General features: G+C 71.1%; 296 protein-coding genes, 1 tRNA gene, 1 rRNA gene, 1 pseudogene and 1 riboswitch (1 of these 300 cut by a window edge). Of the genes and pseudogenes, 121 read left to right on the top strand and 178 right to left on the bottom strand.

All coding sequences use genetic code 11. From position 1 onward, the window contains the following. Together ACIOGX_RS10835 and ACIOGX_RS10830 are read right to left on the bottom strand one after the other, a co-directional pair. Positions 1–92 (bottom strand): 16S ribosomal RNA (locus ACIOGX_RS10835); the annotation flags it as partial. 518 nt (positions 93–610) lie between these two features. After that, on the bottom strand, positions 611–1,252 hold the full coding sequence (locus tag ACIOGX_RS10830; protein WP_356517375.1) for a DNA-3-methyladenine glycosylase: 642 nt from the start codon (positions 1,250–1,252) through the stop codon (positions 611–613). 74 nt (positions 1,253–1,326) lie between these two features. On the opposite strand from ACIOGX_RS10830, the gene ACIOGX_RS10825 reads away from it, so the two are divergent. The 3 genes from ACIOGX_RS10825 (at position 1,327) to ACIOGX_RS10815 (ending at position 3,393) form a co-directional block, all read left to right on the top strand. Next, positions 1,327–2,109 carry a sporulation protein gene (locus ACIOGX_RS10825; RefSeq protein ID WP_356517373.1) on the top strand — a complete coding sequence of 261 codons (783 nt, stop codon included), beginning with the start codon at positions 1,327–1,329 and terminating at the stop codon, positions 2,107–2,109. 79 nt (positions 2,110–2,188) lie between these two features. Then, on the top strand, positions 2,189–2,728 hold the full coding sequence (locus ACIOGX_RS10820) for a YbhB/YbcL family Raf kinase inhibitor-like protein (protein ID WP_129769721.1): 540 nt from the start codon (positions 2,189–2,191) through the stop codon (positions 2,726–2,728). Between the two features lie 152 nt (positions 2,729–2,880). Then, a complete protein-coding gene (locus ACIOGX_RS10815) occupies positions 2,881–3,393 on the top strand; it encodes an HNH endonuclease (protein WP_129769720.1) in 513 nt (170 codons plus the stop codon). Between the two features lie 96 nt (positions 3,394–3,489). Here ACIOGX_RS10815 and ACIOGX_RS10810 read toward each other — a convergent pair whose 3' ends face one another. From ACIOGX_RS10810 to ACIOGX_RS10795, 4 genes are all read right to left on the bottom strand, one after another. Next, positions 3,490–4,266: a sulfite exporter TauE/SafE family protein gene (locus ACIOGX_RS10810; protein ID WP_356517370.1), complete on the bottom strand. Its 777-nt coding sequence runs from the start codon at positions 4,264–4,266 to the stop codon at positions 3,490–3,492. Between the two features lie 62 nt (positions 4,267–4,328). Next, positions 4,329–5,258, bottom strand: coding sequence for an SPFH domain-containing protein (locus ACIOGX_RS10805; protein ID WP_129769718.1), 930 nt, complete (start codon positions 5,256–5,258; stop codon positions 4,329–4,331). Positions 5,259–5,348: 90 nt separating this feature from the next. Continuing rightward, positions 5,349–5,777, bottom strand: a complete 429-nt coding sequence (locus ACIOGX_RS10800; RefSeq protein WP_129769717.1) for an NfeD family protein — start codon at positions 5,775–5,777, stop codon at positions 5,349–5,351. 79 nt (positions 5,778–5,856) lie between these two features. Further along, positions 5,857–6,648, bottom strand: coding sequence for an ABC transporter ATP-binding protein (locus ACIOGX_RS10795; RefSeq protein ID WP_356517369.1), 792 nt, complete (start codon positions 6,646–6,648; stop codon positions 5,857–5,859). A 126-nt stretch (positions 6,649–6,774) separates the two neighbouring features. Between ACIOGX_RS10795 and ACIOGX_RS10790 the strand changes: the two genes are divergently transcribed. Further along, positions 6,775–7,572, top strand: a complete 798-nt coding sequence (locus ACIOGX_RS10790) for a hypothetical protein (protein ID WP_356517367.1) — start codon at positions 6,775–6,777, stop codon at positions 7,570–7,572. Positions 7,573–7,699: 127 nt separating this feature from the next. Here ACIOGX_RS10790 and ACIOGX_RS10785 read toward each other — a convergent pair whose 3' ends face one another. The 3 genes from ACIOGX_RS10785 to ACIOGX_RS10775 form a co-directional block, all read right to left on the bottom strand. Then, positions 7,700–7,948, bottom strand: a complete 249-nt coding sequence (locus tag ACIOGX_RS10785; protein WP_129769714.1) for a chaplin — start codon at positions 7,946–7,948, stop codon at positions 7,700–7,702. A 165-nt stretch (positions 7,949–8,113) separates the two neighbouring features. Beyond that, positions 8,114–8,743 carry a response regulator transcription factor gene (locus ACIOGX_RS10780; RefSeq protein ID WP_356517390.1) on the bottom strand — a complete coding sequence of 210 codons (630 nt, stop codon included), beginning with the start codon at positions 8,741–8,743 and terminating at the stop codon, positions 8,114–8,116. A gap of 61 nt (positions 8,744–8,804) precedes the next feature. Continuing rightward, entirely contained in the window at positions 8,805–9,950 is a 1,146-nt protein-coding gene (locus ACIOGX_RS10775) for a GAF domain-containing sensor histidine kinase (RefSeq protein WP_356517365.1), read from the bottom strand. Between the two features lie 208 nt (positions 9,951–10,158). Between ACIOGX_RS10775 and ACIOGX_RS10770 the strand changes: the two genes are divergently transcribed. The 3 genes from ACIOGX_RS10770 to ACIOGX_RS10760 all read left to right on the top strand — a co-directional run bounded on the left by ACIOGX_RS10770 (position 10,159) and on the right by ACIOGX_RS10760 (position 12,965). Then, positions 10,159–10,854 carry an SDR family oxidoreductase gene (locus ACIOGX_RS10770; protein WP_356517363.1) on the top strand — a complete coding sequence of 232 codons (696 nt, stop codon included), beginning with the start codon at positions 10,159–10,161 and terminating at the stop codon, positions 10,852–10,854. Next, entirely contained in the window at positions 10,851–11,969 is a 1,119-nt protein-coding gene (locus tag ACIOGX_RS10765; protein WP_401911961.1) for an S-adenosylmethionine:tRNA ribosyltransferase-isomerase, read from the top strand. The genes ACIOGX_RS10770 and ACIOGX_RS10765 overlap by 4 nt, the downstream gene beginning before the upstream one ends. Before the next feature lie 273 nt (positions 11,970–12,242). Next, the gene (locus tag ACIOGX_RS10760; RefSeq protein ID WP_129769710.1) at positions 12,243–12,965 is read left to right on the top strand and encodes a transglycosylase SLT domain-containing protein; all 723 of its coding nucleotides are present in this window, start codon (positions 12,243–12,245) and stop codon (positions 12,963–12,965) included. Between the two features lie 144 nt (positions 12,966–13,109). Here ACIOGX_RS10760 and ACIOGX_RS10755 read toward each other — a convergent pair whose 3' ends face one another. Further along, entirely contained in the window at positions 13,110–15,704 is a 2,595-nt protein-coding gene (locus ACIOGX_RS10755; protein ID WP_401763515.1) for an FHA domain-containing protein, read from the bottom strand. 463 nt (positions 15,705–16,167) lie between these two features. Here ACIOGX_RS10755 and serB point away from each other — a divergent pair, with 463 nt between their 5' ends. Continuing rightward, complete coding sequence (gene serB / locus ACIOGX_RS10750) at positions 16,168–17,388, top strand: phosphoserine phosphatase SerB (RefSeq protein WP_401911958.1); 1,221 nt, start codon at positions 16,168–16,170, stop codon at positions 17,386–17,388. A gap of 170 nt (positions 17,389–17,558) precedes the next feature. Here the strand turns inward: serB and ACIOGX_RS10745 are convergent, their stop codons facing one another. From ACIOGX_RS10745 to ACIOGX_RS10730, 4 genes are all read right to left on the bottom strand, one after another. After that, positions 17,559–18,077, bottom strand: coding sequence for a histidine phosphatase family protein (locus tag ACIOGX_RS10745; protein ID WP_356517355.1), 519 nt, complete (start codon positions 18,075–18,077; stop codon positions 17,559–17,561). A gap of 91 nt (positions 18,078–18,168) precedes the next feature. Next, the gene (locus tag ACIOGX_RS10740) at positions 18,169–18,378 is read right to left on the bottom strand and encodes a hypothetical protein (protein ID WP_356517353.1); all 210 of its coding nucleotides are present in this window, start codon (positions 18,376–18,378) and stop codon (positions 18,169–18,171) included. A gap of 197 nt (positions 18,379–18,575) precedes the next feature. Continuing rightward, positions 18,576–18,692 (bottom strand): SGM_5486 family transporter-associated protein, encoded by a 117-nt coding sequence (locus ACIOGX_RS10735; RefSeq protein ID WP_129769705.1) that lies wholly within the window; start codon positions 18,690–18,692, stop codon positions 18,576–18,578. Between the two features lie 4 nt (positions 18,693–18,696). Continuing rightward, complete coding sequence (locus tag ACIOGX_RS10730) at positions 18,697–20,094, bottom strand: CynX/NimT family MFS transporter (protein WP_401911954.1); 1,398 nt, start codon at positions 20,092–20,094, stop codon at positions 18,697–18,699. Between the two features lie 52 nt (positions 20,095–20,146). Here ACIOGX_RS10730 and ACIOGX_RS10725 point away from each other — a divergent pair, with 52 nt between their 5' ends. After that, positions 20,147–20,821 (top strand): FadR/GntR family transcriptional regulator, encoded by a 675-nt coding sequence (locus ACIOGX_RS10725; protein ID WP_401911951.1) that lies wholly within the window; start codon positions 20,147–20,149, stop codon positions 20,819–20,821. Positions 20,822–20,915: 94 nt separating this feature from the next. Here ACIOGX_RS10725 and ACIOGX_RS10720 read toward each other — a convergent pair whose 3' ends face one another. From ACIOGX_RS10720 to fabG, 3 genes are all read right to left on the bottom strand, one after another. Continuing rightward, positions 20,916–21,293: a hypothetical protein gene (locus ACIOGX_RS10720; RefSeq protein ID WP_401763504.1), complete on the bottom strand. Its 378-nt coding sequence runs from the start codon at positions 21,291–21,293 to the stop codon at positions 20,916–20,918. Between the two features lie 188 nt (positions 21,294–21,481). Further along, complete coding sequence (fabI, locus tag ACIOGX_RS10715; protein WP_356517345.1) at positions 21,482–22,255, bottom strand: enoyl-ACP reductase FabI; 774 nt, start codon at positions 22,253–22,255, stop codon at positions 21,482–21,484. Between the two features lie 4 nt (positions 22,256–22,259). Next, a complete protein-coding gene (gene fabG / locus ACIOGX_RS10710; protein WP_356517343.1) occupies positions 22,260–22,979 on the bottom strand; it encodes a 3-oxoacyl-[acyl-carrier-protein] reductase in 720 nt (239 codons plus the stop codon). A 194-nt stretch (positions 22,980–23,173) separates the two neighbouring features. Here fabG and ACIOGX_RS10705 point away from each other — a divergent pair, with 194 nt between their 5' ends. The 3 genes from ACIOGX_RS10705 (at position 23,174) to tyrS (ending at position 27,503) form a co-directional block, all read left to right on the top strand. Next, positions 23,174–24,697: a TldD/PmbA family protein gene (locus ACIOGX_RS10705; protein ID WP_356517341.1), complete on the top strand. Its 1,524-nt coding sequence runs from the start codon at positions 23,174–23,176 to the stop codon at positions 24,695–24,697. 82 nt (positions 24,698–24,779) lie between these two features. Beyond that, positions 24,780–26,177 carry a TldD/PmbA family protein gene (locus ACIOGX_RS10700; RefSeq protein ID WP_356517339.1) on the top strand — a complete coding sequence of 466 codons (1,398 nt, stop codon included), beginning with the start codon at positions 24,780–24,782 and terminating at the stop codon, positions 26,175–26,177. A gap of 57 nt (positions 26,178–26,234) precedes the next feature. Further along, entirely contained in the window at positions 26,235–27,503 is a 1,269-nt protein-coding gene (gene tyrS / locus ACIOGX_RS10695; protein WP_356517337.1) for a tyrosine--tRNA ligase, read from the top strand. Between the two features lie 240 nt (positions 27,504–27,743). Here tyrS and ACIOGX_RS10690 read toward each other — a convergent pair whose 3' ends face one another. Continuing rightward, positions 27,744–28,031, bottom strand: coding sequence for a GlsB/YeaQ/YmgE family stress response membrane protein (locus ACIOGX_RS10690; protein ID WP_383972281.1), 288 nt, complete (start codon positions 28,029–28,031; stop codon positions 27,744–27,746). A 226-nt stretch (positions 28,032–28,257) separates the two neighbouring features. On the opposite strand from ACIOGX_RS10690, the gene ACIOGX_RS10685 reads away from it, so the two are divergent. Together ACIOGX_RS10685 and ACIOGX_RS10680 are read left to right on the top strand one after the other, a co-directional pair. Beyond that, a complete protein-coding gene (locus tag ACIOGX_RS10685; protein WP_383972371.1) occupies positions 28,258–28,620 on the top strand; it encodes a DUF3099 domain-containing protein in 363 nt (120 codons plus the stop codon). Between the two features lie 309 nt (positions 28,621–28,929). Further along, positions 28,930–29,136, top strand: a complete 207-nt coding sequence (locus tag ACIOGX_RS10680; RefSeq protein WP_051746168.1) for a hypothetical protein — start codon at positions 28,930–28,932, stop codon at positions 29,134–29,136. On the opposite strand, the gene moaA is transcribed toward ACIOGX_RS10680, so the two are convergent. The 3 genes from moaA to ACIOGX_RS10665 form a co-directional block, all read right to left on the bottom strand. Next, entirely contained in the window at positions 29,119–30,111 is a 993-nt protein-coding gene (moaA, locus tag ACIOGX_RS10675) for a GTP 3',8-cyclase MoaA (protein ID WP_401911945.1), read from the bottom strand. The two genes, ACIOGX_RS10680 and moaA, sit on opposite strands and share 18 nt — an antisense overlap. Before the next feature lie 192 nt (positions 30,112–30,303). Next, positions 30,304–31,956, bottom strand: a complete 1,653-nt coding sequence (locus ACIOGX_RS10670; RefSeq protein WP_401911942.1) for a cation acetate symporter — start codon at positions 31,954–31,956, stop codon at positions 30,304–30,306. Continuing rightward, positions 31,953–32,348, bottom strand: a complete 396-nt coding sequence (locus ACIOGX_RS10665; RefSeq protein ID WP_356517331.1) for a DUF485 domain-containing protein — start codon at positions 32,346–32,348, stop codon at positions 31,953–31,955. Before ACIOGX_RS10665 ends, ACIOGX_RS10670 begins: the two co-directional genes overlap by 4 nt. Positions 32,349–32,612: 264 nt before the next feature. Between ACIOGX_RS10665 and ACIOGX_RS10660 the strand changes: the two genes are divergently transcribed. The 5 genes from ACIOGX_RS10660 (at position 32,613) to ACIOGX_RS10640 (ending at position 39,096) form a co-directional block, all read left to right on the top strand. Next, a complete protein-coding gene (locus ACIOGX_RS10660; protein ID WP_401911940.1) occupies positions 32,613–34,163 on the top strand; it encodes a S8 family peptidase in 1,551 nt (516 codons plus the stop codon). A 397-nt stretch (positions 34,164–34,560) separates the two neighbouring features. After that, a complete protein-coding gene (locus ACIOGX_RS10655) occupies positions 34,561–35,637 on the top strand; it encodes a DEDDh family exonuclease (RefSeq protein ID WP_401763487.1) in 1,077 nt (358 codons plus the stop codon). A gap of 68 nt (positions 35,638–35,705) precedes the next feature. After that, positions 35,706–36,509 carry an SURF1 family protein gene (locus tag ACIOGX_RS10650; RefSeq protein ID WP_356517325.1) on the top strand — a complete coding sequence of 268 codons (804 nt, stop codon included), beginning with the start codon at positions 35,706–35,708 and terminating at the stop codon, positions 36,507–36,509. A gap of 42 nt (positions 36,510–36,551) precedes the next feature. Then, complete coding sequence (locus ACIOGX_RS10645) at positions 36,552–38,336, top strand: glycoside hydrolase family 15 protein (protein ID WP_401911936.1); 1,785 nt, start codon at positions 36,552–36,554, stop codon at positions 38,334–38,336. A 4-nt stretch (positions 38,337–38,340) separates the two neighbouring features. Next, complete coding sequence (locus tag ACIOGX_RS10640; RefSeq protein ID WP_356517321.1) at positions 38,341–39,096, top strand: SDR family oxidoreductase; 756 nt, start codon at positions 38,341–38,343, stop codon at positions 39,094–39,096. Between the two features lie 73 nt (positions 39,097–39,169). Here ACIOGX_RS10640 and amaP read toward each other — a convergent pair whose 3' ends face one another. The 5 genes from amaP to ACIOGX_RS10615 all read right to left on the bottom strand — a co-directional run bounded on the left by amaP (position 39,170) and on the right by ACIOGX_RS10615 (position 41,504). Beyond that, on the bottom strand, positions 39,170–39,748 hold the full coding sequence (gene amaP / locus ACIOGX_RS10635; RefSeq protein ID WP_356517384.1) for an alkaline shock response membrane anchor protein AmaP: 579 nt from the start codon (positions 39,746–39,748) through the stop codon (positions 39,170–39,172). A 10-nt stretch (positions 39,749–39,758) separates the two neighbouring features. Then, positions 39,759–40,409: a DUF6286 domain-containing protein gene (locus ACIOGX_RS10630; protein WP_401911934.1), complete on the bottom strand. Its 651-nt coding sequence runs from the start codon at positions 40,407–40,409 to the stop codon at positions 39,759–39,761. Then, positions 40,406–40,762: a hypothetical protein gene (locus ACIOGX_RS10625; RefSeq protein ID WP_356517317.1), complete on the bottom strand. Its 357-nt coding sequence runs from the start codon at positions 40,760–40,762 to the stop codon at positions 40,406–40,408. Before ACIOGX_RS10625 ends, ACIOGX_RS10630 begins: the two co-directional genes overlap by 4 nt. Continuing rightward, positions 40,759–40,950 (bottom strand): hypothetical protein, encoded by a 192-nt coding sequence (locus tag ACIOGX_RS10620; RefSeq protein ID WP_030353762.1) that lies wholly within the window; start codon positions 40,948–40,950, stop codon positions 40,759–40,761. The genes ACIOGX_RS10625 and ACIOGX_RS10620 overlap by 4 nt, the downstream gene beginning before the upstream one ends. A gap of 62 nt (positions 40,951–41,012) precedes the next feature. After that, entirely contained in the window at positions 41,013–41,504 is a 492-nt protein-coding gene (locus ACIOGX_RS10615) for an Asp23/Gls24 family envelope stress response protein (RefSeq protein WP_356517315.1), read from the bottom strand. A gap of 94 nt (positions 41,505–41,598) precedes the next feature. Here ACIOGX_RS10615 and ACIOGX_RS10610 point away from each other — a divergent pair, with 94 nt between their 5' ends. Continuing rightward, the gene (locus tag ACIOGX_RS10610; RefSeq protein WP_401911931.1) at positions 41,599–42,351 is read left to right on the top strand and encodes a hypothetical protein; all 753 of its coding nucleotides are present in this window, start codon (positions 41,599–41,601) and stop codon (positions 42,349–42,351) included. A 131-nt stretch (positions 42,352–42,482) separates the two neighbouring features. On the opposite strand, the gene ACIOGX_RS10605 is transcribed toward ACIOGX_RS10610, so the two are convergent. From ACIOGX_RS10605 to ACIOGX_RS10590, 4 genes are all read right to left on the bottom strand, one after another. Next, complete coding sequence (locus ACIOGX_RS10605) at positions 42,483–43,274, bottom strand: enoyl-CoA hydratase/isomerase family protein (RefSeq protein ID WP_401911929.1); 792 nt, start codon at positions 43,272–43,274, stop codon at positions 42,483–42,485. 127 nt (positions 43,275–43,401) lie between these two features. Further along, positions 43,402–43,623, bottom strand: a complete 222-nt coding sequence (locus ACIOGX_RS10600) for a helix-turn-helix domain-containing protein (RefSeq protein WP_030753304.1) — start codon at positions 43,621–43,623, stop codon at positions 43,402–43,404. A gap of 365 nt (positions 43,624–43,988) precedes the next feature. Next, positions 43,989–45,587 carry an ABC-F family ATP-binding cassette domain-containing protein gene (locus ACIOGX_RS10595; protein ID WP_129769682.1) on the bottom strand — a complete coding sequence of 533 codons (1,599 nt, stop codon included), beginning with the start codon at positions 45,585–45,587 and terminating at the stop codon, positions 43,989–43,991. Positions 45,588–45,685: 98 nt separating this feature from the next. After that, complete coding sequence (locus ACIOGX_RS10590; protein ID WP_401911926.1) at positions 45,686–46,711, bottom strand: hypothetical protein; 1,026 nt, start codon at positions 46,709–46,711, stop codon at positions 45,686–45,688. A gap of 234 nt (positions 46,712–46,945) precedes the next feature. On the opposite strand from ACIOGX_RS10590, the gene ACIOGX_RS10585 reads away from it, so the two are divergent. Continuing rightward, positions 46,946–47,356 (top strand): VOC family protein, encoded by a 411-nt coding sequence (locus ACIOGX_RS10585; RefSeq protein ID WP_401911923.1) that lies wholly within the window; start codon positions 46,946–46,948, stop codon positions 47,354–47,356. Positions 47,357–47,510: 154 nt separating this feature from the next. Here the strand turns inward: ACIOGX_RS10585 and ACIOGX_RS10580 are convergent, their stop codons facing one another. From ACIOGX_RS10580 to ACIOGX_RS10570, 3 genes are all read right to left on the bottom strand, one after another. Next, a complete protein-coding gene (locus ACIOGX_RS10580) occupies positions 47,511–48,908 on the bottom strand; it encodes a hypothetical protein (protein WP_384774457.1) in 1,398 nt (465 codons plus the stop codon). A 347-nt stretch (positions 48,909–49,255) separates the two neighbouring features. Continuing rightward, entirely contained in the window at positions 49,256–50,383 is a 1,128-nt protein-coding gene (locus tag ACIOGX_RS10575) for an alpha/beta hydrolase (RefSeq protein ID WP_401911920.1), read from the bottom strand. A 93-nt stretch (positions 50,384–50,476) separates the two neighbouring features. After that, on the bottom strand, positions 50,477–51,139 hold the full coding sequence (locus tag ACIOGX_RS10570; protein ID WP_356517300.1) for a class II aldolase/adducin family protein: 663 nt from the start codon (positions 51,137–51,139) through the stop codon (positions 50,477–50,479). Positions 51,140–51,315: 176 nt separating this feature from the next. On the opposite strand from ACIOGX_RS10570, the gene ACIOGX_RS10565 reads away from it, so the two are divergent. The 7 genes from ACIOGX_RS10565 (at position 51,316) to ACIOGX_RS10535 (ending at position 60,050) form a co-directional block, all read left to right on the top strand. Further along, entirely contained in the window at positions 51,316–52,599 is a 1,284-nt protein-coding gene (locus tag ACIOGX_RS10565; protein ID WP_356517298.1) for an inorganic phosphate transporter, read from the top strand. Positions 52,600–52,613: 14 nt separating this feature from the next. Next, positions 52,614–52,841: a hypothetical protein gene (locus tag ACIOGX_RS10560; protein ID WP_356517296.1), complete on the top strand. Its 228-nt coding sequence runs from the start codon at positions 52,614–52,616 to the stop codon at positions 52,839–52,841. 256 nt (positions 52,842–53,097) lie between these two features. After that, positions 53,098–53,241: riboswitch (cobalamin riboswitch) on the top strand. A gap of 32 nt (positions 53,242–53,273) precedes the next feature. Beyond that, the gene (locus tag ACIOGX_RS10555) at positions 53,274–54,302 is read left to right on the top strand and encodes a cobalamin biosynthesis protein (protein ID WP_401911916.1); all 1,029 of its coding nucleotides are present in this window, start codon (positions 53,274–53,276) and stop codon (positions 54,300–54,302) included. Beyond that, entirely contained in the window at positions 54,299–55,876 is a 1,578-nt protein-coding gene (locus ACIOGX_RS10550) for a cobyric acid synthase (RefSeq protein ID WP_401911913.1), read from the top strand. Before ACIOGX_RS10555 ends, ACIOGX_RS10550 begins: the two co-directional genes overlap by 4 nt. 28 nt (positions 55,877–55,904) lie before the next feature. Beyond that, positions 55,905–58,028, top strand: a complete 2,124-nt coding sequence (locus tag ACIOGX_RS10545) for a putative cobaltochelatase (RefSeq protein WP_401911910.1) — start codon at positions 55,905–55,907, stop codon at positions 58,026–58,028. Next, a complete protein-coding gene (gene cobO, locus ACIOGX_RS10540) occupies positions 58,028–58,627 on the top strand; it encodes a cob(I)yrinic acid a,c-diamide adenosyltransferase (protein ID WP_356517288.1) in 600 nt (199 codons plus the stop codon). Before ACIOGX_RS10545 ends, cobO begins: the two co-directional genes overlap by 1 nt. A gap of 7 nt (positions 58,628–58,634) precedes the next feature. After that, a complete protein-coding gene (locus ACIOGX_RS10535; RefSeq protein WP_401911907.1) occupies positions 58,635–60,050 on the top strand; it encodes a cobyrinate a,c-diamide synthase in 1,416 nt (471 codons plus the stop codon). 77 nt (positions 60,051–60,127) lie between these two features. Here the strand turns inward: ACIOGX_RS10535 and ACIOGX_RS10530 are convergent, their stop codons facing one another. Continuing rightward, positions 60,128–60,874 (bottom strand): ZIP family metal transporter, encoded by a 747-nt coding sequence (locus tag ACIOGX_RS10530; protein WP_356517284.1) that lies wholly within the window; start codon positions 60,872–60,874, stop codon positions 60,128–60,130. A 129-nt stretch (positions 60,875–61,003) separates the two neighbouring features. Here ACIOGX_RS10530 and ACIOGX_RS10525 point away from each other — a divergent pair, with 129 nt between their 5' ends. The 3 genes from ACIOGX_RS10525 to ACIOGX_RS10515 all read left to right on the top strand — a co-directional run bounded on the left by ACIOGX_RS10525 (position 61,004) and on the right by ACIOGX_RS10515 (position 63,843). Then, the gene (locus ACIOGX_RS10525) at positions 61,004–61,405 is read left to right on the top strand and encodes a cobalamin biosynthesis protein (protein WP_401911904.1); all 402 of its coding nucleotides are present in this window, start codon (positions 61,004–61,006) and stop codon (positions 61,403–61,405) included. Between the two features lie 342 nt (positions 61,406–61,747). Then, positions 61,748–62,815, top strand: coding sequence for an Rv2231c family pyridoxal phosphate-dependent protein CobC (gene cobC / locus ACIOGX_RS10520; RefSeq protein ID WP_384774477.1), 1,068 nt, complete (start codon positions 61,748–61,750; stop codon positions 62,813–62,815). 290 nt (positions 62,816–63,105) lie between these two features. Next, positions 63,106–63,843 (top strand): dienelactone hydrolase family protein, encoded by a 738-nt coding sequence (locus ACIOGX_RS10515; protein ID WP_356517280.1) that lies wholly within the window; start codon positions 63,106–63,108, stop codon positions 63,841–63,843. A gap of 573 nt (positions 63,844–64,416) precedes the next feature. Here the strand turns inward: ACIOGX_RS10515 and ACIOGX_RS10510 are convergent. Together ACIOGX_RS10510 and ACIOGX_RS10505 are read right to left on the bottom strand one after the other, a co-directional pair. Beyond that, on the bottom strand, positions 64,417–65,346 hold the full coding sequence (locus ACIOGX_RS10510; RefSeq protein ID WP_356517272.1) for an SCO1860 family LAETG-anchored protein: 930 nt from the start codon (positions 65,344–65,346) through the stop codon (positions 64,417–64,419). Between the two features lie 354 nt (positions 65,347–65,700). Next, the gene (locus ACIOGX_RS10505; protein WP_356517270.1) at positions 65,701–66,792 is read right to left on the bottom strand and encodes an amidohydrolase family protein; all 1,092 of its coding nucleotides are present in this window, start codon (positions 66,790–66,792) and stop codon (positions 65,701–65,703) included. A gap of 226 nt (positions 66,793–67,018) precedes the next feature. On the opposite strand from ACIOGX_RS10505, the gene ACIOGX_RS10500 reads away from it, so the two are divergent. The 5 genes from ACIOGX_RS10500 (at position 67,019) to thpD (ending at position 72,103) form a co-directional block, all read left to right on the top strand. Continuing rightward, positions 67,019–68,134, top strand: a complete 1,116-nt coding sequence (locus ACIOGX_RS10500; protein WP_383972358.1) for a pyridoxal-phosphate-dependent aminotransferase family protein — start codon at positions 67,019–67,021, stop codon at positions 68,132–68,134. A 479-nt stretch (positions 68,135–68,613) separates the two neighbouring features. After that, positions 68,614–69,153 (top strand): diaminobutyrate acetyltransferase, encoded by a 540-nt coding sequence (ectA, locus tag ACIOGX_RS10495; RefSeq protein WP_356517266.1) that lies wholly within the window; start codon positions 68,614–68,616, stop codon positions 69,151–69,153. A 239-nt stretch (positions 69,154–69,392) separates the two neighbouring features. After that, positions 69,393–70,661, top strand: a complete 1,269-nt coding sequence (gene ectB, locus ACIOGX_RS10490) for a diaminobutyrate--2-oxoglutarate transaminase (protein WP_129769663.1) — start codon at positions 69,393–69,395, stop codon at positions 70,659–70,661. 144 nt (positions 70,662–70,805) lie between these two features. Further along, positions 70,806–71,204: an ectoine synthase gene (locus ACIOGX_RS10485; RefSeq protein WP_129769662.1), complete on the top strand. Its 399-nt coding sequence runs from the start codon at positions 70,806–70,808 to the stop codon at positions 71,202–71,204. Between the two features lie 2 nt (positions 71,205–71,206). Then, a complete protein-coding gene (gene thpD / locus ACIOGX_RS10480) occupies positions 71,207–72,103 on the top strand; it encodes an ectoine hydroxylase (RefSeq protein ID WP_356517264.1) in 897 nt (298 codons plus the stop codon). A gap of 315 nt (positions 72,104–72,418) precedes the next feature. Here thpD and ACIOGX_RS10475 read toward each other — a convergent pair whose 3' ends face one another. Further along, on the bottom strand, positions 72,419–73,483 hold the full coding sequence (locus ACIOGX_RS10475; RefSeq protein WP_384766050.1) for an alkene reductase: 1,065 nt from the start codon (positions 73,481–73,483) through the stop codon (positions 72,419–72,421). A 163-nt stretch (positions 73,484–73,646) separates the two neighbouring features. On the opposite strand from ACIOGX_RS10475, the gene ACIOGX_RS10470 reads away from it, so the two are divergent. Continuing rightward, positions 73,647–74,201 (top strand): MarR family winged helix-turn-helix transcriptional regulator, encoded by a 555-nt coding sequence (locus ACIOGX_RS10470; RefSeq protein WP_356517260.1) that lies wholly within the window; start codon positions 73,647–73,649, stop codon positions 74,199–74,201. On the opposite strand, the gene ACIOGX_RS10465 is transcribed toward ACIOGX_RS10470, so the two are convergent. Then, the gene (locus tag ACIOGX_RS10465) at positions 74,154–75,545 is read right to left on the bottom strand and encodes a PLP-dependent aminotransferase family protein (protein WP_401911898.1); all 1,392 of its coding nucleotides are present in this window, start codon (positions 75,543–75,545) and stop codon (positions 74,154–74,156) included. The genes ACIOGX_RS10470 and ACIOGX_RS10465 overlap by 48 nt on opposite strands. A 209-nt stretch (positions 75,546–75,754) precedes the next feature. Here ACIOGX_RS10465 and ACIOGX_RS10460 point away from each other — a divergent pair, with 209 nt between their 5' ends. From ACIOGX_RS10460 to ACIOGX_RS10440, 5 genes are read left to right on the top strand one after another with little or no spacing between them, the layout of a single operon-like run. Continuing rightward, complete coding sequence (locus tag ACIOGX_RS10460) at positions 75,755–76,825, top strand: hypothetical protein (protein ID WP_401911895.1); 1,071 nt, start codon at positions 75,755–75,757, stop codon at positions 76,823–76,825. A gap of 23 nt (positions 76,826–76,848) precedes the next feature. Continuing rightward, positions 76,849–77,655: a deaminated glutathione amidase gene (locus ACIOGX_RS10455; protein ID WP_401911893.1), complete on the top strand. Its 807-nt coding sequence runs from the start codon at positions 76,849–76,851 to the stop codon at positions 77,653–77,655. Continuing rightward, complete coding sequence (locus tag ACIOGX_RS10450) at positions 77,655–78,677, top strand: ABC transporter substrate-binding protein (protein ID WP_401911890.1); 1,023 nt, start codon at positions 77,655–77,657, stop codon at positions 78,675–78,677. The genes ACIOGX_RS10455 and ACIOGX_RS10450 overlap by 1 nt, the downstream gene beginning before the upstream one ends. 25 nt (positions 78,678–78,702) lie before the next feature. Then, complete coding sequence (locus ACIOGX_RS10445; RefSeq protein WP_356517251.1) at positions 78,703–79,722, top strand: amino acid ABC transporter permease; 1,020 nt, start codon at positions 78,703–78,705, stop codon at positions 79,720–79,722. Then, the gene (locus tag ACIOGX_RS10440) at positions 79,719–80,552 is read left to right on the top strand and encodes an amino acid ABC transporter ATP-binding protein (protein WP_356517249.1); all 834 of its coding nucleotides are present in this window, start codon (positions 79,719–79,721) and stop codon (positions 80,550–80,552) included. The genes ACIOGX_RS10445 and ACIOGX_RS10440 overlap by 4 nt, the downstream gene beginning before the upstream one ends. 30 nt (positions 80,553–80,582) lie before the next feature. Here ACIOGX_RS10440 and ACIOGX_RS10435 read toward each other — a convergent pair whose 3' ends face one another. The 9 genes from ACIOGX_RS10435 to ACIOGX_RS10395 all read right to left on the bottom strand — a co-directional run bounded on the left by ACIOGX_RS10435 (position 80,583) and on the right by ACIOGX_RS10395 (position 89,380). Next, entirely contained in the window at positions 80,583–81,632 is a 1,050-nt protein-coding gene (locus tag ACIOGX_RS10435) for an aminotransferase class V-fold PLP-dependent enzyme (protein WP_401911887.1), read from the bottom strand. Positions 81,633–81,701: 69 nt separating this feature from the next. Continuing rightward, complete coding sequence (locus ACIOGX_RS10430) at positions 81,702–82,439, bottom strand: DsbA family oxidoreductase (RefSeq protein WP_356517245.1); 738 nt, start codon at positions 82,437–82,439, stop codon at positions 81,702–81,704. Between the two features lie 117 nt (positions 82,440–82,556). Further along, on the bottom strand, positions 82,557–82,793 hold the full coding sequence (locus tag ACIOGX_RS10425; protein ID WP_356517243.1) for a hypothetical protein: 237 nt from the start codon (positions 82,791–82,793) through the stop codon (positions 82,557–82,559). Between the two features lie 184 nt (positions 82,794–82,977). Beyond that, a complete protein-coding gene (locus ACIOGX_RS10420; RefSeq protein ID WP_401763427.1) occupies positions 82,978–83,328 on the bottom strand; it encodes a hypothetical protein in 351 nt (116 codons plus the stop codon). A gap of 242 nt (positions 83,329–83,570) precedes the next feature. After that, positions 83,571–84,884: a cytochrome P450 gene (locus ACIOGX_RS10415; protein WP_401911882.1), complete on the bottom strand. Its 1,314-nt coding sequence runs from the start codon at positions 84,882–84,884 to the stop codon at positions 83,571–83,573. A 76-nt stretch (positions 84,885–84,960) separates the two neighbouring features. After that, positions 84,961–86,238 (bottom strand): SDR family oxidoreductase, encoded by a 1,278-nt coding sequence (locus ACIOGX_RS10410; RefSeq protein ID WP_401911880.1) that lies wholly within the window; start codon positions 86,236–86,238, stop codon positions 84,961–84,963. Positions 86,239–86,405: 167 nt separating this feature from the next. Beyond that, positions 86,406–86,948 (bottom strand): GNAT family N-acetyltransferase, encoded by a 543-nt coding sequence (locus ACIOGX_RS10405; RefSeq protein ID WP_401911877.1) that lies wholly within the window; start codon positions 86,946–86,948, stop codon positions 86,406–86,408. Between the two features lie 221 nt (positions 86,949–87,169). Continuing rightward, the gene (locus tag ACIOGX_RS10400; protein ID WP_383971159.1) at positions 87,170–87,787 is read right to left on the bottom strand and encodes a DUF1349 domain-containing protein; all 618 of its coding nucleotides are present in this window, start codon (positions 87,785–87,787) and stop codon (positions 87,170–87,172) included. A gap of 60 nt (positions 87,788–87,847) precedes the next feature. Then, the gene (locus ACIOGX_RS10395) at positions 87,848–89,380 is read right to left on the bottom strand and encodes an aldehyde dehydrogenase (NADP(+)) (RefSeq protein WP_356517233.1); all 1,533 of its coding nucleotides are present in this window, start codon (positions 89,378–89,380) and stop codon (positions 87,848–87,850) included. A 225-nt stretch (positions 89,381–89,605) separates the two neighbouring features. Here ACIOGX_RS10395 and ACIOGX_RS10390 point away from each other — a divergent pair, with 225 nt between their 5' ends. Together ACIOGX_RS10390 and ACIOGX_RS10385 are read left to right on the top strand one after the other, a co-directional pair. Next, positions 89,606–90,376 (top strand): IclR family transcriptional regulator, encoded by a 771-nt coding sequence (locus ACIOGX_RS10390; protein ID WP_356517231.1) that lies wholly within the window; start codon positions 89,606–89,608, stop codon positions 90,374–90,376. A 135-nt stretch (positions 90,377–90,511) separates the two neighbouring features. Beyond that, positions 90,512–91,960, top strand: coding sequence for a penicillin-binding transpeptidase domain-containing protein (locus ACIOGX_RS10385; protein ID WP_401911873.1), 1,449 nt, complete (start codon positions 90,512–90,514; stop codon positions 91,958–91,960). A gap of 155 nt (positions 91,961–92,115) precedes the next feature. Here ACIOGX_RS10385 and ACIOGX_RS10380 read toward each other — a convergent pair whose 3' ends face one another. Together ACIOGX_RS10380 and ACIOGX_RS10375 are read right to left on the bottom strand one after the other, a co-directional pair. Further along, positions 92,116–93,756 (bottom strand): amidase, encoded by a 1,641-nt coding sequence (locus ACIOGX_RS10380; protein WP_401911870.1) that lies wholly within the window; start codon positions 93,754–93,756, stop codon positions 92,116–92,118. Then, a complete protein-coding gene (locus ACIOGX_RS10375; RefSeq protein ID WP_401911868.1) occupies positions 93,753–94,055 on the bottom strand; it encodes a hypothetical protein in 303 nt (100 codons plus the stop codon). The genes ACIOGX_RS10380 and ACIOGX_RS10375 overlap by 4 nt, the downstream gene beginning before the upstream one ends. Positions 94,056–94,366: 311 nt before the next feature. On the opposite strand from ACIOGX_RS10375, the gene ACIOGX_RS10370 reads away from it, so the two are divergent. Then, positions 94,367–95,611: an MFS transporter gene (locus ACIOGX_RS10370; RefSeq protein WP_401911866.1), complete on the top strand. Its 1,245-nt coding sequence runs from the start codon at positions 94,367–94,369 to the stop codon at positions 95,609–95,611. On the opposite strand, the gene ACIOGX_RS10365 is transcribed toward ACIOGX_RS10370, so the two are convergent. Both ACIOGX_RS10365 and ACIOGX_RS10360 read right to left on the bottom strand, forming a co-directional pair. Beyond that, positions 95,594–96,772, bottom strand: coding sequence for a hypothetical protein (locus tag ACIOGX_RS10365; protein ID WP_401911863.1), 1,179 nt, complete (start codon positions 96,770–96,772; stop codon positions 95,594–95,596). The two genes, ACIOGX_RS10370 and ACIOGX_RS10365, sit on opposite strands and share 18 nt — an antisense overlap. Further along, positions 96,769–97,812 carry a 5-dehydro-4-deoxyglucarate dehydratase gene (locus ACIOGX_RS10360; protein ID WP_401911860.1) on the bottom strand — a complete coding sequence of 348 codons (1,044 nt, stop codon included), beginning with the start codon at positions 97,810–97,812 and terminating at the stop codon, positions 96,769–96,771. The genes ACIOGX_RS10365 and ACIOGX_RS10360 overlap by 4 nt, the downstream gene beginning before the upstream one ends. A 267-nt stretch (positions 97,813–98,079) precedes the next feature. On the opposite strand from ACIOGX_RS10360, the gene ACIOGX_RS10355 reads away from it, so the two are divergent. After that, positions 98,080–98,889, top strand: coding sequence for an NAD(P)-dependent oxidoreductase (locus ACIOGX_RS10355; RefSeq protein ID WP_356517218.1), 810 nt, complete (start codon positions 98,080–98,082; stop codon positions 98,887–98,889). A gap of 91 nt (positions 98,890–98,980) precedes the next feature. Continuing rightward, positions 98,981–100,189 carry a TerD family protein gene (locus tag ACIOGX_RS10350; protein WP_401912069.1) on the top strand — a complete coding sequence of 403 codons (1,209 nt, stop codon included), beginning with the start codon at positions 98,981–98,983 and terminating at the stop codon, positions 100,187–100,189. A gap of 117 nt (positions 100,190–100,306) precedes the next feature. Here ACIOGX_RS10350 and ACIOGX_RS10345 read toward each other — a convergent pair whose 3' ends face one another. Both ACIOGX_RS10345 and ACIOGX_RS10340 read right to left on the bottom strand, forming a co-directional pair. Further along, positions 100,307–100,534, bottom strand: coding sequence for a hypothetical protein (locus ACIOGX_RS10345; RefSeq protein WP_129769642.1), 228 nt, complete (start codon positions 100,532–100,534; stop codon positions 100,307–100,309). An 84-nt stretch (positions 100,535–100,618) separates the two neighbouring features. Then, the gene (locus ACIOGX_RS10340; protein WP_384766321.1) at positions 100,619–102,037 is read right to left on the bottom strand and encodes an alkaline phosphatase PhoX; all 1,419 of its coding nucleotides are present in this window, start codon (positions 102,035–102,037) and stop codon (positions 100,619–100,621) included. Positions 102,038–102,144: 107 nt separating this feature from the next. Between ACIOGX_RS10340 and ACIOGX_RS10335 the strand changes: the two genes are divergently transcribed. Further along, entirely contained in the window at positions 102,145–102,909 is a 765-nt protein-coding gene (locus tag ACIOGX_RS10335) for an SDR family oxidoreductase (RefSeq protein ID WP_356517213.1), read from the top strand. Between the two features lie 871 nt (positions 102,910–103,780). Here the strand turns inward: ACIOGX_RS10335 and ACIOGX_RS10330 are convergent. Then, positions 103,781–105,259: a hypothetical protein gene (locus ACIOGX_RS10330; RefSeq protein ID WP_383971135.1), complete on the bottom strand. Its 1,479-nt coding sequence runs from the start codon at positions 105,257–105,259 to the stop codon at positions 103,781–103,783. Positions 105,260–105,443: 184 nt separating this feature from the next. On the opposite strand from ACIOGX_RS10330, the gene ACIOGX_RS10325 reads away from it, so the two are divergent. After that, positions 105,444–107,282, top strand: a complete 1,839-nt coding sequence (locus ACIOGX_RS10325) for an endonuclease/exonuclease/phosphatase family protein (RefSeq protein ID WP_401911854.1) — start codon at positions 105,444–105,446, stop codon at positions 107,280–107,282. A 93-nt stretch (positions 107,283–107,375) separates the two neighbouring features. Here the strand turns inward: ACIOGX_RS10325 and ACIOGX_RS10320 are convergent, their stop codons facing one another. The 3 genes from ACIOGX_RS10320 to ACIOGX_RS10310 form a co-directional block, all read right to left on the bottom strand. Then, positions 107,376–108,080, bottom strand: a complete 705-nt coding sequence (locus ACIOGX_RS10320; RefSeq protein WP_401763383.1) for an antibiotic biosynthesis monooxygenase — start codon at positions 108,078–108,080, stop codon at positions 107,376–107,378. A gap of 102 nt (positions 108,081–108,182) precedes the next feature. After that, the gene (locus ACIOGX_RS10315) at positions 108,183–108,809 is read right to left on the bottom strand and encodes an SMI1/KNR4 family protein (RefSeq protein ID WP_356517205.1); all 627 of its coding nucleotides are present in this window, start codon (positions 108,807–108,809) and stop codon (positions 108,183–108,185) included. Between the two features lie 272 nt (positions 108,810–109,081). Continuing rightward, positions 109,082–109,675, bottom strand: a complete 594-nt coding sequence (locus ACIOGX_RS10310) for a DUF4232 domain-containing protein (RefSeq protein WP_401911850.1) — start codon at positions 109,673–109,675, stop codon at positions 109,082–109,084. Between the two features lie 167 nt (positions 109,676–109,842). On the opposite strand from ACIOGX_RS10310, the gene dapA reads away from it, so the two are divergent. Beyond that, the gene (gene dapA, locus ACIOGX_RS10305; protein ID WP_401911848.1) at positions 109,843–110,757 is read left to right on the top strand and encodes a 4-hydroxy-tetrahydrodipicolinate synthase; all 915 of its coding nucleotides are present in this window, start codon (positions 109,843–109,845) and stop codon (positions 110,755–110,757) included. A gap of 50 nt (positions 110,758–110,807) precedes the next feature. Here dapA and dapD read toward each other — a convergent pair whose 3' ends face one another. The 3 genes from dapD to ACIOGX_RS10290 form a co-directional block, all read right to left on the bottom strand. Then, the gene (dapD, locus tag ACIOGX_RS10300) at positions 110,808–111,806 is read right to left on the bottom strand and encodes a 2,3,4,5-tetrahydropyridine-2,6-dicarboxylate N-succinyltransferase (RefSeq protein ID WP_401911845.1); all 999 of its coding nucleotides are present in this window, start codon (positions 111,804–111,806) and stop codon (positions 110,808–110,810) included. 170 nt (positions 111,807–111,976) lie between these two features. Beyond that, a complete protein-coding gene (locus ACIOGX_RS10295; protein WP_356517197.1) occupies positions 111,977–112,522 on the bottom strand; it encodes a TetR family transcriptional regulator in 546 nt (181 codons plus the stop codon). Further along, positions 112,522–112,842 carry a multidrug efflux SMR transporter gene (locus ACIOGX_RS10290; RefSeq protein WP_129769633.1) on the bottom strand — a complete coding sequence of 107 codons (321 nt, stop codon included), beginning with the start codon at positions 112,840–112,842 and terminating at the stop codon, positions 112,522–112,524. Before ACIOGX_RS10290 ends, ACIOGX_RS10295 begins: the two co-directional genes overlap by 1 nt. A 78-nt stretch (positions 112,843–112,920) precedes the next feature. Here ACIOGX_RS10290 and ACIOGX_RS10285 point away from each other — a divergent pair, with 78 nt between their 5' ends. Beyond that, complete coding sequence (locus tag ACIOGX_RS10285; protein ID WP_401911841.1) at positions 112,921–114,147, top strand: hypothetical protein; 1,227 nt, start codon at positions 112,921–112,923, stop codon at positions 114,145–114,147. Between the two features lie 74 nt (positions 114,148–114,221). Here the strand turns inward: ACIOGX_RS10285 and ACIOGX_RS10280 are convergent, their stop codons facing one another. From ACIOGX_RS10280 to ACIOGX_RS10245, 8 genes are all read right to left on the bottom strand, one after another. Then, the gene (locus tag ACIOGX_RS10280) at positions 114,222–114,560 is read right to left on the bottom strand and encodes a metal-sulfur cluster assembly factor (RefSeq protein WP_129769630.1); all 339 of its coding nucleotides are present in this window, start codon (positions 114,558–114,560) and stop codon (positions 114,222–114,224) included. Then, complete coding sequence (sufU, locus tag ACIOGX_RS10275) at positions 114,557–115,021, bottom strand: Fe-S cluster assembly sulfur transfer protein SufU (RefSeq protein ID WP_356517193.1); 465 nt, start codon at positions 115,019–115,021, stop codon at positions 114,557–114,559. Before sufU ends, ACIOGX_RS10280 begins: the two co-directional genes overlap by 4 nt. A gap of 25 nt (positions 115,022–115,046) precedes the next feature. Beyond that, complete coding sequence (locus tag ACIOGX_RS10270) at positions 115,047–116,321, bottom strand: cysteine desulfurase (RefSeq protein ID WP_356517192.1); 1,275 nt, start codon at positions 116,319–116,321, stop codon at positions 115,047–115,049. Beyond that, a complete protein-coding gene (gene sufC, locus ACIOGX_RS10265) occupies positions 116,318–117,109 on the bottom strand; it encodes a Fe-S cluster assembly ATPase SufC (RefSeq protein ID WP_356517190.1) in 792 nt (263 codons plus the stop codon). Before sufC ends, ACIOGX_RS10270 begins: the two co-directional genes overlap by 4 nt. 7 nt (positions 117,110–117,116) lie before the next feature. Next, entirely contained in the window at positions 117,117–117,434 is a 318-nt protein-coding gene (locus tag ACIOGX_RS10260; RefSeq protein WP_129769626.1) for a bifunctional 3-phenylpropionate/cinnamic acid dioxygenase ferredoxin subunit, read from the bottom strand. Then, positions 117,434–118,615 (bottom strand): Fe-S cluster assembly protein SufD, encoded by a 1,182-nt coding sequence (gene sufD / locus ACIOGX_RS10255; protein WP_356517188.1) that lies wholly within the window; start codon positions 118,613–118,615, stop codon positions 117,434–117,436. The genes ACIOGX_RS10260 and sufD overlap by 1 nt, the downstream gene beginning before the upstream one ends. Positions 118,616–118,692: 77 nt before the next feature. Then, a complete protein-coding gene (sufB, locus tag ACIOGX_RS10250) occupies positions 118,693–120,114 on the bottom strand; it encodes a Fe-S cluster assembly protein SufB (protein WP_356517186.1) in 1,422 nt (473 codons plus the stop codon). After that, on the bottom strand, positions 120,111–120,854 hold the full coding sequence (locus tag ACIOGX_RS10245) for a helix-turn-helix transcriptional regulator (protein WP_401763363.1): 744 nt from the start codon (positions 120,852–120,854) through the stop codon (positions 120,111–120,113). Before ACIOGX_RS10245 ends, sufB begins: the two co-directional genes overlap by 4 nt. A gap of 231 nt (positions 120,855–121,085) precedes the next feature. On the opposite strand from ACIOGX_RS10245, the gene ACIOGX_RS10240 reads away from it, so the two are divergent. The 3 genes from ACIOGX_RS10240 to ACIOGX_RS10230 all read left to right on the top strand — a co-directional run bounded on the left by ACIOGX_RS10240 (position 121,086) and on the right by ACIOGX_RS10230 (position 123,962). Next, complete coding sequence (locus ACIOGX_RS10240; RefSeq protein ID WP_401911834.1) at positions 121,086–122,069, top strand: ABC transporter ATP-binding protein; 984 nt, start codon at positions 121,086–121,088, stop codon at positions 122,067–122,069. 122 nt (positions 122,070–122,191) lie between these two features. Then, positions 122,192–122,914, top strand: a complete 723-nt coding sequence (locus tag ACIOGX_RS10235) for an ABC transporter permease (RefSeq protein WP_401912066.1) — start codon at positions 122,192–122,194, stop codon at positions 122,912–122,914. A gap of 79 nt (positions 122,915–122,993) precedes the next feature. Beyond that, on the top strand, positions 122,994–123,962 hold the full coding sequence (locus ACIOGX_RS10230; protein ID WP_356517180.1) for a COX15/CtaA family protein: 969 nt from the start codon (positions 122,994–122,996) through the stop codon (positions 123,960–123,962). Between the two features lie 139 nt (positions 123,963–124,101). Here the strand turns inward: ACIOGX_RS10230 and ACIOGX_RS10225 are convergent, their stop codons facing one another. The 3 genes from ACIOGX_RS10225 to ACIOGX_RS10215 all read right to left on the bottom strand — a co-directional run bounded on the left by ACIOGX_RS10225 (position 124,102) and on the right by ACIOGX_RS10215 (position 126,795). Beyond that, complete coding sequence (locus ACIOGX_RS10225) at positions 124,102–125,220, bottom strand: amidohydrolase (protein ID WP_356517178.1); 1,119 nt, start codon at positions 125,218–125,220, stop codon at positions 124,102–124,104. A gap of 143 nt (positions 125,221–125,363) precedes the next feature. Beyond that, positions 125,364–125,738, bottom strand: coding sequence for a hypothetical protein (locus ACIOGX_RS10220; protein ID WP_401911831.1), 375 nt, complete (start codon positions 125,736–125,738; stop codon positions 125,364–125,366). A 109-nt stretch (positions 125,739–125,847) separates the two neighbouring features. After that, the gene (locus tag ACIOGX_RS10215) at positions 125,848–126,795 is read right to left on the bottom strand and encodes a heme o synthase (RefSeq protein WP_356517174.1); all 948 of its coding nucleotides are present in this window, start codon (positions 126,793–126,795) and stop codon (positions 125,848–125,850) included. Positions 126,796–127,121: 326 nt separating this feature from the next. Between ACIOGX_RS10215 and tkt the strand changes: the two genes are divergently transcribed. The 5 genes from tkt to pgl are packed head-to-tail and all read left to right on the top strand — an operon-like array spanning position 127,122 to position 133,719. Beyond that, positions 127,122–129,197, top strand: coding sequence for a transketolase (gene tkt, locus ACIOGX_RS10210; protein WP_356517172.1), 2,076 nt, complete (start codon positions 127,122–127,124; stop codon positions 129,195–129,197). Between the two features lie 35 nt (positions 129,198–129,232). Next, positions 129,233–130,351, top strand: coding sequence for a transaldolase (tal, locus tag ACIOGX_RS10205; protein ID WP_356517170.1), 1,119 nt, complete (start codon positions 129,233–129,235; stop codon positions 130,349–130,351). Between the two features lie 4 nt (positions 130,352–130,355). Continuing rightward, the gene (zwf, locus tag ACIOGX_RS10200; RefSeq protein WP_356517168.1) at positions 130,356–131,888 is read left to right on the top strand and encodes a glucose-6-phosphate dehydrogenase; all 1,533 of its coding nucleotides are present in this window, start codon (positions 130,356–130,358) and stop codon (positions 131,886–131,888) included. After that, complete coding sequence (gene opcA / locus ACIOGX_RS10195; protein WP_384766112.1) at positions 131,885–132,940, top strand: glucose-6-phosphate dehydrogenase assembly protein OpcA; 1,056 nt, start codon at positions 131,885–131,887, stop codon at positions 132,938–132,940. The genes zwf and opcA overlap by 4 nt, the downstream gene beginning before the upstream one ends. Beyond that, the gene (pgl, locus tag ACIOGX_RS10190; protein WP_382530982.1) at positions 132,937–133,719 is read left to right on the top strand and encodes a 6-phosphogluconolactonase; all 783 of its coding nucleotides are present in this window, start codon (positions 132,937–132,939) and stop codon (positions 133,717–133,719) included. The genes opcA and pgl overlap by 4 nt, the downstream gene beginning before the upstream one ends. Positions 133,720–133,896: 177 nt before the next feature. Here the strand turns inward: pgl and ACIOGX_RS10185 are convergent, their stop codons facing one another. The 16 genes from ACIOGX_RS10185 to uvrA form a co-directional block, all read right to left on the bottom strand. Beyond that, on the bottom strand, positions 133,897–135,441 hold the full coding sequence (locus ACIOGX_RS10185) for a PH domain-containing protein (protein ID WP_401911825.1): 1,545 nt from the start codon (positions 135,439–135,441) through the stop codon (positions 133,897–133,899). Next, positions 135,438–135,938: a PH domain-containing protein gene (locus ACIOGX_RS10180; RefSeq protein WP_401911823.1), complete on the bottom strand. Its 501-nt coding sequence runs from the start codon at positions 135,936–135,938 to the stop codon at positions 135,438–135,440. Before ACIOGX_RS10180 ends, ACIOGX_RS10185 begins: the two co-directional genes overlap by 4 nt. A 4-nt stretch (positions 135,939–135,942) precedes the next feature. Continuing rightward, on the bottom strand, positions 135,943–137,595 hold the full coding sequence (gene pgi / locus ACIOGX_RS10175; RefSeq protein ID WP_383971203.1) for a glucose-6-phosphate isomerase: 1,653 nt from the start codon (positions 137,593–137,595) through the stop codon (positions 135,943–135,945). 174 nt (positions 137,596–137,769) lie between these two features. Then, entirely contained in the window at positions 137,770–138,105 is a 336-nt protein-coding gene (locus tag ACIOGX_RS10170) for an RNA polymerase-binding protein RbpA (protein ID WP_078615979.1), read from the bottom strand. 170 nt (positions 138,106–138,275) lie between these two features. After that, complete coding sequence (gene secG / locus ACIOGX_RS10165) at positions 138,276–138,506, bottom strand: preprotein translocase subunit SecG (protein ID WP_030353663.1); 231 nt, start codon at positions 138,504–138,506, stop codon at positions 138,276–138,278. Positions 138,507–138,711: 205 nt separating this feature from the next. Beyond that, the gene (gene tpiA, locus ACIOGX_RS10160) at positions 138,712–139,506 is read right to left on the bottom strand and encodes a triose-phosphate isomerase (protein ID WP_356517158.1); all 795 of its coding nucleotides are present in this window, start codon (positions 139,504–139,506) and stop codon (positions 138,712–138,714) included. 7 nt (positions 139,507–139,513) lie between these two features. Further along, positions 139,514–140,725, bottom strand: a complete 1,212-nt coding sequence (locus ACIOGX_RS10155; RefSeq protein WP_356517156.1) for a phosphoglycerate kinase — start codon at positions 140,723–140,725, stop codon at positions 139,514–139,516. Positions 140,726–140,850: 125 nt separating this feature from the next. Then, entirely contained in the window at positions 140,851–141,855 is a 1,005-nt protein-coding gene (gap, locus tag ACIOGX_RS10150; protein ID WP_401911819.1) for a type I glyceraldehyde-3-phosphate dehydrogenase, read from the bottom strand. A 251-nt stretch (positions 141,856–142,106) separates the two neighbouring features. Further along, on the bottom strand, positions 142,107–145,070 hold the full coding sequence (locus ACIOGX_RS10145; RefSeq protein WP_401911816.1) for a M14 family zinc carboxypeptidase: 2,964 nt from the start codon (positions 145,068–145,070) through the stop codon (positions 142,107–142,109). A gap of 340 nt (positions 145,071–145,410) precedes the next feature. Then, entirely contained in the window at positions 145,411–146,400 is a 990-nt protein-coding gene (whiA, locus tag ACIOGX_RS10140; protein WP_030353658.1) for a DNA-binding protein WhiA, read from the bottom strand. Next, complete coding sequence (gene yvcK / locus ACIOGX_RS10135) at positions 146,391–147,425, bottom strand: uridine diphosphate-N-acetylglucosamine-binding protein YvcK (RefSeq protein WP_129769584.1); 1,035 nt, start codon at positions 147,423–147,425, stop codon at positions 146,391–146,393. The genes whiA and yvcK overlap by 10 nt, the downstream gene beginning before the upstream one ends. Beyond that, a complete protein-coding gene (rapZ, locus tag ACIOGX_RS10130) occupies positions 147,422–148,360 on the bottom strand; it encodes an RNase adapter RapZ (protein WP_356517150.1) in 939 nt (312 codons plus the stop codon). The genes yvcK and rapZ overlap by 4 nt, the downstream gene beginning before the upstream one ends. Then, positions 148,353–150,473 (bottom strand): excinuclease ABC subunit UvrC, encoded by a 2,121-nt coding sequence (gene uvrC, locus ACIOGX_RS10125; protein ID WP_401911811.1) that lies wholly within the window; start codon positions 150,471–150,473, stop codon positions 148,353–148,355. Before uvrC ends, rapZ begins: the two co-directional genes overlap by 8 nt. A 129-nt stretch (positions 150,474–150,602) precedes the next feature. Then, the gene (locus ACIOGX_RS10120; protein WP_356517147.1) at positions 150,603–151,031 is read right to left on the bottom strand and encodes a Rieske (2Fe-2S) protein; all 429 of its coding nucleotides are present in this window, start codon (positions 151,029–151,031) and stop codon (positions 150,603–150,605) included. 82 nt (positions 151,032–151,113) lie between these two features. Further along, entirely contained in the window at positions 151,114–152,025 is a 912-nt protein-coding gene (locus tag ACIOGX_RS10115) for an alpha/beta fold hydrolase (RefSeq protein WP_401911808.1), read from the bottom strand. Positions 152,026–152,144: 119 nt separating this feature from the next. Then, positions 152,145–155,102, bottom strand: coding sequence for an excinuclease ABC subunit UvrA (gene uvrA, locus ACIOGX_RS10110; protein ID WP_401911806.1), 2,958 nt, complete (start codon positions 155,100–155,102; stop codon positions 152,145–152,147). Positions 155,103–155,330: 228 nt separating this feature from the next. Between uvrA and ACIOGX_RS10105 the strand changes: the two genes are divergently transcribed. Next, the gene (locus tag ACIOGX_RS10105) at positions 155,331–156,017 is read left to right on the top strand and encodes a maleylpyruvate isomerase family mycothiol-dependent enzyme (protein WP_401911803.1); all 687 of its coding nucleotides are present in this window, start codon (positions 155,331–155,333) and stop codon (positions 156,015–156,017) included. A gap of 10 nt (positions 156,018–156,027) precedes the next feature. Continuing rightward, a complete protein-coding gene (locus ACIOGX_RS10100; protein ID WP_401911800.1) occupies positions 156,028–156,681 on the top strand; it encodes an MBL fold metallo-hydrolase in 654 nt (217 codons plus the stop codon). A 128-nt stretch (positions 156,682–156,809) separates the two neighbouring features. Here ACIOGX_RS10100 and ACIOGX_RS10095 read toward each other — a convergent pair whose 3' ends face one another. From ACIOGX_RS10095 to ACIOGX_RS10075, 5 genes are all read right to left on the bottom strand, one after another. Continuing rightward, entirely contained in the window at positions 156,810–157,823 is a 1,014-nt protein-coding gene (locus tag ACIOGX_RS10095) for a TerC family protein (protein ID WP_356507455.1), read from the bottom strand. A gap of 234 nt (positions 157,824–158,057) precedes the next feature. After that, positions 158,058–160,040, bottom strand: a complete 1,983-nt coding sequence (locus tag ACIOGX_RS10090) for a TerD family protein (protein ID WP_401911797.1) — start codon at positions 160,038–160,040, stop codon at positions 158,058–158,060. A 239-nt stretch (positions 160,041–160,279) separates the two neighbouring features. Then, a complete protein-coding gene (locus tag ACIOGX_RS10085) occupies positions 160,280–160,846 on the bottom strand; it encodes a TerD family protein (protein WP_030353647.1) in 567 nt (188 codons plus the stop codon). Between the two features lie 185 nt (positions 160,847–161,031). After that, positions 161,032–163,161 carry an excinuclease ABC subunit UvrB gene (gene uvrB / locus ACIOGX_RS10080; protein WP_383973946.1) on the bottom strand — a complete coding sequence of 710 codons (2,130 nt, stop codon included), beginning with the start codon at positions 163,159–163,161 and terminating at the stop codon, positions 161,032–161,034. A gap of 81 nt (positions 163,162–163,242) precedes the next feature. After that, entirely contained in the window at positions 163,243–164,133 is an 891-nt protein-coding gene (locus ACIOGX_RS10075) for an MHYT domain-containing protein (RefSeq protein ID WP_356507449.1), read from the bottom strand. Positions 164,134–164,427: 294 nt separating this feature from the next. Between ACIOGX_RS10075 and ACIOGX_RS10070 the strand changes: the two genes are divergently transcribed. The 5 genes from ACIOGX_RS10070 to ACIOGX_RS10050 all read left to right on the top strand — a co-directional run bounded on the left by ACIOGX_RS10070 (position 164,428) and on the right by ACIOGX_RS10050 (position 169,572). Further along, the gene (locus ACIOGX_RS10070; RefSeq protein WP_401911793.1) at positions 164,428–165,312 is read left to right on the top strand and encodes a glycerophosphodiester phosphodiesterase; all 885 of its coding nucleotides are present in this window, start codon (positions 164,428–164,430) and stop codon (positions 165,310–165,312) included. 75 nt (positions 165,313–165,387) lie between these two features. Further along, positions 165,388–165,933: a methylated-DNA--[protein]-cysteine S-methyltransferase gene (locus ACIOGX_RS10065; protein ID WP_356507445.1), complete on the top strand. Its 546-nt coding sequence runs from the start codon at positions 165,388–165,390 to the stop codon at positions 165,931–165,933. A 325-nt stretch (positions 165,934–166,258) separates the two neighbouring features. Then, positions 166,259–167,488, top strand: a complete 1,230-nt coding sequence (gene fdhA, locus ACIOGX_RS10060) for a formaldehyde dehydrogenase, glutathione-independent (protein WP_129769555.1) — start codon at positions 166,259–166,261, stop codon at positions 167,486–167,488. A gap of 249 nt (positions 167,489–167,737) precedes the next feature. Beyond that, positions 167,738–168,676 (top strand): pseudouridine-5'-phosphate glycosidase, encoded by a 939-nt coding sequence (locus ACIOGX_RS10055; RefSeq protein ID WP_356507443.1) that lies wholly within the window; start codon positions 167,738–167,740, stop codon positions 168,674–168,676. Then, positions 168,673–169,572 carry a carbohydrate kinase family protein gene (locus ACIOGX_RS10050; protein WP_401911789.1) on the top strand — a complete coding sequence of 300 codons (900 nt, stop codon included), beginning with the start codon at positions 168,673–168,675 and terminating at the stop codon, positions 169,570–169,572. The genes ACIOGX_RS10055 and ACIOGX_RS10050 overlap by 4 nt, the downstream gene beginning before the upstream one ends. A 272-nt stretch (positions 169,573–169,844) precedes the next feature. On the opposite strand, the gene ACIOGX_RS10045 is transcribed toward ACIOGX_RS10050, so the two are convergent. From ACIOGX_RS10045 to ACIOGX_RS10035, 3 genes are all read right to left on the bottom strand, one after another. Next, positions 169,845–170,483 (bottom strand): uridine kinase, encoded by a 639-nt coding sequence (locus ACIOGX_RS10045; RefSeq protein ID WP_401911787.1) that lies wholly within the window; start codon positions 170,481–170,483, stop codon positions 169,845–169,847. Positions 170,484–170,585: 102 nt separating this feature from the next. Next, entirely contained in the window at positions 170,586–173,204 is a 2,619-nt protein-coding gene (locus ACIOGX_RS10040; protein ID WP_401911784.1) for a SpoIIE family protein phosphatase, read from the bottom strand. A gap of 255 nt (positions 173,205–173,459) precedes the next feature. Continuing rightward, entirely contained in the window at positions 173,460–174,149 is a 690-nt protein-coding gene (locus ACIOGX_RS10035; RefSeq protein WP_383973935.1) for a winged helix-turn-helix transcriptional regulator, read from the bottom strand. Between the two features lie 68 nt (positions 174,150–174,217). Here ACIOGX_RS10035 and ACIOGX_RS10030 point away from each other — a divergent pair, with 68 nt between their 5' ends. Then, positions 174,218–175,429 (top strand): pyridoxal phosphate-dependent aminotransferase, encoded by a 1,212-nt coding sequence (locus ACIOGX_RS10030; protein ID WP_401763302.1) that lies wholly within the window; start codon positions 174,218–174,220, stop codon positions 175,427–175,429. Between the two features lie 39 nt (positions 175,430–175,468). Here ACIOGX_RS10030 and ACIOGX_RS10025 read toward each other — a convergent pair whose 3' ends face one another. Continuing rightward, positions 175,469–176,740: a cytochrome P450 gene (locus tag ACIOGX_RS10025; RefSeq protein WP_401911779.1), complete on the bottom strand. Its 1,272-nt coding sequence runs from the start codon at positions 176,738–176,740 to the stop codon at positions 175,469–175,471. A gap of 247 nt (positions 176,741–176,987) precedes the next feature. Between ACIOGX_RS10025 and ACIOGX_RS10020 the strand changes: the two genes are divergently transcribed. Then, complete coding sequence (locus tag ACIOGX_RS10020; protein ID WP_401912062.1) at positions 176,988–178,121, top strand: S1 family peptidase; 1,134 nt, start codon at positions 176,988–176,990, stop codon at positions 178,119–178,121. A gap of 282 nt (positions 178,122–178,403) precedes the next feature. Here the strand turns inward: ACIOGX_RS10020 and ACIOGX_RS10015 are convergent, their stop codons facing one another. The 3 genes from ACIOGX_RS10015 to ACIOGX_RS10005 form a co-directional block, all read right to left on the bottom strand. Further along, the gene (locus tag ACIOGX_RS10015) at positions 178,404–179,657 is read right to left on the bottom strand and encodes an SWIM zinc finger family protein (RefSeq protein WP_401911776.1); all 1,254 of its coding nucleotides are present in this window, start codon (positions 179,655–179,657) and stop codon (positions 178,404–178,406) included. After that, positions 179,654–182,749, bottom strand: a complete 3,096-nt coding sequence (locus tag ACIOGX_RS10010) for a DEAD/DEAH box helicase (protein WP_401912059.1) — start codon at positions 182,747–182,749, stop codon at positions 179,654–179,656. Before ACIOGX_RS10010 ends, ACIOGX_RS10015 begins: the two co-directional genes overlap by 4 nt. Positions 182,750–183,004: 255 nt before the next feature. Then, a complete protein-coding gene (locus ACIOGX_RS10005; RefSeq protein ID WP_401911774.1) occupies positions 183,005–184,081 on the bottom strand; it encodes a slipin family protein in 1,077 nt (358 codons plus the stop codon). A 343-nt stretch (positions 184,082–184,424) separates the two neighbouring features. Here ACIOGX_RS10005 and ACIOGX_RS10000 point away from each other — a divergent pair, with 343 nt between their 5' ends. Beyond that, positions 184,425–184,766 (top strand): hypothetical protein, encoded by a 342-nt coding sequence (locus ACIOGX_RS10000; protein WP_356507422.1) that lies wholly within the window; start codon positions 184,425–184,427, stop codon positions 184,764–184,766. 98 nt (positions 184,767–184,864) lie between these two features. Further along, positions 184,865–185,110: pseudogene (locus ACIOGX_RS09995) on the top strand (DUF6343 family protein); the annotation flags it as partial. Between the two features lie 262 nt (positions 185,111–185,372). Here the strand turns inward: ACIOGX_RS09995 and ACIOGX_RS09990 are convergent. From ACIOGX_RS09990 to ACIOGX_RS09980, 3 genes are all read right to left on the bottom strand, one after another. Further along, a complete protein-coding gene (locus ACIOGX_RS09990) occupies positions 185,373–185,750 on the bottom strand; it encodes a tetratricopeptide repeat protein (RefSeq protein ID WP_129769532.1) in 378 nt (125 codons plus the stop codon). Between the two features lie 78 nt (positions 185,751–185,828). Next, the gene (gene coaE, locus ACIOGX_RS09985) at positions 185,829–186,434 is read right to left on the bottom strand and encodes a dephospho-CoA kinase (RefSeq protein ID WP_401911771.1); all 606 of its coding nucleotides are present in this window, start codon (positions 186,432–186,434) and stop codon (positions 185,829–185,831) included. A gap of 297 nt (positions 186,435–186,731) precedes the next feature. Beyond that, a complete protein-coding gene (locus ACIOGX_RS09980) occupies positions 186,732–187,676 on the bottom strand; it encodes a PAC2 family protein (protein WP_129769528.1) in 945 nt (314 codons plus the stop codon). A gap of 371 nt (positions 187,677–188,047) precedes the next feature. Here ACIOGX_RS09980 and ACIOGX_RS09975 point away from each other — a divergent pair, with 371 nt between their 5' ends. After that, positions 188,048–189,052 carry a sheath polysaccharide-degrading enzyme gene (locus ACIOGX_RS09975; protein ID WP_356507420.1) on the top strand — a complete coding sequence of 335 codons (1,005 nt, stop codon included), beginning with the start codon at positions 188,048–188,050 and terminating at the stop codon, positions 189,050–189,052. Between the two features lie 145 nt (positions 189,053–189,197). On the opposite strand, the gene rpsA is transcribed toward ACIOGX_RS09975, so the two are convergent. Continuing rightward, positions 189,198–190,706, bottom strand: a complete 1,509-nt coding sequence (rpsA, locus tag ACIOGX_RS09970) for a 30S ribosomal protein S1 (protein ID WP_030353622.1) — start codon at positions 190,704–190,706, stop codon at positions 189,198–189,200. 340 nt (positions 190,707–191,046) lie between these two features. On the opposite strand from rpsA, the gene ACIOGX_RS09965 reads away from it, so the two are divergent. Both ACIOGX_RS09965 and ACIOGX_RS09960 read left to right on the top strand, forming a co-directional pair. Continuing rightward, positions 191,047–191,991, top strand: a complete 945-nt coding sequence (locus tag ACIOGX_RS09965; RefSeq protein WP_401911769.1) for a class I SAM-dependent methyltransferase — start codon at positions 191,047–191,049, stop codon at positions 191,989–191,991. Between the two features lie 103 nt (positions 191,992–192,094). Continuing rightward, positions 192,095–194,872, top strand: coding sequence for an ATP-dependent RNA helicase (locus tag ACIOGX_RS09960; protein WP_401911766.1), 2,778 nt, complete (start codon positions 192,095–192,097; stop codon positions 194,870–194,872). A 123-nt stretch (positions 194,873–194,995) separates the two neighbouring features. Here the strand turns inward: ACIOGX_RS09960 and ACIOGX_RS09955 are convergent, their stop codons facing one another. Both ACIOGX_RS09955 and polA read right to left on the bottom strand, forming a co-directional pair. After that, positions 194,996–196,711 (bottom strand): lytic murein transglycosylase, encoded by a 1,716-nt coding sequence (locus ACIOGX_RS09955; RefSeq protein WP_401911764.1) that lies wholly within the window; start codon positions 196,709–196,711, stop codon positions 194,996–194,998. A gap of 297 nt (positions 196,712–197,008) precedes the next feature. Continuing rightward, complete coding sequence (gene polA, locus ACIOGX_RS09950; RefSeq protein WP_401911761.1) at positions 197,009–199,717, bottom strand: DNA polymerase I; 2,709 nt, start codon at positions 199,715–199,717, stop codon at positions 197,009–197,011. A 327-nt stretch (positions 199,718–200,044) separates the two neighbouring features. Between polA and ACIOGX_RS09945 the strand changes: the two genes are divergently transcribed. From ACIOGX_RS09945 to ACIOGX_RS09910, 8 genes are all read left to right on the top strand, one after another. After that, positions 200,045–202,309, top strand: a complete 2,265-nt coding sequence (locus ACIOGX_RS09945; RefSeq protein ID WP_383967421.1) for an FdhF/YdeP family oxidoreductase — start codon at positions 200,045–200,047, stop codon at positions 202,307–202,309. A gap of 210 nt (positions 202,310–202,519) precedes the next feature. Further along, positions 202,520–203,047: a PaaI family thioesterase gene (locus tag ACIOGX_RS09940; protein WP_384766162.1), complete on the top strand. Its 528-nt coding sequence runs from the start codon at positions 202,520–202,522 to the stop codon at positions 203,045–203,047. 135 nt (positions 203,048–203,182) lie between these two features. After that, the gene (locus ACIOGX_RS09935) at positions 203,183–203,680 is read left to right on the top strand and encodes a hypothetical protein (protein WP_401911758.1); all 498 of its coding nucleotides are present in this window, start codon (positions 203,183–203,185) and stop codon (positions 203,678–203,680) included. A 388-nt stretch (positions 203,681–204,068) separates the two neighbouring features. Next, positions 204,069–205,298, top strand: a complete 1,230-nt coding sequence (locus ACIOGX_RS09930) for a branched-chain amino acid ABC transporter substrate-binding protein (RefSeq protein ID WP_356507404.1) — start codon at positions 204,069–204,071, stop codon at positions 205,296–205,298. Positions 205,299–205,397: 99 nt separating this feature from the next. Continuing rightward, entirely contained in the window at positions 205,398–206,330 is a 933-nt protein-coding gene (locus ACIOGX_RS09925) for a branched-chain amino acid ABC transporter permease (protein WP_129769511.1), read from the top strand. 5 nt (positions 206,331–206,335) lie between these two features. Further along, complete coding sequence (locus ACIOGX_RS09920) at positions 206,336–208,036, top strand: ABC transporter permease subunit (RefSeq protein ID WP_356507401.1); 1,701 nt, start codon at positions 206,336–206,338, stop codon at positions 208,034–208,036. 5 nt (positions 208,037–208,041) lie between these two features. Next, the gene (locus ACIOGX_RS09915) at positions 208,042–208,929 is read left to right on the top strand and encodes an ABC transporter ATP-binding protein (RefSeq protein WP_356507533.1); all 888 of its coding nucleotides are present in this window, start codon (positions 208,042–208,044) and stop codon (positions 208,927–208,929) included. After that, positions 208,926–209,642 carry an ABC transporter ATP-binding protein gene (locus ACIOGX_RS09910; protein WP_356507400.1) on the top strand — a complete coding sequence of 239 codons (717 nt, stop codon included), beginning with the start codon at positions 208,926–208,928 and terminating at the stop codon, positions 209,640–209,642. Before ACIOGX_RS09915 ends, ACIOGX_RS09910 begins: the two co-directional genes overlap by 4 nt. Positions 209,643–209,761: 119 nt before the next feature. On the opposite strand, the gene ACIOGX_RS09905 is transcribed toward ACIOGX_RS09910, so the two are convergent. Next, the gene (locus tag ACIOGX_RS09905; RefSeq protein WP_356507398.1) at positions 209,762–210,418 is read right to left on the bottom strand and encodes a response regulator; all 657 of its coding nucleotides are present in this window, start codon (positions 210,416–210,418) and stop codon (positions 209,762–209,764) included. Positions 210,419–210,518: 100 nt separating this feature from the next. On the opposite strand from ACIOGX_RS09905, the gene ACIOGX_RS09900 reads away from it, so the two are divergent. Together ACIOGX_RS09900 and ACIOGX_RS09895 are read left to right on the top strand one after the other, a co-directional pair. Beyond that, positions 210,519–210,593: transfer RNA gene (locus ACIOGX_RS09900), tRNA-Leu, on the top strand. 109 nt (positions 210,594–210,702) lie between these two features. After that, positions 210,703–211,494 carry a helix-turn-helix domain-containing protein gene (locus tag ACIOGX_RS09895; RefSeq protein ID WP_401911753.1) on the top strand — a complete coding sequence of 264 codons (792 nt, stop codon included), beginning with the start codon at positions 210,703–210,705 and terminating at the stop codon, positions 211,492–211,494. Positions 211,495–211,507: 13 nt separating this feature from the next. Here ACIOGX_RS09895 and pyk read toward each other — a convergent pair whose 3' ends face one another. Together pyk and ACIOGX_RS09885 are read right to left on the bottom strand one after the other, a co-directional pair. Then, positions 211,508–212,941, bottom strand: a complete 1,434-nt coding sequence (gene pyk / locus ACIOGX_RS09890; protein WP_356507394.1) for a pyruvate kinase — start codon at positions 212,939–212,941, stop codon at positions 211,508–211,510. 128 nt (positions 212,942–213,069) lie between these two features. Continuing rightward, the gene (locus tag ACIOGX_RS09885) at positions 213,070–213,798 is read right to left on the bottom strand and encodes an SIMPL domain-containing protein (RefSeq protein WP_383967405.1); all 729 of its coding nucleotides are present in this window, start codon (positions 213,796–213,798) and stop codon (positions 213,070–213,072) included. A gap of 223 nt (positions 213,799–214,021) precedes the next feature. Between ACIOGX_RS09885 and ACIOGX_RS09880 the strand changes: the two genes are divergently transcribed. After that, a complete protein-coding gene (locus tag ACIOGX_RS09880) occupies positions 214,022–215,833 on the top strand; it encodes a 5'-nucleotidase C-terminal domain-containing protein (protein ID WP_401911749.1) in 1,812 nt (603 codons plus the stop codon). Between the two features lie 19 nt (positions 215,834–215,852). Here the strand turns inward: ACIOGX_RS09880 and ACIOGX_RS09875 are convergent, their stop codons facing one another. The 4 genes from ACIOGX_RS09875 to ACIOGX_RS09860 form a co-directional block, all read right to left on the bottom strand. Beyond that, the gene (locus tag ACIOGX_RS09875; RefSeq protein WP_356507388.1) at positions 215,853–217,262 is read right to left on the bottom strand and encodes a SidA/IucD/PvdA family monooxygenase; all 1,410 of its coding nucleotides are present in this window, start codon (positions 217,260–217,262) and stop codon (positions 215,853–215,855) included. A gap of 256 nt (positions 217,263–217,518) precedes the next feature. Next, positions 217,519–220,011, bottom strand: a complete 2,493-nt coding sequence (pepN, locus tag ACIOGX_RS09870) for an aminopeptidase N (protein ID WP_401911746.1) — start codon at positions 220,009–220,011, stop codon at positions 217,519–217,521. Between the two features lie 78 nt (positions 220,012–220,089). Then, the gene (locus ACIOGX_RS09865; protein ID WP_356507385.1) at positions 220,090–220,488 is read right to left on the bottom strand and encodes a chorismate mutase; all 399 of its coding nucleotides are present in this window, start codon (positions 220,486–220,488) and stop codon (positions 220,090–220,092) included. Then, positions 220,475–221,386, bottom strand: a complete 912-nt coding sequence (locus ACIOGX_RS09860) for an AraC family transcriptional regulator (RefSeq protein ID WP_401911743.1) — start codon at positions 221,384–221,386, stop codon at positions 220,475–220,477. The genes ACIOGX_RS09865 and ACIOGX_RS09860 overlap by 14 nt, the downstream gene beginning before the upstream one ends. A 233-nt stretch (positions 221,387–221,619) precedes the next feature. Here ACIOGX_RS09860 and ACIOGX_RS09855 point away from each other — a divergent pair, with 233 nt between their 5' ends. Further along, positions 221,620–223,470 (top strand): beta-galactosidase family protein, encoded by a 1,851-nt coding sequence (locus tag ACIOGX_RS09855; RefSeq protein WP_401911740.1) that lies wholly within the window; start codon positions 221,620–221,622, stop codon positions 223,468–223,470. Positions 223,471–223,532: 62 nt separating this feature from the next. Here ACIOGX_RS09855 and ACIOGX_RS09850 read toward each other — a convergent pair whose 3' ends face one another. Together ACIOGX_RS09850 and ACIOGX_RS09845 are read right to left on the bottom strand one after the other, a co-directional pair. Further along, positions 223,533–226,658 carry an endo-alpha-N-acetylgalactosaminidase family protein gene (locus tag ACIOGX_RS09850; protein ID WP_401911737.1) on the bottom strand — a complete coding sequence of 1,042 codons (3,126 nt, stop codon included), beginning with the start codon at positions 226,656–226,658 and terminating at the stop codon, positions 223,533–223,535. Between the two features lie 160 nt (positions 226,659–226,818). Next, positions 226,819–227,646, bottom strand: a complete 828-nt coding sequence (locus ACIOGX_RS09845) for a serine protease (RefSeq protein WP_356507377.1) — start codon at positions 227,644–227,646, stop codon at positions 226,819–226,821. Positions 227,647–228,026: 380 nt separating this feature from the next. Here ACIOGX_RS09845 and ACIOGX_RS09840 point away from each other — a divergent pair, with 380 nt between their 5' ends. Next, the gene (locus tag ACIOGX_RS09840; RefSeq protein ID WP_356507375.1) at positions 228,027–228,929 is read left to right on the top strand and encodes a hypothetical protein; all 903 of its coding nucleotides are present in this window, start codon (positions 228,027–228,029) and stop codon (positions 228,927–228,929) included. A 112-nt stretch (positions 228,930–229,041) separates the two neighbouring features. Continuing rightward, positions 229,042–230,571: an ankyrin repeat domain-containing protein gene (locus ACIOGX_RS09835; RefSeq protein ID WP_401911733.1), complete on the top strand. Its 1,530-nt coding sequence runs from the start codon at positions 229,042–229,044 to the stop codon at positions 230,569–230,571. Positions 230,572–230,682: 111 nt separating this feature from the next. Here the strand turns inward: ACIOGX_RS09835 and ACIOGX_RS09830 are convergent, their stop codons facing one another. From ACIOGX_RS09830 to ACIOGX_RS09810, 5 genes are all read right to left on the bottom strand, one after another. Next, entirely contained in the window at positions 230,683–231,069 is a 387-nt protein-coding gene (locus ACIOGX_RS09830; protein WP_129769482.1) for a barstar family protein, read from the bottom strand. A gap of 38 nt (positions 231,070–231,107) precedes the next feature. After that, on the bottom strand, positions 231,108–231,497 hold the full coding sequence (locus tag ACIOGX_RS09825) for a ribonuclease domain-containing protein (protein ID WP_383967383.1): 390 nt from the start codon (positions 231,495–231,497) through the stop codon (positions 231,108–231,110). 261 nt (positions 231,498–231,758) lie between these two features. After that, positions 231,759–233,369: a DEAD/DEAH box helicase gene (locus tag ACIOGX_RS09820; protein WP_356507369.1), complete on the bottom strand. Its 1,611-nt coding sequence runs from the start codon at positions 233,367–233,369 to the stop codon at positions 231,759–231,761. A gap of 92 nt (positions 233,370–233,461) precedes the next feature. Further along, positions 233,462–233,665: a cold-shock protein gene (locus ACIOGX_RS09815; RefSeq protein ID WP_015607926.1), complete on the bottom strand. Its 204-nt coding sequence runs from the start codon at positions 233,663–233,665 to the stop codon at positions 233,462–233,464. Between the two features lie 196 nt (positions 233,666–233,861). Beyond that, positions 233,862–234,365 (bottom strand): pyridoxamine 5'-phosphate oxidase family protein, encoded by a 504-nt coding sequence (locus ACIOGX_RS09810; protein WP_356507366.1) that lies wholly within the window; start codon positions 234,363–234,365, stop codon positions 233,862–233,864. 267 nt (positions 234,366–234,632) lie between these two features. On the opposite strand from ACIOGX_RS09810, the gene ACIOGX_RS09805 reads away from it, so the two are divergent. Beyond that, a complete protein-coding gene (locus ACIOGX_RS09805) occupies positions 234,633–235,295 on the top strand; it encodes a DUF1707 domain-containing protein (RefSeq protein ID WP_356507364.1) in 663 nt (220 codons plus the stop codon). Between the two features lie 40 nt (positions 235,296–235,335). Here ACIOGX_RS09805 and ACIOGX_RS09800 read toward each other — a convergent pair whose 3' ends face one another. Continuing rightward, the gene (locus ACIOGX_RS09800) at positions 235,336–235,692 is read right to left on the bottom strand and encodes a DUF4180 domain-containing protein (RefSeq protein ID WP_401763240.1); all 357 of its coding nucleotides are present in this window, start codon (positions 235,690–235,692) and stop codon (positions 235,336–235,338) included. 61 nt (positions 235,693–235,753) lie between these two features. Continuing rightward, positions 235,754–236,191: a helix-turn-helix domain-containing protein gene (locus ACIOGX_RS09795; RefSeq protein WP_401911728.1), complete on the bottom strand. Its 438-nt coding sequence runs from the start codon at positions 236,189–236,191 to the stop codon at positions 235,754–235,756. Between the two features lie 217 nt (positions 236,192–236,408). Between ACIOGX_RS09795 and ACIOGX_RS09790 the strand changes: the two genes are divergently transcribed. The 3 genes from ACIOGX_RS09790 (at position 236,409) to ACIOGX_RS09780 (ending at position 239,969) form a co-directional block, all read left to right on the top strand. Then, entirely contained in the window at positions 236,409–237,683 is a 1,275-nt protein-coding gene (locus ACIOGX_RS09790; RefSeq protein ID WP_401911725.1) for a hypothetical protein, read from the top strand. A 104-nt stretch (positions 237,684–237,787) separates the two neighbouring features. After that, positions 237,788–239,311: a sensor histidine kinase gene (locus ACIOGX_RS09785; RefSeq protein ID WP_401911722.1), complete on the top strand. Its 1,524-nt coding sequence runs from the start codon at positions 237,788–237,790 to the stop codon at positions 239,309–239,311. A 4-nt stretch (positions 239,312–239,315) separates the two neighbouring features. Beyond that, positions 239,316–239,969: a response regulator transcription factor gene (locus ACIOGX_RS09780; RefSeq protein WP_129769468.1), complete on the top strand. Its 654-nt coding sequence runs from the start codon at positions 239,316–239,318 to the stop codon at positions 239,967–239,969. 17 nt (positions 239,970–239,986) lie between these two features. Here ACIOGX_RS09780 and ACIOGX_RS09775 read toward each other — a convergent pair whose 3' ends face one another. Then, entirely contained in the window at positions 239,987–240,433 is a 447-nt protein-coding gene (locus ACIOGX_RS09775; protein WP_401763229.1) for an ATP-binding protein, read from the bottom strand. Between the two features lie 204 nt (positions 240,434–240,637). Here ACIOGX_RS09775 and ACIOGX_RS09770 point away from each other — a divergent pair, with 204 nt between their 5' ends. Genes ACIOGX_RS09770 through ACIOGX_RS09745 form a run of 6 tightly spaced genes read left to right on the top strand, consistent with a single transcriptional unit; the run spans position 240,638 to position 243,930 of the window. Then, entirely contained in the window at positions 240,638–241,477 is an 840-nt protein-coding gene (locus tag ACIOGX_RS09770; RefSeq protein ID WP_401911718.1) for a Scr1 family TA system antitoxin-like transcriptional regulator, read from the top strand. Then, the gene (locus ACIOGX_RS09765) at positions 241,455–241,676 is read left to right on the top strand and encodes a DUF397 domain-containing protein (protein WP_401911715.1); all 222 of its coding nucleotides are present in this window, start codon (positions 241,455–241,457) and stop codon (positions 241,674–241,676) included. Before ACIOGX_RS09770 ends, ACIOGX_RS09765 begins: the two co-directional genes overlap by 23 nt. Positions 241,677–241,706: 30 nt before the next feature. Then, a complete protein-coding gene (locus ACIOGX_RS09760) occupies positions 241,707–241,922 on the top strand; it encodes a DUF397 domain-containing protein (protein WP_401911712.1) in 216 nt (71 codons plus the stop codon). Positions 241,923–241,952: 30 nt separating this feature from the next. Beyond that, positions 241,953–242,168 carry a DUF397 domain-containing protein gene (locus ACIOGX_RS09755; protein ID WP_401911709.1) on the top strand — a complete coding sequence of 72 codons (216 nt, stop codon included), beginning with the start codon at positions 241,953–241,955 and terminating at the stop codon, positions 242,166–242,168. A 26-nt stretch (positions 242,169–242,194) separates the two neighbouring features. Then, on the top strand, positions 242,195–242,419 hold the full coding sequence (locus ACIOGX_RS09750) for a DUF397 domain-containing protein (RefSeq protein ID WP_401911706.1): 225 nt from the start codon (positions 242,195–242,197) through the stop codon (positions 242,417–242,419). Positions 242,420–242,478: 59 nt separating this feature from the next. After that, positions 242,479–243,930, top strand: a complete 1,452-nt coding sequence (locus ACIOGX_RS09745; protein ID WP_401911703.1) for an FG-GAP-like repeat-containing protein — start codon at positions 242,479–242,481, stop codon at positions 243,928–243,930. A 118-nt stretch (positions 243,931–244,048) separates the two neighbouring features. Here the strand turns inward: ACIOGX_RS09745 and ACIOGX_RS09740 are convergent, their stop codons facing one another. Next, a complete protein-coding gene (locus ACIOGX_RS09740; protein WP_401911701.1) occupies positions 244,049–244,618 on the bottom strand; it encodes a TetR/AcrR family transcriptional regulator in 570 nt (189 codons plus the stop codon). 83 nt (positions 244,619–244,701) lie between these two features. Here ACIOGX_RS09740 and ACIOGX_RS09735 point away from each other — a divergent pair, with 83 nt between their 5' ends. After that, a complete protein-coding gene (locus ACIOGX_RS09735; protein WP_401911698.1) occupies positions 244,702–245,622 on the top strand; it encodes an SDR family NAD(P)-dependent oxidoreductase in 921 nt (306 codons plus the stop codon). Positions 245,623–245,981: 359 nt separating this feature from the next. Here the strand turns inward: ACIOGX_RS09735 and ACIOGX_RS09730 are convergent, their stop codons facing one another. Beyond that, entirely contained in the window at positions 245,982–246,647 is a 666-nt protein-coding gene (locus ACIOGX_RS09730; RefSeq protein ID WP_401763210.1) for a TetR/AcrR family transcriptional regulator, read from the bottom strand. Between the two features lie 109 nt (positions 246,648–246,756). Here ACIOGX_RS09730 and ACIOGX_RS09725 point away from each other — a divergent pair, with 109 nt between their 5' ends. Continuing rightward, complete coding sequence (locus ACIOGX_RS09725) at positions 246,757–247,704, top strand: SDR family NAD(P)-dependent oxidoreductase (RefSeq protein ID WP_401911695.1); 948 nt, start codon at positions 246,757–246,759, stop codon at positions 247,702–247,704. A 33-nt stretch (positions 247,705–247,737) separates the two neighbouring features. Here the strand turns inward: ACIOGX_RS09725 and ACIOGX_RS09720 are convergent, their stop codons facing one another. Then, positions 247,738–248,673, bottom strand: coding sequence for an SDR family NAD(P)-dependent oxidoreductase (locus ACIOGX_RS09720; RefSeq protein ID WP_401911693.1), 936 nt, complete (start codon positions 248,671–248,673; stop codon positions 247,738–247,740). Positions 248,674–248,777: 104 nt separating this feature from the next. On the opposite strand from ACIOGX_RS09720, the gene ACIOGX_RS09715 reads away from it, so the two are divergent. After that, on the top strand, positions 248,778–249,506 hold the full coding sequence (locus ACIOGX_RS09715) for a TetR/AcrR family transcriptional regulator C-terminal domain-containing protein (protein ID WP_356507336.1): 729 nt from the start codon (positions 248,778–248,780) through the stop codon (positions 249,504–249,506). 82 nt (positions 249,507–249,588) lie between these two features. Here ACIOGX_RS09715 and ACIOGX_RS09710 read toward each other — a convergent pair whose 3' ends face one another. The 4 genes from ACIOGX_RS09710 to ACIOGX_RS09695 all read right to left on the bottom strand — a co-directional run bounded on the left by ACIOGX_RS09710 (position 249,589) and on the right by ACIOGX_RS09695 (position 257,724). Beyond that, positions 249,589–250,332 (bottom strand): vWA domain-containing protein, encoded by a 744-nt coding sequence (locus ACIOGX_RS09710; protein ID WP_401911690.1) that lies wholly within the window; start codon positions 250,330–250,332, stop codon positions 249,589–249,591. A 210-nt stretch (positions 250,333–250,542) separates the two neighbouring features. Continuing rightward, positions 250,543–252,003, bottom strand: a complete 1,461-nt coding sequence (locus ACIOGX_RS09705) for a glutamate synthase subunit beta (RefSeq protein ID WP_356507332.1) — start codon at positions 252,001–252,003, stop codon at positions 250,543–250,545. Beyond that, complete coding sequence (gltB, locus tag ACIOGX_RS09700; RefSeq protein WP_356507330.1) at positions 251,996–256,555, bottom strand: glutamate synthase large subunit; 4,560 nt, start codon at positions 256,553–256,555, stop codon at positions 251,996–251,998. Before gltB ends, ACIOGX_RS09705 begins: the two co-directional genes overlap by 8 nt. A 440-nt stretch (positions 256,556–256,995) precedes the next feature. Next, positions 256,996–257,724 carry a VIT1/CCC1 transporter family protein gene (locus tag ACIOGX_RS09695; RefSeq protein WP_356507328.1) on the bottom strand — a complete coding sequence of 243 codons (729 nt, stop codon included), beginning with the start codon at positions 257,722–257,724 and terminating at the stop codon, positions 256,996–256,998. Between the two features lie 252 nt (positions 257,725–257,976). On the opposite strand from ACIOGX_RS09695, the gene ACIOGX_RS09690 reads away from it, so the two are divergent. The 7 genes from ACIOGX_RS09690 to ACIOGX_RS09660 are packed head-to-tail and all read left to right on the top strand — an operon-like array spanning position 257,977 to position 266,012. After that, positions 257,977–259,023 carry an ADP-ribosylglycohydrolase family protein gene (locus tag ACIOGX_RS09690; RefSeq protein ID WP_356507326.1) on the top strand — a complete coding sequence of 349 codons (1,047 nt, stop codon included), beginning with the start codon at positions 257,977–257,979 and terminating at the stop codon, positions 259,021–259,023. Continuing rightward, positions 259,020–260,504: an ADP-ribosylglycohydrolase family protein gene (locus ACIOGX_RS09685; protein WP_401911685.1), complete on the top strand. Its 1,485-nt coding sequence runs from the start codon at positions 259,020–259,022 to the stop codon at positions 260,502–260,504. The genes ACIOGX_RS09690 and ACIOGX_RS09685 overlap by 4 nt, the downstream gene beginning before the upstream one ends. After that, on the top strand, positions 260,422–261,639 hold the full coding sequence (locus ACIOGX_RS09680) for an ADP-ribosylglycohydrolase family protein (RefSeq protein ID WP_401911682.1): 1,218 nt from the start codon (positions 260,422–260,424) through the stop codon (positions 261,637–261,639). The genes ACIOGX_RS09685 and ACIOGX_RS09680 overlap by 83 nt, the downstream gene beginning before the upstream one ends. Then, positions 261,636–263,039, top strand: a complete 1,404-nt coding sequence (locus tag ACIOGX_RS09675; RefSeq protein ID WP_401911679.1) for an ADP-ribosylglycohydrolase family protein — start codon at positions 261,636–261,638, stop codon at positions 263,037–263,039. The genes ACIOGX_RS09680 and ACIOGX_RS09675 overlap by 4 nt, the downstream gene beginning before the upstream one ends. Further along, on the top strand, positions 263,036–263,920 hold the full coding sequence (gene rbsK, locus ACIOGX_RS09670; RefSeq protein WP_356507319.1) for a ribokinase: 885 nt from the start codon (positions 263,036–263,038) through the stop codon (positions 263,918–263,920). The genes ACIOGX_RS09675 and rbsK overlap by 4 nt, the downstream gene beginning before the upstream one ends. Continuing rightward, on the top strand, positions 263,917–265,206 hold the full coding sequence (locus tag ACIOGX_RS09665) for a CaiB/BaiF CoA transferase family protein (RefSeq protein WP_401911675.1): 1,290 nt from the start codon (positions 263,917–263,919) through the stop codon (positions 265,204–265,206). Before rbsK ends, ACIOGX_RS09665 begins: the two co-directional genes overlap by 4 nt. Further along, a complete protein-coding gene (locus ACIOGX_RS09660; RefSeq protein ID WP_401911672.1) occupies positions 265,203–266,012 on the top strand; it encodes an HpcH/HpaI aldolase/citrate lyase family protein in 810 nt (269 codons plus the stop codon). The genes ACIOGX_RS09665 and ACIOGX_RS09660 overlap by 4 nt, the downstream gene beginning before the upstream one ends. Before the next feature lie 34 nt (positions 266,013–266,046). On the opposite strand, the gene lgt is transcribed toward ACIOGX_RS09660, so the two are convergent. The 11 genes from lgt to hisI form a co-directional block, all read right to left on the bottom strand. Then, positions 266,047–267,006, bottom strand: a complete 960-nt coding sequence (lgt, locus tag ACIOGX_RS09655) for a prolipoprotein diacylglyceryl transferase (protein ID WP_383967306.1) — start codon at positions 267,004–267,006, stop codon at positions 266,047–266,049. A 69-nt stretch (positions 267,007–267,075) separates the two neighbouring features. Continuing rightward, on the bottom strand, positions 267,076–267,942 hold the full coding sequence (locus tag ACIOGX_RS09650; protein WP_401763181.1) for a DsbA family protein: 867 nt from the start codon (positions 267,940–267,942) through the stop codon (positions 267,076–267,078). Positions 267,943–268,018: 76 nt separating this feature from the next. After that, positions 268,019–268,831, bottom strand: a complete 813-nt coding sequence (trpA, locus tag ACIOGX_RS09645) for a tryptophan synthase subunit alpha (RefSeq protein WP_356507312.1) — start codon at positions 268,829–268,831, stop codon at positions 268,019–268,021. Continuing rightward, positions 268,828–270,063: a tryptophan synthase subunit beta gene (gene trpB, locus ACIOGX_RS09640; protein ID WP_356507311.1), complete on the bottom strand. Its 1,236-nt coding sequence runs from the start codon at positions 270,061–270,063 to the stop codon at positions 268,828–268,830. The genes trpA and trpB overlap by 4 nt, the downstream gene beginning before the upstream one ends. A 256-nt stretch (positions 270,064–270,319) precedes the next feature. Next, positions 270,320–270,514, bottom strand: coding sequence for a tryptophan biosynthesis modulator TrpM (trpM, locus tag ACIOGX_RS09635; protein ID WP_356507529.1), 195 nt, complete (start codon positions 270,512–270,514; stop codon positions 270,320–270,322). Between the two features lie 55 nt (positions 270,515–270,569). Then, complete coding sequence (trpC, locus tag ACIOGX_RS09630) at positions 270,570–271,379, bottom strand: indole-3-glycerol phosphate synthase TrpC (protein ID WP_129769432.1); 810 nt, start codon at positions 271,377–271,379, stop codon at positions 270,570–270,572. A 148-nt stretch (positions 271,380–271,527) separates the two neighbouring features. Beyond that, the gene (locus tag ACIOGX_RS09625; protein ID WP_401911664.1) at positions 271,528–272,028 is read right to left on the bottom strand and encodes a DUF2752 domain-containing protein; all 501 of its coding nucleotides are present in this window, start codon (positions 272,026–272,028) and stop codon (positions 271,528–271,530) included. Between the two features lie 157 nt (positions 272,029–272,185). Continuing rightward, on the bottom strand, positions 272,186–272,506 hold the full coding sequence (locus ACIOGX_RS09620) for an HGxxPAAW family protein (RefSeq protein ID WP_401763567.1): 321 nt from the start codon (positions 272,504–272,506) through the stop codon (positions 272,186–272,188). A gap of 118 nt (positions 272,507–272,624) precedes the next feature. Beyond that, on the bottom strand, positions 272,625–273,323 hold the full coding sequence (locus ACIOGX_RS09615) for a TIGR02234 family membrane protein (RefSeq protein WP_401911661.1): 699 nt from the start codon (positions 273,321–273,323) through the stop codon (positions 272,625–272,627). 96 nt (positions 273,324–273,419) lie between these two features. Continuing rightward, entirely contained in the window at positions 273,420–274,907 is a 1,488-nt protein-coding gene (locus tag ACIOGX_RS09610; RefSeq protein ID WP_401911658.1) for an anthranilate synthase component I, read from the bottom strand. Between the two features lie 144 nt (positions 274,908–275,051). Continuing rightward, a complete protein-coding gene (gene hisI / locus ACIOGX_RS09605) occupies positions 275,052–275,429 on the bottom strand; it encodes a phosphoribosyl-AMP cyclohydrolase (protein WP_356507306.1) in 378 nt (125 codons plus the stop codon). Positions 275,430–275,512: 83 nt separating this feature from the next. Between hisI and ACIOGX_RS09600 the strand changes: the two genes are divergently transcribed. Further along, positions 275,513–276,145: a TIGR03085 family metal-binding protein gene (locus ACIOGX_RS09600; protein WP_356507304.1), complete on the top strand. Its 633-nt coding sequence runs from the start codon at positions 275,513–275,515 to the stop codon at positions 276,143–276,145. 60 nt (positions 276,146–276,205) lie between these two features. Here the strand turns inward: ACIOGX_RS09600 and ACIOGX_RS09595 are convergent, their stop codons facing one another. From ACIOGX_RS09595 to hisD, 11 genes are all read right to left on the bottom strand, one after another. Beyond that, positions 276,206–277,513: an MFS transporter gene (locus ACIOGX_RS09595; RefSeq protein ID WP_401911655.1), complete on the bottom strand. Its 1,308-nt coding sequence runs from the start codon at positions 277,511–277,513 to the stop codon at positions 276,206–276,208. A gap of 106 nt (positions 277,514–277,619) precedes the next feature. Next, entirely contained in the window at positions 277,620–278,207 is a 588-nt protein-coding gene (locus ACIOGX_RS09590; RefSeq protein WP_401911652.1) for an ArsR/SmtB family transcription factor, read from the bottom strand. Between the two features lie 177 nt (positions 278,208–278,384). Beyond that, positions 278,385–279,368, bottom strand: a complete 984-nt coding sequence (locus ACIOGX_RS09585; protein ID WP_356507298.1) for an alpha/beta hydrolase — start codon at positions 279,366–279,368, stop codon at positions 278,385–278,387. A gap of 324 nt (positions 279,369–279,692) precedes the next feature. Then, positions 279,693–280,448 (bottom strand): imidazole glycerol phosphate synthase subunit HisF, encoded by a 756-nt coding sequence (gene hisF / locus ACIOGX_RS09580; RefSeq protein ID WP_356507296.1) that lies wholly within the window; start codon positions 280,446–280,448, stop codon positions 279,693–279,695. Further along, complete coding sequence (locus ACIOGX_RS09575) at positions 280,445–280,882, bottom strand: RidA family protein (protein WP_356507294.1); 438 nt, start codon at positions 280,880–280,882, stop codon at positions 280,445–280,447. The genes hisF and ACIOGX_RS09575 overlap by 4 nt, the downstream gene beginning before the upstream one ends. Next, positions 280,879–281,604: a bifunctional 1-(5-phosphoribosyl)-5-((5-phosphoribosylamino)methylideneamino)imidazole-4-carboxamide isomerase/phosphoribosylanthranilate isomerase PriA gene (gene priA / locus ACIOGX_RS09570; RefSeq protein ID WP_356507525.1), complete on the bottom strand. Its 726-nt coding sequence runs from the start codon at positions 281,602–281,604 to the stop codon at positions 280,879–280,881. Before priA ends, ACIOGX_RS09575 begins: the two co-directional genes overlap by 4 nt. A gap of 26 nt (positions 281,605–281,630) precedes the next feature. Further along, a complete protein-coding gene (hisH, locus tag ACIOGX_RS09565) occupies positions 281,631–282,266 on the bottom strand; it encodes an imidazole glycerol phosphate synthase subunit HisH (RefSeq protein WP_356507292.1) in 636 nt (211 codons plus the stop codon). Continuing rightward, positions 282,263–282,430: a hypothetical protein gene (locus ACIOGX_RS09560; RefSeq protein WP_356507290.1), complete on the bottom strand. Its 168-nt coding sequence runs from the start codon at positions 282,428–282,430 to the stop codon at positions 282,263–282,265. The genes hisH and ACIOGX_RS09560 overlap by 4 nt, the downstream gene beginning before the upstream one ends. Further along, on the bottom strand, positions 282,427–283,020 hold the full coding sequence (hisB, locus tag ACIOGX_RS09555) for an imidazoleglycerol-phosphate dehydratase HisB (RefSeq protein ID WP_030353542.1): 594 nt from the start codon (positions 283,018–283,020) through the stop codon (positions 282,427–282,429). The genes ACIOGX_RS09560 and hisB overlap by 4 nt, the downstream gene beginning before the upstream one ends. Further along, the gene (locus ACIOGX_RS09550) at positions 283,017–284,135 is read right to left on the bottom strand and encodes a histidinol-phosphate transaminase (protein WP_384766306.1); all 1,119 of its coding nucleotides are present in this window, start codon (positions 284,133–284,135) and stop codon (positions 283,017–283,019) included. The genes hisB and ACIOGX_RS09550 overlap by 4 nt, the downstream gene beginning before the upstream one ends. Further along, on the bottom strand, positions 284,132–285,481 hold the full coding sequence (gene hisD, locus ACIOGX_RS09545) for a histidinol dehydrogenase (protein ID WP_401911645.1): 1,350 nt from the start codon (positions 285,479–285,481) through the stop codon (positions 284,132–284,134). Before hisD ends, ACIOGX_RS09550 begins: the two co-directional genes overlap by 4 nt. Before the next feature lie 207 nt (positions 285,482–285,688). Between hisD and ACIOGX_RS09540 the strand changes: the two genes are divergently transcribed. The 4 genes from ACIOGX_RS09540 to ybaK all read left to right on the top strand — a co-directional run bounded on the left by ACIOGX_RS09540 (position 285,689) and on the right by ybaK (position 289,786). Then, the gene (locus ACIOGX_RS09540) at positions 285,689–287,290 is read left to right on the top strand and encodes an oxidoreductase (protein WP_356507285.1); all 1,602 of its coding nucleotides are present in this window, start codon (positions 285,689–285,691) and stop codon (positions 287,288–287,290) included. Positions 287,291–287,482: 192 nt separating this feature from the next. Then, the gene (locus ACIOGX_RS09535) at positions 287,483–288,511 is read left to right on the top strand and encodes a hypothetical protein (protein ID WP_356507284.1); all 1,029 of its coding nucleotides are present in this window, start codon (positions 287,483–287,485) and stop codon (positions 288,509–288,511) included. A 5-nt stretch (positions 288,512–288,516) separates the two neighbouring features. Further along, positions 288,517–289,254, top strand: a complete 738-nt coding sequence (locus tag ACIOGX_RS09530) for an LON peptidase substrate-binding domain-containing protein (RefSeq protein ID WP_129766824.1) — start codon at positions 288,517–288,519, stop codon at positions 289,252–289,254. 31 nt (positions 289,255–289,285) lie between these two features. Further along, positions 289,286–289,786: a Cys-tRNA(Pro) deacylase gene (ybaK, locus tag ACIOGX_RS09525; protein WP_383967259.1), complete on the top strand. Its 501-nt coding sequence runs from the start codon at positions 289,286–289,288 to the stop codon at positions 289,784–289,786. Between the two features lie 264 nt (positions 289,787–290,050). On the opposite strand, the gene ACIOGX_RS09520 is transcribed toward ybaK, so the two are convergent. The 4 genes from ACIOGX_RS09520 to ACIOGX_RS09505 all read right to left on the bottom strand — a co-directional run bounded on the left by ACIOGX_RS09520 (position 290,051) and on the right by ACIOGX_RS09505 (position 294,029). Next, a complete protein-coding gene (locus ACIOGX_RS09520) occupies positions 290,051–290,719 on the bottom strand; it encodes a DUF2567 domain-containing protein (RefSeq protein ID WP_129766826.1) in 669 nt (222 codons plus the stop codon). Between the two features lie 34 nt (positions 290,720–290,753). Next, complete coding sequence (locus tag ACIOGX_RS09515) at positions 290,754–291,584, bottom strand: ABC transporter permease (RefSeq protein WP_129766827.1); 831 nt, start codon at positions 291,582–291,584, stop codon at positions 290,754–290,756. Between the two features lie 55 nt (positions 291,585–291,639). Then, entirely contained in the window at positions 291,640–292,626 is a 987-nt protein-coding gene (locus tag ACIOGX_RS09510) for an ABC transporter ATP-binding protein (RefSeq protein WP_356507279.1), read from the bottom strand. Positions 292,627–292,733: 107 nt separating this feature from the next. Continuing rightward, on the bottom strand, positions 292,734–294,029 hold the full coding sequence (locus ACIOGX_RS09505) for an NYN domain-containing protein (protein WP_356507277.1): 1,296 nt from the start codon (positions 294,027–294,029) through the stop codon (positions 292,734–292,736). Between the two features lie 253 nt (positions 294,030–294,282). On the opposite strand from ACIOGX_RS09505, the gene ACIOGX_RS09500 reads away from it, so the two are divergent. After that, positions 294,283–294,462: a hypothetical protein gene (locus ACIOGX_RS09500; protein ID WP_356507275.1), complete on the top strand. Its 180-nt coding sequence runs from the start codon at positions 294,283–294,285 to the stop codon at positions 294,460–294,462. Between the two features lie 87 nt (positions 294,463–294,549). Here the strand turns inward: ACIOGX_RS09500 and dnaE are convergent, their stop codons facing one another. Beyond that, positions 294,550–298,089, bottom strand: coding sequence for a DNA polymerase III subunit alpha (dnaE, locus tag ACIOGX_RS09495; RefSeq protein ID WP_356507273.1), 3,540 nt, complete (start codon positions 298,087–298,089; stop codon positions 294,550–294,552). Between the two features lie 232 nt (positions 298,090–298,321). On the opposite strand from dnaE, the gene ACIOGX_RS09490 reads away from it, so the two are divergent. From ACIOGX_RS09490 to ACIOGX_RS09475, 4 genes are all read left to right on the top strand, one after another. Then, complete coding sequence (locus ACIOGX_RS09490; RefSeq protein ID WP_401763153.1) at positions 298,322–299,662, top strand: DUF2252 domain-containing protein; 1,341 nt, start codon at positions 298,322–298,324, stop codon at positions 299,660–299,662. A gap of 72 nt (positions 299,663–299,734) precedes the next feature. Continuing rightward, positions 299,735–300,418 (top strand): hypothetical protein, encoded by a 684-nt coding sequence (locus ACIOGX_RS09485; RefSeq protein WP_401911636.1) that lies wholly within the window; start codon positions 299,735–299,737, stop codon positions 300,416–300,418. Positions 300,419–300,469: 51 nt separating this feature from the next. Further along, positions 300,470–301,285, top strand: coding sequence for a DsbA family protein (locus ACIOGX_RS09480; RefSeq protein ID WP_356507270.1), 816 nt, complete (start codon positions 300,470–300,472; stop codon positions 301,283–301,285). 132 nt (positions 301,286–301,417) lie between these two features. Then, on the top strand, positions 301,418–303,073 hold the full coding sequence (locus ACIOGX_RS09475; RefSeq protein ID WP_401911633.1) for an alkaline phosphatase D family protein: 1,656 nt from the start codon (positions 301,418–301,420) through the stop codon (positions 303,071–303,073). A gap of 33 nt (positions 303,074–303,106) precedes the next feature. Here ACIOGX_RS09475 and ACIOGX_RS09470 read toward each other — a convergent pair whose 3' ends face one another. Next, positions 303,107–303,676 (bottom strand): dienelactone hydrolase family protein, encoded by a 570-nt coding sequence (locus tag ACIOGX_RS09470; protein WP_383967241.1) that lies wholly within the window; start codon positions 303,674–303,676, stop codon positions 303,107–303,109. A 43-nt stretch (positions 303,677–303,719) separates the two neighbouring features. On the opposite strand from ACIOGX_RS09470, the gene ACIOGX_RS09465 reads away from it, so the two are divergent. Beyond that, the gene (locus tag ACIOGX_RS09465) at positions 303,720–304,874 is read left to right on the top strand and encodes a mechanosensitive ion channel domain-containing protein (RefSeq protein WP_356507264.1); all 1,155 of its coding nucleotides are present in this window, start codon (positions 303,720–303,722) and stop codon (positions 304,872–304,874) included. A gap of 15 nt (positions 304,875–304,889) precedes the next feature. Here ACIOGX_RS09465 and ACIOGX_RS09460 read toward each other — a convergent pair whose 3' ends face one another. The 5 genes from ACIOGX_RS09460 to ACIOGX_RS09440 all read right to left on the bottom strand — a co-directional run bounded on the left by ACIOGX_RS09460 (position 304,890) and on the right by ACIOGX_RS09440 (position 309,532). Next, the gene (locus ACIOGX_RS09460; RefSeq protein WP_401911629.1) at positions 304,890–306,476 is read right to left on the bottom strand and encodes a Na+/H+ antiporter; all 1,587 of its coding nucleotides are present in this window, start codon (positions 306,474–306,476) and stop codon (positions 304,890–304,892) included. A 116-nt stretch (positions 306,477–306,592) separates the two neighbouring features. Continuing rightward, on the bottom strand, positions 306,593–307,096 hold the full coding sequence (locus tag ACIOGX_RS09455) for a GNAT family N-acetyltransferase (protein WP_401911626.1): 504 nt from the start codon (positions 307,094–307,096) through the stop codon (positions 306,593–306,595). Continuing rightward, on the bottom strand, positions 307,093–308,034 hold the full coding sequence (locus tag ACIOGX_RS09450) for an RluA family pseudouridine synthase (RefSeq protein WP_129766840.1): 942 nt from the start codon (positions 308,032–308,034) through the stop codon (positions 307,093–307,095). Before ACIOGX_RS09450 ends, ACIOGX_RS09455 begins: the two co-directional genes overlap by 4 nt. Before the next feature lie 61 nt (positions 308,035–308,095). Continuing rightward, a complete protein-coding gene (gene lspA / locus ACIOGX_RS09445; RefSeq protein WP_129766841.1) occupies positions 308,096–308,653 on the bottom strand; it encodes a signal peptidase II in 558 nt (185 codons plus the stop codon). Positions 308,654–308,713: 60 nt separating this feature from the next. Beyond that, a complete protein-coding gene (locus tag ACIOGX_RS09440) occupies positions 308,714–309,532 on the bottom strand; it encodes a TraR/DksA family transcriptional regulator (protein WP_401911621.1) in 819 nt (272 codons plus the stop codon). 581 nt (positions 309,533–310,113) lie between these two features. On the opposite strand from ACIOGX_RS09440, the gene ileS reads away from it, so the two are divergent. Further along, a complete protein-coding gene (ileS, locus tag ACIOGX_RS09435; protein ID WP_401912054.1) occupies positions 310,114–313,263 on the top strand; it encodes an isoleucine--tRNA ligase in 3,150 nt (1,049 codons plus the stop codon). A gap of 501 nt (positions 313,264–313,764) precedes the next feature. Here the strand turns inward: ileS and ACIOGX_RS09430 are convergent. From ACIOGX_RS09430 to rsmH, 16 genes are all read right to left on the bottom strand, one after another. Continuing rightward, a complete protein-coding gene (locus tag ACIOGX_RS09430; protein ID WP_356507255.1) occupies positions 313,765–314,982 on the bottom strand; it encodes a DivIVA domain-containing protein in 1,218 nt (405 codons plus the stop codon). A gap of 49 nt (positions 314,983–315,031) precedes the next feature. Further along, the gene (locus ACIOGX_RS09425; protein ID WP_030353517.1) at positions 315,032–315,328 is read right to left on the bottom strand and encodes a YggT family protein; all 297 of its coding nucleotides are present in this window, start codon (positions 315,326–315,328) and stop codon (positions 315,032–315,034) included. 92 nt (positions 315,329–315,420) lie between these two features. Next, complete coding sequence (locus ACIOGX_RS09420; protein ID WP_356507253.1) at positions 315,421–316,038, bottom strand: cell division protein SepF; 618 nt, start codon at positions 316,036–316,038, stop codon at positions 315,421–315,423. Between the two features lie 123 nt (positions 316,039–316,161). Next, positions 316,162–316,881, bottom strand: coding sequence for a YggS family pyridoxal phosphate-dependent enzyme (locus ACIOGX_RS09415; RefSeq protein WP_401911617.1), 720 nt, complete (start codon positions 316,879–316,881; stop codon positions 316,162–316,164). A gap of 7 nt (positions 316,882–316,888) precedes the next feature. Then, positions 316,889–317,617, bottom strand: coding sequence for a peptidoglycan editing factor PgeF (gene pgeF / locus ACIOGX_RS09410; protein ID WP_401763137.1), 729 nt, complete (start codon positions 317,615–317,617; stop codon positions 316,889–316,891). Beyond that, positions 317,614–318,828 carry a cell division protein FtsZ gene (gene ftsZ, locus ACIOGX_RS09405; RefSeq protein ID WP_401911614.1) on the bottom strand — a complete coding sequence of 405 codons (1,215 nt, stop codon included), beginning with the start codon at positions 318,826–318,828 and terminating at the stop codon, positions 317,614–317,616. The genes pgeF and ftsZ overlap by 4 nt, the downstream gene beginning before the upstream one ends. Before the next feature lie 276 nt (positions 318,829–319,104). Next, positions 319,105–319,908, bottom strand: coding sequence for a cell division protein FtsQ/DivIB (locus ACIOGX_RS09400; RefSeq protein ID WP_383967222.1), 804 nt, complete (start codon positions 319,906–319,908; stop codon positions 319,105–319,107). 22 nt (positions 319,909–319,930) lie between these two features. After that, positions 319,931–321,025 (bottom strand): undecaprenyldiphospho-muramoylpentapeptide beta-N-acetylglucosaminyltransferase, encoded by a 1,095-nt coding sequence (gene murG / locus ACIOGX_RS09395; RefSeq protein WP_030353511.1) that lies wholly within the window; start codon positions 321,023–321,025, stop codon positions 319,931–319,933. 6 nt (positions 321,026–321,031) lie between these two features. After that, positions 321,032–322,546, bottom strand: a complete 1,515-nt coding sequence (gene ftsW, locus ACIOGX_RS09390) for a putative lipid II flippase FtsW (protein ID WP_356507243.1) — start codon at positions 322,544–322,546, stop codon at positions 321,032–321,034. An 80-nt stretch (positions 322,547–322,626) separates the two neighbouring features. Next, entirely contained in the window at positions 322,627–324,036 is a 1,410-nt protein-coding gene (murD, locus tag ACIOGX_RS09385) for a UDP-N-acetylmuramoyl-L-alanine--D-glutamate ligase (protein ID WP_401911609.1), read from the bottom strand. After that, positions 324,033–325,103, bottom strand: coding sequence for a phospho-N-acetylmuramoyl-pentapeptide-transferase (gene mraY, locus ACIOGX_RS09380; RefSeq protein WP_129766852.1), 1,071 nt, complete (start codon positions 325,101–325,103; stop codon positions 324,033–324,035). Before mraY ends, murD begins: the two co-directional genes overlap by 4 nt. Beyond that, on the bottom strand, positions 325,100–326,530 hold the full coding sequence (murF, locus tag ACIOGX_RS09375; protein ID WP_356507239.1) for a UDP-N-acetylmuramoyl-tripeptide--D-alanyl-D-alanine ligase: 1,431 nt from the start codon (positions 326,528–326,530) through the stop codon (positions 325,100–325,102). Before murF ends, mraY begins: the two co-directional genes overlap by 4 nt. Positions 326,531–326,534: 4 nt before the next feature. Continuing rightward, positions 326,535–328,277, bottom strand: coding sequence for a UDP-N-acetylmuramoyl-L-alanyl-D-glutamate--2,6-diaminopimelate ligase (locus ACIOGX_RS09370; RefSeq protein WP_383967211.1), 1,743 nt, complete (start codon positions 328,275–328,277; stop codon positions 326,535–326,537). 17 nt (positions 328,278–328,294) lie between these two features. Further along, positions 328,295–330,280: a penicillin-binding protein 2 gene (locus ACIOGX_RS09365; protein WP_356507237.1), complete on the bottom strand. Its 1,986-nt coding sequence runs from the start codon at positions 330,278–330,280 to the stop codon at positions 328,295–328,297. Between the two features lie 4 nt (positions 330,281–330,284). Next, positions 330,285–330,851 carry a septum formation initiator family protein gene (locus ACIOGX_RS09360; protein WP_401911603.1) on the bottom strand — a complete coding sequence of 189 codons (567 nt, stop codon included), beginning with the start codon at positions 330,849–330,851 and terminating at the stop codon, positions 330,285–330,287. Continuing rightward, positions 330,848–331,804, bottom strand: coding sequence for a 16S rRNA (cytosine(1402)-N(4))-methyltransferase RsmH (gene rsmH / locus ACIOGX_RS09355; RefSeq protein ID WP_401911600.1), 957 nt, complete (start codon positions 331,802–331,804; stop codon positions 330,848–330,850). The genes ACIOGX_RS09360 and rsmH overlap by 4 nt, the downstream gene beginning before the upstream one ends. A 460-nt stretch (positions 331,805–332,264) precedes the next feature. Here rsmH and ACIOGX_RS09350 point away from each other — a divergent pair, with 460 nt between their 5' ends. Then, on the top strand, positions 332,265–332,891 hold the full coding sequence (locus ACIOGX_RS09350) for a carbonic anhydrase (RefSeq protein WP_356507231.1): 627 nt from the start codon (positions 332,265–332,267) through the stop codon (positions 332,889–332,891). 210 nt (positions 332,892–333,101) lie between these two features. After that, a protein-coding gene (locus ACIOGX_RS09345; RefSeq protein WP_129766858.1) for a MoxR family ATPase crosses the window boundary here: on the top strand, positions 333,102–333,815 show its 5' portion. It continues 330 nt past the right edge of the window; the window shows 714 of its 1,044 coding nt (coding positions 1–714); the start codon lies at positions 333,102–333,104; the stop codon falls past the right edge of the window.

Raw genomic sequence — 333,815 nt, 5'->3', positions numbered from 1 at the left:
CTAATCCACCCCGAAAGGCTTCATCGTTCGACTTGCATGTGTTAAGCACGCCGCCAGCGTTCGTCCTGAGCCAGGATCAAACTCTCCGTGAATGTATGCCGGTCATCCGGCCGACACCACGAGAGCGGAACCACCAGCCGGAATAAGACCAGTGGTTCACAGCGTCCTCGCTGTGTTTACTACAAAGGAACCTCAACCCACCGGACATCCGCAGGTCGGGGTATCAACATATCTGGCGTTGACTTTTGGCACGCTGTTGAGTTCTCAAGGAACGGACGCTTCCTTTGTACTCACCCTCTCGGGCTTTCCTCCGGGCTTTTCCCTTCGGTCTTGCGTTCTTGCGTTTCCGACTCTATCAGATTCATTCGGCGTGTTTCGCCTCAAGAATTCCGATGGCCTTTGGATTGGCCTTTTGCCTTTCGGCTGTTCACTACTTTAACCGAATCCCTGCCCGGCTCATAATCGAGCCATTGAGCCCGGATTTCGGCATGCCGAAATCCCAACCCGTCAGGGTGCGATCGGAAGTAGTGGATGGCCACCTCGGGGACTGCTGAGCAGCAGGACCCGTTGAAAGCGGCTCGGGCTACGTTAGGCGGATGAACGGAACGAGTCAAGTTCGACGTTTACGTGGCGCGTGGGCGCGATACGGGCTCACCGAGGGGTCGTCGCCGATCCAGAAGCGCCAGGGGTGAACCGCGCCGTCGCCGCCCACTCCGGTGCGCGGGCCGCTGCGGACCTGGTCAGGGGGGACCGGGGTACCGGCGAGTATCGACAGTGGCGCGTCGGGGCCGGCGCAGACGTCCGTTCCGTTCAGAGCGCGGTCGACTTCGAGGGCGGTGGCCAGGCGGGCCGGGCCTTTGGCCAGTTCTCTGTCGTGACGGGCCGAGAGTCGACGTTTGCGGGCCAGTTCGACGCCCACGCCGATCTCGCCGGCCCGCAGCAGGACCCCGCTCGCCATGCCCTCCGGGCCGCACACCAGGTTGAGGCAGTGCCACATCCCGTAGGTGAAGTAGACATACGCGTGACCGGGCGGGCCGAACATCACCGCGTTGCGGTCCGTGCGGCCGCGGAAGGCGTGCGAGCCCGGGTCGATCGCGCCCGCGTACGCCTCCACTTCAGTCAGCCGGAGTTCAATGGGACCGTCGTCGGTGTCCCGTATCAGCGTTCGGCCCAGGAGGTCCGGCGCGACCTCGAGGACCGGCCGGTCGAAGAAGTCGCGGGGCAGCGGCCTGCGGTCGGGGCTCTCGGTCATGGCGTACGAGCCTACCGGGGAACCGATTACGGTCGAGGCGCGTATGTAGAGGTCAGGATCTAGAAGGAGTGAACATGGGGTTCAAGAAGCTGCTCGCGAGCCTGGGCGCCGGTGGCGCGTCCGTGGAGACGGAGCTGACCGAGCTGAACGTCGTCCCCGGTGGGGTCGTGCAGGGCGAGGTGCGGCTCCAGGGCGGGTCCGTGAACCAGCGGATCGAGGGGCTCAACGTCGGGCTCCAGGCGCGCGTCGAGGTCGAGGGCGGCGACCAGGAGACCAAGCAGGACATCGAGTTCACCAAGCAGAACATCGGCGGTGCCTTCGAGGTGCAGGCCGGGGCCGTCCATGTGGTGCCGTTCGGTCTGGAGATCCCCTGGGAGACCCCGATCACGACGATCGACGGTCAGTCCCTGCGTGGCATGAACATCGGTGTGACCACGGAGCTGGAGATCGCGCGGGCCCTGGACTCCGGCGATCTGGATCCGATCAACGTCCACCCGCTGCCGGCGCAGCAGGCGATCCTGGACGCCTTCATCCGGCTGGGCTTCCGTTTCAAGGCGGCGGACATGGAGCGCGGCCACATCCGCGGGACGCGTCAGCGGCTGCCGTTCTACCAGGAGATCGAGTTCTTCGCGCCGGAGCAGTACCGCGGGCTGAACCAGGTCGAGCTGTCCTTCGTCGCGGACGACCGCGAGATGGACGTCATCCTGGAGATGGACAAGAAGCCGGGGCTGTTCACCGAGGGCAGCGACTCGTTCCGGGCCTTCCAGGTGGGGCTCGACGACTTCCAGGGCACCGACTGGTCCGCCTATCTCAACCAGTGGCTCTCCGAGGTCGGTGGCCGTCGTAACTGGTTCTGAGCGCAGGCTCTAGGCTCGGACCCGCAGGCGGCCGAGCTGCTGAGCAGCCAGGCAGGACAGCCGATTCGGAGGTTCAGACGTGACCGAGGGCAAGAGGGCCCCGCTCCCTCATGATTTCCATCCGCAGGTGCCGTCGTTCACCGTGGTGAGCGAGGACATCGCGCCCGGGGCGACGCTCAAGGACGCCCAGGTCCATGCCGCCGGGAACACCTCGCCGCAGTTGCGGTGGGAGGGCTTCCCGGCGGAGACCCGCAGCTTCGCCGTGACGTGCTTCGATCCGGACGCGCCGACGGGCAGCGGGTTCTGGCACTGGGTGGTCTTCGATATCCCGGCGTCGGTCACGGAGCTTCCCGTGGGTGCGGGCACCGGTGCGTTCGAGGGGCTTCCCCAGGGCGCGGTGCAGGCGCGCAACGACTATGGGACGCGGGACTTCGGTGGCGCGGCGCCGCCGCCCGGGGATCCGGCGCACCGGTATGTGTTCACGGTGTACGCGGTGGACAGTGAGCGGCTGGGGCCCGACGCCGACGCGTCGCCCGCGGTCGTCGGCTTCAATCTGCGGTTCCATACGCTGGCTCGTGCGCAGCTCATCGGCGAATACGCCGCTCCTGCCGCCCTTTGACCGTTTTCCTTTTGTTTACCCTGCCCTGGTCTTGGAGAGATCAGGGCAGGGCATTTTTTATTGTGTTGTCCCTCTCGGCGTGCCCGGCCAGAGTTGATCCAGGCCCGACGCCTCCCGATGGGGCTCGGGTCGGCACACGGGAGGTGGGCGGGATGCGGGACACGCTGGTACTGAATGCGAGCTTCGAGCCGCTGTCGACGGTGACGCTCAACCGTGCGGTGGTGCTGGTGCTCCAGGACAAGGCCGTTGTCGAACACGCTCATCCCGATCTCCGTGTGCGTGCCGCCGCGGTGGAGCTGCCGGTCCCCCGGGTGATCAGGCTCTGCCGGTACGTACGGGTGCCGTTCCGAAGACAGGCTCCGTGGTCGAGGCGGGGAGTGCTGGTCCGGGACCAGCATCGTTGCGCGTACTGCGGCAGGCGCGCGACGACGGTGGACCATGTGGTGCCGCGGTCCCGGGGTGGTTCGGACAGCTGGCTGAATACGGTCGCTTCCTGCGCCGAGGACAATCACCGCAAGGCCGACCGTACGCCGGAGCAGGCGGGGATGCCGTTGCTGTACCAGCCGTTCGTACCGTCCCCGGCGGACGCGATGCTGCTGTCCCTGCGGGCCGGCGAGCGTTCGGAGCTGCCGCACTGGCTGGCCGCGGTCCAGTCCGCCGCGTGACGCGTCGGACGTCGTACGAGTACAAGAACGAGTACGAGCAGGAAGCCCGTTCCCCGTCCGGGGAGCGGGCTTTGTCGCGTAGGTCCGTGCCGCCCGTCACCCGTACCGGCGGACCAGCAGCTGGACGATGGCGACCACCCCGACCGAGACGACCAGGCCGCGCAGCGCCACCGGGGGCAGTCCGCGGCCGACCTTGGCGCCGAGCTGGCCGCCGATGGCCGAGCCGACGGCGATGAGGACGACCGCTGTCCAGTCGAACTCGGCGACGAAGAGGAAGAAGACCGCGGCGATGGTGTTGACGACGGCGGCGAGGACGTTCTTCACCGCGTTCAGCCGCTGCATGGTGTCGTCGAGCAGCATGCCCATCAGGGAGAGATAGATGATGCCCTGGGCCGCCGTGAAGTAGCCGCCGTAGACGCTGGCGAGCAGGATTCCGGTGTACAGGAGCGGGCCGCCGTCGGGGCGCGCGCTGGTGCCCTTCCGGGCCCGGCGGGCTTGGACGGACCGGGCCAGCCGGGGCTGGAGGATGATCAGGACGAGGGCGAGGGTGACCAGGACGGGCACGATCGTCTCGAAGGCCGTCGAGGGCAGGGCCAGCAGCAGTGTGGCCCCTGCCAGCCCGCCGACGAGCGCGGCGGCGCTCAGGCGCAGTATGCGGCGCCGCTGGCCGGTGAGTTCGGCGCGGTAGCCGATGGCTCCGCTGACGGAGCCGGGTATCAGGCCGAGGGCGTTGGAGACGGTGGCGGTGACCGGGGGGAGGCCCGTCGCGAGCAGGACGGGGAAGGTGATCAGTGTGCCGGAACCGACAATGGTGTTGATGGTTCCGGCACTGACGCCCGCGACGAATACGGCGAGCATCTCCCAGGTGGTCACAGTGCGCTGCCCTCCGCCGATCGGTGCTGGATGCACCGATCATGCATGAAGGGGTCGGGCGGTCAGTCCAGCGGGGGGTCCTGCCTGCGCTCCTTGCCGGTGTCGAAGCCCGGCATGCCCCCGCCCAGGTTGCCGAAGGCACCGCTGAGTCCCTTGAGCGCGTCGCCGATCTCGCTGGGCACGATCCAGAGCTTGTTGGCGTCGCCCTCGGCGATCTTGGGGAGCATCTGGAGGTACTGGTACGAGAGCAGCTTCTGGTCGGGGTCGCCCGCGTGGATCGACTCGAAGACCGTACGGATCGCCTGGGCCTCGCCCTCGGCGCGCAGGGCGGCGGCCTTGGCCTCACCCTCGGCGCGCAGGATCGCGGACTGCTTCTCGCCCTCGGCGGTGAGGATCTGCGACTGACGGATGCCCTCCGCGGTGAGGATCGCGGCGCGCTTGTCACGGTCGGCGCGCATCTGCTTCTCCATCGAGTCCTGGATGGAGGTCGGCGGTTCGATCGCCTTCAGCTCGACGCGGTTGACGCGGATGCCCCACTTGCCGGTGGCCTCGTCGAGGACGCCGCGCAGGGCCGCGTTGATCTCCTCGCGGGAGGTGAGGGTCCGCTCCAGGTCCATGCCACCGATGATGTTGCGCAGGGTGGTGACGGTGAGCTGCTCGATCGCCTGGATATAGCTGGCGACCTCGTAGGTCGCGGCGCGGGCGTCGGTCACCTGGTAGTAGATGACGGTGTCGATGTTGACGACCAGGTTGTCCTGGGTGATCACCGGTTGGGGCGGGAAGGGGACGACCTGTTCACGGAGGTCGATCCGGTTGCGGATCGAGTCGATGAACGGGACGACGATGTTCAGGCCCGCGTTGAGAGTTCGGGTGTAGCGGCCGAACCGCTCCACGATGGCGGCGCTTGCCTGCGGGATGACCTGGATCGTCTTGATCAGGGCGATGAATACAAGCACCACCAGGATGACCAGGACGATGATGATTGATGGCATCGCGTTCCTCGGGCCCTTCGCTGCCGGATGTTCTGATGATCGAGTTTCTCAGACCGCGGGCCTACGTGCTTACCGTTCGGCCGGGTTGGCTCACATCACCACGGCTGTGGCTCCGTCGATCTCGACCACATCGACCTGTTGACCGGGTTCGAACGCGGCTCGTTCGTCGTAGGCGCGGGCCGACCAGACCTCACCGGCCAGCTTGATCCGGCCACCTCTGCCGTCGACCCGTTCCAGCACTTCGGCTTGACGGCCTCTCAGCGCGTCGATGCCGGTGGCCGAGCCGGGGCTCGCGCCACGCTGCCGGGCCGCGTAGGGGCGTACGACGGCGACGAGCGCGACGGACACCACGACGAATACGAGGACTTGGGCCACGACTCCGCCGCCGAGCGCCGCCGTGACGGCTCCGGCGACCGCTCCGGCCGAGAACATGCCGAATTCGGGCATCGCCGTTATGACGAGCGGAATGCCCAGTCCGACGGCACCGATCAGCCACCACACCCATGCGTCGATTTCCACATGGTCATGGTAGGGGCGGGGGTCCCTGTCCCGACAGGGGTGATATCCGGTCAGCTGAGAGGAGTTGACCGGCGGGACGTCAGCCGAGGGGGAGGCCCTGGGCGGTCCAGCGGTCGCCGTTGCGCTCGACGACGAGCGGGAGGCCGAAGCAGAGCGAGAGGTTGCGCGAGGTGAGTTCGGTCTCCACGGGGCCGGCGGCGAGCACCTTGCCCTGACGGATCATGAGGACATGGGTGAAGCCCGGCGCGATCTCCTCGACATGGTGGGTGACCATGATCATGGAGGGGGCGTACGGATCGCGCGCGAGGCGGCCGAGTCTGCGCACCAGGTCCTCGCGTCCGCCGAGGTCCAGGCCGGCCGCGGGCTCGTCCAGGAGCAGCAGTTCGGGGTCGGTCATCATGGCGCGGGCGATCAGGGTGCGCTTGCGCTCGCCCTCGGAGAGCGTGCCGAACTTGCGGTCCAGGTACTCGGTCATGCCGAGGCGGTCGAGGAAGGCGCGGGCGCGCTGTTCGTCGACCTCGTCGTAGTCCTCGTGCCAGGTCGCGGTCATGCCGTACGCGGCGGTGAGGACGGTCTCCAGGACCGTCTGGCGCTTGGGCAGCTTCTCGGCCATGGCGATGCCGGCCATGCCGATACGGGGGCGGAGGTCGAAGACGTCGACCTTGCCGAGCCGCTCGCCGAGGATCCGTACCGTGCCCGCGGTCGGGAAGAGATAGCTGGAGGCGAGATTGAGCAGGGTGGTCTTGCCGGCGCCGTTGGGGCCGAGGATCACCCAGCGCTCCCCCTCCTTGACCGACCAGGAGACATCGTCCACCAGAGCGCGTCCGTCGCGGACCACGGATACGTCCACCAGCTCCAGTACATCGCTCATGAGCGCGTTGTCTCCCCATGCAATCGTCTTGAGGTTTCGGTTGCGCCTGTAGGCGCGGCCCCCAAGGAAAACCTACGCCACCCGTCGGGGGGTCCGGCCGTGAGGTCCGTTCCCTACGCTGGTGCCATGCTTTCGCAACCACGCTCAGGACTGCTGGCCGCTTGGGGAAATGCCCTTTTGGCCGGGTTTGTATCGCCGGACGACGCTGTGATCGCCGTGGTCGGCGACGACGCCGTGCACCGGGTGGAAGGGCTGCCCGGTGAGGCCGGTCCTGTCGGGCTCACGCTGGCGCTGGGCCGGCTGCGGGCGCTCGGGGTGACGGGGTACCGCATCGCGCTTCCGGCGCCCGGCCATCCGCTGGGGCTCAGCGGCCCGCCGGAGTTCAACGCCCGTGCGCTGGAGGCCGAGGAGGCGGTGATCGCCGCCGGGGCGCCGTACGGACTGGTCCCCGAGGTCTCCGCGGCGGGACCGGAAGGGGACCAGCATGTCGAGGTCCTCTGGCACTGTCTGCCGGTACGGGAGGCACCGCCGGCGGACGTGCCCTCGCTGGGCGAGGCGGAACGCGAGCTGGCGGAGGCGCTGCGGGAGGCGACCGAGGTCCTCTCGCGGCTGGATGTGGCGGCGTCCGGGCCGGTGGCGGAGGCGGCGCTCGACGCGTACCGGGCACGGTCGGAGCGGGGACGCGAGGTGCTGGCGCCCGGCTATCCGCCGCGGGCGGTGCGGGTGCTCGAACTGGCGCAGCGGATCGGGCTGCTGGTCTCGCTCGCGTACGAACACGGGCACGGCGGCGCGGTGAGCGCGTCGGAGATGGCGGCGCGGGGTGAGGCGCTGCGGCCGGTGGAGCGGTGTGCGCGGCGGGCGCTGGTGGCGTCCTACAACGCGTATGTGGAGGAGCGGGAACGGGGTATGCCGCCCGTTTCCTGAGTCCCTGGGTGCTGCGCGAAACCCGGGGCGCTGCGCGAAACCCGAGGCCGCGCGAAAAGAGCCGCCGAGGCCCCGGAACCCACCCGCCAGGGGGTCACCGGGCCTCGGCGGCGCGTGACGCGACGCGTCAGTGGTTGACCGAGGCGTTGCCGAGCGCCGGGTTCAGCAGGCCGATCACGTTCACCGTGTTGCCGGTGAGGTTCACCGGGACGTGCACCGGGACCTGGACCGCGTTGCCGGAGCCGACACCCGGGGAGTGCTGCGCCACGCCGGTGGCGTGGGCGCCGCCCTCGGTGGCGGACGCGGCTCCGGCGGAGGCACCCGCCGCGAGACCGGCGGTGACGATGACCAGGGCGGCCTTCTTGGCAACCTTCATGGGATGTTCCTTAATCGTGTGATCAACAACAGCGGCGGCAGCCGCCGCACGCCATGAAGAACGCGCGAAAGACGATCAGGATGCGCCGTGTGGGTGACATACACCCGACGGTATGAATACTCAGACCGGAGTACGATCGTCCGATTCGCCGGGCCGCGTGTGCTCTCAGCCCGCGACCCCGTGCCGCACGGCCCAGAGGGCCGCCTGCGTACGGTCCGAGAGGTCCAGCTTCATCAGAATGTTCGAGACATGTGTCTTGACGGTCTTCTCGGAGAGCACCAGCGCACGGGCGATCTCCCGGTTGGAGCGCCCGTCGGCGATCAGGCCCAGCACCTCGCGCTCGCGGTCGGTGAGGGACGTTCCCCTGCCCTGGCCACCGCCCGGCTCGTCCTGGGCCAGCAGCGCGCCCGCGACCTCCGGCTGGAGCAGCACGTGCCCGGCGTGTACGGAACGGATCGCGCCGGCCAGCGCCTCGGGGTCGATGTCCTTGTATACGTAACCGGAGGCACCGGCGCGCAGCGCGGGGACCACGGTGCGCTGTTCGGTGAAGCTGGTGACGATCAGGACCCTGGCCGGATTGTCGAGTTCACGGAGCTTGCGCAGTGCCTCGATGCCGTCGGTGCCCGGCATCTTGATGTCCATCAGCACGACATCGGGGCGGAGTTCCTCGGCGCGGGCGATCCCCTCGGCGCCGTCGGACGCCTCGCCCACGACCTGGATGTCGTCCTGGATCTCCAGGAACGTCCGTAGTCCGCGCCTGACCACCTGGTGATCGTCCACCAGCAGCACGCGGATGGCCCGCCCGTCACCCGCCGCCGCTCTTCCGGCGAAGCGCTCCGCGCCGCCCTTTCCCTGTTCAGCCACCGGGCACCTCCATCTCGATCGTGGTGCCCTGGCCGGGCGCCGATATCACCCTGAGTCTGCCGCCCACACCGCTCGCCCGGTCGCGCATCGAGACCAGCCCCAGATGACGGCCGGCCCGGCGCACCGCGCGGGGTTCGAAGCCCGTGCCGTTGTCGGTGATGCCGAGGACGGCGCCCTGGCCGCGGCGCGCGAGGGTGACCTCGACGCGGTCGCCGCCGGAGTGGCGCAGCGCGTTGTGCAGCGCCTCCTGGGCCACCCGCAGCAGCGCCTCCTCCTGGGCGGCGGGCAGCGCCCGTATCCCGCGGGTGTCGAAGCTGACCCGCGCGGAGTGGGCCCGGTCGAGCACCTGGATCTGGGTGCGGAGCGTATTGACCAGACCGTCCTCGTCGAGGGCCGCGGGGCGCAGCTCGACGACCGCGGCGCGCAGTTCGTCCGCGGCCTCGGCGGCGAGCGCGGCGACCTGCTGGAGCTCGCCCTTGGCCCGGTCCGGATCGCGGTCCACCAGGGCCGTCGCCGCCTGGGCCGTCAGCCGCAGCGAGAAGAGTTTCTGGCTGACGGCGTCGTGGAGCTCGTGCGCGAGGCGCGAGCGCTCCTCGGCGATGGTGAGTTCGCGGCTGCGCTCGTACAGGCGGGCGTTGGTGAGGGCGATCGCGGCGTGCTGGGCGAGGATCGAGAGGAGTTCCTCGTCCTCCTCGGTGAATCCGCAGCCGCCGCCCTGCCGGGGGCAGCGCTTGTTGGCGAGGAAGAGCGCGGCGATGGTCTCGTCGCCGTCCTTGACGGGCAGCCCCAGGAAGTCCGAGAGGTCGGGGTGGGCGGAGGGCCAGCCCTCGAAGCGCGGGTCCTCGCGTACGTCGGCGAGCCGCTCGGTCTTCTCCTCGTGGAGCATCGCGGCGAGGATCCCGTGCTGGCGCGGCAGCGGACCGATCGCCTTCCACTGCTCGTCGCTGACGCCGTCCACGACGAACTGGGCGAAGCCGCCGTGATCGTCCGGCACGCCGAGCGCCGCGTACTCGGCGTCGAGCAGTTCGCGGGCCGAGGCGACGATCGTCTTCAGGACGTCGCGGACCTCCAGATGCCTGCTCATCGCGAGGAGTGCGGTGCTCACGGCGGCGAGGCCGGAGCGGGGTCGGTGGCTCATGGCTTCACCGTACCGGCGGGCGGGGCGGACCGTATCGGCCCCGGGATCGGCTCCGACCAGGGCTGATGACGTAGGTCTCGCGGCGCCGGGCGTAGGACGAAGTGCCCTTGTGGGACGGTCCCGGCGCACGAGGCGCCGGGGGCCGTCCCCTTCCTACGTTGGGCTCGTCAGGCGGAAACGGGCGGGTGCGGGAGAAGGAGCGGACATCATGCCGGTAGCGATCATCACCGGGGCTTCCAAGGGACTGGGGCGCGCGCTGGCCGACGCGCTGGCCCGACGCGGCTGGGATCTGGTGCTCGACGCCAGGACCGCGCGCGTACTGGACGAGACGGCCACCGAGGTCAGGGCGCACGGGACGCGGGTGGCGGCGTTCGCCGGGGATGTCACGGACGCCGGGCACCGCGAGGATCTGGTGGCCGCGGCGGCGGAGCTGGGGGCGCTCGATCTGGTGGTGAGCAATGCCAGCGCGCTGGGTGCCGAGCCGCTGGTACGGCTGGACGCCCTGCCGCTCGACGGGCTGCGGTCGGCGCTGGAGACCAATGTGGTGGCGGCGCTGGGGCTGGTCCAGCTGGCGCTGCCGCTGCTGCGGGCCGGTACGGCGGGCGCGGTGATCACGGTGAGTTCCGACGCGGCGGCGGAAGCGTACGAGACCTGGGGCGGCTACGGCGCGTCCAAGGCGGCGCTGGACCATCTCGCCGCCGTGCTCGCGGTCGAGGAACCGGAGCTGCGGGTGTGGACGGTGGACCCGGGCGACATGGGCACGGATCTGTACGCGGCGGCCGTGCCGGACGACCGGGACCCGCGCCCCGCGCCGGCGTCGGTGGTGCCCGGCTTCCTGCGGCTGCTGGAGCGGCGCCCGGTCAGCGGCCGGTACGCGGCCCCCTCACTGCTGGAGACGAAGTGAGTGTCCTGCCGGCGCTGCGAGTGCCCGAGGAGCTGTCGGCGCGGGTCCCGGCGGAGCAGCGCGGGTCGGGCAGGGACGACGTACGGCTGCTGGTCTCCCGGGGGACGAGCGTCACGCACCATGCCTTCCGGGAGCTGCCGGGGCAGCTGAGGGCCGGGGACGTGCTGGTCGTCAATACGTCGGCGACGCTGCCGGCGGCCGTCAGCGGGCGGCTGGGTCCCGATCCCGGCGGTGAACGGATCGTCGTGCACTTCTCGACGCGGGGTGACGACGGCCGGTGGGCGGTCGAGCTGCGCACGCCACGGCGGGACGACGGCGCGGGGACGACGCTGCCGCGCGCCGGGGGCCCGGCGGGGGCGGTGGTCCGGCTGCCGGGCGGCGTCCACCTCGTACTGGACGAGCCACTGGCCCCCGGAGGGTCCCGGCTGTGGTGGGCGCGGGTCTCCCACGACCACCACGGGGCGCGGGTCTCCCCCGCGGACGTGCCGGGGCTGCTGCGCCGCTACGGCCGGCCGATCCGGTACGGGTACACGGAGCGGGACCAGCCGCTCTCCGCCTACCAGACGGTCTTCGCACGCCCCTCGCCCGACGGAGCGGGCTCCGCGGAGATGCCGAGCGCGGGACGGCCCTTCACCGCGCGGCTGGTGGCGGAGCTGAGGAGCCGGGGTGTGCGGTTCGCGCCGCTCACGCTGCATACGGGGGTGGCGTCGGCGGAGGCGCACGAGCCGCCGTATCCGGAGCGCTTCGAGGTGCCGCGGAGCACGGCCCGGCTGGTGAACGCGGCGGCGGCGGACGGGTGCCGGATCATCGCGGTCGGGACGACGGCCGTGCGGGCCCTGGAGTCCGCGGCGGGACCGGACGGGGTGGTGCGGGCGGCCTCCGGCTGGACGGATCTGGTGATCACGCCCCGGCGCGGGGTGCGGGTGGTGGACGGGCTGCTGACCGGGCTGCACGAACCAGAGGCCTCACATCTGCTGATGCTGGCGGCGATCGCCGGTCAGGCGGCTCTGACCAGGGGGTACGAGGAGGCGCTGCGCGGGCTCTACCTCTGGCACGAGTTCGGGGACGTCCATCTCCTCCTCGCGGCGGAGACCGTTCACGTATCGCGTTGCTGAAGCAACAATCGGTCACATCACCGGGTGCCCGATGTGAGCCCCGGCATAGGACGCACATCACTTACGAACGTCACTAGTCGACCAAAAAGGGGCGTGTGAGCTTGGCATAAACCGGACGCGGGGCGCCTTTACGGCGCCCCGCTCCACTATGCGGGGTCGTACGTCACACCTTTGCCAGAGCATTTTGCGACCGCTAAGAATTGCCGACGTCGCCGCCGAGCAGGCTGGCCATCCGGCCTCCGCGACTCCCGCTACTCGAAGAGGTACGTCTCTATGTTCTCGTCACGCACCCCTGGTCTCAGTCGCCTGAACAAGACCCAGAAGGCTTCCATGGCCGGCGTCGCCGCCGCCGGAGTCGCCGCGGTCACGTTCTCCCTGGTTCCCGGCACGGCTGTCGCCGCCGAGTCCCAGGCCCCCGTCCAGTCCCCCGCCACCTCCCAGGTGACGACGTCGGCGACGGACAGCATCGAGACCTCCGCCGTGAGCGCGATCATCGCCAAGCAGTTCAGCAGCCCCGACACCGCGGCCAAGGTTCAGTCCGTGGTCCAGAAGACGGCGTCGGAGAAGAAGGCCGAAGAGGCCGCGAAGAAGAAGGCCGCCGCGAAGGCCAAGGCCGACGCGGAGAAGCGCGGCGAGGAAGCCGCCAACCGCTCCACCGTCCGTAAGCCCGTCTACAAGAACAACCTGGACGGCTGGATCAAGGAGTCGCTGGCCATCATGAAGAAGCACAAGATCCCCGGCTCCTACGAGGGTCTGCACCGCAACATCATCCGTGAGTCGAGCGGTAACCCGAAGGCGATCAACCTCTGGGACATCAACGCCCGGAACGGCATCCCGTCGAAGGGCCTGCTCCAGGTGATCCCGCCGACGTTCAAGACCTACCACGTCAAGGGCACCCCGTTCGACATCTACGACCCGGTCGCCAACATCGTGGCCGCGGCCAACTACGCCGCGGACAGGTACGGCTCGATGGACAACGTCAACAGCGCCTACTGAGCCCGGACCGGGCCCGGCGCGCCGAGGCGCTCCACACCGCAGAACGCCGGAGGGCGGCACCCCGCACAGGGGTGCCGCCCTTCGGCGTGCGCGTCCGCGGTCGATGGCGACCGCCGGGCCCTGTCCGTCAGGGCCCGGACACGGCTACTTGCGCATGACCTCCGGCTCGTGGCGGCGCAGCAGACGCGACACCGCGACACCGCAGAGGACGCCGATGAGCAGCAGCACCGAGATGTCGATGACCCACTGGCTCGCCGCGTGCTCCCACAGCGGGTCCACATTGGTGGGGTCGTCCGTGTCCCAGGGCGCCATCAGCGTGGAGAGGTTGAGCGTGGTGCCCACGCCCGCGACGGCCCAGCGCGACGGCATCAGCCAGGCGAACTGCTCCAGGCCGGGTGAGTCGTAGACCTGGAAGAGGACGCCGGTGAAGACGATCTGGACGATCGCGAACATGACCAGCAGCGGCATCGTCTTCTCGGCGGTCTTCACCAGCGAGGAGATGACCAGGCCGAACATCATCGAGGTGAACCCGAGGGTGATCACCACGAGGCACATCTCGACGGCGGGCGGCAGGATCAGGCCCTCGGCGGGCAGCACACGGGGCGCGAATCCGATAGCGCAGATGATCACGCCCTGGATGGCGGTGATCACCCCGAGGGTGATGACCTTGGACATCAGGTAGGCGGAGCGGGAGAGGCCGGTGGCCCGTTCCCGTTCGTAGATCACCCGTTCCTTGATCAGCTCACGTACGGAGTTGGCCGCCCCCGAGAAGCACATGCCGACCGTGAGGACCAGCATGATCGTGCCCGCGCCGCCGTTGAACCGGGCGGGCGCCTCGGGCGGGCCGAGGCCGAACTTCGCCGGGATGACGACGCTGACCACACCGAGCACGGCGGGCAGGACCACCATCAGCCCCATGAAGCCCTTGTCGGACGCGATCACCGAGACATAGCGGCGGATCAGCGTCCCCAGCTGCGATCCCCAGCTCTGCGGCTTCGGCGGGCGCATCTGCTGGGCCGTGGGCATGGGCACGGACTGCGCGGCGACGGCGTCGATGTCGGCGGCGTACATCTGGTAGTGCTGCGAGCCGCGCCAGCGGCCCGCCCAGTCGTAGTCGCGGTAGTTCTCGAACGCGGAGAACACATCGGCCCAGGTCTCGTACCCGAAGAAGTTGAGCGCTTCCTCGGGCGGCCCGAAGTACGCCACCGAGCCGCCCGGCGCCATCACGAGCAGCTTGTCGCAGCTCGCCAGCTCGGCCACGGAGTGGGTGACGACCAGGACCGTACGGCCGTCGTCGGCGAGACCGCGCAGCAGCTGCATGACATCGCGGTCCATGCCCGGGTCGAGGCCGGAGGTCGGCTCGTCCAGGAAGATCAGCGACGGCTTGGTGAGCAGCTCCAGGGCGACGGAGACGCGCTTGCGCTGGCCGCCGGAGAGCGAGGTGATCTTCTTGTCCTTGTGGATGTCGAGCTTCAGCTCGCCGAGGACCTCACCGATCCTGGCCTCGCGCTCGGCCTCGGCGGTGTCACCGGGGAAACGGAGCTTGGCGGCGTACTTGAGCGCCTTCTTCACGGTCAGTTCCTTGTGCAGGATGTCGTCCTGCGGGACCAGACCGATGCGCTGGCGCAGCTCGGCGAACTGCTTGTACAGATTCCGGTTGTCGTAGAGGACCTCGCCCTGGTCGGCGGGGCGGTAACCGGTGAGCGCCTTGAGCAGCGTGGACTTGCCGGAGCCCGAGGGGCCGATGACCGCGATCAGCGACTTCTCGGGGACGCCGAAGGAGACGTCCTTGAGGATCTGCTTGCCGCCGTCGACCGTCACCGTGAGATGACGGGCGGAGAAGGAGACCTCACCGGTGTCGACGAACTCCTCGAGGCGGTCGCCGACGAGGCGGAAGGTGGAGTGGCCGACGCCGACGATGTCGTTCGGGCCGAGCAGTACGGTGCCGGACTTGGCGATCGGCTGGCCGTTGACGAAGGTGCCGTTGTGGGATCCGAGGTCACGGATCTCGAAACGGCCGTCGGGCGTCGCCGTGAACTCGGCGTGCAGACGGGAGACCTGGAGGTCGGAGACGACCAACTCGTTCTCCAGCGCGCGGCCGATGCGCATGACCCGGCCGAGGGAGAACTGGTGGAAGGTGGTCGGGCTGCGGTCGCCGTGCGCCGACGGGGCCCCCGCGCCCCGCTGGTGCGGTACTTGACCGTGCTGCTGGTGAGGTATGTGCCCCTGCTGCGGTGCCTGCGCCTGATGCTGATGCTGATGCTGTGCGTTGTGGTGTCCCTGATGCTGCTCCTGCTGCCGTCCTTGCGGTGGTGCCTGGTGCGGTGCCTGGTGGTGGACTTGGCCTTGGTCCTGGGGCTGTCCCTGGTACGGGGCCTGCTGCCAGCCCTGTTGCTGCCACCCCTGCTGCTGCGGCGCCTGCTGCGCAGGGGCCTGCTGCTGCGCCACCGCGCCGGTGAGGCTCAGCCGGGGCCCGTCGGTGGCGTTGCCGAGATGGACGGCGGAGCCGGGACCGATCTCCGTCTGCTGAATGCGCCGGCCCTGCACATACGTGCCGTTGGTACTGCCGTGGTCCTCGATGACCCAACCGCGGTCCCCCCAGCTGATGGTGGCGTGCCGCCACGAGACCCTGGCGTCGTCGACAGCCAGGTCACCCTGGGGATCACGGCCGAGGGTGTATGTCCTGGACGGGTCGAGCGTCCAGGTCCTTCCGTTCAATTCCAGTACGAGTTCCGGCACTCCATGCCCCACTTGTTGTCCCCCGATTTCCCCCGTCGCAGGGAGTCCAGGGATGGCGAACATCGGGTGGAACTATTTCAGGCGCGCGGCCAGGTTTGAAAGCCGGGCCTTGTGCGATACCGGCACAAGCTCGTAACAGCGCGCGAGGGGGCGCGGGAAAATCCCCCAACAGGGACAAAGCCAGGGGGACGGCCCACCCGCGGCCAGGGCGACGGGGCATGCCGGCGGGGGTGCCGGCAGGCCGGCGGCCGGGGCGGGCACAGGGGCCGCCGCGGGGGCCGGCGGCCGGGTCGTACCGCTCCGCGACAGGTCCGGCTTCAGCCCGCGTACGTCCCCTGGCCACCGCCCGTACGCCGACTTCACGCCACCGTCACAGCCCCTCGGGCGGCCCCGTTCCGCGCACTGTCCGGTACGCGGGACAGACAGCGCGCGGCGGCGGTCGGCCCGATACGGTGGAAGCACCATGAGCGCATCGCAGCCCCCTCGGACCGCAGACGTCCCCACCCTTCTCGTCAAGATCTTCGGGAAGGACCGCCCCGGGATCACCGCCGGGCTCTTCGACACCCTCGCCGCCTACTCCGTCGATGTGATCGACATCGAGCAGGTCGTCACCCGTGGCCGGATCGTGCTGTGCGCGCTGATCACCGCGCCGACCGCGGGCGGCACCAGCGAGGGCGCACTGCGCGCGACCGTGCACAGCTGGACGGAATCACTCAATCTCCAGGCCGAGATCATCTCGGGCACCGGTGACAACCGGCCACGCGGCAGCGGCCGTTCCCATGTCACCGTGCTCGGCAACCCGCTGACCGCGGAGTCGACCGCGGTCATAGCGGCCAGCATCACCGGGACCGGCGGCAATATCGACCGGATCTTCCGGCTGGCGAAATACCCGGTCACCGCCGTGGAGTTCGCGGTGTCCGGGGTGGAGACCGAACCGCTGCGCACCGCGCTGGCCACCACCGGATCCGAGATCGGCGTCGATGTCGCCGTCGTCTCGTCCGGACTGCACCGCAGGGCCCAGCGGCTGGTGGTGATGGATGTCGACTCGACCCTGATCCAGGACGAGGTCATCGAACTCTTCGCGGCCCACGCCGGCTGCGAGGCCGAGGTCGCCGAGGTCACCTCCAGGGCGATGCTCGGGGAGCTGGACTTCGAACAGTCCCTGCACGCCAGGGTGGCGCTGCTGGCCGGGCTGGACGCGTCGGTGGTGGAGAAGGTACGGGCCGAGGTCAGGCTCACCCCCGGCGCCCGCACCCTGATCCGTACGCTCAAGCGGCTCGGCTACCAAGTCGGGGTCGTCTCCGGTGGGTTCACTCAGGTCACGGACGCCCTCCAGGAGCAGCTCGGGCTGGATTTCGCCGCCGCCAACACACTGGAGATCGTGGACGGCAAGCTCACAGGACGCGTGGTGGGCGAGATAGTGGACCGCGCGGGCAAGGCCCGGCTGCTGCGCCGGTTCGCCGCCGAGGCGGGGGTTCCGCTGGCACAGACCGTCGCGATCGGCGACGGCGCGAACGATCTCGACATGCTGAACGCGGCGGGGCTCGGCGTGGCCTTCAACGCCAAGCCCGTCGTCCGCGAGGCCGCCCACACGGCGGTGAACGTGCCGTTCCTGGACACCGTGCTCTATCTGCTGGGCATCACCAGGGAAGAGGTCGAGGCGGCGGACGGCGAGGACGGCTGACCACGGCCGCCCGCACGCGGGAAGGCCCCGATCACGCGTGCTGAGCGCGTGACCGGGGCCTTCTCCATAAACGTAACTCCATGAACGTGAACGGATGGACGTACGGTCCGGCCGACCTGCCGCGGCCGGGCCGGGCCTGACGTGGCCGGGCCTGACGTGGCCGGGCCGGATCAGTCGTGCGGGCTCCAGAAATCGACAAGCTTGCCCACGCCGTGCTCCACCGACTTCCAGCTGCCGTCGAAGACGATCACGGCGAAGGCCGAGGTCGCGAAACCGGTCCTGGTCATCCGGGCGATCGTGTCGCCCTCCCCCGCGCCCGAGAGCGCGTCGGCCAGGGCGTGCATACCCGGGTTGTGACCGACGAGTAGCAGATCGTTCACCTCGTCGGGCGTCTCGTTCAGCAGCGCGATGAGATCACCGAGGGTGGCGTCGTAGAGCCGCTCCTCATAACTGGTCCTGGGACGCTGCGGCAGCTCCTGCACCGCCAGCTTCCAGGTCTCGCGGGTCCTGAGGGCGGTCGAACAGAGAGCCAGGTCGATGGCGATACCGGTCTCGGCCAGCCGACGGCCGGCCACAGCGGCATCCGCGCGGCCACGCTCGGCAAGCGGTCGTTCATGGTCGGCCACATCCGGCCAGTCGGCCTTCGCGTGCCTGAGTAGGACGATCCTGCGGGCTGTATCGACGCTCATGCATCCCAGCTTCGCATGAAACGCGCCATAGGGCGCAGGGTGTTGACGCACGGCCCCAGCACGGGTGAACGCGCCCGACGGCGGTCCCGTACTACCGGCCCAAGGTCAGATGGATGTGCTCCAGGATCCGGCTCACCGCGGGGCCGTCCGTCGCGGCATGCGCCTGGCCGGGCCCCGTCATCAGCAGGAACAGCGCGACGAAGGCGACGACGGGCAGCGCCATGGACCACCACGGCAGCCGGATCTCGACACTGTCGGAGGAGGCTGGCGGGTGGAACCGTGAGCGGGTTCGGGCCGGCATGGCCGCCTCCGTGGGTCTGCGGTTGTCGAGGTACCTCGAACCCTACGGATCATGCCCCCCGGATCCCATCCGGTGACCCACCCACTCGACCCTGACCCTGACCCCCTAGGGGACGGTGGTGCTAGCCCCACCCCCCCATTTTTGAGGGCTCGGTTCGCCTCCGGAAGGACCGCGCCGGAACGTCAGGCGCACACCGGTCAGGGACTCGCGATGGAGGCGATGATTCCGATGATCACCATGATGCCGATGATCGCGCCGAAGACGAGGAGCAGCTTCCGCTGGCCGTTCTGGGGATTCGGGTCAAGGACTGGCATACGGTCAGTCTCGCATCCGCGCCTCGTCCTCTATCGTCCGGTCCCTGCCCGCCACGATGCCCGCCACCATCTGCGGCAGCAGGAACGTCGCCATCAGCGCGATCGGCAGCCCGGGGCCACCGGTGTGCTGGTACAGCACACCCACCAGCAGCGGGCCCGGGATCGAGATCAGGTAGCCGGTGCTCTGGGCGAAGGCGGAGAGCCGTACGACGCCCGCGCCGGTCCTGGAGCGCATGCCGATCATGGTGAGGGCCAGCGGGAAGGAGCAGTTCGAGATGCCCAGCAGTACGGCCCAGACCCAGGCGCCCTCGGCCGGGGCGAGGTACAGGCCCGCGTAGGCGCTCAGTCCGCAGAGCCCCAGGGCGATGACGATCGGGCCCTGGTTCCTCATGCGCGCGGCCGTCCGTGGGATCACGAAGGCCAGTGGCACCCCCATCACCATGATCACGGCGAGCAGCAGCCCGGCCGTACCCGCCGAGATCCCCGCGTCGCGGAAGATCTGCGGCATCCAGCCCATGGTGATGTACGCGCCGGTGGCCTGGAGGCCGAAGAAACAGGCGAGCGCCCAGGCGGTACGGCTGCGCCCGAGCCTCAGCCCCGGAGTCGAAGCCGAAACCGAAGCCTGGGCCGGGCCCGGGACCATGGCCGCGTGCGACCGCGAAGACGAAGACGACGGCGAAGACGACGGCGGCGCGGAGGTGCCGCGCTCGCGTACGAGACCGAGCCAGGGCACGACCGCGCTCGCCGCGAGCACGGCCCACACGCCGAGCCCCGTCCGCCAACTGCCGCCCAGCGCCTCGGTCATGGGGACGGTCACGGCCGCCGCGAGCGCGGTGCCGAGCGCGAGCGCCATCGAGTACAGCCCGGTCATCGTGCCGACACGGTCGGGGAAGTACCGCTTGACGATCACCGGCATCAGCACGTTGCTGACGGCGATCCCCATGAGCGCGACCGCGCTCGCCGCGAGGAAGCCGGCCGTGCCGCCCGCGAAGGGGCGGATCAGCAGCCCCGCCGTGATCGCCACCATGCCCGCGCAGACGACCGCGCCGGGGCCGAAGCGCCGGGCCAGCCGGGGCGCCGCGAAGCCGAAGACCGCGAAGCAGAACGGTGGTACGGAGGTGAGGACACCCGCGACGCTCCCGCTCATGTGCAGCCCGTCCCGTACCTCTTCGAGCAGCGCGCCGAGGCTGGTGATGGCGGGGCGGAGATTGAGGGCGGCGAGGACGAGCCCGGCGACGAGAAGCCGCGTGAACCAGACCCCGGTCCGTGGCCCCGGGGAGTCGGCGGACGCGGTCACGGACGCGGCCGGGCCCAGGGACTTCGTGAGCGCCGGTGACCCGGGGGTCTGTGGTGGCGGTGACGGCTGTATCTGCTGTATCTGTGTCTGCGGCTCGTCGGACATGGAGCCATCATAGAATCATGGGATGATTGGTTGTCCACGGACGAGGAGCACCATGCCGCTGAACTCCCCCCGCCGCTCCGCGCTCTCCGACCAAGTGATCACCGAGCTGCGGAATCAGATCACCTCGGGCGAATGGCCGGTGGGCTCGCGTATCCCCACCGAACCGGAGCTGGTCGAGCTGCTCGGTGTGGCCCGTAACACCGTCCGCGAGGCGGTGCGCGCGCTCGCCCACAACGGACTGCTGGACATCCGGCAGGGCTCGGGCACGTATGTCGTCGCGACCAGCGAGCTGGCGGGGGTGATGCACCGCAGGTTCGCGACCGCCGATCCGCGGCATGTCGTCGAGCTGCGCTCCACGCTGGAGTCGTCGGCCGCGCGGATGGCGGCGGAGCGGCGTACGGAACGGGATCTGCGCCAGCTGGACACGCTGCTCGCCCGGCGCGAGGAGGCATGGGCCTCGGGCGACGCGGAGATCTTCGTCATGGCCGACGCGAGCCTGCACATGGCGGTCGTCGCGGCCTCGCACAACGATGTGCTGACCGCGGTCTACGGGGATCTGGGCCATCTGCTGCGCGACCAGCTCCGCGACAACGTGGGGCGGGAGCTGCGGCCGGAGAACCATATGGACCACGCGCGGCTGGTGGCGGCGATCCGGGCGGGCGACGTGGAGACGGCGGGGGCGGAGGCCGCCAGCCATGGTCTCGACTGCCTGGGGGAACGGGTCTGAGCCACGCCGCCCGGTACGCGCGGCTCCTCAGAACCCCTCAGGCCGCTCAGGCCGCTCAGGCCGCTCAGGGCCGCTCAGGGCCGCTCAGGGCCGCTCAGGGCCGCTCATGGGTGATCCATACCTCGCGTATCTCCTTCCAGCACCGGTCCGTCAGCTCGGCGTATCCGGCCGGTGCGACCTCCACGGGCGCGCTGTCGGCGTCGATGTCCCACCAGCGCGCGCACTCCACGTGCAGCCGTATCCGGTCGGTCTCGGGATACGGGTTGTGGCAGGACGCGGTGGCCCGCGAGCCCTCTATCGTCGTACGGCAGGAGGCGTGGAAGCGGTCGGGGTCACCGGGCTTCGCGACGGCCCCGGCGCCCGGCGCGCCGGTGAGGGAGACCGCGAGTCCCGTCGTGAGCAGAGCGGCTGTCGTGAGCGCTGTCGTGAGAACTGTCGTGAGCGCTGTCGTACGGCGACGCTGCGGGCGCATACGCACACACCTCCTCGCCCCCTCCCCCACGATGACCGGATGACCCCGGTCCGCTCAGTGTGCGGTGCGTCGCCGCTCTTTTCGACTCGGGCGGGCGCGGGCCTCATGACCCGCCCGTCACGCGCGGAAGCCGCGCGCCGTCTCCTGGACGGTCACGCGGCTTCCGGGGTACGCGAGCGGTACGGGCGTCAGGCGCCCATCATGTGCACGCCACCGTCGACATGGACGATCTCGCCCGTGGTCTTCGGGAAGAAGTCCGACAGCAGGCCCACGATCCCGCGCCCGGCCGGCTCCGGGTCGGTGAGGTCCCAGCCGATCGGCGCCCGGTGGTTCCACACGTCCGCCAGCTCCTCGAAGCCCGGGATGGACTTGGCGGCCATCGACTTGAGCGGACCGGCCGAGATCAGGTTGCAGCGGACATTCCGCGCACCCAGGTCACGGGCGATATAGCGGCTGGTCGACTCCAGCGCCGCCTTGGCGACCCCCATCCAGTCGTACTTGGGCCAGGCCACCTGCGCGTCGAAGGTCAGCCCGACGACCGAGCCGCCGCGTCCCATCAGCGGCAGACAGGCCATCGTCAGCGACTTCAGCGAGTACGCCGAGACGTGCACGGCGGTGCCGACGTCCTCCCAGGTGCCCTCCAGGAAGTTGAAGGCGCCCTGCGGACCGAAGGCGATCGAGTGCACGACGCCGTCGAGCCCGGCGCCGCCCTCGCCCTGGATCTCCCGGATCCGGTCCGCCAGCCCGTCCAGGTGCTCCTGGTTGGTGACGTCCAGCTCGATGACCGGGGCGGGCTTGGGCAGCCGCTTCGCGATGCGCTCGACGAGCGTGAGCCGGCCGAAGCCGGTGAGGATGACCTCCGCGCCCTCCTCCTGCGCCACCTTGGCGGCGTGGAAGGCGATGGAGGACTCGGTGAGAACACCCGTGACCAGAATGCGCTTGCCGGCGAGGATTCCACTCATGTGATCAGTGACCCATGCCCAATCCGCCGTCAACGGGAATGACGGCTCCAGTGATGTACGAGGCGTCGTCGGAGGCGAGGAACCGCACCGTGGCGGCGATCTCCTCCGGCTGCGCATAGCGGCCGAGCGGTACCTGCGAGACGATGCCCGCGCGCTGCTCGTCGGTGAGCACCTTCGTCATGTCGGTGTCGACGAAGCCGGGCGCGACGACATTGAAGGTGATGTTCCGCGAGCCCAGTTCGCGGGCGAGGGAGCGGGCGAAACCGACCAGACCGGCCTTGGAGGCCGCGTAGTTGGCCTGCCCCGCCGAGCCGAGCAGCCCGACCACCGAGGAGATCAGGACGACCCGGCCCTTCTTGGCGCGCAGCATGGCGCGGTTGGCGCGCTTGACGACCCGGAAGGTGCCGGTGAGGTTGGTGTCGAGCACGGAGGCGAAGTCCTCCTCGGACATCCGCATCAGCAACTGGTCTTTGGTGATACCGGCGTTGGCCACCAGCACCTCCACGGGACCGTGCTTCTCCTCGATCTCCTTGTAGGCCTGCTCCACCTGCTCGGTGTCGGTGATGTCGCAGCGGACCGCCAGGCAGCCCAGCTCCGTCAGGGCCCGCGGCGGCTCGCCGGACCGGTATGTGATGGCGACCTTGTCACCGTTTTCCGCGAAGGCGCGGGCGATGGCGAGGCCGATGCCCCGGTTTCCTCCGGTAACGAGAACCGAGCGGCTCAACGGATCAGCCTTTCCCTAGCGGTCTTCCAGCTGTCTGGTACGTCGAAAACCTATCGGTACCGTGCCTCTCGCGGAGAATCGACCCCTGACAGCGCCTCGGTGACGACCCTGTTGGATCCCTACAGAAAGTGGTGGGCAAGGGCCCGCCGACGCGACATGATCAGGTCGACCAGTCTCGACGACAGGAGACATCAGTGCCTCATTCCATCGACGAAGCCTTCACGGCGCTGCCACTGCGGGCGCTCGCCGACGCCGCGCTCGCCAGGGCCCGTGCGCTCGGCGCCGATCATGCCGACTTCCGCTTCGAGCGGGTGCGCGGCGCGGCCCTGCGGCTGCGGGACGGCAAGCCCGCCGGCTCGTCGGACACCACCGATCTCGGCTACGCGGTCCGGGTGGTGCACGGAGGCGCCTGGGGCTTCGCGTCCGGGGTCGATCTCTCCATGGACGCGGCGGCACGGGTCGCGGGACAGGCCGTGGCGATGGCGAAGCTGTCCGCGAAAGTGATCGCCGCGGCGGGGTCCGACGAGCGGGTCGAGCTGGCCGAGGAGCCGGTGCACGCCGAGAAGACATGGGTGTCGGCGTACGAGATCGACCCGTTCGAGGTGCCCGACGAGGAGAAGACCGGGCTCCTGGCGGAGTGGAGCGGGCGGCTGCTGCGGGCCGACGGCGTCGCGCATGTGGACGCCTCGCTGCTCACCGTCCATGAGAACAAGTTCTACGCGGACACCGCGGGCACGGTCACCACCCAGCAGCGCGTCAGGCTCCATCCGCAGCTCACCGCCGTGGCGGTGGACGGCGAGAGCGGCGAGTTCGACTCGATGCGCACGATCGCCCCGCCCGTCGGCCGGGGCTGGGAGTACCTCACCGGGACCGGCTGGGACTGGGACGCCGAGCTGGAGCGCATCCCCGGGCTGCTCGCCGAGAAGATGCGCGCGCCGAGCGTCGAGGCGGGCACGTACGACCTGGTCGTCGACCCGTCCAACCTGTGGCTGACGATTCACGAGTCGATCGGCCACGCCACCGAGCTGGACCGGGCTCTGGGGTACGAGGCGGCGTACGCCGGGACCTCGTTCGCCACGTTCGACCAGCTGGGGAAGTTGGCGTACGGCTCCTCGGTGATGAACGTGACGGGCGACAGGACCGCGGAGCACGGTCTCGCCACCATCGGGTACGACGACGAGGGCGTCGAGGCGCAGTCGTGGGACCTGGTCAAGGACGGCACGCTCGTCGGCTACCAGCTGGACCGCAGGATCGCGAAGCTCACCGGCCTCGGCCGCTCCAACGGCTGCGCGTACGCGGACTCGCCGGGCCATGTGCCCGTCCAGCGCATGGCGAACGTGTCGCTGCGGCCGGATCCGGGCGGGCTGAGCACGGAGGATCTGATCGGCGGGGTGGAGCGCGGGATCTATGTGGTCGGCGACCGGTCGTGGTCGATCGACATGCAGCGCTACAACTTCCAGTTCACGGCGCAGCGCTTCTTCCGTATCGAGAACGGCAAGCTGGCGGGCCAGCTGCGCGATGTCGCGTACCAGGCGACGACCACGGACTTCTGGGGCTCGATGGAGGCGGTCGGCGGACCGCGGACGTATGTGCTGGGCGGCGCCTTCAACTGCGGCAAGGCGCAGCCGGGGCAGGTGGCGGCGGTCTCCCACGGCTGCCCCTCCGCCCTGTTCCGCGGCGTCAACGTTCTCAACACCACGCAGGAGGCCGGACGATGAGCGCCACGACCGTTGTCGGCCGGGGGTCCGGGGGTCGCCTCCCGGGACAGCACAGTCTCAACACCACGCAGGAGGCCGGACGATGACCACCAGCTCTGTCAGCAAGCCGCACGAGATCGTCGAGCGTGCCCTCGAACTGTCCACCGCCGACGGCTGTGTGGTCATCGCCGACGAGCAGTCCTCGGCCAATCTGCGCTGGGCGGGCAACGCGCTGACGACCAACGGGGTCACCCGGGGCCGGACGCTCACCGTCATCGCGACCGTCGACGGCGCGCAGGGCACCGCGTCCGGGGTCGTGTCGCGCTCCGCCGTCACCGCCGCTGATCTGGAGCCGCTCGTCCGGGCCGCCGAGGCCGCCGCGCGCGCGGCCGGGCCCGCCGAGGACGCGCGGCCCCTGGTCGACGGGGGTCAGGTGTCCGGGGACTTCACCGACGCGCCCGCCGAGACCACCTCCGCCGTCTTCGCGGACTTCGCGCCCGCGCTCGGTGAGTCGTTCGCCCGTGCCCGAGCCGGCGGCCGTGAGCTGTACGGGTTCGCCAACCATGAGCTGACCTCGACCTATCTCGGTACGTCCACGGGTGTACGGCTGCGCCATGACCAGCCGAGCGGGACGCTGGAGCTGAACGCCAAGTCGCCCGACCGCACCCGCTCGGCCTGGGCCGGCCGGTCCACCCGTGACTTCAAGGACGTGGACCCGGCCTCCCTCGACACCGAGCTGGCCCAGCGGCTGGCCTGGGCTGAGCGGAAGATCGAGCTGCCCGCGGGCCGGTACGAGACGCTGCTGCCGCCGACCGCCGTGGCCGATCTGGTGATCTACCAGCTGTGGTCCTCGTCCGCCCGTGACGCGGCGGAGGGCCGTACGGTCTTCTCCCGTCCCGGCGGCGGCACCCGCGTCGGCGAGAAGCTCTCCGAGCTGCCGCTGACCCTGCGCAGCGATCCGCACGAGCCGGGCCTGGAGTCCGCGCCGTTCGTGATCGCGCACTCCTCCGGGGACGACGCCTCCGTCTTCGACAACGGTCTGCCGCTGACGGCGACGGACTGGGTACGGGACGGCGAGCTGGCGCATCTGATCACCACCCGGCACAGCGCCGGGCTGACCGGCCTGCCGGTCGCACCCGGCATCGGCAATCTGGTGCTGGATGCCGGGGGCGAGCGTTCGCTGGAGGAGATGGTCGCGGACACCGGGCGCGGGCTGCTGCTGACCTGTCTCTGGTACATCCGCGAGGTGGATCCGGCGACGCTGCTGCTCACCGGGCTGACCAGGGACGGCGTCTATCTCGTCGAGAACGGCGAGGTCGTCGGCGAGGTGAACAACTTCCGGTTCAACGAGTCGCCGGTCGATCTGCTGTCGCGGGCCTCGGAGGCCGGGCGTACGGAGAAGACGCTGCCGCGCGAGTGGAGCGACTGGTTCACCCGGGCCGCGACGCCCGCCCTGCGTATCCCCGATTTCAATATGAGCTCGGTCAGCCGGGGTGTATGACCCCCATACACTGGCCGGTAGTCCCTACCAGTGAACCGTTCGAGGAGAGAGACGACCGTGACGGACATCGTCGACGAGCTGAAGTGGCGCGGGCTGTTCGCCCAGTCCACTGACGAGGACGCTTTGCGCAAGGCGCTCGCGGACGGTCCCGTCACGTTCTATTGCGGCTTCGATCCCACAGCGCCCAGCCTGCATGTCGGACACCTCGTGCAGGTGCTGACCGTACGCAGGCTCCAGCGGGCGGGGCACCGGCCGCTGGCGCTGGTGGGCGGGGCCACCGGTCAGATCGGTGATCCCCGGCCGACCGCCGAGCGGACGCTGAACGACCCGGAGACGGTCGCCGGCTGGGTGCGGCGGCTGCGGTCCCAGATCGAGCCGTTCCTGGACTTCGAGGGTCCGAACGCGGCGACCATGGTCAACAACCTGGACTGGACCGCGTCGCTGTCCGCGATCGAGTTCCTGCGGGACATCGGCAAGCACTTCCGGGTGAACAAGATGCTCACGAAGGACTCCATCGCCCGCCGGCTGGAGTCCGACGAGGGCATCAGCTACACCGAGTTCAGCTACCAGCTGCTCCAGAGCATGGACTTCCTGGAGCTGTACCGCCGCTACGGCTGTGTCCTCCAGCAGGGCGGCAGCGACCAGTGGGGCAATCTGACCGCCGGTCTCGATCTGATCCACCGCCTGGAGCCGGGCGCCACCGTGCACGCGCTGGCGACGCCGCTGATGACGAAGGCGGACGGAACCAAGTTCGGCAAGACCGAGGGCGGGGCGGTCTGGCTCGACCCGGAGATGACCACGCCGTACGCGTTCTACCAGTTCTGGCTGAACGTGGACGACCGTGACATCTCCGCGTACAGCCGCATCCTCAGCTTCAAGAGCCGGGAGGAGCTGGAGGAGCTGGAGCGGGCGACCGAGGAGCGTCCGCAGGCCCGTGCGGCCCAGCGGGCGCTGGCGGAGGAGCTGACGACGCTCGTCCACGGCGCCGGCCAGTGCGCGGCGGTCGTCGCGGCGTCCCGGGCGCTGTTCGGCCAGGGTGAGCTGGCGGGGCTCGACGAGGCGACGCTGGGCGCGGCGCTCTCCGAGCTGCCGCGCGCCGAGGTCGCCGAGCCGGCGTCGGTGGTCGATCTGTTCGCCGAGACGGGTCTGGCGCCGAGCAAGTCGGCGGCTCGCCGTACGGTCAAGGAGGGCGGGGCCTACGTGAACAACGTCAAGGTCGCCGACGCGGACGCGGTACCGGACCGTACGGAGCTGCTGCACGGCCGCTGGCTGGTCCTCCGTAGGGGCAAGAGGAATCTGGCCGCGGTGGAGGTCGCCGCGGGCTGACCCCGGATCCCGTGGGCTGACCCGGATCCCGTCGGCCGGCCCGGATCCGGCCGGGCCGGCCCCGGGGCCGTACGGCTCGCTCGTGGGGCGCGTACGGCTGTGGCCTACGGCTCTTCTCGCCCACGGCTCACGACTCACGGCTGCGGCCGGGCATGCGCACGCGTGCCCGGCCGTAACCGTCCCGCCCTGTCTCCGTCCTGCCCTGTCCCCGTCCCGTCCGCGCCGGGGGCGGCGCCCGGTTCAGACTCTCTGCCGGCTGCCGCGCTTGTTGCCGCGGATGGAATTCCAGAGCATGTTGCCGAAGAAGACGACGACGATGGCACCGATCAGCTGGAGCACATGGCGGGTCCAGTCCACTCCCTTGGTGTCCGCGACACCGATCCAGCCCGCGACCGCGTTGCCGAGGAAGCTGCCCAGGATGCCGCACAGGATCGTCAGCCACAGGGGGATGTGCTGCTTGCCCGGGATGATGGCCCGCGCGAGCAGGCCGAGCACCAGACCCACGATGATGACCCACAACCAGTTCATGGTCGCCTCCTCACACGGCGCGATATGCGCGTGATCGCCAGTCTGGGGCGGTCCGCCATTCGGCGCATGTCGGACACCGCCGTACGTGGCGGGAAGGCGGCGTCGCGGACAGGATGGGACTGCCCCCGCTCTCGTGGCCGCCGGGGTCCCGGCGTACCGTTGTCCACGTCCGGTCCGGGGAGAGTTCCGGCGAACGTCCGGCACAGAATCGGGTGGTGGGAACGTGGTGCGGAAGCAGGGCGGCACGGAGGTCTTCCGGATCACGGGAGCCCGGCAGGGACTCGCCGAGGACGTGCGCGGCCGGCAGCGCCGGTATGTGATCTCGATGTCCGTACGGACGCTCGCGGTCATCGCGACCGTGGCGCTGTGGAACGTGGAACGGCCGGTCGCGATCGTGACGCTCGCGCTGGGGGTGCTGCTGCCGTACGTGGCCGTGGTGATCGCCAACGGGGGCCGGGAGAACGTCACTTCGCTGCCCTCGGCCCATATCGCCCCACCGGCCCGTAGAATGATCGCGCCCCCTGTGGAACCTGCCGTGGCGGAAACCGGCCCCACGGCCGCCGAAGGGGACCGGCCAAGCGGTCCGTAACACTCCGCAAAGCTCAAGAAAAGCTCAGATCAATCGTGAAGTTCCGGTGCACGGCACCCCGTTGCCCGTGACATACTTTAAAGGCGCTCCGCATCCCCCGTCGGAGCGACGGACCGACGCCGGGCAGCTCCCCCCGTGGCTGCCCGGCGTCGCCATTTCCGGTGACGGACTGTGTCTTAGGGTGGTCGGGTGAACTTCCCCGACTCCCCCGATTCACCCGGCTCCCCCGATTCGCCCGGCCTCCCCGGCGCTCCCGGCTTTCCCGGTCTCCCCGGCTCTCCGGACAGCTCCGCCGGTGACACGGCCCCGATCTGTTCCGCCAAGGGGTGCCGCGCGCCCGCCGTCTGGGTCCTCGCCTGGAACAACCCCAAGCTGCACACGCCCGAGCGCCGCAAGACCTGGCTGGCCTGCGACGAACACCGCGAGCACCTCTCCTCGTTCCTGGGGATGCGCGGTTTTCTGAAGGACGTGGTGGAACTGACCGAGTGGGAGCGGAACTCAGCCACCGATCGCTGACATCGGCCGGTCGGGCTGGAGGAACGCCGCCGGATCGTCCAGACCGGAGCCGGCCTTCTTGCCCCACATCGCCGTCTTCCAGAGCGCGGCGATCTCCTCGTCCGGCGCGTCGGAGCGCAGCGCGGACCGCAGGTCGGTCTCCTCCTGGGCGAACAGGCAGGTACGGATCTGTCCGTCGGCGGTCAGCCGCGTGCGGTCGCAGGACTGGCAGAACGGGCGGGTGACGGACGCGATCACGCCCACGCGGTGCGGGCCGCCGTCCACCACCCAGCGCTCGGCGGGCGCCGTGCCCCGTACGGAGTCGTCCTCCTCGGTGAGCGCGAAGCGCGTGCGCAGCGAGTCGAGGACGTCACTGGCCGTTATCATGCCGTCGCGCTTCCAGCCGTGCTGGGCGTCGAGCGGCATCTGCTCGATGAAGCGCAGCTCGTAGCCGTGCTCCACGGCCCAGGCCAGCAGGTCAGGGGCCTCGTCGCCGTTCAGCCCCGGCATCAGGACGGTGTTGACCTTGACCGGGGTCAGCCCTGCCTCGTGGGCCGCGCGCAGACCGTCCAGCACGTCCTGGTGCCGGTCACGGCGGGTGAGGGCCTTGAAGACGTCGGGGCGCAGCGTGTCGAGCGAGACATTGACCCGGTCGAGACCGGCCGCCCGCAGTGCGGCGGCCGTCCTCTTGAGCCCGATTCCATTGGTGGTCAGCGACATCCGCGGGCGCGGCTCCAGCGCCGCGCAGCGCTCGACGATCCCGACGAGACCGGGCCTGAGCAGCGGTTCACCGCCGGTGAAGCGGACTTCCGTGATTCCCAGCAGCGTCACGGCGATACGGACCAGCCGGACGATCTCGTCGTCACTGAGCAGATCGGATTTGGTGAGCCACTGAAGGCCCTCTTCCGGCATGCAGTACGTACACCTGAGATTGCACCGGTCCGTGAGCGAGACGCGCAGGTCAGTGGCGATGCGACCAAAGGTGTCGACCAGCACTCCGGGCCACCTCCCTGTTCGGATACGACACGTTGAGCCTACGTCAGGCGACCGACATCGCCAGGGCCCGTATGTCACGAGGAGCGGCAAGGCCGCATCGTAGGACTCTACGATGCGGCCTTGATTCTGTATACCGTCTACAGAATCCGGGTGCTTCAGGGGGAGTGCCCGAGGCGGTCCGTTCCCGGGGGGTCAGTGCGCCGCCGTGCCGGTCAGGGACTTGACCTCCAGCTCGGCGTACTTGCCCTTGTCCGGCTCCTCCTTCGACAGCACGGTGCCCAGCCAGCCGAGCAGGAAGCCCAGCGGGATCGAGATCAGCCCCGGGTTCTCCAGCGGGAAGAAGTGGAAGTCGACACCCGGGAACATCGAGGTCGGCTTGCCGGAGACGACCGGTGAGAACAGCACCAGCAGGACGGACGAGGCCAGACCGCCGTAGATCGACCACAGGGCGCCCTGGGTGGTGAACCGCTTCCAGAACAGGCTGTAGAGGATCGTCGGCAGATTGGCCGAGGCGGCGACGGCGAAGGCGAGCGCGACCAGCCCGGCCACGTTCAGATCGCGGGCGAGGGCGCCGAGCGCGATCGAGACGATACCGATGGCGACGGTCGCCCAGCGGGCCGCGCGGACCTCCTCCTTCTCGGTCGCCTGTCCCTTGCGGATGACATTGGCGTAGATGTCGTGCGCGAACGACGACGAGGACGCCAGGGTCAGTCCCGCGACGACCGCGAGGATGGTGGCGAAGGCGACCGCGGAGATCACGGCGAGCAGGATCGCGCCCCCGGTGGAGTCGGCGCCGCCGCCGATCTCCAGGGCGGCCAGCGGCGCCGCCGTATTGCCCGCCTTGTTGGAGGCGATGATGTCACCGGGCTTGAGCAGGGCTGCCGCGCCGAAGCCGAGCACGATGGTCATCAGGTAGAAGGCGCCGATGATGCCGATGGCCCAGATGACCGACTTGCGGGCGGCCTTGGCGGTCGGCACCGTGTAGAAGCGGATCAGGATGTGCGGCAGCCCGGCCGTACCGAGGACGAGCGCGATGCCCAGCGAGATGAAGTCCAGCTTGGAGGTCTCGGTGGCGCCGTACTTGAGGCCGGGCTCCAGGAAGGCCGCGCCCTTGCCGCTGTTGCTCGCCGCCGTGCCCAGCAGGTCGGAGAGGTTGAAGTTGAACTTCCACAGGATCAGGAAGGTGATCAGCAGGGTGCCCGCGATGAGCAGCACGGCCTTGACCATCTGGACCCAGGTGGTGCCCTTCATCCCGCCGATCGTGACGTACACGATCATCAGCAGGCCGACCAGCGCCACGATGGCGATCTTCCCGGCGTCGCTGGTGATCCCGAGCAGCAGGGAGACCAGCACGCCCGCGCCTGCCATCTGCGCCAGCAGATAGAAGATCGAGACCACGATGGTGGAGGTGCCCGCGGCGGTACGGACCGGCCGCTGGCGCATGCGGTACGCGAGGACGTCTCCCATCGTGTACCGGCCGGAGTTGCGCAGCGGCTCGGCGACGAGCAGCAGCGCGACCAGCCAGGCGACCAGGAAGCCGATGGAGTAGAGGAAGCCGTCGTATCCGAAGAGCGCGATGGCGCCGGCGATACCGAGGAAGGACGCGGCGGACATGTAGTCGCCGGAGACCGCGAGACCGTTCTGGAAGCCGGTGAACTGGCGGCCGCCCGCGTAGAAGTCGGAGGCGCTCTTGGTCTGGCGGCCGGCCCAGACGGTGATGACGAGCGTCGCGACCACGAAGAGGCCGAAGAGCGTGATGATCAGCGGCCGGTGCTCGCCGGCGTCCGCGGCGGCGGCCAGCTGCTGCTGGACCGGGTGACTCATGAGGGGGAGCGGCTGGCTCATGCGTCGGCCTCCATGCGCGACTTGATGACGTCCGCCTTCGGGTCGAGCTTGCGCGACGCGTGCCGCGCGTAGAACCAGGCGATGAGGAAGGTGGTGACGAACTGCGCGAGGCCGAGGACCAGGGCCACGTTGATGTTGCCGAAGAGCTTGGTGCCCATGAAGCCGCCCGCGTAGTTGGACAGCAGGACGTACAGCAGGTACCAGGCGATGAAGGCGACGGTCAGCGGGAAGGCGAAGGAGCGGTACGTACGGCGCAGTTCGCCGAATTCCGCGCTCTCCTGCACCTCGACGAACTGGGCCGTGGTGGGCTGCGCCGTCGTGGGCCGGTCCGGCGTTGACTGGGCGGGGCTGGTGTCCGTACCGCCCTCGGGCGGCGGTGCATCGGAAGCCACGGAATCTCCTCGTGACGCGGGTGCGGTGGGGTGGGGCATCAGGGAAACCTCACAGGGGGTGCGGATGTGCTGGTCCCCCTGACAACGGCACGGAGGGCATGGCGACGCGGTTCAACACCGGGCTTTTTCTTCCAGTTTCTTCCAAAAATGATTCGGGAAGTGATTGATGGCCGGGGATCATCAGCGATAACTTCACTGGTCATGTACCCGTCCACGCGCACGCCTGCGTGCGGACGGTTCTTTCACGGATGATGTGGAGAACCCATGACTCATCTGAGATCCAGACGGCGGCGCATGCTCGCTCTGCCCGCAGGTCTGGCGCTCACCGTCTCGCTCGGCTTCCTGCCGACCGGTACGGCCACGGCCGCGACGGCGGCGGGCAGCGTCCCCGCCGCCGCGGTCGCGACGGACGGCCCGAAGCTGTCGTACGTCGTCAACACCAGCGGCGGACGTTCCACCGTCTCGTCGGTCAAGAAGGCGATCGCCAAGGCGGGCGGCGCGATCGTGACCTCCTATGACCAGATAGGCGTCATAGTCGTCACCTCGCAGAACCCCGAGTTCGCGAGGACCGTCCGCAAGGTCAGGGGCGTCGACTCGGCCGGTGCCACCCGCACCGCGCCGATGGCCGCGCAGTCCACGACGGACATCGGCGCCCCGAAGGTGCTGTCCGACAAGGAGGTCGCCGCCGCCACGGCGAAGGCCGCGGCGAACAAGGCCGCCGACCAGGACCCGCTGGAGCCGTTGCAGTGGGACCTGCCCGCCATCAAGGCGGACAAGGCGCACGAGAAGTCGCTCGGCAGCAGGAACGTCACTGTCGCCGTCATCGACACGGGTGTCGACGACACCCACCCGGACATAGCGCCGAACTTCGACCGCGCGGCCTCGGTCAACTGTGTCGGCGGCAAGCCGGACACGACCGACGGCGCCTGGCGGCCGGGTACGGGCGAGAGCCCGCACGGCACGCATGTCGCCGGTGAGATAGCCGCGGCCAAGAACGGCGTGGGCGTCACCGGTGTCGCGCCGGGCGTGAAGGTCTCCGGCATCAAGGTGTCCACGCCGGCCGGGTTCTTCTACACCGAGGCCGTCGTCTGCGGCTTCGTCTGGGCCGCCGAGCACGGCGTCGACGTGACGAACAACAGCTACTACACCGACCCGTGGTACTTCAACTGCAAGAACGACCCCGACCAGAAGGCTCTGGTCGAGGCCGTCTCGCGGGCCACCCGGTACGCGGAGAAGAAGGGCGCGGTCAACGTCGCCGCGGCGGGCAACGAGAACTACGATCTCGCGTCCGACTCGATCACCGACCCGTCCAGCCCGAACGACACCACTCCGGGCGACCGGGTCATCGACCCGTCCGAGTGCCTCGACATCCCCACCCAGCTGCCGGGTGTGGTGACCGTCGCGTCCACCGGCGCCAAGGGCCTGAAGTCCTCGTTCTCCAACTACGGTCTCGGTGTCGTCGACATCGCGGCCCCGGGCGGCGACTCCACGCGCCTCCAGACCCCGGCCCCGCCGGCCGTCAGCGGCCTGATCCTCGGCCCGCTGCCGGGCGGGCAGTACGGCTACATGGCCGGTACGTCGATGGCCTCCCCGCATGTCGCGGGCGTCGCGGCGCTGCTGAAGTCGACCCACCCGTACGCCTCGCCGCTGGTGATCAAGGCGCTCCTGTCGCTCCAGGCCGACGACACCGCGTGCCCGAAGCCGTACGACATCGACGGTGACGGAGAGGTCGACGCCGTCTGCGAGGGCGGCAAGCAGTACAACGGCTTCTACGGGGCGGGTCTTGTCGACGCCCTGGCGGCGGTGCGCGGGTAACCCCCGCACATAGCCACCGGGTGCCCTGAGCACCGTTCACGTAACGCCGTACCAGCGCGGGCCGTCCTCCGGGGCGGCCCGCGTTCGTACGGGCCGGCGGGAAGGCCGGACGGAGCGGCCGGCGTGCGGGGGCGGAACAGACCCGGTGAGCACGGAAGTTGTGGTGGCGCGTCTCGCGGGTACGGACCGGGTCGGGCCGTGCCCGGAGGCGGCGGAGCGCGGCGTGGCACAGGCGGTACGCGGACTTCGTGACGGCGTCCCCTCGCTCCCGGCCGCGTCATCCGGCGTGAGACCTCCGTCACCGTAAGGGTCTTGACGGAGCGACGGTCCGGACCCCGGCCGTGGCCGGTCCTCGCCGACCGGGCTGTGGGAGTGTCAGTCGCGGCCCGTATTCTCTGTGACCATGCTCGACGACCATACGACCGCAGCGACATGGCCGACCGCCTACCCCGACGGGTACGCGGTCGTCGACGTCGAGACCACCGGACTCGCCCGCGACGACCGGATAGTGTCCGCAGCCGTCTATCGCCTGGACGCCCGGGGCAATGTCGAGGACCACTGGTACACGCTCGTCAACCCGGAGCGGGACCCGGGGCCCGTGTGGATCCATGGGCTGACGACCGACGTCCTGGAGAGCGCCCCGCTCTTTCCCGAGATCGCCGGTGAGCTGGCCGCGCGGCTCGACGGGCGGGTGCTCGTGGCGCACAACGCGATCTTCGACTGGTCGATGATCGCCCGGGAGTACGCGCGCGCGGAGCGGACCGCGCCCACCCGGCAGCGGCTGTGCACCATCGCGCTCTCCAAGGAGCTGGCCCTGCCGCTGCCCAATCACAAGCTGGAGTCGCTCGCCGCTCACTTCGGTGTCGTACAGCAGCGCGCGCACCACGCGCTGGACGACGCGCGTGTGCTGGCCGAGGCGTTCCGGCCGAGTCTGCACGCGGCGGCCAGGGACGGCGTACGGCTGCCGCTGCTGGAGTGCCGGCCGCTCACGGAGTGGTCGGACACCCCGGCGCTGCCCCGGGTCGGCTATCAGTCCTCGTACCGGCAGACGAGCTGGCGGCCCTCGCGCAAGCGGCCCCCGTGCCCATATCCGAACCCGGGCCGGTACGTGCCGGGCGAGCGGCTGGTGCAGGGGATGCGCGTGGCGTTCTCCGGGGACACCTCCGTCGACCGCGAGCTGCTGGAGGACCGGGCCGTGGAGGCGGGGCTGCATATCGCGACGAGCGTGTCCCGGCTGACCAGTCTGCTGGTGACCAACGACCCGGGGTCCTCGACGTCCAAGACGGTCAAGGCCACGTCGTACGGGACGCCGGTCATCGACGAAGCGGCGTTCACCCAGCTGCTGCGGGACGTGGTCCCGGCGCCCTCCTCCCCCGTCCCGGCGCCCGCCGCCTCCGTCCCGGCGCCCTCCTCGCCCCTGCCGTCCCTCCCCTCGTCCACTTCCGTCCCCGCTTCCACGGCCTCGGACGGGTGACCGGGCGCGGCGGCGTGCACCCACCCCCCGTCGGATCCGCCGGGCGCCCGCCGGGTAACGTCGAAGGCGTGTACCGCTTCCTGTTGTCCCGGCAGTGGGTGATCCTCACCCTCCTCGGCCTCGCCCTCATCCCCGCGATGATCGAGCTGGGCTTCTGGCAGTACCACCGCCATGAGCACAAGGTCGCCCAGAACGCCCTGATCTCGGGGAACCTCGACGCGAAGCCCGTCCCGGTCACGGATCTGACGGCCCCCGGGCACACCGTCCCGCGCTCCGACTACTGGCGCCGTGTCACCGCCACCGGCACGTTCGACACCGCGCACGAGGTCGTCGTACGCCGCAGGACCTCCATCGACGACCGGGTCGGCTTCCACGTGCTGACCCCGTTCGTCCTGAAGGACGGCCGCGCGCTCATCGTGAACCGCGGCTGGATCCCCTTCGGCGACGACCAGCGGGCCTTCCCCGACATCCCGGCGGCGCCCAAGGGCGAGGTCACCCTCACCGGCCGGCTGAAGGCGGACGAGACGTCGGCGAGCAGCGGGATCAAGGACCTGCGGGATCTGCCGCCCCGCCAGGTCATGCTGATCGACAGCGCGCAGCAGCGGGAACAGCTGGGCCGTACCGTCCTCGGCGGCTACGTCGAGCAGATCTCGCCCGTACCGGCCGGCGGCAGCCCCGAGCAGATCCCGGACCCCGACGACAGCTCGATCGGGCCCCATATGGCGTACGCGGTGCAGTGGTGGCTGTTCGTGGCCGCCGTCCCCGTCGGCTGGGTCATTCTCGTACGGCGTGAGCTCCGCGACCGCGCGGCGGCGAAGGCGGAGGAGAGCGCCGCCGACGCGGAATCCGCGCAGGAACCCGCGGCCGTCTGACACCGCTGCTTAACGCCCGCGCGGTACGGGAACAGCCCTGGCGTGACCCAACACATCGAGGACTACGCACTTATCGGCGATCTCCAGACCGCCGCCCTGGTCGGCCGGAACGGCTCCATCGACTGGCTGTGCCTTCCTCGCTTCGACTCGGCCGCCTGCTTCTCCGCGCTGCTCGGGGGCGAGGAGAACGGCCACTGGCGGCTCGCCCCCACCGGTGCGCGTACATGTACGCGGCGCGCCTATGTGGGTGACTCGCTGGTGCTGGAATCCGTGTGGGAGACCCGTACCGGCACGGTCAAGGTCACCGATTTCATGCCGCAGCGCGACAGGGCGCCCGAGATCATGCGGATCGTGGAGGGTGTCAGCGGCTCGGTGGACATGAGCGCCACGATCCGGCTGCGCTTCGACTTCGGCTCGGTGGTGCCCTGGGTGCGGCGGGAGGGGGCCCACCATGTGGCGATCGCCGGCCCCGACTCCGTCTGGCTGCGCAGCGAGCCCTCGGTCAAGACCTGGGGGCAGCACTACAGCACACGGTCGTCGTTCACCGTGGGCGCGGGCGAGAAGGTGGCGTTCGTGCTCACCTGGCACCCGTCGCACAAGCCGCGCCCGCCGCGCGTCGATCCGCACGTGGCGCTGGCGCGCAGCCTGGAGGACTGGGAGAGCTGGGCGCGGCGTTGCCGCTACCACGGTCCGCACCGCACGGCCGTCATGCGCTCCCTGATCACGCTCAAGGCGCTCACGTACGGCCCGACCGGCGGGATCGTCGCCGCCCCCACCACCTCCCTGCCGGAGGAGCTGGGCGGCGTACGCAACTGGGACTACCGCTACTGCTGGCTGCGTGACTCCACGCTGGTCCTGGGGGCGCTGCTGTCGGTCGGCTATCTGGAGGAGGCGGCGGCCTGGCGCGACTGGCTGCTGCGCGCGGTCGCGGGCGATCCGGCCGACCTCCAGATCATGTACGGACTCGGCGGTGAGCGGCGGTTGCCGGAGAACGAACTGCCGTGGCTGCGGGGGTACGCGAACTCCGCGCCCGTCCGCACCGGCAACAACGCGGTCGACCAGCTCCAGCTGGATGTGTACGGCGAGGTGATGGACTCGCTCAATGTGGCGCGGACGGCGGGTCTCCCCGCGCAGCCGCACGCCTGGAACCTCCAGCTCAGCCTGCTGGGCTTCCTGGAGTCGAAGTGGCGCGAGCCGGACGAGGGCCTGTGGGAGGTGCGCGGGCCGCGCCAGCACTTCGTGCACTCCAAGGTGATGGCGTGGGTCGCCGCCGACCGTGCCGTACGGACGCTGGAGGACAATCCCTCGCTCAGCGGGGACGTCGGGCGCTGGCGCGCGATGCGGGACGAAGTGCACCGGGAAGTGTGCGAACGGGGCTTCGATCCGGAGCGGAACACCTTCACGCAGTCGTACGGCTCCGCCGACCTGGACGCGGCGACGCTGCTGATCCCCCGGGTCGGTTTCCTGCCGCCGGACGATCCGCGGGTCGTCGGCACGGTCGACGCGGTACGGGCCGAGCTGGGGCACGGCGGCCTCCTGCGCCGCTACAGCTCGACGGGGCCCTCGGTGGACGGGCTGCCGGGCGGTGAGGGAACGTTCCTGGTCTGCTCGTTCTGGCTGGTCGACGCGCTCCATATGACGGGGCGTACGGAGGAGGCGACGGAGCTGTTCGAGCGGCTCCTCGCCCTGCGCAATGACGTCGGGCTGCTGGCGGAGGAGTACGACCCGGTGGCGCGGCGGCAACTCGGCAACTACCCGCAGGCGTTCAGCCATATCGGACTGGTGGTGACCGCGTTGACCCTCGCCGGGGCGGACACGGCAGGATAGGACCATGGATCTTGGACTGAAAGACCGCGTATACGTTGTCACCGGCGGATCGCGAGGGCTGGGCCGCGCGGCGGCGGAGGCGCTCGCCGCGGACGGGGCGAAGGTCGTCATCTCGGGCCGCGACGAGAAGCGCGTCACGGAGGCCGCCGCGGAGATCGGTCCCGGCGCGTACGGAGTGGCCGCCGACAACGCCGATCCGGCGGTGGCGGGACAGCTGATCGCCACGGCCAGGGAGCGGTTCGGCCGCTTCGACGGCGTCCTGATCAGCGTCGGCGGCCCCGCGCCGGGGTCCGCCGCGGACAACACGGACGAGCAGTGGCGGACGGCGTTCGAGTCCGTCTTCCTGGGCGCGGTACGCGTCGCCCGCGAGGCGTCGGCCGAACTGGGCGAGGGCGGGGTCATCGGGCTCGTGCTCTCCTCGTCGGTCCACGAGCCGGTCCCGGGCCTCACCATCTCCAACGGTCTGCGGCCGGGCCTCGCCGGTTTCGCCAAGTCCCTGGCGAACGAGGTCGGCCCGCGCGGGATCCGGGTGGTGGGCCTGCTGCCCGCGCGTATCGACACGGACCGGGTCCGCGAACTCGACGCGCTGTCGGGCGACGCCGAGGCGGCGCGGGCGGCGAGCGAGTCCCGGATTCCGCTGCGGCGGTACGGGAGGCCGGAGGAGTTCGGGAAGACGGCGGCGTTCCTGCTGTCGCCCGCGGCGTCGTATCTGACAGGGGTGATGCTGCCGGTGGACGGCGGGACGCGGCACGGTTTCTGACGCGTCCGTCACGGCTCGGGACGGACGCGTCCAGGCCCTGTCCCGGGCCCGTTCGGCCGCGGCGCACGGGCCGTCAGCTCACCCGCTCCGCCCCGTGCCTCACCGCCCGCAACCGCACCTCCGCCGGCAGTTCCCGCAGCCCGGCCGACCGCCGCGCACGTTCCAGCGCCTCCGCCGTCAGCAGGTTCAGGGTCCCGCCCGGTGACGCGTGGGGCTCCATGAGGAGGCGTACGCGGGCGGAGGGGGCGGTGCGGCGGCCCGTGAGGCGCACGCGGGCGCGGGCCACGCCGTCCAGGGCCTCCGCGTCGTCCTCGACGGCGCTCTCCAGCGCCCGCCCGCGCAGCAACGCGCCCTCGCCGTCGCCGCTGTCGACCAGCACCTCCGCCATCCGGGCCCGGCGCAGCTGGGCGAAGAACCACCAGAGGGCCAGTACGACCAGCACCGCCAGGGCCGCGATCACGACCGGCCACCACCAGCCCTGATCGCGCCAGCGTTCGCGGTCGGCGCGGCTCAGCAGCACATCGCGCTGCCCGCTGTACGGCCACCAGGACGGCACCGCCCAGTCCAGCCCGCGTGCCAGCACCGCGCCGCCGGCGCAGAGCAGCACCAGACCGAGCAGGGCCAGCAGTACACGGTTGACGACCCGGATCATCGCCGTCACCTCACCTCTTCTTGACGGGCCTGCGGACACGCATCGTCAGTGCGGGCGACCGGTCGAGGCCCAGTTCGCGGATGCCCGCGCGGAGCGCCCTGTCCAGGTCGTCCCGTACGTCGTCGAGTTCACGGAAGTGGGAGAGGGCCCGCACCTTCACCTTGGAGCGGCCCACCCGTACCCGCGCGGACTGCACGCCCGAGACCTCCATGGCCCGGTCGCGCAGCGTCAGCGCGGCGGCGACGCGGTCGATGCCGGCCCGTACCAGCGGGGAGTGGCGGCGCATGGGCAGCAGTCCGCGCAGGCCGGGGGTGAGGGCCAGCGCGAGGAGCCACAGTCCGAGCGCCATCGCGACGCAGGCGGCGACCAGCACCCAGGTCTCGTCGAGCGGCTGCCTGGCCAGCTGGCCGGCGAGTTCACGGCGCCAGTACATCGCGCGTTGCCCGGCCCGTACCGCCACGATGTCGTACAGCGGCAGTCCCGCCGCGCCGAGAACGACCAGCGCGGCCAGCGCCGCGGGGATCCGGCGCGTGGACCAGAAGCGTCCGGCCCGTCGGCCGTCGTCGTCCGACAGCGTGGGCCTGGGCTCGTACCGCGTGTCGGGCTCCGACGGGTCCTGTTCCCGTACGCCGCCGGCCCCCTCGGGCACGGGTTCGCTCATCGGAGCCTCCCCCGCGCCGCGAGTCCCGACCGGTCGGAGTACAGCCGCTCCACCCGCACCACCACCTCCGGCACGTCCATGTCCGCCAGCGCCTTGATCCGCTGGACGACGCTGAGACGCACGGCGCCGCACTGCCGGCCGATGTCGGTCGGATACTCCAGCTCGACACCGATCCGGACGCGCGCGCTGTCGTGGCGCACCGTGACGGTGGCGTGCGGCGCGGCGCCGCCTTCCGGTACGCCGTCCAGCGCCTCCCGGGCCGCCTGTGCGGCGATCTTCGCGATGACCCGGTCGGCGATCGTGGTCGCTCCGCGCTCGCCGGCCGCCACCCGTTCAACGGCCACGCGCGTCACCGCCGCCGGTCGTCGCGGTCGCGACTGCGGAAGAGGTCACCGGGTTCGAGATCGCCGTCCAGGAAGCGCCCGGCCACGAACCCGATCACACCCAGCGCGGCCACCAGCACAAAGGCTCCGAAGCCACCGAAGTACCCGGCGAATCCGAGCGCCATACCGGCCAACAGGCCGACCACCGCCATGCTCATGTGCCGCTCCTCTTCCACTGCGCTGCCGGTCGCGTACGGTGCCGCACGCCGCGTACGGGACGTTACTGAAGCCGGGTGTCCGACTCTTCGTCATCTTCCTCGTCGGGCAGTTTCACGTCACTGACCGCGATGTTGACCTCGACGACCTCAAGGCCCGTCATCCGCTCGACCGCCGCGATGACGTTCTCCCGTACGACGGCGGCGACTTCGGTGATCGAGACTCCGTAGTCGACGACGATCTCCAGGTCGAGCGCCGTCTGTACCTCTCCGACCTCGGCCTTCACGCCGCGGCTGACGGACTTGGTGCTGCCGGGGACCCGGTCGCGCACGGCGCCGAACGTGCGGGACATCCCGCTGCCCAGGGCGTGCACACCGAGGACGTCGCGCGCCGCGAGCCCGGCGATCTTCTCCACCACGCCGTCGGCGATGGTGGTACGGCCGCGGGTGGCGGCGGGCCCGCCGCCGCGCTTGGTGACGGGGCTGCTGCCCCCGTCGTCGGCCAACGGCTTCCTGCCTGACGGCGCGGACTGATTACGGGGTGCGGTGTCTGACATCGCCATTCGTTCCTTCCCGGGCGGTGGTGGACTCCGTTGCCCACATTAGGTGCGCTTGCCTCATCCCGCCGCGTGGATGCGGCAGGCTGGAGGAATGACGACTGCGCACAGCTCCGATGGGCTCGGCACCGGCGGATGGACGGCCGCGGTACGACAACAACTCGGCCTGGGCAGGCTGCTGCCGCTGGGCGGGCCACGAGACGGCGCGTGGCTGTCGGAGCGCGCGGCGACGGACGAACTGCGGCCGGCGGCGGCGGAGGTGACGGGCGCCGTGCTGGGCCGGCTGCGGATCTCCCTGGCCGATCCGGAAGGAGCCGGCCGGCCCGCCGTGCCGCCCCCGCCCAGCGCGCTGCCGCCCGGTCCGCTGCGTATCGACGGGGAGTTCGCCGCGGGGCCCGCCGAGCCGCTGCCCGCCGTGGCGGAGCGGCTGCGCGAGGTGCTGTTCGCCTGTGCGACGAAGCGGCTGGGGCTACGGATCGCGGAAGTCGATCTGCGCGTGACGGCCCTGCTCGGTCCCTCCGGGACATCCGTTGCCGGACCGCCGGCCGGGATCGCGGCGCCCGCTGGGCCGGACGGGGGACGGCCGGACGCGGTACGGGCCGCCGCCCCTGAGGGTGAGCCGGAGTTGCTGGCGTCGGCGGTGCCGGGCGTCGCGTATCCGACCAGGACGCTGGGCGGCGCGGCGGTCGCCACCGCGGGGCATGTACGGGTGGAGCTGGCGACGGCTGCCGGGCACCGCCCGCTGGAGGTGGCGCGGGCGGTCCGCGCGCGACTCGCGGCGGCGCTGCCGGGCGCGCCGTCGGTGGCCGTACTGATCACGGCGGTGGGTGTGGATCGCGACGGCTGAGCCGACGGCGTGACGAGACCCCACCAGGGCGTGTGGGCAGGTTGTCCGCGCGGACGGGCCTGCCCACACGGGCCGTCCGCGCGGACGGGCGTGTGCGTCTCCGCGCGGACAGCCCGTGCGTCGGTCCGTCGTCAGTCGGCGAGGCCCGCCAGGTCCCGGAGCCGGCGCCCCTGCGCGGCGCGCTCGGCGGCACGCTGGGCCTCGAAGGTACGGCCGGACGCGCCCTGCAAGAGCGCCTTCGTCTCGATCAGCGCGTCCCGCGGCGCGGCCAGCAGCGCGCCCGCCAGATCGCTCGCCGCCGCGTCGAGTTCGTCGGCGGGCACCACCAGATTGGCCAGCCCCGTACGCTCCGCTTCCTCGGCCTGCACGAAGCGGCCCGTGGCGCAGATCTCCAACGCGCGGGCGTAGCCGACCAGTCCGACCAGTGGATGGGTGCCGGTGAGGTCGGGGACCAGGCCGAGACTCGTCTCGCGCATGGCGAACTGCACGTCGGACGCGACGACTCGCAGGTCACAGGCGAGAGCCAGTTGGAAGCCGGCCCCGATCGCATGCCCCTGAACGGCCGCGATCGACACGATGTCGGGACGGCGCAGCCAGCCGAACCCCTCCTGGTACCCGGCGATGGCCGCGTCGAGGTCCTCGTCGGATTCCCGCGCGAGATCCAGGAAGGACGGCTCGCCGTCGAACCCCTCGGGGGTGAACGCCTGCCGGTCGAGCCCCGCGGAGAAGGACTTGCCCTCGCCCCGCAGCACGACGACCCGCACGGTGCCCGGCAATGACCTTCCGGCATCCGCCAACGCCCGCCACAGAGCGGGAGACTGGGCGTTGCGCTTCGCCGGGTTGGTCAGTGTGACCGTGGCAACCGCGTCCTCGATGGTGAGCCGTACGCCGTCCTTGTCGAGTACTGATTCGAGCGAAGTCATGGGGCGCCTCCGGTTCGGGCAGTCAAGAAAACCAAGCTAAGTGACTGCACAGTAACCACCTGGGCGATCATCCGATCGCCTCGGGTGGCCACCCGAACCGGTGGCCAGGAGGAGTCGCGCTCGGTCGTCAGGCCGATGCGGCCTTCTTGCCTCGCGTCGCTCCGCCGCGTCCCCGCAGCGTGACTCCGGACTCGCTGAGCATCCGGTGGACGAATCCGTAGGAGCGGCCGGTTTCCTCGGCCAGTGCCCGGATGCTCGCACCGTTGTCGTATTTCTTCTTCAGGTCTGCCGCGAGCTTGTCGCGCGCGGCGCCGGTTACCCGGCTGCCCTTCTTCAGAGTCTCGGCCACCCGTGCCTCCTCATGGGAAGTGCGCTCTGGACTTCTCATGATCACCCCTCGCGGGCTTCCTGGCCACCCATTCGGCAAGGTCCGCACGACAAGCTTTGCCCGGCTCCCGGGTTCGAGCACGACCGGAATCGCGTATTCCCTACGCGGTCACCGAGACCTTTACCCAAAGCTCTGGGCGAAGTGCCAGGTCAGGGCCCCCGCGCCGGAAACGGCGCGGATCATGGTGCGGTCGGCCCGATCGGTCACGCACCACGCCGTGATACGAGACGTACTCACACAGATGAGGGATCACCGCTGAGCCGAAATGATCCATATGGAGTCGATCACGCGCGTGGATCATGTACTCGGGCCGGCGACGGAGGTCCTCAGGCGAGCGCGACGAGGTCCGCGTAGTCCGCTCCCCAGAGGTCCTCGACCCCGTCGGGCAGCAGAATGATCCGCTCCGGTTCCAGCGCGTGGACCGCGCCCTCGTCGTGGGTGACGAGGATGACCGCTCCCTTGTACGTGCGGAGCGCGCCGAGGATCTCCTCACGGCTGGCCGGGTCCAGGTTGTTCGTCGGCTCGTCGAGCAGCAGCACGTTCGCGGAGGAGACGACCAGGGTGGCCAGCGCCAGCCGGGTCTTCTCGCCACCGGAGAGCACCCCGGCCGGCTTGTCGACATCGTCCCCGGAGAAGAGGAAGGAGCCCAAGGTCTTGCGGACCTGGACCAGATCGAGGTCGGGGGCGGAGGACCGCATGTTCTCCAGCACGGAGCGGTCCGGGTCGAGGGTCTCGTGCTCCTGCGCGTAGTAGCCGAGCTTGAGGCCGTGTCCGGGGGTCACCTGGCCGGTGTCCGGCTTCTCGACCCCGGCCAGCAGCCGCAGGAGCGTGGTCTTGCCCGCGCCGTTGAGGCCGAGGATGACGACCCGGGAGCCCTTGTCGATGGCCAGATCGACATCGGTGAAGATCTCCAGGGAGCCGTACGACTTCGACAGTCCCTCGGCCGTCAGCGGGGTCTTGCCGCAGGGCGCGGGCTCGGGGAAGCGCAGCTTGGCGACCTTGTCGGACTGGCGCACTTCCTCGAGACCGGACAGCAGCCGCTCGGCGCGCCGGGCCATGTTCTGCGCGGCGACGGTCTTGGTGGCCTTGGCGCGCATCTTGTCGGCCTGGGAGTTCAGGGCGGAGGCCTTCTTCTCCGCGTTGGCGCGCTCGCGCTTGCGGCGCTTCTCGTCGGCCTCGCGCTGCTGCTGGTAGAGCTTCCAGCCCATGTTGTAGACGTCGATCTGCGAGCGGTTGGCGTCCAGGTAGAAGACCTTGTTGACGACGGTCTCGACCAGCTCGACATCGTGGGAGATGACGATGAAGCCGCCGCGGTACGTCTTGAGGTAGTCGCGCAGCCAGACGATCGAGTCCGCGTCGAGGTGGTTCGTGGGCTCGTCGAGCAGCAGGGTGTCGGCGTCCGAGAAGAGGATGCGCGCCAGCTCGACGCGGCGGCGCTGACCGCCGGAGAGCGTATGGAGGGGCTGGCCGAGCACCCGGTCGGGCAGTCCGAGCGCGGCGGCGATGGTGGCGGCCTCGGCCTCGGCGGCGTACCCGCCCTTGGTGAGGAACTCCGTCTCCAGGCGCTCGTACTTCTTCATCGCCTTCTCGCGGGTGGCGCCCTGACCGTTCGCCATCCGGTCCTCGTTCTCCCGCATCTTCTTCAGCACGGAGTCGAGGTCGCGCGCGGAGAGGATGCGGTCCCTGGCGAGGACGTCGAGGTCGCCGGTGCGCGGGTCCTGCGGCAGATAGCCCACCTCGCCCGAGCGGGTGATGGTGCCGGCGGCGGGAACGCCCTCGCCGGCGAGGCACTTGGTGAGCGTGGTCTTGCCCGCTCCGTTGCGGCCGACCAGACCGATGCGGTCGCCCTTGGCGATACGGAATGAGGCGGACTCGATGAGGACACGGGCGCCGGCGCGCAGCTCTACACCGGTTGCGGTGATCACGGAAAGACTCCAGGGCGGTATGGACGGCGGAAGAGGGCAGGCGGAGGAGATTCTTCGACGCCGGCTAATGCACAAGGAGAAATGCCATACGGGTCAGTCTAACGGGGTCGCGCAACTGCTTTCTCTGGCCGGTCCCCCGGACGATGGTCCGAGAACCCTTTCGAGACACCGCCCGGGGAACCGTTCCGGGGAGCGTCCCGGAGATCGTGGCGCGGGTCGTCGCGGAGGTCGTTACGGAGCGGGGTGCGGCCCGGCACGATCCGGCCGAGGTCGTCGACCGCCATCAGCTCGGCGGTCCAGTCGGTGTGCCCGGGACAGGGCTGGGCGACCAGCAGGATCCCGGCCGTACGGACGTACCGTCCCGGGTCGAAGGCGCAGCCGCGGGCGGCGGGCAGCACCCAGCGCAGATCGCCGTCGCCGGCGCGGAAGGCGACGATGCGCTGCGGGGTGACGACGGCGAGCATGCGCGAACCGGGCGCGAGGGGCTGGAGGACCCCCGCCGCGCGGCCGGGCCCCCCGGCCAGCCAGTCGGCGAGACCGGGCAGGGCGCGGTGCCAGCGGACGGCGGAGCCGGCGACGCGCTCGGTGTCGGTGACCAGGCCGTCGCTCCAGAGGGCGAAGGCGTGGCCGGGCCCCGCGGCGAGGGCGAGCGGGCGGCTGCCGGTGCGCTCGTGGACCCAGCGGAGCGTGCCCGAGCCCGGGTCGCGCGCCTCGACGCGGGGGCCCGCCGTGCGCAGGACGGGCTCTTGGGCGGCGGGTCCGGGCGCCGCGGTGGTGTGCACGGTGAGGCGGTCGTCGAAGGGGAAGTCCCTGGACTGGCGGGCGGCGGTCACCAGCGGGACGGCGAGGACGGCGGAGAGGGCCGCGAGAACGAGGCGGGTACGGCGTCGCGGCCTGTACCGGGAAAGGCCCTGCCCGACGGACCGGGGGCCGGGGCGGCGCGGGGTCCCGCCGTGCGGGAGGCCGCCGTGCGGGGACTCGCCGGGCGGGGGCTCGGCGTACCGGGAGTCGGCGTTCGGGGAAGCGGTGTTCGGCGAATCGGCGTACGGGGAAGCGGCGTCGCCCTCGGGGCCGCCGTCCGCTCCGGTGCCCGGCAGCAGGTCCGGCGCCGTGGTCGTCGGCACAGCCGTCACTGTTCTCCCGTCTGGGGCCTGTCTTTCGGATCTTGCCGGGCTCGCGAGCGTAGCCACGGGCCGCGCGGGCGGGGCGGCGGCGCCCCGCGACACGGCGGGCGCGGGGCGGCACATCCCCCGTTCGGCCTCGGGGGCCGGCCGGGCGGCGCCGTGACGGCTCGAAGGCCGATTGTCAGTGGCCGGTGCGAGACTGAGATCCGCGTCACATTCGAGCCCCGCGAAGGGATGATCAGCATGACCGGAGTAGCGAGCATCTGCCCGACCATCCTGTACAGGGACGCGAAGGCGGCCATCAGGACGCTGACGGACGCCTTCGGGTTCACCGAGCTGACGGTGTACGAGGGCGAGGACGGCGAGGTGCTCCACGCCGAGCTGGCGTCCGGCGACGGCGTGGTGATGCTGGGCTCGAAGGGCCGGGCGGGCGTCTTCGCCAGGGCGATGGGCGACGCGGGCCCCGCGGGCGTCTACGTGGTCGTCGAGGACGTCGACGCGCACCACGCGCGGGCGGTGGAGCACGGCGTCGAGATCCTGATGGCGCCGACGGACCAGGACTACGGCTCACGGGACTACATGGCCCGCGACGCCGAGGGGAACATATGGAGCTTCGGGACGTACGCGCCGGGCGGGGGCGGCTGAGGCACGACCGGCCGGGACATGGCGGACAGCGGTCCCGGCGGGCGGGGGCACCGCCGCGCGGTCAGGTCCTGTCCGGTCGGTCTTCGCGGCGGGCGCGGCGGGACCGGCGGGACCGGTCCCTCGGCGTCGGTCGGCGCGGCGCGTGGCCGGCCGGTCAGGCTCCTCCGGTGTGCACCTGGAAGGCCGCCCGGCGGACCGCCTTGGCGAGGGCGGGATCCGGATGCGCGGCGGCGAGGGCGACCAGGACCTGGACGGTGCGGGGGTGGCCGACGGCCCGGATCTCGTCGAGCAGCGCGGGCACGTTGCCCTGCACGGCGGAGTCCAGGTGGCGGACGAGCAGTTCGGTCTCGCCGTGGTCGGCGACGGCCGCCGCGGTGTCCACCCAGAGCCAGGTGGACTCCTCCCGGGTGAGGACCTCGGCCGCGTCCTCCGGGTCGGCGCCCTCGTACTCCGCCAGCCAGAGCAGGGCGTAGGGGCGCAGCGAGGAGTCCGTCGCCGCGGCCCGTACCTCGGCCTCGGCGGGCGCGCCGACGACGCGCAGCGCCTCGAAGGCGAGCCCGCGCAGGAGCGCGTCCTCTCCCCGGGCGACGGCGAGCAGTTCGGTGACCGCGCTGCCGACGGTGCGGGCGGCGAGCCAGGCGCGGTATTCGGCGCGGGCGGGGCCGGGGGTGAGCCGCGCGCAGCCGCGCAGCATGTGCTCGGCGGACTGTTCGATATTGCCCGCGGGGCTCTGGGCGGCGACGCAGATCTGCTCCAGCTTGACCCAGACCGCCCAGTTGCCGAGCGGGGTGAGGGTCGCCTGGCCCTTCCCCAGGGTCAGCGCGCCCACGGCGGCCAGCCCTTCCAGGGCCCAGTCGAGGAGCGGGGGCAGGAGGTCGTCGGCCGGCGGCTCGGGCGCCGGGGGCTCGACGGGGGCGGGCTGGGGGCCGTAGGGCACCTCGCAGCGCTCCTCGTGGAGTTCCGCGACCCGCTGCCGGAGGAGATCGAGCAGGGCCGGTACGAGCACGGGTCCCGCGGAGAGCTGGAGGAGGGAGAGCACCTGCGGGACGGCCTCGACGACCTCGGCGACCGTGGAGGCGGCGACGTCCTCGGGGGCGGGGTGCACGAGCGACCAGGCGTCGAAGAGTGCCACCCAGCCGCGCTGGACCGCGCTGTCGTCGCGGTCCCACGCCTGGAGCCGCCAGCCGGGCCGTACGGCGGTGCCGTGCAGCTCGACGAGTCCGGCCAGCCGGGCACGGTCCCAGCCCGCGCGCACCTGGTCGGACGTCAACTCCAGCGCCACGGCGGCCCGTTCGGCCGCCGCCGCGTCGAGCGGACCCGCGCCGGGGTCCCGGTCACCGGCCGCCCAGCGGGCGATCCGCGCCGCGTCGGCGAGGACCGCTCTCGCCTGACGGGCCAGCTCCGCCGGGGGCGGAGTGCCCTCGGGCGGCCGGGGTGCCGGACGGCTGCGCCCGTCGGTCACAGCCCGTCGGGCCGTGGTCAACGGCCGCGCGCGGACAAGTCGGAGTCTGGAGTTGCGCGCCAATTGCTCATCAGGCTTTCGGGACGTCACGGGGGCAGTCTTCCCGGTGACCGCCCGAAAGCCCAAACGGAACCTGTTCCGGCGGTACGGGAAGGGCGGAAGAGGCCCGTTCCACGGGGGTGGCGCAGGGCACGGAAGAGAAACAAGATGCCTGCTGGAAAGGGACGGGACAGCTGGTGGAGGGCTGTGTGGCGGGTGGACCCGGTGGGTCGCAAGGTGCCTGAAGGAGGCGAAGCGGAGCGCCGGGCATCGCATCGGATTCCGCCGCGTCGCCGCATGCCGGAAAGATCCGTCAGACACCGGTAAAGCGCCCCGTGGGGCCACGCCGTCCCGGGCGCCGCGCCGGACGCCGCGACGGACGCCGGCTCTGGGCGGCGCTACATCAGAGGGGTGAGGAAGCGTCGGAGCACCTCTTCGTATCCCGCCGGATCGGCGTTCCACATCGCGCCGTGCGGGGCGTGCGCGACGGCGTGCAGGCTGATCAGACCGGAGCGGTGGGCGGCGAGTTCGCGGGACGGGTTCCAGGACGCGAGGGTGTCGTCGGGGCCGTGGAAGATCAGCGTCGGGATGCTCAGCCTGCCGGGGTCGGCGGCCTGGCGCAGCCGGTCGCCGTCGAGACCGGCCCTGCCCTGGGCCGACCGGACCGCGAGCGGCAGCAGCGGCGTGGGGACACGGCGGGCGGTGGCCAGCGCACGCAGGGTGGCCTCCGAGTCCAGCACCGGCGAGTCGAGCACCAGTCCGGCGATCCGGGCGCGGAGCGGGGAGCCGGCCGCCGCGCCCAGGGCCATCGAGGCGCCGGTGGACCAGCCGTGCAGCACCACGCGCTCGGCGCCGTACCGGACCGCGTAACGGAGCGCCGCGTCGAGGTCGCGCCATTCGGACTCGCCGAGGTGGCCGAGGCCGTCCGGGGAGCGGGGCGCCCCGTCATCACCGCGATAGGCGAGGTCGAGTACCGGAAGTTCCTGTTCCGCGAGGAACTCCATGATGTTCATGGGGTGCTCGCGGGTGGTGCCGAGGCCGTGCGTGGTGATCACCCAGGTGTCGCGCACCCCGGGCACGAACCAGGCGGGCAGGGGGCCGAGTTCGCCCGGGATCATCACGTCCTTGTGGCCGAGGCCGAGGGCGGAGGTGGGATCGCCGCTGTGGACCTGCGGGGTGAGGCGCACATGGGTGCCGGCGACGAGCGAGCCGTGACTGACGCGCTCCAGTCGGCGCACCACGGTGTCCGCGGCGTGTTCCACCTCGTCCAGGACCGGCCCGACGACCGCGTGGACGCCGGGGCCCTCGATCCCGTACGTACCGGGGCGCAGGGAGGCGAGGCAGCGGGTCAGGGCGATCTGTCCGGCGGCCGTGGCGTGCACGGTGAGACGGGGGTCGCCCGGCAGGGGGCGGCCGGGCGGCGTCTTGAGCGCGGCGTCGCCGGCGTACCGGCCGGCCGCGAGCGCGGCCGCGCCGACACCGATGACTGTGGAGACGGCCGCTGCCGTCGCTTTGGCGGGGCGCACGTTCCCAGTGTGGTCACCCCCGGCGGGCTCGGCCAGCCGGGGGTGTCCGTCGGGGTGCCGGAGCCTGCCGGGCGCCCCGCCCGGAAACGCTGGTCAGCCCCGCTGTCCGTACCCCTTCAGCTTCTGTCCGACCTCGTCCAGCTGGGCCTCGGTCAGCAGTGAGGGCGTTCGGCCGGGCAGGGAGTTCGCGGTGAGCCAGAGGCGGCACATCCACTCCAGCTGCGCCGTGCGGTCGTAGGCCTGGGCGAGGCTGTCGCCGTGGGCGACCGTGCCGTGGTTCTGGAGGAGGCAGGCGTTCCGGTCGCGCAGGGCGTGGAGCATATGGGCGGCCAGTTCGTCTGAGCCGTACAGCGCGTAGGGCGCGACCCGGACGGCGCCGCCGTGGGCCGCCGCCATGTAGTGGATCAGGGGCAGTTCGGGGACGAGGGTGGAGACGGCGGTGGCGTGCACGGCGTGGGTGTGGACCACGGCCGTCGCGGAGGTGTTCCGGTAAACGGCGAGGTGCAGCGGCAGCTCACTCGTAGGGGTGAAATCACCGAGGACCTGCCGGCCGTCCGGATCGACGCCGACGGCGTCCTCGGCGGTGAGTTGGTCATACGGGACTCCGCTCGGCGTGACGAGGATCAGTTCGCCGATCCGTACCGACACGTTGCCCGATGTACCGACGACAAGTCCTTCACCTGCTGTTCTCCGGGCGGTGGCGATGAGTTCACGCCAGGCCCCGGCTATCGCGTCCCGACTCTGCTGATCAGTCATACGAGAATCCTGTCAGGCGGGAGCAATGGGGCCCAGGGCACGCCAGCAGAACAGGCGGGCGATTTCTCCACACATGGGGACACCACAAAGACGAGCCCAGTTCATCTTCCGTTCACTCTGACTCCCTACGTTCACCGAGGCCACTGACGTCAAAAGATTGCCTGGGTCCTGGGTCAATGGAACACATCACGCTGCTGCTCGCGATCGTGATCGTGACGGCTCTCGTGTTCGATTTCACGAACGGCTTCCACGACACCGCGAACGCGATGGCGACGACCATCTCGACCGGCGCTCTGAAGCCCAAGATCGCGGTGGGCATGTCCGCCGTCCTGAATCTTGTCGGCGCGTTCCTGTCCGTGGAGGTCGCCAAGACGATCTCCGGCGGACTCATCAACGAACAGGGCATCAGAACAGAAGTGATCTTCGCGGCGCTCGTCGGCGCCATCCTGTGGAATCTCTTCACCTGGCTGCTCGGCCTTCCGTCGAGCTCCTCCCACGCACTCTTCGGCGGCCTGATCGGCGCCACCCTGATGTCGGTCGGCGCCTCGGGGGTCAACGGCGGCGTCGTCATCACGAAGGTGCTGATCCCCGCGCTCGCCGCGCCGGTCGTCGCCGGTCTCGCGGCGCTGCTCGCGACGCGGCTGACGTACCGCATCGGCCGCCGTACGGACGACAAGGCGACCGCCAAGGGCTACCGCGCCGGACAGATCGCCTCCGCCGGTCTCGTCTCCCTCGCGCACGGCACCAACGACGCGCAGAAGACCATGGGCGTCATCACCCTCGCGCTGGTCACCGGCGGCGTCCTCGCCCCCGGCTCCAACCCGCCGATGTGGGTCATCGTCTCCGCCGGAGTGGCGATCGCGCTCGGTACGTATCTCGGCGGCTGGCGCATCATCCGCACCATGGGCACCGGCCTCACCGATCTCCGGCCGCAGCAGGGCTTCGCCGCCCAGACCAGCGCCGCGACCGTCATCCTGGCCTCCTCGCACCTGGGCTTCTCGCTCTCCACCACCCAGTCCTGCTCCGGCGCCGTGATGGGCGCGGGCCTCGGCCGCAAGGGCGGTGTGGTCCGCTGGTCGACCGCCAGCCGGATGTTCATCGCCTGGGGGCTGACCCTGCCCGCCGCGGGCCTGGTCGCCGCCGGGGCCGAGTTCCTCACCGGCCAGGGCACCTGGGGCGTCGCGGTCGTCGCCGTCCTGCTGGTCGCGATCTCCGGGGCGATCTGGCTCGCCTCGCGCCGCCGGCCGGTCGACCACACCAACGTGAACGAGAACGAGGCCGGAGCCGCCGGCGCGACGGAAGGCGCCGGGACCACCGAGCCCGCGGGCGTCGTCACCGCCGCCATCGCGGCCGTCACCCCGCCGCCCACGACCGGTGCCGCGCAGGAACTGTCGACCACCATCCCGGCCCCTGGCTCCACGGACGCCGCGGGCGAGCCCGCGCGAACCGCCACGGTGTAAGGAAGAGAAACCGCATGAACATCGACTGGGCAGCACTCGGTTCCGTCTTCGGTGTCAGCCTCGTGGCCACCGTCGCCCTCGTGGGCCTGTTCACCCTCGGCATCGTGGGCCTCGCCAAGCAGGAGTCGGCGAGCGCGCAGGGGGCCACTGGATCCGTGGCACTGGCCCGCGCGGGCGCGTACACCTGCTTCGCGCTCTGCGTGGCGGCCGTCGCGTACGGGATCTATCTGATCGTCGCCTGACCGCCGGGCGGCCGGAACGGCCGCGCCACCTCGACCCGGGCCGGCCCCGGCGCGTCCGTCACGCGCCGGGGCCGGTTCATGTGCCACGCCGGTTCATGTGCCACGCCGGTTCACGCGCCGGGCCGGTTCACGCGCCACGCCGGTTCACGCGCCGGGCCGGTTCACGCGCCGGGCCGGTTCTTCGGTGCTCGTGGGGCGGGGGTGGCGTGTGGGGCTCGGCACACTGTCCCGTCGCTGGTCAGGGATGAGTTGACGGGTGTTTGCGCTGCGTGGTGGACTTCCGGGGCCATTGACGACGGCAGAAGAGGAAGCCGGTGCGAATCCGGCGCGGTCCCGCCACTGTCACTGCGAGCCACGTCTCCAGGAGCCAGGAACTCTCGCCGCCGCATCACGTCGAGCCGGGGCGCGGACCCTGAGTGAGGACATTTCGCCATGTCTGGCCGCCGTTCGGCCGTCGTGCGCGGCCGGGGTCGGCCCGCCGAGCGTGCTTTCGCCTACGGCGCCGCCGTGGGCCTCCTGGGCGATCTGCTGTTCGGCGATCCGCGCCGGGGCCATCCCGTCGCCGCGTTCGGCCGGGCGGCGACGGCCGTCGAGCGCAGGCTGTGGCGCGACCACCGGGGATGGGGCGCACTGCACACCGTGGTGTGCGCCGGAGGCGCCGCCGGAATCGCGGCGCTGGCCGCCCGGGGCGTACGCGACCACCGCACCGCGTCCGTGGCGCTGACCGCCGCCACCACCTGGGCCGTGGTCGGTGGCACCTCCCTGGGACGGGAGGCACGGGCCATCGGCGCGGCGCTCACCGCCGGGGACATCGAACGGGCCAGGGAGCGGCTGCCGCATCTGTGCGGCCGCGACCCGCAGGCGCTCGACGGACAGCAGATCGCGCGCGCCGTGGTGGAGTCGGTCGCCGAGAACACCTCCGACGCGGTCGTCGGCGCGCTGGTGTGGGGGGCGGTGGCGGGGGTGCCGGGGCTCGCCGGATTCCGTGCCGTGAACACGCTGGACGCGATGGTGGGTCATCTCTCGCCCCGGTACCGCAGGTTCGGCTGGGCCTCGGCCCGGCTCGACGATGTCGTGGGCCGGCCGGGCGCCCGGCTGACCGCCGTACTCGCCGGTGCGCTGGCCGGCGGAGTCGGCGGCGATCCCGGCGCGGCCCTGCGGGCGGTACGGCGGGACGCCCGTAAGCATCCGAGCCCCAACGCGGGCCCCGTGGAGGCGTCGTTCGCCGGCGCGCTGGGCGTACGGCTGGGCGGGACGCTCGCGTACGGCGGGCGGGTGGAGCACAGGCCGGTGCTGAACGGCGAGGGCCGGCCGGTCGGGACGGCGGACATCGAGCGGGCCGTACGGCTGTCGCGCCGGGTGACCGGGGCCGCCCTCGCGGTCTGTGTGGCGGGCCGTTTCGGGTACGGACTCGCCCAGCGCGCGCTGCGCCGCGGGGCCGGGCGAAGGGGGCGCGGATGAGCGGGGGCGGGCGCGGCGGGGGGCTGCTGATAGCCGGCACGACCTCCGACGCGGGCAAGAGCGTGGTCACGGCGGGGATCTGCCGCTGGCTGGTGCGCCGTGGCGTGAAGGTCGCGCCCTTCAAGGGGCAGAACATGTCGCTGAACTCGTTCGTGACGCGCGAGGGCGCGGAGATCGGCCGGGCCCAGGCGATGCAGGCCCAGGCCGCCCGGATCGAACCGACGGCGCTGATGAACCCGGTCCTGCTGAAGCCCGGCGGCGACCGCAGCAGCCAAGTGGTGCTGATGGGGCGGCCGGTGGGGGAAATGAGCGCCAGGGGTTTCTTCGGGACCTCCCAAGGGGCGTCCCCCGGGAAGCCGCACCAGGGGCGGGAAGCCCTGCTCGGTCCCGTCCTGGATTGCCTGGAGCGGCTGCGCGACACCTATGACGCCGTGATCTGCGAAGGGGCCGGCAGTCCCGCCGAGATCAATCTGCGCCGTACCGACATCGTGAACATGGGCATCGCGCGGGCCGCGCGGCTGCCGGTGGTGGTCGTCGGGGACATCGACCGGGGCGGCGTCTTCGCCTCGTTCTTCGGGACGACCGCGCTGCTGTCCCCCGAGGACCAGGAGCTGATCGCGGGCTATCTGGTCAACAAGTTCCGGGGCGACGTCTCGCTGCTCGAACCGGGCCTGGAGATGCTCCGCGGGCTCACGGGGCGGTCCACGCTCGGCGTACTGCCGTATCGGCACGGTCTGGGCATCGACGAGGAGGACGGGCTGCGCGTCTCGATGCGCGGCGCCGTACGCGAGTCGCCCGCGGCTCCCCCGTACGGCGAGGACGTGCTGCGGGTCGCGGTCTGCGCCGTACCGCTGATGTCCAACTTCACCGATGTGGACGCGCTGGCGGCGGAGCCGGGGGTCGTCGTGCGGTTCGTGGACCGGCCGGAGGAGCTGGCCGACGCCGATCTCGTGGTGGTGCCCGGCACGCGCGGCACGGTCAGGGCGCTGGCGTGGCTGCGCGAGCGCGGGCTCGCCGGCGCGCTCGCGCGGCGGGCCGCCGAGAGCCGTCCCGTACTGGGGATCTGCGGCGGCTACCAGCTCCTGGGCGAGCACATCGACGACGAGGTGGAGTCCCGGGCGGGCGCGGTGCCCGGCCTCGGACTGCTGCCCGTACGGGTGCGGTTCGCCCGCGAGAAGACCCTGGCCAGGCCGGTGGGCCTGGCCCTCGGCGAGACGGTGGAGGGGTACGAGATCCATCACGGCGTCGCCGACGTACGCGGAGGCGACGCCTTCGTCTCCGACGCGGACGGGCGGGCGCTGGACGGCTGCCGGGTGGGGGCGGTCACGGGCACGCACTGGCACGGGGCGCTGGAGAGCGACGCGTTCCGGCGGCGGTTCCTGACGGAGGTGGCGCGGACCGCGGGCCGGCGTTTCGTCCCCGCGCCCGGCACGAGCTTCGGCGCGTTGCGGGAGGAACAGCTCGACCTGCTCGGTGACCTCATCGAGGAGCACGCGGACACGGACGCGCTGATGCGCCTGATCGAGGAGGGCGCGCCCCCGGGGCTGCCCTTCATTCCGCCGGGAGCGCCATGACGACCATCTTCGAAGGAGCGATCAGCATATGAGCACCCCCTTTCCGTTCACCGCCGTGGTGGGAATGGACGATCTGCGGCTCGCCCTGTTGCTCAACGCGGTGAGCCCCGCCGTGGGCGGTGTGCTCGTGCGGGGTGAGAAGGGCACCGCCAAGTCCACGGCCGTACGCGCCCTTTCGGCGCTGCTGCCGGAGGTGCCGGTCGTCGCGGGATGCCGGTTCAGCTGCGATCCCGAAGCGCCCGATCCGCGGTGCCCCGACGGGCCGCACGAGACGGCTCCCGGCGCGTCCAGGCCCGCCCGGATGGTCGAGCTGCCCGTGGGCGCCTCGGAGGACCGGCTCGTGGGCGCGCTGGACATCGAACGGGCGCTGTCCGAGGGCGTGAAGGCTTTCGAACCCGGCCTGCTCGCCGACGCGCACCGCGGGGTGCTCTACGTCGACGAGGTCAACCTCCTCCATGACCACCTGGTCGACCTGCTGCTGGACGCCGCCGCCATGGGTGCCTCGTACGTCGAGCGCGAGGGCGTCTCCGTACGGCACGCGGCGCGCTTCCTGCTCGTCGGGACGATGAACCCCGAGGAGGGCGAGCTGCGACCGCAGTTGCTCGACCGGTTCGGGCTGACCGTGGAGGTCGCGGCCTCGCGCGAGCCGGAGCAGCGGGTGGAGGTCGTACGGCGGCGGCTGGCGTTCGACGACGATCCGGCCGGGTTCGCGGCGCGCTGGGCCGGGGAGGAGACCGCGCTGCGGGACCGGATCGTCGCCGCGCGGGCGCTGCTGTCCGAGGTGCGCCTCGGCGACGCGGCGCTGCTCCGGATAGCCGCGACCTGCGCCGCGTTCGAGGTGGACGGGATGCGGGCGGACATCGTGATGGCGCGGACCGCGACGGCGCTGGCCGCGTGGGCGGGGCGTACGGACGTGCTCGCCGAGGACGTACGCCAGGCCGCGCTGCTGGCGCTGCCGCACCGGCGGCGCCGTAACCCCTTCGACGCGCCGGGGCTCGACGAGGACAAGCTCGACGACACGCTGGACGAGTTCAAGGGGGAGGACGGCGACGGCGGGGACGACGACCCGGGTCCTGACGGGCCCGGTGGCGGCGGTGGCATCCCGCCGCAGTCCGGTCCCGAGGGGTCCGGAGCCCCCGACACGCCGCACGAGTCCGGGTCCGGGCAGGACGACACGCCCGTCGAGCACGACCCGGAGGCGCGGGACGACACGCCCGCGGAGGCGGAGCCGGGACCCCAGGGGCAGCCGGGCCGCGCCGGGGCGGGTGAGCAGTCCGCGGTACGGGCCGCCGAACCGTTCCGTACGAAGACGCTGAGCGTGCCGGGTCTGGGCGAGGGCGCGGCCGGGCGGCGCTCCCGGGCCCGTACCGAACACGGCAGGACGACCGGGTCCCGGCAGCCCAGGGGCGCGCTCACCAAGCTGCATCTGGCGGCGACCGTACAGGCGGCGGCCCCGCACCAGCGGGCGCGCGGGCGCAGCGGTCCCGGTCTGGTGGTGCGCAGGGACGATCTGCGGCAGGCGACCCGGGAGGGGCGCGAGGGGAATCTCGTGCTGTTCGTGGTCGACGCGTCGGGCTCGATGGCGGCCAGGCGGCGGATGAGCGCGGTGAAGGGCGCGGTGCTCTCACTGCTGCTGGACGCCTACCAGCGGCGGGACAAGGTCGGTCTGATCACCTTCCGGGGCAAGGAGGCGGAGGTCGCGCTGCCGCCCACCTCGTCGGTGGACGCGGCGGCGGCCCGGCTGGAGTCGCTGCCGACGGGCGGGCGTACGCCGCTCGCCGCCGGGCTGCTCAAGGCGCATGACGTGCTGCGGGTGGAGCGGATGCGGGACCCGGCGCGGCGTCCGCTGCTGCTCGTGGTGACGGACGGCCGGGCGACCGGCGCGCGGACGGCGGACGGCGCGGATCCGGTGGCGCTGGCCGCGCGCGCGGCGCGGCTGCACGCTTCGGAGGGGACGGCCTCGGTGGTCGTGGACTGCGAGTCGGGTCCGGTACGGCTCGGTCTGGCCGCGTCGCTCGCCGCGGATCTGGAGGGTACGGCCATCACGCTCGACGAGCTGCGCGCGGACAGCATCGCGGGCCTGGTCAGGGACGTACAGCGGGATGTACAGCAGGCGCGGGCACACAACGGACGACCCAGGAGGGCCGCTTAATGCCACAGGGACAGCCGGAATCCGTACCGGACGACGGGCTCACCACCCGTCAGCGCCGCAACCGCCCGCTCGTCCTCGTCCACACCGGCACCGGCAAGGGCAAGTCGACGGCGGCCTTCGGGCTCGCGCTGCGCGCCTGGACGCAGGGGTGGCCGGTCGGGGTGTTCCAGTTCGTGAAGTCCGCGAAGTGGAAGGTCGGCGAGGAGCGGGCGCTGAAGGTGCTGGGGGCGAGCGGCGAGGGCGGTCCTGTCGCCTGGCACAAGATGGGCGAGGGCTGGTCCTGGGTGCAGCGCGACGCGCAGTACTCCAACGAGGAGGCGGCGCGCGAGGGCTGGGAGCAGGTCAAGCGCGATCTGGCGGCCGAGACGCACAGGCTGTACGTGCTGGACGAGTTCGCCTATCCGCTGCACTGGGGGTGGGTGGACACCGACGAGGTGATCGAGGTGCTGCGCGAACGCCCCGGCACCCAGCATGTGGTGATCACCGGGCGCAACGCCCCCGGGAAGCTGATGGACTTCGCGGATCTCGTGACGGAGATGACGAAGGTCAAGCATCCGATGGACGCGGGCCAGAAGGGCCAGAGAGGTATCGAGTGGTGAACGTCCCATGGTGAACGTCCCGCGCCTGGTCATCGCCGCGCCCTCCTCCGGGAGCGGCAAGACCACGGTCGCGACGGGGCTGATGGCGGCCTTCTCGGAACGCGGTCTGGCCGTGTCCCCGCACAAGGTCGGGCCCGACTACATCGATCCGGGGTATCACGCGCTGGCCGTCTCCCCGGGGGCGTCGGGCGCCCCGGGACCGGTCGGCGCCCCGGGAGCCGCCGCGCGCGTCCGGCCGGGCCGCAATCTCGACGCGTACATGTGCGGTCCCGGTCTGATCGGGCCGCTGTTCGCGCATGGCGCGGCGGGCTGTGACCTGGCGGTCGTCGAGGGCGTGATGGGGCTCTACGACGGCGCGTCGGGCCAGGGCGAACTGGCCTCCACCGCCCAGGTGTCGAAGCTGCTGCGCGCGCCGGTGGTCCTGGTGGTGGACGCCTCGTCGCAGTCGCGTTCGGTGGCGGCGCTGGTGCACGGCTTCGCCTCCTGGGATCCGGAGGTACGGATCGGCGGGGTGATCCTCAACAAGGTCGCCACCGACCGGCACGAACGGCTGCTGTGCGAGGCGCTGGACGAGTCGGGCGTGCCGGTCATGGGCGTGCTGCGGCGCGCCGACGGGGTCACCGCGCCCTCGCGCCATCTGGGTCTGGTGCCGGTCGCCGAGCGGCGCGCGGAGGCGGTCGGGTCGATGCGCGAGCTGGCCGCGCGGGTGCGGGCGGGATGCGATCTGGAGGCGCTGCTGGCGCTCGCGCGCAGTGCGCCGGCGCTCGATGTGACGCCGTGGGAGCCGGCGGTCGAGCCGGTCGCCCCCGTGGCGGGCGCGGGCCGGCCGGTGATCGCGGTGGCCGGCGGGTCCGCCTTCACCTTCTCGTACGCGGAGCACACCGAGCTGCTGGCGGTGGCGGGCGCGGACGTCGTCCCGTTCGATCCGCTGCGCGACGAGGAACTCCCGGCGGGCACCCGGGGTCTGGTGATCGGCGGCGGGTTCCCCGAGGTGTACGCGCCGGAGCTGTCGGCCAATGAGCCGCTGCGCAAGGCCGTGGCGGAGCTGGCGTACTCCGGCGCTCCGGTGGCCGCCGAGTGCGCCGGGCTGCTGTATCTGGCGCGCTCCCTGGACGGGGCGCCGATGTGCGGGGTGCTGGCGGCCGACGCGCGGATGTCGGGACGGCTGACGCTGGGCTACCGGGAGGCGGTGGCGGTCGGCGACAGCGCGCTGGCGCGGGCCGGTACGCGCGTACGCGGGCATGAGTTCCACCGGACGGTGCTGGAGCCGGGCGCCGGGGCGGCTCCGGCGTGGGGCGTGGTGCATCCGGAGCGCAGGGTGGAGGGGTTCGTACAGGGGGGCGTGCACGCGAGCTATCTGCATACGCACTGGGCGGCGGCGCCGGAGCTGGCGCGGCGGTTCGTGGAGAGATGTACGGCGTGACGGACGGGCCGGCGGGGAGCGCGCGCTCCGGGTGTACTGGGTGTCCGGGGTGTCCCGGGTGCGCTGGGTGCGCTGGGTCAGTCGGCGACGCCGACCACCACCCAGATGAAGCCCACGCCGAGGACCGTGCAGAGCAGCGTGGAACGCGCGGGGTGGTCGTGGTGCGCCTCGGGCAGGATCTCGGCGGCGGCGAGATAGAGCAGGACGCCGGCGAAGAAGCCGAGGTAGCTGCCGAGCGCTTCTGCCGGGAGGGTGAACAGCAGGGTGGACGCGGCGCCGAGTACGGGCGCGATGGCGTCCGCGACGAGCATCGTGATCGCTCGGCGCCGGTCGTTCCCGTACAGGCTGGTGATCGTGTACGTGTTGAAGCCGTCGGCGAAGTCATGGGCGATGACGGCGAGCGCGACGGCGGTGCCCATGCCGCCGCCGACCTGGAAGGCCGCGCCGAGCGCGATGCCGTCCATCAGGCTGTGGCCCACCATGGCCGCCGCCGCGGTCAGCCCCACCTGGGGTACCCGCTCACCGGCAGGGGGGCCGGAGCCGTGCGGGTCGCCGCCGTGGGACGCGCGGCGGACGGCGAGCAAACGTTCCACCAGGTGGGCTACGAGAAAGCCGCCCACGAACAGCAGCAGTGCCTGGGGCACCCCGAGGATCTCGCCGCTCGCGGCGTGCATCGCCTCGGGCAGCAGATCCAGTCCGACCACGCCGAGCATGAGCCCACCGGCCAGGCCCAGTACGAGATGGCGGCGGTCGGTGACGCGCTGCGCCGTCCACCCGCCGAACAGCGTCATGAGGAACGCGCCGAGCGCGACGAACACCGCCATGGGCCCTTGCATAGCGGATCGGACCGGCACTTCGCACATCCGGAGCGCGCGCCGGGACACCGGGGGCGGAGCCCGGAACGTCCGGGGCGGGAGCCGGGGCCGGGGCGCGCGCCGGAGCCGGCGCTTGTCGTGGGCGTCGGCGCGCGCTCCGGCGTGTCCGTGGCGGAGGTGCTCGGGCTGATCGGGACCACGCTGCGCGACGCCGGACTCTCGCCGCGCGCCGTCGTCGAGCTGGCCACGGCCGAGAGCAGGACGGGCGAGGCGGGGATCGCCGGGGCCGCGGCGCGGCTCGGCGTCCCTCTGCGGGGGTACCCGGCCGCGCTGCTGGCCGGGATCGCCGTACCGAATCCGTCCGGGGCACCGCTGGTGGCGCTGGGGACACCGTCCGTCGCCGAGGCGGCGGCGCTCGCGGGCGGGGGCGAACTGCTCGTACCGAAACGGAAGTCGGGCACCGGCGCCGGACCCGCGTCGGTCACGTGTGCCGTGGCGGATAGAAGCCAGTCGGAGTGGAACCGGCCTGGGCGGAAATGATGTCGGTGTCGGCAGTAGGCGGACAGGCGGAAAGCGGACAGCCGGACAGGCAGAAGCAGAGAGCAAACAGACAGGCGATCAGGCACGCAGGCACGCAGGCAGACAGTCAGACAGAGAGCAGCGGGCTCGCGGCAGAGCGCGGACCGTGTGGTGACGCCCCGGGGAGTCCGGTGGCGGGAGCAAGGGAAAGGAGCCCGGTGATCCGCGTCGTCCAGCCCATCGAGAACAGCCGGGGAGTGACGTCCCCGCGGCGGGGATCGCGATCGCTTCCCTGGCTGTCGTTTCCCCGGCCGTCGTCGGCCCCGTCGCACACGCCGGACGCCATATCCGGCGACGACCCCCGTGACTGCCGTGTCTACGCGCGCTGACAGCCACGATCTGCGCCATCACGGCGACGCGGAGGTACGGGACGGCGCCGCGGGACTGATCGATCTCGCGGTCAATGTCCGTACGGGCACTCCCCCGGAGTGGCTGCGCGCGCGCATCGCCGACTCGCTGACCGGGCTCGCCGCCTACCCGGACGGGCGGGCGGCCCGCGCGGCGGTCGCGGCGCGGCACGGACTGCCGGTCGAGCGGACACTGCTGACGGCGGGGGCGGCGGAGGCGTTCGTGCTGCTGGCCCGTGCGCTGCCGGCCCGTCGGCCCGTGGTCGTCCATCCGCAGTTCACCGAACCGGAGGCGGCGCTGCGGGACGCGGGACACGAGGTGCGGCGGGTGCTGCTGCGCCCGGAGGACGGCTTCCGGCTGGACCCCGAGGCCGTGCCCGACGAGGCGGATCTGGTGATCCTCGGGAATCCGACCAACCCGACGTCCGTGCTCCACCCGGCCGAGGCGATAGCGAAGCTGGCCCGTCCCGGCCGGACGCTGGTGGTGGACGAGGCGTTCATGGACGCGGTGCCGGGCGAGCCGGAGGGGCTGGCCGGGCGTATGGACGTGCCGGGGCTCGTCGTGCTGCGCAGCCTCACCAAGACCTGGGGCCTGGCGGGCCTGCGGATCGGCTATGTCCTGGCCGAGCCGGGCACGGTCACGGCGCTGGAGCGCGCGCAGCCGCTGTGGCCGGTCTCGACGCCCGCGCTGGCGGCGGCGGAGGCGTGCATGTCCCCCGCCGCGCTGGCGGAGGCGGAGCAGGCGGCGTGCCGGATCGCGGTGGAGCGCGCGCATCTGCTGGCCGGGCTCGCGGAGTTCGACGAGGTGCGGACGGTGGAGGCGGCGGAGGGCCCGTTCGTGCTGATACGGGTGAAGCGCGCGGACGCGGTACGGGCCAGGCTCCGCACGCTGGGCTTCGCCGCCCGGCGCGGCGACACCTTCCCGGGGCTCGACCGCGACTGGCTGCGGCTCGCGGTCCGCGACCGGGCCACGACGAACCGTTTCCTCCAAGCGCTGGACCAGGCGCTGACGGCGGTCGGCTGACGCGGACGGTGGCCGGCTCAGGGCCGCCCTGACGCACCGTCTCCGCAGATCCGCGCCGCTGGACTCCGGATGCCCGGAGTCCAGCGGGAGAAATCCACCGTTTCCCATCCTCGGTACCGGGCTCACCACCGTTCCAGGGGTGTGACCGAGATACGCGCCAAAGGGGCAACGGCATGATCTCGAAGCCCTGAGCGCCGGGCCCGTCCCGTATTTCAGAGGGACACCTACGCTGTCTGCCAGCGGCAGAACAGCGGCCGGACCGGGCTCCACGATCACTACAGTCCCGCCACATGACGACGATTACGACGCGTACGGTCGAGTACCCGGCCGACGGTTTGACGATGATCGGGCACCTCGCGCTCCCGGCCGGTGTCGACCGCCGGCCTGCGGTACTGCTCGGACCAGAGGGCATGGGGCTCAGCGACGTCGAGCGCCGCCGGGCCGATGCTCTCGCCGAGCTGGGATATGTAGCGCTGGCCTTCGACCTTCACGGCGGGCGCTATGTGGGTGATCCCGAGGAGATGCTGGCCCGTTGCATGCCGCTGCTCGCTGATCCCGACCGGATGCGGCGCATCGGCCACGCGGCACTCGACGAGTTGCGCACCGAGCCCCGGACCGACCCCGACCGGATCGCCGCCATCGGCTACGGCACCGGGGGCGCCATCGCGCTGGAACTCGGGCGAGGCGGCGTCAACCTGCGCGCGATCGGGACAGTCAACGCAACTACCACGGGCCGACCGGGCGAGGCAGCGCGCATCCGCTGCCCGGTGTGGGCCGGGGTCGGATCGGAAGACCCGATCATGCCGCCCGCACAACGAAACGCTTTCACCGCCGAGATGCAGGCCGCAGGCGTCGACTGGCGCCTCGCGGTCTATGGCGGCGCCTTGCACGCCTTCCACCACCCGCCGGTCGACCACCCCGTGGTCCCCGGTGTCGGCTACCACCCACAGCACGCGCAGCGAGCCTGGCGCGACGTCGTCGACCTGCTCGCCGAGTGCCTGCCCGTGACGGAGGACCTGGGGGCATGACCCAGGCAAACATGCCGGCGCCAGGACTGGTCGGCGTCGCGCATGCGGGTGTGTCCGCTCCTGGAGCGGCGGTACGCGCCGTACGGCACGTGGCTGGGCAGCGCGTTCGGGCAGCTGGCCGTGGCCGGCAGCCTGCTGTCGTCGCTGCGGAGCGCGCTGGCGGCGACGGAGTACCCGGAGCGGGAACGCGGGCTGTGCGAGGCGTACGAGACGGTGGGCGCGCTCCAGAACGAGTCCGGGCTCGCCGAACCGGTGGATCCGGCGTGCCGGAGCTATCACAGCCGGCCGTTCCGGGTGCTGCACGCCGAACGGTTCGCGCGGGCGCTGTCGGCGACGGTCACGGATCCGGAGCTGCGGGGACGGCCGCTGACGGGCAGCGTGGACCAGTGGGCGGACAGTACCGGCCTTCTGAAACTCACGGGACCGGTGCGGGCCGCCACCCGGGCGCTCGGACAGCGCCCAGGCACCGGCCCGCCTGTCGGTGGCCCGAAGGGGCCGGAAGCGCCTCCCGCTTCCGGCCCCCCGGACCGCCCCCGGGCCCGCCCTGACATGGCGTCAGCGGGCAGGAGCGGGTCAGCGTCGGCGCGCGGCCCTCGCCAGCAGCAGCGCTCCGCCGCCCGCCCCGAGCAGCGCCACCGCGCCGCCCGCCAGGTACGGCGTCATGGAGTTGCCGCCCGTCTCCGCGAGGTTCTCCTCGGCCGGCTCCGCCACGGTCTGCGGCTTCGTGTCGGCCTTCGCGGGCGCGGACTCCTCCGGTTCCGGCGTCGGCGTGGCCGCGGGTGCCTTCGGCGACTCGCAGGTGGCCCCGGCGAGCGTGACGGTGCCCTCGACCTCGGCGACATTCAGCTTGAGCGGGTTGATCGACACCCGCAGTTCCAGCGCGCTGGCCGCGGCCGTACGGGACGTGGTGTGCGTCTTGGACAGATCGAGTGTCACCTCGCCCACGCCCGGGACCTCGACGCGGGTGGGACCGCCCGCGGAGAGCGTGACCCGCTTGCCGAGCACGGTCACCTGGCCGAGCAGCTCCGACTCCGCGACCGGCCGCTTCCCGGCCGCGCAGACCGCCTTGGAGGTGACCTCCTGGATCTCGATGAGCGAGAGCAGCGGCAGTCCGGGCACATGCACCTTGGCGTGGGCGAGGTTGCTGTATCCCTCCGCCTTGCGCGCGTCGGCGGTCGCCCTCGCGGTGGCCACGTCGGCGCGCAGCACGGTGAAGGCCCTGCCCTGGTCGACCCCGTCCAGCTGGACGCTCAGCGTCGTCTTGTCCGCGCTCGCGGGCGCCGACACCTCGTTCAGGGCGGCCCGCAGAGGCACGTTGAGGGTCTTGTTGAGCAGGGACACGTCGAGACCGGCCCTGAGCACGACCGCGGTCGCCCGTCCGTCGTCCGTGCCCTCGGTGGCCCGCGCCGGAGCGGCGAGGAGCAGGGGGCCCGCCGTCAGTGCGGCGGCGGCCGTCAGGGCGGCGGCGCGGCGTGCGGGCATGCGGAAGGTGTTGCTGTTCAAGATGTGGAACCCCCACAAGAGATTTGGTGTCGCCGGCCCGCCCAACGGGGACACGGGGCGGTGGCGACCGAGACACCGGAATCTTTACGCACGGAGAGTGAACCGGCAGACACCTGGGGTGAGTTCACTCCAAAGTGGGGTTTCCGGGTTCATATTCGATTCTTGTGGCACATGCGTTCCGCGGGCCCCAAGGGTGACGGCGCGTCAGGGTGCCGGAGTGGTGGACCCGTCGCCCCGGCCGGGTACGGGTGAGGGAGTTCAACGACCCCGAACGTCCCACGTCACGCCCCACGTCAACCGGGCGCCGCCCGGCCCTGACCGGTCGTCGCCCGGCCGTCACCGCGCCCGGGTGGGTCAGCCGACGATCCGCCCGTTCAGGACGATCCGCCGCGGCGCCGCCAGGACCCGTACGTCCGCGCGCGGGTCCTCGCCGTACACCACGAGATCCCCCGGAGCGCCCTCCTCCAGCGACGGACGGCCCAGCCACTCGCGCGCACCCCAGGTGGTCGCCGAGAGCGCCTCCAGCGGCGGGATCCCGGCCTTCGTCAGCTCCTCGACCTCGCCCGCCACCAGACCGTGGGCCAGACCGCCGCCCGCGTCCGTGCCGACGAAGACCGGGACGCCCGCGTCGTACGCCGCGCGCACGGTGTCGTAGCGGCGCTCGTACAGCCGGTTCATATGCGCCGACCAGCGCGGGAACTTGTCCTGTCCGCCCGCCGCGAGCCGCGGGAACGTGGCGATGTTGACCAGCGTCGGGACGATCGCGACGCCACGTTCCGCGAAGAGCGGGATGGTGTTCTCGGTGAGCCCCGTCGCGTGCTCGACGCAGTCGATGCCCGCCTCGACGAGATCGCGGAGGGCGGCCTCGGCGAAGCAGTGCGCGGTGACCCTGGCCCCGAGCCGGTGCGCCTCGGCGATGGCCTCCTCGACCTCGGCGCGCGGCCAGCAGGCCGTCAGATCGCCCGCGTCGCGGTCGATCCAGTCACCGACGAGCTTCACCCAGCCGTCGCCGCGGCGTGCCTCCCGTGCCACATACGCGACCAGGTCCTCCGGCTCGATCTCGTGGGCGTAGTTGCGGATGTAGCGGCGGGTCCTGGCGATATGGCGGCCGGCCCGGATGATCTTCGGCAGATCCTCCCGGTCATCGATCCAGTGGGTGTCCACGGGCGATCCGGCGTCCCTGAGCAGCAGGGCTCCCGCCTCGCGCTCGTCGAGCGCCTGCTTCTCGCTGGTCGCCTCGTCGACCGCGCCGTGATGGTCGAGGCCGACATGGCAGTGGGCGTCCACCAGTCCCGGCAGCGCCCAGCCCTCGACCGTACGGACATCGCGGGCGCCGGCCGGCCGGTCGTACGTGATCCGGCCGTCCACGACCCACAGTTCGTCCCTGGCCTCCTCGGGGCCGACGAGCACCCGCCCCTTCACCCGCAGCACCGTGTGATCACTCATGAGCAGCACTGTACGAGGGCGTGAGTACCCTCGACCGGGGGGTTCGCACAACGGTCCGGCCCCGGGCCCGTACCCCCGTGTCCGATGCCCCCGGAACGGCACCCCGGACCGATGCCCCGGACCACCCGCCCGACCGACCGAACCCCCGAACCGGACCGAACCGGACCGAACCGCCCGACCGACCGACCCACCGAAGCCCGACCGACCCACCGAAGAGAGCACCGCCGTGACACACCCGCTGCTGGACCTGCCTCCGCTGACCGCCGCGCACTTCGCCGCCATCGAACGCCGCGTGGCCTCGCTCCTCGCCACCGAGAACGATGTCGTGATCATGCAGGGCGAGGCCCTGCTGCCGCTGGAGGGCTGCATCCGCGGCGGCGCGGGCCCCGGTTCCACCGCGCTCAACGTCGTGACGGGACCGTACGGGCAGACCTTCGGGAACTGGCTGCGCGACTGCGGCGCGGTGGTCGTGGACCTGGAGGTGCCGTTCCACACGGCCGTGACCGCGGAGGCCATCGAGCGGGCGCTGGCCGCGCGTCCCGAGATCGACTTCGTCTCGCTGGTGCACGCGGAGGCCGCGACCGGCAACACCAACCCGGTCGCGGAGATCGGCGAGGTGGTACGGGCCCATGGCGCGCTGTTCATGCTGGACGCCGTGGCGTCGGTGGCCGCCGAGCCGCTGCTCACCGACGCCTGGGGAGTGGATCTGTGCGTGATCGGCGCGCAGAAGGCGATGGGCGGTCCCGCCGGGGTGTCGGCGGTGTCCGTGAGCGAGCGCGCCTGGGAGCGGTTCGCCGCCAATCCGCGGGCCCCGCGCCGCTCGTACCTCTCGCTCCTCGACTGGAAGGAGCGCTGGATCGACGGCGACCGCCGCGCGCTGCCGCACGCCCCGGCCCAGCTGGAGATGCTGGCGCTGGAGGCGTGCGTGGAGCGCATCGAGGCGGCCGGCCCGGAGACGGTCATGGCCCGGCACGCCTCGGCGGCCGCGGCCACCCGCGCGGGCGCGCTGGCGCTGGGCGGCGGTCTGACGCCGTTCGTCCACGAGGCCGCCGAGGCCGCTCCGGTGGCCACGACGCTCAGGACCCCGGCCGGGGTGGACGCCGCGGGCGTGGTGGCGAAGGCGCTGGCCGCCGATCCGGCGCTGCCGCTGATCGCGGGCGGCGGGGCGCTCGCCGCGGAGCTGATCCGCGTCAACCACTACGGCGCCGACGCGACCCCGGCCGCGGTGCGGTCCTCGCTGCTGGCGCTGGGCGCGGCGCTCGACGGCTCCGGCGGCGCGGTGGACACCGAAGCGGCGGTGCGGGCGGCCGACGAGGCGTGGACGCGCCGGACCGCCGTCTAGACGGGCACACCGTCTGGACGGGCACAACCTGACGGCACACACCGGACGGCACACCCGCCCCAGGGCACCCGCCCCAGGGCCGTGCCGCCGCCGGTCCCCGGTACTGCGGCTTCCCCGGATCGAATCCGGCCTCATATGTGGCCGCGGTATCCATAAATTGAAGAGGGCATTAATTATCGAATACGGGAAGACGCTTTATTCCGTGCAGCTTCCCGTATTCGTCTGCCCCCATTTTCCTGCCCTAAACGCCAAGATTTCATCAGGGCCCCCGGGATGATTCCGAGCGGTCTCCCGAGCGTTACGGATATGTGACCGACTCCACAAATCCGCCCGTTTCGCCCCACCATAGTGCTACATTTTACCCCGATTCCCGGCCGGCGCACCTGGTGCCACATGCCCGCGCGATAACACAGACCGGCGGTTCACCCAACCCCTGGCCAAGATGCATCTTTTGAATTTGCTGGGTAAATTCAATCCGTATGACCGCCGCACAAGCAGACCTTGCAGGCGCCCGAAGCGAAATTCCCCGATCCTTCACGACCGACGCCCCACGAGTGGAGGACGGAGCCGCGATCTGGCGCATCGCCCGCGACTCCGAGGTCCTGGACCTCAACTCCTCGTACAGCTACCTGCTCTGGTGTCGTGACTTCGCCGCCACCTCCCTCGTCGCCCGTGACGAGGGAGGATCCCCGATCGCCTTCGTCACGGGGTACGTACGGCCGGAGCGCCCCGAGGCGCTGGTCGTCTGGCAGGTGGCCGTCGACGCGAGCCACCGCGGACGCGGCCTCGCCGGCACCCTGCTCGACGAGCTGACCGCCCGGGTCACCGAGGAGCGGGGCATCACGGCCGTGGAGACGACCGTGACCCCGGACAACACCGCCTCGGACCGGCTGTTCACCGCGTACGCCGCACGTCACGGCGCGACGCTCGAGCGCGAGGTCCTCTTCGACGGCGGACTGTTCCCCGACGGGGTGCATCAGCCGGAGGTGCTCTACCGCATCGGCCCGCTCTCGCCCTGAGCAGGCCCGCGCGGGAGCCCGCCGAGGGCTCCGGCGCCGCCACGCCCGGGTACGCCCGCGCCGCGCCACAGGTGACACACGTCCCTCACATACGTGCCACGCCGCGCCGCAACGCACGGAAGCGTGCTGAGCCGCGTCACGTCGCGTACGGCGCGCACACCGCGCACGAGCGCCCGAGCCCCGAGCACACTCCCGCTCTCGTCCCTCCACCCGCACACCCCCATCGGCAGGAGACCCCCGTGACCATCACCCCGCCCGCACTGAGCGTTTTCGAGACCCTCGAATCCGAGGTACGCAGCTACTGCCGCGGCTGGCCCGCCGTGTTCGACCGCGCGCAGGGCGCCCGCCTCACCGACGAGGACGGTCATGGCTACCTCGACTTCTTCGCCGGCGCCGGCTCACTCAACTACGGCCACAACAACCCGGTGCTGAAACGCGCGCTGATCGACTACATCGAGCGTGACGGCATCACCCACGGTCTCGACATGGCGACGACCGCGAAACGCGCCTTCCTGGAGTCCTTCCAGAACGTGGTGCTCCGGCCGCGCGATCTGCCGTACAAGGTCATGTTCCCCGGGCCCACCGGCACGAACGCCGTCGAGGCCGCCCTCAAGCTGGCCCGCAAGGTGAAGGGCCGCGAGTCGATCGTCTCCTTCACCAACGCCTTCCACGGAATGTCGCTGGGCTCGCTCGCCGTGACCGGCAACGCGTTCAAGCGCGCCGGGGCCGGTATCCCGCTGGTGCACGGCACCCCGATGCCGTTCGACCACTACCTGGACGGCCAGACCCCCGACTTCCTCTGGTTCGAGCGGCTGCTGGAGGACCAGGGCTCCGGGCTGAACAAGCCCGCCGCCGTCATCGTCGAGACCATCCAGGGCGAGGGCGGCATCAATGTCGCCAGGCCCGAGTGGCTGCGGGCGCTGGCCGATCTCTGCCACCGCCAGGACATGCTGCTGATCGTCGACGACATCCAGATGGGCTGTGGCCGTACCGGCGCCTTCTTCTCGTTCGAGGAGGCGGGCATCACACCGGACATCGTCACGCTTTCGAAGTCCATCAGCGGGTACGGGCTTCCCATGTCGCTGTGCCTGTTCACCCCGGAGCTGGACGTCTGGGAGCCCGGCGAGCACAACGGCACCTTCCGGGGCAACAACCCGGCGTTCGTCACCGCCGCCGCCGCGCTGAACACCTACTGGGCCGACGGCCAGATGGAGAAGCAGACCATCGCCCGCGGTGAACAGGTGGAGCGGGCGCTGCTGGCGATCCGCGCCGAGAGCAGCGGCGACGTCCCCGACGTCCGGGGCCGCGGTCTGGTCTGGGGCATGGAGTTCGAGGACAAGGGCCGCGCGTCCGCCGTGTGCGCCCGCGCCTTCGAGCTGGGGCTGCTGCTGGAGACCTCGGGCCCGCAGAGCGAGGTGGTCAAGCTGCTGCCGCCGCTGACCATCACCGCGGAGGAACTGGACGAGGGGCTGCGCACGGTGGAACGCGCCGTACGCGAAACCGCCTGACCCGCGCGGCGCCACCGCGTCCGGCACCCGCCGTCCGACACTCGGCATACCACCACCTGACATTCGGTGCACCGGAGACAATCGGTGCACCACACGAGAAAGCGCACAGAGAGCGACCGCAGAGAAGAAAGGCGTCAAGGCACCGTGATCGTCCGATCGTTCAAGGACATCGAGAACACCGACCGCCATGTGAAGTCGGCCTCGGGCACCTGGGAGAGCAAGCGCATCGTGCTCGCCAAGGAGAAGGTCGGCTTCTCCCTCCACGAGACCGTCCTGTACGCGGGCACGGAGACCTCGATGTGGTACGCCAACCACATCGAGGCCGTGCTGTGCGTCGAGGGCGAGGCCGAGCTCACCAACGACGAGACCGGTGAGACCCACTGGATCGCCCCCGGCACCATGTATCTGCTGAACGGCCATGAGCACCACACGCTCCGCCCGAAGACCGACTTCCGCTGCGTCTGTGTCTTCAATCCACCGGTGACCGGGCGGGAGGACCACGACGAGAACGGTGTCTACCCGCTGCTGACAGAGGAGGGCTGACCATGACCACCACCCCCGTACGGACCGATCTGTATCCCACGCGCGGCCTCGGCGAGGTGACCACCCCGCGGCAGGACCCCGTCGTCTGGTCCGCACCCGACGCGCCGGGACCGATCACGCCGGCCGATCTCGGACGCTTCGAGCAGGACGGCTTCCTCTCGGTCGAGCAGCTGATCGGCCCGGACGAGGTCGCGCTCTACCGCGCCGAGCTGGAGCGGCTGATCACCGACCCGGCGGTACGGGCGGACGAGCGCTCGATCATCGAGCCCAAGTCCCAGGACGTACGGTCCGTCTTCGAGATCCACCGCATGAGCGAGATCTTCGCCGGACTCGTGCGCGACGAGCGGGTGGTGGGCCGTGCGCGACAGATCCTCGGCTCCGACGTCTATGTGCACCAGTCCCGGATCAACGTCAAGCCGGGCTTCGGCGCCTCGGGCTTCTACTGGCACTCGGACTTCGAGACCTGGCACGCGGAGGACGGTCTGCCGAACATGCGGACCGTCTCGGTCTCCATCGCGCTGACCGAGAACTTCGACACCAACGGCGGGCTGATGATCATGCCCGGGTCGCACAAGTCCTTCCTGGGCTGCGCGGGCGAGACCCCGCAGGACAACTACAAGCAGTCGCTGAAGATGCAGGACGCCGGCACGCCCTCGCACGAGGCGCTGACGGCCCTGGCCGACCAGCACGGCATCAAGCTCTTCACGGGCAAGGCCGGTTCGGCGACCTGGTTCGACTGCAACTGCATGCACGGCTCGGGCGACAACATCACGCCGTACCCGCGCAGCAATGTCTTCCTCGTGTTCAACAGCGTGGAGAACGCGGCGGTGCGGCCGTTCGCGGCGCCGGTGCCGCGGCCGGACTTCATCGGGGCCAGAGACTTCACCCCGGTGCGCTGACACCACCAGCGGGGCAGGGGCGGGGGGGGGGGGGGGGGGGGGGGGGCCCCCCCCCCCCCCGCGCCGCGGGGGGGGGGGGGGGGGGCCGCGGCCGGGGGGGGGGGGGGGGGGGGGGGGGGGGGGGGGGGGCGGGGGGGGGGGGGGGGGGGCGGCGTACCCCCCCCGCCCCGCCCCCCGCCCCCCCGCGCCCCCCCCCCCCCCCCCCCCCCCCCCCCCCCACCCCCCCCCCCCCCCCCCCCCCCCCCCCGCCGCGGGGGGGGGGGGCGCCCCCCCCCCCCCCCCCCCCCCCCCCCCCTTCTCCTCGGCCGGTCCGGGTCAGCTCTCCAGGGCCGGGTAGTCGATGTAGCCCTTGTCGTCGCCGCCGAAGAAGGACGCCGGGTCGGGGGCGTTGTACGGGCCGCCCGCCTTGAGCCGGGCCGGCAGATCGGGGTTGGCGAGGAAGAGCGCCCCGAAGGAGAGCAGATCCGCGGTGCCGTCCTCGATCAGCGCCAGCTCGCCGGCGCCGGTGAAGCCCTCGGTCGCCGCGTTGAGGATGAGCGTCCCCGAGAACAGCTTGCGCAGCGCGACGGTCAGTTCACGGTTGTTCTCGATCAGATGCAGATAGGCGAGGCCGATCGGCTCCAACTGCTTGACCAGCTCGGTGTACACGGGCTCCGGGTCGGGCTCCGACACCCCGTTGTACGGGTTGCCGGGCGAGATCCGGATCGCGGTCCGCTCGGCCCCGATCTCCGCCGCGACCGCACGGGTCACCTCGACCGCGAAGCGGATACGGGCCTCGTCGGAGCCGCCCCACTCGTCGGTGCGCAGATTGGAGTTGGGGGCCAGGAACTGATGGATCAGATAGCCGTTGGCGCCGTGCAGCTCGACCCCGTCGAAGCCGGCCTCGACCGCGTTGCGGGCCGCCGAGGCGAAGTCCGCGATCGTCTCCCGTACTTCGTCGGAGGTCAGCTCGCGCGGGGCGATGAAGTCCTTGGGGCCGTCGTGTGTGAAGACCTGCCCCGGCGCGGCGACGGCGGAGACGCCCACCGGGACCAGGCCGTCGGGCAGCAGGACCGGGTGGCCGATCCGGCCCGCGTGCATGATCTGCGCGAAGATCTTGCCGCCCTTGGCGTGTACGGCGTCGGTGACCTTGCGCCAGGCCGCGATCTGCTCCGCGCTGTGCAGTCCAGGGGTGTCGGGGTAGCCCTGACCGACCACGGAGGGCTGGGTGCCCTCGGTGATGATCAGACCCGCCGAGGCGCGCTGCGCGTAGTACTCCACCGTCGAGTCGGTGGGCGAGTGACCGGGGCCGAAGGCGCGGCTGCGGGTCATCGGAGCCATGGCGATGCGGTTGGTGAGCTGCGTACCCGACAGGTCGATCGGGTCGAACGCGGTGGTCATGGGGGCTCCCCTAGCGGTCGTGGAAGAACGGGACGGACGAGGGCGGCGCCGCGGCGCGCGACACACGGCCGACACATTATGTGGTCGACCAAGTAATCAACCGTCCGTCACCCTAGTCCATTCCCGGGGTCGATTATTGGCCGACCAAGTTAAACTTGTCGCCATGATCTCGGACCCGCCCGCGACCTCCGACGACCCCGCCTGTCCCGTCCAGCCGCCCGGCGCCGCGCGCGGCGGCCCGGTCAGCCACGCCCTCTCCCGGGTCGCCCGGCTGCACCGCATCGCCGCGGGGAAACTGCTGCGGCGCACCGGCCTCTACCCGGGCCAGGAGTTCCTGATGATGCATCTGTGGGACGCGGACGCCGTACGGCAGTCCGAGCTGATCAAGGCGATGGACCTCGACCCCTCGACGGTCACCAAGATGCTCCAGCGGCTCGACCACGCGGGGTACGTACGGCGCTCCGCCGACCCCCAGGACCGGCGCGCCGTACTGGTCACGGCCACCGGCGACAGCTGCACCCTGCGCGCCGAGGTGGAGGACGCCTGGACGGAGCTGGAGAAGCACACCCTCGCGGGACTCGACGACGCCGAACAGGCGGAGCTGGCCCGGCTGCTCGCCAAGGTCGAGGCCAACCTGTGCGGGGAGACGGCGGACTGCCCGGAACGGTCGTCAGTCCATCCGGCCGGCCGACGCGAAGGCGGCCAGCGCGATCAGTGACGCCGTCTCGTCCAGGGCCGCCGGGTCCTCCGTGAGCCTGCTGGTGGCGATCCGGACATGGGGGCGGGAGTACGCGACGCAGAACCGGCTGCCCGGCGAGACGGTGACACCCCGGGCGGCCAGGGTGACCAGCGCCGAGGTCTCGTCCGCCACCGGCACCCAGAGCATCAGACCGTCCCGGTTCGCGGTGGGCACCCCGTGCGCGGCCAGGCGCGTGGCCAGGGCGGTGCGCCGCAGGCCGTAGCGGCGGGCGGCGGCGCGTACATGCCGGGTCGTCGCGTCGTCGGTGAGCAGATGGGCCAGGGCGTCCTGGAGGATCCGGCTGGTCCAGCCCGTACCGAACGTACGCAGCACCCGCGCCCGTTCGACGACCTCCCTCGGCCCGCCGACCACCGCGATGCGCAGATCGGGCCCGTACGACTTGGAGTACGAGCGCACGAGGACCGTACGGCCGGGAAGGTGCGCACCGATGCTCGCGGCCGGTTCCATGGCGGCGGGGCCGATGCCGTCGTCCTCCAGGACGATCACGTTCGGGGCGGCCTCCAGCGTCGCCGCCAGCGCCGCCGCCCGCTCCTCGCCGACCGTCCAGCCGCAGGGCGCCTGGGCTCCCGACTGGTGCAGGAAGAGCGCCGGCCGCTGTTCGAGCGCCCGCGCGAGGGAGTCGGGGAGCGGCCCTTCCGTGTCACAGGCGACGGGCACGATCTGCGCGTCGAGCGCTTCGAGGATGTCCAGCAGCCGCGCGGCGGTCGGGTCCTCCACCGCGACCCGGTCCCCCGGCACGATCAGTGCCTGGCAGAGCAGTTGCACCCCCTCGTAGCCGCCCCCGACGGCCATCCAGCCGTCCGGTTCGAACGGCCAGGTGCCCCGTACGGCGTCCAGCAGCGCGGTCGTGATGGCCGAGCGTGAGTAGTCGTTGAGCCGCGGGCTGCGCGCGCCGGCGAGGAGGGCGTCCTCCAGCGCGGGCAGCAGGGCCGGGTCCGGGGCCGCGACGGCGAGGTCCAGCGTGAGATGGGAGCCGAGGTCGCCGACGCGCTCGAAGCGGACCGGGTGCGGGACCGCCGGCGGGCCGCTGACGACGCTGCCGCGCCGACCGAGCGTGGTGATCATCCGGTGTTTGCGCAGCACCGCCCACGCGTCCGCGACGGTGCCGGGGCTGACGCCCAGCTCGGCGGCGAGAGCGCGCACGGTCGGCAGTGTGCTGCCGGGCGCCAGCTCCCCGGAGCGGATGAGGTCCGTCATGGCGGCGGCGACCCCGCGCGCGCTGGTGTCCGTGATGCGCCCGGCCAGCCTGACCGCGCCGCGCGGACCGGCCGCCCACGTCCTGTCGACCGCGTTCTCCTGCATCGCCCACCCCTCGTCGGGCCGAACCCTGGCATGTGCTCCGTAGGTTACGGCATGGAAAATTTATGTTCGGACACAAACCAGATCTTGTTTGCCCTATCGCTGAACAATAGTGTTCCAGCCATCGCACGGCCGGATATGGCCGATTGAGGCTGAATACGGGCTATGCGTGACGTTGCGAGAAAACGCACCACCTGCAAGGAGTGTCTGCTGTGTCATCTCCCGTGATCCGTCTGGGACTTCGCGACTGGGACCATGTCGTACCGCTGGCCACGGGGACGGTGGACGTAGCGGGCTTCACGGTCCGGATCGACTCACGGGACATCACCCCCGATGTGCTCGCCGAGCCCGGTCTCGATGGGGGCGAGACCTCGTTCAGCCGCTATGTCCAGGCCCGTGCGGCGGGTGACGACCGGCTGGTCGGGCTGCCCGCGTTCGTCATGCGCGGTTTCCGGCAGCGCTGCGTGCTGGTACGGGCGGACAGCCCGCTGCGCTCCCTCGGCGAGCTGGCCGGGGCCCGGATCGGGCTCACCGGCTGGCCGGACTCCGGCAACACCTGGACCCGCGCCCTGCTGCGCGCCGAAGGCGTGGATCTCGCGGGCGTCGAGTGGCGCGTGGGTCCCCTGACCCTCGGCGAGTCGGGCAAGGACCGGCTGGGCAGCAGGCCGCTCCCGCCGTATGTCTCGGCCATGGCCGAGGGCGAGTCGCTGGAGGAGGAGCTGGCCGCCGGCCGGCTGGACGCGATCCTCACGCCGTTCATGCCGCGGGAGCTGTTCACCCCGGCCAGCCGCTTCCGGCATCTGCTCGACGATCACCGGGAGGCGGAGCGCGCGTACTGGTCGGCCACCGGGTTCGTCCCCGGGATCCATCTGGTCACGCTCAAACGGGAGACCGTCGAGGCCCATCCCACGCTGCCCGGCGCGCTGCTCGCGGGGCTGGAGCGGTCCAAGCGCCGCTGGGTCGCGCGCCGCCGGCTGCTCGCCGACACCACCCCGTGGCTGCTGGGCGAGCTGACCGAGTCGGCCCTGCTGTTCGGGGACGACTGGATGCCGTACGGGACCGAGCCCAACGCCGCGATGACCCGCGCCTTCTGCGAGGAGCTGTACGCGCAGGGGATCTGGCCCGAGCCCATCGACCCGGGCGTGGTCTTCCCCGAGGCCGCGCTCGCGACCGTACCGGCGCCCGCGACCCCGGCCCCGGCCCCGGCCGCGTCGGCGGCCACCCCCGCACCCGCACCCGCACCCGCACCCGCACCCGCACCCGCACCCGCACCCGCCAACTGAAACTCACCCCGGAGTCGTCCACCATGCGCATAGCCGTCGGACAGTTCGCCGCCACCCCCGACTGGAAGGACAATCTGGCCGCCTGCCAGGAGCTGACCGCCGAGGCGGAGGAGGGCGGCGCGGATCTGCTCGTGCTCCCCGAAGGTGTCCTGGCCCGCTTCACCGAGGACCGGCACCGCATCCGTGAGGTGGCCCAGCCCCTGGACGGCCCGTTCGTCACCGGACTGCGCGCCGCCACCGCCGGGGGCCGCACCACCGTGATCGTCGGCATCCATGAGCCGTCCGACGACGGCCGGGTGTTCAACACCCTGGTCGCCCTGCGCGGCGGGGAGCTGATCGCCCGCTACCGCAAGATCCATCTCTACGACGCCTTCGGCGACCAGGAGTCGGCCCATGTCCGCCCGGCGGACGAGCCGCCCGTCCTCGTCGAGGTGGCCGGCGTCAAGGTCGGCCTGATGACCTGCTACGACGTGCGCTTCCCCGAGCTGGCCCGGCTGCTCGTCGACGCGGGCGCCGAGGTGCTCGCGCTGCCCGCGGCCTGGGTGCGCGGCCCGGCCAAGGAACGCCACTGGGAGGTCATGATCACCGCGCGGGCCCTGGAGAACACCTGCTGGGTGGCCGCCAGCGGCGAGTGCGGTCCGCGCAATATCGGCAACAGCCTCGTCGTGGACCCGCTCGGCACCGTCCGCTCCCGGCTCGCCGCCGGGCCCGGTCTCGCCTGGGCCGAGGCAGACCCCGGCATCACGGCGGCGGCCCGCCGGGCACTGCCCGTCCTGGCCAACCGCCGGTTCACCGTCGACCCGACCGTCCTCCCCCTCGGAGCCCACTGATGAGCCCACAGACGAGAGTCCCGAAGCGATCCCCGAAGCGACGTCCGGCGCGCGTTCCGAAGCGACTCCCGGCGCGCGTCCCGAAGCGCGCCGTCGTCGCGGCCACCACCGCCCTGTCCTGTTGTCTCGTCCTCGCGGGCTGTGGCGCCAACCCGCCCCAGGCGGAGGGCGCCACCGACAGCTCCAGCGGCTCCGGAGCCGGGGCGGCCCAGCCCGCGCTGGCGGCGGACCAGGCGCTGCACGCCCAACTGCCCGCCAAGAACCGCGAGTCCGGCAAGCTGGTGTCGGTCAACAACGGCTCCTTCCCGCCGTACGAGATCGCCGGCTCGGACGGTCACAGCCTCACCGGCGCCTCCGCCGATCTCTCCACCGCCCTCGGGCAGCTCCTCGGCGTGAAGATCGAGCATCTGACCGCGGACGGTCTGCCCAGCGAGCTGACGGGTATCAAGGCCGGCCGCTACGACCTCGCGATCGGCCCGGTCGGGGACTTCAAGGACCGCCAGGGCGCCAACGACTTCGTCGACTGGGTACGCGAGTTCGTCGTCTTCGCCGTACCGAAGGGGAACCCGCACGGCATCAAGGACCTCGACAGCACCTGCGGACAGCGCATCGCGGTCATGGGCGGCGGCTCGGCGGAGGGCGTGATCAAGGCGCAGAACGAGAAGTGCGTCAAGGACGGCAAGCCGGCCGTCGCGATCCAGTCCTACAAGGACCAGCCCGGCTCCATCCTGGCCGTGCGCTCCGGCCGCGCCGACGCGTTCTTCTCCTCGCAGGCGCCGCTCACCTACTTCGTCGCGCAGGCCAAGGGAGACCTGGAACTGACCGGCACCGGCCAGTCCAACGGCTTCAACGACCTCTACCAGGGCGCCGTCGTCGCGAAGGACTCACCGCTGCGCGACGTACTCGTCAAGGCGATCCAGAAGCTCATCGACAACGGCGCCTACGGCCAGATCATGAAGAAGTGGGGGCTGTCCGCCAACGTCCTGGACAAGCCCGGCATCAACCTCGGCGGCGACGCCTGACCCCAGTGAGGAGGTGAGCCGACCCATGGCCACCGCACACTCCCCCACCACCGGAACCACCGGCCCCGGCACCGCCGGGGAGAACACCGAGAAGCACCGGCCCTCCACGGTCACCTCCGTGGACGTGGCGGGAGCCGCCCCCGTCCGCCATCCGCTGCGCTGGCTCTCGGTCCTGGTGCTCGCGGTCCTCGCCGCGCAGCTCGGCCATTTCCTGGTGACCAACCCGAACTTCGAATGGTCCACCGTCGGCAGCTACTTCGGCGCGCAGGTCATCGGTGAGGGCATCGCCACGACGATCGAGCTGACCGTGGTCGCCATGCTGATCGGCATCGTCGGCGGCGTACTCGTCGCGGTGGGCCGGATGTCGGAGAACCGGGTGCTGAGCGCGGTCTGCGGCGCGTACGTCTGGTTCTTCCGCGGCATCCCCGTCCTGGTGCAGCTCGTGTTCTGGTACAACCTCTCGGCGCTGCTGCCCCGGATCTCGTTCGGGGTGCCGTTCGGGCCGGAGTTCCTCAGCGGGCAGACCAACTCGCTCATCACACCGCTGCTCGCCGCCATCCTCGGTCTCGGTCTCAACGAGGCCGCGTACATGGCCGAGATCGTGCGCGGCGGTCTGCTCGGCGTCGACCAGGGCCAGACGGAGGCCGCCGCCGCGCTGGGCATGGGCAGGGCGCGGATACTGCGCCGCGTCGTACTGCCGCAGGCCATGCGGTTCATCGTGCCGCCCACCGGCAGCCAGGTGATCAACATGATGAAGGCCACCTCGCTGGTGAGCGTCATCGCCCTGGCCGATCTGCTCTACACCGTGCAGTCGATCTACAACCGCACCTTCGAGACCATCCCGCTGCTGATCGTCGCGTGCCTCTGGTACCTGGTCATGACGTCCGTGCTGTACGTCGGGCAGTCGTTCATCGAGCGGTACTACGCCCGCGGGGCGACCCGTAACACCCCCCAGAGCTTCTGGGACTTCGCGTTCTTCCGCCGCCGCGCGGCCCCGTCTCCCGCCGGGCGGGAGCAGTCGACACAGCAGGAGGAGACCCGATGACCAAGGACGCTCCCGCGACGGACGCGCCGGTGGACTCGGCGCCGGACGCCCCGGTGGACCCGGCGGCGGGCCCGCCCCTCGTCGTGGCCCACGACGTCCACAAGCGGTTCGGCCCGCTGGAAGTGCTGCGCGGCATCGACCTCGAAGTCCGCGCGGGCGAGGTCGTGGTGCTGCTGGGCCCGTCCGGGTCGGGCAAGTCGACGTTCCTGCGGTGCATCAACCATCTGGAACAGATCGACGCGGGCTCCATCCATGTCGGCGGCCGGCTGATCGGCTACCGCCGGTCCGGCTCCCGCGTCCACCATCTGCGCCCCCGCGAGGTGACCCGCCAGCGCCGTGACATCGGCATGGTGTTCCAGCACTTCAACCTCTTCCCGCATCTGACCGTGCTGGGCAATGTCATGGAGGCCCCGGTGGGGGTGCTCCGTACGCCGAAGGCCGAGGCACGGGAGACGGCGCTGGCGCTGCTGGCGCGCGTGGGCCTGTCGGACAAGGCGAGCGCCTATCCGCGTCAGCTCTCCGGCGGCCAGCAGCAGCGTGTCGCCATCGCCCGTGCCCTGGCGATGCGGCCGGAACTGATGCTCTTCGACGAGCCGACCAGCGCCCTGGACCCGGAACTCGTCGGCGAGGTCCTCGCCACGATGCGCGATCTGGCCCGGGACGGTCTCACCATGCTCGTGGTGACCCATGAGATCGGCTTCGCGCGGGAGGTGGCGGACCGGGTGGTCTTCATGGACGGCGGGCGGGTGCTGGAGAGCGGCACGCCCCGGGAGGTGCTCGACCACCCCTCCCACGAACGCACCCGGGCCTTCCTGGGGCGCTTCCTCTAGACACGTACGTCCGGAAGTCGCGCCGACCGCTCAGCCGGCGAGCACGTCCAGCGCCCGGTCCACATCGGCCGTGGTGTTGTAGAGGTGGAACGACGCCCGTACGTACCCGGCACGGAGCGACACCGCCACCTTGGCCCGGCGCAGATCGGGGTGGCGGTGCGTCAGTCCCGGGACGGACACGATCGCCGACTCGCCGGGGACCGGTTCATGGCCGAGCCCCGTCAGTCCCGCGCGGAAGCGGGCGGCGAGCGCGGTGTCATGGGCGTGGATCCTGTCGACGCCGATCTCCTCCAGCAGCGTGAGGGAGCGCTCGGCGCCGTGGTACGAGAGGAAGGCCGGCGGCTCGTCGAAGCGGCGCGCGGTGGTGGCCAGCCGCTCGACGGGCCCGTACGTACTGCCCCAGAGGTCCTCGGCGGCCACCCAGCCCGCGTGCCGGGGTGTCAGTGTCTCCTGGGCCTCCTCGGTCACGGTGAGGAAGGACGTACCGCGCGGGCAGAGCAGGAACTTGAACCCGCCGGTCACGGTGTAGTCGTACGCCCCCGCGTCCAGCGGCAGCCAGCCGGCCGACTGGCTCGCGTCCAGCAGCGTACGGGCGCCGTGCGCCGCCGCGGCGGCCCGGAGCGCGGGCAGATCGGCGACCCTGCCGTCCGCGGACTGGACCGCGGAGAAGGCCACCAGCGCGGTGCCCGGCCGCACCTCCGCGGCCAGCTTCTCCAGCGGCGCGTACCGGAGCAGGAGGTCGCCGCGGACCGCGAAGGGGGTGATGACCGAGCTGAACTCGCCCTCGGGGAAGAGGACTTCGTCGCCGGGCCGCAGGGCGGACGCGATCAGTCCGACATGGACGGCGACCGAGCCGCCCACCGCGACGCGCTCGGCGGGGACCCCGGCCAGCCGCGCGAAGGAGTCGCGCGCGGCGCCCACGGTCTCGAAACTGCCCGCGCCCTCACCGCCCCGGCCGGTCCCGTTCTCCCGGGCCAGCGTCTGTACGGCCTCGACCGACCTGCGGGGCAGCAGACCGCAGCTGGACGTATTCAGATATGTCGTATCCGGCGCGAACTCGGCGCCTCCCAGGGTGTCCATGGATCCACCCTGGAACCCGGCCACCTCATAGTCAATCGCGCATGGGTGAACGGCACTCCCAAGCAATCCTTATGAATGGGCCCCGGCCTGCGGAATCTCGCAGGAGCCGTCGGCGCCGTCCGGGTCACAGACCCCCGCGTCGGGCGACGGCCCGCCGACGGGTGTGATCACGCGCCCCTGCCACGCCTGCTCCAGCGCCTGAGTGAACACCTCGGCCGGCTGCCCGCCGGAGACGCCGTAACGCCGGTCGAGCACGAAGAACGGCACGCCGTTCGCGCCCAGTTCGGCGGCCTCGCGCTCATCGGCCCGCACCGCGTCGGCGTACGCGTCCGCGTCGGCGAGCACCTCGCGGGCCTCCGCCTCGTCCAGACCGGCCTCGACGGCGAGGGCTATCAGGGTCTCCTGGTCGTAGACGGAGCGTTCCTCGGCGAAATTCGCCCGGTAGGAGAGGTTCAGCAGTTCGTCCTGGCGGCCCCTGGCCTTGGCGAGATGCAGCAGCCGGTGGATGTCGAACGTACTGCCGTGATCGCGCCCCTCGATCCGGTATCCGAGCCCCTCGGAGCGCGCGTTGGCGGCGACGCCCTCCTCCATGGCGAGCGCCTCCGTACGGCTGCGCCCGAACTTGGCCGCCAGCATGTCGACGACCAGCCCGGTGTCCCCCTTGGCGCGCCCCGGATCCAGCTCGAACGACCGGTGGACCACCTCGACCTCGTCCCGGTGGGCGAAGGCGGCGAGCCCCTTCTCGAACCGGGCCTTGCCGATGTAGCACCAGGGACAGGCGATGTCGCTCCAGATCTCGACGCGCATGTTTCCGCTTCTCTCCAGGGTCGTGGGTGTCGTTGCCAGGGGGCTGCCGGAGGCAGCCTCCGCCGCTTCGGCAACGCGTCCGCGGCCCGTGGGATTCCCCGCCCGTCCCTCGGTCCCTCACGGGACGTCGTGCGGCACCTGGTGGATGTAGGAGGCACCACAGGCGTGGCAGAGGGGCTGCCCGGCGGGGGTGCCCCAGGCGTGCGCGCTCTGGGTGGCGGCGTCCGGGTCCAGTTCGCGTCCGCACAGCGCGGTCGTCCGGTCCAGTCGCGTCATGTGCCAGATCTCGAATCGGGGTTCCGCGTCATGGGGTGAGGCGCCCTCCGCGTACTGCGCGCGCATTTCGTATTCCATGCTGGATCTCCTGTCCGGCGTCATGGCCCACGGAACGTAGTGGCCCACGGAACGACGACGCATGATTGCCCGCTATCCCGGACGGTTGAAACAGCGGCCACCCCTCCCCCGGGGACCGGTGAATTCCCGGACAGGGAAATGCCCCGCCCGGCCCGGTGAGCCGGACGGGACGGGGCGGTTTCGTTCAGAAGCGCTGGAAGAACACGACGGACCGCAGCGTGAGACGCTCGCTCGCCGAGCCGCCGGGGCGCAGGGTGTACGCGTCGCCGTCGCAGTCCGGACCGGTGAAGACGACCGCGGTGGCCGTCGTGTGGTTGCGGGGCGTATGCGCGGGCGGTACGTATTCGCCCGCCGCCTCCGGAAGGGTGACGCAGACCCAGTTGCCGGGGTCCACCACTCCCCCGACCCGTGGCTTTCCCGCGATATCCGTATAGACATAGGTGAATTCACCGTCGGCCGCCGAAGCGGAGCCGGGTACGGAGACGAGCAGGGCGAGGGCGCCGGCGGCGGCGGCCAGGGTGGTGCGAAGACGCATACGAGTGACTCCTTCGTCGTGACGCCATGAGGCTCCACGACAGGGTCCGGGCGCGGAGACTCAAAGGCGGCGCGTCACCCGAAAGCAGTCCGGGAATCGCTCTTCTGTGCCCCGGCCGGCGCCGCCGTCACCGTGTTCCCCTCGACCGCGGGGCAGCGCGAACGCGCCCCACGGTCGCATATGCCCAGGTCAGGATCTCCCTTTCCGTCGGCCCCGCCGAGCGCCCTACGGGGCCCGGCGCCCTACGGGGCCCGGGGGCACGTGTCCGCGGGGAGCCGGTCGAGCCGGCGCAGACAGGTACCGTGCCAGGTGAGTTCGTCGAGGGGTACGGCGAGGCTCAGCCGCGGGAAGCGGCGGAAGAGGCCCGTCAGCGCCTCGTGCACGAGCCGGCGCCCGAGCGCCGCGCCGAGGCAGTAGTGGGGCCCGTGCCCGAAGGAGAGATGACCGGCGGTGGCACGGCGGTGCGCGTCGGCACCTGCCGGATCGGCGCGCGCCGGATCGCCGCGCAGCGGATCGCCGCGCAGCGGGTCGGCACGCAGCGGATCCGGCCAGGCGGCGGGGTCGAGGTTGGCCGCGAGGACGGACGTGACGACCACGGCGCCGCGCGGCAGCGGGACGCCCGCGAGGACGCAGTCGTCCCGGGTGAACCGCCAACCCGTGTGCTGGAAGGGCGGGTTCAGCCGCAGGATCTCCTCGGTGACCGCCGTCGTGTACGCGGGGCCGCCGCCGTGACCGGCGCCGAGACCGTGCCGTACCTCGGGGCGCCGCAAGGCCATGAGGGCGCCCGACGGGACGACGGTGGAGAGCGAGTCGACCGTACCGATCAGCAGCATGCCGAGCATCCCGGCCAGTTCGGCGTTGCCGATCCGTCCGCTCTGCCGGGCGTGCAGCAGCGCCGTGGCGGCGGTGGGGTCCGGGGAGCGGCGCGCGGCGCCGATGATGTGCAGGACCGTCTGGGCGAAGACATGGTGCGCCGACCGGGCCTCCTCGGTGCCCGGGACCGCGCCGCTGGCGGCGAGGGCGGCCGTCACCGCCGCGGCGCGCCGCTCGGGGACGATGCCGAGGATCTCCCCGGCCGTCGCCCCGGCCAGGGGCAGGGCGAGATCGGTGACGATGTCGATCCGGCCGCGTCCGGCCAGCGAGCCGATGATCCGGTCCAGCGCGTCCCGCAGCCGCGCGCCCGTACGCTCCGTCGCGGCGGCGGTGAAGTACGGGGCGACGATACGGCGCAGCCCGCGGTGGCGTTCCCCGGACGCGGAGAGCAACTGCGGCGCGTGGGCGAAGAAGTCCTCGGGGTAGCGGCGGTCCGGGAAGCCCTGCACCGGACCGCCCACCTCACCGATGTCATTGGTCAGCCGGGGGTCGGTGAGAACGCCGCGCGCGACGGCGGGGCCGGTGGCGGCCCAGGCGCGCAGACCGCCGCCGAGCGTGACCGGGCGCAGGGCGGGCCCGTCCGGTGCGGTGAGGCGTCGCGCGGCGGCGCCGAATCCGCGCTCGTGCAGGGCCGGGCAGGCCAGCGGGACCGGCCCCGGGGCCGGCGGGTGTGCACCCGTCATGCGGTGGTGAGGACGAGGGCGGTGATCCGGTCCTCCGTCGAATCGCTGATGGTCTCTCCTCGGGTGGCCGGCCGCGTCAGCGAGCCATGGCGGGTGGGGTGAGTGCGGCGTCCAGGTAGGGGTTGTCGACCGGGGCCGGGGGGCGGACCAGCCGACGGCGTTCCAGCTCGCACAGGCTGGTGCGTTCGTAGCGCCGCCGCAGCCCGAGATAGGCCGTGGCCTCGGCGCCGTACAGATCCACGGCACGCTCCAGACCGCTGGGGTAGGGCCGGTCGGGGACCAGCGCGAGGCGCAGCCAGGGCACACACCGCTGGAGCGCCTCGTTCACGCGCGTCACCGGCGTCTCGGTCGGGTGCACGATGTGGTGGACGCGCGCCCCGGGCGGTACGTCCGATGTGTCCGTGGTGGTGGTCACCTGCTCGGCGAGGCGCAGCATCGCGCGGGCCGCGTCGTCGACCTGCAACAGGTTGATGCTGGCGTCCGGAGCGCCCAGCAGCCGGATCGTCAGTCGTCCCGTGGCGTCGAGCGGGGCGGAGGAGGAGTCGACCAGCGCCCGGGGGCCGTGCCTCAGGAAGAGGGTCAGCTTGGCGGCCAGCACGGCGTAGGTGTGCTGCGGTGCGCAGGGCAGCGCGGCCCGGTCGCTGATCAGCACACTGGGCCGGAAGACCGTGGCGCTCCGGCCCGGGGTACGCGCCCACTCGTGGACCAGCCGCTCGGCGCCGTACTTGGACTCCTCGTACGGCGTGAGAAAGCCGTCGGCCTGTAACTGCCGCTCGGGTACGACGCCGTCGAACCGCGCTCCGGCGACGAACGCGGTGCTGACATGGAACAGATGCGGGGCACGGCGGCCGGCCGCGGCCAGCGCGAGGATCTGCCGGGTGCCCTCCACATTGGTCCGGTGCAATTCCCAGGCGTCCCCGTGCAGTTTGGTCAGCGCGGCACAGTGCAGAACGGCGTCCACACTGTCCGCGAGCGTCTGGAACTCGCCCTGGGACAGGCCGAGCCGGGGGCGGTCGAGGGTGATCTGGACGGCCCGCACCTGACGCGCCACCCGCTGTACGGTCTCGGCCGGCGCCCCGGCCGAACGCAGGGCCAGCGTGAGAGCGGCCATGGCCCGGTGCGGGGGCTTGCGCACCAGCGCCACCACCCGGGTGCCCTGCGGCAGCAGATGCAGCAGCAGATACGAGGCGAGGAAGCCGGTGGCTCCGCTGACGGCGATCGTGGAGCCGGCCAGGGCGGGGGTGGCCGGGTCGGGACCGCGGCAGGGGCCCGGCGCTTCGGAGGGGCCGGACACCACGACACCGGGTTCGTCGGGTTCGTCGGGGTCCGGGTCGGGCAATTCAGGATCGGGCATGCCGTCTCTTCACATTCTTCGCGGGGAGCGTCCACTCGCTCGGAGACCCACTCATGGCCCCGGAGTCACCCGGAACCGGCTCACGAGGAGACCGAACCTATCCCGGGCGACCGGCCTTTAACCTCTCCTTATGCGCCACCCGGGAACCTTCCACCCCATCGGGTGACCTACCCGCTCTTCGTCTTGCCCTCCGGACCGACGGCCTGGCGCTCCGGGACCTCGAACCGCAGGACGAGGTGGGTGTCATGGCGCGGATGGTGGGGGTCCGGATACCAGCCCTGGCGGGCGTAGAAGGACTGGGCGCGCGTGTTGTGCTCGTACACCTCGAGCCGTGCCGTACCGGCTCCGGCGCGCTGCCAGGCGCCGACGCACGCGGCGTGCAGCGTGCCGCCGACGCCGCGGCGCCACCTCGCCGGGGCGACATGGAACTGGGTGAGCGTCAGGACGCCCTCGACCGGGCGGTACGCGGCGATGCCCACGAGCCCGGTGTCGTCCACGGCGCAGAGGACCGCCGCCTCCGGGTCCTCCCCGGCGAGGGCCCGCGCCCACCCCGCGCGGCCACGGGCGCGCTCGGCCGGGCCGTCGTACTCGTCCTCCGGCAGATGGCCGCGGTAGTACGTGGCACGGGCCTCGGCGTGCAGAGCCGCGACGGCGTCGAGGTCGTCGGGCACCGCGGTCCTGATCACCGGGCCGCTCAGGGGCGGACTCATGGGGCTGGGCATGGAACTGGGCAGGGGGCTGGTCATAGGGCCGGAGACGCGCCGGGAGCGGCGGCGGTTCCCGGGCGCGTCCCCCCGGCCAGGCGCGTCCCCGGCCCGCTGGTTCCCCGGCCCGCTGGTTCCCGGCCCGCTGGTTCCCGGCCCGCTGGTTCCCGGCCCGCTGGTTCCCGGCCCGCCGGGGGCGCGCCGGGCGCCCCCGGCGCGGTGGAGTCTCAGCTGCCGTCCCGCGCGTCCGCGAGTCCCTCCGGCCGGAAGACGATCCCGTCGTAGGTGACCTCGCACCCCTCGCCCGTGGGCGACTGCGCCAGGAAACCGACGCGCGCCGCCGCGGCCTGCGCGGCCGTGCCCAGCGTGAACACCCGGACGAAGGTCCACCGCTCGCCGTCCGGGGAGGCGTGGAAGGCGAACGCCCGGCCGGTGCGGCTGATCCGCAGCCAGTGACTGTCGCCGTCCACCACGAAGGAGTTGGCGTCGTCGGAGTGGCCGCGGGTGACGACCGTACAGATCGTCGGGCGCTCCGGGGACAGCTCCAGGCAGAGCTTCGCCCAGTGCTGTGCGTCGGCCTCCAGGGTGAGCACCCCCGCGTCGAAGGCGGCGGCGAAGCCGACCGTGACGCGGGCGATCAGCTGGAAGTCGCCGTCCGGGGTGCCGAGCAGGCGGGGCGCGTCGGAGGAAGGCTCCAGGGACGCGCCCGCCGGTGGTACGAAGCGGTCCTGACGGGCGCCCGCCCGGCCGGTGAGCGCTCCGTCCGCGTAGCGCCACGCGCCGTCGGGGCCGTACGGCCGCAGCGGGAACGGCAGTCCGGGCAGGTCGATCGTCCGGTCACTCATGTGCTCGGCTCACAGTTCTCGGCTCTCCATGCTCGGCTCCCGGCGGTCGGTTCTCGGTGGTCAGTTCTCCGGACGGCCGTCCACCCGGCGCGGCAGGTCCAGGGGGTTGTCGTCGCGCAGCTCCGGCGGGAGCAGCGCGGCCGGGGTGGACTGGTACGAGACCGGGCGCAGCCAGCGCTCGACCGCCGTGGCGCCGACCGAGGTGGAGGTGGAGGTGGTCGCCGGGTAGGGGCCGCCGTGGTGCTGGGCGGGCGCGACGGCGACTCCGGTCGGCCAGCCGTTGACCAGCACGCGTCCGGCCAGCGGGGTCAGTTCCGCGAGCAGCCCCGCGGCGCCCGGCGCGCTCCCGTCGGCCTCCTCCTCGGCGAGCTGGAGGGTGGCGGTGAGGTTGCCGGGGAGCCGCGAGAGTACCGAGGTGATCTCGTCCCGCGAGGTGTACCGCGCGACGACGGTCACCGGGCCGAAGCACTCCTCCAGCAGCAGATCGTGCGCTCCCCCGGCGGTCAGCAGCTCCGCGTCCACGGTCAGGAAGCCGGCGCTGACCGTGTGTTCGCCGCCGGCGCCGGGCGTGATCGGGGCGTCCACGCCGGGCAGCGCGGCCCGTTCGCGTACGCCCGCGACGAAGGCGTCCCGCATCCGGTGGTCGAGCAGCACGCCGGGCTCGGTCTCGCTGACGGCCGCCGTCAGGGACTTCACCAGCCGGTCGCCCTGCTCACCGGCCGGGGCCAGGACGAATCCGGGCTTGGTGCAGAACTGCCCCTCCCCCAGCGTCATCGAGCCGGCCAGCCCCGCACCGATCTGCTCGGCGCGCTCGGCCGCGGCGGCCTCGGTGATCACGACGGGGTTGAGGGAGCCCAGTTCGCCGTGGAAGGGGATGGGCGTGGGCCGGGCGGCGGCGGCGTCGAAGAGCGCGCGTCCGCCGCGGACGGAACCGGTGAAGCCGGCCGCCGACACCAGCGGGTGCCGTACCAGCTCGACGCCCGCCTCGAAGCCGTGCACCAGACTCACCACGTCCTCGGGCAGCCCCACCGCCGCGGCGGCCCTGCGCAGCACGGAGACGCACAGCTCGGAGGTGGCGGGATGGTCCGGGTGCGCCTTGACGACCACGGGGCAGCCCGCCGCGAGCGCGCTCGCGGTGTCGCCGCCGGGCACGGAGAAGGCGAGCGGGAAGTTGCTCGCGGAGTAGACGGCGACGACGCCGAGCGGCACCTTCCAGCGGCGCAGATCGGGCCAGGGCGGTGTGCGGTCCGCGTCGGCGTGATCGATGCGGATGTCCAGGAAGGCCCCCTCGTCGACGACCTCCGCGAAGGCCCGCAACTGGGCGGTGGTCCGGGCGAGTTCGCCGGTGAGCCGGACGGGGCCGAGCGCGGTCTCCGCGTCCGCGGCCTCGATGATGTGCTCTCCCGCCTCGTCGAGCAGATCGGCCGCCGTACGGAGCAGAGCGGCGCGCACGGTGCGGTCGGCGAGCGCCGTCCGAGCGGCGTGCGCGCCGCGTACCGCGCGGTCGACCTCCTCCGCCGTCGCCTCGTGCGCGACCTGCTCGCGCTGCTTCCCTGTTCGGGGGTCGACACTCCAGACTGGTGCTGCTGCCACCGCGACTTTCCTTCCCGACGTACCGACGTACCAATGGACCCGACGTACCGACGTACCGATCGACCGAGTGAGCGACGTACGGACCGTTGCCACCTCCCGGAACTTGTTCGGTATTCTGAACAGAGTTCTAGATGGTGAATCCTTAAGGACTCTATTTCCGCGCGTTCCGTGTGGTCAAGAGTGGTCAGGAGAGCAAGTCCAGTGGGCGAGAAGGGGCGAGGAACGATGTCGACCGCGGAGACCGGTGGGGCACAGGTGAAGTCCGCTGTGCGGACGGTGGAACTGCTGGAGTACTTCGCCGGACGCCCCGGCATGCACTCGCTCGCCGCCGTCCAGGAAGCGGTCGGCTACCCCAAGTCCAGCCTCTACATGCTGCTGCGCACGCTCGTCGAGCTGGGCTGGGTGGAGACGGACGCGACGGGCACGCGGTACGGCATCGGCGTACGGGCGCTGCTGGTCGGCACCTCGTACATCGACGGTGACGAGGTCGTCGCCGCCGCCCGCCCCACGCTGGACCGGCTCTCCGACGACACCAGCGAGACCATCCACCTCGCGCGGCTCGACGGCACGAACGTCGTCTATCTCGCCACCCGCCAGTCCCAGCACTATCTGCGGCCGTTCACCCGGGTCGGCCGCCGGCTGCCCGCGCACTCCACCTCGCTCGGCAAGGCGCTGCTGGCCACCCATAGCGACGAGCAGGTGCGCACGATGCTGCCGGAGACCCTGCCCGCCCTGACCGAGCACACCATCACCGACCGCGAGAAGCTCATCGAGGAGCTGCACACCGTACGCGAGCAGGGCTACGCGGTGGACCGCGAGGAGAACACGCTCGGGCTGCGCTGCTTCGGTATCGCCATCCCCTACCGGACACCGGCGCGCGACGCGATCAGCTGCTCGGTGCCGGTGGCCCGGCTCACCCCCGGGCACGAGCAGATGATCAAGGACACGCTGTTCGACGCGCGCGACCGGCTCACGCTCGCCACCCGGCGGCTCTGACCGGCGGGGACCCGGCCGGCTCCCGGCCCCGCCCGCCCCGCCCGCGCCGGGGCATGAGGGATCGCGGATGAGGAATTCCTGAGAAGCGCGCGGGGCGGGAACGCCGTCCGCGCCGCCGCTCGTCCCTCATACGGGATGAACAAGACGATCAGACACACAGCGGTCATCTGTCTGCTGCTGGTGCTCGCGCTGCTGGTGCGGGCCACCTGGGTGCAGGCGTACGAGGCCAGGGCCCTCGCGGACGACAAGCACAACCGGCGGAACGTCATGGCGCGGTACGCGCAGCCGCTCGGTGACATCATCGTGGCCGGCTCGCCGGTCACGGGCTCCAGAAAGACGGCGAGCGGCGATCTGGCGTACGCGCGCACGTACACGGACGGCGCGCTCTACGCGCCTGTCACGGGCTACAGCTCACAGGCGTACGACTCCACCCAGCTGGAGGGCATCTACTCCGGCGTCCTGGACGGGACGGACAGCCGGCTGAAGAACCCGCTGGACGCGATCATGGGCGAGCGGACCGCGCCGGGCGATGTCCTGACGACGATCGACCCCGCCGTTCAGGAGGCCGGATACCGCGCGCTGGGCGGCAAGAAGGGCGCGGCCGTCGCGATCGACCCGGTGACCGGCCGGGTGCTCGCCGTGGTCAGCACCCCCTCGTACGACCCCACGGAGATCAGCGGCACCACGGACGGCGACGCCTGGAAGCGGCTCACGGAGGACGCGGAGAAGCCGATGGTCAACCGCGCCCTGCGGCAGCCGCTCCCGCCGGGCTCGACGTTCAAGCTGGTGGTCGCCGCGGCGGCGCTGGAGGACGGTCTGTACGGCTCGGTCGACGAACGGACCGACAGCCCCGATCCGTACACCCTGCCCACGACGACCACCGTCCTGCGCAACGAGAACACTGCGGCGCCGTGCGAGAACGCCACCATCCGCACCGCCCTCGCCTACTCCTGCAACACCGTCTTCGCGAAGATGGCCGACGATCTCGGCCAGGACAAGGTCCGGGCGATGGCGGAGAAGTTCGGCTTCGACGACGCCACGCGGGAGATGCCGGTGCGCGCCTCGGAGAGCGTGTATCCGTCCGGCATGGACCGGGCGCAGACGGCGCTGACGGGGATCGGCCAGTTCGATGTGACCGCGACACCGCTCCAGATGGCCATGGTCTCGGCGGCCCTCGCCCATGACGGGCTGCTCGCGGCGCCGCACATGGTGTCGAAGGTGGTGGACGCGAGCGGGGACACGATCCAGTCGTACCCGGACGGCGATACGCGGCGGATCGTCTCCTCGTCGACGGCCGAGCAGCTGCGCAGCGCGATGGTGACGGTCGTCGAGGACGGTACGGGGACAAACGCGCGGATCGACGGCGCGGAGGTGGGCGGCAAGACGGGCACGGCGCAGCACGGCGTGGACAACGTCAACACGCCGTACGCGTGGTTCACCTCGTACGCGAAGGACTCGTCCACCGGCAAGGAGGTGGCCGTGGCGGTCGTCGTGGAGGACTCGGGCGCGGCGCGTTCGGAGGTCAGCGGGAACGGTCTGGCCGCGCCGATCGCGCAGAAGATGATGACGGCGGCGCTGCAATGACCGGGTGACCGGGACCGGGTGACCGGGACCGCATGAACGGGGCCGGGTGACCGGGACGGGATCCGGGTGCCCCGGCCGTGCGCACCCTGTGGCACGGCCGGGGGGGAAACGGGATCGGACAGGATCGGCCGAGGAGCGCTGCGCGCCGACGACCGCTACGCGCTCCGGGAGGCCGCCTCCTCGGCCGTGAGCCGCGGCCGTCCCGCACCCGCCGCGCGCTTGGCGCTCGGCCCGGAGACCGCCGGGGCCGCGGGGTCGGCGGGACGCCGGGTGTGCCAGTCGGTCACCGCCTGATAGGCGGCCGCGACCTCCAGCAGCCGGTCCTCCTCGTACGGCGCGCCGCCGAGGATGACCCCGGACGGAAGCCCCGCGGTGAACCCGATGGGGAACGCGATCTCCGGCAGCCCGAGGATGTCGAACGGCACGGGTCCCGTCTGGAGCAGCACGTCGCAGCGGGACATGACGCCGTCGAGGACCTCGCGGAGCAGATGGTTCTTGGCCCGCTGCGCCGTGATCCACTCGTCGCCCGAGAGCATCAGCCCCTGGAGCCAGCTGAGCAGCGAGACGCCGAACAGGGCCGGGTCCTCGCGCAGCCAGTGCCGGAACGGCTCCGTCCGCTCGGACAGCCGCGCGTCGTTGAACACGCCGGTCAGCAGCGCCCAGTCGGCCGGATAGGCGATGTCGACCAGCGTCACGCCGGACAGGGCGTCGAGCCGGTCGAGGAACGCCCCGCGCACCGCCGTCTCGGTACCGAGGAAGCCGGCGGGCACCCCGATCCGGGTGGCCCTGCGCATCCGTACGGCGCCGCCCCGCGAGACCACGGGGGTCGCGGCCCGTACGAGATCGGGCAGGCCGGGCAGGCCGAGCGTGCGCGGGTCGTGCGCGTCGGGCCCCGCCATCACGGCGAGCATCAGCGCCGCGTCCATCGCGTCGCGCGCCAGCGGTCCCGGATGGTCCCGGGTGTACGACAGGGGGATCACGCCGTACGCGGAGATCCGGCCCATGGTGGGCTTCAGCCCGGTGAGGTTCTGCCGGTTGGAGGGCAGGACGATGGATCCGCCCGTCTGCGTACCGATGGAGGACGAGGCCATCCGGCCGGCGACCGCGCAGGCGGGGCCGGTGGAGGAACCGCCCGGGTCGGTGGCCGGGTTGTCCGGCGTCCACGCGTTGACGGTGGTGACCGTCCCGTTCGGGGTGGTCGCGCGGGTGGTGGCGAGCGGGCCCATCTGGCCCTTGCCCAGGACGATGCCGCCCGCGGCGGTGAGCCGCGCGACGGCGGTGGCGTCGTGGTCGGGGACGAGGTCCGCGAAGATGAGGGAGTTGCAGCGCGTCGGCACACCGCGCGTGAAGTAGTTGTCCTTGACGCAGAGCGGGATGCCGGTCAGCGCCCCGCGCCGCCCGCCGCTCCGGTCGGCCTCGCGCGCCGCGGCGAGCGCGGCCTCGCCGGTCACCTCGGCGTACGCCTGATAGGTGGAGTCGTAGGTCCCGATCCTGTCGAGATACGCCTCGACGAGGGTGGTGGACGTCAGCTTGCGGCGGCTCATCAGGACCGCGGCCTCGGCGAGGGTCGCCTCCGTGGGGTCGCGGCGCGCCGCGTCACGCACCTCGATGCCGGCCGCGTCGAGGTCGGGGACGTACGGCTTGGCGCTCTTGGCGCTCTTGACGTTCTTGGCGCTCTCGGCACTCGCCGGGGAGACGGCGGCGGCGGGCGGCGCGAGGGCGGTGCCGCTCACGACGGCGCCGGTCACGGCCGCGGAACCGGCCAGGAAGATCCGGCGGTTGACGGCGCGGCTCACCGTCCGTCCGCCTTTCCGGTCCAGGCCTCGGTGATCGACGGATAGAGCAGCGGCGGCGCGGCCTGCTGCGCGTACGCGGCGGCCGGCGCCCCGCTCACCGGCGGCGCCCAGCCCGCGATGGCCGCGGGAACCGTGGCGACGAAGGACCGCAGCGAACGCAGCGCCTGGTCACGGGTGGGCACGCCGGTCGCGGGGTCGGGCCGCGTGGGCAGCAGATCGAGATCGACGCCGGCCAGCGCCAGTCTGGTCCGTATGTAGGCGTCCAACTGCTCCTGTGTGGGTGGCTGAGGCTGGCTCAACAGAACCTCCGGATGTGCGGGCCGCGCGGGGGGGGTGCAGGCTGGACTTCATCAGCCGTCGATGACTGCCCCGTTGAGCACATGCTTCACGGGCGTTACAGAGAACGCTCAGCCCACACACACGCCCCGGTGCCGCCCCGGTGCCGTCCTGAGTCGCCCTGAGCCCGTCTAAGGCCCTTTCCCCGCCCGGGAGTAGGGCGATCGCCCGATGCGCGGGCCGGGTCCTCACAGGCCACTCTGACGCCCGTAGCAGGAGGCGTGCGGGAAGCGCGCGGGACGTGCACCGCGAGGCGGAAGGGGCCGGTGGGGCAATGGGGCGGGGCGGGGCAGGTCTCGGGAGCGTGCTGCGGGACCGTGACGCGGGGCTGTATCTGACGGGTGTCGTCGTGTCCGGATTCGGTACCTCCGCGATGTGGCCGGCGGCCGGGATCTGGACCAAGTCGCTGACGGGCTCGGACAGTCTGGCGGCGCTCACGGTCTTCGCGCTGTGGGCGCCCGCGCTGGCGGGACCCCTGCTGGGGACGGTCGCCGACCGGGTGCGCCGGCGGCCCCTGCTGATCGGCTGCAATCTCGCCATGGCGGCGCTGCTGCCGTTGCTGCTCGCCGTCGACTCGGCGGACCGAGTCTGGATCCTGTTCTGTGTGCTGTTCGTCCACGGCGCGAGCGGGGTCCTCCAGGACGCGGCGGAGTCGGCTCTGGTCGCCACGGCGATCGACCCCCGGCTGCTGGGCGACTTCAACGGGCTGCGGATGATGGCCAACGAGGGCATGAAGCTGCTGGCGCCGCTCGCGGGCGCCGCGCTCTGCGCCCGGTTCGGCGGCGGCTCCGTGGCGCTGCTCGACGCGGTGACCTTCGCCCTGGCCGCCGGGCTGTTCGCGGCGATGCGCGTACGGGAGGAGAAGCCGGGCCGGGCCCCCGCCGGCGGCCGGGCGGCGGGCCTGGCCGAGGGCGTCCGGGCGCTGCGCGACGCGCCGGCGGTACGGCCCCTCGTGCTGGCCGCGTCGGCGACGATGCTGCTCGCCGGGCTCAACGGCGCGGCCGTCTACGCGGTCGTCGACCGCGGGCTCGGCCACTCCCCCACGTACGTGGGGGTGTTGTACGCGGTGCAGGGCGCCGGGTCCGTACTGGCGGGGCTGTTGGCGGGCCCGCTGCTGCGGCGGCTGCCGGAGAGGGTGTTCGCCGCCGCCGGTATCGCGCTGTTCGCACTGGCCGTGGCGGCGCGGGCGCTGCCGTACGACGCGGTGGTGCTGGCGAGCGCCGCCGGGATCGGCGCCGGGCTGCCGTGTGTGCTGATCGCGGCGCTGACGGCGGTGCAGCGCGACATCCCGGCCCCGGTCCTGGGCCGGACGGCGGCCACCGCCCACACGCTGATGTACGTGCCCAACGCGCTGGCGCTGGCGCTCGGCGCGGGGCTGATCGCGCTGGCCGACCCGGCCGTGCTGCTGCCGCTGACCGGGGCGGCCGGGCTGCTCACCGCGGGGGTGCTGGCCGCCTCCGGTCACGCGCGGAAGAAGACCCCGCGGCCGTGGCCGCCCGGCTCAGCCACCGAGGTCTGACAGCGCCTTCCCGACGGCCGTCAGATCCGCGTCCGACGCCAGTCCCGCGTGGTACAGCCGCAGTTCGGTGGCCCCGAGCGCCTTCGCCCGCGCCGCGTCGTCGGCGAGAGCGGCCGGCCTGCCGCCCATGCCGGTGACGACCGTGAAGTTGGCGGCCAGGACGGACGCTTCGGTGGCGTGTCCGGCGAACGGGCTCAGCATCGTCTCCGCCGCGCCCCCGGTACAGGGCAGGACGACCCCGTCCGCGACCCCGAGGATGTGCGCCGGGTCCACCCCGGCGTTGGCGCCTACGTGGTACGACGCCGGATCGGCGTGCAGCAGCACCTGGAAACCGGGCCCCGCTTCCGCGCGTACGGCCGCGACGGCCCCCTCCTGGAGCGTACGGGCGACCGAGCCGCGCCACTCGGCGGTGACGGCGGCGAGGTCCGCGCCGAGGAGCTTCTCGACCGAGGACCAGCCCGACTCGGCGGAGCCGGTGGCCCAGACGGGCCCCAGCGCGCGCCGTACGGCGGCGGCCAGTTCACCGGGCGGAACCCCGAGGCCCGCGTATCCCTCCCGGCAGACGGCGCAGAAGCAGAGCGACATCAGGTACTGCGCCGCGTCGCCGAGGCCGACGCCGGCGATCTTGTCGTGGGCGTGCAGATGCGCGAGCCCGTACCAGCCGCAGGACTCCAGCTCGGTACCGCGCGCGCCGGGGCGTACGGCGGCCTCGGCCGCCAGCTCCACCAGATACGCGCCGACCGCGGGCCTGGCGATACAGGGCGCCCAGGGATAGCGGTCGCCGTAGGCGTTCACCACGGAGGTGCCGGGACGCTCGGCGCCGAGACGGGAGTTGTGCGCGAGGACCACCCAGCTGTGCACGTCGAGTCCGGCGTCGGCCAGGGCCGCCGCCGCCTCGCCGTACGCGTCGCCGGGGGCCCAGGACCCGGCGGTGTACGGGCGCAGTTCGTGGGGCGCCCAGCGGCCGTCGTCCGGCGGGTAGAGGACGGCGGCGTGTTCCGCGGTGACCACGCGATGGCGCGGATGGCGCGGGGTCAGCGCGCGCGTGGAGTGGTAGGCGGAGGCGAGGGTGACCTGCCGGACGCCGAGGTCCGCGATCCTGGCGGGGGCGTCGGGGTCGCCCAGCACGTCCCAGGGGTAGAGGAAGGCCGAGGTCTTCACGCGGCGCCGCCTTCCGTACCGGTCCCGGTGCCCGCGCCGTCCGGGCCCGCGCTTCCGCCCACGTGTCCGTCCGTCCCTCCGCTTCCGTCCTCGCCCGCGTCGCCGCTCCGCAGCACGGCCCGGCCGCGCTCGATGATCTCGGCCAGTTCCTTGATGTGCGCGGGCTGCGGCTCGCTCAGCGGCGGCCGTACCTCCCCGACCTCCAGTCCGCCCAGCCGGACGCCCGCCTTGACGAGCGAGACGGCGTATCCGCGTCCCTTGCCGCGCAGTTCGACCAGGGGGCGGTAGAAGCCGTCGAGCAGACGGTCGACGGTGGCGTCGTCGCCGGTGGACAGCGCCCGGTGGAAGGCGAGCGCGATCTCGGGGACGAAGCAGAAGACGGCGGAGGAGTAGAGGGTGACGCCGATGCCCCGGTAGGCGAGGCCGGTGAGTTCGGCGGTGGGCAGGCCGTTGAAGTAGAGGAAGTCGCGGTCCGGCTCCTCCGTGCGTACGGCGCTGATGATGCGCTGCATCAGTTCGAGGTCGCCGTATCCGTCCTTGAGGCCGACGATGCCGTCCACCCGGGCGAGTTCCACGACGGTCTCGGGGGTGAAGACGGCGTTGTCGCGCTGGTAGACGATCGTCTCCAGCGAGGTGGCGCCCGCCAGCGCGGTGTAGTGGCGCAGCAGGCCCTCCTGGTCGGCGACGACCAGATAGGGCGGCATCGCGAGCAGCCCGTCCGCGCCGGCCTCCTCGGCGATCCCCGCGTACTGGACGGCGAGCGCCGTGCCGTACCCCGCGCCCGCCACGACCGGGACGCGGCCCGCGGTCTCCTCGACGGCCACGGCCACGCAGGCGCGGAACTCCTCCGGCGTGAGGGCGTGGAACTCGCCGGTGCCGCAGCACGCGAAGACGGCGGCGGCTCCCCCGGCGACGCCTTCGCCGACATGCGCGCGGTACGCGTCGAGGTCGAGCGCGCCGTCGGGCCCGTACGGGGTGACGGGGAAGAACAGCGGCCCGGCCACGTGCGTCAGGCGGGCGGCGAGCGGGGCTGAGGTCACGGGCGCTCCCTGGGCCATGCGTCGAGCGGCGACCGCTCGTGCACAATTCTGATCGATGTCCATATCTCTGAACAACGCCACGCTAGGGCAGTCGCGGACCGCAGGTCAAGACGGAAAACCGCAACCCAGGGGCGGATTCCCGCACTCCGGACGAGACTTGACGGTACTCCGCCTCACTCCCTAGTTTGTCCACGCATGTGAATCCCATCCACGGGTCTGAGCCCCTCTATCCGTGTGCCCGGCCCGAGCCGCGAGGAGATCTCCCCCATGCCCGCACCCCGCACCGTCCTGCTCACCGGCGCCGCCGGCGGCCTCGGCACCCTGATGCGGGGCCTGCTGCCCGCGTACGGCTACGAGCTGCGGCTCTTCGACGTCAATCCCATCGAGGGCGAGCCCACCGCCATCACCGCCGATCTCACGGACAAGGACGCGCTGCGCGAGGCCGTCCGGGGCGTCGACGCGATCATCCATCTCGCGGGCATCTCGCTGGAGTCCACCTTCGACAAGATCCTGCGCGCGAACATCGAGGGTACGTACAACCTGTACGAGGCGGCCCGCGCCGAGGGCGTCGGACGCACGGTCTTCGCGTCCAGCAACCACGCGGTCGGCTTCACACCACGCCCGCGGGGGGACGACCCGCTGATCCCGGTCGACACCCCGCGCCGCCCCGACACGCTCTACGGCCTCTCCAAGTGCTTCGGCGAGGACCTGGCCCAGCTCTACTGGGACCTGCACGGCCTGGAGACCGTCTCCGTACGGATCGGCTCCTGCTTCCTGGAGCCCAGCACGGTCCGCATGCTCTCCGTCTGGCTGAGCCCCGGCGACTGCGCGCGGCTCTTCCACGCCGCCCTCACCGCCGAGGACGTCGGCCACAGTGTCGTCTACGGCTCCTCCGCCAACACCCGGCTGTGGTGGGACCTCACCAGCGCCCGAGCTCTGGGGTACGAGCCGCGGGACGACTCGGAGCAGTACGCCGACAAGCTCGTCGCGGAACAGGGCGAACTCGACCCGGACAACCGGGACCACGCCTTCCTCGGCGGTACGTTCGCCACCAACCCGCCGCGCTGGCCCCACTGAGGCCGCCCGGACCCGGCCGTCCGAGGGCCCGATCGGCCGAAGGTAAGGGAACGGCAAAGCGGGGTCGTTCGTTACGTCTGGCATGACAGCTATGACCCCCGGCTCGAACATCCCTCTTCCCACCGCCCATGTGGCGGTGGACGTCGCCGCTCCCGTGCGGCTCGACGTATCGGGCCTGCTGCTCACCGCCGACGGCAAGGTGCGCTCAGACGACGACTTCATCTTCTACAACCAGCCGACGGGCCCCGGCGTGAGCTACCGCTCCGGCGGGGGCACGGCGCCCGACGCGATCGTCGTCGACACCAGCGCCGTGCCCGCCGGCATCGAGAAGATCGTCGTCACGGCCAGCCCGGACGCGGCGGGGCAGAGCTTCCAGGGCATCGAGCCCACGGCCACGATCCGCGACGCGGGCAGCGGCGGTGCGCTCGCGACGTTCACACCGCCGCGGCTCGGCACCGAGACCGCCCTGGTGATCGTGGAGATCTATCTGCGCAACGGGGCGTGGAAGGTCCGCGCGGTCGGCCAGGGGTACGCCAACGGGCTGGCCGGGATCGCCACCGACTTCGGCGTCTCCGTGGAGGAGCCCGCCCCGGCCGCGGCCCCCGCCGCGGCCCCGGCGCCCGCCCGTACCCGTGCGGGAGCCGATCCGCGCATCCCCGCTCCGCCGGTCCCCGCCACCCCGCCGGCCGCTCCCCCGGCCCCCGCCGCCGCGCCCGGCAGCGGCAAGATCAACCTGGACAAGGGCAAGGTCAGCCTCCAGAAGAACCAGACGGTGTCGCTGGTCAAGGGCGGCCGTCCGCTGCTCACGCAGGTCAAGATGGGCCTCGGCTGGGAGCCGGCGTACCGCGGCAAGGACATCGACCTCGACGCGTCCGTGATCGCCTACGGCCCGAACCGCAACCATCTGGACAGCTGCTACTTCGGCAAGCTCTCCATCCTCAACGGAGCGATCAAGCACTCCGGCGACAACCTCACGGGCGAGGGCGCGGGCGACGACGAGGTGATCGTCGTCGATCTCGGCCGGATCCCCGACGAGGCGACCGGCCTGGTCTTCACGGTCAATTCCTTCACCGGCCAGAAGTTCACCGAGGTCGCCAAGGCGTACTGCCGGCTGATCGACGCGGCCACGAACGAGGAACTGGTGCGCTTCGACCTGACCACCGCCGAGCCGCAGACCGGGGTGCTGATGGCGAAACTGATCCGGCAGTTCTCCGGCGAGTGGGAGATGACCGGTCTGGGCGAGTTCGTCAAGTCCCGTACGGTCCGGGGCATGGTCAAGCCCGCCGCGAAGATCCTCTGACGGCGCTCCTGACCGCCCCCGGAGGGCGGCACGTGGCACGATGCCCCCGCACCGTCGCGGGTCCTGAGGGTCCGCGGCGGCCCGGGGGCACGGCCTCCAAGCTCCGGGGTCGGGGCTTCAGAGCTTGGTCAGCTTGGCGAAGGGGCTCAGGATCCTCCCCTGGCGCCCCGAGAAATCGATGAGCACGGCATGTTCGCCCTCGACTCCGATGACCCTTCCCAACCCGAACTGATCATGCGAGACACGGTCTCCCACATCGAACTGCTCGGGCGGGGCTGAGGCCGGGGCCTGGCGGTTGAAGGGACTGGACGGCAGGTGGCGCCGGGATCCGGCTGACTTTGTCATTACTTTGAGTATGCGCCCAAGGAGCCCCGACGCGCCATGCCCGGCCACCGACGGGCGCCCGGATCACCCCTCCCGGAGCCGCGGTCAGTGCCGGGGAGAGCGCCGCCACGGGCCGGTGATGGCCAGCATGATGCCCGGCTCCTGGATATTGGCGAACAGCGTGCGGCCGTCCGGCGAGAACACGACCCCCGTGAACTCGCTGTCGTTGAGGTCATTGCGCGCGATGGGGTACGTACGTCCGCGCTCGGTCGCCCCGAAGAGATGCTGGAGGCCCTCGCCGTCCTCCGCGATGACCAGCCCGCCGTACGGCGAGACGGTGATGTTGTCCGGCCCGTCGAAGGCGCCGTCCTTCCCCGGGTCGGCGTTGACGCCCAGCAGCACCTTCAGCGTCAGCGTGCGGCGGCGCGGGTGGTAGAACCACACCTGTCCGTCGTGCGGCACGCCGGGGCTCTCGTCACGGGCGTACGAGGAGACGATGTACGCGCCGCCGTCCGCCCACCACATGCCCTCCAGCTTCCGGGCGCGGGTGACGTCCTCGCCGTCGAACTGCTCCCGTACGGCCACGGTCCCGCCGTCCCGGTCCGGCACGTCCACCCAGTCCACGCCGTAGACGGTGCCGATCTTCGTGGCGCGCGAGAGGTCGTCCACGAACCGGCCGCCCGCGTCGAAGCAGCGGGGCGCCTGGAGCACCCCCGCGTCATCCGCGAGCCGGCGCAGCTGCCCCCGCCCGTGCTTGAAGCCGTGCGGCGGGACCCAGCGGTAGAAGAGCCCGTTGGGCTCGGAGGCGTCCTCCGTCAGATAGGCGTAGCCGGTACGGGGATCGATGACCACGGCCTCGTGGTCATAGCGGCCGAACGCCTTGATGGGCCGCGGGTCCCGGTTGGCACGACGGTCGTACGGGTCGACCTCGAAGACGTATCCGTGGTCCTTGGTCATCCCGTTCTCGCCGGCCCGGTCGGAGTTCTCCTCACAGGTGAGCCAGGTGCCCCACGGGGTGCGCCCGCCCGCGCAGTTGGTGGAGGTGCCGGCGATACCGACCCACTCCGCGGTACGGCCGTCGCGGTGCGTCTCGACGATCGTGCAGCCCCCGGCCGCGGCGGGGTCGTAGACCAGCCCCTCGGTGAGCGGCACCGGGAACTCGTAGTCGCCCCTGGGACCGTCCAGTTCGTGGTTGTTGACCAGCAGCACCACCCCGCGGGGCCCCTCGAACGTGGCGGTGCCGTCATGGTTGGACGGGGTGTCCTCGCCGGTCTCCAGCTTGGTCACCCCGCTGTGCGTGATGACCCGGTACGCGAATCCGGCCGGCAGCGCGAGCATCCCACGCGGGTCGGGGACGAGCGGCCCGTAACCGGGCGACGGCGCGGGCCCGGAGGCGACCTCGGGAGCGTCCTCCGCCGCCAGCGCGCCGGGCGCGGTGGCGAACGCTCCGGTGGCTCCGGTAAGGACGAACCCCGCCCCGGTCAGTGCGGATCTTCCGGTGAATTCCCTGCGGCTCAGCGGCATCGCGGTCTCCTGAAGGGGCACGGGGGGTCAGGGGTACGCTCCCGACGCTCCCGCCCGCGGATAAACAGCGCTTGAACACCGCCCGACATCGAGAGGCCCGCTTTCCCATGAATCTGCCGTCCACCGGCCGCCGCGTCCTCGTCAGCGGCGCGTCCCGCGGCCTCGGCCGCGCCGTCTCCCGCGCCTTCGCCGCGCAGGGCGACCACGTCGCCGTCCACTACGCGACCCGCTCCGCCGACGCCCGCCACACCCTGGAATCGCTGGCCGGCACCGGCCACACGCTGGTGGGCGGCGACATCTCCGACCCGGCGGGCGCGGCGCGGGTCGCGGACGAGGCGGCCGAGGCGCTCGGCGGGATCGACGTCCTCGTCAACAACGCGGCCGTCAACGAGCCCCACCCGCTGCCCACCACGTCCTACGACGACTGGGCGGCGGCCTGGCAGCGCCACCTGTCCGTCAACCTGCTGGGCACGGCCCTGCTCAGCCATCGCGCCGCCCGCTCCATGATCGACCGCGCGACGCCGGGCCGGATCATCAACATCGGCTCCCGCGGCGCGTTCCGCGGCGAACCGGACCACCCGGCCTACGGCGCGACGAAGGCGGCGGTCCACGCCCTGGGCCAGTCCCTGGCGGTCTCCCTGGCCCCGCACGGCATCGCCGTCGCGTCCGTGGCCCCGGGCTTCTTCACCACGGAACGCGTGGCGTCCCGCCTCACCGGCGAGGAGGGCGAGTCGATCCGCGCGCAGAGCCCGTTCGGGCGGGTGGGCACGGCGGAGGAGATCGCGGGGGCGGTGGTGTGGCTGGCGTCGCCGGGGGCGGAGTGGTCGTCGGGAACGATCCTGGACCTCAACGGAGCGTCGCACCTGCGGTGAGCGGGCGTGGTCCGGGTCCGCCTCGGCGGCGGCGCGCGTACGTCGCCGGGTGCGGACTCGCGGTCCGGTGCGCGCTCGTCTCCGGCTGAGGCAGTTGGTGCGGTGCGGGTTGTCGCCGGCGGCGGGCCGTGGGTACGGGTGCGTTTCGGCTCGGGCCGGTTTTCGTGTGCGGGTTGTCGCCGGGCTCCGGGTGCGTTTTGGCTCGGGCCGGCGGTCGTGTGCGGGTTGTCGCCGGGTGGCGCTCCGGGGCTCGCGCCCGGGACTGCATGATTTACGGCGCGCAGCTGCCCTGACGATGGTTCGGGCGTCCGCGCGCCACAAATCACGCTCTACGTCCCGGACACGACCCCTGCGCGCCCCCCTTCACCGCCCGTCACCGACAGGCCCGGCCGTGCGCGGGGCGGGCGGGGGAGGCGGCGGCACACTCCCGCACCCGGCCTCGGCAGGGAACGATTGGCGGACCCCAGCAGCCCACTTCCACCCGGCCTCGGCAGGGAGTGACTGGCGGACCGCACCAGCCCCACTCACCCCAGCCGAGACGGCGGTTGGCCGGGGCCGCCGGGCCGCACCAGCCCACTTACCCCAGCCGAGATGGCGACTGGCCGGGGCCACCGGGCCGCACTCGACCCCACACCTCCCACCAGGTCGCCGGGTTGCAGGGACCCACCGGGGGGAGGGGGTCGGGGGCGTAGGAGGTGCGTGTCCGGACACTAAAGCGTGATTTGTGGCGCACGGACGCCCGAACCATCGTCAGGGCAGAGTCGCGCCGTAAATCATGCCGTCCGGACATGTACCTCCGGAGGCCCCGGCCCCCGGCCCAGCCCACAGACCGCAACCCGACGACCGCACCCCCCGCCGGAGGCGCACCCCCCTACCCCCGCGACCTCGCCTTGAACGCCGCCTTGCGCGCGTCCTTCGACACCGCCCTGTCCCGATGCAGCCTCCCCATCGCCTCCAGCACCTCCGCCGTCGCCGGATGCTCCACCCGCCACGCCGCCTCGAAGAACCCGCTGTGCTGTCCCACCAGGCCCTCGACCAGCTCCTGGAGCTCGTCCGGCTCCCCCTCCGCGTCCAGCTGCGCGGCGATCGTGTCGATGGCGAGCCAGAAGATCATCGACTCGGGCGGCGGCGGCACGTCGCCCGCGCCCAGCTCGGCCAGCCAGACTCGTGCCAGGCCGCCCAGTTCGGCGTCGTCCAGGACCTCCCGTACCGCGGCCTCCGCCTCCGCGCCCACCAGGGACAGCGCCTGCTGGCAGTGCAGGCGGCGCAGTGGCGCGCCCGGGTCCGTGCCGCGTGCGGCGGCGAGGAGTTCGTGTGCGGCGTCGGCCGGCGCGCGCCGGGTCAGCCACTGTTCGGTCTCCGCGCGCGCGGACAGCTCGGGGAAGTGCGCGACGCCGTCCAGCAGCGCGTGCGCGTCCTTGTCCGCGAGGTCGCCCACCGCGGGCGCGTCGACCCCCGCCTCCAGCATCCGGGACCTGATCCCGTAGAGCCCGAGCGGGGTCAGCCGGACCATGCCGTACCGGGCGACGTCCTCCTCGCCGACGGGCAGCGACGCGTCAGGGCCGTCCTCCGTGTCCTCCACCATCAGCGCCTCGTCGACAGGTACGTACGAGACGAGTCCGATCGGCTCCAGCAGCCGGAACTGGTCGTCCAGCCGCATCATCGCCTCGGACACCTGCTCCAGGATGTCGTCGGTGGGCTCGCCCATGTCGTCGGGCACGATCATCGACGCGGCGAGGACGGGCAGGGGTACCGGCCCCTCGCCGCCGCCTTCCACGAGGGTGAGGAGGTAGAGGTTGCCGAGGACGCCCTCCAGGAACTCCGCCTCCAGCTCCGGGTCCCAGTCCAGCGAGGCGAGATCGATCTCGCCGTCGTCGCCGATGGCCGCGGCCAGATCGTCCAGCACGGGCGCGGTCGCGTCGGCGAAGACGACGTCCAGGGCGTCCAGCCAGAGCGAGAGGATGTCCTGCGGGCCGCCGGAGGTGAGCACTCCGAGCTGCTCGCCCGCGGTGACATGGCCCTCGGTGTCGGGGGCGGCGGCGTCCGGCCCGGCGTTCTCGTCCGGGTCGTCGACCTCCACGAGGCCCGTGTCGACCGCCACCCGCCATGCCTCGCTGGCGTACGCCTCGCCGTCGCCCTCGGAGAGCTCGTCCCCGAGGCCGAGCACCTCCGCCGCGGCGGGCAGCTGCTCGTCGACCAGCTCGCCGCCGGCTCCCACGCGCGTCGTCGGCCCGGCCCAGCGGGCGAGGCGTACCGCGCGGGCGAGGAGTGGCGCGGCGAGCGCGTCCCGCGCCAGCTCCGCTTCCGAGAGCAGTCGCACCGGCGGCAGGGTGGGGCGGTCTCCGGGCATCTGGTGGTTCTCCTTGTGGCGTACGCGGTCGATGCGGCCCCCAGCGTAGACGCATTTGGACGTATGCCACCCGGTTCATGTACTCGACAACGGCCGGACGCCCGGGGGCCCTTGACAACTGACCGTCGCAGCCAAGAGATTGACGCGCGTAGAACACCCCTCCCTCATCTTCCGGAGTGCCTTCATGCCTTCTTCCGTACCGAGAACGGCCGCTGTCCCCGCCCTCGTCGCCCTCGCGATGGCCTCCGGGCTGCTCGCGGGCGCGGGCGCCCCCGCCTCCGCCTCCTCCGGGATCCGGATCCACGGCATCCAGGGGACCGGCCGGATATCCCCGCTGGTGGGGACACCGGTGGCGGAGGTTCCCGGCATCGTCACCGGAGTGCGGACCTCCGGTTCCCGGGGGTTCTGGATCCAGGACCCGCGGCCCGACCGCGACGACGCCACGAGCGAGGGCGTCTTCGTCTTCACCAACTCCGTGCCGACCGTCGCCGTGGGCGACGCGGTGCAGGTCTCCGGCACGGTCGGCGAGTACATCCCGGGCGGCGCGGCCTCGGGCAACCAGTCGGTCACCCAGATCGCCTCGCCGACGGTGACGGTCGTCTCCTCCGGCAACCCGCTGCCCGCGCCGGTCGTGATCTCGGAGAGGTCCGTGCCCTCGGCGTACGCGCCGCAGGGTGACCCGGCGGCGGGCGGCAGCGTCAACGGCCTGCGGCTGAAGCCGCGCCACTACGCGCTGGACCTGTACGAGTCGCTGGAGGGCATGAACGTCCGTATCGGCAGTTCCCGCGTGGTCGGCGCGACCGACCCGTACGCGGAGCTGTGGGTGACGGTCAAGCCGCGGGAGAACGACAACCGCCGCGGTGGCACGGTCTACGGGTCGTACACCTCGCAGAACACCGGCCGGCTCCAGATCCAGCAGCTCGCGCCCGCGGCCCAGAGCCCGTTCCCGGCGGCGAACGTCGGCGACACGCTGTCCGGTGTCACCGAAGGCCCCCTGGACTACAACCAGTTCGGCGGCTACACACTCGTCGCCCGCACGCTGGGCACGGTCACGGACCGGAAGCTGAGGCCCGAGACCACCCGCCCGCAGCGCGGGAGCGAGCTGGCCGTCGCCACGTACAACGTCGAGAACCTCGACCCCTCCGACCCGCGGGAGAAGTTCGACGCGCTCGCGGGCGCGGTCGTACGGAACCTCTCCTCGCCGGACATCCTGGCGCTGGAGGAGATCCAGGACAGCACGGGCGCGACGGACGACGGCACAGTGTCCGCCGAGGAGACCATCGTGAGGTTCACGGCCGCGATCACCGCGGCCGGCGGCCCCTCCTACGCCTGGCGCACCATCGACCCGGAGAACAACAAGGACGGCGGCGAGCCCGGCGGAAATATCCGTCAGGTCTTCCTCTACAACCCGGCGCGGGTCTCGTTCACCGACCGCCCCGGCGGGGACGCGACGACGGCCACGGGCGTCGTCCGCACGAACGGCCGCGCGGCGCTGACGCTCTCTCCCGGCCGGGTCGACCCCGCCGACGCCGCCTGGACCACCAGCCGCAAGCCGCTGGCCGGGGAGTTCACCTTCCGCGGCCGCACGGTCTTCGTCATCGCGAACCACTTCGCCTCGAAGGGCGGGGACGAGAGCCTGACCTCGCACCACCAGCCGGTGAACCGTTCCTCCGAGGTCCAGCGGCTCCAGCAGGCCCGGTCGGTGAACGCGTTCGTCAAGGACATCCTCGCGGCGCAGCGGGACGCGGACGTACTCGTCGTCGGTGACATCAACGACTTCGAGTTCTCGGCGACGGCCAAGGCGCTGGCCGACGGCGGCGCGCTGTATCCGGCGATCAAGTCCCTGCCTGCGGCGGAGCGTTACTCGTATGTCTACCAGGGCAACTCCCAGGTCCTGGACCAGATCCTGACCAGCCCTTCGATCACCTCCGGTGCGTTCGACTACGACAGCGTGCACATCAACGCGGAGTTCGCCCGGCAGAACAGCGATCACGATCCGCAGGTCCTGCGTTTCCGCCCCTGATAAGCCGCGGTGGTCCGGCCCTACCCCACACGCGGCCGGGCCACCGCACCCGGCGCGCCGCCCGCCACGGCCGAGCAGGCGGCGGCGCCGCGCTCAGCCGGCGCCGAGGCTGATCGCGGGGGTGTACCGCGTCACCGTGCTGCGCTTCAGCCCGGGGTAGGACCGCACCCGCTTCCACAGCTCGGTGGCCGAACCGACCCCGTCCCCCGGGGCGTTGAGCGCGTCGATGTGCGCCTGCGCGCTCTCCCACTCCGCGTAGTTGAGTACGCGTGTGCCGTCGGCGCCGAGATGGAAGTGCGCCGAGATCCCGCCGGGGTGCGTGTCCGGATCACCGTCGAGGGCCTCGAAGACCGTGTCGACCCAGCTCTTCCGGCGTTCGGTGTCGGGCCCCTCGAACTCCACGTCCACGAGCACGACACAGCCGGGCACCCTGGTCTCCCCCTCCGCCGGGGTCCGGCTGCGGTACAGCTCGTACGGGTGCAGCCCCACCCGCTCGATCCCGGGCACGGCGGCGTCGATCTCGGCGTTGCGCTCGTCCCGGAAGGTGCGGGCGAACGCGTCGTACGCCTCCTGGTCGCGCCACTGCGAGTAGTGGCGCAGGGTGCCCCCGTCGTCGCCGGTGAGGACGCTGTACGAGAGCAGCCCGACGTCCGGCCACTCCCTGCTCCGCCAGGCCCGGGTGATGGCGTCGACCGTGGCCCGCTGCCGCTCGGGCGTGCCGACGCGCCATGTGCTGACCAGGACGAGCCCCACGCCGGGGCGGGTGATCTCGGGAACGGTGCCGAGGCGCACGGACATGGTGGAACCTCCTCGTGGCGCACCCCCGCGGTGCGCCTCCGACCACCATGTTCAAATATGAAGTGCGGTTGAGGTCAACGGGCCGCAGCCACCGTCGTCCCGTCAGACCACGACGTCGAACCACGGCCGGCGCGTGGTGGCCCAGTGCGCCACCCAGCCCGCGAAGCCGTCTTCCGCGGTGGTGTGCCCGAGAGCCGCTCCGAACGGCGCCGCGCCCACATCGCTGATGGTCCAGATCCGCCCCCGGTGCGCACCGCTGACGACGAGATGCCAGTACATCCCGCAGCCGTCCGTCCCCAGCACCACGCTCCCGTAGTTGGAGACCTCGTCGATGAGCGGTTCTATCTCCTCGTACGGCCGCGGGTCGTCCTCCCACACCCATGCCTCGGTGAGCGGGAAGGGCTTCGCGAGATCCCGCTGTGTCTGGTCGCATCCCCAGTCGGCGGGCAGCGCCGCCAGGGGTATCAGCCCGTCGACATCGGCGGGCCCGTCGCTGCAACCGTCGCAGATCTCCGCGACCAGCGTGCGGTACGGCTCGGGCAGGACGATTCCGTGCTCGCGCTCGAAGGCGCGCACCCCGTCCCAGCCCAGAGGCGGCAGGCAGCCCTCCGACGGGAAGGCCGCGCGCAATGCGGCGAGTTCACCCTCGTCGGCCGCGCCCTCCACGGCGTCGCCCCGGCCTGTCGCACCCTGGTCGGCATCGCCCCGATCGGCGTTTTCGGTGTCCATCTCTCCATGCCCTCCATGTCTCCGTTGCACCAGCACCCACTGACAGTCCGGCCTCTGCTACCCCGAAGCGCCTTGCGGCACGCGGTAGTCGGAGGCACGGCCGCCCTCGGATCCGCGTACGGCTGTCGCGAGCGTGGGGGGCGATAACACCAGGAGCGGTGAGGAGCGGAGCGTACGCGTCATGGTACGCATCCTGCCCCATTCCGAACGGCCCAGCGATCACTCTTCGGTGCCGATATCGGATGCGGGTGCACGGGCTCCGGCCCGCCTGTTCAGGACGGTTCCGGGGTCTCCTCGACCGTCCACGCGGTGACGTGCAGTTCGCCGTCGGACCCGATGTCCACGGGCAGCGGGAGCGTGTCGCGTTCCTCGCCCGGCGCCGCCGCGACGACCACGTAGGAGCCGGTCGAGTGGGCCCCGGACTCGGTGATCCGGTTGTTCCACCGCAACCCCGACCGCGCGGACTCCCCCGGCGCCAGGGTCAGTTCCCTCGGTCCCTGGTCATCGGCCGCGCCGGTGCTCCCGTTCTCCTGGATCAGTTTCAGGCCGACCGGCTCGCGGTCCTCGTCCAGGACACCGATCTCCGGGTAGCCGTTGACGCGGTAGGGCTTCGTCCCGCAGTTCCGCAGCCCGATCGACACGGCCCGGATCCCCATGGCGGCGTTCACGATGTCGTGGCTGATCGCCACCCCCGAGGCGAGGCAGCGGCCGGGGCCGGTGGCCTCCCAGGGCTCGGGGCTCCCGGACCCCTGGAACGTGTCCCGCGCCGCGTCGAACTCGTTCCTGATGTCGGAGCATCCGGTCGCCCCCGCGATCAGGACCAGCGAGCCCGCCGCCATCGCGGCCGTTCGGCATATCCGTGCCATGCGATCCACTCCCCCGCCCGCCCCCTGCGGGGCACCCGTCCCCCGCCCCCTGCGCGGCACTCGCCGATCATGCCAGACGGCCGGGACCACCGCCTTTAGCATCGCTTCACCCTCACCCGAAGCAGATCTAAGTGGACCTTCACAGTCGCTCGGCGGACACTGCCACCATGAGCACTCCTCGCCCCTTCGGCCGCGCCCTCTGCGCGATGGTCACGCCGTTCACCGCGGACGGCGGGCTGGATCTGCCCGGCGCCCGCGAACTCGCCGCCCGGCTCGTGGACGAGGGGTGCGACGGGCTGGTCCTCAACGGCACCACCGGGGAGTCGCCCACCACCACGGACGCCGAGAAGACCGCTCTCGTCCGCGCGGTGTGCGACGAGGTGGGCGGCCGGGCCGCCGTCGTCGCGGGCGTCGGCAGCGCGGACACCCGGCACACCCTGGCCCTCGCGCGGGCGGCCGAACAGGCCGGGGCCGACGGCCTGTTGGTGGTCTCCCCGTACTACAGCCGCCCGCCGCAGGCAGACGTGGAGGCGCACTTCCTGCGGATCGCCGACGCGTCGGGCATCCCGCTGATGCTGTACGACATCCCGGGCCGCACCGGCACCCGCGTCGAGCCCGCGACCATGCTCCGCCTCGCCGCGCACCCGCGCGTCGTCGCCGTGAAGGACTGCGCGTACGACCTGCTCGGCAGCTCGCACGTGATCGCCCGCACCTCGCTCGCGTACTACTCCGGGTGCGAGGAGCTGAATCTGCCGCTCTACGCGGTCGGCGGCGCCGGATTCGTCAGTACGGTCGCCAACGCCGCGCCCCGCCCGCTGCGCGCCGCGCTCGACGCGTACGACGCGGGCGCGGTCACCGAATCCGTACGGTTCAACCAACTCACGCTTCCCCTGGCCGAGTTGATGATGGCCTCGGGGCTCCCCGGCACGGTCACCGCGAAGGCGCTGCTGGGCGCGCTCGGCCGGCCCGGAGGACCGGTGCGCGAACCGCTGCGGCCCGCCGGCCGGGAGACGGCCGACGGGCTGCTGGAGGCGTACGGGGAACTCGTCGGATCCACCGCCGCCCCGGCCATGCTCCGTTGATACCCGCCGTGATCGGCCGGGACCGGTTGTGGCTGATCAGTTATGGCTGATCAGTTATGGCTGTGGAGCACCTCGTTGAGACCGTCCCAGACCGCGTTGTTCGGACGGGCCTCGACCGCGCCGGTCACCGAGTTGCGGCGGAAGAGGATATTGCTCGCGCCGGACAGCTCACGGGCCTTGACGATCTGGCCGTCGGGCAGCGTGACGCGCGTACCGGCCGTGACATAGAGGCCCGCCTCGACGACGCACTCGTCGCCGAGCGCGATCCCGATGCCCGCCTCGGCGCCGATCAGGCAGCGTTCGCCGATGACGATGCGCTCCTTGCCGCCGCCGGACAGCGTGCCCATGGTGGAGGCGCCGCCGCCGATGTCCGAGCCGTCGCCGATGACGACGCCCGCCGAGATCCGGCCCTCGACCATGGAGGTGCCGAGGGTGCCCGCGTTGAAGTTGACGAAGCCCTCGTGCATCACGGTGGTGCCCTCGGCGAGGTGCGCGCCGAGCCGTACGCGGTCCGCGTCGGCGATCCTGACCCCCTTGGGGGCGACGTAGTCGGTCATCCGCGGGAACTTGTCGACGGAGGTCACCTGGAGGTGCAGCCCCTCGGCGCGGGCGTTGAGCCGTGCCGTCTCCAGCGCGTCGACGGCGACCGGGCCGAGCGAGGTCCAGGCGACATTCGCGAGCAGGCCGAAGATGCCGTCCAGGCTCTGGCCGTGCGGCTGGACGAGCCGGTGGCTGAGCAGATGCAGTCGCAGATACACGTCGTGCGTGTCCAGCGGCTTGTCGTCGAGCGAGGTGATGACCGTACGGACAGCGACGACCTCGACCCCGCGGCGGGCGTCGGGACCGATGGCTTTGGCCGCGCCCTCTCCGAGCAGTTCCACGGCGCGCTCGGCGGTCAGCCGCTCGGTGCCGGCCGGGCCGGGCTCGGCGGAGAGCGCGGGGGCGGGGAACCAGGTGTCGAGGACGGTGCCGTCCCCGGCGAGGGTGGCGAGGCCGGCGGCGACGGCGCCGGTGGTGCGGGAGGAACTGAGGGAAGACGTGTCGGTCATGCCCCGAACTTAACGGTCCCGGCGGGGCGCGGGCGAACCGGTCTCAGGTGACGGGCGCAGCGGCACGCGATCTTCGGCCCGGAAGGGGGAACGGAGAAGAAGGAACGGACCGGACGGACGGGACGGACGGGACGGACGGGACGGACGGGACCCTTCAGGCCCACGCGGGGTCAGCCCGCCGACGGGATCAGCCGCGTCAGCATCGCGCGGGTGTGCTCGCCGTCGTACACCGCGTCCGTGAGCAGCACTTGGAGGCAGATCCCGTCCAGCAGCGCGACCACGGCCCGCGCGGTGAGGGGATCGGTGCGTCGGGCCACCTCGTCCCCGAGCGCGGCGCACCACTCCCCCGCGACCGGGCGCAGCGCGGGCCGCCGCAGCGCCGCGAGATACAGCTCGTACTCCAGCTCCACGCCGGTACGGTCCCCGGCGAGCCACTCCCCGGTGATCCGGGCCAGCTCACCGGCGAGGTCGCACCGCGGGTCCGCGAGGGATCCGCTCTCCCGCACGGCCGCCGCGAAGCTGTCGTTCGTCTGCCGCAGCGCGGCGATCAGCAGTTCGTCGAGCGAGGCGAAGTGGTACGTGGTGGAGCCGAGGGGCACATCGGCCTCGGCGGCGACGGTGCGGTGGCTCAGTCCGGCGATACCGCCGCGCCCGACCACCCGGATCGCGGCGTCGATGATCCGCTGGCGCCGGTCGGGGTCGTAACGGCGGGTCATCAGTGGGCTCCTCCGAGGTTGAGCACGACGACGCCCGCGATCACGAGGGCGATGCCCAGCAGTTTCGCCGGCGCCGGCGACTCGTTCATGAAGACCATCCCGATGGCGGCGATGGCGGCCGTGCCGACACCGGCCCAGATCGCGTAGGCGGTGCCGATGGAGATGGTCTTGAGGGTCTGCGCGAGCAGGGCGAAGGCGATGACATAGCCCACCACGGTCACCAGTGAGGGCCACAGCCGGGTGAAGCCCTCGCTGTACTTCATGGCCGACGTCGCGGCCACCTCCGCCGCGATCGCCGCGGCCAGCAGTCCGTATCCCATGCGTACGAGAGTACACATCGATGCGTACGGCCGTACACACCTCCGGTCGGCCCTCCTGTCGGACCCAACGGTTACGGTGTGTCATCCGGATCGGAGCAGCGGGAGCGGAGCAGCGCGGTGGCACAGGGCACGACGGGGTGGGGCGGCGGTGGCGGGCACGGAAGTGGTCCCGGCGGGCCGTACGGGAACGGGCCCGGCGGGCCGTACGGAAGCGGTCCTGGTGGGCCGTACGGGAACGGGCCGTACGGAAGCGGGCCCTACGGCTGGGGCGGCTGGGCGCCTCCGCCGTCGCCGCCCAAGCCCGGGGTGATACCCCTCGCCCCGCTCGGCCTCGGCGACATACTCGGCGGCGCGTTCGCCACCATGGGCACGTACTGGAAGCAGTTGCTGGGGGTGGCCGCCGCGGTGTACGGCATGGCCATGGCGGCCGTGGCGATCGCGCTGGCCGTCGCCTACGCCATGGTCGGCGACCAGCTGCGCGCGGTCGTCGACACCCCCCACGGCGTGGATCCGTCCTGGGCCGAGGTCCGGCCGCTGCTGATCGCGTTCGGCTGCGTCTGGCTCTTCGGCCTGGGGATGCTGCTGGCCGCCAACGCGCTCGTCCAGGCCGCCTGCCCCTCGGTCGTACAGAGCGCCGTCCTGGGCCGCCCCACCACCTTCGGCGCGGTCTGGCGCCGGGCACTCTCCCGGTTCCCGGCGGTTCTCGGCGCCGTCGTCCTCAGCGGGCTGATCGCCGTCCTGCCGGTGGCCCTGCTCATCCTGGGCTTCACCGCCACGCTGATCACCTACCTCTCCATGGACGGCTCGCCCGCCACTCTGTTCTGGCTGATCCCGCTGGGCTTCCTCGGCGCCCTGGCGATCACGCCGCCGGCGGTCTGGCTCTGGGTCCGTCTCAGCCTGGCCCCGGCGATCGCCGTCATCGAATCCCGCGGGCCGCTGGCGTCCCTGCGCCGCTCGGCCGGCCTGGTGCGCGGCGCCTGGTGGCGGATCTGCGGCATCTCTCTGCTGGCCTTCGCCATGGCGTCCGTCGCGGGCTTCGTCGTCCAGCAGCTGATCAACGCGCTGACCGCCTTCGGCAATCTGCTGACCCCCTCCGTCCTCGACGGTGACCCGACGGTCGGACAGATCCTCGTGGCCGTGAGCGGCTTCCTGCTGCTGATCCTGGTCGCCCAACTGATCATGCAGTTCCTCACGACGACCTTCCCCCAGCTGGTGCTGAACCTGCTCTACGTCGACCGGCGCATCCGCACCGAGAACCTGGCCCCCACCCTGGCCGAAGCCGCCGCAACCCGGGCCCACGGCTGAACGAGCCGGTCCGAGGCGGCAGAAGGGCCCCTTGATCCGGCCGGATCAAGGGGCCCTCTCGCGCGGTCCGACGCTCAGACGTTGAAGCCCAGGGCGCGCAGCTGCTCGCGACCGTCGTCGGTGATCTTGTCCGGGCCCCACGGCGGCATCCAGACCCAGTTGATCTTGAGTTCGTTGACGATGCCGTCCGTCGCCGCCTTCGCCTGGTCCTCGATCACATCGGTCAGCGGACACGCCGCCGACGTCAGGGTCATGTCGAGGGTGGCGATATTGGAATCGTCGATGTGGATGCCGTAGATCAGGCCGAGGTTGACGACGTCGATGCCCAGTTCGGGGTCGACGACGTCGTACAGCGCCTCCCGGACCTCGTCCTCCGAGGCCGGCTTGATCGTCAGGGTCTCGTTCTCGCTCATGCCGTCTCCTTCGTCGCGCTGTCGCCCAGGGCCTGGGCCGTCGCGTCCTTCCACGCCATCCAGCTCAGCAGCGCGCACTTCACGCGGGCGGGGTACTTCGAGACGCCGGCGAACGCGATCGCGTCCTCCAGCACCTCTTCCATCGCGTCGTCGGGTTCCAGCTGCCCCTTCGACTGCATCAGCTCCAGGAACGTGCCCTGGATCTTCTGCGCCTCGGCCAGTTCCTTGCCGACCAGGAGGTCGTTCAGCACGGACGCGCTGGCCTGGCTGATCGAGCAGCCCTGGCCCTCGTACGACACATCCGCGATCAGCGAACCCTCGTACCGGACACGCAACGTGATCTCGTCACCACACGTCGGATTGACATGGTGCACCTCGGCGTCGCCGTCCCGGAGACCGCGCCCGTGCGGGTGCTTGTAGTGGTCCAGGATGACGTCCTGGTACATCGAATCCAGCTTCACGAACTGCCCCTGCCCTCTCAGGTCCTCATCCGAAGAAGTTACGGACGTGCTCTAGCCCTTCGGCCAGAGCGTCGACCTCGGCCGGAGTGGAGTACAGATAGAAAGACGCTCGCGTGGTCGCGGGAATTCCGTACCGCAGGCAGACCGGCCGCGCGCAGTGGTGGCCGACCCGGACCGCGATGCCCTGCTCGTCGAGGACCTGGCCCACATCGTGGGGGTGGATGTCGCCGAGCGTGAACGAGATCGTCGCACCGCGGTCCTCGGCCGTCTCGGGGCCGATGATCCGCAGGCCCGGGACCTCCAGCAGCCGCTTCACCGCGTACTCGGTGATGGCGTGCTCGTGCGCGGCGATCCTGTCCATGCCGATCGCGGTGAGATAGTCCACGGCCGCGCCGAGACCGACGGCCTGGGCGATCGGGGGCGTACCCGCCTCGAACTTGTGCGGCGCCGGGGCGTACGTCGACGAGTGCATCGACACGGTCTCGATCATCTCGCCGCCGCCCAGGAACGGCGGCAGGTCCTCCAGCAGCTCCTGGCGGCCCCAGAGGACGCCGATCCCGGTCGGGCCGGCCATCTTGTGACCGGTGAAGGCGACGAAGTCCGCCTGGAGCGCCTGCACGTCGAGCACCTGGTGCGGGGCGGCCTGCGAGGCGTCGACGCAGACCAGCGCGCCGACCTCCTGCGCGCGCCGGATGATCTTCTCGACCGGGTTCTGCGTGCCCAGGATGTTGGAGACCAGCACGAAGGAGACGATCTTCGTCTTCTCCGTGATGATCTCGTCGATGTTGGACAGGTCGAGCCGGCCCTCGTCGGTGATGCCGAACCACTTCAGCTTCGCGCCCGTGCGCTGCGAGAGCAGCTGCCACGGCACGATGTTGGAGTGGTGCTCCATCTCCGTGATGACGATCTCGGTCTCGTGGTCCACCCGGTAGGGCTCGTCCGCCCAGCCGAGCATGTTCGCCACGAGGTTGAGCGACTCGGAGGCGTTCTTGGTGAAGATCACCTCGTCGCGGCTCGGCGCGTTGATGAAGGCGGCGACCTTGTCACGGGCGCCCTCGTACAGCGCCGTGGCCTCCTCGGCGATGGTGTACACGCCGCGGTGGACATTCGCGTTGTGCCGCTCGTAGTACTCGCTGAGCGCGTCGAGTACCTGGCGCGGTTTCTGCGAGGTCGCCGCGGAGTCCAGGTACACGAGCTTCTTGCCGTCGTGGATCAGTCGGTCGAGGATGGGGAAATCCTTGCGGATCGCCTCGTCGAGCAGCCGATCCGATCCTGTGAGAAGGCCCGGCAGCTGTGTCACGCGACATCCTCCTCTGAGTTCACTCCGCTCACGGGGCCGCCCTTCGCATACGCCTCGTAGCCCTCGTTCTCCAGCTTGTCGGCCAGCTCCGCACCACCGGACTCGGCGATCCGGCCCTGCGCGAAGACATGCACGAAGTCGGGCTTGATGTAGCGGAGAATCCGCGTGTAGTGCGTGATCAGCAGGGTGCCGACCTCGCCGCTCTCGCGGACGCGGTTGACGCCCTCGGAGACGACACGCAGCGCGTCGACGTCGAGGCCGGAGTCGGTCTCGTCGAGGATCGCGATCTTGGGCTTGAGCAGTTCGAGCTGAAGGATCTCGTGCCGCTTCTTCTCGCCGCCGGAGAAGCCCTCGTTCAGGTTGCGCTCGGCGAAGGAGGGGTCCATCTGGAGACGCTCCATGGTCTCCCGGACTTCCTTCACCCAGGTACGCAGCTTGGGGGCCTCGCCGCGCACGGCGGTGGCGGAGGTGCGCAGGAAGTTGGAGACCGAGACGCCGGGGACCTCGACCGGGTACTGCATGGCGAGGAAGAGACCGGCGCGGGCGCGCTCGTCGACGGTCATCTCCAGGACGTCCTCGCCGTCCAGGGTCACGGTGCCACCGGTGATCGTGTACTTGGGGTGGCCCGCGAGGGAGTACGCGAGGGTCGACTTGCCGGAGCCGTTGGGGCCCATGATGGCGTGGGTCTCGCCCTGCTTCACGGTCAGGTCGACGCCCTTGAGGATCTCGCGGGGGCCGTTCTCCGCCTCGACGGAGACGTGCAGGTCGTGGATTTCAAGCGTTGCCATGGGTGACTCAGGACTCCTGGGTGACGGAGACGAGCACATCGTCCCCTTCGATCTTTACGGGGTAAACGGGGACCGGGCGCGTCGCGGGCAGGCCGGACGGCTTTCCGGTACGGAGGTCGAAGCTGGAGCCGTGCAGCCAGCATTCGATCATGCAGTCCTCGACCTCGCCCTCCGAGAGGGACACGTTCGCGTGCGAGCAGATGTCGTTGATCGCGAACACCTCGCCCTCGGTACGGACGAGGGAGACGGGCGTGCCGTCGAGTTCCACCCTCTTCGGGGTGTCCTCCTCCAGCTCGCCCAGCCCACAGACTCGGACGTAGGCCATCAGACTGACGCCTCCAGCTCCGCCTCGATCGAGGCCATCAGACGTTCCTCGACATCCGGCAGGCCGATCTTCTGGACCAGCTCGGCGAAGAAGCCGCGGACCACCAGCCGGCGGGCCTCGGTCTCCGGGATGCCGCGGGCCATCAGGTAGAAGAGCTGCTCGTCGTCGAACCGGCCGGTGGCGGAGGCATGGCCCGCGCCGGCGATCTCACCGGTCTCGATCTCCAGGTTCGGCACCGAGTCGACCCGGGCGCCGTCCGTGAGGACCAGGTTCCGGTTCATCTCATAGGTGTCGGTGCCCTCGGCCGCGGCGCGGATGAGCACGTCACCGATCCATACGGCGTGGGCGTCCGTGCCCTGGAGCGCGCCCTTGTAGGCCGCGTTGGACTTGCAGTGCGGGGTGTTGTGGTCGACGAGGAGACGGTGCTCCTGGTGCTGGCCGCGGTCGGTGAAGTAGAGGCCGAACAGCTCGGCCTCGCCGCCGGTGCCCGCGTACCGCACGCGCGGCTGGAGCCGTACGAGGTCGCCGCCGAAGGTGACCACGATCGACTTGAACGAGGCGTCGCGGCCGACCAGCGCGTTGTGCTGGGCGACATGGACGGCCTTGTCGTCCCAGTCCTGCACGGAGACGACGGTCAGCTTGGCGCCGTCCCCGATGAGGTAGTCGACATTGGCGGCGAGCACGCCGTCGCCGGTGTGGTCGATGACCACGACCGCCTCGGCGAACGCTCCCAGCTCGATGATCTGGTGACCGTACGAGACCCCGCCCTCGCCGCGGACGGCGATCCGGATCGGCTCGCTCACCACGGTCTCCTTGGGCACCGAGACGACCGAGGCCTTCTCGAACGAGCAGTACGCCTGGGCGGCGACCCGGTCCACCGGGATACCGGCCTTGCCTACCCGCGCGTCGTCACGGCCGACGGTCTCGACGATGACGCCCTCGGGGGCGGTCACCTCGACCGTGACGCCGCCGTCCCGCGCGACGGCGCTGCCGTCGTGCAGACCGCGCAACCGTTCCAGCGGCGTGAACCGCCACTCCTCCTCGCGGCCGTGCGGGACGGGGAAGTCCGCCACGTCGTAGGAGGGGGGCGCGCTCATGCGCGTGGCGACGGTCGACTCGGCGGCCACCGCGATCGAACCGGCGGTCGTGGAACCCGCCGGAATGTTCTGAGCCTCAGCCATGGCTGTCGTCGTGCTCTCTCTCTGCCTCTGCGTAAGGGATTACGGGCGCTGCTGGTCGGGCGAGGGCCGCGCGGCGGTCAGCCGACGGACCCCTCCATCTGCAGCTCGATCAGCCGGTTGAGCTCCAGCGCGTACTCCATGGGCAGCTCCTTGGCGATCGGCTCCACGAAGCCGCGGACGATCATGGCCATGGCCTCGAACTCGGAGAGACCGCGGCTCATCAGATAGAAGAGCTGGTCCTCGGAGACCTTGGAGACGGTCGCCTCGTGGCCCATGGACACGTCGTCCTCGCGGACGTCCACGTACGGGTACGTGTCGGACCGCGAGATGGTGTCCACCAGCAGCGCGTCACAGAGCACATTGGACTTGGAGCCCTCGGCGCCCTCGCCGATCTCGATCAGACCGCGGTACGAGGTACGGCCGCCACCGCGCGCCACCGACTTGGAGACGATGTTCGACGAGGTGTGCGGGGCCATGTGGACCATCTTGGCGCCGGCGTCCTGGTGCTGGCCCTCGCCCGCGAAGGCGATGGACAGGGTCTCGCCCTTGGCGTGCTCGCCCATCAGGTAGACGGCCGGGTACTTCATGGTGACCTTGGAGCCGATGTTGCCGTCGACCCACTCCATGGTCGCGCCCTCGTAGGCCACGGCCCGCTTGGTGACCAGGTTGTAGACGTTGTTCGACCAGTTCTGGATCGTCGTGTAGCGGCAGCGGCCGCCCTTCTTGACGATGATCTCGACCACGGCGCTGTGCAGCGAGTCCGAGGAGTAGATCGGGGCGGTGCAGCCCTCGACGTAGTGGACGTAGGCGTCCTCGTCGACGATGATCAGCGTCCGCTCGAACTGGCCCATGTTCTCCGTGTTGATACGGAAGTAGGCCTGGAGCGGGATGTCGACGTGCACGCCCTTCGGCACGTAGATGAACGATCCGCCGGACCACACGGCCGAGTTCAGCGAGGCGAACTTGTTGTCGCCGACCGGGATGACCGTGCCGAAGTACTCCTGGAACAGCTCCGGGTGCTCCTTCAGCGCGGTGTCCGTGTCCAGGAAGATGACGCCCTGCTCCTCCAGGTCCTCACGGATCTGGTGGTAGACGACCTCGGACTCGTACTGGGCGGCGACACCGGCGACGAGGCGCTGCTTCTCCGCCTCCGGGATGCCGAGCTTGTCGTACGTGTTCTTGATGTCCTCCGGCAGCTCCTCCCAGGAAGCCGCCTGCTTCTCGGTGGACCGCACGAAGTACTTGATGTTGTCGAAGTCGATGCCCGACAGGTCGGAGCCCCAGTTCGGCATGGGCTTCTTGTCGAACAGGCGCAGACCCTTGAGCCGCAGCTTGAGCATCCACTCCGGCTCGTTCTTCTTCTCCGAGATGTCGCGGACGACAGCCTCCGAGAGACCGCGCTTGGCAGCGGAGCCGGCCGCGTCGGAGTCGGCCCAGCCGAATTCGTACGTACCCAGACCCTCGAGCTCAGGGTGGGCAGTCTCCGTGGGGAGCGTCATGCGGGGTTCCTCCCGGCTGTGCTTTCAGAAGCGTGATGGGTGGTCTGTGGGGTGGCGCGGGGAATGAAGGTCGTGCAGACCCCGTCGCCATGGGCGATGGTGGCCAGCCGCTGCACATGGGTTCCGAGCAGCTGGGAGAAGAATTCCGTCTCCGCCTCGCACAGCTGGGGGAACTGCTCGGCGACGTGCGCGACCGGGCAGTGGTGCTGGCAGAGCTGCTCGCCCTGTCGGTTCGGCGCGCTACGCGCCGTAGCAGCGTACCCGTCGGCACTCAGCGCCTTGGCGAGTGCCTCCGTCCGCTTCTCCGGCTCGGCGGCCTCGACCGCCTCCCGGTAGTCCTCGGACTGGCCGGCGATACGGGCACGGGCGAAGGCGGCGACGGCCGCCTCACCCCGCTCGCCGCCGCCGGCGGCGGCCGCGATCCAGCGCAGGGCGTCCGCGGCGAGCTGGTCGTAGGACTGGTCGAAGGCATCCCGGCCGCAGTCGGTCAGGGCGAACACCTTGGCGGGCCTGCCGCGCCCTCGTGAACCGTAGATCCGCTGGTCACGGGGCTCCACCACGGAATCGGCCGCCAGTGCGTCCAGATGACGGCGGACAGCCGCCTGTGTGAGCCCGAGGCGTCCCGCCAGATCGGAGACGGTGGACGGGCCATGGTCCAGGATGGACCGCGCGACCCGGTTGCGAGTGGAGTGCTCGCCGGTCGCGAGTTCCTCCTGGGAAGCCTCGCCAACGTATTTCACAACGCCATTGTTGCGTAATTCCTCCGGCCCTGACAACCGAGGTGGAAGACAGCTTCCGGTGCGCTTCATCACTTAGGGTTACCTAATCTCCAAGGGCTCGGTTCGCCCCCGGGCGCTTTGAGCCACTGCCGGCGGTCGTGCGCAGCCGGAGGCCGGGCCTCCGAATGGCGTGCGATCGCCGTTTCACCCCCGCGGGATTGTGGCCCCCTCCGCCTGCCTAGACTTCCCGGCATGTACAGCGACTTCCCGGGTGCCCGTCTGCCCGAAAGCGGCTCCGCCGCGGGCCGGACCTCCCGAGAGCCGGTCGTCGAGGTACGGGGCCTGGTCAAGCGGTACGGGGCCAGGACCGCGGTGAACGGACTCGATCTCACGGTCGGTGCCGGTACGGTCACCGCCGTCCTCGGCCCCAACGGAGCCGGCAAGACCACCACGGTCGAGATCTGCGAGGGATACCGCCGGCCGGACGCCGGATCCGTGCGCGTCCTGGGGCTCGACCCCGTCGCCGACGCCGCCCGGCTGCTCCCGCGCATCGGCGTGATGCTCCAGTCCGGCGGCGTGTACTCCGGGGCGCGCGCCGACGAGATGCTCCGCCACATGGCCCGGCTGCACGCCCGCCCGCTCGATGTGGACGCGCTGATCGAGCGGCTCGGCCTCGGCAGTTGCGGACGTACCACCTACCGCCGCCTCTCCGGCGGCCAGCAGCAGCGGCTCGCGCTGGCCCTGGCCGTCGTCGGCCGCCCCGAGCTGGTCTTCCTGGACGAGCCGACCGCCGGCCTCGACCCGCAGGCCCGCCGCTCCACCTGGGATCTCGTGCGCGAGCTGCGCTCCGACGGCGTGGGCGTGGTGCTGACCACGCACTTCATGGACGAGGCCGAGGAACTGGCCGACGATGTGGTGATCATCGACGCGGGCCGGGTCATCGCCCAGGGCAGCCCCGAGGAGCTGTGCCGGGGCGGCGCGGAGAACACCCTGCGCTTCACCGGGCGCCCCGGGCTCGACCTCGGCTCCCTGCTGAAGGCGCTGCCGGATGGCACCACCGCCGACGAGCTGTCCTCGGGGGTGTACCGGATCAACGGCGGGGTCGATCCACAGCTGCTCGCGACGGTGGCCTCCTGGTGCGCGCAGCACGGCGTGATGGCGGACGGGATCTCCGTGGAGCGGCACACGCTGGAGGACGTCTTCCTCGAACTGACCGGCAAGGAGCTGCGTTCATGACCGCCAGCGCGAGCGGCACCGGCACGAGCGGCGCGGACACGCGTGGCACAGGCGCACGCGACGCGGGCACACGCGGCACGGGCACCGGCACCTACGCCCCGGCGCCCGGCGCGGCGCCGCTCATGCGCATGGTCGCGGCGCAGACGGCGTTCGAGACGAAGCTGCTGCTGCGCAACGGCGAGCAGCTGCTGCTGACCGTGATCATCCCGTCGCTGCTGCTGGTGCTCTTCTCCACGGTCGACATCATCGACACCGGCGCGGACAGGGCGGTGGACTTCCTTGCCCCCGGCGTCCTCGCGCTGGCCGTGATGTCCACGGCGTTCACCGGCCAGGCCATCGCCACCGGTTTCGAGCGGCGGTACGGGGTGCTCAAGCGGCTCGCGGTGTCGCCGCTGCCGCGCTGGGCCCTGATGACCGCCAAGACGCTCTCCGTGCTGGTCACGGAAGTGCTCCAGATCGTGCTGCTGACGGTGATCGCGTTCGCCCTCGGCTGGTCCCCCGAGGGCAGCCCGCTCGCCGTTCTGCCGCTGCTCGTACTGGGCACGGCCGCCTTCTCCGGGCTCGGGCTCCTGATGGCCGGCACGCTCAGGGCCGAGGCGACGCTGGCCGCCGCGAACCTGGTCTTTCTGCTGCTCCTGGTGGGCGGCGGGGTGATCGTGCCGCTGGACGAGTTCCCGGACGCGGCGCGCTCGGTGCTCGGACTGCTGCCGATATCGGCGCTCTCCGACGGGCTGCGCGAGGTGCTCCAGCACGGCGCCGCGCTGCCGTGGGGCGATCTCGGGATTCTCGCGGTCTGGTCCGCGCTCGGTCTCGGTGCGGCGGGCGCGTTCTTCCGCTGGGAGTAGCCCCGCGAGCGGGGTCCGGCGGGTGCCGGGACGCGGCATACGTACCCCTCGTGAAAAGCTGCACAAGCTCCGTCCTACGATGGTGGCCGTGTTGACCCCCCTCGCGTATATCGCTCAGCGCTGGACGCCTTCACCCCGTACGCTCCAGCGCGCCGCGCTCACCGCCGTCGTGATGAGTGTCGTCATCGTCGTCACCGGCGGCGCTGTCCGGCTGACCGGTTCCGGCCTCGGCTGCGACACCTGGCCGAAGTGCACGGACGACAGCCTCTTCGCCACCCCCGAGCAAGGGGTGCACGGCGCGATCGAGTTCGGCAACCGCATGCTGACCTATGTGCTGTGCGCGGCGGTCGGCTGGGCGATCATCGCGGCGCGCTCCACCAAGCCGCGGCGGCGCGGGCTGACCCGGCTCGCCTGGTCGCAGTTCTGGATCGTGATGGGCAACGCCGTGATCGGCGGGATCACGGTGTGGATGGACCTCAACCCGTGGACCGTCGCCGGGCACTTCTTCCTCGCCACCACCCTGCTCACCGTCACGACCCTGACCTGGCTGCGCACCCGCGAGGGCGACGGCGCCCCCCGGCCGCGCGTCCCGCGCCCGGTGCGCAAGCTGTCCTGGGCGCTGGTGGGCGCCGCGGCGGTGCTGATCGCGGCGGGTACGGCGGTGACGGGCTCGGGCCCGCACGCCGGTGACAGCAGCGATGTGCCCCGGATGCCGTTCGACTGGGCCACCACCGCCCATGTGCACGCGGTGTTCGCCTGGATCGTCTGCGCGCTGGCGGTGGCGATGTGGCTGGTGCTGCGGGTGGTGGACGCCCCCGACGACACCCGGGCGCGCGCCCGCGAACTGCTGCTCGTGCTGCTGGCGCAAGGCGGCATCGGCTATGTGCAGTTCTTCACCGACCTTCCCGAAGTCCTGGTCGGCGCCCATATGTTGGGGTCCTGCCTGGTGTGGATCGCCGTGCTGCGGCTGGCGATGAGCCTGCGCGAGCGGCCGCGGGTGGCGACGGAGATCCCCGCGCAGTCGGACCCGACGCTCTCGACGGTCTGAGAAGCGCCGTCCGAGAAGCACGGTCCGAGAAGCGCGGCCTGAGAAGCGCGGCCTGAGAAACACGACCGGAAAACGTTCGTGCGCGAACGCGTCCGCGCACGAAGCGACAGAGAAGCGACAGAGAGCGGTCAGGAAACAGTCAGGCAGCGTCCGGCAGTCCGTAGAGCCGGTGGGCGTTGCCGGCCGCGATCATCCTGGCGACGCGCTGGGCGTCCCGTAACGCCCACGCGCCGTCGCCCACCCAGCCGCCGAGGACCCGCTCCAGCGCCTCCCGGAACACCTGGGCGCCCACCACATGCAGCTCGGGCAGCCCGCGGGCGCCGCTGGAGAACAGCAGCTTGCCGAACGGCGCCAGCTCCAGGATCTCCGCGAGCACGGCCGCGGCCCCGGCCCCGGTCCGCGCCAGTACGGGTCCCAGATCCGCGTACACATGCGGGAAGACGCTCGTCAGATGGGCCGCGTGCCGGTGGTACGGGTAGCCGTTCAGCAGGACGAGATCGGTGCCGAGCCCGGCCGTGGCCGCCGCGAAGCCGGTGAGCGCCCCCGGGTCGGCGTGGGCGTCCCGCGGATACGTGTCGGTGGCGCCGCCCGCGTGCAGTTGCAGCGGCAGTCCCGAGCCGACCGCGATCCAGAGCAGATGCCGCAGCAGTACGGGATCGGTGAGCGGGCCACCGGCCCGGCGCCCGGCCAGCCAGCGGCCCGCCGCGCCCCGCACCTCCCCCGGCCCCGGCGGCTCGGGCGAGGCGGCGAGGCCCGTTCTGGCCCCGGCGACGGAGCTGAAGGCGACGGCGGAGTCCGCCGCCGCGTGCACGGATTCGGCGAGACCGGCCAGGAAGGTGCCCGCCCCTCCCGCGACATCGGCGACCCGTTCGGCCAGCGGTTCCAGCCGGACGATCTCCCGCGCCTCGGCCGCGCCCGTCGCGGCGATCTCGGCGGGCCCGGTCAGATCGCCGGGCAGTCCGGTGTCCACCAGATAGGTGGAGATCCCGGTGGAGCGCAGCAGTCGGCGTCCGGTTTCGAGTACGCCCAGCTCCCGGCGGCGGGCGAGGTAGCGGGCGGGCGGGCAGTGCGGCTCCAGACCGAGCAGCGGCGGGCACCAGCGCCGGACGGCGAACCCGGTCTGGGTGTCGAAGAACGTGGTGCCGGGAGCGGGAGCGCGCGCCGTTCCGCCGAGCTGGGCCTCGAAGGTGGCGAGGCCCAGTTCCGTGCGGAGTACGCCGTGGCAGTACTGGTCCACGAGGGACGCTGTTTCGATCATCGGGTTTCCCGTCGTGGACCGTACTCCTACTGTCCTAACGGGTAACTCGCGCTCGGGTGGCGCCTTTCGGACGCCGCGGCGCGCCCCCGGTCCCGCGTCGGCCCGACGGCCCGACGGCCCGACGGCTCAGGCTCCGCGTCGGCTCAGGCTTCGCGGCCACCGAGCTGGAGTCCGGCCATCCGCTTCCATTCGTACGGCCCCGTGCGCACCTTGGCGGCGAACTCGCCGTCGAAGGACTCGTGCAGCGTCAGCCCGGCCTTCTCGGCGGCGCTGCTCGCGACGGCGTGCGAGGGAGCGACGAGATCGCCCCAGCCGCCGTCCTCACCGACCAGCACGATGCGCGTACCGGCCTCTCCGAGGTACGCGAGCTGCCCTTCCGCACCGCCGTGCCGCCTGGCGAAGGCGCCGATCCGCTTCGCCAGCCGGGCGGCCCGGCGCTCGTCGCGCGCCTCCCGCCGGGCCAGGGCCCTGCTCTCGTCGGCCGCGTCGCTCTGCTCTGTCTGCTGGGTCTCTGCCATGAACGGGATGCTACCCACGGGTAGATCAACCGACGACGGGTGGGGCACGTGGCCTTGACCACGCGCCCCACCCGTCGGTGGAGCAAGTCGGTGCGGTACGGGGGGCGCCTCAGCGCAGGAAGGGATCCACGGCCACGGCCACGAAGAGCAGCGACACATAGGTGATGGACCAGTGGAACAGCCGCATCTCCTTGAGCTTGGCGCCCGTCTCGCCGGCCTTGGCGCGCGACTGGAGTCCGTGCGCCTCCCAGAGCCAGTAGCCGCCGGACACCAGCGCGACCGTCGTATAGAACCAGCCGGTGTACCCCAGGGGGGTCAGCAGCAGCGAGACCGCGACCATCACCCAGCTGTAGAGGACGATCTGGCGGGCCACGACCTGGTTGCCGGCGACGACCGGAAGCATCGGGACGCCCGCGCGCGCGTAGTCGTCCTTCACCTTCATGGAGAGCGGCCAGTAGTGCGGCGGCGTCCAGAAGAACATGACGAGGAAGAGGATGACGGCGGCCCAGGACACCGAATTGGTGACCGACGACCAGCCGATCAGCACCGGCATACAGCCCGCGATACCGCCCCAGACGATGTTCTGCGAGGTGCGGCGCTTGAGGATCATCGTGTAGACGATGACGTAGAAGAGCAGCGCTCCCAGGGCGAGGCCCGCGGACAGCCAGTTGACCAGGAGTCCGAGCCAGAGGGTCGACACCGCGGCCAGCGTCAGGCCGAACACCAGCCCCTCGCGCGGCGAGACCATGCCGGTGACGAGCGGACGCTGCGACGTACGGTCCATCAGGGCGTCGATGTCGCGGTCGATGTACATGTTCAGCGCGTTGGCACCACCGGCGGAGAGATAGCCGCCGATACAGGTGGTGACCACCAGCCACAGATCCGGCACGCCTTGCGCGGCCAGGAACATCACCGGAATGGTGGTGATGAGCAGCAGTTCGATGATCCGCGGCTTGGTCAGCACCACGAATGCCTTGACGCGGGCGCCGAACGGCCGATGGCCGCCCGAGCTCGGAGTCAGAGCGACCCCTGCGGGTCGGGACTCGACGGCCGTCACGCACACCCCTGACAGAGAAATCCCAGCAAGCTCCGGGCGTGAAGCCCCGGTGAAGACTTGCGCGTACCACGCCACTCTAGACGTTGCCCTCATGCCGATCTTCGCGGGGGTCGATGGTGCGGAACACCGCTGAAAGCCCTCCCGGAACGGTCCTCACGACCTGCCTGAAGGTGAACTCAGGGGCGCCGGGAGGCGAACTCTCCGGCCGCGCCGCACCCTGGAAACACGCTCGGAAAGATGACTGTTGCTGCGGGTAGGCTCGACAGCGAACCGGTGCGCCCTCAGACACCGGGATTCGATCATGTGGAGAGGAGCCCTGACTCAGGGTGAGCACCAAGCCGACCACCACAGACCTCGAGTGGACCGATTCGGACCGCCGGGCAGTCGACACCGCCCGCGTCCTGGCCATGGATTCCGTACAGAAGGTCGGCAACGGCCATCCGGGTACGGCCATGAGCCTGGCCCCCGCCGCCTATCTGCTCTTCCAGAAGGTGATGCGGCACGACCCCGCCGACGCGCAGTGGACCGGCCGCGACCGGTTCATCCTCTCGGCGGGCCACTCGTCCCTGACCCTGTACATCCAGCTCTACCTGGCCGGATACGGCCTGGAACTCGAAGACCTGGAGTCCTTCCGCACCTGGGGTTCGAAGACCCCGGGCCACCCGGAGTACGGACACACCGTCGGTGTGGAGACCACCACGGGTCCGCTCGGGCAGGGTGTCGCGAACGCGGTGGGCATGGCGATGGCCGCTCGCTACGAGCGCGGTCTGTACGACCCGGACGCCGCGCCCGGCACCTCCCCGTTCGACCACACCATCTGGGCGATCGCCGGTGACGGCTGCCTCCAGGAGGGCATCTCGGCCGAGGCGTCCTCGCTGGCCGGCCACCAGAAGCTGGGCAATCTGGTCCTGCTCTGGGACGACAACCACATCTCCATCGAGGGTGACACGGAGACCGCGGTCTCCGAGGACACCCTCAAGCGGTACGAGGCGTACGGCTGGCATGTGCAGCGCGTCGAGCAGCTGCCCAACGGCGACCTCGACCCGGCGGGTCTGTACGAGGCGCTGAAGGCGGCGCGGGCGGAGACCGAGCGTCCCTCGTTCATCGCGGCCCGCTCGATCATCGCGTGGCCCGCCCCGCACGCGCAGAACACCGAGGCGGCGCACGGTTCCGCGCTCGGCGACGAAGAGGTCGCCGCCACCAAGAAGGTGCTCGGCTTCGACCCGGAGAAGTCCTTCGACGTCTCCACCGAGGTGCTCGCGCACACCCGTGAGGCGCTCGACCGCGGCCGTGAGGCGCGTACCGAGTGGGAGAAGACGTTCGCCGCCTGGCGTACCGCCAACCCGGAGCGCGCGGCGACGTTCGACCGGGTCAGGGCCGGCGAACTGCCCGCGGGCTGGGAGGAGAAGCTCCCCGCCTTCGAGACCGGCAAGTCCGTCGCGACGCGCGCCGCGTCCGGCAAGGTGCTCCAGGCGCTCGGTGAGGTCATCCCCGAACTGTGGGGCGGCTCCGCCGACCTCGCGGGTTCGAACAACACCACCATCGACAAGACGTCGTCGTTCCTCCCGGTGGGCAACCCGCTGCCGGAGGCCGACCCGTACGGCCGCACGGTGCACTACGGCATCCGCGAGCACGCCATGGGTTCGACCATGAACGGCATCGCGCTGCACGGCAACACCCGTATCTACGGCGGCACTTTCCTGGTGTTCTCCGACTACATGCGCCCGGCCGTGCGGCTCGCCGCGCTGATGCGGGTGCCGGTCACCTATGTCTGGACGCATGACTCGATCGGCCTCGGCGAGGACGGTCCGACCCATCAGCCGGTCGAGCACCTCTCGGCGCTGCGGGCCATCCCGGGGCTGAACATCGTCCGCCCCGCCGACGCCAACGAGACGGCGATCGCCTGGCGCGAGATCCTCAAGCGGCACGACAAGGGCGCTCCGCACGGTCTGGCGCTGACCCGCCAGGGTGTGCCGACGTACGAGGCCAACGACGATGCGGCCAAGGGCGGTTACGTCCTGTTCGAGGCCGAGGGCGGCGCTCCGCAGGTCGTGCTGATCGGCACCGGCTCCGAGGTGCAGCTGGCCGTCGAGGCGCGTGAGCTGCTCCAGTCCGCCGGTATCCCGGCCCGGGTGGTCTCGATGCCGTCGGTCGAGTGGTTCGAAGAGCAGGACCAGGAGTACAAGGACAGCGTTCTGCCGCCCGCCGTGAGGGCGCGGGTGGCGGTCGAGGCCGGTATCGGGCTCACCTGGCACCGCTTCGTGGGCGACGCCGGACGCATCGTCTCGCTGGAGCACTTCGGCGCTTCGGCCGACGGCAAGGTCCTCTTCCGCGAGTTCGGCTTCACCGCGGACGCGGTGGCCGCGGCGGCACGGGAATCTCTGGCGGCTTCGGCGCGCTGACGCCTTATATACGAACAGTAGGAGATGCAACTCTCATGACAGACGCACTCAAGCGCCTCTCCGACGAAGGCGTCGCGATCTGGCTCGACGACCTCTCGCGCAAGCGGATCACGTCCGGCAACCTCGCCGAACTGCTCGATCAGCAGCACGTGGTGGGCGTCACCACCAACCCGTCGATCTTCCAGAAGGCGATCTCGGAGGGCGACGGGTACGACGCCCAGCTGGCCGATCTCGCCGCCCGCAAGGTCACCGTCGAAGAAGCCATCCGCATGATCACCACGGCGGACGTCCGCGACGCCGCCGACATCCTGCGTCCGGTCTTCGACGCGACGCAGGGCCAGGACGGCCGGGTCTCGATCGAGGTGGACCCGCGGCTGGCGCACCACACGAAGGCGACCATCGCCGAGGCCAAGCAGCTCGCCTGGCTGGTGGACCGCCCGAACACCCTGATCAAGATCCCGGCGACCAAGGCCGGTCTGCCGGCGATCACCGAGACGATCGCCCGGGGCATCAGCGTCAACGTCACGCTGATCTTCTCGCTGGAGCGCTACCGCGAGGTCATGGACGCCTACATCGCGGGTCTGGAGAAGGCGCAGGCCGCCGGCCTCGACCTGTCCAAGATCTACTCGGTGGCGTCCTTCTTCGTGTCCCGCGTGGACACCGAGATCGACAAGCGGCTCGACGCGCTGGGCACGCCGGAGGCCAAGGAGGCCCGCGGCAAGGCGGCCCTGGCCAACGCGCGGCTCGCGTACGAGGCGTACGAAGAGGTCTTCTCCTCCGAGCGCTGGGCCGCCCTGGACCGGACGCAGGCCAACAAGCAGCGTCCGCTGTGGGCCTCGACCGGCGTCAAGGACCCGGCGTACAAGGACACGCTGTACGTCGACGAGCTGGTGGCGCCCCACACGGTGAACACCATGCCGGAGGCCACGCTCGAAGCCGTCGCGGACCACGGCCGGATCACCGGTGACACCGTGCGCGGTACGTACGACCAGGCGCGCGCGGACCTCGAAGCCGTCGCGAAGCTGGGCATCTCGTACGACGATGTCGTCCAGCTGCTGGAGGACGAGGGCGTCGAGAAGTTCGCGACCGCCTGGAACGACCTGCTCAAGTCGACCGAGGCGGAGCTCAAGCGCCTCGCCCCTTCGGAGGGCTGATCCCTTGACCGCAACCCACGGAGCGAACCCGCTCCGTGACGCCGCGGACCGACGGCTCCCGCGTATCGCGGGGCCGTCGGGCCTGGTCATCTTTGGCGTCACGGGCGATTTGTCCCGAAAAAAGCTGATGCCCGCCATCTATGACCTGGCCAACCGCGGTCTGCTGCCGCCGGGCTTCTCGCTCGTCGGCTTCGCGCGCCGTGAGTGGCAGGACGAGGATTTCGCCAAGGAGGTGCACGACGCCGTAAAGGAGCACGCGCGCACACCGTTCCGTGAGGAGGTGTGGCAACAGCTCATCCAGGGGATGCGCTTCGTCCAGGGCGACTTCGACGACGACAACGCGTTCGAGAACCTGAAGGCGACGATCGCCGATCTCGACAAGACGCAGGGCACCGGCGGCAACTTCGCGTTCTATCTCTCCGTACCGCCGAAGTTCTTCCCGCAGGTCGTCCAGCAGCTCAAGAAGCACGGGCTGGCCGACCAGACCGACGGCTCCTGGCGGCGCGCGGTCATCGAGAAGCCGTTCGGCCACGACCTGGCGTCCGCGCAGGACCTGAACAAGGTCGTCCACGAGGTCTTCCCGTCCAACGAGGTCTTCAGGATCGACCACTATCTGGGCAAGGAGACCGTCCAGAACATCCTGGCGCTGCGGTTCGCCAACACCCTCTTCGAGCCGATCTGGAACCGGTCGTATGTCGACCATGTCCAGATCACCATGGCCGAGGACATCGGCATCGGCGGCCGGGCCGGCTACTACGACGGCATCGGCGCCGCCCGTGACGTGATCCAGAACCACCTGCTCCAGCTGCTCGCGCTGACCGCGATGGAGGAGCCCGCCTCCTTCGACGCGGACGCGCTGGCCGCGGAGAAGACCAAGGTGCTGGGTGCCGTACGGCTGCCGAAGGATCTCGCCGAGGGCACGGTGCGCGGGCAGTACGCCGCGGGCTGGCAGGGCGGCGAGAAGGCCGTCGGCTATCTCCAGGAAGAGGGCATCGACTCCACGTCGAAGACCGACACCTATGCCGCGGTGAAGCTGGGGATCGACAACCGCCGCTGGGCGGGTGTCCCGTTCTATCTCCGTACCGGAAAGCGGCTCGGCCGCCGCGTCACCGAGATCGCGGTCGTCTTCCAGCGCGCGCCGCACTCGCCCTTCGACCACACGGCCACGGAGGAGCTGGGGCAGAACGCCCTGGTCATCCGCGTCCAGCCGGACGAGGGCGTGACCATGCGGTTCGGCTCGAAGGTCCCCGGCACCTCCATGGAGGTCAGGGATGTCTCGATGGACTTCGCGTACGGCGAGTCCTTCACGGAGTCCAGCCCCGAGGCGTACGAGCGGCTCATCCTCGATGTGCTGCTCGGTGACTCGAACCTCTTCCCGCGCGTGGAGGAGGTCGAGCTGTCCTGGAAGATCCTCGACCCGATCGAGAACTTCTGGGACACGCACGGCAAGCCCGCGCAGTACGAGTCCGGGACCTGGGGTCCGGTCGAGGCGGACGACATGCTCGCACGAGACGGACGGAGCTGGCGCCGGCCATGAAGATCGACCTTACGGACACCACGTCCAGCAAGATCAACAAGGCGCTGGTGCAGGGGCGCAGGGCGATCGGCACCCCTGCCGTCGGCATGGTCCTCACGCTGGTGCTCGTCACCGACGAGGAGAACCAGTACGACGCGCTCAAGGCCGCCAACGAGGCGTCCCGCGAGCACCCGTCGAGGAAGCTGGTCGTCGTCAAGCGTCACTCGCGCTCGCCGCGCGACCGGGCCAAGGCCCGGCTCGACGCCGAAGTACGGGTGGGCGCCGACGCGGGCACCGGCGAGACGGTCGTCCTGCGGCTGTACGGCGAGGTGATGGACCACGCGCAGTCGGTGGTCCTGCCCCTGCTGCTGCCGGACGCTCCCGTCGTCGTGTGGTGGCCGGTCAACGCGCCGGTCAACCCGGCCAAGGACGCGCTGGGCAAGCTGGCGCAGCGCCGGGTGACCGACACGTACGCGGCCGAGGATCCCGTGGCGGAGCTGACGGCACGCGCCGAGGCGTACACCCCGGGCGACACGGATCTGTCCTGGACCCGCATCACGCCGTGGCGCTCGATGGTCGCGGCCGCTCTGGACCAGGTCGCCTGCGATGTCACCTCGGTGGAGGTGGAGGGCGAGGAGCACAACCCGAGCTGCGAGCTGCTCGCCATGTGGCTCGCGGACCGGCTGCACGTACCGGTCAAGCGCAGTGTCTCGAAGGGTCCCGGTCTCACGGCCGTACGGATGGAGACGTCCTGCGGGCCGATCCAGCTGGGCCGGGCGGACGGCTCGCTGGCGACGCTCTCCATCCAGGGGCAGCCGGACCGGGCGGTGGCGCTGAAGCGCCGGGAGACCTCGGAGCTGATCGCCGAGGAGCTGCGCCGGCTGGACCCGGACGACACGTACGCGTCGGCGCTGCGGTTCGGCGTGGACCGGCTCGGTGACGGGGCGGGCTCGTCGTCGCGGGCGGCCGGTGACGGCGGTACGGCCGACGGCGGTGCGACACCCGCCAAGTCCGCCAAGCCCGCGGGCGCGGTCACGCCTGCCGCCATGCCCAAGAAGGCGGAGTCGAAGTGAGCGCTCCGCAGCTGGTCGTCCACCGCGACAAGGAGCTGATGGCGCAGGCCGCGGCGGCCCGGCTGATCACGAAGATCGTGGACGCCCAGGCCGCGCGCGGCTCCGCGTCCGTCGTCCTGACGGGCGGGCGCAACGGCAACGGTCTGCTGGCCGCGCTGTCCGCGGCGCCCGCCCGGGACGCGGTCGACTGGTCGCGGCTCGATCTGTGGTGGGGCGACGAGCGGTTCCTGCCGGAGGGCGACCCGGAGCGCAACATCACCCAGGCGCGCGCGGCGCTGCTCGACTCGGTGCCGCTGGACCCCTCGCGGGTGCATGTGATGCCGGCCTCGGACGGTCCGTACGGCAGTGATGTGGAGGCGGCGGCGGCCGCGTACGCCACCGAACTCGCCGCGGCGGCCCGCCCGGAGGACCACGGGCCGGTGCCGACCTTCGATGTCCTGATGCTGGGGGTCGGGCCCGACACGCATGTGGCCTCGCTCTTCCCCGAGCTGCCGGGCGTACGGGAGACCGAGCGCACGGTGGTCGCCGTGCACGGCGCTCCCAAGCCTCCGCCGACCCGTATCTCCCTCACGCTGCCCGCGATCCGCGCGGCACACGAGGTGTGGCTGCTGGCGGCGGGCGAGGACAAGGCGAAGGCCGCGGAGATCGCGCTGTCGGGCGCGGGCGAGATCCAGGCACCGGCGGCGGGGGCGTACGGCCGCAGCCGCACGCTCTGGCTGCTCGACGCGGCGGCGGCCTCGGCCCTGCCCCGCGCGCTCTATCCGCCGGCCTCGGCCTAGAGATGTGAGCCCTGTCTGACACGGCGCGCGTGTACATGTCGCGGCCCGGACCACAGCCAAGCGGTCCGGGCCGCGACGCGTACAGGCGCGCCGTGTCGTACGTCTGCGGTGTCGTACGTCTGCCGTGTCGTACGTCTGCCGTGTCGTACGTCTGGCGTGTGTTACGTCTGCCGTGTCTTACGCCTGCCGGGACGTCTCGTCCGGGGCCGGCTCCAGGAAAGGCGCCATCAGGCCCGGAACCGCCTCGTCCGCGAAGGCCAGGCCCTCGCCCCACGCCGCGTCGTACACGTGGTACGCGCCCTCGCCCGCGGCCGTGGTCGCCGTCAGTGTCAACAGGCCCGCGCGGCGCTGGAAGTACGACTGCTTGACCGTCCAGCCGATCACGCCACCGCGCTGGAGGGCGACCGTCGCGCGGCGCACCGTGCCGGAGCGGGCCACGAGATAGCCGCCGCTGAGGCCATGGCCCAGGCTGCGGTAGGCGTCCAGGGCCAGCAGGACGGCCACCGGCAGCAGGATCACCGCGCAGACCGCCGCGATGAAGAGCAGGACGTCGGTCAGCAGCAGGCCGAGCACGGCGAGGATCACGACCGGCACCAGCGCGTACGCCACGGACCAGCGCAGCCGGCGCCCCCTCGCGGCACGCGGGTGCGGGATCAGGGTCACGCTGCTCGTCGGGGACACGGGCTCGCGCAGGACCTGCGCCGCCACCGCGTCGGCGAGCGCCCGGGGCGCGGCCGGCAGCAGCGTCTTCTTGTCGCTGTGCGCGTCCTCGTCCTCCTGGGCGAGGCCGGTGGCGACGGCGTCCACCCTGGCCGCGCCCGCCATCCGGACCCCGAGCGGCTCGACCAGCTCCACGCCGCGCAGCCGGCGTTCCTCGATGGAGATGGAGCGGGAGGTGAACAGTCCGCGGCGGACCCGGAGCGTACGGCCGGGCTCCCGCTCCAGACGGTGGTTCCACCACATCTCGATCCACAGGCCCAGTGACCCTATGACGCCCACGAGGGCCAGCGCGGCGAGCAGGATCACGCTCCCCCAGAGGATCGAGACGGTCCGGAAGTAGTCGCCCAGCCATTCGAACAGCCGCAGCTGCATACCGACCCAGTCGCTGAGCTGTATCAGCCCCCCGGCCGCCGAGGCACCGAGCAGCGGGGCGACGAAGGAGAGCGGCGCGTACCGGATCCACCGCCGGTCGAATGAGGCCAGCGTGCCGTCGCCGTACGTCCCGGATGTCTCGGGGATCCGGTCGAGCAGCTCGCTTCTGAGCCACTCCCCCTCGGCGCGGGTGACGGGGTCGAGTTCCAGCGTGGATTCCCCGCCGGTCTGCTCGCCGGTGCCGATCCGGACCTTCACCAGCCCGAGGACCCGGAGCAGGGGATGGGCCGTCAGGTCGACGCTCCGTATCCGCTCGCGGGCCAGCGACCGGCGTTTCAGCAGGAACAGTCCGGTATGGAGTTCGGCGCGCTCGGGCCCTATCCGGTAGCGGGTGCGGCGCCATCGCAGGTAGTCCGCGCCCGTGACACAGACGATCAGCAGCACGGCACCGGCCGACACCCAGCCGAGCGCCTTCAGCGACCCCAGGCCGCCGGCCACGCCGACGAAGGACGGCACACCCGCGACTATGGCGACGCCGATCATGAGCACGACGGTGACCAGGAGCGTACGCGGGTCCAGCCGCCGCCACTCCCCCTCCGCGGGCCCCCCGAACTCCGCGGGCTCGCTCATGTCGCGTCCCCCGGAGTGGCCTGGGTGATGTGCGTCAGCCGCTCGGCCAGCCCCGCGGCCAGCTCGTGGTCGAGCCCCGCGATCCGCACGGCGCCTTTGGCGGACGCGGTCGTGACGGTCACCGTCGCGAGCTTGAACAGCTGCTCCAGCGGACCGCGCACGGTGTCCACGGTCTGGATCCGGGACATCGGCGCGATCCGCCATTTCTGCCAGAAGAAGCCGGTGCGGACATAGACGGCCTCGTCCGTCACCTCCCAGCGGTGCACCCTGAACGACCACATGGGTATCAGTGCCGTACAGGCCAGCCCGAGCACCGCCAGCACCACAGCGGGGACCAGCAGCCATGTCCGCGCCGGGGTGATGAGCGCCCCGAGCAGGACCAGTACCCCCACCGGCGCCACGGTCAGCAGCAGCCACCGTGTGCGCCACCAGCCGATGGCACGCCTGTCCAGCGTGTTGTTCGGCGGTCGCAGCCGCCGGCCCCCCTCCCCCGTCATCGGCTCAGCGCCCCCGCAACGAGCGGTACGCCTCGACCAGCGTGGAGGTCGAGGAGTCCAGCCCCTCGCCCGGCTCGTCGCCGGTGAGGACGGGCTCGATCTTCTTGGCGAGGACCTTGCCCAGCTCGACGCCCCACTGGTCGAAGGAGTCGATGTTCCAGACGGCGCCCTGCACGAACACCTTGTGCTCGTAGAGCGCGATCAGCTGGCCCAGGACGGACGGGGTGAGCTCCTCGGCGAGGATGGTGGTCGTCGGGTGGTTGCCACGGAACGTCTTGTGCGGCACCAGCTTCTCCGCCACCCCCTCGGCCCGTACCTCGTCGGGGGTCTTGCCGAAGGCGAGCGCCTGGGTCTGGGCGAAGAAGTTGGCCATGAGCAGATCATGCTGCGCGACGAGTCCGGGCGCCAGATCCGCGACAGGCCGGGCGAAACCGATGAAGTCGGCCGGGATGATCTTGGTGCCCTGGTGGATCAACTGGTAGTACGCGTGCTGCCCGTTGGTACCCGGCGTGCCCCAGACGACGGGCCCGGTCTGCCAGTCGACCGGATTGCCGTCCCGGTCCACCGACTTGCCGTTGGACTCCATGTCGAGCTGCTGGAGGTAGGCGGTGAACTTCGACAGATAGTGGCTGTACGGCAGGACCGCGTGCGACTGGGCGTCGAAGAACGCCCCGTACCAGACGCCCAGCAGCCCGAGCAGCAGCGGCGCGTTGGCCTCGGGGGCGGCGGTACGGAAGTGCTCGTCGACGAGGTGGAAGCCGTCGAGCATCTCGCGGAAGCGATCGGGGCCGATCGCGATCATCAGCGAGAGCCCGATGGCCGAGTCGTACGAGTAGCGCCCGCCGACCCAGTCCCAGAACTCGAACATGTTGGCCGTGTCGATGCCGAAGCCGGAGACCTTCTCGCTGTTCGTGGAGAGTGCCACGAAGTGCTTGGCGACGGCTTCCTGTCCGGCGCCGAGCCCACTGAGCAGCCAGTCGCGCGCGGAGGTGGCGTTGGTGATGGTCTCGATGGTGGTGAAGGTCTTCGACGCGATGATGAACAGCGTCTCGGCCGGGTCCAGGTCCCGTACGGCCTCGTGCAGATCGGCTCCGTCGACGTTGGAGACGAACCGCACCGTCAGCGCCCGGTCGGTGAAGGACCGGAGCACTTCGTACGCCATCGCGGGCCCGAGATCGGAGCCGCCGATACCGACGTTGACGACGTTCTTGATAGGCCGCCCGGTGTGGCCGGTCCACTCGCCCGACCTGATCCTGTCGGCGAAGGCGCTCATCTTGTCGAGTACGGCGTGCACCGCCGGTACGACGTTCTCGCCGTCGACCTCGATGACGGCGTCACGCGGGGCGCGCAGCGCCGTGTGCAGCACGGCGCGGTCCTCGGTGGTGTTGATCTTCTCGCCGCGGAACATCGCGTCCCGCAGCTCGGCGACTCCGGTGGCCGCGGCCAGCTCGCGCAGCAGCGCCAGTGTCTCGTCGGTCACCAGATGTTTGGAGTAGTCCAGGTAGAGGTCGCCCACCTGGAGGGTGTAGCCGGCGCCGCGCGCCGGATCGGCGGCGAACAGCTCCCGCAGATGCGTCTGCCCCAGCTGCTCCCGGTGCTTGCCCAGTGCGTCCCACTCGGGCCTCCGGGTCAGCCTGGTACGGCTTTCCGCGTTCATCTCGGACATCAGCCCACTTCTTCTCGTGCCTGCGTGCATGCCCTGTTGCCTGTCCAACCTAATTGATCAGGGTGAACGGAGAGGCGATGGGGACACCACGGGAAAGAAAGCGGCGCGAAAGGGGACATAAACGCTTCGGCCGGACACCTGTGGGGTGTCCGGCCGGAGAAACTTCTAGATCTCGCCGCGCAGTTTGGCGAGCGCTTCGGCGAGGATCGCTTCACCGTCGGCGTCGCTGCGCCGTTCCCGTACATAGGCGAGGTGCGTCTTGTACGGCTCGGTGCGCGGCGGGTCCGGCGGATTGTCCCGGTCCTGACCGGCCGGGAATCCGCAGCGCGGGCAGTCCCACGTCTCCGGAACCTGCGCGTCACTGGCGAAGCTCGGCACCGTCTCGTGCCCGTTCGAGCACCAGAAGGAGATGCGCAGGCGGGGCGCGGACTCGCCACGCTCGGCCTCACCCATCGGCCCCGCTCCGACCCGGCTTCCCCGGATCGCGTTGCCACTTGCCACGGTCGTAACTCCCTGCGTGATGGTGCCGCAAAGCATCGAGAGGCAGCTCCGCTGCCGGGCGCCCCAGTCTACGTAAGGCCCAACGCGCGTCCAGTGAAGGGAGTTACCCCCTGCCGCCGGGCGCGGAACCCATGATAGGCCGCGCCCGCGCCGCCGTACCGTGCGTACGGTCAGCTGTCCAGCTTCAGCACCAGGCCGAGAACGACAATGCACGCGAACCACAGCAGACCGACAACCACGGTGATGCGGTCGAGGTTACGCTCCGCGACGGAGGAACCACCGACGGACGACTGCATTCCGCCACCGAACATGTCGGAGAGGCCGCCGCCCTTCCCCTTGTGCATCAGCACCAGCAGCATCAGCAGCAGGCTGAAGACGATGAGGGCGATCGAGAACCCCATAACCACGGCTGGACCAACTTCCTCGGACTGACAGGACCGACAGGACTGAAAACGAACACTGAGAACGAACGACGCAGAACGAACAGCACGAAACGAACGACGGGGACCGACCGGGCTCCTCCGGTACACATAGTCGCGCTACGCGTACGCGGACCTTGCCCATTCGGCCCCCGCCAGGGTACGACGGATCCGTGCTACCGCATACTCACTGGTCGCGGAAGCGCACGATCTTGACGAACTCGTCGGCGTCCAGCGCCGCGCCGCCCACCAGGGCGCCGTCCACATCGGGCTGCGCCATGATCGCGGCCACGTTCCCGGACTTCACCGAGCCGCCGTACTGGATCCGGACCTTGTCGGCCAGCTCCCGCGAGTACAGCTCGGCCAGCCGGCCGCGGATCGCCCCGCAGACCTCCTGGGCGTCCTCCGGGGTGGCGACCTCGCCGGTGCCGATGGCCCACACCGGCTCGTACGCGATCACGACGGACTCGGCCTGGTCGGCCGGTACGTCCTTGAGACCGCCGTCGAGCTGGTTCAGCGTGTGCTCGACCTGCCGGCCCGCCTTGCGGACGTCCAGGCCCTCGCCGACGCAGAGGATCGGGGTCAGACCGTGCTTGAACGCGGCCTTCACCTTGGTGTTGCAGATCTCGTCCGTCTCGGCGTGGTACTGCCGTCGCTCGGAGTGGCCCACGGCGACGTAGGCGCACTTCAGCTTCGCCAGCATCGGGCCCGAGATCTCGCCGGTGTACGCACCGGAGTCGTGCGCCGAGATGTCCTGGGCGCCGTACTTGATCTTGAGCTTGTCGCCGTCGACCAGGGTCTGTACGGACCGCAGGTCGGTGAAGGGCGCCAGGACGGCGACCTCGACGGCGTCGTAGTCCTTGTCGGCCAGCGCGAAGGCGAGCTTCTGGACGTGCGCGATGGCCTCAAGGTGGTTGAGGTTCATCTTCCAGTTGCCCGCCATCAGCGGGGTACGGCCGGCCTTTTCGGATGAAGCAGTCATACGGGGGTCAGTCCTCCAGTGCCGCGAGGCCGGGGAGCGTCTTGCCCTCGAGGTATTCGAGGCTCGCGCCGCCACCGGTCGAGATATGGCCGAATGCCTTCTCGTCGAAGCCCAGGATCCGGACGGCGGCGGCGGAGTCGCCACCGCCGACGACGGAGAAGCCCGGGGAGTCGACGAGCGCCTGGGCGACGGCCTTGGTGCCCTCGGCGTAGTCGGGGTGCTCGAAGACGCCCATGGGACCGTTCCAGAACACGGTCTCCGCGTCGGCGAGCTTCGAGGCGTACAGACGGCCGGTCTCGGGGCCGATGTCCAGGCCCATCTGTCCGGCCGGAATGGCGTCCGCGGCCACGGTCGTGGGGTGCGCCGGCGCCTTGGTCCCGAGGTCCGGGAACTCCGGGGCCACCAGGACGTCCACGGGGAGCACGAACTCCACCCCGCGCTCGTCGGCCCGCCTCAGATACTCCTGGACCGCCGGGATCTGGTCCTCCTGGAGCAGCGAGGAGCCGGTCTCGTGGCCCTGCGCCTTCAGGAAGGTGAAGACCATGCCGCCGCCGACCAGGATGCGGTCGGCCTTCTCCAGGAGATGGTCGATGACCGCGAGCTTGTCGGAGACCTTGGCGCCGCCGAGGACCACGGCGTAGGGCCGCTTGACGTCGTCGGTGAGCTTCTTGAGGACACCGACCTCGGTGGCGATCAGATAGCCCGCGGCGTGCGGCAGGCGGGCCGGCAGGTCGTAGACGGAGGCGTGCTTGCGGTGCACCGCCCCGAAGCCGTCGCCCACGTAGAGATCGGCCAGCTCGGCGAGCCGGTCGGCGAAGGCGCCGCGCTCGGCGTCGTCCTTGGAGGTCTCGCCCGGGTTGAACCGGAGGTTCTCCAGGACGGCGACCTGGCCGTCGGCGAGGGCCGCGACCACGGCCTTGGCGGACTCGCCGACCGTGTCGGCCGCGAACGCCACGTCGGCGCCCAGGAGTTCACCGAGGCGCGCGGCGGCGGGGGCGAGCGAGAAGGCGGGGTCCGGGGCGCCCTTGGGACGGCCCAGGTGGGAGGCGACGATCACCCGGGCGCCCGCCTCGGCGAGCCTGGCGACCGTCGGCTGTACGGCCCGGATACGGCCGTCGTCGGTGATGGTGGTGCCGTCGAGCGGCACATTGAGGTCGGCGCGGACGAATACCCGCTGTCCGGCGACCCCTTCTGCGAGAAGTTCGTCGATCGTCTTCATCTGCTGCGGGACTCCTTGAGATGTCTGGACAGGCCAACAGGGCTCGAACGGCGCCGCTTGTGCGCCGGCCGAACCCTGTCGCTCATACCGAGATGCCTACCGGCCCTGAACTCAGCTGCCCTGGATCAGAGCTGGCCGCCGACGAAGACGGTCAGGTCGACCAGACGGTTGGAGTAGCCCCACTCGTTGTCGTACCAGCCGATGACCTTGACGTTCTTGCCCTGGACCATGGTCAGGGAGGAGTCGAACGTGCAGGAGGCGGGCCAGTTGACGATGTCCGAGGAGACGATCGCGTCCTCGGTGTAGTCGAGGATGCCCTTGAGCTGACCCTCGGCGGCCTTCTGGAACGCGGTGTTGACCTCGTCCTTGGTCACCTCGCGCTCCAGCTCGATGACCAGGTCGGTGACGGAGCCCGTCGGGACCGGGACGCGCATCGCGATGCCGTCGAGCTTGCCCGCCAGCTCCGGGATCACCAGGGCGGTGGCCTTGGCGGCACCGGTGGTGGTCGGGATGATGTTCTCCGCGGCGGCCCGCGCACGGCGCAGGTCGCTGTGCGGGAAGTCCAGGATGCGCTGGTCGTTGGTGTACGCGTGGACCGTCGTCATCATGCCCTTGACGATGCCGAAGTTCTCCAGGAGAACCTTGGCCATCGGCGCCACACAGTTGGTGGTACAGGAGGCGTTCGAGATGACGTGGTGATTGGCCGCGTCGTACTTGTCCTGGTTGACGCCCATCACGATGGTGATGTCCTCGTCCTTGGCCGGAGCCGAGATGAGGACCTTCTTGGCGCCGCCCGCGATGTGCTTCGAGGCGTCGGCCTTCTTGGTGAAGATGCCGGTCGACTCGATGACGATGTCGACGCCCAGCTCACCCCAGGGGATGTCGGCCGGGTTGCGCTCCGAGAGCACCTTGATGGTGTGGCCGTCGACCGTGATCGTGTCGGCGGTGTGGGTGACCTCGGCCTTGAGGCGCCCCAGGATGGTGTCGTACTTCAGCAGATGCGCCGTGGTCGCAGTGTCACCCAGGTCGTTGACAGCCACGATCTCGATGTCTGCACCCTGCTCCAGCAGCGCGCGGAAGTAGTTACGACCGATGCGGCCAAAGCCGTTGATGCCTACGCGGATCGTCACGAACCGATCTCCTCGTTGGTACGCCGGTTTTCGACGCCGGCGAGTTGTATGGGATGTCCCCGACCGCCTATGACCCTACCTCTCCGCGGGCCGCGTGGTGACATCGAGTGGCCACCCGATCCGCCGGCGGCCCGTTCCCGTCGATACGGGGTGACGAGCCGCCGCGGACCCGGTGACCGGCCCCCGGCGAGGAGCGGTCCTCACGGTCCCGCCTGCCCTCCCGGGCGGACGGCGCCGCTTGAGGACAGGCCCTAGCGTCGCAGGGCGCGCAGCGCCTTGCCGAGCAGCGTCGCGCGCTCCCCGGCGTCCGGCACATGCTCCAGACCGAAGCCGAACAGCACGGTGTTACGCGTAGTGACGGACGCGTACGAGGTGAACAGCTCCTGGGAGCGCGCCCAGTCGCCTTCCACGACCGGGCTCCCGGCCGGCGCGCCGGGCGTGGTCCAGGCGCCGAGGGAGGTCTCGAAGCCCTCGGTCTCGCGGTCCGCGCCGCCCACGACGAGCTTGGCGTCGTCCGCGAACAGCCCGAGCCCGCCGCTGCCGGGGTCGCTGATGTAGCTGAGCGAGATCTCGGCCTTCTTGCCCGCGTAGGCGCTCAGGTCGAAGGAGACCTGCCGCCAGCCGTCCGAACTGCCGGTGAAGCTGTTCCAGGAGCCGCTGGTCCCGGTCGCCGTGCAGCCGTCCGCGCCGAGGGTCAGATAGTGGCCGAGGAAGGGATGGCCTTCGAGGTAGAACCCCGCCTCGCACTCGGTGGGGACGGCCGCGCTGGTCGCGCCGCCGGCCTCGGGAAGGGTGGTCCAGTCCTCGGCCCCGGCGGTGCGGGCCTCCAGGGCGGCGTGGTCGTACCCCTGCTCCGTGTTCCAGTTGAGCGCGAAGCGGAGCGCGGGCTTGTCCGCGGCGGTGACCCCGGTGAGGTCGACGGTGCGGGTGAGCCTGCTCCACTCGTTGTCCTGGTGCGGGACCGCCGCCATCCACTCGCCGGCGTACGGGGCGTACGGGTTCGAGACCCCGGTGTACGAGCCCGACTCGGCGCTCCTGAACTGCGGGAACTCCTTCGGGTCGAGGATGTCGGAGGTGACGGTGTAGGCGCCCGCGGGGTCCAGCGGGTTGCCGGGCAGCCCGGCGAGCGATCCGGCCGCGCCCCCGAGCGCTCCCTTACCGGTGAAGCCGGTGGCGCCCGACGTGGACGAGCGTCCGTACGCGCCCAGGTAGTACTGGCTGAAGTCGTCGGTCACGGTCCGTCCGACCTGGGCGTTGCCGCCCGCGCGCCGTCCTGCCTCGATCAGCTTGCCGCCCTCGTTGAGGAAGGCGCGCAGGGCCAGCTGTGTGGGGCCGCCCGGGGCGGCCGTGCCGGTGTAGTGGACCGCGGTGGAGAAGTGGCCGAGGACGCCCAGCGGGTGCGGTGCGCCCTGGGTGGCGACGTCCCAGACGGCGGCGGTACGGCCGTTGGCGCGCAGGGCGTCGGTGTACGCGCGGAGCTGCTGCGCCGGCGCCCCCTCCTCGGCGATCACGAGCGTGTCGGCGCGGGGGCGTTCGGCCACGGTGTAGCGGAAGTGCTCACTGGACGTGGACTTTCCGCTCCTGGTCCGTCCGGTGAACCAGACCTCGACGGTGTCACCCGGACGAGCGTCCTCGATCTCGGCGCGGTACTCGTCGAAGTGGAGGTTGTCCTCGCCTCCGTAGGTCTCGCCGCCCTTCCACGCCTTGAGGTCCTCGTCGTGCGTACGGCCCCCGTTGACGCGGTAGTTGAGCTCCTTGTCACGGACCGACCTGCGGGCGGTGACGGAGACCTCCTGGTCGGCGCCGCGCGCGTACGAGGTGGTGAACGGGTCGGGGGTGAAGTCGGGGGCGGTCAGACCGACCGGGGAGGAGGGCTGGTCGGGGTGGGCGGCGGTCTCGGCGACGGAGAGCGCGAAGGGGACGTTCTTGGCGAACTCGTCCTGGATCAGCTTCTCGTCGTCGGGGAAGTTGAAGCCGGACCGGCAGTCCCTGGCCTCCCAGGCGTCGTCCGGGTCGACGGCGGACGCGGTCTGACAGGTGGTCATCTCCGGGGTGAACATCATCGTTCCGTTGACGTTCGCCGCGTGCCCGTCGGCCTCGCCGTTGGTGGTGTACAGCTCGGAGGAGACCTGCGGGTAGTAGCCGGGGACCGCGGGGTTCTCGGGGGTGCCTGCGAGCGCCTTGTAGAGCACGTCGTCGGGTGTCGGGGTGGCGACCTGCCAGCCCACGCCGTAGAGCAGCAGTTCGGCCGCGGAGTGGTAGTTGATGCCGTAGTCGAAGCCGATGCGCTTCTGGAAGCGGTCGATCGCCTGGGTCTCGGGCTCGGAGCCCGGCCCCGCGCCGCGGTAGGTCTCGCTGGCGGGCCGGGGCGACGAACCCTCGTCGTCGTAGCCCCACTTGTAGGGGAAGTTCCGGTTGAGGTCGACCCCGTCGCCGGAGGTGAGCTTCCCGTCGCCGTCCACGTCCCGGAGGTTCTTGCGCCACAGCCGGGCGCTGTCCGAGCTGTGCGTGTAGTCGTAGCCGTCGGGGTTGGCGGAGAGGACGAACCACAGTTCGGTGGAGTCGACGATCTTGGTGATCCGCCGGTCCTTGCCGTAGTTGTCGATGTAGTGGTGCATCAGCCGGCGCGTCATCTCGGGAGTGATCCACTCCCTGGCGTGCTGGTTGGACATGTACAGCACGGACGGCTTGGCCCCGTCCTTGGTCGTCCGGGCCCCCTTGCTGAGCTTGAGGGCCAGGATGTCCTGGCCGTTGAGGGTCTTGCCGATGGAGACGACCTTGGCGATCCGGGAGTTGGCCTGTCCCGTCTCGACGATCTCCTCCCGCAGGTTGCCCGCGCCGCTGTACGGGCGGAACACCCCGTCCCCCGCCGCCCGCAGCCGGGCGCCCGCCTTCGCGGACACCTTCCGTTCGGTGGCCTCGACACCCTGCTGCGCGAGGGCGCGTGCCTGCGCGTCGGTGAGGAACAGCTCGACGTTCGCCGTCCCCTTCTCGGGAGCACGCTCCGTCAGCTCGTGGGCGTCCTGACCGGCCGCGAGAAGCAGCGGTATCTGCTCCTTGGTGACCTCGGCGTCGAAGACCTTCACGGCGTCCGCGCCCGGTGCCGCCTCGGCGCCCGGCGCGGATCCTGGCCGTGCCTGGGCGGTCGGCGCCGCCGTGATGCCCGCCAGCAGCAGCGCGCCCGCCGCGAGGATCGATCCCGCTCTTCGTCTCATGTGCCCCCCTTGCTGTTGTCTGCCACATCCGTGGACAGACGCCAGGCTCACCACCCTCCATGATCATGTCAAGGGTGTATCGAGGGGTGGTGAAATGCCTGCTGCCGACACCTATTCGGTGCCGGCAGCGGGCAGTTGGGGATGACAGGGGACGGCGCTACTCTCGCGACACGCGCTAGGTCCTGTCCGGTCTATCTTCGTGGATCAGCCCGGGACGTCTGGCGCGGTGGATCGCAAGGCGGAGGATCGGCCTCGTACCGGAGGTACTTGGCCGACTCCGACAACGCGGCGAGGCGCCGTGCCAGGCGTTCCGGGCCCACGAAGATCGGCCGGACAGGGCCTAGCCGACGAGACCGTCGGCCAGGTCCTCGCTCAGATTGGACTCCGTGCCCGGAATCCCGAGGTCCTGTGCCCGCTTGTCGGCCATGGCCAGCAGCCGCCTGATCCGGCCCGCGACCGCGTCCTTGGTGAGCGGCGGGTCGGCGAGCGCGCCCAGCTCCTCCAGCGACGCCTGCTTGTGCTCCATCCGCAGCCGGCCCGCGGCGGCGAGATGCTCGGGCACCTCCTCGCCGAGGATCTCCAGCGCACGCTGCACCCGGGCGCCCGCCGCGACCGCGGCCCGCGCCGACCGGCGCAGATTCGCGTCGTCGAAGTTGGCGAGGCGGTTGGCCGTGGCGCGGACCTCGCGGCGCATCCGCCGCTCCTCCCACGCCAGCACCGACTCATGGGCGCCGAGCCGGGTCAGCAGCGCGCCGATCGCGTCGCCGTCCCGTACCACCACCCGGTCCACCCCGCGCACCTCACGCGCCTTGGCGGCGATCTGGAGCCTGCGGGCGGCACCGACCAGCGCGAGGGCCGCCTCGGGCCCCGGGCACGTCACCTCCAGCGAGGAGGAGCGGCCCGGCTCGGTGAGCGAGCCGTGTGCCAGGAACGCGCCGCGCCAGGCCGCCTCCGCGTCACAGGTGGCACCGGAGACGACCTGGGGGGGCAGTCCGCGGATCGGGCGGCCACGGCCGTCGACCAGTCCGGTCTGCCGGGCCAGCTGATCACCGCCCGTAATCACCCGTACGACGTAACGGCTGCCGCGGCGCAGTCCGCCCGGGGCCATCACGACGAGCTCGGAGTTGTGCCCGAAGATCTCCAGGATGTCCTTCCGCAGCCGGCGCGCGGCGATGCTGGTGTCCAGCTCCGCCTCGATCACGATGCGGCCGCTCACCAGGTGCAGCCCGCCCGCGAACCGGAGGATCGCCGAGACCTCAGCCTTCCTGCAGCACGTCCGGGTGACGGGGAGGCGGGCGATCTCGTCCTTCACCGCTGGCGTCATCGCCATGGGCCGATCCTTCCATGCATCCGAAAAATACGGTCGTACGCGGCTGCCAACAGCTCCGGATCATGGACCGGGGAACTGTCGGGCGCTGCCACCGGCGCCAGCTCGACCGCGGCACCGAACCGCTTGGCGGCATCGGAGAGTGAATCGCGGTCGGGCACGGCGGCCTGGTCGGCCAGCACCACGTCCAGGGCGAGTTTAGGGGCGTGTCGCCCCAAAACCTCCAAATGACGCTGCGGTGAGAAGCCTTCGGTTTCACCGGGTTGCGGCGCGAGGTTCAGCGAGAGGACCCGGCGCGCCTTCGTCTCGACGAGCGCGTCGAGCAGTTCGGGCACCAGGAGATGGGGGATGACCGAGGAGAACCAGGAGCCGGGGCCGAGCACCACCCAGTCGGCGTCGAGCACCGCGGCGACCGCCTCGGGGACGGCCGGCGGGTCGTGCGGCACCAGATGGACGGACTGCACCTCACCGCGGGTGAGCGCGACGGTGGCCTGGCCGCGCACGGTGTCGACCTGGTCGGGGCGCGCCGGGTCGTGTCCCCGTACGAGCGCCTGGAGCTCCAGCGGTACGGCGGACATGGGCAGCACCCGGCCGTGCGCCCCGAGGAGCTTGCCGACCAGGTCGAGGGCCTGCACATGGTCGCCCAGCTGCTCCCAGAGGGCGACGATCAGCAGATTGCCCACCGCGTGCTCATGGAGGTCGCCCTTCGACTGGAAGCGGTGCTGGATCACCCGCGCCCAGGTCTGGCCCCAGTCGTCGTCGCCGCAGAGCGCCGCCAGGGCCTTGCGCAGATCGCCGGGCGGCAGGACGCCCAGCTCCTCCCGGAGGCGACCGCTGGAGCCGCCGTCGTCGGCGACGGTCACGACGGCCGTGAGGTCGCCGGTGATCCGGCGGAGCGCCGCGAGGGACGCGGACAGGCCCATTCCGCCGCCGAGCGCGACGACCTTGGGCTGGGCGCCGCGCCCCCGGGACGACAGCGCCGGGACGCCCTTGCGCAGCCGGCGCATGCGGAAGGTGCGTCCGGTCACTCGCGCCCCATGTCCCGGTGGACGACGACGGTCTCGATGCCTTCGGAGACGAGGCGCGCGCCGAGCTTCTCGGACATGGCGACGGAACGGTGTTTGCCGCCGGTGCAGCCGACGGCGACGGTCACATAGCGCTTGCCCTCGCGGCGGTAACCCGAGGCGATCAGCTGGAGCAGCTCGGTGTAGCGGTCCAGGAACTCCTTGGCGCCCGGCTGGTTGAAGACATACGCGGACACCTCCTCGTTGAGCCCGGTGAAGGGCCGCAGCTCGGGGACCCAGTGCGGGTTGGGCAGGAAGCGGCAGTCCACCACCAGGTCGGCGTCGACCGGCAGGCCGTACTTGTAGCCGAACGACATGACGGTGGCCCGCAGCTCCGGCTTCTCGTCCCCGGCGAACTGGGCGTCCATCTTGGCGCGCAGTTCATGGACGTTGAGGCTGGAGGTGTCGATCACCAGATCCGCGTCGCCGCGCAGCTCGCGCAGCAGCTCCCGCTCGGCCTCGATGCCGTCCACGATCCGGCCGTCGCCCTGGAGCGGGTGCGGGCGGCGTACGGATTCGAAGCGGCGCACCAGCGCCTCGTCGGAGGACTCCAGGAAGACGACCCGCCGGGTCACCTGCTTGGCGTCGAGGTCGGCGAGGGACTCGCGGAGGTTGTCGAAGAACCGCCGCCCCCGTACGTCGACCACGACGGCGATCCGCGCCACATTGCCCTGCGAGCGGGCGCCGAGCTCCACCATGGTGGGGATCAGCGCGGGCGGCAGATTGTCCACGACGAACCAGCCGAGGTCCTCCAGACACTTGGCCGCGGTGCTGCGGCCCGCGCCCGACATACCGGAGATGATCACCAGTTCGGGGATGGCCGCCTCGACGGCGTCACCCGTCTCATTTGTGGTGCCCGTACTCACGTGCCCTGCTCCGTCCCGGTCGTGCTCAGTCATGCGTGCTGCCCCCGTTGTCTTCCATGATCTCTCCTGTTGCCGTGTTCACGGCGGGTGCGGCCGGGGCCGCCTTGGCGAAGGCCACGACGACGGACTCGGCCGTTTTGCGTCCCACGCCCGGAACCTCACAGATCTGGTCGATTGTCGCCTGCCGCAGCTTCTTCACCGAGCCGAAATGCTTGATCAGCGACTGTTTCCGCGACTCGCCGAGGCCGGGCACATCGTCCAGCGGGCTGGACCTGACGCGTTTGGCCCGCTTGGCCCGCTGGTACGTGATGGCGAAGCGGTGCGCCTCGTCCCGTACGCGCTGGAGCAGATAGAGTCCCTCGCTGGAGCGTGGCAGGACCACCGGGTCGCTCTCGTCCGGCACCCAGACCTCTTCGAGGCGCTTGGCGAGACCACAGACGGCGACATCGTCGATGCCCAGCTCGTCCAGGGCCCGCTTGGCCGCCGCGACCTGCGGCTGCCCGCCGTCGACGACGACCAGCTGGGGCGGATAGGCGAAGCGCTTGGGGCGGCCGTCGTCCTCACGTCCGGGCTGTTCCAGCCGGTCCAGTCGCTCCAGCCCGTCCAGGGGGCCGACCCCGGCCAGGGGCTCACCGGGCTCTCCGGACTCCGCGGGCCCGGCTGAGGACTCCCCGGGCTCACCAAGCTCCCCGGGCTCCAGCGGCTCCTCGGGCCGGTCCTGCCCTTCGGGCCACTCCCCGGTCCGCTCCTTCTCCTGGAGGTAGCGCCGGAAGCGCCGCCCGATGACCTCGTGCATCGACCGGACGTCGTCCTGTCCCTCGAAGGTCTTGATCTGGAACCGGCGGTATTCACCCTTACGGGCGAGGCCGTCCTCGAAGACCACCATGGACGCCACGACATCGTCACCCTGGAGATGCGAGATGTCGAAGCACTCGATACGCAGCGGCGCGCTGTCCAGACCGAGGGCCTCCGCGATCTCCTCCAGGGCCCGGGAGCGGGTGGTGAGATCGCTGGCGCGCTTGGTCTTGTGCAGGACCAGGGACTGCTGGGCGTTGCGCCCGACCGTCGCCATCAGGTCCTTCTTGTCGCCGCGCTGCGGAATCCGCAGCGAGACATGGGATCCGCGGCGCTCGCTGAGCCACTGGCCGACGGCCTCCGCGTCCTCCGGCAGGGCGGGGACGAGCACCTCCTTGGGGACGGCGTCCCCGCGCTCCTCCCCGTACAGCTGCTGGAGGGCGTGCTCGACGAGCCCCGCCGTCTCCACGGCCTCGACCTTGTCCGTGACCCAGCCACGCTGGCCGCGGACCCGCCCGCCGCGGACGTGGAAGATCTGTACGGCGGCCTCCAGCTCGTCCTCGGCCACGGCGATGAGGTCGGCGTCCGTGGCGTCGGCGAGCACCACCGCGTTCTTCTCCATCGCGCGGCGCAGCGCGCCTATGTCGTCGCGCAGCCGGGCCGCCTTCTCGTACTCCATCTCCTCGGCGGCGTCGGTCATCCGCTGCTCCAGGCGACGGATGTACGTGCCGGTGCGGCCGGCCATGAAGTCGCAGAACTCCTCGGCGAGTTCGCGGTGTTCCTCGGGGGTGACCCGGCCGACGCAGGGCGCCGAGCACTTGCCGATGTAGCCGAGGAGGCAGGGGCGGCCGGTCCGCGCGGCGTTCTTGAACACCCCGGCGGAGCACGTCCGTACGGGAAACACACGGAGCATCAGATCGACGGTCTCGCGGATGGCCCACGCGTGTCCGTAGGGGCCGAAGTAGCGCACGCCCTTCTTCTTGGCGCCGCGCATCACCTGGACCCGGGGGAACTCCTCGTTCAGCGTGACGGCGAGGAACGGATAGCTCTTGTCGTCGCGGTACTTGACGTTGAAGCGGGGGTCGTACTCCTTGATCCAGGAGTACTCCAGCTGGAGCGCCTCGACCTCGGTGGAGACGACGGTCCACTCGACGGACGCCGCGGTGGTGACCATGGTGCGGGTACGCGGGTGCAGACCCGCGAGGTCCTGGAAGTAGTTGGCGAGCCGCTGACGCAGGCTTTTCGCCTTCCCGACATAGATCACCCGCCGGTGGTCGTCACGGAACCTGTAGACCCCCGGCGAGTCGGGGATCTGTCCCGGCTTGGGGCGGTAGCTGGAGGGGTCGGCCATGCCGTCCACCCTACTGTCGGGGACCGACAGCAGGACCGCGCCGGGGGGTACCGCGACGGCTCTTGGGCCCGGCGGGTCTCTCAGGCCCGGGGGGCTCAGGCCCGGGTGGCTCTCAGGCCCGGGAGGCTCTCAGGCCCGGGGGCCCGCGATGAGCTTGCCGCCCTCCGCCGTGACCGGGACCTCGGGCAGCGGCTCGGTCGCCGGACCCTGGAGCGCCTTGCCGCTGGTGACGTCGAACTTGCTGCCGTGGCACGGGCAGTCACCCACCGTGCCCTCCAGCTTCTCCAGGAGGCAGCCCGCGTGGGTGCACTGCGCGCTGAACGCCTTGTACTCGCCCTTCGCGGGGCAGCTCACCACCAGTCGCTGCTCCCGGTAGAGCTTCGCGCCGCCGACCGGCACCTCCGCCGCCGCGCCGAGGTCGACCGGTGCGGTGGGGGTGGGGTTCTCGGCGTGACCCAGCTTCGACTCGGTGGAGCAGGCCGCCACCCCCAGTCCGGCCGCACCGGCGAGCGCGGCGCCCTTCAGCACGGTGCGACGAGCGGCGGACGGGCCGGGCATGGGTGTCTCCACTGGGTCGGGGGCCGGTGACAGCCGGGGTCGGTGACATACGCGACGATACCGGGGCCGTTCCGGCGGCTCTTCAGCGGCTGCCCCGCCGGTGGCGCACGCCGTCGAGGAACGTCCCGACCGCCGCCCGGAAGCCCTCCGGGTCCTCGGTCCAGGGCAGGTGTCCGGCGCCCGCCAGCGTCGTCCTGGTCACGTCGGGGAGCGCGCGCTCCAGCGAGTCCACGGACCAGCGGGGCCGGATGTCGCCCTCCCCGTCCACGATCAGTACGGGGACACGCAGCGCCGCGCACCGCTCCCGCAGTCCGTGGGTGGCCGAGGGCCGCTTCAGCTCCGCGCCGATGGCGGCGTTGCACGCGTAGTTGACGCCGAACCACGGGGTCGCCATGGCCTCGGCGTGTGCCCGCGCGCGATCGCGGTCGGCGAAGTCCACCGACCACTGGAGGACCGCGTACTCCCTGTCCTCCGCGTCCGTACGGCCGTCGCCGCGCTCACGCAGCTCCTCCCAGCGCTCCCGCCGGCCGGGGCGCTCGCCGAGCCTGCGGCGGAACGCCTCCTTGTACGCCGGATGCCAGGTGGAGTCGTCGTCGATGCCGGTGCCCGAGACATAGATCAGCGCGCCGACCCGGGCGGAATGGGCCAGCGCGTATTCCAGGGCCAGCCGCGCGCCCCAGGAGTGGCCCAGCAGCGTGACCCGCTCCGGCCCGAAGTGGCGCCGTACGGCTTCGAGGTCGGCGATCGAACGGGCGGTGCTGTACGGGCCCGAGCGCTGGGAGCGGCCGCAGCCGCGCTGGTCCCAGCGGTACGCCGGGGTGCCGGGGAGCAGGGCGGCCGGCTCCTCCAGGGTGTCCCAGAGGCCCGGCCCGCCGTGGCAGAGGATCACGGGCTCGCCGGCGCCGCCGCCCGTGCGCGTGGCCCAGAGCCGTACCCCGTCGTCCGTCGGAACCGTCTCGTCCCGGCCCGTCCCGTCCACCGCCGTCTCGTCCATCCCAGGATTGTGCCGAGTCCGGGAGCGACGGGACAGCCGTGGGTGACGAGGCGACACGAGGCGTGAGCGCCCCCGGGCCCCGGTCGGGCCCGGCGCCCCCGGCCCCGGGCACCCCCGGGTCAGGCGCGGCGCGAGCGTGCGGTGGTCTTCTTCGCCGCCGCCTTCGCCGGTGCCTTCTTGGCCGCCGTCCTGCGGGTGGTGGCCTTCTTCATCGGCGCCGCGTCGCTGATGCTCTCGGCGTCGAGGATCTCCCGCAGGAACTTTCCGGTGTGGCTGGCCGGGACTCCGGCCACCTGCTCCGGGGTGCCCTCCGCGATCACCAGACCGCCGCCGTTGCCGCCCTCCGGACCCATGTCGATCACCCAGTCCGCCGTCTTGATGACGTCCAGGTTGTGCTCGATCACGATCACCGTGTTGCCCTTCTCGACCAGTCCGGAGAGCACCGTGATCAGCTTGCTGATGTCCTCGAAGTGCAGACCGGTCGTCGGCTCGTCCAGGACGTAGACCGTGCGGCCGGTGGACCGCTTCTGCAGCTCGCTCGACAGCTTCACCCGCTGCGCCTCGCCGCCCGAGAGGGTCGGCGCGGACTGGCCGAGCCGGACATACCCGAGGCCGACCTCGTTGAGCGTCCTGAGGTGCCGCGAGATCGTCGGGACGGCCTCGAAGAAGTCCAGGGCCTCCTCGATCGGCATGTCCAGCACCTCGGCGATGGACTTGCCCTTGTAGTGGACCTCCAGGGTCTCCCGGTTGTAGCGGGCTCCATGACAGACCTCGCACGGGACGTAGACGTCCGGCAGGAAGTTCATCTCGATCTTGATCGTGCCGTCGCCCGAGCAGTTCTCGCAGCGTCCGCCCTTGACGTTGAAGGAGAAGCGCCCGGGGAGGTAGCCGCGGACCTTGGCCTCCATCGTCTCGGCGAAGAGCTTGCGGACATGGTCGAAGACACCGGTGTACGTGGCCGGGTTGGAGCGGGGCGTACGGCCGATGGGCGACTGGTCGACATGGACGACCTTGTCGACCAGATCGTCGCCGTCGACCCGGGTGTGACGGCCGGGCACCGACTTCGCGCCGTTCAGCTCGCGCGCCAGATGCGTGTACAGGATGTCGTTGACCAGCGTCGACTTACCGGAGCCCGAGACTCCGGTGATGGCCGTGAACACACCCAGCGGGAACGACACGTCGATGTCCCGCAGATTGTTCTCCCGGGCGCCGTGCACGGTGAGCTGCCGGCCCGGGTCGATCGGCCGGCGGATGCCCGGGGTCGGGATGGCCTTCTTCCCGGAGAGGTACTGGCCGGTCATCGACTCCTTGTTGGCCAGCAGCCCCTTCAACGGTCCCGAGTGCACGACCTTGCCGCCGTGCTCACCGGCGCCGGGGCCGATGTCGACCACCCAGTCGGCCACCTTGATGGTGTCCTCGTCGTGCTCCACGACGATCAGGGTGTTGCCCATGTCCCGCAGCCGGACCAGGGTCTCGATCAGCCGGTGGTTGTCCCGCTGGTGCAGACCGATCGACGGCTCGTCCAGGACGTACAACACCCCGACCAGCCCCGAGCCGATCTGCGTCGCGAGCCGGATCCGCTGGGCCTCGCCGCCGGAGAGGGTCCCGGCCGCGCGGTTCAGCGAGAGGTAGTCCAGGCCGACGTCGACCAGGAACTTCAGCCGTTCGTTGACCTCCTTGAGCACCCGCTCGGCGATCTTCTTGTCCCGGGCGTCCAGCCTGAGCTCGCCCAGGAAGTCGGCGCAGTCGCTGATCGACAGCGCGGCGACCTCGGCGATGGACTTCTCCATGACCGTGACCGCGAGGACGATCGGCTTGAGGCGGGTGCCCTCACAGGTCGGGCAGGGCACCTCGCGCATATAGCCCTCGAAGCGCTCCCTGCTCGTGTCGCTCTCCGCCTCCGTGTGCCGCCGCTTGACGAAGGAGACCGCTCCCTCGAAGGCGGGGCTGGTGTAGGCGCGCTCACGGCCGTACCGGTTCCGGTACCGGACCTCGACCTGGGTCTTGTGGCCGTACAGCAGGGCCTTCCTGGCACGCTGCGGCAGTCCGGCCCACGGGATGTCCGTACGGAACCCGAGGGCCTTGGCGAGGCCGCCGATCTGCCGTCCGAAGTACTCCTTCGTATGGCCGTGGGACCAGGGGTGGATCGCGCCCTCGTCGAGTGACTTGTCCTCGTCGGGAACGATCAGCTCCGGGTCGACCTCCATGCGCGTACCGATACCGGTGCAGTCGGGGCAGGCGCCGAACGGCGAGTTGAAGGAGAAGGAGCGGGGCTCCAGCTCCTCGAAGGAGAGATCGTCGTACGGGCAGTACAGATGCTCGGAGTACATCCGCTCGCGCTCGGGGTCGTCCTCGGGGAGGTCGACGAAGTCGAGCACGACCATGCCGCCGGAGAGACCGAGGGCGGTCTCGACCGAGTCGGTCAGCCTGCGCTTGGCGCTGTCCTTCACCGTGAGGCGATCGACCACCACCTCGATGGTGTGCTTCTCCTGCTTCTTGAGCTTGGGCGGCTCGCTGAGCTGGATCGTCTGCCCGTCGACCCTGGCCCGGCTGTACCCCTTCGTCTGAAGATCGGAGAAGAGGTCGACGAACTCGCCCTTGCGCTCACGGACGAGCGGCGAGAGGACCTGGAACCGGCTGCCCTCGGGCAGTTCGAGCACCCGGTCCACGATGGCCTGCGGCGACTGCCGGGAGATCGGCCGGCCGCACTCGGGGCAGTGCGGCTTGCCGATCCTGGCGAAGAGCAGCCGGAGGTAGTCGTAGACCTCGGTGATCGTGCCGACCGTCGAGCGCGGGTTGCGCGAGGTCGACTTCTGGTCGATGGAGACTGCCGGGGAGAGCCCCTCGATGAAGTCGACGTCCGGCTTGTCCATCTGACCGAGGAACTGCCGGGCGTACGAGGAGAGGGACTCCACGTACCGGCGCTGTCCTTCGGCGAAGATCGTGTCGAACGCGAGAGAGGACTTGCCCGACCCGGAAAGCCCGGTGAAGACGATGAGGGAGTCACGGGGGAGGTCGAGCGACACGTTCTTGAGATTGTGCTCGCGCGCGCCACGGACGATGAGACGGTCGGCCACGCCTGTCCGCACCTTTCTGGAGAGAAGCAGGGGCGGAGCCCCCTTCCCACACTAATGGGGGTCGCCAGAACGAATGGATTGCCAAGTGGTGGATTGCCGGGCTTCGGAGCGCCGGGCGGGATTCCTACATGCCAGGATGCCTCTTCCGAGCTTATAGCACGCGCATTCGATTTACGGCCGCCCTTCACCGTCTTCACCCGATCGAGTGGCGGCGCTATCGTCGGCGCCATGATCGATCACGAGCGTGACCTGGCGGCTGTACGTGAAGCGACGGACCGGCTCCTCAGCGCAGCCGCCCGACTGGACAACGCGGCCCTCGCCGCGCCGTCACGGCTCCCGGGCTGGAGCCGGGGACATGTGCTGGCACATCTCGCCAGGAACGCGGACGCACTGGTCAATGTGCTCGAAGGCCGGCCCATGTACCGCGACGCCGAAACCCGTGACGCGGACATCGAGCGGGACGCGTCGCGCCCGCTGGAAGTCCAGCTCGCCGATGTACGTAACACCGCCGACGGCTTCCAGCATTCCGCGGCCGCGCCCGCGGACTGGACGCGCGTCGTCACGATGCGCAACGGCGTCACGGACGTGGCGGCCCGCCTCCCGTTCCGCCGGCTGATCGAGATCGAGCTGCACCATGTCGATCTCGGTATCGGCCACGAGCTGGAAGATCTCTCCGAGGAGTTCGTCGAGCGCGAGACCCGCTTCCTCGTGGAGCGCTTCTCCGGGAACGCCGCCGTCCCGCCGCTGGTCCTGACCACGCCCGACGGACGGAGCCGGCGCACGGGCCGTACCGAGGGCACCGCGCTCGCCGTGAGCGGACCCGCCGCGGACCTGATGGGCTGGCTCGCGGGCCGCAGGGACGGCGCCGCCCTGAAGTCCCCGGACGGCCCCCTCCCCGTACTGCCCCCGCTATAGGCTGATCCGTATGACGTACAGCGGAACGGTGAAGGTCGGCGGACCGGCGGATGTGCATGAACTGCCCGCCCTGATGATCTCCAAAGTGGCCGTGGGGCCGATGGACAACAACGCCTATCTGCTGCGCTGCCGGGCCACCGGCGAGCAGCTGCTGATCGACGCGGCCAATGACGCCTCCACGCTGCTGACCCTGATCGGCGACGACGGCATCGCGTCGGTCGTCACCACACACCGCCATGGCGACCACTGGCAGGCCCTGGCCGAGGTCGTGGCGGCCACGGGCGCGCGGACGTACGCGGGGCGGTACGACGCCGAGGGCATCCCCGTCCCCACCGATGTCCCGGTCGAGGACGGGGACACGATCCGCGTCGGTGAGATCGAACTCACCGCCCTGCATCTGGTGGGTCACACCCCGGGTTCGATCGTGCTGGTCTACGACGACCCGCACGACCACGCGCATCTGTTCACCGGCGACTGCCTGTTCCCCGGCGGCCCCGGGAGGACCGGGACCCCGGCGGACTTCACGAGCCTGATGGACGGGATCGAGACCAAGATCTTCGGGGCCCTGCCGGACGAGGCGTGGATCTACCCCGGGCACGGCAACGACTCCACTCTCGGCGCCGAGCGCCCGCAGCTCGCGGCCTGGCGGGCGCGGGGCTGGTGACGGCCGGTCCGGTCCTCCGCTGACGCGAGAGAGGGGGCGAGCGGCAGTTCCGCCGCTCGCCCCCTCTCCGTTGCGCCCGTTCCGTGAGGATCAGGCCGAACCGCGAGGATCAGGCCGTTCCGTGAGGATCAGGCCTCGATGCTGTCCTTGTCCTTGCTGTCCTTGCCGCCATCCGTCCCGGCGGCGACCGCGTCGCGCTCCGCCTGCTTCTTCGAGGCGATCAGGCTGGTGATCGTGGTGACGATCAGGACACCGCAGATGACCGCGAGCGAGACCGGAATGGAGATCTCGGGGACATTCACCCCGGTCTCATGCAGCGCGTGGAGCACCAGCTTCACACCGATGAAGCCCAGGATGACCGACAGGCCGTAGCTGAGGTGCACCAGCTTCTTGAGCAGCCCCCCGATGAGGAAGTAGAGCTGCCGCAGACCCATCAGCGCGAAGGCGTTGGCGGTGAAGACGATGTACGGGTCCTGGGTCAGACCGAAGATCGCGGGGATGGAGTCCAGCGCGAACAGCACGTCGGTGGTGCCGATGGCCAGCATGACCACCATCAGCGGGGTCAGGATCCGCTTGCCGTTGTTCCGGATGAAGAGCTTGGTGCCGTGGTACTTGTCGGCGACCCCGAAGCGCTTCTCGATGGACTTCAGGAGACGGTTCTCCTCGAACTCCTCTTCCTCGTCGTCCGAGCGCGCCTCCTGGATGAGCTTCCAGGCGGTGTAGATCAGGAACGCGCCGAAGATGAAGAAGACCCACGAGAAGCTGGCGATGATCGCGGCGCCGGCCGCGATGAATATCGCGCGCAGGACCAGGGCGATCAGCACACCGATGAGCAGCACGCGCTGCTGGAGATGTGTGGGAACCGAGAACTTCGCCATGATCAGGACGAAGACGAAGAGATTGTCGACACTGAGCGACTTCTCGGTGATGAAGCCGGCGAAGAACTCGCCGGACGCCTGGCCCGTCCCGAACACCATCAGGCCGAGGCCGAACAGCGCGGCGAGGGCGATCCAGACGACCGTCCAGATACCGGCTTCCTTCATCGACACGTCATGGGGCTTGCGCCCGATGAAGAAGTCGACAGCGATCAGGGCGGACAGACCAAGAATGGTCAGCACCCAGAGATTCATGGAAACGTCCACTGTGCCTCCGGCTTCGTACGGCTACAAATCAGCGTCGTCGCTGCCGGAGGTCTCTTCCACCCGGGCGGCTTCCGCCGCTCCCCGGGCCGACGCCCCGGGATCGATGGCGATCCGTATTGACGGGCACGTCGCGATGTGGGAGTACTCCCCTCCGCTGCCAAGAAGAGTACAGGAAAGACCAAGGAAAGGTAAAGAAAGAGGTAAACGATCGCCAAGTGCGCAGGTCAGAGGGGATCAGCGACGCCACGTACGGCGAGCGGACGCCACCTGTTCCAGCACCTGGAGGAGCACCCGGCTGCGCGGCGGCACCGCCGGTGGCTCGTAGGTCCATGCGTGGCCGACCCAGGGATCGGCGAGGTGATCGTCCGGGACGGGGGTGACCCGGAGCAGCGTCCGCCAGAGCGGGTCCAGCACCGGCCCGTACCCGCTCGCGTCCTCGCGGTCCGCGACCATCAGCAGGTGCACGCCGACGGCGGGCCCTTCGTCGGCGAGATAGCGCAGCTGGGTGACCGCGCGGTCGTCGAAGCCGTGCGGGAAGTCATTGACGATCAGCAGCTGCTCGGCGGTGTCGAGACCGGGCGGCAGGGATTCGGCCGCCCCGGCGCGAAGCGCCATCTGCACCAGATCCACCCGCTGGGTGAGCGCCGCGAGGACGGTCGCCACTCCCCCGGCGCCCGTCGCGGGCGGCTGGTCCAGCACCCCGGACGCGGTCAGCGGGGCCAGTGAGCGCGCCCCCGAGCCGGCCGGGTCGATCACATGGACGGTGAACTCTCCGGGCGGGTAGACGGCCAGGAGCCGCGCGGCATGGGCGACCGCGGTGTCCATGGCCAGCCCGCGCAGCTGGGCGTCGTCCATCATCAGCGCGGCCTCGGAGCCGGAGCGACCGCTGTCGACCCAGAGCCCGCGCTCCAGGGGCAGCCGCACCAGCATCGGTATCCGCAGGTCGGGGCGCTCGGGCAGATGGACGTCGCCGAGGCGGAGCGCCATCGGGATCTCCATCGGAACGCGGTAGCCGTGCCAGACGGGGTTGTCCCAGCGGGCGTAGGCGTGCGGCAGCGCGGGCTCGACGACCTCGGACTCGGCGACGAGCTGGGCGAGATCGCGGTCGAGGGCCTCGCGTGCCTGGCCGGCGAGCTGGTCGTGCTTGGCGCGGGCGGCCTCGCGGGCGGCGTTTCCCGCTCCGCCGATGCGCAGGCGGGGGTCGGAGAGGACACCGTCCAGCTCCTGGTCGAGCCGCGACTCGGCGAAGTCCATGGCGCTGCGGTACGCGGCGACCGTACGGGCCAGGTCTTCGAACATGCCCCAGACCTGGTTGTAGAGGCGCTCGTCCATGGACCAGCCCGTGGCGTCGCCCGCGACGGGACGGGGCGGCCGGCCCGGCTGCGCGGGGCCCGTGGCCGGGGGCGGAGTCGGAGGCGTCGAGGTACGGCGGCCCGGGTGTGTGTAGTTGACCGCCCCGCCCGCGCCGCCCACATCGCCCGTCCCGCCCGTGCCCGGCTGCGGGCCTCCGGGCGGTGGCGGTCCGGACGGCGACGGCCCGGCGGACGGCACGGTGTCGGGCGCGGACTGCGGTGCGGGGGCGGGCCCCGGGGCCGGGGGCAGCCCTTCGGACCTGCGCCGCCTGCCGTCCGTCGCGCCCGGCAGGGGTGTCTGTACGGCGCTGGCCAGATGACCGGCCACCGCCTCGTGGATACCGGCGGCGAAGACACGGGCCTGCGACAGGCCCTGGTCGCCGAAGAGCTCGGCGAGGCCGCCCGCGTACCCCTGGCCGACGGCCCTGACCTTCCAGGCGCCCTGGCGGCGGTACAGCTCCAGGGCCACGACGGCGGTCTCGGAGTCCAGCCCGGTGAGGGTGAAACTGGCGACCTCCACGCCCTCGGTGGAGGTGACGGCCGCGAAGGGGGCCGCGGTGGCGCCGAAGCGGTCGGGACCGCCGACGCCCTCGGGGAGAGCGAGCAGAGCGCGCACCAGATGCACACGCGGGGGCAGGGCGTCGAGATCGACATGGAAGCGCAGGCCCGCGGCGGCCTGGCGGGACACCTCGATGCCCGGGAGCGAGGGCGAACCGGGGTGGACGATCCACTCCGTGCCGCCGACGGTGCCCTGGGCGTCCGCGAGCGTGGCGCAGGCCATGACCGGTGTGCCGGCCGTCACCCGGATCTCCAGTCGGGTGTGGGGCAAGGGGTGGTTCTGCCCCCGGACCAGCTCGGCCGTCATCGCCTCTGTCCCCTCATCGGTTACGCGTCGGTGTTCAGGTGTGGGTGTACAGCTCTGTACGGGTGTTCCGGTGCCGGCTGCTCAGGCGCCCGTGTCCGGATGCCCAGGTGCGGGGGTGAGGGTGTGCGGTGCGAGGTCGGAGGCGCGGCAGCCCCCGGTGGCCTGCGCCGGCCTCCGGGAGCTGCGCGTACGGGACGACGACGTCGCCGCGTCCTACAGATGCGGGAAGTCGCCGCGTCCTACAGATGCGGCAGGATCGACGGCATCAGGTCCTGGAACGTACGGCCGTTGGCCGGGTTGCCGAGGGCCGTCATCTGCCAGCCGGAGCCGACGCGGTGGACCTTCGCCATGATCTGCGCGGTGTACTGGCCCCCGCCGTCGAGCGTGTAGCGGGCCAGCTCCTGGCCGTTGGTCTCGTCGACGATGCGGCAGAAGGCGTTCTGGACCTCCTGGAACGTCTGGCCGGTGAAGGAGTTCACCGTGAAGACGATCTGGTCGATATGGACCGGGATCCGCTGGAGGTCGACGAGGATCGCCTCGTCGTCACCGCCCTGGCCCGCGCCGCCGACGAGATTGTCGCCGGTGTGCCGTACCGAGCCGTCGTCGCTGACGAGATGACGGAAGAAGACCACGTCGACCGGCTGCTTGTCGGCGAACAGCACCGCCGAGGCGTCCAGGTCGATCTCGCGGGTACGGGAGCCGAACAGGCCCCGGCGCGGGGCGGCCTGCCAGCCGAGCCCCATGCGCACCGCCGTCAGGGTGCCGCCGCCCTTCTTCTCCAGGCTGATGGCCTGACCCTTGGTCAGATTGACGCCAGGGCCTCCGGGCGCGCCGCCCTTGGATACGTCCGCCACGCGCTGTCCCCTCTCGAATGGTTCCCCCGCAACCGTCCGTATGCGGTTGCGCAGCACCCTACGCAGTCACGCGGACAGCGCAGGAGACGTGGACCGTTTTTGTGTCGGTCTTGCAACACACCAGGTGTCCCGGTGTGTCAGGCGAGCCCCGCCTCCCTCATCTGCCGCAATTCCTTCTTGAGTTCGCCCACTTCGTCGCGCAGCCGCGCGGCGATCTCGAACTGCAACTCGGCGGCGGCGGCCCGCATCCGGTCGGTCATCTCCTCGATGATCCCGGCCAGTTCGGCGGCGGGCCGGTCGGTGAGCACCGCGCCCGCGGTCCCGGCCTTGCCGCCCTTCGCGGACTTCGCCCCGAGCGAGGGAACCGGGGCCTTGGCCGGCTTGCCGTCCTTCGACTGCCGGTAGCCCGTGCCGAGCAGGGCCTCGGTGTCGACCTCCTCGCGCGCGATGGTCGCCACGATGTCGTTGATCTTCTTGCGGAGCGGCTGGGGGTCGATACCGCGCTCGGTGTTGTACGCGATCTGCTTCTCACGGCGCCGGTTCGTCTCGTCGATCGCCTGCGCCATCGCCGGGGTGATCTTGTCCGCGTACATATGGACCTGCCCGGACACATTGCGCGCGGCCCGGCCGATGGTCTGGATCAGTGAGGTGCCCGAGCGCAGGAAGCCCTGCTTGTCGGCGTCGAGGATCGCCACCAGGGAGACCTCCGGGAGGTCGAGGCCCTCACGCAGCAGGTTGATGCCGACGAGGACGTCGTACTCACCGGCGCGCAGCTCACGCAGCAGCTCGACCCGGCGCAGGGTGTCCACATCGCTGTGCAGATACCGGACCTGGATGCCCAGCTCCAGGAAGTAGTCGGTGAGGTCCTCGGCCATCTTCTTGGTGAGCGTGGTCACCAGGACGCGCTCGTCCTTCGCGGTCCGCTCGCGGATCTCATGGACCAGATCGTCGATCTGGCCCTCCGTGGGCTTGACGACGACCTCGGGGTCGATCAGGCCGGTGGGACGGATGATCTGCTCCACGAAGCCGTCGGAGCGGGACAGTTCGTATGTCCCCGGAGTCGCGGAGAGATAGACGGTCTGGCCGATCCGCTGCTGGAACTCCTCCCACTTCAGCGGGCGGTTGTCGAGCGCGGACGGCAGCCGGAAGCCGTGGTCGACCAGCGTCCGCTTGCGGGACGCGTCCCCCTCGTACATCGCGCCGATCTGCGGCACGGTGACATGCGACTCGTCGATGACCAGCAGGAAGTCCTCGGGGAAGTAGTCGAGGAGCGTGTTGGGCGCGGAGCCGGGCGCGCGGTCGTCGAAGTGCATCGAGTAGTTCTCGATCCCCGAGCAGGAGCCGATCTGGCGCATCATCTCGATGTCGTACGTCGTGCGCATCCGCAGTCGCTGTGACTCCAGCAGCTTGCCCTGCTTGTCCAGCTCGGCCAGCCGGGTCTCCAGCTCCCGCTCGATGCCGTTGACCGCCTTCTCCATGCGCTCGGGGCCGGCCACGTAGTGGCTCGCCGGGAAGATGTACAGCTCGTCGTCGTCGCTGATGACCTCGCCGGTGAGCGGGTGCAGCGTGGAGAGCGCCTCGATCTCGTCACCGAACATCTCGATACGGACGGCCAGCTCCTCGTAGACCGGGAAGATCTCGATGGTGTCGCCCCGGACCCGGAAGGTGCCCCGGGTGAACGCGAGGTCGTTGCGCGTGTACTGGATGTCGACGAAGCGGCGCAGCAGCTGGTCCCTGTCCAGCTCCAGGCCGACCTTCAGCGGCACCATCCGGTCCACGTACTCCTGGGGCGTACCGAGGCCGTAGATGCAGGAGACCGAGGCGACGACGATCACGTCGCGCCGGGTGAGAAGGGAGTTCGTCGCGGAGTGGCGCAGCCGCTCCACCTCCTCGTTGATGGAGGAGTCCTTCTCGATGTAGGTGTCCGACTGGGGGACGTACGCCTCGGGCTGGTAGTAGTCGTAGTACGAGACGAAGTACTCGACGGCGTTGTTGGGCAGCAGCTCGCGGAATTCGTTGGCCAGCTGGGCGGCGAGCGTCTTGTTCGGCGCCATCACCAGCGTGGGCCGCTGGAGCTTCTCGATCATCCAGGCGGTCGTCGCCGACTTTCCCGTGCCGGTCGCGCCGAGCAGGACGACGTCCTTCTCGCCCGCGCGGACACGCCGCTCCAGGTCGGCGATGGCCGTCGGCTGGTCGCCACTGGGCTGGTAGGAGCTGACGACCTCGAAAGGCGCCACCGTACGTTCGATCTTGGAAACGGGCCGCATGGATCCACCGTACGACCCCGCACTGACAGTGGGGCGATGAGCGGCGCCGGATCACCCGGGGTGACCGGCGGCTCACCCGCGTCACCAGTCGTGGAGGTCCTGGGAGCCGCGGCGCGGGGACCTGGCGGCCGTACGGTCGGCGTGCTCGCGAAGGGCGGGCCGCGGCCGGATCCGCTGCGCGGGCACCCCGCCGCGCCCGCACGGCCCGGTCACGGACCCCGCGGAGCGTGACCGCTCGGGACGGCCCGTCACCAGCAGCGGGTCGACCAGCACCGCCACTCCGGCCAGCAGCAGGAAGAACGCCGGGCCGACCAGCATCGGGGCCAGCAGTTCGGTGGACGGCGCGCCGCCCGAGTCGTCGACGGCGCCGTCCAGATGCACGTGGACCGCGGCCATCGCGGTGTAGTGCATTCCGGTCGACGCGACGCCCATCACGGCGCTGGCGGCCAGACCGGCCAGAAATCCCCGGTGCGAGACGACCACCCAGAGCGCCGCCGTCGCCGCGACGACGGCGATCATGACGGAGAGCGCGACGGTGACGGTGTCGTATCCGACGCGGCCCTGTAGCCGTATGCCGGCCATGCCGAGGTAGTGCATGGTGGCGAAACCGAGGCCGGTGATGATGCCGCCGGTGACGAGCGTCATGGGGGTCGTGCCGCGGTACCCCACGATGAATATCCCCACCCCGACCATGACGATCCCCACCACGAGGCTGGCGAACGTCGTGAGCCGGTCGTAGCCGACCGGCACCTCCGAGACGCTGAACCCCATCATCGCGATGAAGTGCATCGTCCAGACGCCGGAGCCGATCGCGGCCGATCCCAGGGCGAGCCCGCCGGGCTTCCAGGAGCGTCTGGTACGGAGGGATCTCGCCGTGCAGCGCAGGCCCAGAGCCGCGCCGAGGCAGGCCATCAGAAAGGCCACTACGGGGGTGACGAGACCGTAGCTGAATCCGTCGATCGTGCCCTGCATAGCGGTATGCCCCTCACCCCTCGTGCTCCCTGTGCGAAAGCGCCGGTTCGGGCGAGGGTAGGACGGCCGGGCCGGTTAGCAAACAGGCCATCGGCGTTTTGTCGACACGAAACGGCGCGACCCCAGGGTACGGGGCGGCCCCGCGCCGGTGTGGCTTCATGATCTCACCCCGTCCCGCCCCACCGTTCCGGTCCACCGCGTGACTTCACGTGGTGGCCAACCTTCGCCTGTTCCCCGTTGGCCGGGGGCTGTCACGCTCTGGCCGACCGTCATCGCCCGACGCGAGGAGTACACGTGTCCACACGCACCTCAGTGACAACGGCCGCCGCACTGCTGGGAGTCACGGCACTGGTTCTGCCCGGCGCCGCCACCGCGAGCGCGGGCCCGGCCGCCGGGTCCAGGAGCGGAAGCCCCGTCGTCATCGCGCACCGCGGCGCCTCCGCCTACGCCCCGGAGAACACGCTCGCGGCCGTCGAAGCGGCCGATGACCTGGGCATCGACTGGGTGGAGAACGACGTCCAGCGCACCAAGGACGGCCGGCTCGTGGTGATCCACGACGACAACCTCCGGCGGACCACCGATGTGGAAGAGGTCTTCCCCGACCGGGCGCCCTGGAAGGTCAAGGACTTCACGGCGGCGGAGATCGCCCGGCTGGACGCGGGCAGCTGGTTCGGCGAGCGGTGGGCGGGCGAGCGCGTACCCACGCTGAAGCAGTACCTGGAGGCCGTCGAGGCCAACCGGCAGAAGCTGCTCCTGGAGATCAAGGCGCCCGAGCAGTACCCGGGCGTCGAGAAGGATATCCTGCGGGTACTGGGCCAGGAGGGCTGGCTCAGCCGCTCGCACGTCCGGAACAAGCTGGTCATCCAGAGCTTCGGCGCGGACAGCATCCGTACGGTGCACCAGCTGCGTCCGGACCTCACGACCGGCTTCCTCGGCGCGCCCGCGGTGGCCGATCTGCCCGCGTACGCGGCGTTCACGGACCAGATCAACCCGGCGCACGCGGCGCTCACCGGCGACTACGTGGCCGCGGTGCACCGGCTCAAGGGCCCGCACGGCAAGCCGCTCACGGTGAGCACCTGGACGGTCGACGACACGGCGGACGCGGTGCGTGTCCGTGATCTCGGCGTGGACGGGATCATCACCAACAGGCCGGACCTGGTCCGGGACGCGGTGGGCTGAGGCCGGAAGCCGGTGGGCCGGGGCCGGAGGCCGGTCTCGGGGCCGTTGTCAGTGGTGGCCCGTACCGTGGTCGGCATGGACAACTACGGGCAGTCGCCGGTGGAGTGGACGGTCGTGCCCACCGGCATCGGGCCGCTGCTGCTGGCCGCGACCGGCCAGGGGCTGGTGAGCGTCGTCTTCCATGTCGACGGACCGGTGCGGGAGAAGGCGCTCGGACAGCTGAGGGACCGGCTGGGCACCGAGCCCGCCGAGTCGGCGTCGGGGCTGCTGGCCGAGCCGATACGCAGGCTGTCCGCGTACTTCGCGGGCGAGCTGCGGGAGTTCGGGCTGCCGCTCGACTGGTCGCTCTCCACGGGCTTCAACCGGCAGGTGCTGCGCGAGCTGGCGACGGGCGTCCCGTACGGCACCGTGGTCGGTTACGGCGATCTGGCCAGGCGGGTGGGCCAGCCGGCGGCCGCGCAGGCGGTCGGCGCGGCGATGGGTTCCAACCCGCTGCCGTTGGTGGTGCCGTGTCATCGCGTGGTGGAGAGCGACGGCGGGCTCGGCGGCTTCGGGGGCGGCCTCGAGACCAAGCGGAAGCTGCTGGCCCTGGAGGGCGTGCTCCCGGAACCGCTCTTCTGAGCCGGTCCGCCGCCCCGCACCCATGAGCCGGTCCACCGTCCCGCACCAGCGATAACGTGCGCATTTATGGTCACTTGTCCGCTTTCCGCGCCGGGCTTAGGCTTATGTATGGAGAACGACCGCGCGTACAGCCCGGCGGGCAGCAGATGTCTCCCCGGGGCCTCCCGCCCCGGGGACCGACACGTTCCGTACCGGTACGTCCCGTACTGGCACGCACCTCTGCCGGACCGCCCGAGCGGCAGCCGTCTCCATCACACAGGCCGGATCACACGCACAGGCCGAGCCATCCGCTGGACGAGGAGAGCCGAAGGGACGGCGAGTCAGGATGAGCGGAGGAAACAAGGCAGTCGCATACATCAAGCCGGGTGAGGTGGATGTGAGGACCACCGACTACCCGACGCTCGAACTACAGGACGGGCCGGGTGTGGCCCCCGCGAACGTAGGCAGGAAATGCCGCCACGGGGTCATCCTCAAGGTACTCGCGACCAACATATGCGGCAGCGATCAGCACATGGTGCGCGGCCGGACCACGGCACCCGAAGGCTTGGTGCTCGGCCACGAGATCACCGGTGAGGTCATCGAGCGCGGCCCCGATGTCGAGTTCATCAACGTCGGCGACGTCGTGTCGGTGCCGTTCAACATCGCCTGCGGCCGCTGCCGGAACTGCAAGGAGCGCCAGACCGGTATCTGTCTGAACGTCAATCCCGCCCGTCCCGGCGCGGCGTACGGCTACGTCGACATGGGCGGCTGGGTCGGCGGACAGGCGGAGTACGTGATGGTGCCGTACGCCGACTTCAACCTGCTGCGCTTCCCCGACCGTGACGCGGCGCTGGAGAAGCTGCTCGATCTGACGATGCTGTCGGACATCTTCCCCACCGGCTACCACGGCGCGGTGACGGCCGGCACGGGCGTCGGCTCCACGGTGTACGTCGCGGGCGCGGGACCCGTCGGTCTGGCCGCCGCGGCCTCGGCCCAGCTGCTCGGCGCCGCGGTCGTCATCGTCGGCGACCTCAACGCCGAACGGCTCGCGCAGGCGCGCAGTTTCGGCTGCGAGACCGTCGACCTCACCAAGGGGTCGGTCGAGGACCAGATAGCCCAGATCCTCGGCGAGCCCGAGGTGGACTGCGCGGTCGACGCGGTCGGCTTCGAGGCACGCGCGCACGGCAAGGACTCCAAGGAGGCTCCCGCGACCGTCCTCAACTCCCTCATGGGTGTGGTCAGGGCGGGCGGCGCGCTCGGTATCCCGGGGCTGTACGTCACGGACGACCCGGGCGGTATCGACGACGACGCCAAGAGCGGCACGCTGAAGGTCAGGCTGGGCCTGGGCTGGGCGAAGAGCCACACGTTCAGCACGGGACAGTGCCCGGTGATGAAGTATCACCGGGGCCTGGCGATGGCGATCCTGCACGGCAAGGTCCACATCGCGAAGGCCGTCAACGCCACGGTGATCTCGCTCGAGGACGCCCCGCGCGGCTACGACGAGTTCGACCACGGCGCGAGCCGGAAGTACGTGCTCAATCCGCATGGCGCGCTGAACGGAGTGGTGGCCGCCTGAGCGATTCCCGAGCGGTGGAGGGCGCGGTCGGCACCGCGCCCTCCACGGGGCTCGGGGCCGACCGCGCCCCGGCATCGAGCCGGGCGCGCTGACGCTCCCCGCCGACGAGCGGAGGAGTGCGCGGAGGTTCCCCGCCCGTTCCTCCTCGCGTTCGCCGCCCGTTCCTCTTCGCGTTCCCCGCCCGTTCCTCCTCGCGTTCCTCCGCGCGTCGACGTTTGCGTCCGCGCGGGATGTGCCATGGATGGGGACATGCCAGACATCACTTCGCAGCTCTCCCCGGAGGTACGGGAGGCGCTCGCCGCGCACCGTCCCGTGGTCGCCCTGGAGTCGACGATCATCGCGCACGGACTGCCGCGCCCGCGCAATCTCGCGGTCGCGGAGGAGTTGGAGGCGCTCGTACGGTCCAGCGGCGCCGTACCCGCCACGGTCGCCGTGCTGGACGGCCGGCCCCAGGTGGGCCTGTCCAAGGACCAGTTGGAACGGGTCGCCCAGGACGACTCCGTACGGAAGCTGGGCCATCGCGATCTCGCGCCCGCGCTCGCGGCGGGCGCGAGCGGTGCGACGACCGTGTCCGCCACGGCGTTCCTGGCCGCGCGGGCCGGGATCCGGGTCTTCGCGACGGGCGGGCTCGGCGGGGTCCACCGCGGCTGGACCGACACCCAGGACGAGTCGGCCGATCTGCGGCTGCTGGCCAGGACCCGGATCACCGTGGTGTGCGCGGGCGTCAAATCGATCCTCGACGTACCGGCGACGCTCCAGCGGCTGGAGACACTGGGCGTCGGCGTCCTCGGCTACGGGACCGACCGGTTCCCCGGCTTCTATCTGGCCTCGTCCGGTGAACCGGTCGACTGGACGGTCCGTACCCCCGACGAGGTCGCGGCGGTGATGGACGCCCAGGACGCGCTCGGCGGGCCGGAGGCGGCACTCATCGTCGCCAACCCCGTACCGGAGGCGGAGCAGCTGGATCCGACGCTGCACGACCGGGTGCTCGCGGAGGCGCTGACGGAGTGTCATGAGCGGGGTATCGGCGGCCAGGCCGTCACCCCGTTCCTGCTGGACCAGCTGATGCGGCGGACGGGCGGCGCCTCGCTGGAGGCCAATCTCGCGGCGGTGCGCGGCAATGTGTGGCTCGCGTCGCGCATCGCGGTGGCACGGGCCACGGCGGCACGGACCGCGGCGGACGGATGAGCGGCGGCGCCCCGGGCGGTGGGCTGCTGGTGATCGGGGACGTGGTCACCGATGTGGTGGCGCGCCACCGCACCCCGCTCGCGCACGGTACGGACACGGCCGCCGAGATCCGTACGCTGCCGGGCGGCGCCGGGGCCAACGCGGCCTGCTGGGCCGCGCGGTCCGGGTGCGCGGACGTACGGCTCCTGGCCCGGGTGGGGGCGGAGGCACGGGAGTGGCACGAGGAGCGGCTGCGGCAGGCGGGAGTACGTCCCCGTCTCGTCGTCGACGACCGGGTGCCGACCGCGACGGTGATCTGTCTGGTCGACGCGTCCGCCGAACGCACGCTGCTCACCGACAGCGGCGCGGCGCTGCGGCTGTCTCCCGCCGACTGGTCGCCGTCCCTGCTGGACGGGGTCGGCCGGCTGCATCTATCCGGCTATCTCTTCTTCGCCGGGACGAGCCGTCAACTCGCCTCGGCGGCAATGCAATCGGCGGTGGAGCGGGGCGTTCCGGTGAGTGTGGACCCCGCCTCGGCGGGCTTCATCAAGGAACTGGGCGCGGACCGGTTTCTGGCGTCGGCCGAGGGCGTGGAGACGCTGCTCCCGAACGCGGACGAGGCCAGGCTCCTCACCGGGCTGACGAGCGTGTCGGACGCGGCCGCCGCGCTGAGCCGGCGGGCCGGGGTGGCGGTGGTGACCCTGGGCGGGGACGGCGCGCTGGTGGCGGAGGCGGGGGCCGTCACGGCCCGGGTCCCGCCGGTCCCGGCACGTGCCGTGGACTCCACGGGTGCGGGCGATGCCTTCACGGGCGCGTTCCTCGCCGCCCGGCTCGCGGGGGCGGACCCGGCGGCGGCCGCGGCGGCGGGCTGCGGGGCGGGGGCGCGAGCGGTGGCGACGGTGGGGGGCCGCCCCTGACACGGGACGGCTCCGCCGACGCCCTGCCCCCTGCCTCGGGGGTCTTCCGCGTGCCGGGGCCCGGGGGTCCGCCGAAGCCCACACCGGCGTGGGCCCGGGGGGGGCCGCCGAAGCCCACGCCGGCCGAGCCGTCGGCCGCTGTTCGAGGCCGGGTCCGAGGCCGCAGTCCAAGGCCGGGTCCGAGGCCGTTGTCCGCGGCCGAGGCCGGGTCCAAGGCCGGGTCCGAGGTCGTTGTCCGCGCCCTCCGAAGCCGTTGTCCGCGGCCGAGTCCGCTATCCGAGGCCGCCCCACGCCGGATGGCGCGGATCGTCGGTCCGTACGACCACATCCGCCTCCTCGGCCGGGTCCACCTCCCGCTCGTACCGCTCGAAAGCGGGGAGCGTCCAGCGTTCGCTCTCGTCGGTACGGCGCCGGAGCGCGGCCGGTGACAGCCTCAGATGCATCGTGAGGTCGAACGGGAACCAGTGCCCCAGCAGCAGCGGTCCGTGCAGCACCAGCACACCACCGGGCGCGAGTTCGCTGTGCGGGCTGCGGGTCGCCCGGTCGGTGGCCGGGTCCCAGAGGTCGGGCAGCACCCGCCCGGTACCGCCGGGCTCCAGCGGCCCGAAGACCTCCCGCCACAGCGCCCCGGTGTCGAACCAGCCGCTGTAGTACGACTCGGGGTCCTCGCGCCCGTACTCGTACCGCAGCGACGCCGGCCGCAGGAACCCGGCGGTCCCGACGACCAGTACCGACCGGCCTCGTACCCGCAGCGCCTCCGCGAGCGCGGCGGCCCGCTCGCCGGTCCCGGCGGCCGGTGCTCCGTCGATGGCGACGCGGAGCCAGGGACCGCCGTCCGCCGCCGCGGTCTCCAGCACCCGGTCGGCGACGGCCTCGGTCAGCCGCTCCCACGTGATCGCTTCGAGTCGCACCCGCCCATCATCGTCCAGCACCGCTCGCTCATGGCGCGTCGGCCCCACCGGCCCCCACCGGCCCCCGCCCAGTCAGCAGCGGGCCCCGCCGGTCAGCAGGTCTCAGATCCCGGTCACGGGAAGAGACTGCTCGGCCCAGATGGTCTTGCCGCCGGTGCCCTGGCGAGTGCCCCAGCTCTGTGTGAGCTGAGCGACGAGCAGGAGGCCACGGCCCCCCTCGTCGAACACCCGGGCCCGGCGCAGATGCGGGGCGGTGTTGCTTCCGTCCGAGACCTCACAGATGAGGCTGCGGTCATGGATGAGGCGCAGCTGGATGGGGCCCTCGGCGTATCGGATGGCGTTGGTGACCAGTTCGCTGACCACCAGTTCCGTGGTGAAGACGGCCTCTTCCAGCCCCCAGGCGGCCAGTTGTCCCGCGACGTCCCTGCGCGCCTGGGCCACCCCGGCGGGTTCGCCGTCCAGCTCCCACGTCGCGACCTGGCTCGCGTCGAGAGCACGGGTACGGGCGAGGAGCAGGGCGACGTCATCGGCGGGGCGGCTGGGGAGCAGCGTCTTCAGTACGTTGTCGCAGGTGTCCTCCAGCGGCGCGGCGGGCTGCGCGAGGGCGGTGCGCAGCGCGGCGAACGATTCGTCGATGCCACGCTCGCGCGATTCGACGAGGCCGTTGGTGAACAGCGCGAGCACGCTGCCCTCCCGCAGCTCCACGTCGACGGATTCGAAGGGCAGATTGCCCAGGCCGAGCGGGGGCCCCGCGGGCAGGTCGAGGAAGTCGACGGTGCCGTCCGGGGTGACCATCGCGGGCTGCGGATGTCCGGCGCGCGCGACGGAGCAGCGGCGGGACACCGGGTCGTAGACCGCGTAGAGGCAGGTGGCGCCGACGTCCCCGGCGGCGTCGGCCGCCGCACCCGGGTTCTGTCCGCTCGCCGCTTCCGCGGCCAGATGGTTGACGAGGTCGTCGAGGTGGGTCAGCAGTTCGTCGGGCGGCAGATCGACATCGGCGAGGGTGCGTACGGCCGTACGCAGCCGGCCCATCGTGGCCGACGCCTGGACGCCATGGCCGACCACGTCACCCACGACCAGGGCGACCCGCGAGCTGGACAGCGGGATCACATCGAACCAGTCGCCGCCGACCCCGGCCCCCGTGTCCGCGGGGAGGTAGCGGAAGGCGAACTCGACCGCCGCGTGGTCGGGCAGCGCGCGCGGCAGCAGGCTGCGCTGGAGGGCGAGCGCCGTGTCGCGTTCGCGCGTGTAGCGGCGGGCGTTGTCGATACAGACGGCCGCCCGCGCCGTGATCTCCTCGGCGAGCAGCAGATCGTCCAGCTCGAAGGGGGCCGGGCTCCGGTGACGCGAGAAGGTGGCCACTCCGAGGATGGCGCCGCGCGCACGCAGTGGGACGGCCATCTGTGAGTGGAACCCGAACGCGCGCATCTTGGCGGCGCGCCGCGGGTCACTGGCGTCCCAGCGGGCCATGGAGGCGTCCGTCACCTTGCTCATGACGCCCCGCTGGGTGAACAGCGACTCCGCGGCGGGTGAGCTGTCGGGGTAGAAGGAGGTGTCCCCGAACTCGACCACGGCTTCCGGGACGCCCTCATAGATGGACTGGTGGGCGGCGCGCCGCAGCCTGACCCCGCCGGGCAGCGGTCCCGCGGGGGCCTCGCCGCCGCCTCTGCTGACCTCGGGGAGCAGATCGACCGTGACGAAGTCGGCGAGCGCGGGGACCGCGACATCGGCCAGTTCCTGTGCGGTGCTCACGACGTCGAGGGCGCTGCCGATGCGGGTACTGGCCTCGTTCACCAGAAGCAGCCGCTGCTGGGCCCGGTTCTGCTTGGTCATGTCGTGGACCGCCACGACGACCCCGCGGGTCCGGCCGTCGCCGTCCCGCAGCGGGGCGATGGAGACCGACCAGGCGAACTCCTGGTCGCGGCCCGGCAGGCGCAGCGAGAATTCGAGGCGTTGTGGTTCGCCCGTCTCCAGCGCCCGCAGCATGTGCCGCTCGGTGTTGTCGATCTCCGGGGCGGGCATGGCCTCGGGCAGCCGCAGCCCGCGTACGTCGTCCTCGGTGAGGCCCAGCAGCCTTTCCATGTCCTCGCTCACATGCCGCAGCCGCAGCCGGGTGTCGTAGACGGCCGTCGGACAGGGCGACTGCATGAAGACCAATTCGAGCAGGTACGGATCCTCGAAGTCCGGTTCTTCGGAGCCCGGTTCTTCGGAGCCCGGGACCTCGGAGTGCCGATCCTCGGCGTGCGGGACCGTCCCCGTCAGCGGGGAGACGAGAAACCACTCGGTGGCGCCGTCGTCCGTCGTCCGGCGGTGCGCCAGCAGCCGTACGTCCAGACGCTCGCCGTTCCGGTGCAGCAGCGTCACCGTCCCGCTCCATCTGTCCGGCAGGGCGGCCGGGTCCAGCGCCGTCGGATCCAGCGCCGTCGGATCCAGCTCCGCCGGATTCAGCTCCGCCGGATCGAGCGTGCCGGTGCGGGACCGCGCCCTCGCCCCCTCCGCGAGGAGTCCGGCGGCCGACCGTCCGATGATCTCCGACGGCCGGTGACCGAGCAGCCTGCGGGCACCCTCGCTCCACTCCGTCACGGTGCCCCGCTCGTCGATGACCACCCTGGCCGTGGCCGCCTCGTCAAACGGATCGACCCGCTCGTCGTGGGGATCGGCCTCGTGGGGATCGTTCGACCGGACGGGCTGGTCTTCCCGCGCGGAGTCCGGTCGCCTCATCGTCGCTCATCTCACCCTGCCTGCCCCCAACCGCCGGGGAACAGCTCCCGGCCCCCGGCGGGCCTCCAGTGGCTACTGACGCCTCCAAGTATGACATCAGTGACGAATACGGCTATTTCTGTCACCTCGGGCGATATCTCAACGGAACGTCGGCGATGCGCCAACGGAACGTCACCGCCGAGAGCAGCGGCCCCCGTGCCCCACACTCCCCCTTGCCCCCTCCTCATTCCCCTTGCTCCCGCTTGCCCCCCCCGCTCATTCCCCTCGCAGCACCTTGGCCAGCGGCCCGTCGCCCGAAACCTCGATCCGCCCGTCGCGCACCCCGTCGCCCACCGTCAGCGCGCCCCCGCTCAACGCGCGGCAGGTGTCGGCGTCGAGCACGAGGCGGGCATCCGGGCTCTCCGCCGGCCCGTCGCCGTACACCGGGTCGCCCGCGCCGAGCCGTACATGGAACGCCCCTTCGTCCAGCCGGACTTCCACCACACCCTCCCCCGTCCCGCCACCCACACCCGAGCCCGCCGGGCCCGCCGGGCCCGACAGCCCGTCCAGCACCGGAAGCAGCGGCACGGCGAACCAGTGCGCCCGTACGGCATCGGTGGGCCTGCGCTCCTCCAGCGCCGGCGCGCCCCACTCCGCCAGAGCCGTGAGAACCGGCAGCAGCCCCCGCCCCCGCTCGGTCAGCTCGTACACGTACGCCGCGGCCGGGGGCGGCAGCTTGCGGCGCAGGGCCAGATCATCGCGCTCCATGTCCTTGAGCCGGGAGGCGAGCACATCCGTGCTGACACCCGGCAGATCGGCGTGCAGATCGGTGTACCGGCGGGGGCCCGCCAGCAGCTCCCGGACGATCAGCAGGGTCCAGCGGTCGCCCACGGAGTCGAGGGCACGGGCGGTGGCGCAGTACTGGTCGTAGCTTCGGCGACGTGACATGTGACGGATTCTAGACATGTTGTTGGACTTTCCAAGCTCGGACTTGGTAAAACCAAGTATCGCACCAAGGTCTGGGAGGCCACCGCATGGAATTCCGGCAGTCGAGCAAGCTCAGCGAGGTCTGCTACGAGATCCGCGGCCCGGTGATCGAGCACGCCGACGCCCTGGAGGAGGCGGGCCACAGCGTCCTGCGCCTCAACACCGGCAATCCCGCGCTCTTCGGGTTCGAGGCGCCGGAGGAGGTCCTCCAGGACATGATCCGGATGCTGCCGCGGGCACACGGCTACACGGACTCGCGGGGTGTCCTCTCCGCGCGCCGCGCCGTGGCGCAGCGCTACCAGACCATGGGGCTGCCCGAGGTCACGGTCGATGACATCTTCCTCGGCAATGGCGTCTCCGAGCTGGTCTCGATGGCCGTCCAGGCGCTTCTGGAGGACGGCGACGAAGTCCTGATCCCGGCCCCCGACTTCCCGCTCTGGACCGCTGTCACGACGCTGGCGGGCGGCCGTCCCGTGCACTATCTCTGCGACGAGTCCGCGGAGTGGTACCCGGACCTGGACGACATGGCGTCGAAGATCACCGACCGTACGAAGGCCGTCGTGATCATCAACCCCAACAACCCCACCGGCGCGGTCTATCCGCGCGAGATCGTCGAGGGCATCCTCGATCTCGCCCGCCGTCATCAGCTCATGGTGTTCGCGGACGAGATCTACGACCAGATCGTCTACGACGACGCGGTGCACCACACCGCCGCGGCCCTCGCCCCCGATCTGGTGGTCCTCACCTTCAGCGGCCTCTCGAAGACGTACCGCGTGGCGGGCTTCCGCTCCGGCTGGCTGGTGGTCACCGGCCCCAAGCAGCACGCCCGCAGCTACCTCGAGGGCCTGACGATGCTCGCCTCGATGCGGCTCTGCCCCAACGCGCCCGCGCAGTACGCCATCCAGGCCGCGCTCGGCGGCCGGCAGTCCATCAAGGAGCTGACCGCGCCGGGAGGCAGGCTGTACGAGCAGCGCGACCGCGCCTGGGAGAAGCTCAACGAGATCCCCGGGGTCTCGTGCGTGAAGCCGAAGGGCGCCCTGTACGCCTTCCCCCGGCTGGACCCCAAGGTGCACAAGATCCACGACGACGAGAGGTTCGTGCTGGATCTGCTGCTGCGGGAGAAGATCCAGGTCGTACAGGGAACGGGGTTCAACTGGCCGCGTCCCGACCACTTCCGGATCCTGACGCTTCCGTACGCGGACGATCTCGACGCGGCCATCAGCCGGATCGGCCGCTTCCTGAGCGGCTACCGCCAATGATGCGCCCGCGCCCCGGGGGCGGCTCCGCCCCCGGGCGGCTCAGAGCCGTACAGGCAGCGCGATCAGGCCCCGGGCACGGGTCGAGGGGCGCCACCGCAGCTCCTCGTACGGAACGTCCAGCTCCAGTCGCGGGAACCGCTCCAGCAGCGCGTTGAGCGCGATCTCCGTCTCCAGCCGGGCGAGCGGCGCGCCGAGGCAGTAGTGGATGCCGTACCCGAGGGCCACTTGCCCGGCGGTATCGCGGTCGAGGTCGAGCCGGTCGGGGTCGGTGAAGCGGTGCGGGTCGCGATTGGCGGCGGCGAGGGACAGCATGACGGTCTCCCCCGCCGGCACCGTCACGCCGCCGATCGTCAGATCCTCGACCGCGAACCGCCGGATCGCCAGCAGCGCGGGCCCCTCGTACCGTGCGAACTCCCCGACCGCCGCTGCCGTCCTGCCGGGCTCGGCGCGCAGGGCCGCCAACTGCCCGGGGTGCCGGAGCAGGGCGAGGACGGAGTTGCCGATGAGCTGGACGGTGTTCTCGTACCCGGCGAAGAGGATGAGGAAGGCCAGCGACATCAGCTCGTCCTCGCTGAGCCGGTCACCGCCGTCCCCACGGGGTGCTCCCGCGTCACATAGCGTCCCGCCGCCGGCCTCCTCACCCTCGTCGCGCACCGCGATCAGCGCCGAGAGGAGATCGTCCCCGGGCTCGGCCCGCTTGTGGGCGAGCAGTTCGGTGAAGAAGGCGAGCATGGCGGCGATCGCCTCCTTCACCCGCTCGGGCCGCGCGGGATCGGGGGCCATCAGGGCGTCCGTCCACTCCCGGAAGTCACGCCGGTCGCGCGCTGGCACACCCAGCAGTTCGCAGATGACGACGATGGGCAGCGGCGCGGCGTACGAGGCGACCAGATCGGTGCGACCGCCGGATTCGAGGGCGTCGAGCAGTTCGTCGGCGGTGCGCCTGACCGGCCCTCGCAGCTCCTCGACGCGCCGCGTGGTGAACGCCCGCGCGACGAAGCGCCGGATACGGGTGTGGTCCGGCGGATCCATGTTGAGGAGATTGGCGTCGAGGGCGGGCGGCAGCCCGAAGCCCCGGTAACCGCCGGGCAGCGCACGGCTCTTGTCGAGGGAGAGCCGGGGATCGGCGAGCGATTTCCGTACGTCCTCGTAGCGCGTGACGAGCCAGGCGGGCCGTCCGTCGGGCCCGACGATCCGCTGGACGGGCGCGGTCTCACGCAGCCGCGCGTACACCTCGTACGGATCCGCCAGCAGCTCGCCCGTCGGATCGTAGAGCGACTGCGGTGACGTTCCGGCGGATTCCGTGAGGGCCATGATCCCATCCTAAACAGCCGGACGGGCGGCGGCTGTTGACGGCGGGCGGACGGGGACGGCACGCCCGTACGGAGATGGCCGAGGCGCTGACCGGCGGGTTCACCAGAGCCTCCGCCTTGGCATGGACCTGTTCAGAATCCTCGGCTACGCTCCGGCTGGCACCGCCTGAGAGCGCTCTCAGTCGCCTGCTGTTCCACCCCCACCATGCTGGAACACAGAAGGGCCACATCCCTTGAGACGTACGACAGTGATACGCACCGGTCTGTCCGCACTCCTTCTCCTCGGCACGTGGGCCGCCGCCGGGCTCGCGCCCGCCGCCGCGGCCCCCTCCCCCGCCTCCTCCGAGGCACCGGCGTCCACCGGTCTGCTCACCGCCATGCAGAAGGACCTGGGCCTGACGGAGAGTCAGGCCAAGGCGCGGCTGGCCGCGGAGAAGACAGCGACGGCTGTCGAGAGCAAGGCGAAGCGTGCGGCGGGAGCGTCGTACGGCGGCTCCTGGTTCAACCCGGACAGCGGCACGCTGACCGTCACGGTCACCAGCGCCCAGAAGGCCGACGCGGTACGGGCGACCGGCGCGACCGTCCAGCTCGTCAAGCACAGCGCGCGGCAGCTCGACGCGGCCAAGGAGCGGATCGACGCGCTCTCCGCGCCGGCCGGTGTCAGCAGCTGGCATGTCGACCCCAAGGCCAACCGGGTCGTGGTCAATGTCGTCGCGGCGCAGAAGAGCGACAACGATGTCCGTGACTTCCTCGACCGCGCCCGGCAGGCCGGCCCCGTCACGGTCAAGGAGACCGCCCAGGCTCCCCAGACCTTCGCCGCGGGCACCGTCGGCGGCGACCCGTACTACACGGGCAACGTCCGCTGTTCCATCGGCTTCTCCGTCCACGGCGGCTTCGTCACGGCCGGCCACTGCGGTCAGGCCGGCGCCTCGGTGAGCGGCTGGGACGGCTCGTACATCGGCAACTTCCAGGGCTCGTCCTTCCCCGACAACGACTACGCGTGGGTGAATGTCGGCAGCGGCTGGTGGACCGCCCCGGTGGTTCTCGGCTGGGGCTCCGTCTCCGACCAGCTGGTCCGCGGCTCCAACGAGGCCCCGATCGGCGCCTCGATCTGCCGCTCCGGCTCCACGACTCACTGGCGCTGCGGCAACCTCCTGGCCAAGAACGAGACCGTCAACTACAGCCAGGGCGCCGTCCACCAGATGACCAAGACCAGCGTCTGCGCCGAGGGCGGTGACTCGGGCGGCTCCTTCATCAGCGGCGACCAGGCCCAGGGCGTGACCTCGGGCGGCTGGGGCAACTGCAGCGGCGGCGGCGAGACCTGGTACCAGCCGATCAATGAAATCCTGGGCCGCTACGGCCTGACCCTTCACACCGCCTGACCTACGACACCGTCTGAACCTGAGACGCCGTCTGATCTACGACGCCGTCTGCCTCGCGGGAAGACCGACCCTCCGGGGAGTCAGCCCTGCGGGAAGATCAGCCCTGCGGGGAGGTCAGCCCTTCGGGGCGGGCCGGTGGAGCGGTTGACGAGGCCGGGGGTACGGAGAGCGCGCAGCGGTCCGGCGCGGTCGTCCCGTACTCCCGGCTTCGGCCGTTCCCTCGGACCGAGCTCCGGCGCCCCCTCCCCATCACCGCCGCGCCTCTCGCCGCACTGCCCCGCGTCACCGGCCGAGGAGAGCCGTCAGTGCGCCCACCGGGTCGGTGTCGGGGGTGCCTCTGGGCCACCAGTCCTCACGGTCCCGGTCCGACTCATAGCCGTACCAGAGGGCGTCGCGGCCGAAGCGGAGCTGGAGGGACGGGGTGGAGAGGCGGTTGCGCCAGGGGCGGAAGTGGGGGAAATCGGCGGCTGCCAGGGCGGGCCGGGCACGGTCGAAGGGTCCGGCCGGCGGGTCCCAGGGCTCTTCCAGTACGGCGAGGCCCGCCAGACCGCCCTGCCGCCAGGCCGCCACGGCGCGCGCCAGGTCGGTGGGGGTGCGGTCGAGTGCGGTGGCCAGGTCCCGGTAGAGGGCACGGGTGGAGGCGGTCAGCCCGGAGCCGGGGTGGGCGGCGGCCAGCCGTACCGCGTCCTGCCAGGGCGTGAGGGCGCCGACGGGGTCGAGGCCGGTGGTCAGGAACGTATGGGCGCGGGCCGCCGCTTCGGTGGCGAGCAGGTCGAGAGCGAGCGGGTCGGGGGCCCCGGGGGTCTGCGGATAGACGGGCGGCCGGCCCGGCTGCGCGGGGACGGGGAACGGCGGCGGAAGCACCGGGCGGGTACGTGGCGCGAGGGCGACACGCGCCTCGACCGTGGGCATGGGCGGCGCGGCGGTGGTCCGTTCGGCCGCCGAGCGGGTGGCGTTGCGCCGGGTGAGATCGGCCAGCACCTCGTGTTCACCGCGACCGCGCATCAGGAACAGCACGAACGGGTCCTCGTCGAGGAGCCGCGCCGTCTGGTAGCAGAGGGCGGCGGCGTGCTTGCACGGGTAACCGTCGTCCGGGCAGGAGCAGTCGGGGGTCAGATCGCGCCCGGTGGGGAGGAGATCGGCCGAGGCCGCGAGGGTGTGCGGCATGTCCTTGTCGAGCAGGGCGGCGATGTGGTCCGGGCGGGCCGCCGCGGCGTCGAGAAGATCCTCCCAGCCGGGGTCGTCGAGAGTACGGAGGCGGATCTCCGTACGGTACGGGCGGGGTCGCGAACCGTGGACGTACGCCATGACCCGGCCGGGCGTGACCGTGATCGCGTCGACATGGCCGCGGTCCGCGTAGGCACGGCCGCGTTCGAGGCGGGCCGCGTCGAGAGCGGTGTCCTCCATGGACGCCAACCACGCGTTGCCCCACCAGGTGAGGGCGAAGTCGCCCTCGGCGGCGGGTCGCGGGGGCAGTGCGGGGAACGTACGCCGACGGTCGTCGTGCCGTGGGGCGGGGGCGCGGCGGGGGGTCATGACAGCCTCCGCAGGGAGACCAGGTCCGCGAGGTCACGGTCGGTCAGCTCGGTCAGGGCCGCCTCGCCCGAGCCGAGGACCGCGTCGGCCAGTGCCCGCTTGGACGAGAGCATGTCGGCGATCCTGTCCTCGACCGTGCCCTCCGCGATCAGCCGGTGGACCTGCACGGGCTGGGTCTGGCCGATGCGGTAGGCGCGGTCCGTGGCCTGCTCCTCCACGGCCGGGTTCCACCAGCGGTCGAAGTGGATGACATGGCCGGCCCTGGTCAGATTGAGACCGGTGCCCGCCGCTTTCAGGGAGAGGACGAAGACCGGGACCTCGCCGGACTGGAACCGGTCCACCATGCGTTCGCGCTCGGCGACGGGCGTGCCGCCGTGCAGGAGCTGGGACGGGAGGGCGCGCGCGGCGAGATGCGCGGAGAGCAGCCGCGCCATCGACACGTACTGGGTGAAGAGCAGGACCGAGCCGTCCTCCGCGAGGATCGTGTCGAGCAGCTCGTCGAGAAGGGCGAGCTTGCCGGAACGGCCGGTGAGCCGGGCCGCGTCCTCCTTCAGATACTGCGCGGGGTGGTTGCAGATCTGTTTGAGAGCGGTGAGCAGCTTCATCACGAGGCCGCGGCGCGCGATGCCCTCGGCCGCCTCGACGGCGGCCATCGTCTCGCGGACGACGGCCTCGTAGAGCGATGCCTGTTCACGGGTGAGCGCGACGGGGTGATCGCTCTCGGTCTTGGGCGGCAGCTCGGGCACGATACCGGGGTCGGACTTCTTCCTGCGCAGCAGGAACGGCCGGACCAGCCGGGACAGCCGCTCCACCGCCTCCGCGTTGTCCACGTCCTTGATGTCGGCGCTCTTCGCGTTCTCGACGTTCTCCACGATCCGCGCGTGCCGCGCCCGGAACGCCTTGAGCGGGCCGAGCAGACCGGGGGTGGTCCAGTCGAGCAGCGCCCACAGCTCGGAGAGGTTGTTCTCGACGGGCGTGCCGGTCAGCGCGACCCTGGCCGGCGCCGGGATCGTGCGCAGCGCCTTGGCCGTGGACGAGAAGGGGTTCTTGACGTGCTGGGCCTCGTCGGCGACGACCATGCCCCAGCCGTGCGCGGCCAGCGCGTCGGCGCTGCTGCGCATCGTGCCGTACGTGGTGAGCACGAAGCCGCCCGGGGTCCCGTCCTCCGGGAGTCCGGCCAGGCTCCGCCCGGCGCCGTGGAAGCGGTGTACGGGGACGCCGGGCGCGAAGCGGGTGATCTCTCGCTGCCAGTTGCCCAGGAGGGAGGCGGGGCAGACGACCAGGGTGGGGGCGGTACGGGCCCGGTGCAGATGCAGGGCGATGACCGTGACCGTCTTGCCGAGGCCCATGTCGTCCGCGAGACAGCCGCCGAGCCCGAGCGAGGTCATCAGATCCAGCCAGGCGAGACCGCGCAGTTGGTAGTCGCGCAGGGTGGCCGCGAGGGCGGGTGGCTGGGCGATCGCGGCCGGGCCGGTGGTGAGACGGTCGCGCAGCGCGGCCAGCGCACCGGTCGGGACCGCTTCCACCGTCTCGCCGTCCACCTCGGCGGTGCCGGTCAGGGCGACGGCGAGCGCGTCGACCGGCTCCAGCAGCCCCAGCTCCCGCTTGCGCGCCTTCCGTACGAGGGCCGGGTCGACGACGACCCACTGGTCGCGCAGCCGCACGATCGGGCGGTGCGACTCGGCGAGCGCGTCCATCTCCTGCTCACTGAGGGGATCGCCGTCGAGCGCCACCTGCCAGTTGAACGTGAGCAGTTCGGCGCTGTCGAAGAACGGGGTGCCGTCGGTGGCCGAGCCGGGCGCGGGCCGGACGACCGCGGCGGCGGTGAGCGTACGCGCCAGCTCCCTCGGCCAGTGGACGGCGACCCCCGCCGCGGCGAGACGGGCCGCCCCGGGGCCGAGCAGTTCGTACAACTCGTCCTCGGAGAGTGGCAGTGCGTCGGGGACGTCCCGCTCCAGCAGCCGGGCGAGCGGGATCCAGACGCGGGCCGCGCGGCGCAGGGCGAGCATCGCGTCGATCCGGGCGCGCGGGCCGAAGCTCTCGTCGCCATGGCCGGCCCAGAGCCCTGAGGCATCGATGACCAGGGTCGGATCGGCCAGGCTGTGGATCTGGACGAGAGCGGCCCCGGCACGTCGGACGACCTGGGCCTCCTCGGCGCCGCGCCCGACGTCCGGGCCGATACCGGGGGCATGTTCCGCCCGGCCGGAATCCGTCTCCGGAACCGAGGCCAGGGCCGTGCCCGAGGCCGGGTCCGTGCCTTCGGCCGGGCCCGTCTCCGCCTGATCGAAGAGGTCGTACGCGGAGAGATCGAGGCGCAGCGAGACCCGTACCCCCGCGTCCATACCGGCCGCCGCCTCCGCGGCCCAGGTACGGGCGCCCGGCAGATGCTGCGCCTCCTGGGCGGCGAACGGCGCGCCCGCGGCGTAAGCGGCGGCGGGCGTACGCGGCAGCGAGTCCGCCACCGCGTCGAGGAACGCCCGTACCAGCGCTTCCGGGTCGGGCAGTTGGAGCGGGCTCAGATCCGGGACCGGTACGGCATGGGCCTCGGGGGGCATGGCCGCGGCGATCGCTCTCAGCTGCGCGATGTCATCGGCGTCGAGCGGCCCGGCGCGCCAGGCGTCATGGTCGGAGGCGGTGAGACCGGGCAGCAGTCTGCCGCGCCCGGCCAGCTGGAGCGCGTGCAGCGCGGCGGCGCCCCAGCACGCGGCGGCGGGATGCGCGGCCCTGTCGCGCCGGGCGCGCACCAGGAGCGGGATGGCGTCGGCGACGGACAACAGCACGGCGGGGACGGAGCGCGTGTGGACATCGACCCCGCCCTCGCCGCCGGCGTCACCATCCCCGCCGCCGTACCCGCCGTCGTCCCGGCGCCGTACGACCGTCAGCTCCCCCGGTCCGAGCCCGGTCGCGCCCGGATCACCCGACGCACCCGATGCCGTACGGGCTTCGCCGAGCGCACCGGCGGGCAGCTCCCCCTCCGGGGACCAGAAGGCGACCCGCCCCTCACGCGGCAGTCCCGCGGGCAGGAAGACGGCGGCGCAGCGGGCCAGTGCCGCCGTCGCGGCAGGGGCCGACAGAGACGTGGGGTTCTGCATGGATCGCACGGATTGCGTCATGGTCACCGCCTCCCTCCCGCCCGGGATCACCTCAGGATCTGATTCCTCTGCGAGTCTAGGCCGGGGGTCTGACAGTCGATCTCGATTCGACGTCTCCGCAGTTCAGCGGGGGCTCCGAGGGCTGAGGGCAGACAGCGGAAACGGGGCGATCCCACGGTGCCGCGACCGTGGGATCGTCCCGTTTCCGCGTGCGGACGCAAGGGGCACACGGGGAACGGTCGGCGAGGAACGGGCTCAGACCGGCTGCGCGTCCTGCCGCTTCTGCGACTCCTCGTCCAACGGCGGCGCCGACGCGGGTACGGACGGGGGTACGGACGACACCTTGGGCCGCGTAGTGGTGAGGCCGGGCGCCGCGAGACCGGGTGCGCCGGGCTCGGGTGCGCCGGGCTCGGGTGCGCCGGGCTCGGTGGCGTCAGGGGCGTCAGGGGCGTCAGCCGTGGTGGCCGCACCGGTGGGGCCGGTGGTGGCGGCGACAGCGGGCTGGTCGGCAGGAGGCGACGGGGCCGCCTGCACGGCTCCCGAGACCGCCTGCACGGCCTGTACCGCCTCGGCCGGTGTGGCGCGTTCGAGGAAGCGGAGCAGTTCGACGGGGAAGGGCAGCACGAGTGTCGAGTTCTTCTCGGCGGCGACCGCCACGACCGTCTGCAACAGCCGCAGCTGAAGCGCGGCCGGCTGGCCGGACATCTCCTTGGCCGCCTCGGCGAGCTTCTTCGACGCCTGGAGCTCCGCGTCCGCGTTGATCACCCGGGCGCGGCGTTCCCGGTCGGCCTCCGCCTGGCGCGCCATCGACCGCTTCATGGTCTCCGGCAGAGACACGTCCTTGATCTCGACGCGGTCGATCTGCACGCCCCAGCCGATCGCCGGGCTGTCGATCATCAGCTCCAGGCCCTGGTTGAGCTTCTCCCGGTTGGAGAGCAGATCGTCCAGATCACTCTTGCCGATGATCGACCGCAGAGACGTCTGCGCCATCTGCGACACCGCGAAGCGGTAGTCCTCGACCCGGACCAGCGCCTCCGCCGCGTCGACCACCTTGAAATAGATCACGGCGTCCACGCGCACGGTCACGTTGTCCCGTGTGATGCCGTCCTGGGCCGGTACGGGCATCGTCACGATCTGCATATTGACTTTGTGCAGCTTGTCCACGAACGGAAGGATCGTCGTGAATCCGGGTCCGCGGATTCCTTCCTGCAGCCTGCCGAGGCGGAAGACCACGCCCCGTTCGTACTGCCTGACGACCCGCGCGGCCGCCATCGCGTACAGCCCGCACGCGCATACCGCCGCTATGACAGCAATGACCAGTTCCTCGACCATCTTGGGCCCCCTGACGACGCCGGACCGAGGTGCTAATAACTACGGTATGCCTTGTATGACCGGCGGTCGAGAAGCGCGCGGCGGGGAAATTACCGAGCCGTAGACATGGGCGCGCACAGCCCGGCCATAGCCCGGCCGGCCGCGCATCTGGTGCCGCCATCTCAGGGATCCGGCAGTGTGACCAGCAGACTCACCCGCACCGCCAGCCACACCGGCACCCACCCCCACACCGGCGCTGGCCCCCTCACCCCCACCCCCACCGCCTCGCCATCGGCACCGGACCGGCACCGCCACCGGCACCGGCACCCGTGGCCGAGTACTCCGCAGAGACGAGGACCCGCTCATGTCCGTGACCCATCACCGGCGCCTCGGCATCGCTGCCGGGGCCGCGTTCCTGACCGTCACCGTCGCGGGCTGCTCCGGCCTCGGCCGGAACGCGGTGGGGACCGTCGCGTACGACACCCCACGCGGTCGGCACGTCCAGGTCTCCAACCCCCTGGTCACGGGCTGCCACCGACTCGCTCCCGGCGGTGCCGTCGCGCTCACGAACCGCACCCTGGTCGACTTCGTGATGTACGGGACGCCCGACTGCACGGGCAAGGGCACGACGTATATCGCCACCACGCTGTCCGATGTGATCGCCCCCGGCGAAGGGCCGTGGCGCAGCTACACCATCGTGCACTGACCCGGCGCGGATTCCGCCCGCCACCCCTCCCCCACAGCGGGTCAAAAGCCACAAACCCGGGTAGGGGGGACTAGGGGGACAAGGGAGGTGCAGGAGTCATGCGCACCGGAAATGAGCCGGTCACCGCACGCAGTCCGCTGCGCATGCGGTTCTGGCTGAGCGTATGGGGTCTGATCTGGACCGCGTTCGGTACGGCGGCGTTCGCGATCACCGGGCACTTCGGGTGGGCACTCGCCTGCGGCGTGCTGATGCTGATCGTCGCCACGGATCTGGTCCTGGTCGTGCGGCACCGCCGGCAGGGGTCGCGCTATCAGCCCGGGAGGGACGTCCCGCCGTACGAACCGGGGACCCATGGCTCGGATCCGGACCGCGAGCGGAGTCTCGACCATGATCTCGGCAGCCGTGTCCGCGAGTGGATGCGCGAGCCGGACCCGGCGCAGCGCGGTGGCCGTATCCGGCATCGCAGCGTGCACGGACATCACCCATGACCGGCCCCGCATAAGCGGCCGGGCCGTGTACGGGTCGACCGGCTCCGTACGGTTGACCGCCGCACACGCCGTACACGCCGCACATGCCGTATACGGGTTGGCCGGTCCGTACGGTCGGTCAGTCGCCCGCGCGCGGGTCCGCGTCGAACTGGGCCGCCTTCACGTACTCCGGCTTGGGATCCAGCGCCGCCGCCAGCCTGAAGTGGCGTTTCGCCTGCTCGGGCCTGCCTGAGCGCTCATAGGTGCGGGCCAGCGCGAAATGGGCGAACGCGTTGTCGGGCTCCCGCTCCAGCACCAGCTCGAATTCCAGCTCGGCGGGCCGCAATTGGGCGGCGGCGAAGAACGCGCGGGCGCGCAGCAGCCGGGCCGCGGTGTTCTCCGGATGCGCCGCGATCACCGAATCGAGCAGCTTCACGGCCCCGCGCGGATCCCGCGCGGCCAGGAGTTGCTCAGCCGCGCGGTAGTCGATGACGTGGGTTTCCGGACTCTCGGACACGGTCGCATCCTTCCCTAGCTGCGCGCGTTCAACGCCGCGTATGACGACGCTATTCCTCACATCCGCCCGCGCCGGCCGTCAGCGCCCGGCCGCGGCGCGGTCCTCCAATGCCTGCCATACCCGCCTGACCTGCGGTTCCAGCTCCTCCAGCGGACCGTCGTTGTCGATCACGACATCCGCTGCGGCGCGGCGGCGCTCGCGGCCGGCCTGGGCCTCCATCCGCTTACGGGCCTCGGATTCGGCCATCCCGCGCAGCCGTACGAGCCGGTCGAGCTGGGTCTCGGGCGAGGCGTCCACGACGACCACCAGGTCGTACAGCGCCTCCATGCCGTTCTCGACGAGCAGCGGCACATCGTGCACCACGATCGAGTCCGGTCCCGCCGCCGTCTCCAGTTCGGCCGAGCGTGCACGGACCAACGGGTGCACGATCGCGTTCAGTGCCCGCAGCCGGTCCGGATCGCCGAAGACGATCGCGCCCAGTTTCGGCCGGTCGAGAGCGCCGTCCGGAGTCAGTACCCCCGGCCCGAATTCGGCCACCACGGCCGCCAGACCGGGCGTCCCCGGCTCCACCACCTCACGGGCTATCCGGTCGGAGTCGATCAGCACCGCTCCGTAACTGGTCAGCAGACGCGAGACCTCGCTCTTGCCCGAACCGATTCCGCCCGTGAGTCCCAACCTCAGCATGCGGTCAGCCTAGACGGGCCGAGGCAGACCCGGACAACGGGTCGGGCCTGTAACGCCGGGCGGGCCTGGACGCCCCTGTACGCGGGTCGCCCCTGTACGCCGGGCGGGCCTGGGCGGGCGCGCCCGAACAGCGGGACGGACCCGGATAGGACGCGCCGGGACAGCGCCGGGACAGCGCCGGAGCGGCGACAGGGCCGGAGCAACGTCAACAGCGAGCGGCCGTACGGCTCCCGAGGGAGTTCCGTACGGCCGCCGTGCCCCCGACTCCGGCCGGCCGAGCATCCGGCCGGGTCCCGGTTACGCGCCGCCCTCGCCTTCCCGCTCCGCGAGGAACTTCTCGAACTCGCGGCCGATCTCATCGGCTGACGGCAGTTCCGCCGGCTCGGCGACCAGATTGCCGCGGCTCTCCGCGCCCGCGATCGCGTCGTACTGGTGCTCAAGCCCCTGCACCATCGTGACCAGTTCCTCGTCTCCCTCGCCCAGTTGACGCTCGATCTCGGTCTGGGTGCGCTGCGCCTCCGTACGGAGCGAGTGCGCGACGCTCGGCAGCACCAGGCCGGTCGCGGCCGTGATCGCCTCCAGAGCGGTCAGCGCCGCGTCGGGGTACGACGATCGGGCGACATAGTGCGGTACGTGCGCGGCGACCCCGAGCACATCGTGGTCCGCCTGCATCAGCCGGTACTCGACCAACGACTCGGCGCTGCCCGGTACCTGCGCCTCGTCGAAGGGGCTGCGGTGGCCGGGCATGAGGTCGGTGCGGTTGCCGTGCGGGGTCACACCCACGGGGCGGGTGTGGGGAACTCCCATCGGGATGCCGTGGAAGTTGACCGAAAGGCGTACCCCCAGCCGCTCCACGATCTGCCGTACGGCCGTCGCGAAGCGCTCCCATTCCACATCCGGCTCAGGGCCGGACAGCAGCAGGAACGGCGCACCGGTGGCGTCCTGTACGAGCCGTACGTCGAGTGTCGGCGTCTCGTAGTCGGCCCAGCGGTCGCGCCGGAAGGTCAGCAGCGGGCGCCGTGCGCGGTAGTCGACCAGCCTGTCGTGATCGAATCGGGCCACCACCTGGTGGGGCAGCGATTCCAGCAGGTTCTCGACGATCTGGTCGCCGGTCTCCCCCGCGTCGATGTAGCCGTCGAAGTGGTACAGCATGACCAAGCCCGCCGACTCCTGCGCCAGTGCCATGTCGACGACGGCGAGGCCCTTGGGCTCCCATTCGTACAAACCCTGCGGATCAAGCACGATTACCGCTCCTCCTCGTGTTCGTAACGAAGAACGCCCCACAGGGCGCGGGCATTCCCCGCGCCACGTGGGACTAACCCCGCGAGCGCCACCGAACAGCACGCGAGGGCGGGCGAGATCAGGTGTCGGCCGTGCCGGTATTGGTCCAGACCTTGACATGCCCAGGACGCGTCCCTACCGTCACGGAGCAATGGGCGCGTTCACGAACACGACCATCGTCCATATAAGGGAACGGTCCTTCACCACTCGGACCTCGAAGATCTCGACGGACCTCCACGCACCTCCCCGCGTCTGGACGCATCTCTACGCACGTCTACGCACCTCCTCGGACTTCAAACGGACCTCAACGGACCCCAACGGGAAGGCCCCCCATGCGCATCCGCACGCTGCTTCCTGCTCTGCTGACTCCTCTGCTCGCCACCGGCGCGCTGTCCCTGCTCGTCGCCCCGACCGCCGGAGCCGCCCCTGCCGGAGCCGCCCCTGCCGGAGCCACCGGTGCCGCCGCGGTCATCCAGGTCTCGACCGCCGCCCAGCTCAAGTCGGCCCTCACCGCGGCGCGTCCCGGCGATACGATCCAGCTCGCCGACGGCACGTACAAGGGGAACTTCAAGGCGACGACGCCCGGCACAACCGGCTCCCGCATCACCCTCACCGGTTCGTCCGCCGCGATCCTCACCACGGGCGGCGGGGGTTACGGCCTGCACTTGAACGGGGCCGCGTACTGGACCGTCAAGGGCCTCACCGTCACCGACGCCCAGAAGGGCATCGTGGCGGACGGGGCCAACGGGGTCGTCATCGACTCCGTGACCGTGCACAACCTGGACATGGAGGGCGTGCACTTCCGCCAGTCCAGCAGCGACGGCGTCCTGCGGAACTCGCGGATCTACGACACCGGCAACGACGGCCGCGGCATGGGCGAGGGCGTGTACGTCGGCAGCGCCAACACGCTGTCCGACCGCAGCGACAACGCGCAGATCCTCAACAACACCATCGGTCCGGACGTCGGCGGCGAGAACATCGACATCAAGGAAGGCACCACCGGCGCGCGCATCATCGGCAACACGTTCGACGGCGGCGGCCTCACCGGAGCCAACTACGACGACTCCTGGGTGGACGTCAAGGGCAACAACGTCCTCGTCGAGGGCAACACCGGCAAGAACACCACCAACAACGGCTACGAGACCCACACCCAGCAGAGCGGCTGGGGCTGCGGCACGGTCTTCCGCTCCAACACCTCGGATCTGCGCGGCTCCACGGGCGCCAACCAGCTCGCCGTCAACGTCACCAACAACAGTTCGAGCTGCCGTACCACCGTCTACGCCAGCAACACCGTGACCGGCGGCAAGGGCCTGACGAACGTCACCGTCACCCCCTGACCCACCGCCCCACCGCCCCACCGGCCCCGGCCTCGGTGACGGCACCGGCACCGGCACCGGCACCGGTCCACGCACGCGTAAGGCCCGCTCCCCCGAGGGGGAACGGGCCTTACGTTCAGCTACCTACGAACAGGAGACCGGAGCGTCAGCTCTGGCCACCGGCCAGCTTCTCGCGAAGGGCGGCCAGCGCCTCGTCCGACGCCAGGGCGCCGGAGTTGTCCGCGGACTCCGAGGAGTACGAGCCACCACCGGAGGCGGCCGGAGCGCTGCCCCCGCCGGCGGGCGCGGCAGCACCCTCGGCAGCGGCGGCCTCGTCGGCCTCGCGGGACTTGATGACCTGGGCCTGGTGCTGCTCGAAGCGCTGCTGCGCCTCGGCGTACTGGCCCTCCCACGCCTCGCGCTGGGTCTCGAAGCCCTCGAGCCAGTCGTTGGTCTCGGGGTCGAAGCCCTCGGGGTAGATGTAGTTGCCCTGGTCGTCGTAGGACGCGGCCATGCCGTAGAGCGTCGGGTCGAACTCGACCGAGGCCGGGTCGCTGCCGAAGGACTCGTTGGCCTGCTTCAGCGAGAGGCTGATGCGGCGGCGCTCCAGGTCGATGTCGATGACCTTGACGAAGATCTCGTCGTTGACCTGGACGACCTGCTCCGGGATCTCCACGTGGCGCTCGGCCAGCTCGGAGATGTGCACCAGACCCTCGATGCCCTCGTCGACACGGACGAACGCGCCGAACGGAACGAGCTTGGTGACCTTGCCCGGGACGACCTGACCGATCTGGTGCGTCCTGGCGAACTGCTGCCACGGGTCTTCCTGCGTCGCCTTGAGCGACAGGGAGACACGCTCGCGGTCCATGTCCACGTCGAGAACCTCGACGGTGACTTCCTGGCCGACCTCGACAACCTCGGAGGGGTGGTCGATGTGCTTCCAGGACAGCTCGGAGACGTGCACGAGACCGTCGACGCCGCCGAGGTCCACGAACGCACCGAAGTTGACGATCGAGGAAACGACGCCGGAGCGGACCTGGCCCTTCTGCAGGGTCGTGAGGAAGGTCTGGCGGACCTCGCTCTGGGTCTGCTCCAGCCAGGCACGGCGGGACAGAACCACGTTGTTGCGGTTCTTGTCCAGCTCGATGATCTTGGCTTCGAGCTCCTTGCCCACGTAGGGCTGGAGGTCACGGACGCGGCGCATCTCGACGAGGGAGGCAGGCAGGAAGCCACGGAGGCCGATGTCGAGGATGAGACCACCCTTGACCACCTCGATGACGGTGCCGGTGACGATGCCGTCCTCTTCCTTGATCTTCTCGATCGTGCCCCAGGCGCGCTCGTACTGCGCACGCTTCTTGGACAGGATGAGACGGCCTTCCTTGTCCTCCTTCTGGAGAACCAGGGCCTCGATCTCATCGCCCACGGCGACGACCTCATTGGGGTCGACGTCGTGCTTGATCGAAAGCTCGCGAGAGGGGATGACGCCTTCGGTCTTGTAACCGATGTCGAGCAGGACCTCGTCCCGGTCGACCTTCACGATGACGCCGTCGACGATGTCGCCGTCGTTGAAGTACTTGATCGTCTCGTCGATCGCGGCGAGGAAGGCTTCCTCGTTACCGATGTCGTTGACCGCAACCTGCGGGGTGGTGGCGGTGGTCTCGGTGCTGCTCGTCATGTGGGAAAGGGCTCCGGTGCGGACAGTGAGTCGTAGGTACTGCTACGCCGAGAGCCTGTATCGCCTCTGCAGAAGCCGGACAGCCAAGGAAGCGCCGGCCCCGGACAATAGGGAAAGCGCCTCGACAACCGAGGGAACTTACATACAGATGCGAGCGCGGCTGCTACGTCTGAGGCGCGCAAGCCCGCAGCGCAACCTTTAGCATACGGGGGCAGCCGGGCACGGTCAATGCGCGAAGGCCCCCACCCGGGGCGGAACCTCTCATACCCGGCACAACCAGCGTTCCATGAGGCCAGAACGGCCCCATGACGACTCCTCGCAGACTACGACGACGGACACGATGATCCAAGAGCACGAAGCCGAAACCGCTCCCGAAACCGCTTGCGGGACCGCTCCGGAGACCACCCCTGAGACCACCCCGCGGACCGTTCTCGACGCCCCGCCCGGCGAGCCCGGGGAGCGGCCCGGCGACGAGACCGGAACGGAGCCCGAGGCGACACGCCGCGACAGCGGTGCCACGGAGAGCAGCCGGGCCAACCGCGGCTGGTGGGACCGGAACGCGGACGACTACCAGATCGAGCACGGCACCTTCCTCGGGGACGACCGTTTCGTCTGGTGTCCGGAGGGGCTCGACGAGGTGGAGGCGGGCCTGCTGGGTCCCCAGGAGTCCCTGCGCGGGCTGGACATCCTGGAGATCGGGGCGGGCGCGGCGCAGTGCTCGCGCTGGCTGGCGGCGCAGGGCGCGCACCCGGTGGCGCTGGATCTCTCCCACCGCCAGCTCCAGCACGCGCTGCGGATCGGCGAAGGCCGTTCGCTGAGCTTCCCGCTGGTGGAGGCGGACGCGGGCACGCTGCCCTTCCGGGACGGCTCCTTCGATCTGGCCTGCTCCGCCTATGGCGCGATCCCCTTCGTCGCGGATCCGGTGGGGGTGTTCCGCGAGGTACGGCGGGTGCTGCGGCCGGGCGGTCGCTGGGTCTTCTCCGTCACGCACCCGGTCCGCTGGGCGTTTCCCGACGAGCCGGGGCCCGAGGGTCTGTCGGTCGCGGCCTCGTACTTCGACCGCACGCCTTACGTGGAACAGGACGAGGAGGGGCGCGCGGTCTACGTGGAGCACCACAGGACGGTCGGTGACCGGGTGCGGGACGTGGTCGCGGCCGGATTCCGGCTGATCGATCTGGTCGAGCCGGAGTGGCCGGCCTGGAACACCCAGGAGTGGGGCGGCTGGTCCCCGCTGCGGGGGAACCTGATCCCGGGTACGGCGATCTTCGTATGCGAACGGGACTGATCCCCGTACGGGACTGATCCACGCACGGGACTGATCCGCTCGGGCGCTGATCCACGCACGCACGGGGTCGTCCGCGCCCACGGCCCCGTACGACACTGTGCGGGTGATCCGCGACGACATCCTCGGCAGTTTGCCCGTCCACACCGCCGTCCCCGCCCTGGAACGGGCCCTCGACGGACACGGCTGCGCGGTGCTGTGCGCGCCGCCGGGGACGGGCAAGACGACGCTGGTGCCGCTGGTGCTGGCCGGGCTGCTCGGGGACGGCTCCGGGGCGCGGCCGGTACGGCGGGTGATCGTCGCCGAGCCGCGCCGGATCGCCGCGCGTGCGGCGGCCCGCCGGATGGCCTGGTTGCTCGGGGAGCGGGTCGGGGAGCGCGTCGGTTTCACGGTGCGCGGGGAGCGCGCGGTGGGGCGCGCGACGGTGGTGGAGGTGGTGACCACCGGCGTGCTGCTCCAGCGGCTCCAGCGCGACCAGGAACTGGCCGGGGTCGATGTGGTGATCCTCGACGAGTGCCACGAACGGCACCTGGACGCGGACACGGTGGCGGCCTTCCTGCTGGACGTACGGGCCGCGCTGCGGCCCGAGCTGCGGCTCGTCGCGGCGTCGGCGACGACCGACGCGGCCGGGTGGGCGCGGCTGCTGGGTGACGCGCCGGTGGTGGAGGCGCGGGGCGTGTCGTACCCGGTGGAGGTGGTCTGGGCGCCGCCGGTCAAGCCCGTACGGCCGCCGCACGGGATGCGGGTCGATCCGGCGCTGCTCACGCATGTGGCGTCGGTGGTGCGGCGGGCGCTGGCCGAGCGGGACGGCGACGTGCTCTGCTTCCTGCCCGGCGTGGGGGAGATCGGCCGGGTCGCGGGGCTGCTGGGGGATGCCGGGGCCGAGGTCCTCCAGGTGCACGGCCGGGCGCCGGCCGCCGTGCAGGACGCGGTCCTGGCCGGCTCTTCGGGCTCTTCGGGCTCTTCGGGCTCATCGGGCTCATCGGGCTCTTCAGGACCGGCGGGATCTACGGGCTCCGAGGGCTCCTCGGGCGGCCGTCGCGTCGTACTGGCCACGGCGGTGGCCGAGTCGAGCCTGACGGTGCCGGGCGTACGGATCGTCGTGGACGCGGGGCTGGCGCGCGAGCCCCGTACCGACCACGCGCGCGGGCTGAGCGCGCTCACGACCGTACGGGTGTCGCAGGCGGGTGCGCGGCAGCGGGCGGGACGGGCCGGGCGGGAGGCGCCCGGCGTGGTCTACCGGTGCTGGACGGAGGCCGAGGACAGCCGGCTGGCCCGCTTCCCCTCCCCCGAGATCAAGGTCGCGGATCTGGCGGCGTTCGCGCTCCAGGCCGCGTGCTGGGGCGACCCGTCCGCGGCGGGCCTTGCGCTGCTGGACCCACCGCCGGCCGGGGCGCTGGCGGCGGCGCGGTCCGTGCTGGCCGCGATCGGCGCCGTGGAACCGGTGGAAGCGGTGGCGGTGGAAGCGGAGGGGGACACGGACAGGGACAGGGGCGCGGGCGGGGGCGGGCGGGTCACGGAGCGGGGCGTACGGATGGCCAGGCTCGGGCTGCACCCCCGGCTCGCCCGCGCGCTGCTGGACGGCGCGCCCGAGGTGGGGACGCGGCGGGCGGCCGAGGTGGTGGCCCTGCTGAGCGAGGAGCCGCCGCGGTCGTACGGGGACGATCTGGCGGCGGTGTGGCGTACGGCCCGCCGGGGCGAGGACGGCTACGCGGCGCGCTGGCGCCAGGAGGTACGGCGGCTGGAGCGGGCTCCGGAGCTGGCCTCGTCCACCGGAAGCAAGGGTTCCGTGGCTTCCGGCTCCACGTCCGGCTCCGGCTCGGGATCCCAGTCCGGCTCCGCATCCGGGTCCAGGGCCAGGTCCGGGTCCACTGCCAGGTCCGGCTCCGGGTCCACGTCCACGTCCGGGGCCGGGTCGGATGACGCCGTGGCCGGGCTGATCGCCGCGCTCGCCTTTCCCGAGCGCGTGGCGCGGGCCCGCGGTGAGGGCGCCTGTCTCATGGTGTCCGGCACGGGCGGTGAGCTGGGCGAGGGCTCCCGGCTGCGCGGCGCGCCCTGGCTGGCGGTGGCGGTCGCGGACCGTCCCGCCTCGGCCGCCTCCGCGCGGGTACGGCTCGCCGCGGTCATCGACGAGGACACCGCGCGGGCCGCGGCCGGCCGGCTGCTGGTGGCGGGCGAGGAGGTGCGCTGGGAGGACGGCGATGTCGTCGCCCGGGAGGTGGAGCGGCTCGGCGCGGTCGAGCTGTCCGTACGTGCCCTGCGGGCACCGGACGGCCCGCTGGTGCGTGCGGCGCTGCTGGACGGGCTGCGCCGCGAGGGGCTCGGGCTGCTGCGCTGGACACGCGACGCGCAGGGGCTGCGCGACCGGCTGGACTTCCTGCACCGCGAGGTGGGCGGCGGCTGGCCCGATGTCTCGGACGCCGCTCTGCTGGCACGCGCGGACGACTGGCTGGAACCGGAACTCTCCAGGGCCCGGCGCCGGCCGGACCTCGGACGGCTGGACGCGGGACAGGCGCTGCGCAGGCTGCTGCCCTGGACGACGGGTGAGGCGGCGCGGCTGGACGAGCTGGCGCCGGAGCGCATCGAGGTGCCGAGCGGGTCGCGGGTCCGGGTGGAGTACGGCGGGCCGCAGCCCGTACTGGCCGTGAAGCTCCAGGAGTTGTTCGGTCTGCGCGAGACCCCGGAGGTCGCGGGGGTGCCGGTGCTGGTGCACCTGCTGTCCCCGGCGGGCCGGCCGGCGGCGGTGACGGCGGATCTGGCGTCTTTCTGGCGCGAGGGCTATCGCGCGGTACGGGCGGAGCTGCGGGGCCGCTACCCGCGCCATCCGTGGCCGGAGGACCCCTCGACGGCGGTGCCCACGCGCCGTCTGAACCAGCGGCGCTGAGCGCGGACACACGCCGCCGCCCTCCGGCGGATCGCGCGGAGGGCGGCGGCGTTCAGGGCCTCTGGATCAGAGGGACGTTCAGAGGGACGTACTCAGGACCCGCGGGGTCGCGACCCCGCGGAGTTACGCGGCCGGCGGAGCGGTGACCTTCAGCTCGACGGTCAGCGTGGCACCGCCCTCGGTCTCGATACGGAGCAGGAACGTGCCTGCCGTGTCGTCCGCGTAGATCTTCGGGAGCTGGAGGGTGCCGTCGGCGTCGGTCTTCAGGTCCTTCAGCTCACGGAGCGGATTGCCGTCCGCGTCCTTGAAGTAGGGCCCGTCGGTGCGCGGGGCGGAGCCGTCCGCGGACGTGATCATGGTGGCGGTCGCCGCGACACCCGGCGCGACCGCTCCCTTGTAGGTGGCCTTGACCGACACCTGGCCCGCGAACTCCGCGCCGGCCTCGGCCGTCAGCTCCTTGTCGCCGGTCGTGGTGAGTCCGTCCGCCTGACGGGCCGTCACCGACGCGGTGTACTCGACGCCCGCGACATTCTTCACGTCCACGGCGGCCCGGATCGTGAACTCGCCGGTCCGCTCGCCCGCCTGGACGGCAGGGGCGGTCGCCGTGCCGTCCTCGCCGGTGGTGCGGGTCAGCACGGACTTGCCGGAGGTGAAGCGGGCGTCCGTGTCGCCGACGATCTCGAAGCGCACCAGGACGTCCTCGACGGGCTTGCCCGCCGCGTCCACGGCGCGTACCGAAGCCCGCTCCGTGAACTCGCTGCCCGCCATGGCCGTATGCGTGCCCGTACCCGTCTTCTCGATCCGCTTGACGACGGGCTTCGGGGCGGGGGTGCCGGGGTCGCCCGTGGGGGGAGGGGTCGAGCCTCCGCCGCCCGGCGTGGACGGCTCCTCCGGGCCGCCGGACCCGGGAGCGGACGGCTCGGTGCCGGGGTCGGACGGCTTCGGGGGCTTGGGGCCGGGCTTCGACGACGGGGGCGGGGTCGGGGTCGGGCTCGGTGAGGGGCCCGGGTCGGCGGGGCCGGTGCCGGCGGGCAGCACGCCCGTCCCGTCCGGGACCTCGTGCGTGCCCTTGTTGTAGTACTCGAACCAGGTCAGGACGGTGTTCAGATACTCCTGCGAGCGGTTGTAACTGAGGATCGCCTGACGGAGATCGGCGTCGAGGGACAGATCGCGGTCCGCGTGGCAGAGGTACTCCCCCGCCGCGAGCGCCGCGTCGTAGATGTTGTTCGGGTCCTTGCGTCCGTCGCCGTTGGCGTCCTGGCCCCAGGTCGCCCAGGTGGACGGGATGAACTGCATCGGGCCGACCGCGCGGTCGTGCGTGGAGTCGCCGTCGTACGCGCCGTCGTCGGTGTCGGAGATGTTCGCGAAGCCGATGCCGTTGAGGACCGGGCCGAGGATCGGCGACAGCGTGGTGCCGTCGGCGTCCACCCGGCCGCCGCGCGCCTGACCGGACTCGACCTTCCCGATGGCGGCGAGCAGCTGCCACGGCAGGTTGCAGCCGGGCTTGGTCTCGGCGAGGGCCTGCTCCGCCTGCTTGTACGCGGCCAGCACCGAGGCCGGTATGCCCGCTTCCGCCGGGCCGGTGCCGATGGTCGGCAGGTCGACCGACGTGTCGGGCTTGTCGGGCGTGGTGAGCGGCGGAAGCTCCGTGTAGTACGGGGAGTTACCGGTGGCCGACGATTCGGCGGGCGGGTTCGCGTCGGCGGCCGCCTGGGCGCCGCCCGCGCTTGAGGGAATGGCGCCCGGTGCCTGGGAAGCGGAGAGGGCCGCGATGGCGGCGGCGGCCACCGCGGTGGTGGTCGCTCCTCTGCGCAAGCGCCTGCCGAATAGCGCGGACATATGTCTGGCCCCTCCCGGTGGACGGCTGTTCGCGCTCCCCGCGCGAGGACTCAGGCGACCCTATGTCAACTCCTCGCCCCAGCACACCGGCCAGTGACCGCTTTTCACCAGTTCGCCACCTGTGAGTCGGCCAGTTGTCCGAAGTACCTCCCCAAAGGGCACCTCGGACAACTTTCTCCGGGCATCGCGACCCCGGCACTCCCCTTCAGTGCGCCGCCCAGTGCCCCGCCACTCCGTGCGCGCCACCCTTCAGCGCGCCGGCCGCTCAGTGCGCCAGTCGCTCAGCACGCCGGTCGCTCAGTGCGCCGCCGACTCCCAGTCCCTGCCCACGCCCACCGACACATCCAGCGGTGCGCGCAGTTCGACCGCCGTCGACATCTCGCGGCGCAGCAGCTCCTCCACCCTCTCGCGCTCGCCGGGCGCGATCTCCAGGACGATTTCGTCATGGACCTGGAGCAGCATCCGGGAGGTCAGACCCGCCTCGGCCATCGCGCGGTCGACGTTGAGCATGGCGACCTTGACGATGTCCGCGGCGGTGCCCTGGATCGGGGCGTTGAGCGCCATCCGCTCGGCCATCTCCCTGCGCTGCCTGTTGTCGCTGTTGAGGTCCGGGAGGTAGCGGCGGCGGCCGAGCATCGTCTCCGTATAGCCGGTGGCCCTGGCCTCCACGACGGCACGTTGCAGATAGTCCCGTACGCCCCCGAAGCGCTCGAAGAACGTGTCCATCAGGGCGCGCGCCTCGGCCGCCTCGATGCTCAGCTGCTGCGAGAGCCCGAACGCCGAGAGTCCGTAGGCCAGTCCGTACGACATCGCCTTGATCTTGCGGCGCATCTCGGGGTCGACCGCGGACTTCTCCACCCCGAACACCTGGGAGGCGACCGTCGTGTGCAGGTCCTCGCCCGAGGTGAACGCCTCGATCAGCCCGGCGTCCTCGGAGAGGTGGGCCATCACGCGCAGTTCGATCTGGCTGTAGTCGGCCGTCATCAGCGACTCGTAGCCCTCGCCGACGACGAAGCCGCGGCGGATCGCCCGGCCCTCGTCGGTGCGGACCGGGATGTTCTGGAGATTGGGGTCGGTGGAGGAGAGCCGGCCGGTAGCCGCCACCGTCTGGTTGAAGGTCGTGTGGATCCGGCCGTCGGCCGCGATCGACTTGATCAGGCCCTCGACCGTGACCCGCAGCTTCGCCTGCTCGCGGTGACGCAGCATGATGACCGGCAGTTCGTGCTCGGTCTGGGCGGCCAGCCAGGCGAGCGCGTCGGCGTCCGTCGTATAACCGGTCTTGGTCTTCTTCGTCTTGGGCAGGCCCAGCTCACCGAAGAGGACTTCCTGGAGCTGCTTGGGCGAGCCGAGGTTGAACTCATGGCCGACGGCGGCGTGCGCCTCCTTCACGGCCTGCTGCACGGCGCCCGCGAACTGCTGCTCCATGGCTTCCAGATGGGCGCGGTCGGCGGCGATGCCGTGCCGCTCCAGCCGGGCGAGCAGCTCGGACGTGGGCAGCTCCACGTCCAGGAGCAGTCCGGTGGCACCGACCTCGCCCAGCCGCTCGGTGAAGGCGTCGCCCAGATCGAGGATGGCGCGGGCCTGGGCCATCAGCGCCTCGGCCTCGGCCTGCTCGTCCGCCCCGAAGGCCAGTTGTCCGTCGGCCGTGGCGGGGGCCAGCTCCCGGCCCAGGTATTCGATGGCGAGGGCGTCCAGGGCGAAGGAGCGGCGGCCGGGCTTGACCAGATAGGCGGCCAGGGCGGTGTCCATCGTGACGCCGCCGACCTGCCAGCCGTGCTCGGGGGCGACGCGCATCGCGCCCTTCGCGTTGTGCATGACCTTGGGCCGGGTCTCGTCGGCGAGCCAGGCCGCGAAGGCCCGCTCGTCCGCCTCATCCAGCTGCGTCGGGTCGAACCAGGCCGCGGCCCCCTCGGCCGCGGCGAGCGCGACCTCGCTGACGCTGCCCGTGCCCAGCGACCAGGTGTCGGCCGTGGCGACCCCGAGCGGCCGCGCACCGTGCTCCGCGAGCCAGGGCGCCAGCTCGCCGGAGGCCAGCACCGAGCCGTCCAGCTCCACCCCGGCGGCGGGTGCCGGGGCCTCGTCCTCGACGGCGCCGGGATCCACCGCGAGCAGCCGCTCGCGCAGGCTGGGGTTACGGATCTCCAGCACCTCCAGCACGCCGATCAGGGCCGTACGGTCGTACGGGGCGCGCTCCAGCTCCTGCGGCGTCTTGGGCAGCTCGACATCGCACGACAGCTCGGTGAGCCTGCGGTTGAGCTTGACCGACTCCAGATGGTCCCGGAAGTTCTGCCCGGCCTTGCCCTTCACCTCGTCGGCGCGCGCGACCAGTTCGTCGAACGAGCCGAACTGGTTGATCCACTTCGCGGCGGTCTTCTCACCGACCCCCGGGATACCGGGGAGGTTGTCGGACGGGTCGCCGCGCAGGGCCGCGAAGTCCGGGTACTGCGACGGCGTCAGTCCGTACTTCTCCTGGACCTTCTCCGGGGTGAAGCGGGTCAGCTCGGAGACGCCCTTGGTGGGGTACAGCACGGTCGTGTGCTCGCTGATCAGCTGGAACGAGTCCCGGTCACCGGTGACGATCAGCACCTCGAAGCCCGCCGCCTCGGCCTGGCGGGCGAGCGTCGCGATGACGTCGTCCGCCTCGAACCCCTCGATCGCGAACCGGTCCGCGTGCATCGCGTCCAGCAGCTCGCCGATCAGCTCGACCTGCCCCTTGAACTCGTCGGGCGTCTTGGAGCGGTTGGCCTTGTACTCCGGGAACTCCTCGGAGCGCCAGGTCTTGCGGGACACGTCGAAAGCGACGGCGAAATGCGTGGGCGACTCATCACGCAGCGTGTTCGCCAGCATCGACGCGAAGCCGTAGATGGCGTTCGTCGGCTGGCCGGTCGCGGTCGTGAAATTCTCCGCGGGCAGCGCGAAGAACGCCCGGTACGCCAGGGAGTGCCCGTCCATGAGGAGCAGGCGTGGACGGTTGTCTGCGGTCTTCTTCGATGCTGTCTCAGCCACGCACCCGATCCTGCCACGTCGCACTGACAATCCCGGCCGCCCGGACGCCCCGCCCCGGCCGCCCCCGGCCGGCGCACCCGCCCCGCCCAGGCCGCGCGCCCGCCCCCGTCCCGGCCACGCACCCGCTCGGATCCCGGCCACGCGCCCGCCCCGCCACGGCCGCCCGGACGCCCCGGCCCGGCCCCGTACCCGCCTCACCCCTTCCCCATCCGTCCTCCATCCGTGACGAGCCCGACATGGGCCGGACGTATCGTGGCCACAGACGCGTGAGAGGATTGTCTACTGTAGACAATCGGATTCAGCCTCACTGAGCTCAAGGAGAGCGTGATGGCCAGCAAGCCGCCGGCAGGTGATCCGGTACAGGATTCGCCGCAGGTCAAGGCCCCCAAGCACGCCGCTGCGGGAATCCCCGCGGTCGCGCATTCCCTGCTCATCTCGCACCAGCAGATGGGCGCACGCCGGACCGCGCGGACGCTGCTGAAGGTCAACCAGAAGAACGGTTTCGACTGTCCGGGCTGCGCCTGGCCCGAGGGCGACCACCGGCACACCGCGGAGTTCTGCGAGAACGGCGCCAAGGCCGTCGCGGAAGAGGCGACCGTACGCAGGGTCACGCCGGAGTTCTTCGCCGAGCACCCGGTCTCCGACCTCTTCGAGCGAAGCGGCTACTGGCTCGGCCAGCAGGGCCGGATCACCCACCCGATGTATCTGCCCGAGGGCGCCGACCAGTACGAACCCATCAGCTGGGAGCGGGCCTTCGCGATCATCGCCGAGGAGCTGAACGCCCTCGGATCACCCGACGAGGCCTGCTTCTACACCTCGGGGCGCACCAGCAACGAGGCCGCGTTCCTCCTCCAGCTCTTCGCGCGCGAGTTCGGCACGAACAACCTGCCGGACTGCTCGAACATGTGCCACGAGTCCTCCGGCTCCGCCCTCGTCGAGACCATCGGCATCGGCAAGGGCAGCGTCTCCCTGGAGGACATGCACAAGGCCGACCTGATCATCGTCGCGGGCCAGAACCCGGGGACGAACCACCCCCGTATGCTCTCCGCGCTGGAGAAGGCCAAGGCCGCGGGCGCGAAGATCATCTCGGTGAACCCGCTGCCCGAGGCCGGTCTTGAGCGGTTCAAGAACCCGCAGACCCCGCTCGGCATGGTCAGGGGCGCCGCCCTCACCGATCTCTTCCTCCAGATCCGCATCGGCGGCGACCAGGCGCTGTTCCGGCTGCTCAACAGACTCGTCCTGGAGACCCCGGGCGCCGTCGACGACGCGTTCATCGAGGAACACACCCACGGGTACGAGGAGTTCAGGGCCGCCGCGCTCGCCGCCGACTGGGACGAGACCCTCGTCGCCACCGGCCTCCAGCGCGCCGAGATAGAGGCAGCCGCCGAGATGGCCCTCGCCTCGAAGCGCACCATCGTCTGCTGGGCGATGGGTCTGACCCAGCACAAGCACTCCGTGCCGACCATCCGCGAAGTCGTCAACTTCCTGCTGCTGCGCGGCAACATCGGCCGCCCCGGCGCCGGCGTCTGCCCGGTGCGCGGACACTCCAATGTGCAGGGCGACCGCACGATGGGCATCTTCGAGCGGCCGAGCCCGGCCTTCCTGGACGCCCTGGACCGGGAGTTCTCCATCACCTCGCCCCGCCACCACGGCTATGACGTGGTGCGCTCGATCGAGGCGATGCGCGACGGGGACGCCAAGGTGTTCTTCGCCATGGGCGGCAACTTCGTCGGAGCGACGCCCGACACCGAGGTCACCGAGGCCGCGATGCGCAACACCCGGCTGACGGTGCACGTGTCCACCAAGCTCAACCGCTCGCACGTGGTGACCGGCGTACGCGCGCTGATCCTGCCCACCCTCGGCCGCACCGACAAGGACATCCAGGCCGGCGTCAAGCAGATCGTCACCGTCGAGGACTCCATGGGCATGGTCCACGCCTCGCGTGGCAACCTGCCGCCCGCCAGCCCCCATCTGCTCTCCGAGCCCGCCATCATCACCAACATGGCGCGCGCCGTCCTCGGCCCGTCCTCGATCACGCCCTGGGAGGACTTCGAGAAGGACTACGCGCACATCCGCGACCGGATCGCGCGCGTCATCCCCGGCTTCGAGGACTTCAACGCGCGGGTCGCCCGTCCCGGCGGCTTCGAACTGCCGCACGCGCCGCGCGACGAGCGCCGCTTCCCCACCGCCACCGGCAAGGCCAACTTCACCGCCGCGCCCGTGGAGTACCCCAGGCTGCCCGAGGGCCGGCTGCTGCTCCAGACGATGCGCTCGCACGACCAGTACAACACCACCATCTACGGGCTGGACGACCGCTACCGCGGCATCAAGGGCGGTCGCCGCATCGTCATGGTCAACCCCGACGACGCGCGCGAACTCGGCCTCGTCGACGGCGCGTTCACCGACATCGTCAGCGAGTGGAAGGACGGCGTGGAGCGCCGGGCCCCAGGCTTCCGGGTGGTGCACTACCCGACCGCCCGAGGCTGCGCCGCCGCCTACTACCCGGAGACGAATGTGCTGGTGCCGCTCGACGCCACGGCCGACACGAGCAACACCCCGACGAGCAAGTCCGTCGTGGTGCGCTTCGAGTAGCCGTGCGCTCCGAGGGCCCGCGCTCCGGGTCGTCGTGCGGTGCGCGTCGCGGAATGAACCGGCGGGGCTAAGCGTTCGCTCAGTCATCTGATATGCAGGACGGTGCACAGCGCACGTACCGCGTGTCGGCACGTACCGCACGTACCGCACGTGCTCACGTGCGCCACGCATTCCCGTACGCCACCACCGCAGCCGATCGGAGCCGGGCCCATGGGTGAGCAGCCCTCCACGAAGTTCCCGCAGGAGATCATCGACGAATACGCCGTGCTCGGCGTCGACCTGCCCGCGCTCTTCTCCGCGGGCCATCTCGGCACGCGCATGGAGGTGCGGATCGTCGAGGCCTCCGCGGAACGCGTCGTCGGCACCATGCCGGTGGAGGGCAACACCCAGCCGTACGGGCTGCTGCACGGCGGCGCCTCCGCCGTGCTCGCCGAGACCCTCGGCTCCGTCGGCGCCATGCTGCACGGCGGCGCGGGCAAGGTCGCCGTGGGCGTGGACCTCAACTGCACCCACCACCGGGGCGTACGCAGCGGACTGGTCACGGGCGTCGCCACCCCCGTCCACCGCGGCCGCTCCACCGCGACCTACGAGATCGCCATCACCGACGAGCGGGACAAGCGGGTGTGCAGCGCCCGGCTGACCTGCCTGCTGCGCGACGCCGACGCCGACGTCAGCACCGGCACCGACGCCGGTACCGGCACGGACACCGGCATCGGCGCGGACACCGCGCCCGAGTAGTCGTCGCGCCGGACCAACGGCCGCGGCACACGGCCCACCCGCCTCCTCCGGAGGGCCATCGGGGCAGACAAGGGCGCGTACGGGATGTCCGTACGCGCCCTTGTCGGTGCCCGGAGCACCGCCTACCCTTCGCCCATGACGACGGCCGGACAGCGCGGGTTCCGCCCGGCCGCCCGGTGCGCACTCGCGCTCTGCACCGCCCTGCTCTGCACCGCCCTGCTCGGCGGCGCGCTGACCGGTTGCGGTGGTGGCGGGTCCGCCGCGCCCGACCCGGACGCCACCCCCGCGGCACACCGCACCACCCCCGCCGAACTCTGCGCCGCGCTCGTCTCGTACTGGGCGAAGGAAGCCCTCAAGGGCTCCGCGTGGGCAGGGCTCGACTGGGAACAGAAAGGGCTGTCCAACGAGCAGTACGCCATTCACGAAGAGGTCGTGGCGGCGGCGCGCGCCGAGCGGACGAAGCACGGCGGCGCGGCGGCCGAGGCGCTGATCGACCGCAGGACCGCGGAACGGTGCGCCGCCGAGAACGGCGCCACCGGCAGTTCGGAAAACTGGCGCGAACCGGACTGGACAACGGCACGGCAGCTACGGGAGACCGCCCCCGGAACCCTCGTCCGACATCACGCTGTGTAACAGCGAGGTGAACGAGGGCCCCTCTGCTGCCCGCACACGCACCCCCGCTGCCCGCTTTCCCGTCCACCCGTGCCCGATTGGGAAGTCAGCACCAAAATGGGCCCAAGTACCTTAGCGGAACTGCACGTTCTCACCATGTGGTCGTTTTGAGAAAGCCGGGAAACGCCCTATTCGCCCGGACTGAGGCCGCCAAGCGTTGGCCCCGGCATAACAAGACAGTCACATCCTTCGCGCACCACTCCACGACCCCCTCACCTGCGCTTAGAGTCACGGCCAGTCACCGCGCCGCCGGACATGCACCCGGCTCGCTCCACCTACCCGCCGGAGCGGCCCGGCGAACGCGAACGGCACCTCAGCAGAGGAGGCCGCGCCAGGGAAAGGATTCATCGTGCGACACCGTTCCTTGCTCATCCTCACCACCGTGATCACCACGGGAGCACTGACACTCACCGCTTGTGGATCTCGCGACGAAGGCAAGAGCACCGGGGATAGCGACAAGATAACCGTCGTCATCGGTGTCGACGCGCCGCTCACCGGATCGCTCTCCGCGCTCGGCCAGGGCATCAAGAACTCCGTCGACCTCGCTGCCAAGACCGCGAACAAGACCAACGAGGTCCCGGGCGTCGAGTTCAAGATCGAGGCCCTCGACGACCAGGCCGTCCCGGCCTCCGGCCAGGCGAACGCCACCAAGCTCGTCGGCAACAAGGACGTCCTCGGCGTCGTCGGCCCGCTGAACTCCGGCGTCGCGCAGTCGATGCAGGGTGTGTTCAACACCGCCAAGCTCGTCCAGGTCTCCCCCGCCAACACCAACCCGGCGCTGAGCCAGGGCGACAACTGGGCCAAGGGCGACCTCAAGCGTCCCTTCGCGTCGTACTTCCGCACGGCCGCCACGGACGTCGTCCAGGGCAAGTTCGCCGCGCAGTACTACTACAACGACGCCAAGAAGCGGAAGGTCTTCGTCGTCGACGACAAGCAGACCTACGGCGCCGGCCTCGCCGCGATCTTCTCCGCGGAGTTCGAGCGCCTCGGCGGCAAGGTCGTCGGCACCGACCACGTCACGGTCAAGGAGACCGACTTCTCCTCCACCGCCGACAAGGTCAAGGCCTCGGGCGCCGACTCCGTCTACTTCGGCGGCCAGTACCCCGAGGGCGGACTGCTCTCCGACCAGATCAAGAAGACGGGCGCCAAGGTCCCCACCATGGGTGGCGACGGCATCTACGACCCGAACTTCATCTCGGCCTCCGGTGAGTCCAACGACGGTGACTTCGCCACCTCCATCGGCTACCCCGTGGAGAAGCTCGACACCGCCAAGAAGTTCATCGCCGACTACGCGGCCGAGAACTACAAGGACCCGTACGCGGCCTACGGCGGCTACTCGTACGACGCCGGCTGGACGATCATCCAGGCCGTCAAGGCCGTCGTCGCCGCCAACGACGGCAAGCTCCCCGACGACGCCCGCGAAAAGGTCGTCGAGGCCACCAGCAAGGTCACCTTCGACGGTGTGACCGGCAAGGTCTCCTTCGACGAGTACGGCGACACGACCAACAAGCAGCTCACCGTGTACAAGGTCGAAGGCGGCAGCTGGAAGGACGTCAAGAGCGCCACGTTCGAGGACTGACCTCCCGGACACAGCCCCCACACCACGACCGGACCGCGCGAGGGCGCAACAGCGCCCTCGCGCGGTGTCATATCCGACACGCTCATCGGAGGCCCTGCGGTGAACGAACTGCCGCAACAGCTGGCCAACGGCCTTGCCCTCGGTGCCCTTTACGGCTTGATCGCCATCGGGTACACCATGGTCTACGGCATCGTCCAGCTCATCAACTTCGCCCATGGCGAGATCTTCATGATCGGGGGCTTCGGTGCCCTCACCACCTACACCTTGCTCCCCGGTGGAACCTCCCTGCTGGTGGCGATCCCGCTCATGATCGTAGGCGGCGCCATAGCCGCGGTGGCCGTGGCCACCGCCGCTGAACGCTTCGCCTACCGCCCTCTGCGCGGAGCGCCCAGGCTCGCGCCGCTGATCACCGCGATCGGCCTGTCCATCACACTCCAGCAGCTCATCTGGGCCTTCTACCCCGACGCGAAGAAGGCCGTCAGCTTCCCCGAGTTCAAGGGTGAGTCCTTCCAGCTGACAGACAACCTCTACATCCAGCGGGCCGACGCGTTCATCTTCGTCCTCGCCCCCCTGTGCATGCTCGCCCTCGGCCTCTTCGTCTCCAAGAGCCGCAGCGGACGCGCCATGCAGGCCACGTCCCAGGACCGGGACACCGCCAAGCTCATGGGCATCAACACCGACCGCATCATCGTGATGGCCTTCGCCATCGGCGCCGCCTTCGCCGCGGTCGCCGCGGTCGCCTACGGACTCGACAAGGGCCAGATCAACTTCGAGATGGGCTTCCTCCTCGGACTCAAGGCGTTCACCGCCGCCGTCCTCGGAGGCATCGGCAACATCTACGGAGCCATGGTCGGCGGCATCGTCCTCGGCCTCGCCGAAGCCATGTCGATCGCCTACATCGAGGAAATCCCCGGCATGCAGCAGCTCGGCGGCGGCGCCTGGGCCAACGTCTGGGCGTTCGTACTTCTCATCGTCGTGCTCCTCGTCAGGCCACAGGGCCTGCTCGGTGAGCGCGTCGCGGATCGGGCGTGAGAACGATGACCGACACAGCCTCCTCCCGCACCACGCAGCTGCGCGCGCTCGCCCTCGCCGGCGGCATCGCCACCGTGGCCAGCACCTTCCTCTCCTGGACCTACACCACCGAGTTCCCCGGCGACCTCACCGTCTACGGCTACCCGGGCGGACTCCAGGTCCTCACCCTCACCGCCGGACTGCTCACCGCGCTCTTCGCGCTCTCCGCACTCGGCGTCAAGGGCCTGCGCTGGCTCACCCCCACCGGCTCCACCAAGGCGCTCCAGCTGCTCGCCCTCGGCGGCCTGGCCACCACCTGGTTCACGGTCATCGCCATCGCGGTCGAACTCGGCGGAGTCGTCAACCTCGAACCCGGCGGGTTCGTCGCGGCGGTCGTCACCGTCATCCCCGTCGTCGCGGCCTTCCTGCTGCCCGACGACACCCGCAAAGCCACGCGGCCCAGGGAACTCCCCTCCTGGGCAGAGATCCTGATCATCGTCGCCGCGTTCGCCATCGGGCTCTTCGTCTTCACCTACGGCATCGACACCGAGTACGCCGAACTCTTCACCGGCTACCTCCTCACCGTCGGATTCGCCGCCACCGCGCTCTTCAAGGCCGGCCTCATCGCCCGCCTCAACGCGCTCACCACCAAGTACCGGCTGATCGCCGTCTCGGCCGCGTTCGTCGCCGCCGCGGCCTTCCCCTTCACCCAGAGCACCGACCAGTTCACCCTGATCGCGGTCAACATCCTCATCTTCGCGACCGTCGCCCTCGGACTGAACATCGTCGTCGGCCTCGCCGGCCTGCTCGACCTCGGATACGTCGCGTTCCTCGGCGTCGGCGCCTACACCGCCGCCCTCGTCTCCGGAACCACCGCGTCCGTCTTCGACGTGCACTTCCCCTTCTGGGCCGCCGTCCTCACCGGCGCCGTCGTCTCGCTGATCTTCGGCGTCGTCATCGGCGCGCCCACCCTGCGCCTGCGCGGCGACTACCTCGCCATCGTCACCCTCGGCTTCGGAGAGATCTTCCGCATCGCCGTCGGCAACCTCGACGGAGTCTCCGGCCCGCGCATCACCAACGGCCCCAACGGTGTCCCGAACATCCCCGACCTCAACTTCTTCGGGTACAACTTCGGCGAATCCCACACCATCCTGGGCTTCGAACTCGGCTCCTACGCCAACTACTACCTGCTGATGCTGCTCGCCATGATCCTCGTGGTGATCGTCTTCAGCCGGGCGGGCAACTCCCGCATCGGCCGCGCCTGGGTCGCCATCCGCGAGGACGAGACCGCCGCCACCGCCATGGGCATCAACGGCTTCCGCGTCAAACTCATCGCCTTCGCCCTCGGCGCCACCCTCGCCGGCCTCGCCGGCACCGTACAGGCGCACGTCCAGCACACCGTGGTCCCCGAGATGTACGTCTTCGCCGGACCCGTACCGCCCAACTCCGCGTTCCTGCTCGCCGCCGTCATCCTCGGCGGCATGGGCACCATCAGCGGCCCCCTCATCGGCGCCTCGCTGCTCTACCTCATCCCGGCGAAGCTCCAGTTCCTCCAGGACTACCAGCTCCTCGGCTTCGGAATCGCGCTCATCCTCCTCATGCGCTTCCGCCCCGAAGGGCTCATCGCCAACCGGCGCGCACAGCTCGAATTCCACGAGACCGACCAGCTCGACGTACCCGACGACAAACCCGGCGCGGGCGTCAGCACCGCCAAGGCGGGGGCGTGAACGACATGACCACCACCACGACCACGAGCACCCGGACCACCGTGCTCGACGCCAGCGGCGTCACCATGCGCTTCGGCGGACTCACCGCCGTACGCTCCGTCGACCTCCAGGTCAGCAGCGGCGAGATCGTCGGTCTCATCGGCCCCAACGGCGCCGGCAAGACCACCTTCTTCAACTGCCTCACCGGGCTCTACGTACCCACCGAGGGCAAGGTCAGCTACAAGGGCACCGTCCTGCCGCCCAAACCCCACCTGGTCACCCAGGCGGGCATCGCGCGCACCTTCCAGAACATCAGGCTCTTCTCCAACATGACCGTCCTGGAGAACGTCCTCGTCGGACGCCACACCAGGACCAAGGAAGGCCTCTGGTCGGCACTCCTGCGCGGCCCCGGCTTCAAGAAGGCCGAAGCCGCCTCCCACGAGCGCGCCATGGAGCTCCTCGAATTCATCGGCCTCCAGCACAAGGCCGACCACCTCGCCCGCAACCTCCCCTACGGCGAACAGCGCAAGCTCGAAATCGCGCGCGCCCTCGCCAGCGACCCCGGCCTGCTGCTCCTCGACGAGCCCACCGCCGGAATGAACCCGCAGGAAACCCGCGTCACCGAAGAACTCGTCTTCGCCATCCGCGACCAGGGCATCGCCGTACTCGTCATCGAGCACGACATGCGCTTCATCTTCAACCTCTGCGACCGCGTCGCCTGCCTCGTCCAGGGCGAGAAACTCGTCGAAGGCACCGCGGAAGTCGTCCAGGGCGACGAACGCGTCATCGCCGCCTACCTCGGCACCCCCTTCGAAGGCGCCCCCGGCGCCGAGGAAGTCGCCGCGGTCGAGGCGGCCGAAGCGGACGCGCACCGCGACACCAGCACCACCGGTTCGGAAGGGGACGCGAAGTGACCGCACTCCTGGAGGTCGAGGACCTCACAGTCGCCTACGGCAAGATCGAGGCGGTCAAGGGCATCTCCTTCAGCGTCGAAGCCGGCCAGGTCGTCACCCTCATCGGCACCAACGGTGCGGGCAAGACCACCACCCTGCGCACCCTCTCCGGGCTCCTCAAGCCGTCCGGCGGGCGCATCACCTTCGACGGGAAGCCCCTCTCGGGAATCCCCGCGCACAAGATCGTCGCGCTGGGCCTCGCCCACTCCCCCGAAGGCCGGCACATCTTCCCCCGGCTCACCATCACGGAGAACCTCCAGCTCGGAGCGTTCCTCAGGACCGACAAAGCCGGCATCGAGAAGGACATCCAGCGCGCCTACGACCTCTTCCCCATCCTGGGCGAACGACGGAAGCAGGCCGCGGGCACCCTCTCCGGCGGCGAACAGCAGATGCTCGCCATGGGACGCGCCCTGATGTCCCAGCCCAAGCTGCTCATGCTCGACGAGCCCTCCATGGGACTCTCCCCGATCATGATGCAGAAGATCATGGAGACCATCGTCGAGCTGCGCCAGCAGGGCACGACGATCCTGCTCGTCGAACAGAACGCCCAGGCGGCGCTCTCGCTCGCCGACCAGGGCCATGTCATGGAGATCGGCAAGATCGTCCTCTCCGGCACCGGACAGGACCTGCTGCACGACGAGTCCGTACGCAAGGCATACCTCGGCGAGGACTGACCCCGCGCACCGGACATCGCACATGCGGGAAGCCCGCCCCGAGAGAAACGGGGCGGGCTTCCTGACGTTGTACGTACCGTACGAGCCGCGGGGGGGCGCGGGGGGGCGGGCTACTCGGCCTACTGGCCGCCCTTCGCCGCCTTCTTCTCCGCCGCGTCCTCGATGACCGCCTCCGCCACCTGCTGCATCGACATCCGGCGGTCCATCGACGTCTTCTGAATCCACCGGAACGCCGCCGGTTCCGTCAGCCCGTACTGCGTCTGGAGCACCGACTTCGCGCGGTCCACCAGCTTCCGCGTCTCCAGCCGCAGCGTCAGGTCCGCGACCTCCTGCTCCAGCGTCTTCAGCTCCGTGAACCGCGACACCGCCATCTCGATGGCCGGCACCACATCACTCTTGCTGAACGGCTTCACGAGATACGCCATCGCCCCCGCGTCCCGCGCCCGCTCCACCAGATCACGCTGCGAGAACGCGGTCAGCATCAGCACCGGCGCGATGGACTCCTCCGCGATCTTCTCGGCGGCGGAGATCCCGTCCAGGACGGGCATCTTCACATCCAGGATCACCAGATCCGGCCGATGCTCCCGCGCGAGCTCCACGGCCCGCTCACCATCACCGGCCTCGCCGACGACCGAATACCCCTCTTCCTCAAGCATCTCCTTGAGATCAAGACGGATCAGGGCCTCGTCCTCGGCGATGACGACACGCGTCGTCAACGGCGGAACGTGCGACTTGTCGTCATCGTCGACGGGCTGGGGCGACTCGGGGGCGGTCACGGGTGCTCCTCGTTCCAGACAGGGTGCTGCTCCCCACGAGCCTACCGAGCTACGGTATTGTGGTCGTGCAGCGGGTCTGGCAAAACCTTTGATTCCGTGAGCCCCGGTAGCCCAATCGGCAGCAGGCAATGCTCTCAAACAGCATTCAGTGTGGGTTCGAGTCCCACCCGGGGCACTTTTCCTTTGATTCCAAGGTGGATCACCGGACTGGTGATCTTCACTCTTCATGGTGAACGCATCCGGAGCCCCCGCGCGGAGGGCAGAGATCCAGCGAAACTCTCGCCATGAAACCGCACAATCCTTCGATACGCGAGGAAGCGCTTGCCCTCCTGAGGCGAGGCGTGCCCAATCGCGTCGTGGCGGAACGCCTCAACGTGCCCCGCGGAACGGTCGGTTGGTGGCGCCACGAAGACCGCAGGAAGCGCGTGGAGCCCGTGGCACCACGCCGTTCCCTGCTCTGCCCGATCTGCGACGACCGCCCGCTCGACAAAGTGGCTTATGCGTACCTGCTGGGGCTCTACCTCGGGGACGGCCACATCAGCCACTACGTGAAGCACAGAGTCCCCAGCCTGCTGGTCACCATGGACGACGCATGGCCGGGATTGCAGGACATGGCAGAAGCAGCCCTGAGGGCCGTGTTCCCGAACAACGCCATCTGTCGTCAGCGGCGCGAGGGCTGCCAGAACATCAAGGTCTACTTCAAGCACCTTCCCTGCCTGTTCCCCCAGCACGGCCCTGGCAAGAAGCACGAGCGGAAGATCGAACTCGTGGCCTGGCAGCAGGACATCGTCGACGCGCACCCGTGGGAGTTCATACGCGGCCTGATCCACTCCGACGGCTGCCGCATCACCAACTGGACCGAGAAGATCATCGGCGGCGAACGCAAGCGGTACGAGTACCCGCGCTACTTCTTCTCCAACGCCTCCGCCGACATCCTGCGGCTCTTCACCGACGCTCTCGACGCGGTCGGCGTGGAGTGGAAGCCGGCCAACCAGCGCCGTAGCGTGCAGAACATCTCCATCGCCAAGCGCGCGTCCGTCGCCCTCATGGACGCGCGCATCGGACCCAAGTACTGAGCCCCGGGCCCGACTACTTCGGACTGTCGTCCTCGCCGATGTGGTGGACGCGGACCAGGTTCGTGGAGCCCGCGACCCCCGGCGGGGAGCCCGCCGTGATGACGACGATGTCGCCCTTGTCGCAGCGGCCGATCTTCAGGAGATGGTCGTCCACCTGGGCGACCATCGCGTCCGTCGAGTCGACGTGCGGGCCGAGGAAGGCTTCCACGCCCCAGGTGAGGTTCAGCTGGGCGCGGGTGGCCGGGTCCGGGGTGAAGGCGAGCAGGGGGATCGGAGAGCGGTAGCGGGAGAGGCGCTTGACCGTGTCGCCGGACTGGGTGAAGGCGACCAGGAACTTCGCGCCCAGGAAGTCGCCCATCTCGGCCGCCGCGCGGGCCACCGCGCCGCCCTGGGTGCGGGGCTTGCTGCTCTCCGTGATCGGGGGGAGGCCCTTGGCGAGGAGGTCTTCCTCGGCGGCCTCGACGATGCGGCCCATGGTCTTGACCGTCTCGATGGGGTACTTGCCGACGCTGGTCTCGCCCGAGAGCATCACCGCGTCCGTGCCGTCGATCACCGCGTTGGCGACGTCGGAGGCCTCGGCGCGGGTGGGGCGGGAGCTGTCGATCATCGAGTCGAGCATCTGGGTGGCGACGATGACGGGCTTGGCGTTGCGCCTGGCCAGTTTGATGGCGCGCTTCTGGACGATCGGCACCTGTTCCAGGGGCATTTCGACGCCGAGGTCGCCGCGGGCGACCATGATGCCGTCGAAGGCGGCGACGATGCTGTCGATGTTCTCGACGGCCTGCGGCTTCTCGACCTTGGCGATGACGGGGACCCTGCGGCGCTCTTCGTCCATGATGCGGTGGACGTCGTTGATGTCGTCCCCGCTGCGCACGAACGAGAGCGCGATGACGTCGGCGCCGACGCGCAGCGCCCAGCGCAGGTCCTCGACGTCCTTGTCCGAGAGCGCGGGGACGGAGACGGCCACGCCGGGGAGGTTGAGGCCCTTGTGGTCGGAGACCATGCCGCCCTCGATGACGAGGGTGTGGACGCGGGGCCCTTCGACGGAGGTGACCTCAAGGGTCACTTTGCCGTCGTCCACGAGGATGCGCTCCCCGGTGGTGACGTCGGCGGCGAGTCCTTCGTAGGTGGTGCCGCAGGTGTGGCGGTCGCCTTCGAGGGGTTCGACGGTGATGGTGAATTCGTCGCCGCGTTCAAGGAGTACCGGTCCTTCACGGAACCGGCCGAGGCGAATCTTCGGGCCTTGAAGGTCGGCGAGGATTCCGACGCTGCGGCCGACTTCTTCCGCGGCTTCTCGTACGCGCTGGTAGCGCTCCTCGTGCTCGGCGTAGGTGCCGTGGCTGAGGTTGAGGCGGGCGACGTCCATTCCGGCTTCGACCAGTGCCTTGATCTGGTCGTACGAGTCGGTGGCGGGCCCCAGGGTACAGACGATCTTTGCTCTGCGCATATATCGAGCCTAGAGCTTACCGACCGGTAGGGAATTGGTGCTGCATGACTACTCAACAACCGTTGCGTGAAGGGTTATTGACAAGTGTTGAATGGGCGCGGGGCCGCTCCTATGAGCATTTCTTCGGCTTACTTCGGCGTCAAATCGGGCGGGGTCATCGTGAAGCGCGCGTTCACCTGCGCGTAGACGGTCTGGCGCTGTGGTTCGAGGTCGAGGACGGGCGCCGCCGCGGCCGATTCCGCGCCTCCGTAGCCGCTGCGGCTGCGCAGGGCGCCGGGCGCGGGCGGCATTCCGTACGCGGCGGTGTTCTCCGCGCCGAGGTCCGCCAGCTCGACCAGGGCGGCGAGCCGGGCGCCGAGGGCTTCGGCGTATTCGCGGGCGCGCTGGACGGCTTCCCGTACGGCCTGGCGCCGGGCGTCGCCGTGGGCCGGTGAGTCGGGGCGCAGGGCCCACCAGGGGCCGCTGACCTCGGTCAGTTCGAGGTCGGCGAGGCGGGTGGTGAGTTCACCCAGAGCGGTGAAGTCGGTCAGTTCGGCGGTGAGATGAACCCGGCCGTGGTACGCGCGGATGCGTTCGGCGCGGCCGTGCTTGGTGAGTTCGGGGCTGATGGAGAACGCTCCGGTCTCCAGCTTCTCGACGGCGTCGCCGTAGGACTTGACGAGTGCGAGGACGTCTCCGTTGCGGCGGGTGAGGTCGTCGAGGGCGGTACGCCGGTCGGTGCCGCGCGCGCTGACCGCGATGCCGATTCTGGCGATCTCCGGGTCGACCTCCAGCCGTGCTTCGCCGCGGACGGCGACCCTCGGCGTCTCGGGCGTGCCATAGGGCGCGGCGGGGGTCGGTGCGTCGGCGGTGGTCACGGGCGGCTCCCTCGTTGGACGGCTACGGCTGCGACTGCGGCAAAGACTGCGACTGCGACTGCTACCGCATCGCCGCGTCTCCACTCTCGCATCCGGGTACGACAACCGGCAGTCATCTGATCGAAACCCTGTGGGGGTGTTGCCGACGTCTCGTTTGGGCCAGAATCTACGCGCGTTGTCACAACGTGTCGAAGAGAAACAGATCGAGGGAGAAGAGAAGGAAATGCCGCTGAACCGTAGGACGTTCCTGGGCAGTTCGGCTGTCGCCGGCGCGGGTGTGGCGCTGGTGGGCGGGGCGACGGTCCCGGCGGAGGCCACCGGCCAGGCTCATGGTCCCGTCGCTGGACGTCCGCGCAAGCGGTACTCGTTCACCGTGCTGGGGACCACCGATCTGCATGGCAATGTCTTCAACTGGGACTACTTCACCGACAAGGAGTTCGACGACTCCGCTCACAACGATGTCGGGCTGGCGAAGATCTCCACTCTGGTCGACCGGATCCGCGAGGAGAAGGGCCGCCACAACACGCTGCTGATCGACGCGGGTGACACCATTCAGGGCACCCAGTTGTCGTACTACTACGCCAAGATCGACCCGATCACCGCGAAGCGCGGTCCGGTGCATCCGATGGCGCAGGCGATGAACGCGATCGGTTATGACGCGGCGGCGCTCGGCAACCATGAGTTCAATTACGGCATTCCCGTGCTGCGGAAGTTCGAGGAGCAGTGCCGTTTCCCGCTGCTCGGTGCCAACGCGCTGGACGCGAAGACGCTGAAGCCGGCTTTCGCGCCGTATGTGATCAAGAAGCTGCGGACGCCGCACGGCCGTGATGTACGGGTGGCGATCCTCGGGCTGACGAACCCGGGCATCGCGATCTGGGACAAGGCGAACGTCCAGGGGAAGATGACGTTCCCGGGTCTGGAGGAGCAGGCCGCGAAGTGGGTGCCGAAGCTGCGTTCGATGGGCGCGGATGTGGTCATCGTCTCCGCGCACTCCGGTACGAGCGGGACGTCGTCGTACGGCGACCAGGTGCCGTATGTGGAGAACGCCGCGACGCTGGTGGCGGAGCAGGTGCCGGGGATCGACGCGATCCTGGTGGGCCACGCGCACGCGGAGATCCCGGAGCGCCGGGTGGTCAACAAGAAGACGGGCAAGGACGTCGTCCTGTCCGAGCCGCTCAAGTGGGGCCAGCGGCTGACGCTCTTCGATTTCGATCTGGTGTGGGAGCGGGGTTCCTGGACGGTCGAGAAGGTCGGCTCGCAGGTCCTCAACTCCAATACGGTCCCCGAGGACAAGAAGATCACCCGGCTGCTCTCGGACGAGCACCGCAAGGTCGTGGCGTATGTCAATCAGGTGATCGGTACGTCCACGGCGGCCATGTCCACGGTCGACGCGCCGTGGAAGGACGAGCCGATCATCGATCTGATCAATCACGTGCAGACGGAGACGGTGAAGGCGGCGCTGGCGGGCGGCGAGTGGGCGGCGCTGCCGGTGCTGTCGCAGGCGTCGTGCTTCTCGCGTACGGCGGGCATCCCGGCGGGCGATGTGACCATCAAGGACGCGGCGGGGCTGTACCCGTTCGAGAACACGATGGAGGCGCGGCTGCTGACCGGCGCGCAGATCAAGGCGTATCTGGAGTTCTCGGCGCGGTATTACGTGCAGACGGCGGCGGGTGCGCCGGTGGACACGTCGAAGCTGACGAACGCCGACAACACGCCGGACTACAACTACGACGTCGTGTCCGGTCTGACGTACGAGATCGACATAGCGAAGCCGGCCGGGTCGCGGATCGTGAACCTCAGGTTCGAGGGCAAGGATCTGGACCCGGCGGCGAAGTTCGTGCTGGCGGTCAACAACTACCGGGCGAGCGGCGGCGGGAACTTCCCGCATGTGGCCGCCGCGCAGCAGCTGTGGGCCAATTCGGACGAGATCCGCAACACGATCATCGGGTGGGTGCAGTCGACGGGCACGGTCGACCCGGCGGCGTTCGCCTCGGTGGACTGGAAGCTGACGCGGGACGGTACGCCGGTCTTCTGACCGTTCACGGCGGCTTCCGTCAGCGTACTTCGGTGAGCGGGACCAGACCCCTCGGTGCGGGCACCGTGCGGGTCCGGTCCCGTCCGTCGAGTCCGAAGCTGGTGAACGCGGTGCGCCGGGGAAGGTGGTAGGACTCCTTGCCGGTGAGGTGGTTGAGGATGGTGGCGCTGCGCCAGGCCGCGAGCCCGAGGTCGGGCGCGCCGACGCCGTGGGTGTGCCGTTCGCCGTTCTGGACGTAGACGGAGCCGGTGACTCCGGGGTCCAGGGTGATCCGGTGGTGCTGGTCGATCCGGGGGCGGCCCGAGCTGTCCCGGCGCATGTACGGGTCGAGTCCGGCGAGGATCCGGTCGAGGGGGCGCTCCCGGTAGCCGGTGGCGAGGACGACGGCGTCGGTGGTGAGCCGGGACCTGGATGCCTGCTGGGCGTGTTCCAGATGGAGTTCGATCTTCGTCGTGGCGACGCGTCCCGCGGTGCGGACGGAGACTCCGGGGGTGAGGACGGCGTCGGGCCAGCCGCCGTGCAGGGTGCGCCGGTACAGCTCGTCGTGGATGGCGGCGATGGTGGCGGCGTCGATGCCCTTGTGGAGCTGCCACTGCCGGGGGATCAGGTCGTCGCGTACGTGCTCGGGCAGGGCGTGGAAGTAGCGGGTGTAGTCGGGGGTGAAGTGTTCCAGGCCGAGCTTGGAGTACTCCATGGGCGCGAAGGCTTCGGTGCGGGCCAGCCAGTGGATCTTCTCGGCCCCGGTGGGCCTGGCGCGCAGCAGGTCGAGGAAGATCTCGGCGCCGGACTGTCCTGATCCGATGACGGTGACGTGTCCCGCGGCGAGCAGCCGGTCGCGGTGGTCGAGATAGTCGGCGGAGTGGATGACCGGCGCGGCGGGGGTTTCGACGAGGAGTTTGAGCGGCTCGGGGATGTACGGCTCGGTGCCGATGCCGAGGGCGATGTGGCGGGCGTGGGCGCGGCCGAGGGCTTCGACCTCGCCGTCCTGGTCGAGCTGGGTGAAGTCGATTTCGAACAGGTCGCGTTCGGGGTTCCAGCGGACGGCGTCGACCTGATGGCCGAAGTGGAGTCCGGGGAGCTGTTCGCTGACCCAGCGGCAGTACGCGTCGTACTCGGCGCGCTGGATGTGGAAGCGCTCGGCGAAGTAGAAGGGGAAGAGCCGGTCGCGGGCCCGGAGGTAGCTGAGGAAGGACCAGGGGCTGGCGGGGTTGGCGAGGGTGACCAGGTCGGCGAGGAAGGGGACCTGGAGGCTGGCGCCGTCGATGAGCAGGCCGGGGTGCCAGCGGAAGAACGGGTTCTGGTCGAAGAAGGTGGTGGCGAGTCCGCCGCGGATTCCGTCGGCGAGGGCGGCCAGGGAGAGATTGAACGGGCCGATGCCGACACCCACCAGGTCGCAGGGCTGGTTGAGGTCGGTTGGCTGGGCGATCATCGGCGGGTGCTGCCTTCCACGAGTCGGGCACCCGGGGGTCCGGGGGTCGGAGGTGGTGCCTACGGAGCACAACGAGCCCGCCCGCGAGGGGTATTGGCGCCCGGCGCAGGACACGGGAAGTCGGCTGAAAACGCTCGTGGATCCGGCGTACGCGACGCGTGTGAGCGTGTAGGCGTACGCCGGATCACGGGCGGATGCACCACCGGCCCTGGCCCGGAACCGGCGGCCGGGTGGCCGGCCGGGTGGAGCCGGAGGCTCAGGAGGCGGTACGGACCCGCAGCGCCCGGTGCAGGTCGTCGAGCTGGTCGACGAGCTTGCGGCGCAGCGCCGGGATCATCTCCGCGCCGTCCAGGCACTTCCGGCCGAGACGCAGGGACTCCTCGTCGACCGCGTACAGCGGGAAGGCGTAGCGGCCCGCGGCGTCGGCGATGGCCGGTCCTCGCCGGTCGGCGAGTGCGACGGCCTCGGTGTAGTAGCGGGGCACGTACTCCCGTACCAGCGTGGCCTGTTCGGGCTGCCAGAAGCCCTGGGCGGTGGCGGTGAAGAGGTAGTTGGAGAGGTCGTCCGTCTCGAAGAGCCGGGCCCAGGCGCGGGCCTTGGCCCCGGGGTCGGGCAGTGCGGCGTGGCAGCGGGCCGCGCCTTCCTGGCCGGTGGCGCTGGGGTCGCGTGCCAGTTCGGCGTCGATGGCGGCGGGGCCGACGGCGCCGAGGACGGCGAGCCGGGTGAGGACGCGCCAGCGGAGTTCGGGGTCGAGTTCGGGGCCGCCGGGTACACCGCCGGATTCCAGCCACTCCTGGAGGGCGTCGGGCTGGGTGGCGGCGTCGATGAAGTGGCGTACGGCGGTGAGGCGCAGCCCGGGGTTCTCGCCGTCCTCGGTGCGGCGGATCAGGTCGCGGGAGATCGCGGTGAGGGTGGCGAGCGCGGCCGGGCGGTCGGTGTCGGACAGATAGCGGTCGGTGATCTGGGCGGCGGCGAAGGCCAGGACGCCCTGGACGAGTGCGAGGTCCGTCTCGCGCGGCAGATGGGCGCGGGCGGCGTCCAGGTAGGCGGTGGCGGCGAGGTCGCCGTCGCGGACCATGTCGCGGGCGGCGTTCCAGATGACGGCGCGGGTCAGCGGGTCGGGGATGCCGGACAGGGCGCTCAGGGCGGTGTCCCAGGACGCGGTGTCGAGCCGGATCTTGGCGTAGGTCAGGTCGCCGTCGTTGAGGACGACGAGGGCGGGGCGATGGCCGGCGGCGGTGACGGGTGCGGTCAGCGGCAGGTCGAGTTCGAGGAGGTCGCGCCGGATCAGCCGGGCCGGGTCGGCGGGGTCGAGGTCGTAGGCGCCGACGGTGACGTGGTGCGGGCGGCTGCCGTCGCGTCCGACGTCGAGGGTCCAGCCGCTGCCGGTTCCGGAGATCCGGGGGGTGAGGGTGTCGACGCCCGTGGTGCGCAGCCACCGCTCGGCCCAGGCGTGCACGTCACGGTCGGTGGCGTGGGCGAGGGAGTCGATGAAGTCGGCGAGGGTGGCGTTGGCGAACTTGTGCCGGGCGAAGTGGGTGTTGATGCCGGCGAGGAAGTCCTTCTCGCCGAGCCAGGCGACGAGCTGGCGCAGGGCGGAGGCGCCCTTGGCGTAGGAGATGCCGTCGAAGTTGAGCAGCGCGGAGGCGGTGTCGGGGACGGCGTCGGGGTCGGGGGCGACGGGGTGGGTGGAGGGCCGCTGGTCGGCGTCGTATCCCCAGGATTTGCGGCCGATGCCGAAGTCGACCCAGGTGTCGGTGAAGCGGGTCGCCTCGGTGAGGGTCTGGTAGCCCATGTACTCGGCGAAGGACTCGTTCAGCCAGATGTCGTCCCACCAGGCGAGGGTGACGAGGTCGCCGAACCACATGTGGGCCATCTCGTGGGCGATGACCATGGCGCGGGTCTGGCGTTCGGTGTCGGTGACGGCGGAGCGGTAGACGAACTCGTCGCGGAAGGTGACGAGTCCGGGGTTCTCCATGGCGCCGGCGTTGAATTCGGGGACGAACGCCTGGTCGTACGAGTCGAAGGGGTACGGCTCGGTGAACTTCTCGTGGTACCGGTCGTAGCAGGCGCGGGTGATGTCGAGGATCTCGTCGGCGTCGGCGTCGAGATGGGGTGCGAGGGAGCGCCGGCAGTGGATGCCGAAGGGCAGTCCGGCGTGCTCGGTGCGTACGGAGTGCCAGGGCCCGGCGGCGACCGCGACGAGATAGGTGGAGATGAGCGGGGTGGCGGCGACGGTCCAGTGGCGTCCCTCGGTCCGGGTCGCGACGCCGTTGCCGAGGACGGTCCAGTCGTCGGGCGCGGTGACGGTCAGCTCGAAGACGGCTTTGAGGTCGGGCTGGTCGAAGGCCGCGAAGACCCGCTGGACGTCGTCCATGAACAGCTGGGTGTAGACGTAGGTCTCGCCGTCGGCGGGGTCGGTGAAGCGGTGCATGCCCTCGCCGGTACGGGAGTACCGCATGGCGGCGTCGACGTGCAGCTCGTGCTCCCCGGCGGTCAGGCCGGTGAGCGGGAGCCGGTTCCCGACGAGCGCGGCGGGGTCGAGGGGCCGGCCGTCGAGGGTGACGGAGCGCAGGGTGGCGGGCTTGAGTTCGACGAACGTGTCTCCGGCGGCCCGCGCGGTGAAGGTGATGACGGTGCGGGAGTCGAAGGTGTCCTCGCCGGTGGTCAGATCGAGTGCGATCGTGTACCGGTGGACGTCGAGGAACTGGGCTCGGGTCTGCGCTTCGTCGCGCGTCAGTACGGACATGGGGGCCATGCTGCCCGATCTGCCGCGAGCGGCGCATCAGGGTTCATTGCGCTCTGAGCGCACGGGCGGCGGGGGCCGTCAGCCGGTGTTGCCGCGTGCCTCGTCCGCGATCGTCTCGTGGTGCCTGATCACTTCGGCGATGATGAAGTTGAGGAGCTTCTCGGCGAAGACCGGGTCCAGTCTGGCGCTCTCGGCGAGTTGCCTGAGCCGGGTGATCTGGCGGGCCTCGCGGGCCGGGTCGGCGGGCGGCAGCCGGTGTTCGGCCTTGAGGACGCCGACCTGCTGGGTGCATTTGAAGCGTTCGGCGAGCATATGGACGACGGCCGCGTCGATGTTGTCGATGGACTCGCGGAGGCGGTTCAGCTCGTCTCGCACCGCCTCGTCGAGGCCGGGCCCGCCGGTTCCGTCGGCTCCTCGGCCGGCCGTGCCTGTGTGGTCCGTCTCGGTGTGGTCGGTGCCGGGGTCACTCGTGGTCATGGTCCAGCAGCGTAGATGAGCGCGGCGCGATGGTCGGCGGGTGATCAGGATGCGGGATCTCGTTGCTCCAGCCGCCGGGTACGATGCGCCCCTGCCGCTCGCGGAAGCGGATGGGCGGGATACCGACACGGCGGGTGAACAGCCGTGAGAAATAGGCCGGGTCGTCGTACCCGACGCGCCGGGCGACCGCCCCGACCGGCAGTTCCGTCCCGGCGAGCAGTTCTTTGGCGCGGCCGAGGCGGATGCCCAGCAGGTAGTCCTTGGGGCTGCACCCGGCGGCTCTGCGTACGGCCGTGCGCAGTTCGGCGGGGGTCATGCCGTGGCGGGCCGCGTGCTCGGCGACGGAGAGCGTCCGGCAGGCGTCGCGGGCCAGGGCCTGGAGGACCGGATCGCCCTCGGCGTCGGTGTCGGCGCGGGCGCGGCGCAGCGCGACGAGCAGTTCGTGCACGGCGGCGCCGGTCTCCACTTCGAGCAGCGGGTTGCCCCGGCGGGCGGCGCGGGCGATACGCGCGACGGCCGCCCGTGCGCCCGTCGCGTCGGAGAGCGGTACGACGGGCCGGGCCGGCTCGATATAGCCCAGCTCCGTGTACGTGGCGGTGGCGGGGCCGGTGAAGTCGACGAAGCTCTCGTCCCAGCCGTGCTCCTCGTCGCACCCGTAGTGGTGGGCGGTGCCGGGGGTCAGCCAGAGCAGCGCGGGCGCGATGACGGGGGTGCGCCGCCCGTCGGCCGCGCGGAACCAGCCGCTGCCCGCGCTGATCACCACGGCCACATGGTGATCGAGGGTGCGCGGTCCGACCGTCGGCAGGCGGCCGTGCTGAAGCCCGACGCCGAGGCAGACGAGCCCGAGCCGGTGGTGGACCGGGCCGGGGGTGAAGTACCGCATCCAGGTGTGATACATCCGCTCCCACCTCACCAGTCCGTCGGTCCGTTCGTCCGGTCGTCCGGCCGCGCTCCGGGCGCGCTCCGGGCGCCCCATGCGTCCAACCAGAGGTGATCTTTGTCCATGGACCGTGCCACCGCCAGAGGGAGAGGGTGGACCGCGGTCCGGAAACCGGACGGAGAAGACACGAAGAAGACGCGACGACACGACGACGAACGCGGGACGGGAGAGCGGGGACGGTGACTGAGTCGGTGGCTGAGTTCATGGTGGGGGACGAGGACTTTCTGCTGGACGGACGGCCGGTGCGGCTGCTTTCCGGGGCGCTGCACTACTTCCGGGTCCATGAGGAGCTGTGGGGCCACCGGCTCGGGATGCTGCGCGCCATGGGCCTCAACTGCGTCGAGACCTACGTCCCGTGGAATCTGCACGAGCCGGAGCGCGGTCGCTACCACGACGTGTCCGCGCTCGGCCGGTTCCTGGACGCCGTGCGCGAGGCGGGGCTGTGGGCGATCGTGCGGCCGGGCCCGTACATCTGCGCCGAGTGGGACAACGGCGGGCTGCCGCACTGGCTGACCGGCCCGCTGGGCGCGCGCGTACGGACGAGGGACCCCGCGTATCTGGCGCAGGTGGAGCGGTGGTACCGCGAGCTGCTCCCCCAGGTCGCCGCGCGCCAGATCGGCGAGGGCGGCCCGGTGATCATGGTGCAGGTCGAGAACGAGTACGGGAGTTACGGCTCCGACCAGGTCTATCTGGCCCGGCTGACCGAGCTGACCCGGGCCTGCGGGATCTCCGTACCGCTGGTCACCTCGGACGGCCCCGAGGACCATATGCTCACCGGCGGTTCGGTCCCCGGGCTGGCGGCGACGGTCAACTTCGGCTCGGGTGCCCGCGCCGCCTTCGAGACCCTGCGCGGGCACCGCCCCGACGGGCCGCTGATGTGCATGGAGTTCTGGTGCGGCTGGTTCGACCACTGGGGCGGTGAGCATGTCGTACGGGATCCGGCGGACGCGGCCGGCGCGCTGCGCGAGATCCTGGAGTCCGGCGCCTCGGTCAATGTGTACATGGCGCACGGCGGTACGAACCTCGCGGGCTGGGCGGGCGCCAACCGGGCCGGGGAGCTGGCCGACGGGGCGCTCACACCGGACGTCACCTCGTACGACTACGACGCGCCGGTCGACGAGGCGGGCCGGCCGACGGAGAAGTTCTGGCGGTTCCGCGAGGTGCTGGCGGAGTACGGGAGCGGCCCGCTGCCCGAACCGCCGCAGCCGCCGCCCGCCCTGGCCGGTCCCGTACGCGCGGAGTTCACCGCGTGGGCGCCGCTGGACGAGGTCGTGGAGTGCCTCGGCGGCCCCGAGTCGGAGACGGCGCTGCCGCCCACCTTCGAGGAGCTGGGGGTGGACCGCGGTCTGGTGCGCTACCGGCTGGAGGTCCCGGGCCCCCGTGCGCCCCTGACCCTCACACTGGCCGGGCTGCGCGATCTGGCCGTGGTGTACGTGGACGGGGTACGGGCGGAGGTGCTCGACGGCGAGACCGCGGCCCTGGCGAAGCCGGTGGCCGGGCCCGCGTCCGTCGAGATCTGGGTCGAGTCGCTGGGCCGGGTCAACTACGGGCGGCGGCTCGGCGAGTCCAAGGGCATCACGGGCGGGGTGCTGCACGAACGTCAGTATCTGCACGGCGTACGGGCCCGGGGCCTGCGTCTCGACGCCTTCGACGACGCGCGGGCGGTGGCGGGGATCCCGTTCCGCGCCACGTTCCGCGCACCAAACGGCGGGGCGGACGGCGGGGCGGGATGGGGGCCCGACGCGGGACGGGGGCTCCACCGCGCCGCCTTCGAGGTCGCGGGCGCGGGCGACGCCCGGCTCACGCTCCCCTCCTGGACCCGGGGCTTCGTCTGGGTGAACGGCCACTGCCTGGGCCGCTACTGGTCGCGGGGCCCGCAGGATTCGCTGTACGTGCCGGGTCCGGTGCTGCGCGAGGGCGGCAACGAGGTGTGGGTGCTGGAGCTGGAGGCCGCGGGTGCCCCGTACGTACAGCTCGCCCCGTGCGAGGCCCCGTACGAGTCCCCGTACGAGGTCCTGTCCGAGGCCCTGTCCGACGAGTAGGTCCGGACGTACGGAGGGGCCGGTCCCGGCGGTGTGCCCGGGACCGGCCCCTTCTCCGCGCCCTACGCCTCCCATACCTCGAACGCGTCGAGCACGAACTCCGCCTTCCCGTCGTCGCCCGTCTTGCGCAGCCCCACCCACGCCCCGCCCCGCTCGGGCGCGGTGAACTCGTAGCTCAGCACGGTCGGTTCGGTCGCGACGGGCAGGTCCTCACGTGTCAGCTCCCGCGCCTCCGGCTCGTCCACGGCCGTGACCCAGGCGTACTGGCCCGCCTTCTCGTTCTCGTACCGGAACGAGACCCGGTAGCGCCGCCCCGGCTCGAAGCGGACGGTGTGCTGGACGGTCCGGTAGACCACTCCCCCGTTCTCGCCGCGCGACTTGAGCGATTCGGTGCCGTCGATGACATCGTCGATCGCCTTGCCGTTCCAGCCCCGCTGGGTGAACGGCGCGTGCCGCTGCGCGATATGCGTACGGGGGTCGGTGACGGCGCCCGCGTCGCCCTTCACGAAGACACCCCATCCCTGCGGCACGTTCTGGAAGTCCTCGAAGGCCAGCGTGCCCGGCTTGGCGGCCGGCCGCGCGCGGACGATCCGTACGTTGTCGAAGCGCACCCGCGCGTCGCCCTCCGCCGCCCGCAGCGTGAGCCGGACCGGGCCGCCGCCCTCCGGGACCGTGAAGTGGGTGAACATCCGCTGGAAGCGGGTGCCGTGCTTACGGTCGGCGGCGACGTAGTTGGCCGCGGTGGAGACGTCGGTCCAGTTCACGGCCGTGACGCCGTCGGCGGTCCGTACCTCCAGGGCGGCCCTGCGCCGGAGCCCGGCCGTCTCCCCCACCTCGACCTGTACGGACGCCGCGTATGTGCCGGGCGCGAGCCGCTCCAGACGCTGGCCGACCGCCGCCTCCGCGCCCGCGCCGATCACCAGCTCGTAGTCGCCGAGGGCGCTGCGTTCCACGGTCGCCGGGCCGCTGACCGTCCAGCCGTCCAGTGAGCCGGAGTGGAAGCCCGGGTCGTGCAGCGGGGTGGCCTGGCCCCAGTCCGGGTCCGCGGGCTTCCGCCCGGCCCGGCTCCGGTACAGCACGTACGGCTGTCCCGCCTCGGCGTCGAGCGTGACCCGGCCGCCCCGTACCGGTAGGTCGCGCACATGGACCCGGCCCTGGTCGGTGAGCCGGTAGAGGGCCACTTTCGACAGGCCCGCCCAGCCGCGCGGCAGCCGCCAGTCGCTGCTGCCGCCCTCCGGGTTGTAGTGGTAGAGCTTGTCCGGGTCGGTCGCCCGGCGCGGTTCCCAGGGCAGCAGATAGCGTCCGCCCTCGTACACGACCCGTCCGTCGGTCGTGATGCGGCGGGTGCCGTCCGCGTCGGAGACGACCGTCCGTGTCGGTCCTGAGAGGCGGATCTCGTGCTCGCTCCAGCGCGCGATCGGATACGCCTGGAGGTACTTCGCGGCCAGGGAGTGGGTCCAGATCAGCCGGTAGAAGGCCGTCCAGTCGGTCTTGCCGACCCAGCCCTCGAAGCCGCCCATCCTCGGGATGCCGAGCAGTGTCGGCCACTTGTCGGCGAAGACGTCCTTCTGGTGGTTGCGGATGAACCGGATCAGCTGGGAGTTGACGCCCCGGGAGGTGTCGGCGGAGCCGTAGTCGGTCTCGGTCGCCCAGTGCGTCCAGAGCGACGAGCGCTCCAGGCCGTGGCCATACTCCGTGGTGATCTGCCAGCCCTGTTCGCGCAGCGCGCGCTGGAGCCGGTCGGAGTTCCAGCCGGACTCCTTGAAGACGTCGATGTAGAGGGTGTTCAGCGCGGGGTCGGTCTGGTCGCGCAGGTCCTGGAAGCGCTTGATGATGTCACCGGAGACCAGATCGCGGCGGGCGTCGATGCGGTAGCTCTGGTCGAGCCAGTCCCACTGCGGGTCGTTCTTGTCCACGAGCGTTTCGGAGAAGGCGTGGGCGACGGGGTAGGACTCGGTGGCGTTGACATGCACCCCGAAGTCGCACTGCCACTTCCTGCCCTCCCTGACCAGGGTGTTGAGGTCGTCGAGGCCGCCGGCGCGCTGGTTGTAGTTGCCCGCGTAGTCGGGGTGCGCCGAGTCATGGCCCTCCGACTGGTAGCCCTTGAGCAGGGTGTACTGCCGCAGCCCGTCGGTGGCCAGCGAGATCCGCTTGACCTGGTCGAGGGTGGCGAGGAACGGATTGGTGGCCTGGCTGGCGAAGTTGAACGGGATGTGCGGGACGACCCGCAGATGCTGCCGGTCGGCGCCGAGCGGGCTGACCATGATGTCGCGGAAGGCGGTGGCCGCGTCCTGCCAGTCGACGGCGCGGCCCGCTCCGCCCGCGCCCGCGTCGTCACGTGTCCCGGTGACGACGACCGTGGCGTACGGCAGCGGTTCGGTGGCCTCCACGGGGGAGTTCGCCGCGCGGTGGGTCCACTGCCCGCACCGCAGCCGCCCTTCCGTCCCCCCGTCGTCGGCGCGCACGACGTGATGCCACAGCCGGCCGTTGTCCCAGGTGGCGCCCGGCGTGTCGGCGGGCCGGTCGTAGACGGTGTTGGTCTCGACCGCGCCGCCGAGCCGGTCGTGCACGACGACGGCGTAGGCACAGCCCGCCGGAGCGCGTTCCGGGGTGTCGCCGCCGATCGCGGTCAGTGTGTCGCCGCTCTCGGCCTTGTCCAGTTCGATGCGTGCGGTGAGCAGTACGGCGCCGGGCTGGTCGGAGCGTACGGACAGCAGCGCCAGCTCGGGCAGTTCCAGGGTGCCGACGCGCAGGGCGGGGGTATCGGCGATCCGGGTGACCCGCCAGTCGACGCGCCATCCGGAGACCGTGATCTCGACGTCGATCTCGGTGCCGCCGTCGAAGGCGAGGGTGTACGCGATCCGGCCGCTCCCGTTCCGCGCGTTCCGGGTGCGCACCGCCGGGGTGTGGTCCGTACCGTCGATCCGTACGGAGGCGACCGGGTCGCGCTGCCCGTACAGCACGGCGCCGGTCTCCCGGCCGGTGTACGAGACGACGCGCGGGAAGCCGCTGTCGACCCGTACCTCCAGCTCCCGGGAGCGGAGCACGGTCTCCCGCGCCCCGCCGGACGGTGACGGGCCGGAAGCCAGGGCGGGGGACGCGCCGAGAGCGACGCCGGCGCCCGCGAGTGCGGTGGCGGCGACGACGGTTCTGCGGCGGGGGCCGCGGTCTGCTGCGTTGACGTACACGCTCGCTCCTCTTCGTTCACGGATTCGACCTACGGATGCGGGGATCCGTGCACGTCAATCTCCGTCGCGAGGTGCGAGCGCGCCCATGGACAAAGGCGGGGCAGATGTTGGACTAACGCGTCCGGCCATCTGCCCCGCCCCGGGGTCCTACGGTGTCACGTCAGAGAGTCGACGCGGCCGAGGCGATCTGGGAGGCGAAGGTCGAGACCTCGGTGTAGACACCGGGGTAGTTGGGCCGGGCGCAGCCGTTGCCCCAGCTCACGATGCCGACCTGGATGAAGGCTCCGGCGTTGTCCTTGCGGAACATCGGACCGCCCGAGTCACCCTGGCAGGTGTCCGTGCCGCCCTGGGCGAACCCGGCGCAGATCTCCTCGCCCGTTATGATCTCGCCGCCGTACGACGAGTTGCAGCTGGCGTCGGAGACGAACGGGACGGTGGCCTTGAGGAGGTAGCGCTGCTGGGCGCCGCCCTCGGTGGCCGCACCCCAGCCGGCGACGGTGAAGTTGCCGGTGTTGTACTGCGTGGTGGTGGCGATCTTCAGGGTCGGCAGGTTGATGGGCGCGGCGAGCTTGATCAGCGCCCAGTCCTTGCCCGCGCCGTTGTAGCCGGGGGCCTGGAGCACCTTGGTGGACTTGACCTTGATGGCGCTGGAGCTCTGGAGGTCGACGACACCGGCGGTGGCGGTGATGCTCGTGTTGTTACCGGATCCGCTCACACAGTGCGCGGCGGTCAGCACGACGGTGGGGGAGTACAGCGCGCCACCACAGCCCATGGAGAGCCGGACCATGAAGGGGAATTCGCCCTGGGCGGCGCGGGTGCCGCCGACGACGGGAGGTGCGAGCGGCGCCGCGGCCTGGGTCTTGGGCGCGACCGGCGCGGGCGCGGCGGAAGCGGAGGACGGCTGGAGGCTGATGGCGGCGAGCACGACCGTGCCGGCGGCGGCGGTTCTCTTGAGGACACCCAGAATGCTCAACGGTCTGCCTTTCATGGGGGGCTTGAGGGATTCACACTCAAGGCGGGCCTGGATCAACGCGCGTTGCGAGTCGCTGACATGGGCCCGACAAGAAAGCGTGATCCGGATTATGCGGAGGGGATAAGCCGCGCCACAAGAACCTGCTTTCAGCCACTCGGCAGGGTCACCCTTCGGCCACTGTCCCCTGACCGGACGGCGCGTTCCCTGACCGGACGCGCCGTCCACCGATCAGACGCGCCGTCCGCCCGTCAGACGCGCCGTCCGCTGATCGGACGCACCCGCCGGGCGTGCCCCTCCGGCGCCCGGCGTGTCCACGTAGAGTTGACGCGAGCGGGCCCGGCCGTCCCGCGCGGGAGGACTCGGACGCGGGACCGCGGGACGCAGGGGGTACGGACGTGACGAACGGCGGCGAGGTCCAGCACGGCTATCCGCATCTCGACACGGCGCGCGCGGCCATCACGGCGCTCTACCGGCGGCTCTCGGCCGACGGAATCCGCGCGTACGCCGCCAGCGTCGCCCCGGCCGATGTCGCCTTCTCCGACGTGGACGATCTCTACCTGGGCACCCAGCGCGTGGCCCACGCCCTGGTCCAGCAGCTGCGGCTGCCGGACGCACGGGTGATCGTGAGCTTCCGCGACATGAAGCAGGCGGCGAACGTCGAGCTGACCGCGGGGCCGGAGTACTTCATCGAGCTGAACAACCGCTTCCGTACCCACCGCAGGGACATCGGCGCCGCGCTCGCCCACGAGATCACCCATGTCCTGCTGCATCGCCTCGGTCTCTCCTTCCCCGGCACCCACGACAACGAGATCCTCACCGACACCGCCACGACCTATCTGGGCGCCGGCTGGCTCCTTCTGGACGCCTACCGCGAAGACCGCGATTCCAGCCAGAAACTCGGCTATCTCACCCCCGAGGAGTTCGGCTACGTCCTGGCCAAGCGCGCGCTCGTCTTCGACGAGGACCCGCGGATCTGGTTCACCAGCCCGCAGGGCTACACGTCGTATACGAAAGGCCGGGCGCAGTCGCTGCGTGACGAGCAGCAGCCGCCGCTGACCACCGCCGGCTGGTCGGGCCGGCACCGCTACGCCAAGGACCGCCGCTACGCGCTGGAGAACCCGGGCGCCGCGACCGCCCCCGTCGCGCCGTACGCGCCGTACGCCTTCGAGCATCTGGCGGACGGTCTGCGCGTCTCGTTCCCCTGCCCCACCTGCCTCCAGCGCATCCGGGTGCCGGTCCGCGGCCGGGTGCGGGCGCGGTGCGGACTGTGCGCGAGCGTGCTGGACTGCGACACCTGAGCGGACGGGCCGCCTGCCCGCACCCCGTGTCCCGCACCCCGTTTCCCGGGCGGAACCGGGCCGCCGCGTATCCCGGGCGACGGTGCGTCCCCGGCGAACGTAGGGTCGAAGCATGACGAATGAGCCGACAGCGGGCACGGGCGTCGACGAACTGTTCACGGCGGTGGGCGGTGGCGCCGACGACTCGGTGGTACGGCTGCTCCGCGCCGGAGTCTCCGCCGAGTCGACCGACGGGGACGGCGAAACGATCCTCTACCGCGCGGCGGTCAGCGACGAACCGGGGCTCGTACGCCTGCTGCTCACGGCGGGCGCCGACCCCCGCCGGGCGAGCGGCCGGGACGGCGGTGATCTGCCGCTGTGCGGGGCGGCCTGCGGCGGGCACACCGAGGTGGTCCGCGCCCTGCTCGCGGCCGGCGCCCCGCCCGACGGCCGCGAGGAGTTCGGCTTCACCGCGGTCTCCTGGGCGGTCGTGCAGGGCTTCGCGGACACGGTCGAAGCGCTGCTGGAGTACGGCGCCGACCCCGATCTGCCGGGCCCCGGGGGCGAACCGCCGCTGCTGCTGGCCGCCCGCCGCGGCTCCGCGCCCGCCGTGCGGGTCCTGCTCCGCTACGGCGCGGGCGCGCCCGACGGCGTGTACGCGCGGACGCGCGACGCCGCGCTCGCCGAGGCCCGGCGCTGGCTCACCCGCGATGTGGAACAGGAGCTGCGGACCGGGCTGCTGAGCGCGTACGGCGACGGTTACGAGACGGAGACGCGCCGGATCGAGGAGGACGGCTCGGAGACCGTCGTCGTCGAACTGCTCAGGGACGGCGAGCCGGTGGCCGGCCGCGAGCAGCAGACCGGGCACGCGGCCGTCGCGACGATACTCGAAACGGAACTGGGCCTGGCGACGCCGTACGAGGAGCTGGCGGCGCGGGCGCTGCGCTGCGGGGACCCCGGCAGGGACGACTGGACGGAGTCGGTGTCCGCGCTGTGGCGGCGCCGTGACGAGGAGACGTTCCAGGCCGCCGCCGCGTGGTGCGCGGGCGACGAGCCGCTGCGGCGGGCCTTCGCCGCCGATGTGCTGGCGCGGCTGGGCGCGGCGGACGGGGAGAGTCCGTTCGCCGCCCGCGCGGTGCCGCTGCTGCGCGAACTGTCCCGGCGGGCCGTGGAGCCTGAGCTGGTCCGCGCGGTCGTGGTGGCGCTCGGCCAGTACGGCGACCCGGCGGCGCTCCCGGAGATCCTGCGCCACACCGGGCACCCGGACACCGGGGTACGGCGCCGGGCGGCCCTCGCGCTGACCGGGCTCGTACCGGGCGACGACCGCGACGCGGTGTGGGCGCTGACGCTGCTGAGCAGGGACACGGACGCGTCGGTCAGACACCGCGCGGTCGTGGCGCTGGCGGGCCTGGACGCGGACACGCCCGAGCTGCGCGAGGCGCTGGCGGCCCGGCTGGACGACCCGGACGCGGGCACGGCCGCCGAGTCGGCGAAGGGGCTGGCGGCCCGCCGCGATCCGCGCGCGGTCGAGGCACTGGCCCGGATCCTCGGCGACGAGGACCCGGAGGGATACGCGCGCAGGACAGCGGTGGAGGCCGTGCGGTACGTACCGCACGGCCCGGAGCGACGGCGCCTGGAGCGGACACTCCCGCGCCGCCGCTGAGAACGACCGGAGAGGTCGGAGCCCAAGGCCCCGGAGCCCAAGACCCCGGAGCCGGACGCCCCGGAAGCGAAGAAGCCGGAGTCAGAGCAGCCGGAGTCAGAGCAGCCGGAGTCAGAGCAGCCGGAGCACCCCGGGTGCCTCTTCCTCGATCAGTCGCACCAGTTCGTCGAAGACGGTCGGACCGCCGCCCGCCCGGACAGCGTCCAACCGCGCCTGGACGGCGGCCCTGTTGTCGGGGTGCGTACGCTCCAGCCGCCGCTGGAGCGTACGCACGGTCTCCTCCTGGCCGAGTGCGCGGCGCGAGAGTTCGTGCCGGCGCCATTCGATGACGAAGTCGCCGTCGTCCGGCGTTCCGTACCCGCCGCGCAGACAGTCGGCGAGCGCGTCGAGATTGCTCCCGAAGTACCCGCCCGGCCCGTTCACGGCCGCGCCGATCACCTGCCAGAAGCGTTCGAGGCCGGTGACCTCCGCCCCGTCGATCACATATGTCACCGTCATGGGACGGAGGTTACCTTCCGGTTCCGGTCGACGACCGGTCAGCAGCTGTGGTTGACGAGGGAGAACGACGCGTAGTGGTCGGCGGTGTAGTAGTCCTCGTTGTTCCGGTTGCCCGTGACGATGCGGCGCGCGCCGCGGTTCGAGGAGCCGGGCGTCTTGACGGTGTACTCGTGGTAGTAGCCGTTCGACTGGCTCGGCAGGATGCCTTCCCGGTTCTGGAAGACACCGCCGTCCTGCGGGTACGGGTACGGCCCGCCCCGGTCGATGAGGTCGAGGGTGTCGTGGGCCTGAACAGGCAGCCGCGAGTAGCAGATGCTGCCGACCGCGGTGGGGGCGGCGGTGGCGGTGGCGGTGACTCCGCCGACGAGGAGGGTCGAGACCAGAGCGGCGATGCCACCGAGGGTGGCGATCCGTGGGGGAATTCGCATGGCCCCATGATGACGCGCGTAGACGCGTACACGTCAATGCCAACTGCGTGGAATTTCCGGGAAGTTAACCAACCGGCCCGTCTCCGTAGCGCCTCGTACACCCCGCGCGGGCCCGGACGACACCCCCGCGCGGGCCCGGACGCGCGGAAGCCCGGTGGCGCGCGGAGCGCGGTACCGGGCTTCCGTTCCTCGTACGTGGACCTCGCGATACGCGGACCTCGCGGTACGCGGACCTTCAGAGCGTCTCGCGCGGCTTCCGCGTCAGGCCGCGGTGCGGCGACCGCCCTCGGCGCCGCGGTCGGGACGGCCGCGACGGCCCCGGCTGCCACGGCTGCCGCGCGAGGCGCCGCCGAGACGGGTCGCGCCGCCCCCGGTGCCCGAGCGGGTCGCGCCGCCGCCCGCGCCCGAGCCTCCGCCCGTGCCACCGGCCGCGCCGCCGCCCGCGCCCCCGCCGGTGTTCTTCCTGGCCGGGCGCGACGCGCGCGTCTTCGGCTTCGCCTGGACCGGCTGCTGCGGCACCTCGATGGTGACGGCCACCCCGGAGGGCACCCGCGCGCCGGTGAGCGTCGCCAGTTCCTCGTCCGTGGACTTGATCCGCGCGGACCGGGGAGCGATCCCCGCGTCCGACATCAGCCGGGTCATCTCGCGCCGCTGCTCGGGCAGTACGAGCGTCACGACACTGCCGGACTCCCCCGCCCTCGCGGTGCGTCCGCCGCGGTGCAGATAGTCCTTGTGGTCGACCGGCGGGTCGACGTTCACGACCAGGTCGAGATCGTCGACATGGATGCCGCGGGCCGCGACGTTCGTCGCGACGAGGCAGGTGACCAGTCCGTTCTTGAACTGTTCCAGCGTCCGGTTGCGCTGCGGCTGCGACCGGCCGCCGTGCAGCCCCGAGGCCCGTACGCCGCTCGCCAGCAGCCGCTTGACCAGCCGGTCCACCGACCGCTTGGTGTCCAGGAAGAGCAGCACGCGGCCGTCGCGTGCCGCGATCCGCGTGGTGACTTCCTTCTTGTCCGTCTCGTCCAGGACGTAGAGCACATGGTGCTCCATCGTCGTGACCGCGCCCTGCGACGGGTCGACGGAGTGCACGACCGGGTCCGTCAGGTACTGCCGTACGAGCCGGTCGATGTTCTTGTCCAGCGTCGCCGAGAACAGCATCCGCTGCCCGTCCGGCTCGACCTGCTTGAGCAGCGCGGTGACCTGCGGCATGAAGCCCATGTCGGCCATCTGGTCGGCTTCGTCGAGCACGGTGATCGACACCTGGTCGAGCCGGCAGTCGCCGCGCTCGATGAGGTCCTTCAGCCGGCCAGGGGTCGCGACGAGCACCTCGGCGCCGCGCCGCAGCGACCCCGCCTGCTTGCTGATCGAGAGCCCGCCGACGACCGTCGTCAGCTTCAGATTGACGGCGGTGGCGTACGGGGTCAGCGCGTCGGTCACCTGCTGCGCCAGCTCACGCGTGGGTACGAGCACCAGCGCGAGCGGGGCGCGCGGCTCAGCGCGCCGGCCGGCCGTACGGGCGAGCAGCGCCAGCCCGAAGGCGAGCGTCTTGCCGGAGCCGGTGCGTCCACGGCCCAGAATGTCGCGGCCCGCGAGGGAGTTGGGGAGCGTCGCGCCCTGGATGGGGAACGGGGTGGTCACGCCCTGCGCGGTGAGCGTCTTGAGCAGTCCTGCGGGCATGTCCAGCTCGTCGAACGCCTCGACGGCGGGCAGCGCGGGGGTCAGGGTCTCCGGCAGCGTGAACTCCTGCGGGCGCGCGGCGGGGCGGCGGGCGGCCGGCCTCGCCGAGCCCTTCGCGGGCGCCTTCGCGCGGGAGTTCACCGGGCGCTTGCCGGCGGGGCGGGCAGCGCGAGCCGGGCGTTCGGAACGAGTCATTCGGAAAAAGCCTTCCTGGGCCTGAGAACAGCGCGAGCCGGGACCCGCACCTGCACGGTGCGGGCCCCGGCTGCGAGGTACACGTCCGGAAATTAGGCCGGGACGATGTTCTCCGCCTGCGGGCCCTTCTGGCCCTGCGTGACGTCGAACGAGACCTTCTGGCCCTCCTGGAGCTCACGGAAGCCCTGGGTGGCGATGTTCGAGTAGTGGGCGAAGACGTCGGCGCCGCCGCCGTCCTGCTCAATGAAGCCGAAGCCCTTTTCCGAGTTGAACCACTTCACGGTGCCAGTAGCCATGTCATTCTCCTAAAACAGGTGCAGAGCCGGAAATCCGCACTTTACGGATTCCTCGTCGCCGCATTGAGCCCCATCCGGAGAAGCCGGCAAAAACAATAATGCGCCTGAGGAACATTCCCGTCAGGCGCACATAAAGTTCATGGGTACCAAAACTGCAACGCTGTCAGCCTAGCACGCCCCGGCGCCCGCGCAACGATCACCCCTGATCCTCCCGGGGCGGACCCTCGCCGGACCCGCGCCGTACGGTGCGCAGCGGCCGGTCCGGCCGCCAGATCCGCATGACCAGGTCCTCTCCGTCCAGCCCGGTCCACACCACCTCACCGAGGTCCACCCGGAAGAGATGGAACGGAAGCGGAGGTTCGACCTCCGCCGCGAACCGCACGAGCGTCTCCTCGTCCGTGATCTCGACCGCCCGCCCGGCGATTTTGGCGTCACCGTCGGCCATCTCACTGCCCTCGCCCGGATTCGCGTGCAGGGCGAAGCGCGGGTCGCGCGCCAGATCGAGCGCTTTCAGCGAATTGGGCATCATGCCGAGCCACAACTCCCCGAATCGGAAGGTGACTTCGAGCCCTGTCAGGCGCGGCGAGCCGTCCTTGCGGAGCGTCGCGAGGACATGGTGGACGTGCTGCTCGAATCGCCGCTGAACGGTCTCGGCGAAGTGCGGCTCCGCCGAGACGAAATCGGCCCAGGTGAATGTCATGCGTCCAGCCAACACGGGATACCGGACATCTACTGTCGCCTTTTACGGCCACCCGCCTTCTTACGGCCCACCCGCCTTCTTACGGTTCACCCACCTTTCACGGCCCGCGTGCCACGAACCTCCGGGTGCCGCCGCCGGGGACCACGACCTCGACGGGGGTTGGCCGCGACCCATGTCGCGATATAGCGTTAGTGCTCCGGTCGTACCGTCGGCCGCATCACCCGAAGACCCTTCACGCGAAGACCTTCGACAGACCGGGACGGATGCATGTCGCAGGAGATCTCGCCCACCGGGAAGCGCTCCGGCCCCGGCTCGTCGCCCGCGCTGCGGGCCTCCCACGCGGACCGGGACCGAGTGGTGGACGTGCTGCGCATCGCGGCGGGAGACGGCCGGCTGACCTCGGACGAGCTGGACGAGCGCCTGGAGACCGCCCTGTCGGCGCGGACCCTCGGCGAACTCGCGGCACTCACCGTCGATCTGCCGCCCGTCCCGGCCTCGACCGGCGCGGCCATGGCGGAGGTCAAGGACGTACTCCGGATCGACCAGCGGTTCAGCTCGGTCGAACGGGCCGGGCAGTGGGTGGTGCCGCGGAGGCTGGAGCTGGCGGCGGAGTGGTGCGAGGTGACGCTCGACTTCACTCAGGCGGTGATCACGCAGGACACCTTGCGGATCGACGTGGACATGCGCGGCAAGAACCTGACGCTGGTGACGACGCCGGGCATCGTGGTCGACGCCGACGCCCTGCGACTGGAGCACAGCGGGCTCAAGATCCGTCAGACCCGGGCCCCCGGTACGCCGGTCACACTGCGAGTGGAGCTGGTCGGCAACAAGAGCTTCGGCCGCGTCGTGGTGCGGCCTCCACGCCGGACGTTCGGACAGTGGCTGCTGCGCAGACCGCCGTCCCCGCCGGCCGGCGATCGCGCCGCCTGAGCGACGCGACGACGCGAGCGGCGCTACGGGTCTAGCGGCACTACGGGCCGAGGCGGGCGCTCAGGGTTTCCATGTCGGGCACGAACCACAGCTGTGTGCCGCGATTGCTCTCACGGACGAAGTCCCGCAGCGCGGCGCTGTCGGCCGTGTGCCGCGCGATGTCGCCGACGACGGCGACGCGCAGCCGGTAGTTGGCGAACTTCTGGACGATGTCCCCGGCGACGCGGGTGCGCAGCTGGAAGAAGGCGTCCTCGAACCGGACGGCCGGGATGACGACCCAGGCGGCGCCGAGGTAGTGCGCGTCACCGATGAGGTCGAGCGCCTCGCGCTCGCCGCGTACCGGATCTCCGTCGGGAGCGCAGAGGAAGACGGGTACGCCATGGATGTGTTCGATCATTCCGGCTTCCTGTTCCTTTTTCGTTCCGGTTTTTCGTTCCGGTTCGTTCGGTTCGTTCGGTTCATTCCGGTTGCCCGGTCAGGGCGTTGATGATCTTGAGCAGTTCGGCGGTGCTGTCCAGGCCGCCCAGGATGATGACCTTCAGCACGGCCCGTTCCTCGTCGTAGACCGTCTCGACGCGCAGCCGTTCCCCGCCGTCCTGGCCGTGCGCGATGGCGGCCATGACCGTGTTCGTCAGACGGATGGTCGCCTCGGGGCCGATCACGTCGATCCGCACGATGACGGATGCCTCGGCATGGCGCCCGCCCCGGTCGGCGGAGGGCGCGGAAGAGGGCGCCGGGCGGCCGGTGAACGCCTCCAGGTCCTCACGCGCGATCCGGTACTGCTTGCCGATGCGGGTCGCGGCCAGCCGGCCGTCCCGTACGTAGCCGCGCACCGTTCGTACGTGCAGGTCCAGCAGCTCCGCCACCTGGTCCACCGAGTAGTACTGCTGTGGCAATGACTCCAGCCCTTCTTCCCTATCCGCACCTAAACTACCACTCCACCGACACCCTTCAGGGAAGTTTAGGGGCGTTTTCCGATCGGCCGACGACTGTGGCCGATCGGACCGCGCGCGTGGCCGGTCGGCCGATGCGCCGGTACGGGGCGGACGCCTAGCGTCGTTCGCGAACGGATCAGCCGCCACATCCGCAGTCGCACCCGAGGGGAATCGCCCGATGGAGAACCACCCACAACTCGCCTCCGTGACCACCGAGTTCGAGACCGATGTCAGCGAACTCCTCGTGGAGACGATTCAGCGCGCGGTCACGTGCGAGTCGCGGACCGTGGGCACGGAAGACCTGCTCTCCACCCTGGTCATGGGCGACTCGGCGGCCGGCGAGGCGATCGCCCCCGGCATGCGGCAGGCCGGTGCGCTGAGCGGACTGATCCGCGGCCGGGCGGGGGTCGGTTGGGCGAGCGACGACCACGACAACGAGACGTCGGGCGAACCCGCCGATGAGCACGAGGTCGCCGCCGCGTGGCGCGTCGCGCAGTGGCAGACCGCGTTGCGCGCCCGGAAGACGACGAAGGCCCCCAAGACGGCGGAGGCAGCGGAGCCCGCGAAGGCGGCAGAGTCCGCGAAGGCGGCCGAGACGGCAGACACGGTCACCCGGGGCGACCAGGAATGGCCCGAGCCGTCCGGGGCCCTGCGCGCCTGCCTCTTCCTCGCCCTCGGGCTCGCCCGCCTGGAGGCGTCCCCCGGTGTGTACGCCCGCCATGTCGCCCGCGCCCTGCTCGACCTCCCCGACAGCAGGGCGCGGGAAGCCTACGCGCTGCGGCGGCTGGACCGGACCGCCGCGTACGCCGCACTGGACGCGCTGGACGCACGCGACTCGCGGGAGTCGACGGGCACGTCCGCGACCGATCACCCGCTCTCCCACGCCGCCACCGTCCTGCGCCGGGCCGGGCTGCTGGAGGACCGGAGCAACTGGCTGGCGCGCAAGGTGATGGCATGGACGACCCAGCACCCCGGCGACGGCACGTCCATGCTGTTCGCGGTGACCGTCGAGGCGGGTCGCCAGGCCGTACGGTGCGGACGGAGCGCGGCGGAGCCGGTCGATCTGCTGCTGGCCGTCCTGGCCCTGGACCGGGCGCTGTCCCTCGCCGGACGGTCACTGCCGGACAGGGTCGCGGCCACGAACGGGGCCGCGGATCTGCTGCACAGGCATGGAGTACGGCCGGAGGCGCTCGCCCTGTCCGCCCTCGCCGCCGAACCCTCCCCCGTACCCGATGAGGTGCCGCTCTCCGCCGCCGCCGAGCGGACCGTCGCCTCGGCCCGGCTCATCGCGGCCGAGCACGACGCCTCCTCGGCCGGAACGGTGCACCTCCTGGCCGCGCTCCTCGATGACGCGGCGGACGACGACGAGGGCTCGGTCTCGCGGCGGCTGCGCGCGCACGGCGTGGACCCGACCGCGCTGAAGGCGGATCTGGGTCCGCGACTGAGCGCGTGAGGGGCCGCCCCACACGGCGCCCGGCGGCCCCGGCCGAGGCTACCGTTGCGGCCCGGAGGTCCTCCGGACAGAGGTCCGAGCGAGGGGCGGGAGCAGGGATGGACATGTCGCGGCCGATACCGACGCCCGCGCGGGCGGCCTGGGCGCGCGCGAGGTCCGGGACGGCGCAGGTCGTACGGTCGGTACGGAACGAGGCGGCGGGAGCATGGCCGGCCGTGCGCCGGGCCCCGCGCCGTACCGTCGTCACCGAGACGCTGACCGTCGTCCTGACGGGCGCCCTCGGACTGGTCCCCCTGTTGCTGGTGCGGCCCGACCGGCCGGTACTGGCCGTACTGGAGGCGCTCTACGCGGCGTGCCTGATGCCGCTGCGGCGATACCGTCCGGTACAGGCGGTGCTGGGGACGGGGCCGTTGCTGGTGGGCCCCAATGTCTGGGTGCTGGCGGTGGTACCGCTGATCGTGCTGTCCGCCACCCGCCGCATCGCGCCGCCCCGGGCCTGGCGCGCGGCGGGGATCGCCTGCGCGGTGTGCGTCGTGCTGACGATCAGCGGAAGCCTGATCGTGCCGGGCGCCTGGGTGGAGCACCTGGCGGGGAACGCCGCCTCGGCCGTTCTCCTCGTCGTGCTCCCCGCGCTCGCCGGGACACTGCTCGGGCGGCGCCGCCCCCTGGTCAGTCTGCTGCGGGAACGCAACGCCTATCTGGAGCAGGCCCGTTCGCTGACGGCGGCGGCGGCGCGGATGGAGGAACGTACCCGGATCGCCGGTGAGATGCACGACCTCCTGGGCCACCGGCTCAGCCTGATCTCGGTGCACGCCGGGGCGCTGGAAATGGCCGCCGCGCGCCAGGCACCGCCGTTGGCGGGCCAGGCCGAGCTGTTGCGTACGACGGCCGGTACGGCGATGGAGGAACTCCGCGACATCCTGGGCCTGTTGCGGCGCGAGGACGCCACCTCGGTGTCCGACAGCGACCGGGGGACGCGCGAGGACATCAGCGCCCTGGTGGCCGAGTCCCGGCGGGCGGGTGTCACGGTGGAGCTGGACTGGTCCGTCCCCGACACCGCTGATCCGAGCCCGCGCACACGCCAGTCGATACACCGCGTGGTCCGCGAGGGGCTGACGAACGTACTGAAGCACGCGTCCGGAGCGCCCACGCGCGTGGAGATCGGGAAGGGGAATGGCGGGATCGAGGTCTCCGTCACCAACGAGGCACCGCGCGAGGGCCGTCACCCACAACCCGGGAACCGCAGCGGGCTGGTGGGCCTGGAGGAACGGATCGCCCTGCTCGGGGGTTCGTTCACGGCGGGACCACTGTGGGACGGCGGCTTCCGGGTGACCGCGCTGCTGCCGTCGCATCCGAACGGGATGCCCCGGACCGCCGTCCCCCCGCCCGCGACGAGCGGCCCGGGAACACGGGAGCAGGGAGCACTCGGGCAGGGAGCACTCGGGCAGGGAGCACTGGGGCAGGGAGCACTGGGGCAGGGAGCGGTCCGCACGGGAACCCGTCCTCCCCTGTCGTCGGAAGTCCTCACCTGGCCAAGAGTGTTGGGCGCGGGCTGCGCGGCGGCGTTCGTCGTACTGCCCACGGCCGCGTTCCTGATGTTTCTCCTGACCATGGCCGTCCTAAGATGAACAGGTGATTCGAGTCCTGATTGCCGACGACGAGACGCTGATGCGCGCCGGCATCCGGCTGATCCTGGAGAACGCGGACGACATCGAGGTGGTGGCCGAAGCGGCCGACGGCCGCGAGGCCGTCGCGGCCTGCCGGGACCGGACCATCGACGTGGCGCTGCTCGACATCCAGATGCCGGGCAGGGACGGGATCGCCGCGGCGGAGGAGATCGCCCGTATCTCGCCCGCCACACACGTGGTGATGCTCACGGCCTTCGGCGAGGAACAGAGCGTGACGCGCTCCCTCCGGGTCGGCGCGAACGGTTTCCTGCTCAAGGACACCGGCCCCACGGAGCTGATCCACTCGGTACGGCTCGCCGCGAACGGCGAACCGGTGCTGGCGCCCCGGATCACGCGGCTGCTGATGGAACGGCACGTACGGTCCACCCAGGACACCCAGGACGCCCGGCGCCGAACGGAGAAACTGACCGCCGCCGAGCGGGACGTCCTGCGGCTGGTCGGGACGGGCCTGTCGAACGCGGAGATCGCCGATCAGCTCTATCTGAGCGCCAGTACGGTCAAAGCGCACATCAGCCGGATCCTGACGAGCACGGGCTGCGCCAACCGCGTCCAGGCGGCGGTCCTGGCGCACGACGCGGAGCTGCTCGCCGACCGCTGAGCCGGACCGGGAGAGGTCTACGAGACCCCCGGCGCGAGCGAGAGATGCGCCCAGACCATCTTCCCTGGCCCGTTCCGCTCGCTGACCCCCCAGACATCGGCCAACGCCTCCACGAGGACGAGCCCCCGCCCGTCACAGGCATCGGGCGCGGGCACCCGTGGCCTCGGCTGCTCGTACGACGCGTCATGTACCTCGATACGGAGCCCGTGGGGCCGCGGTACGTAACGGGTCTCGATCTCGCGTCCGGGAGATACGCGGGCGTGCCGGGCGGCATTGGTGAGCAGCTCGGAAAGAATCAGCACAGCCGAATCCTCCAGCGCGGAAAGCCCCCATCCGGCCAGCGCTTTGCGCAACTCCAGCCGCGCGAGCCCGACACAACTCGGATGACGGCTCCACCGCAGTACGACGGAGCCGTAGTAGGGGGAGTTGGGATGGCTGATGTCCGGCCGGCCTTCCATCACCATGGTGAGCACCTTTCCGTTTTGGCCATGCGAAATAGACCCCACGGCATCTATTGAATTCCCAACGGAATAGCCACACTTCGGCGGTCTGAATGTCGGGAAGGGGTGGCCATTACGATCCCCTATCGGGCACACTGGAGGCATATCCGAGCTGTCACCAAAAACCGCCGGTGGACGGCGGGTTGGGCGAAAGAAGGTTCGATCCCAGTGGAGCTGAACAACGAATCGGACAAGCTCACACCACGATTGAGGCTGGGCCGAAGGGTGCGTCGCCTGCGAGAACGGAAGGGGCTGTCGATCCGACAGCTCTCCGAACAGGTGGGTGGCTACTCGCACAGCTATCTCGGCCGGGTGGAGTTGGGGGACCAGCTACCGTCGGAAGCGTTGGTGCGATTGCTGGACGAATTCTTCGACACGGACGGCGTGTTGGTGGATCTGCTGGAGCTGGCACACGACTCGCTGATTCCTGACTACAGCCGGGTGTTCATCAGCAAGGAGCCGTCAGCGGAGCGAATCCAGGTCTTCACGAGCAGCCTGATCCCCGGACTTCTTCAGACGGAGGAGTACGCACGCGAGTTGTTCCGCAGGTCGCTCCCCAACGAGTCCGAGGACGGACTGAATGAGCGCATCGCTATCCGCATGCGCCGACAACGGGTCTTCGATCGAGAAGAACCACTTCCCTATTGGGCAATGATCGACGAAGCCGCCCTAAGGCGCCCAACGGCGTGCAAACGGAACATGGTTGAGCAGCTACGCCATCTCGTGAAGATGGCTGCCCGGCCTCGCATCACGATCCAGGTTCTCCCGTTCGCCAAGGGCATGCACCCCATGCTGGGAGGTGGGCTGACCCTCATGACCTTGAAAGAGGGCGGGACGATCGCTCTGGTCGAGAGCTTCAACTCCGGCGAAGCAGTAGAGTCGACAAAGAGGGTGGTTGAGCTGACGGAGAGTTTCGATCTGGCTCGCTCGATGGCCCTGACGGATGATGAATCTCTCGACCTGATCCGTAGATACCTGAAAGAGTATGAAGATGAAGACGATTCCTGACGCGTCCGCTCTGCCCGCCTGGCGTAAGTCGAGCTACAGCGACAACGGGGCGGGCGGGTGCGTCGAGGTATCCGACAGCTACCCCGCCGCAGTGCCCGTCCGCGACAGCAAGAACCCGCATGGCCCCGCCATCCTCTTCCCCACCGGTCACTGGTCCACGTTCGTCACCGCCGTCAAGCACGGGCAACTCCCCGCCTGAACCAGCCGAAGAGCTGAAGGGACATTGAAGATGACCCGGATCCCCAACGCGTCCGCACTGACAGCCTGGCGCAAGTCGAGCTACTGCAACAACGGAGACGGCGCGTGCGTCGAGATCTCCGACGGCCACCCCGCCACCGTCCCCGTCCGCGACAGCAAGAACCCCCACGGCCCCGCCATCCTCTTCCCCACCGGTCACTGGTCCACGTTCGTCACCGCCGTCAAGCACGGGCAACTCCCCGCCTGAACCAGCCGAAGAGCTGAAGGGACATTGAAGATGACCCGGATCCCCAACGCGTCCGCACTGACAGCCTGGCGCAAGTCGAGCTACAGCGACAACGGCGAGGGGGCGTGCGTCGAGATCTCCGACGGCCACCCCGCCGCAGTGCCCGTCCGCGACAGCAAGAACCCGCACGGCCCCGCCATCCTCTTCCCCACCCACCACTGGTCCACCTTCGTCACCGCCCTCAAGCAGGACGAGCTTCCCTCCTGAACCAGCAGGATCCGAAGGGACATGAGATGACCACCATTCCTGACGCATCCGTACTGACCGCATGGCGCACGTCGAGTTACTGCGAGAACGCGGATGGCGGGTGCGTCGACGTGTCCGACGGCCACCCCGCCGCCGTCCCCGTCCGCGACAGCAAGGACCCGCACGGCCCCGCCATCCTCTTCCCCACCCACCACTGGTCCACCTTCGTCACCGCCCTCAAGCAGGACGAGCCCGCGTACCGTCGGTCCTAGAGCATCCCGCCGTATCGAGCGGCCGAGGATTCGTACGTCCCGCGACAGAGGTAACGAGCATGCGCAAACGCCCGCTGTTCATAGGCACCGTGGTGACCGGAGTGGCACTGGCCGGGGCGTGGTATCTCGCCGCGGGTACGGGTGCCTCGGGCGTCCGTAGTCCCGTGAGTCTGGCCGCGGCCACAGCGGGTTCGGGCAAGGCGGCCGATCTGAACGGCGACGGTTACGACGATCTCGCCATCGGGGCGCCGGACGGCGCCGTGCAAGGGCGCGCCAAGGCGGGGTACGTGACGGTGACGTTCGGCGCCAAGAGCGATCACGCCGTCGGCATCGCCTCCAGGAAGCACCAGCGGCTCACCCCGTCGAGCGCCGGGATCCCCGGCGCACCGCAGAGCGACGCCCGGTTCGGGTCCGCGCTGGCCCTGGGGGACATGGACGGGGACGGATACGCGGAGCTGGTCGTCGGCGCGAGCGGCGCGAACGCCGGTGGCGTCAAGGGCGCGGGATCGGTGACCATCGTCTTCGGCTCGCCGGGCGGCCTCTCCGCGCGCGCCATCACGTTCCACTCGCCGAGCCTGACGACCCATCAGGGGTTCGGGGGCGGTCTGGCGCTGGGCGACTTCAACGGCGACGGGCTCCAGGACCTCGCCGTGCCCGACGGGGACCGGGTCGACATCGTCCTCGGGGCGAAGGACCTGCGCTCGACGCCGTCCCCGCGTATCACCCGGTCCGGTCCACCGGGCGGAGGTGCCGGAACGCAGGGCATATCGACCGGTGACGTCAACGGTGACGGTTTCGACGACCTCATCACCGTGGCCCACGTCGACGACCCCGCCGACCAGGGCACCCTCGGCGTGCTGCCGGGCTCCAAGGCGGGGCTCAAGGGCTCGTCGCTCGGCCGGGACATCTCTCTGCCCTTTGCCGGATACACGGCCGTGGCCGGTGACATCAACGGCGACGGCAAGGACGACGTCGTCATCGGCACGGGCTTCGGCGACGGCCCCGACGACTATCTGCTGCGTACGTTCCCCGGCACCGCCGACGGTCTGGACGCGGCACGTGCCGTGGCGTTCAAGGGCGGCGCGTACAACAGCGACAGGGTGCATCTCGCGGACATCAACGGAGACGGCCACGCCGATCTGCTCGTCGGCGACACCGGGGCACCCGACAGTGACGGCTTCCGCGACGCCGGCGCCCTCGTCGTCGCGACCGGCGGCCCGGAGTGGCTCGACCCGGCCGAGCGGACCGTATCGCTCGACACCAAGGGCGTCACCGGCGTGGCCGAGAACGGTGACCGGTTCGGTTCGGCGCTGGCCGTCGGTGACTACGACGGTGACGGGACGACCGATGTGGCCGTTGGCGTCCCCGGCAAGTGGCGTGACAGCGGCGCGGTCAGCATGCTGCACGGCAGCCGCGACGGACTCACCGGCAGCGGCTCCATCATCTTCGGCCCGGACGAGTTCGGCTACGGAGCGGTGAAGACGTCCTTCGGCGCGTCCCTCGCGGGCTGACCGCTCCCGTCGGCGTCCTCACAGTCCGGTGTCCTCAGTCCGGCGTGCTCAGTCCGGCGTGCTCAGTCCGGCGTGCTCAGTCCGGCGTGCTCAGTCCGGTGTCCTCAGTCCGGCGTGCTCAGTCGTCGCGGGAGCCGCGCAGAAGGCGTTGGACGATGTCGGCGGCGAGGTCGTCGGGGTGGTGCGCGGGCGGGAGCGCGTTGCGTGTGGCCAGTGAGGCGATGCCGTGGAGGGCGGCGAGGAGGATGACGCCGAAGCGTTCCGGGTCGGCCACCGGCGTGTCACCTCCGGCGAAGAGGCCGAGCAGGATCGCCGCGCACGCCTCCGAGGCCGCGCGCACCCGGTCCTCCGGGTCGCGGTACTTGCGTGCGTACATCACCTCCAGCAGCGCCGGGTGCCGGGTGGCGAACCCGACGTAGGCCAGGGCCACTTCCGTCAGCCGGTCCTCGAACCCGCCGCCGGACGACGCCGCCTTCTCCAGTTCCGCGCCGAGCCGTTCGAAGCCTTCGACGGCGAGCGCGTCGAGCAGTGCCTGACGGTCGGGGAAGTGCCGGGAGGGTGCCGCGTGCGAGACCCCGAGGTCCCGCGCCAATGAGCGCAGCGAGAGCGCCCCGACGCCGTCCTCGGCCAGGACGGTCTCGGCGCGGGCCAGCAACTCGGCTCGCAGGTTTCCGTGGTGATACGCCATGGCACCCATCCTACAAGGCCATGTAGCCGATGCCACCATTGTTGACATTGACAGCTTTGTTGCCGCCGCCTACATTGAGAGGCATGAGCACCCCCAAGTGGACTACCGCCGACATTCCCGACCAGACCGGACGGACTGCCGTCATCACGGGCGCCAACACCGGCCTCGGCTTCGAGACCGCCGCCGCACTGGCCGCACGCGGCGCGCATGTCGTACTCGCCGTGCGCAACCTCGACAAGGGCAAGGAGGCCGCCGCCCGGATCACCGCCCGCACCCCGGGCGCGGCCCTCACACTCCAGCGGCTGGACCTCAGTTCGCTCGACTCCGTCCGCACCGCGGCCGACGAGCTGCGCGCCGGCCATGAGCGCATCGACCTGCTGATCAACAACGCGGGCGTGATGTGGACCCCGAAGGCGGTGACCAAGGACGGGTTCGAGCTCCAGCTCGGCACGAACCACCTCGGCCACTTCGCCCTCACCGGCCTGCTCCTCGACCGCATCCTGCCGGTCCCGGGCTCACGGATCGTCACCGTCAGCAGCCAGGCCCACCGCCTCGGCGCGTCGATCGACTTCGACGACCTCCAGTCCGAGCGCCGCTACAGCAGGACCAGCGCGTACGGGCAGTCCAAGCTCGCCAACGTCCTGTTCACCTACGAACTCCAGCGCCGCCTGGCCGGCGGGTACGCCACCATCGCGCTGGCGTCCCACCCCGGCGGCGCCGCCACCGAGCTGGCGCGTGACGCCTACCCGCCCGTGCGGCTGCTGTTCGACAAGCTCATCGTCCCGCTCGTGGCCCAGGGCCCCGACATGGGCGCCCTGCCGTCCCTGCGCGCCGCCACGGATCCGGGGGCGACGGGCGGTCAGTTCTACGGGCCCGACGGCCTCTTCACGATGCGCGGCCACCCAAAGGCCGCGAAGTCCCACGCGAAGTCGTACGACCGGGCCACGCAGCACCGGCTCTGGACCGTCTCCGAGGAACTGACCGGCGTCACCTACCCGGTCTGACCCGCCGCGGGCGGACGGGCCATGGGCACCGTGTGCGGCGCCCCGTCACCCCCGGCACGTCGCCTCCGGTACGTCACCTCCGATACCGCCGCGCCACTGCCGTGAACGCGGCTTTCGTACACGCCGTCCAGCCGTACCGGGCCTTGGTCTCCGGGTCGTGCTCGACCACGTCCAGCACGCGCCCGCCCCGGTCCCCCGCGCCCTCGGTCTCGTTGCCGGCGGCCTGGTCACGCCCTCCGGCTCACCGCCCGGCCGGCTCCGCGCGCGCCGGCCCCGCTCGCGCCCGCGTTCGACGCCGCCGGGGAGGGGGCCCGGCCGTGACATCGGCCCGGCCGGGGCACCCGCTGGACAACCGCAGGTCAGCCGCGGGGCAGCACGCCCAGGAGGGTCGCGGTCAGGGCCAGCTTCAAGGAGTCCCTCAGCTCCAAGTGGAAGCGGGCCAGGTCGGGTTCGGCCTGGTAGGCCGCCCGCAGGCTGGGCGGGGGCGTGCTGTACGCGGACAGCGCGCCGGCCATGACCACGGTCTGCAAGCTGAACAGCGTCGCGTTCTCGCCCAGCTCCGGCAGGTACTTCTCGATCAGAGCGGTCATGGTCGCCAGGCGATCCAGGGAGGCGCGCTTGTAGCGCGCCACGACCTCGACGGAGACGTTGTGTTCCAGGACGCTGCCCTGTGCGCCGAAGAGGTCGCACAGCACCACTCGGCCGGAGAGTGAGCGGCTGAGGACCTCGGCCACCGCTGCCGCTCGCTCGGGCATGGGCAGATCCTCGTCGACACCGGCGGCCAACTCGCCCGCCAGTTCCGTCAGCCACTCCCGCAGGAAGAGGTCGAGCAGTTCCAGCAGCACCGCCTCGCGGGACTCGAAGTAGCGCAGCACGTTCGGCTTCGCCAGACCTACGCGGCGGCTCAGCTCGTTCAGGGTGACCGCGGCCACAGGCATCTCGTCGAGCATCGCCGACGCCATGTCGAGGATCGCCCGTCGGCGGATCTCCCGCTGCTCTTCGGTTCGCGCCCGCTGGAACGTCACGATCACCAGCCTAACTTACGTACCTGCGGTACGTTGACAACGTACCGAAAGTACTTTAACGTCGTCGACGCAAGATACCTTCGGTACGTTAATCGGCTGGGAGCCTGGCATGAGCGAGAAGTGGACAACGGCGGATATTCCGGACCAGCGCGGGCGGGTGGCCGTGGTGACCGGAGCCAACACCGGACTGGGGTACGAGACCGCGAAGGCGCTCGCCGAGCGCGGGGCGTCCGTGGTGCTCGCCGTGCGCAACGCCGCGAAGGGCGAGCAGGCCGCGGCCCGCATGACCGGCGACGTGACCGTGCAGGCACTGGACCTGACCTCGCTCGACTCCGTCCGGACCGCGGCGGCGGCGCTGCGGTCCCGGTTCGACCGGATCGACCTGCTGATCAACAACGCCGGCGTGATGTACACCCCGAAGCAGACCACCCGGGACGGCTTCGAGACGCAGTTCGGCACCAACCACCTCGGCCACTTCGCGCTCACCGGGCTGCTGCTGGACCTGATGCTGCCGGTGCCCGGCTCGCGGGTGGTGACGGTCAGCAGCACCGGCCACCGCATCCGGGCCGCGATCCACTTCGACGACCTCCAGTGGGAGCGGTCGTACGGCAGGGCCGCCGCCTACGGTCAGTCCAAGCTGGCCAACCTGATGTTCACGTACGAGCTACAGCGCCGGCTCGCCGCGCACGGCACCACCGTCGCGGTGGCCGCGCACCCCGGTATGTCCAGCACCGAACTCGCCCGCAACACCCCCGCGGCCCTCCGGCTTCCGCTCACCTGGCTCGCACCGCTGATCACCCAGACGCCCGCGATGGGCGCGCTGCCGACCTTGCGCGCCGCCACCGACCCCGCCGCGCTCGGCGGCCAGTACTACGGTCCCGGCGGACGCAACGAGATCAAGGGCCACCCCCGGCTGGTCACCTCCAGCCCGGAGTCGTACGCGGCAGGCGTCCAGCAGCGGCTGTGGGCCGTCTCCGAAGACCTCACCGGGGTGACGTTCCCCGTCGTACAGCCCCAGCGGAACGCGTTTGCCTCCGGATCGGCCATCACGAGGTAGCCCGCGCAGACAGGGGGCGCCGGCCCGCCGCACTCAGCCCGCGCCCGCGGCGGGGTCCGGGTCCGTGCCGGTCAGGGCGACGCTCGCCGTCCATAGCCGCCGGGCCGTGCCGGTGTCCGCGAAGTGCTCGCGTACCGGCTCGAACCGTGGCCTGCCGCGCAGACCGAACACCCCGGGACCGATCAACCGGCCCCCGCGCACGGCCGGGTCGAGGACGGCCCGGACCGCCGGCCACGCGCCCGCCTCCTTGCCCTGCACCAGAAGGCCCAGCGGCAGACCGCGCAGGCGCTGGGCCGTGGTGCGCACATGCAGGGGGGCGCGGGACGGCGTCAGCGCGTCCAGGGCGCCGCCGGGGTGGCACACCACACTGAGGGTGCTGCTGTGTGCCGCGCGCAGTCGGCGGTCGAGTTCGAGGCCGAACAGCGTCTGGGCCAGCTTCGAGCGCCCGTAGGTGCGTTTGGGCTGGTACTCGCGCGCGCTCTGGAGGTCGTCGAGGTCCAGCCGTTCGCTTCTGGCGGCGAAGCTTCCCGTGGTGACGACCCGCGCGGCGGGCGCGGCGTGGAGCAGTGGGGCGAGGCGCGCGGTCAGGGCGAAGTGCCCCAGATGGTTGGTGGCGAACATCAGCTCATGGCCGGCGGCGGTCTCGCGGCGCGGTGGATCGTCCAGCATCACACCGGCGTTCAGGACCACGGCGTCGAGGGTCTCCACGCCGAGCGCGTCCACGCTCTTCTCGATCGAGGCGGGATCGGCGAGGTCCAGCGGTACGTGGCGTATGAGCGCGCCCGGCACACGCGCACGGACCGAGGCCGTCGCCGCTTCGCCCTTCGACGCGCTGCGGCCGGCGACGACGACCGTGGCGCCGGTCGTGGCGAGCTGCTCGGCGACGAAGTAGCCGATCCCCGCGTTCCCGCCGGTGACCAGGAAGGTCTTGCCCTCGGCACGCGGCAGGCGGTGTACGTCCCAGGTCATGACGGGTCCCCTTCGGACGGAGTGAGCGAGCGAATTGACGAACACCGTTCGTCAACGAAAGACTGCCCTTAACGAACGATGTTCGTCAAGCTAGGATGAGGGCCATGGCAGCCCGCCCCCGGACCCGGTCCGCGAAAACCACACTGAGCCTCGACGCGATCGTGGCCGCCACCCTGGCCCTGGTGGACGAGCTGGGATGCGAGGCGGTGAGCATGCGGCGGGTCTCCCAGGCCGTACAGACGGGACCCGCCTCGCTCTACGTGTACGTGCCCGACCGGGGCGCGCTGATGGCCCTCGCCCACGACCTGGCCGTGGCGGACGTCCGGCTGCCCACCGACGCCGACGGGGACTGGCGCGCCCGGCTCGAACTGCTCGTGGACCGCGCGGTGACCGCGCTGGCCGCCCACAACGACATCGCGACCGTGGGCATGACGGGCACACTGCCGGGCCCGCACATCCTGCGTATCACCGAGGAGTTGCTGCGGCTGCTGCGGACCGGCGGGATCAGCGACGCCGCCTGCGCCTGGGCGGCGGATCTGATCGGCCAGTACATCGCCTCGTCCGCCCTGGAGGAGGCGATGTGGTCGCGCGCCCGGCGGAGCCAGGAGCGGGTGGGCGGCCCGCCCCCCGAAGCGGCCACGGAGGAGAGGACGGAGGAGGCGTTCGCGGCGCGGCTCGACACCCTCTACCGGTCACTGCCCGCCGAGCGCTATCCCACCATCCGCGCGCTGGCCCCGCTGCTGACCGGCGGAGACGGAGCGACCCGGGCCGCGTGGAAGATACGCGTACTCGTCGACGGGCTGCTCGCCCCGGCCCGGAGCGACGCCACGTAGCCCCAGGGCTTCGGGATCTCAGGTCCTCAGGTCCTCAGGGCTTCGGGATCCCAGGGCCTCAGGGCCGGCGGCCCCCTGGACCTCAGGTGACGATGCCCAGTTCCCGCGCCCGGCTCAGCCAGCGCGGGAACTCGCCGACCAGCCGGTCGTACAGGACGGCGTCCTCGACCCGGCGCGGGTCCTCGCCCGCGTGGAAGAAACCGGCGTTGTCGACGCGCCGTTTCGCCGGGACGGCCAGCTCGTCGAGCGTGCGGAGGAAGTCGAACTGCCGGCTGTCCGGATCGCCGAAGCCGATGAACTGCCAGAACAGCGGCAGTTCGGCCGCCTTGCACAGATACCGCTCGGCGGCCGGCTTGCTGACCGGGCCGCCGTCCGTCTGGAAGACCACCAGCGCCGGGGCGGTGGACCCGCTGTCCAGATAGTGGTCGATGACGGCGTCCATGGCCACGTGGTAGCTGGTCCTGCCCATATGACCGAGCCCGGCGACGATGGCGTCGATCCGGCCGTGGTGGTCGGCCAGCGAGATATCCGATTCCGCGTCGATGCCCGTGGAGAAGAGGACGACGGGCACGACGCCGTCGTCGTCCAGATGCGCGGAGAGCCCCAGCACCCGGTCGGCCAGGGCCTGGACGCTGCCGTCCTTGTAGTACTCCCGCATCGAGCCCGAGTAGTCGAGGACCAGATAGACGGCCGCCCGCTCTCCGCTCAGCCCGTTCTTCGTCAGCGAGACCGCCGCGCTCTTGTAGAGGCCGACCAGCGCCGGGGCCGCCTCCTCCACCTTCCGGAGACTGATGGCAGGTCCGGACGCGGCGGGGGCGGTGACCATGCTGGGTCCTCTGCGGTCGACGGGCGGCAAGTCTCGCGATTATGCCAGCCGTCACGCACCACGGCGCCTGCCATGGGTCCGGTCGGGGACTGAGCAGGCGCCGCGTCTTGCGGGACGGCCCGGGAGACGCTCCCCGGGCCAACACCGCCCGTACGCCGTTGTACGGGAGCCTTGGGTGAAACCGGTGACCTGACGGAAACCGGTGACGTGTCAGACCGTCAGCGCACGGTCCGTCGGACGGATCGGGGCCGGCAGATCGCTCGCGCCGGTCAGCATCCGGTCCACACCGCGCGCCGCCGAGCGGCCCTCGGCGATCGCCCACACGATCAGGGACTGGCCGCGGCCCGCGTCCCCGGCGACATACACGCCGGGCACATTGGTCGCGAAGTCCGCGTCACGCGCGATGTTGCCGCGCTCGTCCAGCTCCAGGCCGAACTGCTCGACCAGGCCGTTCTCCTGGTCGGTACCGGTGAAGCCCATGGCGAGCGTGACCAGCTGGGCCGGGATCTTCCGCTCCGTGCCCGGCTTCTGCTCCAGCTTGCCGTCCTTGAACTCCACCTCGATCAGGTGCAGGAACTGGACGTTGCCGTCCTCGTCGCCCTCGAAGTGGGTGGTGGAGACGGAGTAGACCCGCTCGCCGCCCTCCTCGTGCGCGGAGGTGACCTTGTAGAGCATCGGGAAGGTCGGCCACGGCTGGTGCGCGGCGCGCTCCTCGCCCGGCTTCGGCATGATCTCCAGCTGGGTGACGGAGGCGGCGCCCTGGCGGTGCGCCGTACCGACGCAGTCCGCGCCGGTGTCGCCGCCGCCGATGACCACGACGTGCTTGCCCTCGGCGGAGATCGGGGAGACCGTCAGGTCGCCCTCCTGCACCTTGTTGGAGAGGGGCAGGTACTCCATCGCGACGTGGATGCCGTTCAGCTCACGGCCCGGGACGGGCAGATCGCGCGAGACGGTGGCGCCCGCGGCGATCACGACGGCGTCGTACCGCTTGCGCAGCTTCGCCGCGTCGATGTCCCGGCCGATCTCGATCTCGGTACGGAACTTGGTGCCCTCCGCGCGCATCTGCTCGATACGGCGGTTGATGTGCGACTTCTCCATCTTGAACTCGGGGATGCCGTACCGCAGCAGTCCGCCGATCCGGTCGGCGCGCTCGTACACCGCGACGGTGTGACCGGCCCGGGTCAGCTGCTGGGCGGCGGCCAGTCCGGCCGGGCCCGAGCCGATGACGGCGACGGTCTTGCCGGAGAGCCGCTCCGGCGGCTGCGGGGTGACATCACCGCTGTCCCACGCCTTGTCGATGATCGAGACTTCGACGTTCTTGATGGTGACGGCGGGCTGGTTGATCGCGAGGACACACGCCGACTCGCAGGGGGCCGGGCAGAGCCGCCCGGTGAACTCCGGGAAGTTGTTGGTGGCGTGCAGCCGCTCGCTCGCGGCCGTCCAGTCCTCGCGGTACGCGTAGTCGTTCCACTCGGGGATCAGGTTCCCCAGCGGACAGCCGTTGTGACAGAACGGGATGCCGCAGTCCATGCAGCGTCCGGCCTGCTTGCTGATGATCGGGAGCAGCGAGCCCGGAACGTAGACCTCGTTCCAGTCCTTGACGCGCTCCTCGGCGGGACGGGTCCTGGCGACCTCGCGGCCGGTGGTGAGAAAGCCCTTCGGGTCAGCCATTGATCGCCGCCTCCATCATCTTCTCGGTGGTCTCGGTCTCGGAGAGACCGGCCAGCTCGGCGGCGTCCTTGGCGGCGAGCACTGCCTTGTACGTGGTCGGGATGATCTTGCTGAAGCGGTCCACCGCGGTGTCCCACTCGGCGAGCAGCTTCTCCGCGACGGTGGAGCCCGTCTCCTCCTGGTGGCGGCGCACCACATCGTGCAGCCACTGCTTGTCGGTGTCGTCGAGCTGTTCGACGGCGCCCAGGTTGCCGGCGTTGACGTTGTCGGCGTCGAGGTCGATGACGTACGCGACACCGCCCGACATCCCGGCCGCGAAGTTGCGGCCCGTCTCGCCGAGGACGACGGCCCGGCCGCCGGTCATGTACTCGCAGCCGTGGTCGCCCACGCCCTCGGAGACGACGGTGGCGCCGGAGTTGCGGACGCAGAAGCGCTCGCCGGTACGGCCGCGCAGGAAGAGTTCGCCGCCGGTGGCGCCGTAGGCGATGGTGTTGCCCGCGATGGTGGAGTACTCCGCGAGGTGGTCGGCGCCGCGGTCGGGCCGTACGACGACCCGGCCGCCGGAGAGGCCCTTGCCGACGTAGTCGTTGGCGTCGCCCTCCAGGCGCAGTGTGACCCCGCTCGGCAGGAACGCGCCGAAGGACTGGCCGGCGGAGCCGGTGAAGGTGATGTCGATGGTGTCGTCGGGCAGGCCCGCGCCACCGAACTTCCTGGTCACCTGGTTGCCGAGCATGGTGCCGACGGTCCGGTTGATGTTCCGGATGCCGATCTGGGCGCGTACGGGCTGGGCGGCCTCGGCGCTCTCGGCGCCCAGGGCGTCGGCGGCGAGCTTGATCAGCTCGTTGTCGAGCGCCTTCTCCAGGCCGTGGTCCTGGCCGATGGCCTGGTGGCGTACGGCGTTCTCGGGCAGCGTGGGCACGTGGAAGAGCGGCTTCAGATCGAGGCCCTGCGCCTTCCAGTGGTTCACGGCCCGCTCGGTGTCGAGCAGTTCGGCGTGGCCGACGGCCTCTTCGAGTGTACGGAAGCCCAGCTCGGCGAGGAGTTCGCGGACCTCTTCCGCGATGAACCGGAAGAAGTTGACGATGTACTCGGCCTTGCCGGAGAACCGCTCGCGCAGCACCGGGTTCTGGGTGGCGATGCCCACCGGGCAGGTGTCCAGATGGCAGACGCGCATCATGACGCAGCCGGAGACGACGAGCGGCGCGGTCGCGAAACCGAACTCCTCGGCGCCCAGCAGCGCGGCGATGACGACATCGCGGCCGGTCTTCAGCTGGCCGTCGGTCTGTACGACGATACGGTCGCGCAGCCCGTTGAGCAGCAGGGTCTGCTGGGTCTCGGCGAGGCCCAGCTCCCAGGGGCCGCCCGCGTGCTTGAGCGAGGTGAGCGGCGAGGCGCCCGTGCCGCCGTCGTGTCCGGAGATCAGGACGACATCGGCGTGCGCCTTGGAGACACCCGCGGCGACGGTGCCGACGCCGACCTCGGAGACCAGCTTCACATGGATGCGGGCCTGCGGGTTGGCGTTCTTGAGGTCGTGGATCAGCTGGGCGAGATCCTCGATGGAGTAGATGTCGTGGTGCGGGGGCGGGGAGATCAGGCCGACGCCCGGGGTGGAGTGCCGGGTCTTGGCGACCCACGGGTAGACCTTGTGGCCGGGCAGCTGGCCGCCCTCGCCGGGCTTGGCGCCCTGCGCCATCTTGATCTGGATGTCGTCGGCGTTGACCAGGTACTCGCTGGTGACACCGAAGCGGCCGGAGGCGACCTGCTTGATGGAGGAGCGGCGGGCCGGGTCGTAGAGCCGGTCCGCGTCCTCGCCGCCCTCGCCGGTGTTGGACTTGCCGCCGAGCTGGTTCATGGCGATGGCGAGGGTCTCGTGCGCCTCGCGGGAGATCGAGCCGTACGACATGGCGCCGGTGGAGAAGCGCTTGACGATCTCGGAGGCGGGCTCGACCTCGTCCAGCGGGACCGGCGTACGGCCGGCGGTGAAGTTGAACAGGCCGCGCAGCGTCATCAGCCGCTCGGACTGCTCGTTCACCCGGCTCGTGTACTGCTTGAAGATGTCGTAGCTGCGCGAGCGCGTCGCGTGCTGGAGCCGGAAGACGGTCTCCGGGTCGAAGAGGTGCGGCTCGCCCTCGCGGCGCCACTGGTACTCGCCGCCGATCTCCAGCTTGCGGTGGCTCGCGGAGATCCCGGAGGCCGGGTAGCCCTTGGCGTGCCGGGCGGCGACCTCCTGGGCGACGACATCGAGACCGGCGCCGCCGATCTTGGTGGCGGTGCCGTTGAAGTACTTGTCGACGAAGGACTGGTCCAGGCCGACGGCCTCGAAGACCTGGGCGCCCCGGTAGGAGGCGACGGTGGAGATGCCCATCTTGGACATCACCTTCAGGACGCCCTTGCCGAGCGCGTGGATCAGGTTCCTGATCGCCTGCTCGGGCGCCAGGCCCTCGATGAACGTACCGGCGCGGACCAGGTCCTCGACGGACTCCATGGCGAGGTACGGGTTGACGGCGGCGGCGCCGTAGCCGATGAGCAGCGCGACGTGGTGCACCTCGCGGACATCGCCGGCCTCGACCAGCAGCCCGACCTGGGCGCGCTGCTTGGTGCGGATGAGGTGGTGGTGCACGGCGGCGGTCAGCAGCAGCGAGGGGATCGGGGCGTGCTCGGCGTCGGAGTGCCGGTCGGAGAGCACGATGATCCGGGCGCCGCTCTCGATCGCGGCGTCGGTCTCGGAGCAGATCTCGTCGATACGGGTGGCGAGGGCGTCACCGCCGCCGCCGACCCGGTAGAGGCCGGAGAGCGTGGCGGCCTTCATGCCCGGCATGTCGCCGTCCGCGTTTATGTGGACGAGCTTGGCCAGCTCGTCGTTGTCGATCACCGGGAAGGGCAGGGTGACGCTGCGGCAGGACGCGGCGGCCGGCTCCAGCAGATTGCCCTGCGGGCCGAGCGAGGAGCGCAGCGAGGTGACCAGTTCCTCGCGGATGGCGTCCAGCGGCGGGTTGGTGACCTGTGCGAAGAGCTGGGTGAAGTAGTCGAAGAGCAGCCGGGGCCGGGCGGAGAGCGCGGCGATCGGCGAGTCCGTGCCCATGGAGCCGATGGGCTCGGCGCCGGCCCGTGCCATCGGTGCGAGCAGGACGCGCAGCTCCTCCTCGGTGTAGCCGAAGGTCTGCTGGCGGCGGGTGACGGAGGCGTGCGTGTGCACGATGTGCTCGCGCTCGGGCAGGTCCGACAGCTCGATCTCGCCGGACTCCAGCCACTCCTGGTACGGCTGCTCGGCGGCGAGGGACGCCTTGATCTCGTCGTCCTCGATGATGCGGTGCTCGGCGGTGTCGACGAGGAACATCCGGCCGGGCTGGAGGCGGCCCTTGCGGACGACCTTGGCGGGGTCGATGTCGAGGACGCCGACCTCGGAGGAGAGGACGACGAGCCCTTCGTCGGTCACCCAGTAGCGGCCCGGACGCAGTCCGTTGCGGTCGAGGACCGCGCCGACCTGGGTGCCGTCGGTGAAGGTGACACAGGCGGGGCCGTCCCAGGGCTCCATCATCGTGGCGTGGAACTGGTAGAAGGCGCGCCGGGCCGGGTCCATGGAGTCGTGGTTCTCCCACGCCTCGGGGACCATCATCAGCACGGAGTGCGGCAGCGACCGGCCGCCGAGGTGGATCAGTTCGAGGACCTCGTCGAAGGACGCGGAGTCGGAGGCGTCGGGCGTACAGACGGGGAAGATCCGCTCCAGCGCCTCGGTTCCGAAGAGTCCGGAAGCCAGCTGGGACTCGCGGGCGCGCATCCAGTTGCGGTTGCCCATGACCGTGTTGATCTCGCCGTTGTGCGCGACGAAGCGGTACGGGTGGGCGAGCGGCCAGCTCGGGAAGGTGTTGGTGGAGAACCGCGAGTGGACCAGCGAGATCGCGGTCGCGAAACGGCGGTCGGAGAGGTCGGGGAAGAACGGCTCCAGCTGCCCGGTGGTGAGCATGCCCTTGTAGACGATCGTCCGGGCGGACAGGGACGGGAAGTAGACCCCGGCCTCCCGCTCGGCGCGCTTGCGCAGCAGGAACGCCTTGCGGTCCAGCGCGATGCCCGTGCTCGTACCGTCCGCGACGAACAGCTGGCGGAAGGCCGGCATCGTCGAGCGGGCGGCGGCGCCGAGCAGCTCGGGGGCGACGGGGACCTCGCGCCAGCCGAGGACGTTCAGGCCCTCTTCGGCGGCGATCGTCTCGATGCGTGAGACGGCGTCCGTGGCGTCGTCGGCGGGCAGGAAGCCGATGCCGACGGCGTACGAGCCGGCCTCGGGCAGTGCGAAGCCGGCGACCTCGCGGAGGAAGGCGTCCGGGACCTGGAGGAGGATTCCGGCGCCGTCACCGGAGTCCGGCTCGGAGCCGGTGGCACCGCGGTGTTCGAGATTGCGCAGTACGGTCAGCGCCTGCTCCACCAGCGCATGGCTGGCAACACCGGTGAGGGTGGCCACGAACCCGACACCACAGGCGTCGTGCTCGTTACGGGGGTCGTACATCCCTTGCGGGGCGGGGCGACCGTCCATGGGCGACCAGGCGTCGGAACGCATCGGCTCTCCCGTCGTCGTCGTGGCATATGCGAGTACCGAGGGACGACGTTGGCCCTCCAAGAAATTTCGTGCAGGTTACATGATGGGCAGCTTCTCGGAAAGTGGATAGCTTATTCCAGCATGTGGACACCGCGCGTAGCGGTGGATGGGGGGCGCAGACGGACAGATCGTTGTCCGGTCGGCAGGGGCGGAGCAGGCTTCGTTGCCCGCGGCGCCTACGGCTCATGCCCGGTGATTACGGACTCGAAACCGCCGGGTAACGGCCGACGGTATGGCGCTGGCAAAGTGTCGCATCCCGGAGGCCGGAACGCGCGGGGACGTACGTTACAGGGCGGGCGTTTCCGCCCGCCCGCCCTCGGGGGCCTTCTCCAGGTTAGAGCCTCGCCCCCGGAATCGGGATGGCCCCGGCCGGGAGAAAAGTCCCGCCCCGGACACCCTGCCTAGATCGCCGCGCCGAACAGGGCCCCGAGCCCGTACGTGAGCGCCGCGGCCGTACCGCCCAGGACCAGCTGCCGCAGCCCGCTGTACCACCAGCTGCGCGCCGTCACCCGCGCCACCAGCGCGCCGCAGGCGAAGAGCCCGGTCAGGGCGAGCAGCACGGCGGGCCACAGCGCGGTGGCGCCGAGCAGATACGGCAGGACGGGCAGCAGCGCGCCCAGGGCGAACGAGCCGAACGACGACACGGCGGCGACCAGCGGCGACGGCAGATCGTCCGGGTCGATCCCCAGCTCCTCGCGCGCGTGGATCTCCAGCGCCTGCTCGGGGTCCTTCGAGAGCTGCCGGGCCACCTCGCGGGCCAGCTCCGGCTCCACGCCGCGTGACACATAGAGCGCGGCCAGCTCCTCCATCTCGTCGGCGGGGTGCTTCCGCAGCTCCCGGCGCTCGACATCCAGTTCGGCCTGGACCAGCTCACGCTGGGAGGCGACCGAGGTGTACTCGCCCGCGGCCATCGAGAAGGCACCGGCCGCCAGGCCCGCGAGCCCGGTGATCACGATCGTCTGCTGGGAGACCGCGCCGCCCGCGACACCGGTCATCAGCGCCAGGTTGGAGACCAGCCCGTCCATCGCGCCGAACACCGCGGGACGCAGCCAGCCGCCGTTCACATCGCGATGCGTGTGGTTGTCACGGTGGGCCTCGTGAAGCGTTGCCTCGGTCTCGATGATGGACATGTCTCTCCCCTTTTCCACGGGGGTGGATCCCGGTCCGCCGAGGACCGCGCCACCCCTCTCAACGCTTCGAAAGTACGCACGAAAAACGTCTCCCGCCAGCAAGGAAGGCCGTACTTACCGGCGTTGGGCCGGACCTCGGAGCGGATGCCACCCGGGTGACAGCGGGGTTTCCCGGACTCCCCCGGCCCCCCGTGTGGCACAGATGCGGAGACACGGATGCGGTGCCACCGGCTCGCGCGAAAGGGCCACACCATGGAGTCAGTCCCTCGCGATCCCGCGGCCGAGGCGGTCGACGCTACCGACGCGGTCGCGGTACTCCGAGACCGGGCGCGCGGTGCCCTGCTCGGGCTCGCCGTCGGCGACGCGATCGGTGCCCCGGCGGAGAACATGCGGCCCTCCGAGATCCGCCGCCGCTGGGGCCGTATCGAAGGGTTCGTGACCGACAGCCCCGCGGGCACCGACGACACCGAGTACGCGATCTTCTCCGGGCTGCTGCTCGCCCGGCACGGCTCGGCCCTGACCGTCGCGCATGTGGAGAACGCCTGGCACCACTGGCTCGCGGACCACGACGAGGGCCCTTTCCGCGGGGCCGGGTTCAGCGAGCGCGGCACGCTGGAGAACCTGCGGCGCGGGCTCGCGGCGCCCATCACGGCCCAGCACCGGCACGCCTGGAGCGACGGGCTCGCGATGCGCGCCGCGCCGTTCGGCGTCTTCGCCGCGGGCCGCCCCGAGGAGGCCGCGCGGCTGGTCGCCGTCGACGGCCGGGTCAGCCACGACGGCGAGGGCATCTACGGCGGCCGGGCGGTGGCGGCCGGGGTCGCCGCCGCGATGGGCGGCGCCGGGCCCGCCTCGGTGATCGCCGCCGCGCTCTCCGTGGTCCCGATGGACTCCTGGACGGCCCGCACCCTGCGCCGCGGGGTCGTCGCCGCGCAGCGCGCGTACCCCGACACCCTCACGATGGAGCGCGCCGTCCGCTCCTCCGTCGTCATCGGCGGCTACCCCTGGACCGACCTGGCCCCCGAGGCGGTGGGCCTGGCCTTCGGCGCGTTCGCGGCGGCGCGCGGGGACTTCCGTACGTCGGTCCTGACCGCGGTCAACATGGGCCGGGACGCCGACACCACCGCGGCGGTCGCGGGCGCCCTGGCGGGGGCGATGTCGGGGGCGACGGCGATCCCCGGGGAATGGTCCTCGGCCATCGGCCCGGTCCGGGGCAGCTGCCTGCCCTCGATGCGCGGCTACCACGTACTGGACATCGCGGACCTGCTCATGCCGGACTACGACGAAAGGGTGGCGTCATGACAGCGAACGAGCGGACCCGGACCCGCGAGGACCGGGCGTGGGCCGGGGCGCCCGAGGCGCCGGAACCCCCCGGCGGCCGGTACGCGGCGGCCGGGGGCCGCTCCCCCGGCGCCGTCCCTCTCGGCGCCGTCCCCCCGGGAGCCGTCCCCGACGATGCCGTCGCCCCGGGAGCCGTCCCCGTCCGCCGGATCGAGGGGCTGCTCCTCGGGCTCGCCGCCGGGGACGCCGCCGGATGGCCCGCCGCCCGGCACCGCGCGGCGCGGATGCCCGAGTGGACGCGCCGGCTCACCCGCGAGCTGGACACCTTCGCCGAGCAGAACGCGACCACCACCCTCCCCGTGCCCATCGCGCTCAACCAGCCCCCGGAACCGCTCAGACTCGGCCCCTCCGACGATGCCGAGTGGGCCGCCTTCGCCGCCGAGTCCGTGCTCACCGCCGCCGGTGATCTCTTCCAGGAGCTGGGCGCCGACCGCCGCATGCGGGCCGCCGTCGATCTCGCGTGGAACTCCCTCGCCTGCGAGATCGCCGCCGCGGCGGCCCGCGCGCCCGAGGTGGAGTCGGCCGTACCGCCCCTGCGGGCGCGGATCTCCGTACGCGCGGGCCTCGGGAATCTCGCCACCGGGCTGCGCCCGCCCGCCACCGGCCATGACAACCCGCACTACTTCGACGACGCCGCCTGCGTACGGGCCGTCGTGCTCGCCGCCGTCCACCCCGGCGATCCGTCCGCCGCCGCCGAACTCGCCGAGTTCGACGCCCGGTACACGCAGGACGGCGACGGGGTGCACGGCGCCCGCGCCATGGCCGCGGCCGTCGCGACCGCGCTCGGCGGCGGGGACACCGAGGCCGCCGTGGAGGCCGCTCTCGACCAGCTGCCCGAGCCCACGGAGATCGGCCGCAACGCCCGACACGCCGTCAAGCTGGCCCGTGACTTCGCCGGTGAACCGGCCGGCGCCTTCGCCCTCGTACCACTGCTCGAACATCAGATCGTCGACCATGTCTACAGCTACGGCATCGCCGCGGCCGAGACCGTCCCGGTCGCCCTCGCCCTGGCCCTCGCCTCCGGCGGCGATGTCTCCGCGGCGGTGCCCGCCGCCGCCTGTCTCTCCCGGGTCGCCGACTCCGCGCCCGCCCTGGCCGGCGCGCTGACCGGCGCGCTCGGCGGGGGCGATGCCGTACCCGCCACCTGGCGGGACGCCTGCCGCACCCTGCCGGGGTGTGCGCTGCCCCGGCTCGCCGGGACCGATCTCGTCGAACTCGCCGGACTGCTCGCAGCCACGGAACTGACCACTCCGGGGGGACAATTCCGACATGACACCCCAGTCCGGCACACCAGCGCAGTCCGGTACGACACCACAGCCCGGCGTGACACCGAAGCCCGGCGTGACATCGAAGCCCGGCGTGACATCGAAGAGCACGCCCCCGCCGACCCTCCCGCTCACCGACCGGATCACCGGCTGTCTGATCGGCGCGGCCGTCGGTGACGCGCTCGGCGGTCCGGTCGAGGGGTACTCCCCCGAGCAGATCGTGGAACGGCACGGCGGCCGGGTGACCGGCATCGTCGGACCGTGGAACGAGGACTGGCGCACCGCCCGCCCGCTCGCCCCCTACCACAAGGGCGACGGGCACATCACCGACGACACCCTGATGACGCACGCGCTGATCCGGGTGTACGAGAAGGTCCGTGACCATCTCGACGCGTACGCGGTCGCCGGCCACCTCGTGCCCGACCTGATCTCCACGCCCCGCTGGATCCCCGAGCTGGAGGCCGAGGCGCTGCCGCTCCAGCGGATCTTCCTCGCCGAGAAGTGGCTGGTCACCCGGTTGCACTACGGGCATGTCGATCCGCGCGAGGCGGGCACCGGAAACATCGTCAACTGCGGTGCGGCGATGTACATGGCACCCATCGGACTGGTCAACGCGGCGCATCCGGCCGCCGCCTACGCCGAGGCGATCGAGGTCGCGGGCGCGCACCAGTCCTCGTACGGACGGGAGGCGGCCGGGGTGTTCGCCGCCGCCGTGGCCGCCGCGTGCCTGCCGGACGCCACACCCGCGTCGGTGGTGGCGGCCTGTCTGGACCTGGCGAAGGACGGCACGCGCGCGGCGATCGAGGCGGTCTGCGCGGTGGCCGCCCGGCACCGCGACACGGAGTCCGCACAGCGCGGGCTGCGCGAGGCGGTCGCGCCGTTCGACACGGTCGGCCCGCACTACCGCGCCCCGTCGCTCGGCGCCCGCCGTCCCTCCCGGCTGCACTCCATCGAGGAACTCCCCATCGCGCTGGGCATGTTGCTGATCGGCGCGGGCGACTACCGCCGTACGGTCCTCGGCTCGGTCAACTACGGCCGGGACTGCGACTCGATCGCCACGATGAGCGGCGCGCTCGCCGGGGCGCTCGGCGGCGAGACGGCCGTCCCCGCGGAGTGGGCGCGGGACGTGGCCGAGGCGAGCCGCCTCGACCTGCACGCCACGGCGCGGGCGCTGACGAAGGTCGCGTACGAGGTGTTCGCCCGCGACACGGAACGGCGCCGCGCGCACGAGGCGGCCTTCGTCGCGCTGACGCCCTCCCAGGTGACGGCCCCTCACCTCGCGGCGGCTCAGCATCCGGTGGGCGTGCGATGACGGACCTGCGTCTCACCTGGGTACAGCCCGAGGACCTGATCGGTCACGAACTGCGGCAGGCCCGGGAGGACGGCCGCGACGCCACCCGGATCGCCGGACGCTGGCACGCGGCGGGCGGCGCGCCCGCCCCGGACCGCGCGGGCGCCTCCCCCGTACCGGCCACTCCCCGGCTACGGTCGCTGGCGGCCTCGCTGCTGGACGAACTGGCCCTGCTGCCCACACCCCTCGCCGACGTGGAACCCACGGATCTGCCCGCCGTCAAGGCCGCGTGCCCCTCCTGGCCCGACCCCCCGCGTGAGCCGTCGCCCGCCCTCTCCGTCCCCCGGCTGCACGCCGCCTGGCTCGGCCGGGCCGTGGGCTGTCTGCTGGGCAAACCCGTCGAGAGACTCCCCCTCGCCGGCATCCGGGCCCTCGCCCGCGCCACCGGCAACTGGCCGCTGCGCACCTGGTTCACGGCCGAGGGGGTGCCGGACGGTCTCGCCGCCGCGTACCCGTGGAACCGCCGCTCCGCGCCGGTCTCGCTCGCCGAGAACATCGACGGGATGCCCGAGGACGACGACCTCAACTACCCCCTGCTCACGCTGCTTCTGCTCCGGCGCCACGGCCGCGGCTTCACCACCGCCGATGTCGCGCGGCTCTGGCTCGACGAGCTGCCCGCCGGACGTACGTTCACCGCCGAGCGGGTCGCGTACCGCAATCTGCTCGCCGGGATCGAGCCGCCCGAGACCGCCCGGTACCGCAATCCGTTCCGGGAGTGGATCGGGGCGGCCATCCGCGCCGACGTGCACGGCTGGACCCACCCCGGCGACCCGGCCGCCGCCGCCGCGCAGGCGCACCGGGAGGCGACGCTCACCCATACGGCGAACGGGGTGTACGGAGCGATGTTCGTCGCGGCCGTCATCGCCGCCGCGGCCCGCACCGACGCGGTGCACGACTGTCTGAGGGCCGGGCTGTCCGTCGTACCGCCGCGCTCCCGCCTCGCCGAGGCGGTCGCCTTCGGGATCGAATCCGCCCGCGCCCACCGGGACTTCGAGACCGTGGCCGACACGCTCCACGCCGCCTACGGCCACTACCACTGGGTCCATGTCCTGCCCAACGCGGCGCTGCTGGCCGCCGCGCTGACCCACGCGGACGGCGACTTCGGCGGCTCCATCTGCAACGCGGTGTCCGGGGGCTGGGACACCGACTCGAACGGCGCGACGGCCGGATCCGTCGCCGGACTGCTGGCCGGCCATCCGGCCAGGCTGCCCGAGCGCTGGACCGCCCCGCTCAAGAACCGGCTGGCCACCTCCGTCGCCGGGTTCGACGGCATCGGCTTCGACGCCCTCGCCGAGCGGACCCGCGCCGTGGCCCGCGGCCCGGCCGGGCGGGAGCCCCGGAGGGAGGCGCGTCGCACATGAGCGGCATCGTGGTGCTCGGCAGCGCCAACATGGACCTCGTCGTGTATGTCGCGCACGCCCCGAAGCACGGGGAGACCGTGACCGGCCGGGAGTTCCGTACGATCCCCGGCGGCAAGGGCGCCAACCAGGCCGTCGCCGCCGCCCGCGTCGGCGGTCGGGTCGCGATCATCGGCGCGGTCGGCGCGGACGAGTACGGGGAGCTGCTGCGGCACTCCCTCGAAGCGTCCGGGGTCGACACGGATCTCCTGCGCACCGACGAGGGCGCCTCGGGCACCGCCCATATCGTGGTCGACGACGAGGGCGGCAACGCGATCGTCGTCATCCCGGGGGCGAACGGTACGTTCAGCGGGCTCGGCCCCGGCGACGAGACCGTGATCGCCGCCGCCGACGCCCTGCTCCTCCAGCTCGAACTGCCCCTGAACGCCGTACTGGAAGGCGCGGAGGCGGCGCACCGGCACTCCGTACGCACCGTCCTCACCCCCGCGCCCGCCCAGCCCCTGCCGCCGGAACTCCTCGCCGCCGTCGATCTGCTGGTCCCCAACGAGCACGAGGCGGCCACCCTCACCGGGATCGCCGCCCCGCACGCGGCGGCCGAGGCCCTGCTCCGGCAGGTCCCCGAGGTCGTGATCACCATGGGAGCGGCGGGCAGCCTGTACGCGGCCCGTGGCGCGGCGCCCGTGACGGTGACCGCGCCCCGGGTGCCCGCCGTGGACACCACCGGCGCCGGTGACACCTATGTGGGCGCCCTCACCGTCGCGCTCTGCGAGGGCCTCCCCATGCCCGAGGCGATGCGCTGGGCGTCGGCCGCCGCCGCGCTCTGCGTGCAGCGCCCCGGGGCGTCCACCTCCATGCCGTACCGCACCGAGATCGAGGTCCGATGACCGCGCATGCCCCCAGCAGCCCCGCCCCCGGACAGCCGGAACCCGGACAGCCCGACCCCGGCCGGCCCGGCCGGCCGGCCGTACCCGGCGAGCCCGCCCCGCCCCCGCCCCTCACCGGTCTGCGCGTCCTCGACCTCGCGACGCTCTTCGCGGGCCCGCTCGCCGCCACCATGCTCGGTGACTTCGGCGCCGAGGTGATCAAGATCGAGCACCCCACCCGCCCCGATCCGTCGCGCGGACACGGCCCCGCGAAGGACGGCGTGGGCCTGTGGTGGAAGCTCCTCGGCCGCAACAAGCGCCCCATCACCCTCGACCTCTCCACCCCGGGCGGCCGTGATCTGCTGCTCAGGCTGGCCGCCGGGGCGGATGTGATCATCGAGAACTTCCGGCCGGGCACCCTGGAGAAATGGGGTCTCGGCTGGGAGGAGCTGTCCGCCGCCAACCCCCGGCTCGTGCTCGCGCGGGTGACGGGCTTCGGACAGTTCGGCCCGTACTCCCACCGCCCGGGGTTCGGCACGCTCGCCGAGGCCATGAGCGGGTTCGCCGCCGTCACGGGCGAGCCGGACGGGCCGCCCACCCTGCCGCCCTTCGGTCTCGCCGACTCGATCGCCGCGCTGGCCACGGCGTACGCGGTGATGACGGCGCTCAGCGGCCGGGCCGTCACGGGCCGCGGCCAGGTGGTGGACCTGGCGATCATCGAGCCGATCCTCACCGTCCTCGGCCCGCAGCCGCTCTGGTACGACCAGCTCGGCTACGTACAGCCGCGCACCGGCAACCGCTCGCGCAACAACGCCCCGCGCAACACGTACCGCACGGCCGACGGCTCCTGGCTGGCGGTCTCCACCTCCGCGCAGTCCATCGCCGAGCGCGTGATGCGGCTGGTGGGCCGCCCGGAGCTGATCGAGGAGCCGTGGTTCACCACCGGCAGCGGGCGCGCGGACCACGCGGACGTACTGGACGCCGCCGTCGGCGACTGGATGGCCCGGCACACCCGTGAGGAGGCCATGGCCGAGTTCGAGAAGGCCGAGGCGGCGGTGGCGCCCGTCTACGACATCCGCGACGTCATGGCGGACCCCCAGTACCAGGCCCTGGACACCGTCACCGAGGTCCCCGACCCGGAGCTGGGGCCCCTCAGGATGCAGAACGTCCTCTTCCGGCTCTCCGAGACCCCCGGCGCCATCCGCTGGGCGGGCCGCCCGCACGGCGCGGACACCGACAGCGTGCTGGCCGAGCTGGGCCTGTCCCGGCCCGAGATCGCCGCGCTCCGCTCGGCCGGCGCGCTGTGACGGCGCCGCTCATCTGGCCGGCCCCTCTCACCTGGCTGTATGTGCCCGGGGACCGGCCGGAGGTGATGGCGAAGGCGCTGTCCTGCGGCGCGGAAGTCGTGATCGTCGACCTGGAGGACGCGGTGGCGCCCGACCGCAAGGCGTACGCGCGCGCCGCCACCGCCGAGTTCCTCTCGTCGCCCCACGAGACCCCGGTCCATGTCCGGATCGCCGACGCACGCGACCTGCCGTCCCTGGTCGGCCTCCCGGGCCTGTCCGGGCTGCGCGTTCCGAAGGTCGGCCACGCCTCGGACATCCACCGCGTCGCGTCGCGCGCGCCCGGTGTCGCGCTGTACGCACTGCTCGAATCGGCCCTCGCCGTGGAACACGCCCACGCCATCGCCGCCGCCCACCCGGCGGTCCGTGGCATCGCCCTGGGCGAGGCGGATCTCCGCGCCGATCTGGGCGTACGCGACGACGGGGGCCTGGACTGGTCGCGCGGCCGGGTCGTGGTCGCGGCCCGTGCGGCGGGTCTGGCACCGCCCGCGCAGTCGGTCTATCCCGATGTGCGGGATCTGGACGGTCTCGCGGCGTCCTGCCGCCACGGCAGGACGCTGGGCCTGGTCGGCAGGGCGGCGATCCACCCGCGCCAGCTGCCGGTCATCGAGCGGGCGTATCTGCCCACGGCCCGGGAGATCGTCGAGGCCGAGGAGATCATCGAGGCGGCGGCCGACGCGGGAGCCCGCGCGCTGCCCGACGGCCGTTTCGTGGACGCGGCGATCGTGGCGGCGGCGCGCAGAACCCTGTCACTGGCCGCCCGGCGCTGACACGCGCGGGCGGCCCCAGGCCCGAGGGCTCAGCTCAGCCGCGTCCGTCCGAGGCCGCTCCGGACAGCGGATCCTCCGCCTTCCCGGCGGTTCCGGATGCCTCGGCGGGCACGGCGTCCTCGCCGGAGCCGGTCTCCGCGGAGTCCCCGGCGTCGGCGTCCTTCTTCGGGGCGACGGCGTCCTTGTCCGGCTCCACGATCTCCTCGCGGCCGGGCCGTACCTTGCTGGAGACCACCAGATAGACCACGGCGAGGACGAAGAGGATCATCGCGGTCCACACATTGAGCCGGAGGCCCAGGATGTGGTGCGCCTCGTCGACCCGCATGTACTCGATCCAGGCGCGGCCCGTGCAGTACGCCGCGACATAGAGCGCGAAGACCCGGCCGTGTCCGAGCTTGAAGCGGCGCTCGGCCCAGATGACCAGCGCGGCGACCCCGAGGCACCACAGGGACTCGTACAGGAACGTCGGGTGGTAGAGCCCGGCCTCCCGGTTGGGGCCCTCGCTGATCTTCAGCGCCCACGGCAGATCGGTCGGCCTGCCGTACAGCTCCTGGTTGAACCAGTTTCCCCAGCGTCCGAAGGCCTGGGCGACGGCGAGGGCCGGGGCCAGCGCGTCGGCGAACGGCGGAAGCGCGATCCCCCGGCGGCGGCAGCCGATCCACGCGCCCACCGCGCCCAGCATCACCGCGCCCCAGATGCCCAGGCCGCCTTCCCAGATCTTGAAGGCGTCGACCCAGTCGCGCCCCTCACCGAAGTACAGCTCGTAGTCGGTGATGACGTGGTACAGCCGGCCGCCGAGCAGACCGAACGGTACGGCCCAGACGGCGATGTCCGTGGTCGTGCCCGGCTTGCCGCCACGGGCGACCCAGCGCCGGTTGACGATCCAGAGGGCGACGAACAGCCCGACGAGAATGGCGAAGGCATAGCCGCGCAGCGGGAGCGGTCCGAGATGGATCACTCCGGTCGACGGGCTGGGAATGTATGCAAGGTCCATGGCAGAACCGACGCTACCGTGCCGGACGGGACCTACGGCAACCCGCCCGGCAACTTCTGCATAACGAGCTCAGGCCGGCGGGGCGCCCGCGGGCGTCGATTCGACCGGGATCGACGAGGGCGCGGACGGCGTGGTCGTACCCGCCTTCTTGCCCTTGTCGGCCTCCCTGACCCATTTCTTCAGATTGTCGGGGGTGATGTTCTCGGCGCCCTTCTTCGGGAAGACCGACTGACCGTTGAGCAGCACGGTCGGTGTCCCGGAGAAGCCACCCGTCCGGAACGCCTCCGCGGACTTGTTCACCCAGTCGTCGTGCTTGCCGTCGTCCACGCACTCCCGGAAGCCGGGCGCGGACTCCAGCCCGTCGACCTTGCCCGCCAGCTCCAGCAGATGGCTGTTCTTGGCGAAGGCGTCGTCGGTCTCCGCCGGCTGGTTCTGGTAGAGCACATCGTGGTACGGGGCGAACTTGCCGGCGTCCTGCGCGCACGCCGCCGCGTTGGCCGCGCGCAGCGAGCCCGAACCCCCCATGTTGCCGTCGATGATCGTAGCGAGGTGGTACTCGACCTTGAGCTCCCCCGCCTTCTCCAGCTCCTGGATCGTGCTCCTGAAGCCGTTCTCGAACTGGGCACAGGCCGGGCAGCGGAAGTCCTCCCACACCGTGAGCGTGGACGGCGCGTCCGTCGCTCCCACGGGGATCGCCAGATCGTCCTTGCCCGTCAGCCCCGACGGAGCGCTGACCGGGCCCCCCGCGCTGTCGGCCTTGTCCTTGCCGGCCTGCGCGACGACCAGCCCGGCCACCGCGACGAGACCGAGGACCCCGACCACCGCCGCCGAGACGACCAGGGTCCGCCGGCGCTTCTCCCGCGTCCTGTCCGCCGCACGTTCCTGCTGGAGCCGCTCTCTCGCGCTCCGCTTTTCCTCACGGTTCTTCTCGCTCACGCCCACAGCAACGAACCGGGGAGGCGCCTACGCACCTCCCCGGTCCCAGGTCCACCCATACGGGTGAGATCACCCGTCAGCGCTTGCGAACGCCCTCGGCCAGCTCGGCCGCGAGGGCGCGCACCGCGGCCAGCCCCGCCACCTCGTCCTCCGCGTCCAGCATCCGCTTCACGAACGCGGACCCGACGATCACACCGTCCGCGAATCCGGCGACCTCGGCCGCCTGCTCCGCGTTGGACACCCCGAGCCCGACACAGACCGGCAGCCCGGTCGTGGCGCGCGTACGCCCCACCAGGTTCCTGGCCTCCAGGCCCACCGAGGCACGCGTACCGGTGACGCCCATCAGCGACGCCGCGTACACGAAGCCGCTGCCCACCGCCGTGATCTCCGCCAGCCGCTCGTCCTTACTGCTCGGAGCCACCACGAACACGGTCGCCAGCCCGTGCTTCTCGGCGTGCTGACGCCACAGCGCGGACTCCTGCACGGGCAGATCCGGCAGAATGCACCCGGCGCCGCCCGCCTCGGCCAGCTCGGCGGTGAACCGCTCGACCCCGTACCGGTCGATCGGGTTCCAGTACGTCATCACGAGCACCGGCTTGCCGGTCGCCTCGTACGCCTCGCGGACCGTCCGCATCACATCCGCGATCTTCACACCGCCCCGCAGCGCGATGTCGTCGGCGGTCTGGATGACGGGCCCGTCGAGCACGGGGTCGCTGTGCGGCAGCCCCACCTCGACCACGTCCGCGCCACCGTCGAAGACGGCCTTCACGGCCTCGATCCCGCCGTCCACGGTCGGGAACCCGGCGGGGAGATAGGCGATCAGCGCGGCCCGGTCCTCGGCCTTCGCCGCCGCGAGCGTGTCACTCAGCAGCTGGATGTTGCCGCTCACTTGGTGCCCTCCCCGTCGTACAGCCCGAAGTAGCGGGCGGCCGTGTCCATGTCCTTGTCGCCGCGCCCGGACAGGTTGACGATGATCAGCCCGTCCTCGCCCAGCTCCCGCCCCACCTCCAGCGCACCGGCCAGCGCGTGCGCGCTCTCGATCGCCGGAATGATGCCCTCCGTACGCGACAGCAGCAGCAGCGCCCGCATCGCGTCGTCGTCGGTCACCGCCCGGTACTCCCCGCGCCCGCTGTCCTTGAGATACGCGTGCTCGGGCCCGATGCCCGGATAGTCGAGACCGGCCGAGATCGAGTACGGCTCGGTGATCTGGCCCTCCTCGTCCTGGAGGACGTAGGACCGCGACCCGTGCAGGATGCCGGGCTCGCCCGCGGTCAGGGTGGCGGCGTGCTCCCCGCTCTCGATCCCGTGCCCGGCCGGCTCACAGCCCACCAGCCGCACACCGGCGTCGGGGATGAACGCGTGGAAGAGCCCGATCGCGTTGGACCCGCCCCCCACACACGCCACGGCGGCATCGGGGAGCCGCCCGGCCCGCTCCAGGATCTGCCGCCGTGCCTCGACACCGATGACCCGGTGGAAGTCGCGCACCATCGCGGGGAAGGGGTGCGGTCCCGCGACCGTCCCGAACAGATAGTGCGTACGGTCCACATTGGCGACCCAGTCGCGGAACGCCTCGTTGATGGCGTCCTTCAGCGTCCGGCTGCCGGACTTCACGGGCACGACCTCGGCACCGAGCATCCGCATCCGGGCCACGTTCAGGGCCTGGCGCTCGGTGTCGATCTCGCCCATGTAGATGGTGCATTCGAGCCCGAACAGCGCACAGGCGGTCGCGGTCGCGACCCCGTGCTGTCCGGCCCCGGTCTCGGCGATGACGCGGGTCTTGCCCATCCGCTTCGTCAGCAGCGCCTGCCCCAGTACATTGTTGATCTTGTGGGAGCCAGTGTGGTTCAGGTCTTCCCGCTTGAGGAACACACGAGCGCCACCGGCATGCTCGGCGAACCGCGGGACGTCGGTCAGCGCGCTGGGCCGGCCGGTGTAGTGGACCAGGAGGTCTTCCAGCTCGGCGGCGAAGGCGGGATCGCCCTTGGCCTTCTCGTACTCGACGGCGACCTCGTCGACGGCGGCGACGAGTGCCTCGGGAATGAACTTGCCGCCGAAGGCGCCGAAGTACCCTTCGGCGCTCGGGACATGACCGTCAGGGTCAGGAACGAAAAAATCGGACACGCGAGAACTCCTCGGAAGCAACGGGTCGGGACATCACCGTGTGCGTCATGAGCGAGGCACCCCCGGCACCCGGCAACGGATGCGAGGGGACGGGCCGCGGGGGCCGGTTTCCGGACGTGAAGCGTCGCGGCTCACGCGAAGCGCGGTGCCCACACGGCGGAGCCGCGTATGGACATCGCGCGGTCCGGGAACCGGTCACGCGGGCACGGCACCGTACGCACAGCGCACAGTCACCACGCCCTCGGCCCGGCCACGCCTAACGCGCGGCCCCGCGCCATCGCATCCCGTTGACCTGACCCGGCTCATCGCCGATCACGTACCGCACCCGCCGCCCGTGCACCCGCCGCGCCGGAGCGCGGCACCCGCGCGGCCGGCACCCACGCGCCAGCGGCGCGTGCGGCACACACGCGAACGCCGCGGCAGAACGCGAACCGAGCCCGGCACCGGACACGCTCGGCACGAGCCCGCGCACACGCACGGCAACGGAGGTCGCGGACACGGCGAGTTCAGTCCCTCCCGTGGCGCAGCGCCGGATGCGCGCCCGCCGCCACCAGATCGGCCACCGCCGACTTCGGGTCCCGGCCCGTCACCAGCGACTCGCCGACAAGCACCGCGTCGGCCCCGGCGTTCGCGTACGCGATCAGGTCGTGCGGCCCGCGCACCCCCGACTCGGCGATCTTCACGATCCCGGCCGGGATCTCCGGAGCGACCCGCTCGAACGTGCTCCGGTCGACCTTCAGCGTCTTCAGATCGCGCGCGTTGACACCGATGATCTTCGCCCCGGCGTCCACGGCCCGCTCGACCTCGTCCTCGTCGTGCACCTCGACGAGCGGCGTGAGCCCGATCGACTCGGCGCGCTCGATCAGCGAGACCAGGGCCGGCTGCTCCAGCGCGGAGACGATCAGCAGCACCAGATCGGCGCCGTACGCCCGCGCCTCCCACAGCTGGTACGAGGTGACGATGAAGTCCTTGCGCAGGACCGGGATGTCGACCCGGGCGCGTACGGCCTCCAGGTCGGCCAGCGAGCCGCCGAAGCGCCGCTGCTCGGTCAGTACGGAGATGACGGCGGCGCCGCCCGCCTCGTAGTCGGCGGCGAGCGCCGCGGGGTCGGCGATCGCGGCGAGCGCGCCCTTCGAGGGGCTGGAGCGCTTGACCTCGCAGATCACATGCACGCCTTCGCCGCGCAGCGCGGCCAGCGCGTCCTTGGCCTGGGGCGCCTTCGCCGCGCGCTCCTTGAGCTCGTCAAGGCCCACGCGCGCCTGCCGCTCTGCGAGGTCGGCGCGTACGCCTTCGATGATCTCGTCGAGCACACTCACGCGAGCGGCCCCCTTCCGGGACTGGGTTCGAATCAAGCTCGGTCACCGATCAGATCGGCAACGGGATCAGGATCAGCCATATCGATGCTAGCCGGAACTGGCCGAAGGACCCGCATCCGGTGGGCCGAGCATGACACCGCCGTGACCATCATGGCGCGAGCGACGAGCCGAAGGGCAAGTTTCTGACGACGCTGAAGGCCAGGATCACCCCGCCGAGGGCCCACCACCAGACGGGCCGCGGGGTGAGGGCCACGGGGAGCGCCTTCCGGGCACGTACGAGCCACACCACCCACAGGACGGCGAAGACCGGGTAGCCGACGGTCGCGAGGGCGTTGTCGCCGAAGGCCGTGATCCAGTCGCCGTGCGCGACGGCGTGGGCGCTGCGCAGCCCGCCGCAGCCGAAGCAGAGGACGCCGGTCAGGCCGTACAGCGGGCAGACCGGGTAGTGGCCGGTTTCGTTCGGGTCGACGAGCCCGACGTAGGTGAAGGCGGCGGCCACTCCGGCCAGGGTGGCGAGTGGCGGCAGCAGCCGACGCGCCATCGACGGCGGCCGGGCGGCGGCCACCGGGGAAGCCATCGGAGGGGCCGGTGGCGGGACCGCCGGACGGGCCGACTGGTCGGGCGCGGGCACAGGCAGGGCGTCATCCACCCGGTGATTGTCCCCGTTCGTACGGCGAAGACGCAGCCCGGCCCGGCCGGACTGCGTCCCGGTACGTCTCGGTCCGCGCGGAATCACCGCGCGCGGGGACCGGTACGCGCGGAATACGCGCGGAAAAGGAGCGCGGTGCTCCGACCGGTCCGTCCCGTCAGACGGTCTGCGTCTGGGCCTGCGCCTGGCCCTGGGCCTCCGGGCGGACCCGCGTCTCGGCGGCAGCGGCGTTCTCGAGCTGCTGCCGCACCGCCGCGGCCCGCGCCTCCGCCATCGCCGCCGACTCCTTCGGCATGCCCAGGCCCGCGGCCTTCATCGCCAGGCCGACGACGCCACCGAGCAGGACCACGCCGATACCGGCCCAGAACCCGGGCTGATTGGCCGCCACCATGAAGACTCCCGAGATGCAGAAGCCGATGAAGGAGATGGTGACGCCGGTCCAGGCGGCCGGGGTGTGTCCGTGGCTGGTGCCCGCCATGAGTTGCTCCTCGTTGCTGTTGCGCTGTGTGAGTCGGACGCTCACGCACATTGTCCCGCATGCGGTACCCGTACAGGCCCGTGGGGTCCGTCGGTGTGAGTCAGCTCTCGCCTGTGAGTCAGCTCTCGCGCGTGGGGTCCTCGCCCCGGTCCAGGGCCTTCCACAGGTCCTCGGGGCGGTCGGGGTCCACCGCGGGCGCCGTGCGGGCCGTACGCCCGCGCCCGCCGGAGCCTCCGCCGGGCCCGCCCGCGCCCGTGGGAGCGCCCGGCCGCTCGTAGCGGCCCGACATCCCCGGCCAGCGCCGCCCGTACAGCAGGGCCAGCGCCCCCGCGAGCAGGATCAGTACACCGCCGGCGGTCGTCACGTACGGCCACACGGTATGGGTCAGGGCGTCGACGGTGGCGGCGCTGTCGCCGGTGGTCCTGGCGGCCTTCTCGTCGAGGGCCGTGCTGTCCGAGGCGCCGAGGAACGCGGCGACGGCCGCGCCCGCGCCGCTCAGCGCGAGCAGCGCCGCGACGAGGAGACGGCCCGCGCCGCGTACGGCGAAGACGGCGACGAGCGCCGCGAGGCCGACGATGCCGAGGGCGGCCGGAACGCCGGTGACATCCCGGCCGTCGGCATCGAGCGGCACGGAACCACCGCCGACGGCCGCGATGCCCTCGGCCCAGGTCTGGCCGGAGGCGATCAGTGCGACGGCGGCGCCTGCGGCGCCGAGCAGCAGCGCCGCGGCGAGCGCGCCACGGCCCCCGCCGCCGCCGCTCCTGGCGGTGGCCGCGGGTCCTGCGGTACGGGGCTGGGGTACGGGTACGGCACTCACGCACCCCACTATCCCCTACGGCTCCATCCGCCCGGCCGCCCGGGGGTTGGAGGCCGCGCGGGCAGGCGGGGCGGCCTCCCATCCCCGGGCGGCCTCTTACCCGGCGTTCAGCCGGTTCGCCGTGTGGATGGCGCGGAGCACCGCGGCGGCCTTGTTACGGCACTCCATGTCCTCCGAGACCGGGTCGGAGTCGGCGACGACACCCGCTCCCGCCTGCACATAGGCCGTGCCGTCGCGCAGCAGGGCGGTGCGGATGGCGATGGCGGTGTCGGAGTCCCCCGCGAAGTCGAGATAGCCCACGCAGCCGCCGTACAGCCCGCGCCGGGTGGGCTCCAGCTCGTCGATGATCTGCATGGCGCGCGGCTTGGGGGCCCCGGAGAGGGTGCCCGCGGGGAAACAGGCCGTCAGTACGTCGAACGCGCGGCGCCCTTCCGCGACCCGTCCGGTCACCGTCGACACGATGTGCATGACGTGTGAGTAGCGCTCGACGGACATGAAGTCGACCACCTCGACGGTGCCGGGCTCGCAGACCCGGCCGAGGTCGTTGCGGCCGAGGTCCACGAGCATCAGATGCTCGGCGCGCTCCTTGGGGTCGGCGAGCAGTTCGTCGGCGAGGGCCTGGTCCTCCCGCGGCGTGGCGCCGCGCGGCCGGGTGCCCGCGATGGGGTGGACCATCGCCCGGCCGTCCTCGACCTTGACCAGTGCCTCCGGGCTGGAGCCCACGACGTCGAAGCCGTCGAAGCGGAAGAGGTACATGTACGGCGACGGGTTGGTGGCCCGGAGGACCCGGTAGACGTCCAGCGCGCTCGCGGTGACGGGGGTCTCGAAGCGCTGGGAGGGGACGACCTGGAAGGCCTCGCCCTCCCTGATGCGTTCCTTGATGTCCTCGACCACGGCCTGGTAGTCGGGGCCGCCCCAGAGCGCGGTGTACTCGGGCAGTTCGGAGGCGGGCAGCGCGGTGGGCGCGGACCGTACCGGCTCGGTGAGATCGGCGGCCATGGCGTCGAGCCGGGCGACGGCGTCCGCGTACGCCTCGTCCACACCGGTGTCGCGGTCGTTGTGGTTGATGGCGTTGGCGATCAGCAGGACGGTGCCGTCCCAGTGGTCGAGCACGGCGAGGTCCGAGGTGAGCAGCATGGTCAGCTCGGGGATCCGCAGATCGTCGCGGCCGTGCTCGCCGATCCGCTCCAGCCGCCGGACGATGTCGTAGCCGAGGTAGCCGACCATGCCGCCGGTGAAGGGCGGCATGCCGGAGGAGAGGTCGCGGGGGGTGTGCAGGGCCTCCACCGTGGCGCCCAGGGCCGCCAGCGGGTCCCCGTCGAGGGGGACGCCGACGGGCGGGGTGCCGAGCCAGTGGGTGACGCCGTCGCGCTCGGTGAGCGTGGCGGCCGACCGTACCCCGATGAAGGAGTAGCGGGACCAGGAGCGGCCGTTCTCCGCGGACTCCAGCAGGAACGTGCCGGGGCGCTCGGCGGCGAGCTTGCGGTACAGGCCGACCGGAGTGTCGCCGTCCGCGAGGAGGCGCCGGCTGACGGGGATGACGCGGCGGTCCACCGCCAGCTTGCGGAAGGTCTCGAGGTCCATGGCGGCTGACCCTACTCGTTGGACGGGAGGCGGTGGGCGCGGACGGTGGAACGTCCGCTCCGTACGGTGACCCCCGTACGGAGCCTTCCGTACGGGGGCCGGCGATCGTTTCCGTACGGTACGGCTTCGGTCGCGGCCGGGACGTCAGCGGCCGAGCGGCAGGACGTCGGCGTCGAAGCAGGTCCGCGCGCCGGTGTGGCAGGCGGCGCCCACCTGGTCGACCTGGACCAGGACGGTGTCGGCGTCGCAGTCCAGGGCGACGGACTTGACGTGCTGGACATGGCCCGAGGTGTCGCCCTTGACCCAGTACTCCCGCCGGCTGCGCGACCAGTAGGTGCAGCGGCCGGTGGTCAGCGTGCGGTGCAGCGCCTCGTCGTCCATCCACCCGAGCATCAGCACCTCGCCGGTGTCGTACTGCTGGGCGATGGCGGGTACGAGGCCGTCGGCGCTGCGCTTGAGCCGGTCGGCGATGGCGGGGTCGAGTCCGCCGGCCGGGGCCGCGGGTGGGGGCGTGCTGGTCATACGGCCATTGTGCCGCGCCCGCGTGGCGGGCGACCGGGACGTCCACTGGGCGGACGGGACCGGGCCGCCGTACGCTTACCGGTATGTCGACCCATGCGAAGCGTGAACGACTTCTGCTCGCCGACCTGTTGGAGGCGGTGGGCCCCGACGCGCCCACCCTCTGCGAAGGCTGGCTGACCCGCGATCTGGCGGCCCATGTCGTGGTCCGCGAGCGCCGCCCCGACGCGGCGGGCGGAACGGTACTGCCGGTGCTCAGGAACCGGCTCGAACGGGTGCGGGCGGAGTATCTCGCCAAGCCGTACGAGGAGCTGATCCAGCTGATCCGTACCGGCCCGCCCCGGATGTCCCCGTTCGGCGTCAAGCAGATCGACGAGGCCGCGAACACCGTCGAGTTCTACGTCCACGCGGAGGACGTACGGCGGGCGCAGCCGGACTGGGCGCCCCGGGAGCTGGACAGCGTCTTCGCGAACGCGCTGTGGTCGCGGCTGGAGAAGGGCGGCCGGTTGATGGGACGGAAGTCCCCGGTCGGCCTGGTGCTGCGCCGCCCGGACGGCCAGACGGCCGTCGCCCACCGCGGCACCCCGGTGGTGACGGTCACGGGCGAGCCGGGTGAGCTGCTGCTCTTCGCGTTCGGCCGGCAGGCGGCGGCGAACGTGGAGCTGGACGGCGACAAGGACGCGATCGGGCGGCTCCAGCAGGCGAGCCTCGGTATCTAGCCGGGTACGTCCGGGCCCCGCCCGGGGTCTCGGCCCCGGGCTTCCACAGGGCTCCGAGGATCAGGACGCGGGCAGTTCGGCGCGGCGGAGGGCCTTGAAGCAGAGGCCGAGCAGGCCCCCCGTGCCGCACACCGCCGCGCTGACGACGAAGACCGGGCCCGTGCCCCACAGGCCGGTCGCCGCGCCGGTGACCGGGTAGCAGAGCGGCGCGACGCCGAGTGTGAAGAGTGTCGCCACGGAAGTGACCCGGCCCATGTAGGCCGGGTCGGCCGCCGTCTGGAGCAGGGCTCCGGTCAGCGCGCCGCTCAGCCCCGCCAGCAGCCCGATGGAGACACCGGCGAGGACGGCCAGGGCGAGCGAGGGCGCGTACGCGAGTCCCGCGATGGCGACGGCTCCGCCGCACAGGACGACGGACAGTGTGAGTCCGGCGCGCGGTATCCGTCCGCGCACGGTGAGCAGCAGCGAGCTGGCGCCCGCGCCGGTGCCGAAGGCCGCGACGATCCACCCCATGCCGTCGGCGCCCCAGCCGCGCTCCTGGACGAGCAGGGTGAGTCCGATGTTGAGCGGGCCGACGAAGCCCAGTTCACCGATGGCGATGACCAGCATCAGCGGGGCGAGCACGCGATGGCGGCGGATGTGGCGCAGCCCGTCCCGCAGTTCGCCCCACGCGGTACCAGCCTCCGCGGTGCCGCCCTCCGCGGTGCCGCCCTCCCCGGTACCGGCTTCCGCGCCGTCCGCAGGGGCCTTCGCCGGTCCCGGTGCCATCCGTACGGCGAGCAGCAGCGGGAGGGAGAGCGCGAACAGCGCCCCGGCGACGGCGAAGGCCGTGGCCGAGCCGCCGAGCGCCACCGCGAGCCCGCCGAGCGGCGCCCCGGCGACATTGGCGATACGGGCCGCGAGTCCGCGCATGCCCTGGACACGCGCCAGTTGGGCGGGCGCGGTGATCCGGGGCGGCAGGGCACCGACGGCGGGCAGGAAGAGCGCGTCCACGGTTCCGAAGAGGAGCGCGACCGTGATCAGCAGCCAGAGGGCGGGGCTGGTGAACAGCAGCGCCACCGCGATGCCCAGGATGAGGACACAGCGCGCGGCATCGCTGCCGATGACGACCAGGCGTGGCCCGAACCGGTCGGCGAGCACGCCCCCGCCGAGCATCAGCACGGCGCGCGGAACGGCACCGAGGGCGAGTACGACACCGGCCTGCGCGGGACTGCCGGTGCGGATCGCGGCCCAGGACAGCGCCATGTAGTAGACGCTGTCGCCGACCATCGAGGCGGTGTAGGCGGCGAGCCAGCGCAGGACGTTGGGGTCGCGGTGAGCGGGTCGCTCCGGGGCCGGGGTGGCGGACGTGGGGAGGGCGGTGGCGCTCATGAGGGCGTGATCCTCTCGGGGCCGGGGTGATGCCATGCCATGGACCGACGGGCCCGCCGGGCCCGCCTCGGGGCGCGGGAGTACGGGAGTACGGGAGTTCCGTATCTCAGGAGTGGAACGGGAATCCGTACAGGTGCAGCGCGACGTTCTCGCGCCCCTCGGTGTCTCCCGCGTCCGCGGCGGCCCGCCCGGCGGCCTCGTACCTCTTGACCAGCCGGTGCAGTTCCTCGCTGAACGCGGCCAGTTCGGCGGCGGTGAGCGGGGCCAGGTACTCACTGCTGAAGGAAGCGGAACGCCATTCGACGCCCCAGGCGCCCTGGGTGTCGAGATAGCCGCGGTAGAGATCGGAGCGCTGCTCGAACGACATCCGTCCTACCGCGGCATGCGTGGCGGCCTTCTCCGGCGCGTCCCGGAAGTCCGCGTCATGGAAGCTCAGTCCCTGCGAGGCCGGCTGCCACCATCGCTCCCGTCCGTCGCTCCCCTGCGGTTCCGCCTCCTCGATCAGTCCGTGATCGGCGAGTTTGCGCAGGTGGTAACTGACCAGTGACACGGCCTCGTCCACTTGGTCGGCGAGCTGCGAGGCGGTGGCCGTGCGCGCGATGTAGAGCGCCCGGTAGAGCTTCATGCGCAGCGGATGACCGAACGCCTTGAGCGTGTCGAGGTCCGTGATTCTGCGGGGTTCCGTGTCCGACATACCTCCAGGCTAGACAGGAAAGAAAAGTTGCGCAATATAAACTGCGCAATAAACCTTGCGGAGTCGGGAGTGCGCCCATGGGCCCATGGACCTGCGGACCCGTGGGCCTGGGGCCTGTGGGCCTGCGGACCCGTGGGCTTGTGGGCTTGTGGGCTTGTGGGCTTGTGGGCCGGTGGATCAGCCGTGGTGCGGGCAGTTCCCGCGGTACTCCGCGATGGCCGGGCCCGGCTCGGGCAGCGGGCAGAGGAACTGCTCGTAGCGGGTGTCGTTGTCGATGAATCGCTTCAGCCAGGAGACGCTGTACTTCGCGAGGGTGGTGTTCGCGGTGTTCGGCGCGTTGTGAGTGGCTCCCTTCAGTTCCAGATACGCCTTGTCGAGCGAGCCCGGCAACGAGGTGTAGAACGGCTCCGCGTGCGAGGCGACGGGCGCGACGGTGTCGCCGTCCGCCCCGACCACCAGGGTGGGGGTACGCACTTCGGGCCAGGTCTTGTCCAGGTTCCAGGCGGTCAGCGGGACGGCCGCCTTCAGCGAGGTACGGGTCTTGGCGGCCTCCAGCGCGCCGCCGCCGCCCATCGAGTGGCCCATGACGCCCAGCCGCGCGCGGTCGATCCGGCCGCTGACGGCCGAACTCCCCGTCAGATAGTCCAGCGCGGCCAGGAGTTGGCCGCCCCGGCTCGCGGGCTGGTCGAGGACGGTGACGGTGTCGATGGTGAAGACGACGAAGCCCTGGGAGGCGATCCGGGGGCCGAGCCAGGCGAGGCTCGACTGTGTGCCGGTGAAGCCGGGCACGACCGCCACGGCGCCGAAGGTGCCGTCCGCGGTGGACGTCGGGTAGTAGACCGTGCCGCCGCCGAACCCGCTGACGGCGCCCCGCGCGACGGTGGTCTGGGAGACGGCGTACGGACCGCGTGCGGCCTCGATGGACGCCACGGTCGGGGCCGGGCCGCGCTCGTACGGATTGTCCGCGGCCTCGGCGAGGCCGCCCGCGTGGGCGCCGGACGCGGGGACCAGGGCGGCGACCAGAGCGGCGGTCGCGAGCGCGCCCGCCCATAAACGCGGGGAGCGGGAGGCCGGGGAGTGGGACGCCGGAGGGCGGGAGCGCGGGGAGTCGGAGGCCGGGGAATCGGAGGCGGCGGGGCGTGGTGGGGAGTACGGGTGCACGGCGGGTGCCTCTCGGTCGTGACGGGGCCACACCGGAAGCCGCCTGAAGCCGCCGCAAACCGTCGGATGCCGCCGGGCGCACCGGAGTGGAACCGCGATGATGACTGGCGATTCCACTGTCGCGGCGCAACCGGCGGATGAGCACCGGCGAGTTCACCGGTCTTCACCAGTTCTCGCCGGTTCTCACCGAACCCGACCGCTCTTCACGAACGGAGGCGGACCGCCCGCATCCGCACCGAGGTCACCCCCCGGTCCACGCGCCGGTCCCACCCCGGTCCCACCCCGGTCCGCGCCTCCGTCAAAGCACCGGATCAACGCACCGGATCAGCGCACCGGATGACCCGCCTCGCGCAGCGCGCCCTTGACCTCCGAGATCCGCAGATCACCGAAGTGGAAGACGGAGGCGGCCAGCACGGCGTCGGCGCCCGCGTCGATGGCCGGCGCGAAGTCCGCGAGCCTGCCCGCGCCTCCGGACGCGATGACCGGCACCGTGACGTGCCGACGTACGGCCGCGATCAGCTCCGTGTCGTAGCCGTCCTTCGTACCGTCCGCGTCCATCGAGTTGAGCAGGATCTCCCCCGCGCCCAACTCGGCCGCGCGGTGCGCCCATTCGACGGCGTCGATGCCGGTGCCCTTGCGTCCGCCGTGCGTCGTCACCTCGAAGGACCCGGACGGTGTGCGCCGCGCGTCGACCGACAGCATCAGCACCTGGCGCCCGAAGCGTTCGGCGATCTCCCGTATGAGGTCGGGGCGCGCGATGGCCGCGGTGTTGACGCCGACCTTGTCCGCGCCCGCCCGCAGCAGCTTGTCGACGTCCTCGGGGGTGCGTACGCCGCCGCCGACCGTGAGCGGGATGAAGACCTGCTCGGCGGTGCGGCGCACCACGTCGTACGTCGTCTCGCGGTCGCCCGAGGAGGCGGTGATGTCGAGGAACGTCAGCTCGTCGGCGCCCTCGGCGTCGTACAGCTTGGCCATCTCGACCGGGTCGCCCGCGTCCCGCAGGTTCTGGAAGTTGATGCCCTTCACCACCCGGCCGTTGTCCACGTCCAGGCAGGGAATGACCCGTACGGCGAGCGTCATCCGGCACCACCCCGGGTGTCGGACCGGTACGCCTCGATCTCGACCTCCACGACCAGACTCGGGTCGATGAAGCCGGACACGACGATCATCGACGCGGCCGGGCGCACGGCGTCGAACAGCTCCTTGTGAGCGCGGCCCACGTCATCGGCGTCCCGTACATGGGTGATGTACATACGGGTGCGCACCACATGCTCCGCGCCGAGCCCCAGCTCCTCCAGCGCCTTGACGGCGACCCCGAAGGCGGCCCTGGCCTGCTCGTACGGGCCGCCCGCCGAGATCCTGCCGTCGACCATCGCCGTACATCCGGCCACCAGGACAAGGCCGTTGGGGAGTTCCACCGCGCGGGAGTAGCCGATGGACTCCTCCCACGGACCGCCGGACGTGATCTTCCGTACCTCTCCGGCGCGTGCGCCGTCGCGTACGTCGTCGCTCATCCGGACACCGCCGCCAGCGCCTCTTCCAGGGTGAACGCCTTCGCGTACAGCGCCTTGCCGACGATCGCGCCCTCAACGCCCTCGGGCACCAGGGTGGCGAGCGCGTGCAGATCGGCCAGCGAGGAGACCCCGCCGGAGGCGACGACCGGCTTGTCGGTGGCGGCGCAGACGTTCTTGAGCAGCTCCAGGTTGGGGCCCTGGAGCGTGCCGTCCTTGGCGATGTCGGTGACGACGTAACGGGCGCAGCCCTCGGAGTCCAGCCGGGCCAGCGTCTCGTAGAGATCACCGCCGTCACGGGTCCAGCCGCGCCCGCGCAGCGTCGTGCCGCGTACGTCGAGGCCGACCGCGATCCGGTCGCCGTGCTCGGCGATGATCCTGGCGACCCACTCGGGGGTCTCCAGCGCGGCCGTACCGAGGTTGACACGGGTGCAGCCGGTGGCGAGAGCCGCGGCGAGCGAGGCGTCGTCGCGGATTCCGCCGGACAGTTCGACCTTGATGTCCATGGCCTCGGCGACCTCGGCGACCAGCGCGCGGTTGTCACCGGTGCCGAACGCCGCGTCGAGGTCGACCAGATGGAGCCACTCGGCGCCCGAGCGCTGCCAGGCGAGGGCGGCTTCGAGCGGGGAGCCGTACGACGTCTCCGTACCGGACTCGCCGTGGACCAGCCGGACGGCCTGGCCGTCACGGACGTCGACGGCGGGCAGGAGTTCGAGCTTCGGCACAGAGGGCCCCGTGGGCACAGATGACATCAGAGGGTTCCGATCCAGTTGGTCAGCAGCTGGGCGCCGGCATCGCCGGACTTCTCGGGGTGGAACTGGGTGGCACACAGGGCCCCGTTCTCCACGGCGGCGACGAACGGCTCGCCGTGGGTGGCCCAGGTGACCTCGGGGGCGCGGATCTTGGGGTTGGTGACCTCGAGGCCCCACTCGTGCACGGCGTAGGAGTGCACGAAGTAGAAGCGGGCCTCCGGGTCGAGCCCGGCGAACAGCCGGCTGCCCTCCGGTGCCTCGACGGTGTTCCACCCCATGTGCGGGACGACGGGGGCCTTGAGCGGCGCGACCGTACCGGGCCACTCGTCGAGGCCCTCGGTCTCCACGCCGTGCTCGATACCGCGCTCGAAGAGGATCTGCATCCCGACGCAGATCCCCATGACGGGCCGGCCACCGGCGAGCCTGCGGCCGATGATCCACTCGCCGCGGGCGGCGGTGAGCCCCTTCATGCACGCGGAGAACGCGCCGACGCCCGGGACGAGCAGCCCGTCGGCGTTCATGGCGCGGTCGAAGTCGCGGGTGATCTCGACATCGGCGCCGGCCCTGGCCAGGGCGCGCTCCGCGGACCGGACATTGCCGAATCCGTAGTCGAAGACGACGACACTCTTGCTCATTCCCAGATCCCTTGGATACGCAGGACTCCGGCGACCAGACACAGCACGGAGCAGATGCCCAGCAGCACGATCACGCCTTTGGGCAGCTTCTGCTTGTGGAACGAGTACACACCGCCGGCGAGGAAGAGTCCCACGACGATCAGAATGGTCGACAAACCGGTCACAGCGCGCCCTTGGTCGAAGGAAGAATGCCCACGGCTCGCGGGTCGCGCTCGGAGGCGTACCGGAGAGCGCGGGCCAGGGCCTTGAACTGGCACTCCACGATGTGGTGCGCGTTGCGCCCGTACGGGACGTGCACGTGCAGCGCGATCTGCGCCTGGGCGACGAACGACTCCAGGATGTGCCGGGTCATGGTCGTGTCGTACTCGCCGATCATCGGCGCCATGTTCTCGGGCTCGGTGTGCACGAGGTACGGCCGTCCCGACAGGTCCACCGTCACCTGGGCCAGCGACTCGTCCAGCGGGACCGTGCAGTTCCCGAAGCGGTAGATCCCGACCTTGTCGCCGAGGGCCTGCTTGAAGGCGGCGCCGAGGGCCAGCGCGGTGTCCTCGATGGTGTGGTGCGAGTCGATGTGCAGATCGCCCTCGGTCTTCACCGTGAGGTCGAACAGGCCGTGCCGGCCCAGCTGGTCGAGCATGTGGTCGTAGAAGCCGACCCCGGTCGACACATCGACCTTGCCGCTGCCGTCGAGATCGATCTCGACGACGACGGAGGTCTCCTTCGTACTGCGTTCCACGCGGCCGATGCGGCTCATGCGCGCTGCTCCTTCTTGAGGTCACGTACCGCGTCGAGGAACGCGTCGTTCTCGGACGGGGTGCCCGCGGTGACCCGCAGCCAGCCCGGTACGCCGTTGTCACGGATGAGGACCCCCCGGTCGAGGATCCGCTGCCAGGCCGTGTGGGAGTCCTCGAAGCGGCCGAACTGGACGAAGTTCGCGTCCGACTCGGTGACCTCGTAACCGATCGCCCGCAACTCCCCCACCAGCCGGTCCCGCTCGGCCTTGAGCGTCTCGACGTACCCGAGCAGCGTATCGGTGTGCTCCAGCGCGGCGAGCGCGGTGGCCTGTGTGACGGCGGAGAGGTGGTACGGCAGGCGCACCAGCTGGACGGCGTCGACCACGGCGGGGTGCGCGGCGAGATAGCCGAGACGCAGCCCGGCCGCCCCGAACGCCTTGGACATCGTGCGGGACACGACGAGCCGCGGCCGGCCCTCGATGAGGGGCAGCAGGGAGTCGCGGTGGCTGAACTCGACGTACGCCTCGTCGACCACGACCAGGGAGGGCCTGGCGGCCTGGGCGGCGTCGTGGAGCGCGAGGACGGTCCCGGCGTCGACCGCCGTGCCCGTCGGGTTGTTGGGCGAGGTGATGAAGACGACATCGGGGCGGTGCTCGGCGATGGCCTTCTCCGCCGCCTCCACATCGATGGTGAAGTCCTCGCGGCGCGGTCCCGAGAGCCAGCCGGTGCCGGTGCCGCGGGCGATCAGACCGTGCATCGAGTACGAGGGCTCGAAGCCGATCGCCGTACGGCCGGGGCCGCCGAAGGTCTGCAACAGCTGCTGGATGACCTCGTTGGAGCCGTTGGCGGCCCACACGTTCGCGGCGGTCAGCGGGTGCTTCCCGGTGCGGGTCAGATACCGGGCCAGCTCGGTGCGCAGCTCGACCGCGTCCCGGTCGGGGTAGCGGTTGAGGCTCCGGGCGGCCTCGCGGACGCGCTCGGCGATCCGCTCGACCAGCGGCTCGGGCAGCGGGTACGGGTTCTCGTTGGTGTTCAGCTGTACGGGGACGTCCAGCTGGGGCGCGCCGTAGGGGGACTTGCCGCGCAGCTCGTCCCGTACGGGCAGCTCGTCGAATTCACGACTACCGAACGTCACTTTCCGGGCACCTTCCACGCGAACCTCGCCTTCAGCGCCGCGCCGTGCGCGGGCAGGTCCTCGGCCTCCGCGAGGGTCACCACGTGGTGGGCGACCTCGGCGAGCGCCTCCTCGCTGTAGTCCACGATGTGGATACCGCGCAGGAAGGACTGGACGGAGAGCCCCGAGGAGTGGCAGGCGCAACCGCCGGTCGGCAGTACGTGGTTGGAGCCCGCGCAGTAGTCGCCGAGCGAGACCGGGGCGTACGGGCCGACGAAGATCGCGCCCGCGTTGCGGACCCGCGCGGCCAGCGCGGCGGCGTCGGCGGTCTGGATCTCCAGGTGCTCGGCGCCGTACGCGTCGACGACCCGCAGGCCGTCCTCGACGGAGTCGACGAGCACGATCGCGGACTGCCGGCCGGAGAGCGCGGGGACCACCCGGTCCTCGATGTGCTTGGTCGCGGCGATCTGCGGCTCCAGCTCCTTCTCGACCGCCTCGGCCAGTTCGGCGGAGTCGGTGACCAGGACGGCGGCGGCCAGCGGGTCGTGCTCGGCCTGGCTGATCAGGTCGGCCGCGACATGGACGGGGTCGGCGGTCGCGTCCGCGAGGACCGCGATCTCGGTCGGGCCCGCCTCGGCGTCGATGCCGATCCGGCCGGTGAAGTAGCGCTTGGCGGCGGCGACCCAGATATTGCCGGGGCCCGTGACCATGTTGGCGGGCGCGCAGCCGTCGGGGCCCGGGGTGCCGTACGCGAACATCGCGACGGCCGAGGCGCCACCGGCCGCGTACACCTCGTCGATCCCGAGCAGCGCGCAGGCGGCCAGGATCGTCGGGTGCGGCAGACCGCCGGCGGCGTCTCCCGGGTAACGGGGCTTCTGCGCGGGAGAGGCGAGGGCGATCGACTCGACGCCCGCCTCCTGGGCCGGCACCACGTTCATGATCACCGACGACGGGTAGACGGACCGGCCGCCGGGCGCGTAGAGCCCCACCCGCCCGACCGGCACCCACTTCTCGGTGACCGTGCCGCCGGGCACGACCTGAGTGGTGTGCGAGGAGCGCCGCTGCGCGCGGTGGACCAGCCTGGCGCGCCGGATCGACTCCTCCAGCGCGGCCCGTACGGCCGGATCGAGCGCTTCCAGGGCGTCGGCAAGGGCCTGCGCGGGCACCCGGACCCGCTCCAGGGCCACTCCGTCGAACTTCTCCGCGGCATCGATCAGCGCCGCCGTACCCCTATGGCGCACGTCCTCGCAGAGCGGCCGCACCTTCTCCAGGGCGGCTTCCACGTCGAACTCGGCTCGGGGCAGCAGGTCACGCAGGTCTCCACCCTCGGGGAGGGTGTCGCCGCGCAGATCGATTCGTGAGATCACGGGGTCAATTCTCGCAGACCGCCTCAGGCCGCCGGTCGCGCGTATCACTGGCTGATACACGCCATGTTCACTCCGGGTCACCATTAGCGTTCAGCACGTCACTCAGCGGGAACAACGCATGTACGACCACCTTTCATCAGTCGCACGGACCGTCCGTCATCACTTGTACGGACCATCTGTACGCACAGGGGAAGCGGAGGCGCGGCAGTGACCGAGCCGCAGAACGACGAATCTCCCGACTGGCTCAGCGCGGCGGAACTCGGCATGTGGCAGTCGTTCCGCAACGGCAGCACCTACGACCTGAGCACGTCGGACGCATTACTGAACGACCCCTTCGCGCCGCGTCCCTGGGGCACGGACCGCAGTGTCCGCGCCAGGGTCATCGCGTTGCTGCTGCTCAACGGCCCCGCCGCGCTGCCGGGCCGGGTCGCCGCGCTCAAGCTCCGCGGGGTGCAGATCACCGGCACGCTCAACCTCGCGGGCGGCACGATCGCCCCGTACGTCGAGCTGAATCACTGCCGTTTCGAGAACGAGGTGGTGCTGCCCGAGTCGCGTTTCACGACCCTGAGGATGGTGGGCTGTGCCATCCCCCGGCTGGAGGCCGCCCGCCTCCAGACCGAGGGAGATCTCCATCTGCCGCGCTGCCGGGTCGAGCGGGGCATCAGGCTGACCGACGCGCAGATCGGCACGGATCTGCTGATCAGCCAGATCGATGTACGTCCCGACCGGCTGGGCCGGGCGATCACGGCGGACGGAATGTCCGTCGCCCAGGACCTCCAGGCCGATCAGATCGAGACATATGGCGAGGTCAGTCTGCGCGGCGCCAAGATCGGGGTGTCGCTGAGCCTGCGGGGCAGCCGGCTGCGGGCCGCGGAGGAGCGGCGGGCGTTCAACGCCCCGCAGCTGACGGTGGAGCGGTCGCTGTACATGACGGGCGCGTGGGTGAGCACGGAGACCGGCGACCCCGGTATGACACCCCCGCACGGCGTCGGCAGCGTCGCCACACCGCTCCTGGGCACGCGGTTGCAGCGCTTCGAGTGCCGGGGCGGGGTCCGGCTCGACGACGGCCGCTTCGGCGACGCCGTCGACATGGACCAGGCGCGGTTCTATCTCGGCCCCACGGAGGAGTTGTCGCTGCGCCGGATCAGCACCCCCGAGCTGCGCTTCAAGTGCGAGCGGCTGGAGGACGGCAGAGTCGTCCTGAACGGCGCGAAGATCGTCACACTGGTCGACATGTCGACCAGCTGGCCGGGACCCGGCGGGCTCGCCATGGGCGGTTTCGTCTACGAGAATCTCGTCCCGTTCGGCCACTTCCCGCTGATCAGACGGCTGGAGTGGGTGGCGGCGGCGACCCCGGAGTACTCCCCCGAGCCGTACGAGCGGCTGGCCCAGGTCCTGCGCAACACCGGCGAGGACGCGGACGCGCGGGAGGTCCTCCTCGCCAAACAGCGCCGTCGCCGGGAGACACTGCCGCTCGCGGCGAAGCTCTGGGGCTACCTCCAGGACTGGACGGTGGCCTACGGCTACCGGCCGGGCCGGGCGGCGCTGTGGATGGCGGTGCTGTGGGGAGCGAGTACGGTCGCCTTCGCCCGCCACGCCCCGGAGGCGATCAAGGGCGACGGACACCCGGTGTGGAATCCGGCGCTGTTCACCCTGGATCTGCTGATCCCGGTGATCAACCTCGGCCAGGACGGGTACTGGCTGCTGAAGGGCGGCTGGCAGTGGGCGGCGGCGGTGCTGATCATGCTGGGCTGGATCCTGGCGACGACGGTGGCGGCGGGAGCGTCGCGGCTCCTGCGGCGGGGCTAGGGTCTGTCCGCCGCCGCGGGACAGCACCAAAAAGACAGCACCAAAAAAGACAGCACCGGAAGGACGGCACCCGGGATGTAACGGCATCCCGGGCTTTCTTTACCTCGCCTTGACTATGGGCGCTACAACCTTTTCGCCCGATACGAAAGCTTCACAGCTGCCCCCTGGCGCGTCCGCGACCTGCGGTTTTCAATGGTCCGCACCATGTCATTGCTCCGCGCCCTGATCAGCACCGCGCGTATGGTCCGGCACACCCCGCAGCTCGCCGCCGGGCTGCCGCCGGACGACGCGGTGCTGCTCGACGCCCCCGACGAGCGGCTCGCACCCGCGCTCGTCGCCGCCGCGCTCGGCGAGTACGAGCCCGCGGCGAAGCTGCTCGCGACGACGCGCGAGGCCGCCGAATGGGAGAACCGCGACCGCTATGTGGTGCGGCTGGCCGCGTTCGCGTACGGCCGGGACGGCTGGCTCACCGCCTGGCTGCGCGCCGCGCCCCGGGACCCCGACGCGCTGCTCGTCCGGGCGGAGCTGGCCATCCGCAGGGCCTGGGAGTCACCGGCCCGCGCCGAGCGGCTCCGGGAGACGGGCCCGATGATCGACGCGGCGGCCGACGGCGATCCACGCGATCCGGTGCCCTGGCGGGTCGCGCTGGACCACGCACGCGGTACGCACGCCACCCACACCGCGTTCGAGTCGCTGTGGGAGCAGGCCGTGCGCCGTGCCTCGCACCACTACGGCTGTCATGTCGCGGCCCTCCAGTACCTCTCGGCCGAGTGGTACGGCTCGCACCGCGAGTGCTTCGACTTCGCCGAACAGGCGGCGCACGACGCCCTGCCCGGCTCCCTGGTCCGCGCGCTGCCCGTGCGCGCCGCCTTCACGCTGCTGCTGAGCGGCGAGCCCACCTCCGTACAGGCGGACCGGATCGACGCGGCGGCCGATCTCGCGATCGCGGTGTCCGCCCGGTACGAGGCGGGCGACCCGTGGCCGGCCGAAGTACGCAACCTGCTGGCGTACGTGCTGGTGGAGCGGGGGCGCTGGGAGGAGGCACTGGAGCAGTTCCGGCTGATCGGCTCGTACGCGACCTCCTTCCCGTGGACCTCGTTCACCGACGATCCGCTGGGGCATTTCCTCGAATCGCGGCACGCCGTGAGGATCCAAGTGGCCTCGGCGATGCCTTTGCGGAGCAGGACAGAACGGAGAGGGCCCCGCGGCCACTACGCTTGACCGTTGTGACCACCGCACGCCTCCCTCTCTTCCCGCTGAACGCGGTGCTGTTCCCGGGCCTCGTCCTGCCTCTGAACGTCTTCGAGGAGCGCTACCGCGCGATGATGCGCGAGTTGCTCAAGACCGATGAGTCCGAGCCGCGCCGCTTCGCCGTGGTCGCCATCCGCGACGGACACGAAATCGCGCCGACAGCACCCGGAATGCCGGACGGAACCGCCCTGACCGACCGCGGGCCCGACGCCGGCTTCGGCCCCGAACCCCTGAAATCCTTCCATCCGGTGGGCTGTGTCGCGGACGCGGCGACGATCCGCGAACGCCCCGACGGCAGCTTCGAGGTGGTGGCCACCGGCACCACCCGGGTCCGGCTGCTCTCCGTCGACGCGAGCGGCCCGTATCTGACGGCCGAGCTCGAAGAGCTCCCCGAGCGGACGGGCGACGGCGCGGGCACGCTCGCCGAGGGCGTGCTGCGCGCGTTCCGGAACTACCAGAAGCGGCTGGCCGGGGCGCGTGAGCGCTCGCTCTCCGGCGACGAACTGCCCGACGACCCGTCGGTCGTGTCCTATCTGGTCGCCGCCGCCGCCGTGCTCGACACCCCGGCCAAGCAGCGCCTGCTGGAGGCCCCGGACATCGCGGCCCGGCTGCGCGAGGAGCTGAAGCTCCTGCGGGCCGAGACGGCGGTGATCCGCCATCTCCCCTCGCTGCCCGCCGTGACGCTGACGCACACACCGCCCAGCCCCAACTGACACGCCTCAACTCACCCAGGGAAGAACCGTCTTGGCGAAGAAGTCCAAGAAGCAGCAGTCCGGAGGCACCCCGGCGACGGTCGCCCTGACGGCCGCGGGCACGCCGTACACCCTGCACGCGTACGAGCACGACCCCGCGTCGCCCTCGTACGGCGAGGAGGCGGCCGAGGCCCTCGGGGTCTCTCCCGGCCGGGTCTTCAAGACCCTGGTCGCGGACGTCGACGGCGAACTGACCGTGGCCGTGGTGCCGGTGGCCGGTTCGCTCGATCTGAAGGCCCTCGCGGCGGCCGTCGGCGGCAAACGCGCCGCGATGGCGGACCCTGTGACCGCGGAACGTACGACAGGTTATGTACGCGGTGGGATCTCACCACTGGGACAGCGCAAGCGGCTACGCACCGTAGTGGACGCCTCGGCGACGGCCCACGCGACGATCTGTGTCTCGGCGGGCCGCCGGGGCCTGGAGGTCGAGCTGTCCCCGGCGGATCTGGCGGCGCTCACCTCGGCCGTCATGGCGCCCATCGGCCGGAGCTGAGACTCCGGAGCTGAGACTCCGGAGCTGAGACCAGGGCGTGTCCGTAAAGTATCGCCGTCCGCCCGCAGGGCGGGGTTCGCGGCGTCCGGTGCACTACGTTCGCTGCGCTCTCTCCGTCTCGGCGCCTGTTTCCTCCTTCGGATGCCGAGCGGCGATCGCACGGCGGAGGATCGTCCTCGTACTGGACGTACTCGGACGACTCCGACAACGCCGCGAGCGTGCGTGCCGGGCGTCGCGGGCCAGGCGAGACTTTACGGACACGGCCTAGGGCCTGTCCGGCGTCGCGTCCTCCGGCGCCGGGCCGTACGGCGACGGGCCCCAGTCGTCCCACCTCGGCTCCGGATCACGCGGACCGAACAGCGCCGTCAGGGCCAGATGGACCACCATCGCCGCGATCGGCCACGCCAGCAGCGCGCCCTTGGCGTTCAGTTGCAGCGGCGCGGCGAACGTGACGCCCTGGCCGACCGCCCTGGCATGCGCCACCACGTCGGCCTCGGGGCCGAACCAGACGCCCACCCGCCAGGCGACCACCGCGCCCAGCAGCCCGCCCAGCGCCAGGCCCGCCACCAGCGCGATACCGCCGCGCCTGCGGAAGAGGAAGACCAGCACCGCGCTGACCGCCCCGAAGGCGAGCGCCAGCAGCAGGAACGTCCCGTCCGCCGCGATCGCCTCCTCGCCCTCGGTGTCCTTCAGGAAGACCGCCGTCTCGTCCGAGATCAAGGGCGTACGCGGCGCGAGCCAGAGCCACAGCAGCCCGAGCGCCAGACCGAGGACCGCGACCGCCACCATCACCACGACGGCCTGGCGCACTTCGGTCTTCATATCGGGCCCCTTCTCCGCTTCGGCCCCGTAAAAGGGCGATTCCCCGGCCGGCGGTGTCTGCCAGGGATCGTCGTGCGGCGGTTGGTGGGGCGGCGTCAAGGGTGCGGTCACAGTGCCATCGTGCCAGTCCTGGCCAGGGGGTGCCTCATCGGACCGCCGCCCGCCGGTACGCCCAGGTCGCCACGGCCAGCGAGCAGACACCGACGGCCGCGCACACCGCGAGATCGAAGGCGACCACCGGCCAGTCGGGACGGGCGTCGAACGTACGGGCGAGAGCCTCCACGCCGTAGGTGGACGGCAGCAGGTCACGCGCGTACCCGATCGGCCCCGGCAGCCGGTCCGCGGGCAGCACGCCCAGCAGCAGCGCCGCCGACATCCCCAGCTGGCCCAGCAGCGTCGCCAGCTCCTGACGCGGCGCGAGCAGACCGAGCGCCGCGCCCAGACCCGCGAGTGCCGCGCCCGACAGCGGAATCACCGCGACCAGCACCCAGAGATGCGTGAGCGGCAACTGGAACAGCACACTGCCGGTGACGGCCGTGACCGCGGTGCCCGGCACCGTGAACGAGGCATACGCACCGGCCGCGCCGAGCACCACCGCCGCGGGCGGCACCGGCAGGGTGGCGTAGTGGTCGAGCCCGCCGCTCGCGCGCAGCTGACCGAAGTACTGGGCGAGCAGATTGAGCGCCACGAACGCGACGACGAGCACACTCGACCCGGCGACCACCGCCCGCGCCTCGTCGCCCCCGTCCACCACGCCCCGCATCAGGATCATGATCCCGACCGACTGGAACGTCGCCACGAACAGCAGCGGGATCCGCGCGACCCGGGCCCGTGACAGCTGGGCGCGGTACACGGCGGCGAGCGAGGGCAGCAGCCGCGCCCGGGGCGCGAGCGGCGCGGGCGCGCCGTCCGCCGGCTCGTTCACGGCCGCGGTCCTGACTCTCCCGGACACGGCCTCCGCAGGCACGATGCTCACCTGGTGCTGCTCCTGTTCGGTACGGGCGTACGTGCGTCGCTCACGAAACGGCTGCTCACGCCTTGACCAGCCCCTTCGCCCGGCCGCCGAGCGCCAGGTAGACATCTTCCAGACTCGGCGTCGCCAGTGTGAAATCGTCCAGCGCCGAGAAGGCCGCGCCGCCGGTCACCGCGGCGACCGCCGCGCGCGCCTCGTCCGGCGCGAGCCGCAGCACCCACCGGCGCCCCGACTCCTGCGCCGAATCGCGCAGCGCCGCGACCTCGGGAACGTCGAGCGGCGCGCGCTCGCGCCACACGAGCTCCACCCGCACCTCACCGGCGACCTCTTCCTTGAGCCCGGACGGGGTGTCGCAGGCGATGACCCTGCCCCGCTCCAGCACGGCGACCCGGTCGAGCACGGTCTCGGCCTCGATGACGTTATGGGTGACGAGCAGGACGGTCACCCCGTGCTCGGCCCGCCGCCGGTCCACGGCGGCCCACACCGCGCGCCGCGCGACCGGGTCCATGCCGGTGGTCGGCTCGTCGAGAACCAGCACGGGCCGCTCGCCCACCAGCGCGGCGGCGAAACAGGCCAGCCGCCGCTGGCCTCCCGACAGCTTCTTCAGGGGCCGCCCGGCGATCTCGGTCAGCCCCAACTCGGCCAGCACATCGTCCCGCTCGGCCCGCGCCTCCCGCAACGACAGCCCGCGCAGCCGGCCGGTGGTCTCGGCGGCGAGCGCGACGGTCAGTTCGTCCAGCGCGGTCGACTCCTGGCCGAGATAGCCGATGAGCCGGGAGGCACGTTCGGGATGCCGCACCAGATCGTGCCCGAGGACCTCGACCTCTCCGGAGTCCGGCCGCATCAGGCCGGTGAGCTGGCGTACGAGAGTGGACTTGCCCGCGCCGTTGGGCCCGAGCAGGCCGAAGATCTCACCGCGCCGCACGTCGAGCGAGACCCCATCGGTGGCCCGCACCGCGGGCGTCCCGGGGACGCCACGTCTGCCGCGCGCGGCCGGGTACGTCTTGACCAGATCGCGCACCACGCACACCGTACTCACGAGCATGGACCTTACGTTGTGCCGGCCCGGTACGTTTCCGGCGGGGGGCGTGGTGCGGGTTCGCGGTGGTGCCGGGGCCGGGCCCACCGGGCGGCGCCCACCCCCAGCACCCTCTACGACGAAGCCGTATCCGCCGCGGCCCGCACATCGATCTCCCGCCAGAACCCCGCCCGAATCGCGTACCGGTCATGCTCGTCGATCTGGTCGTCCTTGTGCGCCAGCAGACCGAACCGCGCCGCGTACCGCAGCAGTTCCCCGTCGATACGGTGCGGAACCCGCGGATACATCACGGACAGCCTCTGCACATGCCCCGCCTCCGGCAGCCGTTCCATCCACCGCCGCGCGAACACCTGCCCCACCTCGAACGGATCGCCCCCCACCGTGGTGATGTCCTCCTCCCGGTCCGCCCAGCGCTGCTCCGCGCTGGTCAGCTGTGCCAGGGTCGGCAGCGAGGCCGTCTCCGGCGGTTCGCCCGCCGTGCCGCTGCCCGGCCGTTCGACCCAGCCCTTGTCGGAGGACCACCGCAGCGTCGCCCCCGCCGGATGCTGCCCGGACTGCTGTCCGGACGGGCCAGGTGTCGGGGCGCCGGGGCCGCGCAGGCCCGCCAGGTCCTTGGGGGTCGGCACGCCCTTGCCGCCCGTGCCGGCCGGATGGGGTTCCGCGCCGGGAGCCGCGGCTGCGGGTGCCGGCGACGAGCCGTTCCGCCCGGCGCCGGGGGTGGAGCCCGCGCGGCCCGCCGCCGCCTCCGCCTCCGCCGCCCGTTCCGCGGACGCGGCCAGCGCCGATTCGGGCAGCGGCGCCGAGAGGATCGCCGCGATCTCGGGCCGGGGCGCCGGCGGCGGGGCGCAGACGCCGCCCAGGTCCTTGGCCCGTACGGCCTTGGTGATCCAGGCCCGGTCGAGCACCCGCCGCTCGTCGGCCTCGGCGACCAGGTCCTCGGACTGGTTGTAGTCGCCGTCGGCGGCCTGCACGGCCCAGAGATGGACGGCGACGCCATGCTCCTTCGCGGACATCAGGCCGGGCAGCAGATCCCCGTCCCCCGTCACCAGCACGACATCGGAGCAGGCGCGATTTCTGGCCAGCTCGGTCAGCTCCGCGTGCATCGCCGCGTCCACGCCCTTCTGCGCCCAGCGCCCGTCGCTGCGGGTGAGGGCGCCGAGCCGGACGGTGACGCGCGGCATGACCCGCAGCCGTCGGTGCTCGGGCTGTGGAACCCGGTCGGGGGCGCCGTCGAACCAGTAGATGCGGAGCAGCGGCTGTTCCGTATCGGCCTCGGCCCGTTCTCGCAGGCCCTGGATGAGGGCGGTGTGGTCGACGGTGATGCGGGAACGGGCCGGTTCTCCGGCGAGGAGACTCGCGGCGGCGCCCAGCAGATAGCCGGCGTCCACCAGGACGACGCAGCGGTCCACGTGTTCCACCTTCTTTCGGGAACCTCGGGATCGTGAGATCGGGAGTTACTGCGGGTTTCCTTCGAGTCTGCCCGACGGCAAGAGGCTTAACGTCCGGAACTCGATCATCGGCGTGGCGTATCGGCGCTATGGAACCCATCAGGCCGCTGACGAGGGACCACTACACACGGCAATGATCCAAAATGCGCCAATTGGCGGCTTATGTGAGGCTGAACGCGGCCTGGCATCCAAACCCCCGGCAGGAGGCAGCATCATGGCCAAGAACAAGAACCGGGATCGCAGCAACAAGCAGCACGCCCGCTCGGACGCCGAGCGTGGCACCCAGGAGTCGCAGTCCTCGTCGATGGAGGACCGGTCCGAGCAGGTGCAGTCGAGGATCACGCCGCCGGATGAGGCCCACAAGGGCAAGCAGAAGCGTTTCGGCCACAACTGACCCCACCACCCGCCGTCCGTAACCGTATGAGGGGCATCCCACGAGCCCGGGATGCCCCTCATACGCGTGCGCCTCACCGAGGCATGGCTATCCGGCCAGGCAGGACGGGCCGAGCAGGACCTTCAGATCGCCGAAGAGCGCCGGGTCGGGCTGGACGCGGTGCCGGTCGAGCCGGAGCACCGTGGTCTTCCTGGCGCCCTGGAGCTTGATCCTGACCTCGGAGTTGCCCCGGTGGTGGCTGAGGATCTCGCCGAGCCTGCTGACCATCGGCGGGGTGAGCTTCACCGTCGGGATGGTGATGGTGACGGGGGCGTCGGTGCCCGCCGACGACACGTCCGGGACCTGGAGTTCCATGGCGACGAGGCGGGGCACGTCCTCGCGCTTGTCGAGCCGGCCCTTGACGAAGACGACGGTGTCCTCGACGAGTTGTGTGGAGACCAGCTGATACGTGGCGGGGAAGAACATGCACTCGATGGAGCCGGCGAGGTCCTCGACCGTCGCGATCGCCCACGCGTTGCCCTGTTTGGTCATCTTCCGCTGGAGACCGGAGATGATGCCGCCGATGGTGACCACCGCGCCGTCCGCGTGCTCACCGCCGGTGAGCTGGGAGATCGCGGCGTCGGACTTGTCGGACAGGACGTGCTCGATGCCGAAGAGCGGATGGTCGGAGACGTACAGACCGAGCATCTCCCGCTCCTGGGCGAGCAGATACGACTTGTCCCACTCGATGTCCGAGAACTCGACGTCGAGTCCGAAGCCGGGCTCGCTGGTCTCCTCCTCGCCCATCCCGCCGAAGAGGTCGAACTGCCCCTCGGCCTCCTTGCGCTTGACCTGCACCACGTTGTCGATCATCGGCTCGTGATGGGCGACCAGCCCCTTGCGGGTATGGCCCATCTCGTCGAAGGCCCCGGCCTTGATCAGCGACTCGACGGTCCGCTTGTTGCAGACGACGGCCTCGACCTTGTCGAGGAAGTCGGGGAACGTCGCGTACTTCCCCTTCGCCTTACGGCACCGGATGATCGAGTCCACCACGTTCTGTCCGACGTTCCTGATCGCCGTCAGACCGAACAGGATCACATCGTCACCCTGGGCGGCGAAGTTCGACTGCGACTCGTTCACATTGGGCGGCAGCACCTTGATGCCCATGCGCCGGCACTCATTGAGGTAGACCGCCGACTTGTCCTTGTCGTCCTTCACCGAGGTGAGCAGCGCCGCCATGTACTCGGCGGGGTAGTTCGCCTTGAGATACGCGGTCCAGTACGTGACCAGGCCGTACGCGGAGGAGTGCGCCTTGTTGAACGCGTATCCGGCGAACGGGACCAGCACGTCCCACAGGGCCTGGATCGCCTCGTCCGAGTAGTCGTTCTTCTTGGCCCCGGCCTGGAACAGGACGAAGTTCTTCGCCAGTTCGTCGGCCTTCTTCTTGCCCATCACGCGGCGCAGGATGTCGGCCTCGCCCAGCGAGTAGCCGGCGATGATCTGGGCGGCCTTCTGCACCTGCTCCTGGTACACGATCAGACCGTGCGTCAGGCCGAGGACCTCCTTGAGAGGCTCCTCCAGCTCCGGGTGGATCGGTGTGATCTCCTGCTGGCCGTTCTTGCGCAGCGCGTAGTTCGTATGCGAGTTCATGCCCATCGGGCCCGGCCGGTACAGGGCCGAGACGGCGGAAATGTCCTCGAAGTTGTCGGGCTTCATCAGACGCAGCAGCGAGCGCATCGGCCCGCCGTCGAACTGGAAGACACCGAGCGTGTCACCGCGGCAGAGCAGTTCGTAGGTCTTCGGGTCGTCCAGCGGCAGGGCGAGCAGGTCGAGGTCGATGCCCTTGTTGGCCTTCACCATCTTGACGGCGTCGTCCATGATGGTCAGGTTCCGCAGGCCCAGGAAGTCCATCTTCAGCAGGCCGAGCGACTCACAGCTCGGATAGTCCCACTGGGTGATCGTGACACCGTCGGTGTGCCGCACCCAGACCGGCACATGATCGGTGATCGTCTCGCTCGACATGATCACGCCGGCCGCGTGCACACCCATCTGCCGGACCAGGCCCTCCACACCCTTCGCCGTGTCGATGACCTTCTTCACATCCGGCTCGTTCTCGTACATCCCCCGGATCTCCCCCGCCTCGCCGTAGCGGGGGTGCTTGGGGTCGGTGATGCCGTTGAGGTCGATGCCCTTGCCGAGGACGTCGGCGGGCATCGCCTTCGTGAGCCGGTCGCCCATCGCGTACGGGTAACCCAGCACGCGCGCGGAGTCCTTGATCGCGTTCTTCGCCTTGATCTTGCCGTATGTGCCGATCATGGCGACCTTGTCGGCGCCGTACTTCTCCGTCACATAACGGATCACCTCACCGCGCCGACGCTCGTCGAAGTCGATGTCGACATCCGGCATGGAGATGCGCTCGGGGTTGAGGAACCGCTCGAAGATCAGGCCGTGCTCGATCGGGTCGAGGTCGGTGATGCCCATGGCGTACGCGACGATCGAACCGGCGGCGGAACCACGGCCGGGGCCGACCGCGATGCCGTTGTTCTTGGCCCACATGATGAAGTCGGCGACCACGAGGAAGTACCCCGGGAAGCCCATCTCGATGATGATGCCCATCTCGTACTCGACCTGCTTGAGCCGGTCGTCCGGGATGCCGTTCGGGTACCGGCGGGCCATGCCGCGCAGCGTCTCCTCACGGAACCAGGTGACTTCGGTGAAGCCCTCGGGCACATCGAACTTGGGCATCAGGTTCCGCTCCTGGAACCAGCCCTCCGTGTCGATCTGCTCGGCGACCAGCAGGGTGTTCGCGCACCCCTGCTGCCAGGCGTCGGAGGAGTCCACGGCGTACATCTCGTCGGTGGACTTCAGGTAGTAGCCGGTCCCGTCGAAGCGGAAGCGGTCCGGGTCCGAGAGGTTCTTGCCGGTCTGGATGCACAGCAGCGCGTCGTGCGCGGTCGCCTCGCCCGCGTACGTGTAGTGCGAGTCGTTCGTGACCAGCGGCGGGATCCCCAGCTTCTTGCCGACCTCCAGCAGCCCGTCCCGCACACGCCGCTCGATCTCGATGCCGTGGTCCATCAGCTCCAGGAAATACCGGTCCTTGCCGAAGATGTCCTGGTACTCGGAGGCCGCCTTCAGCGCCTCGTCGAACTGGCCGAGGCGCAGCCGCGTCTGGAGCTCGCCCGAGGGGCAGCCGGTCGAGGCGATCAGCCCCTCCGACCACTTGGCGATGGTCTCCTTGTCCATACGCGGCCACTTCTGGAGCCAGCCCTCCGCGTACGCGTCCGAGGACAGCCGGAACAGATTGTGCAGACCCGTCTGGTTGGCCGCCCAGATCGTCTTGTGCGTGTAACCGCCGGAACCGGACACGTCGTCCCGCTTCTGATGCGGCTGCCCCCACTGGATCTTGCGCTTGTTGCGCCGCGACTCCGGCGCCACATACGCCTCGATCCCGATGATCGGCGTCACCCCCGCCTTCTTCGCCTGATGGAAGAAGTCGTAGGCGCCGTGCAGATTGCCATGGTCCGTCATCGCGATATGGGACATGCCCATCTCTTTGCAGGCGTTGAACATGTCCCCCAGCCGCGCGGCACCGTCCAGCAGCGAGTACTGGGTGTGGACATGCAGGTGCGTGAACGGCGGCTTGGTCACGGCGGGGGCCTCCAGCGAGCGGACGACACGGTGTGGTTCTCGGCGGTGAATCTCAATGTTTCCAGGGGTGAACCCGGGGTCCCGCGGGGCTGCTGACAGCCCTGGGGAACAGCCTCGAAGTCTACGTCTCGGGACTGACAGCGGCGGGCACTCGCGAGTAGCGTCACGCGTTGCCCGTTCGGAGGGGCGCAGGCCCCCCACTCCACTGTCATGCACCAGGAGGCACCCCGCGATGTCGGTCCCGCGACCCGTTGAAGCAGCCGATGAGCAGCGCGGCGAGGAGATTCTCGCCGTTTTCGACACCGCTTTCGGCGAGCTTCTGGCGGCCGATCCAGCCGCGTTCCGGGTGAAGTTCCGGAAGATGGCGGCCTCCGCGTTCGCCTTCTACCGGGGCACGGCGTGCCTCTTCTACCACGACCTGGAGCGGGAGCGTACGGCGAGCGGGGTCACCGGCCCCTTCCTCGACGAACGCACCGGACGGGTGTGGATCCACGGCGATCTGCACGCCGAGAACTTCGGCACGTACATGGACGCCAACGGCCGGCTGATCTTCAACGTCAACGACTTCGACGAGGCGTACGTCGGCCCCTTCACCTGGGACCTGAAGCGCTTCGCCGCCTCCCTCGCCCTGATCGGCTACACGAAAGCGCTCAGTGACGGGCAGATCACCGAACTGGTGGAGATCTACGCGGGCGCCTATCGCGAGCGGATCCACGCGCTGGCCGCCGGCGCCAAGAACGACGAGGTCCCGCCCTTCACCCTGGACACGGCGCAGGGCCCGCTGCTCACCGCCCTGCGCTCGGCCCGCGCGCTGACCCGCTTCGGGCTGCTCGACTCGATGACCGAGATCAGGGAGTACGAGCGCCGCTTCGCGCCGGGCGGCGGCTCCATAGAGCTGGACGCCGCCACCCGCTACAAGATCCTCGCGGCCTTCGACGGCTATCTGGAGACCCTGCCCGAGTCCAGCCTGGCCCGTCCCGACTCGTACCGCGTGAAGGACGTCGTCGGACGGCGCGGCATCGGCATCGGCTCCGCGGGCCTGCCCTCGTACAACATCCTGCTGGAGGGCAACAGCGACGCCCTGGAGAACGACGTCGTGATCTATATGAAGCAGGCGCAGACCCCGGCGGTCTCGCGGCACATCACGGACCGGGCCGTACGGGAGTACTTCCAGCACGAGGGCCACCGCACGGTGATCTCGCAACGGGCCCTCCAGGCCCACGCCGACCCGTGGCTGGGCTGGACCGAGCTGGCCGGGATCGGGCAGCTGGTGGCGGAGGTCTCGCCGTACGCCGTGGACCTGGACTGGTCGGACCTGGACGACCCCGAGGAGATCGCGGCGGTCGTCGCCGACCTCGGCCGCGCGACGGCCACGATGCACTCGGCGGCGGACGACGAGAGCGGCCACTCGCTGGTGCCGTTCTCCACGGAGCGCTCCATCGACGCGGCGATCGCGGCCGACGAGGAGGGCTTCGGCGCGCTGCTGGTGGACTTCGCGCACACGTACGGCGCGCGGGCCAGGGCGGACCACCAGATCTTCGTCGACCTGTTCCGCAACGGCCGGCTGGGCTGAGCCCGGCCGGCTCCAGGTCCTGTCCGGATCCTTAGGGACCGCTTACAGGGACGCATGGCACACTCGGCGACGATGGACATATCCGGGACGCGGCTCAGGGCGGCGCGGGCAGCACTGTTCACGGCACTGGTCGTGACACTGTCCGCGGGCTCGCATGTGCTGCTGTCCCGGGCCCCGCTGCCGCTGTCCGTCGTCGCCGTGATCGGCGTCGTGGTGTTCCTGGTCGCCTACGCGGCGGCGGGCCGCGAGCGGGGCTTCTGGCGGATCGCCGCCCTGCTCGTCCCGCTCGAACTGGCCGCGGACACCGTCTTCACCAGCGGTCAGAACGTCTGTTACGGCCCGGCCGGCGGCCCCATAGCGGGGCCGCTGCGCTCGGTCGGCTTCGATGTCCTGTGCGGGGGAGCCTTCGGTACGCCGCTGCCCGGTGTGGCCTCCCCCGAGGGCGCCACGGCCCCGCTGCTGAACTCTCCCGACCCGGCTCTGCCCTGGCTGCTGCTGGCGGCCCATGTCTCGATCGGGCTGCTCGCCGCGTTCTGGCTGCGGCACGGCGAATCCGCGCTGTCCCGGCTGGTCCGGGCCGCGGGCGCCTGCGCCTTCCGGCCGCTGCTGATCGCCGTGGCGGCGGCGGGCACGGTCCGCCGGGCCGTACGGCGCGGGCCACGCCCGGCGGACCGCCCGCGGCCGTCCCGTACCCGCCTTCTCGTGCACTCCGTAGGACGGCGGGGACCGCCGCGCCCCGCGCTCAGCGCTGTCTGAGCCGCGCCCGTCCCCCGCAGCAGTTACGTCATCACACGGAGTGAAACCATCATGAGCGCACGCAACAACCAGGCCAACAAGGCGGCAGCCCGCGAGCGGCTGCGCGAGGAGCGCGAACGGCAGGCGAAGAAGGACAGGATCCGCCGCCAGCTCGTCGTCCTCGGCTCGGCCGTCGTGGTCCTCGCGATAGCCGGCGGCGTGGGCTTCGCCGTCGTCCAGGCCAACAAGCCCTCGCACTGGGAGGCGATGAAGGACGAGAAGTCCGTCGTCGCCCCGAAGAACACCGAGGGCACGGACGGTACGACCGTCGTCATCGGCAAGGCGGACGCCAAGAACACGCTGGAGCTGTACGAGGACTCCCGCTGCCCGGTCTGCGCGACCTTCGAGCAGACGGTCGGCGAGACCGTCCAGAACGGCGTCGACTCCGGCACGTTCAAGATCAAGTATGTCGGCGCGACCTTCATCGACAACTCCGACAACGGCACGGGCTCCAAGAACGCCCTGTCGGCGCTGGGCGCGGCCCTCAATGTGAGCCCCGAGGCGTTCCTCCAGTACAAGACCGCGCTCTACTCGGCGAAGTTCCACCCCGAGGAGACCACGGACAAGTTCGCCAAGGACAGTTATCTGATCGAGGTGGCGGACTCGGTGAGCGGGCTCAAGGGCAACAAGGCGTTCCAGAAGGACGTCACGGACGGTACGTACGACGCCTGGGCGATGAAGATGTCCGCCGCCTTCGACAAGAGCGGGGTGAAGGGCACTCCCACGCTGAAGCTGGACGGCAAGCAGCTCACCGCCGAGGGCACCGACAACCCGCCCATGACGGTGGCGGAGTTCAACGCCGCGGTCACCAAGGCCCTCAAGGGCTGACGGGGTGAACGACCCGGCCCGGAGGCGGGAACCCTCCGGGCCGTGACCGTCAGGCAGCCGGTGTCCGACGGGCAGGCGAATATTCCCGGTTCGTCTGCCCCGTCGCCATACCGGTCAGTAATCTGATCGTCCGTGACCAGTCTCCCGGCTCCTTCGCCGCGTCGCCGCACGGTCGTCAAAGCCGCTGCCGCCACCGCCGCCGCCACCGCTCTCGCCGCCCCGGTCGTTCTCGGCGGCTCCGCCGCGGCCTCCGCCGCCGAGGCCCCCGCCTTCCTCCACGGTGTCGCCTCCGGCGATCCGCTCCCCGACGGCGTCCTGTTGTGGACCCGGGTCACCCCCTCCCCCGACGCCGTGCCCGGCTCGGGCAGGGGAGCGGACACCGAAATATTCTGGGAGGTCGCCGAGGACCAGCGGTTCGCGTCCGTCGTCGCCCGGGGGACCACCACCGCGCGGGCCGCGTCGGACCATACGGTCAAGGTCGATGTCAGAGGGCTGCGCCAGGCGGCCGTCCACTACTTCCGGTTCACCGCGGGCGGCACGGTCTCCCCCGTCGGCCGTACGCGCACGGCGCCCGCGCCCGGCGCCGCCACCCCCGGGGTGCGCTTCGGCGTGGTCTCCTGCGCCAACTGGGAGGCCGGCTACTTCTCCGCGTACCGGCATCTGGCCGCCCGCGCCGACCTCGACGCCGTCCTCCATCTCGGCGACTACCTCTACGAGTACGCGACCGGCGGCTTCCCGGGGACGGACGGTGTCGTACGGCAGCACGAACCGACGCACGAGATCATCAGCCTCGCCGACTACCGCGCGCGCCACGGCCGTTACAAGACCGACGACGATCTGCGGGCGCTGCACGCCGCCCATCCCGTGATCGCCATCTGGGACGACCACGAGTTCGCCAACGACGCCTGGTCGGGCGGCGCGGAGAACCACACGCCCGGTACGGAGGGCGCCTGGGCCGACCGGGCGGCAGCCGCCAGGCAGGCGTACTTCGAGTGGATGCCCGTCCGCGCCTCCACCGAGGGCACCGTCTACCGCAGGCTGCGTTTCGGCGCGCTCGCCGACCTCCATCTGCTGGATCTGCGGTCCTTCCGCTCCCGGCAGACGACGATCGGCGACGGCGCGGTGGACGATCCGGACCGTACGATCACCGGCCGCGCCCAGCTCGACTGGCTGAAGGCGGGCCTGGCGGGATCGGACGCCGCCTGGAAGCTGGTCGGTACGTCGGTGATGATCTCGCCGGTCGCCTTCGGCTCGCTGCCCGCCCACCTGCTGGGCCCGATAGCCGAGTTGCTCGGTCTGCCCAAGGAGGGCCTCGCCGTCAACGTCGACCAGTGGGACGGCTACACGGACGACCGCAAGGAGCTGCTCGCGCATCTGACCGGGCGCGGGATCCGGAACACGGTGTTCCTGACCGGTGACATCCATATGGCCTGGGCCAACGAGGTGCCGGTCACGGCGGCCACGTATCCGCTCTCCCGCTCCGCCGCCACGGAGTTCGTGGTCACCTCGGTCACCTCCGACAACCTGGACGACCTGCTGCACGTACCGGCCGGGACGCTCTCGGTGGTCGCGTCCGCCGCGGTCAGGGCCGCCAACCGCCATGTGAAGTGGGTGGACATGGACCAGCACGGCTACGGCGTGCTCGATGTCACGGCCGAGCGGACGCAGATGGACTACTACACGGTCTCCGACCGGACCGACCCCGCCGCGACCTCCTCCTGGGCCCGCTCGTACCGCACCGCGTCGGGCTCACAGCGGGTGGAACGGGCCGAGCAGCCCGTCCGCTGACCCGCTGGACCCGCTGACCGGCCCGGCACCACCTCAGAGCGAGTCGATGAAGGCGAGCCCGGTCCGCCAGGTCGCCTCGGCTGCCGCCTCGTCGTAGTCCGGCAGACCGGGGTCGGTGTAGAGATGCCCTGCCCCCGGGTAGCGGTAGATCTCCACATCGGCCCCGGCCTGCCGCATCTTCAGGTACCAGGCGGTCAACCAGTCGTGCGTCTCGAACGGGTCGGGATCCGCGACATGCAGTTGTACGGGCAGATCGTCCACCGACGCGTTCTCCGCGATGTCGGACGTACCGTGCAACAGCAGCAGCCCGCGCGCCTTGCTGTCGCCCAGCGCCAGGTTCTGCGCGATCGAGCCGCCGAGCGAGAAACCCGCGTACACCAGACCGCGTTCCGAGTACGGCGCGGCGGCCAGCACCGCGCGGCGCAGCAGTTCGTCCTTGCCGATCTTGTCCTTCAAGGCCATACCCTCCTCCACAGAGGTCGCGGTTTGGCCCTCGAAGAGGTCGGGCACGCGCACCTGGTGTCCGGCGGCACGCAGCCGGTCCGCCGCGGTGTGCACGGCCGGGCGCAGACCGTGGACGGAATGGAAGAGCATGATGTCCATCCGGCCATCCTGCCAGCCCGTATCGGAACCCGACGAGGGAGCCATGGAGAACGTACTGCGCCCACTTCTCGTGCTCGGCGGCTCGGTGCTGCTGACGCTCGCGCTCGGCTGGGTCGTCGACCTGGTGCTGCGCCGCGCGGATGTCCGGCACCCGGAGACCCCGCTGTGGGGGCTGCTCCGGCGCTGCCGGCTGCCGCTCCAGGTGGTCCTGCTCGCGGCCCTGCTGCGCGGTTCGTTCCGGGAGACCCGGTGGCGGATCATCGAGAACCACCACGACGGGATCGGCCGGGCGCTCACGCTGGTGCTCATCGGCGCCGGTGCCTGGCTGGTGGTGGGGGTCGTCTCGGCGACGGTGGAGTCCACGTACGCCCGGTACGCGGCCTCGACCCGGGACGCGGCCCGCCTGCGCCGGGTCCGTACGCAGGTGACGCTGATCATGCGGATCGTGACGGCGGTCGTCGCGGTGGTCGCGGCGGCGGCGATCCTGCTCACCTTCCCCGACATGCGGGCCGTCGGCACCTCGATCCTGGCCTCCGCGGGCATCATCGGCATCGTCGCCGGTGTCGCCGCGCAGTCCACGCTCGGCAATCTCTTCGCGGGCTTCCAGATCGCGTTCGGGGACATGGTGCGGATCGGCGACACGGTGGTGGTGGACGGCGAGTGGGGCGTGGTCGAGGAGGTCACGCTCACCTTCCTCGCCGTACGGACCTGGGACGAGCGGCGCATCACGATGCCGGTGTCGTACTTCACCAGCAAGCCCTTCGAGAACTGGTCGCGCGGCGGGGTCCAGATGACCGGCACCGTCTTCTTCCAGCTGGACCACTCGGCGCCGATGGGGCCGATGCGCGAGAAGCTCCACGAGATCCTGCGAGCCTGCCCGGCCTGGGACGGCAGGTCCTGGAATCTGGCGGTGACCGACACCGCCACCACCACGATGGAGGTGCGCGCCGTGGTCACGGCCAAGGACGCGGACGACATCTGGACGGTGCGCTGCGCGGTACGGGAGCAGATGATCGGCTGGCTGGTGGAGAACCATCCGTACGCGCTGCCGAGGATCTCGACGGATCTCGCCCACGGGCTCCTCCCGCGCGGCCGGAGCCCGCTGGCCGCCGAGCGGACGGAGCGCGACGAGCGCGCCGCGGAGGAGACGCCCGGCCGTGACGAGGACACCGAGCGGCCCCGCACGGGCCGCGGCTGAGGCCGCGGCAGGCGTTCAGCGCATGCTGCGTACGTCCAGATGGCGCAGGACGCGGTCCACGATCTCGGGGTTCGAGCCCGGCTCGTTGCGGGCCGAGAGCACCTCGTGGCGGGCCGCCGACATCATCTCGCGCTGGATGCGCTGGACGGTCTTGATGCGCTCCACCCGCTTGGTGACCCACTCACGCCGCTCGTCGTCGATCAGATCGGGGCTGATCCGCACCCCGATGTCGCCCGCGCCGCGCTGGAGCCGCTCACTGATCTCCTCCGGCAGCTCCTCGACCTCCTCGATCTCCTTGAGCCGGCGCTTGGCCGCCCTGGCGGCGCGGATGGCGAGCGAGTGCTCCAGCTCCCGTTCCGCGTTCGTGTCCGCCCGTACGCCGAGCCTCCGTACCAGCCAGGGCAGGGTCAGGCCCTGGATGACCAGGGTGGCCATGATGACCGCGAACGCGATGAAGATGATCTCCTCGCGGCCGGGGAACGGCTCGCCGCTGTCGGTCTTCAGCGGGATCGCCAGCGCCAGGGCGACCGAGGCCACCCCGCGCATCCCGGCCCACCACATGACCACGGTCTCGCGCCAGCTGGTCGGGATCTCCTCGTCGTAGTCGCGGAGCTTGTGCATCCGCTTGGCCAGCCAGGTCGCGGGCAGCAGCCACAGGAGCCGTACGAACACGACGACGCCGATGACGGCCGCGCCCCAGCCGAGCATCTCGGACGTCCGGCCGCCCGCCCCGCCGAAGGCGTTGTGCAGCTCCAGCCCGATCAGACCGAAGGCGACGCCGGTGACCAGCGTGTCGACGATCTGCCAGAAGGAGTTGCCGGCCAGCCGCCCCATCACATCGTCGGCGTCCGCCGTGTGCGTGGCCAGGAAGAGCGCGGTGGTCAGCACGGCGAGCACGCCCGAGCCGTGCAGCTCCTCCGCCAGCACATAGCTGACGAACGGCACCAGCAGCGAGAGTCCGATCTGTAGCGTCGCGTCTCCGAGCAGCGACATCACCTTGTTGGAGATCCAGCCGAGCGCGAGCCCCACCGCCACGGCGACCACCGCGGACAGGACGAGCGAGCCGACCGCGCTCGGCCAGGAGAACGTTCCGCTGACCACCGCGGCGATCGCCACGTGGTAGAGCACGATCGCGGTGACATCGTTGAAGAGCCCCTCGCCCTCCAGGATCGAGACCAGCCGCCGGGGCAGTCCGAGGGAGCCCGCGACGGCGGTCGCGGCCACCGGATCGGGCGGGGCGACCAGCGCGCCGAGCGCGACCGCGGCGGCGATCGGCAGTCCGGGCACGATGGAGTTGGCCACCGCCGCGACGGCCGCCGTCGTCACGAAGACCAGCGCGACCGCGAGCAGCAGGATGGGGCGTACATTCGCCGCGAACTGCCGCCAGGAGGTGCGCTGTACGGCGGCGTACAGCAGGGGCGGCAGCAGCAGCGGAAGGATGAAGTCCGGCGGCACCTGCACGTTCGGTACGAACGGCAGCAGCGCCAGGACGATCCCCACCAGGGTCATCAGTACCGGCGAGGGCAGCCCGAGCCGCTCCCCGAGCGGCACCGTGACCACCGCGCCGAGCAACAGCACGAGCAGCAGCGCCAACTGGTCCACGGTAGGGCCCTCCGGTGATCGAAAGCCTTACGGCAGACGTCGGTGGTCAGGGCCTCCAGCCTGTCACGCACGCTGTCCGAACCTCCCGAGGGGGGCACGGGAGGTCGCCGGGCGGGCTACGCGAGCGTCCGCCGCATCGAGCGGTGCGCGATGCCCGCGTCCTGGAACTCGGGGCCGTACGCCGCGTATCCCAGCCGCTCGTAGAAGCCCAGCGCGTGCGACTGCGCGTGCAGGTCCACCACCGTGAGCCCGCGCTCGCGGGCCGCGTCCTCGACGGCCCGTACCAGCGCCACGCCGATACCGAGCCCACGCGCCTCCGCGACGACCGCCAGCCGTCCCAGCGAACCGACGGACGGGTCCCCGCCGGTCCTGTCGGCTGCCTCGGGCCCGTACAGCAGCCGCGCGGTGCCCAGCGGCACCCCGTCCGCGCGGATCGCGAGCAGCTGGAGCGCCCACGCGTCACGGCCGTCGTACTCGATGTCCTCGGAGACCCGCTGCTCGACGACGAAGACCTGCTTGCGGACCGCGAAGCACGCCTCGGTGTCCGCCGCTCCGGCCGCGATCCGCACCAGGAAGCCGGAGCCTGAGCCGCTGCCGGTGCCGTCCTCGCGCGCGGTCATCCGTTGCTCTCCGCCCTGACCTTGTCCAGCGCGCCCTGGAGGTCGTCGGGGTAGCCGCTGGAGTACTCCACCCACCGCCCGTCCGACGGATGCTCGAAGCCGAGCCGTACGGCGTGCAGCCACTGCCGCGTCAGCCCCAGCCGCTTGGCCAGCGTCGGATCGGCGCCGTAGGTCAGATCGCCCACACAGGGATGGCGGTGGGCGGACATGTGCACCCGGATCTGGTGCGTACGGCCCGTCTCCAGCTTGATGTCCAGCAGCGAGGCCGACCGGAACGCCTCGATCAGGTCGTAGTGCGTCACCGACGGCTTGCCCTCGGCGGTGACCGCCCACTTGTAGTCGTGGTTCGGATGGCGGCCGATGGGGGCGTCGATGGTCCCGCTCATCGGGTCCGGGTGGCCCTGCACCAGCGCGTGGTAGCGCTTGTCGACGACCCGCTCCTTGAACTGCGCCTTGAGCAGGGTGTACGCGCGCTCCGACTTGGCCACCACCATCAGCCCGGAGGTCCCGACGTCCAGCCGGTGCACGATGCCCTGCCGCTCGGCCGCCCCCGAGGTGGAGATGCGATAGCCGGCGGCGGCCAGGCCGCCGATGACGGTCGTACCGCTCCAGCCGGGGCTGGGGTGCGCGGCGACGCCGACCGGCTTGACGATCACCACGATGTCGTCGTCGTCGTGCACGATCTCCATGCCCTCGACGGGCTCGGCCACGATCTGTACGGGGACGGCGGCCGGTGGCATCTCGACCTCCAGCCAGGCCCCGCCGTTGACACGCTCGGACTTCCCGACGACGGCGCCGTCGACCTGGACCTTCCCGGAGGCGGCCAGCTCGGCCGCCTTCGTACGGGAAAACCCGAACATACGGGCGATGGCGGCGTCGACGCGCTCGCCCTCCAGGCCATCGGGCACGGGCAGCGTTCTGATCTCGGGAAAGCTCACCCGTCGAGTATGCCTTGTGGCCACAGGGCGCCGGACCGCATGTCCTCGGCCCCTCGGCCCCTCAGTCCTTGTGGACGGTCCCGTCGGGGTCGAGGCCCCGGAACGACAGCAGCACGATGAGGAAGCCGCCGCAGACGATCGCGGAGTCGGCGAGATTGAACACCGCGAAGTGCGCGGGCGCGATGAAGTCGACCACGGCGCCCTGGAAGACGCCGGGCGAACGGAAGATCCGGTCGGTGAGATTGCCCAGCGCGCCACCGAGCAGCAGGCCCAGCGCGAACGCCCAGGGCAGGCTGTAGAGCTTGCGGGCCAGCCGGGCGATCACCACGATCACGGCCGCCGCGATACACGTGAAGATCACCGTGAACGCCTCGCCGATACCGAACGCGGCGCCCGGGTTCCTGATCGCCTCGAACTTCAGCAGATCACCGATCACCTCGATCGGCTCGTGGTGCTCCAGCTTGGCCACCACGAGCATCTTGCTGCTGAGGTCCAGCAGATAAGCCACCACGGCGACGGCGAAGAGGGCGGCGATCCTGCGCTTCCCTCTGGGCTGTCCGGCGGCAGCCGCAGCCTCGTCGTCAACCTCCGGCGTACTGATGCGCTCCGCCTCTGCCACGTGAGTCCCTCAACCCTAGGTACCTGACTGAGGACGAGCGTACGGCACACGCGTACGCGTTCAGCCTCGACGTTCCTGCTTCTGCTTGTCCTCCACACAGAGTGTGGCCCGCGGAAACGCCTGCATCCTGGCCTTGCCGATCGGCTTTCCGCAGATCTCGCAGAGCCCGTACGTACCGGCGTCGAGCCGCTGGAGCGCCCGCTCGGTCTGCTCCAGCATCTCGCGGGCGTTGGCGGCGAGCGACATCTCGTGCTCCCGCGTGATGTTCTTCGTGCCGGTGTCCGCGTCGTCGTCACCGGCGCCGTCGCCCGAGTCCCGCATCAGCCCGGCCAGCGACGTCTCGGACGAGGTGATCTCGGCGCGCAGTCTGGCCGCCTCGCTCTCCAGCACGGCGCGGGCCGCCGCGACCTCCTCCGGCGTCCAGGGATCCTCGCCCGGCCGTACGGCCAGCTCCTCCGGGGGTGTGGCCGCGGCGCGCGCGGTGGGGACGGCCGTCGCGGCCCCCGATCCGGCCGCCGTACCCCCGCCGCCCGCGGTCTTCTTCGCTCCCACTGTGCTGGCTCCCGTCTGTTCCGCGGCCTGGGCCGCCCCCTCGGCCGCGGACGCGGCCTTCTTCGCGGTCTCACCGGCGGCAGCCCGGCCGGGCGCCGCCTTCTCGGCCGCGGACTTCTTCGCGGCCGTCCTCTTCGCCGGTGCCTTCTTGGTCGTCTTCTTCGCCGCGGACTTCTTGGCCGGTGCCTTCTTGGCCGGTGCTTTCTTGGCCTGTGCCTTCTTGGCCTGGGTCTTCTTCGCCGTGGCCTTCGCCGTGGTCCTGGCCGCGCTCTCGGTCGCCGGTTTCGCCGCGGTCGTCTTCTTCGCGGCGGACTTCTTCGCCACCATGGCCGCGGCCCCTTCACATAGGGTGATCTTGCTCGCGAATCGTGCTGGGACGATAAATCGACCCCAGCCCCGCGGCAACGGGGCACGCCGCCGGATCGACCCCTCCCCACGTCGGTGACAAGACCAGCCTGCCTCCGTTGTGCCCAGCTCGCCGCCCGGTAATCCGCCGGCGGGCCGCCGCCGATCCGCCGGCGAGCCCACCAGGGCCGGTATAACCATTCGGGTCATACGTTCGGCCGTACGGCGCTCCCGGCGAAATCCGGTCGGCCGCGCCTCGCCCGGCCCCGTACACTGGGCCGAGCGAGAGGCGTGGATGGGGACGAGTAGCGTCGTACGCGGCCATGAGCGACCCGGGGACGGTGAGAGCCCGGGGGCAGAGCGCGGCGTGAAGCATCACCCCGGAGCCGCCGGAAGAAAGCCCCGGTCCGACCGGAGCGAGTAGAACCGGCAGCGCGACCCCAATGAGGGGGCCACGGGCGGCGCACGTCCGGGGCCAAGGAGGGTGGTACCGCGGGAGCACTGCTCTCGTCCCTCCGACGGAGATGCCGCAGTTCCGCCGGAGGAAGCGCCCCATGACACCAGTGACCCCGCCCCAGTACCGCCAGGTGCCCGCCCAGGTCGACCTGCCCGCGCTGGAACACGCCGTGCTCGATTTCTGGCGCGAGAGCAAGGTCTTCGACAAGAGCCTCGAACAGTCCGAGGGCCGCCCCGAGTGGGTCTTCTACGAGGGCCCGCCCACCGCCAACGGCATGCCGGGCGCGCACCACATCGAGGCCCGTGTCTTCAAGGACGTCTTCCCGCGCTTCCGCACCATGCGCGGCTACCACGTCGCCCGGAAGGCCGGCTGGGACTGCCACGGCCTACCCGTGGAGCTGGCCGTCGAGAAGGAGCTGGGCTTCACCGGCAAGAAGGACATCGAGGCGTACGGCATCGCCGCGTTCAACGCCAAGTGCCGCGAGTCCGTGACCCGGCACACCGACGCCTTCGCCGAGCTGACGACGCGCATGGGGTACTGGGTCGATCTGGACGACGCGTACCGCACGATGGACCCGGAGTACGTCGAGTCCGTCTGGTGGTCGCTGAAGGAGATCTTCAACAAGGGCCTGCTGGTCCAGGACTACCGCGTCGCGCCCTGGTGTCCGCGCGACCAGACGGGCCTGTCCGACCACGAGCTGGCCCAGGGGTACGAGACGATCGTCGACCCCTCGGTCTTCGTCCGCTTCCCGCTCACCTCGGGGCCGCTCGCGGGCGAGGCGGCGCTGCTGGTCTGGACGACCACCCCCTGGACGCTGGTCTCGAACACCGCCGTCGCCGCGCACCCCGACGTGGAGTACGTCGTCGCGACGAACGGCGAGGAGAAGCTCGTCGTCGCCCGGCCGCTGCTGGAGAAGGCGCTGGGCGAGGGGTGGGAGGCCACCGGCGAGACGTTCACCGGCCGCGAGATGGAACGCTGGACGTACGACCGCCCCTTCACGCTGATCGACTTCCCGGACGGGACCGAGGCGCACTACGTCGTCAACGCCGAGTACGTCACGACCGAGGACGGTACGGGCCTGGTCCACCAGTCCCCGGCGTTCGGCGAGGACGACCTCAAGGTCTGCCGCTCGTACGGCCTTCCGGTCGTGAACCCGGTCCGTCCCGACGGCACGTTCGAGGAGAACGTCCCGCTGGTCGGCGGGGTCTTCTTCAAGAAGGCGGACGAAGCGCTCACCGAGGACCTGCGCGAGCGCGGGCTGCTGCTGCGCCATGTGCCGTACGAGCACAGCTATCCGCACTGCTGGCGCTGCCACACCGCGCTCCTCTACTACGCGCAGCCGTCCTGGTACATCCGTACGACGGCCATCAAGGACCGGCTGCTGGAGGAGAACGAGAAGACCAACTGGTTCCCGGACTCGGTCAAGCACGGCCGGTACGGGGACTGGCTGAACAACAACGTCGACTGGGCGCTGTCCCGCAACCGCTACTGGGGCACCCCGCTGCCCATCTGGCGCTGCGAGGACAACCACCTGACGTGCGTGGGCTCGCGCGCGGAGCTGAGCGAGCTGACGGGCACCGACCAGTCGGCGCTGGACCCGCACCGCCCGTTCATCGACGAGGTCACGTTCGGCTGCCCCACCGAGGGCTGTGCACTGGAGGCCGTCCGGGTCCCGGAGGTCATCGACGCCTGGTACGACTCGGGTTCGATGCCGTTCGCGCAGTGGGGCTACCCGTACAAGAACAAGGACCTCTTCGAGAAGCGCTACCCGGCGCAGTTCATCTCGGAGGCGATCGACCAGACGCGCGGCTGGTTCTACACGCTGATGGCCGTCGGCACGCTGGTCTTCGACAAGTCGTCGTACGAGAACGTGGTCTGTCTCGGCCACATCCTCGCCGAGGACGGCCGCAAGATGTCCAAGCACCTGGGCAATATCCTCCAGCCGATCCCGCTGATGGACCAGCACGGCGCCGACGCGGTCCGCTGGTTCATGGCCGCCGGCGGCTCCCCGTGGGCGGCCCGCCGGGTGGGCAACGGCACGATCCAGGAGGTCGTCCGCAAGACGCTGCTCACGTACTGGAACACCGTCGCCTTCCAGGCCCTGTACGCGCGCACCTCCAACTGGGCGCCCAGCGAGGCCGATCCGGCGCCGGCCGACCGCCCGCTGCTCGACCGCTGGCTGCTGAGCGAGCTGCACGCGCTGGTCGACCAGACCACGCAGGCGATGGAGGCGTACGACACCCAGCGCACCGGCAAGCTGCTGTCGGCCTTCGTCGACGATCTCTCCAACTGGTACGTACGCCGCTCGCGCCGCCGCTTCTGGCAGGGCGACAAGGCGGCGCTGCGCACGCTGCACGAGGTGGTCGACACGGTCACGCGGCTGATGGCCCCGCTGACCCCGTTCATCACCGAGCGGGTCTGGCAGGACATGATCGTGCCGGTGACGGCCGAGGCGGAGGAGTCGGTCCATCTGGCCGGCTGGCCGCAGGCCGACCTCACGGCGATCGATCCGGCGCTCTCGCGCCATATGACGCTGGTACGCAGGCTGGTGGAGCTGGGCCGCGCGACGCGCGCCGAGTCGGGCGTGAAGACCCGCCAGCCGCTGTCCCGCGCGCTGATCGCGGCGACGGGCTTCGAGGACCTCTCCCCCGAACTGCGCGCCCAGATCACCGAGGAGCTGAACGTCTCCTCGCTGGCGACGCTCGCCGAGGTGGGCGGCTCACTGGTCGACACCACGGCCAAGGCGAACTTCCGCGCGCTGGGCAAGCGCTTCGGCAAGGGCGTCCAGGCGGTGGCCAAGGCCGTGGCGGAAGCGGACGCGGCGGCCCTGTCCGCCGCGCTGCGCGACGGTACGGCCACGGTGACCGTGGACGGCGAGGCGATCTCGCTCGCCCCCGACGAGGTGATCATCACGGAGACCCCGCGCGAGGGCTGGTCGGTCGCCTCGGACTCCGGCGCGACGGTCGCCCTGGACCTGGAGATCACCCCGGAACTGCGCCTGGCGGGCCTGGCCCGTGACGCGATCCGCCTCATCCAGGAGGCCCGCAAGAACAGCGGCCTCGACGTGGCGGACCGCATCGCGGTCCGCTGGACGGCGTCGTCCCCGTCCACCACGGAGGCCCTGACGGCCCACGCCCCGCTGATCTCGGAGGAGGTCCTCGCGACGGACTTCGCCACGGGCGAAGCGGACGAGGCGTACGGCGCCCCCTTCACGGACGAGGGCCTGTCGCTCACGTTCCGCCTCCGCAAGATCTGACACCCCGGTCCGGGCCCCCGGTCCGCGCCAGAACGGCGCGGCCCGGGGGCCCGCGCGTGAGGCCGCGCCCCGCCCCCCCCAGGAGCCCAGCACGGCGAAACCACAGCGCGGGAAGCGCGGGGCTGCACCGGGGCACGCCCCGGTGCCGAGAAGGGGCGGGCCAGGGGACAACCCCACACAGCGGCCCACACCCGCACCCGCACGATGGCGCCGGACACCCGGCGCCGCGAAGCGGGCGCCCAGGGACGCGGGGCCAACCCCCGCCCCCCACCCCACCGGAACACCGGAGGCCGGGGTCCGGGGCTCGCCCCGGTTTCGGGAAGGGGCGGGCCAGGGGACAACCCCGCGCAGCGGCCCACGCCGACGGCCACCGCACCCGCACCCGCACCCGCACCGGAACCCCCGCCCGCCCACAAAAAGGGGCTGGGCCCGGGGTGAAAACCCCGGGCCCAGCCCCTCAGCCTGCCGACGGCTACGCGCTGCTCGCGCGCACGCCGCCCGTCAGTTGTCGTCCTCGTCGATCAGGAAGCCCCGCATCGGCGACGGCGCCTGCTGCATCGGCTGCGGCGCCTGCGGCCGCACCGGTGCCATCGGCTGGGTCATCGCCGGCGACATCTGCTGCTGACCGCCGTACGACGGACCCGGCGAGGGCGTGTGGCCGCCCATGGATCCACCCATGGAACCGCCCATGGACGGGTTGCCCATGCTGTGTCCCATCGCACCCGCACCGGCCGGAGCCATGGAAGGCGACGGCGGCAGCGACGCGGTCGCCGGGGTCCGCGGCGGGGCCAGCGAGTCGTCGGCCTGGGTCTCCAGCTGACGCAGCTGGCTCTCCAGGTAGGACTTCAGCCGCGTACGGTACTCGCGCTCGAAGCCGCGCAGGTCCTCGACCTTGCGCTCCAGCGTCGCGCGCGCGGACTCCAGGGAGCCCATCGCCACGCGGTGCTTCTCCTGCGCGTCCCGCTCCAGAGCGTCCGCCTTGGCACGTGCGTCCCGCTCCAGACCCTCGGCACGGCTGCGCGCCTCACCGACGATCTTGTTGGCCTCGGAGCGCGCCTCGGCGATCGCCTGGTCGGCGGTCTGCTGGGCGAGCGAGAGGACCCGCGCGGCACTGTCGCCGCCGGGGCCCTGACCGGGCTGCTGCATCCCCGGGCCGTGGCCGCCCATGGGGCCGCCCATCGGTCCACCCATGGGACCGCCCTGCTGCATGGGACCGCCCTGCATCGGACCGCCCTGGCCCATGGGGCCGCCCTGCTGCATGGGACCGCCCTGCATCGGGCCACCCTGCTGCATGGGGCCGCCCTGGCCCATCGGTCCGGGGCCGTGCTGACCCCGCGGGTCATGACCCTGCGGACCGGGGCCGTGACCGTGCGCGCTCGGACCCGCGGGCAGCTGCGGAGCACCACCGGGCAGCTGGGGGGGACCCATCTGCGGGGGCTGCTGCTGCTGCGGCGGTCCGGATATGGCGGCGGGTACCGGGGCACCCGGCCGTTCCTGCTGTTCGGGTGGCTTCCGCATACCCTGCTGCTGTTGGTTCTGCGCGGCGGCACGCGTGGCGGCGGCCAGCTTGGCGCGCAGGTCCTCGTTCTCGCGGAGCAGGCGGGTCAGTTCGGCCTCGACCTCGTCGAGAAAGGCATCGACCTCGTCCTCGTCGTAGCCTTCTCGGAGGCGGACGGTCGTGAACTGCTTGTTCCGCACGTCCTCAGGGGTCAACGGCATCTCTACTTCACCTCTACGTAGTCGTCGGCAGTCGGCAAGACCGTATCGTTCACATTCCCCTCGCCAGGTTGCTCACAAGCGAGATCAGGATGTAAACGATGATCATCAGAACGAAGAAGGACAGGTCGAGTGCCACGCCCCCGAGACGCAACGGCGGGATGAACCGCCGCAGAAGCTTGAGCGGTGGATCGGTGACAGTGTAGGTGGCCTCCAGAACGACCACCATCGCCTTGCCGGGCTGCCATGAGCGGGCGAACTGGAAGACGTAGTCCATGACCAACCGGAAAATAAGCACGATGAGGAAGCACATCAGCGCGATGTAAACCACCTGTAGTGCGACGCCCATCCCGCTGCTTCCCTCTCCCCTGGCTCACTCTGGTCCGGCCGCCCGCCGGGTTGTTTCCCGCCGTGCGACCGGGTCGTTCCCGGTGCTGCTTCCTAGCTCTGGTTGAAGAACCCGCCCTCTGCGATGCGGGCCTTGTCCTCCGCCGTGACATCGACGTTAGCAGGAGACAGCAGGAACACCTTCTGGGTCACTCGCTCAATGCTGCCATGGAGACCGAAGACAAGTCCCGCGGCAAAGTCGACAAGTCGCTTCGCATCGGTGTCGTCCATCTCGGTCAGATTCATGATCACTGGAGTGCCCTCGCGGAAGTGTTCCCCGATAGTACGGGCCTCGTTGTAGGTCCTCGGGTGCAGCGTGGTGATGCGGTAGGGCTCCCGCTCGGACACAACCTTGGGCATGATCACCGGTGCGTTCTTCTCCAGACTCGGACGTTCAGGTGTGATGGACGCCACGGGGGCGATTCGTGCGGGACGTCCGCTTTCTGCCGCTAGCGACACCGGCTCGCGCTCGCGCTCGCGCTGCGCGGGTGGCTGGGGCACCCGTACCGGCTCTTCCCGCTCCGGCTGGCGCACGGGCTGGTGGCGCCGGTGCTCCCGCTCGGGCTCCGGCTCGGGTTCGAAATCGTCGTCGGGGTCGAAGCCCCGGCCGTCGTACCCATCGTCCTCCACGAGGCCGAGGTAGACCGCCATCTTGCGCATCGCGCCGGCCATGCTCTGAGTCCTCCGCTCTGTGGTGGATCGGCCTCGTCACCAAGTGCCCGCGATCCACTAGGCCTGTCCGCTTTTTGGCGAAATGACCATATTTTCTGCCGTGGTCCGACTTTCTTCGCGACGTTACCCGAGGCTGGGTCGGACTCCGAGTACCGCCGTACCGACGCGTACATGTGTCGCACCGGCCTTCACGGCGTCCTCGAGGTCCGCACTCATCCCTGCTGAGACCATGTTCGCAGCCGGATGGTCCGCGCGTAGGCGGGATGAGAATTCCAGCAGCCGCTCGAACGCCGCCTGTTGCCGTCCCGCGTACGGTCCGGCGAGCGGCGCCACGGTCATCAGACCGCCGAGCCGCAGTCCTGGCGAACCGGCCACCGCTGTGGCCAACTCCTCAATTCCGTCGGGTGCCGTGCCGCCCCGCTCACCGCGCTCACCGGACTCCGCGTCGAGGGCGACCTGAATCAGACAGGTCAGCTCGCGGTCCGCGCGCACCGCCGCGGCGGAGAGAGCGGACACGAGCTTGAGCCGGTCGACAGACTGCACGACTTCGGCGTAACTGGCTACGGAACGGACCTTGTTCGTCTGCAATTGACCAACAAAATGCCAGGTCAGCGACAAATCCGCACAGGCAGCCGCCTTGGGCGCGGCATCCTGGTCACGGTTCTCGGCGACGTGCCGCACACCGAGTTCATGGAGCAGCCGGACATCGCTCGCGGGGTAGGTCTTGGTGACCACGATCAGGGTCACCTCGTCCCGCGCGCGCCCGGCGGCGGCGCAGGCGGAGGAGATACGTTCCTCCACCATCGCCAGATTCGCGGCGAGTTCGGTCTTCCGGTCCTTCATGTGCTTATCAGTCCAGCCAGACATAGCCGGCGAGCCGTCCGGTGGTGCGGTCGCGGCGGTACGAATAGTGGTCGTCCGACTCCAGTGTGCAGACCGCCGAGCGCTGCCGGTCACGGACCCCGAGCGCGTCGAGCTGTGCGTGGACCCCGGCGACGACATCCACGGCCGGGGTGGACCAGCTGGTCTCGGAGTGGGCCTCCGGTACGACGGCGGCGACCTCGTCCCGCATCCGCGCCGGGACTTCGTAGCAGCGACCGCAGACGGCCGGTCCGGTACGGGCGGTGATCCGGGACGGTTCCGCGCCGAGTGTGATCATCGCCTCGACGGCGGCCGGGACGATCCCGGCGACCAGACCGGGACGGCCGGCGTGGGCGGCGGCCGCGACCCCGGCGACCGGGTCGGCCAGCAGCAGCGGAACGCAGTCCGCGGTGAGTACGGCGAGTGCCAGTCCGCTGCGCGGTGTGACGATCGCGTCGACGGCCGGGATGTCGGCGCTCGTCCACGGCCCTTCGACGACGGTCACATCGCGGCCGTGCACCTGGTTCATCCAGACGACCCGCGCGGGGTCGAGCGCCAGCGCCTTCGCGGCGAGTTCCCGGTTGGTGCGTACGGCCCCGGGGTCGTCGCCGACCGCGCCGCCGAGATTGAGCTGATCGTACGGAGCGGCGCTCACCCCGCCCCACCGGTCGGTGAAGGCGAAGTGCGCGCCGCTCCGTGTTTCGTGCTGTCGTATCACTTCAAGAAGTCCGGAACGTCCAGCTCCTCGGCCTGGCTGTCCTGGTAGGGACGGGCCGGGGGAACCTGCGGCGGGTTCACCGGGGAGAGCGGCTTCTCGTTGATCGCGGGAATGGGCTCGGACTTGACCGGGATGTCCTCGCGCGGCGGTACGGTGCCCAGTCCGCCCGAGGAGCGGCCCGTGTCCGAGGACCGGGAGGGCGCCGTCTGCTCGTCGCGCTTCGAGGAGCCCGCGCCGAGTACGGTCTCGCGCCGGGTCGGCGGCTGTCCGCCGTCGAAGCCGGCCGCGATCACGGTGACCCGTACCTCGTCGCCCAGGGCGTCGTCGATGACGGCGCCGAAGATGATGTTGGCCTCGGGGTGGGCCGCCTCGCTGACCAGCTGCGCCGCCTCGTTGATCTCGAAGAGACCGAGGTCGGAACCGCCGGAGATGGAGAGCAGGACACCGCGGGCGCCGTCGATGGACGCTTCGAGGAGCGGCGAGGAGATCGCCATCTCGGCGGCGGCCACCGCGCGGTCGTCGCCGCGGGCCGAGCCGATGCCCATGAGCGCGGAGCCCGCCTCGGACATCACGGACTTGACGTCGGCGAAGTCGAGGTTGATCAGGCCGGGGGTGGTGATGAGGTCGGTGATGCCCTGGACACCCGACAGCAGCACCTGGTCCGCGGACTTGAACGCGTCGAGGACGCTGACCTGGCGGTCCGAGATGGACAGCAGCCGGTCGTTGGGGATGACGATGAGGGTGTCGACCTCTTCGCGGAGTTCGGCGATGCCGTCCTCCGCCTGGTTCGCGCGGCGACGGCCCTCGAAGGTGAACGGGCGGGTGACCACACCGATCGTGAGGGCGCCGAGCGAGCGGGCGATATTGGCGACGACGGGCGCGCCGCCGGTGCCGGTGCCGCCGCCCTCGCCGGCGGTGACGAAGACCATGTCGGCCCCCTTGAGGACCTCCTCGATCTCCTCGCGGTGGTCCTCTGCCGCCTTGCGGCCGACTGCCGGGTTGGCTCCGGCGCCGAGGCCACGGGTGAGTTCACGGCCGACGTCGAGCTTGACGTCGGCGTCGCTCATCAACAGGGCTTGCGCGTCGGTGTTGATCGCGATGAACTCAACGCCCTTGAGGCCGACCTCGATCATTCGGTTGATGGCATTGACACCACCGCCGCCGACACCGATGACCTTGATGACTGCGAGGTAGTTCTGCGGTGCTGCCACGTCGAAGGCCTCTCGCCTCGAGTTACGTGTCGTCGCTTCGCTGATGTGGCGCCGCGACGACTGATGCCGATGGGACGGTCCGAAACGCCGACCCAAACCCTCACGTTGAAGTTCAGGGTTACCAGTGTGTCCGCTTCTTGGACTCTTCCGAACAGGACACTAAGTCGACAAGTGGCGCACGTTCAACGAACACGCCGAACCTCCCGTTTTTCTTTTCACCCTATGTGATCACCCATAGCGCTGACCAACCAGGGTGCTGGCCAGCACATTTGCCCGTCAACTCCCCGACGCCGCAGGCGCGGTGGGTGCGCTCACATCGAAGTGCCCCGCCTTGGGGACCGCTTTCATGAGAGCGGTGAGCGCACGCGCCTTGGCCGTACCGTCCTCTCCGCTTCCCCACATCACCGTACGGCCGCCGGTCAGCTCCAGGGAGATCGAGTCGTACGAACGGACTCGTACGACCCTGATGTCCCCGGCCACTTTCTCCGGCAGTTCGGCGCGGACCCGCACCGCTTCACGCATCAGCCGCTCCGTTCCGAAGCGTTGTGTTCCGGCGGACCGGTCCACCGTCAATTCGAGGAGGGGCACATCCTTGGGCGCCTTCTCGACCGTGGCGAAAAGCACACCCCCGGCGTCCACTTCGATGAACTTTGCTCCCTTTTCGAGAAGCAGCGCGGGCTTTCGCTCGATCACTTTCAGCCCGATCCCGTTCGGCCATGAACGGATCACCTCGACCGAATCGATACGCGGCAGCTTCCGGCGCAGCCGCGCCTCAATCCCGTCCGTGTCGACGGAAATCAGCGGCGCCCCGACCGGGACCACTGCGGCGGCCTCGACCTCGGCGTGCGTGAGCACGTCCGTGCCCGAGGTGTGCACCGTCTCGACCCGCAGCCACGAAGAGCCGTACAGCACCCAGATCCCGCCCGCGACCAGCACGACCGCGGCGATGAGCGCGATCAGCACACGGGGAGAGAGCCGGAAGCGGGGGAGCCGGAACCGGCGGCCCGGCGGCCCCTCGTCGGGGCGGCCGGACTCCGACCGCGGTCGGGCACCACGCTCTGCGGTCGTCGGTCCGGCCACGCTCCCCTGCCTCCCTGCGCTGCTACGCCTGGCGGCGTGCGGCGATCGCCTCGTACACCATTCCTACGAGCAGATCATCGGCGTCCCGGCGGCCGAACTCGGAGGCCGCGCGGGACATCTCGTACAGCCGGTGCGGATCGGCGAGCACCGGGAGCACATGGCTCTGGACCCACTCGGGGGTCAGTTCGGCGTCGTCGACCAGCAGTCCGCCGCCGGCCTTCACCACCGGCTGGGCGTTGAGCCGCTGTTCACCGTTGCCGATCGGCAGCGGTACGTAGGCGGCCGGCAGTCCGACGGCGGAGAGTTCGGCGACGGTCATCGCGCCCGCGCGGCAGAGCATCATGTCGGCAGCGGCGTACGCGAGGTCCATCCGGTCCACATACGGTACCGGGATGTAGGGCGGCATTCCGGGCATGTTGTCCACGCGCGGCATTTCATTCTTCGGGCCGACCGCGTGCAGGATCTGGATTCCGGAGCGCTGGAGCACCGGAGCGATCTGCTGGATCACCTCGTTGAGCCGGCGCGCGCCCTGGGAGCCGCCGGAGACGAGCAGCGTCGGCAGATTGGGGTCGAGGCCGAACGCCGCGCGCGCCTCGGGGCGTACGCGGGCCCGGTCGAGGGTGGCGATGGTGCGGCGCAGCGGGATGCCGATGTACCGGGCGCCGCGCAGCTTGCTGTCCGGGGTGGAGACGGCCACACCGGCCGCGTACCGCGAGCCGATCTTGTTGGCCAGTCCCGGCCTGGCGTTGGCCTCATGGACGATGATCGGCACCCCGAGCCGTTTGGCGGCCAGATAGCCGGGCAGCGCGACATAGCCGCCGAAGCCCACCACGCAGTCCGCCTTGGTGCGTTCCAGGATCTGCTCGGCGGCCTTGATCGTGCCGCGCAGCCGCCCGGGGACGGTGATCAGTTCGGGCGTGGGTTTGCGCGGCAGCGGTACGGCGGGGATCAGCCCCAGCTCGTACCCCCGCTCCGGTACGAGCCTGGTCTCCAGTCCGCGCTCCGTGCCGAGGGCCGTGATCCCCACGGTGGGGTCCTGCCTGCGCAGGGCGTCCGCGAGGGCGAGCGCGGGCTCGATGTGGCCGGCGGTCCCCCCACCGGCGAGTACGACATGCACCGAAATTCACCGCTCTCCGGACGGACGCTTCTTGACGCGCCGTCTCATCGTCTTCCATCTCACCCCGGGCCGTCGCATGGCCAGGGCCGCTTTCGCGGCGGGATCCTCTCGCGCGAACGCGATCAGCAGCCCGATAGCGAACATGGTCGGCAGCAGGGCCGACCCTCCGTAGGAGAACAGCGGGAGCGGGACTCCGGCGATCGGCAGCAGGCCGAGCACCGCACCGATGTTGATCACGGCCTGCACCGTGACCCAGGTGGTCACACCTCCCGCGGCGTACCTCACGAAGGGATCCTCCGTGCGTCCGGCCACGCGGATACCCGCATAGCCTAGAGCCGCGAACAGTGCGAGTACCGACAGCGTCCCCGCCAGACCCAGTTCCTCCCCGGTGATGGCGAAAATGAAGTCGGTGTGCGGTTCAGGCAGTTGGCCCCACTTTTCCACACTCGCGCCGAGGCCGGAACCGAACCATCCGCCGGAGGCCAGCGCGTAGATCCCGTGGACCGCCTGCCAGCACTCCCCCTCCGGGCCCAGATCGATCGCGCCGATGCAGGCGAACCGCGACAGCCGGTTCTCGCTGGTCTTGATCAGCGCGAAGCCGATCAGCCCGGCGACGGCCAGCACACCGGCGAAGAGCCGGGTGGGGGCGCCGGCCAGCCAGAGCAGTCCGAAGAGGATCGCCGAGAGAATGATCGCGGTCCCCATGTCGCCGCCGAGCATGATCAGTCCGAGCAGCATCAGGGCGACCGGGACGAACGGCACCAGCAGATGTTTCCACTGGGTCAGCAGCCGCTTGTCCTGTTTACGGGCGAGCAGATCGGCGCCCCAGAGGATCAGTGCCAGTTTGCCGAACTCACTGGGCTGGAGCTGGAACGGGCCGCCCAGATAGATCCAGTTCTGGTTTCCGTTGACCGAACGCCCTATGCCCGGGACCTGGACGAGCACCATCAGGAAGACCGTACCGACCAGCAGCGGGTACGAGAGTGCCCGGTTGAGCTTGATCGGCATCCGGGAGGCGAGCAGCAGCAGGCCGGTGCCGAGGACCACGGCGAGGAACTGCTTGCGGAAGAAGTACGTGGCGGGCAGCGACAGCTGGAGCGCGTAGATCATCGACGCGGAGTACACCATCACCAGACCCAGCACGGTGATCAGCAGACCGCTGCCGAGGATCAGGTAGTACGCGGTGAGCGGCCGGTCCCAGGCGCGCCTCATCCGCTCGTAGAAGCGCCGGGGTCCGCCGCCGCGCTGCCGCCGGGAGGCACCGCTCCTGCCGCCCCCGCGCCGGGTGGCGGCAGGACGGCGTACGGCGGCTCCGGCGGCCCGGCCGCGCAGCGCGAGCCCTGCCGGGCGCCCCGCGCGGGCGTCCGCACCGGCGTGCGCGCGCTCCTCCGGGGTGTCCGCGCCACCTGGCGCCCCCGCGAGAGCGGGAGCGCCGGGAATCGCGCCCAGGAAGCCCCAGCCGCGGCGGACGGGCCCCGGCGCGGGCCGCGGATATCGGTCCGCGGTGTCGTCGGCCGGCATCGTCGCTGTCCCCTCCAGTCGTGCCTGGCGCGGCTGGCGCGGGTGGTCAGTGGGCTGCGGCCTGCTGCTGCGACACCGGGTCAGGCGTGCTCGGCGGCGAGGACGTGTACCGCGTCCGCGAACGCCTCGCCCCGCTTGTTGTAGTTGACGAACATGTCCATCGAGGCACAGGCCGGGGCCATCAGTACCGTGTCCCCCGGCTGCGCGAGCCGTGCCGCTTCGCGGACCGCGGCCGACATCGCCCCAGTGTCGGTCCGGTCGAGGTCCACGACCGGGACTTCGGGGGCGTGTCGCGCGAGGGCTTCCCGGATGAGCGCCCGGTCCCTGCCGATCAGCACCACACCGCGCAGCCGCTTCGCGGACGTCCCGACGAGTTCGTCGAAGGTCGCGCCCTTGGCGAGACCGCCCGCGATCCAGACGATCGGGTCGTACGCCGCGAGCGACGCCTCGGCGGCATGGGTGTTGGTGGCCTTGGAGTCGTCGATGTACGTGACGCCCGCGATGTCCGCGACGCGCTCGATCCGGTGCGGGTCGGGGCGGAAGGCGCGCAGTCCGTCACGGACGGCGGCCGGCTCGACACCGTACGCGCGCGCCAGGGCCGCGGCGGCGAGCGCGTTGGCGATGTTGTGCGGGACGGGCGGGTCGACGTCGGAGACATGGGCGAGCTCCTGGGCCTGCTCGCGCCGGTTCTCGACGAAGGCGCGGTCGACCAGGATGCCGTCCACGACGCCCAGTTGGGACGGTCCGGGGGTGCCAAGGGTGAAGCCGATCGCGCGGCAGCCCTCCTCGACGTCGGCCGCGCGCACCAGGTCCTCGGTGGCCGGGTCGGCCACGTTGTAGACGCAGGCGACGCTGTTGCCCTCGTAGATCCGGCCCTTGTCGGCGGCGTACGCCGCCATGGAGCCGTGCCAGTCCAGATGGTCGGGCGCGAGATTGAGCACCGCGCCGGAGTGGGCGCGCAGGCTCGGCGCCCAGTGCAGCTGGTAGCTGGACAGTTCGACGGCGAGTACGTCGTACGTCTCCTCGCCGGTGACGGCGTCCAGCAGCGAGACGCCGATATTGCCGACGGCGGCCGTACGCAGCCCCGCGGCGGCCAGGATCGAGGCGAGCATCCTGACGGTCGTCGTCTTGCCGTTGGTGCCGGTGACGGCGAGCCAGGGGGCCGCGCCGGGTCCGCGCAGCCGCCAGGCCAGCTCGACATCGCCCCAGATCTCCACCCCGGCCGCCTCGGCGGCCAGGAAGAGCGGTTTGTCCGGCTTCCAGCCGGGGGCCGTGACGACGAGTTCGGTGCCTTCGGGCAGGGTCGCCCCGTCGCCGAGGCGGACGGTGACGCCCAGCTTCTCCAGCTCGGCGGCCTGGGCGCGGGCCCGCTCGTCGTCGCCGTCGTCGACGACGGTGACCTCCGCGCCCAGTCCGCGCAGTACCCGGGCCGCCGGGATCCCGGAGACCCCGAGACCCGCGACGGTGACCCGCTTGCCCTGCCAGTTCACTTCTCGGCCGCCCAGCCCGCGTAGAAGAGCCCCAGACCCACGATGACGCACATGCCCTGGATGATCCAGAAGCGGACCACCACAAGGACTTCGGACCACCCCTTGAGTTCGAAGTGGTGCTGGAGCGGCGCCATCCGGAAGACGCGCTTCCCGGTCATCTTGAACGAACCGACCTGGATGACCACGGACATGGTGATCATCACGAAGAGGCCGCCGAGGATGGCCATCAGGAACTCCGTACGGGAGCAGATCGCCAGACCGGCGAGCGCGCCGCCGAGCGCGAGCGAGCCGGTGTCCCCCATGAAGATCTTGGCCGGTGAGGTGTTCCACCACAGGAAGCCGAAGCAGGAGCCCATCAGCGCCGAGGCGACGACCGCGAGATCCAAGGGATCTCGTACCTCGAAACAGGCGTTGGGATTCGTCAGGGTCGTCGCGTTGGCACAGGACTCCTGGAACTGCCACAGGCCGATGAAGGTGTACGCGCCGAAGACCATCACCGAGGCGCCGGTGGCGAGGCCGTCCAGACCGTCCGTCAGGTTCACACCGTTGGACATCGCGAGAATCATGAACAGCGCCCAGACCACGAACAGCACCGGGCCGATCGACCAGCCGAAGTCCGTGACGAACGACAGCCTGGTGGAGGCGGGGGTGTTGCCGCGGTAGTCGGCGAACTGGAGCGACAGCACCGCGAAGGCGATACCGACGATCAGCTGGCCGGCCATCTTCGCCTTGGCCCGCAGACCGAGCGACCGCTGCTTCACGATCTTGATGTAGTCGTCGAGGAACCCGACGAGCCCCATCCCGGCCATCAGGAACAGCACCAGCACACCCGAGAAGGTCGGGTCCTCGCCGGTGATCACCTTCGCCAGGGCGTACGCGATGAGCGTCGCCAGGATGAAGGCGATGCCGCCCATGGTGGGCGTGCCCTTCTTGCTGCCGTGCGTGCGCGGGCCGTCGTCCCGGATGAACTGCCCGTATCCCTTGCGGGCCAGGAGCTTGATCAGCAGCGGGGTGCCGATCAGTGTCAGGAAGAGCCCGATGGCTCCCGCGAAGAGGATCTGCCTCATCGGCCGGCGACCTCGCCCTCGGTGGCGTTCTCGACCAGTGCCAGGGCGACTCGCTCCAGGCCTGCCGACCTCGAAGCCTTCACCAGCACGACGTCTCCCGGACGCAGTTCACTGCGCAACAGGTCGACCGCCGCCTGCGCGTCGGACACGTGCACCGACTCCTCACCCCACGAACCCTCGTTGTAAGCGCCCAGTTGCAGCCAGGACGCTTCCCTGCCCCCGACTGCCACGAGCTTGCTGACGTTGAGCCGGACGGCGAGCCGTCCGACCGCGTCGTGCTCGGCGAGCGATTCGTCACCCAGCTCGGCCATCGGGCCGAGCACCGCCCACGTACGGCCCCCCGTGGCCCGTGAGGCACCACCCATGGCGACCAGCGCGCGGAGCGCCGCTCTCATGGATTCCGGGTTCGCGTTGTAGGCGTCGTTGACGATCGTCACGCCGTCCGAGCGCTCGGTGACCTCCATACGCCAGCGGGAGAGGGTTCCCGCCTCGGAGAGCGCCACGGCGATCTCGTCGACGGACATGCCCAACTCATGGGCGACGGCGGCCGCGGCGAGCGCGTTCGACACGTGGTGCTCACCGTACAGCCGCAGCGTCACGTCGCTGCACCCGGAGGGTGTTCGAAGCCGGAAAGCGGGCTGTCCGGTCGCGGTGAGGCGGACGTTCTCTGCCCGTACGTCTGCTTCGTCTGACTCTCCGAACAGCACGGTACGGGCCTTGGTGCGGGTCACCATCGCGCGGACGAGCGGGTCGTCGGCGTTGAGCACCGCCACCCCGCCCTCGGCCGCGGACGGCAGGGACTCGACCATCTCCCCCTTGGCCTGGGCGATCTGCTCCCGGCCGCCGAACTCGCCGATGTGGGCGGTGCCGACGTTCAGTACGAGGCCGATCCGGGGCGGCACGAGTCCGGTGAGGTAGCGGATGTCGCCGATGTAGCGCGCACCCATTTCGAGGACGAGATAGCGGGTGTCCTCGACGGCCCGCAGGGCGGTCACCGGCAGGCCGATCTCGTTGTTGAGGTTGCCCTCGGGCCAGACCGTGGGCGCGAGGCGCTGGAGCAGCTGGGCGATGAGGTCCTTGGTGCTGGTCTTGCCGGCCGAGCCGGTCAGCGCGACGGCGGTGGCGCCGAGGCGCTCCACGACATCGCGGGCGAGGGCGCCGAGGGCGCGTACGACGTCGTCCACGACGATCGCGGGCACACCGACGGGGCGGGTGGCCAGTACGGCCACCGCGCCCGCCTCGACGGCACGCCGCGCGTAGTCGTGGCCGTCGACGCGCTCTCCGGCGAAGGCGGCGAACAGGCTGCCGGTCTCCACCGCGCGGGAGTCGTAGACGACGGATCCGGTGACACGGACGGCCGGATCCGGTATGTCGTGCGGCTGCCCGCCGACGATGGCGGCGATCTCGGCGAGAGAGAGGGCGATCACTGGGTCATCCCTGACTGTTGTTCTCGTGACGGTGCTCGTGGCCGGGCTCACGGCCCGGCTCATGGCGGAGGGAGCGCTCGATGGCCTCACGCAGGACCTGACGGTCGTCGAAGGCGCGTACCACCCCGGCGATGTCCTGGCCCTGCTCGTGGCCCTTGCCGGCGACCAGGACGGTGTCGTCGTCCTCGGCCAGGCCCACCGCGGCGGCGATGGCGGAGGCGCGGTCGGCGTCGACCAGGACGTCCCCGCGCTCGTGGATCGGCACCTCGGCGGCGCCCGCGAGCATCGTGGCGAGGATCGCGAGCGGGTCCTCGCCGCGCGGGTTGTCGGAGGTCAGTACGGCGGTGTCGGCGAGCCGTGCCGCCGCCGCGCCCATCGGGCCGCGCTTGGTCTTGTCGCGGTCGCCGCCGCAGCCGAGGACGATGTGCACCTTGCCCTTGGTGACCTTGCGCAGGGAGCGCAGGACCGATTCGACGGCGTCCGTCTTGTGGGCGTAGTCGACGACGGCGAGATACGGCTGACCGGCCTCCACCCGCTCCAGCCGGCCCGGCACGCCGGGGACCGCGGCGATGCCGTCGGCGGCGGTGTGCGGGTCGATCCCGGCGACGGCGAGGGTGACGACCGCGGCCAGGGTGTTGGCGACGTTGAACGGTCCTGGCAGCGGCGCCTCGGCGCGGACCCGTTCCCCCTTGGGGCCGATCGCGGTGAAGGTGGAGCCGTGCGAGCCGACCACGACGTCCTCGGCGCGCCAGTCGGCGTCCGGATGGCCCTCCGCGGAGAAGGTGGTGACCGGGACGGTCGCCTCCGCGACGAGCCGGCGGCCGTACTCGTCGTCGAAGTTCACCACGCCGGTCTTGCTGCGCTCCGGGGTGAAGAGCCGTGCCTTCGCCTGGAAGTAGTCCTCCATGCCGGAGTGGAACTCCATGTGCTCCGGGCTGAGGTTGTTGAAGACGGCGACGTCGAACACACAGCCGTCGACCCGGCCGAGGACCAGCGCGTGGCTGGAGACCTCCATGGCGACGGATTCGACGCCCCGCTCGCGCATGACGGCGAAGAGGGCCTGGAGGTCGGTGGCCTCGGGGGTGGTGCGCTCCGACTTGATGCGCTCGTCGTCGATACGCATCTCGACGGTGCCGATGAGGCCGGTGCGGTGGCCCGCGCCGCGCAGTCCGCCCTCGATGAGATACGCGGTGGTGGTCTTGCCGGAGGTGCCGGTGATCCCGATCTGGAGCAGATCCCTGCCGGGGTGTCCGTAGATCTCGGCGGCGAGCTGCCCCATGCGGCCCCGCGGGTCCCGGACGGTCAGGACCGGCAGGCCGGTGGCCGCGGCGCGCTCGGTGCCCGCCGGGTCCGTCAGGATCGCGGCGGCCCCGAGGTCGGCGGCCTGGGCGGCGAAGTCGGCGCCGTGGAAGCGGGCGCCGGGGAGGGCCGCGTAGATGTCCCCGGGGCGTACGGCGCGCGAGTCGTGGGTGATGCCGGTCGCTTCCCCAGGGCCCTTCACCTCCCCCGGGTCCGGTGCCTCGGCGCCCAGCCGGGCCGCCAGCTCCGCGAGGGAGGTCGGGCGTACCCGGTCCGGACGGGGCGTCCCCGGATGGTTCACAGGGGCGTCCTTCGGGGTGGTTCGGTACTGATCAGCTTGTGGCACGGCGGTGAGCGTACCGGGCTCCGCGGGCCGCGAGCCACGTGAGGGGGACTGGTGCGCGGGGGGTTCCGGGTGGTTCCCGGAACCGGGGGTGATCGTTGTCACTGGGGCTTTCCCTGGGGTCACTCGCCGGGTTTGAAGGTGACCGGCAGCCGGGCGGGTTTACTGCCGGTCGGTTCGACCTGCAGCGTCTTGAGAGCGAACTCCATGACCTTCTTGTAGATGGGGCCGCAGATCTGTCCGCCGAAGTAGCTGCCCTTGGTGGGGTTCTGGATGGCGCAGTAGACGGTGATCTGCGGGTCGTCGGCGGGCGCGAAGCCGGCGAAGGAGGCGGTGTAGCCCTTGTAGACGCCGAGCTTCGGGTCGACCCGGTTGGCCGTACCCGTCTTGCCCGCGACGCGGTAGCCGGGGATGGCGGCCTTGGTGCCCGTCCCCTCCTCGTTGCCGACGACCGACTCCAGCATGGTGGCGACCGTCCTGGCGGTCTCGTCGCTCACCACGCGGGTCTTCTTGGGCGCGGGGGCGGCGGTGAACCGGCCGTCGGGGCCGCGCGCGCCGCGGATCAGGGTGGGTTCGATCCGTACGCCGCCGTTGGCGATGGTCGAGTAGACCGAGGCGGCCTGCATCGCGTTGAGGGACAGGCCCTGGCCGAAGGGGATCGTGTACTGCTGCGAGGTGGACCAGTCCTCGGGCTGGGCCAGGATGCCCTGGGTCTCGCCGGGATAGCCGAGACCGGTGGGCCGGCCGATGCCGAACTTGCTGAGATACGAGTGGAGGACCTTGTTGGCCTCGGGCTGTGTCCTGCCGAGCTGGCCGGTCGCCAGGATGGTGCCGATGTTGCTGGACTTGGCGAGGACGCCGTTGAGGGTCAGGTTCCAGGTGGGGTGGTCGATGTCGTCCTTGAAGAGCCGGTCCCCTCGGTGCAGCCGGTTCGGGACGACCACATGGGTGCCGGGCGTGGCGGCCTTCTCCTCCAGTACGGCGGCCATCGACATGACCTTGCTGGTGGAGCCGGGCTCGTACACGTCCTGGAGGGCCGCGTTGCCCATGGCGGCGGCGTTGGCCGCGGAGACGTCGTTGGGGTCGAAGCCGGGGGCGTTGGCCATGGCGAGCACCTCGCCCGTCCTGGTGTTCTGGACCACGACATAGCCGCGGTCCGCCCTGGACTCCTTCACCTGGTCGCTGATGGCCTGCTGGGCGGCCCACTGGATGTCCCGGTCGATGGTCAGCTCGATGTCGGAGCCGGGCACGGCGGGGGTCTCGTGGGAGCTGGCGGTGGGGACGCGGCGGCCTCCCGACTGGGCGTAGGTGACCTTTCCGTCCTCGCCCGCCAGCCGTTTGTCCAGCATGGATTCGACACCGCCCGCGCCGCGGCCCGCGGCGTTGACGTACCCCAGTATCCCCGCGGCGAGGTCGCCGTTGGGGTACACGCGCTTGCTGCTGGCCTCCTGGAGGACGCCCGACAGCACGCTGACGGTGGTGGCCGAGCCTGCGGCCTTCCCCTTGGCGGTCCTGCTCGCCTTGCTCGCCTTCTCGGCGAGGACGCGCTTGAGGTCCTTGATCTGGTTCCAGACCTGCGGGGTCTGGCGGCGCGCCAGCACGGTGTAGCGGGGGGAGTCGGGGGTCCTGAGCTTCTTCACGATGTCGGCGCTCTCCGCGCCCAGGATCGGGGCGAGCAGCGCGGCGGCCTGTTCGGGGGCGTCCGGGACCTTGGTGAAGTCGGCGGTGAACATCGACGGGTCGGCGGTGATGTCGTAGGCGTCGACGCTGGTCGCGAGGGCGATCCCGGAGCGGTCGGTGATCTCCCCGCGCTCGGCCGCGATCGTGTGGCTGAGGTAGCGGCTCTTCTCCGCCTTGGCGGCGTACGCGCTGGCGTCGACCGCCTGCACCTGGAGGAGCCGGACGACGAACGCCAGCATGACGAGGGTCAGTCCGAGGCTGACAAGACGCAGCCGGGGGCGGGGGCTGCCGAGCCTGATCCGGCGCGGGGCACGGGACGCGGGGCGCGGGCGGCGGGCGGCGGGCCGGGGCGCGGGGCGGGACCGTCGGTCGTTCCCGGAGCGCGCGGGCTTGGGCACCCGGCGGCGCGGGGGTTCCTGGGAGGGCACTGGGTCACCTGCCGGGGGTCGTCGGGGCCGGCGTGCCAGAGGCCGGTGCGGGGACCTGCCCGGGGGACTCACGGGCCGGGTCGGCGGAGAGGGACGGGAAAGGGGAGGAGAGCGCGGGAGACGGCGGCGAGACCACCGAGGGCGGGTCCTCCTCCATGGGAGAGGGACGGCCCGCGGACTGGGCCGACGGCTGCGCGGAGGGCGACGCCCCGGCACCGGGCACGCCGCGGACCGTACCGTCCGGGTTGAGGAAGGCGGGGCTGCCGCCGGGCACCATGCCGAGCTCACGGGCCCGCCGCTCCAGGGCGTACGGCGCGGAGCGTTCGTCCACGTCCCGTTGCAGGGCCTGTTCCTCGTCGGTGAGGTCGGTCGTCCGTTTCTTCAGCTCGCTCAGCTGGAACGAGCCCTCGTTGAGGGAGGAGTTCAGCAGCAGCAGGGTGATCAGGCCGCCGCCGAGGAGCAGCACGACCAGCAGGACGAAGGGGGTGCGCGCCGCCGAACTGGTTCCGGAGGGCATCATCTGGGCGAGCCGCGCGGCCCGCCCCCTCAACTGCTTGGCCGGTCCGCTCACAGAGCGTCCTCCCGGATCCGCTCCGCCCCCCGCAGCCGCGCCGGGGCCGCGCGGCGGTTCTCCGCGATCTCTTCCTCCGTGGGGAGTTCGGCGCCGCGGGTGAGCAGTCTCAGCCGGGGCTGGTAGCGCTCGGGGACGACGGGCAGACCGGGGGGCGCGGTGTTGGCGGCCCCGGCCGCGAGGACCTGCTTGACGAGGCGGTCCTCCAGCGAGTGGTACGAGAGGACGGCGATCCGGCCGCCGACGGCCAGCGACCCCACGGCGGCCGGAATGGCCTGCTCCAGGACGGACAGTTCGCCGTTGACCTCGATGCGCAGGGCCTGGAAGGTGCGCTTGGCGGGGTTGCCGCCGGTGCGCTTGGCGGCCTGCGGGAGGGCGTCGCGGATCAACTCGACCAGCCGGGCGCTGTGCGAGAAGGGCTCCTTCTCGCGCTCCCTGACGACCGCGGAGACGATCCGCTTGGCCTGCTTCTCCTCGCCGTACGCGCGCAGGATCCGCACCAGTTCGCCGGGCGGGTAGGTGTTGAGGACCTCGGCGGCGCTGACGCCGGACGACTGGTCCATGCGCATGTCGAGGGGGGCGTCCTGGGCGTAGGCGAAGCCGCGCTCCGCCTCGTCCAGTTGCATCGAGGAGACGCCGAGGTCGAAGAGCACGCCCTGGACGCGGGGGATCCCCAGCCGGGCGAGCACTTCGGGCAGTTCGTCGTAGACGGCGTGGACGAGGGTGGCGCGGTCGCCGAACGGGGCGAGCCGCTCGCCGGAGAGCCGCAGCGCCTCCTGGTCGCGGTCGAGCGCGACCAGCCGGGCGGCGGGGAACGTGGAGAGCAGGGCCTCGCTGTGTCCGCCGAGACCGAGGGTGCAGTCGACGACGACCGCGCCGGGGTCGGCGAGCGCGGGGGCCAGCAGATCGAGGCACCGCTGGAGCATCACGGGAACGTGCCGGACCTGGTTCATGCGCGCCCCTCGCGGCGTGCGCGCCCTCCGGGAAGGGCACCGGCCCGTGGTGTGCGGGGGGTGTCCGTACGGCGTTCCGCGGGCGCGCGGCTCTCCATGATTCGCTCGCTGCGCTCGCTCATGCGCCCTCTCAGATCCGGCGCGGCCGTACGTACCGCCGGGTCCCCGCCCGCTCAGAAGGGGAGGTGGTCCGCCGGCGCCGGAAGAGGCGTCGGCCGACCGCCGAGCGGGAGGAGGCCGAGCCGCACGTACGCCGCGACATGCGGGAATATTGTGCTGGGTTCGGAATGTGTCCGGGATGTGTCCGTGAACTTCGCGTCACTTTAGTCCACTCGCTCTTCCGGTCAATCAACCGGTCAGCGCGTCGCAAGGGTCACTCACCACAAGACCATAAACGGCACAATTCACTCGCCCGGCCCTGCCGGACTCACCCATGTGGGTTAGCTCACACCAAGCCGCGTTGACGTTCTTTGTCCCCTCCCACAGCAGGCTTGACCACCTCGTGACGACTACCGTCATAGGTATGTCGACTTCCGCACATCTCCCCGCAGAGCCCGTCCAGGCTCCCACCGGCGCGGCCCGCACCGGCGGGACGGTCACCGACCGGCTCATCGACGCCAACCTCCTCTACGCCGCCGGGTTCGGCGATCCCGGCATGGACGCGCGCCCCGTACTGCGCGTGGCCGTGGTCGCCTGCATGGACGCCAGGCTCGACCTGCACGGCGCGCTCGGGCTCTCCCTGGGCGACTGTCACACCATCCGCAACGCGGGCGGTGTCGTCACCGACGACGTCATCCGCTCCCTCACCATCAGCCAGCGGGCGCTGGGCACGCGCAGCGTCGTCCTCATCCACCACACCGGCTGCGGTCTGGAAAGCCTGACCGAGGAGTTCCGGCACGAGCTGGAAATGGAGGTCGGACAGCGGCCCGCCTGGGCCGTGGAGGCGTTCCGCGATGTCGATCAGGACGTACGGCAGTCCATGCGGCGCGTGCGGACCTCACCCTTCCTGCCGCACACCGACGACGTCCGCGGCTTCGTCTTCGACGTGAAGACGGGTCTGCTGCGGGAGATCGACGCCGACGCCTGAGCACCGTCACCGGGCACCCCTCCCCGAGATAAACAGCAAAGCCGACATATCACACCCACTTATCCACAGGCGGATGACACGAAGCGGTAACGGCAACAAGAATGCGTGTGTGGCACCGCTCCGGAACTTTCCGGAGACGGTGTCCGTGTTTCGGGGAGGGCCGGGCCGTCTGATGAGCATCGGCCCGAGGAAAGGGCCGAGGAGGGCCGGGTGACGACCTATGACGATCGAGCGAGCCTTACAGATCTGACCACCACAGCGGAGCGGGTGCGCGCGTCGGTGGAGGCTGTGATCGAGGGCAAGCCAGAGGTCGTACGGCTTTCGCTGACCGTGCTGCTCGCCGAGGGGCATCTTCTGATCGAGGATGTCCCCGGCGTGGGCAAGACCATGCTGGCCAAAGCGCTCGCGCGCTCCATCGACTGTTCGGTGCAGCGCATTCAGTTCACCCCCGATCTGCTGCCTTCCGACATCACCGGGGTGTCGATCTACGACCAGCAGCGGCGGGACTTCGAGTTCAAGCCGGGCGCGATCTTCGCTCAGATCGTGATCGGCGACGAGATCAACCGCGCCTCGCCCAAGACCCAGTCGGCGCTGCTGGAGTCCATGGAGGAGCGTCAGGTCACCATCGACGGGCAGACCTACGAACTGCCCAGCCCCTTCATGGTGGTGGCCACCCAGAACCCGGTGGAGATGGAGGGGACGTACCCGCTGCCCGAGGCGCAGCGCGACCGCTTCATGGCCAGGGTCTCGATCGGCTACCCGAGCGCCGAGGCCGAGTTGCAGATGCTGGACGTGCACGGCGGCATATCCCCCCTGGACGACCTCCAGCCGGTGGCGCACGCGCACGACATCGTGAAGCTGATCGACGCGGTGCGCACGGTCCATGTCGCCGAGTCCGTGCGGCGGTACGCGGTCGAGCTGGTC

The sequence above is a fragment of the Streptomyces sp. NPDC088147 genome, assembly GCF_044741565.1.
In the GTDB taxonomy this organism is placed as follows: Bacteria; Actinomycetota; Actinomycetes; order Streptomycetales; family Streptomycetaceae; genus Streptomyces.
The sequence above is the reverse complement of the archived record's forward strand: the minus strand, read 5'-3'. Positions and strand labels throughout refer to the sequence as shown.

Excerpts from the sequence above, each read along its gene's own strand:
- ACIOGX_RS10225 (WP_356517178.1), bottom strand. The coding sequence starts at position 125,220 with ATGATCGAAACAGCGTCCCTCGTGGACCAGTACTGCCACGGCGTACTC.
- lgt (WP_383967306.1), bottom strand. The coding sequence starts at position 267,006 with ATGGACCTTGCATACATTCCCAGCCCGTCGACCGGAGTGATCCATCTC.
- ACIOGX_RS09825 (WP_383967383.1), bottom strand. The coding sequence starts at position 231,497 with ATGCGAATTCCCCCACGGATCGCCACCCTCGGTGGCATCGCCGCTCTG.
- ACIOGX_RS09535 (WP_356507284.1), top strand. The coding sequence starts at position 287,483 with ATGGTCCGCACCATGTCATTGCTCCGCGCCCTGATCAGCACCGCGCGT.
- ACIOGX_RS10400 (WP_383971159.1), bottom strand. The coding sequence starts at position 87,787 with ATGAGTGACCGGACGATCGACCTGCCCGGACTGCCGTTCCCGCTGCGG.
- ACIOGX_RS09750 (WP_401911706.1), top strand. The coding sequence starts at position 242,195 with ATGACCACCATTCCTGACGCATCCGTACTGACCGCATGGCGCACGTCG.
- ACIOGX_RS09830 (WP_129769482.1), bottom strand. The coding sequence starts at position 231,069 with ATGACGGTGACATATGTGATCGACGGGGCGGAGGTCACCGGCCTCGAA.
- fdhA (WP_129769555.1), top strand. The coding sequence starts at position 166,259 with ATGAGCGGAGGAAACAAGGCAGTCGCATACATCAAGCCGGGTGAGGTG.
- rsmH (WP_401911600.1), bottom strand. The coding sequence starts at position 331,804 with ATGAACCAGGTCCGGCACGTTCCCGTGATGCTCCAGCGGTGCCTCGAT.
- ACIOGX_RS09490 (WP_401763153.1), top strand. The coding sequence starts at position 298,322 with ATGTCGGTCCCGCGACCCGTTGAAGCAGCCGATGAGCAGCGCGGCGAG.
- ACIOGX_RS09935 (WP_401911758.1), top strand. The coding sequence starts at position 203,183 with ATGACGACGGCCGGACAGCGCGGGTTCCGCCCGGCCGCCCGGTGCGCA.
- ACIOGX_RS10610 (WP_401911931.1), top strand. The coding sequence starts at position 41,599 with ATGACGACTGCGCACAGCTCCGATGGGCTCGGCACCGGCGGATGGACG.
- ACIOGX_RS10670 (WP_401911942.1), bottom strand. The coding sequence starts at position 31,956 with ATGAGCCAGCCGCTCCCCCTCATGAGTCACCCGGTCCAGCAGCAGCTG.
- serB (WP_401911958.1), top strand. The coding sequence starts at position 16,168 with ATGAGCGCATCGCAGCCCCCTCGGACCGCAGACGTCCCCACCCTTCTC.
- ACIOGX_RS09590 (WP_401911652.1), bottom strand. The coding sequence starts at position 278,207 with ATGTCGGACACGGAACCCCGCAGAATCACGGACCTCGACACGCTCAAG.
- ACIOGX_RS10345 (WP_129769642.1), bottom strand. The coding sequence starts at position 100,534 with ATGACAAAGTCAGCCGGATCCCGGCGCCACCTGCCGTCCAGTCCCTTC.
- ACIOGX_RS09805 (WP_356507364.1), top strand. The coding sequence starts at position 234,633 with ATGTCGCAGGAGATCTCGCCCACCGGGAAGCGCTCCGGCCCCGGCTCG.
- ACIOGX_RS10435 (WP_401911887.1), bottom strand. The coding sequence starts at position 81,632 with ATGGACACCCTGGGAGGCGCCGAGTTCGCGCCGGATACGACATATCTG.
- ACIOGX_RS10640 (WP_356517321.1), top strand. The coding sequence starts at position 38,341 with ATGGATCTTGGACTGAAAGACCGCGTATACGTTGTCACCGGCGGATCG.
- ACIOGX_RS09610 (WP_401911658.1), bottom strand. The coding sequence starts at position 274,907 with ATGGACCTCGAGACCTTCCGCAAGCTGGCGGTGGACCGCCGCGTCATC.
- ACIOGX_RS10370 (WP_401911866.1), top strand. The coding sequence starts at position 94,367 with ATGGGGCGGGGCGGGGCAGGTCTCGGGAGCGTGCTGCGGGACCGTGAC.
- pgi (WP_383971203.1), bottom strand. The coding sequence starts at position 137,595 with ATGAACGCGGAAAGCCGTACCAGGCTGACCCGGAGGCCCGAGTGGGAC.
- pepN (WP_401911746.1), bottom strand. The coding sequence starts at position 220,011 with ATGTCCGTACTGACGCGCGACGAAGCGCAGACCCGAGCCCAGTTCCTC.
- ACIOGX_RS10630 (WP_401911934.1), bottom strand. The coding sequence starts at position 40,409 with ATGAGCGAACCCGTGCCCGAGGGGGCCGGCGGCGTACGGGAACAGGAC.
- ACIOGX_RS10615 (WP_356517315.1), bottom strand. The coding sequence starts at position 41,504 with ATGTCAGACACCGCACCCCGTAATCAGTCCGCGCCGTCAGGCAGGAAG.
- sufB (WP_356517186.1), bottom strand. The coding sequence starts at position 120,114 with ATGACGCTCCCCACGGAGACTGCCCACCCTGAGCTCGAGGGTCTGGGT.
- ACIOGX_RS09895 (WP_401911753.1), top strand. The coding sequence starts at position 210,703 with ATGAAACCGCACAATCCTTCGATACGCGAGGAAGCGCTTGCCCTCCTG.
- ACIOGX_RS09595 (WP_401911655.1), bottom strand. The coding sequence starts at position 277,513 with ATGAGCGCCACCGCCCTCCCCACGTCCGCCACCCCGGCCCCGGAGCGA.
- ACIOGX_RS10825 (WP_356517373.1), top strand. The coding sequence starts at position 1,327 with ATGGGGTTCAAGAAGCTGCTCGCGAGCCTGGGCGCCGGTGGCGCGTCC.
- ACIOGX_RS10105 (WP_401911803.1), top strand. The coding sequence starts at position 155,331 with ATGATCGATCACGAGCGTGACCTGGCGGCTGTACGTGAAGCGACGGAC.
- ftsW (WP_356507243.1), bottom strand. The coding sequence starts at position 322,546 with ATGCCGGCCGACGACACCGCGGACCGATATCCGCGGCCCGCGCCGGGG.
- ACIOGX_RS10260 (WP_129769626.1), bottom strand. The coding sequence starts at position 117,434 with ATGGCCTACGTCCGAGTCTGTGGGCTGGGCGAGCTGGAGGAGGACACC.
- ACIOGX_RS10035 (WP_383973935.1), bottom strand. The coding sequence starts at position 174,149 with ATGTCTAGAATCCGTCACATGTCACGTCGCCGAAGCTACGACCAGTAC.
- ACIOGX_RS10560 (WP_356517296.1), top strand. The coding sequence starts at position 52,614 with ATGAACATCGACTGGGCAGCACTCGGTTCCGTCTTCGGTGTCAGCCTC.
- ACIOGX_RS10240 (WP_401911834.1), top strand. The coding sequence starts at position 121,086 with ATGTACAGCGACTTCCCGGGTGCCCGTCTGCCCGAAAGCGGCTCCGCC.
- ACIOGX_RS10740 (WP_356517353.1), bottom strand. The coding sequence starts at position 18,378 with ATGCCGGCCCGAACCCGCTCACGGTTCCACCCGCCAGCCTCCTCCGAC.
- ACIOGX_RS09810 (WP_356507366.1), bottom strand. The coding sequence starts at position 234,365 with ATGACATTCACCTGGGCCGATTTCGTCTCGGCGGAGCCGCACTTCGCC.
- amaP (WP_356517384.1), bottom strand. The coding sequence starts at position 39,748 with ATGATCCGGGTCGTCAACCGTGTACTGCTGGCCCTGCTCGGTCTGGTG.
- ACIOGX_RS10040 (WP_401911784.1), bottom strand. The coding sequence starts at position 173,204 with ATGAGGCGACCGGACTCCGCGCGGGAAGACCAGCCCGTCCGGTCGAAC.
- ACIOGX_RS10725 (WP_401911951.1), top strand. The coding sequence starts at position 20,147 with ATGCCGCTGAACTCCCCCCGCCGCTCCGCGCTCTCCGACCAAGTGATC.
- ACIOGX_RS09685 (WP_401911685.1), top strand. The coding sequence starts at position 259,020 with ATGACAGCGAACGAGCGGACCCGGACCCGCGAGGACCGGGCGTGGGCC.
- ACIOGX_RS09725 (WP_401911695.1), top strand. The coding sequence starts at position 246,757 with ATGAGCGAGAAGTGGACAACGGCGGATATTCCGGACCAGCGCGGGCGG.
- ACIOGX_RS10350 (WP_401912069.1), top strand. The coding sequence starts at position 98,981 with ATGACCCCCGGCTCGAACATCCCTCTTCCCACCGCCCATGTGGCGGTG.
- dapD (WP_401911845.1), bottom strand. The coding sequence starts at position 111,806 with ATGACCGACACGTCTTCCCTCAGTTCCTCCCGCACCACCGGCGCCGTC.
- ACIOGX_RS10320 (WP_401763383.1), bottom strand. The coding sequence starts at position 108,080 with ATGTCCGTGCGCCTCGGCACCGTTCCCGAGATCACCCGCCCCGGCGTG.
- ACIOGX_RS10555 (WP_401911916.1), top strand. The coding sequence starts at position 53,274 with ATGTCTGGCCGCCGTTCGGCCGTCGTGCGCGGCCGGGGTCGGCCCGCC.
- ACIOGX_RS10290 (WP_129769633.1), bottom strand. The coding sequence starts at position 112,842 with ATGGGATACGGACTGCTGGCCGCGGCGATCGCGGCGGAGGTGGCCGCG.
- ACIOGX_RS10620 (WP_030353762.1), bottom strand. The coding sequence starts at position 40,950 with ATGAGCATGGCGGTGGTCGGCCTGTTGGCCGGTATGGCGCTCGGATTC.
- ACIOGX_RS09800 (WP_401763240.1), bottom strand. The coding sequence starts at position 235,692 with ATGATCGAACACATCCATGGCGTACCCGTCTTCCTCTGCGCTCCCGAC.
- ACIOGX_RS09815 (WP_015607926.1), bottom strand. The coding sequence starts at position 233,665 with ATGGCTACTGGCACCGTGAAGTGGTTCAACTCGGAAAAGGGCTTCGGC.
- ACIOGX_RS09860 (WP_401911743.1), bottom strand. The coding sequence starts at position 221,386 with ATGTATCACACCTGGATGCGGTACTTCACCCCCGGCCCGGTCCACCAC.
- ACIOGX_RS10745 (WP_356517355.1), bottom strand. The coding sequence starts at position 18,077 with ATGAGCGTCGATACAGCCCGCAGGATCGTCCTACTCAGGCACGCGAAG.
- ACIOGX_RS09820 (WP_356507369.1), bottom strand. The coding sequence starts at position 233,369 with ATGACTCGTTCCGAACGCCCGGCTCGCGCTGCCCGCCCCGCCGGCAAG.
- ACIOGX_RS10315 (WP_356517205.1), bottom strand. The coding sequence starts at position 108,809 with ATGGACACCGAAAACGCCGATCGGGGCGATGCCGACCAGGGTGCGACA.
- rapZ (WP_356517150.1), bottom strand. The coding sequence starts at position 148,360 with ATGACTGAGCACGACCGGGACGGAGCAGGGCACGTGAGTACGGGCACC.
- ACIOGX_RS10570 (WP_356517300.1), bottom strand. The coding sequence starts at position 51,139 with ATGACTGATCAGCAGAGTCGGGACGCGATAGCCGGGGCCTGGCGTGAA.
- ACIOGX_RS10390 (WP_356517231.1), top strand. The coding sequence starts at position 89,606 with ATGTCGACCGCGGAGACCGGTGGGGCACAGGTGAAGTCCGCTGTGCGG.
- ACIOGX_RS10180 (WP_401911823.1), bottom strand. The coding sequence starts at position 135,938 with ATGACGGGGGAGGGGGGCCGGCGGCTGCGACCGCCGAACAACACGCTG.
- ACIOGX_RS10585 (WP_401911923.1), top strand. The coding sequence starts at position 46,946 with ATGATCAGCATGACCGGAGTAGCGAGCATCTGCCCGACCATCCTGTAC.
- ACIOGX_RS09955 (WP_401911764.1), bottom strand. The coding sequence starts at position 196,711 with ATGTCCGCGCTATTCGGCAGGCGCTTGCGCAGAGGAGCGACCACCACC.
- coaE (WP_401911771.1), bottom strand. The coding sequence starts at position 186,434 with ATGCTGAGGTTGGGACTCACGGGCGGAATCGGTTCGGGCAAGAGCGAG.
- ACIOGX_RS10815 (WP_129769720.1), top strand. The coding sequence starts at position 2,881 with ATGCGGGACACGCTGGTACTGAATGCGAGCTTCGAGCCGCTGTCGACG.
- ACIOGX_RS09715 (WP_356507336.1), top strand. The coding sequence starts at position 248,778 with ATGGCAGCCCGCCCCCGGACCCGGTCCGCGAAAACCACACTGAGCCTC.
- ACIOGX_RS10700 (WP_356517339.1), top strand. The coding sequence starts at position 24,780 with ATGACCACCAGCTCTGTCAGCAAGCCGCACGAGATCGTCGAGCGTGCC.
- sufC (WP_356517190.1), bottom strand. The coding sequence starts at position 117,109 with ATGGCAACGCTTGAAATCCACGACCTGCACGTCTCCGTCGAGGCGGAG.
- ACIOGX_RS10335 (WP_356517213.1), top strand. The coding sequence starts at position 102,145 with ATGAATCTGCCGTCCACCGGCCGCCGCGTCCTCGTCAGCGGCGCGTCC.
- ACIOGX_RS09920 (WP_356507401.1), top strand. The coding sequence starts at position 206,336 with ATGACCGACACAGCCTCCTCCCGCACCACGCAGCTGCGCGCGCTCGCC.
- ACIOGX_RS09705 (WP_356507332.1), bottom strand. The coding sequence starts at position 252,003 with ATGGCTGACCCGAAGGGCTTTCTCACCACCGGCCGCGAGGTCGCCAGG.
- ACIOGX_RS09420 (WP_356507253.1), bottom strand. The coding sequence starts at position 316,038 with ATGGCCGGCGCGATGCGCAAGATGGCGGTCTACCTCGGCCTCGTGGAG.
- ACIOGX_RS10355 (WP_356517218.1), top strand. The coding sequence starts at position 98,080 with ATGCCCGCACCCCGCACCGTCCTGCTCACCGGCGCCGCCGGCGGCCTC.
- uvrC (WP_401911811.1), bottom strand. The coding sequence starts at position 150,473 with ATGGCCGACCCCTCCAGCTACCGCCCCAAGCCGGGACAGATCCCCGAC.
- ACIOGX_RS10030 (WP_401763302.1), top strand. The coding sequence starts at position 174,218 with ATGGAATTCCGGCAGTCGAGCAAGCTCAGCGAGGTCTGCTACGAGATC.
- rbsK (WP_356507319.1), top strand. The coding sequence starts at position 263,036 with ATGAGCGGCATCGTGGTGCTCGGCAGCGCCAACATGGACCTCGTCGTG.
- ACIOGX_RS09965 (WP_401911769.1), top strand. The coding sequence starts at position 191,047 with ATGATCCAAGAGCACGAAGCCGAAACCGCTCCCGAAACCGCTTGCGGG.
- ACIOGX_RS10565 (WP_356517298.1), top strand. The coding sequence starts at position 51,316 with ATGGAACACATCACGCTGCTGCTCGCGATCGTGATCGTGACGGCTCTC.
- rpsA (WP_030353622.1), bottom strand. The coding sequence starts at position 190,706 with ATGACGAGCAGCACCGAGACCACCGCCACCACCCCGCAGGTTGCGGTC.
- ectA (WP_356517266.1), top strand. The coding sequence starts at position 68,614 with ATGACCGCCGCACAAGCAGACCTTGCAGGCGCCCGAAGCGAAATTCCC.
- hisH (WP_356507292.1), bottom strand. The coding sequence starts at position 282,266 with ATGAGCAAGAGTGTCGTCGTCTTCGACTACGGATTCGGCAATGTCCGG.
- ACIOGX_RS10000 (WP_356507422.1), top strand. The coding sequence starts at position 184,425 with ATGTCCGTGACCCATCACCGGCGCCTCGGCATCGCTGCCGGGGCCGCG.
- ACIOGX_RS09665 (WP_401911675.1), top strand. The coding sequence starts at position 263,917 with ATGACCGCGCATGCCCCCAGCAGCCCCGCCCCCGGACAGCCGGAACCC.
- ACIOGX_RS10445 (WP_356517251.1), top strand. The coding sequence starts at position 78,703 with ATGGCCACCGCACACTCCCCCACCACCGGAACCACCGGCCCCGGCACC.
- ACIOGX_RS09775 (WP_401763229.1), bottom strand. The coding sequence starts at position 240,433 with ATGGTGATGGAAGGCCGGCCGGACATCAGCCATCCCAACTCCCCCTAC.
- ACIOGX_RS10690 (WP_383972281.1), bottom strand. The coding sequence starts at position 28,031 with ATGAACTGGTTGTGGGTCATCATCGTGGGTCTGGTGCTCGGCCTGCTC.
- ACIOGX_RS09600 (WP_356507304.1), top strand. The coding sequence starts at position 275,513 with ATGTCGACCCATGCGAAGCGTGAACGACTTCTGCTCGCCGACCTGTTG.
- hisF (WP_356507296.1), bottom strand. The coding sequence starts at position 280,448 with ATGACGCTCGCCGTACGGGTCATTCCCTGCCTGGACGTGGACAACGGC.
- ACIOGX_RS10475 (WP_384766050.1), bottom strand. The coding sequence starts at position 73,483 with ATGACCACCGCGTTCGACCCGATCGACCTGTCGGGTACGCAGCTCACC.
- ACIOGX_RS09485 (WP_401911636.1), top strand. The coding sequence starts at position 299,735 with ATGGACATATCCGGGACGCGGCTCAGGGCGGCGCGGGCAGCACTGTTC.
- ACIOGX_RS10660 (WP_401911940.1), top strand. The coding sequence starts at position 32,613 with ATGACTCATCTGAGATCCAGACGGCGGCGCATGCTCGCTCTGCCCGCA.
- ACIOGX_RS10805 (WP_129769718.1), bottom strand. The coding sequence starts at position 5,258 with ATGCCATCAATCATCATCGTCCTGGTCATCCTGGTGGTGCTTGTATTC.
- ACIOGX_RS09675 (WP_401911679.1), top strand. The coding sequence starts at position 261,636 with ATGACGGACCTGCGTCTCACCTGGGTACAGCCCGAGGACCTGATCGGT.
- ACIOGX_RS10120 (WP_356517147.1), bottom strand. The coding sequence starts at position 151,031 with ATGCCCGGCCCGTCCGCCGCTCGTCGCACCGTGCTGAAGGGCGCCGCG.
- ACIOGX_RS09940 (WP_384766162.1), top strand. The coding sequence starts at position 202,520 with ATGGGTGAGCAGCCCTCCACGAAGTTCCCGCAGGAGATCATCGACGAA.
- ACIOGX_RS09945 (WP_383967421.1), top strand. The coding sequence starts at position 200,045 with ATGGCCAGCAAGCCGCCGGCAGGTGATCCGGTACAGGATTCGCCGCAG.
- ACIOGX_RS09480 (WP_356507270.1), top strand. The coding sequence starts at position 300,470 with ATGAGCGCACGCAACAACCAGGCCAACAAGGCGGCAGCCCGCGAGCGG.
- ACIOGX_RS10055 (WP_356507443.1), top strand. The coding sequence starts at position 167,738 with ATGCCAGACATCACTTCGCAGCTCTCCCCGGAGGTACGGGAGGCGCTC.
- ACIOGX_RS09760 (WP_401911712.1), top strand. The coding sequence starts at position 241,707 with ATGACCCGGATCCCCAACGCGTCCGCACTGACAGCCTGGCGCAAGTCG.
- ACIOGX_RS10440 (WP_356517249.1), top strand. The coding sequence starts at position 79,719 with ATGACCAAGGACGCTCCCGCGACGGACGCGCCGGTGGACTCGGCGCCG.
- whiA (WP_030353658.1), bottom strand. The coding sequence starts at position 146,400 with ATGGCGATGACGCCAGCGGTGAAGGACGAGATCGCCCGCCTCCCCGTC.
- ACIOGX_RS10155 (WP_356517156.1), bottom strand. The coding sequence starts at position 140,725 with ATGAAGACGATCGACGAACTTCTCGCAGAAGGGGTCGCCGGACAGCGG.
- pyk (WP_356507394.1), bottom strand. The coding sequence starts at position 212,941 with ATGCGCAGAGCAAAGATCGTCTGTACCCTGGGGCCCGCCACCGACTCG.
- ACIOGX_RS10465 (WP_401911898.1), bottom strand. The coding sequence starts at position 75,545 with ATGCAGGAGAACGCGGTCGACAGGACGTGGGCGGCCGGTCCGCGCGGC.
- ACIOGX_RS10735 (WP_129769705.1), bottom strand. The coding sequence starts at position 18,692 with ATGCCAGTCCTTGACCCGAATCCCCAGAACGGCCAGCGGAAGCTGCTC.
- ACIOGX_RS09790 (WP_401911725.1), top strand. The coding sequence starts at position 236,409 with ATGGAGAACCACCCACAACTCGCCTCCGTGACCACCGAGTTCGAGACC.
- ACIOGX_RS10535 (WP_401911907.1), top strand. The coding sequence starts at position 58,635 with ATGGTGAACGTCCCGCGCCTGGTCATCGCCGCGCCCTCCTCCGGGAGC.
- ACIOGX_RS09710 (WP_401911690.1), bottom strand. The coding sequence starts at position 250,332 with ATGGTCACCGCCCCCGCCGCGTCCGGACCTGCCATCAGTCTCCGGAAG.
- ACIOGX_RS10295 (WP_356517197.1), bottom strand. The coding sequence starts at position 112,522 with ATGACCCGCCGTTACGACCCCGACCGGCGCCAGCGGATCATCGACGCC.
- ACIOGX_RS09875 (WP_356507388.1), bottom strand. The coding sequence starts at position 217,262 with ATGATCGCCCAGCCAACCGACCTCAACCAGCCCTGCGACCTGGTGGGT.
- ACIOGX_RS10775 (WP_356517365.1), bottom strand. The coding sequence starts at position 9,950 with ATGAGCCACCGACCCCGCTCCGGCCTCGCCGCCGTGAGCACCGCACTC.
- ACIOGX_RS10830 (WP_356517375.1), bottom strand. The coding sequence starts at position 1,252 with ATGACCGAGAGCCCCGACCGCAGGCCGCTGCCCCGCGACTTCTTCGAC.
- ACIOGX_RS09695 (WP_356507328.1), bottom strand. The coding sequence starts at position 257,724 with ATGTCCATCATCGAGACCGAGGCAACGCTTCACGAGGCCCACCGTGAC.
- ACIOGX_RS09430 (WP_356507255.1), bottom strand. The coding sequence starts at position 314,982 with ATGCCGTTGACCCCTGAGGACGTGCGGAACAAGCAGTTCACGACCGTC.
- ACIOGX_RS09425 (WP_030353517.1), bottom strand. The coding sequence starts at position 315,328 with ATGGGCGTCGCACTACAGGTGGTTTACATCGCGCTGATGTGCTTCCTC.
- ACIOGX_RS10530 (WP_356517284.1), bottom strand. The coding sequence starts at position 60,874 with ATGGCGGTGTTCGTCGCGCTCGGCGCGTTCCTCATGACGCTGTTCGGC.
- ACIOGX_RS10545 (WP_401911910.1), top strand. The coding sequence starts at position 55,905 with ATGAGCACCCCCTTTCCGTTCACCGCCGTGGTGGGAATGGACGATCTG.
- ACIOGX_RS10050 (WP_401911789.1), top strand. The coding sequence starts at position 168,673 with ATGAGCGGCGGCGCCCCGGGCGGTGGGCTGCTGGTGATCGGGGACGTG.
- ACIOGX_RS10385 (WP_401911873.1), top strand. The coding sequence starts at position 90,512 with ATGAACAAGACGATCAGACACACAGCGGTCATCTGTCTGCTGCTGGTG.
- ACIOGX_RS09755 (WP_401911709.1), top strand. The coding sequence starts at position 241,953 with ATGACCCGGATCCCCAACGCGTCCGCACTGACAGCCTGGCGCAAGTCG.
- hisB (WP_030353542.1), bottom strand. The coding sequence starts at position 283,020 with ATGAGCCGCATCGGCCGCGTGGAACGCAGTACGAAGGAGACCTCCGTC.
- ACIOGX_RS10760 (WP_129769710.1), top strand. The coding sequence starts at position 12,243 with ATGTTCTCGTCACGCACCCCTGGTCTCAGTCGCCTGAACAAGACCCAG.
- ACIOGX_RS10405 (WP_401911877.1), bottom strand. The coding sequence starts at position 86,948 with ATGAGTCCGCCCCTGAGCGGCCCGGTGATCAGGACCGCGGTGCCCGAC.
- ACIOGX_RS09470 (WP_383967241.1), bottom strand. The coding sequence starts at position 303,676 with ATGGACATCATGCTCTTCCATTCCGTCCACGGTCTGCGCCCGGCCGTG.
- ACIOGX_RS10325 (WP_401911854.1), top strand. The coding sequence starts at position 105,444 with ATGCCTTCTTCCGTACCGAGAACGGCCGCTGTCCCCGCCCTCGTCGCC.
- ACIOGX_RS09915 (WP_356507533.1), top strand. The coding sequence starts at position 208,042 with ATGACCACCACCACGACCACGAGCACCCGGACCACCGTGCTCGACGCC.
- ACIOGX_RS10025 (WP_401911779.1), bottom strand. The coding sequence starts at position 176,740 with ATGGCCCTCACGGAATCCGCCGGAACGTCACCGCAGTCGCTCTACGAT.
- ACIOGX_RS09465 (WP_356507264.1), top strand. The coding sequence starts at position 303,720 with ATGGAGAACGTACTGCGCCCACTTCTCGTGCTCGGCGGCTCGGTGCTG.
- ACIOGX_RS10470 (WP_356517260.1), top strand. The coding sequence starts at position 73,647 with ATGATCTCGGACCCGCCCGCGACCTCCGACGACCCCGCCTGTCCCGTC.
- ACIOGX_RS10770 (WP_356517363.1), top strand. The coding sequence starts at position 10,159 with ATGCCGGTAGCGATCATCACCGGGGCTTCCAAGGGACTGGGGCGCGCG.
- ACIOGX_RS09415 (WP_401911617.1), bottom strand. The coding sequence starts at position 316,881 with ATGAAGGACCGGAAGACCGAACTCGCCGCGAATCTGGCGATGGTGGAG.
- ACIOGX_RS10795 (WP_356517369.1), bottom strand. The coding sequence starts at position 6,648 with ATGAGCGATGTACTGGAGCTGGTGGACGTATCCGTGGTCCGCGACGGA.
- ACIOGX_RS10720 (WP_401763504.1), bottom strand. The coding sequence starts at position 21,293 with ATGCGCCCGCAGCGTCGCCGTACGACAGCGCTCACGACAGTTCTCACG.
- ACIOGX_RS10340 (WP_384766321.1), bottom strand. The coding sequence starts at position 102,037 with ATGCCGCTGAGCCGCAGGGAATTCACCGGAAGATCCGCACTGACCGGG.
- ACIOGX_RS10455 (WP_401911893.1), top strand. The coding sequence starts at position 76,849 with ATGCGCATAGCCGTCGGACAGTTCGCCGCCACCCCCGACTGGAAGGAC.
- ACIOGX_RS09690 (WP_356507326.1), top strand. The coding sequence starts at position 257,977 with ATGGAGTCAGTCCCTCGCGATCCCGCGGCCGAGGCGGTCGACGCTACC.
- ACIOGX_RS10115 (WP_401911808.1), bottom strand. The coding sequence starts at position 152,025 with ATGGACGAGACGGCGGTGGACGGGACGGGCCGGGACGAGACGGTTCCG.
- cobO (WP_356517288.1), top strand. The coding sequence starts at position 58,028 with ATGCCACAGGGACAGCCGGAATCCGTACCGGACGACGGGCTCACCACC.
- dapA (WP_401911848.1), top strand. The coding sequence starts at position 109,843 with ATGAGCACTCCTCGCCCCTTCGGCCGCGCCCTCTGCGCGATGGTCACG.
- ACIOGX_RS10185 (WP_401911825.1), bottom strand. The coding sequence starts at position 135,441 with ATGAGCGAGCCCGCGGAGTTCGGGGGGCCCGCGGAGGGGGAGTGGCGG.
- ACIOGX_RS10145 (WP_401911816.1), bottom strand. The coding sequence starts at position 145,070 with ATGAGACGAAGAGCGGGATCGATCCTCGCGGCGGGCGCGCTGCTGCTG.
- ACIOGX_RS09620 (WP_401763567.1), bottom strand. The coding sequence starts at position 272,506 with ATGGCGGGCACCAGCCACGGACACACCCCGGCCGCCTGGACCGGCGTC.
- ACIOGX_RS10425 (WP_356517243.1), bottom strand. The coding sequence starts at position 82,793 with ATGGAATACGAAATGCGCGCGCAGTACGCGGAGGGCGCCTCACCCCAT.
- ACIOGX_RS09735 (WP_401911698.1), top strand. The coding sequence starts at position 244,702 with ATGAGCACCCCCAAGTGGACTACCGCCGACATTCCCGACCAGACCGGA.
- ACIOGX_RS10230 (WP_356517180.1), top strand. The coding sequence starts at position 122,994 with ATGGTGGCCGTGTTGACCCCCCTCGCGTATATCGCTCAGCGCTGGACG.
- gltB (WP_356507330.1), bottom strand. The coding sequence starts at position 256,555 with ATGCGTTCCGACGCCTGGTCGCCCATGGACGGTCGCCCCGCCCCGCAA.
- opcA (WP_384766112.1), top strand. The coding sequence starts at position 131,885 with ATGAAGATCGACCTTACGGACACCACGTCCAGCAAGATCAACAAGGCG.
- ACIOGX_RS10005 (WP_401911774.1), bottom strand. The coding sequence starts at position 184,081 with ATGGTCGAGGAACTGGTCATTGCTGTCATAGCGGCGGTATGCGCGTGC.
- ACIOGX_RS10310 (WP_401911850.1), bottom strand. The coding sequence starts at position 109,675 with ATGGCACGGATATGCCGAACGGCCGCGATGGCGGCGGGCTCGCTGGTC.
- ACIOGX_RS10550 (WP_401911913.1), top strand. The coding sequence starts at position 54,299 with ATGAGCGGGGGCGGGCGCGGCGGGGGGCTGCTGATAGCCGGCACGACC.
- ACIOGX_RS10605 (WP_401911929.1), bottom strand. The coding sequence starts at position 43,274 with ATGACTTCGCTCGAATCAGTACTCGACAAGGACGGCGTACGGCTCACC.
- ACIOGX_RS10420 (WP_401763427.1), bottom strand. The coding sequence starts at position 83,328 with ATGCGTCTTCGCACCACCCTGGCCGCCGCCGCCGGCGCCCTCGCCCTG.
- ACIOGX_RS10100 (WP_401911800.1), top strand. The coding sequence starts at position 156,028 with ATGACGTACAGCGGAACGGTGAAGGTCGGCGGACCGGCGGATGTGCAT.
- ACIOGX_RS09835 (WP_401911733.1), top strand. The coding sequence starts at position 229,042 with ATGACGAATGAGCCGACAGCGGGCACGGGCGTCGACGAACTGTTCACG.
- thpD (WP_356517264.1), top strand. The coding sequence starts at position 71,207 with ATGACCACCACCCCCGTACGGACCGATCTGTATCCCACGCGCGGCCTC.
- ACIOGX_RS09575 (WP_356507294.1), bottom strand. The coding sequence starts at position 280,882 with ATGAGCGACGACGTACGCGACGGCGCACGCGCCGGAGAGGTACGGAAG.
- ACIOGX_RS10505 (WP_356517270.1), bottom strand. The coding sequence starts at position 66,792 with ATGAGTGATCACACGGTGCTGCGGGTGAAGGGGCGGGTGCTCGTCGGC.
- mraY (WP_129766852.1), bottom strand. The coding sequence starts at position 325,103 with ATGAGGCAGATCCTCTTCGCGGGAGCCATCGGGCTCTTCCTGACACTG.
- ACIOGX_RS10730 (WP_401911954.1), bottom strand. The coding sequence starts at position 20,094 with ATGTCCGACGAGCCGCAGACACAGATACAGCAGATACAGCCGTCACCG.
- ACIOGX_RS10415 (WP_401911882.1), bottom strand. The coding sequence starts at position 84,884 with ATGACGGGTGCACACCCGCCGGCCCCGGGGCCGGTCCCGCTGGCCTGC.
- tal (WP_356517170.1), top strand. The coding sequence starts at position 129,233 with ATGACAGACGCACTCAAGCGCCTCTCCGACGAAGGCGTCGCGATCTGG.
- ACIOGX_RS09845 (WP_356507377.1), bottom strand. The coding sequence starts at position 227,646 with ATGAAAGGCAGACCGTTGAGCATTCTGGGTGTCCTCAAGAGAACCGCC.
- ACIOGX_RS10015 (WP_401911776.1), bottom strand. The coding sequence starts at position 179,657 with ATGACCCCCCGCCGCGCCCCCGCCCCACGGCACGACGACCGTCGGCGT.
- hisI (WP_356507306.1), bottom strand. The coding sequence starts at position 275,429 with ATGACCAGCACGCCCCCACCCGCGGCCCCGGCCGGCGGACTCGACCCC.
- ACIOGX_RS10235 (WP_401912066.1), top strand. The coding sequence starts at position 122,192 with ATGCGCATGGTCGCGGCGCAGACGGCGTTCGAGACGAAGCTGCTGCTG.
- ACIOGX_RS09745 (WP_401911703.1), top strand. The coding sequence starts at position 242,479 with ATGCGCAAACGCCCGCTGTTCATAGGCACCGTGGTGACCGGAGTGGCA.
- ACIOGX_RS09865 (WP_356507385.1), bottom strand. The coding sequence starts at position 220,488 with ATGACCACGAGTGACCCCGGCACCGACCACACCGAGACGGACCACACA.
- ACIOGX_RS09720 (WP_401911693.1), bottom strand. The coding sequence starts at position 248,673 with ATGACCTGGGACGTACACCGCCTGCCGCGTGCCGAGGGCAAGACCTTC.
- ACIOGX_RS09975 (WP_356507420.1), top strand. The coding sequence starts at position 188,048 with ATGCGCATCCGCACGCTGCTTCCTGCTCTGCTGACTCCTCTGCTCGCC.
- ACIOGX_RS10410 (WP_401911880.1), bottom strand. The coding sequence starts at position 86,238 with ATGCCCGATCCTGAATTGCCCGACCCGGACCCCGACGAACCCGACGAA.
- ACIOGX_RS10280 (WP_129769630.1), bottom strand. The coding sequence starts at position 114,560 with ATGAGCGAGAACGAGACCCTGACGATCAAGCCGGCCTCGGAGGACGAG.
- ACIOGX_RS10220 (WP_401911831.1), bottom strand. The coding sequence starts at position 125,738 with ATGGCAGAGACCCAGCAGACAGAGCAGAGCGACGCGGCCGACGAGAGC.
- ACIOGX_RS09785 (WP_401911722.1), top strand. The coding sequence starts at position 237,788 with ATGTCGCGGCCGATACCGACGCCCGCGCGGGCGGCCTGGGCGCGCGCG.
- ACIOGX_RS10430 (WP_356517245.1), bottom strand. The coding sequence starts at position 82,439 with ATGCGCGTCGAGATCTGGAGCGACATCGCCTGTCCCTGGTGCTACATC.
- ACIOGX_RS10010 (WP_401912059.1), bottom strand. The coding sequence starts at position 182,749 with ATGCAGAACCCCACGTCTCTGTCGGCCCCTGCCGCGACGGCGGCACTG.
- ACIOGX_RS10790 (WP_356517367.1), top strand. The coding sequence starts at position 6,775 with ATGCTTTCGCAACCACGCTCAGGACTGCTGGCCGCTTGGGGAAATGCC.
- ACIOGX_RS09510 (WP_356507279.1), bottom strand. The coding sequence starts at position 292,626 with ATGCTCGTGAGTACGGTGTGCGTGGTGCGCGATCTGGTCAAGACGTAC.
- ACIOGX_RS09880 (WP_401911749.1), top strand. The coding sequence starts at position 214,022 with ATGCCGCTGAACCGTAGGACGTTCCTGGGCAGTTCGGCTGTCGCCGGC.
- ACIOGX_RS09765 (WP_401911715.1), top strand. The coding sequence starts at position 241,455 with ATGAAGATGAAGACGATTCCTGACGCGTCCGCTCTGCCCGCCTGGCGT.
- ACIOGX_RS10090 (WP_401911797.1), bottom strand. The coding sequence starts at position 160,040 with ATGACGGCCGAGCTGGTCCGGGGGCAGAACCACCCCTTGCCCCACACC.
- fabI (WP_356517345.1), bottom strand. The coding sequence starts at position 22,255 with ATGAGTGGAATCCTCGCCGGCAAGCGCATTCTGGTCACGGGTGTTCTC.
- ACIOGX_RS09440 (WP_401911621.1), bottom strand. The coding sequence starts at position 309,532 with ATGGTGGCGAAGAAGTCCGCCGCGAAGAAGACGACCGCGGCGAAACCG.
- ACIOGX_RS10785 (WP_129769714.1), bottom strand. The coding sequence starts at position 7,948 with ATGAAGGTTGCCAAGAAGGCCGCCCTGGTCATCGTCACCGCCGGTCTC.
- secG (WP_030353663.1), bottom strand. The coding sequence starts at position 138,506 with ATGGGGTTCTCGATCGCCCTCATCGTCTTCAGCCTGCTGCTGATGCTG.
- ACIOGX_RS09740 (WP_401911701.1), bottom strand. The coding sequence starts at position 244,618 with ATGGCGTATCACCACGGAAACCTGCGAGCCGAGTTGCTGGCCCGCGCC.
- ACIOGX_RS10450 (WP_401911890.1), top strand. The coding sequence starts at position 77,655 with ATGAGCCCACAGACGAGAGTCCCGAAGCGATCCCCGAAGCGACGTCCG.
- ACIOGX_RS10515 (WP_356517280.1), top strand. The coding sequence starts at position 63,106 with ATGACGACGATTACGACGCGTACGGTCGAGTACCCGGCCGACGGTTTG.
- ACIOGX_RS09500 (WP_356507275.1), top strand. The coding sequence starts at position 294,283 with ATGGCCAAGAACAAGAACCGGGATCGCAGCAACAAGCAGCACGCCCGC.
- tpiA (WP_356517158.1), bottom strand. The coding sequence starts at position 139,506 with ATGACTGCTTCATCCGAAAAGGCCGGCCGTACCCCGCTGATGGCGGGC.
- uvrB (WP_383973946.1), bottom strand. The coding sequence starts at position 163,161 with ATGCGGCCCGTTTCCAAGATCGAACGTACGGTGGCGCCTTTCGAGGTC.
- ACIOGX_RS10065 (WP_356507445.1), top strand. The coding sequence starts at position 165,388 with ATGGACAACTACGGGCAGTCGCCGGTGGAGTGGACGGTCGTGCCCACC.
- ACIOGX_RS10330 (WP_383971135.1), bottom strand. The coding sequence starts at position 105,259 with ATGCCCGGAGACCGCCCCACCCTGCCGCCGGTGCGACTGCTCTCGGAA.
- ACIOGX_RS10075 (WP_356507449.1), bottom strand. The coding sequence starts at position 164,133 with ATGCAGGGCACGATCGACGGATTCAGCTACGGTCTCGTCACCCCCGTA.
- ACIOGX_RS09455 (WP_401911626.1), bottom strand. The coding sequence starts at position 307,096 with ATGACCGCGCGCGAGGACGGCACCGGCAGCGGCTCAGGCTCCGGCTTC.
- sufD (WP_356517188.1), bottom strand. The coding sequence starts at position 118,615 with ATGGCTGAGGCTCAGAACATTCCGGCGGGTTCCACGACCGCCGGTTCG.